This window comes from Afipia sp. 1NLS2 (assembly GCF_000178995.1).
Taxonomy (GTDB): Bacteria; Pseudomonadota; Alphaproteobacteria; order Rhizobiales; family Xanthobacteraceae; genus Afipia.
In genome coordinates this window covers 282155-612490 of sequence record NZ_ADVZ01000002.1, presented here as the reverse complement: position 1 = coordinate 612490, position 330336 = coordinate 282155, and the positions used below count along the sequence as shown (strand labels likewise).

At 60.9% G+C, this 330336-nt stretch carries 276 protein-coding genes, 7 tRNA genes and 2 pseudogenes; 149 read left to right on the top strand and 136 right to left on the bottom strand.

Annotated features, from left to right (window positions below; all coding sequences use genetic code 11):
• The first annotated feature begins 481 nt into the window (after positions 1 to 481).
• Entirely contained in the window at positions 482 to 964 is a 483-nt protein-coding gene (locus tag AFIDRAFT_RS11465) for a single-stranded DNA-binding protein (RefSeq protein WP_009339568.1), read from the top strand.
• 5 nt (positions 965 to 969) lie between these two features.
• Here AFIDRAFT_RS11465 and AFIDRAFT_RS11460 read toward each other — a convergent pair whose 3' ends face one another.
• Positions 970 to 1593, bottom strand: a complete 624-nt coding sequence (locus tag AFIDRAFT_RS11460) for a MarC family protein (protein ID WP_009339567.1) — start codon at positions 1591 to 1593, stop codon at positions 970 to 972.
• Positions 1594 to 1887: 294 nt separating this feature from the next.
• Between AFIDRAFT_RS11460 and gyrA the strand changes: the two genes are divergently transcribed.
• On the top strand, positions 1888 to 4602 hold the full coding sequence (gene gyrA, locus AFIDRAFT_RS11455; protein ID WP_009339566.1) for a DNA gyrase subunit A: 2715 nt from the start codon (positions 1888 to 1890) through the stop codon (positions 4600 to 4602).
• A 3-nt stretch (positions 4603 to 4605) separates the two neighbouring features.
• On the opposite strand, the gene AFIDRAFT_RS11450 is transcribed toward gyrA, so the two are convergent.
• Positions 4606 to 4884, bottom strand: coding sequence for a hypothetical protein (locus tag AFIDRAFT_RS11450; protein WP_009339565.1), 279 nt, complete (start codon positions 4882 to 4884; stop codon positions 4606 to 4608).
• A gap of 152 nt (positions 4885 to 5036) precedes the next feature.
• Here AFIDRAFT_RS11450 and coaD point away from each other — a divergent pair, with 152 nt between their 5' ends.
• The 5 genes from coaD (at position 5037) to tgt (ending at position 9009) form a co-directional block, all read left to right on the top strand.
• On the top strand, positions 5037 to 5534 hold the full coding sequence (gene coaD, locus AFIDRAFT_RS11445; RefSeq protein WP_009339564.1) for a pantetheine-phosphate adenylyltransferase: 498 nt from the start codon (positions 5037 to 5039) through the stop codon (positions 5532 to 5534).
• 78 nt (positions 5535 to 5612) lie between these two features.
• Positions 5613 to 6155: a peptidylprolyl isomerase gene (locus tag AFIDRAFT_RS11440; RefSeq protein ID WP_009339563.1), complete on the top strand. Its 543-nt coding sequence runs from the start codon at positions 5613 to 5615 to the stop codon at positions 6153 to 6155.
• Positions 6156 to 6209: 54 nt separating this feature from the next.
• Positions 6210 to 6674, top strand: a complete 465-nt coding sequence (locus tag AFIDRAFT_RS11435) for a peptidylprolyl isomerase (RefSeq protein WP_009339562.1) — start codon at positions 6210 to 6212, stop codon at positions 6672 to 6674.
• 119 nt (positions 6675 to 6793) lie between these two features.
• Positions 6794 to 7879: a tRNA preQ1(34) S-adenosylmethionine ribosyltransferase-isomerase QueA gene (queA, locus tag AFIDRAFT_RS11430; protein WP_009339561.1), complete on the top strand. Its 1086-nt coding sequence runs from the start codon at positions 6794 to 6796 to the stop codon at positions 7877 to 7879.
• Positions 7876 to 9009, top strand: coding sequence for a tRNA guanosine(34) transglycosylase Tgt (gene tgt, locus AFIDRAFT_RS11425; protein WP_009339560.1), 1134 nt, complete (start codon positions 7876 to 7878; stop codon positions 9007 to 9009). The genes queA and tgt overlap by 4 nt, the downstream gene beginning before the upstream one ends.
• A 13-nt stretch (positions 9010 to 9022) precedes the next feature.
• Here tgt and AFIDRAFT_RS11420 read toward each other — a convergent pair whose 3' ends face one another.
• Complete coding sequence (locus AFIDRAFT_RS11420; protein WP_009339559.1) at positions 9023 to 9250, bottom strand: hypothetical protein; 228 nt, start codon at positions 9248 to 9250, stop codon at positions 9023 to 9025.
• Positions 9251 to 9456: 206 nt separating this feature from the next.
• Here AFIDRAFT_RS11420 and cysK point away from each other — a divergent pair, with 206 nt between their 5' ends.
• The 3 genes from cysK to AFIDRAFT_RS11405 all read left to right on the top strand — a co-directional run bounded on the left by cysK (position 9457) and on the right by AFIDRAFT_RS11405 (position 12351).
• On the top strand, positions 9457 to 10437 hold the full coding sequence (cysK, locus tag AFIDRAFT_RS11415) for a cysteine synthase A (RefSeq protein WP_009339558.1): 981 nt from the start codon (positions 9457 to 9459) through the stop codon (positions 10435 to 10437).
• A 266-nt stretch (positions 10438 to 10703) separates the two neighbouring features.
• Positions 10704 to 12146, top strand: a complete 1443-nt coding sequence (locus AFIDRAFT_RS11410) for a methyl-accepting chemotaxis protein (RefSeq protein ID WP_009339557.1) — start codon at positions 10704 to 10706, stop codon at positions 12144 to 12146.
• Positions 12147 to 12275: 129 nt separating this feature from the next.
• Positions 12276 to 12351: transfer RNA gene (locus AFIDRAFT_RS11405), tRNA-Lys, on the top strand.
• Between the two features lie 22 nt (positions 12352 to 12373).
• Here the strand turns inward: AFIDRAFT_RS11405 and AFIDRAFT_RS11400 are convergent.
• Positions 12374 to 13468, bottom strand: a complete 1095-nt coding sequence (locus AFIDRAFT_RS11400; RefSeq protein ID WP_349509553.1) for a tyrosine-type recombinase/integrase — start codon at positions 13466 to 13468, stop codon at positions 12374 to 12376.
• A gap of 254 nt (positions 13469 to 13722) precedes the next feature.
• On the bottom strand, positions 13723 to 14274 hold the full coding sequence (locus tag AFIDRAFT_RS11395; protein WP_009339555.1) for a hypothetical protein: 552 nt from the start codon (positions 14272 to 14274) through the stop codon (positions 13723 to 13725).
• A 164-nt stretch (positions 14275 to 14438) separates the two neighbouring features.
• Between AFIDRAFT_RS11395 and AFIDRAFT_RS11390 the strand changes: the two genes are divergently transcribed.
• The 4 genes from AFIDRAFT_RS11390 (at position 14439) to AFIDRAFT_RS11380 (ending at position 19315) form a co-directional block, all read left to right on the top strand.
• Positions 14439 to 15671: an RNA-dependent RNA polymerase family protein gene (locus tag AFIDRAFT_RS11390; RefSeq protein ID WP_009339554.1), complete on the top strand. Its 1233-nt coding sequence runs from the start codon at positions 14439 to 14441 to the stop codon at positions 15669 to 15671.
• 263 nt (positions 15672 to 15934) lie between these two features.
• A complete protein-coding gene (locus tag AFIDRAFT_RS11385; RefSeq protein WP_009339553.1) occupies positions 15935 to 16945 on the top strand; it encodes a hypothetical protein in 1011 nt (336 codons plus the stop codon).
• Between the two features lie 2 nt (positions 16946 to 16947).
• Positions 16948 to 17898, top strand: a complete 951-nt coding sequence (locus tag AFIDRAFT_RS20520; RefSeq protein WP_009339552.1) for a tyrosine-type recombinase/integrase — start codon at positions 16948 to 16950, stop codon at positions 17896 to 17898.
• 1009 nt (positions 17899 to 18907) lie between these two features.
• Positions 18908 to 19315, top strand: coding sequence for a hypothetical protein (locus tag AFIDRAFT_RS11380; RefSeq protein ID WP_198007811.1), 408 nt, complete (start codon positions 18908 to 18910; stop codon positions 19313 to 19315).
• Between the two features lie 381 nt (positions 19316 to 19696).
• Here the strand turns inward: AFIDRAFT_RS11380 and AFIDRAFT_RS20030 are convergent, their stop codons facing one another.
• The 4 genes from AFIDRAFT_RS20030 to AFIDRAFT_RS19800 form a co-directional block, all read right to left on the bottom strand.
• Positions 19697 to 19939 (bottom strand): hypothetical protein, encoded by a 243-nt coding sequence (locus tag AFIDRAFT_RS20030; protein WP_009339550.1) that lies wholly within the window; start codon positions 19937 to 19939, stop codon positions 19697 to 19699.
• A gap of 533 nt (positions 19940 to 20472) precedes the next feature.
• Positions 20473 to 20742, bottom strand: a complete 270-nt coding sequence (locus AFIDRAFT_RS11370; RefSeq protein ID WP_009339548.1) for a hypothetical protein — start codon at positions 20740 to 20742, stop codon at positions 20473 to 20475.
• Between the two features lie 225 nt (positions 20743 to 20967).
• Positions 20968 to 21093 carry a hypothetical protein gene (locus AFIDRAFT_RS20350; protein WP_009339547.1) on the bottom strand — a complete coding sequence of 42 codons (126 nt, stop codon included), beginning with the start codon at positions 21091 to 21093 and terminating at the stop codon, positions 20968 to 20970.
• A 107-nt stretch (positions 21094 to 21200) separates the two neighbouring features.
• A complete protein-coding gene (locus AFIDRAFT_RS19800; protein WP_156786886.1) occupies positions 21201 to 21338 on the bottom strand; it encodes a hypothetical protein in 138 nt (45 codons plus the stop codon).
• A gap of 164 nt (positions 21339 to 21502) precedes the next feature.
• Between AFIDRAFT_RS19800 and AFIDRAFT_RS20415 the strand changes: the two genes are divergently transcribed.
• From AFIDRAFT_RS20415 to AFIDRAFT_RS11350, 4 genes are all read left to right on the top strand, one after another.
• The gene (locus AFIDRAFT_RS20415) at positions 21503 to 21661 is read left to right on the top strand and encodes a hypothetical protein (protein WP_156186836.1); all 159 of its coding nucleotides are present in this window, start codon (positions 21503 to 21505) and stop codon (positions 21659 to 21661) included.
• Between the two features lie 409 nt (positions 21662 to 22070).
• Entirely contained in the window at positions 22071 to 22526 is a 456-nt protein-coding gene (locus tag AFIDRAFT_RS11355) for an Hsp20 family protein (protein WP_009339544.1), read from the top strand.
• Between the two features lie 76 nt (positions 22527 to 22602).
• On the top strand, positions 22603 to 22929 hold the full coding sequence (locus AFIDRAFT_RS19485) for a hypothetical protein (RefSeq protein ID WP_082156978.1): 327 nt from the start codon (positions 22603 to 22605) through the stop codon (positions 22927 to 22929).
• A 286-nt stretch (positions 22930 to 23215) separates the two neighbouring features.
• Positions 23216 to 23485 (top strand): hypothetical protein, encoded by a 270-nt coding sequence (locus AFIDRAFT_RS11350; protein ID WP_040298304.1) that lies wholly within the window; start codon positions 23216 to 23218, stop codon positions 23483 to 23485.
• A gap of 397 nt (positions 23486 to 23882) precedes the next feature.
• Here the strand turns inward: AFIDRAFT_RS11350 and AFIDRAFT_RS11345 are convergent, their stop codons facing one another.
• Together AFIDRAFT_RS11345 and AFIDRAFT_RS11340 are read right to left on the bottom strand one after the other, a co-directional pair.
• Positions 23883 to 24176, bottom strand: a complete 294-nt coding sequence (locus AFIDRAFT_RS11345) for a PepSY domain-containing protein (protein ID WP_009339543.1) — start codon at positions 24174 to 24176, stop codon at positions 23883 to 23885.
• Between the two features lie 206 nt (positions 24177 to 24382).
• Complete coding sequence (locus AFIDRAFT_RS11340) at positions 24383 to 24565, bottom strand: DUF3606 domain-containing protein (RefSeq protein WP_009339542.1); 183 nt, start codon at positions 24563 to 24565, stop codon at positions 24383 to 24385.
• A gap of 759 nt (positions 24566 to 25324) precedes the next feature.
• Between AFIDRAFT_RS11340 and AFIDRAFT_RS11330 the strand changes: the two genes are divergently transcribed.
• Entirely contained in the window at positions 25325 to 25678 is a 354-nt protein-coding gene (locus tag AFIDRAFT_RS11330) for a DUF3147 family protein (protein WP_009339541.1), read from the top strand.
• A 930-nt stretch (positions 25679 to 26608) separates the two neighbouring features.
• On the opposite strand, the gene AFIDRAFT_RS19475 is transcribed toward AFIDRAFT_RS11330, so the two are convergent.
• Positions 26609 to 26845: a cysteine rich repeat-containing protein gene (locus AFIDRAFT_RS19475; protein ID WP_244469071.1), complete on the bottom strand. Its 237-nt coding sequence runs from the start codon at positions 26843 to 26845 to the stop codon at positions 26609 to 26611.
• 637 nt (positions 26846 to 27482) lie between these two features.
• Between AFIDRAFT_RS19475 and AFIDRAFT_RS19470 the strand changes: the two genes are divergently transcribed.
• The 4 genes from AFIDRAFT_RS19470 to AFIDRAFT_RS11310 are packed head-to-tail and all read left to right on the top strand — an operon-like array spanning position 27483 to position 33367.
• The gene (locus tag AFIDRAFT_RS19470) at positions 27483 to 27881 is read left to right on the top strand and encodes a hypothetical protein (protein ID WP_245258166.1); all 399 of its coding nucleotides are present in this window, start codon (positions 27483 to 27485) and stop codon (positions 27879 to 27881) included.
• 56 nt (positions 27882 to 27937) lie between these two features.
• The gene (ihpA, locus tag AFIDRAFT_RS11320) at positions 27938 to 29209 is read left to right on the top strand and encodes a divalent metal ion exporter subunit IhpA (protein ID WP_009339539.1); all 1272 of its coding nucleotides are present in this window, start codon (positions 27938 to 27940) and stop codon (positions 29207 to 29209) included.
• Positions 29206 to 30183 carry a divalent metal ion exporter adaptor subunit IhpB gene (gene ihpB / locus AFIDRAFT_RS11315; RefSeq protein WP_009339538.1) on the top strand — a complete coding sequence of 326 codons (978 nt, stop codon included), beginning with the start codon at positions 29206 to 29208 and terminating at the stop codon, positions 30181 to 30183. Before ihpA ends, ihpB begins: the two co-directional genes overlap by 4 nt.
• Positions 30176 to 33367, top strand: a complete 3192-nt coding sequence (locus tag AFIDRAFT_RS11310) for an efflux RND transporter permease subunit (protein ID WP_009339537.1) — start codon at positions 30176 to 30178, stop codon at positions 33365 to 33367. The genes ihpB and AFIDRAFT_RS11310 overlap by 8 nt, the downstream gene beginning before the upstream one ends.
• Before the next feature lie 128 nt (positions 33368 to 33495).
• Here AFIDRAFT_RS11310 and AFIDRAFT_RS11305 read toward each other — a convergent pair whose 3' ends face one another.
• The 4 genes from AFIDRAFT_RS11305 to AFIDRAFT_RS11290 form a co-directional block, all read right to left on the bottom strand.
• Positions 33496 to 33789 (bottom strand): hypothetical protein, encoded by a 294-nt coding sequence (locus AFIDRAFT_RS11305; RefSeq protein WP_009339536.1) that lies wholly within the window; start codon positions 33787 to 33789, stop codon positions 33496 to 33498.
• Between the two features lie 167 nt (positions 33790 to 33956).
• Entirely contained in the window at positions 33957 to 35291 is a 1335-nt protein-coding gene (oxlT, locus tag AFIDRAFT_RS11300) for an oxalate/formate MFS antiporter (RefSeq protein WP_009339535.1), read from the bottom strand.
• A 298-nt stretch (positions 35292 to 35589) separates the two neighbouring features.
• Positions 35590 to 38244, bottom strand: a complete 2655-nt coding sequence (locus AFIDRAFT_RS11295) for a glycosyltransferase (protein WP_009339534.1) — start codon at positions 38242 to 38244, stop codon at positions 35590 to 35592.
• 173 nt (positions 38245 to 38417) lie between these two features.
• On the bottom strand, positions 38418 to 38954 hold the full coding sequence (locus AFIDRAFT_RS11290; RefSeq protein WP_009339533.1) for a hypothetical protein: 537 nt from the start codon (positions 38952 to 38954) through the stop codon (positions 38418 to 38420).
• 279 nt (positions 38955 to 39233) lie between these two features.
• On the opposite strand from AFIDRAFT_RS11290, the gene AFIDRAFT_RS11285 reads away from it, so the two are divergent.
• The gene (locus AFIDRAFT_RS11285) at positions 39234 to 40862 is read left to right on the top strand and encodes a glycoside hydrolase family 17 protein (RefSeq protein WP_009339532.1); all 1629 of its coding nucleotides are present in this window, start codon (positions 39234 to 39236) and stop codon (positions 40860 to 40862) included.
• Here AFIDRAFT_RS11285 and AFIDRAFT_RS11280 read toward each other — a convergent pair.
• Together AFIDRAFT_RS11280 and AFIDRAFT_RS11275 are read right to left on the bottom strand one after the other, a co-directional pair.
• Complete coding sequence (locus AFIDRAFT_RS11280) at positions 40810 to 41238, bottom strand: hypothetical protein (protein WP_009339531.1); 429 nt, start codon at positions 41236 to 41238, stop codon at positions 40810 to 40812. The genes AFIDRAFT_RS11285 and AFIDRAFT_RS11280 overlap by 53 nt on opposite strands.
• 46 nt (positions 41239 to 41284) lie before the next feature.
• The gene (locus AFIDRAFT_RS11275) at positions 41285 to 42436 is read right to left on the bottom strand and encodes a hypothetical protein (protein WP_009339530.1); all 1152 of its coding nucleotides are present in this window, start codon (positions 42434 to 42436) and stop codon (positions 41285 to 41287) included.
• Between the two features lie 203 nt (positions 42437 to 42639).
• On the opposite strand from AFIDRAFT_RS11275, the gene glmU reads away from it, so the two are divergent.
• The 4 genes from glmU to AFIDRAFT_RS11255 all read left to right on the top strand — a co-directional run bounded on the left by glmU (position 42640) and on the right by AFIDRAFT_RS11255 (position 47201).
• Entirely contained in the window at positions 42640 to 43995 is a 1356-nt protein-coding gene (gene glmU / locus AFIDRAFT_RS11270; RefSeq protein WP_009339529.1) for a bifunctional UDP-N-acetylglucosamine diphosphorylase/glucosamine-1-phosphate N-acetyltransferase GlmU, read from the top strand.
• Between the two features lie 141 nt (positions 43996 to 44136).
• Complete coding sequence (gene glmS / locus AFIDRAFT_RS11265; RefSeq protein ID WP_009339528.1) at positions 44137 to 45963, top strand: glutamine--fructose-6-phosphate transaminase (isomerizing); 1827 nt, start codon at positions 44137 to 44139, stop codon at positions 45961 to 45963.
• A 110-nt stretch (positions 45964 to 46073) separates the two neighbouring features.
• A complete protein-coding gene (locus AFIDRAFT_RS11260; RefSeq protein WP_009339527.1) occupies positions 46074 to 46844 on the top strand; it encodes a DUF502 domain-containing protein in 771 nt (256 codons plus the stop codon).
• On the top strand, positions 46845 to 47201 hold the full coding sequence (locus AFIDRAFT_RS11255) for a hypothetical protein (protein ID WP_009339526.1): 357 nt from the start codon (positions 46845 to 46847) through the stop codon (positions 47199 to 47201).
• An 8-nt stretch (positions 47202 to 47209) separates the two neighbouring features.
• Here AFIDRAFT_RS11255 and recG read toward each other — a convergent pair whose 3' ends face one another.
• Entirely contained in the window at positions 47210 to 49318 is a 2109-nt protein-coding gene (gene recG / locus AFIDRAFT_RS11250; RefSeq protein WP_009339525.1) for an ATP-dependent DNA helicase RecG, read from the bottom strand.
• 192 nt (positions 49319 to 49510) lie between these two features.
• Between recG and AFIDRAFT_RS11245 the strand changes: the two genes are divergently transcribed.
• On the top strand, positions 49511 to 49801 hold the full coding sequence (locus tag AFIDRAFT_RS11245; RefSeq protein WP_040298296.1) for an FAD assembly factor SdhE: 291 nt from the start codon (positions 49511 to 49513) through the stop codon (positions 49799 to 49801).
• Positions 49798 to 53316, top strand: a complete 3519-nt coding sequence (mfd, locus tag AFIDRAFT_RS11240; RefSeq protein ID WP_009339523.1) for a transcription-repair coupling factor — start codon at positions 49798 to 49800, stop codon at positions 53314 to 53316. The genes AFIDRAFT_RS11245 and mfd overlap by 4 nt, the downstream gene beginning before the upstream one ends.
• Positions 53317 to 53370: 54 nt before the next feature.
• On the opposite strand, the gene AFIDRAFT_RS11235 is transcribed toward mfd, so the two are convergent.
• The 4 genes from AFIDRAFT_RS11235 to AFIDRAFT_RS11220 form a co-directional block, all read right to left on the bottom strand.
• Complete coding sequence (locus AFIDRAFT_RS11235) at positions 53371 to 53811, bottom strand: PRC-barrel domain-containing protein (RefSeq protein ID WP_009339522.1); 441 nt, start codon at positions 53809 to 53811, stop codon at positions 53371 to 53373.
• A 76-nt stretch (positions 53812 to 53887) separates the two neighbouring features.
• Positions 53888 to 55129 (bottom strand): hypothetical protein, encoded by a 1242-nt coding sequence (locus tag AFIDRAFT_RS11230; protein WP_009339521.1) that lies wholly within the window; start codon positions 55127 to 55129, stop codon positions 53888 to 53890.
• 99 nt (positions 55130 to 55228) lie between these two features.
• Positions 55229 to 56701 carry a class I adenylate-forming enzyme family protein gene (locus AFIDRAFT_RS11225; protein WP_245258169.1) on the bottom strand — a complete coding sequence of 491 codons (1473 nt, stop codon included), beginning with the start codon at positions 56699 to 56701 and terminating at the stop codon, positions 55229 to 55231.
• A gap of 35 nt (positions 56702 to 56736) precedes the next feature.
• On the bottom strand, positions 56737 to 58557 hold the full coding sequence (locus tag AFIDRAFT_RS11220; RefSeq protein ID WP_009339519.1) for an extracellular solute-binding protein: 1821 nt from the start codon (positions 58555 to 58557) through the stop codon (positions 56737 to 56739).
• A 257-nt stretch (positions 58558 to 58814) separates the two neighbouring features.
• Between AFIDRAFT_RS11220 and AFIDRAFT_RS11215 the strand changes: the two genes are divergently transcribed.
• Positions 58815 to 59570: an invasion associated locus B family protein gene (locus AFIDRAFT_RS11215; protein ID WP_009339518.1), complete on the top strand. Its 756-nt coding sequence runs from the start codon at positions 58815 to 58817 to the stop codon at positions 59568 to 59570.
• Between the two features lie 76 nt (positions 59571 to 59646).
• On the opposite strand, the gene hspQ is transcribed toward AFIDRAFT_RS11215, so the two are convergent.
• Together hspQ and AFIDRAFT_RS11205 are read right to left on the bottom strand one after the other, a co-directional pair.
• The gene (gene hspQ / locus AFIDRAFT_RS11210; RefSeq protein WP_009339517.1) at positions 59647 to 59976 is read right to left on the bottom strand and encodes a heat shock protein HspQ; all 330 of its coding nucleotides are present in this window, start codon (positions 59974 to 59976) and stop codon (positions 59647 to 59649) included.
• Between the two features lie 73 nt (positions 59977 to 60049).
• Entirely contained in the window at positions 60050 to 61243 is a 1194-nt protein-coding gene (locus AFIDRAFT_RS11205) for a UbiH/UbiF family hydroxylase (RefSeq protein WP_009339516.1), read from the bottom strand.
• Positions 61244 to 61352: 109 nt separating this feature from the next.
• On the opposite strand from AFIDRAFT_RS11205, the gene pcsA reads away from it, so the two are divergent.
• The 3 genes from pcsA to AFIDRAFT_RS11190 are packed head-to-tail and all read left to right on the top strand — an operon-like array spanning position 61353 to position 63863.
• Complete coding sequence (gene pcsA / locus AFIDRAFT_RS11200; RefSeq protein ID WP_009339515.1) at positions 61353 to 62084, top strand: phosphatidylcholine synthase; 732 nt, start codon at positions 61353 to 61355, stop codon at positions 62082 to 62084.
• Positions 62081 to 62836: a TerC family protein gene (locus tag AFIDRAFT_RS11195; protein ID WP_009339514.1), complete on the top strand. Its 756-nt coding sequence runs from the start codon at positions 62081 to 62083 to the stop codon at positions 62834 to 62836. The genes pcsA and AFIDRAFT_RS11195 overlap by 4 nt, the downstream gene beginning before the upstream one ends.
• Positions 62837 to 62888: 52 nt before the next feature.
• Positions 62889 to 63863, top strand: coding sequence for a quinone oxidoreductase family protein (locus AFIDRAFT_RS11190; protein ID WP_009339513.1), 975 nt, complete (start codon positions 62889 to 62891; stop codon positions 63861 to 63863).
• A 7-nt stretch (positions 63864 to 63870) separates the two neighbouring features.
• Here the strand turns inward: AFIDRAFT_RS11190 and rimO are convergent, their stop codons facing one another.
• On the bottom strand, positions 63871 to 65193 hold the full coding sequence (gene rimO / locus AFIDRAFT_RS11185; RefSeq protein WP_009339512.1) for a 30S ribosomal protein S12 methylthiotransferase RimO: 1323 nt from the start codon (positions 65191 to 65193) through the stop codon (positions 63871 to 63873).
• Between the two features lie 359 nt (positions 65194 to 65552).
• Here rimO and AFIDRAFT_RS11180 point away from each other — a divergent pair, with 359 nt between their 5' ends.
• The 9 genes from AFIDRAFT_RS11180 to AFIDRAFT_RS11140 all read left to right on the top strand — a co-directional run bounded on the left by AFIDRAFT_RS11180 (position 65553) and on the right by AFIDRAFT_RS11140 (position 78803).
• Positions 65553 to 66374: a formate/nitrite transporter family protein gene (locus AFIDRAFT_RS11180; protein WP_009339511.1), complete on the top strand. Its 822-nt coding sequence runs from the start codon at positions 65553 to 65555 to the stop codon at positions 66372 to 66374.
• Positions 66375 to 66434: 60 nt separating this feature from the next.
• Complete coding sequence (locus AFIDRAFT_RS11175; protein WP_009339510.1) at positions 66435 to 68162, top strand: bifunctional protein-serine/threonine kinase/phosphatase; 1728 nt, start codon at positions 66435 to 66437, stop codon at positions 68160 to 68162.
• Between the two features lie 233 nt (positions 68163 to 68395).
• A complete protein-coding gene (locus AFIDRAFT_RS11170) occupies positions 68396 to 69712 on the top strand; it encodes a CmpA/NrtA family ABC transporter substrate-binding protein (RefSeq protein ID WP_009339509.1) in 1317 nt (438 codons plus the stop codon).
• A gap of 58 nt (positions 69713 to 69770) precedes the next feature.
• Positions 69771 to 70670, top strand: a complete 900-nt coding sequence (ntrB, locus tag AFIDRAFT_RS11165) for a nitrate ABC transporter permease (protein ID WP_009339508.1) — start codon at positions 69771 to 69773, stop codon at positions 70668 to 70670.
• A gap of 10 nt (positions 70671 to 70680) precedes the next feature.
• Positions 70681 to 71475, top strand: a complete 795-nt coding sequence (locus AFIDRAFT_RS11160) for an ABC transporter ATP-binding protein (RefSeq protein WP_009339507.1) — start codon at positions 70681 to 70683, stop codon at positions 71473 to 71475.
• Between the two features lie 11 nt (positions 71476 to 71486).
• Complete coding sequence (locus AFIDRAFT_RS11155) at positions 71487 to 72701, top strand: NAD(P)/FAD-dependent oxidoreductase (RefSeq protein ID WP_009339506.1); 1215 nt, start codon at positions 71487 to 71489, stop codon at positions 72699 to 72701.
• 3 nt (positions 72702 to 72704) lie between these two features.
• Positions 72705 to 74459 carry a NirA family protein gene (locus AFIDRAFT_RS11150; RefSeq protein WP_009339505.1) on the top strand — a complete coding sequence of 585 codons (1755 nt, stop codon included), beginning with the start codon at positions 72705 to 72707 and terminating at the stop codon, positions 74457 to 74459.
• Entirely contained in the window at positions 74459 to 76072 is a 1614-nt protein-coding gene (locus tag AFIDRAFT_RS11145) for a sulfite reductase subunit alpha (protein ID WP_009339504.1), read from the top strand. The genes AFIDRAFT_RS11150 and AFIDRAFT_RS11145 overlap by 1 nt, the downstream gene beginning before the upstream one ends.
• Before the next feature lie 13 nt (positions 76073 to 76085).
• The gene (locus AFIDRAFT_RS11140) at positions 76086 to 78803 is read left to right on the top strand and encodes a nitrate reductase (RefSeq protein WP_009339503.1); all 2718 of its coding nucleotides are present in this window, start codon (positions 76086 to 76088) and stop codon (positions 78801 to 78803) included.
• Here AFIDRAFT_RS11140 and AFIDRAFT_RS11135 read toward each other — a convergent pair.
• From AFIDRAFT_RS11135 to pxpB, 3 genes are read right to left on the bottom strand one after another with little or no spacing between them, the layout of a single operon-like run.
• A complete protein-coding gene (locus tag AFIDRAFT_RS11135; RefSeq protein ID WP_009339502.1) occupies positions 78787 to 79539 on the bottom strand; it encodes a LamB/YcsF family protein in 753 nt (250 codons plus the stop codon). The genes AFIDRAFT_RS11140 and AFIDRAFT_RS11135 overlap by 17 nt on opposite strands.
• Positions 79540 to 79541: 2 nt before the next feature.
• Positions 79542 to 80471 (bottom strand): 5-oxoprolinase subunit C family protein, encoded by a 930-nt coding sequence (locus AFIDRAFT_RS11130; protein WP_009339501.1) that lies wholly within the window; start codon positions 80469 to 80471, stop codon positions 79542 to 79544.
• Entirely contained in the window at positions 80468 to 81205 is a 738-nt protein-coding gene (gene pxpB, locus AFIDRAFT_RS11125; RefSeq protein ID WP_040298357.1) for a 5-oxoprolinase subunit PxpB, read from the bottom strand. Before pxpB ends, AFIDRAFT_RS11130 begins: the two co-directional genes overlap by 4 nt.
• 145 nt (positions 81206 to 81350) lie before the next feature.
• Between pxpB and AFIDRAFT_RS11120 the strand changes: the two genes are divergently transcribed.
• Positions 81351 to 82058: a ribonuclease activity regulator RraA gene (locus AFIDRAFT_RS11120; RefSeq protein WP_009339499.1), complete on the top strand. Its 708-nt coding sequence runs from the start codon at positions 81351 to 81353 to the stop codon at positions 82056 to 82058.
• Positions 82059 to 82074: 16 nt separating this feature from the next.
• Here AFIDRAFT_RS11120 and AFIDRAFT_RS11115 read toward each other — a convergent pair whose 3' ends face one another.
• Complete coding sequence (locus AFIDRAFT_RS11115) at positions 82075 to 82299, bottom strand: hypothetical protein (protein WP_009339498.1); 225 nt, start codon at positions 82297 to 82299, stop codon at positions 82075 to 82077.
• Positions 82300 to 82451: 152 nt separating this feature from the next.
• Here AFIDRAFT_RS11115 and AFIDRAFT_RS11110 point away from each other — a divergent pair, with 152 nt between their 5' ends.
• The 6 genes from AFIDRAFT_RS11110 to AFIDRAFT_RS11085 all read left to right on the top strand — a co-directional run bounded on the left by AFIDRAFT_RS11110 (position 82452) and on the right by AFIDRAFT_RS11085 (position 88094).
• Positions 82452 to 82649 carry a hypothetical protein gene (locus AFIDRAFT_RS11110; RefSeq protein ID WP_009339497.1) on the top strand — a complete coding sequence of 66 codons (198 nt, stop codon included), beginning with the start codon at positions 82452 to 82454 and terminating at the stop codon, positions 82647 to 82649.
• A 167-nt stretch (positions 82650 to 82816) separates the two neighbouring features.
• Positions 82817 to 85054: a CHASE2 domain-containing protein gene (locus AFIDRAFT_RS11105; RefSeq protein WP_009339496.1), complete on the top strand. Its 2238-nt coding sequence runs from the start codon at positions 82817 to 82819 to the stop codon at positions 85052 to 85054.
• Between the two features lie 66 nt (positions 85055 to 85120).
• Positions 85121 to 85945: an MBL fold metallo-hydrolase gene (locus AFIDRAFT_RS11100; protein WP_009339495.1), complete on the top strand. Its 825-nt coding sequence runs from the start codon at positions 85121 to 85123 to the stop codon at positions 85943 to 85945.
• A 94-nt stretch (positions 85946 to 86039) separates the two neighbouring features.
• On the top strand, positions 86040 to 86705 hold the full coding sequence (locus AFIDRAFT_RS11095; protein ID WP_009339494.1) for a Crp/Fnr family transcriptional regulator: 666 nt from the start codon (positions 86040 to 86042) through the stop codon (positions 86703 to 86705).
• Positions 86702 to 87577: a DUF6537 domain-containing protein gene (locus AFIDRAFT_RS11090; RefSeq protein WP_009339493.1), complete on the top strand. Its 876-nt coding sequence runs from the start codon at positions 86702 to 86704 to the stop codon at positions 87575 to 87577. The genes AFIDRAFT_RS11095 and AFIDRAFT_RS11090 overlap by 4 nt, the downstream gene beginning before the upstream one ends.
• A 28-nt stretch (positions 87578 to 87605) precedes the next feature.
• Positions 87606 to 88094, top strand: coding sequence for a hypothetical protein (locus AFIDRAFT_RS11085; protein WP_040298294.1), 489 nt, complete (start codon positions 87606 to 87608; stop codon positions 88092 to 88094).
• Positions 88095 to 88105: 11 nt separating this feature from the next.
• On the opposite strand, the gene AFIDRAFT_RS11080 is transcribed toward AFIDRAFT_RS11085, so the two are convergent.
• Complete coding sequence (locus AFIDRAFT_RS11080) at positions 88106 to 88999, bottom strand: cation diffusion facilitator family transporter (RefSeq protein ID WP_009339491.1); 894 nt, start codon at positions 88997 to 88999, stop codon at positions 88106 to 88108.
• A 398-nt stretch (positions 89000 to 89397) separates the two neighbouring features.
• Between AFIDRAFT_RS11080 and AFIDRAFT_RS11075 the strand changes: the two genes are divergently transcribed.
• The 5 genes from AFIDRAFT_RS11075 to AFIDRAFT_RS11055 all read left to right on the top strand — a co-directional run bounded on the left by AFIDRAFT_RS11075 (position 89398) and on the right by AFIDRAFT_RS11055 (position 98108).
• The gene (locus tag AFIDRAFT_RS11075; RefSeq protein WP_009339490.1) at positions 89398 to 90570 is read left to right on the top strand and encodes an efflux RND transporter periplasmic adaptor subunit; all 1173 of its coding nucleotides are present in this window, start codon (positions 89398 to 89400) and stop codon (positions 90568 to 90570) included.
• Positions 90571 to 90576: 6 nt separating this feature from the next.
• Positions 90577 to 93738 (top strand): multidrug efflux RND transporter permease subunit, encoded by a 3162-nt coding sequence (locus AFIDRAFT_RS11070; protein ID WP_009339489.1) that lies wholly within the window; start codon positions 90577 to 90579, stop codon positions 93736 to 93738.
• A gap of 166 nt (positions 93739 to 93904) precedes the next feature.
• Positions 93905 to 95248, top strand: a complete 1344-nt coding sequence (locus tag AFIDRAFT_RS11065; protein ID WP_009339488.1) for an ABC transporter substrate-binding protein — start codon at positions 93905 to 93907, stop codon at positions 95246 to 95248.
• 13 nt (positions 95249 to 95261) lie between these two features.
• Positions 95262 to 97004, top strand: a complete 1743-nt coding sequence (locus tag AFIDRAFT_RS11060) for an ABC transporter permease (protein WP_009339487.1) — start codon at positions 95262 to 95264, stop codon at positions 97002 to 97004.
• 9 nt (positions 97005 to 97013) lie between these two features.
• Positions 97014 to 98108, top strand: a complete 1095-nt coding sequence (locus AFIDRAFT_RS11055) for an ABC transporter ATP-binding protein (RefSeq protein ID WP_009339486.1) — start codon at positions 97014 to 97016, stop codon at positions 98106 to 98108.
• Positions 98109 to 98171: 63 nt separating this feature from the next.
• On the opposite strand, the gene AFIDRAFT_RS19465 is transcribed toward AFIDRAFT_RS11055, so the two are convergent.
• A complete protein-coding gene (locus tag AFIDRAFT_RS19465) occupies positions 98172 to 98429 on the bottom strand; it encodes a hypothetical protein (RefSeq protein ID WP_009339485.1) in 258 nt (85 codons plus the stop codon).
• Positions 98430 to 98577: 148 nt separating this feature from the next.
• On the opposite strand from AFIDRAFT_RS19465, the gene AFIDRAFT_RS11045 reads away from it, so the two are divergent.
• Positions 98578 to 98667: transfer RNA gene (locus AFIDRAFT_RS11045), tRNA-Ser, on the top strand.
• Between the two features lie 12 nt (positions 98668 to 98679).
• On the opposite strand, the gene AFIDRAFT_RS11040 is transcribed toward AFIDRAFT_RS11045, so the two are convergent.
• Positions 98680 to 99210: a DUF2478 domain-containing protein gene (locus AFIDRAFT_RS11040; RefSeq protein WP_009339484.1), complete on the bottom strand. Its 531-nt coding sequence runs from the start codon at positions 99208 to 99210 to the stop codon at positions 98680 to 98682.
• Between the two features lie 223 nt (positions 99211 to 99433).
• On the opposite strand from AFIDRAFT_RS11040, the gene AFIDRAFT_RS11035 reads away from it, so the two are divergent.
• The 7 genes from AFIDRAFT_RS11035 (at position 99434) to AFIDRAFT_RS11005 (ending at position 106552) form a co-directional block, all read left to right on the top strand.
• Positions 99434 to 100255 (top strand): septal ring lytic transglycosylase RlpA family protein, encoded by an 822-nt coding sequence (locus AFIDRAFT_RS11035; RefSeq protein ID WP_050789598.1) that lies wholly within the window; start codon positions 99434 to 99436, stop codon positions 100253 to 100255.
• Positions 100256 to 100374: 119 nt separating this feature from the next.
• Positions 100375 to 101601, top strand: a complete 1227-nt coding sequence (locus tag AFIDRAFT_RS11030) for a D-alanyl-D-alanine carboxypeptidase family protein (RefSeq protein ID WP_009339480.1) — start codon at positions 100375 to 100377, stop codon at positions 101599 to 101601.
• Positions 101602 to 101604: 3 nt separating this feature from the next.
• On the top strand, positions 101605 to 102303 hold the full coding sequence (gene tmk / locus AFIDRAFT_RS11025; RefSeq protein ID WP_009339478.1) for a dTMP kinase: 699 nt from the start codon (positions 101605 to 101607) through the stop codon (positions 102301 to 102303).
• On the top strand, positions 102300 to 103343 hold the full coding sequence (locus tag AFIDRAFT_RS11020; protein ID WP_009339477.1) for a DNA polymerase III subunit delta': 1044 nt from the start codon (positions 102300 to 102302) through the stop codon (positions 103341 to 103343). The genes tmk and AFIDRAFT_RS11020 overlap by 4 nt, the downstream gene beginning before the upstream one ends.
• Before the next feature lie 46 nt (positions 103344 to 103389).
• Complete coding sequence (gene metG, locus AFIDRAFT_RS11015; RefSeq protein WP_009339476.1) at positions 103390 to 104961, top strand: methionine--tRNA ligase; 1572 nt, start codon at positions 103390 to 103392, stop codon at positions 104959 to 104961.
• The gene (locus AFIDRAFT_RS11010; protein ID WP_009339475.1) at positions 104961 to 105755 is read left to right on the top strand and encodes a TatD family hydrolase; all 795 of its coding nucleotides are present in this window, start codon (positions 104961 to 104963) and stop codon (positions 105753 to 105755) included. Before metG ends, AFIDRAFT_RS11010 begins: the two co-directional genes overlap by 1 nt.
• The gene (locus AFIDRAFT_RS11005; protein ID WP_009339474.1) at positions 105752 to 106552 is read left to right on the top strand and encodes an MBL fold metallo-hydrolase; all 801 of its coding nucleotides are present in this window, start codon (positions 105752 to 105754) and stop codon (positions 106550 to 106552) included. The genes AFIDRAFT_RS11010 and AFIDRAFT_RS11005 overlap by 4 nt, the downstream gene beginning before the upstream one ends.
• A gap of 179 nt (positions 106553 to 106731) precedes the next feature.
• Here the strand turns inward: AFIDRAFT_RS11005 and AFIDRAFT_RS11000 are convergent.
• From AFIDRAFT_RS11000 to AFIDRAFT_RS10985, 4 genes and pseudogenes are all read right to left on the bottom strand, one after another.
• Positions 106732 to 108051 (bottom strand): annotated as a pseudogene (locus AFIDRAFT_RS11000) (UDP-glucose dehydrogenase family protein).
• A 54-nt stretch (positions 108052 to 108105) separates the two neighbouring features.
• Positions 108106 to 108912 (bottom strand): FkbM family methyltransferase, encoded by an 807-nt coding sequence (locus AFIDRAFT_RS10995; protein ID WP_009339470.1) that lies wholly within the window; start codon positions 108910 to 108912, stop codon positions 108106 to 108108.
• 20 nt (positions 108913 to 108932) lie between these two features.
• Entirely contained in the window at positions 108933 to 110366 is a 1434-nt protein-coding gene (locus AFIDRAFT_RS10990; RefSeq protein WP_009339469.1) for a mannose-1-phosphate guanylyltransferase/mannose-6-phosphate isomerase, read from the bottom strand.
• Between the two features lie 44 nt (positions 110367 to 110410).
• Positions 110411 to 111169, bottom strand: a complete 759-nt coding sequence (locus AFIDRAFT_RS10985; RefSeq protein ID WP_009339468.1) for a sugar transferase — start codon at positions 111167 to 111169, stop codon at positions 110411 to 110413.
• 398 nt (positions 111170 to 111567) lie between these two features.
• On the opposite strand from AFIDRAFT_RS10985, the gene AFIDRAFT_RS10980 reads away from it, so the two are divergent.
• From AFIDRAFT_RS10980 to AFIDRAFT_RS10940, 9 genes are all read left to right on the top strand, one after another.
• A complete protein-coding gene (locus AFIDRAFT_RS10980; RefSeq protein ID WP_040298291.1) occupies positions 111568 to 111792 on the top strand; it encodes a hypothetical protein in 225 nt (74 codons plus the stop codon).
• Between the two features lie 58 nt (positions 111793 to 111850).
• Complete coding sequence (locus AFIDRAFT_RS19460; protein WP_040298290.1) at positions 111851 to 112588, top strand: metallophosphoesterase family protein; 738 nt, start codon at positions 111851 to 111853, stop codon at positions 112586 to 112588.
• Between the two features lie 82 nt (positions 112589 to 112670).
• Complete coding sequence (locus AFIDRAFT_RS10970; protein ID WP_009339466.1) at positions 112671 to 113240, top strand: polysaccharide biosynthesis/export family protein; 570 nt, start codon at positions 112671 to 112673, stop codon at positions 113238 to 113240.
• A 257-nt stretch (positions 113241 to 113497) separates the two neighbouring features.
• A complete protein-coding gene (locus AFIDRAFT_RS10965; RefSeq protein ID WP_009339465.1) occupies positions 113498 to 114910 on the top strand; it encodes an outer membrane beta-barrel protein in 1413 nt (470 codons plus the stop codon).
• A 34-nt stretch (positions 114911 to 114944) separates the two neighbouring features.
• The gene (locus tag AFIDRAFT_RS10960) at positions 114945 to 117212 is read left to right on the top strand and encodes a GumC family protein (RefSeq protein WP_245258165.1); all 2268 of its coding nucleotides are present in this window, start codon (positions 114945 to 114947) and stop codon (positions 117210 to 117212) included.
• Between the two features lie 35 nt (positions 117213 to 117247).
• Positions 117248 to 118615 (top strand): VpsF family polysaccharide biosynthesis protein, encoded by a 1368-nt coding sequence (locus AFIDRAFT_RS10955; protein WP_050789596.1) that lies wholly within the window; start codon positions 117248 to 117250, stop codon positions 118613 to 118615.
• A gap of 10 nt (positions 118616 to 118625) precedes the next feature.
• Positions 118626 to 119711 carry a glycosyltransferase gene (locus AFIDRAFT_RS10950; RefSeq protein WP_009339462.1) on the top strand — a complete coding sequence of 362 codons (1086 nt, stop codon included), beginning with the start codon at positions 118626 to 118628 and terminating at the stop codon, positions 119709 to 119711.
• 28 nt (positions 119712 to 119739) lie between these two features.
• Positions 119740 to 120789: an acyltransferase family protein gene (locus AFIDRAFT_RS10945; protein WP_009339461.1), complete on the top strand. Its 1050-nt coding sequence runs from the start codon at positions 119740 to 119742 to the stop codon at positions 120787 to 120789.
• Between the two features lie 2 nt (positions 120790 to 120791).
• A complete protein-coding gene (locus AFIDRAFT_RS10940) occupies positions 120792 to 122234 on the top strand; it encodes a lipopolysaccharide biosynthesis protein (RefSeq protein WP_009339460.1) in 1443 nt (480 codons plus the stop codon).
• 1 nt (position 122235) lies between these two features.
• On the opposite strand, the gene AFIDRAFT_RS10935 is transcribed toward AFIDRAFT_RS10940, so the two are convergent.
• The gene (locus tag AFIDRAFT_RS10935) at positions 122236 to 123336 is read right to left on the bottom strand and encodes an endo-1,4-beta-xylanase (protein ID WP_009339459.1); all 1101 of its coding nucleotides are present in this window, start codon (positions 123334 to 123336) and stop codon (positions 122236 to 122238) included.
• A 165-nt stretch (positions 123337 to 123501) separates the two neighbouring features.
• On the opposite strand from AFIDRAFT_RS10935, the gene AFIDRAFT_RS10930 reads away from it, so the two are divergent.
• The 5 genes from AFIDRAFT_RS10930 (at position 123502) to AFIDRAFT_RS10910 (ending at position 128249) form a co-directional block, all read left to right on the top strand.
• Entirely contained in the window at positions 123502 to 124299 is a 798-nt protein-coding gene (locus tag AFIDRAFT_RS10930; RefSeq protein WP_009339458.1) for a WecB/TagA/CpsF family glycosyltransferase, read from the top strand.
• Entirely contained in the window at positions 124296 to 125576 is a 1281-nt protein-coding gene (locus tag AFIDRAFT_RS10925) for a glycosyltransferase family 4 protein (RefSeq protein WP_009339457.1), read from the top strand. The genes AFIDRAFT_RS10930 and AFIDRAFT_RS10925 overlap by 4 nt, the downstream gene beginning before the upstream one ends.
• Positions 125573 to 126796 (top strand): glycosyltransferase family 4 protein, encoded by a 1224-nt coding sequence (locus tag AFIDRAFT_RS10920; RefSeq protein ID WP_009339456.1) that lies wholly within the window; start codon positions 125573 to 125575, stop codon positions 126794 to 126796. The genes AFIDRAFT_RS10925 and AFIDRAFT_RS10920 overlap by 4 nt, the downstream gene beginning before the upstream one ends.
• A gap of 75 nt (positions 126797 to 126871) precedes the next feature.
• Positions 126872 to 127210: a hypothetical protein gene (locus tag AFIDRAFT_RS10915; RefSeq protein WP_009339455.1), complete on the top strand. Its 339-nt coding sequence runs from the start codon at positions 126872 to 126874 to the stop codon at positions 127208 to 127210.
• 187 nt (positions 127211 to 127397) lie between these two features.
• Positions 127398 to 128249: a class I SAM-dependent methyltransferase gene (locus AFIDRAFT_RS10910; RefSeq protein ID WP_245258163.1), complete on the top strand. Its 852-nt coding sequence runs from the start codon at positions 127398 to 127400 to the stop codon at positions 128247 to 128249.
• 9 nt (positions 128250 to 128258) lie between these two features.
• Here AFIDRAFT_RS10910 and queC read toward each other — a convergent pair whose 3' ends face one another.
• A complete protein-coding gene (gene queC / locus AFIDRAFT_RS10905; protein ID WP_040298289.1) occupies positions 128259 to 128981 on the bottom strand; it encodes a 7-cyano-7-deazaguanine synthase QueC in 723 nt (240 codons plus the stop codon).
• A gap of 111 nt (positions 128982 to 129092) precedes the next feature.
• Here queC and mazG point away from each other — a divergent pair, with 111 nt between their 5' ends.
• The gene (gene mazG, locus AFIDRAFT_RS10900; RefSeq protein ID WP_009339452.1) at positions 129093 to 129932 is read left to right on the top strand and encodes a nucleoside triphosphate pyrophosphohydrolase; all 840 of its coding nucleotides are present in this window, start codon (positions 129093 to 129095) and stop codon (positions 129930 to 129932) included.
• 2 nt (positions 129933 to 129934) lie between these two features.
• On the opposite strand, the gene hflX is transcribed toward mazG, so the two are convergent.
• The 8 genes from hflX to dusB all read right to left on the bottom strand — a co-directional run bounded on the left by hflX (position 129935) and on the right by dusB (position 139972).
• Entirely contained in the window at positions 129935 to 131329 is a 1395-nt protein-coding gene (gene hflX / locus AFIDRAFT_RS10895; protein WP_009339451.1) for a GTPase HflX, read from the bottom strand.
• Between the two features lie 9 nt (positions 131330 to 131338).
• Positions 131339 to 131587 carry an RNA chaperone Hfq gene (gene hfq, locus AFIDRAFT_RS10890; protein WP_009339450.1) on the bottom strand — a complete coding sequence of 83 codons (249 nt, stop codon included), beginning with the start codon at positions 131585 to 131587 and terminating at the stop codon, positions 131339 to 131341.
• A gap of 171 nt (positions 131588 to 131758) precedes the next feature.
• Positions 131759 to 132616 (bottom strand): D-amino-acid transaminase, encoded by an 858-nt coding sequence (locus AFIDRAFT_RS10885; protein WP_009339449.1) that lies wholly within the window; start codon positions 132614 to 132616, stop codon positions 131759 to 131761.
• A 3-nt stretch (positions 132617 to 132619) separates the two neighbouring features.
• Positions 132620 to 133990, bottom strand: coding sequence for a nitrogen assimilation response regulator NtrX (ntrX, locus tag AFIDRAFT_RS10880; RefSeq protein WP_009339448.1), 1371 nt, complete (start codon positions 133988 to 133990; stop codon positions 132620 to 132622).
• Positions 133980 to 136259: a sensor histidine kinase NtrY-like gene (locus AFIDRAFT_RS10875; protein WP_009339447.1), complete on the bottom strand. Its 2280-nt coding sequence runs from the start codon at positions 136257 to 136259 to the stop codon at positions 133980 to 133982. The genes ntrX and AFIDRAFT_RS10875 overlap by 11 nt, the downstream gene beginning before the upstream one ends.
• 150 nt (positions 136260 to 136409) lie before the next feature.
• Positions 136410 to 137855, bottom strand: a complete 1446-nt coding sequence (gene ntrC, locus AFIDRAFT_RS10870; protein ID WP_009339446.1) for a nitrogen regulation protein NR(I) — start codon at positions 137853 to 137855, stop codon at positions 136410 to 136412.
• Between the two features lie 9 nt (positions 137856 to 137864).
• On the bottom strand, positions 137865 to 139022 hold the full coding sequence (locus AFIDRAFT_RS10865; protein WP_009339445.1) for a two-component system sensor histidine kinase NtrB: 1158 nt from the start codon (positions 139020 to 139022) through the stop codon (positions 137865 to 137867).
• A complete protein-coding gene (gene dusB / locus AFIDRAFT_RS10860) occupies positions 139019 to 139972 on the bottom strand; it encodes a tRNA dihydrouridine synthase DusB (RefSeq protein WP_156786893.1) in 954 nt (317 codons plus the stop codon). The genes AFIDRAFT_RS10865 and dusB overlap by 4 nt, the downstream gene beginning before the upstream one ends.
• A 306-nt stretch (positions 139973 to 140278) precedes the next feature.
• Between dusB and AFIDRAFT_RS10855 the strand changes: the two genes are divergently transcribed.
• Together AFIDRAFT_RS10855 and AFIDRAFT_RS20220 are read left to right on the top strand one after the other, a co-directional pair.
• On the top strand, positions 140279 to 141478 hold the full coding sequence (locus AFIDRAFT_RS10855; RefSeq protein ID WP_009339443.1) for a bifunctional 2-C-methyl-D-erythritol 4-phosphate cytidylyltransferase/2-C-methyl-D-erythritol 2,4-cyclodiphosphate synthase: 1200 nt from the start codon (positions 140279 to 140281) through the stop codon (positions 141476 to 141478).
• Between the two features lies 1 nt (position 141479).
• Positions 141480 to 141950: pseudogene (locus AFIDRAFT_RS20220) on the top strand (CinA family protein); the annotation flags it as partial.
• A 34-nt stretch (positions 141951 to 141984) separates the two neighbouring features.
• Here the strand turns inward: AFIDRAFT_RS20220 and AFIDRAFT_RS10845 are convergent.
• The gene (locus AFIDRAFT_RS10845; RefSeq protein WP_009339441.1) at positions 141985 to 142452 is read right to left on the bottom strand and encodes a type II toxin-antitoxin system RatA family toxin; all 468 of its coding nucleotides are present in this window, start codon (positions 142450 to 142452) and stop codon (positions 141985 to 141987) included.
• Positions 142452 to 143420: a lipoyl synthase gene (gene lipA, locus AFIDRAFT_RS10840; RefSeq protein ID WP_009339440.1), complete on the bottom strand. Its 969-nt coding sequence runs from the start codon at positions 143418 to 143420 to the stop codon at positions 142452 to 142454. Before lipA ends, AFIDRAFT_RS10845 begins: the two co-directional genes overlap by 1 nt.
• Before the next feature lie 155 nt (positions 143421 to 143575).
• Here lipA and AFIDRAFT_RS10835 point away from each other — a divergent pair, with 155 nt between their 5' ends.
• Positions 143576 to 144175 carry a DNA-3-methyladenine glycosylase gene (locus AFIDRAFT_RS10835; protein WP_040298284.1) on the top strand — a complete coding sequence of 200 codons (600 nt, stop codon included), beginning with the start codon at positions 143576 to 143578 and terminating at the stop codon, positions 144173 to 144175.
• A 13-nt stretch (positions 144176 to 144188) separates the two neighbouring features.
• Here the strand turns inward: AFIDRAFT_RS10835 and AFIDRAFT_RS10830 are convergent, their stop codons facing one another.
• The 4 genes from AFIDRAFT_RS10830 to AFIDRAFT_RS10815 all read right to left on the bottom strand — a co-directional run bounded on the left by AFIDRAFT_RS10830 (position 144189) and on the right by AFIDRAFT_RS10815 (position 150298).
• Positions 144189 to 147059: a valine--tRNA ligase gene (locus AFIDRAFT_RS10830; RefSeq protein WP_009339438.1), complete on the bottom strand. Its 2871-nt coding sequence runs from the start codon at positions 147057 to 147059 to the stop codon at positions 144189 to 144191.
• Between the two features lie 140 nt (positions 147060 to 147199).
• Entirely contained in the window at positions 147200 to 147859 is a 660-nt protein-coding gene (locus AFIDRAFT_RS10825) for a PopZ family protein (RefSeq protein WP_009339437.1), read from the bottom strand.
• A 157-nt stretch (positions 147860 to 148016) separates the two neighbouring features.
• The gene (locus AFIDRAFT_RS10820) at positions 148017 to 149429 is read right to left on the bottom strand and encodes a TolC family outer membrane protein (RefSeq protein WP_009339436.1); all 1413 of its coding nucleotides are present in this window, start codon (positions 149427 to 149429) and stop codon (positions 148017 to 148019) included.
• Between the two features lie 206 nt (positions 149430 to 149635).
• Positions 149636 to 150298 carry a protein-L-isoaspartate O-methyltransferase family protein gene (locus AFIDRAFT_RS10815; RefSeq protein WP_009339435.1) on the bottom strand — a complete coding sequence of 221 codons (663 nt, stop codon included), beginning with the start codon at positions 150296 to 150298 and terminating at the stop codon, positions 149636 to 149638.
• Positions 150299 to 150482: 184 nt separating this feature from the next.
• Between AFIDRAFT_RS10815 and AFIDRAFT_RS10810 the strand changes: the two genes are divergently transcribed.
• The 3 genes from AFIDRAFT_RS10810 (at position 150483) to AFIDRAFT_RS10800 (ending at position 151100) form a co-directional block, all read left to right on the top strand.
• Positions 150483 to 150731 carry a hypothetical protein gene (locus AFIDRAFT_RS10810; RefSeq protein ID WP_009339434.1) on the top strand — a complete coding sequence of 83 codons (249 nt, stop codon included), beginning with the start codon at positions 150483 to 150485 and terminating at the stop codon, positions 150729 to 150731.
• Positions 150732 to 150793: 62 nt separating this feature from the next.
• Positions 150794 to 150867 (top strand) — tRNA-Cys (locus AFIDRAFT_RS10805).
• Between the two features lie 158 nt (positions 150868 to 151025).
• Positions 151026 to 151100: transfer RNA gene (locus AFIDRAFT_RS10800), tRNA-Asn, on the top strand.
• Positions 151101 to 151155: 55 nt separating this feature from the next.
• On the opposite strand, the gene AFIDRAFT_RS10795 is transcribed toward AFIDRAFT_RS10800, so the two are convergent.
• The 5 genes from AFIDRAFT_RS10795 to AFIDRAFT_RS10775 are packed head-to-tail and all read right to left on the bottom strand — an operon-like array spanning position 151156 to position 160961.
• Positions 151156 to 151890 (bottom strand): tRNA-uridine aminocarboxypropyltransferase, encoded by a 735-nt coding sequence (locus AFIDRAFT_RS10795; protein ID WP_009339433.1) that lies wholly within the window; start codon positions 151888 to 151890, stop codon positions 151156 to 151158.
• 53 nt (positions 151891 to 151943) lie between these two features.
• Entirely contained in the window at positions 151944 to 155051 is a 3108-nt protein-coding gene (locus AFIDRAFT_RS10790) for an efflux RND transporter permease subunit (protein ID WP_009339432.1), read from the bottom strand.
• Positions 155052 to 158201, bottom strand: a complete 3150-nt coding sequence (locus AFIDRAFT_RS10785; RefSeq protein ID WP_009339431.1) for an efflux RND transporter permease subunit — start codon at positions 158199 to 158201, stop codon at positions 155052 to 155054.
• Between the two features lie 11 nt (positions 158202 to 158212).
• Positions 158213 to 159475, bottom strand: a complete 1263-nt coding sequence (locus tag AFIDRAFT_RS10780; protein WP_009339430.1) for an efflux RND transporter periplasmic adaptor subunit — start codon at positions 159473 to 159475, stop codon at positions 158213 to 158215.
• Positions 159465 to 160961, bottom strand: a complete 1497-nt coding sequence (locus AFIDRAFT_RS10775) for an efflux transporter outer membrane subunit (RefSeq protein WP_009339429.1) — start codon at positions 160959 to 160961, stop codon at positions 159465 to 159467. Before AFIDRAFT_RS10775 ends, AFIDRAFT_RS10780 begins: the two co-directional genes overlap by 11 nt.
• A gap of 430 nt (positions 160962 to 161391) precedes the next feature.
• On the opposite strand from AFIDRAFT_RS10775, the gene AFIDRAFT_RS10770 reads away from it, so the two are divergent.
• Both AFIDRAFT_RS10770 and AFIDRAFT_RS10765 read left to right on the top strand, forming a co-directional pair.
• Positions 161392 to 162633, top strand: a complete 1242-nt coding sequence (locus AFIDRAFT_RS10770) for a class I SAM-dependent methyltransferase (RefSeq protein WP_433994090.1) — start codon at positions 161392 to 161394, stop codon at positions 162631 to 162633.
• Between the two features lie 116 nt (positions 162634 to 162749).
• A complete protein-coding gene (locus AFIDRAFT_RS10765) occupies positions 162750 to 163787 on the top strand; it encodes a cysteine synthase A (RefSeq protein ID WP_009339427.1) in 1038 nt (345 codons plus the stop codon).
• Positions 163788 to 163802: 15 nt separating this feature from the next.
• Here the strand turns inward: AFIDRAFT_RS10765 and AFIDRAFT_RS10760 are convergent, their stop codons facing one another.
• The 4 genes from AFIDRAFT_RS10760 to AFIDRAFT_RS10745 are packed head-to-tail and all read right to left on the bottom strand — an operon-like array spanning position 163803 to position 168158.
• Positions 163803 to 164543 carry an amino acid ABC transporter ATP-binding protein gene (locus AFIDRAFT_RS10760; RefSeq protein ID WP_009339426.1) on the bottom strand — a complete coding sequence of 247 codons (741 nt, stop codon included), beginning with the start codon at positions 164541 to 164543 and terminating at the stop codon, positions 163803 to 163805.
• A gap of 13 nt (positions 164544 to 164556) precedes the next feature.
• On the bottom strand, positions 164557 to 165921 hold the full coding sequence (locus AFIDRAFT_RS10755) for an amino acid ABC transporter permease (protein WP_009339425.1): 1365 nt from the start codon (positions 165919 to 165921) through the stop codon (positions 164557 to 164559).
• Positions 165918 to 167123: an amino acid ABC transporter permease gene (locus AFIDRAFT_RS10750; RefSeq protein ID WP_009339424.1), complete on the bottom strand. Its 1206-nt coding sequence runs from the start codon at positions 167121 to 167123 to the stop codon at positions 165918 to 165920. Before AFIDRAFT_RS10750 ends, AFIDRAFT_RS10755 begins: the two co-directional genes overlap by 4 nt.
• Before the next feature lie 15 nt (positions 167124 to 167138).
• On the bottom strand, positions 167139 to 168158 hold the full coding sequence (locus AFIDRAFT_RS10745) for an amino acid ABC transporter substrate-binding protein (RefSeq protein ID WP_009339423.1): 1020 nt from the start codon (positions 168156 to 168158) through the stop codon (positions 167139 to 167141).
• A 177-nt stretch (positions 168159 to 168335) separates the two neighbouring features.
• On the opposite strand from AFIDRAFT_RS10745, the gene metC reads away from it, so the two are divergent.
• A complete protein-coding gene (metC, locus tag AFIDRAFT_RS10740; RefSeq protein ID WP_009339422.1) occupies positions 168336 to 169544 on the top strand; it encodes a cystathionine beta-lyase in 1209 nt (402 codons plus the stop codon).
• A 3-nt stretch (positions 169545 to 169547) separates the two neighbouring features.
• On the opposite strand, the gene AFIDRAFT_RS10735 is transcribed toward metC, so the two are convergent.
• From AFIDRAFT_RS10735 to AFIDRAFT_RS10720, 4 genes are all read right to left on the bottom strand, one after another.
• Positions 169548 to 169886: a lipid-A-disaccharide synthase N-terminal domain-containing protein gene (locus tag AFIDRAFT_RS10735; RefSeq protein WP_009339421.1), complete on the bottom strand. Its 339-nt coding sequence runs from the start codon at positions 169884 to 169886 to the stop codon at positions 169548 to 169550.
• Positions 169886 to 170620, bottom strand: coding sequence for a glycosyltransferase family 2 protein (locus AFIDRAFT_RS10730; RefSeq protein ID WP_009339420.1), 735 nt, complete (start codon positions 170618 to 170620; stop codon positions 169886 to 169888). The genes AFIDRAFT_RS10735 and AFIDRAFT_RS10730 overlap by 1 nt, the downstream gene beginning before the upstream one ends.
• A 130-nt stretch (positions 170621 to 170750) precedes the next feature.
• Positions 170751 to 171533 carry a phosphatase PAP2 family protein gene (locus AFIDRAFT_RS10725; RefSeq protein ID WP_009339419.1) on the bottom strand — a complete coding sequence of 261 codons (783 nt, stop codon included), beginning with the start codon at positions 171531 to 171533 and terminating at the stop codon, positions 170751 to 170753.
• Between the two features lie 24 nt (positions 171534 to 171557).
• On the bottom strand, positions 171558 to 173300 hold the full coding sequence (locus tag AFIDRAFT_RS10720) for an ArnT family glycosyltransferase (RefSeq protein ID WP_009339418.1): 1743 nt from the start codon (positions 173298 to 173300) through the stop codon (positions 171558 to 171560).
• A 249-nt stretch (positions 173301 to 173549) separates the two neighbouring features.
• Here AFIDRAFT_RS10720 and AFIDRAFT_RS10715 point away from each other — a divergent pair, with 249 nt between their 5' ends.
• Entirely contained in the window at positions 173550 to 174359 is an 810-nt protein-coding gene (locus AFIDRAFT_RS10715; protein ID WP_009339417.1) for an aspartyl/asparaginyl beta-hydroxylase domain-containing protein, read from the top strand.
• 125 nt (positions 174360 to 174484) lie between these two features.
• On the opposite strand, the gene AFIDRAFT_RS10710 is transcribed toward AFIDRAFT_RS10715, so the two are convergent.
• Positions 174485 to 174561, bottom strand: a tRNA-Arg gene (locus tag AFIDRAFT_RS10710).
• Positions 174562 to 174659: 98 nt separating this feature from the next.
• Positions 174660 to 174935, bottom strand: a complete 276-nt coding sequence (locus AFIDRAFT_RS10705) for a DUF7662 domain-containing protein (protein ID WP_009339416.1) — start codon at positions 174933 to 174935, stop codon at positions 174660 to 174662.
• Positions 174936 to 175304: 369 nt separating this feature from the next.
• Between AFIDRAFT_RS10705 and dctP the strand changes: the two genes are divergently transcribed.
• The 3 genes from dctP to AFIDRAFT_RS10690 all read left to right on the top strand — a co-directional run bounded on the left by dctP (position 175305) and on the right by AFIDRAFT_RS10690 (position 178264).
• Positions 175305 to 176294 carry a TRAP transporter substrate-binding protein DctP gene (gene dctP, locus AFIDRAFT_RS10700; protein WP_009339415.1) on the top strand — a complete coding sequence of 330 codons (990 nt, stop codon included), beginning with the start codon at positions 175305 to 175307 and terminating at the stop codon, positions 176292 to 176294.
• An 87-nt stretch (positions 176295 to 176381) separates the two neighbouring features.
• The gene (locus AFIDRAFT_RS10695; RefSeq protein WP_009339414.1) at positions 176382 to 176951 is read left to right on the top strand and encodes a TRAP transporter small permease subunit; all 570 of its coding nucleotides are present in this window, start codon (positions 176382 to 176384) and stop codon (positions 176949 to 176951) included.
• A complete protein-coding gene (locus AFIDRAFT_RS10690; protein WP_009339413.1) occupies positions 176948 to 178264 on the top strand; it encodes a TRAP transporter large permease in 1317 nt (438 codons plus the stop codon). Before AFIDRAFT_RS10695 ends, AFIDRAFT_RS10690 begins: the two co-directional genes overlap by 4 nt.
• Positions 178265 to 178357: 93 nt before the next feature.
• On the opposite strand, the gene AFIDRAFT_RS10685 is transcribed toward AFIDRAFT_RS10690, so the two are convergent.
• A complete protein-coding gene (locus AFIDRAFT_RS10685) occupies positions 178358 to 178663 on the bottom strand; it encodes an ETC complex I subunit (protein WP_009339412.1) in 306 nt (101 codons plus the stop codon).
• 178 nt (positions 178664 to 178841) lie between these two features.
• Here AFIDRAFT_RS10685 and AFIDRAFT_RS10680 point away from each other — a divergent pair, with 178 nt between their 5' ends.
• The 6 genes from AFIDRAFT_RS10680 (at position 178842) to AFIDRAFT_RS10655 (ending at position 187445) form a co-directional block, all read left to right on the top strand.
• A complete protein-coding gene (locus AFIDRAFT_RS10680; RefSeq protein WP_009339411.1) occupies positions 178842 to 179987 on the top strand; it encodes an OpgC domain-containing protein in 1146 nt (381 codons plus the stop codon).
• 47 nt (positions 179988 to 180034) lie between these two features.
• On the top strand, positions 180035 to 180496 hold the full coding sequence (locus tag AFIDRAFT_RS10675; RefSeq protein ID WP_009339410.1) for a hypothetical protein: 462 nt from the start codon (positions 180035 to 180037) through the stop codon (positions 180494 to 180496).
• Between the two features lie 330 nt (positions 180497 to 180826).
• Positions 180827 to 182509: a TolC family outer membrane protein gene (locus AFIDRAFT_RS10670; protein ID WP_009339409.1), complete on the top strand. Its 1683-nt coding sequence runs from the start codon at positions 180827 to 180829 to the stop codon at positions 182507 to 182509.
• A gap of 188 nt (positions 182510 to 182697) precedes the next feature.
• Positions 182698 to 184938, top strand: a complete 2241-nt coding sequence (locus AFIDRAFT_RS10665) for a type I secretion system permease/ATPase (RefSeq protein ID WP_009339408.1) — start codon at positions 182698 to 182700, stop codon at positions 184936 to 184938.
• The gene (locus AFIDRAFT_RS10660; protein ID WP_009339407.1) at positions 184925 to 186178 is read left to right on the top strand and encodes an HlyD family type I secretion periplasmic adaptor subunit; all 1254 of its coding nucleotides are present in this window, start codon (positions 184925 to 184927) and stop codon (positions 186176 to 186178) included. Before AFIDRAFT_RS10665 ends, AFIDRAFT_RS10660 begins: the two co-directional genes overlap by 14 nt.
• A 235-nt stretch (positions 186179 to 186413) precedes the next feature.
• On the top strand, positions 186414 to 187445 hold the full coding sequence (locus AFIDRAFT_RS10655; RefSeq protein ID WP_009339406.1) for a transglutaminase-like cysteine peptidase: 1032 nt from the start codon (positions 186414 to 186416) through the stop codon (positions 187443 to 187445).
• Between the two features lie 64 nt (positions 187446 to 187509).
• Here the strand turns inward: AFIDRAFT_RS10655 and AFIDRAFT_RS10650 are convergent, their stop codons facing one another.
• The gene (locus tag AFIDRAFT_RS10650) at positions 187510 to 196233 is read right to left on the bottom strand and encodes a DUF5801 repeats-in-toxin domain-containing protein (protein WP_009339405.1); all 8724 of its coding nucleotides are present in this window, start codon (positions 196231 to 196233) and stop codon (positions 187510 to 187512) included.
• 237 nt (positions 196234 to 196470) lie between these two features.
• On the opposite strand from AFIDRAFT_RS10650, the gene AFIDRAFT_RS10645 reads away from it, so the two are divergent.
• A complete protein-coding gene (locus AFIDRAFT_RS10645) occupies positions 196471 to 196860 on the top strand; it encodes a hypothetical protein (protein WP_009339404.1) in 390 nt (129 codons plus the stop codon).
• Positions 196861 to 197070: 210 nt separating this feature from the next.
• Here AFIDRAFT_RS10645 and AFIDRAFT_RS10640 read toward each other — a convergent pair.
• From AFIDRAFT_RS10640 to AFIDRAFT_RS10630, 3 genes are all read right to left on the bottom strand, one after another.
• A tRNA-Pro gene (locus AFIDRAFT_RS10640) sits at positions 197071 to 197147 on the bottom strand.
• 55 nt (positions 197148 to 197202) lie between these two features.
• Positions 197203 to 197685: a DUF192 domain-containing protein gene (locus tag AFIDRAFT_RS10635; RefSeq protein ID WP_040298277.1), complete on the bottom strand. Its 483-nt coding sequence runs from the start codon at positions 197683 to 197685 to the stop codon at positions 197203 to 197205.
• Between the two features lie 129 nt (positions 197686 to 197814).
• Positions 197815 to 198480, bottom strand: a complete 666-nt coding sequence (locus AFIDRAFT_RS10630) for a cold-shock protein (protein ID WP_040298275.1) — start codon at positions 198478 to 198480, stop codon at positions 197815 to 197817.
• 311 nt (positions 198481 to 198791) lie between these two features.
• Between AFIDRAFT_RS10630 and AFIDRAFT_RS10625 the strand changes: the two genes are divergently transcribed.
• Positions 198792 to 199055 (top strand): hypothetical protein, encoded by a 264-nt coding sequence (locus AFIDRAFT_RS10625; RefSeq protein WP_009339401.1) that lies wholly within the window; start codon positions 198792 to 198794, stop codon positions 199053 to 199055.
• 238 nt (positions 199056 to 199293) lie between these two features.
• Positions 199294 to 199743 carry a VOC family protein gene (locus tag AFIDRAFT_RS10620; protein WP_009339400.1) on the top strand — a complete coding sequence of 150 codons (450 nt, stop codon included), beginning with the start codon at positions 199294 to 199296 and terminating at the stop codon, positions 199741 to 199743.
• Positions 199744 to 199934: 191 nt separating this feature from the next.
• On the opposite strand, the gene AFIDRAFT_RS10615 is transcribed toward AFIDRAFT_RS10620, so the two are convergent.
• From AFIDRAFT_RS10615 to epmA, 5 genes are all read right to left on the bottom strand, one after another.
• Positions 199935 to 200276, bottom strand: coding sequence for a hypothetical protein (locus AFIDRAFT_RS10615; protein WP_009339399.1), 342 nt, complete (start codon positions 200274 to 200276; stop codon positions 199935 to 199937).
• 68 nt (positions 200277 to 200344) lie between these two features.
• Positions 200345 to 200419 (bottom strand) — tRNA-Glu (locus AFIDRAFT_RS10610).
• A gap of 205 nt (positions 200420 to 200624) precedes the next feature.
• Positions 200625 to 200906 (bottom strand): hypothetical protein, encoded by a 282-nt coding sequence (locus AFIDRAFT_RS10605; RefSeq protein WP_009339398.1) that lies wholly within the window; start codon positions 200904 to 200906, stop codon positions 200625 to 200627.
• 34 nt (positions 200907 to 200940) lie between these two features.
• Positions 200941 to 202014 (bottom strand): lysine-2,3-aminomutase-like protein, encoded by a 1074-nt coding sequence (locus tag AFIDRAFT_RS10600; protein ID WP_009339397.1) that lies wholly within the window; start codon positions 202012 to 202014, stop codon positions 200941 to 200943.
• Positions 201999 to 203036: an EF-P lysine aminoacylase EpmA gene (gene epmA, locus AFIDRAFT_RS10595; protein WP_009339396.1), complete on the bottom strand. Its 1038-nt coding sequence runs from the start codon at positions 203034 to 203036 to the stop codon at positions 201999 to 202001. The genes AFIDRAFT_RS10600 and epmA overlap by 16 nt, the downstream gene beginning before the upstream one ends.
• Positions 203037 to 203177: 141 nt before the next feature.
• Here epmA and efp point away from each other — a divergent pair, with 141 nt between their 5' ends.
• Together efp and AFIDRAFT_RS10585 are read left to right on the top strand one after the other, a co-directional pair.
• Positions 203178 to 203744 (top strand): elongation factor P, encoded by a 567-nt coding sequence (gene efp / locus AFIDRAFT_RS10590; RefSeq protein WP_009339395.1) that lies wholly within the window; start codon positions 203178 to 203180, stop codon positions 203742 to 203744.
• 79 nt (positions 203745 to 203823) lie between these two features.
• Positions 203824 to 205047: a lytic murein transglycosylase gene (locus AFIDRAFT_RS10585; RefSeq protein ID WP_009339394.1), complete on the top strand. Its 1224-nt coding sequence runs from the start codon at positions 203824 to 203826 to the stop codon at positions 205045 to 205047.
• Positions 205048 to 205052: 5 nt separating this feature from the next.
• On the opposite strand, the gene recJ is transcribed toward AFIDRAFT_RS10585, so the two are convergent.
• From recJ to AFIDRAFT_RS10555, 6 genes are all read right to left on the bottom strand, one after another.
• Positions 205053 to 206894 carry a single-stranded-DNA-specific exonuclease RecJ gene (gene recJ, locus AFIDRAFT_RS10580; RefSeq protein ID WP_009339393.1) on the bottom strand — a complete coding sequence of 614 codons (1842 nt, stop codon included), beginning with the start codon at positions 206892 to 206894 and terminating at the stop codon, positions 205053 to 205055.
• Positions 206895 to 206955: 61 nt separating this feature from the next.
• Positions 206956 to 207666 carry a haloacid dehalogenase type II gene (locus AFIDRAFT_RS10575; RefSeq protein WP_009339392.1) on the bottom strand — a complete coding sequence of 237 codons (711 nt, stop codon included), beginning with the start codon at positions 207664 to 207666 and terminating at the stop codon, positions 206956 to 206958.
• A gap of 19 nt (positions 207667 to 207685) precedes the next feature.
• Positions 207686 to 208681 (bottom strand): class II fructose-bisphosphatase, encoded by a 996-nt coding sequence (glpX, locus tag AFIDRAFT_RS10570; RefSeq protein WP_009339391.1) that lies wholly within the window; start codon positions 208679 to 208681, stop codon positions 207686 to 207688.
• Positions 208682 to 208731: 50 nt separating this feature from the next.
• Entirely contained in the window at positions 208732 to 210054 is a 1323-nt protein-coding gene (locus AFIDRAFT_RS10565; protein WP_009339390.1) for a homoserine dehydrogenase, read from the bottom strand.
• Positions 210055 to 210078: 24 nt separating this feature from the next.
• Positions 210079 to 211296 carry an LL-diaminopimelate aminotransferase gene (locus tag AFIDRAFT_RS10560; RefSeq protein ID WP_009339389.1) on the bottom strand — a complete coding sequence of 406 codons (1218 nt, stop codon included), beginning with the start codon at positions 211294 to 211296 and terminating at the stop codon, positions 210079 to 210081.
• 113 nt (positions 211297 to 211409) lie between these two features.
• Entirely contained in the window at positions 211410 to 211721 is a 312-nt protein-coding gene (locus tag AFIDRAFT_RS10555; protein ID WP_009339388.1) for a hypothetical protein, read from the bottom strand.
• Between the two features lie 232 nt (positions 211722 to 211953).
• On the opposite strand from AFIDRAFT_RS10555, the gene AFIDRAFT_RS10550 reads away from it, so the two are divergent.
• Positions 211954 to 213753: a PHA/PHB synthase family protein gene (locus tag AFIDRAFT_RS10550; protein ID WP_009339386.1), complete on the top strand. Its 1800-nt coding sequence runs from the start codon at positions 211954 to 211956 to the stop codon at positions 213751 to 213753.
• A gap of 142 nt (positions 213754 to 213895) precedes the next feature.
• Positions 213896 to 214294, top strand: coding sequence for an MAPEG family protein (locus tag AFIDRAFT_RS10545; RefSeq protein WP_009339385.1), 399 nt, complete (start codon positions 213896 to 213898; stop codon positions 214292 to 214294).
• Positions 214295 to 214331: 37 nt separating this feature from the next.
• Here the strand turns inward: AFIDRAFT_RS10545 and argC are convergent, their stop codons facing one another.
• Positions 214332 to 215390: an N-acetyl-gamma-glutamyl-phosphate reductase gene (gene argC, locus AFIDRAFT_RS10540; RefSeq protein ID WP_009339383.1), complete on the bottom strand. Its 1059-nt coding sequence runs from the start codon at positions 215388 to 215390 to the stop codon at positions 214332 to 214334.
• A 235-nt stretch (positions 215391 to 215625) separates the two neighbouring features.
• Positions 215626 to 216162, bottom strand: coding sequence for a DedA family protein (locus AFIDRAFT_RS10535; protein WP_009339380.1), 537 nt, complete (start codon positions 216160 to 216162; stop codon positions 215626 to 215628).
• A gap of 180 nt (positions 216163 to 216342) precedes the next feature.
• Here AFIDRAFT_RS10535 and parE point away from each other — a divergent pair, with 180 nt between their 5' ends.
• Positions 216343 to 218412 carry a DNA topoisomerase IV subunit B gene (parE, locus tag AFIDRAFT_RS10530; protein WP_009339378.1) on the top strand — a complete coding sequence of 690 codons (2070 nt, stop codon included), beginning with the start codon at positions 216343 to 216345 and terminating at the stop codon, positions 218410 to 218412.
• Here the strand turns inward: parE and AFIDRAFT_RS10525 are convergent.
• Positions 218409 to 219653, bottom strand: coding sequence for an FAD-dependent oxidoreductase (locus AFIDRAFT_RS10525; RefSeq protein ID WP_050789603.1), 1245 nt, complete (start codon positions 219651 to 219653; stop codon positions 218409 to 218411). The two genes, parE and AFIDRAFT_RS10525, sit on opposite strands and share 4 nt — an antisense overlap.
• A gap of 288 nt (positions 219654 to 219941) precedes the next feature.
• Between AFIDRAFT_RS10525 and AFIDRAFT_RS10520 the strand changes: the two genes are divergently transcribed.
• A complete protein-coding gene (locus AFIDRAFT_RS10520) occupies positions 219942 to 221360 on the top strand; it encodes a DEAD/DEAH box helicase (RefSeq protein WP_009339375.1) in 1419 nt (472 codons plus the stop codon).
• Positions 221361 to 221467: 107 nt separating this feature from the next.
• Positions 221468 to 222535 (top strand): GGDEF domain-containing protein, encoded by a 1068-nt coding sequence (locus tag AFIDRAFT_RS10515; RefSeq protein ID WP_009339373.1) that lies wholly within the window; start codon positions 221468 to 221470, stop codon positions 222533 to 222535.
• Positions 222536 to 222547: 12 nt separating this feature from the next.
• On the opposite strand, the gene AFIDRAFT_RS10510 is transcribed toward AFIDRAFT_RS10515, so the two are convergent.
• From AFIDRAFT_RS10510 to AFIDRAFT_RS10475, 8 genes are all read right to left on the bottom strand, one after another.
• Entirely contained in the window at positions 222548 to 222955 is a 408-nt protein-coding gene (locus AFIDRAFT_RS10510) for a HesB/IscA family protein (protein WP_009339371.1), read from the bottom strand.
• 76 nt (positions 222956 to 223031) lie between these two features.
• Complete coding sequence (locus AFIDRAFT_RS10505; RefSeq protein ID WP_009339370.1) at positions 223032 to 223418, bottom strand: SUF system Fe-S cluster assembly protein; 387 nt, start codon at positions 223416 to 223418, stop codon at positions 223032 to 223034.
• Positions 223415 to 224662, bottom strand: a complete 1248-nt coding sequence (locus tag AFIDRAFT_RS10500; RefSeq protein ID WP_198007814.1) for a cysteine desulfurase — start codon at positions 224660 to 224662, stop codon at positions 223415 to 223417. Before AFIDRAFT_RS10500 ends, AFIDRAFT_RS10505 begins: the two co-directional genes overlap by 4 nt.
• Entirely contained in the window at positions 224659 to 225969 is a 1311-nt protein-coding gene (gene sufD, locus AFIDRAFT_RS10495; RefSeq protein WP_009339366.1) for a Fe-S cluster assembly protein SufD, read from the bottom strand. Before sufD ends, AFIDRAFT_RS10500 begins: the two co-directional genes overlap by 4 nt.
• 12 nt (positions 225970 to 225981) lie before the next feature.
• A complete protein-coding gene (sufC, locus tag AFIDRAFT_RS10490; protein ID WP_009339364.1) occupies positions 225982 to 226740 on the bottom strand; it encodes a Fe-S cluster assembly ATPase SufC in 759 nt (252 codons plus the stop codon).
• On the bottom strand, positions 226740 to 226961 hold the full coding sequence (locus AFIDRAFT_RS10485; protein ID WP_009339362.1) for a hypothetical protein: 222 nt from the start codon (positions 226959 to 226961) through the stop codon (positions 226740 to 226742). Before AFIDRAFT_RS10485 ends, sufC begins: the two co-directional genes overlap by 1 nt.
• Positions 226962 to 227014: 53 nt before the next feature.
• Positions 227015 to 228514: a Fe-S cluster assembly protein SufB gene (gene sufB / locus AFIDRAFT_RS10480; RefSeq protein ID WP_009339359.1), complete on the bottom strand. Its 1500-nt coding sequence runs from the start codon at positions 228512 to 228514 to the stop codon at positions 227015 to 227017.
• Between the two features lie 96 nt (positions 228515 to 228610).
• Positions 228611 to 229792: a cysteine desulfurase family protein gene (locus AFIDRAFT_RS10475; RefSeq protein WP_009339357.1), complete on the bottom strand. Its 1182-nt coding sequence runs from the start codon at positions 229790 to 229792 to the stop codon at positions 228611 to 228613.
• A 204-nt stretch (positions 229793 to 229996) separates the two neighbouring features.
• Between AFIDRAFT_RS10475 and AFIDRAFT_RS10470 the strand changes: the two genes are divergently transcribed.
• The gene (locus AFIDRAFT_RS10470) at positions 229997 to 230644 is read left to right on the top strand and encodes an alpha/beta hydrolase (protein ID WP_002716045.1); all 648 of its coding nucleotides are present in this window, start codon (positions 229997 to 229999) and stop codon (positions 230642 to 230644) included.
• A gap of 5 nt (positions 230645 to 230649) precedes the next feature.
• Here the strand turns inward: AFIDRAFT_RS10470 and AFIDRAFT_RS10465 are convergent, their stop codons facing one another.
• Entirely contained in the window at positions 230650 to 231747 is a 1098-nt protein-coding gene (locus AFIDRAFT_RS10465) for an anhydro-N-acetylmuramic acid kinase (protein ID WP_009339356.1), read from the bottom strand.
• Positions 231748 to 231829: 82 nt separating this feature from the next.
• Here AFIDRAFT_RS10465 and tyrS point away from each other — a divergent pair, with 82 nt between their 5' ends.
• The gene (gene tyrS / locus AFIDRAFT_RS10460; RefSeq protein WP_009339355.1) at positions 231830 to 233083 is read left to right on the top strand and encodes a tyrosine--tRNA ligase; all 1254 of its coding nucleotides are present in this window, start codon (positions 231830 to 231832) and stop codon (positions 233081 to 233083) included.
• A gap of 14 nt (positions 233084 to 233097) precedes the next feature.
• Here the strand turns inward: tyrS and AFIDRAFT_RS10455 are convergent, their stop codons facing one another.
• Positions 233098 to 236676 carry a YhdP family protein gene (locus AFIDRAFT_RS10455; protein ID WP_009339354.1) on the bottom strand — a complete coding sequence of 1193 codons (3579 nt, stop codon included), beginning with the start codon at positions 236674 to 236676 and terminating at the stop codon, positions 233098 to 233100.
• A gap of 263 nt (positions 236677 to 236939) precedes the next feature.
• Here AFIDRAFT_RS10455 and AFIDRAFT_RS10450 point away from each other — a divergent pair, with 263 nt between their 5' ends.
• Both AFIDRAFT_RS10450 and AFIDRAFT_RS10445 read left to right on the top strand, forming a co-directional pair.
• The gene (locus AFIDRAFT_RS10450; RefSeq protein WP_009339353.1) at positions 236940 to 237533 is read left to right on the top strand and encodes a peroxiredoxin; all 594 of its coding nucleotides are present in this window, start codon (positions 236940 to 236942) and stop codon (positions 237531 to 237533) included.
• Positions 237534 to 237603: 70 nt separating this feature from the next.
• Positions 237604 to 238950, top strand: a complete 1347-nt coding sequence (locus tag AFIDRAFT_RS10445; protein WP_009339352.1) for a M23 family metallopeptidase — start codon at positions 237604 to 237606, stop codon at positions 238948 to 238950.
• Positions 238951 to 238966: 16 nt separating this feature from the next.
• Here the strand turns inward: AFIDRAFT_RS10445 and AFIDRAFT_RS10440 are convergent, their stop codons facing one another.
• The 4 genes from AFIDRAFT_RS10440 to AFIDRAFT_RS10425 form a co-directional block, all read right to left on the bottom strand.
• On the bottom strand, positions 238967 to 239626 hold the full coding sequence (locus AFIDRAFT_RS10440) for a dihydrofolate reductase family protein (protein WP_009339351.1): 660 nt from the start codon (positions 239624 to 239626) through the stop codon (positions 238967 to 238969).
• Between the two features lie 22 nt (positions 239627 to 239648).
• Positions 239649 to 240780 (bottom strand): peptide chain release factor 2 gene (prfB, locus tag AFIDRAFT_RS10435; RefSeq protein ID WP_156786885.1). Its coding sequence is split into 2 segments (ribosomal slippage): positions 239649 to 240710 and positions 240712 to 240780, totalling 1131 coding nucleotides; the frame shifts between segments, so codons are not numbered across the junction.
• A gap of 92 nt (positions 240781 to 240872) precedes the next feature.
• Positions 240873 to 243362 carry a penicillin-binding protein 1A gene (locus AFIDRAFT_RS10430; RefSeq protein ID WP_009339349.1) on the bottom strand — a complete coding sequence of 830 codons (2490 nt, stop codon included), beginning with the start codon at positions 243360 to 243362 and terminating at the stop codon, positions 240873 to 240875.
• A 163-nt stretch (positions 243363 to 243525) separates the two neighbouring features.
• The gene (locus tag AFIDRAFT_RS10425) at positions 243526 to 244842 is read right to left on the bottom strand and encodes an N-acetylmuramoyl-L-alanine amidase (protein WP_009339348.1); all 1317 of its coding nucleotides are present in this window, start codon (positions 244840 to 244842) and stop codon (positions 243526 to 243528) included.
• 695 nt (positions 244843 to 245537) lie between these two features.
• Here AFIDRAFT_RS10425 and AFIDRAFT_RS10420 point away from each other — a divergent pair.
• Positions 245538 to 248462, top strand: a complete 2925-nt coding sequence (locus tag AFIDRAFT_RS10420; RefSeq protein ID WP_009339347.1) for an Rne/Rng family ribonuclease — start codon at positions 245538 to 245540, stop codon at positions 248460 to 248462.
• 115 nt (positions 248463 to 248577) lie between these two features.
• On the opposite strand, the gene AFIDRAFT_RS10415 is transcribed toward AFIDRAFT_RS10420, so the two are convergent.
• Positions 248578 to 249765, bottom strand: a complete 1188-nt coding sequence (locus AFIDRAFT_RS10415; protein WP_009339346.1) for a pyridoxal phosphate-dependent aminotransferase — start codon at positions 249763 to 249765, stop codon at positions 248578 to 248580.
• A 162-nt stretch (positions 249766 to 249927) separates the two neighbouring features.
• Here AFIDRAFT_RS10415 and AFIDRAFT_RS10410 point away from each other — a divergent pair, with 162 nt between their 5' ends.
• The 9 genes from AFIDRAFT_RS10410 (at position 249928) to aat (ending at position 258602) form a co-directional block, all read left to right on the top strand.
• A complete protein-coding gene (locus AFIDRAFT_RS10410) occupies positions 249928 to 251334 on the top strand; it encodes a M48 family metalloprotease (RefSeq protein ID WP_040298344.1) in 1407 nt (468 codons plus the stop codon).
• 29 nt (positions 251335 to 251363) lie between these two features.
• Positions 251364 to 252128 (top strand): DsbA family protein, encoded by a 765-nt coding sequence (locus AFIDRAFT_RS10405; RefSeq protein WP_009339344.1) that lies wholly within the window; start codon positions 251364 to 251366, stop codon positions 252126 to 252128.
• Between the two features lie 257 nt (positions 252129 to 252385).
• Positions 252386 to 252841 carry a type II 3-dehydroquinate dehydratase gene (aroQ, locus tag AFIDRAFT_RS10400; protein ID WP_009339343.1) on the top strand — a complete coding sequence of 152 codons (456 nt, stop codon included), beginning with the start codon at positions 252386 to 252388 and terminating at the stop codon, positions 252839 to 252841.
• A gap of 35 nt (positions 252842 to 252876) precedes the next feature.
• Positions 252877 to 253368, top strand: a complete 492-nt coding sequence (accB, locus tag AFIDRAFT_RS10395; RefSeq protein WP_009339342.1) for an acetyl-CoA carboxylase biotin carboxyl carrier protein — start codon at positions 252877 to 252879, stop codon at positions 253366 to 253368.
• A gap of 37 nt (positions 253369 to 253405) precedes the next feature.
• Positions 253406 to 254761, top strand: coding sequence for an acetyl-CoA carboxylase biotin carboxylase subunit (accC, locus tag AFIDRAFT_RS10390; protein ID WP_009339341.1), 1356 nt, complete (start codon positions 253406 to 253408; stop codon positions 254759 to 254761).
• A 75-nt stretch (positions 254762 to 254836) separates the two neighbouring features.
• On the top strand, positions 254837 to 256372 hold the full coding sequence (locus AFIDRAFT_RS10385) for a sensor histidine kinase (protein ID WP_009339340.1): 1536 nt from the start codon (positions 254837 to 254839) through the stop codon (positions 256370 to 256372).
• The gene (locus tag AFIDRAFT_RS10380) at positions 256365 to 256805 is read left to right on the top strand and encodes a response regulator (RefSeq protein WP_009339339.1); all 441 of its coding nucleotides are present in this window, start codon (positions 256365 to 256367) and stop codon (positions 256803 to 256805) included. The genes AFIDRAFT_RS10385 and AFIDRAFT_RS10380 overlap by 8 nt, the downstream gene beginning before the upstream one ends.
• Positions 256802 to 257884, top strand: coding sequence for a sensor histidine kinase (locus tag AFIDRAFT_RS10375; protein ID WP_009339338.1), 1083 nt, complete (start codon positions 256802 to 256804; stop codon positions 257882 to 257884). The genes AFIDRAFT_RS10380 and AFIDRAFT_RS10375 overlap by 4 nt, the downstream gene beginning before the upstream one ends.
• A 31-nt stretch (positions 257885 to 257915) precedes the next feature.
• Entirely contained in the window at positions 257916 to 258602 is a 687-nt protein-coding gene (gene aat / locus AFIDRAFT_RS10370; protein ID WP_009339337.1) for a leucyl/phenylalanyl-tRNA--protein transferase, read from the top strand.
• A 15-nt stretch (positions 258603 to 258617) separates the two neighbouring features.
• Here aat and AFIDRAFT_RS10365 read toward each other — a convergent pair whose 3' ends face one another.
• Together AFIDRAFT_RS10365 and AFIDRAFT_RS10360 are read right to left on the bottom strand one after the other, a co-directional pair.
• Positions 258618 to 259538, bottom strand: coding sequence for a DUF2155 domain-containing protein (locus AFIDRAFT_RS10365; RefSeq protein ID WP_009339336.1), 921 nt, complete (start codon positions 259536 to 259538; stop codon positions 258618 to 258620).
• 128 nt (positions 259539 to 259666) lie between these two features.
• Complete coding sequence (locus tag AFIDRAFT_RS10360; RefSeq protein ID WP_009339335.1) at positions 259667 to 260077, bottom strand: NADH:ubiquinone oxidoreductase subunit NDUFA12; 411 nt, start codon at positions 260075 to 260077, stop codon at positions 259667 to 259669.
• A 241-nt stretch (positions 260078 to 260318) separates the two neighbouring features.
• On the opposite strand from AFIDRAFT_RS10360, the gene AFIDRAFT_RS10355 reads away from it, so the two are divergent.
• Positions 260319 to 260744 (top strand): BA14K family protein, encoded by a 426-nt coding sequence (locus tag AFIDRAFT_RS10355; RefSeq protein WP_009339334.1) that lies wholly within the window; start codon positions 260319 to 260321, stop codon positions 260742 to 260744.
• A 63-nt stretch (positions 260745 to 260807) separates the two neighbouring features.
• Here the strand turns inward: AFIDRAFT_RS10355 and AFIDRAFT_RS10350 are convergent, their stop codons facing one another.
• Complete coding sequence (locus tag AFIDRAFT_RS10350) at positions 260808 to 261743, bottom strand: DMT family transporter (protein WP_009339333.1); 936 nt, start codon at positions 261741 to 261743, stop codon at positions 260808 to 260810.
• 654 nt (positions 261744 to 262397) lie between these two features.
• On the opposite strand from AFIDRAFT_RS10350, the gene AFIDRAFT_RS10345 reads away from it, so the two are divergent.
• Entirely contained in the window at positions 262398 to 266150 is a 3753-nt protein-coding gene (locus AFIDRAFT_RS10345; protein WP_009339332.1) for a vitamin B12-dependent ribonucleotide reductase, read from the top strand.
• A gap of 71 nt (positions 266151 to 266221) precedes the next feature.
• A complete protein-coding gene (locus AFIDRAFT_RS19790; RefSeq protein WP_156786884.1) occupies positions 266222 to 267784 on the top strand; it encodes a DUF5677 domain-containing protein in 1563 nt (520 codons plus the stop codon).
• 274 nt (positions 267785 to 268058) lie between these two features.
• Here AFIDRAFT_RS19790 and AFIDRAFT_RS10340 read toward each other — a convergent pair whose 3' ends face one another.
• A complete protein-coding gene (locus AFIDRAFT_RS10340; protein WP_009339330.1) occupies positions 268059 to 269390 on the bottom strand; it encodes a dicarboxylate/amino acid:cation symporter in 1332 nt (443 codons plus the stop codon).
• A gap of 217 nt (positions 269391 to 269607) precedes the next feature.
• On the opposite strand from AFIDRAFT_RS10340, the gene AFIDRAFT_RS10335 reads away from it, so the two are divergent.
• Both AFIDRAFT_RS10335 and AFIDRAFT_RS10330 read left to right on the top strand, forming a co-directional pair.
• Positions 269608 to 271476 (top strand): sensor histidine kinase, encoded by a 1869-nt coding sequence (locus tag AFIDRAFT_RS10335; RefSeq protein WP_009339329.1) that lies wholly within the window; start codon positions 269608 to 269610, stop codon positions 271474 to 271476.
• Complete coding sequence (locus AFIDRAFT_RS10330; RefSeq protein WP_009339328.1) at positions 271473 to 272843, top strand: sigma-54-dependent transcriptional regulator; 1371 nt, start codon at positions 271473 to 271475, stop codon at positions 272841 to 272843. Before AFIDRAFT_RS10335 ends, AFIDRAFT_RS10330 begins: the two co-directional genes overlap by 4 nt.
• A 63-nt stretch (positions 272844 to 272906) precedes the next feature.
• On the opposite strand, the gene AFIDRAFT_RS10325 is transcribed toward AFIDRAFT_RS10330, so the two are convergent.
• Both AFIDRAFT_RS10325 and AFIDRAFT_RS10320 read right to left on the bottom strand, forming a co-directional pair.
• A complete protein-coding gene (locus AFIDRAFT_RS10325) occupies positions 272907 to 273128 on the bottom strand; it encodes a hypothetical protein (protein ID WP_009339327.1) in 222 nt (73 codons plus the stop codon).
• Between the two features lie 104 nt (positions 273129 to 273232).
• On the bottom strand, positions 273233 to 273538 hold the full coding sequence (locus tag AFIDRAFT_RS10320; protein WP_009339326.1) for a hypothetical protein: 306 nt from the start codon (positions 273536 to 273538) through the stop codon (positions 273233 to 273235).
• 379 nt (positions 273539 to 273917) lie between these two features.
• On the opposite strand from AFIDRAFT_RS10320, the gene AFIDRAFT_RS10315 reads away from it, so the two are divergent.
• Positions 273918 to 274778, top strand: coding sequence for a hypothetical protein (locus AFIDRAFT_RS10315; protein WP_009339325.1), 861 nt, complete (start codon positions 273918 to 273920; stop codon positions 274776 to 274778).
• Between the two features lie 54 nt (positions 274779 to 274832).
• On the opposite strand, the gene AFIDRAFT_RS10310 is transcribed toward AFIDRAFT_RS10315, so the two are convergent.
• Positions 274833 to 275075, bottom strand: coding sequence for a pentapeptide MXKDX repeat protein (locus tag AFIDRAFT_RS10310; RefSeq protein ID WP_009339324.1), 243 nt, complete (start codon positions 275073 to 275075; stop codon positions 274833 to 274835).
• 290 nt (positions 275076 to 275365) lie between these two features.
• On the opposite strand from AFIDRAFT_RS10310, the gene AFIDRAFT_RS10305 reads away from it, so the two are divergent.
• Both AFIDRAFT_RS10305 and fabG read left to right on the top strand, forming a co-directional pair.
• On the top strand, positions 275366 to 275986 hold the full coding sequence (locus tag AFIDRAFT_RS10305) for a hypothetical protein (RefSeq protein ID WP_009339323.1): 621 nt from the start codon (positions 275366 to 275368) through the stop codon (positions 275984 to 275986).
• A 38-nt stretch (positions 275987 to 276024) separates the two neighbouring features.
• Positions 276025 to 276705 (top strand): 3-oxoacyl-ACP reductase FabG, encoded by a 681-nt coding sequence (gene fabG, locus AFIDRAFT_RS10300; RefSeq protein WP_009339322.1) that lies wholly within the window; start codon positions 276025 to 276027, stop codon positions 276703 to 276705.
• Between the two features lie 3 nt (positions 276706 to 276708).
• Here fabG and AFIDRAFT_RS19785 read toward each other — a convergent pair whose 3' ends face one another.
• The 6 genes from AFIDRAFT_RS19785 to AFIDRAFT_RS10275 all read right to left on the bottom strand — a co-directional run bounded on the left by AFIDRAFT_RS19785 (position 276709) and on the right by AFIDRAFT_RS10275 (position 287285).
• On the bottom strand, positions 276709 to 276858 hold the full coding sequence (locus AFIDRAFT_RS19785) for a hypothetical protein (protein WP_009339321.1): 150 nt from the start codon (positions 276856 to 276858) through the stop codon (positions 276709 to 276711).
• Between the two features lie 59 nt (positions 276859 to 276917).
• Complete coding sequence (locus AFIDRAFT_RS10295; protein WP_009339320.1) at positions 276918 to 280085, bottom strand: efflux RND transporter permease subunit; 3168 nt, start codon at positions 280083 to 280085, stop codon at positions 276918 to 276920.
• Positions 280082 to 281287, bottom strand: a complete 1206-nt coding sequence (locus AFIDRAFT_RS10290) for an efflux RND transporter periplasmic adaptor subunit (protein ID WP_009339319.1) — start codon at positions 281285 to 281287, stop codon at positions 280082 to 280084. Before AFIDRAFT_RS10290 ends, AFIDRAFT_RS10295 begins: the two co-directional genes overlap by 4 nt.
• A gap of 235 nt (positions 281288 to 281522) precedes the next feature.
• On the bottom strand, positions 281523 to 282638 hold the full coding sequence (locus AFIDRAFT_RS10285) for a methyl-accepting chemotaxis protein (protein ID WP_245258161.1): 1116 nt from the start codon (positions 282636 to 282638) through the stop codon (positions 281523 to 281525).
• Positions 282639 to 282925: 287 nt separating this feature from the next.
• A complete protein-coding gene (locus AFIDRAFT_RS10280; protein WP_009339317.1) occupies positions 282926 to 284104 on the bottom strand; it encodes an efflux RND transporter periplasmic adaptor subunit in 1179 nt (392 codons plus the stop codon).
• The gene (locus AFIDRAFT_RS10275; protein WP_009339316.1) at positions 284094 to 287285 is read right to left on the bottom strand and encodes an efflux RND transporter permease subunit; all 3192 of its coding nucleotides are present in this window, start codon (positions 287283 to 287285) and stop codon (positions 284094 to 284096) included. Before AFIDRAFT_RS10275 ends, AFIDRAFT_RS10280 begins: the two co-directional genes overlap by 11 nt.
• A gap of 230 nt (positions 287286 to 287515) precedes the next feature.
• Here AFIDRAFT_RS10275 and AFIDRAFT_RS10270 point away from each other — a divergent pair, with 230 nt between their 5' ends.
• Genes AFIDRAFT_RS10270 through AFIDRAFT_RS10265 form a run of 3 tightly spaced genes read left to right on the top strand, consistent with a single transcriptional unit; the run spans position 287516 to position 288262 of the window.
• The gene (locus tag AFIDRAFT_RS10270; protein ID WP_197083248.1) at positions 287516 to 287848 is read left to right on the top strand and encodes a DMT family transporter; all 333 of its coding nucleotides are present in this window, start codon (positions 287516 to 287518) and stop codon (positions 287846 to 287848) included.
• A gap of 10 nt (positions 287849 to 287858) precedes the next feature.
• Positions 287859 to 288008 (top strand): hypothetical protein, encoded by a 150-nt coding sequence (locus AFIDRAFT_RS20025; RefSeq protein ID WP_009339314.1) that lies wholly within the window; start codon positions 287859 to 287861, stop codon positions 288006 to 288008.
• 14 nt (positions 288009 to 288022) lie between these two features.
• Entirely contained in the window at positions 288023 to 288262 is a 240-nt protein-coding gene (locus AFIDRAFT_RS10265; protein WP_009339313.1) for a DUF6719 family protein, read from the top strand.
• Positions 288263 to 288337: 75 nt separating this feature from the next.
• Here the strand turns inward: AFIDRAFT_RS10265 and AFIDRAFT_RS10260 are convergent, their stop codons facing one another.
• Positions 288338 to 288868 carry a CreA family protein gene (locus AFIDRAFT_RS10260; protein ID WP_009339312.1) on the bottom strand — a complete coding sequence of 177 codons (531 nt, stop codon included), beginning with the start codon at positions 288866 to 288868 and terminating at the stop codon, positions 288338 to 288340.
• Positions 288869 to 289088: 220 nt separating this feature from the next.
• Between AFIDRAFT_RS10260 and AFIDRAFT_RS10255 the strand changes: the two genes are divergently transcribed.
• From AFIDRAFT_RS10255 to AFIDRAFT_RS10245, 3 genes are all read left to right on the top strand, one after another.
• Positions 289089 to 290432 carry a L,D-transpeptidase gene (locus tag AFIDRAFT_RS10255; RefSeq protein ID WP_009339311.1) on the top strand — a complete coding sequence of 448 codons (1344 nt, stop codon included), beginning with the start codon at positions 289089 to 289091 and terminating at the stop codon, positions 290430 to 290432.
• A 109-nt stretch (positions 290433 to 290541) separates the two neighbouring features.
• Positions 290542 to 291486, top strand: coding sequence for a polysaccharide deacetylase family protein (locus AFIDRAFT_RS10250; protein ID WP_009339310.1), 945 nt, complete (start codon positions 290542 to 290544; stop codon positions 291484 to 291486).
• Between the two features lie 10 nt (positions 291487 to 291496).
• Positions 291497 to 292042: a dihydrofolate reductase family protein gene (locus tag AFIDRAFT_RS10245; RefSeq protein WP_009339309.1), complete on the top strand. Its 546-nt coding sequence runs from the start codon at positions 291497 to 291499 to the stop codon at positions 292040 to 292042.
• 4 nt (positions 292043 to 292046) lie between these two features.
• On the opposite strand, the gene AFIDRAFT_RS10240 is transcribed toward AFIDRAFT_RS10245, so the two are convergent.
• The 3 genes from AFIDRAFT_RS10240 to aspS form a co-directional block, all read right to left on the bottom strand.
• The gene (locus AFIDRAFT_RS10240) at positions 292047 to 292499 is read right to left on the bottom strand and encodes a DoxX family protein (RefSeq protein WP_009339308.1); all 453 of its coding nucleotides are present in this window, start codon (positions 292497 to 292499) and stop codon (positions 292047 to 292049) included.
• A gap of 159 nt (positions 292500 to 292658) precedes the next feature.
• A complete protein-coding gene (locus AFIDRAFT_RS10235; RefSeq protein ID WP_009339307.1) occupies positions 292659 to 294959 on the bottom strand; it encodes an NADP-dependent malic enzyme in 2301 nt (766 codons plus the stop codon).
• 47 nt (positions 294960 to 295006) lie between these two features.
• A complete protein-coding gene (gene aspS, locus AFIDRAFT_RS10230; protein ID WP_009339306.1) occupies positions 295007 to 296779 on the bottom strand; it encodes an aspartate--tRNA ligase in 1773 nt (590 codons plus the stop codon).
• A 389-nt stretch (positions 296780 to 297168) separates the two neighbouring features.
• Here aspS and rnd point away from each other — a divergent pair, with 389 nt between their 5' ends.
• Positions 297169 to 298317 (top strand): ribonuclease D, encoded by a 1149-nt coding sequence (rnd, locus tag AFIDRAFT_RS10225; protein WP_009339305.1) that lies wholly within the window; start codon positions 297169 to 297171, stop codon positions 298315 to 298317.
• Positions 298318 to 298325: 8 nt separating this feature from the next.
• Here the strand turns inward: rnd and AFIDRAFT_RS10220 are convergent, their stop codons facing one another.
• The 5 genes from AFIDRAFT_RS10220 to AFIDRAFT_RS10200 all read right to left on the bottom strand — a co-directional run bounded on the left by AFIDRAFT_RS10220 (position 298326) and on the right by AFIDRAFT_RS10200 (position 304754).
• Positions 298326 to 299459: a hypothetical protein gene (locus AFIDRAFT_RS10220; RefSeq protein ID WP_009339304.1), complete on the bottom strand. Its 1134-nt coding sequence runs from the start codon at positions 299457 to 299459 to the stop codon at positions 298326 to 298328.
• Between the two features lie 148 nt (positions 299460 to 299607).
• Entirely contained in the window at positions 299608 to 301140 is a 1533-nt protein-coding gene (gene ppx / locus AFIDRAFT_RS10215) for an exopolyphosphatase (protein ID WP_009339303.1), read from the bottom strand.
• A 13-nt stretch (positions 301141 to 301153) separates the two neighbouring features.
• Positions 301154 to 303340 (bottom strand): RNA degradosome polyphosphate kinase, encoded by a 2187-nt coding sequence (locus AFIDRAFT_RS10210; RefSeq protein WP_009339302.1) that lies wholly within the window; start codon positions 303338 to 303340, stop codon positions 301154 to 301156.
• A 173-nt stretch (positions 303341 to 303513) separates the two neighbouring features.
• Positions 303514 to 304203 (bottom strand): P-loop NTPase family protein, encoded by a 690-nt coding sequence (locus AFIDRAFT_RS10205; RefSeq protein ID WP_009339301.1) that lies wholly within the window; start codon positions 304201 to 304203, stop codon positions 303514 to 303516.
• An 8-nt stretch (positions 304204 to 304211) separates the two neighbouring features.
• A complete protein-coding gene (locus AFIDRAFT_RS10200) occupies positions 304212 to 304754 on the bottom strand; it encodes a CDP-alcohol phosphatidyltransferase family protein (RefSeq protein WP_040298270.1) in 543 nt (180 codons plus the stop codon).
• A gap of 159 nt (positions 304755 to 304913) precedes the next feature.
• On the opposite strand from AFIDRAFT_RS10200, the gene purM reads away from it, so the two are divergent.
• The 3 genes from purM (at position 304914) to AFIDRAFT_RS10185 (ending at position 307854) form a co-directional block, all read left to right on the top strand.
• Positions 304914 to 305987, top strand: coding sequence for a phosphoribosylformylglycinamidine cyclo-ligase (gene purM / locus AFIDRAFT_RS10195; protein WP_009339299.1), 1074 nt, complete (start codon positions 304914 to 304916; stop codon positions 305985 to 305987).
• Positions 305984 to 306637, top strand: coding sequence for a phosphoribosylglycinamide formyltransferase (gene purN, locus AFIDRAFT_RS10190; RefSeq protein WP_009339298.1), 654 nt, complete (start codon positions 305984 to 305986; stop codon positions 306635 to 306637). Before purM ends, purN begins: the two co-directional genes overlap by 4 nt.
• A gap of 320 nt (positions 306638 to 306957) precedes the next feature.
• Complete coding sequence (locus AFIDRAFT_RS10185; RefSeq protein WP_245258159.1) at positions 306958 to 307854, top strand: autotransporter outer membrane beta-barrel domain-containing protein; 897 nt, start codon at positions 306958 to 306960, stop codon at positions 307852 to 307854.
• Here AFIDRAFT_RS10185 and AFIDRAFT_RS10180 read toward each other — a convergent pair.
• The 3 genes from AFIDRAFT_RS10180 to ndk all read right to left on the bottom strand — a co-directional run bounded on the left by AFIDRAFT_RS10180 (position 307844) and on the right by ndk (position 310278).
• A complete protein-coding gene (locus AFIDRAFT_RS10180; RefSeq protein ID WP_009339296.1) occupies positions 307844 to 308680 on the bottom strand; it encodes a YjbE family putative metal transport protein in 837 nt (278 codons plus the stop codon). The two genes, AFIDRAFT_RS10185 and AFIDRAFT_RS10180, sit on opposite strands and share 11 nt — an antisense overlap.
• A gap of 196 nt (positions 308681 to 308876) precedes the next feature.
• On the bottom strand, positions 308877 to 309677 hold the full coding sequence (locus AFIDRAFT_RS10175; RefSeq protein WP_050789595.1) for a TerC family protein: 801 nt from the start codon (positions 309675 to 309677) through the stop codon (positions 308877 to 308879).
• A gap of 178 nt (positions 309678 to 309855) precedes the next feature.
• Positions 309856 to 310278 carry a nucleoside-diphosphate kinase gene (gene ndk / locus AFIDRAFT_RS10170; RefSeq protein ID WP_009339292.1) on the bottom strand — a complete coding sequence of 141 codons (423 nt, stop codon included), beginning with the start codon at positions 310276 to 310278 and terminating at the stop codon, positions 309856 to 309858.
• Positions 310279 to 310573: 295 nt separating this feature from the next.
• Between ndk and AFIDRAFT_RS10165 the strand changes: the two genes are divergently transcribed.
• The 3 genes from AFIDRAFT_RS10165 to abc-f all read left to right on the top strand — a co-directional run bounded on the left by AFIDRAFT_RS10165 (position 310574) and on the right by abc-f (position 313216).
• Positions 310574 to 310867, top strand: coding sequence for a hypothetical protein (locus AFIDRAFT_RS10165; protein ID WP_009339289.1), 294 nt, complete (start codon positions 310574 to 310576; stop codon positions 310865 to 310867).
• A gap of 217 nt (positions 310868 to 311084) precedes the next feature.
• Positions 311085 to 311300 carry a hypothetical protein gene (locus tag AFIDRAFT_RS10160; protein ID WP_245258158.1) on the top strand — a complete coding sequence of 72 codons (216 nt, stop codon included), beginning with the start codon at positions 311085 to 311087 and terminating at the stop codon, positions 311298 to 311300.
• 56 nt (positions 311301 to 311356) lie between these two features.
• Positions 311357 to 313216 carry a ribosomal protection-like ABC-F family protein gene (abc-f, locus tag AFIDRAFT_RS10155; RefSeq protein WP_009339285.1) on the top strand — a complete coding sequence of 620 codons (1860 nt, stop codon included), beginning with the start codon at positions 311357 to 311359 and terminating at the stop codon, positions 313214 to 313216.
• Positions 313217 to 313222: 6 nt separating this feature from the next.
• On the opposite strand, the gene AFIDRAFT_RS10150 is transcribed toward abc-f, so the two are convergent.
• From AFIDRAFT_RS10150 to AFIDRAFT_RS10140, 3 genes are all read right to left on the bottom strand, one after another.
• A complete protein-coding gene (locus tag AFIDRAFT_RS10150; protein ID WP_040298336.1) occupies positions 313223 to 313792 on the bottom strand; it encodes a hypothetical protein in 570 nt (189 codons plus the stop codon).
• Positions 313793 to 313966: 174 nt separating this feature from the next.
• Positions 313967 to 314434, bottom strand: a complete 468-nt coding sequence (locus AFIDRAFT_RS10145) for a DNA polymerase III subunit chi (protein ID WP_009339282.1) — start codon at positions 314432 to 314434, stop codon at positions 313967 to 313969.
• A gap of 33 nt (positions 314435 to 314467) precedes the next feature.
• On the bottom strand, positions 314468 to 315970 hold the full coding sequence (locus AFIDRAFT_RS10140; protein WP_009339280.1) for a leucyl aminopeptidase: 1503 nt from the start codon (positions 315968 to 315970) through the stop codon (positions 314468 to 314470).
• Between the two features lie 453 nt (positions 315971 to 316423).
• On the opposite strand from AFIDRAFT_RS10140, the gene lptG reads away from it, so the two are divergent.
• The 6 genes from lptG (at position 316424) to AFIDRAFT_RS10110 (ending at position 323956) form a co-directional block, all read left to right on the top strand.
• Positions 316424 to 317506 carry an LPS export ABC transporter permease LptG gene (gene lptG, locus AFIDRAFT_RS10135; protein ID WP_009339278.1) on the top strand — a complete coding sequence of 361 codons (1083 nt, stop codon included), beginning with the start codon at positions 316424 to 316426 and terminating at the stop codon, positions 317504 to 317506.
• A gap of 50 nt (positions 317507 to 317556) precedes the next feature.
• Positions 317557 to 320013, top strand: coding sequence for an LPS-assembly protein LptD (locus tag AFIDRAFT_RS10130; protein WP_009339277.1), 2457 nt, complete (start codon positions 317557 to 317559; stop codon positions 320011 to 320013).
• Positions 320014 to 320077: 64 nt separating this feature from the next.
• Positions 320078 to 321022, top strand: coding sequence for a SurA N-terminal domain-containing protein (locus AFIDRAFT_RS10125; protein ID WP_009339275.1), 945 nt, complete (start codon positions 320078 to 320080; stop codon positions 321020 to 321022).
• Positions 321023 to 321027: 5 nt separating this feature from the next.
• Complete coding sequence (gene pdxA, locus AFIDRAFT_RS10120; RefSeq protein ID WP_009339272.1) at positions 321028 to 322038, top strand: 4-hydroxythreonine-4-phosphate dehydrogenase PdxA; 1011 nt, start codon at positions 321028 to 321030, stop codon at positions 322036 to 322038.
• Positions 322035 to 322886, top strand: a complete 852-nt coding sequence (gene rsmA / locus AFIDRAFT_RS10115) for a 16S rRNA (adenine(1518)-N(6)/adenine(1519)-N(6))-dimethyltransferase RsmA (protein WP_009339269.1) — start codon at positions 322035 to 322037, stop codon at positions 322884 to 322886. The genes pdxA and rsmA overlap by 4 nt, the downstream gene beginning before the upstream one ends.
• 5 nt (positions 322887 to 322891) lie before the next feature.
• The gene (locus AFIDRAFT_RS10110) at positions 322892 to 323956 is read left to right on the top strand and encodes a 6-hydroxyhexanoate dehydrogenase (RefSeq protein ID WP_009339268.1); all 1065 of its coding nucleotides are present in this window, start codon (positions 322892 to 322894) and stop codon (positions 323954 to 323956) included.
• A 6-nt stretch (positions 323957 to 323962) separates the two neighbouring features.
• Here the strand turns inward: AFIDRAFT_RS10110 and AFIDRAFT_RS10105 are convergent, their stop codons facing one another.
• Positions 323963 to 324283, bottom strand: coding sequence for a hypothetical protein (locus AFIDRAFT_RS10105; RefSeq protein ID WP_009339266.1), 321 nt, complete (start codon positions 324281 to 324283; stop codon positions 323963 to 323965).
• A 335-nt stretch (positions 324284 to 324618) separates the two neighbouring features.
• Between AFIDRAFT_RS10105 and AFIDRAFT_RS19450 the strand changes: the two genes are divergently transcribed.
• Complete coding sequence (locus AFIDRAFT_RS19450) at positions 324619 to 325674, top strand: hypothetical protein (RefSeq protein ID WP_156786883.1); 1056 nt, start codon at positions 324619 to 324621, stop codon at positions 325672 to 325674.
• Here AFIDRAFT_RS19450 and gmk read toward each other — a convergent pair.
• The 5 genes from gmk to AFIDRAFT_RS10080 all read right to left on the bottom strand — a co-directional run bounded on the left by gmk (position 325571) and on the right by AFIDRAFT_RS10080 (position 330294).
• A complete protein-coding gene (gmk, locus tag AFIDRAFT_RS10100; protein ID WP_009339262.1) occupies positions 325571 to 326221 on the bottom strand; it encodes a guanylate kinase in 651 nt (216 codons plus the stop codon). The genes AFIDRAFT_RS19450 and gmk overlap by 104 nt on opposite strands.
• Before the next feature lie 5 nt (positions 326222 to 326226).
• Positions 326227 to 327114: a YicC/YloC family endoribonuclease gene (locus tag AFIDRAFT_RS10095; RefSeq protein WP_009339261.1), complete on the bottom strand. Its 888-nt coding sequence runs from the start codon at positions 327112 to 327114 to the stop codon at positions 326227 to 326229.
• Positions 327115 to 327245: 131 nt separating this feature from the next.
• Complete coding sequence (gene mltG / locus AFIDRAFT_RS10090; RefSeq protein WP_009339260.1) at positions 327246 to 328607, bottom strand: endolytic transglycosylase MltG; 1362 nt, start codon at positions 328605 to 328607, stop codon at positions 327246 to 327248.
• 97 nt (positions 328608 to 328704) lie between these two features.
• Entirely contained in the window at positions 328705 to 329970 is a 1266-nt protein-coding gene (fabF, locus tag AFIDRAFT_RS10085) for a beta-ketoacyl-ACP synthase II (protein ID WP_009339259.1), read from the bottom strand.
• Positions 329971 to 330054: 84 nt separating this feature from the next.
• Positions 330055 to 330294, bottom strand: coding sequence for an acyl carrier protein (locus AFIDRAFT_RS10080; protein WP_009339258.1), 240 nt, complete (start codon positions 330292 to 330294; stop codon positions 330055 to 330057).
• Between the last annotated feature and the right edge of the window lie 42 nt (positions 330295 to 330336).

The following is a 330336-nucleotide window of genomic DNA, read 5'->3' as shown; positions in this document are numbered from 1 at the left end:
ATCTTTTTCATTTTTCTTCTCCAAAAACCGTGTCCCGGGATCCGTCCCAAGAGCGCGATGTGTCCAGATTGCGTTCGCTGGGGTTAGCGCTACGCAGGTGGAATGATGAATTCCGTTGCCCCAGCTTATAACTCGGATTCTTCGAAAAAGCCGTGTCGCAAATATCACAGTCGGACGCGATGTTCGGAGTTCCAAAGTTCCATTTAAACATCTGTAAACGCTAATTATTCACGCGCTTTTGTTCCATCGATTTTGATCACAAAATGGTGAGTTATTGCGCCGCGTCGAAAGCCATTTTGGCCCAAGGACTTGTAAGGAACAAAACGAGTACGTATAAATGCTGACGAGAGCACCCACCGCATTGGTGTGGATAAGCGCCTCTTCGGAGCAGGGAAGCTCCATCGCGGCGTTTCGATGCGACCGCGAGTAGGCTTAGGTGCCGGGCGGGCGCATGGTAAGCGCTCTGGTGGAGATTGAAGTCATGGCAGGCAGCGTCAACAAGGTCATTCTGGTGGGCAATCTCGGGGCCGATCCCGATATCCGGCGCACCCAGGACGGGCGGCCGATCGCCAATCTCAGCATCGCGACGTCCGAGACCTGGCGTGACAAGAACACCGGCGAACGCAAGGAAAAGACCGAGTGGCATCGCGTCGTCATTTTCAATGAGGGGCTTTGCAAGGTCGCGGAGCAGTATCTGAAGAAGGGCGCCAAGGTTTACATCGAGGGCGCGCTCCAGACCCGGAAGTGGCAGGACAAGGACGGCAAGGACAAGTACTCGACCGAGGTCGTTCTGCAGGGCTTCAACTCGACGCTGACCATGCTCGATGGCCGTGGCGGCGGCGGTGGCGGTTCGTTCGCCAGTGATGAGGGCGGTGGCTCCTTCAGTTCGGGCGGGCCGTCCCAGCGCCGTTCTGTTCCGGCCTCTGGTGGCCGCGACGACATGAACGACGATATTCCGTTCTAATCACATCATCCAAAGGCGGCGCGTCCGCCGTCGATGACGAACTGCACGGCGAGGGCGGCAAGCACCACGCCGAGCAGTCGTGACATCACGACATTGCCGGTAACGCCGAGCAGCTGCGCAACGCGGCCCGCGAACACGAATGCGATCGCGCAGACGGTGGCGATCACGACGACTATGCCGACGAGCGTCAACAAAGAGGCCGGGTCCTCTTTGGTCTGTCCGGCCAGCAGCAGCGTGGCGGTGATCGCACCGGGGCCTGCGATCAGCGGAATGGCCAGCGGAAACGCGGCGATGTTGCGTGCATGCTCCTCGATGGCCCGTTCGGCCTGCCGCGCCTCGCGGGCGGGGCGAATGCCGAGCACCATTTCACCGGCGATAACAAACAAGAGGATACCGCCGGATATCCGGAAAGCAGGCAGACCGATACCGAGCCGCGTGAGGAGCCAGTTTCCGATCAGCGCGGTACCGATCAGGATCGCTGCAGCGATTACCGCCGCGCGATAGCCGACGCTTCGGCGGACGGCGGCGGGCAGTCCATGCGTGACCGACAGGAATGCCGGCGTGATCCCGATCGGATCGACCACGACGAACAACGTGACAAACGCATTGAGCGCGTATTCGGCAAGCATGAGCACTCCGCAGGCTGGCAGCGGTGCCATCGTTTTACGAGTTTAGCCTAACGCGCACGCGGATTGGCTGGTCCGTTTTTTTGCCAGTTCGCGGGCGGATTCTGGACGTTGAAAACAACTTTGGAAAACCCTTGCGGCAGGTCGGGACGCCGGTGCCGGAAAGGGCATAAAATCACCCTGCAAATATCTGAAAATATTTGATTATTTCGAGCGTCTTCCGACCCGAATAGGTTGGCTAAAATCTGCGATTCAGCCTATATAGGCAGGACATTTCGTACCTCAGGATTCGCTCCCTTGACCGACCCAAAAGATCCGGCGGACGACAGCTCCAGTCCCGCCGACATCAAGCCTGTTTCGATCTCTGATGAGATGAAGCGTTCGTATCTCGATTACGCCATGAGCGTGATCGTGTCGCGCGCGCTGCCTGATGCGCGCGACGGCCTGAAGCCGGTGCATCGGCGCATTCTCTACGGCATGTACGAGAACGGTTTCGAGTGGAACAAGCCGTACCGCAAGTCTGCGCGCACGGTCGGCGACGTCATCGGTAAATATCATCCGCACGGTGACCAGTCGGTTTACGACGCGTTGGTGCGCATGGCGCAGGATTTCTCCATGCGCGTGCCGCTGATCGACGGCCAGGGCAATTTCGGTTCGGTTGACGGCGATATGCCTGCGGCGATGCGCTACACCGAATCCCGTCTGCAGAAGATCGCCCACTCGCTGCTCGACGACATCGACAAGGACACCGTCGACTTCCAGCCGAACTATGATTCCTCCGAGCGCGAGCCGAAGGTTCTGCCGGCGAAATTTCCGAACCTTCTGGTCAACGGTGCGGGCGGCATCGCGGTCGGTATGGCGACCAACATCCCGCCGCACAATCTCGGCGAAGTGATCGACGCCTGCATCGCGCTTATCGACAATCCCGGTTTAGGCATCGACGATCTCATCAACATCGTGCCGGGACCGGATTTCCCGACCGGCGGCATCATCCTCGGCAAACAGGGTATTCGCTCGGCCTATCATCTCGGCCGCGGCTCCATCGTGATGCGCGGCAAGGTGTCCATCGAGACTATCCGCAAGGATCGCGAAGCGATCATCGTTTCCGAAATTCCCTATCAGGTGAACAAGGCGACGATGGTGGAGCGCATCGCCGAACTCGTTCGCGACAAGAAGATCGAGGGTATTTCCGACCTGCGCGACGAATCCGATCGCGATGGCTACCGCGTCGTCGTCGAATTGAAGCGCGATGCGGTGCCGGACGTGGTGCTGAACCAGCTCTACAAATTCACGCCGCTGCAGACGAGCTTTGGCGCCAACATGGTGGCGCTCGACGGCGGCCGTCCGCAGGTGATGAATCTCAAGGACCTGCTGACGGTGTTCGTCGCGTTCCGTGAGAACGTCGTCTCGCGGCGTACGAAATTCTTGCTCAACAAGGCGCGCGACCGCGCGCACATCTTGGTCGGTCTTGCCATTGCGGTCGCCAATATTGACGAGATCATTCGCGTCATCCGCACCTCGCCAGATCCGGCGACAGCGCGTGATACCTTGATGTCGCGCGACTGGCCGGCGAAGGACGTCGAGACGATGATGATGCTGATCGACGATCCGCGTCATCGCATTTCCGCGGATGGCACCGCACGGCTGTCGATGGAGCAGGCCAAGGCCATTCTCGATCTGCGTCTGCAACGCCTCACCGCGCTGGGCCGCGACGAAATCTCCGACGAACTCGACAAGCTCGCGGTCGAGATCGCGGACTATCTCGACATCCTGCGTTCGCGCGCGCGCGTGCAGGGCATCGTCCGTGATGAATTGACGGCGGTAAAGAATGAATTCGCCACGCCACGCCGCACCGTGATCGTCGATCAGGAAGGCGAGGTCGAGGACGAAGACCTGATCCAGCGCGAGGACATGGTCGTCACCGTCTCGCACGCGGGTTACGTCAAGCGCGTGCCACTTTCGACCTATCGCGCGCAGAAGCGCGGCGGCAAGGGCCGTTCCGGCATGCAGACGCGCGACGAGGATTTCGTCTCGCGGCTGTTCGTCGCCTCGACGCATACGCCGGTGCTGTTCTTCTCCTCGCGCGGCCAAGTCTACAAGGAAAAGGTCTGGCGGCTGCCGATGGCGGCGCCAAACGCGCGTGGCAAGGCGCTCATCAACATCCTGCCGATGGAGCAGGGCGAGCGCATCACCACGATCATGCCGTTGCCGGAGGATGAATCCTCGTGGAGCGAACTCGATGTGATGTTCGCTACCACCGGCGGCAATGTCCGGCGCAATAAGCTGTCGGATTTCGTCGATGTCCGCCGCTCAGGCATCATCGCGATGAAGCTCGATGAGGGCGAGTCGATCGTCGATGTGCAGATCGCCAAGGAAAACGATGACGTGCTGCTCACCGCTGCCGGCGGCCAGTGCATTCGTTTCCCAGTCACCGACGTGCGCGTGTTTCAGGGGCGCACCTCGATGGGCGTGCGCGGCATCAACCTCGGCGACGGCGACAAGCTGATCTCGCTCACCATCCTGCGTCACATGGACGTCAACGCCGACGAACGCGCCGCCTATCTGCGCCGCGCCAATGCGGTGCGCCGTGGTGGCGTCGAAGACGAGGCAGGCACCGACAGCGAGGAGGCGACGGGCGCGATCGAACTCGGCGAGCAACGCTATGTCGAAATGTCCGCAAATGAGCAGTTCGTGCTGACCATCAGCGAGAACGGCTATGGCAAGCGCACCTCGTCCTATGAGTACCGGACTACGGGGCGCGGCGGAAAGGGCATCGTCGCGATGTCGGTCAACGGCCGCAACGGTAAGCTCGTGGCCTCATTCCCGGTCGAGGACAGCGACCAGATCATGCTGGTGACCGACAAAGGCCAGCTCATCCGCTGCCCGGTCGAGGACATCCGTATTGCTGGCCGTTCGACGCAGGGGGTCACTGTCTTCAACACCTCTGATGACGAGCGCGTGGTGTCGGTCGAGCACCTCACTGACGAAGGTGAGCAATCTGGCGAAGGCTAGGCCCTAGCGCGGCGTCACCATCCGGATATGGGTCAGCACGGGGCGAGGGGTTGCATCCCCTCGTCGCAGGCAGATGGCGGAAATGTTCGGCCAGTCCTGCTGGGCACAATCGACGCCCGCCACGGCCAGTTTATCGCCCCGGGCGAGAGCCCCAGGCTCACTGGCCTCCACCTGAGGCGCTAAACTCGGCAGAAGGATCAGCGCAACACCGGCAAACGCGGCTATGGCCGCCACCGCGCCTAGAATCTTCGGCGGATCCGCCAATTTCGCTTCCAGCATCATGTTTCGCCTCCGGCGCCCTCGAGCGCTTTCGGAAATGACGCAGCTGGGCCGGAATGGTTCGCCGGAATTCCGGGCGGAAGGCGGAAAAATATCGGTAACCGTAAGGGAACCGGCTCGCTTGCGGCCTCTCGCGGGGCAGGTTAGGAGGAGGAATGGCTCGTGTCGCGCTTTATCCGGGGTCGTTCGATCCCGTCACCAACGGCCACGTCGACGTGGTGCGCCAGGCGTGCACCCTGGTCGATCGGCTGATCGTGGCCATTGGCGTGCATCCCGGCAAGGCGCCGCTGTTCTCGATTGATGAGCGCCGCGCCATGATCGTGGAAGTGTTTGCGCCGTTCGCTGCCGCCTCGGGCTGCGGCATCGAATGCGTGACTTTCGACAATCTGACTGTTGCGGCGGCCCAGAAGGCCGGTGCCTCAATCCTGATCCGCGGGCTGCGTGACGGCACCGATCTGGATTATGAAATGCAGATCGCCGGCATGAACCAGACCCTGGTGCCGGACGTGCAGACCATCTTTATTCCGGCATCCCCCACGGTTCGCCCGATCACCGCCACGCTTGTGCGCCAGATTGCCAGTATGGGCGGCGATGTTTCGGCTTTCGTACCGAAAGCGGTTGCAACCCGTCTCAAGGCGAAATTCTCACAGTAGCCCGTCGCGGCTGCCGCTTCCTTCATCGGCGCACCCTCGCGCGACGTATTCAACCTTTCCAATGCCAACGGAGTTTTCATGATCAGACTGCTTGCCGTCCTCGGAGCCCTGATGCTGGCGGCGCCGGCCTTCGCCCAAAAGCTGCCCGCAAACCTCGACAAGGCCAACGCTATCGTCATCGACACCACCAAGGGCCGCGTCGTGGTGCAGTTGCGCACCGATCTTGCGCCGAACCATGCCGAGCGCATCAAGCAGCTTGCGCGCGATGGCTACTATAACAACGTGCCCTTCCACCGCGTCATCGACGGCTTCATGGCGCAGACCGGCGATGGCAAGAACTTCAATGGCACTGGCGGTTCTAAATATCCGAACCTGAAGGCCGAATTCTCCAACGTGCCATTTACCCGCGGTGTCGTCGGCATGGCGCGCGCGTCCGATCCGAATTCGGCGAACTCGCAGTTCTTCATCATGTTCAACGACTATCCTTCGCTGAACGGCAAATACACCGTGATCGGCAATGTCGTGTCGGGCATGGATGTCGTGGACAAACTCAAGCGCGGCGAGCCGGTGCAGAACCCCGATAAGATGCTCAAGGTGCAGGTCGCCTCCGACATCAAGTAATCGCCCCCTGAATTGCGCGCTGCGCCTTCATCCATTCAAAAGGAAAGAAAAATCATGGCAGACAACGACAACACTCTCATCCTCGACACCACGCAGGGCGAGGTGATCATCGAAATGCGCCCCGACCTCGCGCCGGGCCATGTCGCGCGCATCAAGGAATTGGTGCGTGAAGGTTTCTACGACGGCATCGTTTTCCATCGCGTGATCGACGGCTTCATGGCGCAGACCGGCTGCCCGCACGGCACTGGCACTGGCGGCTCCGGCCAGAAGCTGAAGGCCGAATTCAACGCCGAGCCGCATGTGCGCGGCACAGTGTCGATGGCGCGTGCAGCTAACCCGGATTCCGGCGACAGCCAGTTCTTCATCTGCTTCGACGATGCTCGCTTCCTCGACAATCAGTACACCGTCTGGGGCAAGGTGACCTCCGGCATGGAGAACGTCGACAAAATCAAGCGCGGCGAGCCGGTGCAGAACCCGGACAAGATCATCAAGGCGCACATGGCGGCCGACGCCGCATAACGGCGCTGCTCAGCGATTTTGCGTGGCTCATGCCCGGCCTTGTGCCGGGCATGATTGTTTCTGGAACGCCCCAACATAGCCGTTGCCCGGCCGGGGCTGGGAGGCCATAACGGGCTACCATGCGTACCGACCTGTTTGATTTCGATCTTCCCCCTGAAAGCATTGCGTTACGGCCCGTCGAGCCGCGCGAAAGCGCCCGGCTTCTGGTGGTGCGGCCCGGCGACGGCCTTGATGACTATACGGTGCGCGATCTGCCGGATTTGCTGCGCGCAGGTGACCAGCTTGTCGTCAACGACACCAAGGTGATCGCGGCGCAACTGGCGGGACGCAGGGTCGGCGGGGCCACGGAGCCTCGTATCGACGTGACGCTCATCAAGCGTGTCGATGGCTCGCGCTGGCAGGCGCTGGTGCGGCCCGCGCGCAAGCTCGCAGAAGGCGATGTCGTGCGCTTCGGCAACGAGGGACGGGTATGCCTGCTTGGCAATCTCGATGCCACCGTCGAGGCCAAGGGCGAGGCGGGGGAAATCACACTGTCGTTTGCGTTTCATGGGCCGGTGCTCGATCAGGCCATTGCCGATCTCGGCGCGCCGCCGCTGCCACCCTATATCGCCTCGCGCCGCGCGCCCGACGAAAAGGATGTCGGCGACTACCAGACCATGTTCGCCAAACACGAAGGCGCAGTCGCGGCCCCCACGGCGGGTTTGCACTTCACGCCCGCGCTCGAGGCTGCGTTGCAAGCACGCGGCATCGGCGTGCAGCGTCTGACGCTCCATGTCGGTGCGGGCACGTTTCTGCCGGTGAAGACCGATGACACCGCCGACCACAAGATGCATGCGGAGTGGGGCACCATTTCGGCGGAGACGGCACGCACGCTGAATGAGGCGCGTGCCAAGGGTGGACGCATCGTCGCGGTCGGCTCGACGGCGATGCGGCTTCTGGAAAGCGCCGCGGATGAGAACGGCACCATCCAGCCGTTCACGGGCGAGACGGCAATCTTCATCACGCCGGGCTATCGTTTTCGTGCTGTCGACGTGATGATGACGAACTTTCATCTGCCGCGCTCGACGCTTTTCATGCTGGTCTCGGCTTTCTCCGGTTTGGAGACAATGCAGGCGGCCTACGCACATGCCATCGAGAAAGGCTATCGCTTCTATTCCTATGGCGATGCCTGCCTGCTGTTCGCTGATACGGGCCACGCTGCATGAGCGTGGCCAATCATTTCCGGTTGTTGGGCAGCGACAGCGAAGCGCGCACCGGGGTGCTGACGACACCGCATGGCGCGGTGCGCACGCCGGCCTTCATGCCGGTCGGCACCGCGGGCGCGATGAAGGGCATCCACTGGCGCGAGATCCGCGAGGCCGGCGCCGACATCGTGCTTGGCAACACCTACCATCTGATGCTGCGCCCGACGGCGGAACGCATCGCGGCGCTTGGCGGCCTGCAAAAGTTTACCGGCTGGAACGGACCGATGCTGACGGATTCCGGCGGTTTTCAGGTGATGTCGCTGTCGAAACTGCGCAAGGTCACGGAGCAGGGCGTCCGCTTCAAGTCACACATCGACGGTGCGGTGCTGGACCTGACGCCGGAGCGCGCCATCGAAGTGCAGCGGCTGTTTGGCTCGGACATCGCCATGCAACTCGATGAGTGCGTGCGGTTGCCGGCGACGCGCGCAGAGGTCGAGCGCGCGATGCAATTGTCGCTGCGCTGGGCTGAGCGTTCCAAGCGGGCTTTCGAAGGCGCGCCGTCCGGTCACATGCTGTTCGGAATCGTGCAAGGCGGCGATATCGCGGAGCTTCGCCGGCAAAGCGCCGTTGCGCTCGGTCAGATCGATTTTCACGGCTTCGCGGTGGGCGGGCTTGCGGTCGGCGAACCGCAGGAGGTGATGCTGGCGATGATCGAGGAGACTGCGCCGCTGCTGCCGCAGGACCGGCCGCGTTACCTTATGGGCGTCGGCACGCCGGACGACATGATCGAAGCGGTGGCGCGCGGCATCGATATGTTCGACTGTGTGCTGCCAACCCGCAACGGCCGACATGGTCATGCGTTCACGCGACGCGGCGTCATCAACCTGCGTAATGCGCGCCATGCCGACGACCCGCGCCCGCTGGATGAGGAAAGCCCGTGGCCGCCCGCGAGCAGCTATTCGCGCGCCTATCTGCATCATCTCGTGAAGGCGGGCGAGGCTCTCGGTGCGATGCTGCTGTCCGAGATCAACATTGCCTATTTTCAGACCTTGATGAGTGGCATTCGCGAAGCGATTGCGGCGGGCACGTTTGCGGATTTTCGCGCTGCAACGAAAGCAGGCTGGGCGGCAGGCGACCTGCCGCCGTGGTAGACATCACCCTGGCTCAGAAGTCGCCTTGCCGTGGGGCGTCCGGACAATTCCTCAGCGTGTGCTTGGTCACGAAACCGTGGCCGCAGGTATCGCAGGTCCACAGATAGCTCACGACGTTGTCGGAAAAGGCCGAGGCTTCAGCCGCCACCATGGTGTCGGAGCAGATTGCGCAAATCATGCGCTCGGCTCCGCGCGGAAAGAACGGCGCGAGCGTCGGGCGGATTTCAGCGGTTGCCGTCATCGTGACCTCCCTCAGGTTGGCGTCGTCAATTGGCGGTACCCGGAAAACCTACATCCGCACTTTGAAGAAGGCACAACACAAATGCGTTGGTTTTGCGATTTCTTCTATCGCAACGCACACATCCGCGTGTTCAGGCTCTTTGCGTAACACGAAAAGACAGATTTAATGATCGCCTGTTCTGAAACTCATTTCGCCAGGAGTGCGCCATGAATTCGCCGCCGGACAAGACCGCTTCCCAGTGCCATATCGGGCGGGGCGGCATCTATGACAGCATCGTCGATGCAGCGGGTTGCACGCCGATCGTGCGGTTGCGGCGGCTGCCGGAGCAGCACGGCGTCAAAGCCACGATTTTAGCCAAACTTGAGTATTTCAATCCGGCGGCCAGCGTGAAGGACCGTATTGGCGCAGCGATGGTGAAGGCCATGGAAGAGGCCGGGGCCATCAACAAGGACACGGTGCTGATCGAACCGACATCCGGCAACACCGGCATCGCGCTTGCCTTCGTCGCGGCCTCGCGCGGTTATCGCCTCAAGCTCGTGATGCCGGATTCGATGTCGATTGAGCGACGCAAGATGCTGGCCTTTCTCGGCGCGGAGATTGTGCTCACCCCGGCGGCGCAGGGCATGAACGGTGCGATTGCGACCGCCGAGGAACTGGTGCGCACCACGCCCAACGCCGTGATGCCGCAGCAGTTCAAGAATCCTGCCAACCCCGCCGTGCATCGTCAGACGACCGCAGAGGAAATCTGGAATGACACCGCGGGTAACCTCGATATTTTCGTGGCAGGTGTCGGCACCGGCGGCACGATCACCGGCGTCGGTCAGGTGCTGAAGCCGCGCAAACCATCGCTGCGGATTGTCGCGGTCGAGCCTGCGGAAAGCCCGGTGCTGTCGGGCGGCAAGCATTCGCCCCACAAGATTCAAGGGCTCGGCGCGGGTTTCGTGCCGGACATCCTCGACCGCTCGGTGATCGATGAAGTCGTGACCGTGAACAGCACGGCGGCGATCGAAATGTCGCGCTCTCTCGCGCGCATGGAAGGGATCGCGGGGGGAATCTCCTCGGGCGCGGCGGTTGCGGCTGCGCTTGAACTCGGCAAGCGGCCGGAAAACGCAGGCAAGATGATTCTCACCGTGATTCCCTCTTTCGCGGAGCGCTATCTTTCGACGGTGCTGTTCGAAGGGATTTAGCGAAGGCCCCCTGGTGCTCCATTGACCGTCTTTTGGCGTCTCGCGGTGCTTAAACACCGCGAGACCGCTCGTGAGGCGAGGTCCTGAGCAGACGGTTGGCCGCGGGCATCGGCCATTGGGCTAAAATGCATGCCAAGTAGATGTTTACCGTTTCAGTCTAGCATACAGTTCCACAGGCCTCTGATGTCGCCGGAGATTCGGGGTCTGCGTTTCTGTGTCTTCGTATTTTCACGACCGTCGAATGTCTTGATGGGATCTGATCCGAGATGACAAATCCGCAGCTGCTTCATGCGCAAGTCCTGACCACCCCGGAGAGCGCACAGATACCGACCGTCTCGGAGAGACTGGTCGATGAATTGGGCAATGGCCTCGGCAATCTTGGTGTCGAGCTCGCAGATGTGCTGGGCAATCTGCACGACGTTGCAAGTCGCGTCTCGCGGCAATCCGAGCAGTTCGGCCATTTGCAGGAAACCGCGGACACGATGGTTGCGGCCAATCGCAACATCGACGGTGCGGCGCGGACGGTCCAATCATTCACGGCCAATGCGGCTGCCGAGATTACGCAGTCGCGCGAGGTCGTGACCAGCGCAGTCGGAAACATTACCGAGCTCGTGACCGCCGTGAGCCGGATCGAGGACAGACTTGCGGCGATCAGCCAGGTCCTGTCGCAGGTCGGCAAGGTGTCAGGCACCATTGAAACCATCGCCAAGCAGACCAATCTTCTCGCGCTCAATGCCACCATCGAAGCTGCGCGCGCCGGTGATGCCGGGCGGGGCTTTGCGGTCGTCGCCAACGAAGTGAAGAGTCTTGCGGAGGCGACACGACAGGCGACGTTGCAGATCGGCCAGACAGTACAGAATCTCGATGGCGAGATCGGGCATTTGATCGAGGATAGCGGTGTTGCGACCCGTTTCGCCCGAGAGGCGGGCGAGGGCGCCAATCATATCCAGGGTACGATCAATCGCGTCCATGAAGGTTTTGCCACCGTGGAGCGCGACATCAGCGCGATTGCGGCCGCTGCCGCGACCAACATGGAACACTGCGACGTGGTGCTCGCCGAACTGGGCGATCTCGCCAAGGGTGTCGATCTGTCGTCCAGCGATCTGAAACATGCCGATGATCGCGTCGAGGGGCTGCTCGGCGCCTCCGAGACGCTCATCAAGGCCATTGCCGAAAGCGGTGTCGAAACATCGGATACGCCTTTCATTCAGGCGGCGGTCGAGACGGCTGCCAAGGTAGGCAAGGCGTTCGAGGCCGCGATCGAGCGTGGCGAAATCACGGAGCAGCAGTTCTTCGAGCCAAACTATCGGGAAATCGAGGGCACCAACCCCAAGCAATATCTGTCGAGCTATGTCGAACTGACCGACCGGATACTGCCGCCGATCCAGGATCCCGTGCAGAAGATGGACCCGCGCGTAATGTTCAGCGTGGCGTGGGCGCGCGACGGCTACCTTCCGACCCATAACCCGAATTACCGGCACCCGCAGGGCGACGATCCGGTCTGGAACGCGGCCAATTGCCGGAACCGGCGCATTTTCAAGGATCGCGCCGCCGAGAAGGTGGCGAACAGCACGGCGCCATTCCTGCTGCAGACCTATCGCCGCGACATGGGCAACGGCAATTTCGTGCTGCTCAAGGATGCGTCGGCGCCGATCCGCATTCGCGGCCGCCACTGGGGATGCTTCCGGATCGGCTTCCGTCAGTCCTGATCGGGGCCGTAGAGCCTAGAATATTGAACTCACTGGCAAAAAAGCCGTTGAGGGAGGCCGCCAATGCGTCGGTTTTCGGCGCTCATGGCTTGACCCGTGGGAATGAGACCCCTACACACCGCGACGAGTGAGCGCGTAGCTCAGGTGGTAGAGCACGTGACTTTTAATCATGGGGTCGAGGGTTCGAGTCCCTCCGCGCTCACCAATAGAAAATTATGTAATTGATCTCATTCAGAATTTCGATCTGACGCCCGCACCTTACCACTAGGTGCGGGAATAGATGTTCCGGTTTCGGTCCGCGACAGCTTGCTCATCGCGCTCGCCGCCAGGAATTTGCGATTGGCCGATCGTGTGTAGAGCGATGCCATGCGGCCACCCTCCCAGCCAAAGATGGCCTCAAGCTGAGCAACAGTAGCGCCATGGTTTGCTGCGTTTGTCGCCGCGGCCTTGCGCAAACCGTGGGCGGATTTACGAACTCCTGCCGCAAGGCACGCCTCGCGAAAAAGTGTCCCAACACTCTCTTTGGCCATCGGATTGCCCGAGGCCGTCGCGATGAATGCGAGATCACCGGTAGGGCCGGCGTCCAACGTGGCTTGCAGTTCGGGCAGAACAGGCAGCGTAACGCGCACCCCGGTTTTCTCGGTATCGAGCGTAATGATGCCATCGCGAACGTGCTGGCGACCAAGCCTTGCCGCGTCGCCCCTCCTCAAGCCTGTGTAAAGAAAAATATCAAACATGACTCGCTCACGTGTGCCGCGCGGCCAGCGTCGTTCGAAACGCGTGATCTCATCGTCTGTCCAAACCGGAAATCCGTTTGATTTAGGTTTCTTTGTTCCGACGCCCAACGTCGGGTCTGACCCAACTAGGCCAGCATCCAGCGCCCATCGGAAGAGGCCGCGTAGCGCAGTGACAAAATGACGAGCTTGATGAGGTGTGGTTGCCCGCTTGTCGCGCCCTCGAACAACTGCTGCGCGGTCGATCCGCACAATTGGCTCGGATCCGGCGGACTCCAAAATTTTTAAAAAGGTGAATTCCCGGTGTTTACGGGTGGAGGCCGCCAAGTCACGCCACGTGCTGGATTGTCGGTAAAGGCCAACGAGCCATTTCAGAGAGCGGGTTGCAGTCCCGCTTTTTGGCATGGGCTTCTCACCGGCTAAAGCGGCGCGATAGGCAAACTCGAATTCGGGCGTGCCATAGTCAGCCTTGATACGCGTTCGAGGCCCTTTTCCTACGCGAACGTACCACACCATTCTGCCGTGACGATTGGCTTCGCGATGAAGGTGAGGTGGGCGGGGACGCGGCATAGCCACATCAAAGCTCAACCTTTGATTCCGGATCAAGATAGTTGATCTCGCTTTGCAAGAATTTTTTTGTACCGAGAGAGACTGTAATTGATCCGTCAGGGTGGATCGCGACGCACTCTGCGCCGGCGCTCTTCGCGGCGCGAATACATCGCGCAACGTCGGCTTGAGTGAGTTTTGCAGGCGTTCGTGGCATCTCAAGGGCTCTCTAATGAGCCGCCAACTTCTCCTAAAATCGCGCAACCAGGATAGGGAAAATTACAGGGCTTCTTTTCCTAATCGCTGCTCATTGCCGCCTGATATTGCTTACCGAGTAAACTCGCGTGCTCCAAAATACTTTCTTTAGAGATCGATCTCTTCAAGGTCTCGGTCGCCGAGGTGTATCGGAGCATCATGCTGTCACGAATATCATTGAGATGTTGGTCGTTGGTTTTCTTCAGCGATAGCTTCCATTTTTGAAGGCTTTCGACGGTGTTTCCCATGCTATCTGCGATTTCTTTTTCAGAGACGCCGACCTTTTCGCCCATTCCTTTAAGAACATCCAATAGTCCGACAGTTGCGGCACGAATTTCAGCAGCCGTACCGGGTTGCGCACCGTATTTGCCCGCTGGCTTTGGTGCAAAGATGCGGTCGACTTGACCGTAGTCGAGCATTTTCAAGCCCCAAATAGCGCGATGCAGTACCTTCCGATCCTTTGACTTTTCGGCGATTGCGGCATTCGCCGTCAGCTCGCTTTCATCAACGCCAGACGCTGAATCTTGCATCGCCACCTCGGTTTCATCGAGCAACTGTTTCAACAAACCGGCGAGTCTCTCCCTATCGGTCATCGCTATCTCCTGGACGCACTAATAATCAGAAAAAGTAAGCCGGCTAATTCCGTGGTTTCGGACGCAGTCATCCCTTTAAGCTCCATTCCAACGCTTTCACAAGCCACGTCGCGCCGAGCGCTACGTCACGTACTGCAGCTAATTGCACTGAAGGAGGAGGGAGAATGGCAGAGCAGGCTGCAGTTGAAGCAATGAAAAAGGTGAATTCACGCCGTCATATTCGTCGCGACTTACAAAAAGCCCGACGAGTGAAAGCAGGTTTATACCGGCGGTACGAACGGAGCCTGATGGACGGAAGGCGAGACAGCGCACGCAATTTGCAGCGCCTGATTATGCAATCTAAAAGCGTGAAGTTCGTCGCAGTTTGCGAAGCTTATCGAAAAATGAAGCGCGGTGCGAGAAGGCGAGTGAAAGCGTCATTTTGGGAGATCGCTACTTCGGTCGACTGCATGCGGCCGTGCGGGGAAACGGTCATTGTTCATGGCGAACGAAAAGCCAGCGGCGACATTCGGCCAATTTTCCATTTCGGAATTCAGAGCCGCTCGCGACAGATCATCGTCGCCGATTTGCTCAGACCCACATTCCTCACTCATCAGAGCCAGTCTATGAGTCATGGAGGCGTTCCCGCAGCAATAGAACACGTCAAAAAGCATGCGAAAGAGGGATACGTTTACGCCTCTCGAACGGATATCAGCGCGTATTTCCAAAGCTTCAGGCCAGACCGGCTACACACATTTCTGAAACTACCAAAGGAGGTAATCGACGCAGTAGCCATGACAGAGGGATACGAGTTGTCCCTTAGTGATGATCTTGATCGCCTATTCAACGAAGGGGAAAAGGGTTCGGCTTTGGCTGATGCTTTTCTTGAAGAGGCCCGGCGCGGAATTCCGCATGGATCGTGCACGTCGACAGTAATTGCAGAGAAGGTAATGGCTGATGTGCTCCCGCTTTTGAGCGCGGATGTTCAGTTGGTCAACCACGGAGACGATACTCTCATTCTCGGTAAATCGGCGAAAGACGTGGCATCGACAATATCTGACCTACGGATCGCTCTTAAACAGCATCCCGCCGGGCTCTTCCAGTTGACGCACTCAATCGTTCACTCACCGGGAACTAGCTTCAAATTTCTAGGAGCCGATATCACGATCCGACCGGCGGGATCCTTGCTAGTAAAGGTCTCATCCGGGAACAGGCAAAAACTGGCTATACGCGTGAAGAGAAAAGCCAAGCAGATCGCGGCGCTGAACGATCCACTAAAGCGCGAAATATACTGGAAACGAGCTCTCAGACGCTTAAACGGTTGGCAGGCTGCCTTCAAATATTGCTGTGACGCCGATCAACTTGCGGAGTGGGGGAAAATGGCTGTGCACTCCCAAGTAAAGGCGCAGACGATGTAAAGTTCAAGACGCTTCTTTGGGTGCTCAAGACGCCAGAGTGTTAAATCCATCTAGCGCGACTAAGGCTGCTAATCGGCGATTTTTTATACACTCGCGTTTGCTCCAGACACGATTTCAGACACGGGAAAAGGGTAGGAGTTAAACGCGGGTTACTTGCGATAATCTTCTATTATCGCAACCTATAAAGCCGTCATTTCAATCGTTTTTTCATTGCCATTCTTGTTGGCAAAGTTAGTCGATAAAGGTCTCGTGGAGGGCCTATATTGACGCTCGATCATCCCGATCTAAAGACATTTGATGCATATGGCGACGACGTTATTATCGATCAGTGGTTGGCAAATAGCCTTTTGCAGAAAGCCATCAGGCGCGGAGACGTGCTGTCAGCCGAACGAGCGGCGTTAATCTTTTATCGCAGTTGCGGTTCTGCAATTTGGCGTCGCTTTATTATTATCGCGTTCGAAGATATTGGGATCGCCGATCTGGGCGTGGTCACCGAAGTCACAGAACTTGCTGCTAACAGCAAAATGCGGAGGGCAGTTGGTGGAAACCAAACCGTCATCCGGTATCTCGCGCGTTCGCTTGCGCTTGCCATTAAAAGCAGATCTGCGGAACATCTGATCACATCAGTTCTTCATCATCCACGTCTCCCTCACAGGGAGGCGCTTCAGTGTTCAGTCTGGGTTGCTCTAGATCACGCCAAACAGGTTTTGACCGCCGCCGGCAACGGAATGGATGGGCTGCCTAGTGACCTTGAGCAAATTTCTGACCTTGGACTTAGACGTTCAGGAGAAGCAATTGTTCAGATGACGCCGGTGCTCTGGAAATCTGTGCTTGAAGCAAAATTGCCAATGTCGATTGAGCGACGGGAAATTCCGGAAGCACGCAGAGGCGGGTTACCGTTATATGCGCTGGACAAGCACACTCGGAAAGGACGGCTGGCGATCCGTCAGTTTGTGCGGGATATTCCCGAAATTAGGAACGCACTAGCGCACACTGTTAAACACTCAATGCGGAATAACGCCGCGTACATGATCGCTTTTTATACCGATGCTGTTCCGTTAGCTGAAAAGTTGGTCTGGCCGGGAGCTCAAGAGTTGGAGCAGCTTGGTTTGGAAGCCGATATGTACAAAGTCGGCGTCAACCCGACCGATATCGCGCCTCTTTTAGCGATTTTTTCAAAATTTCAGAGCGAACTCGACGATGCTAGGGCGAGAACATTATCAACCTCGGTTACCGACCTTCCGCTTTTTAAGATGACAGCCTCAGTGAGGTAGCGATGAAGGATTCTTCGGTCGAAACTAGCGCTTTGGTCGGGTACACCTCTGTTTCATCGACTGATGCCAGGGTTCTCGATCTGCTGAACGATTCATTTGCTGAAAATTCCTGGCGAGCCCTCAGGAGCGATATTGCCCGTTTCATCCATTGGGGGGGAAGCGTGCCGGCCCAATCGAACGAGATTGCAAAATACCTAGCTGAGCATAGTTCTACTCACGCTGTTACGACTCTTCGCCGCTGGATAAGTTCAATTTCACATGTTCACGCGGTACAGGACTTACCGAATCCCTGTAGAGCCAAGATTGTTGACTTAGTATTGCGGGGCATTCGACGACGTTACAAGCGGCCACTGCGGCAGGCGTCGGCGATCAGTGAGCATGTCATAGAAGCTATTGGTAGGGCCCCGGCAAAAACCAATCGCGATCGGCGCGATAAAGCGATTGTTCTGCTAGGGTATGCGGGCGGATTTCGGAGGTCGGAGCTCTGTGCAATTGATTGCACTTCAGTGATTTGGACTGAGCATGGTGCTTCGATTTGGCTGGAGAGCGGCAAGACAGATCAGAGGGGCTTGGGTCGAGTTATACAAATTTCGTCAGACCCAGGCCATTCCTGTCCGGTTCAGGCATTGCGATCGTGGTTCGATGAATTACCAAATGCGAGTGGGCCGGTTTTCCGACCAATCCGAAAGAACGATCGTATCCTCACCGACCGCCTGTCAGGCCAGTCAATGAACGTAATCATCAAAGCCGCGCTTCGGCGGGCAGGGCAGGTCAATTCGACATCAAGCCATGGACTTCGAGCAGGGTTTATCACGAACAGTGCACGTGCTGGGCTATCGCTTTGGCAGATAAGGCAAATTACAGGTCATTCGAGCGACGCCATGGTGCAGCGGTACATTCGCCCTGAGAATCTGCAATCAACTGCAAATAGCGTCCGCGAGTCGGCATCTTAATCGGAAACGAGCGCCTTGAGCGGGATGGATAGCGCGTCGGCGATACGCGCTAGAACGAGTAAGCTGGGATTGCGACGGCCGCGCTCACCGCGTGGACATTCGGAAATTGCCCTGCATTCCCAGCGCGGATAAAACCTGTTAACGCTTGGTTAGGGTAGTGTCCACCCATGTTTAGGAACACGTTACCTCGGTTTGAAGTGTGCACCTCGTCAACTGTACCGCGAACCGTAACGGATTGGTCAACATGAGATGCCGCATCTTTTGGTGAGATTGTTTGGCCAAGGGCTGGGGTAGATAACAAACAAAACCCAACAAGAAACCTGCCCTTCTTGATCGCGTAATTGCGCCCAGCGCCAAAACTTGCAGGCTTGCTCGGGCGGGGGACGAAACGGAATCGGATCGGTCATCATGGCTTCCTCCGCTTCTTCAATGGGCGCTTCTTCGATCCGAACTCTTTAACAAACCTGCTCGGTCTTGATCGGTGATCTTGGAGAGTGGACTTAGTGTGACCGGAGACCTTTTGCCCCATCCAATTTGGAGAATGAGTGGCCATATTTACCACTGAAACAAAAGAGGTGGCATGTCCAAACGAGCAACCGCACACCGTATTATGTTGGATGGGGAATCGTCTTGGCTCTTCTTTGCGGTCTACTCGTTTGGAAGATAGTCGCCGTAGCTTTTCGCTGAGATCTTGGAGAAAGGGCCTGGGTCATGCGGCCTATAATCCCCAGCATGGTTCAGCGAGGCTAGGGAATGGCGGGGCATCTCTCTCGGCGTTGGCGTTTCCTCTTTTTGCGTTAGGTCAATGAAATCTATCTGAGGCGTCGCACTCTATGTCCGCGACCATAGCTAGTCGTAACTTTCTCCCTCGACTTCAAGCCCGCCTAAGATGCGGGCTTCTCTTTACGATGTTGTGTCTGTTTATCTCTGGGGCAGGTTCGGAAGGAGAGCCTAAGCGATGCCTTTGATCTCGCTGCGAACACTTACCATCGCCGTGCTTGGATTCATTATGAGCTCGCCTGGTTTCGCCGCTGAGTCGCACAGCCATAGTGGGACGTCTGCGCCTGTCCAACTTCAGCTTGACCATGGCAAGAAGTGGCAGACAGATCATGCGCTGCGCCGGGGCATGAGCGAAATCCATACCGTGATGGAAAAATCGCTCCCGGTCATTCACGAGAAAGCGTTCACGTCCGCGCAATATGAAGCGGTGGCGGAGCACATCCAGAAGCAGATCGATTATGTAGTCGGGAATTGCAAGCTGCCTGAGGAAGCCGACCAGCAGCTTCACCTTGTGCTTGAGCAGATCATCGATGGCGTCGCCGATATGAAGGCTGATACCGGCCGCGATCGAGGTGCTGAGAAGATTGTAACGGCGCTCGGCCAGTATCGCGAATATTTTGAGCCTGCGGGCTGGTAGGTGTTCGCCGCGGCCGCGGTCGCGATGGCTACGTTCGGCCTTCACGCTGCCACGCGAGGAGGCGAGGGCGCGGGCCCGACTCTGGCTCGATCGCTGGCCGGCGGCGGCGTACATGTCGCACGTTGAGGGGGGCGGGAGCTGCCTGACGGAGAGATCGAGTTCATGATGCGGCGGCTAAAGAGTGCTGATTAACCTCGGAAATAAGGCGCCCCAGACCATTGGAGATCCGGGGCCAACCTCAACGGCCATCCCTGAAGGGCCGCTCGGCTGTCGATCCAGCTAACCAGGAATCGGTCATTCACTATTGACCATAATCAAATGGAACCTGGATATGACGCGGCCGACCCATCGAGTTCAGGATGAGGGGTTGAGAAGTGCAGGCTAGCCGCTCCGCGTGATTTCCTCATCGCCGTAAAGGAGACCAAGTAGATGCTCGTCACGCTGCGCGTCGGTCTCGGCGTGATCCTCCAAGATTCGCTGGAGGTCCGCCGCCAGCTTTCGATAAGTCGCGGCCAATTTTTTAAAGGCCGCGCGCTTGGTCTCGCTCGTGGCTGTTTCGCTAATTGTGACGCAATGCTCGGCGTCGACATTGAGTTTATCGATGTAAAGCTTGATGTCCTTCATGGCCGTTACACTGATTTTCCCCAAAATCGATGTTCATGATGGCGTGGAATGCATCTCTTGTTCAAGTCGCTCTTCCTATAATGGCAACAAACCCCGCTCCAGCGGGGTTTTCTATTTCAATTAATCAGTAGAGTCAGGCCAACGACCAACGCGACAATTCCAATACAGAGTGCGATGAGGAATGCATTCTGCACGGAGACCTCGCGTGTGATGCATTATAAGAATTGCAGCCAATAAATGATTGCGGCGAGGAGTGCCATCGTGCCGCAGGCTGCCATCAATAAGAATACGCGCTCGACACTGTCAGATTCGCGAAACGAGAACATGTGCTACTCCCTCTGTTTGAGTAGGGCGGGAGCGCAACCGGCGTTCTCATCACCGATGTATACCTAGATCTGTTCGGTGGTGAATTGATCCTGCGCCTTTGGCGGGCTAATGCGAGTCTAAACGACTGATGCGCGGGAAAATGTCTCGATAGATTAACCTGCGTTATAAAACCTCATAGTAAATTACTCAAAGTACTCATTATGTAACTACGAGCGCGCTTCGCCCCAGAGGCAGACTGCTGCAAGTGCAGCAGCATAAAGCGCATTCAGTCGCTCATCATCCTCGCCTTCGTCTATCGCTTGCCGAAGGTTTCGAATAGCTATGAAGGTGTTTTCTCTAAAGAGATCGCCTGACATGCTGTGCTCGGGAAGCGCCAGCGCACTTGCTTTTGCCAGATCGGCATCGCCGGGAACAAGATGGGCTTGGTCTAGGGCTTTGAACACGCTAACCGCGATCGCTAGTTCATAGGTTTTCATGGGCATAGTGGAATGTGTGTATCGGTCTACTTCTCCCCATGCAATTGGTTCCCATCCAGCCAGTCTTGTTCGTCGGCCAGAGCGCGCCAAGCTTCTGCCATTCGCTCGTATCCCTTCCGCTTAGGTTGTTCTGTCTGCTGCGCGGCAAGCTCAACACAGTTTGCGGCATTCTCTCGATATTCTGCGGCTTTGGATTGCATGGCAGTTTCAGACAGGTGGTGTTTTCTATATCAGCAGAGCGTGGGTAAACACGATTGCCAATGCTGCGAGAAAAACAACAACAAGGACTTGGCCAAGGCGTGTGCTGATGATCTCGGGAATGCCATGGTGTCCGTTTAAAATTTTAGCCATTTTCAATACTCCGGCGACGTTTTCTATTGGGGGGAGGGCCGCAGGGGCATTTCTCCGCGTTTTTTTTAGTTGAGTTCGCTCCGGGTTTTTGTCGTAGATTCATAAAATTAAATTCCATCACGGTCGCAAATCGAGCGAAACCAAACCTCGTACCGCTGGTTTAGAACCTCCATCGAAGGAGGAAAAACCATGACAAGGAAAGTGTTGGTGATTGCCGCGGCGGCGATGGTCGCCTCAGCACTCATGACTTCTCCTGCGGACGCGCGTGGCTGGCATCACGGGGGCTTTGGCCATGGTGGCTTTGGCTGGGGGCCAGGGATCGGATTCGGCCTCGTGGCAGGAGCATTGGCCGCAGGTGCTTATGGTGCCTACGGTCCATACGGCTACGGCTACGGTTATGAGCCCGTGTATGATGGATATTATGCGCCTGCCTACTATGGGTACGCACCGGCATATTACGGCGGGCCATACGCCTACTATCCAAGGCACCGCTATTATCGTCGGCACTATTATTATCGGGGTTGGTGAGATTTCATCTAATACCTACTTTGAGGCCATCACCAGTTGAGAGCTGTGATCGCCTACCGCACCCCGAAAGACTCGGCTGGCAGCATGTCCCGACGTCGAAAGGCGAGGGCGGCCGACGACGGCTATGTACGGGAGACCTTCACGCTGCCACGGGAAGAGGCGAGGGCTCAGGGCCGGCTCTGGCTCGATCGCTGGCCGGCGGCGGCCCACATGTCCGAGGTCGAATGGTGGCGGGAGCTGTCGGGGGACCGGATTGAGTTCAGGATGAGGCGGCTCAAGTCGGCAGACTAAATTTTTTTGTTCGCGCCTCTTGACGATAAACGGACCTTTTCTAATTTTTTTGTCGCCACGATGAGTGGTGCGGAGCGCCTGGTGGGGCTCCGCGAGGCGGGCGCCCGGTGGTGTCCGGCGTCTGCTCGTATCCATCTTGCTCTATGGAGAATTTGGCTATGAGGACCTTTGACTTTACGCCTCTGTGGCGATCTTCGATCGGCTTCGACCGGTTGATAGATCTCGTTGATGCGGCGCAACGCAACAGCGAGGAAAGCTACCCCCCGTACAACATCGAGCGCGTGGGCGACAATCAGTACCAGATTTCTCTGGCGCTGGCTGGCTTCGCGCCGAGCGATGTCAACATTACTGCTGAGCAGAATGTTGTTACGATCGAGGGCCGCAAGAACGAGGAAAAGCGGGAGTTCCTGTATCACGGAATTTCGGCTCGCGCGTTTCGGCGGCAGTTCAGCCTTGCCGATCATGTCGAGGTGGAGAATGCCTCTTTCGAAAATGGCATTCTACGCATCGATCTGGTCCGCGAAGTTCCGGAGGCAATGAAACCGCGCAAAATCGAAATCAACGCGGGGTCTTCTCCATCGAACGTTCACCAGATTGAATCGAAGGCCGCTTGACCTTCCTCGGAAGCGGCTCAGTAACCTGAGCCGCTTCATTTGCCGTCCGCAACGAAAGGAGAAAGAGGAGGACGACATGACTGTCCATACCAGATTCAACGATGACGATGTTTTCGACCTCAACGGCATCTTTCATCCTGGATTGGTTTACGACCATCCACGAGATGTTCTGGCCCAAGAAGGGCTGACCGTCGCAGAGAAGCGAGCCATCTTGGCGTCTTGGGCTTCGGATGCAGCCGCCGTAAAATCGTGCCCCTCGCTCAGGGCAATCCCCGGCCAGCAACAACCGGTGACGATTGACGAAATCCTCGAAGCTCTCTCAAGCTTAGATCACTGGCCTCGACCTCCCGGAGGAAAATCTGTCCGGCGTCGATCCGTATCCCGCGTGCCAGCGGCGGCCTGATGGAGGCGGGGATGTTTAAGAGCATGCCCCAAGCCTTCGAGCTTCAGCGGCTACGGCGACTGAAATAGGCTGTTCGCGGCTTAGAAATCAAAGTTGGGAATCCGAGAATGATCCCGGCCGAGGACTGGATGACGGATTTGGAATCCAGAATTGCCAGCCTTGAGCGTGGCCTCGGGATTGATAGCCGCCCAATGAGATAGGCTTTAGCGTAGGTCGACCGTTGTCCGCCGGCCTACGCAACATCGAAGACTTCCTGAATGCCTTTTTAGGAAAACGGGGCAGCCCCATGGATGAAGAACTGCGCCGCTTCATCATTCGCGGCCATGAAAAGGTTGTTGGCCATTGTCACTTCTTACTCGCCTCACCAAACCTCCGGGGCGAAGATCGCGTGACCTTAGAGTCGAGGCTTGTGGCCGAGGAGAGGGCGCTACGGGGTTTAATCGGCAGCGTCGTAGATGAAAGCGAAATTGACAGTTCCAGTATAGGCGAAAGAGCGACTGGCTTGCTCCATTTCGGTTTTGCAAATTCGGATCAATTCTCTTGCGGCGGCTTCTGAACCGGCGAAGGAGTCCTCGGACTCCTAGGCGCAAACGCAGATCAGAATTCGCGCAGATCACCAAGTGTCGGTAGATCTTTCCGTTCGGAGCCCACTGCACAACATAGAACTGCATTTCGTCCAGTTCGGCGAGTTTGGGGTCGTAGATCCAGCCCCATTCAATTCTCGGTCGGGCATGACCACATGTCTTGGTAATTGGAAAGGGTGACATGTCGAAAACTGCGAAGCGGCTTCCTTTACATCATCGGTTGGGGAATTATTCTGGCGGCTCTTTGCGGTGTCCTTGTTTGGAAGGTGGCCACCTGACGGCTACCGTTTCCTCCAATTACGCTTCTCCAACGGCTTATCCTAGATCCATGCACCGCCACATATCCAAGACGTGGTCGGCTGATTGACGTCACCTATCGACGTCTACGATCGCACCCGTTCGCGCATCGACATCGACTTCCATATAGCGACCAGTGACGTCATAGCCCTCGATCTGCCATTCGTTGAACCATTTGTTTGTGCTGGATACCGAAACCAGTCCAACCCCGTTGGCAATATCGATCGCTGCTTGAACCGGCAGCGGTCCCGCCTGGGTGTAAATCTTGGTCACCGGTTCCTGAACGTAGCCGATGGCGGCGGCCGACGCGGGAACAGTGAATCCGATCACGACTAAAGCGACGGCGAGAATCAGATTATTTCGCATGATCGTCCTCCAAAATACGTTCAGTCATTGTTGACACACCTCAGCAAAACGCGTGGTGGTGGAAGGCTGTTCCGCGTCGCCTCATGACCATTTCCAGGCCATCAGATGGCGGAAGCGGAAGCGATTGGAACGAGGCCGGGTTAGTGAGGACGCAAGCCAACGTTGCCTGATGAGAAGAGCTCGGATGCGGCGGTTGCGGAGGGCCACTAGTCCTCTTTCCGAAGTTCTTTTCGCACCGTCGCGACGGAGGTTCCCACTTTGTCGATGGCCCTCTGGAGTTCTTCCCGGCTCACCCCAAGGTGGTGCGTCCAGTATTTCACCTCATAGTCCTCGTTCATATTGATGTGGCTGCGGTCCTGCGGACCCTTCTTGGTCAGATCGTCGGCCATGGCACTCCACTCGATCTAGCTTGGGAAGGGACAAGCTAGTTGGCGGCTGCCAGTTCCGGCGGGGGAGAGCAGCTATCTAGGCGCTGGCTCACTGCTGATCACTCCATCGTAGAAAAATACGCCAAGCTGCCGATTGCGAAGAACAACAGCGCTCCGGCTAGCAATCCTAAGGCAATGCCTATTGCGAGCTCACACGGATCGGCTCGCACTTTCCGTCTGCGCCGATGCATTTGAATAGCCCCAAGGGCTGCAAGCTTACCCCGCCCAGCGAATATGGGCATCTGACAATTAAGGGCTACAATGAGCTGCGGTCGTGGCTCCGTTCAGCATCGCTCATAGGGCGGCGTCGATGGGGAATACTCCCATCGTCCGTGCGGATGGACGGTTTTGAACCAGATTATGAATGCCACAGCAAAAAGGCCGAGGCTCAATAACAGGACAAAAAGCAAAGCCACCTCCAAAGAAGCGGACCATCAGACGTAACGGCGCGTCTGATTTTGGACAGATCGTCGGCGCCATGGCACTACACCTGGGGTAAGCTCGAAGAGGGACAATCTGGCTGGCCGCTGACAGTTCCAGTGCGGAGACCTTAAAGAGGCGGCTGAGATGCGGAGTAAGTGGGTTCTGGGCTGTAACAAAATGTAACAAGTTTGGCGGTTTGAAGTACCTCTCCCTGAGAACCTCGAACCGCGGGGAGATAGACCCACTCCGGCGGGATTTTCTACATAGGGCTATACAACCTGGCTTTAGGGTGCCGAGATGTTGTACTTTGTCATCAAATGCGCCTTGTCGGGCGTCATCGTTGGCGTTGTTTCGGAGGTGGCAAGGCGCAGTCCGGCTATTGGCGCCCTGGTTGTTTCTCTGCCTTTGGTGTCTCTGCTCGGCATAATTTGGTTGTGGCACGATACTGCTGACATCGAGCGGACTGCAGGGCTTGCGGAATCCACGTTTTGGTATGTGCTCCCGTCGCTGCCGATGTTCCTGGCGCTTCCGTGGATGCTGCGAGCAGGGATAGGCTTTTGGCAAAGCATGGCGGTGAGTTGCGCGATCACGATCATCCTATATTTTGTAACGGCATGGATCCTGATGCGCTTCACGGGGATTCGACTCTAACCCCCGCTCCGGCGGGGGTACACTTCAATTCCCCATCATCATCATCATCACGCGGACAAGCAGAAATATAGCAGCGCAAATCCCGATCAAGATTACGTTTTGCATGTCGCTGCGCGTTCCGCTTGAGTAGGGTGGGAGCGCAACTGGCGATCTCTTCACCGGGTGATCAACGGGCGCCGGGGTTTTCTATCCGTAGGTTAGCCCGGCTGGGAGGAAGGTCTCTGGGGCATTCCCAGCCGGGCCAAGTCGCAATGAACCTCACCAGCGACGAAGTTCAAGTCTACCCGACAGAGTTAGTTCCAGAAATGTCGTGAGACGATGAAAGTCAGCCCGGCCAGCCCTCGTTGCGAACGCCAAACCAGCCGGGCGCTAGCCGCCGGTACGAAACTTGACGGCTCCCTCTGGCGCGTCAGGAAGCCAGTGCTGCACATTTATCCCGGTGTTTGGGCATCGATATACAATAGGTCGCGCCATAGCCTCTAAGTGCCCATAGCCGTGGTTCTAAAAAAACTCGGTACCATTACGGGGGCGGGGGCTTTGGATTCCGCCGCTCGCGGTCCGTGGCTGCGGAGACCTCTTTCGCCTCTTCTTCTGCCAGTAACTTACGGAGAACAGCCCTTTTTTCCTCGTCTTGCTCTTCCGCAAGGAGCTTCCGGTAATGGCGATATTCTCAAAATGAATAAACCGTTCCATTGAAGCCTCCCCACTCGCTGGGGAACGGAAAGCTATTAAAATAGGAAGGGAGTTCAAATCACAAATTGGGCATCTACTGAACCTCGCCCTGATAAGCGGGGTTATGCCTACAGCTCCGTAGACTTAAGCCCGCCCTCCATGCTCGGAGTGGCGGGCTTTTTTGTTGTGTCAGTCTAGAAGGGTCGGAGCTCGAGCGATGAATGAAAGAGGCTGCAGGCTAAAGCAGCCTTATTTCTGTTACTGGTTTCGGCCCCTGCCAGGACCGGTAGTGTCGAGTGCCTTACGGCATTCGGCCGACACCTTGCTTCTGTTAGATTCAAGGCACGATCGGACTTGTTGGCGACCGTGGGACTTATTAGGGCAGTACGTCTGAATATCCTTGGCGCACTTTGCCGCGACGGGGCCGGTTTGTGCGAGCCCAGACGCTGTAGCTGAAAGCAAAAGGACACTTGCGGTAACGATAATAAATTTCATTTGGCCCTCCATTTCTGAGAGGTCGAACTATGCGATATAGCCGCTTGGTGGAACTGACGTAGATCAAGTTAAGACTTAAGCCAGCCCCGGATGCTCCCGGAGGCGGGTTTTTTTGTCATTATAGGCGTTTTTAGGCGTGTTCGCCTTTCGGCGTCATCGTGATCCGCGTCCCGCTTTCGTCGATCTACATCCCTTCGCGATGGCGTAATCACGTCCGGCGCCGTAGCTCGCTGGATTGCTCCCGCCGTCGTAGATGAAGGAGAAGTTCACAGTTTCGGCATAGGCGAAGGAGCGTCCGGCCTTTCTCCATCTCAGCTTTGCAAGGTCGGATCAGTTCTTTCGCGGCGGTGGTCTCGTGCGAACGTCGCTCAGATGGTTTCAGTGAACCAAAACTGCCGTTTCCTTTTGGGAGGGTGAGGGACCTGCTCAAAAGGTTCATTGTGCCTCAAAGCGGCATTTTGGCCCGCACCTTCGCGTAAGACGTTGATAACGCGGACGAACTTTACAACCTCCGCGCTCACCAATATTTCAAGGGCTTAGCGGAAGTGGGATTTTCCATTCCGACAAGCGATTAGCCGTTACTGCGACAAACCAGCCATTTTTTCTTTTCCCGGCGCGTCGACATTGAGCCGGTCGCGTGTTAGCGGGGGCTTGGGCCGATCCGAAAGGCATCGCAGTGATTTCATGCTTTCATCTTCAACGCCTGCCGCTGCTGTGCCTTCCGCGCAGGTTCTTCGCGGCATTTGTGTTGACGATGTACCTTTTGGCGGGAGCGCTGCACGGGTTCTGCGATCTGGATGTTGCCAATAACTCCGGCACATCGATCGTCGCGTCGATCAAGAACGACCTTGGTCAATCCGAGAAAGGCGTTATCTCCGACCACCACTGTCATGGCTGCTTCTCGGTAACGATTCCAGCGCCGATAACTACCTCGCTCGTTGTTAGCCCAACGCATAAAGTCTCCGTAGCAAGCAGCATCCTTCTCCGGGGATTGCCGCTCGGCCTCGACCCGCCTCCACCAAAATTCTTTGCCTGAACGCTGCCGCCGGAACGCTTCGCGTTCCCACCATGTCGCTCGTCAGGTCATTCCATATGTTTTTCAAGATTGCCGCGCGCTTTGCGTGCGCGGCGGCATTGCTGGTCAGCCCATGGCTGATGGCGATGTCGCATTCGCAGACTCTCACCCTGAGAGCGGCGCTGCAACGCGCGCTCGTTTCCAGTCCGCGCCTTACGGCGGCCGAACGGGACGTCGGGATAGCAACCGGTCAGCATATCCAGGCTGGTGTTCTCCCCAATCCCGAACTGTCCTATGAGCAGGACAATTCGTTTGGCTCAGGTGTTTATCGCGGAACGCGATCTGCCGAGACGACGCTGCAAATAAGCCAGCTATTCGAACTCTTCGGAAAGCGGGAGGCGCGTATTTCGGCAGGCCTCGCAGGTGTCGATGTCGCGACTATCCAGCGCAAGGCGACGCGGCTGGAGATTCTTTCAGAGACCGCGATCGCTTTCGTCAACGTTGTCGGTCTTCAACGCCGCATTCACATTCTCGATCAACAAGTCGTGGCGATCGACAAGATCACGCCCCTTCTCCAACGGCGTGTGGAGGCGGGTGCATCCTCGGTTGCAGAGACGGGGCGGGCCGATGTCGCGTCGTCGCTTGTGAAGGCCGACCGCGAGCGCGCTAAGGCGGCGCTCGCGAGCGCGCGCCGCGAGCTTGCGGTCTTGATGGGAGATACCACGCCGAAATTCTCTGCCGTGTCTGGGCAGCTCGATGTCACGGGCCGACCGCCAACCTTTCAGTCGGTCGTTGCCGCCATCGACGCCAACCCACAGCTCGTGCGCTGGACAGCTCTCTATGCGCAACGCAACGCCGAATTATTGCTTGCGAGACTGAAGCCGTATCCCGACGTGCGGCTGTCTGCTGGGTGGCGTCATTTTAACGACACCAGGGACGATGCGGTGAGGCTCACGCTCTCGGTGCCGATCCCGCTGTTCGATCAGAATCAGGGAAATATCCTTTCCGCGCAGGAGAATCTTGCCAAGGTTCGGGCTGAGCGGGAAGCCAACCGCAATACGCTCATCGTCGTCGCGGGGCGGGCCTATGACTCGCTGCAAGGCTCGCTCCGCGAACTCGCTGTGTTGCGGGAGACGGCAATTCCAAAAGCGCGACAGGCCTCGGACGCCATATCCGACGGCTACGGGCAAGGGCGGTTCTCGCTGCTTGAGGTGCTCGATGCACAATCCAGTCTGACCCAAGCCCGCCTGCGCGAGCAGGAGGCGTTGCAAAATTTCCATATTGCCGTAGCCACGATTGAAGGCCTTGTGGGGAATCCGTTTGCTCTTGCGCGGGGGAATGCGCGATGAAAAGCTCTACGACCATTGTCATCGCCATCCTTGCCGCCATTGCGGGCGCGACAAGCTATCGGGCGTTGACGCCAAAAGCGCCGCACCAACATAGTCAGCGTGGCGTCAAGCAAGAGAAATCAGGCAACGAGCATGTCGCGCATGATGAGCATGGTGGCGACCGCATCCGCATTGGCGATGTAAAGCTGGCAGCGGCCGGTGCGACCTTCGCCGAGGCTGGTCCTGCGACTCTGAACGAGACGTTGAGTTTCAACGGTATCCTGCGGGCGAACCAGGAGACAGTCGTTCAGGTGACGCCGAGGTTTCCCGGGATTGCGCGAGCCATCCGTAAGCGCATAGGCGACATCGTTGTAAGGGACGATCTACTGGCTTCGATCGAGAGCAATCAAAGTCTGACTGTCTACGACCTGAAAGCTCCAATCGGCGGGACGGTCATCGACAGGCAAATATCTCTGGGCGAATACGCATCTGAGCAAAAGCCATCCTTCGTCATCGCTGATCTGTCGACGATCTGGGTGGACCTGTCGATCTATCGGCAAGATCTGCGGCGGGTTCAGATCGGCAATGAAATATTGATCGATCCGGAAGACGGAGTTGGCGAGATCAAGGGTGCGATATCCTACCTTGCGCCGGTTGGAGCAAGCGATACGCAAACAGCGCTTGCGCGCGTCGTTCTCCAAAATCCTGTTGGTCGCCTTCGGCCCGGCCTCTTTGTGACCGCGCGTCTGGTTCTTGCGGAACGGCATGTGCCCGTCGCTGTGAACGCCAGCGCGATACAGACCCTTGATAACAAGACCGTCGTTTTCGTGCGAGAGGAGGAGGACAAGCTTGAGGCGCGCCCTGTCCAGCTCGGAGACACGGATGGAAAATTCGTGGAGGTTCGCGCGGGCATAATGCCGGGGGAGAAATACGTCGCCACGAACTCCTTCGTCGTGAAGGCGGAAATGGGCAAGGGAGATGCCGAACATGATTGAGGCCATTCTCCGTTTCTCAATCCGTCAACGATGGTTCGTCATGCTGTTCGCCTGGGGGCTGGCAGCCTTCGGCGCCTGGAATTTTATGCGGCTTCCGATCGATGCCGTTCCCGACATCACCAATGTCCAGGTGCAAATCAACGTTAAGGCGCCCGGTTATTCGCCGCTTGAGACCGAGCAGCGCATCACCTTTCCGGTTGAAACGGCGATGGCCGGTTTGCCCAAGCTTGACTATACGCGGTCGTTGTCCCGCTACGGGTTGAGCCAGGTGACCGTGGTTTTCCTTGATGGCACCGACATCTATTTCGCGAGGCAATTGGTCAACGAGCGCATCCAGCAGGTGAAGGATCAGCTTCCTGCGGGCATCGAAGTCGCGATGGGCCCGGTAGCAACCGGCCTTGGCGAAATCTTCATGTACACGGTCGAAGCCAAGGGCGCCAAGGCACCGGGTGGCAGCGACTATACGCCAAGCGAGCTTCGCGCGATTCAGGACTGGATCATCAAACCGCAGTTGCGGAATGTTCCCGGCGTCGTCGAAGTGAACACTATCGGCGGTTTCGAGCGCCAGTTTCATGTCCTGCCCGACCCCGGCAAGCTGATGGCATATAAAATCAGCTTCCGCGATGTGATGACGGCGCTGGCTGCCAACAATGCCAACGTCGGCGCGGGTTATATTGAGCGTAACGGCGAGCAGTATCTGGTTCGAACTCCCGGGCAGGTCGCCAACATTGCTGAGCTCCAGGATATCGTAATAGGCGCCCGAAGCGGCGTACCCGTTCGGGTGAAGGATGTGGCACAGGTGATCGAAGGCAAAGACCTTCGGACCGGAGCCGCGACGCTGGGCGGGCATGAAACTGTGCTCGGCACGGCCTTGCTGCTGATAGGGGAAAATAGCCGCGCGGTTGCGCAGCGTGTCGCGGCAAAGCTAAGCGAGATCGCCAAATCACTTCCGGATGGAGTCGTCGCCAGAACCGTTTACGATCGAACGGACCTTGTCGATGCCACAATTAGGACCGTTCAGAAAAATCTGGTCGAGGGTGCAATCCTCGTCATCGTGGTGTTGTTTTTGATCCTCGGCAACATCCGGGCCGCTCTGGTGACGGCCTGTGTGATCCCGCTCTCCATGACGATGACGATCACCGGCATGGTCGAGAACAAGGTGAGCGCCAATCTGATGAGCTTGGGAGCCATCGATTTCGGCATTATCGTCGATGGCGCGGTTATCATCGTGGAAAACTGTCTGCGACTTCTCGCCGAAGCCCAGCATCGGCGTGGGCGTTTGCTGAACCTTCGGGAGAGAATGGATACGATCCTTCGTGGCTCAGCCGAAGTGATCAAACCGAGTCTGTTCGGAACACTGATCATCGGCGTTGTGTATCTGCCGGTACTCACGCTCACGGGCGTGGAAGGCAAGATGTTCACGCCGATGGCGCTCACGGTGCTGATGGCGCTCGCAGCGGCTGCTTTGTTCTCTATCACTTTTGTTCCGGCTGCGGTTGCCATTGTCGTAACGGGCAAAGTGTCTGAGGAAGAGAACGCTTTTATGCGCGGCGCCAAGCGCATTTACATGCCGTTGCTCGATCGCGCCATCATGTTTCGCCGGGGTGTTGCCGTTGCCGCGGCCGTGATCGTCGTGATCAGCGGATTTGCAGCAACGCGCATGGGCGGCGAATTTATCCCGAATCTCGATGAAGGCGATGTTGCCTTGGCGGCGGTCCGGATTCCGGGAACGAGTCTCACTCAATCGCTCGATTTGCAGAAAGCGCTTGAAAAACGGATCGGGCAATTGCCGGAAGTGAAAGAATTCTTCACGCGAACCGGTACGGCGGAAGTTGCAACCGATCCTATGGCCCCATCCATGTCGGATGGCTACATCATGTTGAAGCCGCGCGGCGATTGGCCGGATCCGGCCAAGCCGAAAACGCAACTGGTCGAGGAAATCGAGAAAGCGGCCAACGACGTGCCGGGCAGCAATTATGAAGTGAGCCAGCCGATCCAGTTGCGCGTCAATGAACTGATCTCAGGCGTCCGAAGCGACGTCGGCATTAAAATCTTTGGCGACGATCTCGATATCCTGCAAGGAGAGGCGTCCCGGGTAGAGGCTGTGGTCAAAAGCATCCGTGGTGCGACTGACGTGAAGATCGAGCAAGTCGCAGGTCTTCCGATTCTCACGGTCAGGCTCGATCGGCAGGCGTTGTCACGCTACGGTTTAAGCGTGAGCGAAGTTCAGGATGTCGTTGAAATCGCCATAGGCGGCAAGAGCGTCGGCAAGTTGTTCGAGGGCGACCGGCGTTTCGACATCGTGGTTCGGCTGCCGGAACGGCTGAGGGAGAATATCGAGGCAATCCGAGCAATTCCGATACCGTTGCCTGCGGGAGAGTCGGGGACACCTCCAGTTCTGCGCACGGCCTTGTCGGGTACGGCAACCGGGCAACCTCGCTACGTGCCCCTGTCGTCCGTCGCGACTGTCGAAGCAGCGCCGGGTCCGAACCAGATTAGTCGTGAGAATGGCAAGCGGCGTATCGTAGTGACCGTCAATGTCCGCGAACGTGACCTCGGATCGTTCGTCGCGGAGGCGCAGGAAGCCGTGGCCCAGAAGGTAAAGCTTCCGGCCGGTTACTGGATCGGGTGGGGCGGACAATTTGAGCAACTCGTCTCCGCGGCAAAGCGGCTCACAATCGTGGTGCCGGTGGCGCTCGCGTTGGTGCTGCTGCTTTTGTTCATGAGCCTCGGTTCGGCTGCGGATGCGCTGTTGGTCTTCAGTGGCGTGCCATTGGCTCTGACCGGCGGCATCGTGGCTCTGCTGTTGCGCGGGATTCCGCTTTCGATCAGCGCTGGTGTCGGGTTTATCGCGCTCTCCGGCGTCGCTGTCCTCAATGGCCTCGTCATTATTGCCTTTATTGAGCGGCTTCGACGGGAAGGGCGATCGGTGCAGGATGCCGTCCGCGAAGGTGCAATGACCAGATTGCGTCCGGTGTTAATGACGGCACTCGTGGCTTCGCTGGGCTTTGTGCCGATGGCGATCGCGACTGGAGCCGGTGCCGAGGTGCAGCGGCCACTGGCGACAGTCGTCATTGGCGGCATTATATCGTCAACGGTTCTGACGCTGCTCGTGCTTCCTGCCCTGTATGTTCTTTTCCGGAAGGAAACCGAAGCAGCGGCCGACTCGGATGAAATGGTGTGATGCGCGGCGGAGTCCATCCGCGCTCATCGATGTTGGCGGCAAGCTATCGCGATCAGGCCGGACACAGCACGGCGTTCATGCCTCGGTCGAGTCGCGCGGCCGCGAGCCTTGCAGTCGAGCCGTGAAGCTTAAGTCTGATCGATGTCTTTGAAGAAGACGGCGTAGATGGCACCGATGCAAATCAGCACGGCACAGGCCTCAATGGCCAGAACCCACATGAACAAGGCCGGGTGGGCCTGATACGAGATCCAGCCGGTCGGGGTGAGCCGGCCGCCGTAAAGGACCTGCCTGCTCCGAAATGCGCTGATGAAATTGACCAGTGCGCTGATGCTAACGATACACCCCAGAAACAGGGCGGTGAGTTGGCCCTTCCTTGAGTGCCGGAAAGTATTGTTATGGTGCCTGTCGATCGGTTGATGCATGGAACCCCGCCCGCTCTGAAAGTAACAGGCTACCACGCGATATAAAACCTACAAGCAATTTGAGGCTATTTGTCGCCTTGACGGCGCGCCACAGATCAGTCGCCCACCTAAAAAAAAGACCAGGCGGAAATCGCCTGGTCTCAAGGTTGGTCCCTTGGGGGGAATAATTATGCGTTGGCGTTCTGCACCGAGAGGGGCGCCGATGCATTAAGGCCGCTCGCGGCCAGTTCGTTGCTGCGCTCGATGTGCGCGCGGCGCATCGGCTTGATCACGAAAACCGCGAGCAGGGCGGCGATCGAGTTGCAAGCCACCGCCACCATGAACACCGACTGCCAGCCGTAGTTCTTGGCGAGGATGCTGCCGAAGGGCACCAGCAACGCAGCGGTACCCTTAGCGGTGTACAGCATGCCGTTGTTGGTGGTGGCGTACTTCGCGCCGAAAGTGTCGCCTGCGGTTGCCGGGAACAGGCTGTAGATTTCGCCAAACACGCCGAAATACACCGCGGTCGCTAGAACGAACACGATCGCCGAGTGTCCGTAGAGCGACAGCATCAGTAGCATCAGTGCACCGGTGCCGAAGGCGATGAACATCGTGTATTCGCGGCCAATGGTGTCGGAAATGAAACCGAAGATCGGGCGTCCGAAGCCGTCGAAGATGCGGTCCAGCGAGATCGCCATCGTCAAGGCTGCCATCTGGAAGCCGAACAGGCTGACCGGTTCGCCGGCGATCTTGTAGTCGTGTGCGATCGGTGCGATCTGCGCTGCCGCCATCAGGCCACCCGAAGCGACCAGCACGAAGGTCACATAGAGCACCCAAAAGATCGGGCTGCGCAGGGTTTCGCTCGGCTTGAAGCCATAGACCGTCTGCGGCAGGTTGAGCTTCTTCTTGATGATCGGAATATCGAAGGTCGGCTTACGGATGAAGAAGCCGAGGATCAGGACGACGAGGCCCTGACCGAGGCCGAAATCGAAGAAGGCGGTCTGATAGCCGCTGGAGCCGATCATGTGGGCGATCGGCACAACGGTCAGCGCTGCGCCTGCGCCGAAGCCGGCAGCGGTTGCGCCCGCGGCAACGCCGCGATGATCGGGGAACCACTTCAGGGCGTTGCCGACGCAGGTGCCGTAAACCGATCCTGCTCCGATGCCGCCCATGACGGCTGCGAGGTACAGCATCTCCACCGAACTCGCGTAGGAATTGACGACCCATGCCAGCGCCGCCATGCAGCCGCCGAACATGATGACGATGCGCGGGCCGAAGCGGTCGACGAACCAGGCCTCAATCGGCACAAGCCAGGTTTCGGTCACGACGAAGAAGGTGAAGGCGAGCTGGATTGCCGCGCGGCCCCAATGATATTTCTGGTCGATGGGGTCGACGAAGAGTGTCCACCCATATTGAAGGTTGGCGACCATCGCCATGCAGCCGAGGCCCATCGCGAGCTGCACCCAGCGATAGATGCCTTGCGCCTCAGCCTCTGACTGAGCTTTCACCGAATTCGTTGTCATGTTTCCTCCTGCCGTGAACTGTTGTCGGGCTCGCAGCCCCGTTCGCAGGCGAAAACTCTGGTATATAATATTCCAATTCTCAATAGTGCGCCGCAACATTGTGTCGGCGACCGCCGCGTCGCGACGGAATAATAATTGCTATATAAAGCAATAACTTATGAGATTATTTTGAGCTAAATCAGGTTTGATGGAAATTATGAAAAAAAATTAAATTCAGGAAATCTACAAGAAGTCGTGATGACTGATTGTCGCATCATATGTGTCGGATCGTCGCATATGAGTAAGGGGGCCCAACTCATCACCCCTTCGGCGTCAGGTCCGAACGCACCGAGGACGGGGCGCCGACCATCGGCATAGCCTCGCGGCGCAGGCCGATTAATTCAGCCGCGCGAATGGCCGATTGCTTCCAGAAGCCGAACTGGTTGGCGCGGGACGTCTCCAGAATCGCGATTCCCACCGCCGAGAGGAACGGCAGGCTTTCGAGGACCAGCACTGCGGCGAAGATGTAGATCTCACGAACATCTTTCTGGTTGAAGGCGACGAGCACCACCGCACCCACCAGCAGCAGCGCGCCAATCACCGCTTCCCAGAAGGCCTGGAATTCCACCGACATCCGCGACAGGCCACCCTTGGAGGTACGTGCGAACGGCAAATGCTCGGTGATCAGACCGTTGGCGACGGCGCGCGAAACGGTCCATTGCACCGACATCGCCGCGATCATCGCGCCGAGCAACTGGCCGAGTGTGACTTTGACGCGGAGCCGGTAGAGCGCGACGAAATGCACGAGCGAGACCACGAACGCGGCAATAATCGGCAGCGTCAGGATTTTGTCGGGGATGGCGATGTCGGCGAACGAGACCACCGGCACCCAGATCAGATTGAGAATCGCGACCACGACGCCGAGGCTTTCCGCGCCGAGCCAGTTCAGCCAGCCAAGGGTGAATTCGCGTTTCTGGCCGGGCGACAGGCGGCTCGCGCCGGGCAGGAAGCGCCGCCAATGCTTCTTGACGATCTGGAAGCCGCCATAGGCCCAGCGGTGGCGCTGCTTGCGGAACGCCTCATAAGTGTCGGGGAGCAGGCCGAAGCCGTAGCGCGTATTGGTGTAATGCGTGCTCCAGCCATGCTCGATGATGGCGAGGCCAAGGTCTGTATCCTCGCAGATGGTGTCGCCTGCCCAGCCGCCCGCCATTTCCATCGCGGCGCGGCGGATCAGGCACATCGTGCCGTGGACGATGATGGCGTCTTGTTCGTTACGCTGAACCATGCCGATGTCGAAGAACCCGGCATATTCGCCGTTCATGGCGTAATGCATCAGCGACTGGTTGCCGTCGCGATGATCCTGCGGGGCCTGCACGAGGCCCACATGCGGGTCGGCGAAGGCGGGCACGAGATCCTTCAGCCAGTTCGGCGTTACCACATAGTCGGCGTCAATGATGCCGATGATCTCCGCGTCGGCAGCCGTGCGTTCCATCGCGATGCGCAGCGCGCCGGCCTTGAAGCCGATCACCTTCTCTGCATTGATGAAGATGAAACGCTCGCCGAGCGTGCGGCAATGGTCCTGGATCGGTTGCCAGAAGGCCGGATCTGGCGTGTTGTTGATGATGACCACGCACTCGAAATTCGGGTAGTCGAGCCGGGCCACGGCATCGAGCGTCTGCTTGAGCATCTCCGGCGGCTCGAAATAGGCCGGGATATGAATCGAGACTTTCGGGAATTTGCCGTCGGCGGGTGCGGGCAGGGGCCTGTCGATCAGCCGTTGCGGGCGGCGGCCGAAGGCGACGGTGGCAATCTCCTCGATGCGCGCCATCGCAATCAGAATGAGCGGCACCAGCAGGATCATGCCGAGCGTCAGCGCGAAAGCAGAGCCGAACACGAAGTAATGCGTGTTCCAGTAGGAGAACACGGTGGCCATCCAGGCGCCGACGCCATTGGCGGCGACGGTCAGGACAAAGACCTGCAGGATCGTCGGATGCACCAGGCGGAAGATCGGCAACGACATCAGGATGCCGACCAGCACCGCGATCGCCGCGACCTTCCAGTAATCCGGGTCGACGATCGGGCCGGTCCATGGGAATTTAGGTTCACGCGATGCGTTCAGAATGCCCCAGTAAGGGCCGACGCCGCCTTCGAAAAACTTCCATGGCTGGTCGATAGCTTCGACGATGTTGTAGTCGAGCCCGATCGACTCGGCTCTGGTGACGAAATTGCGCAGGATCGAGGCCTGTTCGAACGGGCCGGGTTCGGCGCTCTTCAGGTTGTAGCCCTGGCTCGGCCAGCCGAACTCCGCGACTACCACCCGCTTGCCGGGAAAGCTGTCCCGCAGCAGCTTGGAGATCGTCATGGCGTAATCGACGGCAGATCCTGCGGGAATATTGTTCCAGTAAGGCAGGATGTGCGCGGCGATGAAATCTACGGACGAGGAGAGTCTCGGCTCGTCGCGCCACATGCTCCAGATTTCGCCCGTCGTGACGGGAACATTGACCTGACGCTTCACGCGCTGGATGTAGTCGATCAGTTCGTCGACCTTCAAATCGGCGCGGTAGAGCGTTTCGTTGCCGACGACGACAGCGATGACGTTGCTGTTGTGTTTGGCAAGGTCAATGGCAGCGGCGATCTCGCGCTCGTTGCGGTCGAGATGCTTATCGAGCCAGGCGCCGACCGTGACCTTCAGTCCGAATTCGGCTGCAATCGGTGGAACCAATTCGACGCCACCGGTGGACGAGTAAAGGCGGATCGCTTTGGTGATCTTTGATAGCTTGCGTAGGTCGTCGCGGATTTTCTCGACGCTCGGGATGTTATCGACGTCGGGATGGGCGCTTCCCTCAAACGGGGCATAGGACACGCTCGGCAGCATGCCGCGGAAGTCCGGTGCGGTTTCCTTCTTTTCGAGCAGACCCCAGAGGGCGGCATGAGCCGCGGCCACACAAATCAGAACGGCGATTACCGCGCGCATCGCAAACCCTTGAACCGACATGACAAGACACCGGATCGGTCCCAGGTCCGGCCGTGGCGAAGACAGACGCCTATACAATCACGCTTTTACATGACGCGCTTTAACATCTGGTATGGCGTCGTGGCGTTTTTATGGGCGCGGACCACTATGAGGCGATTCCGTGCCGCAGCGGACTACTTGGCCGGTGCCGCGGGTTTCGCGGGGGGCGCGGCGGGCGGCGTTGGCGGCGGGAAGTTGCTGTTTTGCGGTTGGGCGGACGGGTTGATCCAGCACGCCTGGATGCGGGTGTTCAGCGTATCGGGAATCTTGTTGTCGATGGTCGCACCGAAGCGGACGAGGCAGCGGAAGGTCGCCTGCACATGCCCGCCGGGGCAGCCGAAGCGATCATAGAGGTCGAGGTGGCGGAAGGCGGTGTCGAGATCGTCGCGCCACATCAGGTTGACCACGCGGCGGCCGAGCCAGACGCATTCCGGGTTGCCTGCGGGGCCGTTGATGGCCTTGGCTGCCTCGGCGAACTCGTCGGTGCGCTTCTGTGCTTCGCGGTTGTCCTGGGCTGTGGCGGCGGGGGCTGCTTTGCTCTGATCCTGACCCTTTTCGTTGGTCTGGGCGCTGGCGGCGCTTGCGAGACCAAGGGTTGCGGCAAGCAATAGTGCCGACATGGTCGCGCCACGAAACGGCATAGTCTTGAGGACAGCGAAGTGATGACCCATGATTTCCCCGATCGAACCCGTTCGTGCGAGCCCTTGTGTTGGAAGGAGGCCCCCCGCCGAAGGCGAGACCACCTGTTGACGCGCAAATGAGCCCCCAATGCGGCGGTCATTTCCGGCCCGGATTCCCATGAAACACAATCGCGATTTTGTCCAGCGCGTCGCGGAAAACCTGCCCGGCAAGGCTGGAATACCATCAAAGTTGGTGGGCAAGGGGCGGTGGCTCTTGGCAGCGCAGGTCCAAGCGGCTAATCGACAGCTTCGGAGGGTGAACACATTTCGTTGCGAACGCCGCTAGCGCTTCTGGTCCTCTCGCTTTGCGTGATTGCCGGGACATGGATCTGGCTCGGCGAGCCGGTGCCGCGCGCGCGCGCGCCGCTCGATCCCGCGCAGAAGCTGGAATGCGTGTCCTACACGCCGTTCCGTGGCGCGCAGAGCCCGCTCGATCCGTCGCTGCACGTGCCGGTTCAGCAGATCGCGCAGGATCTTGCCCAGCTCGCCAAGATCACCAATTGCATCCGCACCTATTCGGTGGACAGCGGCCTCGACCAGGTGCCGGGCGAGGCCGCGAAAGTCGGGCTGAAGGTCATTCAGGGCATCTGGCTCGGCAGCAACCGTTTCAGGAACAGCCTGCAGATCGACACCGCCGTGGCGCTGGCGAAGCGTTATCCCGGAACGATCGAGGCGCTGGTGGTCGGCAACGAGGTGTTGCTGCGCGGCGAGATGACCGCAGCCGATCTGGTTGCGACGATTCGCTACGTTAAATCCCGCGTTGAAAACATGCCGGTCACCTACGCGGACGTGTGGGAATTCTGGCTGCGCAACCGCGAGATTTATAATGCGGTCGATTTCGTCACCATTCACATCCTGCCGTACTGGGAAGATTTTCCGGTGCGCGCGAAATACGCGGCGGGCCATGTCGATCAGATTCGCAAACGCGTGGCGGTGGCGTTTCCCAACAAGGAAATCCTGATCGGCGAAACCGGCTGGCCGAGCGCCGGCCGCATGCGCGACGGCGCGCTCCCCTCGCTTGCCAATCAGGCATTCGTGGTGTCGCAGATTCTCGCTCTGGCGAAAGCGGAGAAATTCCGCGTCAACCTGATCGAGGCCTATGACCAGCCCTGGAAGCGCCAGCTCGAGGGCACTGTCGGCGGCTATTGGGGCTTGTTCAGCAACGAAACCCGGCAGCCGAAATATGTGCCGGGCCAGCCGATCACCAACCATCCGATGTGGAAATATCAGATGGGCGGCGGGCTTGCCTTCTGCATCCTGATGTATGTCGTGGCGTTCGCGGCATTGCGGCGCAGGCCATGGTCGCCCCGTTTGTCCTCGTGGCTGTTCGTGGGGGTGAGCGCCACTATCGGCGGCGTCTTTGCGGGCTGGGGCGTGGAAAAGGTCCAGGTCGAGAGTTTCGGCATCGGTGGCTGGGTCGCCAACAGCGCGTTGCTCGCCGGGGCTCTTGCGGTGGCCATCCTTTCCGCGATGGCGATGGTGACGGGCCGCTGCCTGCCGACCTTCATCGAGCTGATCGGCCCGCGTGAGGAACGCACGGATTCCAAGACGCTGCGTGCGCTGGGCTTTGCACTGGCGGTGGTGGTGGTGCTCGCGACGGAGACGGCGCTGGGGTTCGTATTCGATCCGCGCTACCGCGATTTCCCGTTCGTGGCGCTGACGATCGCGGCGGTGCCAGCATTGCTGCTGATGCTTCTCAATGGTCCGCCGCTCAATGGCCGGCGGCCGATCGCGGAAACGACCTTTGCCGTGCTGCTGGCGTTGAGCGTGGTTTACATCGGCTTCAACGAAGGGTCGGCGAACTGGCAGTCACTGTGGACCTGCGGGGCCTATGCGCTGCTGGCGTTCACGCTGTCGCTGGCGCGGGTCGCGCGAACCCCAAAATCATCAACGCGATAGCGACGCCCGATAATCCGATATTGTAAAGCACGATGCCGAACCCGGCGGCGACGAGGCCGGCCGTCAGTGTGACCACCGAGGGCCGGATGACGTGCAGAACCGCGATGATGAGCGCGGCAAGGCCGAACACGTCGTTCTTGAACAGATAGGTGATCATCAGGCGCGTCTTGCAGAGCATGGTCGGCAGGCCGCCATCGCAGGCAAGCGCCACCGGTGAGTACTCGATGGCCAAATAGCGCAGATACAGCGCATAGCCGATACTGAGAAAGCCGACGACCAGCAGCCACTGCACCTGCACCGGGCTCGGGCGGAATGGGCGCTTCTTTTCGATCTCGCGAAGCTGGGTCGGGTCGCCGGGCGGAAGGGGATCGGCCATGAGGTCTCTCAAGAAAGGTCTCAGGATCGCGGGCTGGGCCTGCGGATCAACGATTGAAGAACGAGAAACCGCGGCTCGCAGCCGGTTCCGGGGCTGGCTGGGGCTGCGGTTGCTGCTGCGGTGGTGGGGGTTCTTCTACCCGCTTTTCGACGTGACTGCGAGCTTGGCGGCGCGGTTTCTCACGCGGAACCCGGGCTCCCAGAGGGGACTCCAGCGCAAGCCGCTGCCCGTCGAACAGGGCCGTTTCGCAACGGTGCCGGTTGGCAATCAGGCCGGCGCAGAGTTTCGCTGCGGCGGCTGCGTCGTTCAATGGGCCGGCGACAAGGTGAAGGCGAAGGCCGAGTCCGTTCTGGCCCTCACGGACGACGATCAACGGCTGAAGCGATCCCACGAGGTCGGGGACCTTTTTGAGGGCGTTACGCCAGACCGCTCGCAATCCTTCGACCGAGTTGGCCGACCCCAGATCGACGCCGAACTCGACCGGACGGACGATCTTCTCTGGGGCCGCTTCGGCATGCTCAGGCTTTGGCGGTGTGAGCGAGGCGACTGTGAGCGGGCCGAACTCGCCTTCTTCGTGCGGCAGCGGAGCAGGGGCGTCGGGAGCTTTCGGCTTTGCTTCCGGCTCCGGCGCAGGTTCGATTTTTGTGGTGGGCAGAGGCGGCAATTTGGCGGCTGCCGTCACCGGCAGTTTGACTTCGGGCAGCGCAGGCGGGGCGGTTGAGGCAGGTGCGGCGAGGATTGGTGCGGCGCTCGCCACGATTGCGGGTGTGCCGATGATCGGAGCCGCGCCCGACTTAGGCCACGAGGAGGCGGATGACGGCCTTGCAAGCGCGCCGGTGACGGAATCGAGACTCTGTTCGACCACGGTGACGCGCGCGAACAGGCGGTCGCGATCGTTGTTGAGCGTGTCGATAGCGGCTGCAAGACGGCGGTTTTCGGTTTTTGTCTCCCGTTCGACCGCCTGCAATTGCTGGCTTTGGCGGGAGACCTCGGCCATGCGTTCGTGCTCGCGGCCGCTGGAATAATGCACCACCATCATCGCGGCGGCGACGGCGCAAACGGAAGCCGCGCCCCATGACCCGAGGCGCCACGCCGCGCGGCGGTCGAACTCTTCCTCATCCGCGAAAAGACGAGACAGCCAGCCGCCGGAATCGGCGTCATCGTCGATCTGATCGAGCTTGGCGCGATCATTCCGCATGGTCAGGTAACGGCCCCCGAGATTCCCCCACGAATCAGCCTTACAATTTTAACAGGAACATCTGCTGGATGCGCGCTACTCCTTGATTCAGCCTGATTTGTACCCCGCCGGTGAATTCCATCCCGCCCGGAAAGGCTCTATGACAACCGCACTGTGCCGTTCCGAATCCGGGAGCGGCTCCTTATCGTGATCCCAGGACGCCCATGACCGACCGCTCCAGCCTCACTCTTGTCCTTGCAGCCGGCGAAGGAACGCGGATGCGCTCCACGCTGCCCAAGGTGCTGCACGAGGTTGCGGGACGCTCATTGCTGGCCAATGTGCTGCTGGCGGCCCCCGCAGGCAAGCAGGATCGTCTTGCGGTCGTCGTCGGTCCTGATCATCAGGCGGCGTCGGATGAGGCGCGCAAGTTGCGGCCGCAGGCGCAGGTGTTCGTCCAGAGCGAGCGCAAGGGCACGGCGCATGCGGTGCTGGCGGCGCGCACGGCCATAGCGGAAGGCGCGGACGATTTGCTGGTCGTGTTCGGCGATACGCCGCTTGTGACCGCCGAGACGTTTGCCCGTCTGCGTGCGGCGCTCGCGGGGAATGTCGCGATGGCGGTGCTCGGTTTCCGCGCCAAGGACCCGACCGGCTACGGCCGCCTGCTGGTCGAAGGCGATCAGTTGGTTGCCATTCGCGAACAGGCCGACGCCAATGAGGCCGAGCGGAGGGTCGATCTTTGCAATGCCGGGATGATGGCGTTCGCGGGCAAGACCGCGCTGCAGATTTTCGACCGGATCGGCAATGCAAACAGCAAGGGCGAATACTATCTGACAGACGCGGTCGGTATCGCGCGTGAGATGGGATTGCGCGCGACCGTGATCGAAACCCATGAGGACGAAGTGCGCGGCATCAACACCAAGACTCAATTGGCGGAAGCCGAAAACGTGATGCAGCAGCGACTGCGGCGCGAGGCGATGGAGGCGGGGGTCACGCTGGTCGCGCCGGAGACGGTGTTTTTGTCAAGCGACACCACCTTCGGCCGCGACGTCGTGATCGAGCCGTTCGTCGTGATCGGCCCCGGCGTCAGCATCGCTGACGGCGCGGTGATCCATTCGTTCTCGCATGTAACGCAATCCTCGATCGGCAAGAAGGTCTCGGTCGGGCCTTACGCGCGCATCCGTCCCGGCACGTCGCTTGGCGAAGGTGTTCGGATCGGCAATTTCGTCGAGACGAAAGCGGCGGTGCTGGAAAGCGGCGTCAAGGTCAACCATCTGTCCTATGTCGGCGATGCGCATGTCGGCACCAATGCCAACATCGGCGCGGGCACGATCATGTGCAACTACGACGGCTTCGACAAACACCGCACCGAGGTGGGTGCTGGCGCATTCGTCGGCTCGAATTCCTCGCTGGTGGCACCTGTGAAGATCGGCGCAGGCTCCTATATCGGCTCTGGCTCCGTCATCACCCGCGAAGTGCCGGAGGATGCGCTGGTGGTCGAGCGCAACGAGCAGGTGACTCGGCCGGGCTGGGCCAAGCGCTACCGCGAGCGCAAGGCGGAGGCCAGGAAGACCAAGACATGACGGCTTTTTCATCAAACGCCCGGCTGATGGGCGTTAATCATGAATCGGATGTGGGAATTCGCAACAATTCTTGAGCCGCGGTTCGTGCGATACTTGGTTATGAGATTTCCTCTTTTCGATCGTCAAAGGGCTTAAAACCGCATGTGCGGCATTGTCGGAATTCTGGGCCGCCAGCCCGTGGCAGATCTTCTGGTGGACGCGCTGAAGCGGCTCGAATATCGCGGTTATGATTCCGCGGGTGTTGCCACGCTGGAAGGCGCTCATATCGAGCGCCGCCGTGCCGAGGGCAAGCTGAAGAATCTGGAAGCGCGGCTGAAATCCTCGCCACTGCTCGGGCGTGTCGGTATCGGGCACACCCGCTGGGCGACGCACGGCAAACCGACCGAGAACAACGCGCACCCGCACGCCAGCGGCAAGGTTGCGGTGGTTCACAACGGCATCATCGAGAATTTCCGCGAGTTGCGCGCCAAACTGGAGCGCGACGGCGCCAAGTTCGACAGCGAAACCGACACCGAGGTCGTCGCGCACTTGGTGAATTCGTATCTCGCCAAGGGATTCTCACCGCAGGACGCGGTGAAAGAGGCGCTGCCGAAACTGCGCGGCGCATTTGCGCTCGGCTTCGTGTTTGAAGGCCACGACAATCTGATGATCGGTGCGCGCAAGGGCTCGCCGCTCGCGATCGGCTACGGCGATGGCGAAATGTATCTCGGCTCCGACGCGATCGCGCTGGCGCCGTTCACCGATGACATCAGCTATCTCGAAGATGGCGACTGGGCCGTGCTGACGCGCGAAGGCGCAAGTGTGTTCAACGAGAAAAATGAGCCGGTGAAGCGCGACGTGCTCAAGTCCGGCGCATCGACCTTCATGGTGGACAAGGCCAACTATCGCCACTTCATGGCCAAGGAAATCCATGAACAGCCGGAAGTCGTCGGCCATACGCTGGCGCGTTATGTCGACATGGCGACGGATCAGGTTTCGCTTCCGGTGAAACTCCCGTTCGATTTCTCTAAAATCGGCCGCATCTCCATCAGCGCCTGCGGCACCGCGAGCTATGCAGGATTTGTCGCCAAATATTGGTTCGAACGGTTTGCGCGTCTGCCGGTCGAACTCGATGTGGCGTCGGAATTTCGCTACCGCGAAGCGCCGCTGCGCAAGGGCGATCTGGCAATCTTCATTTCGCAGTCGGGCGAGACGGCCGACACACTTGCGGCGCTGCGCTATGCCAAGGCGCAAGGTCTGCATACGATCTCCGTCGTCAACGTCACCACTTCGACGATTGCGCGCGAAAGCGAAACGGTGCTGCCAACATTGGCGGGCCCCGAGATCGGCGTGGCCTCCACCAAGGCGTTCACCTGCCAATTGATGGTGCTCGCGGCGCTCGCGGTTGCGGCTGGCAAGGCGCGGGGCGAGCTCACCGCTGAGGATGAAGGCAGGCTCGTTCACGCGCTGGTCGAAGTGCCGCGCCTGATGAGCGCCGCGCTTTCGCTGGAACCGCAAATCGAGAAGCTCGCACGCGACATCGCCAAGGCGCAGGACGTGCTCTATCTCGGGCGCGGCACGAGCTATCCGCTGGCGCTGGAAGGCGCGCTGAAGCTGAAGGAGATTTCCTACATTCACGCCGAAGGCTATGCCGCGGGCGAACTCAAGCATGGCCCGATCGCGCTGATCGACGAGAAAATGCCGGTGGTGGTGATCGCTCCTCACGACCGTGTTTTTGAGAAGACCGTCTCCAACATGCAGGAGGTTGCTGCGCGTGGGGGACGCATCGTGCTGATGACCGATGCGCAGGGTCAACGGGAGGCGACGGTGGAGTCCCTCGAAACCATCGTATTACCCGATATGCCCGCGACCGTGACGCCGCTTGTCTATGCGGTGCCGGTCCAACTCCTAGCCTATCATACGGCCGTCATCATGGGCACCGACGTCGATCAGCCACGGAACCTGGCAAAATCCGTCACAGTCGAATGACAAACTGACGCAGACGGAGCGGGGATTTTAAGTCTTCTGCAACCATGGTCTCGGCGCCTTTTTCAGGCTGGCCCTTGCATGCCGCGCGGTCGGAGCGATACGGATAGGTTATGACAGAGAACACGCCGAAACTTCCGGGTGACCTCACGGCCGGGCCAGATGCTCCGCGCGGTCTGATGGCGCGCCTGCGCAATTATTTCCTCACCGGTCTGATTGTCGCCGGCCCGATCGCGATCACCTTTTACCTGACGTGGTGGTTCGTTACCTGGGTGGACAATATGGTCCGCCCCTTCGTGCCGGTCGATTATCGCCCCGAAACCTATCTGCCGTGGGGAATTCCCGGCTCCGGCCTGATTGTCGCCGTGGTCGCGCTGACGTTGCTCGGCTTTTTCGCCGCAAACCTGATTGGGCGTCAGCTTGTCACGCTCGGCGAAACCATCCTTGGTCATATGCCGGTGGTGCGCGCGATCTATCGTGGCCTGAAGCAGGTGTTCGAGACGATCTTTTCCAGCAACGGCTCGGGCTTGCGCAAGGTCGGGCTTGTGGAGTTTCCCTCGCCCGGCATGTGGTCGGTGGTGCTGATCTCACACGCGCCGAATGAGCAGATGTCGAATGCGCTCCCCGGGGAGGAGGAGCACGTGGCGGTGTTCCTGCCATGTGCGCCGAACCCAACTACCGGCTTTTTCTTCTATGTGCCCAAGAGCAAGATCTTCGAAATCGACATCAGCGCCGAAGATGCGGCTACCCTTATCATGTCAGCGGGCGTGGTGCAGCCGGGCGGTAGTGAGGCGCAGAAGAAAATCGCGGCGCTCGGCGAGGTCATGAAGGCGGCGAATGTTGCGAATGCGACGCCCGTCTCCAGCCCGGCGAAGGTCGAGTAATTGCCTCGCAAGGATAAAAAGGCGGCGACTTCTCGCAGCGAACAACCGAAGCAAAGCACAGTTGCAACCACGCCGCAGCTTGTCTGGACGGTTGTCCTTGTCAGCATTGCCGTAACGATTGTGACTGAACTTCGGATTGCCGGCCATGGCAGCCTGTGGTTGTCGACCGTCATGGCCTACGCGGCATTCTTTCTGAACATTGCATGTTCGGGGCTGGGGTTCCGGACACCGCAGCAGATGTGGTGGATCGCGAATGTCGGGGTGAGCGTCCTCACCATGTCATTCATCGGCGCGCCGACCGTTCCGAGCGCGCTCTGGACGGTGGGGCGGGTTTTTCTCGCGCGCCTGTCGACTTAAAAGACTCACTATCCCGCGCCGATCAGCGGGATCGCCTCATCGCGTTCGAACAGATAAAGGAGGCAGCGCAGCGCTTCACCGCGCTCGCCGTCGAGCTTTGCATCATCCTGCATGATGCGCAGCGCCTCGTCGCGGGCCTGTGCGACGAGGCCGCCGTGAATTTCCGGCCGAGCGATGCGGAAGCCGGGCAAGCCGCTTTGGCGTGTGCCGAGCACATCGCCTTCGCCGCGCAGGCGTAAATCCTCCTCGGCGATGCGGAAGCCGTCGGTGGTTTCGCGAATGACGCGCAACCGCGCGGTGGCGATTTCTCCCGCAGGCTCGTGATAGAGCAGGATACAGGTCGAGGCTTCATGGCCGCGCCCGATGCGCCCGCGCAACTGGTGCAGTTGCGACAGGCCGAAGCGCTCGGCGTTCTCGATCACCATGATGGTGGCCTCGGGCACGTCGACACCGACTTCCACCACTGTGGTGGCGACAAGCAGTTGCGTTTCGCCGGATGCGAAGCGCGCCATCGCGGCATCCTTGTCCTTCGGCTTCATCTGGCCGTGGACCAGCCCAACCACGCCGCCGAATTTCTTCTGCAGGCTCTCGAACCGTTGGGTGGCATCGACAAGGGGAAGGGCGGTCTCGGCGTCGGATTCCTCAACCAGCGGACAGATCCAGTAGATGCGCTTGCCTGCATCGAGCGCGCGCCCGAGCGCGTCGATGATCTCGCCGAGGCGGCTGTTGGGCACCACACGGGTGTCGATCGGCTGGCGCCCGGCCGGTTTTTCGCGCAATTCGGAGATGTCCATGTCGCCGAAATAGGTCATCACCAGCGTGCGCGGGATTGGTGTCGCGCTCAGCACCAGCATGTCGACCGCTTCACCCTTGCCGGTGAGCAGCAGCCGTTCGCGCACCCCGAAGCGGTGTTGTTCGTCGACGATGGCGAGCGCCAGCGACTTGAAGATCACCTCGTCCTGAATCAGCGCATGGGTGCCGACCAGAAGATCGATTTCGCCGTTCGCCAGCCGCTCGAGAATGTCGCGGCGTTCCTTGCCCTTGTCGCGGCCGGTGAGAATGGCGACGCGCAGGCCCGCGCGCTCGGCGAGCGGCGCGATGGTCGCGATATGCTGGCGCGCGAGGATTTCGGTGGGTGCCATCAGCGCCGACTGGCGGCCTTCTTCCACGACGGCGGCAGCGGCAAGTAGCGCCACCACCGTCTTGCCCGAACCGACATCGCCTTGGAGTAGCCGCAACATGCGGAGCGGCTTGCCGAGATCCTCAGCGATGGCGCGCGCGGCGTCCTGCTGAGATGGCGTGAGCGCGAAGGGCAGCGCATCGATGATTTTCGCGCGCAAGTGCCCGTCACCGGCATGGCGTGTGCCTGCGGCACGGCGCAACTGCGCGCGCACCAGAGCCAGCGCGAGCTGGTTGGCGAGCAGTTCATCGAATGCCAGCCGCGACCAGAACGGACCGTCCGGCAGGATGTCGGTAATTTCCTCCGGCTGGTGGATGCGATGAAGTGCTGCGGAAAAATCGGGGAAGGAACAGCGCCGCACCACCTCGGGGCTGATCCATTCCGGCAGTTGCGGCAGCTTGGTCAGCGCCTGCGCCACCGCGCGCCGCACCGAGCCGATCGCGAGCCCTTCGGTCAGCGGATAGACCGGATCGATGCCGGAAAGTTTGGCAAAGCCTTCCTCATCAACCACGCGGTCGGGGTGCACCATCTGCAGGGTGCCGTCGAACATCTGGACGGTGCCAGAGACATAACGCACCTCGCCAATCGGCAAGAGCTTGTCGAGATAGCCGCCCTGCGGACGGAAGTAGGTCAGCATCACGGTGCCGGTGTCGTCGCTGGCGAACACCGTGTAGGGGGCACGGGAACGGCCGGGCGGCGGCGCACGATGCCGGTCTATCGTCACTTTCAGTGTCACCACCGTGCCCGGCACGGCGTCGCGGATGTCCGGCTGGGCGCGGCGGTCGATCACATTGGACGGCAGATGCAGCAGCAGATCGACGATGCGGGGCGTCTCGCTGCGGTCGAGCAGATAACGGAACAGTTTATCCTGCTTCGGCCCGACGCCGGCAAGGCTCGTCACCGGTGCGAACAGAGGATTGAGAACGTTGGGGCGCATGACGGCACGAATCTATGGCTGTTTGATCCGTCATGCCCGGCTTTATGCCGGGCATCCACGTCTTTTTGGCGTGATGCCATGACGTTCAGGTATGACAGCAACCCCTGCGAAGTTACTGACAGCGCCCAATCCAATCGCTATATCAACCTCGCCCGGCACGTCCGGGCTTTTGGCGTTCACGAAAGGCAGAAAATGTCCGCTTCCACCCGTTCCAGCGATGGCCTCGACGATCGGCGCAAGCGGCTCCTGTTCCGCTGCTGGCACCGGGGTACCAAGGAGATGGATTACATCTTTGGGCGTTTTGCGGACGCGCATATTGCCGATCTTAGCGAAGAGGAGGTCGCCGATTTCGAGCGGCTGATCGATCTGCCAGATCCCGACCTCTACAACGCCTTCAACGACAAGACGCCGCTCGAGCCTGCCTATGCCGAGGGGATTTTCCGGCGCATCAAGGCCTTCACTGACGCTGGATCGTCCGCATGAAGTCGCCCGCCCGCTCGCCGGCCGCGCTGCTTGCGCCCGGCCGTGCTTTGACTCTTGCCAATACCGCCGAGGGCGCGGAAGGACTGATCGTCTCCGACCTCGCGCGGGCTGTGGCCGCGCGCAAGGACGCGCCGGCCGTCAGCCTCGCGGTGCTGTGCCGCGATGGTGCGCGGATGGCACAACTGGCCCGCGCGCTCGAATTCTTCGCACCCGATGTCGATGTGATGCAGTTTCCCGGCTGGGATTGCCAGCCATATGATCGCGTCTCGCCGCACGGCGGCATTCTGGCGCAGCGCCTGACCACGCTGGCGCGGCTGTCGCGTCTCGCGGGTGGCGGCGACAAACCGCTCGTCGTACTCACCAGCGTCAACGCCGTCGTGCAGCGCGTGCCCGCGCGCGACGCCATGGCGGCGCAGGCGCTCTCGGTCGCGCCGGGCCATCGCGTACCGATGGATTCGATTACGGCCTGGCTCGAACATAACGGATACAGCCGCACCTCGACGGTGCGCGAGCCCGGCGAATATGCCGTGCGCGGGGGCATCCTTGATCTCTTTCCGGCAGGCCTCGACCAGCCGGTGCGATTCGACTTCTTCGGCGACACGCTGGAATCGATCCGCACGTTCGATGCGGAGACACAGCGCACGTTGCTCGACATGCGCGCGCTCGATCTTGTGCCGGTATCGGAATTCCAGTTGACAACGGAAACCATCCGCCGCTTCCGCATGGGCTATGTCGCGCAGTTCGGCGCGCCCGACCGTGACGACCAACTCTATGAAGCGGTGAGCGAAGGCCGCCGCCATCCCGGCATGGAGCACTGGCAGCCGCTGTTCGTCGAGAAAATGGACACGCTGTTTGACTATCTCGACGGCACGCCGTTCGCGGTCGAGCCGCAGGCCGAGGATGCGGTGCGCGAGCGCTACAAGCAGATCGGCGATTATTACGAGGCGCGGCGCGAGGCGATGGAGCACCCCGGCGGCGGCGCGATCTACAAGCCGCTGCCGCCCGACAAACTTTATCTGGCCGAAAGCGAGTGGAACGAGAAGCTGTCCGCACAGGCGCTGGCGCGCATGACGCCGTTCGCGATGCCGGAAGGTGAGGCCGTCATCGACATCGGCGCGCGGCAGGGGCGGGATTTCGCGCCGGAGCGCGCGGATGCGACCGTCAACGTGTTCGAGTCCGTGGTCGCCCACGTCAACAGCCTGCATGCCGAACGCAAGAAGGTCGTCGTCGCGCTGTGGAGTGAAGGCTCGCGTGAGCGCATGGCGAGCATGCTCAAGGACCACAAGCTGGTCGCACTCACCAACGTCAACACCTGGCGCATGGTGCAGGCGACGCCGCGCAACGAGACCATGCTCGCGGTGGTCGGCCTCGATTCCGGTTTCGAGACCGAAAGCATCGCGGTTATTACCGAGCAGGACATTCTCGGCGACCGCCTCGTGCGCGCACGCAAGTCGAGCCGCAAGGTCGAGAACTTCATTTCCGAGGTGACGTCGCTCGCGACTGGCGATCTCGTCGTTCATGTCGAGCACGGCATCGGTCGCTATATCGGGTTGCAGACGCTGGAAGTCTCCGGCGCGCCGCACGACTGTTTAGAGTTGCACTACGCCAACAACGCCAAGCTCTATCTGCCGGTCGAGAACATTGAACTATTGTCTCGCTACGGCTCCGAGCAGGGCGGCGTTGAGTTGGACCGGCTTGGCGGCGGCGGATGGCAGGCCCGCAAGGCCAAGCTGAAGAACCGCATCCGCGAGATCGCTGGCGACCTCATCAAGGTTGCGGCCGAGCGGCAGTTGCACGAGGCGCCGAAATTCCCGGTGCATCAGGGGCTGTACGACGAATTCTGCGCGCGCTTTCCGCATGATGAGACGGAAGACCAGCTCGGCGCGATCAATGCATCGCTCGACGATCTTAACGCGGGCAAGCCGATGGATCGCCTTGTCTGCGGCGATGTCGGTTTCGGCAAGACCGAGGTGGCGTTGCGCGCGGCATTCGCCGTGGCCCTGGAAGGGCGGCAGGTCGCGGTGGTGGTGCCGACCACGCTGCTTGCGCGCCAGCATGCGAAGAATTTCACCGAACGGTTTCGTGGTTTCCCGGTCAAGGTGGCGCAGGCCTCGCGTCTCGTCAGCGCCAAGGAGTTGCGCGAGACCAAGAAAGGCATGGCGGACGGTAGCGTCGATATCGTCGTCGGCACTCACGCGCTGCTCGGCAAGACCATCAAGTTCAAGAACCTCGGCCTCATTATCGTGGACGAGGAGCAGCATTTCGGCGTCTCGCACAAGGAGCGGCTGAAGCAGTTGCGCGCCGAGGTGCACGTGCTGACGCTGTCGGCAACGCCGATTCCGCGTACGTTGCAACTGGCACTGACTGGCGTTCGTGATCTGTCGATTATCGCCTCGCCGCCGGTGGATCGTCTCGCAGTACGCACCTTCGTGGCGCCCTTCGATCCCCTGATGATCCGCGAGGCGCTACTGCGCGAGCGTTATCGCGGCGGACAGGCGTTCTATGTCTGCCCGCGCATCGACGATCTCGCGGAGGCCAAGGACTTCCTCGACAAGAACGTGCCGGAGATGAAGGTCGCGGTCGCACACGGCCAGATGCCGCCGAGCGTGATCGAGGACATCATGTCGGCCTTTTATGATGGTAAGTTCGATATCCTGCTTTCGACGACAATTGTCGAATCCGGCCTCGACATTCCGAACGCCAATACGCTCATTGTCCATCGCGCCGACATGTTTGGTCTTGCGCAGCTCTATCAGTTGCGTGGCCGGGTCGGGCGTTCGAAGCTGCGCGCCTACGCGCTGTTCACGCTGCCCGCGCAACGTCAGATCACCGCGCAAGCGGAACGACGGCTGAAGGTTTTGCAGTCGCTGGAAAATCTCGGCGCAGGATTCCAGTTGGCTTCGCACGATCTCGACATTCGCGGCTCGGGCAATCTGCTTGGTGAGGAGCAGTCCGGTCACATCAAGGAAGTTGGTTTCGAGCTTTATCAGCAGATGCTGGAGGAGGAAATTCTCAACCTCAAGGCCGGCATCTCCGCGCCCGTCGAAGACCGCTGGTCGCCGCAGATCACGCTCGGCATGCCGGTGCTCATTCCGGAAGACTATGTTGCGGACCTCGCCGTGCGGCTGTCGCTCTACCGGCGTCTGGCCGATCTCGAGACCGACGACGAGATCGCCGATTTCGGCGCGGAAATGCGCGACCGGTTCGGTCCGCTGCCGGACGAGGTGCGTTTCCTGTTCAAGCTCGCTTCGATCAAGAACTACTGCCGCCGTGCCAATATCGAGAAGCTCGATGCGGGTCCGAAGGGCGCATCGATCAGCTTCCGCGACAACAGCTTCGCGGAACCAGAAAAGCTGGTTTATTTCATCCGGCAGTATGGACAGGCCGCGAAGGTACGGCCCGACATGAAGGTGGTGTTTCTGCAGGAATGGGCGACACCGGATGACCGCATGGAAGGCGTCACCGACATCCTTCGCCAGCTGGCCAATCTCGCGGAAGGCCGAAAAGCGGCGTAAAATTCAAGAAGAGGCGACTGCCTCGCGACAGCCGCCCCGATGTGATGAACTGGTTTAGCCCGTGGTCGGGTATTTGAACTCGGGCGCGGCCTTGAGCGCTTCCTTCGTGGTGTTCATCGTGGCCTTCCACTTCTTGCTCGCCTGGTCATACGCCACATGCACCGACGACGGCGCGACGGCGACATAGTGCTCGCCCATGCCGAGAAAGCCGCCGACCGACAGGATCAGCGCCTGCACCTGATTGTCCTTGGTGATGGCGATATCGGAAATCTCGCCGATCGATTCATTGTTCTGGTTGTAGACGTTCAGGCCCTTCAGCTTGGAAGTAAACATCTCGTCGCTGGAAACGCGCGCGAAGGTTGGCGCCGAGGATGGCGCGCTGCCGGTCGTCGCGGCGGGTGCGGACGAAGACGTCGATGGACTCATCGTCGACTGGGCGAAAGCCGGTGCGGCGATCAATGCGGCGGTGAGACCGAGCAATACAGTTTTCTTCATAGACAACCTCCTCAATTGGATTGACGAGAGCCCAATGCAGAGGAGTTGTGTTCGTTCCGCGCCCAAATCAGTGCCGTTATGATGCGGCCTGTGCGTCGGCCAGACGCAGGCGCGCAAGCAACAATGCCTCGGAATCATTCGGCAGAAGCGAAGTGACTGCGACATCGGATGTGAGCTTGCCGTTCGGTTTCGGTCCGACGACAGTCTGCTTGAGAACGCTGGCTAGGCGCCGTGCGATGGAACGTGCATCGACAATGCTCGTTCCGGCGAACGCGACAACGATGGTTCCGTCGCTCTGCAATGTTCCGAAGTCCATCCGCCGCATCAGTTGGCCGATGATGCGGGCGGCGTCGAAGCGCGAACGATCGTTATGAGTGGAGAGGCTAAAGCTTGCGACCGACAGGCCTGCGCCCTGTGCGTGAGCGTCCTCGATCGAGCGTGAAAGATCGCGGCTGAAGGCGGCTTCGGTCAGAAGTCCGGTACGCGGATCGAGCAGGCCGCCGGCTTCGATCGAGCGCGAAGCCCGCTCCAGTCGTGCCTCGAAAGCTTTTTGCCGGATCAGCGGAACTGCGATGGCGACTGTGCCTGCAGCATCCGCGCCGCCGGATTCAAGGTTGGGGAGGTCATAAGGATGAAGCGACACCGGCACGCCCGAGACGATCACCGGCAGATTGCGGTGGCGTGAGTCCTCCGACAGCACTTGCAGGAATGCCTCGACGACGCGCTGCGTGAATCCGCCGCCGATGACGATGCCATCGAGCGTGCGTGCATTGAGATGCTTGGCCGCCTGTTCGATGCTGAGCGCGCCGACGATACCCATCCGTTCACCCAGCGCAACGGACAACGCGGGAAACGAGCCCCCGCGTCCGGCGAGCAGCACGGTTGCGTCCTGCAGTGGATCATCGGCGGGCATCTGCAATTCGGTGAGCCTGGTATCGCGCGCCCGCCGTAATACGGTCGCGTGCATGGCGCGCAGCCGCAGCGCGGCGTTCAGGCGCGCGGCCAGCCTGTGCGCGCCACGGCCGCCGATCTCCGTCAGCGGGAGCGCATTGTGGGGTAGAGGCATGCTTCCAGGATCGAGTGCGATCAGCGGCACGTAGGGACTTAAGGTTTCGACGCGGCGGGCGATGTCTTCGATGGCGGCAGGCTCATGCGCTCCCGCGACGATCACTGCGCATGGTTTCACGCGCGCGATTGCGGCTTCCGCCTCCTGCCATGTGCTGTCCACGGCGGGAAAGATCTTCGCGGCCGACAGCGCCTTGTAGAGCGGGGCGTATGTTCCGTTGGAGACGACGACGATGGGGCCGGACTGGGACATCTTTTACTCAGGTCACAAAAACAGCCATCATCCTACCGGATGCGGCCTTAATGCGCCGTCAACGCCAGTTGCCATGAATCCCGAAAATGTAATGAATACTTACGCTTGACGCTCACGCTGGCGGAAAGCTTCCGTCATCAGCGGATTGAGCCCCAGTTCCGCGAGCGCGCCGCGTGCCCGGGCATTCTCATTCGAACGCCCGGCGAGACGGAAACCGTTGATGGGATCGGGCAGGGCCATCATCACCGTGCCGGGCGAGAGCCGGCGCGCCCATTGCTCGAGATCGTCCTCGCGGAACCGGTAGCCGCCGACATTGGCGATGCCGGCTGGCGTGCCGGTCAGCGTGATGTGAGCGTCCTGGCCCGCGCGCTTGGCAGGATAGCCGGTGTCGACATAGTCGACGCTGGGCTCAGTTCTCATCAGGGAGGTGTCGGCCTTTGGCGGCGGGCGATAGGCCGCGAGCGTCACCATCGGCCCTCGCAAGCCGAGCGTGCCTTTCGGCGTCAGCAACAATTCGCCAGCGCGGGCTGCGTCGTGATGGGTCAGCGTCACCGGCGCGGCCGCGCCGTCGTCGAGGCGGTTGAGCGCGAACAGGCCCATTTCTCCGAACAGATAGACATCGGTGAGTGCTGCCGACTTCGCCTTCCAGTCCGGGCTGGCCGACACACGCTCCGGCGTTCGCCACAGCCCGATGACATGACGCAGTGATGGCTGTGCGTCGATGGCGGCGGATTCCGACATCCGCAATGCGAGTTCGGCGGGTGCGATCAGCGTGTCGCAATTGCCTGCGCGGATCTGGTCAGTCAGCACCTGCGGGTCGAACGGATGATGCAGCCGCAACGAGCCGCCGCTCAACAGCCACAGCACGATGGATGACGTGAGTCCTGCAAACGAGGAGAGCAGCGCCGTTGAGACGATCTGCGCGGCGGAGGGAAGGGCGCTTTCCATGTAGATGGCAAGCCCTCCCGCGATCAGGTTCACATGGCTGCGCGGCACCGCGACCATCCCGTTCCGGGTGATGTCGAACGAGGCGACGGCGGCCTTGCGTGCGTTGATGGATAGATTGGGCGCAAAGGATTCCCGCTGCCGCCAGTCGAGCGGCGTCATGCCGTCGGGTAGCGCCTCGCCGAAGCCCATCACGTGCCGGATCGAGAACGCCTCGGCAGCGGCATTCATGGCAAGGTCGGCATGGTCGATCAGTTCGATCCGCCCCGAGGTGATGATGGCGCGTGCGCCGACGCGGTTGAGCGCCTCGGCCAGTTCGGCCTGCCGCCAGAGCTGCGGCAGCAGCGCCACCACGAGGCCCGCGCGCCATGCCGCGAGCAGCGTCAGCGGAAATTCGACGGTGTTGGGCAGTTGCACCGCGACGATGGAGCCCGCCGGAAGGCCCGCGCGGATGAATTGCGAGGACAGCGAGGCGACCGCGGTTTCGGCCTGCGCGTAGGTGAGTTCGACGGGCTCATCGCCGGTGGTGCGGCGCTTGTTGGGCGGATCAGACAAAGCGAGCGCATCAGGCGTGCGTTCAGCCGTGCGCGAGAACAGGTCGTACAGCGTCGGGGACCTGTCCGGCATCGATACGCTGGTGTCGGGAGTGTCCGTCGCGTCGGTCACGGAGTCTGTTTCTGCGAGTTGAACCACCACGTTTCCGGAAGATAGCCGGAAAGCGCAGCATGTGTAGGAGATTTTATACGATTCCAGCGCGCGATCCATTGCGCCGGTGGGTTGTACAAGGGAATTGCGTAGGCCCCGGACATCAGGACGCGGTCGAGGGCGCGGACCGCATCGACGAAGTCCGGCCGTTCCCTTGCCTCCAGCATGGCGTTGATCGCCGCATCGATCGCGGGGTCGTGGGCGCCCATGTAGTTGCGGGTGCCGGGGGTTTCGGCGGCCTGCGAGCCCCAGTAGAACGCCTGCTCGTTGCCGGGGGACAGCGACTGGTCCCAGCGGTTCTGGATCATGTCGAAATCGTAGGCGAGGCGGCGCTGGTCGAACTGCACCGCATCAACCACCCGTACGGAAACCTCGATGCCCGCGCGCTTGAGGTCGCGTGAATAGGCGAGTGCGATCCGCTCCTGATCGCGGGTACTGACCAGGATTTCAAACGTCAGCGGTTCGCCGGTTTTGCGATTGCGTAGGTGAGTGCCCTTGAACGCGTACCCGGCCTGTTCGAGCAGTGTGAGCGCGGTCCCCAATGCCTTCCGGTCCCGGCCGGAGCCGTCACTTACCGGCAAACGGTAGCTGCCGTCCATGACGTCGGGCCGCACGCTCGCGGCATAGGGCGCGAGCAACTGCCTTTCGTGGGCGGAGGCGGGACGGCCTTCGGCAGATAGCTCCGACCCCGCGAAATAACTTGGCGAGCGGCTGTACAGGCCGAAGAAGTAATTGCGGTTGATCCATTCGAAATCGAACAGCAGTGTCAGAGCCTGCCGGACCCGGATATCGGCAAAGACCGGATGGCGGGTATTGAACACCAGAAATTCCGATGGGCGCGGGGTGCCGGTCTTGATGGTGTCGCGGATCACTTGACCTGAGCGGGCGGCCGGGAAGTCGTAGCCCTCGTGCCAGCGCAGTGGCTCGTTCTCATTGCGGAAATCGTACAGTCCCCGCTTGAATGCTTCGAAGGCGCCATTGGCCTCGCGGTAGAAGTCGAGCCGCACCTCATCGAAATTCCACAGGCCCCGGTTCACCGGCAGGTCGCGGCCCCAATAGTCCGGATTGCGCGTCAGGGTGACGCTCGCGCCGGGCCGGACGTCCGTGACGCGGTAGGGACCCGACCCGAGTGGAGCGGTCATCGAGGTATCCTCGAAGGTGTCCACATTGACGGCTCTTTGTGAGAACACCGGCATGAGGCCTAGGATCAGGGGCAGCTCGCGGTCGGCCTCGCCGCCGAAATCAAAACGGACGGTCTGCGTGTCGAGCGCGCGAGCGTTTTTCACCTTGGAATAGTAGAGCCGGTGGTTGGGACGGCCGTGGTCGCGCATCAACTGCCAGGAGAACAGCACATCCTGCGCGGTAACGGGGGTGCCGTCCGAGAACCGTGCCGCCGGGTTGATGTGGAAGGCGACATAGCTGCGGGCGTCGTCGGTATCGATGCGGTCGGCGAGCAGGCCGTAGAGCGAGAACGGCTCGTCGTTATTGCGCGCCATCAGGCTCTCGACCACGTAGCCGCGGATTTGCTGCACCGCGATGCCCTTCACGATGAAGGGATTCAGGCTGTCGAACGTGCCGAGCAGGCCCCAAGTGAGGTGGCCACCTTTTGGAGCGTTTGGATTAGCATAGGGGAAATTCTTAAAGTCGTTTGGCAGCGCTGGTTTGCCGTGCATGGCAATCGAGGGCGTCGGCTCAGCCTGCGCCCATGCACCGACAAGCGCTGCGCCGAGGAGGGCGACAAGCGGCAGCAGGAGGCATCGGAGCGCGAGGGCTTTCATTCGGTCCCGTGTTCCTTGCGATTCGCAGGGCAATGGAGAACGCTATCACGAGGCATCCGGACGGTTTCCGGCAAGAGGACAAAAACCCAAAAAATCATTGTTGGCATTGATCTTTCCGCCTGCCGTTGTATGAAGGCGGGCGATTCCGATCAGTCGCGTGTGTTGTCACGCATCCGCCTTATTTGGCTCCGAGACAGCGCCTCATCGGCGACGCTCTCCATAAGGGTGGCAGCGCTTAGTCAGAAAGGGTTTTCACTATGAATTTCCGGAACTTGGCCGCGCAGGCCGCGCCGCGTGGACGGAGGTTCGCCGCAGCATTTCTGGCCGCCGCGGCCATGATCGCCCTGCCGGTGGCCGATGCGAGCGCTCAGGCCCAGCCAGCCGCCAAGGGCAAGGCTGCGCCGAAAGCGGCTCCGAAGGCGGCACCCGCCCAGCCTCAGCAGCCCGCGCAGGGCCAGCAGCAGCCTGAGCAGCAGGTTCAGCTTATTTACGGCCAGTGGACCAAGTTCTGTCTCAAGGGTCAGGATGCCAACGCCAAGCAGGTCTGCTTCACCGGCAAGGACGGCCGCATTGAGTCCGGCCAGCCCGTCATTGCAGCCGTCATCATCGAGCCGGAAGGCGAGCCGAAGAAGATCCTGCGCGTGACGCTGCCGCTCGGTATGCAACTCGCCTACGGCACCCGTATCGTCGTCGACAGCAACCCGCCGCTGCAGAGCCCCTATGTGATCTGCTTCGCCAATGGCTGCATGTCCGATTACGAAGTCACCCCCGATCTTCTGAACCACATGAAGAAGGGCCAGAACCTCGTCGTGCAGGCGATCAACTCCAACGGCGCGCCGCTGACGTTGCCGCTGCCGCTGGCCGAGTTCGCCAAGGCCTATGACGGTCCTCCGACCGACCCGAAGGTGTTCGAGGAGAACCAGAAGAAGCTTCAGGACGAGTTGCAGAAGCGCGCGGCGGAAGCCCGCCAGCGGCTCGAGAGCCAGACCAACGCCCCGCCGGCCAACAAGTAACGGCCGCGAAGGCAATCAATAAAAAAGCGCGCAGGAATGCGCGCTTTTTTATTGGCTCAATGAGAACAGGGCGTCGTTAGTTCAGCGACAGGTTGCGCTGGCGATATCCGCCCGCCTTGTCCTTGATGAAGATTTCCGACACCTGCGAGTGGCGAACCGGATCACCGGTCTCATCCGGCAGCAGGTTCTGCTCTGAGACATAGGCGATGTATTCGGAGTCCGAGTTCTCGGCCAGCAGATGGTAGAACGGCTGGTCCTTGTGCGGACGCATCTCCTCGGGAATCGAGAGCCACCATTCTTCGGTGTTGTTGAATTCAGGATCGATGTCGAAGATCACGCCCCGGAATGAAAAGGAGCGGTGACGGACAACCTGGCCGATCTGGAATTTAGCGGTTCGTGCTTTCATCGTGAGTCTGCGGTAGATCGAAATTGTGGCTGTTGCTTGGAGAAATATCACAAATCTGGGCGCCTGACCCCGGTCAGGCTGAGCGTCGCCACCAAGGGGCGAGCCCCTCGCGCATGGCGAAACGGCGTATCGGATCGGCGATATTGAGAAGATGAAGGCCTGCCGCCCGCATCATCTGCACGGGCAGGAAATCGCTGAGCAGCGAGCGATTGGCGACGTCGATCACTGCCGTGCGGCTGGCGATATCGGCGCGGCGGCTCCGTGAGTATTGCGACATCACGTCATCCGAGCCGGGGTCTGTGCCGGCCTGATGGGCAGCCGTGACGACCTGCACGAAATCGGCAGCATCGCGCAATCCGAGATTGAGCCCTTGCGCGCCGATTGGCGGAAAGACATGGGCAGCTTCGCCAAGCAGGGCGATACGGCGCGTGGCAAGCATGGCAGGGTTTCGCATCGTCAGCGGGAAAACGTGACGCTCTCCCTCCGCGCGCATCTTGCCGAGGATCGAGTGCGCCTGACGCTCGGCGCGCAAGCCGAGCTCATCGTCGGACAGCGATCGCAAGGTCGCGGCCTCATCCGGCGTCGTGACCCAGACGATGCTCGATCGTAGGCCCGGCAGCGGCACAAAGACGCGCGGGCCATGCGGCGTATGAAATTCGGTCGAGATGTTGTCGTGAGGCCTGGTGTGCGCCGTGTTGAAGGTGACGGCGGCCTGCTCAAGGGTACGCGTGCGCAGCTCGATGCCCGCGCTCCGGCGCGCCAACGAATTACGCCCGTCGGCGCCGCCGACGATTGAGGCGCTGAGATGAGTGCCGATCTTCGTCTCGATGTCTGCGCTGGTGTCGCCGCCATGGATCGCCCTGGCGTCATCATCGTAGCGAACGAGCTCCGGCAATTCGGAGGCGCGTGCCTCAAGTGCCGCAACGAGGATTCGGTTCTCGATGTTGTAGCCGAACGCCTCCTCGCCGATCTCGTGAGCCGACAGCCGGACCTCGGGCGCGCGCACCAGCCGTCCGGTATCGTCGATCAGCCGCATCACCCGCAGCGCGGCCGCCTGCTGTTCGCAGCGGGGCCAGACCTCCAGCGACATCAGGAAATCGATCGAGCCGCCGAGCAGGGCAGTGGTGCGGTTGTCGCTATAGACGACCTTGCGGGCGACCAGGGTGGTGGGAACGCCGTTCTGCGCAAGTCCGATGGCGGCGGCGAGGCCGACAGGGCCGCCACCGACGATGGCAACGGCAAAATGAGGGGAACCGGGAGTGTCCATGAGGGTGCGATAACAGCTTTTTCGGCACGGGTCGATGTTGGGAACGGCGGCTTCCGAGCGCAAGAGTTGCAGTGCAAGCTCAACACAATCCTGTTAGTCATGGGGGTGGATGACCGACTCGCATGCCCCATCCCGGAGCTCTGACGCGTCCACGCGGGCGCGCGCGTTCGCGGTTCATCTGTTGACCGCTTCTGGAGCGGCGCTGGCCTTGCTGGCCCTGCTGGAGGCCGTTCGCGAACACTGGTCGATGATGTTTGTCTGGCTTGGGCTGGCACTTTTCGTCGATGGCATCGACGGACCGATCGCGCGCCGCTTCAACGTTGCCGATGTGTTGCCTGACTGGTCGGGCGATACGCTGGATCTCGTGATCGATTTTCTGACTTATGTGTTCGTCCCGGCCTATGCGATCATGGCGAGCAAATTGCTGTTGCCTGTGGCGGCGCCCTTGATTGGGGTCGCCATTGTCATCTCGGGGGCGCTCTATTTCGCCGACCGGCGCATGAAGACCGACGACAACCACTTCCGCGGCTTTCCCGCGCTGTGGAATGCGGCGGCGTTCTATCTCCAACTGCTCAAGCCATCTCCCGTTCTTGGGACCATCGTGTTGGCTGTCTTCGTAGGTTTAACATTCGTGCCGTTTCACACTCTGCATCCGCTGCGCACGTTGCGCTGGCGGCCACTGACATTGGCCCTGATCGGCATCTGGGCGGTGCTGACGATTTTCACGGTCGTGGTGGACTTCAACGTGCCTACGCTAGTGAAGATCGCGCTGTGTGGAATCGCTGGATACGTCCTGTTCTCCGATCTTGTCGTGCAAACCTACACCCGGATCAGACCATGATGGATTTGTTGACGAGCCCGGAAGCATGGGCCGCGCTGCTGACGCTGACTGCTCTCGAAATTGTTCTTGGCATCGACAACGTGATCTTCCTGTCAGTGATTGTGTCGCGAATTCCTGCGGCGCAGGCGAAAAGTGCCCGCCGAATCGGTCTCGCGCTGGCGCTGGTCTTCCGTATCCTGCTGCTGTCGATGCTGGTATGGCTGATCGGATTGACCGCGCCGGTGCTTACCGTGATGGGCATTGATCTGTCGTGGCGCGACCTGATCCTGATTGGCGGCGGCCTGTTCCTGATCGCCAAGGCCACGCATGAAATTCATGCGGAGGTCGAAGGGCCGACTGACGGCGAGGTGGTCGCGTCGCGCTCGACGAACGCGTTCGCCTGGGTGATCGTCCAGATCGTTGTGATCGATATCATTTTCTCGCTGGATTCCGTCATTACGGCGATCGGCATGGCGCAGGATCTACGGATTATGATTGCCGCCGTCATCATCGCCTGCGCGGTGATGTATCTGTCATCGGGGCCGGTCGCGGCCTTCGTCGCGGAGTATCCCACGACCAAGATGTTGGCGCTGGCGTTCCTGGTACTGATCGGCGTTGCGCTCGTCGCTGACGGCCTGAGCTTCCACATCCCGCGCGCCTACATATACACTGCGATCGTGTTCTCCGGAGCCGTGGAGACATTCAACGTGCTGGCGAAGCGCAACCGGCGTAAGCATAAGCCGTTCCGGCAGGCTGCCGATCCTCCACGTTGACATTTGCCGCCCGATGCATTTCCGTCTCCGCAAGTAGTGCAGGGAGAAAATGATGATCAAGGCTGTGCGGGTGCACAAACTCGGGGGACCGGATGTCCTGACCTATGAGGACGTCGAACTGCCTCCGCCCGGCCAGGGTGAGGTCCGAATTCGCCATCATGCGATCGGTATTAATTTTATCGACTGCTATTTCCGCACCGGGCTGTACAAAGCGCCGAGCCTGCCGTTCACGGTCGGCCACGAAGGCGCGGGTGAAATCACGGCGGTTGGGCCAGGGGTGACTAATTTCCATCCCGGCGACAGGGTGGCTTATTACCTCAACCTTGGCGCGTATGCGACGGAACGCAACGCGCCCGCCGACCGGCTGGTGAAACTGCCCGATCACATCACCTACGAGCAGGGCGCCGTGCTGATGCTGAAAGGTCTGACGGTCTGGTATCTTTTGCATAAGACGTTTCATGTTCAGCCCGGCAACCGTGTGCTGATCCACGCAGCGGCGGGCGGTATCGGGCTTCTCGCGTCCCAATGGGCCAAGGCGCTTGGTGCGACCGTGATCGGCACCGCCGGTTCAAAGGAAAAGGCCGATCTCGCGCTGGCGAATGGCTGCGACCACGTCATCCTCTACAAGGAGGAGGATTTCGCCGAGCGTGTGAAGCAGATCAGCCGCGGAGAATTGTGCGACGTGGTCTATGACGGCGTCGGCAAGGATACGTTCCAGGGTTCTTTGCGTTCACTGAAAAAGCGCGGCCTGATGGTCAGCTTCGGCAATGCGTCCGGCGCGGTGCCGCCGTTTTCGGTCAATGAATTGAACACGCATGGGTCGCTGTTCATCACGCGCCCCAAGCTTGCCGACCACATCGGCACGCGCAAGGAATTGATCGAGGGTGCGGACGCGCTGTTTGCCGCCGTAATCGACGGTACGCTTCATGTGCCGATCAATCGCGCCTATGCGCTGAAGGATGCCGCCAAGGCGCACATCGATCTTGAAAGCCGTGTCACGACCGGTGCGTCGGTGCTCAAGCCGTAAGACTGTTTCAGAATCCCGCCACGGTGCCGTGGAGATCGTACTCGTCTGCGCGTTCGATCTTCGCGGTGACGATGTCGCCGACCTTCAGTGGACGGCGGCTTGAGACGTAAACCGAGCCGTCGATCTGCGGCGCGTCGGCTTTCGAGCGGCCCTTCGCGACGCTGGGCCCGATTTCATCAATGATGACCTGCTGGCGCGTGCCGACCTTGCGCTTCAACCGCTGCGCGGAAATCTTCTGCTGCCGTGCCATCAACGCGTTCCAGCGCGCGGTCTTGATCTCGTCCGGTACGGGATTGTCCAGCGCGTTCGAGGTCACGCCCGCGACGGGCTCATACTTGAAGCAACCGAGGCGGTCGATCTGCGCCTCGTCCAGCCAGTCGAGTAGATCCTGGAATTCGGATTCAGTCTCGCCCGGGAAACCGACGATGAAGGTCGAGCGCAAAGTGAGGTCGGGACATTGCTCGCGCCACTTGTGGATGCGCGCGAGCGTCTTGTCCTGCGCGGCCGGGCGGCGCATGCGCTTGAGCACTTCCGGGTTGGCGTGCTGGAAGGGGATATCGAGATAGGGAAGGATGTTGCCGCCCATCAACGCGATGACGTCATCGACATGCGGATAGGGGTAGACATATTGCAGACGGACCCACGCGCCGAGTTCACCGAGTTCACGCGTCAGATCGAGAAAGCGCGCGCGGACATCGCGATCCTTCCACGGACTCGACTCGTATTTAATGTCGATGCCGTAAGCTGAAGTATCCTGCGAGACGACGAGCAATTCCTTGACACCGGCGGCGACGAGCTTCTCGGCTTCACGCAGCACGTCGTTCGCCGGGCGTGAGACGAGATCGCCGCGCAGCTTCGGGATGATGCAGAAGGTGCAGCGGTTGTTGCAGCCTTCTGAAATCTTCAAATAAGCGTAGTGCCGCGGCGTCAGCTTGATACCCTGCGGCGGCACAAGATCGAGATGCGGGTTGTGCATCGGCGGCAGGGCGCGATGCACGGCCTCCAAGACGCTCTCATATTGCTGCGGGCCGGTGATCGACAGGACGTTGGGGTATTCCTTCTCGATCTGCTCGGGTTCCGCGCCCATGCAGCCGGTGACGATGACCTTGCCATTCTCGGCCATGGCCTCACCGATCGCGCCGAGCGATTCTTGTTTGGCGCTGTCCAGAAAGCCGCAGGTGTTGACGATGACGATGTCCGCGCCGTCGTGCTTGCGGGCGAGTTCGTAGCCTTCCGCGCGGAGGCGGGTGATGATGCGCTCGGAATCCACCAAAGCCTTGGGGCATCCCAGAGAGACGAAGCTGATTTTGGGCGCGCTGGCCGTGGTCATGATCAGGGGGTCCGTTGAAAGCGGATGGCTATCCTTGATCGTGGGTCATTTCAAGGCACTATCTCCCTACGAAATAGGCATTTTTCGTATTTCAGCCCTCTGCTCCGGAAGTGTCGTGCCCAAAGCATGGGCGAATGCTTCGACATCGTGCATCTCCAAACGTCAGATGGCCATGAGCGTGCGCCATTGACCAATACGACGCCCACAATTTCGCGATCTGCGCCGTCTTGAAGCATTTGGCACGGTGATTGCTCTGCAAGGGATGGGTCAATCGAGACCTGTCAGCGAGCCGATGCCCCTCGGCTGAGGCTTGCTGCTGGGCCGCGCCGGTTCCAGCGATGAACCACAGAGGAGCTTCGATGTCTTATCTCGCACCTTCGGAATTCGTCACCAAGATGGTGGACGCAGGGGAATCCAAAATCTTCATGTCGACACGGGATACCTTGATCCGTGCCTACATGGCAGGAGCCATTCTCGCGCTTGCCGCGTGGTTCGCAGTAACCATCAACGTTAATACCGGACAGCCGCTCGCAGGCGCCATCCTGTTTCCGGTCGGCTTCTGCATGCTCTACCTGCTCGGATTCGATTTGCTGACGGGCGTGTTCGTGCTGGCACCGCTCGCGTGGCTGAACAAGCGGCCGGGCTGCACGCTCGGCGGTGTGTTGCGCAACTGGGGTTTGGTGTTCGTCGGTAACTTCGGCGGTGCGCTGACGGTTGCGTTCATGATGGCGTTCGTCACGACTTACGGCTTCACCCAGGCGCCCGACAAGGTTGGTGCGGTGATCGGCAATGTCGGCGAGGCGCGCACGCTCGGTTATGCTTCACACGGCGCGATGGGCATGATCACGCTGTTCATGCGCGGCATGCTCTGCAATTGGATGGTCTCGACCGGCGTGGTGGGCGCGATGGTCTCGACGACCGTCAGCGGCAAGGTGATCGCGATGTGGATGCCGATCATGCTGTTCTTCTACATGGTGTTCGAGCATTCGGTTGTGAACATGTTCCTGTTTCCCGCAGGCCTGATGCTGCATGCCCCGTTCTCGGTCATGGACTATCTGATCTGGAACGAGATTCCGACGGCGCTCGGCAACCTCGTGGGCGGCCTGTCCTTCACTGGCCTGACGCTGTATGCGACCCACGTGAAGACCGCGCCGAAGCGTGACCTGCGCGCTGTCGCCTGATCGCGATTGGACGAAGGAGCCTCACCTGCTTAAGGTGAGGCTCCTTCGATGTGACCGTCCATGTCCACACTCAGCCTGTCCATCGGCCAGTATTCCGACAAGGGGCGCAAGGAATCCAACCAGGACTTTCATGGCGTCCTGATCCCGGACGAGCCGCTGCTGTCGATGAAGGGCATTGCGGCGGTCCTGACTGATGGAATCAGCAGCAGCGATGTCAGCCGGATCGCCAGCGAGTCCGCGGTCAAGAGCTTTCTGACCGACTATTACTGCACGTCCGAATCCTGGTCGGTGAAGACATCCGCCCAGCGGGTGATCGCCGCAACAAATTCCTGGCTTCATGCGCAGACGCGGCGGGGACTGAATCCTTACGACAGTGACAAAGGGTACGTCTGCACATTCAGCGCAGTCGTGTTCAAATCGGCTACGGCGCACTTGTTTCATATCGGCGATTGCCGCATCTATCGTGTGGCCGGGAATACACTGGAGCAACTGACGGAGGATCACCGCGTCACACCGTCGTCGGTCGAAAGCTATCTCGGGCGAGCGCTTGGGGTGAATCCGCAGATCGAAATCGACTACCGCACCGTCCCGCTCGCGGTCGGTGATGTCTTTGTACTGGCGACGGATGGTATCTACGAATACGTGCCGCCGCGCTTTGTCGTCGATACCATTACAGCCAACGCCGATGATCTTGATGCCGCCGCGCGCATCATCGGTCGAGCAGCATTCGATCGCGGCAGCCCCGACAATCTCACGATACAGATCATTTGTGTCGATCGGCTGCCGAAAATGCAAGCCGATGAATTTCTTCGTGTCTCCGAACTGCCGCTGCCGCCGTTACTGGAGGCGAGGGCGGAGTTTGACGGTTATCGGATCATTCGCGAAATTCATGCCAGCGCCCGCAGCCACATCTATCTTGCGACGGATGTAGCGGCAGATCGCCTCGTCGCCTTAAAAACGCCCTCGATCGATCTTGGTGAAGACTTGGGCTACCGCAGGCGTTTTGCGATGGAAGAATGGATTGCCCGGCGTATCGACAGCCCGCACGTCTTGAAACCGCAGGCGCAGACAAGAGCCCGCAACTATCTCTATGTCGTCATGGAGTTTGTTGAGGGGAGGAGTCTTGTGCAATGGATGATCGACAACCCACGGCCTGATCTTGAAACCGTCCGCAAAATCGTCGAGCAGATTGCGAAAGGCCTTGGCGCTTTCCACCAAAAGGAAATGCTGCATCAGGATCTGCGGCCCGACAACATCATGATCGATGCCGCCGGCACGGTCAGGATCATCGATTTCGGTTCTACCCGCGTCGCTGGCGTTGCCGAAACGATGCCCGAACTGGATGGTGAAATTCTCGGAACGGTCCAATACACCGCGCCCGAATATTTTCTCGGCGCGGCAGGCTCGCCGCAGTCCGATCTCTATTCTCTGGGTGTGATCGCCTATCAGATGCTGACAGGGCGATTGCCATTCGGTCCGGCGGCGGGACGGGCGCGGACCCGCGCCTTGCAGCGCAAGCTCAGATACCGATCTGCGGTCAATGAGGAGCGTGGCATTCCGTTGTGGGTCGACGGCGCGCTGCGAAAAGCTGTCCAGCCCGATCCGGCGGCCCGATATGACGCGCTGTCAGCTTTCGTGTTCGACCTTCGCCATCCCAACCCTGCCTTCCGCGATGCATCTGCGGTCCCACTGCTGGAGCGAAATCCGGTGCTGGTCTGGCAGTGCGTGTCGGCGCTTCTGGCGATCGCCGTCGTGACGCTGCTGGCCATGCTGCGTGCGACTCGCTGAACGTTTGTGCAGTGCGCAAATTGTGAGCAGTTCCGTTGAAATGATGAGCAGCGCTGCATTTTCCGGGAAGTCGCACGGCGCATCCAAAGCTGAATTAAAATACTGAAATATAATGATAATTTATCGTGCCAGTGGTTGGCATGGAAGTTGATTATTAGAGGTGGTCAGGAACGGCCGGGCCTCCCATCCAGCGTACCGATGCCTGACGAAGAGCGATTTCAGAAGGCAGCGACATGAGCAAATCCAGCACTGACGTCATCGGAAAATCCACCAGCCGCCGCGCGGTCCTGAAAGCAGGCGCAGGGGCGGTTGCGCTCATGGCGGCGGCCCGCCTGAATTTTCCAGGCGGCGCGTTCGCCCAGACGGCAGGTCCGGAGACAACCAAGGCCAGACTCGGCTTCATCGCGCTGACGGATGCTGCACCGCTGTTCGTCGCCAAGGAAAAAGGTTTCTTCGCCAAGCATGGAATGCCGGACGTCACGGTTGAGAAGCAGGCCTCATGGGGCACCACCCGCGACAATCTCGTGCTCGGCTCCGAAGGCAACGGCATCGACGGTGCGCATATCCTGACGCCGATGCCCTACCAGATATCGGCCGGAACGGTGACACAGAATAACGTGCCGACGCCGATGCACATTCTCGCGCGGCTCGATCTGAACTGTCAGGGTATTTCAGTCGCCAATGAATATGCCGATTTGAAAGTCGGGCTCGATGCTAAGCCGCTGGCGGCGGCGTTCGAGAAGAAGAGGGCTGCCGGCAAGTCGATCAAGGCGGCGATGACGTTCCCCGGCGGCACGCATGATCTGTGGATTCGTTACTGGATGGCAGCGGGCGGCATCGATCCCGACAAGGATGTCGAGACCATCGTGGTGCCGCCGCCGCAAATGGTGGCGAACATGAAGGTCGGCACCATGGATTGCCTGTGTGTCGGCGAACCGTGGAACGAGCAGTTGATCCACCAGAAGGCCGGATACTCGGCACTGACGACGGGCGAGATCTGGAAGGATCATCCGGAAAAGGTTCTCGGCATGCGCGCGGCGTGGGTCGAGAAGAATCCGCGCGCCGCCAAGGCGCTGCTGATGGCGGTGATGGAAGCCCTGCAGTGGTGCGACAAGGATTCCAACAAGGACGAACTGGCTGCGATCAGCGCCAAGCGTCAGTGGATGAATGTACCTGTCGGCGACATTGATGAGCGGATCAAGGGCAATTTCGATTACGGCACCGGCCGCGTGGAGAGGAACAGTCCGTTGTTGATGAAGTTCTGGCGCGATCACGCCTCTTATCCTTTTCAGAGCCACGATCTCTGGTTTCTGACTGAGAATATCCGCTGGGGAAAAATGCCGGCGAGCACGGACACCAAGGCGCTGATCGCGAAGGTGAACCGAGAAGATCTCTGGCGGGACGCAGCGAAAACCCTTGGCGTGGCGGCTGCTGACATTCCGGCGTCGACCTCGCGTGGCAAGGAGACGTTCTTCGACGGCAAGGTTTTCGATCCCGAGAATCCCGCCGCCTATCTCAAGTCGCTGACCATCAAGCGTGTGGATGCGTGATGATCGCGAGCCGCCCGTGCGTAGGCGGTTCATCTACTATTCCGGGAGACGACACGTAATGAATATGCCCGCGGTTAAATCTGAAGTTGCGGTAAAGGTCTCCGGACCTTCTGAGTCAGCGCCCGTATTCAAGATGGAGATCAAGCGTCGGCCAAGAAGCGATAAAGCATGGAAGCTTGCGCAATCTGCGGCTGCGCGGATTGTGCCGCCTCTCATCGTCCTCGCGCTGTTTCTCGTGGTCTGGGAATTGCTGTGCAGCAAGGCGGGCGCGACGCTGCCGCCGCCGCTGAAGGTGTTCAGGGATACCAAGGATCTCATCTTCGATCCGTTCTTCGACAATGGCGGCATCGACAAGGGTCTGTTCTGGCATCTGTCGGCAAGCTTGCAGCGCGTTGCGCTGGGTTATTCGCTCGCGGCGATTGCAGGCATCGCGCTCGGGACACTGGTGGGACAGTCGATCTGGGCGATGCGTGGCCTCGATCCGATCTTCCAGGTGCTGCGGACTATTCCACCGCTGGCGTGGCTGCCGTTGTCGCTTGCCGCGTTTCGCGACGGCCAACCCTCGGCGATCTTCGTGATCTTCATCACCTCGATCTGGCCAATCATCATCAACACCGCTGTCGGCATCCGCAACATTCCGCAGGACTATCGCAACGTGGCGGCGGTGGTCCGGCTCAACCCATTCGAGTTTTTCTGGAAGATTATGATCCCGTCGGCCGCGCCCTATATCTTTACGGGCCTGCGGATCGGCATCGGCTTGTCGTGGCTTGCAATTATCGCCGCCGAAATGCTGATCGGCGGTGTCGGCATCGGCTTCTTTATTTGGGATGCGTGGAATTCCTCGCACATCAGCGAAATCATTCTCGCGCTGGTCTACGTCGGCATCGTCGGCTTCATTCTCGATCGCATGATCGCGACGATCGGTGCGTTTTTCACGCGCGGCACGTCGGTTGCCTAAGGAGATCGCCATGCAGGATTATCTGAAGCTCGATCATATGGACAAGGTCTTCACGCGCGGCAGCGCTGCGACGGAGGTGCTGAAGGACATCAACCTGACGGTCGCGCGCGGCGAGTACGTCTCCATCATAGGCCATTCCGGTTGCGGCAAGTCCACGCTACTCAACATCGTGGCGGGACTGACCGGCGCGACGCAGGGCGGCGTGCTGCTGGAGGGGCGCGAGGTGAATGCGCCAGGACCAGATCGCGCCGTTGTGTTCCAGAACCACAGCCTGCTGCCTTGGCTCACGGTCTACAACAACGTGCGGCTTGGGGTGGACAAGGTATTCGGCAAGACCAAGACCCGTGTCGAACGCGACGAATGGGTGATGCACAATCTCAACCTTGTGCAGATGGCCCATGCCAAGGACAAACGCCCGTCTGAAATATCGGGTGGCATGAAGCAGCGCGTCGGCATTGCCCGTGCGCTGGCGATGGAGCCGAAGGTTCTGCTTCTGGATGAGCCGTTCGGCGCGCTGGACGCACTGACGCGTGCTCATCTGCAGGATACCGTGATGGCCCTGCACCAGAAGCTCGACAACACGGTGATGATGATCACCCACGATGTTGATGAGGCCGTACTGCTTTCCGATCGCATCGTGATGATGACGAACGGTCCGAGCGCGCGCATCGGTGAGGTTCTGGACGTGCCGTTGTCACATCCGCGCAAGCGGCTCGAGCTGGCGGCCAACCCGGTCTACCTCAAGTGCCGGCAGCGCGTGCTTGAATTCCTGTACGAGCGTCATCGCTTCGTCGAGGCGGCATAAGGGAGCGGAGCATGAGCGAACCTCTCGTCATTGTCGGAAACGGTATGGCCGCCGCTCGGCTCGTCGAGGAATTGGCGAAGCGGGCATTGGGGCGCTACGCGATTGCCGTGATCGGCGACGAGCCGCGCTTGGCCTATAACCGCGTGCTGCTGTCCTCGGTGCTTGCAGGTGAGGCTACATCGCAGGAGATCGAGCTGAGGTCAGCCGTGTGGTGGCGGGATCGCGGCGTTACCGTTACCTACGGCTGCGCTGCGAGTTCGGTCGATCTGGCCGTGCGCAAGGTGCATCTCGCCAACGGCACCGACGTTCCGTTCTCGAAGCTGGTATTTGCGACAGGCTCGACGCCACTGCGTCTCGCGGTGCCGGGGGCCGACCTCCCTGGCGTGCATACGTTTCGCGACACCCGCGACGTAGATCAGTTACTCGCGCTTGCTGGTGCCAAGCGGCGTGTCGTCGTGGTCGGCGGCGGCTTGCTCGGCCTTGAAGCGGCCTACGGATTGGCGAAGGCCGGATCGAAGGTAACGCTCTTGCACCTGATGGATCAGCTGATGGAGCGGCAGCTTGATGCCCCGGCGGCAGCGCTCCTGAAGCGGCTGGTCGAGAGCAAGGGCATCGAGATTGTGCTGGATGCCGACACAAGCCGGATCATCGGGACCGATCACGTCGAAGGCGTCGATCTGGCGAATGGCCGCAGCATTGTGGCGGACGCTGTCGTGTTCGCGGCGGGCATCCGGCCCAACGTGGCGCTTGCGAAAGAGGCGGGCGTGCTGGTCAATCGCGGCATCGTCGTGGACGATCGGATTTGCACCGGCGTCGAGAATGTCTACGCGCTCGGTGAATGCGCGGAGCATCGCGGCACCTGCTACGGGCTCGTGGAGCCAGCCTATGAGCAGGCAAAGGTGCTGGCCGCTCATTTGGCCGGTAATCCGACGGATTACGTCGGCAGTGTTGTTGCCACTAATCTGAAAGTTTCGGGCGTGAGCGTCTTTTCCGCCGGTGATTTTCTCGCAGCCGAAGGCGGCGAAACGCTGGTGTTCAACGATGAGCGGCGCGGCAACTACAAGAAGCTGGTTGTCGCGGAGGGGCGTCTTACCGGCGCGGTGCTCGTGGGCGATACCCAGGACGCGCTTTGGTATCTCGATCTTATCCGGACAATGGCTCCCATCGAAACAATTCGCGGCGACATGATGTTCGGTCGCGCGCTTGCTCAACTAAAGGCAGCTTAAGTCATGTCCAGCGATTTCTCTCCAGACCAGAAGCGCTATCTCGAAGGCTTCGTTTCGGGGCTCAGCGCATCGCGGGTTGCGCGCAGCAACGCGCCCGCAAAGAGCGAGCCGGTCGGCCCCGATGCCATTCACATCAAGGCGCAGGATCGTGTCGTCGCGGCAGGCGGCAAGCTCAACGATCAGGAGAAGTTTAAGCGGGAAGAGCATCCGTTCGATGCCTATCCGCGTCTTGTGAAGCAGGCCGAGTTGAACGAAGCGCCGAAGCCGCCAGATAATTTCCGCTGGCGTTATTACGGCATCTTCTATGTCGCACCCACGCAGTCGTCCTACATGTGTCGCCTGCGGATTCCGAACGGTATCCTCAAGCATTGGCAATTTGCTGGCGTGGCCGATCTCGCGGAGAATTTCGGTGGTCCGTATGCCCACGTGACCACGCGTGCCAATCTCCAGCTTCGCGAGATCGAGCCGAAGAACGCAATCAACGTCATTGAAGGATTGCAGGATCTGGGGCTGTGCTCGCGCGGCTCCGGTGCGGACAATATTCGCAACGTCACCGGGACCTCGACCGCCGGCATCGATTCGCAGGAATTGCTCGATACCCGCCCTTACGCGAAGGCCTGGCACTTCCACATTCTTAACGACCGCTCGCTGTATGGTCTGCCGCGCAAGTTCAACGTCGCGTTCGACGGCGCAGGGCGCATTGCCACGCTGGAAGAAACCAACGATATTGCATTTCAGGCTGTCGAAGTGCGCGAAGGTTTTAGCGTCGATCCCGGCATCTACTTTCGGCTGGGCCTTGGCGGCATTACCGGCCACAAGGATTTTGCCCGCGATACTGGCGTGATCCTGCAGCCGCAGGAGGCCATTGGTGTTGCCGACGCGATCCTGCGGGTTTTCATCGAGAATGGCGACCGAACCAACCGCAACAAGGCGCGATTGAAGTACGTGCTCGATGCCTGGGGGTTCGACAAGTTTCTCGCAGCGGTCGAGGAGAAGCTTAACCGCAAGCTGGTGCGCGTGCCTGCGGATGCCATCGCGCCGCGCCCGGCCTATGATCGGCTCGCGCATATCGGGGTTCATGCGCAGAAGCAGTCTGGACTGAACTGGATCGGTGTCGCATTGAAGCTTGGCCGGCTGTCGCCTGACCAGATGCGCGGGCTTGCGAGGATCGCTGCGGATTATGGCGATGGCGACATTCGCCTTACCGTCTGGCAGAATCTGCTGATCTCCGGCATTGCCGATACCGATGTAGCCACCGTGACTGCCGCGATCCAGGCGCTCGGCCTTGCGGTGACGGCTTCCGCGTTGCGCGCCGGGTTGATCGCCTGCACAGGCGCGACGGGGTGTCGTTTCGCCGCCGCGCATACCAAGGAGAATGCCGAGGAGATCGCAGCTTGGTGCGACGAGCGCGTGCCGCTCAATGCGCCGGTGAACATCCACCTCACTGGATGCCATCATTCCTGTGCCCAGCACTATATCGGCGACATCGGTTTGATCGGCGCGCGCGTTCCGGTCAACGACGATGGCGATACGGTCGATGGCTATCACCTTCTGGTCGGCGGCGGATTTGGAACTGATGCCACAATCGCGCGCGAACTGTTTCAGAACGTCAAAGCCGAGGATGCACCGCGCACCGTGGAGCGCGTGCTGAAAGCCTACGTCACCAACCGGGCATCGGAAGACGAGACCTTCCTCGATTTTGCCAAGCGGACCGAGATCGACGCTCTCAAGCGCATGACTGAAATGGAGCCGGCCTGATGAACCAGAGAACACCGCCGAGCCAGCTCGAGATCATTCCGGAAACGGCACCGTTCTCGCATGAACAGCGGTCGTGGCTGAACGGCTTCTTCGCTGGGCTGGTATCGCTCGATAATGCGGTCACGCCATTGTCGCCCGAGCAGGGCGCGGCGGTCATGAAGGGTGCGGGGGACAACGATGACGGTGAGGCTCCGTGGCACGACCAGACGCTTCCGATTGCCGAGCGCATGAAGCTTGCTGAGGGCCGCCCACTGCGCCGCCGGATGATGGCGGCGATGGCGCAGCAGGATTGCGGCCAGTGCGGTTACAATTGCCACGATTATTCCGAGGCAATTGCCGGCAAGAAGGAGGCGCGCCTGAACCTGTGCGTACCGGGTGGCAAGGAAACCGCCCGGATGCTGAAGACGCTGTATGAGGAATTGGAGAGCGCGCCGTCATCCTCGCCATCGCCGGCGCCCGAGGCGAATCTGGCGGAGCCTGCTGCCAAAACCGTCGGCGAGCCGGGCCGCTCGCGTGACAATCCGATTAAGGCGGTCTTCCTGTCGCGGCGCCTTTTGAACAAGCCGGGATCAGAAAAGGAAACCTGGCATATCGAGTTTGATCTATCGGGGCCTGGCCTCGATTATGTCGTCGGCGATTCCTTCGGCGTGTTCGCCAGCAACGATCTTGGCATGGTCGATCAGATCATCGCGCTGCTTGGCGTTTCGCACGAGACGATGATCAATGGCAAGAAGCTGCGCGACGTGCTGCACGAAGATGTGTCGCTGTCGCCTGCGCCGGATTCGTTGTTCGAGTTGATTTCCTTCATCACCGGCGGCGCGGCCCGCGAAAAGGCGCGGGCGCTTGCTTCAGGCGATGACCCGGATGGTGACGCCGCACATCTCGACGTGATGGCGGCGCTGCAGAAGTTCGCGGGCGTCCGGCCGCACCCGGAAGCCTTCATCGAGGCGCTGGAGCGGTTGCAGCCGCGATTATACTCCATCTCGTCGTCGCACAACGCGACGCCGGGCCGCTTGTCGCTGACGGTCGATACCGTCCGTTACACAATCGGCAAGCGCAAGCGTATAGGTGTTGCATCCACATTCCTCGCCGAGCGGATCAATCCGGGCGATACGCTAAAAGTCTATGTTCAGAAGGCGCATGGTTTCGGGCTGCCGCAGGACCCGAACACGCCGGTTATCATGATCGGTCCCGGCACCGGCGTGGCGCCATTCCGTGCCTTCCTGCACGACCGGCAGGCGACCGGCGCGCCGGGTCGCAACTGGCTTTTCTTCGGCCATCAGCGCAGCGAGTGCGACTTCTTCTATGCCGACGAATTCAACGCAATGAAGTCATCCGGCCATCTCACACGGCTGTCGCTGGCGTGGTCGCGGGATCGCGAGGAGAAATTCTACGTGCAGGATCGCATGCGCGAGGTCGGCCGCGAGCTGTGGTCGTGGCTGGCGGAAGGCGCACACGTCTATGTCTGCGGCGATGCCAAGCGGATGGCCAAGGATGTCGAACGCGCGCTGGTGGATATCGCGGCTCAGTTCGGCGCGCGCTCGACCGATGAAGCTGTCGCATTCGTAGCCGACCTGAAGAAGAAGGGTCGCTACCAGCAGGACGTCTATTGAGCGAAGGCCGTTGATGAGTGCGATGGAAATTTCTCCGGCGACCGTAAGGACCACATGTCCTTATTGCGGTGTCGGTTGCGGTGTGCTGGCGACGCCCGACGGCAAGGGCGGAGCAATCATCAAGGGAGACCCGGATCATCCCGCCAATTATGGCCGCCTCTGCTCCAAGGGTTCGGCCCTTGGGGAGACGCTAGGCATTCACGAGCGGCTGCTGCATCCGATGGTGCGCTGCTCGAACGACCAGATGGAGGCTGTCGCATGGGACGATGCGCTCGATCATGTGGCGCAGCGGCTCCATCACATCATCGCCAAGCATGGGCGCCACTCGGTTGCATTCTATCTCTCGGGGCAATTGCTGACGGAGGATTATTACGTCGCCAACAAGCTGATGAAGGGATTCATCGGCAGCGCCAATGTCGATACCAATTCGCGGCTGTGTATGTCGTCGGCCGTCGCAGGTCACAAGCGCGCCTTCGGTTCGGACACCGTGCCGGGGAATTATCGCGATCTCGACGAGGCGGATTTCCTCGTTCTCGTCGGCTCGAACGCTGCGTGGTGCCATCCGGTTTTGTATCAGCGCATGCTGGCGAACAAACAGACACGGGGCGCGAAGATTGTCGTCGTCGACCCGCGCCGAACGGATACCACCAGCGACGCCGATCTTTTTCTGGGGTTGAAGCCTGGGACAGATACTGCGCTGTTCAGCGGTCTGCTGGTCTTTCTTGCGGCACAAGGCGCGCTCGATAACGGTTTTATCGAAGATCATACTTCGGGATTCGCGGAGGCGTTGGCGCAGGCCCGCAGGATTGCCGCCAATATCGCGGCGACCGCGCTTGCGACTGGACTGAGCGAAGCCGATGTCGAGGAGTTCTTTCGTCTGTTCGCTTCGACGGAAAAGGTGGTGACGTTGTATTCCCAGGGCGTCAACCAGTCGGCGCAAGGCACCGATAAGGTCAACGCTATCATCAACTGCCATCTTGCGATGGGACGGATCGGCAAGCCCGGCATGGGTCCGTTCTCGCTGACGGGACAGCCAAATGCGATGGGTGGCCGTGAGGTTGGCGGGCTTGCAAACCAGTTGGCCGCGCATATGAACTTCACACCGCCGGACATTGACCGGGTGCGGCGGTTCTGGCAGGCGCCGCACATTGCGACCCATGAAGGGCTCAAGGCAGTTCAGATGTTCGAGGCTATCGGGCGCGGCGAGATCAAGGCGCTATGGGTGATGGGCACGAACCCGGCTGTGTCGTTGCCGAACGCCGATGCTATGCGGCTTGCGATGCAGAAGCTCGATCTGCTCGTGATTTCCGATAACGTGCGCTCGAACGATAGCGTGAATTCGGGCGCGCATGTGCTGCTGCCGGCGCAGGCATGGGGCGAGCGATCCGGCACGGTGACCAATTCGGAGCGCCGGGTATCGCGCCAGCGTTCATTCATGGCTCCCGCAGGCGATGCCAAGCCGGACTGGTGGATCGTCAGCGAAATCGCCAGGCGGCTCGGCTATGAGCGGGCATTCTCGTATCAATCCTCGGCGGAGATTTTCCGCGAGCACTGCCGCCTCTCTGCATTCGAGAATAAAGGTACTCGCGATTTCGACCTTGGAGCGTTTTCCGAGATCACCGAAAGCGACTTCGATCAAATTACGCCAGCGCTGTGGCCGGCGCGCGCGGATGCGAGCATGTCGGAGCGCTTCTTTGCTGATGGCGGATTTTACACCAACGACAAGCGCGCGCGTTTCGTCGTGACCGAAATTCCGGTGCTGCGCGGCGAGAAATCCGCAGCACGCCCGATGTTGCTGAACACCGGCCGTATTCGTGACCAGTGGCATACCATGACGCGGACAGGCCTCAGCCCGCGCCTTGGACAGCATCTGCGGTTTCCGTTTGTTGAAATTCATCCACGCGATGCACAGATGGCGGGTGTCACGGACGGCGGATTTGCCAGAGTGGAAACAGACCACGGCCAATGCGTGCTCAAGGTGACCGTGACGGATCGCCAGCAGCCGGGCATGTTGTTCGCGCCGATTCATTGGAGCGATGAGACGTCGTCTTCTGCGCGGGTGGGCGCGCTGGTCGCGCCTCATACCGATCCCTATTCGGGCCAGCCGGAAAACAAGGCCACGCCTGCCAATCTGTTTCCCTGCGATTACCCGCAACAGGGCTTTGTCTTGTCACGCGAAAGGCTGTCGTTCCCTGCGGGTGCATGGTGGACGCGGGTCGCGGTGACTGGAGGCTATGGATATCTGTTCGCCGCAAAGCAGGGCGTGCCGTGGCGGGCCTGGTTTGATGACCGCTCCATGGGACAGGACCTTGCGGATTATGTCGATGCAGTCGGAGGTGTTTATCGGGCGGCGTCATTCGATGGCGACAGGCTAATGAGCTGTCTGTTTGTCGAACCAGCAGGTCGCCCGACCGAGTGGGATGCAACAAAGGATCTGTTTGCGGAAGAAACGCTTTCGGCCGACCAGCGCAGGCTGCTGCTGTCCGGAAAGGCAGCGGATGCAACTGCGAACACCGGGCCCATTATCTGTGCCTGTTTCGGTGTTGGCCGCAACACGATCTGCGATGCGTTGAAGTCCGGCGCGGCGCGCTCGCATCTCGACCTTGGGGCGCAGCTCAAGGCAGGCACCAATTGCGGCTCCTGCATTCCGGAATTACGCCGCTTGGTTGCGGAAACGATGCCTGATACGGAACAGGCCGCTCACCGTGAGATGGCTACGGCCGAGAACTGAAGGGTGAGATTGTCACGCCGCCTTGCTCCAGCACGGAACGAACGGTTTTTGCGATTTCGACAGCACCCGGAGTATCGCCATGAACGCAGACGCTATCGATGGGCGTCGCGATCGTTTTTCCCGAGGCAGCAATGATGGATTGCCCCCGCACCATCCGCAGAACGCGCTGCGCGATCTCACCGGCATCGTGCAGCACCGCACCGTTCTGGCTGCGGGGAAGAAGCTGCGCGTCGTCCTGATAGGCGCGGTCGGCGTAGATTTCATGGATCGGCCTTAAGCCTGTGTGATCCGCCGCGTGAGCCAGTTCGGTATGCGGCAGCACCATGAAGGCGAGGCCGGGATCGACAGCTTTGACGGCCGTCGCGATGGCCTTGGCGATCATGGCGTCGGCGCAGGCTGCGTTCGAGAGTGCGCCATGCGCCTTCACATGCGTGACCTTGTGGCCCGCGAGGGAAGCAACCGCGCATAGTGCCCCGGTCTGGTAGGCGACAAGGTTCTCGATCTCGCTGGCGCTGAGCCCGGGCATGGGCTGACGCCCGAATCCTGCAAGATCGCGATAGCTGGGGTGCGCGCCGATGCCGACGCCACGCGCATGAGCCTGGGTCGCGATCTTTCGCATGAGGCCTGGATCGCCCGCATGAAACCCACAGGCGATGTTGACGCTGGTGGCGACGGCCAGCATCGCCTCGTCGTTTCCCACGCCTTCGCCGATGTCGGAGTTGATGTCGATCTGCATCGTTATGCGTTCCGGATTCTCTCGGGCAAAGATTGCAGTAGCGTATGGAAGGCGCGCGCCTCCTGCTGCGCGGCAGCCACGTCGATTTCCGCAAAGCGGAGTGTATGCCGTGGGCGGGTTTGCGCAAAGCGGCCGAGATCGGCGGATATGATGGTCGCGATCTTGGGATATCCGCCGGTTGTACCGCGATCTTTCATCAGCACGATCGGCTGGCCGCCCGCAACCTGAATGCTTCCGTCCACGGTGCCATCCGAGACAATATTGAAATTTCCGGCATGGGTGAGAGATGGCCCTTCGAGGCGATAGCCCATGCGGTCGCTGGCGGGCGAAATCTGCCATGGTGAATTGAAGAACAGCTCGGTGGATTTTCCGAATTCATCATATTGAGGTCCCGGCACAACGCGGATCGCGCCTTCGCCGAAGACGGGAGGAGGCATGGTGCGGTCTGGCAACGATGCCACGTTTCCGTATGTCAGCCGGTCGCCGCTTTGAAGTGGCCGGGGATAGGGGCTCCCAAGTCCGGCGCGGGCATTGACCGAAAAGCTGCCGAACATTGCTTCGCCTTTCAACTCACCTGCGATGGCAAGATAGCTGAACATGCCCTTGCGCGCCGCATCGAGGGTTAGCGTCTCACCGTCGCGAAGCATGAATGTGCGATAGAGCGGGCAGGGCTTGTCACCGATCCGTGCAAACCGCAACGCGCCGGTGAGCGCCGCGCACAGCGGGCCACCCCGGGCGACAAAGACAGCCTTTATTGGCCCGATCTCGATGGCAGGCGCGGAGAGTGGATGTCCCACCAGCGCATTGGCTGCAGCGAGCGAAAGGCGGTCCATCGCGCCGCTCGGCGTCAGGCCATAACGCTGCGCGCCGAAGCGGCCGATATCCTGCACGGACGTCAGTGGCCCCGCAGCGATGACTTCGAGCACGCTCACGTCGTCAACTCCACGACCGCCTCGCCATGTTCCGCGAGGCGCTCAAGACGTTCGAACTCGACCGGACCGATTTGTGCGAAGGTTACGGTGTCGCCGGGCTCGATCAGGAAGACCGGATCGCGGCGCGGATCGAAGGTGCGCACCGGCGTGCGGCCGAGAAGATGCCAGCCGCTTGGCCCGGCAAGGCATTGCAACGCGGCCTGAACGCCGCCGATCGAGATCGTGCCCGCAGGGGTGGACATACGCGGCTGTGGCCGGCGCGGCGTGGCAATCGCGGAATCAAGACCGCGGAGATAGGAGAAACCCGGTGTGAAGCCGATCATCGCCACCTCGTAACGCGGGGCGCTGTGGCGCCGGATCAGTTCGTCAGACGACATGCCATGCGCTTTCGCCACCGCATCAAGATCCAGGCCGAATGCACCGCCATAGGCCACCGGCACACGCCAGTGCCGGGATGGGCGTTCCGTCGTGTCCGGCCGGTCGAGAAGAGCCAAAAGGCGGTCGCTCAATTCGGAAAAGCCGAGCCTGAGCGGATCGTAATGGATGAGGAGCGAGCGATAGGTCGGCACCGTCTCGGTGATACCCTCGACCGGCATATTTTTCAGCGCGCGATCCAGTGCAAAAACCCGGCGGTTGCTGTCGGCCTCCATGGTGGTGCCGAACTCCACGGCGAGTGCGGCGTCGCCACAGGGGAGAACACGCGGTTTTGATGGCTTGGACGGCTGGCTGTTCATGGACAAACGATGCCGGGACGGGCTGATGGCGTCCAGAGCTTTATTCGCGAGAGAAGATTCGCCCAAGCATTCGTCGAGAGGCGTGCTTGACGCAAGCGGATCGCTCCGCAACATGTCGCCTCTTCTTGCAAAGGATTTCCAGCCGATGTCGCTGCCCGCCGAGACCGTTCAACTGTTGCAACGTATTTCCACCGCCACCATCACCACCGTGCTCCTGAAGAAGGGTCTGCGGAATGTCTGGATGCGGGGCACGCGCCCGTTGCGGCCAGGGCAGAAGCGGTTGGTCGGCCCTGCCTTCACTCTGCGCTTTGTTCCTGCGCGGGAGGATCTTGCGACGCCGGAATCGTGGTCGAAACCGATTTCCACCCGCACCGCCATCGAGGCGATGCCGGAAGGCTGCATTGCGGTGGTCGATGCAATGGGCGTCACCGATGCCGGTATCTTCGGCGACATCCTGTGTATGCGCATGGCGAAGCGGGGCGTCACCGCGCTCGTCACCGACGGCGTGATGCGAGATGTCGAGGGCGTTCTGGGCACTGGGCTTCCGGTCTGGTGTGACGGCGCGGCCGCGCCGCCTTCGGTTGCGGGTCTCACCTTTGTGAATTGGGGCGAACCAATCGGCTGCGGCGGCGTCGCGGTGTTCCCCGACGACATCATCGTGGCCGATGAAGATGGTGCGGTGGTGATTCCGCAAGCGTTCCTTCCATTGATCCTGGAGCAGGGCGAGGAGCAGGAGCGGGTCGAGGCGTGGATCGTGAACGAGGTCCAGCAGGGTGCGTCGCTGCCGGGGCTGTACCCGATGAACGCGGATACCAAGGCGCGTTATGAGGCATGGAAGAAGACGCAGAAGTAAGCCCTAAAATCTGCCTTCAATTGTGGCGTTTGCCGGTGTCCGCCGGCCAGCGCCATCCCACGACGCGGGCCTCGACCGGGTCGCCGGATTCGCAGTTTTCCCAGCCGCTTCCGATCCAGCGGCAGGTGAAAGGAAGCTGGTAAGTACCGCTTTTGTCTTCGCACAGGACCTGTACCGGCGCGCCCGCAGGCGGCGTGCCTTGCTCGCCGAATTCCGCCAAGCGTTGTGCACGGGTTGCCATGGTCATCTCCCCGGAAGGGAACGGGGCCGGGCGGGTTCTGTTCCGGAACCGGGATCGTTAAAATCCAGGATGCCCCTTTGTTTCGGAGATCACCGCAAGCCTTGATTTACGTCTCGGCACCGAGACTACCGGCAACAACACGGAGATTCCCGATGTTTGTGCTGATTCTCGGTTTGTTAGGTGCAAGCGGCCTGTTTTATTTCGCGGGCGCTACGCAGAATTCGGGCTGGACCTGGTCATATGAGGTCTGCCGGCAGGGCACGATACTTTGCGATAACCCCCATTGGGTTCTGATCGCCGCCGGTATCGCCATCGCGATCGAAATGGTCCGCAACATGTCGAAGGCGTGAGGTAGCGCCTGGGCCTTGAGTAATCGACCGGCTTCCGGGTCTCGGAAGCGAGGTTTTGGCGTGCCGTGTGGCACCGGGCCGGTGGATTTCGTCGCGGGAACCGGACAATATCGGGCCGCGCGCCAGCCGGCGGGCTTTCAGCAACCGGGAACCTGACGTTCGCCGCCATGTCCCTTTCAAGAAGCCTCCTCCGGCGTCCCTTTTGGCTCGCCCGCCGGTTTGGTTACGCCCGGATTTTGTGCCTCGGTCTGCTGGCGGCTATCGTCGGCCTTCGCGCGATCGATCCCGTGCCGCTTGAAGAACTACGGCTAAGAGTTTTTGACCTCTACCAAATCCTTAAGCCACGGAAGGCCGTCGAGCGGCCTGTCGTGATCGTCGATCTCGATGAGGCGAGCCTTGCGCGGTTTGGCCAGTGGCCATGGCCGCGCACCCGCGTGGCCGATCTGGTGTCGCGGCTGACGGAGGCGGGCGCGGCCGTGATCGCCTTCGATATCGTATTCGCGGAGCCCGACCGGCTGTCGCCATCTCGTGCGGTGGAAAGCTTCCGCGGTCTCGACGAAGCGATACGCACACAACTCAAGAGCTTGCCGGATAATGATCAGATTTTTGCTGAAGCGCTGCGCCGCTCGCCCGCGGTGCTTGGCGAATCCGGGTTGCCGTACCTGACACTGGTACCCGCCGCCGCTCCGCCGCCGCTCGGTCTTGCCACGCTCGGTGGCGATCCTTCGCCCTATCTGCTGAACTTCCCGGGACGGTTGCGCAATATCCCGGTTCTGGAGCAGGCGGCCCCGGGGCGCGGGCTTTTCACAATTCGCACCGAACGCGACGGCATCGTCCGGCGCATCCCTCTCATTATGATGGCGCAGGGTGACCTGATGCCTTCGCTGACCTTCGACATGTTGCGGGTGGCGGTGAAGGCGGACACGCTCCTCGTGAAGTCGGACGAGGCTGGTGTGAAAAGCGTGGGCGTACCGGGATTTGAGATTCCGACCGACCGCAACGGCCAGCTCTGGGTCTATTTTGGCAGGCACGATCCGGCCCGTTATGTCTCTGCGACAGATGTTCTCGACGGCAAGGCGGGCAGCGACGTGTTCTCGCGCAAGCTGGTGATTATCGGCACGTCAGCCATAGGGCTGCTCGATACCAAGACGACGCCGCTGGATCGCGTCATGCCCGGTGTCGAAATTCATGCGCAGGTGCTGGAAAACGTATTGACGGATTCCGTCCTGTCACAGCCCAACTATGCGTTCGGCGCGGAAATCGTTGCCGCCATTCTGTTCGGGCTTCTGATCGTCTGGCTCGCGCCGGTGCTCACCCCTGTCTCGCTGCTGCTGTTGGGCGGCGCGGTTGCGGCCTTGCTCGCGGGCACGTCTTGGTACCTGTTCGTGCGCGAGAGGCTGCTGGTCGATTTCACCTTCCCATTGCTTGCGAGCACGGCCGTCTATCTGACGCTGGTATTCAACGGTTACGTGCGCGAACAGGCGCAGCGTCGCCGCATCCGCTCGGCCTTCGGGCAATATCTGTCGCCGGCTCTGGTGGAGCAACTGGCGCAGGCGCCGGAGCGGCTGGTGCTCGGCGGCGAGGAGCGCGAGATGACGGTGATGTTCAGCGATGTGCGCGGCTTCACGACGATCTCGGAATCTTTTCGGCACGATCCGCAAGGGCTGACATCGCTGATGAACCGCCTGCTGACGCCGCTGACCGATGCCATCATTGAGCGCAAGGGCACCATCGACAAGTATATGGGCGATGCCATTATGGCGTTCTGGAACGCGCCGCTCGACGATGCGGAGCATGCCATCAACGCCTGCGAGGCGGCGCTCGACATGCTGAACGAGGTGGACGATCTGAATGCAAGGCGTGCGAAGGAGGCTGCTGAGCAGGGCAAGCCGTTCATGCCGCTGAATGTCGGTATCGGTCTCAATACCGGCCTCTGCGTGGTCGGTAATATGGGGTCCAGCCTGCGGTTCGACTATTCGGTGCTCGGCGACAGCGTGAACCTTGCCTCGCGGCTGGAAAGCCAGTCGGCGACCTATGGCCTGCCGATCATTGTTGGCTCGAAGACCGCGCTGGCCGCGCAAGAGAGACTGGCGATTCTCGAGATGGATCTTGTCACCGTGAAGGGCAAACAGGAGCCGGAGGTGATCTACGCCATTCTCGGCCGGGCCGATCTCGCCAATTCGGAGCGCTTTCAGAGGTTGCGCAACCACACCATCGATATGATCTGGCGCTATCGCAGCCGAGACTGGGACGGCGCGTTGAATGCGATGGAAAAGGCGCGGGCGCTTGACGATGACAACCGTTTAAAGACGTTGTTCGCCCTCTATGCCGGGCGGATCGGTGCTTTCAGAACGGCACCGCCGCCGCCCGATTGGAATGGCGTTTATGCAATGACAATGAAATAGACCCAGAAACCGCGAGCCCATGCGGCACCGTTTCGATATGATCCATTCTTTCGTTCGAGCCTGTTGATGATGTCAGATTCAATCACGATCAAATTCTGGGGTGTTCGCGGCAGCGTCGCCTGCCCGGGGCCAGACACGGTGCGTTATGGCGGCAATACGTCGTGTGTCGAAGTCCTTTGCGGCGAGAACCGGTTGATCTTCGATGCCGGCTCCGGCCTTCGCGGACTTGGTGAGGCGCTCCTGGGGCAATCCGGTGAGAGCGACCTATTTTTCAGTCATCTGCATATCGATCATCTGATCGGGTTGCCGTTTTTTCTGCCGGCGTTCGAGAAAGGCAATCGTCTTCGGTTATGGGCAGCAGGTTTGAAAGAGGTGGGTGGACTTCGCGCCGCGCTCGACAGGTATATGAGCTTTCCGCTGTTTCCGATCGGCCTCGATCAATTTCAGGCTGAGATAGGGTTTCATGATTTCGCGCGTGGCGATGTGCTGACGCCCCGTCCGGGCATCGTTCTTCGCACGGCCGCGCTCGATCACCCGGGCGGCGCGACCGGCTATCGGCTGGAATTTGTGGGTCGTTCGTTCTGCTACATGACGGATACGGCCATGGATGCCGAGGTCGCGCCTGCGATGCTTGCGCTGGCGAAGGGCGCCGATTGTCTTGTCATGGACGCCACCTATACCGACAGCGAGCTGGCGAAATATGCGGGCTGGGGTCATGCAAGTTGGCAGCAGAACGCCGCATTCGCCGATGCCGCCGGGGTGAAGACGTTGTGCCTGTTTCACCACGCCCCCGAGCATGATGACGATACTCTCGACCGGATCGCCGCCGAGGCGTCGCGCGTGCGCCCTGGAACGGTGGTCGTGCGGGAAGGTCAGTCGATCGGACTGTGAGGTCTGATCCGGCCGGGATTGGAATTGGCTTTAATTTGGTGAGATCGGCTTCGAACCGATCGCGCGTTGTCGAAGACAAAGGGCTGGGTGGCTCATGGATATATCAGGTGTCGCTTCAGACATGTCAGGGCTGGCCTCCGGTGCAGGCGGCCTGATCGCATCGGCATTCGTTGTCGCCGGTTACACCATGCGCACGATGATCCCGCTGCGCGTCGTCGGGATCATCACGAACGTGGTGTTCATTATCTATGCCATGTCGCATCGAAACTATCCGATCGTTGCGCTGCACATGATCTTGCTGCCGTTGAATGTCTATCGTTTGCGCGAAATGCTGGTGCTGGTTCGCAACGTGAAGCGCTCGGTGAGTGGAAATCTGTCGATGAACTGGCTGAAACCGTTCATGACGGAGCGTCACTGCCAGCCGGGCGAGGTGCTGTTCTACAAGCACGAGCGGGCGACGGAGATGTTCTACATCGTCAGCGGCCGGTTCCGGCTCGTGGAATCCGGCATCGAATTGCCGGTGGGCTCCATCGTCGGCGAATTCGGGATGCTGTCCCCGGACAACGAGCGCACGCAGACGCTGGAGTGCGTGGAGAAGGGCCTCGTTCTCAGTGTCACCTATCAAAAGGTGGAAGAACTTTACGTCCAGAATCCCGAATTCGGATTTTATTTCCTGCGGCTGGTGAGCGCGCGACTGTTTCAGAATGTCGGCAAGCTTGAGGCGCAGGTCGCAGCATTGAGCGGAAAATCGGCGTCATGAAACTGCCTGTCGATTTCAGGCTGCTGAAAGAACGCTATCTCGGCGAAGCGTCCCGCAAGCCATGGGTTGCGGAAAAGCGTTTGGCCGAGCTTGCTCCATTTTTGCCGCCGGACACCAGAGACATAGTCCGGCACGCAGTCACTTCACTGATGGCTTATCAGGATCCCGACTACGCGCTTGTGTATCTCAACCGGGTTGGCCGGTATGCCGGATCGGACAAGGCGCCGTGTGCATTTCTCGCATCTGTCGCTTCCCGCATGGAGGAGCGGATGCGCTATGCCGATCCACCCAGCATCGCGCAGGCAGCTTTGGCGGATGGCGGGGAAGGTAGTGTATCCCCAACCCGCCGCGTGTCATTCTGCCTTTGCGATTTTGCCGGAATGCTGCCGCCAAATGCTGCCGATACGGCGCTTCAAGTGATGGCCTATCTGCGTCTTTCGCAGCGGGCGGTTGTATTGAAGTTCTCATCTCAGGCCGGATGGAAACGGCACTGGACCGAAGCCTGGGCGTTGCTTCGATATGCGCGAACCTATTCGCGCCGCGCGAAGACTGAAAACGCATGGGTCGAACGATGGTTGCACATGATTGACCGCGTTCGGGCTTCCCAGCCGGAAGCCGTGATGGGGATGGTGCAGACCGCGGATATCATCAGCGGATCGGGAGCGGACTACCATCGAGGTATCGCAAACTGGAATGTGATTGTGGATTGTCTCGTCAAACCAGTCTGCGACGGAGCCATTGCGCCGATCGATCTTGCGGCGGCATTGCGAGTCGTTTTACACGCTGCGGCTGATCGTCCCGAGCCTTTGGTGCTGCAAGGTCAGATTGATCGCCTGATAGCGTCTCAACCTTTGCAACTCCAAACGGCGTAGTGCCATGTCACACCATTCCGGAGCGTCGATGATGTCGTATGGAGCGAGGATACTTGCAGCCGCTGCCGTCGCGGGCGCGCTGACACTACCGGCGGCGGCACATGCGGATGCCACGTTCAGACTCAGTCACAATCATCGCATTTCCTGCAGCAAGATTTTGATGCCGGGAAAACGGCAGGTGATCGCATGCAAGTCCTACGCATACCTGTTCAACACGGTGACCTCGGAATTCTATCGCTGTGAGGCACAAGTGTCGGTGACGCGCGATATCTCGAAGATTATTGGAACGGATGAAAGCGGCACTTGCCGGCTCAGGACGAAGGTGTTTTCCGAAAATTCCAACTATGATTTCGATGCGGTCGAAACCGAGCCGCCAAACACAAACGCGTTCTTCGGTAGCGGCGGCACGGCGATCTGGGCGGCTGATGTTTCGACGCGCAAGGTCAGGGCCTGTATCGAACTTGCGACCGGGATTTCCTCGCCGGTTCTCAAGTGCGTAGACATGAATTTCGAATAACAGGCGCCGGGTTACCCGACGACCGGCACGCCGCCCGGGTGTTTGGCTTTCTCCTCGGGCTCGACGTGAATCGAAATCATGATGTCGTAAATCTCCTTCCGCAGCGCGGTTTCGATCCGGTCGCACAATTCGTGCGATTCAGACACCGTCATGCTGCCGGACACGACAAGATGAAAATCGATGAAGATCGCCCGGCCGGCCTGACGCGTGCGGAGATCATGCGCCTCCAGCGCGCCTTCGGCATGGGAGGAAATGATTTCGCGAATCTTGGTGAGCGTTTCCTCTGGCACGACTTCGTCCATCAATCCTCCGATCGAGGAGCGCATCAGCTTCCAACCGGTCCAGAGGATGTTGACCGCGACCAGTGCGGCGATGACCGGGTCGAGTATCGGTTGATCGGTCAGCCACACCAGCGCGACGCCGATCAGGACACCGATTGAGGTGACGACGTCGGTCCACAGATGTTCGGCGTCGGCGATCAGGGCCGGCGAGCGATGCCGCCGTCCGGATTTGAGCAGAACGAAATACCATGCAGCGTTGATGCCGCTCGCGGCCGCATTGATCAGCAAACCCTTGGCAGGCGCTTCGAGCGGGCGTGGCTTCAGGATTCCATGATAGGCTGCATAGAAAATTGCTACTGCTGCGATGAGAATCAGCACGCCTTCGACAATGGCGGAAAAATATTCGGCCTTCTGGTGACCGTAGGGATGATTGGCGTCGGGCGGCGCCGCGCTGACACGCACGGCGATGAACGCCGCCACCGCAGTTGCCACGTTGATGACGCTCTCTAAGGCGTCAGAATAAAGCGCCACGCTGCCGGTGAGGAGATAGGCGACGTATTTCAACGCCAGCACGAGACAGCCGACTGCGATGCTGCTGGCTGCTAATTTGAGGGGTGTGCCCATGGAACCACGCGGATTTGTTCTTGCGTGCTTACGGGAACAACTGCGACCGATCAACGCGGATATTTGCTGACGCCAATCATTCGCAGGCTTGAACACAATATTCGGCAAGCAGACCCCGTTTCCTGCGCAATGATCTGGCTTTGCTGTATTCGGAATCGCTCTCGCATGTTTGGTTTGTCTTCAATGATCGGCAAATCGCTGCATCACATGCAAGGAATCTGTCGCGTATTTAATCTGCGATCGCACGGGCACTTTATCTTCGCTTAACCCGCGGCTGATTCCATATGTCGCAGCGGATAAGGCGGCGTTTTATCGCATTGCCACAAAGATGCTGCATTGCAATTTCACCCCTAACCGCACCACTTGTGAATTTGAAATCTTGGGGATCTGCCGGAGCCATGACGAATCGAATCGTCGCAATCGCGTGTCTGATCGTTGGAAGTGCTTTCTTAGGTGGTTGCGATGATCCAGCGCCTGCCGTAGCGAAAGCCGCTCCCCCCGAAGTTTCTGTTGTGCGCGTGAAATCGGAGCCGTTCACGGTCGTCCGCGAACTTCCTGGCCGCATCGCTTCAGTGCGTGTCGCGGAGGTGCGCTCGCGCGTTTCGGGAATCATTATGGAGCGATGGTTCCAGCAGGGCAGTGATGTCGAAGCGGGCGACGTACTTTATAAAATAGATCCTCGGCCGTTCGAGGTTGAGGTCATGGCGCAGGAAGCTGCCCAGGCCAAGGCTGAGGCTGTGCTGGACCAGGCAACCAAGCAGGCGCATCGCATTGCGACGCTAACCTCGCAGCATGTCGCGTCCGAAGCCGAGAACGAAAAGGCGACTGCAGCCAAGCGCCAGGCGGAAGCAGATCTTGCCGCACGAAAGGCCGAGGTCGCGCGCGCCAGACTTAATCTCGATTACGCAACGATCCGCGCGCCGATCAAGGGCAGGATCGGTGCTGCGCTGGTGAGCGAAGGTTCGCTCGTCACCGCGAACGACACCACCAATCTCGCGACCATCCGTCAGCTTGATCCGATCTACGCGGACTTCACCCAGTCGGCGGCCGATCTGATCAAGCTGCGTGACGCGCTCGAACGCGGCGATCTCGAAGAGGTGAGCAAGGGGGCCGCCAAAGTCAGGCTGATCGTCGATGGCCGGAAGTATCCGCTCGATGGCCGGCTTCTTTTCTCCGAAGCCAAGGTGGATGCCAGCACCGGGCAAGTCACGCTGCGCGGTGAATTCCCCAACCCAAACGGTGAATTGCTGCCGGGCATGTATGTGCGCGTCATGATCGAACAGGGCGTCGACACGGACGCGATTGCGATCCCCGAACAGGCCGTTCAGCGCGGCCCGAACGGAAGCAGCGAAGTCTATATTGTGAAGCCTGATGGCCACGTTGCGAAGCAGTCCATTCGCACCAGCGATCTTCAGGACGGCAAGTGGCTGGTGAGCGAAGGTCTGAAGCCGGGCGACCATGTCGTGGTCGAAGGCTTCCAGAAGTTCGTCGCTGGTGATCTCGTTTCGCCGATTTCGGTCGACGGCACGAAGCTGAGCGCGGACGCGACTGCGCAGCCCTCCTTGAATTAACGCCCGATGCCAGCTTTTTTCATCGAACGCCCGATCTTCGCATGGGTGGTCGCGCTTTTCATCTGCTTGATCGGCGCGATCTCCATTCCTTTGCTTGCGGTCGCGCAGTACCCGATCATCGCGCCGCCATCCATTTCGATTAGCACGAGCTATCCGGGCGCCTCGCCGGAGGAGCTTTACAACAGTGTCACGCGACCGATTGAGGAAGAACTCAACGGCGCATCCGGCATCCTGAATTTCGAATCCACCAGCGACTCACTGGGGCAGGTGGAGATCATCGCCAATTTCCAGCCGGGTACGGACACCACGACAGCCTCCGTGGACGTTCAGAACCGCATCAAGCGCGTCGAGGCGCGGTTGCCGCCGGCCGTGATCCAGCAAGGCATCCTCGTTGAGGAAGCCTCAAGCGCGGTGCTTCAGATCATCACATTGCGTTCGACAGACGGCAGCCTCGACGAGGTTGGCCTCGGCGACTTCATGGTGCGCAACATTGTCGGTGAAATCCGCCGCATTCCCGGCGTCGGCCGCGCGACCTTGTATTCGACCGAGCAGTCGCTGCGCATCTGGGTCGATCCGGAAAAACTGATTGGTTTCAATCTCACGACCGAGGATGTCACCAAGGCTATCACCGCGCAAAATGCGCAGGTGGCTTCCGGCAGCCTTGGCGCCGAGCCGAGCGTACCCGGCCAGAAAGTATCGGCGCTTGTTCTGGTCAAGGGACAGCTCAGTACACCGGATGAGTTCGGCTCCATTGTTCTTCACGCGAATGCCGATGGCTCGGTCGTGCGGCTGCGCGACGTTGCCCGCATCGAAATCGGCGGCATGGGCTATCAGTTTACGACCCGCCTGAACGGCAAGCCGACGGCGGGCCTGTCCGTGATGCTGGCGCCGAGCGGCAACGCGCTGGCCACGGCGGCGGCGGTGAAATCGAAGATGGAAGAACTCTCGAAGTTTTTCCCGGCCAACGTCGCCTACGACATTCCCTATGACATCACGCCCGTGGTCAAGGCAGCCATAGAGAAGGTGTTGCACACGCTGGTCGAGGCCGTGGTACTGGTGTTCTTCGTAATGTTTCTGTTCCTGCAGAACATCCGCTACACGCTCATTCCGACCATCGTCGTGCCCGTCGCGCTGCTGGGGGCCTGTGCCACGCTTCTATTGGCTGGCTATTCGATCAACATGCTGACGCTGTTTGCTATGGTGATGGCGATCGGCATTCTGGTGGATGATGCCATCGTTGTCGTCGAGAACGTCGAGCGCATCATGACTGAAGAGGGGCTTCCGCCGAAGGAGGCAACCCGCAAGGCGATGACGCAGATTACCGGCGCCATCGTCGGCATCACGCTGGTGCTGATGGCGGTATTCGTGCCGATGGCGTTCTTCCCCGGATCGGTCGGCATCATCTACCGGCAGTTCTCGATCACGATGGTCGCGGCAATCGGGTTTTCCGCCCTAATGGCGCTGACGCTGACGCCCGCACTGTGCGCGACGCTGCTGAAGCCCGCGAAGGGCGGTCATGGTGCTGCGAAGAAAGGCATCTTCCGCTGGTTCAATAACACACTCGATGCGTCGCGCGGCCACTATGTCAAGACCGTGAGTTGGTCGCTTGCGCGCAAGGGTCGCGTGATGCTGGTTTATCTGGTTCTGGTGGGCGGCGTGGCGTTTGCGTTCACGCGAATGCCGGGCGGCTTTCTTCCCGTCGACGATCAGGGCTTCATCACCGTGGATGTGCAGACGCCGTCCGACTCATCATTCGCCCGCACCAAGGCTGCCGTTGAGCGCGTCGAGAAATATCTGGAGACCCGCTCGGGTATCCAGGACGTCACATTCCTGACCGGGTTCAGCTTTCTGGGGCAGGGCATCAACACCGCGCAGGCCTTCATTACGCTGAAGGACTGGTCGGAGCGTGGTGCGGGGGATTCCGCGGCGGCGATCGTCAACGACATCAATGCGGCGATGGCGGGTGTACGCGACGCCAAGATCACGGCGCAGCAACCGCCACCGATCGACAATCTCGGCAATTCCAGCGGCTTCAGTTTCCGTCTGCAGGATCGCGGGCAGAAGGGATATGCCGGACTGTTGGCAGCGGCGCGGAAACTTGTCGCTGACGCCAATGCAAGCCATATCCTGCAGAAGGTCTACATTGAGGGTTTGCCCGAGGGGCCGATCGTCAATCTCGTGGTTGATCGCGAGAAAGCCAGCGCTTTCGGAGTTTCCTTCGCCGAGGTCAACAACACGATTTCGACCAATCTTGGTTCAGCTTACATCAACAACTTCCCCAACAAGGGGCGGATGCAGCGTGTCATCGTGCAGGCGGATGCGATGGATCGCATGAACCCTGCCGACATTCTCAAATACAACGTGAAGAACAGCCGCGGCGATCTGGTGCCGCTGTCGTCATTCGCCACCATCGAATGGGGCAAGGGGCCTTCGCAGATCGTCGGCTTCAATTACTATCCGTCAGTCCGTATCAGCGGTGAGGCGCGCGCAGGTTACACCAGCGGCGACGCTATCGCCGAGATGGAACGGCTTGCGGGCCTGCTGCCGCGCGGCTTTGGTTACGAGTGGAGTGGCCAGTCGCTTCAGGAGAAGCTCTCCGGCTCGCAGGCGCCGCTGCTGCTGGCGTTGTCGATCCTGGTGGTCTTCCTGTGTCTTGCTGCGCTCTATGAGAGCTGGACCATTCCGGTTGCGGTGCTCCTCACCATTCCGCTCGGCGTATTCGGATCGGTGCTCGCTTCGTCGATGCGAGGGCTGCCGAACGGCGTGTACTTCACTGTCGGCCTCATCACGATCATCGGTCTTGCGGCGAAGGACGCGATCCTGATCATCGAGTTTGCCAAGGATCTTCGCGAGCAGGGCAAATCCTTGCTTGCCGCGACGATGGAAGCCTGCAGTCTGCGTTTCCGCCCGATCCTGATGACAGGCTTCGCCTTTGTATGTGGCGTGCTACCGATGGTGGTGGCGCAAGGAGCGGGCAGTCTCAGCCAGCAGGCGCTCGGGACCGGCGTGATGGGTGGCATGATTGCCGTGGCCATTCTTGCGCTGTTGATGGTGCCGGTCTTCTTCGTCTTCATTCAGGGATTGTTTTCAAAGTCCGCAGACGATGCGCAGAATGAAGCGAAGGCATCTGAACCTGTCGCGATGTCGTCACCTCAACCTCATCAGTAGGTGCTGCAATCCTCTTCAGTGAGACGATACAAAATTGTCGGTTCTCGGCAGAGGCCATAGGCTGTTCATTGCGGTGCAATAATAGAAAGGCCTACTGTTCATTCGATCCTGCTAATATTACAGTTTTGTGACAAGGTCCTAGAAGGCCAATGTTTTCAGGGGAGGAATGAGAGTGAAACGCATCCAGCTAGCTAAGGTTCTCGCGGCTGCTTTGGCGCTTGGATGGCCAGCGGCGGCCAGCGCACAAGCGGTTTCGGGAAAAGTGAGTGTCGTCACGTCCTATGCAAAGGATCTGACCGACCCGATCAAAAAAGCCTTCGAGGCGGCCAATCCGGGCGTTACGCTCGATGTGCAGAACCGCAACACGCATGCTGGCGTCAAATTCCTGGAAGAAACCAAGTCCAACAATCAGGTCGATCTGTTCTGGGCGTCCGCGCCGGATGCCTTCGAGGCGCTGAAGGCCAAGTCGCTGCTGCAAGCATACAAGCCGAAAGCCACCGGCATTCCGGAAAAGATTGGGCAGTTTCCGATCAACGATCCGGATGGCTATTACTTCGGTTTCGCGGCTTCCGGCTACGGCATCATGTGGAACGAACGCTACGTGAAGGCAAACAAGCTGCCTGAGCCGAAGGAGTGGCAGGATCTCGCCGCGCCAGCCTATTACGATCACGTCTCCATGGCGGCCCCCTCACGCTCCGGCACCACGCACCTGACCATCGAAACCATTTTGCAGGGCGAAGGCTGGGCCAAGGGTTGGGCGACCCTCCGTGACGTTTCCGGCAATTTCCGCGAGGTCACCGAGCGTTCGTTCGGCGTGCCGGATGCAGTCAACTCCGGTCAGGTTGGCTACGGCATCGTCATCGATTTCTTCGCTTTCTCCTCGCAGGCGACGGGCTTTCCTGTGAAGTTCGTCTATCCGAGCGTAACGGCGATCGTGCCGGCGAACATCGCCATCGTGGCAAATGCGCCGAACAAGGCAGGTGCCCAGGCTTTCATTGAATTCCTGTTGTCACCGGCCGGACAGAACCTTTTGTTCGATCCGGGCATTCGTCGTCTGCCGGTCAACCCTTCGGTGTACGACAAGGCACCGGCTGGCTACCCGAATCCGTTCAAGGACCCGCGCCTGAACTCGATGGTGAAGTTCGACGTCAAAAAGTCGGAAGGACGTAACGATGTGGTCGATGCGCTGTACGACCAGACCGTGACCTTCCAGTTGGCGGATTTGAAGCAGACCAAGAAGGCGATCGATACGGCGGCAGCGGCTGTGGCGAAAAAGCCGAATCCCAAGGCCGAGGCGGCTTTGAAGGAGGCACGGGGCCTGATGGAGGCTGTGCCGCTGACCGAGGAGCAGGCGTCGTCTCCCGAGATCGTCGGTGCCTTCTCTGGCGGCAAGAAAAAGGAGAAGGGTGCGCGCCAGGCCGAACTCGAGCAGCAGTGGGCGTCCTTTGCGAAGGACCATAATGCGCAGGCCCGCGCCAAGGCCGACGAAGCGCTGAAGCTCGCCAAGTAGTCGTCGCGCACGCATGACGGCGATTGGCCTCCATAACAACCGGCGCGGGACATTCCTGTCCCGCGTCCTCAATGGTGCGACATGGGGCCAGGTCAGCGTTTCCTTGCTGATCCTGGCCTTTCTGCTTGCTTTCCTGGTCTGGCCGGTTGCGACCGTCGTCTGGGTGGCTTTCACGGAAAAAGGCAGCGGTCTTTTCACGTTCGCGAACTTCATCGATTTCTTCAGAACAGACCTGTTCATCCGGTCGTTCTGGAATTCGTTCTACGTCTCGGCGATGGCCGTGGTCGGTGCCTCGATCCTGGCGATGCCGCTGGCTTACTTCACATCACGATTTGCCTTTCGCGGCACGGGGCTGATCCAAATACTGGGGTTTCTTCCGCTCATCATGCCGCCGTTTGTCGGTGCAGTAGCGCTGCAACTGTTTTTCGGCCGTAACGGCACGGTCAATCTGCTGCTCGACGACTGGTTCGGCTTCAAGCTGGGTTTCATGGAGGGCCTGAACGGGGTCATCTTCGTCCAGTCGATCCACTATTTTCCCTTCATCCTCATCAATCTGTCTGCGGCATTGCGCAACGTCGACCGCTCGATGGAGGAGGCGGCGCAAAATCTGGGATCGTACGGATTCCGCCTGTTCCGGCGTATCGTGTTTCCGCTCGCGCTGCCCGGCTATGTCGCGGGCGCTTCTCTCGTCTTCGTCAAGGTGTTTGACGATCTGGCGACGCCACTCCTGCTGAACGTCAAGGACATGCTCGCGCCGCAGGCTTACCTGCGCGTCACCTCGATCGGCATCGCCGATCCCATGGGGTATGTGATTTCCGTGGTTCTGATCGTGGCCTCGGTCGCCTCGATGTGGGTCTCCTCTCTCGCCACGCGCAACATCGATTATGCCACGACCCAGCGCGGTGGCGGCGGCATCGCCAAGCGCAAGCTGCGGCCGTGGGAGATGGCGCTGGTTTATGTCGTGCTTACGCTCATTATCCTGCTGGTGCTGGCGCCGCATTTCGGTTTGTTGCTGCTGTCGTTTGCGACCATCTGGTCGTTCTCGCCGCTGCCGGATGGCTACACCGTGGCGCACTATGCGCGCGTGTTCGGCGAAAGCTCGATCTACATCAAGAATACGCTGCTCTATGCTTCGCTGGCTGGCCTGATCGATATCGTGATCGGAACGGCGATCTCCTATCTCGTGTTGCGGACGAAACTGATTGGGGTACGCGGCCTCGATCTTCTGGCGACTGCCGCCCTGGCGATCCCCGGCGTCGTGCTCGGCATAGGTTATCTGCGCGCGTTCTATGGCATCCCCCTGTGGGATGGAACGCCGCTGGCGTCGCTCTGGATCGTTATCGTGATCGCGCTGGCGATCCGGCGTCTACCTTATGCGCTTCGTGCTTGCTACGCGGCGCTCCAGCAGATTTCGGCTTCGCTTGAGGAGGCCGCGGAAAATCTGGGGGCCACCAAGGCAAGTACCGTGCGGCGCATCGTGGTGCCGCTGATGACGGGTGGTCTCGTCGCGGGTTTTATCACGAGCTTTGCGACCGCAGCGGTCGAATTGTCCGCCACGCTGATGCTGGTTCAAGCCAACCAGGATGCGCCTCTTGCCTACGGGCTTTACGTTTTCATGCAGTCGGCTGCAGGCCGCGGACCCGGTGCGGCACTCGGCGTTATCGCCGTGGTGATTGTCGCACTTAGCACCGTCGCATCCCAGTATGTAATTGAGCGCGAGCGCCGCACCAAGGCCGGCAGCACGCTAAATGAATAGGGGGCACCTTTGACAGATACGAACACCCAGCACCCCGGATTGGCGGTCAAGGCACTCGATCTGAAGATCGACGACATCAGCGCGGCCTATGGCGATAACGTTGTTCTCGACGGCATCAATCTCGATATTCAGCCGGGGGAATTGTTCGCACTTCTCGGTCCCTCCGGTTGCGGCAAGACCACGCTGTTGCGGCTGATCGCGGGATTTGCCGATGCACGGCATGGCCGGATTGTGGTCGGTGGCAAGGAGATTTCGAATCTTCCGCCGTGGAAGCGCGATGTCGGCATGGTGTTCCAGTCCTATGCGCTGTGGCCGCATATGACTGTCGGCGATAACGTCGCGTTCGGCCTTCGCGAGCGGCGTCTGCCGCGGGCCGAGATCAAGCGGCGCGTGGAAGCGGCGCTGAGTTTTGTGGGCCTGACAAGCCAGATAGACCGTCGCCCGTCGCAACTCTCTGGCGGCCAGCAACAGCGCGTGGCTCTGGCGCGCACGATCGCGATCGAGCCAAAAATCCTTTTGCTCGACGAACCGCTGTCGAATCTCGATGCCAAGCTGCGTGTACAGGTGCGCCGTGAATTGCGCGCGCTGCAGAAATCACTGGGGCTGACTACCGTGATCGTGACGCACGATCAGGAGGAGGCCAACACGATCTGTGATCGCGTCGCGGTCATGAATGAAGGCAAGGTTCAGCAGGTCGGCACGCCGACGGAATTGTACGAGCATCCGGCCAATCTGTTTGTCGCTCAGTTTCTCGGCACGGCGAATGTCGTCGAGGGCAGGATGACGAGCGCGGGTTTTGAATCGGACCTCGGCATTCTGCTGCCGTTGCCGAACGGTGTGGATGTGAAGCCGAATGCGAAACCGGTTTTTCGTCCGCAGGACACAACGCTGACGTCAAAGGGGCAATCCGGCGCGGGCAATCCGTCGATGCCGGGCGAGATCGTCGAGCGGGAATTCCTCGGCAGCACGATCCGCTACGGCGTAAAGGCAGGGTCGAGCCATATCTGGATCGATGCGCCGTTCCGCTCCGGCTTGTCGCTGATGGAGATCGGCGATGCGGTCGATGTGACGGTCCCGGTCGAGCGGCTGTTGTGGCTTGCATGAGCTAATGCGCGGCTGGATCGATTGTAAAATCGATCCAGCCGCGGAAAGCTTGAAACGCAGCGCTCACATGCCTTTCGCGGGCGTCTTGCTTTTCTTTTTATGCTTCTTCGCGTGCTTGCCGGTCGCCGCGCCGGTCGTCATGCTTCTGTTGTCCGTATTCGCATTCGGCATGCCCGCACCCGGCGACCGTGACATGTCATTCGACGATGCGGCGGGCGGCGGGTTTGGAACGATCGTGTCGCCTTGGGGTGTTCCGGCCTGGGCGAATGCGCTGGCCGGCGTCAATGATAACAGGGCGGCCGCAATCAAAAGCTTCTTCATATGTATGTCTCCAGTTGAAGGCGGCTAGCCAATAACCGGCCAGAGATGGCGTTCCGGACGCGGAAACAAATATGCTTGAGTGGATTGGGGCGGCCCGTGCGCGTTGACGCCGCCTTGGCAGGTGCCCTAAACAGACGCGGTCCAGACAGGAAGGGTGTCCGAGTGGTTTAAGGAACCGGTCTTGAAAACCGGCGTGCCTGCAAGGGTACCGTGGGTTCGAATCCCACCCCTTCCGCCAATGACCGGCCTTTCACACCGCGACGGACTTGCCCGCCTTCAGGCCTGCCCACCAGTTGCGGATGGCAGCAAGGTTGTCGGGGATCATGGTCGTGCCCCCGGTGAATTCCGCCCACGCATCGCGGTGTTTCTCCGACACCGTGGTCAGGATCGGCTTGCCTGCGGCCGCTGCGGCTTCAAAGGCGGGGCGCAGCCCACCGCCCATTCCTTCGAGCTTGCCAAACTTGCTCAGCACCACGACATCGCTCGTCTCGATCTGGCCGAGCAGCGCCATACAGGCGGCATCGACGCCGCTGCCGTCGAGGTGGCATGAGGTGTTGCTGGGCGGCGTCTCCAGATACATCGCAAACCGCGCCTCGCTTGTGAGATCGCGCAGAAAACCCGCCGCGCAGCTCCGATCGGGCAGGGCATGCGCTTCGGCGACAAGGCCGACGACTTTCACGCCCTTGCTGCGCCACTCCTCAGCTTGCGCTTCAAACAGCGACTGGATCGCCTGGCTGTCAGGGCCGATTACGGTGGCGATGGACGCGGAGAGAGGGGACATGGTCATGGCTCGTAACGCTAATATCCCAGCATGCGCCCGGGTTTGAGGTAGCTCAAGTGTCGCCGGGAAAGGCGCAGATTCAGGGATCGCAGAGTCAAGGGCGGCAACGATCAATTTACCACACGCAATAGCCCCCGTTTCGCTTGAGCATGCTATGGTTTATGCTGCGTTGCAGCCGATGGTGCCGGGCGGGGGCGCCACAAAGTTACGGACGTCTATGGGGATGATCAATCAACACGCGGCACGCCGTGCATGCCAGCTTTTGCTGGGTGCGGGTGCGTGCCTGCTGCTCGCCAATTGCGCGCCCGGCAAATTCGCCAACCGATTCGATCCTAAATACGGAGTCCCCTCCAGCCCGCGCGTGGTCGATTTCGACCAGCCAGTGCCGAAGGGCGGGGGAACCTACCGCGTCGGCAAGCCCTATCAGGTCGCGGGCCGTACCTACGTTCCCGAAGAAAACACCCATTATCGCGCCGAGGGGCTGGCCTCCTGGTATGGCGATGACTTCCACGGACGCCTCACGGCCAACGGCGAAGTGTTCGACATGACATCGATCACTGCCGCTCATCCGACCCTGCCGATGCCGTGTTACGTCCGCGTCACCAATACCGCCAACGGCAAGTCCCTGATCGTCCGCGTCAACGACCGCGGCCCTTATCATGGCAACCGGATCATCGACGTCTCGCATCGGGCCGCGACGCTGCTCGGTTTTCAGGGCAATGGCGTTGCGCGGGTGAGGGTGGAGTATGTCGGCCGGGCCCCGCTGGAGGGATCCGACGACGCGATGCTGGTCGCGACGCTGCGGACCAACGAACCGGCTCCTGCGCCATCCAGCATCCGGCTGGCTTCGGCGGCGGCGTTCGTCCCGCAGATGCCTGCCTCCCCACAAGGCGTCGTCCGGGCAGACGTGCCGCTGCCGGCCGAACGGCCTTATACCCTTGGGACAACCGATGTCGCCGACAGCGCCGAGCTGCGGTCGAGCTATCAGGCGGCAGGTTATGCAACTTCGAACAGCGATCCCGGGGCAGGCCGCGGCCTTTATTGATCGCCTTTTGAGGTTGCTGGCTGGGGGCGGTTCCCGGACCTCCGTTGTTTGACCGGGCCTCTCCTGATACAAGCCGGGCCATGGCGTCTCGATCCGAAATTGCGGGAATAACAGGACAAATGAGCCGTTTTGCGGCCTGGGGGACGCGCGTTTTGGGCGCGCTCCTGCTGGCTGCCGGACTCTTGGTGGCCCCGGTTCATGCCGCCAATCACAGCGTTCAGGGCGCGGTGAAAAAAGAAGAGGGCGGCATCGACACCGATGCACCGACCGCGATCCTGATCGACGCAAAGACCGGCAGCGTGCTGTTCGAGAAGAATGCCGACGAGCTGCGTGCGCCGTCGAGCATGATGAAGCTGATGACCGCCGAAGTCATTTTCCATGCGCTGGCTAAGGGCGAGATCAAGCTGACCGATGAATATCGTATTAGTGAGAACGCATGGCGCAAGGGCGGCGCGCCGTCGGGCTCGTCGACCATGTTCGCCGCGATCCACAGCCAGGTCAGCATCGACGATCTTCTGCATGGTCTTGTGATTCAGAGCGGCAACGATTCATGCATTGCGCTAGCGGAAGGTTATGCCGGCAGCGAGGATGCTTTCGTCAACAGGATGCAGGCGCGCGCGAAGGAGCTCGGCCTCACGCGCTCCACTTTCGGCAACACCAACGGCTTGCCGAACCCGGACAACAAGATGTCCGTGCGCGAACTGGCTCATCTCACGCGCCATATCATTTTGACCTATCCGGATTTCTACAAGCTATTCGGCGAGCGTGAATTCACCTGGAACAAGATTCGTCAGATGAACCGCAATCCGTTGCTGGGCTCGCTCGATGGCGCGGATGGATTGAAGACCGGCTACACCAAAGAGGGTGGCTACGGCATGGTCGGCTCGGCCGTGCAGAACGGTACGCGGCTCATTGTCGTCGTCAATGGCCTTGAGGATTCCGGCGATCGCGCCGCAGCCGCCAAGAAGCTTCTGGAGTGGGGCTTCAAGAATTTCGAATCCCGTACGCTGTTTGATGCCGGCCAGACGATTGCCTATGGCAAGGTGTTCGGCGGCGATAGCGGTTCAGTCGAGCTTCATGCCGACGAACCCGTGAGCGTGATGGTTCAGAAGAACGGCAACGACAAGCTGCTTGCACGGATTGTCTATACCGGCCCTATTCATGCGCCGGTGCAAAGCGGCCAGCAGGTCGGCATGCTGAGGCTCTGGCGCAATGGAAATCTCGCATTGGAGGTGCCGGTGCATGCCGGCCAATCTATTGGTACCGGCTCGATGACAAGCCGCGCGCTTGATGGCGTCAGCGAGCTTGCGATCGGTCTGTTCCGCTCCGGCATCCAGAAGCTGTGACGCATGGCGAAACGCGCCGAGAAATCCACGCCTTGCCAAGATCACGCCATAGGCCGCTTCATCACCTTTGAAGGTGGTGAAGGGTCAGGCAAGTCCACGCAGATTCAGATGCTGGCGGATCACTTGAAGTCCCAGGGCATCGAGACTCTGGTGACGCGCGAGCCGGGCGGTTCGCCAGGCGCGGAGATCGTTCGCCACCTTTTGCTGTCGGGCGTCGGCAAGCTGCTGGGAGCGGATGCCGAAACCCTGCTGTTCGCTGCCGCGCGCGACGATCATGTTCATCAGGTCATCAGACCTGCGCTGGACAAAGGAACATGGGTGCTGTGCGACCGCTTCACCGATTCCACGGCAGCCTATCAGGGGGCGGCGGGGAAGGTTGATCCGGCATTTATCCAGGCGTTGACGCATGCGACCATCGGCAGGCTCGAGCCGGATCTGACGTTCATTCTCGACGTGCCTGTTGCCGTCGGCCTGCAGCGGGCAATCAAGCGGCGCGGTAGGACGGCGGCTGACAGGTTCGAAGGAGAGAGTCTCGCGTTCCATGAGAGCCTTCGCGAAGCCTACCGCCGGATCGCAGCGGATAATCCCGCGCGTTGTGTCGTGATCGATGCAAATGCCGAACCGGCGAAGGTGGCGGAACGTATCCGCGAAGCGCTGCAAAGCCGTCTTCCGGCTCCCTCATCGGTGGGAGCTGGCGCATGAGTGCGCGAAGCACGCAGGCAGATATGCCTTCTGTCCCGCATCCGCGCGAGACGACTTCCCTGCATGGTCACGCAGCGGCGGAAGCCTCCCTGCTGACCGCCTACAAGAGCGGGCAGATTCCGCATGCCTGGCTGATTGGCGGCGGGCAGGGCATCGGCAAGGCGACGTTGGCCTATCGCATGGCCCGCTTCGTGCTCGCGCATCCCGATCCTTCGTCACAGGATGTGCAGCAGGCCGGGACCTTGCAAGTCGATGCTCCGCATCCGGTGGCGCGGCAGATAGCGGCAGGAAGCCATGGCGGGCTGTTGACGCTGGAGCGCAGCGCGAATGACAAGGGCGTGATGCGCAGCGTCATCACCGTCGATGAATCACGCGAAACCATTTCGTTCTTTGGCTCTACGGCCGCGGTTGCGGGATGGCGGGTGTGTATTGTCGATACGGTCGATGAGCTGAACGCCAACGCCTCCAATGCGCTTCTCAAGATTCTGGAGGAGCCGCCGTCACGCTCGCTGTTCCTGCTCGTCAGCAACATGCCGTCGCGGGTGCTCGCAACGATCCAGTCGCGCTGCCGCAAACTGTCGCTGCGGCCGTTGTCCGTTGATGAGGTTATAGCTGCGGGGGCAGAGGCCATGCAGTCCGATGCGGCCGATCCGCAATTGCGCGAGGCGGCGGAAGCAGCCGACGGCAGCGTGGCACATGCGTTGATGCTGATAGGCGGCGAGGCGCTTGGCCTGCAACAGCGCACGGCGGCCCTGCTCGACATGCTGCCGCGGCTCGACCATCGCGCGCTGCACGCGCTCGGGGACGCATTGCCGCTTAATGATCGGGTCGCACTGCGGACTTTCGTGGAAACGGTCGAGCGCTGGCTGTCAGCGCGGCTCCGCGCCGACGAATTGCAGTCGAATTTGCCGCGTCTTGCACGGTTTGCCGAGGTATGGGAAAAGGTCGGCAAGGCCGCCCGCGAAACGGAATCATTCAATCTGGAACGAAAACCGCTGGTGTTTTCGGTATTTGGATGGCTCGCCGAAGCGTCCGCCTGAGCCCGCCGGATCACCCGACCGATATCAATGAAAGGCCTTCGCACGCATGGCGAATGCAGAGACTTCATCCCGCTCTCGCTTCTACATCACGACCGCGATTGCCTATCCGAATGGCGCTCCGCACATCGGCCATGCCTATGAGGCGATTGCGACCGACGCGCTTGCACGATTCCAGCGGCTCGATGGCAAGGATGTGTTCTTCCTGACCGGCACCGACGAGCACGGGCTGAAGATGATTCAAACCGCGCAGAAGGAGAACATGACACCGCACGAACTCGCCACGCGTAATGCGGGGCGGTTCAAGGAGATGGACCAGCGGCTGAACATTTCCTTTGACCGGTTCATTCGCACGTCCGAGCCCGCGCATCACGCCTCAACACAGGAAATCTGGCGGCGGATGGCGGCGAGCGGCGATATCTATCTCGACAGTTATGCGGGCTGGTACTCGGTGCGCGACGAGGCCTATTACGCCGAAGATGAAACCGTCGTCGGTGAAGACAAGGTGCGTCGCGGTCCGCAGGGCACGCCGGTGGAGTGGGTGGAGGAGAAAAGCTATTTCTTCAAGCTCTCCGCCTATCAGGACAAGCTGCTGAAACTTTACGAGAGCCAACCGGATTTTATCGGGCCAGATTCGCGGCGCAACGAGATTGTCAGCTTCGTCAAAGGTGGCCTCAAGGATCTGTCGATCTCGCGCACGACCTTCGATTGGGGCGTGAAGGTGCCTAACGATCCCGAGCACGTCATGTATGTGTGGGTCGATGCGCTGACCAATTACATCACCGGCATCGGCTTTCCCGACGAGAAGGCCGCCAACTGGAAGTATTGGCCCGCCGACGTGCACATCATCGGCAAGGACATCATCCGCTTCCACGCTGTGTACTGGCCGGCGTTCCTGATGGCGGCGGGCATTCCGGTGCCAAAGCGTGTTTATGCGCACGGCTTCCTGTTCAATCGCGGCGAGAAGATGTCCAAGTCCGTCGGCAACGTGGTCGATCCGTTTGTATTGGCGGATCAATATGGCGTCGACCAGATGCGCTATTTTTTCCTGCGCGAGGTACCGTTCGGGCAGGATGGCAACTACAATCACGAGGCTATCGTCGCGCGCACCAATGCCGATCTCGCCAACGATCTCGGCAATCTTGCGCAGCGCTCATTGTCGATGATCGGCAAGCAGCATGGCGGCATCGTGCCGGAGCCGGGGACTTTCAGCGATAACGACAAAGCGATCCTGGCGCAGGCCGATGCCATGCTGGCGCAGGCCCGTGACGCGATGGCGACGCAGCAGATTCATGTCGCGCTGAATGCGATCTGGGCCGTGGTGGCCGAAGCCAACCGTTATTTTGCAGGCGAAGCGCCATGGGCGCTGGCGAAGACCGATCCCGCGCGACAGAAGACGGTACTTTACGTTACCGCCGAAGTGGTTCGTCAGATCGCTATTCTGGCGCAACCGGCGATGCCGGAAGCGATGACGAAGATGCTCGATATTCTGGCCGTTCCGGCGGAGACACGCGATTTTGCAGCGCTCGCTAACCGGATTGCGCCCGGAACGCAACTTCCTCCGCCCACGCCGGTTTTCCCACGTTACGTTGATCCCACCGATCCTGCGGCCAAAAGCTGATGCTTGTCGACAGCCACTGCCATCTCGACTTTCCGGACTTTGCCGACGATCTCGACGGCATCGTTGCGCGCGCCGAGGCGGCGGGGGTTGGACGCATCATCACGATCTCGACCCGCGTAAGGCGCGTCGCTGGATTACGCGATATCGCCGAGCGTTTCCCGAATGTCTATTTCTCGGTCGGCACGCATCCGCATCAAGCTGATGAGGAAGACGGGATTCCGGCCGAAGAGTTGATCTCGTTGTCGCACCATCCAAAGGCTGTGGCATTCGGCGAAGCAGGCCTCGATTATTTTTACAAAAACTCCTCGCCTGAGGCGCAGGCGCGTGGCTTCCGCGCCCATATCGCGGCAGCGCGTGAAACCGGACTACCGCTCGTGATCCACACTCGCGAGGCGGATGACGATTGTGGGCGTATTCTCGACGAAGAAATGGAGAAGGGGCCCTTTCGCGCCGTTCTGCATTGCTACACCGGTGGCCGTGAGCTTGCGATGAAAGCCGTCGCGCACGGCCTCTATGTGTCGTTCACCGGCATTCTGACCTTCAAAAATTCTCAGAACGTGCGCGATGTCGCGGCCGAGATTCCGCTCGACCGCATCATGGTGGAGACCGACGCGCCCTTCCTTGCCCCCGGCAAATATCGCGGCAAGCGCAACGAGCCGTCCTTCGTCACCGAGACGGCAAAGGCGCTGGCAGAGTTGCGCGGCGTGTCGTTCGAGGAAATCTCCCGCCAGACCACGGAAAATTTCTTCCGGTTTTTCGACAAGGTTCCGCGTCCGGACAGCGCCATCGCATGAGCCTTGTTCTAACCATTCTCGGCTGCGGATCGTCGGCCGGTGTGCCGCGTCCTGCGCTTGGGTGGGGTGCGTGCAATCCCTTGAACCCGAAGAACCGCCGTCGCCGCTGTTCGGCGATGGTCGAGCGCATTGGCGCCAATGGAATCACGCGCGTGGTGATCGATACCTCGCCAGACCTGCGCGAGCAGCTCATTGACGCCAATGTCGATCACATCGATGCGGTGTTCCTGACTCATGAGCATGCCGACCAGACCCATGGCATGGACGATCTGCGCTCCGTGGTGATGCACCAGAAACGGCGGATTCCGACCTACCTTAACCAATCCACCGCCAACGATATCAACCAGCGTTTCTCTTATTGCTTCGAGTCGCCGCCCGGCAGCAGCTATCCGCCGATCCTGGAGCGTCGCTCCATCGAGGCCGGCGAAAGCGAGATGATCGACGGGAAGGGCGGTCCGGTCACCCTGACCGCTTTCTGGGTCGAGCATGGCAGCATCCCGGCTCTCGGCTATCGCATCGGCAATGCCGCCTACACGCCCGACCTGAACGGCATTCCGCCAGAGAGCTTTTCGACGCTCGAAAACCTCGATCTGTGGGTCATCGACGGGCTACGCTACACGCCACATCCGAGCCATTTCTGCGTTGATGAAGCGCTAGCTTGGATCGATCGTTTCAAGCCGCGCCGCGCTATCATCACCAACATGCACGCGGATCTCGATTACGAAGAACTGCGCAGCAAGCTGCCCGCCGGTGTGGTGCCGGGCTATGACGGAATGCGGCTCCAACTGGCGCCGTAGCTTTCGGTTGGTGTGAGCTGTTTGGTCCAATCCTTTGAATTGTCTGCAAATCCGATCATATAAATATATTCCATAATATACCTTATGCGAATTATGGATATGGGGCAGCAGATCGAGCCAAGGCCACCCGTTCCGCTGCCTTGTCGAGGTTCTCCGCCGGCCTTGCTGCCTCTGTGTTCCTAATAGGCCACCGGCTGCGGCCGCCCGACGCCACAGTACAAAAGCCCATTCTTGGTCACTTCGTCCGGCGAATAGATGTTGCGCAGATCGACCACGATTGGCGTCGCCATCGTGGCGGACAGCGCTTTCAGATCGAGCGCCCGGAACTGCTCCCATTCCGTCACGATGACGAGCGCATGTGATGCCTTCGCGCACTAATATGGGCTGTCACAGAACGTGACGTTCTCGAACACCTTCCGGGCCTGATCCATGCCGACCGGATCGTAGACGCGAATCTCGGCGCCCATGTCCTGCAAGGCCGTGATCAAGGGAATCGACGGCGCGTCGCGCATGTCGTCGGTGTTCGGCTTGAACGTAACGCCAAGCACGGCGACGGCCTTGCCGCGCAGATTACCGCCGAACGCATTGGCGACCTTGCGGGCCATTGCGCGCTTGCGCTGATCGTTAACGGCCACGACCGTCTCGATGATGCGGACCGGCGCTTCGTTGTCCTGCGCGGTCTTGATCAGCGCCATGGTGTCCTTCGGAAAGCACGACCCACCGAAACCCGGACCGGCGTGCAGGAATTTCATGCCGATGCGGTTGTCGAGCCCTATTCCGCGCGCGACGTCTTGAACATTGGCTCCAACTTTCTCTGCCAGGTCAGCGATTTCATTAATGAAAGTGACCTTGGTGGCGAGGAAGAAATTGGCCGCATATTTGGTCAGTTCGGCGGTGCGCCGGTCGGTATAAAGGATCGGCGAGGCATTGAGGTGAAGCGGGCGATAGACCTCGCCCATGGTCTTCCGGGCGCGCTCATCGCTGGTACCGATGACGATGCGGTCCGGGTGCTTGAAATCGCGGATGGCAGCCCCTTCCCGCAGGAATTCCGGGTTGGAGACCACGGCGAATTCCGCGTCGGGTCGTGCCTCGCGGATGATCGTCTCGACCTCGTCGCCGGTCCCAACCGGCACCGTCGATTTCGTCACGATCACGGTGAACTTGGTGAGCGCCGCCGCGATGTCCTTGGCTGCCGCATAGACGTAGCTCAGGTCCGCATGGCCGTCACCGCGGCGCGACGGCGTGCCGACGGCGATGAAGATGACATCCGCATCCTTCGCGGCCAGCGCAATATCGCTGACGAACCTCAGACGGCCCTGCTTCCTGTTTTGCTCGACAAGCTCATCGAGGCCCGGCTCAAAAATAGGAATTTCACCGTTATTGAGTGCATCGACCTTGGCCGTATCGGTATCAACGCATACAACCTGATGGCCGAAGTCGGAAAAACACGCGCCGGATACCAAGCCGACATAGCCGGCTCCGATCATTGCTATACGCATTGGGAATTGCCCCGATGTGGTTGCCGCCGCATGAGCGGCGGCTCTAGTGCTGGGTTAACGGATGGCGTTTTGCAGGACGGCCTGGCCGTTCATGCAGGAGGGAAAGAAGAAGAAGTTATTGATGTAGGAGCGCCCTGCCTTGCGGCCTCCATCGGACTGCAGCGCCGAAGGGTTCTGAAGCAGGACGGGATCGAATTCTTCGACGGGATGCACGCGATCATCTTCGAGATAGAAGCCGTGATACGCGCGCTCCTTGAAGAACGCGAAGACGGAACTGGTGGCTCGATCGCGATGCCGGTCTTCCGCTTCGACAAGGAAGATTGGCTGGCAGCGGTCGATCAGCCCCGATGCGCCATAAAGTACATGCAACTCATGGCCTTCGACATCGACCTTCACGAACGCTATATCGTCCTCGACCACGGAATCGAGGCGCGCGGTTCTGACAGGCATCGAATGAAACGAGGCCTTCTGCGAGTCCGTATCGTCATGCCGCTCGAGCGAGGCAAGGCCGTAGACCGGCCCATCATTTCCATTGGGAATGAAGAGCGCCGTATGCCCTGCCCGGTCCGAGCATGCCATTTCGTGCACGACCGTATTTGGCGCCGAAGTCCGCCGCAGCAGCGAAGCCATTTCATGAGAAGGCTCGAAGGCATGGACTCGGTTGGAGAGCTTGGTGAGTTCGCGCGTATAAAGCCCGCAATTTGCGCCGACATCGACTGTGATCGAGCCGGGAGCAATCATCTTTTGCAAATAAAGAAGCTCGCGTTCGGCCGATTTCGGCCGCCGCGAGAAATGCCAGCGCAGCCACAGTTCAGGGAATGTTTCCTTGACGGCCCGCTTGGTTGCTTGAGTGAGCTGCATATTCAATTCTCTTCGCTGCCTCAGACACGGGCGTAGATGTCCTGAACACGCACGATGTCGTCTTCGCCGAGATAGGCACCGGACTGCACCTCGATGAGGTTAAGGGGGACCTTTCCCGGATTTTCGAGCCGGTGCATGCAACCGAGCGGAACGAAGATCGATTCGTTTTCCCGCAACAGAATTTCCTCGTCGTCGCGGGTTACGATTGCCGTGCCATTGACGACGACCCAGTGCTCGGCGCGATGATAGTGTTTCTGCAACGAGAGTTTGGCGCCCGGATTGACGGTGATGCGTTTTACCTGAAAACGCTCGCCAGCGTGGATCGATTGATAATAACCCCATGGGCGATGGACGTTCGGCGTCTGTGTTGCGGATTGATGCCCGTTCGCCTTGAGGCGCTGGACGAGCTTGCCGACATCCTGATCGCGGCCGCGCGTGGTGACCAGCACGACATCCGGCGTTGCGGTGACAACGAGGTTCTCAACGCCGAGCGCGGCCACGAGCGGCCCCTCCCCGCGCAGATAACATCCCGTGGAATCCTCCGCGACGACATCGCCGATCTCGACATTCTCGGCAGGATTTTTGGCGGTGACGCTCCAGAGCGCCGACCAGCTTCCGATGTCGTTCCACTCGAAATCCGCGGCGACGACGGCACCGTGTTTCGTGTGTTCCATCACCGCATAATCGATCGAGATCGATGGCGCGCGGGCAAATGACGTCTCGTCGAGGCGAAGAAAATCGAGATCCGTTGTTGCATCGGCGATGGCGCTGCGGGCGGCATCCAGAACCTCCGGCGCATACGCCTGTAATTCTTCAATCAATTGCCGTGCTGGCAGGAGGAAGATGCCGCTGTTCCACAGATATCTGCCATCCGACAGATAGGCCTCGGCCGTCGCCGTGTCAGGCTTTTCGACAAATCCCGAGACTGCATGGATGTGGGAGTCCTTTGAGAACTCCTCGCCTGCGCGGATGTATCCGAACCCGGTCGCCGGATGGGTCGGGCGCATGCCGAACAGCACCAATTTGCCGGATTGAGCGGCTTGCAATCCCTGCTCGATCGCTTGGAGGAATGCTGCGCGATTGCCAATCCAGTGATCGACCGGCGTCGCCAGGATGATGGCGTCAGGGCTGCGTTCCATCGCGATCAACGCCGCGACAGCCACGGCTGGAGCGGTATTCCGTCCCAGCGGCTCAAGAATGATTTTGGCATCATCGATGCCCGCTTCGCGCAACTGCTCGCCAATGACAAAGCGATGTTCGGCATTGGCTACCACCATCGGGCTTGCGAACATGGTTTTATCGGCAGTTCGCATCGCCGTCTGTTGAAGCAGCGTCTTCTCGCCGAGAAGGGACAGAAGCTGCTTGGGATAGGCCTCCCGGGAAAGTGGCCACAACCGTGAGCCGGTGCCCCCGGACAGAAGTACAGGCACGATAAGTTTGTCTGTTGGCGTCATCATCCGCCCCCTCTTTGCTGCAACCGAGAATGTGAAAGGTTCGATCAGTAGCCGCTGCCGGAGATGAACTCGCGGCGCACCGTGCGCAGGATGATGGCGACATCCATGCGTAAGGACCATTTTTCGATGTATTCGAGGTCGTAATCGATCCGCGAAATCGCGTTGCTGGCTTCCGCCGTGCTGCCGCGGCAGCCGCTCACTTGCGCCAAGCCGGTGATGCCGGGACGCGCGATATGTCGCTGGAAGTAATAAGGCACCAGATCCTCATAGAGGACGTCGGCAGCCAGCATGCCCGGTACATGCGGGCGCGGACCGACAAGCGACATATCGCCTCGGATGACATTAAGGAGTTGCGGGATTTCATCGAGGCTGGTCTTTCGCAGGATTCGCCCTACCCGCGTGATACGCGGATCGCCCTGCACGGTTTGCCTCACGCCTGTACGGTCACCCAAATCCGTACGCATCGAGCGAAATTTGTAAATCCTGAAGCGCCGGTTCCGGTATCCGTAGCGATATTGATGAAACAGGATTGGCCCCGGCGAGCTCACCTTGATGGCGATCGAAATGACGATCAGCATCGGCGCGAAGAACAACAGCGTCAGGCTTGCCACTGTGATGTCGAAGGCGCGCTTGGACAGCGCTGCGGCAGGTTCTCGCCGGGACAGCCTTCTTGAGTGTTTTGCTCTGTAAGTGCCGTGGCCGACATATTCGACGGGGCGCGCGGAGATGTAACGCCTGTTCTTCCATAAGGAGGCGACGTTGCTGTCCTGATCGTCGAAACGGGCCGTAGCGGTCGAAACCATCGCTCAGGATCTCCGTGATTCTCTGTGAGATGCTCGCAACTGCGAAGTGAAGGCGGCGCGAGCAATTCGAAACATCAACTTGGATTAAAAGTTTTCGTAACTTCTTGAGTAAATTACGGCGAGCGATGTAATTGATCGTGACATCGTTGCGTCGCGACATGGGCGATATCGTGCACTGCGAAAATTTTGGTTTGAGGAGAGCGCGTTACGCGAAACACAGAATCGTTCCGTTGCGAAATTGCAGCACCGGTCATGCGCTCAGCGTGATGCTGGAAGCATTTTAAGGGAGTGGCGCCTCATGCAGCATCTTATGTTCGAACCGAAAGGCTCGACGTCGATAATTCTCGTTCACTGAAAGCTAATGAGCGCTGTTTATTATAGAATGTGAGTGTCAAGCCTTGAAAGCGGCGGCGAAAGCGATGACAGGACTTCCAAGAGAGAAAGAAGCGGACGAGTCGCTTTCGTTTCCATCGACAGTACGAGAGCCTGTGATGCTTTCTCATGAGATGGATGGGCCGCCTTTGAGTGAAGGGCGCGACCGAAAATTACGAAATCAACTGATCCTGGCGAACATCGTGGCCTGGATTGTGATTGCTTTTGCGGTTCGCTATTTCTTTTTCTAGCTGCCGTTTATCGTCGGCAGACGATCTGCCCATTCCTTGTGCGCATTGGAACTCGTCAGTGATTCGTCAGCACGAACTGGTCGAGCCAAGGTTTTCGAATCCCGCTCTTCCGCCTGACACACGGATTTATGCCGTTGGCGATATTCACGGCCGCGCAGACCTCCTGAATGACGTTATTGGGCGGATCGAGGAAGATATTGCCCGCCGTCCTATCGCTCATGTGTTTGAGGTTTATGTTGGCGATTATATCGATCGCGGACCTCAATCGAAGGACGTGATCGAAGCGCTTGCATGGCGAGTTGTTCAAAGGCGTGCAATGTGCCTGCGCGGTAATCATGAGGCGCTACTGGAAACATTTCTCGCGGATCCCGCCGGGCTTCATGCATGGCTGCATGTTGGGGGCTGGCAGACACTGGAATCCTACGGGTTGTCGCAAACAGACATGAGTGCCTCAGAGTTCCAAATCCGCCGCCGTCTCCTTGGCCTTTTCCCAAAAGCTCATCGCCTCTTCCTCGATTGTCTCCACAGCAGTTTTTCTTGCGGAGATTTCCTGTTTGTTCATGCGGGACTTCGTCCCGGCGTTCCGCTAGCGCAGCAATCCCTGCATGACCTTCTCTGGATTCGTGATGAATTCCTGAGCTTCAAACAAAGCCATGGGCCGCTTGTCGTGCATGGGCATACACCGGTTCGTCATCCCGAGTTGTTGCCGAACAGAATAAATATCGATACCGGCGCGTGGATGTCCGGTATTCTTACCTGCATTGCCATCGAGGGATCGAAGATCGTGGTGTTGTAGCGGGGAACCGTGCTTCACATGGTTTTGCCAAAATTTGCCCGGTAACTGTCGCCGTTCATTTCCCAATGCTCGGAGACAAATGATGAAGTTCCGCATCTCTTTGCCGCGAATGACGTTGTTCGTTTTCGCGGCATTTGTTCTTTCTCTTTTTGCGTTGAATGCCGTGCAAGCGGAAAAATCCTTCTCGCCTTCCGGCCCTTACCTTCTGGGTCCCAACGATAAAGTCCGCGTCAAGGTGTATGGCGAGCCGGACATCACCGGCGAATACGAAGTTGATAGCAACGGCAGCGTGTCAATTCCGTTGGCAGGGCGTGTTCAAGCTGTCGGAAAAACCACCAAACAACTTGAAGGCGCTATACGTGCCGCTCTTGCGAAAGGCATCGTGCGCGACCCTCGTGTCAATGTCGATGTCGCGACCTATCGTCCCTACTACATATTGGGCGAAGTGAAGAACAGCGGCGAGTATCCCTACAAGGTAGGCCTCACCATCATGGACGCTGTTGCCGCTGCAGGTGGTTTCACCTATCGCGCCAACGAACACAAAGTATATTTGCGCCGCGCAGGCGTCGGCAGAGAGGAAGAATATACGCTTAACGCGCCTGTTCTTGTTTATCCCGGCGATAATATTCGTATCCCGGAGCGATATTTCTAATGCGCGTGCGCGCATCTTACATTGTCACGCGAGTTTCCTCGTGTGGCCATACTCTCGTCCTTTTGCCGTAATCTTCTTCCGCACCGCGAAAACTTTCTCTGGCGTGGTGCGTTAAGAACGAGATTTGTCAGCGAGGAATCATCTCATGGCAAATGAGACGTCTGACACAAGCGCTTCACCAGTTACTGCATGATGGCGTAACGCCGTCCATAAACGTGGACGGCGATCTGTAGCGTGTTCCCCGCAAGGGCTGAGTAATGAAATGTATTCGAGCAGGTTCGGTTTCCAATGCTCCTGTTATCCGCGCATTGTTGGCGATCTCGGAAGATTGCACTGTCTGCTTCGTTGCGACGACAGCAACATTCTTCCTGCTGTTCGTCTCGCATGCTCATGCTCAGGCCGTCCCGCTCAACTTTGACACGGTGGCGCCACCTTGGAACGCCCTTCAGGTGTTCGAGGCGTCGCCGCTTCCGGATTTTCGCGATCCGAACAGCACCGATCCGATTCCGCCGGAGGATATGCCGGTGAAAAAGAGACAGCAGCCCGGCTACGAGCCTGTCGGCATTCGTTATGGTTCATGGATGATCAATCCCGCGCTCACCAGCGGCGGGTTCTTCGACAGCAATGTCTTTTCCTCGAACACGACAAAGAATTCGGATTTTGCGGCCGTCGTTGAGCCGACGCTACGAGCACACACGCTGTGGGAACGGCATGGCATCGATCTGAAGCTCGATGCGCAATCGATGATCTACGGCCAGTTCTCGAGCCTGAATCAGAACAACATCAGCCTGAAAGGGAGTGGCTGGTATGACGTTGCCCGCGACCTCAAGGTGCTGGGAAGCTTTCAGGTTGCCCATCTGAATGAGGGTGTCGGAACGCTCAGTTCGCCGGTCAATGCAGTCGCGCCGACGCCGTATAATTTGTATTCGAGCGATGTCGCCGTTCGCAAGGAATTCAATCGGCTGGCAGCTTCCGTCGGTATGGGTGTCAAATCCTACGACTATCAGTCGACGCGCGCACAGGACGGCAGCACCATCAATCAGGATGGGCGCGACGGCCAGATCTATACCGTTCACGGCCGGCTCGATTATGCCTTCTCTCCATTTCTTGGCTGGTTTGCGGCGCTTGAGGGCAACGAGCGACAGATTCGCGGCACGCCGGGTCATAGGCTAGATTCCGACGGTTACCGTGCTCTCTCCGGCATAACGCTCGGACGCGCGAATTTGCTGAGCGGCGAAATCGGCGGCGGCTATGTCAGCCAGCGCTTTGACGATCCCACCATCGGCACGATCTCGGGTCCATCATATCATGCAAGCCTATTGTGGCGTCCGACCCGCTTGCTCGACATTCACGCCAAGGCTGAGCAGCTTGTGACGGAAACATCCGACACCAGTTCCAGCGGTGTGCTCGCCAACGCGTTCCAGGTAGGGGCAGATTACGAGTTGCTGCGCAACGTCGTGATTTCGCTGACCGGCGGATACGAGAACGATAAGTTCTTCGGGCAGACAAGAAAAGACACGGTCACGTCGACCGACGCGCGCATCAAATACATGCTTAATCGCTTCGCCTCGGTCTCGGTCTATCACCGCTACACCGACCGTAAGAGCGACATTCCAGCATTCAGCTACGAAAAACATCTGGTGGGGATCAATGTTACAGCGCAATTCTGATGAACTCGCCGCTCCCCGGGTGGAACAAATCGGCATGGGTGTCGAAGACGCGGCGGGTCCGGCCGTTGATCTTCGTGAGATCGGGCGCATTCTTCGCCGGCGCGGGGGAGTCATCGCCTATGTGGCGGCCTCGTTTGTCGGTATCGCCCTGCTCTACGTATTGCTGGCCACCACGCGTTATACCGCAACATCGACGGTCGTTGTCGATCCGCGGCATGCGAATGTTACTGATACAACGCAGCCTGTTCTTTCGAATTACGGAACCGATGATGCGACCATCGAGAGTCAGGCCCTGCTTATCCAGTCGGTTGCCACGCTTCAGCGCGTGGTCGACAAACTTAAACTGACTGAAGATGAAGAATTCTCTCCCGAGCCCGGGTTTCTTGATCCGATCAAGCGCGTTATTGGCAGCCTGTTCAGCAGCGAAAGCCATGAGGCGGCGCCGGACAATGCCGCGCAGACCCGTTCCGTTGATTTGCTGCAAAAGCGGCTCAAGGTCGTCCGTCAGGGAACGACCTTTCTGGTAGATATCAATGTCAGCTCGAAGTCGCCCCGCAAGGCCGCACTGATCGCGAATGCGATTGCGGATGCCTATCTGGAAGAGCAGGTTCGCGCGAAGTTCGACGTGACGCGCACCGCTGCAAAATGGCTGAACGGGCAACTGGATTCATTGAAAGCCCGCGTTGTGGCTTCCGAAAAAGCGGTCGAGGATTTCCGCGCGGCCAATAACCTTGCCGTCTCCCAGGGCGTTACCCTTAATGACCAGCAGATCACCGATCTGAACAACAAGCTGATCTCGGCACGCTCCGAAACGGCCGAGGCGCGCGCCAAGTTCGAGCAGGTGCAGCAACTCTCCAAATCCGGCAACGATCCCGGCGGCATCAATGCGGCTATTTCTTCCGACATCATCACCAAGCTGCGGACACAATATGCGGACATAGCCAAGAATGAGGCGGACCTGACCAGCAAATATGGCCCCCGTCATCCGCTGGTGGCCAGCGTGCACGCGCAGCTCAAGGATACGCAGCGGTTGATCGATCAGGAGATCAAGCGGATCCTGCAAAGCACGGCACACGATTACGACGTGGCGAAATCGCGCGAGAAATCGCTGCAGGACAGTCTGGACCAGTTGCAGAACGTTTCGAGCGAATCCGGGCAAGCTCAGGTCCGCCTCCATGAATTGCAGCGTGAGGCTGAAGCCAATCGCACGCTTTATGAATCCTACCTGGCGCGTGCCAAGGAGACGTCTTCGCAGGAAAGCCTGGAGATGCCGGATTCGCGCATCGTCACGAAGGCCTCCATTCCTCTCAAGCCCTCCTCCCCCAAGACGCTGCTGATCCTGGGGCTTGCCATCGTTCTCGGTGGCGGAGGCGGGGTGGTTCTGGCATTGCTGCTCGATTATCTCGACAGCCGCATCAAGACGCTGGAACAGGCCGAAGCGATTTCCGGCGTGCCGGCGCTTGCCGCCATTCCCCGGATCGGCGCGCGTGAACTTGCCAGCCGTGCGAAGCGCGGGCGTTTCGATCTCAAGGGCTATGATCCCGCCATCATGCGGCTGCTGCCGCCATCCCTGCAGCCGCCCTTGATGCGCTATGCCATCGAGGAGCCCGGCACCTTTTTTGCCGAAGCAGTCCGTGCGGCGCGGCTGTCCATTCAGCGCGTGCTGCGGACACAATCCGCGAAAGTCGTGCTCGTGACATCCGCGCTCGATAGCGAGGGAAAAACGACGTTCGCCTCCAACCTGGCGCTGTCGTTCGCCTCGCTTGGTGTCAAAACGCTTCTGATCGATGGTGACTTGCGCAATCCGGGGCTGACGCGCGCGGTTAGCCCACGCGCAAGTGCCGGCCTGATGCAAGTCGCGACCGGAGAGATTCCGCTTGAGCGGGCGATTCTGTTCGACCGCAGTTCAGGCCTGTCGATTTTGCCGGCCACTGTTTGCGACAATGACAACACCATTACCGAGTTGATGTTTTCCGAAGAGATCGCAACCGTTCTCGATCGGTTGCGTGTTCACTACGAACTCATCATCATCGATTCGCCACCGCTGATCCCGCTCGTGGATGGACGCGCGCTTGCGGAGTTGGCTGATCGTATCGTGCTCGCACTGGCGTGGGACCAGACGCCGAAGGAAGTCCTGCTTCATATGATGGAACTGCTCGAGCCGGTATCGGACCGGATCCTCGGCACGGTTCTCACGCAGGTCGATCTCAGCCGCCTGCGCTTTTACGACTACTATCGCAGTTCGGCTTATTTGAAGCCCTATGTAGCTTCTGTGGCCGCGGCAGGTGGGGCCGCGCATTGAAGCCGCGTCCCACAGTATTTGCGCAATGTGGCCAAGTGAGTGCAATCGCCCTTCCTCGCTCTGCGCATCCCGGATTAAGCAGGCCGGGCGTCGATCAGTCGTCCACGGTCCACGCGTTGATCGAGGTCGCGATCGTTGGACTGATGCTGCTGGCTGTGGTGGCGCTGCTTTGTCTTTCGTCATCCATGCTGACCAACCTGAAGGTGCACTATGTCACCAGCGGCGGCATTTTTCTGGAGAAGGTCCATGTCGCGAGCTATTGTGTTTTTGCGGCTTTCTTTCTCTGTCTGATCCGCCACGGCAATCCGATCAGTGACCTGTTGTCGAGCCTTGCGAAGGCCCGTCTGACGATCGTTCTGTTTCTATGCTGGATTGCGCTGTTCTTTCAGATCGTCATTCTGAAGCGGCCCTTTACGACAATTATCGATTCCTTCCTGTTGCCGCCGATGATCTGTCTCGTCGTCTGGCAACTGACGAGTTCACAGCGGCGCGTGCTAGCCTGGGTGTTTCATGCCGGCATTCTGCTCAATGTCGCGCTCGGATATTATGAATATTTTTCCGGTCATCGGCTGTTTCCGCTGACGGTCGGCAATATCCCGGTGCTCGGTGAATGGCGTTCATCCGCCCTGCTCGGTCATCCTCTGACTGCGTCCGGCTTGATCGCTGCTTACGTCATGGTGCTGGTGGTGCGGCCTGCGATCCTTCCTGCGATTCTTAGATTGCCGATCATGGCGTTCTGTTTCGTGTCGTTGATGGTATTCGGCGGCAGGACGGCCTTGATGACGACGCTCGTCGTAATGGCATGCCTTGTCGGCTGGAAAGGCCTTCGCTTCGGCTTTGGGGAGCAGATGTCACTGCTCGGTATCATCGCGGCCATGTGCCTTGTCTCATTGCTCGCGGGCGCCGCGTTTGTGGCCTTTGATTCCGGAATCTTCGACAAGATGTTGCTGCGGTTTTCGTCGGACAAGGGTAGTGCTCTCGCAAGATTCGCGACGCTGCATCTGCTTTCTTACCTCGACTGGATGGAACTCCTTCTCGGCGCCAGTCCGGATCGGATCACCGCTCTTCAATCCCAGCTCGGGTTGAACTATGGCATCGAAAATTTCTGGATATCGTGCATTACCCAGTTCGGGCTCGTTCACACCGTTCTGATGACGGTCGGTCTTTTGTGCTTCTTTATCGATCTGACACGCAGATCGGATCGCGGCGTATGGCCGATCTATTTGTTGATGCTGATGATCGCAGCAAGCTCCGTCAGCTTTTCATCCAAGAACATTCAATTGGCTCAATTCGTCGCTCTGATCGCACTGCTTCTGCCGAAGGAGTGGCGACTAATCGATAACCGTCAGTTCCAAAGAAAGAGAGCGTCGCCACGCTTTGCGCTGGCGCATAGAATGCAATGAGGTCTGCCCAATGACCATCTACGTCGATCATACTCATCTTGGGAGGCATGTGACCGGTCTTGAGCGAATCACGCTTGAGCTGTTTTCGAAAGAAGCTCTTGCGCCGCTACCCATCGTTCCTGTGACGGCGCAGGGAACGAGACAGATGATTATACGGCAGACGCTGGAGATTCCGATGAAGCTCGCAGCGTCGGATTCGATTGTGCTGTGCCCCGGGTTCCCACCAAGCCCCTTTCTGAGGCCATTTGCATCGCGCGTTCTGCCCTATTTTCACGACGATTTTCTTATTTCTCGCCGCGCCGACCTCAATCGCCGCGCGCGGCTCTATATGGCCGCGCCATTCAAATTGGCACTGCAGAGCTATCCACGATTCTTGACCAACTCAGCGACGACGCGTGAACGACTAAGGCAATACAGCCGCAGGGACGCCGAGATCACGCTCTACCGCCCGTCCGTACGAAACGTGTTTAATGTTTCCGATGATCTGCGTGCAGAGCGCGCCGTGGATGCTTCGTCCATCCGGCTCATTGCGCTCGGCACTGTCGAGCCGCGGAAAAATCTTATTGCCGCTGGGCGGATTCTAATCGCGCTTCGTGCTCAGGGACTTACCGGAGCCACGCTGGATATCATCGGCCGGCGCGGTTGGGGGGCAGATTGGAGTCAACTCGAGCAAATACCGGGCGTCACATTGCACGGGTATCAGTCTGTCTCCGGTGTAGCGGATTTTCTCGAGAAGGCGGATATCTTTATCTGCACGTCTCACGATGAAGGGCTGGGGCTTCCCTTGCTCGAGGCTCAATATAGCGGGCTGCCGATTGTGGCGCCGGATGCTGATGTGTTTCGGGAAGTTCTGGGGCAATCAGGAATCTTCATCGATCCGACTGATCCGAACGCCGCCGCAGCGAGTATTGCACGCCTTGTTGCGACGAGGGACTGGAGGCGAATTCATGCGCGGCAGGCGCGAGACAATCTGGCGCGGTGGAAAAATCTGGCAGCATCGGATCGCGACGCTGTCCTTGACCTGATTGCACGGATGGCACGCAAGCGCTCGCGTGATGCAACGACGCTCAGAAATAGCTCCGTTGCCACGCGCTGATCGTTTGGAACTCCCCCGAAAGGTGAAAATGGTGCCGGCAGCAAGCAATCCCGCAGCATGGGCTGACGCCGTGACAGTGCCCGCTTCCAAAGCACGCGACGTCACGATCGACAGCATGCGCGGCATTGCGATCCTGATGGTGATAGGCATTCATTCCCTGCCCCAACCGGTCGTCTCTGGCTGGACGATCATGCTGGATGCCGCGTTGCGGCCATGCGTTCCGATCTTTCTCTTTGCATCAGGCATGATGTCTACAGGCAAGACACATATTCCGCTGGGCCGCCGTGTGATGACGGCGATGATTCCCTACACGATCGCGTTCGTGGCCGCCTGTGTCTACATGGCGCTGCATAATCCAAACATGGATCATCGATTACATGTGACGCTTGCCAGGTTCGGATTGGCTTATGTATTCGTGTATTACTACGTGTTCGTGTACGTCGGCTGCACCGTTGCTCTCTGGTTTGTTCTCAAGCTCGCCAAGCTATTGGGAGACGGCCGCGACAATCTTGCGATGTTGCTGATCGCAGCTATCGGATTTGGCCTTTTGACGGGCGCCTATCTCGATCCGTTACTTGCAAAAGTAGGTTTCTCGCCTTCCCTCATCGAAGAGGTGCGGATGCGGGACATCCCGTTCTGGTTTGCATTTCTTGCTTTGGGGCTGCTGGCCGGAACATTTCGGCTCGACGAAACTTTGCGGGAGCGGAAGGCGCTGTTGCTGGCCGCTGCCGCGATTGCCTATGTGATCTATGCTGGCGCCCGGCTGTGGAAGATCGGCGACGATGCCGACTATGACTCACTGGCATTTTTCGGATACGCATCCCTTGCCGCCTTGATGCTTCTCACTTGGCGTCCAGCATCGGTTGCGCTCGCAATGCTCGGTTCCGGCAGTTACTTCATCTATCTCTGGCACATTTTTATTGTCATGTTCCTGCGTGATCATGGCGCCTTCGATCGATTCACGCCGCTTGCTGGATTTGTCTTCACGTTTGCAGCGACAGCGATCCTGATCGCTTTTTTGCTCGTCTGCGTCAGGCGTCTTGCTCCTGGCACGATGCGACGCTGGGTCGGAGCCTGACCATGCTGTTGCGACACACCCTGCTTTATCTCCCAGCCCAGGTGATCGGCCCGCTGTTCCAGCTTCTGGCAATGATCGTCTGGACGCATGTCGTTAGCGATCACACGCTCGGAATTATCACACTGGTGACGGCGACGCATGAGTTGCTGCAGATCGGTTTCTTGTCCTGGTGGTCCCAATATGCGCTTCGATTCTTCGGGCGTTATGAAAGTGCGGGTGAAGAGCAGCGATTCTATGCGACGGAAAGTTTCGTCATCCTTGTCTCGATGGTTCTGCAGAGCCTTGCGATGGTCGGCGTGGTGCTGGTCGTCATCGCGCCCGATGCGAGTCCATTCCTCCTCGCCGCCAGCGTCGGTTACGTGATCTCGCGAACGCTGAACCTCTATATTGGGGAGCGCGCACGGGCTCGTCACCAGATCGGAATCTACTCCATCCAGCAAATTGTCGGCCCCTCAGCCGGATTGCTGCTCGGCCTTTTTCTGATCCATCTGTTCGGCCCGATGCCGGAATGGCCGCTGACCGGATATTTCGTGATGCAGCTTCTTGCCGCAATCGCCGTGCTACCGTTCATCGGATACAGCACTCGCTTGTGGCCGATCGATCGCGAGATTTTCCGCCACGCTCTTCATTATGGCGTGCCGATCATTATTGGCGGCGGATTGGGTTGGGTTGGTCTCAACGCATCGCGTTTCATCCTCAATGACATGCTGGGTGTTGCCGCGGCTGGTTTGTTCGCCGTCGGCTACGGGCTCGGCCAGCGCGCCGCCGCGGTTGCCGCCATGCTGGTCACGGCAGCGGCTTTTCCGCTTGCGGTGAAGCATATGGAACAAGGCGGCAGCAAAGCCGCCATGGACCAACTCGTGGACAACAGCGCGCTTCTGTTCGCGATCCTGGTTCCGAGCATTGCCGGGATATACTCGCTTCGCGTAGAGATCGTGCACCTGCTGATCGCGGCTCCGTTTCAGACGGCGACGCTGGCGATTTTACCGCTATCCGCGCTGGCAGGCTCTATCCGCAACCTCCGTGCCCATTTTGGCGATCAGGTGTTTCTGCTGCACAACCGGACGCGGTTGATGGTGGTGGTATCGTCGATCGATGCGGCCGTTACCGTGACTCTGAGCGTGATTTTTATCCACCGCTGGGGTCTGGTCGGCGCCGCAGCGGCAACGGTGGGGTCAGCCTGCGCCGCCGCCGCGGTCAGTTTTGTTATTGGCTTTACGAAATTCGGCCTGACGCTGCCGGTGTCACACCTTCTGCGATCCGGGATTGCGACCGTCCTGATGATGGTCGTGCTGCATCGCCTCCCGGAGGCGACAAATTTCGCAGGCCTTGCCTTCCACATCGCGATTGGTGCCGGCATCTATGCTGCGGCGCTTGCCGTTTTCTATGCGCGAAGTCTGTTTCAGTTGTGGATCGTCCGTGCGCATCAACCCTTGCGGAGTTAGTTCATGCCTTGCTCGCGTTAGCGAATGCCCGCTGTATCGCGAACCAGAGAGGCTTCTTCTGTAGATTCGCGTCATAGGGCAACGGTCGCGGCATGCGGGTGGCGGACGGATCCTTCTTTTTGGCGATATCGGTATAGAAGGAATAATTGTCGGCCAGTTCCCAGGCGATCACCGCCTTGACGCGAGGAATTTTGAGAACGTTATCGAGAAAAGCCTCCGCCGTCTTTGCAACCATGGCGTCGCGAGCGGAGACGTCATCCGGGAAAGTATCATCCCGGACGTCGAATTCTGTGATGTAGATATCGACGCCAAGTTCGCTGAGTTTGTAAACGAAGTCGATGAACCGCGCGGGGTCGTGCGGGTATTTGGGTTGCAAGTGACCCTGCAAGCCGACGACATCGAGGCGTACGCCGGAATCTTTCAGTTTCTTGACGAGGTCAAGCAACCCGGCGCGCACCGTGAGCCCGAGAGAATCGTCGCGCTCGGTTTGCGCTTCGTTGAGGACGAATTTGGTGGTTTTGTCGACGGTGCCAGCGCGCTCGTAAGCGCGGCGGATATAATCCGTTCCAAACGCATCATACCACGGGCCCAATCGATACCCGCCAGGTGCCTTGTGGCCGGGCCAGAATGGCTCGTTGACGATATCCCACGATTGCAGTTTGCCGACATAGCGGCCAACAACTTCCTCAATATAGCGGTCGAAAAATGAGCGCCGCTCGTCGGTCGACATGTTGCGCACCCATTGTGGAACCCATTCGTTCCAGATGACGCAGTGGCCGCGCATGGGAATGCGATTCGTCGTGCAGAATTGCAACAGTTTATCTGCTGCTTCGAAATGCTTTGCGCCCGGCTGTGGCGCGATGCTGCCCATCTTCAAGGCAGTATCGGTTGTGATGATACGTGTTTGCGATGTGTAGAGATCACGATACCCAATGTCGTGATCGATTGCGCCGCTTGCGGCCGCGCCGAACATCACATTCTTGCTTTTGGCAACATCACCAAGGCTCTCTGCGAGGGATGCGCGTGAATCTGTTCCGCACAATAAGGAAATCGACGCACCAGAGAGTGTTGCGATTGTATCGCGTCGCGTGACGTGTTGCATGAATGCTTCTCCTGATGTGATGGGAAAAATTATTCGAGCATCGCCACGCTTGCGTCGCATTGGTCCATTTTGATGACGTTGAACATCGAGATCGATCTTCGATGTTTGTTCACGCTCTCGCGTGTTCGTGCGCGCGTACCGACAAATCGTCATCAGGGGATCGACATGTTGGACACGTCTTTGGCGCGCTCGCGTCACAATCTCACCGTTGATGGAGTCTCCATCAATGTTCCATCGATGCCGGATGCCGTGACATCCGTGATCGATGCGGCGCGACGCGGAGAAAAATTCTCTGTTTGCACGCTCAACCTCGATCATGTGGTTCAACTCGAACGGCGCGCCGATTTTCGCAACGCTTATCGTCGTGCGAGGTTCGTGACGGCGGACGGATTCCCGATTGTAATATTGAGCAGACTTCTTGGAACTCATATCCAGCGCACCACCGGCGCTGATCTGATCGAGCCGCTCTGCGCGGAAGCGCAAAAACAGCACTTGTCTATTTTTTTGCTCGGCTCGAACAATGTCACGCTTGCGGAGACCGCGAAGGCTCTTTCGCGGCGTTACAAGGGTATTCGCTTCGCGGGTTTCTTTTCGCCTGGGCCGGATTTCGATCCCTACTCGCAGGAAGCAGATTTCGCCATTGAAAGCATTCGACGCTCGGGAGCGCGGCTATGCTTTCTGGCGCTCGGTGCGCCAAAACAGGAAGTGTTTGCCGCGCGTTGCCTCGACCGGCTGGACGGCACGGGCTTTCTGTGTATCGGCGCGGGCCTCGACTTCATTGCCGGAACACAGCAGCGCGCACCGGCAATCACGCAAAAAATCGGCCTCGAATGGGCATGGCGAATGCTGAAGAACCCCAGACGCCTCGGGCTGCGCTACGCCAAATGCGTGGCGGTCGTTCCGAAGCTATTCGTCAAGACGCTCCCTCAAATCATCAGTGCGCGCACAAGGACGGCTGCATGACATCAAACGTGACCCTTGCCCAACGTGCGCGAAACACTCGCCGCCGTTATCAGATCTGTCTGATCCATCCGTTCGACCCGCGCGGCCAGAAGGTTGGCGGCCTGGAAACCTACATTCGCGATTTCATCACGTTTCATCCATCGGATACGGACCTTTTGTTTATCGGCGTCGATTCCATCGGCGATCTTGAAATCGGAAAAATTCGCCGCCTGTCCTTCCGTGGCCGCCAGTTCGATTTCATGCCGATCTTGCGCTACTCCGACGAGCAGGCACGCGAAGCGGCAAAAACCATCCGTTCGTCGCTGACCGGTCAGTTCTTTATGGCCCTGTTGCGGAATTTCCGGACGATCGCACACCTGATCCGGGCACGGAAATGTAGCATCGATCTGCGGCGTGTGGAATTTTCATGGCTTCCGGTCATCCTGCGCCTGCCCTTCGTGCAAATGCTGCATGGAGAAGGCGCGCCGAAACTGAAAATGGATTCGCTGTTGCGCAAATATTCGTTCGTGCACAATGCGGGCGAGCGGTTCGCGATTGCCACCAGCGAGAAATTCCTTTGCGTCAATCCGTTTATCACCGAACGTTTGCAGAAGACTTATCCGAGCCAGAAGGGGAAGATCGATACGCTGTGGACTTGGGTGAATACCAACATCTTCCAACCACAGCCGTTCTCCCCGACCAACCTACCGTTTCGTGTGATCTTCGCGGGTCGTCTCGACGAGTTTAAACAGCCGTCCCTGATGTTCAGGACCATCGCGCGGCTACGCGACAGGCTCCACGGAAACCTGGAATTTCACTATGTCGGGACCAGCGATCCAACCCGGTTTGCCGAATTTGAGGACATCGCGGACATCACCACCCGCCACGGGTTCAAGGACGCCATCGGAATGGCGGCAACCATCGCATCAGCTCATGCGGGAATTTTAACTTCGGAATTCGAAGGCATGCCCCGTTGCGTGCTTGAGACGCTTGCCGTCGGCCGTCCGGTCGTCGCGGTGCATTTGCCGCAGCTCGAGTCGGTCATTCACGACGGCACGAGTGGTTATCTGGTGCCGCGTGAAGGATCGCCGGACGATATGACGGAGGTGCTTGTTGAGCGTTTTCTTGCAGTCCGGGATCTTATCGCTAGCGGCGAGATGCAGCCGGAAACGGTCGCTGCGTCGATCGAGAACTTCACCCCGGGCACTCAACTGGCACGCGTGTTCCATTATCACCAGGAAATCCAGAACGCGCGCCATCCGCTTGTGATGGCGCAACGTCACGAGGGGTTGCTGTGAAAATTCTACTGCTGACCAGCGAGTTCACGCCAGCGAATGGCGGAATCGGCACATATGCGCGCGAGATCGCCGCCGCAGCCTGGGAGCTTGGCGCGGATGTTACCGTCGTTGCGCCGGATTATGGCGAACCAACGGATGATAGCGATCTTCCGTTCAAGGTGTCGCGGTTTCATGGCGGCCTGCATTCCATGCGCGATCTGCCAGCCAAGGTCAGACTGGTCCACGCTGAAACCGCCAAGTCGTATTACGACATCGTTCATGCCGCGGATTGGCCGTTCTTCATTCCCGTGGCGATGTCGCGCCATCAGATCAACGGCCGGATGATGATGACCGTACACGGGACGGAGATCAACGAAACTCAGACGCCGCTCAAGCGGCTTGCCATTCGTGGCACTGGCGTGTTCGGCCCCCGCGCGGAGATTGTCGCGAACAGCGGATTTACCCGCGACCTGTTCTGCGACCGCTTTCCGGTCAGCCGGGCGCAGATCAATGCAGTATCGCTCGGTGTCTCCGATTTCTGGTTTGGCCCGCTCAAACGCCGGTCGCGGGCGCGCTGGCTATATGGAATCGAATCGAGCCGCATCGCAATGGTGACGGTTGCCCGCATCACCCGTCGCAAAGGGCATCACCTGACCCTCGCAGCGCTTGAGCGATTGCCCGATCACATTCGCAACTCCGTCACATGGCTGGTGGTCGGCCCGCCGGGCGAATCCGACTACGTCCAGGAATTTCGCGATATGGTCGATCAATCGCCATGCGACATTCGCCTGCTGGGCTCCCTGCATGATGAGGAAATTCGTGATCTCTATTCCGGTGCGGATTTCTTTTGCCTCACCGGCACGCCAGATTCATCGGGCCGTGTCGAGGGATTTGGCCTTGTCTATCTGGAAGCTGCGGCTTGCGGGCTGCCAAGCGTGGCATCGGCAATCGGCGGCGTTCCCGATGCAGTAATGAATGGAACGACCGGCCTGTTGACGGAAGCAGAGCCGAACGCCGTGGCCGGCGCGATTTCTCGGATGGTTCTCGACAGCGGCTTGCGGATTGATCTTGCAAATGCCGCGAAGATGCACGCCCATGAGATGTCGTGGCGCCGATGTGCGGGCGAAACCTATGGTCTGCCCTATACCCCCCTTTCTCACCCGTCGTCCGGAGACGGACCGATCAGATTGGCACCTATGTTTGAAGATGCGGCGGATGCGCGGCATCCTCTGGTGCATTGAGCCATGCGAAGATTGCTAGTTGCGTGCGTTGCAGTTTGCATCGGCTGCCAGTCGGTATTGGCGGCCGACGGTTGCATGCGAAGCCGGGAGTATCTGCTGGGCGGCATGGCAGGCGATCTGGCAATGCCGGTTGCGGCCTATGCCAATCTGTTCAAGATTTGCTCCACCACAGCAGTGATGCCCAATGTGAAGAATGCCTACATCCTCAAGGATGGCGGCATCGCAGTGACACCCAAGCAGGATACGATTGCGGCAACCGCCGCCACATTGTCGCAATTCTGCGAATCCAACCCGCGTGCCACACTTCGTTTCCTCACCAAGCGGGATTTGAAACTGAGCCGGTCGATCCTCGATATCGTCAAAATATCATCGACATCCGCAACGCCTTGCAAGAAGCTCAAGGGACTGAACTAGCGGCTATCGCCTCCAGAACCCGATTCGTCTCCTTGCGTTGGCTGGGATGTTGTCCTGCGAGGCGCATTCATGCTGGGATACTGTTTGAGGTCTGATGGTCGACATCGATCGTTTGCTGTGTTGTCCGCGCTGTCACTCGGAACTCCATCTCAATGAAACGCCTATCCGCTGTTCCGGAACAGATTGCGTGTTTTCAAAAACGGGTTTTCCCCGCGCCGCGGGCCAGCCCGTTCTCATCGATTTCGAGCACAGCATTTTTGAACGCGCCGCTTATGATGACGATTGCGGGTCGGCCTTTGATCGGGATGATACAGGGCGAGGATATGCGCTCCGCCTGCGGCGGATGCTCACCGGCTCGAACCCCGTCACGCCGCAGAAATCGAAAGAGATGGTCCGGATTCTCGAACGTAAAACACGAAGGCCTGTCGTGCTTGTGATCGGCGGCGGCGCGATCGGCTCCGGCGCCGACCCGCTTTATAACACGCAAGGCATCCAGATCGTCGGCACCGATGTTTATGCGTCAAGGAACACGAACGTTGTGGCCGATGGGCATTTTCTCCCGTTCCAGAATCAGACCTTCGATGCCGTCTGGATTCAGGCGGTTCTCGAGCATGTGCTGGATCCATCGGCCGTCGTTGACGAAATCCATCGCGTGCTGAAGCCTGGCGGTATCGTTTATGCCGATACGCCATTCATCCAGCAGGTTCACGAACAAGCTTATGACTTCACGCGGTTCACCTTGAGCGGCCATCGCTGGCTGTTTCGACGTTTCGAGGAAATCGATTCCGGTGCTGTGGGCGGTGCGGGCAAGGCGCTGCTCTGGTCGATCCGCTATGTCGTACTGTCGCTTGGGTTTAATACCCGGATTGCAACGCTCGTGGCGCTGCCGTTCTTCTGGCTGCGATTCATCGATTATTTTGCGAAGCCCGGCCCTAAATCCGATGCGGCAAGCGGTGTCTTCTTCTTCGGGCGTCGCTCCGAGACAGAACTGATCGCCAAGGACATGCTGCGCTATTACGCAGCCAAGCATCCGCGTTGAGAAGGTTGCTCAGGCGGCTTTGTATTTTTCCCATCCTGCGGCGCGCAGCCGGCACGCCGGGCACTCGCCGCAGCCGTAACCCCAGTCATGCAGCGCGCCACGCTCACCAAGATAGCACGTGTGCGAATGCTGAACGATCAGGTCGACCAGCGCCTCGCCACCGAGCTCATGCGCCAGCGCCCATGTCTGTGCCTTGTCACGCCACATCAGCGGCGTGTGCAACTCGAAGTCACGGCCCATGCCTTGGTTGAGCGCGACGTTCAGTGACTTTATCGTTTCATCCCGACAATCCGGGTAGCCGGAATAATCCGTCTCGCACATGCCGCCGACGATATGACGGATCCCGCGCCGATAGCCGAGTGCGGCCGCGAAGGTGAGGAACAGAAGGTTGCGACCGGGCACAAAAGTGTTGGGCAGGCCACCCTCTTCCATCTCGATCGCGATGTCACGCGTCAAGGCAGTGTCCGAAATTTCGGCCAGCGTCGGAATGGCGAGCATGTGCGCCTCGCCGAGCTTCGTCTTCCATTCAGGCTTGAGCCGTTTGAAGCCTTCAATCAGGGTTGCCCGGCATTCCAGCTCGATGGCATGGCGCTGGCCGTAGTCGAAGCCGAGCGTCTCGACGCGCGCGAAGCGGGATAGCGCCCACGCGAGACAGGTCGCGGAATCCTGCCCGCCGGAAAACAGCACCAGCGCGGCGTTTTCGGGTGTTTTGTCCATGGCTCGATCTATCATCCGGAATGGGCCCCGCCAACCGTGGAATATCGGGATTGAACGCAGGATTGAGGCTGGGCGAATGCTGACCGATCCGGCATAGAAAGGTATCTGCCATCATTCCGGTGACCCATGAAACCGCCGTCGAACCCAACCGACATTGCCGCTCTTCTTGAAGTTATGGCCGCGTTACGAACGCCCGTTAGCGGCTGTCCGTGGGATCTGGAGCAGACGTTCGAGACGATTGCTCCCTACACCATCGAGGAAGCCTTTGAGGTAGCGGATGCGATCGCGCGTGGCGATCTCGCCGATCTGCGCGAGGAACTGGGCGATCTCCTGTTGCAGGTCGTCTACCATGCCCGGATGGCGGAAGAGCAAGGTGCTTTCGCATTCCCCGAGGTGGTATCAGCCGTCGTCACCAAGATGGTCCGCCGTCATCCGCATGTGTTCGGCGACAAGGCGGGTCGCATGTCGCCAGCCGAAGTGAAGGAGAACTGGGGACGGATCAAGGCTGAAGAAAAAGCCGAGCGCGCCACACGTCGCGGCGAGGAGCCTGAGGGAACGCCCTCTCTGCTGGCTTCGGTAAAATCCGGGCAGCCTGCGCTGGCTCACGCCCTCGCACTTCAGGAGAAAGCAGGCACGGTCGGCTTCGACTGGAACGATCCGCGCGCGGTGCTCGCCAAAATCCGTGAGGAAGCCGATGAGATCGAAGCCGCGCTTGATGGCGGTGACGTAAAGGAAATCGTCGCGGAAACCGGCGACCTTCTGTTTGCTGTGGTCAACCTCGCGCGCCACGCCAAGGTCGATCCGGACATGGCCCTGCGTGGGGCCAATGTGAAGTTCGAGCGCCGCTTCAATTATATCGAGCAGGAGCTGTTAAAGAGGGGCATGCCGTTCGAGCAGGCAACGCTCGATGACATGGAGACGTTATGGTGCGAGGCAAAGTCCCGTGAAAACGGGAGTGGCGGCTAGTTTCAGTCGTCCTGTTCACGCGGCACCGCGCCGAAACGCGCAATAGCGAGATCGCGCTTGGTCTCATCCACGCGGATCACCATGTCGAAATGATTTTCATTGAGATGCTTGTCGAGCACCTCGGAATTGCGGTGAATCCAGCTGATGCCTGCGCCATCGGTCGCGTCGACGCGAAGGTCGAGTGTAATCCGTGTGGCGGCAAGCCGCTCCTCGATGGCCTCCAGCAGTGCTTCGACGCCCTCGCCCGTCTCCGCCGACACCAGAAAGCATGGCCTTTCCGGCGGCCGGCGCGCGGCGATGCGTGCGAGATTTTCGCGCTCCTCCGGTGAAAACCGGTCGATCTTGTTCCAGACCTCGATCAGGCGATGGCCGGAGTCGGTGTCGATGTTCAATTGCCGCAGCACCTGATCGACATCACGCTCCTGCGCCTCGGCGTCCTCGTGTGAAATATCGCGGACGTGCAGGATGACGTCCGCCTCGATCACCTCTTCCAGCGTGGCGCGGAAGGCCGCGACCAGCATGGTCGGCAGGTCCGAGATAAACCCCACGGTATCGGAGATCATCGCCTTGCCGCCATGCGGCAGCTTGAGCGCACGCAAGGTCGGATCGAGGGTGGCGAACAGCATGTCGGCAGCCTGCACGTCCGCGCGCGTCAGGCGGTTGAACAGCGTCGATTTACCGGCATTGGTATAGCCGACAAGAGCGACGACACGATACGGCACACGCTGGCGTCCGGCGCGATGCAGCCGCCGCGTTGCCTGCACCTTCTTCAGATCGTTTTCGATGCGAGTGATGCGCTCGCCGATCATGCGGCGGTCGGCCTCGATCTGGGTTTCGCCGGGGCCGCCCATGAAGCCGAAGCCGCCGCGCTGGCGCTCCAGATGCGTCCATGACCGCACGAGGCGGCTACGTTGATAGATCAGATGCGCGAGTTCGACCTGCAGCGTGCCTTCACGCGTCTTGGCGCGGCGGCCGAAGATTTCGAGGATCAGCCCGGTGCGGTCGAGCACCTTGACGTTCCACTCCTTCTCCAGATTGCGCTGCTGGATTGGCGACAGCGCACAATCCATCACCACGAGTTCAACCTCGTGCGCCTTGATCAGGCCGAGGATTTCTTCGACCTTACCCGTGCCGAGATAGGTCGCCGGGCGAATCTCGGATAGCGGCGCGATCAGGGCTTCGACGACAACGAGATCGATCGCCCGGGCAAGTCCGACGGCTTCATCGAGGCGAGCCTGCGGGTCGCGGATAGCGTCATTGCTGTTCGATACGAGGTCGGCGCCGCCACGGCGCAACCGCCGATACGGGCCGACAACGAGCACCCGGCTCGCCGTTCGTCCCTGTGCCGGTTGCCCCCCCGGCCGGTCGGCTGCCCCGCTGAAACTATGCGGGTCCAAGCAAGGTCCTCAAGCTGGAGCGTCCTCGCCGCCCTCGAACAGCGAGATCGGAGCGCCCGGCATGATGGTCGAGATCGCGTGCTTGTAGACAAGCTGCGAATGACCGTCGCGCCGCAGCAGCAGGCAAAAATTGTCGAACCAAGTGACAATACCCTGCAGTTTGACGCCGTTGACGAGGAAAATCGTCAGCGGGATCTTCGATTTACGAACGTGATTGAGGAAAGTGTCTTGCAGATTCTGTGCGCGGTCGGCTGCCATTGTTATTTTTTCCGCAGTCGTAGCTGTTTCTTGTTGTCTCCCGCCTGCATTCTTGCAGACGGACGCACCCCCTGAGATCCCCCTCCGGGTGTTGCGCTGCGATTAAAGGGCAGGCCCAAAGGTTAGGCAAGGCCACATCGTAGGCAGAACAGCCTAAATCAGCCAAAAATCTCAAGAAAACGTCGAAAAACCATGGAAATGGTCGCGCAGTTTCAGGGCAATCGACCCTGGAGAGCCAGTCCCGATCAGCTTTCCGTCGATCTTCACCACCGGCATGACAATCTGTGTGGAGGCGGTCACGAACGCTTCGGCAGCCTCATGGGCCTCCGCGGGTGTAAAGGGGCGTTCCTCCAGGCGGATTTGAAGGGCGGCCAATACCTCAATCAGCACGGCGCGGGTAATGCCGGGCAGGATGCCGCTTTCGGCCGAGCGCGTGACCACGGTTCCGGACTTGGTGACGATCCATGCGTTGCTGGATGAGCCCTCGGTGACACAACCATCGGGGCCAACGAACCACGCTTCGTAGGCGCCCTGCTCCTTGGCCTGCTGCTTGGCGAGCACGTTCGGCAGTAGCGACACCGACTTGATGTCGACGCGCGGCCAGCGGTTTTCCGGCACCGTGATGACAGCGATGCCCTTGGCCGCGATGGCCTGGTTCCTCTCGAAGTTGAGGCCTTTCGCCGTGACCGTCAGACTGGGCTTGACTGCGGGAGATGGAAAAGCGTGATCGCGGTGCGCGACGCCGCGCGTGATCTGCAGATAGATCAGGCCGTAATGGATGCGGTTGCGACGAACGACCTCATGCATCACTGTCGCAAGCGCGGCCTCAGCCATCGGCATCGCGATGCGGATTTCGCCGAGCGAACGCTTCAGCCGCGCCATGTGCCGGGGTAGATCGACCAGCGACCCGTTACGGATTTCGCAGACCTCATAGACGCCGTCGGAAAACTGGTAGCCACGGTCCTCGATATTGACGGCTGCATCGCGCAGATCGCAATAGCTGCCGTTGACGTAAGCAATGCGCGCCATTGGTCAGCCGACTCCCAGCGCCTTGAGCTTGCGATGAAGCGCGGACCGCTCCATGCCGACGAATTCCGCCGTCCGCGAGATGTTGCCGGAAAAGCGGCTGATCTGGGCGATCAGGTAGTCGCGCTCGAACACCTCGCGGGCTTCGCGCAACGGCAGCCCCATGATGTGTTCGCCGTTCACGCCGGTCGGCATCGCCGGAATCATCGAGCCGACGTCCTGCGGCAGCATATCGGCCGTGATCGTCGCCTCGGGTTCGCCGCCGGCCAAAATCATCACGCGCTCGATGTTGTTGCGCAACTGGCGCACGTTGCCCGGCCAGACGTGGGATTGCAGCACCGCCATCGCATCCTCGCCGATCTTGCGTTTCGGCAGGCCCGTGGTGCTTGAAATCTGGTCCATGAAATAATCGACGAGTTCTGGAATGTCCTCGCGGCGCTCGGCCAGCGGCGGCACCCGGATCGGCACCACTGAAAGGCGATGATAGAGATCTTCGCGGAAGCGTCCTTCCGCGATCTCTGCCTCCAGATTGCGCGAGGTGGACGAAATGATACGGACATCGACATTCACCTTGGTCGTGCCGCCCGCTCGCTGAAAGGTCTGATCGACCAGTACGCGCAGAATCTTGTTCTGCGTCTCGCGCGGCATATCGGCGATTTCGTCGATGAACAGCGTACCGCCATGCGCCTCTTCCAGGGCACCCGCCTTGCGGCCGGTCTCGCCGTCGGCCAGTTCGACGCCGAACAACTCGACTTCCATCCGCTCCGGCGTGATTGCGGCGGCGTTGATGACCACGAACGGCCCCGACGCGCGGCTCGACAGATTGTGCAGCGTGCGCGCGACCAACTCCTTGCCTGCTCCCGACGGTCCCACGATCATGATGCGACTATTGGCCTTGCCTGCTCGGTCGATGGTCTGGCGCAACTGGTTCATGCAGGGCGATTTACCGATCAGTGAACCGGAGGAAGGCGCGAGCTGCTTCAGTTCGCGAACTTCGCGCTTGAGCCGCGAATTCTCCAGCGCGCGCGTCGCAACCAGCACCAACCGGTCGGCCTTGAAGGGCTTCTCGATGAAATCGTAGGCGCCGCGCTTGATCGCGGCGACAGCGGTTTCGATGTTGCCGTGACCGGAGATCATCACGATCGGCACATCGGTATGATCCTTCTTGATCTGTTCGAGCAGTTGCAGCCCGTCGAGCTTGCTGCCCTGCATCCAGATATCGAGGAAGATCAAATTCGGCCGGCGAGCGGATATTTCCGCAAGTGCTGTGTCGCTGTCGCGCGCGGTTCGCGTCTTATACCCCTCATCGTCGAGGATGCCGGCTACGAGGTCGCGGATGTCGGCTTCGTCGTCAACGATTAGAATGTCATTCGCCATGGGTTGCTTCCGCTGTTTCTGTCTTTTGTGGCGTATCGCTGGTCTTTACGTCTGTGTCTTTCGGGCGGCCCAAGACGGCAAAGCGCAGTCTCACCCAAGCGCCCCTCTGCCCCGGTCTGATGTTTGAGGCGTCGTTCAATTCGATTTTGCCGCCGTGATCCTCGAGTACGCGCCCGACGATGGCGAGGCCGAGGCCGGTGCCCTTCTCGCGCGTAGTCACGTAAGGCTCAAGCAGCCGCGCGCGGCTTTCCTTGGGCAGGCCGACGCCATTGTCGATGACATCGATGATGATATCGTCATCCTCTTGCGCGGCCGTGACGTCGATCCGTCCCTTGCCGAGTTCTTCCGGTGGCACCGCGCCGATGGCCTCGGTGGCGTTCTTGATGATGTTGGTGAGGGCCTGCGAAATCAGCCGGCGGTCGAAATGGGCCCGCATCGGCTCTTGCCTGATATCGGCCTCGATATCGATGTCGGGATGTCCGACCCTCATGAGAAATACGGCCTGCCGTACGGTATCGGCGACGTCTTCGCCCTCGATCACAGGCTTCGGCATTCGCGCGAACTTGGAGAACTCGTCCACCATGCGTCGGATGTCGTCGACCTGCCGCACGATGGTGTCGGTGCACTGATCGAACACTGCGCGATCCTCGACAATGGTCTTGCCGAACTTGCGGCGGATGCGTTCCGCCGATAACTGGATGGGCGTCAGCGGGTTCTTGATTTCATGGGCGATGCGCCGCGCTACGTCGGCCCACGCGGAGGTGCGCTGTGCGGATACCAGCTCGGTGATGTCGTCAAGTGTGATGATGTAGCCTTCCTGTGCCTGCCCTGACTGCTCGGCCGTGACACGGACGGACAGGTTGCGTGCGATGCCTGCGCGGTTGATCTCGATTTCGCCCTGCAACAGGCGGTGCGAGCCGCTCTTGGCGTTCTCCATCAAGTCGTTCAGTTCGGGAACAACCTCCGATAATGGGTGATTCAGTGCCTCGGTTTCGACAAGTCCGATCAGTTTTTCCGCCGAGCGGTTGAGAATGCCGATGATGCCGTTGTTGTCGACGCCGATGATGCCTGCGCTTGCCGACAGCAGAACCGCCTCGATGAAACGGCGGCGGCTGTCGATCATGTTACTGGCGCTCACAAGCTCGTCGCGCTGGGTGCGCAACTCCTGCGTCATCTTGTTGAAGGTCTCGCCGAGGTTGGCGAGATCGCCCTCGGATTTGATAACTGGCACCTGAACGTGCAGGTCGCCGGTCGAGACCAGATTGGCGGCGCTCATCAAACGCCGGATCGGCGCTACCAGACGGTTCGAGAAATTCAGGCCGATCACCACCGCCGACATCAGCACCGTGAGGGCGATCACGGTAAACATCAGAGCGAAGGCGACCTGAATGCCGAGCTTGCGCGATTCAAGCTCGCTGTATTCGGCGACGCTCGCTTGGGTCTGCCGCAACTGTGCAACAACGCGCGGATCGAGCAGCCGCGCCACATACAGGAACGTATCCTGAAACGCGCGCAGCCGGATCACCGCCGCGACATAGTTCTGCTGGATGAAGACACCGATCTGCGGGTCGTCCTCAGTGACGTTCTTGAGAAAATCCGGCGCGGGGGTGGTGAAGGTCTGGGTGATGCCGTTGGCGGCTGTCTCGAGGACATTGCTGTCCTTGTCGATGATCATCGCGCCCGGTAGATCGCGTGCTCTGGCGTTTTGGGTCAGCACGTTGCGGAAGCTCTGGCGGTCCTGATCCCAGAGGGGTCGCGCGTTGTTCAGGTCGTTGGCCATGCCGAGCACGTCGCCGCGTATCAGCTGGGCGTGCTCGTAGAGATAAGCATTGGCGATGGTCAGCGAATTCTGGATCACCGCTTTGGTCGGGCCGGAAAACAATCGGTCGAGGCCGCGATCGAGCGTGACGTTGGCGACGATCGACACCAGCACGGCTGGCAGAACTGCGATGACCGAAAACAGCGCCACGATCTGAACGTGGAGGCGCGCCGCCGCCCGCCCCCGCCGCCGTGCCTGGATCACCAGCCAGATTTCCCGGCCGATGATCAGCAGAAGCAGCAGGATGGTGGCTGCGTTGATAAGAAGGAAACCGATCACCACCCCGTGGGTCGGAATGATCGGCGTGAGGCCGGTCAGCACCACGAAGGTCAGGAACGCGGAGATCAACGCTAGCGCGACCGCGACCGGCATCAGCAGCCAGCGCAGCCGCCTGCCCTGCGGCTCGGCAAAGCGGGGTTCGATCGAGGCCGAAGTCTCCGAAGCGGTCATGCCCGATGATGCAAGAGGAGATAAACAGATGCGGCATTACCGCATCAGTGATGCATTCATATCACAATGTTGCCGAATTGCGACAATTCCTAGGCGCACTCAGAGAGGATTTGCCCTATCCAACGGCTAAATGCCCCGGCCGGGGGATACCTAGCCGGTGCGGTAGACTTGAATATCGAGGTCGCGGATCTTCTTGCGCAGGGTATTCCGGTTCAACCCCAAGAGATCGGCGGCCCGAATCTGGTTGCCGCGCGTTGCCACCAAGGCGGCGGTGAGCAGCGGAACCTCCATCTCACGCAAAATCCGGTGGTATAGGCCGGGCGGCGGCAGCGCGTTCGGGAAACCTGCGAAGTGCGCAGCGAGATAGCTCTCGACCGCATTGCCGAGATTCTCGACCTTCTGCGGCCCGCCGTTTGAGGCGGCTCCGGCGGCAGCAGCCGGGGCAAGCTCGCCTTCGATGACGGACGCGGTGATGACATCCTGCGGGTACAGCGCAGCTAGGCGGCGCGCGAGGTTTTCAAGTTCACGCACGTTGCCGGGCCAGCGGTGTTGCTTCATCCGCTCCATCGCCTGGGCATCGAGATTCTTGAGCGGCAGACCGTCCTTCTCTGCCAGCGCGAAGAAGTGCCGGACAAGATCGGGAAGATCCTCGATGCGTTCACGTAGAGGTGGAAGCCTCAGCGGCACGACATTGAGCCGGAAGAACAAATCCTCGCGGAATAGACCCTGCTGGATCAGGATGCGCAGGTCCTTGTTGGAGGCTGCCACGATCCGTACGTCGGTCTTGATCGCGGTACGGCCGCCGACGGTGGTGTATTCGCCCTGCTGCAGCACGCGCAGCAGCCTTGTCTGCGCCTCCATCGGCATGTCGCCGATCTCGTCGAGGAACAGCGTGCCACCCTCCGCCTGCTCGAAGCGGCCGGTGGCGCGGGTGTTGGCGCCAGTGAAGGCGCCGCGTTCGTGCCCGAACAGTTCGGATTCGATCAGATCGCGCGGAATCGCAGCCATGTTGATGGCGACGAACGGCCCGTTCCGCCGCTTGCCGTAATCGTGCAGCGCGCGCGCCACCAATTCCTTGCCGGTGCCGGACTCGCCGGTGATCATCACGGTGAGGTCGGTCTGCATCAGCCGCGCCAGCACGCGGTAGATTTCCTGCATCGCGGCCGAACGGCCGACCAGCGGAATGGAATCGAACTCGCCCTCATCCGGAGCCCCCCCCGGACGCTCCTTCGGCTCGGCCAGCGCGCGGCCGACGATCGCGATCAGTTCCTTCAGGTCGAAGGGCTTCGGCAGATATTCATAGGCCCCGCGCTCGGAAGCGCGGATCGCGGTCATGAAAGTGTTCTGCGCGCTCATGACGATGACCGGCAGGTTCGGCCGCAGCTTCTTGATCCGCGGCAACAGGTCGAAGGCGTTTTCGTCCGGCATCACCACGTCGGTGATGACGAGATCGCCCTCACCCTGATTCACCCAGCGCCACAGCGTCGCGGCGTTGCTGGTAAGCCGCACTTCGTATCCGGCGCGGATCAGCGCCTGATTGAGCACGGTGCGGATCGCGGTGTCGTCGTCGGCGACTAGAATGCTACCTGCTGGCATGGATCTTCCTCATGTGGCGCTATCGCGTCTGGAGGCCGTTCCCGCGGCTTCCCCGTCGCTGTGGGGTTGGGTTGAGTTGAACATCGGCAGCAGCACACGGAAGATCGTTTTCCGCGGCTGAGATTCGCATTCGATGATGCCGCCATGGTCGCCGACGATCTTCGCGACCAGTGCGAGGCCAAGCCCGCTGCCGGTCGGCTTGGTCGTCACGAATGGATCGAACAGGTTTGGCAGCAAATCGTCCGGCACGCCGTGGCCGTTGTCCTTGACGCAGAACTCCAGCGGCAGTGACACGCGCGTGGCCTTGCCGGGGACCGACAGGCGCACGCCGGGACGGAAGGCCGTGGTGAGCGCGATTTCCGGCTCATCGACATCGGCCACCGCTTCCGCGGCGTTCTTCACCAGATTAAGAAAGACCTGAATCAACTGGTCCTGATTGGCCAGCACCGGCGGCAGTGAGGGATCGTAATCCTCGATGAAACGGATGTTGCGGGCGAATCCGGACTGTGCGAGCCGCTTCACATGATCGAGCACTGAGTGGATGTTGACCGGCCCGCGCGCGACGGGGCGCTCGTCGCCGAACACCTCCATGCGATCGACAAGCGTTACGATACGGTCGGCCTCGTCGCAGATCAGCCGCGTCAGCGAGCGATCCTCGGGTGTCGCGGCCTGCTCCAGAAGCTGCGCCGCGCCACGAATGCCCGAGAGCGGATTCTTGATCTCATGCGCGAGCATCGCGGCGAGCGCGGTGACCGATCGCGCGGCGCTGCGATGGGTGAGCTGACGGTCCATCTTGTCGGCGATGGTGCGGCCCTGAAGCATGACGACGATATGCCCCGGCCGCTCCGGCAGAGGCGCGACGTGAATATCGACCTGGCGATCAGCGCCGATGCGTGGCGTCGAGAGATCGACCTTGTATTCGTTGACGGCATTGCCCTCGCGGCGGACTTGTTCGATCAGCCCGAGTAGCGGACTGCCGAAAGGGATGAAGTCTTTCAGCGACAGGCGCTTGAGGTGCTGGATCGAAGTTTCAAAGAAGGCTTCCGCCGCCATATTGGCATCGGCCACCCGTCCGTCAGGCGCGACCAGCATCACCGGATTAGGCAGCGCGTTCAGCATCGCTTCGCTGATGCCGTTGGTCGTTCGTTCGTCCGCCGCGACGCTCATGCTGCCGCGCTCCGTGCAAAGGAATCGAAAGCCTGATCGAGCAAGGCATGAACGTCATCGGGCCGCTCGCTGGTTAGGATCTTTCCGCGCCATTCCTTCAATGCGGTGATGCCGGCACCTGCGCCCTCTTCAGCGACATCAAGGCCCCAGCCGAGATGCTTGCGGGCATGGCGCAACCCGATACGCGCGCCATAATGCGAAAGAATGTCGTCGTAGAGTGTGCGCAGATAGCCGAGCTGCACGTCGAGCGCAGGATCAGTCTCCGTCGCCCCACCCGCCAACTGCCGCGCGATCTGCCCGGGAAGCCATGGACGACCCTGTGCACCGCGACCGATCATCACCGCGTCCGCACCGGATGCGGCAAGCGCGGCCACCGCGTCTTCGTAACTGGCGATATCGCCGTTGACGACCAGCGGAATGGCGATCGCCTCGCGCACGGCGCGAACGGCATTCCAGTCCGCGTCACCCTTGTAGAACTGGCAGCGGGTGCGGCCATGCACGGTCACCATCTGGATGCCGGATGCTTCGGCGCGACGCGCAAGTTCCGGTGCGTTCAGCGACGCATGATCCCAGCCGAGCCGCATCTTCAGCGTCACCGGAATTTTCACCGCCGCGATGGTCGCCTCGATCAACGTCATGGCATGATCAAGATCGCGCATCAGCGCAGAACCTGACTGTCCGCCGGTGACGTGCCGCGCGGGGCAGCCCATGTTGATGTCGATGATGTCCGCGCCGCCGCTTTCCGCGATGCGTGCGCCTTCCGCCATCCATTTTGCTTCACAGCCGGCAAGCTGCACGACATGCGGTCCGATCCCCGCCGCCTCGCAGCGCAGGACGGACATCGCACGGCCGCGCGCCAGATCGTCGCTCGCCGTCATCTCCGAAACGACAAGGCCCGCGCCGAGCCTGGCTGCAACACGGCGTAAGGGCGCGTCTGTAATGCCGGACATCGGTGCCAGCAGCACCCGGTTGGCGATGTCGATACCGCCAATTCGAAGGCCTTTTACGATGGGAGTCGGGTCGACAGGCACCGTGGTCTTTCCGTTGGCAAAAAAAGCCGGTAATGATCCGCATATTAAATAAGCAAATCATCTTACTGCCTATAGATTAGACAAAATCATTCAAAACACAAGTGCGGCGCAGCATTTTTGGCGAAGGATTGAAAGGACATAGGGTCAGAAAGGGAACAGAAGCCTCCGAATCCGGGCCAGCCTGTGCTAAGGAGCGGCCCAATCCTCTTTTCTGTTGTGAGTTCAATGCCCTCTTCCAAACGAGCAGCCGCCATTATCGTTGCTGGCGGGCGCGGCCTTCGCGCCGGGGCTGGCAGCCCGAAGCAGTACCGCACGCTGGCCGGCCAGAGTGTATTGGCCCGCGCCATGACCCCCTTCTGCACCCATCCTGGTATTTCGGCGGTCCAGCCGGTCCGCCACGCGGACGACGCGGCTTTATTCGCGGAAGCCGTGCAAGGGCTGACTTATCGCCCTGCCGTCGCCGGTGGCGCCACGCGGCAGCAATCGGTCCGCGCCGGGCTCGAGGCACTGGTGTCCGAGGCACCCGACATCGTTCTGATTCATGACGCCGCGCGCGCTTTCGTGACACAGGATGTGATTTCCCGCGCGATCAACACAGCGCTTGCGACTGGAGCGGCGATTCCCGTGGTCCCGGTCAACGACACGGTGAAACGTGTCGGGGGCACCGGACTTGTGGAGGACACACCGAACCGCGCGGCATTGCGCATCGCGCAGACACCGCAGGCGTTCGCGTATCAGACCATCCTCGAGGCGCACCGTCGCGCCGCCGCCGAAGGCCGAGACGATTTCACCGACGATTCCGCGCTTGCTGAATGGGCAGGATTGACGGTCGCAACCTTTCAAGGCGATGCTGCCAATATGAAACTGACCACCCCCGAAGATTTTTCCCGCGAGGAAATCCGCCTTGCTGCCGCGCTCGGCGATGTCCGCACCGGCACCGGCTACGACGTGCATGCGTTCGGCGACGGAGACCATCTGTGGCTGTGCGGCGTAAAGGTGCCGTTCCATCGCGGCTTCCTCGCCCATTCCGATGGCGATGTCGGTTTGCACGCGATCGTCGATGCGATTTTGGGCGCGCTGTCGGATGGAGATATTGGCTCGCACTTCCCGCCGAGCGATCCGAAGTGGAAGGGTGCCGCCTCCGATCAGTTTCTGATCCATGCTGTCGATCTGGTGAAACAGCGCGGCGGCCGCATCGCCCATCTCGAAGTCACGCTGATCTGCGAAGCGCCGAAGGTCGGCCCCTTGCGCGAGACCATGCGCGCGAAGATCGCCGAGATCACCGGCCTGCCAGTGTCGCGCGTGGCGGTGAAGGCGACGACCAGCGAACGGCTCGGCTTCACCGGCCGTCAGGAAGGCATTGCTGCGACGGCGGCAGCAACCATCCGCCTGCCCTGGGCGGACGATATGACCGGGAGCCACTGAGATGAGCGACAGCGCCACACGGGCGTTGTCCCGCTCCCTCCTCGATCTCTGCCGGATGCGCAAATTGAAGATCGCGACGGCAGAGTCCTGCACCGGCGGTCTTGTCGTAGCGGCGCTGACCGAAGTGCCCGGCTCCTCGGATGTTGTCGATCGAGGCTTCATCACCTATTCCAACGAAGCCAAGCACGCGATGATCGGCGTCGAGACAGCCAAACTGGAGACCTTCGGCGCGGTCAGCAAGGAAGTCGCAATCGCGATGGCCTTCGGCGCCCTCGAACATGCCGACGTCGATCTCGCGGTGGCCATCACCGGCATCGCCGGACCGGGAGGCGCCACGCCGGGCAAGCCAGTCGGCCTTGTCCACTTCGCGGTGGCGGCGCGCGACGGGCGCATCATCCATCACGAACAGCGGTTCGGCGCGATCGGGCGCAGCAGCGTCCGGCAGCAGTCCGTCATCGAAGCGCTGAAAATGCTCATCGAGATGGCGCGCGGGCCAAAAGCGCCGGTCAAGCGTTCGCGCGCGGCAGTCCATAGACTGCGTCCGCGCGCTTCTCGAACGCCGACGCGAACTTCTGGAAAGCGGCGTCGAACATCGCGCCCATCAACACCGCGAGCATCCGACTCTTGAATTCGTAGGCGATGAAGAAATTCACGTCGCAGGTGTCGTCGCCCTTGGCGTCGAATGTCCAGCGGTTCTGGAGCCTCGAGAACGGCCCTTTCAGGTACTCGACCACAATCTTCAAATTCAGGCGGTCTAGTGTGACGCGGCTGGTGAAGGTTTCGCGCACGAGTTGAAACGATACGCTCATGTCCGCGACGATGGTCTCTGTCCCGTCAGGGTTGACCGTGCGGTGGCGGACTCTCAGCGATTGGCACAGCGGCACGAATTGCGGATAGCGTTCGACATCGGCAACGAGATCGAACATCTGCGAGGCGCTGTGGCGAACGCGCCGCCTGTTGGAAAATTGCGGCATCAGCCCGCGGATTGCAGCTTGGCTTCGCGCGCGGCCTTGAGCCTGGCAAAATCCTCGCCCGCATGGTGCGAGGAACGCGTCAGCGGGCTTGCCGAGGCCATCAGGAAGCCCTTGGTGAAGGCGATCTGCTCATAGCCCTTGAATTCTTCCGGCGTGACGTAACGCATCACCGCATGATGTTTCAGAGTGGGCTGCAGATATTGCCCGACGGTGAGGAAATCGACATCGGCCGAGCGCAGGTCGTCCATCACCTGCAGCACTTCGTGCCGTTCCTCACCCAAACCGACCATGATGCCGGACTTGGTGAAGATCGTGGGATCGATTTCCTTCACTCGCTGCAACAGTCGCACCGAATGGAAATATCGCGCGCCGGGGCGTACGCTTTGATAGCGCGAGGGTACGGTTTCGAGATTGTGGTTGAACACGTCGGGCTTGGCGGCAACGACAACCTCGAGCGCGCCGTCTTTGCGCAGGAAATCCGGCGTGAGAATCTCGATGGTCGTGGTCGGGCAGCTTTCGCGGATTGCGCGGATGGTTCGCGCGAAATGTTCGGCGCCGCCGTCAGCGAGATCGTCGCGGTCGACGGAGGTGACGACGACATGCGCAAGGCCCAGCTTCTTGGTTGCCAGCGCCACATGTGCGGGTTCATCAGGGTCGAGCCCGTCCGGCATGCCGGTCCGCACATTGCAGAATGCACAGGCGCGCGTACAGGTGTCGCCCATGATCATGAAGGTGGCGTGCTTTTTGTCCCAGCACTCGCCGATGTTCGGGCAGCCCGCCTCCTCGCAAACCGTGACGAGGCCGTTTTCTTTCACGATATTGCGGGTGTTGGCGTAACTGCGCGAGGTCGGCGCACGGACGCGAATCCAGTCAGGTTTAGGTGGCGAAACCGAGTCGGGGCGATTGGCCTTTTCCGGGTGACGCGGCCTGACCTGCCGCTCCGAAATCGTGTCGATCAAGGTGACCATCAAAAGCCCGTCTGTATCCGTTGCGGCGGCTTCCGCGCTTCCCAAAGTAGGATCACATGCCGATTGCAGCAACCCATACCGGCGAGGTAACGTCCCTGCCTAGCATATTTCCATGCGCCGTGCATGCCCCGCCGATTCATCGCTTCCCTGCCCCGATGCCTGCCACCGACCACCGCCCCGCGCTGGGCAAGCAATTAAAGCGCAGTTTCTTCGCCCGCAGCGTTCATGAAATTGCGCCGGAGCTGATTGGCGCGACACTATTGGTGAATGGCGTAGGCGGTACCATCGTCGAGGTCGAGGCCTACCATCAGACCGAGCCGGCCGCGCATTCCTATCGTGGCATCACGCCCCGCACACAGGTGATGTTCGGCCCGCCGGGGTATCTCTACGTCTATCGTTCCTACGGCATCCACTGGTGCATGAATTTCGTCTGTGAGGCGGAGGGTTCGGCAGCGGCGGTTCTGATCCGGGCGGTGGAGCCCACGCGCGGGCTGGCTGCAATGCGCCGCCGGCGCGGGTTGCACGACGAACGGTCGCTGTGTTCAGGGCCGGGCAAAGTGTGTGCCGCTCTCGCCGTGACCATCAAGCATAATGGCTGCGCGCTCGATGTGTCGCCAATTGCCATTCATGCGCGCACCGAAGTGCCGGAGGTCGCCTCCGGTGTGCGTATCGGGATCACCAAGGCAGCCGAACTGCCGTGGCGCTATGGCGTGAAAGGCTCGCGGTTTTTGAGCAAGCCGTTTCCGAAGGACTAGGCAGAACTGCCGTCTATCCCGCCGCTTTCAGGCGTTCCAGCGCATCGACGATCTTGGTTCGGCGGCCGACAGCCTCCTCGCGCTTCTCGCGTTGCTCGTCGATGACTTCTTCCGGCGCGTTAGCAACGAACTTCTCGTTGCCGAGCTTGGCGTCCACGCGCGCGATATCGGCGTCGGCCTTGGCCAACTCCTTCTCGAGCCGCGTCTTCTCCGCCGCCAGATCGATCACCCCCTTGAGCGGTATAGCGGCGGTCTCGCCGCGCACCAGCAATTGCAACGAGCCTCGCGGGGCCGCGGCATCGAACGAGATTTCGGCGACGCGCGCCATCCTCTTGATGACGTCGCTCCAGCGCAAGGCACGTTCCTGAACTTCCTTTGCGGCACCGACCAGGATCAGCGGAAACAGCGTCGCCGGTGCGATGTTCATTTCCGCGCGCACCGAACGGATCGTGGTGACGAGGTCGATCAGCCAGCCGATCTCCGCCTCCGCCTTCGGATCGGAGAAGGTTTCGGCCTGTCCGGCAGATGCGGGCATGACCGGAATGGCGAGCGGGTCGCCCGCCATCGCCGTCTGCATCGATGCTTCCAGTGCGATTTCGTCGTCGGGCTGGATCGGCCAGGCCGCAAGCGCCAGTACGTTATCGCGCTTCGCGGTCACCGCCCACAACTCCTCGGTGATGTAGGGCATGAACGGATGCAGAAGCTTGAGTATCTCGTCGCGTGCCCAGGCGACCGCCGCCTGCGTTTCGCGCTTGGCCTCGCTGTCCGGGCCGGTCAGCGCGGGCTTTGCGAGCTCGAGATACCAGTCGCAATATACGTTCCAGACGAAACGATAGATCGCACCAGCCGCATCGTTGAAGCGATAGGCCCGGATCGCCTCGGTCACTTCATGGGTCGCGCGCGAGGTTTCATGCGCGATCCAGCGGTTCAGCGTTTCCTTGCATTGCGTAGCGTCGAATCCCTTCGCAAGCTCACAGCCATTCATTTCGGCAAAGCGCGATGCATTCCACAGCTTGGTCGCGAAGTTGCGATAGCCTTCGACGCGTTGGGTGGAAAGCTTGATGTCGCGGCCTTGGGCGGCCATTGCCGCCAGCGTGAAGCGCAGCGCGTCCGCGCCGTAGTCATCGATGAGGTGCAGCGGATCGATGACGTTGCCTTTCGACTTCGACATCTTCGCGCCCTTCTCGTCACGGACGAGCGCATGGATGTAGACAGTCGGGAACGGCACATCGTTCATGAAGTGCAGGCCCATCATCATCATACGGGCGACCCAGAAGAAGATGATGTCGAAGCCGGTGACGAGGACACTGGTCGGATAGTAGCGCCTCACGTCCTTCTCGTCATCGGGCCAACCGAGCGTCGAGAACGGCCACAGCGCCGAGGAGAACCATGTGTCAAGCACATCCTCATCGCGCGTGATAAACTCCTCGCGCTTGGCGGGATCGACCGCCATATCGTGAGCCTGCTCGTCGGTGATGACGCCCTGCTCGGTGTAATAACCGAGCGCCTTGCCGACGGCTTCTTCTTCCGTCTCGGCGACGAACACCTTGCCATCGGGGCCATACCACGCCGGAATTTGGTGTCCCCACCAGAGCTGGCGCGAAATGCACCACGGCTGGATGTTCTCCATCCATTCGAAATAGGTCTTTTCCCAGTTCTTCGGCACGAACGCCGTCGCGCCGCTGCGCACGGCGGCGATAGCAGGCGCGGCGAGCGTCTTGGCGTCCACGTACCACTGGTCGGTGAGGAACGGCTCGATCACCACGCCGGAGCGGTCGCCATGTGGCACCATATGCGTGTTGGGCTCAATCTTCTCGAGATAGCCCTGCTGCTCCAGGCGCGCGACGATGTCGCGCCGTGCGGCGAAGCGCTCCATGCCGTGCATTTCGCCGATCAGATCAAGGCCGTTCTGGGCGATGCCCTTGCGGTAGTCGTCGTTGTCCGCCAGCGCGAGGCGGCCCTCGATATCGAGAATGTTGATCTGCGGCAGCTTGTGCCGCTTGCCGACCTCGAAGTCATTGAAGTCGTGCGCGGGCGTGATCTTCACCGCACCGGAGCCCTTCTCCGGGTCTGAGTAATCGTCGGCGACGACCGGAATCTTGCGGCCGACCAGCGGCAGCACGACGTTCTTGCCGACCACGCTGCGGTAGCGGTCATCCGCCGGGTTCACCGCGACTGCGCTGTCACCGAGCATCGTTTCCGGGCGTGTCGTCGCCACCACGATAAAGGTCGACGGGTCTTCGGGGTTGAAGGTTTTGCCTTCATAGGGATAGCGCAGATGCCAGAGATTGCCCTTGACCTCGATCTGCTGCACTTCGAGATCCGAGATCGCGGTGAGCAGTTTCGGGTCCCAGTTGACGAGCCGCTTGTCCTTGTAGATCAGCCCGTCGCGATGCAACGCGACGAACACTTTTGCGACGGCGCGCGACAGGCCCTCGTCCATGGTGAAGCGCTCACGCGACCAGTCGCAGGAGGCGCCAAGCCGCTTCAACTGGTTGACGATGATGCCGCCGGATTCCGCCTTCCACTGCCAGACGCGCTCGAGGAATTTCTCGCGGCCCATGTCGCGACGCGACGGCTCCTTGCGTTCGGCAAGCTGGCGCTCAACCACCATCTGCGTGGCGATGCCGGCATGGTCGGTGCCCGGTTGCCACAATACATCGCGGCCACGCATACGCTCGAACCGGCACAGGATATCCTGCAGCGTGTTGTTGAGTGCGTGGCCCATATGCAGCGAGCCGGTGACGTTCGGCGGCGGAATGACGATCGTGAAAGGCTCGGCATCGCGCCGCTCCGGCCGTCCGGCCTTGAAGGCTCCCGCATCGTCCCATGCGGCGCGGATACGCGGTTCGATTTCGGCGGGCTGGTAGTTTTTCTCGATCATCACAATGCAATCATGGGGTCGCGAGCCGGATATGGCTCGTCTGTCGGAAGAAGGATGCGGTGCGATTATAGCGCAGATGAGGCTTTAGCGGCCTGCCTGTGCGCGTCAAGTCCCGGAATGACGGAGGTTTTGGCCTGAAATCAGCGTCCGCGCGCCACGCGTTCGATTTCCGCCTTGACGATACGCTCGACCAGCGTGGGCAGGTTGTCGTCGAGCCACGACTTCAGCATCGGCCGCAGCATCTCCTTGACGAGATCCTCCAGCGTGCGCGCATTGTTGGACAGGACTGTCGTGGCGAGCGAGTTGAAAGCCGATTCCACCGCTTTTGCGGTCGTGGCGCTGAGAACCGGCGCTTCCTCGGCCTTTGACGCAGGCGGCGGGGATTCGGTGAATTCGAGATCGTCGTGTGGCTCGACTTTCTGGAAACCCTCAGCGGCGGCTGCAGGCACGGCCATCTGCTCGGTCAATTCAAAGACGTCCTCGGCTTCCTCAACGGCCGGAGCAGCGGGCGCCGCCGCCGCAGGCGCCGGCGCGTCGAAACTTGCCAACATCGCGTCAATCTCGTCCTGGCTGTTCTTGGCAGCCGGCGCGGGAGTTGGAGCAACGGGAGGAATGGGAGTCGCCACAGGTGCCGAAGCTGCCTTCATCGCGGGAGCAGCTGCCTTCGGGGCTGGAGCCGGTGCAGGAGCAGCCTCTGCTGGAGCCGCAGCCGGTTTGGCGTCGTCATCGGAAATGATGCGCCTGATAGACGCAAGAATCTCCTCCATCGAGGGCTCTTGCGCCTTTGCCGGTTGGTTCATCTCCGACTCCACATCATCGGCTTTTCAGTCCCCCGAAAAAGCCGCACTCCACTGCCGCGAATCGTTACGCAGCCTCCGGAAAAGGTACGTCATGGCCGCAAATGATTGCAAGCAAAGGGCCCGGTACCTTCCGGTGCTTCCACAGCGGAGTGTGGTCTCAGCGACCGTCAGGCGTTCGGACGCCAAACCAGCTATCGCGGACCTGATGGTAATGAACCGATGGGTCATAGACCGAAGTCTTGAGCTTCAGCGTCACAGGCGACAGCCGCCCCACCGCGTTGAGCACGGTGTAGGAGGCCACGACCCGGTCATGCTGCGCCGTGACAAGCGCAATGCGGGCGTTCACAAGTGCCTGCTGCGCGTTCAAGACGTCGAGCGTGGTGCGCTGACCGACGCGGGCTTCCTCGCGCACGCCATTGAGTGCGATCTCTGAAGCCGTCACTTGCGCCTGCGCGGAAGCGACCTGCGATTTGGTTGCGACCAACTGGCCCCAGCTTTGCGCCACTGTGGCGCGGGTCTGGTCGCGGACCTGATCGAGATTCAGGCGCTGCTGCGCCAATGTTTCCTTCGACTGCCGGATCAGGGCATATTCTGCGCCGCCCTGATAGATCGGGATAGAGACGTTCGCTACCGCTGAGGCACTGAAGGCCTTGAATGCGGTCAATGTCTGTTCGTTGGCCTGCTGGACGTTGCCTTGCAACGTCACCGTCGGGAACAGCGCACCCTCGTTCACTTTGACCTGCAGGAAACTGACGTCGATGCCGTACATTGCGGCGGTGACGTTCGGATTTTCCACGAGGCCCATATCGACGGCCTGGGCCAGCGTTTTCGGCAGATAGCGATCAACCGGCGAGCCCGGTTGCGGATTCTGCGGATCGCTGCCGATGATGCGGCGGTAATTCGCGCGCGTGGTGGTGAGCGTGGATTCGGCGGCGAGCAATTGAGTCCGGCCGGCGGCAAGCTGTGCCTGCGATTGCGCCACGTCGGTGCGTGTCACTTCGCCGACGTTGAAACGGTCCTGGGTTTGCTTGAGCGTTTGCTCGAGCACGTTGACGTTGCTGCGCTGGACTTCGACGATCGCCGAATCCCGAAGATAGTCCATGTAGATCGTCGAGGCGGCGAGCAGCACACTTTGCTCCAGCACGCGCAATCCTTCACGCGCCGCAGAAACCTGGCTTTCGGCTGCGCGGGTCCGGTTTCCGGTTCTCCCGCCGTTGTAAAGCGTCTGCGTGATCGTCGCTCCGGCGCTCCACGGCCCGTTGACGCCATGAAGCTGCGAACGCGTGACACCGCCGGCGCCATCCTGCTGCTTGAGGACCGTGTCGGTGTATTGCGATCCGCCGCTCGCGGTTACGGAGATCTGAGGGCGATAGCCGGAGAGTGCCTGCGGCACGTTTTCATCTGTGGAACGGACGGAAGCGCGCTGGGCGTTGAGCTGCGGGTTGTCCTGATAGGCACGAACCAGTGCGGATTCGATGGTTTCCGCCAATACCGGTGTGGTGGCCAAAAACAGCATGGGAGCCGCGCTTGCGGCCAGCATCAGTCGCCAGGCTTTCCCAGAAAACGGCATTACGTTCCTTCCAACATCGTCTTACGCAATTGGATTTACGCAAGAAAACCGGAGTATCGACTCACGCCGACTCCAGCTCGACCCGCAACATATTCGCCTCGCGAGCCCGGCGTAAGGACTTGTGAGTGTTTACTAACAAAAGCTCACAGGATGGGGCTTCTCGGCCACACCCGAAAGGCTAATCCCCCGTCAGACGCGCCAGACCCTCAAAATGTGAAGGCTGGTAATCGCTTAAGGCCAGGCAGGATCGGAGCCGTCGCGTCGAACAGGGTCCGAGCGCCGAAATCCGCCGCCGAGCGTGTCACGATAGTCGCGCGCGGCGGGACCGAGTGAGCGAAGACGCCCACCAGACGGCCGCCGGGCTTGAGCTGTTCATAGAGGGTCTGCGGGATCACCTCGGTCGCGCCGTCCAGCACGATGACATCGTAAGGGCCCGCCGCCGCATTCCCCTTCCTCGCCTCGCCCGCCGTCACGGTGACATTGGACAGGCCGCAAGCCGAAGACAGTGCCGTCCGGCTCGCTGCGGCAATCTTGTCGGTGGCACAGACTGCAACGACCTCGGCGGCGAGATGGCCTGCGATCGCGGCGGCATAACCCGCGGCTCCGCCAGTCACCAGCACCCGGTCCGTCAGGCCAATTTCGGCGGCCTGCAGGAGCCGCGCCAGCACCACCGGCTTGATGAGATAGACGTTGTCCTCACCGTCGAGCGCGATGTCGCGGTCGAGATAGGCCAGCGCCTTCTGGCTTGCGGGCAGGAAGGCCTCGCGCGGCGTTGCCCGCATGGCCTCGATCAGGCGCAAATCCGTCACGTCGGCGGTGCGGACCTGGGAATCGACCATGTTGAAACGGGTGGTCAGGGCATCGGGCATCGTCGTCCTCAGGGATGGCGGCAGGCTTGGGTAAGGCCGCATTGAAGCTACTTTGGTGCATCTTTGAGGCAAGGAAAAAGGAAACGCAAGCGCCTCCCTCATGCCCGGGGCGCTTGCGAAACCGACAAAAATCTTCAACAACCGCGCCCGGCCCGACTGAGGACAGGAACAAGAGGAAAAGACCATGAACGAGGCTTGGACCAAGGACGAGAAAGGCAACATCGTGGTGTTCCCGCTGGCCGGGTACGAGACGATGGTGGTGGAGAATCAGGCACTGGCTCTGCGCCTGCCTTTCATGGTTCAGGGTGACAAACAGACGAGCCCGAGCGGTTCGCTGCAGCTCATCATCAGCAATGCTGCCGATGTGCGCGACCTGGGACAGGCTCTGATCGATGCTGCCGAGCGGATCGAACAGGCTACCAAAGGCGCCTGAACACACGACAAATCCGAAGGTTGCCCGGGCGCGCGAATGCCTGTAACAGTCGCAGCCCTTGGGGCCACGTGGCGGAGTGGTTACGCAACGGTCTGCAAAACCGTGTACACCAGTTCAATTCTGGTCGTGGCCTCCAAACCTTCTTTTCAGGTCTTTCCTGGCCAGCATGGGGCAAAATCGTTCCCAATGATGGGTTTGGAGGGATTTGATCGTGCAAGACATTAAGTCTGCACGAGTTTTAGCTTGCAGAAGCTGCGGCCTTTGTTATATCGGCCCCCGACTGCATGGCAGCATTCCTCGGTAGCTCAGCGGTAGAGCATTCGACTGTTAATCGAATGGTCGCTGGTTCGAATCCAGCCCGGGGAGCCAGCGCTTTCGCGATGGCTTACACGCCCAGTCAAACTCCCAATTTCCAGATTTAATCCTATCGCCGCCGGATCGGCTTGCGTCCCCTGCGCCAGTCGCGCTTTGGCTTGGGCTTAGGCAACAGCTCTGGGTGAGCCTTCACACCCTCACGATATTTCACCAGCATCCGCTCGAATGCGCCCAAAAGCGCATCCGCGATTTCTGGACGCTTCTCCAATCGTGCCAGCAATAACGCCACGGCCTCGATAGTGGAGAGTCCATCACTGCGCGGTTCACGCCGCAGCTTGCCGTAGAGTGACAGGCTTTTCGGACCCAGGATCACGCGCTGGCACTTCAGCATCCATGGGTTTCTCCACCACAGCGCCTTGGCTTGGCTCCATGTGCCGTCGAGTACCACCACGCCCTCGATGCCGTTGAGGATCGCATTCTGAGCGTGCTCCAGCCCGCGCTTGCGGTCGATCGCGACCACCTCACGATCGGTCTCCAGTTCCGCGACCTTGGCGGAACCAAGATACAGAATTGCCCAACTCGCCGGATCAACCTCGCGGCCGAGCGCTTTGGACAGGCTCGACCACGACAGGCCGATCTTTAGCGTCGCATTCGTCAACTGGAGCGCCGTCAGCCGCGCGGTCCCGAGCAGGCGATCCTGTTCCTGCGGGTGTTGCAGGATCAGAACTTCGATGCGGTTCTCGACGGGCGCGAGATTATCGCAGATGCACAACGGCTGCGGCTTGCCGCAATCGGGGCATTCGGGAATGTCTTCTGTAGGTGTGGTCGGAGATGTGCCGGACATGCCTCGCTATACGCGCCCCGCCCCTGCGCAGCAACTTGCCCCGGCAAGAAGCCTTATTCCGCCGGCATCGCGCTTGGGCCGGGGGCGGATTTGCCTCGCACCCACAGGCGTGCGCGGTCGATCAGGAGATAGATCACGGGCGTCGTGTAGAGCGTGAGGATCTGGGACACGATCAGGCCGCCGATGATGGTGACGCCGAGCGGTCGCCGCAGCTCGGTGCCAGGGCCGGTCGCGACCACGAGCGGCACGGCGGCGAGCAACGCCGCCATGGTGGTCATCAGGATCGGACGAAAGCGCGTGATGCTCGCCGCGAAGATCGCCTCTTCCGAATTCATGCCATGCTGGCGCTCGCCTTCGAGCGCGAAGTCGACGATCATGATGCCGTTCTTCTTGACGATGCCGATCAGGAGAATGATGCCGACAAAGGCGATCACGGTGAGCGGCAACCCGGTCACGAGCAGCGCCAGCAGCGCACCCAGTCCCGCAGGTGGCAGTGTCGAGATGATCGTAAGCGGATGCGCGAGACTCTCATACAGCACGCCGAGCACGATATAGACCGCAACCAGCGCGCCGAGAATCAAAAGCGGCTGGTGGCTGGCGGTTTTCTGGCTATCGGCGGCGTTACCCTCGAATGTGCCACGAATGCCCTCCGGCATGTGCAGTTCCGCGACAGCCTGACGAATGTTTCCTGTTGCGGTTTCCAGCGGCACGTTAGGCAGCGTGTTGAATGAGATCGTGGTCGATGGGAACGAACTCGTATGGCGCACGGCGAGCGGCGCGAGGCCACGGCTGTAATGCACGAGTGCCGATAGCGGAATCTGCGTGTTGTTGGCGCCCGCGACATAGATATGCGCGAGATCCGCCGGGTCATCCTGGAAATGCGGATCGACCTCCAGCACGATCTGGTACTGGTTGCGCTGGGTGTAGATGTAGGAAATTTGCCGCTGCGCGAAGGCGTTGTTCAGCGCATTGTCGATGTCCTGAATGTCGGCGCCGACACTCGCCGCCATTTTGCGATCGATCTTGAGGTTGAGTTGCAACCCGCCGGGGTCGGAATCGCTGGAGATGTCGGTGATGCCCTCCACCGTCTCCATTCGCTTGGCGACCAGCGGTCCCCATTTCTGCAACAGATCGAGGTCGGCGCTGGAGAGCGTGTACTGGTAGTTTGAATCGCTCTGCCGCCCGCCCGCGCGGATGTCCTGCGACGCCACCATGAACAGCCGGATCCCCGGAATCTTGCCAAGTTCGCGGCGCAGCCTGTCGATCACCAGCGTGGTGCTAAGGCCGTTCCTCTCCTCCGGCGGCTTCAGTGCGATGAACATGACGCCGCGGTTCGAGCCGCCCGCGAACGAACTGCCTCCGAGCGTTGAGCCGATGCTGGCGACGGCCGGATCGGCCATCACGGTGTCGGCGACGCGCTGTTGCAGGCCCAGCATCGCCTGGAACGAGATGTCGGCGGACGCCCGCGTCGATCCGAAAATGAAACCGCTGTCGTCGGTCGGGAAATAACCCTTCGGCAGTTTTGCGAACAGCACAACGGTCAGCGCAATGGTGGCGAAGAACACCACGATCGTCAGGACCGGCACCCGCAGGACGATCTTTAAGGTACGCTCGTAAAACACCAATATCCGCGACAGGAAGCCTTCGACGATCCTGTCGAAACGGGTCTCTTTCTTGGAATGCGCATGTTTGATGTACTGCGCACAGATCATCGGCGTTATCGTCAACGACACCACGGTCGAAACGGCGATGGCGAACACCAGCGTCAGCGAGAACTCGCGCAACAACCGCCCGACGATGCCGTCCATGAAGATCAGCGGCGTGAAGGCGGCGACCAGCGACAGGCTGATTGACAGCACCGTGAACCCGATCTGCTTGGCGCCTTCCAGCGCCGCGCGCGGGGGCGACATGCCCTGCTCCAGATTGCGGTACATGTTCTCGATCATGACGATGGCGTCATCGACAACAAAGCCGATCGAAATCGCGAGCGCCATCAGCGACAGGTTGTCGATCGAAAATCCTGCCGCCCACATCCCGGCGCAGGTGCCGGCCAGCGCCAGCGGCACCGAGATGCCAGCGGCAATCGTGGGCACGATGCGGCGCAGGAAGACAAAGACCACCGCCATCACCAGAAGCGCGGTCGCTCCCAACGTCCACTGCATGTCGTCAACACTGGCGCGGATGGTGCCGGTGCGGTCGGTCAGCGTCGAGATTTCGACGCCCGCGGGAATCCATTGCTTGAGTTGCGGCAGCAGCGCCTTGATCCGGTCGACCGTCTCGATCACGTTGGCGTCGCTCTGCTTGGTGATCTGCAACAGCACCGCAGGCTGCTTGTTGAACCATGCGATCGAGCGGCTGGAACGCGTCGCATCGATGACGTTGGCGACATCCGACAGGCGAATGAAATTCCCGTTCGAGGACTTGATGACGATATTCTTCAGTTCCGCCGCCGTGCGCATCTGCGGATTGAGGCCGAGCGTTTCGCCCTGCCGATGACCGTTGAACATCCCGATCGGGCCGAAGGCGTTGGCATTGACGATGGCGGTGCGGACGTCATCAGTGGCGATCCCGGCATTAGCGAGCAGCACAGGATTCATCTGCACCCGGACCGCGGGCTGGTCGGCGCCGCTCACGGTCACCTCGCCTACGCCTTGTACCTGTGCAATCCTTTGCGCCACGACGGTGTCGGCGATGTCATAGATCGCGCTTGACGACATCGTCTTGGATGTGAGCGCGATGATGAAGACGGGCATGCCCGCCGTGTTCGCCTTGCGAAAATTCGGCAGCGAAGGCAGGTCGGTCGGCAGGTCCGCCAGCGAGGCATTGATCGCCGCCTGCACGTCACGCGCGGCTTTATCGATGCTGCGTCCAATGGCGAACTGCATCTGGATGCTGGTGGTGCCGAGCGAACTCGATGAGGTGATCTGATCCACACCTGCGATTTCACCGAGCTTGCGCTCTAAAGGTGCGGCAACGGTTGCTGCCATCACCGAGGGATCAGCACCGGGCCGCGAAGCTGACACGCGAATCATCGGGAAGTCGACGTTTGGAATGCTCGCGACCGGCAGGTTCACGTAGGCGACCGCGCCGACCAGGAACAACCCGATGGCCAGCAACGTGGTCCCGACCGGCCTGCGGATGAAGGGTTCCGAGAGCGACATTTACTGCATGCCCTCCGTCGCGCCGGCAACCGGAGGCGACGGATAATCGCCCGCAGGCGGCACGGCGCTTTCCAGACGCCGGTTGATACGGTCGAGTGCGAGGTAGATCACCGGCGTCGTGTAGAGCGTGAGGATCTGGCTGACGATCAGGCCGCCGATGATCGATACGCCGAGCGGAAAACGCAGTTCCGAGCCCGTGCCGGTTTCCAGCGCCAGCGGCAGCGCGCCGAACAAGGCGGCCAGCGTAGTCATCATGATCGGGCGGAAACGCAGCAGGCAGGCCTGAACGATGGCGTCATAAGGCGAGCGCCCTTCATGCCGCTCCGCCTCCAGCGCGAAGTCGATCATCATGATCGCGTTCTTCTTGACGATGCCCATCAGGAGGATGATGCCGATCAGGCCGATCACGGACAGATCCTGCCCGGTGAGGATCAGTGCGAGGATGGCGCCAACGCCGGCGGAAGGCAGCGTCGAGAGAATGGTGATCGGATGGATGTAACTCTCGTACAAAACGCCGAGCACGATGTAGATCGTGACGATAGCGGCGAGGATCAGCCATGGCTGGCCCGATAGCGACCGCGAGAACTCCGCCGCGTCTCCCGAATAGAGGCCGGTGATGTTGCCCGGCATGCCGATCTGCTTCTCGATTTTGTGCAGGGCATCGACGGCATCACCGAGCGCTTCGCCAGGCGCGAGATTAAAACTCAGCGACACGGCGGGGAATTGTGCCTGATGCGAGATCGAAAGCGGAGCGGTCGTCCGCGTGAGGGTCGCGACCGCCGATATCGGCACCTGTGAGGTGCCCGCGCCAGTCGTGCTCGCCGCGCCCGGCACATAGAGCTTCGACAGAATGTTCGGATCGCGCTGATCCTCCGGCATCGCTTCCAGCACCACGCGATACTGGTTGGCCTGGCCGTAGATGGTGGAAATCTGACGCTGGCTGAAGGCATCGTTCAGCGTATCGTTGACCGCCTGCAGCGAGACGCCGAGCTGCCCCGCGCGTTGCCGGTCCACGTTAAGCGCCGCACGCAAGCCGCCTTCCTGCGCTTCCGACGACACATCGCGGAACAGCGGATTCCGGCGCATCTCCTGCACCAGTGCGTTCGACCATTTCACGACCTCATCGCGGTCGGTGCCGGTCAGCGTGTACTGATACTGCGACCGGCTCGACTTGGTGCTGATCTGGATGTCCTGCACCGGCTGGAAGTAGACCGAAATGCCGGGGATCGAAGCGACACGCTGTTTCAGTCGCTCGATGACGCCGCTGACATCGGCCTTGCGCTCATCGCGCGGCTTCAGGTTGATGGTGATGCGCCCGACATTGGGCGTCGGATTCACCGATCCCGCGCCGATGGTGGAGATGAGCCCGGTCACGTCAGCATCGGATTCGATGACGCTTGCGACCGCCGTCTGCCGGTTCTGCATCTCGGCGAAAGACACGTCCTGCCCCGCCTCTGTCACCGCGACGATGGACGCCGTGTCCTGCAACGGCAAAAAGCCCTTCGGCGCGATAATGTAGAGCACCGTCGTCGCCACCACGGTCAGCAGCGTCACGACCAGCGTCAGCCGCTGGTGCCGCAGCACGACCAGCAAGGTGCGGTGATAGAATTCCACCGTGCGGTCGATGAAGTCGCTGATCGCGCGCAGCCCCGGAATTTCCCATTCCTCGCCGTGACGCTTCAACAGCCGCGAGCACATCATCGGCGTCAGCGTCAGCGAGACGATGGCGGAGGTGACGACAGCGATCGTCAGCGTCAGCGCGAACTCGCGGAACATGCGCCCGACGAGGCCGGACATGAACAGGAGCGGAATGAACACCGCGATCAGCGACACGGTGAGCGATATCACGGTGAAGCCGATCTCGCGGGCACCGCGCAGTGCGGCTTCCATCGCGGTCTCGCCGCCCTCCATGTGGCGAACGATGTTCTCGATCATCACGATGGCGTCGTCGACCACGAATCCCGTGCCGATCGTCAGCGCCATCAGCGATAGGTTGTCGAGACTGAAGCCCGCGAACCACATGATGCCGAAACTGGTGATGAGCGACAGCGGCAAGGCCACGCCCGCGATGATGGTCGCGCGCAGCGAGCGCAGGAACAGCAGCACTACCAGCGTCACCAGAATGACGCTGAGGATGAGCGTGAACTGTACGTCACGGACCGAAGCGCGGATGGTCACGGTGCGGTCGCTGACGATGGTGAGGTTCACGCCCGCGGGAATCGCCTGCTGCAGTTTCGGAATCTCGGCGCGGATCTGCTGTACCACGTCGATGACGTTGGCGCCGGGCTGGCGCTGGATCTCGATGATGACGGCGGGCTTGTTCTTGTACCAGCCGCCGGTCTTGTCGTTCTCCAGCCCGTCGATGAGCTGCGACACGTCGCCGACCGTGACCGGCGCGTTGTTGCGATAGGCGATGACGACGTCGCGATACTGATCTGCGGTGCTCAACTGATCGTTGGCGGCGATGGTGTAGGATTGCTGCTTGCCGTCGAGCGAGCCTTTCGGGCCCGAGACGTTCGCGCCCACAATCGCGGCGCGCAGGTCCTCCATGCCGAGACCATAGGCGGCCAGGCGCGCGAGGTCGGCCTGCACCCGCACTGCGGGCTTAAGTCCGCCGAGTACGGAAACGCGACCGACGCCGCTGATCTGCGCGAGCCGTTGCGCCATCAACGAATCCGCAAGGTCGCTCATCGCGCGCACGGAAATGGTGTCGGATGTGAGTGCCAGCGTCATCACCGGCGCGTCCGCCGGGTTGACCTTGGCGTAGGTCGGCGGATACGGCAGGTTTTTCGGCAGCACGCCATTGGCGGCATTGATTGCGGCCTGGACGTCCTGCGTCGCGCCGTCGATGTCGCGGTTGAGATCGAATTGCAGCGAAATCTGGCTGACGCCGAATGAACTCGTCGACGTCATCGACGACAGCGAGGGAATTTGTCCGAGCTGCCGCTCAAGCGGCGCGGTAATCAGAGAGGCTGCGACATCGGGACTCGCGCCCGGCAGTTGCGTCGTCACCTGCACGGTCGGGAAATCGACCTGCGGCAGCGACGACACCGGCAGCGACCAGTAGCCGAGCGCACCGCCGATCAACAATGCAAGTCCGAGCAACGAGGTTGCGATCGGCCTGCGGATGAATGGTTCGGAAACGCTCATGCGTCCACCCTTTATCGAGAACGCCGCCCGCTGCCCTGCCCGCCCTTTTGCTCCCGTTTGCGCGGCGCGAGATCCTGCGTCGGCGTGTTGTCGTTGGTGCCGATCGCCACCTGCGAACCGTCGGAAAGGTTGGCGAAGCCGGTGGTGACCACCTTGTCGTTCGGCGTCAGGCCACTGGCGATGACGGCCGTGTTCTCGTCCTGCTGGATCACAGTGACGGCCTTGGCGGTGACGATGTTGTTCTCGCCGATGACGTAGCTGAACGTGCCCGACGGACCGCGCTGCACGGCCGATGTCGGCACCGTCAGCGCCTTCGGCAGGATTTCAACCTTCAGACGGACATTGACGAACTGCCCCGGCCAGAGCTGGTGGTTCGGGTTCGGGAATTCGGCCTTCACCTTCACCGTGCCGGTGGCCGGATCGACCTGATTGTCGATCGTGCGCATCACGCCAGTGTCGACGACAGTGCGCCCGTCATTGCCAAACACATCGACGGCCAGCGTGCCTTTCGCAGACGCCGCGTTGACGCGGTTGATCTCCTGCTGCGGCAGGCTGAACTGCACCGCGATCGGCTGCAATTGCGTCAGCACCACGACGCCCGTGGTGTCGGAAGCATGGACGATGTTGCCCGGGTCGACCTGACGCAAGCCGGTGCGGCCTGCCAGGGGGGCCACGATCTTGGTGTAGCCGAGCGTGGCCTGCGCGTTGTCGATGGCGGCCTGATCGGACTGCACCAGCGCCTCGAGCTGGGCGACTGTCGCCCTTTGGGTATCGGCCTGCTGCGCGGAACCGGCCTTGGAAGCAGCGAGCTGCTCGTAACGCTTCAAATCGATCCGCGCATTGGCGAGCTGCGCTGAATCCTGCGCCTTCTTGGCGACAGCCTGATCGTATTGCGCCTGATAGATCACAGGATCGATTTCGGCGAGCACATCGCCCGCCTTGACGTCCTGACCTTCGATGAAATTCACCTTCAGGAGTTTGCCATCGACCTGGGTACGGACGGTCACGGTGTTCAGCGCACGTACCTGCCCGACGCCGTCGAGATAGACCGGCACGTCCTCGACCTTGGGTGTTGCGGCCAGCACGGGCACAGCCAGATCCGGCCGCGTGCGCGCTACATTGTTCCCGCCGAAGAAATGCGACCAGGCAAGCCAGCCGAGTCCGGCCACGATCACGAGGCCGATGAACAACGACATCGTACGCCGCCGTGCACCGGCGGCGATCCTCGCGACGCCTTCATTCATCTTGCCGTTCTCGCCTGGCTTAAAGAGCATGCGCCGGCTCCGTTGTCGTCAACACTGTCTTTGGCTCCCATCCGCCCCCGAGGGCTGAAAACAGGCTGACATAGGCTTGCAGCCACGCCAGTTGCGCCTGCTGCAAGGTGTCCTCCGCGGTGAACAGCGTCTGCTGCGTATTTAGCACGGTCACGATATCGGCGGTGCCTGCCTGCAACTGTTTTTCCGACAGTTCGAATGCCCGCCGGGACGATTTCACGACGATGCGCTGCAGCCGCAGGCGGTTCGTGGTCTGCTTGATGGCATCGAGCGCGGTATCGACATCGGAGAACGCCGAGATCACCGTCTTGCGATAGGTCTGCAACAACTCGTCCTGCTGTGCCTTGGTCAAATCGAAATTGGCCTGGATGCGGCCGGCATCGAATATCGGCTGCGTCAAGCCGGCCGCCAGACTGAAGAAAGCCGATTGCGGCATGAACAGGGCCGACAGCGCGGAGCTCTGATAGCCGCCTTGTCCGGTCAACTGGATGCTTGGAAAGAACTGCGCCCGCGCGCTGCCGACATTGGCCGTCGCTGAAGCAAGCTGTGCTTCCTGACGGCGAATGTCGGGCCGCTGGATAAGAAGCTCCGATGGCAATCCGGGCGTGACGCGCGGCGCCGAAATGCGGGCAAGTGATCCGCCCTTGATGTGAACACGCTCGGGCGGCCGCGCCACCAGCGTTGCCAGAATGTTGATGTTCTGCGTCAGGGTCTGGCGTAGCGGCGGCACGGCCGCACGCTGGTTGGCGAGCAGGCTTTCCTGCTGCGCAAGATCGAGATCCGAACCCGTGCCTGCATCGACACGAGTCTTGATCGCATCGTAGATGCGCTGGGCGCTTGCGATATTGCGCTGCGCGGTCGCGATACGATCCTGCGCGGCAAGCACCTGGAAATAGGCGTTGGCCACGCTCACCATCGATGTGAGCGCCACGGTGTCGCGATCGAAACGGTTGGCGTCGGCTGTTTTCTCAGCCGCGAGCAGCGCGTCACGATTCTTGGCCCACAAATCGACCTCGTAGCTCGCGCTGAGCGAAGTCGAATAGGTGTTGATCGTGCCGCGCGCGGCGGCGGTGCCGTTATTGAGAAAGCCGGACGACGATTTGGAGCGCGTGGCGGATGCGTTTGCGTCGAGCGTCGGCAGCAGAGCTGCGCCCGCCGTCCGCGCCAGCGCGTCCGCCTGAAGGATGCGTGCGGTCGCGGCCGCGATGTCGAGGTTAACCCGCTGGGTCTCCTCCATCAGCACCGTCAGTTCCGGCGAACGGAAGCCGCGCCACCAGTCGAGCGACGGCGGCGCATCCTGTTTGAGCGGCGTCGTGTCCTTTTGATATGCGGCGGGAATATCGAACGCAGGGTCCGGCAGGTCCTGCTTCAGGATGCATCCGGGCAATAGCAACGCCGCCGTAAAAATCGCACAGGCTCGCAGCGCGTGCGCCGACAGCGCATCGCTCCAAGGCTGAACTCTAAAAACCGGCGCCAGTTGTCGCATCCCCTGCAAGGCCGCTGCCGAACCGATTGCCAATCCCCGGCCGGAAGGGCCGAATAATGTGCAAGCATCCGTTATGCCCGGAAATGGCACGAAGGTCTGCTCTTGTGGCCTGAAAATCGCCGATTCTCGCAACATTTCATTGGATTGTGACCAGCAGCCCACGTGGAAAGGTTCTAGGGTTACAGGCCGGAAATCTTCCAGCTGTTCATCCTCGTGAAGGGCTCGCGAAACGCATGGGTGCGACTACGGGCCTACCGCCGAAGCCGCCCGATTCGTCGGGAACCTCTTGCGTCCGGCGCCCAAAGGAGCGAGGCTGAATTCGCGATGAATTGATCGCCGGGATCGTCTGCGTGTTCAGATGCTTCGCTCCTGACCGCAGTTTTCCCCGTCACGACGAATCCATGTTTTTAACTGGAGGACGCGGGATAAAATGAACTGTGCAGTGTCTGAACCGACGGCTCTCACACCCGCCAATATCGACACGCTTCTTCAGGACATCCCTCGCATGGCGCGCCTCGCGCTCGGCTTCGCAGCCCGGCTCAGGCGCGGCCAGCTCGACATCACCCTGCCTGATGGTCGCGTTCTGCGCTGTGGCGGAGTCGAGGATGGACCGTCGGCCGCCATGACGATCCATGATTACAAATTCGGCTGGCGTTTTCTGCGCGCCGGCGATATCGGCATCGCTGAAAGCTATCTGCGGCGGGAATGGGACACACCGAACCTGACGCAGTTTCTCTACGTGTTCTGCGTCAATCATGATCTCAGCGGCACGATGCTGGCGGATCGTCCGCTCACGCGGTTTCTTCAGCATGTCCGCCACTGGTTCAACCGCAATACGAAGCGGCAGGCGAAGCGCAACATCTTCGCCCATTACGACATCGGCAATGAGTTCTATTCGGCATGGCTCGATCCGACCATGACCTACTCATCCGCACTGTTCGAACCCGACACCAGGGATCTCACCGCCGCGCAGCAGAACAAATACCGGCGGTTGGCCGAAGCCATCGACCTGCAACCCGGCCACGAATTGCTCGAAATCGGCTGCGGCTGGGGCGGCTTCGCCGAATATGCGGCCGCGCATTGCGGTGCAAAAGTCGTGGGGTTGACGATCAGCGCCGAACAGCGCGATTTCGCGCGGGCGCGGATCGCCAGAGCCGGACTCGACGATAAAGTGGATATCCGTTTTCAGGATTACCGCGATGAGCGTGGATTGTACGACCGTATCGTTTCAATTGAGATGATCGAGGCGGTCGGCGAACAGTTCTGGCCGGAGTATTTTTCGCAATTGCGCGATCGGCTGAAGCCGGGCGGCCTGATCGGCATTCAGGCGATCACGATTCAGGATCAGTTTTTCCAGACCTATCGCAAGGAAGTGGATTTCATTCAGAGATACGTGTTTCCGGGTGGCATGCTGCCTTCGCCCGGCGTGCTGAAACGGCTCGGCGAGAAGTTCGGAGTGCCTGTCATCCGCGAGCGGATTTTTGGCGAGGATTATGCCCGTACACTTGCGACCTGGCGCGACAATTTCCGCGACGCATGGCCGAAGCTGATGCCGCTCGGTTTCGACGAGCGCTTCCGGCGATTATGGGAATACTACCTCGCCTACTGCGAGGCGGGCTTTCTCTCGGGCAACATCGACGTGCGGCAGGTTGTCCTCGCGAAGGAGCACTAGCGAAGAACTTCTCAAGGATCATTAACCGCGCATGGCGGCATGGCCATTCGCAGGCTTGTCGAGCCGCGCGGCGGCGACTAGGTTGACTGCATCGTTATTCATCCTGTTGCGGTCCCATGCAAATTCGTCAAGACGTTATCGAGGCTATCGGCAACACGCCGCTCATCAAGCTCAAGCATGCCTCGGAGTTGACCGGCTGCAACATTCTCGGCAAGGCCGAGTTCATGAACCCCGGCCAGTCGGTGAAGGATCGCGCTGCGCTTTTCATTATTCGAGACGCTATCGCGCGCGGCACGCTGAAGCCCGGCGGCGTGATCGTCGAGGGCACCGCGGGCAACACCGGCATCGGAATAGCACTTGTCGCCAACGCGCTCGGCTTCCGCACGATCATCGTCATCCCGGAAACGCAAAGCCAGGAAAAGAAAGACATGCTGCGGCTGTGCGGCGCTCAGCTCGTCGAGGTGCCGGCGGCCCCCTATTCCAATCCCAACAACTACGTCCGCCTGTCCGGCCGTTTGGCCGAGCAGGTCGCGAAGAGCGAGCCGAACGGCGCGATCTGGGCCAATCAGTTCGACAACGTCGCCAACCGACAGGCCCATATCGACACCACGGCACCGGAAATCTGGGAACAGACCGACGGCAAGGTCGACGGCTTCGTTTGTTCGGTCGGCAGCGGCGGTACGCTCGCGGGCGTAGGCATCGGCCTGAAAGCGAAAAATTCAAAGATACAGATCGGAATTGCCGATCCGATGGGCGCTTCGCTCTACAGCTATTACACCACTGGCGTGCTCAAGGCCGAAGGCTCCTCCATCACCGAAGGCATCGGGCAGAGCCGCATCACCGCCAATCTTGAAGGCGCGCCAGTCGATCGCGCCTACCAGATCCCCGACGAGGAAGCCGTGCCGGTCGTGTTCGATTTGCTCGAACATGAAGGCCTCTGTCTCGGCGGATCGTCGGGTATCAACGTCGCCGGTGCGATCCGGATGGCGAAGGAAATGGGACCGGGCCACACCATCGTGACGGTGCTGTGCGACTATGGCACGCGCTATCAGTCAAAGCTGTTCAACCCGGACTTCATGCGTTCGAAGAACCTGCCGGTGCCGGAATGGCTGGAGAAGACGAGCAAGATCAGCGTGCCTTACGAGAAGGTCTGAGCGACGTCCAAACCTTCAGCGCAAAATCTGACTCAGGAACAGCTTCGTCCGCTCGTGTTTCGGGTGGTTGAAGAACTCCTCGGGCGTGTTGACCTCGATTATTTGCCCCGCATCCATGAACACCACGCGGTTGGCGACTTCGCGCGCAAAGCCCATTTCGTGCGTCACCACAATCATGGTCATCCCGTCATTGGCGAGGTCCATGATGGTGTCGAGCACCTCCTTGACCATCTCAGGATCGAGCGCCGACGTCGGCTCGTCGAACAGCATCACCTTCGGATTCATTGTGAGTGCGCGCGCAATCGCGACGCGCTGCTGCTGGCCGCCTGAAATCTGGCCGGGATATTTATTGGCCTGCTCGGGAATCCGCACGCGTTCGAGATATTTCATAGCCGCCGCTTCGGCGTCCTTTTTCGGCATGTTGCGGACCCAGATCGGCGCCAGCGTGCAGTTCTCCAGAACCGTCAGGTGCGGAAACAGGTTGAAGCTCTGGAACACCATGCCGACCTCGCGGCGGACATCATCCACACGCTTGAGATTGGGACCAAGCTCGATGTCATCGACGACGATCTTGCCTTCCTGAAATTCCTCCAGCGCGTTGACGCAGCGGATCAGCGTGGATTTGCCGGAGCCCGACGGGCCGCAGATCACGATCCGCTCCTTGCGCGCCACGGCAAGGTCGATGTCGCGCAGCACATGAAAATCGCCAAACCACTTGTTCAGATTTTCGATGCGGATGATCGGATCGGCGGCCATGCGGTTGTCCATATCAGGTCTGGCGATGCGCATTGAGGCGCCGTTCGACGAACAGCGAATAGCGCGACATCGCAAAGCAGCCCACCCAGTAGATGATGCCGGTGAAAGCGAAGCCGGTGAACAGCGTCGTCGGCGTCGCCCAGGTCGGATCGGCGAAGGCCGCGCGCAACTGGCCAAGCAGATCGAACAACGACACGATCAGCACCAGCGTGGTGTCCTTGAACAAGGCGATGAAACTGTTGACGAGAGCCGGGATCACGTGCCGCAGCGCCTGCGGCAGCACGATCAGGCCGGTGGTCTTCCAGTACGACAGGCCAAGCGCGTTCGCCGCCTCGCGCTGGCCGCGCGGAATCGCCAGCAGTCCGCCGCGGATCACCTCGGCATTATAGGCGCCCGCGAACAGCGCGATGCCGACCAGCACACGTACCAGCGCATCGATGGTGAAATCGCCCGGCAGGAACAGCGGCAGCATGTAGGTCGCGAAGAACAGCACGGTAATCAGCGGCACGCCGCGCCAGAATTCGATGAAGGCGACGCAAAAGATCCGCAGCAGCGGAATTCGCGAGGTGCGCCCGAGCGCGAGCGCAATGCCGACCGGCATCGAGGCGACGATCCCCGTGATCGACACTACCAGCGTCACCAACAGGCCGCCCCATAACCGTGTATCGACGACCGGCAACCCGCCCTGGTCGAGACGCAACGCCACAATCACGATGGCGATCCCTGCGAATGTGAGCGCGCTCGACAGTCCGGCGCGGCGTCCATTCGGCCAGCCGCCCCACAACAAAATGACCGCAGCCGTCACGATGGTCGTCGTCAGGCTGAAGTCGAGCCAGAACCGCAACAGCGAGGGCTTCCATGCCATGCCGAACAGCTCGGCGAGCCAGTAGAACACGAAGCCATCCAGACCGCCGCCCCGCAGCAGGAAAAACGCGAGGAACGGAAACGCTAGGAAGAACAGCGCGGCGTTGAGTGTCTTGCCGGGGATTTTCGGTACCAGCAGCGGCGCGAGCAGAAGTGCCGCGAGCGCGAATGTCAAATTGGCGCGCCAGCGCTGATCCTCGGGATAGAAGCCGTAGATCAACTGGGTAAACTTCGCCTGGATGAACGGCCAGCACGCGCCGACCGGATGGCCTGCTTTGTCCGCAAGGCATGCGGTGCGATCGGCGCCCGTCCACACCGCATCGATCAAAAGAAAGCGAATCGTCGGCTCCAGGATGAGCCATGCGAGCGCCACGCTTGCAAACGTCAGCGCGATGTTGAGCGGTGAATTGAACAGCCGCATGCGCAGGAAGCCGACTAGTCCCGTGGTGATGACAGGCGCCTTGCGTGCCGGGGCCAGCGTTTTGCGAACGAAAATGGTATCGCTCCCGTTCATGCGCGCTGGCTCCGGTCAATGTGCCAGCCATAAAGGTTCATGAGAGCGCTCGTGATCAGCGAGATCGCAAGATAGACCGCCATCGTCATCGCGATGATTTCCACCGCCTGCCCGGTCTGGCTCAGCGTCGTTCCGGCAAACACCGAGAACAGGTCGGGATAGCCGATCGCGACCGCGAGCGAAGAATTCTTCGTCAGATTGAGATATTGGTTGGTCAGCGGCGGCAGGATCAGCCGCATCGCCTGCGGGATGATGACCAGCCGCAGGATCGCGGGCCGCGACAGGCCGAGCGATGCGCCCGCCTCCATCTGTCCTTTCGGCACGGCGAGAAGCCCGCCGCGCACGATCTCGGCGATGAAGGCGGCGGTGTAGGTGGACAGCGCGATCGTCAGCGCGACGAATTCCGGGGTGACCCGCGTGCCGCCAGCGAAATTGAAGCCGCGCAGCACTGGCAGATCGAACGACGCCGGCGCGCCGAATAGAGCAATGCTGAGCAACGGCAACCCCACCAGCAGCGCCAGCGCGAACGGCCATACCCGCAGCCGATCGCCAAACCGGTAAAGCCGCCTGCGCGCATACACCGTCATCAGCAGCGAGGCCGCAATCGCCGCGAGGATGGCGACGGCGAACACGCCAGCGCCCTGCTCCGGCACCACATGCGGCACGACGAATCCGCGATTGTTCAGGAATGCGACGCCGAATATCGACAGGCTCTGGCGCGGGTTGGGCAGCGCCGCCAGCACCGCGAGATACCAGAACAGCAACTGAAACAAGAGCGGCAGGTTGCGGATGATCTCGACATAGCCGCCGGACAACCGCGCCAGCAGCCAGTTCGGCGACAATCGTCCTAGTGCTACGGCAAAACCGATCAATGTGGCGAACACGATGCCGATGATGGAAACCAGCAGCGTATTCAGAAGGCCGACTTCGAATACGCGCAGATAGGTGTCGGCTTCCGAATAGCGGATCAGCGCCTGATTGACGCTGAATCCCGCCGTACCCGACAGAAAGCCGAAGCCGGATGCAATGTGCTGCGCCCGCAGGTTGTCCTGCGCATTGGTGACGATGTCGAATGCAAGCCACGCAAGCAGGCCCGCGAATGCCAGTTGCCCCGCGATGCCCTTCCAGCCCGTGCCACCCGACAACGCGCGCGCAAGATGCGCGAGAGGCCGGAACGGAGGCCGACGCGGCGCGGTTGCCATCGTCACGCCCCGCGATCAGCGGATCGGCGGCGCGTACTGAATGCCGCCCTGATTCCAGAGCTTGTTGAGGCCGCGCGAAATCCGCAGCTTGGAGCCGGCGCCGACATTACGGTCGAACGATTCACCGTAATTGCCGACCGCCTTCACGATCCGCACCACCCAGTCCTTGGTCAGGCCAAGCTGTTCGCCGAGATTGCCGTCCGTGCCAAGCAGCCGCGCGATCTCGGGCTTGTTTGATTTGGTCATTTCGCCGACGTTCTTCTGCGTGACGTTCAGCTCCTCGGCATTGATCATCGCGAATAGCGTCCACTTCACGATGTCGAACCACTGGTCGTCGCCGTGGCGGACCACGGGACCGAGCGGTTCCTTGGAAATGATCTCGGGCAGCACCACATGATCGTCCGGCACCGTGAGCTTCAGGCGTTCGGCGTAAAGCTGCGACACGTCTGACGTGAACACGTCGCAGCGGCCGGACTCGTAGGCCTTGATGGTTTCATCCGCCGTGGAGAACGCGACCACTTCGTATTTCATATTATTTGCGCGGAAATAGTCAGCGAGGTTCTGTTCGTTGGTGGTGCCGGTCTGCACGCACACGGACGCACCGTTCAGCTCCAGCGCTGAATTCACCTTCAGCGCCTTGCGAACAAGAAAGCCCTGCCCGTCGTAATACATCACGGCCGTGAAATTCAGGCCGAGCGAGGTATCGCGCGACAGGCTCCATGTTGTGTTGCGCGACAGCACGTCGATCTCGCCGGATTGCAGCGCAGTGAAGCGATCCTTGGCGGAGAGCGGCACGAACTTCACCTTGAGCGGATCGTTCAGGACGACAGCCGCCAGCGCGCGGCAGAAATCGACATCGAGGCCGCTCCACTTGCCGGTGTCGTCGGGCGCGGAAAATCCGGGCAGTCCCTGACTTACGCCACAGCTCAGAACGCCCCGTTCCTGAACGGCCTTGAGCGTCGCCTGTGCGTTCACCGGCGAAAGGCTTCCGAGGAATACCGAGGTCATCACGATACCGAACCATCCGTATTTCATGAAAAGGCCTCTCCAACTGTGGACGCGCCCGTCCCTGATACACGTCTCCGGACGGCTGGCCAATATCCGGCCCCTTCAACGGATCGGCGGCGGCCGTTCCCGATCTCTCGGATGGGGTGATTCCAGCGGGTGCGGCAGGGGTTGACGTTTGGGGCCGCTGCCGCCTTATTGCATGCGATGAAAGCTCCATCCGGCTCCAAGACACCGTCCGCCACTCCCTCCCGTCACGGCATTGCCACGACCCTCGTCACAGCGGGGCGCGACACCGAGGCGCAGCGCGGATTCATCAATCCGCCCGTGGTGCGAGGCTCGACGGTGCTCTATCCGAGCGCCGAGGATTTGCATGCCCATCGCGGCGAATTCCAGTACGGCCGCCACGGCACCCCAACCACCAAGGCGTTGCAGCAGGCCTTGATCGCGCTCGAGGGCGATAATTGCGCCGGTGTGGGGCTGGCGCCTTCCGGCGTCGCCGCGATCACCACCGCCCTCCTCGCGGTCCTCAAATCCGGCGATCACCTGCTGGTGACCGACAATGCCTACCGCCCGACGCGGGGTTTCTGCGACGGGATGCTGGCGCGCTATGGCGTCGAGACAACTTATTTCGACCCGCTGATTGGTGGCGGCATCGTCAGCCTGTTCAGACCGAACACGCGCGCCGTGCTGGTCGAGGCGCCCGGTTCGCAATCCTTCGAGATGAGCGACATTCCCGCCATCGCGGCCGTCGCCCATGACAAGGGTGCGCTGGTGATCGACGACAACACCTGGGCGACGCCGCTCTATCATCGCTCGCTCGATCAGGGCGTCGACATCAGCATTCAGGCTGCGACCAAATATATCGGCGGTCACTCCGACATCATGTTCGGCACCATCGCCGCCAATGCCAAAACGTGGCCCAAAGTGAGGGAGGCGATTCGTCTGCTTGGTGTCTGCTGCGGACCGGACGATGTGTTTCTCGCCTTGCGCGGGTTGCGCACGCTCAATGTGCGGCTTGCGCATCATCAAGCGTCCGCGCTGGAGATGGCGCGCTGGTTCCAGGCCCGTCCGGAAGTTGCCCGCGTGCTCTATCCGGCGCTGGAAAGCGATCCAGGCCATGCGATCTGGAAGCGGGATTTCACCGGTGCGAGCGGACTGTTCAGCATTGTGCTGAAGCCAGCGTCACAAAAGGCCGTCGACGCGCTGCTCGATACGCTGACGCTGTTCGGCATGGGTTATTCATGGGGCGGTTTCGAGAGCCTCGTCATTCCATTCGACTGCAGCGACTATCGCACCGCGACGACATGGGCGCCCGATGGCCCGGCCTTGCGCCTGCATATCGGGTTGGAGAACCTCGACGATCTGAAGGCTGATTTCGACAACGGATTTGCCGCGTTCAGCGCGGCAATGTGACGTCTAGTTTTCGAGCGTCTTCGATCCGCGCGTGCGGTTCTTGATAATCAGCATGATGTTGCGCAGGTAGATCACGGTCGCGAGCGACTGGCCGAGGATGATGATCGGCTCGCGCTTGGCGATGCCGTAGATCAGCGTCATCAGACCGCCGCCCATCGAGAAGAACCAGAACGCCATCGGCACCACGCTCTGCCCGGCGCGCTCGCTGGAAATCCACTGCACCAGAAAGCGCGCGGTGAACAGCAGTTGCGCGACGAGGCCGAACGCCAGCCAGAAATCGAACTTGGCGACGAAGACATCGTAAATGTAGTCGTGAAACGCCTGACCGAACTGGATCAGCATCAACGCACCTCGGTCGCCACCGGCTTCGACTTCTTACGGTGGATCAACCACCAGACACCGGTGAGATCCATCAGTCCTACCCACAGCCTATCGAAGAATCCATAATTGGAGACTCCCGAACGGCGCGGACGATCGATCACATCCACGTAAACGATATCGAATCCTTCGCGCCGGACCAGCGCGGGCAGGAAACGATGCAGCCCGTCGAAATAAGGCAGCGCCAGGAAAACCTCGCGGCGAAAGCCTTTCAGGCCGCAGCCGGTATCGCGCGTGCCGTCTTTGAGAATGGCATTGCGCACGGCGTTGGCGATGCGCGACTGCCATTTCTTGAACGTGGTATCCTGCCGTCCGACCCTCTGTCCCGCAGCAAGGCCGACGCGTCCCTCGCCCTGCTCGATCGCTAGGATTAGCGCCGGAAGAAACGCGGGATTGTTCTGTCCGTCGCCATCCAGTGTCACCACGATGCTGCCGCGCGCGGCACGGACGCCGGTGCGCACGGCGGCCGACTGGCCGGCGGATTTCTCATGGCGGATCTGGCGCAGATTGCTGCGCGCCTTCATGCGCTCCAGCAACCGCTCGCCGGTCGCATCGGACGAGCCGTCGTTGACATAGATGATCTCGTAGGCCCACTGCTTGCCGAGTGCCGTGTCGATCTCGTCGATCAGCGGTCCGATATTGTTTTCTTCGTTGCGGACGGGAACGACGACCGATACCGCCGGTGCGACGTTGCTCATGGAAGACGGTGCTTCGGTCGGCGATGCTTCGGTCATTGGTCCATCGATCTGTGGTCCGACGCGGGGCTTTTGGAAAATCCCGGTGCGTCCGGCGCCTTTTATGGGGCGTTCCGCCAGTGGGCAACCCCTTTCAGCCGTCTGCGGAGCCGCCCCGCGCTTCCCTGATGGCTCCGTCCGGGGCGATCGTGAAAATGAGGTGGCGCGCGGCGAACCAATAGCGCACCGCCATCGCGCCAAGAATGCCGACCAGCGCCCCCGCCAGCACGTCACTCGGGTGATGCGCCAGCAGGACCAACCGGGTCATCGCGATGATCAGGGCATAAGCCCAGATCGCGATCCGCCATTTCGGAGCCAGCGAGGCAAGAGCGAAAGCCAGTGCGAAGGCTGTGATTGCATGGCCCGAGGGAAAGCTCGCATAGGCCTCGTTCCAGGTGAAATGGGAGTAATGGAACGCATCCGCCGCCCCGCCGACGAAGGGACGTCCACGCCCGATGATGCCTTTCAGGACTTCACCGGCTTCGACCGGAATCAAAACTGCAAGAAAGAGAAAAGCGAGTCGCCGGGACAGATCGATCATTCTGGTTCGCGCGGTATCCCTCAAGAAGGCGCTCGACACAAAAACAAGCAACGTGCCGAGACCGAGGGCTGCCAGCACGTAAGCGGATTTGCCGAAATCGGTCATGATCCGGAACGGCCACAGCGATGCCGTGCCACGCGGGGGCATCAGGCGAATTTCCGGCGCATCGACGAGAGCCATCAATGCAATGATGGAAATGCCGCCCAGCATCACCGTCCAGAGCCAATGGCGCGCAAGCCGGCGGCGCGCATCGAAACGGCGCGAATGCGCGGGCGGCCCGAACAGCCGGGCTACGCTCTGGCCTGCCAGCATCACGGTTTGCGAAAGCGTACTCATGGGGTGTCACGCGACACGGCCACGTCACTCATCGTCGATATCCGACCTGAACACCGCGACGGAGACCTCTCGTCCCTGCGAGATGTTGTAGCCCTCGATCCGCGTCACGATGGCGTAATGCAGCCCGATCGCCTCGGCGCGCTGCGCGAAAGCTTTCTCCTCGCGCCATTCCACCAATGCGAAGCGGCAGCTTCCCTGTTGCAGGAAGTCGGCGGCGCCTGTGCCGTTGGTCAGCAGGGTCCGCGTGCCGACCATGAAAACGAGACTCGGCTCCTGATAACCGGCGGCAGCGGCCAGCGGCCCTTTGCACTCGACGCTGCGCAGCGCCTTCGCGATCTGCACGCTTGGAAACAGCGGCGTCAGCGCGGGCAGCACGATGCCGAACACGCAGGCGCTCAGCGCGAGCGAGGAAGCCACCGAGTTGAGCACGGAGCGTTCCGCATGGGCCTCGTCATACATCCACCACGCGAACAGGCCGAACACCATGGCCGCGGCCGCGAACGGCCATGCGGCGAACACCGGTTGCTTCAGGACGGAGATTCCCAGAACGACGGCCGCGACCGAGGCCATGGCCGGAAACACGAACCACCATGCCGCGCCGCGCACGATCCAGGCCGAGCGCGACAACGCGTGACTTTGCAGCGCTCCGACGATCAGGATCGCGATCGCCGGGTACATCGGCAGCACATAATGCGGCAGCTTGGTGATGATGAGTTCAAACACGATCCAGGACGGCACCAGCCACGCCAGCAGGAACTGCGCACCCGGTTCCCGCCGGGCGCGCCATACCGCCGGCGCAGCCACGCCCGCAAGCGTCGAGCCCGGCCAGAACGTCACCCAGAACAGAACGAAGTAAAGGCCAGGCGGTGCGCCATGCGATTCCTGAGGCGACGCAACCTTGCTCAGCATGTCGCCGCCGACCGAGTTCACGAAAAAGCTGTCGCCGGATTTCAGATAGATCGCGACAAACCACGGCAGGATCAGGAGCAGCATCCAGAGTACGCCGGGTACCGGATGCAGGCGCCGCAGCCACTGCACCGAACGGTCGAGAAAGCCGAGAGCTGCGATAGTGAGACCCGCGATCAGGAAAATCAGTGGTCCCTTGACCAACACGCTTGCAGCCATCGCCGTCCAGAAGATCGTGGGCAATGCCCACGCGCCCCTCTCGAATGCTTCGCCCCGCTGCCAGGACAGATAGATCCGCGCAAGCGCGCCCATCACCGCCGTCGTGGTGAAGAGCAATACCGCGTCGGTCGTCGCAAGTCGCGCCTCGATGCCGAGCATCACCGAACTGCACATCAGGAGGCCCGCCAGCACGGCGCCCCGCCGCGTGACAAAAGCCAGAGCCGTCCAGTAGGTCAGGAGCACTGCACCGATCGCGCCGAACAAGGAGGGAACGCGGTACAGCCAAATCCGGATTTCCGGCCGTGGCAGGCCGAGTTTCTCGGCGGTCTTCACCACGCCGGCCTGCAGCCAGTAGATTCCGACCGGTTTCTTGTAGCGGACCTCGTCCTGAAAGCGGATATCGACCGGATCGCCAGTTTCCGCCATCTGCTTGGAAGCCTGCGCGAAGCGGGCTTCGTCACGGTCGATCGGTCCGATGTGAAACAGGCCGGGCAGGAAAAACAGAAACCCGCAGACAATGAGGAACGCGACCGCACGGATGTGGCTGCCCGAGACGGCATCGAGCAAGGGTGTCAGCCCCCGGCCCTCGTTTTCCGGGGCTGGAGGCCGGCCAAATCCGCGGCGCTGCACCAAATCGGTCATGAGTTTCGCATACGATGAAACCACTTAGCCGACAATCAGCCCGGCCCAGCGGCGTTGCACAAATGCCGCAAGTGTTGCCTTACGGTCCTCATCGCCGGTGCTGTCATCCCGTCATTTTAAGTGTCACTTCAAGATTTTGTTGTTCGCCAAGCCGCCTTTACTCCGATAACGGAAGCGGGCTTGCCGGTATCGTGAGCCGCCAGAACGGCGAACGCCGGGCTCGAACCGTGCAGCGTGAGAGTACAGAACATGGATAAGGGTACCCGGAAGCGGTTACGCCGCCTTGGCATTTTTGCCGTCGTCATCCTCGCCGGGCTTTATTTTGTGCCCTATTTGTTGGTGTTCTATCTGATCTGCGGAGCGCTCGATGTCGCCCGCCATCACAAGGTCACTTATGAGCTTGTCGAAAAATACTTCATGGGCAACGGCATCCTGACCTGGCTGCTGTCGCCGCTCAATCTGCTGATCGACCTCTTTTCCCGGAAGAATATCGGCGTCTTCAAGCTGCAGGATCTACCGCCGGAGCATCGCGCCGAAATCGAGGCCTGCGTGGCAGCATTCCGCGTCAACGGCGATCTCGTGAAACAGCGGGTGGCGGAAACGCTCGGCACCAGCAAGCGCGGCATGCTCACCTTCCGCTGGTTCAACAAGCCCCAGCCCAGCCTGATCCGGATCCCGGAGCTCGAACGCGAGCATCGCTTCATCAAAACCGTCGCGATTTCGGTCTTCAATACCCGCGAGCGCACGTCCTGGCATTTCGGCCCTCTGCGCCTGACCTTCCGCGTGTTGTGCAACCTCGACCCGATCAACAGCCGCGACGTGTACATTCAGGCCGACGACAAGATTCATTACTGGGTCGATGATCCGCTGTTTATCTTCGACGACACCTTCTTCCATTGCTCCATCAATGATGTCGATCAGGTGCGGTATTGCCTCTTCATGGATATCGTGCGCCCGAACCGCGCGCAGGGCATGTTCGACCGCGCCGTCGACATTGCAGCCTTCATTTCCGGATCGCTGAAAACCATGTTCTACAAGAACTGGTCGTTCATCCGCTGATCGTGCAAACCACCGCATCATTGCCAGCGGGCTGGCAGTGAGGGCAGCCTTATTCAAGGTTTTACAAGAAGCGCGACCGATCTCTCTTTCGCATTGAAACCAATAGCTTTTTTATTTTAGACAACTGGCGATCCCGGCAGGATTCGAACCTGCAACCCGCGGAGTAGAAATCCGCTACTCTATCCAGTTGAGCTACGGGACCGTGCTGGTTTCATACCACCCGAGGACTGAACCGCCAGTAACCGCCACCCTGCTTTTGAACGATTTTTTGCCGGGAGCGGACGTGTCCTCCCACCTCCTCTAACGCCAGGTTCGCTTCAAACCGATCCGGCGGAAACGGACACCCGTGCCGTCCGGCAGCCGGGTCGCTTCATAACCGCCGTCGCGAATGGCATTGCGTTGCGGCATCGCATCCTGCGGGTTGCGCTCCTTCTCCCACCAGCGGGCGCGCTGCGAGCTGCGCGACAGGGCAAAGCCGAGAATCGACTCGATCTGCTCGAAGGACAGCACCAGCTCCGCCTCCGTGCGCTCTTTCAGGTAGTCGCGCAGCGCGTCGTATTTGTCGGCCTCTATCACGTCGCTTCCGTCTGCTCGAAGGGCTTTCACATTGGTGCGCTGCCGCAAACATATGCTGCCACAGCACGTTACGAACCACTAGAACCATACCAATGGCTGAATCAAAAGAGCTTCGCGCCGTGAACCTTCCTGCTAGACTGCATGCAAAATAAGAAAGCGAAATAAAAGGTCAGGGAGAGAAACATGCTTACACGTCGCCACGCTCTTGCGTCAGGGATGTCCGCGGCCGGATGCGCCGCAGATCTGATCCGGGCCGGTTAGGCATCACCCCAGCTTCGATATTTGCGATTGCCCGATCTTGTCTTTGACAAGCGGCCAAGAGCTCACGTTATGCTGCCATAAAAACACAACACACCAAGGGAGGAATGTATGAAGTTCTACGCGATCCTGGCGGGCGTAGCCGCCATTGCAATTTCCGGCGCCTGTAATGCCGAGACCACCCTGAAAGCATCGCATCAGTTCCCGGGCGGCAAGCATGACGTTCGTGACGACATGGTGCAGATGATCGCCCAGGAAGCGAAAGACGCGAATGTGGGCCTGAACATTCAGGTCTATCCGGGCGCCTCGCTGTTCAAGCCAAAAGAACAGTGGAACGCGATGGTCAACGGCCAGCTCGACATCACCCTCCTTCCGCTCGACTACGCCAGCGGCAAGGTGCCGGTGTTCAGCGCAACTCTGATGCCTGGCCTGATCCGGAGTCAGGAGCGCGCAAAGCGCATCAACGACTCGCAGTTCATGAAGGATATCCGCGCCGAGATCGAGAAGCACAATGTCATCGTGCTATCGGACGCATGGTTCGCGGGCGGCCTCGCGGCGAAGGATGGCTGCATTACTAAGCCTGCCGACCTGAAGGGCTTGAAAGTCCGCGCAGCCGGCCCGACTTTCGCCGCCATGTGGCAGTCGGCGGGCGCGAGCATCGTGAGCCCGCCCTCGAACGAAATCTACAACGCGTTCCAGACGGGCGTCATCAACGCCACCGATACGAGCCTCGGCAGCTTCGGCTCCATGCGTCTCTATGAAGTGGCGAAGTGCCTGACTGCTCCGGGCAATAACGCGCTCTGGTTTATGTACGAGCCGGTTCTGATGTCGAAGAAGAGCTTCGACAGGCTCGACAAGAAACAGCAGGCCGTGATCATCGCCGCCGGCAAGAAGGCGCAAGCCTACTATGAAGGCAAGGCCGATGCCATGAACGAGGAAACCCTCAAGGCCTTCCGCGATCATAACGCCAAGGTCGTCACGTTGTCCGACGATGAGTACAAGCTCTGGCTCGAAGAAGCGAAGAAAACGTCCTACGAAAAATTCGCAAAGAGTGTTCCGAACGGTCAGAAGCTGATCGACGAAGCACTCGCGGTCAAGTAAGCCTCGCAAACGAACCGGCCGGCGAATATCGCCGGCCGGCATTTCATTGCCCTCTTCACACAACTGCCTTCCGACTGGAATCTGGGGATGTTGGACTCATACATTCGAGCGGTGACATTCTTGTCGCGCGTGACGGGCCTGATCGCGGCCCTCATGATCGGTGCGGCCGTTCTCGTCATCTGCGATCTTGTTGTCGAACGTTACGTTCTGAATCTCAACACGATCTGGCAGATCGACATGGTCACCTACCTGATCGTGGCCGCGACCTTTATTGGCAGCGGCTATGTGCTGTTGACCCGGGGGCATGTAAACGTCGATCTCGTGCCTTTGCATGTGTCGCCGCGGACGCGTTACTGGCTTGCCGTATCCACCGGAAGCCTGGCTCTTGGTTTCGTCCTGATCCTGTTCGTCCTGACCACGATGTACTGGCATGAATCCTGGGTGCAGGATTGGCATTCCGACACGGTCTGGCGTGCGCCTTTGTGGGCGCCCTACTTTGCGATGCCGATCGGCCTCGGCATCTTGCTGCTGCAATACATCGCCGATTTACTATCCGTCATCACTCACCGTACGCCGCCGTTCGGCATGGCGGCGAAGGAGGATGCTGAAGACGTCGCGCGCGCTCATGCCCGTGAAGCCTTGGGAGAGACGCCGTGAGTCCTGCAATCCAAGGTTCGCTGGTTCTCGTCACAACGATTTTGGTCCTGCTGTCGGGAATCCCGGTGGCATTCGGACTCGGGGCGATTGCCGTGGTGTTTCTTGTCGCCTTTCAAGGCTTCGACGCCCTGCATGTTGTCGCCGAAACCTACTGGTCCGGCCTCGACGAATTCACACTCGTGGCTATTCCAATGTTCGTGATGATGGGCGCGGCAATCGGATCCTCTCCTGCGGGCAAGGATCTTTATGAAGCGCTCGATCGCTGGCTCTATCGTCTTCCGGGCGGCCTCGTCGTCTCCAACCTCGGCGCTTGCGCAATCTTCGCGGCGCTCACCGGCTCGTCGCCCGCCTGTTGCGCCGCGATCGGCAAGATGGGCATCCCGGAGATGCGCAAGCGTGGTTATCCGGATGAGGTCGCGACCGGCTCGATCTGCGCCGGTGGCACGCTTGGCATTCTGATCCCGCCCTCGGTCACCTTCATCCTGTATGGCATCGCTACCGAGACCTCGATCGGGCGACTGTTCATTGCCGGCATTGTTCCGGGCCTGATGCTGACCGGATTCTTCATGATCTGGACGATATTCGCGATCTGGCGCAAAGGCTTCAGATCGCATGCCGCAGGCTTCCGTTATTCATGGAAGCAAAAATTCGAAGCCGTCCCGAAGATCTCGCCGTTTCTCTTCATCATCGCCGGCGTGATGTACGCGCTCTATGGCGGCATAGCGACCCCATCGGAAGCGGCGGGTGTCGGAGCGGCGATGTGTCTCGTTCTTGCGATCATGATCTACAGGCTTTGGACGCCAGCGCAAATCTGGCACATCCTGCGAGACACGATGCGCGAGTCGGTGATGATCCTCACGATCATCGCAGCGGCGGTTTTGTTCGGCTACATGCTGACATCGCTCTACCTCACACAGACGCTCGCGCAGGGCATCGCCGACATGCACGCCAACAAGTGGGTGTTGATGCTCCTCATCAACATCTTCCTGCTGGTCTGCGGATTCTTCATTCCGCCTGCCGCGATTATCTTGATGACGAGCCCGATCCTGTTGCCGATCATTACGGCAGCCGGGTTTGATCCGATCTGGTTCGGCGTCATTATGACGATCAACATGGAGATCGGCCTCATCCACCCGCCGGTCGGCCTCAATATCTACATCGTCAACGCGATCGCGCCGGACGTGCCTCTCGCGAAGGTGATGTGGGGAACACTTCCCTATGTGCTCTGCATGTTCCTCGCAATCATCGTGCTGTGCATCTTCCCCGACATCGCCACTTGGTTGCCTACTTATCTGATGGGACCGGGGAAATAGCCCGTTAGCGGCGCGGTTCGCGCACGCGATACAACAAAAAACCGCGCGAGACAGGCTCGCGCGGTTTTTTTGTTTCCCGAAATTTATCCGAACTCAGTGCGTCCAGGGCTCGCTGCGGCGGAATGCGAAGTTGTCCGCGTAAGCGACCTGCCGGCGAACTGATTCCTTTGGCTCCTGCACCTGATAGGCGATCCCGTTGGCCTCGCAATACGCCACGGCTTCCTCGCGGGTATGGAAGTGCAGGGTCACCTGCTGCTTCATGTCGGCCGAGCTGGTCCAGCCCATCAGTGGTTCGACGACGCGCGGCTTTTCCGGCTCGTAATCGAGCTGCCATTCCTTGGTCTTGGCCTTGCCGGACTGCATGGCGTTCTTGGCGGGCTTGAAGATACGGGCTGTCATGTCACGAGGCCTTGAAGATCGAAAAATCACATGAGCTTGTTCATGGACGTGTTCCGCGAACGGCTCGGGCTCCTATATAACCGCACTCCGTTCGCGTAACAATCCGCGCCCTGCCTGTCCGGCCGGGGCGTTACCCGCCTCCACCTCGCCTCTGTCCGGCTCCGAGACGGAATATTTGATGAACCTCAAGGCAACCCTTTTAAAAGGCCGCGACCTGCGTCTCGACCTGTTCCGTGGTGTCGCCAACTGGGCGATTTTCCTCGACCACATCCCCAACAACGCCGTGAACTGGATCACGACGCGGAATTACGGATTCAGCGACGCGGCCGACCTGTTCGTTTTCATTTCGGGCTATACCGCCGCCTTCGTCTATGCACGGATGATGATCCAGCGCGGCTTCATCGTCGGCGTGACGCGGCTGTTCAAGCGGGTCTGGCAACTCTACGTCGCCCATGTCCTGTTGTTCGTGATCTATGTCGCCGCCATCGGCTGGGTGGCGCTGCGCTACAGCGACCCCCAGATCATCAACGAGTTCAACATCGCGGGGCTGGTGGACAGCCCGATCCAGACGATTTCCCAAGGCTTGCTGCTGCGCTTCAAGCCGCTCAACCTCGACGTGCTGCCGCTTTACATCGTGCTGATGGCTTGCTTCGGCCCGGTGCTGTGGCTGTTGCTGCGCAAGCCTAACCTTACCATGGCGGGCTCCCTCCTGCTCTATTTCGCGGCCCGGCATTTCGGCTGGAATCTGCCGGCCTACCCAGGCGGTGTCTGGTATTTCAATCCGTTCTGCTGGCAGGTGCTGTTCGTGCTCGGCGCATGGGTGGCGGTGGCCGGAATCCGCGAGGTGCGGGTCGCGATCCGCCTGCCGTTCCTGCTGTGGATGGCCGCGCTCTACCTGGTTTTTGCCTTCCTGATGACGCTGGCGGGCCGCTTCCCGGAATTCGGAGCGCTGTTTCCAACATGGCTCGTGGATACCTTCAATCCGAACGACAAGACCAATCTCGCGCCTTACCGCTTCCTGCATTTCATAGCGCTGGCTTTTCTCGTCACGCGCTTCGTGCGCAAGGACTGGCCGGGCCTGCAATGGAAGATCTTCGATCCGCTAATCAAATGCGGCCAGCAATCGTTGCAGGTGTTCTGCGTCGGCGTCTTTCTGTCCTTCGCCGGGCATTTCGTCCTGATGATGAGCTACGGCACGCTCTGGAGCCAGATCTGGGTCAGTCTCACCGGCCTCGCGATCATGACCGCCATCGCCTATTACGGAAACTGGTCGAAGCGGCAAGACAAGGCGCCCGCACCGCCGCCGGCCCCTCCGAAAAATTGATGGATGGATCACGCAGGGCTATAGGAATCCGGGCTGGGAGATATCCGATGCGAAGGCAATCGTCGCTGATGCGGGGTGGACTGAGCGGGCGGCCGTGGCTTGCGTGCCTGTTTTCGGCGGCTATCGCAGTCTGCCTGCCGCAATGGTCATACGCACAGAGCACCACGGTTCAGCGTACCGCCAAAGGTGCAAGCGGCAAGGACATCCGGATCGGCGTCTATATCAACGTGCTGGCGAATTGCAGCTCCGGCCCCCTGCCTGCGATTCAGATGGTCGTGCCTCCCGAAAATGGCTCGGCCACGGTCAAGCGCGCGAAAGTCTCCCTGACCAATTACAAGAATTGCATGGCGCTTGAGGTGCCCGCCTTCATTGGCATCTACCGTTCCAAGCCAAACTTCGCCGGCAGCGACCACTTGACCCTAAGCGTGTCCTATCCCAACGGCCGCACCGAAACGCAGCAGATCACCATCACGGTCGGCACGGGGCAAAATCGCGGCCGGGAAATTTAAGGAAAGAGTTGTCAGGATCGCGCTCTGCAACCGAATAGTTGTCGGCTGTTACCTCGAAACAACAATTTCGAGGCTTGTTCTGAGATTTATTTTCTTCTTCATATGATAATTACGCTCTTTATTTCGTATAATTTCGAAGTTCGTAGAATAATATTTCAAGAATGGCATGGGAGAAGAGAAAAATTTAATCTATGACGTGCGTTACCTTGGATAAAACATTGATATAGATAGATATATTCAAACATGGCGATTTTGCGCTGAACTTTCACAATCACGCCATTGTCTGGAATTTTGCCCCAAGTTAATGTCGCGTTACTGGGGACAAATTTTATGAAGTTTATTTTATCCGCATCATTGCTTGCGTTGTCGTTTGGCGTGTCTTCGGTTCAGGCCGAACCGTTTTCGATCAACGATGCGCTGAAACAAGCGATCCAGACCAATCCGGGAGTTGGTGAGGCGTCGGCCAATCGCCGTGCGACCGAAAGCGAGCTGCGGCAAACGCAAGGTACACTGCTGCCTCAGGTGCGTCTGGAAGCCAATGCGGGCCCCGAACGCTTCACCCAGAACATCGCCACTCCTCCTGCCGGCAGCGGCATGACGATGCATGGCCGGTACGCGTCCGTCGTTGTCCGCCAGTTGCTGTTCGATGGATTCACGTCGATCAATGAGGTTTGGCGTCAGACCGCGCGCGTGAATGCGTCCGCCTTCCGCGTCCGCGAGCGCACCGAGCTGATCGCACTCGATGCGGCAGAAGCCTATATCGACGTCGTCCGCTACACCCGCCTTGTCGACCTCGCACGCCAGAACGTCGCCAACCACGAGGCAATCTTCAATAACGTCGAGTCCCGCTACAAAGGCGGCCGCTCCGGCGAGGGCGATCTGCAGCAGGCGCTAGAACGCGTGGAAGCGGCGAAGGCCGCGCTGTCCGAATTCGAACGCAGCCTCGAGGATGCCCGTGCGAAATATCGCAAGGTCGTCGGTGTTGAGCCCTACAATCTGCGCTTCCCCAGCACGCTGAGGGGCATGCCGACCAGCAAGGATGCTTCGCTTGCGGTCGCAATCCATCACAATGCGACGCTTCAGGCCTCGCAGGCTGACACCGATGCAGCGCGCCATGCCTTCCATGCGACCGCCGGTTCGTTCGTGCCGACCGTCTCGCTTGAAGGCCGTGCCTCGCGCGGCATCGACTCCGACACCTATATCGGCCGCCGTGACGACGTATCCGGCAAGGTCGTGATGTCGTGGGATATCTTCCGCGGCGGCCAGGACACCTGGCGGCGCACTGAAATGGCGGAGCGCTACAACCAACAGAACATGGCCCACGCCAGGCTCCAGCGCGACGCGCTTGAATCGATCGACAAGGCGTGGTCCGCGCGCACGATCACCGTGAGCCGCATCGGCGCCCTCACGCGCCAGCTCGCCGCCGATCGCAAGGCGATCGACGCCTACCGTAAGGAATACGAACTCGGCCAGCGCTCGCTGATCGACCTTCTCAATGCCGAGAACCAGTATTTCAACGCGGCCGTCTCGCTGACCTCGGCGCGCGGTGTCATCGTGTTCGCCGATTATCAGTTGCTGGCCGCGATGGGCACCCTCCTCGATTATCTGAAGGCACCGCCGCCGGTCGAAGCCGCCCCGCTCGATCAGGTCGCGTTCGGACCGTTCCCGACCAAGATCGCGCCGTTCATATGGAACCTGCCGTCCACCGGCTCGAATCCGCTCAATGTCACGGGCACCCCTTCCGCGATTCCATATACCCCGGCTGCCGGCGCTATCGTGAATTCCGGGGACCGCTGGCAGGTCTGGTCTCCGACACCGACCATCCAGAACAGCCACAATCCGGCATGGCTTGAGCAGAGCCGTTCCCCGAAGCCGGTCGATCTGCGTTCCTCGAACCAGACCGCCGGTAATGGCAGCGCCCTGTCCTTTGCCGCAGCCGAGTTCACGGAAACCAGTTCCTCGGTGCCGGCCTGGTTCAATGCCGCCGTTCGGGGCGTTAAGACTAACCCCTAAAAGGCAGGTCCGGTTAACCCGCGCGGTCCGCTGAAAGGCTAAAAATAGCCTAAATATTGGTGCGGATCGGGTCGGATCACGGTCCGCAGGGCTCCGGGTTTTCCGGGCTCGAATCTTGAGGCCGGAATAACGGCGATCGATTATGATCGTCAGCCGCTGGCCGGAGGGTCGGCCAAAGGACCAGTACCGTGAATCTTCAGGCGCGTGCAGCGTTTCCTTCCGGGCAGCCGATCGGCTCGCCGTTGCCGGATGCCGCGCCTGTGGCGGATGCAAAGCCTGAACACGATTCCTTTTCCGACGCTCTCCTGTTCGTTGCTGCCCATCATGGTCGCGCCATCACGCGTGACGCGCTGTTGTCCGGTCTGCCGATCGAACACGATCAACTGACACCCAACCTGTTCTCACGCGCCGCCGCCCGTGCCGGGCTCGAGGTCGAAGCCACCAAGCGCGACCTTGCCGACATCCCATCGCTCGTCCTGCCTGCGGTTCTGATTTTTCACGATCGCAGCACGCGCATCCTGATGGCGACCGATGGCGAGACGATCGAGATCATCAATCCGTCGACCCGCAAACGCGAGAGACTCCTGATCCATGAAATGGAGCGGGATTATCTCGGTTACGCCTTCCTGCTGCGGCCCGTTGCCATGACCACGGATCGCGTCGCGGCCGCTGGTGGCATACCGGGCAAGCACTGGTTCTGGTCGGTGGTCCAACGCTTCGGCGCCAACTATCGCCACGTCGCCGTCGCCGCCCTGATTGTCAACATGCTGGCGCTCGCGGCGCCGCTGTTCGTGATGAACGTCTACGACCGCGTGGTGCCAAACGGGGCTATTCCCTCGCTGGTCGCGCTGGCGATTGGCCTTGGCCTGGCGATTGTGTTCGATTTCGTCCTGCGCACCGTGCGCGCCCGCATCATCGACGTCACCGGCAAGAAGATCGACGTGGTGCTGGCGGCCGAGATCTTCGAGCACATCCTCTCGATCAAGATGGCGCAGCGGCCGCAATCGGTCGGCATTCTCGCCAACCAGATGCGCGATTTCGATTCCGTGCGCGACTTCTTCACCTCCGGTACCGTGGTGTCGGCAACCGACCTTCTGTTCGCGCTGATCTTCATCGTCGTCCTGTTCATCATCGCAGGCCCGCTCGCCTGGATTCCTTTAGCCATGCTGCCGATCATGATCCTGGTCGGCGTGATCCTGCAGCGCCCGCTCAACGACGCGGTCAACCGCCTGCAGGCCGAATCCAGCGCACGTCATGGCGTACTGGTCGAAAGCCTTTCCTATATCGAGACGGTCCGCGCGACCGGCGCAGAGGCCAAGATGCAGAACGCCTGGGAGCGTTCGGTCGCCGCGACCGCGCGTTCGGGCGAAGACGTGCACTTCTGGTCGACCTTGTCGCTGACCGCCGCGAGCACAGCGCAGCAGCTCACCAGCATGATGATGATCGTCGTCGGCGTGTTCCTCATTCTCGACGGCAAGCTGTCGATGGGCGCGCTGATCGCATCCAACATGCTGGCCGGGCGCGTCCTGTCGCCGATCGCCGGCATCGCCGCCGTCATCACCCGCGCGACACAGACAATCGTTGCGATGCGTTCGATCGACAAGCTGATGACGCTGGAACGGGAACGCCCGGTGGGACGCACCTACATCGCTCGCGAGGTGAAGGGCGAGTCCATCACCTTCGACAACGTCCACTTCAAATACCCCAATGCGTCCGTCAATGCGCTGGACGGCGTCACGTTCAAAATCAATCCGGGCGAACGCGTCGGCATTATCGGGCGGATCGGCTCGGGCAAGACCACGGTCGGCCGGCTGATCTCGGGTTTCTATCAGCCCGACGAAGGCCGCGTGCTGGTCGACGGCGTCGATCTGCGGCAGTTCGATCCTGCGGATCTGCGGCGCGGCGTCGGCTTCGTGCTGCAGGATACCGACCTGTTCTTCGGTAAGCTGCGCGACAACATTGCGCTCGGTTATCCAGCAGCGACCGATGCCGAAATTCTCGAGGCCGCCCGTCTTGCCGGTGTCGAGCAGTTCGCGGCTCATCATCCGCTCGGTTATGATCTGCCAATCGCGGAAGGCGGCCGCAGCCTGTCCGGCGGCCAGAAGCAGGCGATCGGTCTGGCGCGCGCGCTGATCCGCAAGCCGCAGGTGCTGTTCCTAGATGAGCCGACCGCCCATTTCGATACGCGCAGCGAGGCGGAATTCCTCGAGCGCTTGAAGGCCCTGAAGCAGAAGGAGATGACAATCATCGTCTCCACCCATCGCCTGTCGCTGCTCGCACTGGTCGATCGCCTTCTGGTGTTCGAACAGGGCAAACTCATCGCCGACGGCCCGCGCGATCTCGTGATCGCACGGCTACAGAACACGGCGACCGCGCAAGGCGCCAAACCCAATACCAGGCCCCAGACGGCTCCCCATGCGAAGCTCTGATTTCTCCTTCGCCAATGACGTACGGGCCGCTGCCGAGCTGAAAACGCCTCGCGCCTCGCTGATCCTGCTGGGCACGACCGTCGCCCTGATGGTCGTCGGCATCATCTGGGCGCACTTCGCCGTTCTCGATGAGGTCAAGCGCGGCAACGCCCGTGTCATCCCCTCGCGGCAATTGCAGGTGGTGCAAAGCCTGGAAGGCGGCATCGTTCAGGATATCCTGGTTCAGGAAGGCGATATCGTCAAACAGGGCCAGGTGTTGATGCGGATCGACGACACCAAGTTTTTGGCCGATCTTGGAGAGGTGCGCGAACGCCGCTTTGCCAACGCTGCGCGTGTTGCGCGCCTCGAAGCTGAAGTAAAAGGGCTGCCAAAACCGACATTTCCGGACAAGCTCGCAGAACGTGCGCCGCAAGCCGTGCAGACCGAACAGAATGTGTTCGACGCCCGGGCCAAGAAACTCGCGCAGGATGTCGATGTGCTGACCCAGCAGGCGACACGGTTGTCGGATTCGCTCAAACTCCTCAGCCGCGAAGTCCAACTGACGCAGAACCTTTACACGCAGAAGGTCGTGCCCGAAATCGAGATGCTGCGCCTGCAGCGGCAGGAATCGGACATGCGCGGTCAACTCGCGGAAACGCAGGCCCGCATTTCTACTGCCAAGGCCACGTTCCGTTCGCAGGCCGAAGAAGATCTAGCAAAATCGCGTGCCGACCTCGCCGTGCTCGAGGAAACCACGAAGTCGGCGCAGGACCGCGTACGTCGCGCCGATCTGAAATCTCCGGTTAACGGCATCATCAACAAGCTCAACGTCACGACCGTCGGCGCCGTGGTGCAGCCCGGCGCCAATCTGATGGACATCGTCCCGCTGGATGACTCGCTGCTTGTCGAGGGCCGCATCCGTCCGCAGGACATCGCCTTCATTCGCCCGCAGCAGAATGCAGTGGTCAAGATCACCGCCTATGACTCATCGGTTTACGGTTCGCTGAAAGGCAAGGTCGAGCGCATCAGCGCCGACTCCATCGTCGACGACAAATCAGAGCAGCGTGGTGAGAAAGGCGAGAGCTTCTATCGTGTGATCGTCCGCACCGACAAGAACCACCTCGGTACGGCGGAGCACCCTCTTCCCATCATTCCCGGCATGGTGGCGACTGTGGAAGTGCAGACCGGCGAAAAGTCGGTGCTCGACTACATGATGAAGCCCGCCCGCATGCTGCGCGACGAGGCGTTGCGCGAGCATTGACGCGCCGGTCTATTTGGAGCGGCCCCGTATCGTTAATGTTTTATGGATTAGGTTTCATCAAATCCGAACATTTCCGAAAAGCCCAAATTGACCGCGCTTTCGACAATAGTTCCTCGCCTTAAGCGCATTTAACGCTCGCGAAGCCGCACGCCCCTAACACTGGTCCCGATAACAGACGGGACGAAGTACGGCGCGAAGACGCTGGCTGACGATCCCGCAATATGGGACGTCAACAATGTCGCCTGTCTCAAGGGTGTCCAAACCATTCGCCGCTGGCATTGCCATGCTGAGCAGCATGCTGGTGCTGGCTGGAACGGCCACGGAAGTCGCGGCGCGTGCACGCGGCAGCGTGCAGGCCAGCGACCATGTGCTGCGTTTCGATGACGCGCCGGTAGCACCGCCGCAGGCGAAGTTCTTCACCATTAATGGCGTGCTGGCCAAGCTCGATGCCACCAAGCGCGGGACTGCCGCGCCCGGCAACGATGTCGAACTGGCCTCCCTGACGCCGACTGGCATTGTAACCGATACGCCTTCCGTCCAGATCGCCCCGGTGAACGGGCCTGAGCCGTTCGGGCTGTTCGCATTCCGCGCGCCGGAAGGTGCGCTGTGGCGCAAGTGGCGTGGGCTTGAAGCCGACATGGCGAAGGATACGGAAAGCCTGCACCGGTGCCAGAACGATGCGAGCAGCTGCTCGCCTGCGGCTGCGCAGTTCGCGCGCTTCGTCGCCTCGGCAAAGGCGAAAAGCGGCCGCGCTCAGCTCGAGGATATCAATCAGAACGTCAATCTCGCCATCCGCTACGTCAGCGACAGCATGCAGTATGGCGTCGCCGATCGCTGGAGTTCGGCGCTCTCCTCCTTCGCAACCGGCCAGGGCGACTGCGAGGATTATGCCATCGCCAAATATGCCGCGCTCAGCGAAGCCGGCTTTGCTGCGGAAGACCTGCGGCTTGTGCTGGTGCGCGACCGCGCCGTGCGCGAGGATCATGCGGTGCTCGCCGTGCACCACGAGGGCAAATGGCTGATCATGGACAACCGCAGCGCGCTGTTGCGCGAAGACAGCCAGATCTCGTCCTTCACTCCGCTGTTTGCGATCAACTATCGTGGCGTGCAATTATTCGCAACGCCTTACGCCAAGCGCGATCCGCTTGATGGCGAGACCGACGCCCTGCCCGCAGCCGACGCGGTTGGCGCTGCCGAATGGACCGGCGCCGAGGCCAGCGCCTCGCCCGCAGGCGGCGCGATCGGTGAGCTTCCGCTGCTGATGTGAACCGTTTCAAGCGGGCAATAAAAAAGGGCGCCGCAAGGCGCCCTTTTGATTCAATGTTGAAGCATCATACCTTGTGAATATCGGTCGCCTGGATCGCCGCGTGGTTGTCCAGAACCGCAAGCACCACACGGCTCGCGTCCGACCCACCATTGCTGTCGTAATAGAGCGTGCCGGTGGACTGATCATAGGCAAAATGCTGCGACGAACTGAGATTATGCGAAGCCGCATCGTTGCCAGTATAGATTGACTCGTTCAGGGAGCCATCGCCCTTCCACGAGACACTACCGAAGGCAGACGCCAGCAGATCGATCACGTCACCATCCGAATGGCTAAAATCAACGATGTGATCACCCAGATCGGAAAGCGCGTTGAACTGGAAATGATCGCTTCCACTGTTGCCCTGAAGGGTGTCGATCCCACCGCCACCGATCAGCGTGTCGTCGCCACGGCCTCCTGAGATCGTATCGTCGCCTGCACCACCCTTGAAGATATCGTCTCCCCTGAAGTTGCTACCATCGAGCGTGATGTGGTTCGTGCCCGTCAGGCTTGATGCATCAATGGTGACGTCCGAGGTGATCGTCGTGTCCGCGGAGATACCAAGATCACCGCCCGTTCCGTTATGGTCGAAATCGGCGGTTGAAACCATCGCATTGCCGATTGTGATGTTGAACGAATGGTTATCACTCAGAACGAGCTGGTCGATATTCTTAATATTGAAGGTTGTGAGATCGTAGGTGCCGCCATCATCCAGCCGAAGCGTATCGGTTGTCGACTTCTCGAGGCCGCCATCGATGATGTCATCGGTGCCAAGATCCGTGCGATCGTGGACGATGAACGTATCGGCCCCCAGCCCGCCGTTGAAATTATCGATGCCAGATCCGAGCGTCAGCGAATCATTTCCGCTGCCCGTGTTGATGAAAGCGTACTGGTACGTGTTGTTGTGCAGATCGACAGTGTCATTGCCATTGTTGTTGACGTCGAGAACATTGACATTGACCGTGCCGGACGATGACCCGCCCTGCCCATCAACAAGGGTATACTGGAACGAATTGCCGGACGTATCATCGCTGTTCAGACCCGGCGTCGTAAAGTTGGCGGCGTTGTCGTGAACCGAGACGTCGGGCGTTCCCGTAAGACCCGAAACAGCCGTTGCATCCGTGATCTGCAACGTGCCGCCATCGGGGTCGTGATCGTTGGCAAGCAGCACCGACAGCGGGATCGCTACGGCCGTGGAATCGGACACATAGATGGTGTCTGCTCCGGCAACAGGCGCCTGATTAACATGCGTATTGATCGTGTAATTGTCGCTTGAACCGCCCAAGCCATTGTTACCGGCAAGGTCGGTGTAGCTGTTCGCCGCGATACTCAACACGTTGGTGGTATCGGCAACGTTGTTATTGGGCGTAAACGTACCTGTCCACGTCACCCCGCCGTCAGCCGAAGACAACGATCCCAGGTTGCCGTTGGGCGACGTCACATCCGAGCTGCTGAATCCAGTGACGGCTTCGGAAAATTTGATCGTGACGGTGGAAGTCTCTCCTGTCGTCAGGGCTGTGTCGCTCATGGCAATAGAAACGACGCTGGGTTTCACGGTGTCGATCACGACCTCGACGACATTGCTGATTGAACTGTTACCGGCACTGTCCGTGACAATCGCCCGATATTGATAATCGCCGTCACCCAGATTGTTCTGGTTGGTGCCAGTCGTGGTCCAGTGCCCGCCGCCATCGGTCGAAACCTGATAGGTGACCGTGCCAGACCCTTCTCCCGACAGGTCGAGCTTGAAAGAGGTATCGTTGGTAATCGGCGGATTTTGGGTGCCGCCGTTGTCGGAGAAGTTGTCGAACGAGAGCGTGCCCGCAGTCGGGGCCTTGGTATCGACGGCTACGGAATCCGAGTCTCCATCGCCGCCGTTGCCGGCAGCATCGGTAAACGTATTGTCGGAAACTGAAACGGTGACGTTGCCCTCATAGCCGGCGTTGGCGGTCAGCGTTGCCTGATAATGTGTACCCGATCCGGTGAAGCCGGAAATCGAAGCGCCGCCGGAGACGTGGATGTCGCTGGCATCGAACCCGACAGGGGCTTCGGTGAAGTCGAACGTGACGACCGATGTGTTATTAGCGATATTCATCGGCTCGGTGACCACATCGACCGTGACTTCAGGTGCGGTCCGATCGATCGTCACGGCATAGGCTGCCGAAGTTGCGCTGTTTCCAGCTACGTCTTCCGCAATGGCCGTATATTGATAGGTGTTGCCATTGCCCAGCGTGGTGCCGTCGTTAATCGACCAGTGTCCGGTACTATCCGCCGTCGTGGTGTCCACATAGGTCGAACCACGGTAAACATCGACGGAAGCGCCCGCCTCTGCCGTGCCCTGAATGACAAGACGGTTATCGCTGGTGATATGGTCGCCGACTGTGCCCGTGTCATTCTGAATGCCGGTGACGGCCACCGCCGGTGGCGTCGTGTCGATGACGATGTCGAGCGGCGTCGACGTGGGGCTGGTGTTGCCCGATCCATCCGTCTCGAACGCGACGACATGATGGGTGCCATCGCCAGCCAATGTGACATCCGTCGAGAATGTGCCGTTGGTCACGGTCACATTGCTCGCCAGCGTCACCTCGCCATTGTTCAAGATACCGTCGTGGTTGGTATCGTCGAATAGTGTCACGGTCGTGCCGTTTTCGGCCGTGCCCGAGACGGTCAGCGCGCTGAGCTGATGCGTGATGTTATCGGTGTTGCTGCTTCCTGTATCGTCACTCGATGAAAGATCCAGCCCGGTGGGTGCGTGCAGCACGTTCTTGATGGTGATGTTGAGGTCCGCTCCGGCCGCATCGCCATCCTTGTCGACGATGGTGAAGTGGAACGTCTCCGTCTGGTTGCTGCTGACGCTCGCGCTTGTGCTGTAGCTGTAATCGCCGTTCGCGAAATTGAAGTTAAGTTCACCGAGCGTGGTGTGCACGTCCAGCGTGGTGCCGTTGAGGGTATGGGCCGTGCCATCATTATAGGTGATGTGGCCGGCGGCACTGTCGTAGGTATAGACGATGCCGCCAATCGTGATCGATTGCAGACCGACGCCGTTCCCCGCACCGTCCGCGCCGAAATGTTCGCCAGTCAGGACGTTCCCGGTAACCTCGTGAGGCGTCCCTGCCGGATAGGCAGGCAGAGTCGTGCCGTTGGTGCCGATGCCGACGTTGTGCGAGCTGTCGTTCGGATACGCAATCGGGGCAATGTCCGAGTCGCCGCTCGTTCCGCTGAAATTCACGCCATAGACGGCGATGTTCTGCGTCGTGAGGAAGTTCTCCCACACCGCCTGGTCGTTGCCCGGACCCGTGGTGCTGATATGCCCTTCCGTCGGCTGACCGTCAGACAGGAAGTAGGCCACCGTCTGCGAGGCGTCAGGGGTTGGATTCGCCTGGACGAAATCCATGACCTTATCCAGCGCCTTCTCATAGTTGGTATCGCCGCCGGACTGCAGACCATTGATGTAGGTGATGGCATCGGAAACGCTGAGCCACCCGGATGCATGAGCAGAGCTGTCGAAATCGACGATCAAAACCTGTCCGCCGCCAAGCCCGGCATTCAACAGATTGATTGCAGCCGTTTTCTCGTGCGCCAGCGTGGTGCCGTTGACGCTGCCCGACGTATCGATCATCAGGATGAGGTTGGTGCCGCCTCCCTCGTTGACCGTGTTGGACTGATTTGCAGCCAAAGGAACGTCATCGACCACACCGATCGTGAAGTTCTGGATCGCCTGGGTGTCGCCGGCGTCCGACGTGTCGGTGACCTGGATGCGGCCACCGAGGTCGAGGCTGAGCGTGTCCTCGGTCGGATTGATCGGCTGATCAATCGGCCCGTTGAGCGTGAACTGATAGTCGCCCGTGGTCTGATTTAACGTCAGCGTGAAGATGGTGGTATCGCCGTTATTGTGCGTCCCACTGGAGTCGTTATCGGTGTAACCGATGAGTGTCGTCGCATCCTGCTGATAGAAGAACACGGGATGACCGCCCGATGTCAGCAGCGGATGGTTCGAATCCGTCGTATGGACCTGCTGCTGGCTGCCGCCAAGCGACGTGAAGCTGAACGACAGCCCACCCTCGTCACCGCTATAGGACAGGCCGGTGGCGAGATTGCCGTGGATTTCACCCGTCGGTGTCGTGTTGGGATCGACGTTCGCGTGCGCCAGTGCGTCTTCGTAAACCGTGCCGGTGACCTCGCCCGAGATCGCCAGCGGCGCGTTGTTATGGGTCGAGACCGTGAAGTCGCCGCCAACGGCATCGCCGTCGCCATCGGTCAGCGCGACGTGGAATCCAAGATCGCTCGTCGGCGAAGTCGTGGTGGTGTCGACATCAGCGCCATCAAGCACAATCTTGAAGCCGCCATTGGGTGTGCCCGCGTTGCCGGTGAAGTCGACGGAATCGATGGTGGCACCGGTTGGCGCGGTGAGCGTCAGAGTGCCGTCCTTCGTGGCCGCATAGCCAGAAACAGTGTCAGAGGTGCCGTCGGAGTAATGCACGACATAATCGACGCTGCCGTCTTTATGGAAGCTGTAGGTGACGCTGCTCGTCGCCGTGCCGGTATCGGATTGCTTGAAATCGAAGTGCAGGTGGTCGGCACCCGTGAAAGTATCGCTGCCGATGCCCCAGCCTGTGCTCGAGCCATTGACGTTCCCGGAGCCGGTCACCTTCGCGATCGTGCCACCGCTATATGTCACGTCCACTTCGCCATTCGGCGCATTCGGATAACTAAAATTAGAATTGCCGATAAAGTCGGTGGTCGTGTGTGCGTTGTCGAATTCCTGAATCTGCTGATACGAATACCCTTGATCGTTGGCATTAAGCGTCAGCACAAACACTTGATGGCTCGGATCAGGCTGATCGCTGCCTGACGGTGCGCTGCCGGTATAGCCGATCAGGGTGTGCCCGTCGGCGCTGACCCAGTAATGCACGGCCTGCCCGCCCGATGTCAGGTTGGCCGGCGGTGTACCGGAAAGAACTCCCGTGCCCACGCCGTCCGCGCCAGCGCTGAACGCGATCGTGCCGGTATGGATGGCGTTATCGCTGACCGTGATCGACTCGATGGCACCGAGCGTCGGCGTGTCGTCATTCACGGAAATCAGGAAGCTGCCCGGAGCAGCATCGCTATCGCCGTCCGTCACCTGGTAGTTGACGGTGAACTGGACGTTGTCCTCGGTCGTGCTGTGCGTCGGCTGGAAGATCGGGTTCAGTTCGGTGACGGTGTAATTGCCAGAGGTGGAATCGGTCAGCGAGACCTGGACAACCGCAACCGTATGGCCGTTCTGCTCCTGATAGATCGTCAGGGTCTTGCCGCCGTTAGTGACAACCTGTGTAAAGCCCTCGTTTGCCGGCAGGGTCGCACTTTGCAGCAGGACCGAACCCGCACCATCGGCACCAAATGTGTGCGCAAGCGTGCCCGTGGTGTTTGAGGCTGGGACGTCACCCGTGCCACCCGCATTCTGAGCGGCATAGGTATGGACAGCGGTTTCGTCGTCGAGCTTGACGGTATTATTGGAGCCGGCAGACGGCATCGTGTCCTGGAAGTGGAGGTTGGCTCCAATGTTGATGGTTTTGCTTCCGCTCGCTCCATCGCCATCGCCATCCGTCACATTTGCCGACGCCGTCAACTGAATGAGGCTGTCAGCGAGCGAGGCCAGGTCGCCGGACCCATGGTTGATCGCCGCGTACTGCGTCAGCGTCACGGTGCCGTTGCCGTCAACCGATATCGAGAACACAACAGAGCTGTCGATGCTGTGTGGCGCCTGCGAGCCGGTGTAGCCGACGATCGTTCCGTCGGACAGTTCGGCCAGATAGATCTTGCCGCCAACTATGGCCGTCAGACCGGAGTTCACATGGTTTCCGAAACCATTGATATTCAGGCTGTAGCTCCAGGCCGGGCCCGAGCCCTCACCGTCCGCGCCGTAAGTCGGCGTTGCCGTGAACAGTGAGCCAAAGAGAGCCGTCGAGGAATCGCTGCCGCCCGAAATGTCATAGGTCGTGATCACCACATTCGCATCCGAGACCGCGGCAACCGATACGCTCGGACCATCGTCGTAGAACAGAATATGGCTGCCGATATTGGTCGTATCGGAAGCGGTGTCACCATCGCCATCGGTGACGATGACCTTCGCCTGGATCGCGCCGTCGGCAAGTGAAACTGTTTCGTTGTTCTTGCTGGTGTCGAATTCCTTCAGCGACAGATACTGCGCGATGTCGATATCACCATCCTGCTCGATCGCGATGGCGAAGGCGATGGTGCCATTGGCATTGGCGTCGTTGTGGGCTGGATCAGTGCCACCAACACGGCCCACGATCAGGCCCGTCGCAGCGTCTTCATACAGATAGATGTTATGCCCATCGGTGGTCTGGACGCCGGAGTACACGCCAGTCGAGGAAACCTGCAACGAATAGGCAATGGACGACACGCCGTCGGCACCGCCGGCGATGTTGGGGATGACAAGCGGCCCCGCCCCGTGCGCGTAGGCAATCGCTGGCGAACCCGCCACCGCATGCGCAATATCGGTATCGTTGCCGAGGTCGGTCCCGGCATGGGTAGCTTCAAACGTCGCAAAAATATTACGCACAGAGCCGGAGGTCGTGTCGTTCGGCGGCAGTTGCAGGCCAAAAATATTCGCCCCATCCTGCGAACCGGCAGACTCGTCGATTCCGACATAGACAATCGGACTGGTCGACAATGAGACATGCGGGACGTCGTCGATGACCTTCACGTTGAACGCACCGTCAAGCGTGACGTGGTCGCCGTCGCCATCGGTGGCCTGAATGATCTGCCCGAAGTCGATGGAATCGACCTGAGTATTCTGCCCGTGTTCCTGCAGCGTTGTATTTTCGTCAGCAGTATTGGCCGGGGGCGTGTCGTGATCGATTGCATCGAACAACTGGACAATATAGCTGCCGTTCGACGACAAATGCAGATCCAGAACGACGTGGGTGTTGAAACCCGAACCAGTGGTCGCGATGAGATCGCCGGTCAGATTGCTGATGCTGAAAGTGAGTGCTTCGCCGTGCGACGTCAGGCCGAGGGCGTTGAGCGACGCCAGCGCGCTGGTCCGTTCAGCGCCGGTGACGAACGAGAAGCTGCCCTTGCCGTCCGCGCCGAAGTCCACCAGACCTGACAGCGAGCCTGTCGTGTACGCAGCGCCCAACAGGTCTGTGCCGCCAAAGAAATCCGGGCTGCTGCCATGTGTCAGCAGGTCGTGAATATTGTCTTCATCGACAGTCGCGGTCGTGGAAGCATTTGCCAACAGCACAGGGCCGTCGTCCTGGAAAGTCACGCTGCTGCCAAGGTCCAGCGTCTTCGAGGTGACATCGCCGTCCCCGTCGGTCGCCGTGACCGTCAGGGTCACCAGATTGCTGTCCAGGCTGATGCCTTCGTTGTTGTTGCTCGTATCAAGCTCGTGAACCGCACGATCCTGCGTGAGCGTCGCGCTGCCGCTTGCTGCATCGACAGACAGCGTGAAGACGAGGTAGCTCGAGTCACCCACGTGACCCGTCACATAACCGGAGATGGTGTTGCCGCTCTCCGTCAGCACCACGGCTTGGCCGGTCGCGGTATCGATGAGATTGGATGAACCGGACACAAGGGTCAGCGCGTAACTGACCGTTCCGCCGTCGGCGCCCTCCACCACTGTGAACGCGGAAGAAAAATCCGCCGTATCGACGGTGTGGCCGAGACCCGGGTCCGGAGTGGTGCCATTCGGCAGGAAGCTTTCATCCACCGTCAGCGTCGGCACGCTCTGGCTCACCGTGATCGACGGCACGTCGTCCTTGATATCGACAAGGAGCGTCGCCGGATTCGACGCGATATTGCTATTGTCCGTCACCACGATCGTGAACGAGTCACCGTTCGCGACCGTATCGGTTCCGTTGTTCTGAGCGGGGCTCTCCGTGATGGAGGTGTTGAGCGTGTAGGTGTAGTGGCCGATGCCGGTGGTGGGGTCATAGTCCGTGATCACCAGCGTGCCGTGGCCATTGGAGCCGACGATCGGCGTCGCCGTCGTCGCTGTGACCAGATCGGCGATCGCGATCACCGTGCCATTGATGGTCAGGCTCTTGATGTCGGCAAGGCCGTCCACATCGCTCAGCGCGAACGTGCCGTGAGCGACGGCGCTGCCATTGCCTGCCGCGGTGCCGCCCGGTTGCCCGATATGCGCAACGATGCCCGCTTCGTCCACGATGTTGTGGCCGTTCAAATCAACGTCCGCAGGCGTCAGCGTGATATCCGGCGCGGTATCGATGAAGTTGGATTGCGGGCCGAGTGGAAGGTTGACCTGGAAATTACCCAGCTCCTCCGGCCCAAGCAGCGGCAACGGATTGCCGATCGCGAGCGGATCGACCGTCGGATTGTGGAAGTCGGCGCCGCTCGCGGGGCTGCCGCCTCCGCCCGCCGCCGGAAGCACGGACTGGTCTTCGGTGATCGGAAACAGCGAAGCGAACTGATCGCCCGTGACATCGTGCCCCGCGCCGAGATTGACATCGAGATTGGCGAGCGGCTTGCCGGTTGAATCGAAGAACGGCTCGATCGTCACCGTCGAATGGTTGTCGAACAGAACGATGAGTTTGGTGCCGACATGCACCATCGTCATCTTTTCGTTCGCGACCGCCGAGAGATCGACTTTCGTTTTTTGATCGAAGCCAAGATCGATCGTGATCGCCTGTTCGCTGCCAGGCTTCACGACCGTTACAACTTTGAGAGGAGCAGGGTTCTGAACAGGAGTGGTGTCAGCCTGAGCAATCCAGACGCGCTCGTTCATAAAATCCTCCCGGAAGCCGATCCTTGCGGCCCCTCAAAAAATTAAGAAATCATTAAGCTGAATAATCCCTTTCTAACGATCCGACGTCAAGAAAACGCAAGCGCTTTTGCCTCAAATTGTCTGGTTTGGGTTAAGCCCGCCACACACAACCCAAGGGCGATTGCCCGTTAAGGTTCGTTAACTCCGGCTTGTTGTCCGCGAGGACTTCCGCTAGAAATCCCAGCGGGGGATTTCATTATGATGATTCAACGCACTCTCATTGCCTCGTCCGCCTTATTTGCTCTTGCCTTTTCAATCGCTTGCACCACGGCGACGCCGGCCAAAGCAAACTGCGCGGATTTCGTCCTGAGCTGTGACAACGGCCGCGACTACCCGTTCTGCCCGCGCGCCGTCAGCCCCGAGGGCGATGTCGTCACCGGCACGCTGAGCCTTGCGCCGCATAGCGCCGTGCGGATGCGGCTGATCCCGATGGGTGTCGGCTACCGCTATGCCGGCCGTGGCATCTGGTTCGATGGCATGCAGGACCAAGCCCTGCTCTTCCTGCACAAGAACGCCTCGGTCTCCTGCACCGTGTCGCGCCAGACTCTGGACCCCGCCGCGCCGGCGGTGCTCTACACCAAGGGCTGATCTTGGGGCCGATCCCGGCTTCGGATCGCGAACCGGATTTTCGGCGCGACAAGGCCAAGCCGCGCTCATCGCCAGCGGTTTTCTCCGTGCTTTCCATTTTCAGGGCGGCAGCCTATAGGCGTCGTTATGGCGCTGCCGAGCTCGCAGCTAAACGTCAAAAAATCTGATTTTTCAATTAGATGTCTGGAAATTCTTAGATTTAAGATGAGTTGGTCGGGGCAGCAGGATTCGAACCTGCGACCTGCGGTACCCAAAACCGCCGCGCTACCAGGCTACGCTATACCCCGGGACGCCAGTGGTTACACTGTTCGCATCACCCCAGCAAGGTATCGGATAGGGCCTTTAATTCCGGTCGAACAACGGTCCCGCAACCCGGTCGCCGGCTGCGATCCCGTCCTTCCGTGCGGTTCCAGCCACCACCTCCAGCACCGCCTTGACCGGGCCGCCCGATGAGATGATCCGCTCCGACAGCGGCTTGGTGTTTTCCGCGATCCGCAGAATTCGGCCATCGGCTCGGATAAAAATCATGTCGAGCGAGACATAGGTATTTTTCATCCACATCGACACTTCTTGCTGCGGCGAGAAGTCGAACAGCATGCCCTGCCCGTCAGGCAACTCCTTGCGGTACATCAGGCCCCGCTCGCGCTCCTCGGTCGTCCTGGCGATCTCGACGTTGAAAACCTTGACGCCGGACTTGGTGACAATCTCCAGCGTCTGCATATCCGCAGCCTGCGTGGGGTTTGCAGCGAGGCCGCAGCCAAGGCTGAGCGCCAGTAATGCCGCGGCTGCCCGCCCTGCTCTCAATCCCGGAATTCCAAACATCATCGGCCGCCTTGGTTTTGATCTCGCGGCCCCATAGCAAATCGCCCGGCAGGCGTCAGCTTTCGCCTCATCACGTTGCCGTGGATGATGCGCGAGCGCCCGCTGGCCAAACCAGCAAACGGCAGATCGGAATTAGTGGGACGACAGTCCGCCCGCGCCGACCTCGGGCTGGATCTCGGCGGCCATCATGCCCTTGGAACCGGGCCCATAACGCACCAGCACGAACTGGCCAGGCCGCAATTCGGTCATGCCGTAGCGGCGCAGCGTTTCCATATGAACGAAGATGTCCGGCGTGCCCTCGCCGCACGATACGAAGCCGAACCCGCGCAGGCGGTTGAACCATTTCACCTGTGCACGCTCGAGCCCGCTTGTTGGCGTCACGCTGACATGGGTGCGCGGCGGCAGCATCTGCGCCGGGTGAATGGCGGTCGATTCATCCATCGAGAGGATGCGAAAAGCCTGATAGCCCTTCTGCCGCTGCACGCATTCACACACCAGCCGCGCGCCCTCATAGGCTGTCTGGAAGCCGTCGCGCCGCAGCACCGTCACATGCAGGAGAATATCCGGCCAGCCATTGTCGGGAACGATAAAGCCGTAGCCTTTCGAGGCGTCGAACCATTTGATGACGCCGCTGAGCTCGACCAGATTGGCAGCTGCGCCATCGTCCAGTCCTGCGAACGGGTCAGTGTTGTTTCGGCCTTGCGGTGCGGTAAATTCCTGCGAGCCGAGCCGAGATGCTGAACCACCTCCGAGCTGTTGCTCGGCAAGCCGTTTGGACTCGAAATTGTCCGTCCCCATGACTCCGGGCCCCACGCTGCCAGGCCTGCGCTGCGAGCCCGGCTGGATTGCGCTCATCGATGATCTTTCAACGATGCTGCGACGCGATTCGCGTAAGGAAACGATAACATTCCGCGTTAGGCGGAAAAGCCCAAAATCGAATCCGGCAAGAGCTATGAACAGCTTGCCGCTACGAATCCATCCCGGTTTATCGATGAACCGTCAATCAAGAACGCCATCGCCGGATTAGCCCCGCATTCCCGTCCGGCTGTTCTCCACCCATGGCGGGAACCGGAGAACCGTGCCGTGCGTTGATGCGAACGGAGGTATCCATGCCTTATGCGCTCTTTACGAACGGTGAGCAGATCAGCAAGGCCTATCGCTCACGCGAAGAAGTTTGGAAGAAAGCCGAGGAAGCGGGTCTCGTCGTCGATCTTCCCACTGACGAGGAGAAGAAGGCACCGAAGCAGGTGCTCGACGAGGGCTATCACATCCAGTCGTGCCAGCCTGATGAAACCGACGAGCAGCTCTCCACGATCGCTACAGATGTGAATTTCGAGCCAGTCCGGCAAAGACGTTCATCGTCCGCGCGATAGATGCCCCGGCGGCACAGATTACAATTTTATCATTTCGGATGAAACGGGCGGAACAGATCCGCGAGACGCGCGTTGACAACATGAAGCTCTCCCCCAGGCTTCATTCCCAAAAAGCCCCGCCCAGTCCCCGCTGGCGGGGCTTTTCCATGCGCGTTGTCCACCGCGTTCACCCCTTCAATTGAAGACGGCGAGACTATAAATCATCTGCTTCCCTTCCTCGCAAACCGGAAGTTTCAAGATGCGCTACCTCCACACCATGCTTCGCGTCCGCAACCTCGATGCCGCCCTCAAGTTTTACTGCGACGCGTTGGGGCTGAAGGAATCCGACCGGATGGCGAACGAAAAGGGCCGCTTCACGCTGGTCTTTCTTGCCGCGCCGGAAGACGAAGAACTCGTGAAGCAATCGCCGGGACGCGGCGCACCGCTTGTCGAACTGACCTGGAATTGGGATGAGGAGGCTTATGGCGAGGACCGCTTCTTCGGCCACCTCGCCTACGAGGTCGACGACATCTACGCGACCTGCGAACGTCTTTCCAAACTCGGCATTGTCATCAATCGCCCGCCGCGCGACGGACAGATGGCTTTTATCCGCTCACCCGATCTGCACTCGATCGAACTCCTGCAAAAGGGCAACGCTCTGCTGCCGCAGGAGCCGTGGCTGTCGATGAAAAACACCGGCCACTGGTAGGCATTCGTATCGTAATCGCGGAACATGCATAACGCCCTCTCGTTTTCCTCGTATCGAACGCTAATCGAGGAGGACCAGATGGGACGCGGGTTATTGCTATGGCTACTGGGAGTGCCGATTCCGGTGATTATTCTTCTATGGCTGTTTTTTGGACACTGACCAAAAGCCTCGCTCGCGCGAGGCTTTTTTCATCACAGCTTGCGGCAATCGGCTGAGCCTTCGAGAAATTTCACAAGTGGGCTGGTTTTCGCATGCATCACGCAAAGCTCAATCTCTTTGCCTGCAGCGACCGGGCCGGTGCAGGTGATGCGCGGCTTGTCGTCATAAGTCGCGGTCTCAAACGCGCATGTTGCTCGGCATGAGGCTTCACTGGTCAGAGGGTTCGTGACGGAGATGCTTGCCGATTTTGCATCGGGTTGGATCACGCAGCGCACCGTCGCGATGTCCGCCGGTGACAAGCGTACGCCTGCCAAAAGGCAGGTCGCTGACAGGACCGTGACCAGAGCGACGAGTTTCGGACGAGGAAGCAACATAGGCTCGCTCTATCAAAGCGGGCGCGTGGCCTGCAATCGGCACATCGTCGTGAAAATCCGAGAAAAGGTGGCGCTCCCTAGCGGAATCGAACCGCTCTCTCCACCGTGAAAGGGTGGCGTCCTAACCGATAGACGAAGGGAGCGAATCCGGCTGCCTTCGCGCCAAGCGCGCAAGCTGCGGGTGTTCGCGAGGAAATTCGTACAGGATCAACGGGTTAGGTGGTCGATGCCTGCGGCTTTCCCAAGGCCGGAACAGCGCTCCGGCTCAAGGCTGGGAACGTATAATGGCGTTTCGCCGCAGCGGCAAGCACCCTTCTCCGCCATACCGCCCGGCCGGTGAACGCCGTCTCAACAGCCGCGGCAGATGCTCTTGATCTTGCGGTCGAGCGCCTTTTCTTCGGCCGTCGCCTGATAAGGCTGATCGCCCAAAGACGGGTCGCGGCGGGGCTGCAAATGCCCGACCGGCGCTTGCATGACCGGGCCTGACTCCAAGGTGGAATTGGCGGGAGCGTTTGAGCCGCTCCCTGCTGCGTTACGGCCGCTTTGCGCGAAGGCACCCGATGCAGCCACCAAGGCCACGGTCATCGCAAGCACCGAGAACGATCCTATCGTTTTCACCGATGTCCGCATGACGACTCCTTTTGTCTGATCCGTGCCGGCGATGCTACGCCGGTGGATAAGAGTGCACACCACCACAATAGTCCACAAGCCGCCTTGGTTGCATCCGTTCGCCGTCACGTTGCTGCGACAGATAGGCTGGCCCCACAGGAATCTTGCCGTAACCGCCAGGAATGTCGAGCACATAGTCAGGCTGGCAAAGGCCGGAGACATGTCCGCGCAACTGCCGCATCAGCGCCTCGCCCTCCTCCAGCGTTGTTCGCAGGTGCGACGTGCCGGGCGCGAGATCGCCGTGATGCAGGTAATAGGGCTTGATCCGGCACTCGACGAAGGCACGCATCAGGGCCGTCAGCGTCTCCGCCGTATCGTTGACGCCGCGCAACAAAACCGACTGGCTGACCATCGGAATCCCGCGATCGATCAGCCGCGCGCAAGCCGCGCGGGCCTCGGCCGTCAGTTCGCGCGGATGGTTCGCGTGCAGCGCAACCCACGTCGTCACGTCGGGATGATGCAATGCCTCCGCGACCTCGTCCGTCATGCGCGCGGGATCGGCGACCGGCACGCGGGTGTGGAAGCGGATGATTTTGACGTGCGGGATGGCGGCAAGGTCGTTCACGATCTCCTTCAGCCGCCTCGTCGACAGCATCAGGGGATCGCCGCCGGTCAGGATCACCTCCCAGATTTCCGGGTGCGTGCGAATGTAATCGATGGCCTTGGCATAAGCATGGTCCGACAGCGCGGAATCCTTGCCCGGCCCCACCATCTCGCGGCGGAAGCAGAACCGGCAATAGACCGCGCAGACATGCACGAGCTTGAGCAGCACGCGGTCCGGGTAACGATGCACGATCCCCTCGACCGGCGAGCGGGCGTTGTCACCGATCGGATCAACGCGCTCGACGGGCTCGATCTGCAATTCCTGGGTGCTTGGTACGTATTGCCGTGCAATCGGATCGTTTGGGTCGTTGGGATCAATCAACGCCGCAACGGCGGGTGTAATGGCGATGGCGTAACGCGCCGCCACCGCTTCCAGCGCGGGCAACGCTTCGCGTGAGACCAGTTTTTGGTCGGCAAGTTCGGCTGGCCGCCGCAGCGTGGTAGAAGGTTTCACGATGGAGCCCATATGACCTGATCGAGCCGCGTCGCGCCACTCGCCAGCATCACCAGCCGGTCGAAGCCGAGCGCCACGCCGGAAGCCGGCGGCATTTGCGCCAAGGCGGCAAGGAAGTCCTCATCGAGCGGATAACGCTCATGGTAGCGCCGTTCCTTCTCGTCCATGGCAGAGATGAAGCGGCGGCGCTGCTCGGCCGCGTCTGTCAGTTCGCCAAAGCCGTTGGCAAGCTCCACCCCGCAGCCATAGACCTCGAACCGCTCCGCGACGCGAGGGTCGCCCGCTTGGACGCGGGCCAATGCGGCCTCCGGCGAGGGATATTCATGCAGGATCGTCAGCACGCCGTCGCCGAGTTTCGGCTCGACATGCGCGGTCAATATTTTGCTGAAGATATCCGACCAGTCGTCATCGCCGCTGACATGGGTTTTGGCCGCTGCCTGTGCCGCCAGCGCATCGCGGTTGCCCTGTGCGCTTTCAATCGTCGCCAGAAGATCGATCCCTGCAAAACGCTCGAACGCCTCCGCCACGGTCAGCCGCTGCGGCGGTTTGAGAGGATCGAGCGTTCGACCGCGGAATGAGAACTGCGTTGTGCCTGCTGCCTCGGCCGCCCGCGCGATCACGGCGACGCAATCCGCCATGATGGTCTCGTAGGGCGCATTGGCCCGGTACCATTCCAGCATGGTGAATTCGGTCAGATGCAGGGGGCTGTCCTCGCGGCCGCGAAACACCTTCGCGAACTCAACAATCTTGTCCTCGCCCGCCGCCAGAAGCTTCTTGCAGGCGAATTCCGGCGAGGTGCGCAGATAGCCCGCAATCTGCCCTTCCTCACCCGGCAGATCGGCCTGCAGGGCATGCAGATGGGTCTCATTGCCCGGAGACACCTGCAAAATCCCGGTCTCGACCTCGAGAAAGTCCTGCGCGCCGAACCAGTCTCGGACGGCGCGGGTAATGGTCGCGCGCTGGCACAGGAACGGCCGGCGGTCCCGGTGGCGGTCCCTGTCCCACCAGGGCGAGGTTTTGGGGGGAACCGGCATCAGCAAAATCGGCTCGTAAAGCTACCCTTGGGGCTGGCGTCAGCGGGACAAATCAGTATGTTGCGGCCCGAAACCGCCCCAAACGCCGTTCGTGCCCCTTCGCGGGTCCGCTGCCGGCCCCTCAGATTAGGAAATTGATCCGTGAGAGTCATCGCAAGTTCGATCCGCAAAGGCAACATCATCGAGCAGGACGGCAAGCTATATGTGGTCCTGAGCGCGGAGAACATCCATCCCGGCAAGGGCACGCCGGTGAGCCAGATCGAAATGCGCCGGATCAGCGACGGCGTGAAGATCTCCGAGCGCTACAAGACCACCGATCAGGTCGAGCGCGCGCATGTCGAGGATCATGACTTCAACTTCCTCTATGCCGACGATGACGGCTTCCATTTCATGAACAACGAGAGCTACGAGCAGCTCATGGTGCCGAAGGATGTCGTCGGCACCTCCGCGCCATACCTTTCCGAGAACCTGACCGTGAAGCTCGCGATCCACGAAGGCGTCGCGGTGGCGATCACCCTGCCCCAGCGCATCACGCTCGAAGTGGTTGAGACCGAGCCGGTCACCAAGGGACAGACCGCGTCGTCGTCCTACAAGCCAGCCGTGCTGTCGAACGGCGTCCGTTCCGCCGTGCCGCCGCACATCGGTGTCGGCACCCGCATCGTGGTGATGACGGAAGACGGCTCCTACGTGGAACGCGCCAAGGACTAAGGTTCCTTACACATATCGGCCCCGCGTCTGCGCGGTTTTGGCTTTGGCAGCTCCCGCCTCACGCCGCTAGACTGGGCCGATGATCGAGAATGATTCCCGCATTCCGCGCGCATGGACGCGCCGCGATCTTCTCCTTGGCGCAGGCACGCTTGCGCTCGTGTCCACATCCGCTTTTGCAAACGCGCCGCCGGGCTTCGATGCCTGGCGGGAGTCATTCCGCGCCAAGGCCCTTGCCAAGGGCGTTTCAAACGCCACCTACACGCACGTGATGGGCCGGATCGAGCCCGACATGAGCGTGTTCGCGCAGATGGGCAACCAGCCGGAGTTCAAGGAAGAACTCTGGCAGTACATCAATCGTCGCGTCTCGGACTGGCGCATCCGCGCGGGCAAGGAAGCGTTGCGCCAGCATGGTGCGCTGTTCACGCGCATCGAACGCGATTTCGGCGTCGAGCGCGGCACGCTGCTGGCGCTGTGGGGTGTCGAGAGCGCATTCGGCGATCCATTGGTCCAGAAGAACCACATGCGGCCCGTGTTTCCCTCGCTCGCCGCATTGGCGTGGCGGGCGCCGCGCCGCAAGGCCTATTGGGAAACCGAGCTCATCAACGCGCTGCGCATCGTCGAGCGCGGCTGGAGCACGCCGGAGGAAATGCGCGGCTCATGGGCGGGTGCGATGGGCCACACCCAATGGATGCCGGAAGTCTGGCTCAATGTCGGCTTCGACTATGACGGCGATGGCCGCGTTTCGCCCTTCGGCAAGCCGGACGATGCGCTCGGCTCGACCGCGCGCTATCTCGTCAATCGGGGCAAGTATCACCGCAACGAGCACTGGGGTTACGAGGTCGTCGGCAGCAGCCGCGCAAAGGGAAACCTCAGCTATGCGCAATGGGTGGCGGCAGGCGTAAGGCGCGCGGACGGCAAGCAGTTTCCGCGACCACACGACATGGCGAAGCTGTGGACACCGGTCGATGGCGGTCCTTCATTTCTGATCGGACCAAACTTCTTCGCAGTCAGAAGCTACAACCCGTCGATGAACTATGCGCTCGCCATCGTCCACCTTGGCGACCGCATTCTCGGCGAACCGGCGTTCCGGCACCCCTTCCCCGGCTCCGAGCGCGCACTGACGCTCGCCGAAATTCAGGAAGTGCAGACTCGCCTGACCAGAGCCGGGTTCAACACCGGCGGCACTGACGGGCGTGTCGGCAACGACACCATGAAAGCGGTAAAGGACTTTCAGACCAAGGTGGGATTGCCTGCTGACGGCTATGCCGGGCTCACGGTGCTGGCACGATTGCGCAGCATGTAACGTACTTATCGGATGGAAACCGGTTCACGCTCCGGCACGGCGATGTCGGAAATCCGCAACTGCACCCGCTCCGCACCCTGCCAGCGGTCGATACTGAGCGATCCGGCGACATGCACGACCTGGCCGCGATTTTCCGCGAGCGCATTGCCGAGCTTCTGGCCGACCGAGCGAAACGCGATGCCGTTGACCATCGCGCCATCACCCGACTTCAACCGCACGCGCATGTGCGCGCCACCAACCTCATCGGCATAGACCAGCTGGTGCGAAGGCAGCGCGATCATCGGCTCGGGATTGCCAGTGCCGAACGGTCCCGCGCGATTGAGCGTTTCGACAAAATCGGTTGTGACGGCACGCGCGCTCACCGCGCCATCGATGAACAATTCGTCGACATGCCGCGCCTTGGCCACATCCTCGGCCAGCCTCTGCTCAAGATAGGCGCGGAATTCAGCGAGCCGATCCTTCTTCAGTGTCACGCCCGCCGCCATCGCGTGGCCCCCGCCCTTCATCAACAAGCCCTCTGATACAGCCTCCCGCACCGCCTTGCCGAGATCGACGCCCGCAATAGAACGGCCCGAGCCCGTGCCAATGCCGCCCGGCTCCAGCGCCACGGCGAATGCAGGCCGCGAGAATTTCTCTTTCAGGCGCGATGCCACAAGGCCGACCACGCCCGGGTGCCAGCCCTCGGATGCGGTGACGATCACCGATCCCTTGTCTTCCAGCCCGAGCGAGGCCAGAGCCTCCGCTTCGGCCTGCTGCTCAGCGGCCTGTTCGATCAGCCGCCGCTCGACATTCAGCCGATCGAGTTCGGCGGCGATGCGTGCGGCTTCCGACACATCGCCTTCGAGCAACAGCCGGACGCCAAGATCGGCGCGGCCGATGCGGCCGCCTGCATTGATACGCGGCCCGAGCATGAAGCCGAGGTGCCACGCTTCCGGCGGGCCGTTGAGGCGCGCGACATCCATCAGCGCGGTGTGGCCGACATGATCGCGGCGGCGCATCGCAATCAGCCCTTTGGCGACGAAAGCGCGATTGAGCCCCAGCAGCGGCGCCACGTCGGCGACCGTGCCGAGCGCCACATGATGCAGCATGTCGAGCAGGTTCGGCTCGGGCCGCTCGGCGGTCCAGAAATTGCGCACGCGCAACTCGCGGTTCACGGCAACCAGCGTCACAAACACGAGGCCGACCGCCGCGAGATGTCCCAGTCCCGACAGATCGTCCGGCCGGTTCGGGTTCACAAGTGCGTTGACGACGGGTAGTTCGTCGCCGCATTGATGATGGTCGATGACCACCACATCCATGCCGAGCTTGCGCGCCTCCGCGAGCGGTTCAAGGCTGGTGGTGCCGCAATCGACCGTCACCAGCAGCTTCGCTCCACGCAACGACAGCGAACGGATCGCCTCGACATTCGGGCCGTAGCCCTCGAAAATCCGATCGGGAATGTGAATCAGCGGATCGAGCCCGCAATGGCGCAGATGCCAGGCCAACAGCGCTGCCGAAGTCGCACCATCCACGTCGTAGTCGCCGAAGATCGCAACCATCTCGCCACGCGTCGCCGCATCTGCGATGCGCTTGGCCGCGGCCTCCATCTGCGTGACCGTCGAGGGATCGGGCAGCAGCTTGCGGATGGTCGGATCCAGAAAATCCTCGACCGCGTCGATGTCGATGCCGCGCCCGGCGATGATCCGCGCCAGCATTTCCGGCAACTGATAGCGCTGCACGATGGCCAGCGCCTGCGCCGCGCCGCGCGCGTCGAGTCGGTCGCGCCACAATTTACCCGTCGCCGAGCGCGCCACGCCGAGGAAGGCATGCGGGGTCTCGACAGGCAATGCTGTGACAGGAGGCGTCATGTTGAGGACCGCAGATAGGGATCGTGCGCGAGCGTTGCAATGATTCGCGAAAAACTCGCCGTCAGCAACCCAGCCGGCCGGCCAGATCCTCGATATCCGCAACCACGAAGTCCCAATCGCTCGTGGCTTCGAAATCCTCTTTCTGGTGCGGTCCGTACTCGGTGACGCGCGGCACGAAGGCGGTTTTCAGTCCGAGGCTGCGCGCAGCGATAAGATCGTAATTATGCGCCGCCACCATCATGACCTGCTCCGGCTTGAGGCCAAGGAGTTTTGCCGCGCCGAGATAGGTTTCCGGATCCGGCTTGTAACGCTGGAAGATTTCCGCGCATAGGATCAGGTCCCAAGGCAGACCCGCATGCTTGGACAAGTTCGTCATCAGCGCGACATTGCCGTTCGACAGCGGCGAGATAACGAACTTGGTCTTCAGCCGCGTCAGGCCCGGCACGCTGTCCCGCCACGGCTTCAGGCGATGCCAGCCGAGCGTCAGATAATCGAAATCGTCCTTGGTCAGTCCTGTGATGCCGAGCCGCGCTGCAAGCGGTTCGACCGACTGACGCTGCAATTCATCGAGAGTGACAAAGCCGCGCTCGGGATGGCGACGCACTTCGTCCATAGAGGGGCGGTAAGCACTGCGCCATGCATCGACCAGCGCGGCCCAATCGGCCGTGAGGCCCCTCGCCTCGCCCCATGCGGTAAACTCCGCGATCAGGCTGCCGCGCCAGTCCACGACGGTGCCGAACGTGTCGAACAGCAGTGCTTTCACGTCGAGCATCGCCACGGCCTTGCGTTTATCAGTCGAGGTGGAATTTCTCGAGCTGGCGGTGCTCCGCTTTGATGTAGCGAACGGTACCGGTGACGGAACGCATCACGACCGTCTCGGTTTCGATGGTGTGCTTGCGGAACTTGACGCCGGACAGCAGCGAGCCGTCTGTCACGCCGGTTGCAGCAAACAGGCAGTCGCCCTTCACCATGTCCTCAATGCCATAGATCATGCCGGGATCCTTGATCCCCATCTTGGCAGCGCGCTCGCGCTTCTCGTCGGTATCGAGGATCAGGCGACACTGCATCTGGCCGCCGATGCAGCGCAACGCCGACGCAGCCAGCACGCCTTCCGGCGCGCCACCGGTGCCGATGTAAATATCGACGCCGGTGTTCTCAGGATCGGCAGTGTGGATCACACCGGCGACGTCGCCGTCGGTGATGAGGCGCACCGCGGCACCGGTCGAACGCACGGCGTTGATGATGTCGGCATGGCGCGGACGGTCGAGGATCAGTGCGGTGATCGCAGAGGGATGCACGTCCTTGGCGCGGGCGAGACGGCGGATGTTCTCGGCCGGCGGCGCGTCGAGGTCGATCACGTTCTTGGCGTAACCGGGCCCCACAGCGATCTTCTGCATATAAACGTCGGGCGCATTGAGAAGCGTGCCGCCTTCGGCCATCGCCATGGTGGCGATCGAACCCGGCATGCTCTTGGCGCACAGCGTCGTACCTTCCAGCGGATCGACCGCGATGTCGACTTCCGGCCCGAACTCGGCGCCGACCTTCTCACCGATGAACAGCATCGGGGCTTCGTCGCGCTCGCCCTCGCCGATCACGACCGTGCCCTTGATTGGAATCTTGTTCAACTCGCGGCGCATCGCATCGACCGCTGCCTGATCGGCGGCCTTCTCGTTGCCATGTCCGCGCAGGCGCGCCGCCGACACCGCGGCACGCTCCGTCACGCGCACGATTTCCAGTGTCAGGATGCGCTCAAGCAAGAGCTGCGGCGGGACGGAAATGGTCGACATCAGTAAAGCTCCTATCGTCTGCCGCTCGTGGCGGCATGTGTCTTATCGTTTTAATTCTTCTCGATCCGAATGACCTGCGGCCGCCCGGTGATGACGCGATCCTGCTGCACGGCCTGCAACGCGCGGCGCACGGCATCCTCCGTAGTCGCGTAGGTAATCAGGATGACCGGTACCGGCGAAGATTTGCCGCTCGCCTTGGCCGCATCGAACGCACCGTCAGGGTGACGCTGCACGATCGACTCGATCGAAATCTTTTGCTCCGCCAGCCGCGTGGCGATGGTCGCCGCCGTGCCGGTGAGATCACGAGCCATCAGACGAATGTAATAGCCACCTTCGTGGCGTTTCATCGGCGCTTTCGTGGTGACCTTGAGTTTGCCAACAGGGCGACCGAACGGCAGCGTACGCACGCCGCGCGCGATGTCCGCGATGTCGGCTACGACGGCAGACGCAGTTGCCGCACCACCTGCGCCGGGGCCGACCAGCGTGATCGGCGGAATGCCATCGCCATCGATGGTCACGGCATTGGTCACGTCCATCACCTGTGCAATCGAGGACGTACGCGGCACCATGGTCGGATGCACACGCTGCTCGATGCCGGTTTCGGTTCTCACCGCAACACCAAGCAGCTTGACGCGATAGCCCAGCTCTTCGGCAGCACGCAGATCTTCCGGCGCGATCGAGGAGATGCCCTCGACGTACACCGCGCTCTGGTTGACCTTGGTGCCGAACGCGAGACTCGCGAGGATCGCCAGTTTCTGCGCGGTGTCGTGACCATCGACGTCGAACGACGGATTAGCTTCCGCATAACCGAGCCGCTGCGCATCCTTCAGGCATTCGGCAAACGACAGCCCTTCCCGCTCCATCCGCGTCAGGATGTAGTTGCAGGTGCCGTTGAGGATGCCATAGACGCGATCAATGCCGGTGCCGGCAAGCCCTTCGCGCAGCGTTTTGATGATGGGAATGGCCGCGCCGACAGCGGCTTCGTAGTTCAGCGCGCCGCCGTGCTTTTCCGCAAGCGCCGCCAGACGCGAGCCATGTTTGGCGATCAGCGCCTTGTTCGCGGTCACAACCGACTTGCCGCTGCGCAATGCCGCCTCGATGGCGGACAGCGCGGGATCGCCCGAACCACCCATCAGTTCGACGAACACATCGATCTTCGGGTCGGTCGCAATCGCAAGCGCATTCCTCGCCCAGGCGATGCCGGTGAGATCGACCTTGCGTTTCTTGGCCTTCGAGCGCGCCGAAACGGCTACCACGCGCACGCCACGTCCGCAGCGCAGCGACAACGCGCGCTTCTGTTGTTCGATCAGACCCACGACCTCGGCACCCACGGTGCCGAGCCCCGCAATCCCCACTCTGAGCGGAGCGACCATCTTCTGTTTGACCTGCCGGATAAGTTAGCGCCGGTTGGCGAGAGGAACCACGTTGTGCAATGTTTCAACGCCCGCTTCAAGGAAGCGGCGGATATTTCGGGCCGCCTGACGGATGCGCTGCTCGTTTTCCACCATCGCGATGCGGACAAAACCTTCACCGTGCTCGCCGAAGCCCGAGCCGGGAGATACCGCCACACCCGATTTCTCGACCATCAACGTAGCGAAATCCATGCTGCTGATGTTGCGGAATTTCTCGGGCAACGGCGCCCAGGCAAACATCGACGCCGCCGGCGGCGGAATATCCCAGCCCGCGCGACCGAATGCTTCCACCATCGCATCGCGGCGCTTGTGATAGGTGTCGCGCATCTCCTGAATGCAGTCCTGCGGACCGTTCAACGCCGCCACGGCCGCGACCTGAACCGGCGTGAAGGCACCATAGTCGAGATAGGACTTCACCCGCGTCAGCGCCGCGATCAGCCGCTCGTTGCCGACCGCAAAGCCCATACGCCAGCCGGCCATGGAATAGGTCTTCGACATAGAGGTAAATTCGACGGCGATGTCGATCGCACCCGGCACCTGCAACACCGACGGTGGCGGCTCGCCGTTGTAATAGAGTTCCGCATAAGCGAGGTCGGACAGGATGAAGACCTCGTGCTTCTTCGCGAACGCGACGAGGTCCTTGTAGAAATCGAGCGAGGCGACATAAGACGTCGGGTTCGACGGATAGCAGACCACCATCGCGATCGGCTTTGGGATCGAATGGATGATCGCGCGCTCCAGATGAGCAAAAAGCTGTGGTGTCGGCTCGGCCGGGACCGAGCGGATCACGCCGCCCGCCATCAGGAAGCCGAACGCATGGATCGGATAGCTCGGGTTCGGCACCAGCACGACGTCGCCCGGCGAGGTGATCGCCTGAGCCATGTTGGCGAAACCCTCCTTGGAGCCCAGCGTCGCGATGATCTGGGTCTCGGGGTTGAGCTTCACGCCGAAGCGGCGCTCGTAATAGCCCGCCTGGGCCCGGCGCAGGCCGGGAATGCCCTTGGACGCCGAATAGCGGTCCGTCCGGGGCTTGCCCAGCGTCTCCTTGAGCTTCTCCAGGACGTGCGGCGGGGCGGACAAATCCGGGTTCCCCATGCCCAAATCGATAATATCGGCGCCTGCGTTGCGCGCGGCAGCCTTGGCCCGATTCACCTGCTCGAAAACGTAGGGTGGCAAACGGCGAATACGGTAGAATTCTTCCATGGATTCAAGGCTCCGAGCCCGGTTAAGGGCCCTCAGACGGCAAATCACTGAGGACGCGATGGCTTCTTCTAACACGAACCTCGGTTCGCGCCACCCGCCAGAAGCGCGGGAATTCAGTCTGCGCGGGGATTTGAAGTCTTTGAGGCTTTTGCCTTCACGCCCTCCTGCCGGTCCCTCGCCGCCGTGAGTTCGCGCGTGAGCTGGGCGCGCTGCTCGGGAGTCAGGGGGGTGTCCGTGCGCGGCGGCAGCGTGTCATTGACCGGGAGGTAATCGGGCGCGACAGCGGGCCGCTCGGGCGTATTGGCCGGGAGACCAACCACGGGCATATCGGCGACGTGGGACGCGCAGCCGCCCAGCATCTGGCCAAGCGCCAGCATCGCCGCCCCCATCCAGACCCGCTTTCCATAGTGACGCAGCACGCACATCAACCTGGCCCCACTCCATTCCGCGCCAATTCCATTCCAACGCGGTCCGCGCACCGATATTCCGGAAAAGCGTTAAATTTCCGGCTGTGCGCTTTGACGCGGCGCATTGCAGGCCGAATATGTCCGAACCAAGACATCTGCTGCAACGCATATAGCTATTGGAAAGGAAGCTCGTTTAACTGAGAAACAGGCAAAATAATCCTTCGTCACGACACGCGGATATATCGTCTTCATGAGCGCGCTCCCGACCGACACTCCGACGACCAAGCCTTTCGATGCCGATGCGTTCGCGTTCAATCTGGCCCGCGCCATGGAAAGCGGGGGCAAGGCGCTTTCCGCGTTCCTGCAGCCGCGTGAGACCGGCGACATCAACAACCGTGCCCCCGGTGAAATGGGCGAAGTCATCAAGACTTTCGCCGAGGTCGCCGAATACTGGCTCGCGGATGCAGATCGCGCCAGCGACGTGCAGATGCGGCTTGGCAAAGCCTATCTCGAATTGTGGGGCCAGTTCGCGCGCAAGCTCGCCGGGGCCGAGGAAGAGCCCACCATCGCCCCCGCACCGAAGGACAAGCGCTTCGCCGATCCGGAGTGGAAATCCAACCACTTCTTCGATTTCATCATGCAGCTCTATCTGCTCACGACGAAATGGGCGCATGAGCTGGTGGAAAATGCGGAAGGCCTCGATCCACATACCCGCAAGAAAGCCGAATTCTACGTTCAGGTGCTCACCAACGCCTTTGCGCCGTCGAACTTCGTGCTGACCAATCCCGAAGTGCTGCGGGAAACCATCGCGAGCAGCGGCGACAACCTGTTCCGTGGCATGCAGATGCTGGCCGAGGACATTCAGGCTGGCGGCGGGACGCTGAAGATCCGGCAGTCTGGCGGGACATTCGAGATCGGCAAGGATCTCGCTCTGACGCCGGGCAAAGTGATCTACCAGAACGAGATCATGCAGCTCATACAGTACGAGCCGACGACGGAGCATGTGTTGCGCACGCCGCTCCTGATCGTGCCGCCCTGGATCAACAAGTACTACATTCTCGATCTCACGCCGAAGAAGTCTTTCATCAAATGGCTCGTCGATCAGGGCCTGACGGTATTCGTGATCTCGTGGGTCAACCCGGACAGGTCCCTCGGCGGCAAGACCTTCGACGACTACATGCGCGAAGGCCCGCTCGCGGCGATGGACGCGATCGAGAAAGCGACCGGCGAGATGAAAGTCCATACCATGGGCTATTGCATCGGCGGTACCCTGCTCGCCACCACGCTCGCATGGCTGGCCGACAAGCGCCGCGTGCGCACCACCTCCGCCACCTTCATGGCGGCGCAGGTCGACTTCACCCATGCCGGCGACCTGATGGTTTATATTGACGAAAGCCAGCTTTCCGCGCTCGAACGCGACATGCAGCAGACCGGCGTCCTGCACGGCACGCGCATGGCCATGGCTTTCAATATGCTGCGCTCGAACGATCTGATCTGGCCCTACGTCATCAGCAACTATCTCAAGGGCAAGGAGCCTTCGAGTTTTGATCTCTTGTTCTGGAATGCCGATGCGACGCGGATGCCGGGCGCCAACCATTCCTTTTACTTGCGCAACTGTTATCTCGAGAACCGGCTGTCGGCCGGCACTATGGTGCTCGACAACACGCGGCTCGATCTGTCGAAGATCAAGACGCCGATCTACAACCTAGCGACTAAGGACGATCATATCGCACCCGCGCAATCGGTGCTGTACGGTTCGCAATTCTTCGGCGGACCGGTTCGCTTCGTCCTCAGCGGTTCGGGCCATATCGCCGGCGTGATCAATCCGCCCTCCTCCGGCAAATATCAGTACTGGACCGGCGGCAATGCGGCCGCCGAAACGGTTCAAGAGTGGATGAACGGCGCAACCGAGCATCAGGGCTCGTGGTGGCCGGACTGGCGGGCCTGGGTCGAAGGCCTCGATTCCGAGACCATTCCCGCCCGTACCGCCGGCGCATCCATGACGATCCTGGAAGAAGCGCCGGGCAGCTACGTCCGGATGCGCGCCTGAACGACCGCCTGCCTTCCGATGCCGGATATCCCTTCAGAACCTGTCGTTCTGTTGGCCCCGTTCCGCAGTTCAGCTAGAACAAGGCATCGGCGCCGGGGTATGACCGGCGAGATTCGCAGGGCTGCGAAGAAAGGAACAGGCGATGACGCGAGAATTGTTCTGGCTGACATTGACCGTGATTTTGACCGGCGTGCTGTGGGTCCCCTACATCCTCAACCGCTGCGCAGTGCGCGGCATAGGCGGTGCCATGGCCAATCCGGCGCGCGGCGACAAGCCACATGCCGAATGGGCGAACCGGATGATGTTCGCGCACGACAACGCGGTCGAGAATCTCGCGATTTTCGCGCCGCTGGTGCTGATCCTCAATGCGATCGATTATTCTAGCAAATGGACGGTGCTTGCCTGCGCGGTCTACTTCTGGTCGCGGCTTGCTCACGTCATCATCTACGCGCTCGGCGTACCCGTGTTGCGGACGCTGGCTTTCGTCGTCGGCTTCCTTGCGCAGGCTGTTCTTGCGCTCGCGATTTTCCGCGTCTTTTGAGAACAAAAAAAGAGCCGCTCGCGCGGCTCTTTTCACATCACGACGACAACGCCGGCTGATCGATGCCGAGCGTCTCGGCAAAGCCGAGCATGACATTCATGTTCTGCACCGCCTGCCCCGACGCGCCCTTGGTCAGGTTGTCGAGCGTCGAGACGATGATCGCCCGCCCCGGCTTGCGATCCTCGGCAACGCCGATGAAGGTCATGTTCGAGCCGCGCACATGGCGCGAGTCCGGCGTCTTGCCGAATGGCAGCACGTAAACGAACGGATCCTTCTCGTACTGCTTGCTCAGGATGTCATGCAGTTCGTGGGCGGTCTTTCCGCGCCGGCCGCGCACATAGATCGTCGAGTAGATGCCGCGGTTCATCGGCGTGAGGTGCGGCGTGAAGGTCGCCACGACATCCTTGCCCGCCGCCTTGGAGAACTCCTGATCGAGTTCGGACATGTGCCGATGGTGCCCCACGCCATAGGCATGGAAGCCCTCGGAGACTTCCGAAAACAGCGTGTCTTCCTTCGCCGAACGGCCAGCGCCCGTCGTGCCAGACTTCGCGTCGATCACGATCTCGTCGCTCTCGATCGCCTTGGCTTTCAGCAGAGGAATGAGTGGCAGTTGCGCGCAGGTCGTGTAGCAGCCGGGATTGGCGACGAGCCGCGCCTTCTTCACGTCGCGGCGATAGATTTCGGTAAGGCCATACACGGCCTCCTTCTGCAACTCGAGTGCATGATGCTCGTGCCCGTACCACTTCGCGTAGACGGCGGGATCGCCCAGCCGGAAGTCGGCCGACAGGTCGACCACCTTCGTCTCCGGCGCTTTCGCCAAGAGGTCCTTCAGCACTTTTTGCGTCGTGGCATGCGGAAGTGCGCAGAACACCAGATCGAGCTTGGCGGCTGCCCAGTCGACGCTCTCGATGGAGACAAGCTGCGGCAGATCGTAAGGTGCGAACTGCGGAAACACATCGCCCAGTTTGTGCCCGGCGCGGCGGTCGGCCGTCAGAAGAACGATCTCGACGCGTGGATGCCGCAGCAACAGGCGCACAAGTTCTGCCCCGGTGTAACCGGAGGCGCCTAGAATGCCGATCTTCTTCTTTTCAGCCATGACAATGGTCCTTATCCGACAGAACGCGGGACAGGTGATGCGGCGATTTGGTGAAAGAGACAAGGCGCCGCGGACCTATCCTGCGGCATTGGATCGAGCAAACGCGACCAGCCGCTAAATTGCAAAGCGGCGGCGACGGAGGGTTCTGTTTGCGGGTTCGATCATGGGGCCGCATATAAAACCCCCTTGGCGCAGGGTCAAGCAGCACTCCGCCCCTCGACCCTGCAGACTGCCCTTAGACCATTGCCCAGAACCAGGCCGCCAGCTTCGAGAGGGCGTCGCCGAACAGCAGCAGCGTCGCCGACCAGACGAAGGCGGATGAGAAATTCGCGCCCTGGAAGTGCCAATACGGCATCTCGAAAACCCCGGCGGCCAGCGGCACCGCAGCGCGCAGCGGCCCGAAGAACCGCCCGATGAAAATGCCCGGCACACCCCACTTGCTGACGAACCGCTCCGCGCGCGGTAGCATTTCGGGGTAGCGCGATAGTGGCCACATATGCGTGACCTGGTTCTTGAAGGTAAAGCCGAGCCAATAGGATAACCAATCGCCGAGCGCGGCACCAAGCGACGCCGCCACCCAGACCGGCCAGAACTTGACGTCGCTCGCGCCGACCAACGCGCCGATGCCGATCAGCGCGCTCCATGCGGGGATCACGAGCGAGACGAAAGCCAGCGATTCACCGAACGCGAGAGCGCCGACAATGGGTGCGGCCCACACCTGATGTTCCCGGACGAACTCAACCACGCCGCGAACCATCTCTTCCAGTGCCATTCACGTCCCTCATTCTTGAGAACCGGCACTCGAAAAGCCGGCCCGGCACTGGAAGCATCCTGCTCCCCAGGCAATGCGACCCTGCCTAGATGAGGGTTGCCCGCCACATTGTCACGTCGTTCATGTCATAGTGATCATCAACGATTCGTGCCCTTTATCAGACTGTTAGAACTGAAGTCCATGGCGAAACCTCTGAAAGCAAACGCAAAATCCACCTCATCCGCGAAAGCGGCGAACGACCTGTTTGCTTCTGGGGACCGCAAGCCGCGCGGCTCGGCCGCACCCTCCGCCAAGCCCTCGAGCGCAGAGGCTGGCTACACCGCCGCCGACATCGAGGTTCTGGAGGGGCTGGAACCGGTGCGCCGCCGTCCGGGCATGTATATCGGCGGAACCGACGAAAAGGCGCTGCACCACCTGTTCGCCGAAGTCATCGACAATTCGATGGACGAGGCGCTGGCCGGTCATGCGAGCTTCATCGAGGTCGAGCTTGGCGCGGACGGATATCTGACCGTGATCGATAACGGCCGTGGCATTCCGGTCGACCCGCACCCGAAATTCAAGAACAAGTCGGCGCTGGAAATCATCATGTGCACGTTGCACGCCGGCGGCAAATTCGACTCCAAGGTCTACGAGACCTCAGGCGGCCTGCATGGCGTCGGCGTCTCGGTGGTGAACGCGCTCTCCTCGCAGCTCGTCGTCGAGGTCGCCCGCAACCAGAAGCTCTACCGGATGACGTTCGAGCGCGGCAAGCCGAAGGGCAAGCTGGAAGAACTGGGCAAGGTCCACAACCGCCGCGGCACCTCGATCCGCTTCAAGCCGGATACGGAAATTTTCGGAGGCAAGGCCGTCTTCAAACCGCAGCGCCTGTTCAAGATGGCGCGCTCCAAAGCCTATCTGTTCGGCGGCGTCGAAATCCGCTGGAAATGCGCGCCTGAACTGCTCAAGGGCATCGAGGACGTGCCCGCCGAGGATACGTTCCACTTCCCCGGCGGCCTGAAAGATTATCTCGCCGCGGCCATCCATTCCGACACGCTGGTGCACCCGGACATCTTCTCCGGCAAATCGGGGCGCAACGGCGCACACGGCGCCTGCGAATGGGCGGTGGCATGGACCGCCGATGCCGACGGCTTCATGTCATCCTACACCAACACAGTACCAACGCCTGACGGCGGCACGCATGAAACCGGTATGCGCAGCGCGCTTCTGCGCGGCATTCGGGATCACGCCGAGCGTACCGGCCAGGGCAAGAAGGCGTCCTCGATCACCTCCGAAGACGTGATGGTGGGCGCGGCCGTGATGCTCTCGGTGTTCGTGCGCGAGCCGGAATTCCAGGGACAGACCAAGGACCGCCTCGCAACCGCCGAGGCGCAGCGCATCGTCGAACAGGCCGTGAAGGACCCGTTCGACCACTGGCTGTCCGGCAACCCGACACAAGCCAACAAGCTTCTCGATTTCATCATCGAGCGCGCCGACGAACGGCTGCGCCGCCGTGCCGAGAAGGAAATCTCGCGCAAGACCGCGGTGAAAAAGTTGCGCCTGCCCGGCAAACTCGCCGACTGCACCAACACCGCGACCGAAGGCTCCGAACTGTTCATCGTCGAAGGCGATTCCGCAGGCGGCAGCGCCAAGCAGGCGCGCGACCGCAAGACCCAGGCCATTCTTCCGCTGCGCGGCAAGATCCTCAACGTCGCCTCCGCCACGCGTGACAAGATGGTGGCCAACGCACAATTGTCCGATCTCATTCAGGCAATCGGCTGCGGCATCGGCATCAACTACCGTGAAGACGATCTGCGCTATTCGCGCATCATCATCATGACCGACGCCGACGTGGACGGCGCGCACATCGCCTCCCTGCTCATCACCTTCTTCTACCGGCAGATGCCGAAGCTGATCGATGGAGGCCATCTCTACCTCGCGGTGCCGCCACTCTACCGGATGACCCATGGCAGCAAGACGCTCTACGCGCGCGACGAGGCTCATCGTGATGAGCTTTTGAAAAAGGAATTCCACGCCAACGCCAAGGTCGAAATCGGCCGCTTCAAAGGCCTTGGCGAGATGATGCCCAATCAGCTCAAGGAAACCACGATGGACCCACGCAAGCGCACGCTGCTGCGGGTCGTGCTGGCGACGGAAGACCGCGACAGCACCGCAACGTCGGTTGAACGGCTGATGGGCAGCAAGGCCGAGGCGCGCTTTGAGTTTATCACCGAGAAAGCCGAATTCGCGCCCGAAGAACTGCTCGACGTCTAACCTGCTCGTTTCGCCTCGGGTGTATGGACATGCTCGGGGCGAACGCCGATGCCGATCATGCGCGCGGTTAGGCCTTGCAGCCAGGGTGAACTGCTGACTATGCGCATCACCAGCGGCGGCGAGAACTGCTTGTCGGTGATCGCGCGGTTGATCAGCCGGTTCTGCACGAACACCTGAATCGCCTGCGTCGCCCGCACCGGAAATTCGCGCCGCGCCTGCACGCGGTTGAGATCATCCAGCAACGGAACGCCATTTCCGAATTTGTCGAACAACAAGTTCGCTGTCGCAACCGCATCCTGGATCGCGAGATTGACGCCGACGCCGCCGACCGGCGACATCGCATGCGCCGCGTCTCCGATGCACAGAAAGCCGGGTTTCGTCCATTGCGTGAGACGATCAATCTGAACCGACAACAGCTTCACATCGTCCCAGGTCCTTACATCCCCTATGTGGTCGCGCGTGATCGGCGCCAGCTTGACGATGTTGGCGCGGAATTTATCGAGCCCACCTTCTTTGACTTTTTCATATCCATTTTTGGCGATGACGTAAGCGCACTGCCAGTAGTCGGTGCGATCAAGCATCACCATCATTTGCCCGGACTGGATTCGCGCAAACACACCATCAGTCGTCCCTTCCGGCTTGCCGACCTTGAACCACAACACATCCATCGGCGCGCCGATATCTTCCACGACCATCCCAGCCTGTTCGCGCATCAATGAATGACGGCCATCGCAGGCCACCGTGAGATCGGCAGTGATCTGGACCGGCCCCTGTTCGGTCTTCGCGATGACGCCGATGACGCGCTCGCCGTCCTTCATCAACTCGACAGCTTCTGTCTTCTTGTGAACCTGCAATTCGGGAAAACGCCTGCCCTGTGAATCGATGAAGTTCAGAAAATCCCATTGCGGCATGAACGCAATGAACGGACATGGCGTCTTCAAATGCGACAGATCGGCCAGCCGGATCGAGGTCGTGCCGAACTGTCCCTCCAGCTTGCTGATCTCATCATGCGGCACTTTGAGAAAGTCGGCGAGCAGGCCCAGCTCCTGCATCACCTGCATGGTCGAGGGATGCACCGTGTCGCCGCGGAAATCGCGAAAGAAATCGGCATGCTTTTCCAGCACTACGGTTTTGATGCCCGCGCGACCCAGCAGATAGCCGAGCATCATTCCGGCAGGACCTCCGCCTACGACGCAACATTGCGCGCGAATGGTTTCGACGGATCGGGATACCTCATCCATGCCTTCTCCTCCTATTCCGGAACCCGGCTCAACAAGGCCATCGGCGGCGGCCGAGAATGTCATGAAATGGATAAATATTAAGGGTTTCAGGTGGTTTCTCGCCAAAAACATTGACTTTGGGCGATTCCGTCCTATGTTCCGGGCACGCGGCCAGAGTCGAAACGCGACTGCCTGATAAGCCGCTTGTCCGCGATTTGGTCATCCCCGTGCATGAACTGCATGCCGTTCCGGGGTTGAGCGCGGCAGTATTTCCGAGAAGTCCGAACGGCGATCTCGTGTAGAGGCTCAATGTCCTTTTCCAATCTCGGCTTGTCCGACAAGGTTCTCGCTGCAGTCGCAGCCACCGGTTACACCACCCCCACGCCCATTCAAGAACAAGCAATTCCCCATGTGCTCGACCGGCGAGACGTGCTTGGCATTGCCCAGACCGGCACCGGCAAGACGGCGGCGTTCGTGCTGCCCATGCTCACGCTGCTGGAAAAGGGCCGCGCACGGGCGCGGATGCCCCGTACCCTCATTCTCGAACCGACGCGCGAACTTGCCGCGCAGGTGAAGGAGAATTTCGACCGTTACGGCGTCGGCCAGAAGCTCAATGTCGCCCTCCTGATCGGCGGCGTCTCGTTCGGCGACCAGGACGCCAAGCTCGGGCGTGGCGTCGATGTGCTGATCGCCACTCCGGGCCGTCTGCTTGACCATACCGAGCGCGGCAAGCTCCTGATGACTGGCGTCGAACTCCTGGTGATCGACGAAGCCGACCGCATGCTGGACATGGGCTTCATCCCCGACATCGAACGCATCTGCAAGCTGGTGCCGTTCACGCGCCAGACGCTATTTTTCACAGCGACCATGCCGGCGGAAATCCGCCGCATCACCGAAACCTTCCTGCACAATCCGGTGAAGGTCGAAGTTTCCAAGCCAGCATCGACCGCAGTCACCGTCACGCAGTTCCAGATCAGCACCGGCAAGGAGTCTCACGAAAAGCGCGAACTGCTGCGCCAACTCCTGCGCGACGCGAAGGATCTGAAGAACGCCATCATTTTCTGCAACCGCAAGCGCGAAGTCGCGATCCTGCACAAGTCGCTGCAAAAGCACGGTTTCGGCGCAGCCGCCTTGCACGGTGACATGGACCAGAGCGCGCGCATGGCCGCGCTCGAACAATTCCGCAAGGGCGAGTTGCCGTTGCTGGTCGCCTCCGACGTCGCGGCCCGCGGGCTCGATATTCCTGAGGTCAGCCACGTCTTCAATTTCGACGTCCCGCATCACCCGGACGATTACGTTCACCGCATCGGCCGTACCGGCCGCGCCGGCCGTCTCGGCACCGCAATCTCGATTGTCTCGCCTCTGGACCAGAAATCAATCCTCGCGATCGAAAAGCTGATCGGGCAGTCTATCCCGCACGCGGAAGGCCACGCGCGGACCGCAGCCGCCTCCGTTGAAGCCGATGCAGTTATCGCAGAGAATGGCCCGGCACCCCGCAAATCGCGGCGCGGCGGCCAACGCTCGAAGCATCGCGATCGGGAAAAGACCTCGGCCAAGCCTGCCGCCAAGCCGGCTCCGTCACCGAAATCATCGGCCAGAACGCCTGCGGCTCCGCCGCCGTCGCTCGGCCGCCTTCCGATGGCTGCTGCAACGCAAGATCACGTAGAGCCCGGCGATCATTCACATTTACCGGCGTTTCTGCTGCGCCCTGTCCGCGCCCGTGGGTAAGGTACGTATATGACCGGAGGCGTTTACCCCTCCTTCACGAACGTAACCTATCGTGCGGCCATATTTTAGAATTTTGCTGGCTGCAGAAGGCTGCCTGGGGACGCACCGTGATTGGTCTTCTTGAAGAACACGAGCGCACCCTCGCGTTCGCCGAAGTCGCATTGGGTCAAATCAGATCCCTGCGCCAGAGTGCGATTCCCCGCAATTACGAGATCTGGTACGTCTACGCGACCGGCTACAATATCGAACTCAACAAGGTCATCAATGAAACGCTGCTGCGCAGCGGCAAGCTGACCGAAGCCGACCTCGAACAGATCCACGATACATATCTGTCGCAAACCCGGATGACCGACCGGATCGACAAGGTCGGCTCCCGTGTCATCAACGAGATCGACGATGTGATGGGCCTCATCACCGACGCGATCGGCATGACGAGCTCGTTCAGCACCGATCTTGAGGGTGCCACCACCCGACTCCAGAAGGCCAAGGACAAGGCGCAGATCAACCTTGTGATCCATGCGCTGGTCCAGTCCACCCGCGAGATGAACCTCACCAACAAGGCCCTGGAAGCGCGTCTGGCGACTTCGAAGCTCGAGATCGCAAGCCTTCAGGACAGCCTCGAGGCGATCCGCACCGAAAGCCTTACCGATCCTCTCACCTCGCTCGGCAACCGCAAATATTTCGACCGCGCGCTCGACGCAGCCGTCGAACATGCCCAGCAGAATAGTGAACCGTTGTCGCTCCTGATGATCGACATCGACCACTTCAAATCGTTCAATGACAATTACGGCCACCTTACCGGCGATCAGGTACTCCGCCTGGTGGCGCTGGCGCTGAAGGCCAATATCAAAGGCCAGGACCTCACGGCGCGTTACGGCGGCGAGGAGTTCGCCGTGATCTTACCCAACACCTCGATGCGCCAAGCCCTCGCCGTGGCCGACAATATCCGCCGCGCCGTCATGTCCAAGCAATTGAAGAAGAAGTCGACCGGAGAGATTCTCGGTCGTGTTACCATCTCCGCCGGTGTTTCGGTCTTCCAATCCGGTGACGATGCCCCCGCCCTGATCGACCGCGCTGATGCCTGCCTCTACGCCGCCAAGCGGCACGGCCGCAACCGCGTGATTTGCGAAGCAGACCCCGAGTTCACGCCCAACGTTCGTATTCAGGTTGCTTGAAAAGCGACGACTCTAGCCGTCGATCTTTGCAGGCGTCAGCTGGACGGACTCGCCGCAGCCGCATGCGCTTGTTTGGTTCGGGTTGTTGAAGACGAACTGCGCCGCCATCTTGTCGACCTTGAAATCCATCTCGGTGCCGAGCAGGAACATCACGGCTTTCGGATCGACCAGAATCTTCACACCCTTGTCTTCCACCACCTCATCGGTCGGTCGGACGTCGTGGGCGTATTCGACGGTGTATTCCATCCCCGCACAGCCGCCGTTCTTGATGCCGACGCGCAGGCCAATGATCTCGGAGTCAGCGCGCGAAGACAGCTCGCGAACGCGGTTGGCTGCAGCTTCGGTCAGACGCATCACTTGAGGACGCGGGCGGGCCGGCTTGGCTGCGGATGTGGGAGCGTTAGGAGTCATACCCGTCATTTGGCTACTTCCTTCGGCATTTCAATGCCGGACGCGACCTTTGCAAATCACGCCAGAATTCCGCGATTCGTCCAAATCACCACATATTGAGAACGAGACGCGCCTCGTCGGACATCCGGTCCGGCGTCCACGGCGGTTCCCACACCACGTTTACGGTCACCGGGCCGACGCCCGGCACGCTCGCAATGGCGTTTTCGACAAAATTCGGCAGGTCGCCTGCGGCAGGACAGTTCGGCGTGGTCAGCGTCATCTGCACATCCACTGCCCGGCCATCCTTGATGTCGACCTTGTAGATCAGGCCAAGTTCGTAAATATCGGCCGGAATTTCGGGATCGTAGACGGTCTTCAACGCGGCCACAATGTCCGCGCCAAGCCGCTCGGTTTCCTCAGGCGACAGCGCCGAGGTGGTGTCCACCCGGTTTGCTGCTTCGGCTACCTTCTCTGCGGAATCTGCTTCGCTCATGAGAAAAGCTCTCCTGCCTTGACGAGCGCCTGCGCCAGGTGATCGACCTCGGCGCGGGTATTATACATCCCGAATGAGGCACGGCAGGTCGCCGTCACATTGAATCGCTCCAGAAGCGGCATGACGCAATGCGTCCCTGCCCGCACCGCGATGCCGGCCCGGTCGATGACGGTGGCGACGTCGTGCGGGTGTGCCCCCTTCATCTCGAACGAGATCACCGGGCCCTTGTTCTTCGCGGTGCCGATCAGCCGCAGCGAGTTGATCTCGCGCAGCCGCTCGGTCGCGTAAACCAGCAGATCGTGCTCGTGGGCAGCGATGCGGTCCTTGCCGATGGAATTCACATAATCGATGGCGGCGCCGAACCCGATCGCTTCCACGATCGCCGGCGTGCCTGCCTCGAATTTGTGCGGCGGATCGCCGTAGGTCACCCAGTCCTGCGCGACCTCGCGGATCATCTCGCCGCCGCCGTTGAAGGGGCGCATCGCAACCAGATGGTCATATTTGGCGTACAGCGCGCCGATCCCGGTCGGGCCATAAATCTTGTGACCGGTGCAGACATAAAAATCGCAACCGATGTCCCGCACGTCGATGGTCAGATGCACCGCCGCCTGACTGCCGTCGACCAGCACAGGAATGCCGCGCGCATGCGCGAGCCGCACCACATCCTTCACCGGCACCACGGTGCCGAGTGCGTTCGACATCTGGGTGATGGCGACGAGTTTAGTCTTCTCGGTGAGGAGCTTTTCGAACTCCTCGATCAGGAAATTCCCCTCATCGTCGACCGGCGCCCATTTCAGCACCGCGCCTTTGCGCGCACGCAGAAAATGCCATGGCACGATGTTGGAGTGATGCTCCATGATCGAGAGGACAATCTCGTCGCCCACATCGATATTCGGCTCACCCCAGGACGAGGCCACAAGATTGATGGCCTCGGTCGCATTGCGGGTGAAGATGATTTCTTCCTTGCGCGCGGCATTGAGAAAAGCGGCGACCTTGGCGCGGCCGCCCTCATAGGCATCCGTCGCCGCGTTGGCGAGGTAATGCAGGCCGCGGTGCACATTGGCGTATTCGGAGTGATACGCCTGCGTCATCCGATCCAGCACGGCGTTCGGCTTCTGGGCCGATGCCGCGTTGTCGAGATACACCAGCGGCTTCCCATACACTTTCGTCGCCAGTGCGGGGAAATCCGCGCGAATTTTCTCGACGTCGTAGGAGCCGTTGGTGACTGCGGGATGCATGGTCAGCCCCGCGCCGCCAGCCATCGATCGGCTGTAGCAATCGCGATGTCACGCAATCCCTCATCAACGATCGATTCAATCGCTTCGCCGACGAAGGCCGCAATCAGCAAACCCTGCGCTTCCTTTTCCGGCAAGCCGCGTGCACGCAGATAAAACAACAGTTCCTCGTCGATCGCACCCGCCGTCGCGCCATGGCCGCAAGCCACGTCGTCCGCAAAAATCTCAAGCTCCGGCTTGTTGTCGGCTTCCGTATCGTCGGACAGCAAAAGCGCGCGCGTCATCATCTTGCCGTCGGTCTTCTGGGCATCCTGCCGCACGATGATGCGGCCCTGGAACACCGAATGAGACTGGTCGTCGAGAACCGCGCGGAACACCTCACGGCTGATGCAGTTCGGCACCGCATGATCGACCACCAGCGTGGTGTCGCCATGGCGGCGGCTGCCGAGCAGATTCACGCCGTTGGTGGACAGTTCGCTCCCCTCGCCCGCGAAGGTGATGAAGCCCTGATAACGGCTGACCGCTGCACCTTGAGTAAGGCCAAAGCTATTGAGCTTGGTACGCGCGCCGAGCCGGAATGCAGCCGTGGTGATGTTGGCGGCATCGCGCGCGTCTTCCATCAGACGCACATGCTGCAATTCGGCGTCATCGCCGATCGACACTTCCACCTGATCATGAACCTGATAGGTGGCGGCGCCCTCGGCGCCGACAAAGCTCTCGACCAGCGTCACGCGCGTCTTGTTGCCGATCCGAACATGCGAGCGCGTCACAACCGAAGCTGAGGAGGCCGTTGCAACATGCGCGATGTGAATCGGCCGGCTCAAGGTGACATTATTGTCCACGGTGACGATCACGCCATCGGTTGCCAGCGCCCCGTTCAGCGAGATCATCGCATCGGAGGCAACCTTCGTCTTCAACCGATCGGTCTTGCCCTCGCCCAGCGCTTCGCGCAGCGTCTGCACACGAACGCCCTTTTCGAGCGTCGCCAGATCGGACAATTCGGGCGCGAATACGCCGTCGACCAGCGTCAGACGGCACGTATTCTCAATGCCGAGTGCCTCAACCGCTTTTGCAGCCAGCGCCAGCGCTGCCTTTTCAGGCGACGGCGCAAGAGGTGCAACCGTGCGCAAAAGTGCGCGCAGGTCGGTGTACTTCCATTCCTCGATCCGCCGATGCGGCAAGCCGCGCTCAGCAAAATCATCGAAGGCCGCCTTGCGCGCGCTTGCAACAAGGCCATCGCCCGGCAGACGCTCGCGCGCCTCGGCGAACAACTCGCCGTAAGGCTGCTCTGTCGATTTGATCAATGCAACGTTCATCGCGACACCCGCTTACGCCGCTTTATCTTCAAACTGCGCGTAGCCGGACTTCTCCAGCTCCAGCGCAAGATCCTTGCCGCCGCTTTTCACGACGCGCCCCTTCGACATCACATGGACGACATCCGGAATGATGTAGTTGAGGAGCCGCTGATAGTGTGTGATGACGATCATCGAGCGGCTCTTTCCGCGCAGGGCATTGACGCCGTCGGCCGCGATGCGTAGCGCGTCGATATCAAGACCGGAATCCATCTCATCGAGGATGCACAGGCTCGGCTCGAACAGCGCCATCTGCAGCACTTCGTTGCGCTTCTTTTCGCCGCCGGAGAACCCGACATTGACGCCGCGCTTGAGCATGTCCTGCGGAATACTCAGCCTGGCCGCGACTTCCTTCACTTTCTTCAGGAAGTCCGGGGTCGAGAATTCACTCTCGCCGCGCGCCTTGCGCTGCGCGTTCAGTGCGGTGCGCAGGAACGTCATGGTGGCGACGCCCGGAATTTCCATCGGGTACTGGAACGCCAGGAACACGCCCTTGGCGGCTCGCTCATTCGGCTCCATCTCGAGCAGGTTTTCGCCCTTGAACAGAATCTCGCCGCCAGTCACGTTGTAACCGGGCTTGCCCGCGATGACATGCGACAGAGTCGATTTGCCCGAGCCGTTCGGCCCCATGATCGCGTGAACCTCGCCTTCGTTCACGGTGAGGTCGAGCCCGTGCAGGATCTCGTTGTCCTCGACTTGAACCTTGAGGCCTTTGACTTCCAGTAACGCGGTCATCACTTTACCTTTCCAGATTTATCCACATTGCCCCATCGCCAGCGCCAGTCTCCATCGGTCTTTTGCCGACCGACAAAAACCATCGCACCCGTGGCGACGGCAATCATGGCTATCGCAAACAGCCATGTCGTACCCGTTTGATCCTGATGGGTGAGGCGCAGTACTCCGGCCAGAACCACAGCGACATATGCCACGACGACAGCCCAGCCTTCCCAGGTCACAGGCGTCACTCCGTAGCCGTACGTTTTAGGTCTGAACCAGAACCTATTCACGGCTACCCCACACTTCCTTCCAGCGAAATCGAGATCAGCTTCTGCGCCTCGACTGCAAACTCCATCGGCAGTTGCTGCAGCACGTCACGGACGAACCCGTTGACGACGAGGGCAACCGCCTCCTCCTGCGAAAGACCGCGCTGCACGCAGTAGAACAGCATGTCTTCGGAAATCTTCGAGGTTGTCGCCTCGTGTTCGAACTGGGTCGATGAGTTCTTGGCTTCAATATAGGGGACGGTGTGCGCGCCGCATTTGTCACCGATCAAAAGCGAGTCACAGGCGGTGAAGTTGCGCGCGCCAGTCGCCTTGCGGTGAGCCGTGACGAGACCACGATAGGTGTTCTGCGAGACACCCGCCGCAATGCCCTTGGAGATGATGCGGCTCGTGGTGTTCTTGCCAAGATGAATCATCTTGGTGCCAGAATCGACCTGCTGGAAACCGTTCGAGATCGCGATCGAATAGAATTCGCCGCGCGAGTTATCGCCGCGCAGGATGCAGCTCGGATATTTCCAGGTGATGGCGGAGCCGGTTTCCACCTGCGTCCACGAAATCTTGGAATTCTTGCCGCGACAGTCGCCACGCTTGGTGACGAAATTGTAGATGCCGCCCTTGCCTTCCGAATTGCCCGGATACCAGTTCTGCACCGTCGAGTATTTGATCTCGGCGTCGTCATGGGCGACGAGCTCGACCACGGCGGCGTGCAACTGGTTCTCGTCGCGCTGCGGAGCGGTGCAACCTTCGAGGTAGCTGACGTAAGCACCCTTGTCGGCGATGATCAGCGTGCGCTCGAACTGGCCGGTGTTACGCTCGTTGATGCGGAAATAGGTCGACAACTCCATCGGGCAGCGCACGCCCGGCGGGAGATAGACGAAGGAGCCGTCGGAGAACACTGCCGAGTTCAGCGTCGCGAAGAAATTGTCCGAGGTCGGCACGACCGAGCCGAGATACTTCTTCACGAGGTCCGGATGTTCGCGGATCGCGTCCGAGATCGGCATGAAGATCACGCCGGCTTTCTTCAACTCGGCCTGGAACGTGGTGGCGACCGACACCGAGTCGAACACGGCGTCGACCGCGACGCGGCGCTCGCTCACCTCGTTGCCGTCTTCATCCTTGCGCACGACGCCTTCGAGCACTTCGACTTCGCGTAGCGGAATGCCGAGTTTCTCGTAGGTCTTGAGAATTTCGGGGTCTATCTCGTCGAGAGAAGCGACCTCCTTCTTCTTTTTCGGCGCGGAATAGTAATAGAGATCCTGATAGTCGATCTTCGGATAATCGACGCGCGCCCAGGTCGGCTCTTCCATGGTGAGCCAACGGCGAAACGCCTCCAGACGCCATTCGAGCATCCAGGCGGGTTCGTTTTTCTTGGCGGATATGAACCGGATGGTGTCTTCAGTCAGGCCACGCGGAGCCTTTTCCGATTCGATCTGGGTTTCAAACCCATAGCGATACTGATCGACGTCGATCTGGCGAACCCGATCGACCGTCTCCTGGACGGCTGGCATTGTACTTCTCCGCTCGCGGTTTCAAGGACCGCAGTGGGCCAACATGAATGTCGTTGACGTGTTTCGTTCTTGTTATCGTCTATTTTTTAGAACGGTTCAAGCGACGGCATCCGTCCCTTTAACTAGTACGTTTGAGAGAGATATCCAAGCCTCAAGAAGGTATTGAATCTCCGCTTCTGTGGTGTCCCAGCCCAGACTTAAACGCACGGCTCCTTGCGCCACCTCGGGCTTCACGCCCATCGCCGTCAGGACGGGCGAGACATGAACTTTCCCGGAGGAACAGGCCGAACCGGACGATACCGCCATACCTTCCAAATCGAAGGCAATCACAGCGGTTTCCGCCTTCATCCCTGGCGCGGCAAACAAGGTGGTGTTCGGCACCCGGGGAACATCGCTGGAGAAGATGACCAGTCCGGGCGTTACCGCACGTAGTCCTGCCTCGAATTTCGTCCGAAGCTTCTGCATCCGCGCCATGGCGGCCGCGCCGGTTTCAAGATGCGCGGCCACGGCGGCCCCGAATGCGGCAATGCCCGGTAGATTCTCGGTTCCGCCCCTGCGGCCCTTCTCCTGCCCGCCGGCCGTGATGAAAGGTTCAAAACCTGTCACGCGCTCGGTCAGGACCAGAGCCCCGACTCCCTTGGAGCCACCAATCTTGTGTGCAGAAATCGATAGAAGGTCAGCACCTAATTTATTGATATCAATATCAATCTTTCCAAATCCCTGAACCGCATCGACATGCAGAATGCCGTGAGCGGCATGGACGAGTTCCGCTATCTCCGCGATCGGTTGGATCGCCCCGGTTTCGTTATTGGCGAGCATCACCGAAACCAGCGCCGGCGCGCCGTCCGCGAGCAAGGCCCGAAGCCTCTCAAGATCGACCACACCGGCAGGTGTGACCGGCGCGGTTTGAATATCCTCGACCGGGAACCGGCCGCCAGACCGCACGGACGCGTGTTCAATAGCGGAGACGATAAGCCGCGTCGCTACATCGCGATCGCGGCGCAACCCGGGCATCAGGGCAAGCGCATTGGCCTCGGTTCCGCCGGAGGTGAAAACCACATCGGCGCTGCGTGCGCCGAGTGCCTTGGCAATGTTGGCGCGCGCATCTTCGATGATCTTCCGCGCCGCGCGGCCTTCCGCGTGAATCGAGGACGGATTTCCCTGCAGGTCCATGGCTTGCAGCATCGCCGCCTTGGCCTGCGGGCGCATTGGCGCGGTGGCGTTCCAGTCGAGATAGACGCGAGTTTTTGCCAATTGCCGTCCAGTCATACCAACCATCACATCAACTCATTGCTTTGTCGTCATTTTCCAGCCCGGAACAGGCGGATACGGCGCAATCTGCTTGCTTTTTCACCTGCCACCCATGTTAGAAGTCGGCCTCGTATTCGGGCGCCTTCCCTTGGCGTGGCGGCATCCTGACATTGGGCCGCGACGGAGGTTGGGCGGGCACGGCGTTGAACGAGCATATTCTTAAGGACCACAATGCCTGAAGTTATTTTCACCGGCCCCGCCGGCCGTCTTGAAGGACGCTACCACCCCGCGAAGCAGAAGAACGCCCCGATTGCGATGGTGTTGCATCCGCATCCGCAGTTTCAGGGTAACATGAATCACCCGATCGTTTATCAGGTGTATTATTCATTCGTCGCCCGTGGCTTTTCTGTGCTGCGCTTCAACTTTCGCGGCGTCGGCCGTAGCCAGGGCTCGTTCGACCATGGCACCGGCGAACTCTCCGACGCGGCAGCGGCGCTCGACTGGGCGCAAACGATCAACCCCGAAGCACGCGCCTGCTGGGTCGCCGGATTCTCATTCGGCGCATGGATCGGCATGCAGCTTCTGATGCGCCGGCCCGAAGTCGAGGGCTTCATCTCGATCGCGCCTGAGCCGAACCGCTATGACTTCTCCTTCCTTGCGCCCTGCCCGTCGTCCGGCCTGATCGTTCACGGCGACAAGGACATCGTAGCGCCTGCCAAGGACGTCAACACGCTGGTCGAGAAGCTCAAGACCCAGAAGGGCATCGTGATCGACCAGCAGGTCATTCCCGGCGCCAATCACTTCTTCCAGGACCGGCTCGAGCCGCTGATGGAATCGATCACGTCCTATCTCGACATGCGCCTCGCCAACGTGCGCTAAGGCTCTTACGGACGCACGAGTAAACCCCCGGTCAGGGGCGCGCTAACGCCCGTGGTGCCGGGATATGTCAGCGGCAGGCCGTTCAGACTGCGCACCGCGAGATAGGCAAACGCCTGCGCCTCGATGGCATCGCCCTGCCAGCCGAGATCATGGCCGGTGATCACGGGTATCGGCGCCAGTCGTTCGGCCAGCATGCGCATCAGGGTCGGATTGTTGGCGCCCCCGCCGACCACGATCCAACTCGCGGGCTGGTTCGGCAACCGATCCACGATTCCAGCGATCGAGGCCGCGGTGAAGGCCGTCAGCGTTGCCGCGCCATCCTCAAGCGTCATGCCCTCGACGGTGAAGGATGCGAAATCGTTGCGGTCAAGCGACTTCGGCGCAGGCCTATCAAAGAACGGATGTTCGAGCGCCTGCGCGATCCAGTCGGAGTCAGGCACGCCCGGCGCGGCGACCTGCCCGTCCCGGTCCATCGCCTCGCCAGTGTGTCGCAGCAGATAATCATCCAGCAGCGCGTTGCCGGGGCCGGTGTCGCAGGCGATCAGCGCATCGTCGTCGATGTAGGTGATATTGGCGACGCCGCCGATATTGACGATGCATGCGGGCATGGCGCAATCGGCCAGCCGCGCCAGCGCGCGATGATAGACCGGCACCAGCGGCGCACCCTGCCCGCCGGCCGCAACATCGGCGGCACGGAAGTCGTACACCACAGGCAGTCCCAGCGCTTTCGCGAGCTGTCCACCATTGCCGATCTGCACCGTGAGGCGATCATGCGGCCGATGCAGAACAGTCTGGCCGTGAAAACCCACGACATCGACCGTGGAGCGGTCAATCCCATGCGTGGCGAGAAACGATTCCACAGCCTCCGCATGCGCGCGTGTGACGAGATCCTCGGCAGCCGACACCTCGGCCGGACGCTCCTCGCGCCGCACGATCCGGGGGGCGGCGTCGAGCGCCGCGCGCAGCACGGCCCGCTCCTCGGCATTGTAGGGCCGGTATCCCGTTGGTCCGAAGGATTCGATCTGCTCGCCATCGGTCCGCAGCCACGCGACATCGACCCCGTCGAGCGAGGTGCCGCTCATCAGGCCTATCGCGTTACGCATGCCGCTCCTCCGGTTGAATTGGATGCCGGACCTGATACACCACGGAGCCTCTAAAAATCGCTAAATTGCCAAAGAGTCCCGCATGACCGCCTACAAGTCCGATTTCCTCAATGTGCTGGAACAGCGCGGACTGATCCACCAGATTTCCGATCCCGCGGCGCTGGATGACGCCTGCACCAAGGGGCCAATCACGGCCTATGTCGGGTATGACGCCACCGCGACCAGCCTGCATATCGGCAACCTGATTTCGGTGACGATGCTCTATTGGCTGCAGCAGACCGGGCATCGCCCGATCACGCTGATGGGCGGCGGCACCTCCATGGTCGGCGATCCCTCGTTCCGCGACGAACAGCGTAAGCTGCTCGACGAGGCCACCATCGCGTCCAACATCGAGGGTATCAAGAAAATCTTCGGGCGCATCTTGCGCTATGGCGAAGGCGCGACCGATGCGCTGATGATCAACAACGCCGAGTGGCTGCTGAAGCTCAACTACGTTTCGTTCCTGCGCGACGTCGGCCGCTACTTCTCCGTCAACCGCATGCTCTCCTTCGACAGCGTGAAGCTGCGGCTCGACCGCGAGCAGTCGCTGTCGTTCCTCGAATTCAACTACATGATCATGCAGGGCTACGACTTCGTCGAAATCAACAGGCGATACGGCTGCATCCTGCAGATGGGCGGCTCCGACCAGTGGGGCAACATCATCAACGGCGTCGATCTCAGCCATCGCATGGGCGGACCGCAGCTCTACGCGCTGACCACACCGCTGCTCACCACCTCGTCCGGCGCGAAGATGGGCAAGACCGCAAAGGGCGCTGTCTGGCTCAACGGCGATGTGTTCAGCCCGTATGATTTCTGGCAGTACTTCCGCAACACCGAGGACGCCGACGTCGGCCGTTTTCTGAAAGTGTTCACGCGGCTGCCGCTCAATGAGATCGCACGGCTCGAAAAGCTCGGCGGCGCCGAAATCAACGAGGCGAAGAAAATTCTCGCGACCGAGGCCACCGCCGTGGTGCACGGACGCGTGGCGGCGGATGAAGCCGCCGAAACTGCGCGGCGCACGTTCGAAGAAGGCGCGATTGCGCAGAACCTGCCCACGCTCGAGATCTCGCGCGGCGAACTGGAGTCCGGCGCAAGCGTGCTTGCACTGTTCGTGAAAGCAGGCCTCGTCGCCTCGAACGGCGAAGCGCGCCGCCAGATCAAGGGCGGTGGCATTCGCGTCAACGACACGCCTGTGACCGACGACAAAATGCTGCTCACGCCGGATGTGCTGACGCCGGAGGGAGTTATCAAACTCTCTCTTGGGAAAAAGCGGCACGTGCTGCTAAAGCCGGTCTGACAGGCTTCCGGCCGCTACTGAATCGACTGGAAATCCGGCGGCAGGCTTTGCTGCTTGCCGGTGTTGAAGTCGAATATCTTGCGCAGCACGCCGGGCGCCATCGCCGAAATCGGATTGACGCGCAGCACCGGCGCACCCGGCGTGCCGACGACTTCATAGGTCACGCCAATCAGGCCCTCGTTGCTGCCGCCGCCGAGCACGAGACCCACGATCGGGATTTGCCCGAACATGTTGTTCAACCCGTACATCGGCACGAAAGTGCCGCTCATCCGCACCTGGTTGGCGGCATAGTCGATGTCGCCTTCGATGGTCGCGCCGACTGCGGGCCCCCGCACCACGCCATCCTTGATCCGAAGCTGGCCGGTCTGGCGGGTGAATTCGGTGCGCATGCGCGTGAAGGCAATCCCCTTCGGATTGTTGACGTTGCCGCCATTGTTGACCACGCGATCCAGTGCCGCCTCGCCCTTGACGGTGAAGTCGGTGACGTTGAGCAGGCCTTCCTGCGGCGTGTCGTCGGCGGTCGGCGTATCCATTGCCACCCACATCTCGCCACCGACCATCTTCGAGTAGGTGTCGGTGAAGCGGAACAGCGCGCCCGCATCGTGCGTCTCGACGAACAGCAGGTCACGGCCACGCCCGCGCGACCGCAGACTGCCAGTTACCGGTGTATCCCGGCCAAGTTTACCGGACAGCGAAAAAGCGCGGATCGTGCCGCCACGGCGCGAGAACTTGAGATCGACGCTGCGAAGCGCCTCGCCATAATAGCCGGCTATCGCGCCAAGCTTGGCATCAACATCGAAATTGTCGAGCTTGACTGCCGATTTGGTGTTGCCTCCACTCTTTGAGCTTCCCGACAGGGCACTCTTGATAAGTCCGCGCCCGTCGAACACGTCGCCGCGTAATGTCACCTTCAGCGAACCATCGCTCGCCCGCTCCGCCTTGAGCGAGGCCTTGTCGCCTTCCGAAGGCGAGAAGGTCGGAAATACCGCGCTGACCAGATCATTGTTCTGGTCGACCTCCACGGTGCCCTTGATCGATGTTCCGCTGCCGTCGATGACGACATCCTCGAAACGCGTGCTTTGCGGCTTGTGAACGAGGTTAAAGGTGATGCGCCCCGCCTTGCCCGCGATCTTGGTCCAGCCCGGGAGGATGTTGTCGATCTTGGCGGCCGTGAGATCCGCCTCGACTCCAAGCTTGCTGTCGTCCCCGCCGATCTTGCCACTGATCTTCACGGGGATCGCACCGGAGACGCTTGGGCCGAGATCGACCCCGAGCTTGGCACGTGCGGCATCGTCGAGCGTCGCCGCGAGGCGGATGTCCGCATCGCCATCGGCATCCTTATGATAGTCGATCGAGGCTGGCTGGCCTGCGATCTTCACGTCGCCCTTGACGCGATAGCCCTGATTGTCAGCGACGAGCTTGAGCGTGTTAGCTTCCAGCTTCTGGTTCATCGCGAGCTTGTCGATCGAAACCGCGCCGAGATCGACATTGACGGTGTATTTGGTGTCTTCCTTGGTCAGCGCTGTTTTCAGCGGCATGTTCAGCGTGATGACCGCCGCGACATTGCCCTTGCTGGTAGCGGGATCAATCATGTTCCCGCTGACGTCTTTCAACCGGTCCGACTGAAGAATTTCAGCAGCCGCTGGCACCGGCCCGTCGAGGCGGAAGCGTACGCTGGCCGGCGCAGGCTTCGGCACCAGATCGGGGACCTGGAACAGAACGTCGGAGATCGTGAGCTTGCGTCCTCCCGGCGTATCGACGCCGCCCTGACCGATCGTAACCTTCACCGTCCGGCCGCTGACATGGCCTTTCATGTCGGCGTTATGGACCATGGGCAACTCATCCAGCGGATGCAGCTCTACACCTGCCGCCGAGAAATCGACCGACAAGCCCTCGTCCGGGATCGGGGGGCCGCCGCGCGCAAGGGTGTGGATCGGCGCGTTCACCGCGATGTCGAGATGCTGCAAGGTGCCGCCACTGACGCGCTCGATCAGCCATTCACGCACCTCCGGCACGATCAGGATCGGCCAGATGTTCTTCAGCGTCGACGCAGGCATCGCCGTCGTCGCAAGGCCGAGCTGAACCTGCGCCGCGGGCATCGAGTAATCGACCGCGCCCGAGCCTGCGACGCCGACCTCTCCATTGCTGATATCGCACTGGGTCATGACGATCCGGCGATGTTCGGTATCGAACCGCAGGCGCACCGCGATGCGGTTGAAGATGACCGGATTCTCTCCCTTGGGACCGGCGAGCACGATCGTGCCTCCGGACAGTCCGAGCTGCCAGTTCGGCGTGCGTCCGTTCGGAGCCTCCAGATGGGCGAGCGAGGTGACTCGATTGCTTCCCGAGGTGATCTGGAACGGCGCAACCATGACACGCCGCCCGGCATCCCAATCAAGGCGCGCCTCGATCTGATCGATCGCCATCGGATAGTCCGGCGTGGCGCGGTCGATGATGCTGCCCTTGCCGATGGAGAAGACACCGCCGAGATAAGTCGGCAAGCCGTCGCGGCCGACCTCGCCCTTGATCTCCCCGCTCAGCAGCATGCCGTCGGTGGTGTAGGTGAAATCCTTGAGCCGCGCAGCCAATATCAGGTTTTTGGTCGGTACCTTGTTGGCCGTCAGTTCGACCTGCCGCACGCCGTTCTGCGGTGCGCCAACGCCAAGCCTGAGCGACCAGGCATCCACACCTTCTTCGCCCACGGTCATCACAACGCCGCCGGCCGTGGGCCGTCTCAAGCTGAGACTGATATTGTCGAAAGAAAATTTCGTCTTGCTCTGCTGGTCGTCCACCAGAAGCGAGCCATTGCGCAGGCCGATCTCGTTCAGGCTCTGGCCGTCCAGTCCCTTGGAGCCAAGCGTGTCGAGCCAGCTCATCACCGCAAGCAATCCGGGCGCAGACGCGGCGACCGCTGAGGGCTGTCCCGCCGCGGGCGGAGCCTGCGGGTAGTCGGGGGGCGCTATCACCAGAGGCTTCACCGGCACCTTGCCGGTGGCGAGCGGTTGCGTGGTGCCCGCGGTGGACACTATCACTTCACCGTCCGGCGTGATCCGCACCGACAATTCCGCATCGACGAGCCGCAGCGTCTCGGCGCGCAGCGTGCCGAACAAAAGCGCCATACCTGACAGGCGCACTTCCGCTTTCGGGGCGCTCGCGACGATAGCGCCGTTGTGGTCGCGCACCACGATGTCGCGCAGGCGCACCGCGACCCTGATCCGCCCTGCACGCTCGATCTGGGTACCGCCGACCTCGACGGTGTGGTCGCGCCCGAGGTTCTGCTCAATGGCGGACGCAAGCCATGGCGTGACAACATCGAGATTGATGGGGCCAGCGCCGAGGCGCAGCCACAGTCCGAAAAAACCGACGCCGAAGACAACGGCCAGAACGCCGAACGTGGCGATGGTCCGGCGCAGCCAGACCGTGTCGAGAATCCGGTGACCAAGTCTTGCGAAAGGTGCGGTCAGACGGTGCAGGCCGACACGGCGGCGCTTGAGCAGACGCCGTGCCTGATGGCAGCGCTCATCCTCCCACTCGGGAGCATCCCAATGGCTCGTTTGAGGTCGCGACGCTTTCTGAGGCTTCGAGTCCTGCATTGCCTCACGTTGGCGTTGAGCGTTGATTGGCGGCAGGACGGGTTCTGATCGCCGGGGAAAATGGCTCAGAACGCGGCATGCAGCGAATCCCGTCTGTTATATGTCCCGTCCAACAGCGGGCGTGGCGAATCCCGCGTCAGTGTATCCCAAGGCCGGTAAATCCCAAGGCTGGCAAATGCCCAGCAGGCGATCCCGGCAGGCCCCTTCTGCCGCAGCGTTAGGCAGTGTCAATTGACGGGCTGAAAGCGACGAAAGGAAGGCGTATGGCTAAGAAAACGAACAAGAAAACATCCAAGAAGGTCGTCAGGAAAACCGTCACGAAAGCCGGTGGGGCGAAGAAGCCCCGGGCAACCACCAAGACCGCTCCCACCGCAGCCGGGCCGGCTCATATCCTCAACGAGGGCATGGCAGCTCCCGCCTTCCGGCTTTCCCGCGACGGGGGCGGTAGCGTGTCGCTCAAGGACTTCGCCGGGCGCAATCTCGTCCTGTATTTTTATCCGCGCGCAGATACCCCTGGCTGCACGCTGGAAGCCGCCGATTTCACCCGCCTCTCGCCCCAGTTCGAGGCACTCGACACGGCCATCCTCGGCGTTTCCGCCGATTCGCAGGCAGCCCTGCAAAGCTTCCGCAAGAAGCATGACCTCGACATCATCCTCGCTTCAGACGAGACGCTTGCGATGCTCAAAGCCTATGGCGTGTGGGGCAAAAAATCCTTTATGGGGAGAACCTTCGACGGAATTCTTCGCACAACGGTTTGGATCGGTCCCAAAGGCCGCGTCATCCGAATCTGGCGGAACGTCAAAGTCGCCGGCCACGCCGAGGCCGTACTCGCCGCCATTCGCGAGGCATTTTCCTGAATATTAACCATGACGGTGTCAGATCGCTTCTGGCAGCCGCGCCGCTTGTTTGGCCGGCTCAGGAGTTCCGATGTCGCCGCCCTACCGTCAGTACAATCACACGTCCCACCACTATCCGCATGATGACGGGCGCCAGATGCCTCGTCGTCCGCCTCCACCGGCCCGGAACACCCCGCAACCGCGATCCAAGCCCAACGGCTACGCCCTAATTCATCACGGCAAGCAGGTCCGCGTCGGGCCGGTCGTATTCTGGATCATCACCGGATCGATCATCCTGATGGGGGCATGGTCGGCCGCGACCGCGACCTATTTTGCCTTCCGCGACGACGTGCTGACACGTCTGATTGCGCGTCAGGCCGATATGCAATACGCCTATGAGGACCGCATCGCGGAGCTTCGCTCGCGGATCGACCGTACGACCAGCCGTCAGTTGCTCGATCAGGAAGAATACGACCAGAAGCTCACGCAGATCCTGCGCCGCCAGTCCACGCTGGAATCACGCACCAATGCGCTGATGGGTTTACCGGACAATGCAGCCACTGGCTCGATCCGGCCAACCCATACACCACGCGGAACGCCGAAGCCTTCCCCGATCAACGACATCGCGCCGGTCGATACCACGCCATCGGAACGCCATGCGCGCCTCGACGTGCGCCCGTCGGTCTTCGGAACGTCACACAGCCGCATGGCGGCCAAACATGAATCTGGCAACATGCTGGCGCGTCTGGAATCCTCTCTCGACAAGATCGAAAACCGTCAGGTCGCAAGCCTCAATGCGGCTGAGAAACGTTACGACACGAGGCTGCAGCGCGTGCATGGCCTGATCTCCGACCTCGGGCTGAACATGGCAAAGCTCGAAGCCGCAACACCGAGGGGCCATGTCGGCGGCCCCTATATTCCGGTGCGCGCTCCGACCGCCAACGCGAGTGCGTTCGACAAGCAGCTCTATCGTGTCGCGTTGAGCCGCGCGCAAGTCGACAAGCTCAACCGCACGCTGGCGATGGTGCCCTATCGCAAGCCGGTGGTCGGAGAAATCGAATTGTCCTCAGGCTTCGGCGTACGCAACGATCCATTCGTGGGGCGGCCCGCGATGCACACCGGCCTCGATTTCCGCGCTTCGACCGGCGATCCGGTGCGCGCCACCGCCGACGGTAAAGTCACATCCGCAGGATGGTCAGGCGGCTATGGCCGGATGGTCGAGATCGATCACGGCAACGGTCTTGCCACCCGTTACGGACACCTGTCGCAAATCGACGTGAAAGTCGGCGATGTCGTGAAGACCGGCGAAGTGGTCGGCGAAGTCGGCTCCACCGGCCGCTCGACTGGACCGCACCTGCATTATGAAACGCGTATCAACGGCGAAGCCGTCGACCCGCAGCGTTTTCTGCGCGCGGGCGCGCGGTTCGCTCAGGGCTGATCGTTTACTCGCCTGCTCAATCCTTGCGGTGAAACCGCAGATGCATGGCGTTCAGTGTCGCGATATGCTCACCGACCGTGTAGCCGAGCCCAGGAAGATCGATCCCGTCAAAAAGGGCTTCGCCGCGCCCCAGCAGGACCGGCGAAATCGCGATGTGCAAATCGTCGATCAGCCTCGCGCGAAGATACTCGCGGATCGTCGTCACGCCGCCGCCGACACGAATGTCCTTGCCCCCGGCCGCCTGTCTCGCACGGTCAAGCGCCACCTCGATTCCGTCCGTTACAAAATGAAAGACGGTGCCGCCTTTCATCGTGATCGGCGCACGTGCGTGGTGGGTCAGGACAAAAACCGGACAGTGGTATGGCGGCTCATCGCCCCACCATCCCTTCCAGGTTTCATCTGGCCAAGCGCCACGAACTGGGCCGAACATGTTGCGACCCATGATCCACGCGCCGAGATTCTCAAAACCCATCGCGGCCAGATCGTCGTCAGGACCGGTTGCGCCGCCGTCCCTTCCGAAGACCTTGTTCTGGAACGTGCGCGTGGCCATAGCCCATTGATGCAGGCCAAACCCGCCAACACCGAGCGGGCTGTCGAGACTCTGATCCGGGCCAGCACCATAGCCATCAAGGGAGACCGAGAAGCTGCGAACGATTAGTTTGCCTTGTGCATTCATCGCAGCTCCTCAACAAAGAAAATCAGTCCACGTCCTCGATCTGGCCGGGCGCGGTGCCGAAGGCCCTCTGCGCCAGCGTCGCGGCCATGAACTCGTCGAGATCGCCATCGAGTACGCCCGACGTGTCCGACGTCTGCACGCCAGTGCGCAGATCCTTCACCATCTGATACGGCTGCAGCACGTAGGAGCGAATCTGATGGCCCCAGCCGATATCGGTCTTGGCGGCCTGATCGGCGGCGGCCTGCTCTTCACGCTTCTTCAGTTCAATCTCGTAAAGCCGCGCACGCAACATGTCCCACGCTTGCGCGCGATTCTTGTGCTGTGAGCGCCCGGCCTGACAGACCACGGCCACGCCGGTCGGGATATGCGTAAGGCGCACCGCGGATTCGGTTTTGTTGACGTGCTGGCCACCCGCGCCGCCCGAACGCATGGTGTCGACGCGCACATCGGACTCGTTGATGTCGATCTTGATCGAATTGTCGACCACCGGGAAAATCGCGATGCTCGAAAACGACGTGTGCCGCCGTGCGTTGGAATCGTAAGGAGAAATGCGCACGAGGCGGTGCACGCCTGCTTCGGTCTTGAGCCAGCCATAGGCATTGTGGCCGCTGATCTGGATCGTCGCGGACTTGATGCCCGCTTCTTCGCCTTGCGTCTCTTCGAGATACTCGACCTTGAAGCCCTTGCGCTCGGCCCAACGCGTGTACATGCGCAACAGCATCGAGGCCCAGTCCTGGCTCTCGGTCCCGCCCGCGCCGGCATGGACTTCGAGGTAGGTGTCGAACTTGTCGGCCTCGCCGGAGAGCAGCGCTTCCAGCTCCTGGCGCGCGACATCCTTCTTGAGCGCCTTCAGCGCGTTTTCGGCCTCGGTCACCACGGCCTCGTCGTTCTCGGCCTCGCCGAGTTCGATCATGCCGATCTGGTCCTCGAGTTCGCGTTCGGTCCGCCCGATGCCGCCAAGCTGGTTTTCGAGCGAGGTCCGCTCCTGCATCAGCTTCTGGGCTTTCTGCGGATCATTCCAGAGATTGGGGTCTTCGGCGAGGTTGTTCAGTTCGGCGAGACGCGCGGTTGCGGTATCGACGTCAAAGATGCCTCCTCAGCAGCCCGACTGACTGCTTGATCTCTTCGACAAGGCGTTCGACTTCAGGACGCATCTTGGTTCTTCGTCTCTCATTCAAACAAGGAAGCGCACGCGCGCAAATCGTGCCGCAGGACTTAGCCGCTGCGGCGCGCCGATGCAATCAGGTCAATAAAGGCCGCCGGTACCCGGGCGCATGATCGCGCGATCCGCGTCGGGCGACACGGTGAGCACCTGCCCGTTGCCGTCGGCCATGCCGATGGCTGCGTAATTGTCAGGGGGTGCGGTCCCCGGTTTGAAGGCCTCGAGGATGGTGCGGCCGGTATCGCCCGGCCCCGCCCGCATGCCACTCTTGAGATCGACGCGCACGAGTTTGATGCCCGCAGGCACGCGGAACGGCACCGCAGGCTTGTCCGCCAGCGCGACCTTGAGGAAATCCTTGGCGATCGGCGCGGCGAGATGGCCGCCGGTGCCGCCACGGCCGAGCGGCTTCGGCTTGTCGTAGCCGATATACAGGCCGACAACGATATTCGGCGAGAAGCCGACGAACCAGGCGTCCTTTTCCTCGTTGGTGGTGCCGGTCTTGCCCGCGATCGGCTTGCCGACCTCGCGCACGACGGTCGCGGTGCCACGCTGGACCACGCCTTCCATCATCGAGGTGATCTGGTAGGCCGTCATCGGATCGAGCACCTGCTCGCGCCGGTCAATCAGCGTCGGCTCGGGCTGGTTGTGCCAACCCTCCGGCGCATCGCAGCCACGGCATTCGCGCTGGTCGTGCTTGTAGATGGTGTGGCCGAAGCGGTCCTGGATGCGATCGATCAAGGTCGCCTTCACGCGCTTGCCGCCATTGGCGATCATCGAATACGCCGTCACCATGCGCATCACGGTCGTCTCGCCCGCACCAAGCGCGTAGGACAGATAGTTCGGCAATTCGTCATAGACACCGAAGCGCTTGGCATATTCACCGATGATCGGCATGCCGATATCCTGCGCAAGCCGCACCGTCATGTTATTGACGGAGTGCTCGAGGCCGAAGCGGAGCGTCTGCGGACCGTAATACTTGCCGGTCGAATAGTTTTCGGGCCGCCACACATTGCCAGAGCCCTGATCGATTTCGATCGGCGCATCGACCACGATGCTCGACGGCGTGTAGCCGTTGTCCAGCGCGGTCGAATAGACGATCGGCTTGAAGGATGAACCGGGCTGCCGGTAGGCCTGCGTGGCGCGGTTGAACTGACTCTGGTCGAACGAGAAACCGCCACTCATGGCCAGCACGCGGCCGGTGTTCGGGTCCATCACGATCATGCCGCCCGACACTTCGGGAATCTGGCGCAGCCGGTATTGCCCCTCGACCACCTTGCCGTCCTTGCCAAGCAGCGGATCGACATAGACCACATCACCCGGCGTCAACACCTGTGTCACCTTGGTCGGAGCCTTGTAGCGGGTCGGCCCCGAAGCGGCTTTAGCCCAGCGCACGCCGTCCATGGTCACGAGGCCAGTATCACGCGCCTTGGAGACCGCGCCACCGAGCACGCGGCCCGGCTGGAAGCCGATGCGCGCGGACTGGTCGTTCGCCTCCAGCACCACCGCCATGCGCCACGGTGAAACGTCGGACAGCGATTTGACCTCGGCGAGTTTTATGCCCCAGTCGCCGCTGATATCGATTTTGGTGACAGGCCCGCGCCAGCCGACCGACTCGTCGTAGTTGACGAGACCCTTGACCATCGCCTGGCGTGCGATCACCTGCAATTTCGGATCGAGGGTGGCGCGCACCGACAGGCCGCCCTCATAGAGTTTCTTTTCGCCGTAGCGCTCGAAGATGTCGCGGCGGACCTCCTCGGCGAAATACTCGCCCGCGAAGACATGCGTCGCGTTGCTGCGGCTGGTGACGACAAGCGGCTCCTTGCGCGCGGCGGCGGCTTCCGCAGGCTTAATCCAGCCATTCTCGGCAAGACGGTCGATCACGTAATTGCGGCGCTCGACCGCGCGATCATGGTTGCGCACCGGATGAAGCTGGGCGGGCGCCTTCGGCAGAGCGGCGAGATAGGCCGCTTCCGCGATCGTCAATTCGTTGACCGACTTGTCGAAGTAAACGAGCGAGGCAGCGGCGATGCCATAGGCGCCAAGACCGAGATAGATCTCGTTGAGATAAAGCTCGAGGATCTTTTCCTTGCTGTAGGTGCGCTCGATGCGCATCGCCAGCAAGGCTTCCTTGATCTTGCGGGTAAAGGAGACTTCGTTTGTCAGCAGGAAGTTCTTCGCGACCTGCTGGGTGATGGTGGAGGCACCCTGCGGGCGGCGGTTCGAGCCGTAGTTCTGCGCATACAATAATGCCGCGCGCGCCATGCCAGTGAAATCGATACCGCCATGCTCGTAGAAATTCTTGTCCTCGGCGGCGAGGAAGGAATTGATGACGCGCTTGGGGATCGCCTGGATCGGCAGATAGAGACGGCGTTCCTTGGCGTATTCGGCGAGCAGCGAACCATCGGCGGCATGAACGCGCGTCATCACCGGAGGCTCGTAGTTCTTGAGCTGGGTGTAGTCCGGCAGGTCCTTTGAGTAATGCCAGAGCAGGCCCGCGACGGCGCTGACGCCAACCAGGAACAGGATCGTTCCGGCGGCAAAAAGGAACCCCAGGAAGCGCACCAGCAACCGCATTCTCAATCCATATTCAGTTTAAAGACGCCTCTGGCCGGGGCGATCTCGCTCAGCGCGACCGGATCGCGGCGGAACCATAGCACTGAGGCAGGCGCTTGCGGGCGACCGATTCAGTTTTCCCGATCCTCTATAAAGCGGAGCCTGTGTCCAAACTAGGGCTCTATCAGGGCTTCGCGCTCACGGATGCCCCGGCGCTCATCCGTGTGGCCGGAGCGCCACCACGCGGACCGAAAAACGCATCGATCGCGGCGGTGACGGAACCAGCCGTTTTCTCGCGCCAACTATCCGAGACCAGATTGTGCAGGTCGCCCTTGTTCGACACGTAACCCAACTCGACCAGCACCGACGGCACGTCATGCGCCTTCAGAACCCGGAACCCGGCGGACTTGAGAGGATGCTTATGCATCCGCGCCACCGTCTTCATTTCATGCATCAGGGTTTTGGCGAAACGGCTTGAGAATGCTCGCGTTTCCCGCTGCGTGAGGTCGATCAGGATATCCGCCACCTCGGTCGGCTCCTCGGTCAGGTCGATACCGGCGATGGCGTCGGCCTTGTTCTCGGACTCCGCCAGCTTCTCCGCCTCGATGTCGGAGGCGCGGTCGGACAAGGTGTAGATCGTGGCGCCCTGCGCATCGCCTTCCGCCTTCGGCAATGCGTCTGCATGAATGGATACGAACAGCGAGGCCGCGTGGTCGCGGGCGAACTTCACGCGCTCGGCGAGCGGAATGAAGGTGTCGTCGTCGCGCGTCATCACCACGCGATATTTGCCGGATTTTTCAATGCGCTCGCGCAGCGCCTTGGCGAAGGCAAGCACGAGATCCTTCTCGTTTTCGCCGCTGGAAGCGACCGTGCCGTTGTCGATGCCGCCATGGCCGGGATCGAGCACGATGACGGGACGGGAATCCTCAGGCTTGGCGTTCTGCGGTGGAATTTTCGCATTCGGATCAGCATCGGCGACAACGGTGGGACGCAACCCTTGTGTCGCGGCCTGCCGCGCTTCGCGCTTCACCGTTTCCGCGTCGGACGCCGCCAGTTCAACCACCAGCCTTGCCGGCTGACCGTTGGCCGCATCCAGCGAATATGCCTTTTCGATCTTCGCCGGACCGCTCAAATCCATCACGATCCGCGAGGCGCCGGGCATCACCATGCCATAGCGGAACGCCCGCACGAGCCCCCGGCCGATCTTGCCGCTACCCTCGGGCAAGCGGAATGCCACTTGGGGCATGTCGACCACGACCCGGTAAGGATCGGCCAGCACGAAGCCATGCACGTCGACCTTGCGGTCGAGATCAAGGATGAAGCGCGATTGCCGCTCGTCGCCCGCAACGCGCGCATCGGATGCGACCGGCAGGCTGGCTGCAACTTCCGGGCGTGGCGGAACCGACTCAACCGCGTACGCCGCCGGGGCACTGGACAGCGCCGCCCAGGCAAAACTGGCGGTGATCGCCCGCAGAACGCGGATTTTCGTCCAGCTTTTCAAGAAATCCCCCGCCTCGGCGCCCCCTTTTATCCCAATAGGACTCCACGGTTAACCGCTGCTTACCCCTGAAACACTGTTTACGGGCTTGTGTTGCAGCCGCGTGACGCTTCCCTTGCCAGAAGACCCCAATGACCGTATGTTTTGCCTGCTGACGGTTTGAACTTCCGGTTGTATCGCGTTCAACTCCCGCACCAGCGTTCGGCCCCGAAATGTATTGAGGCCCAACGGATTGACCGACCCTCCTCCCAGCCAGCGCAGCGCGCGGCCGGGTCCGGAAAGCCGGTTCGAGGTTCGGGAGAAACAGGAAGCCAGACGGCAACCGGCTCGCGCCCGCAAGGACGCGGACTGCCAATCCGGCGCTCACAACGTCGGCTGGCTTTTAATGCACCCAGCTCCTGCTGGTCCCGTTGGCAAGACAAGGCAGCACACCGCTGCCGAACGATTTAGACGGGCCGCTGCTTAGATGCGCCACACTGTTACGCCGATCCGGGCCTCCCAAGAGGTCTTCCCAGGTCCCACGACAATCCGACGCGACGCGTTTGCGCAACGGAAGACGTTCGGGCTGGATTCGGCACGGGGCATCGCCTTGCGGTTTGGCCTTCCCCTCACCCCCGAATCAGGTGGACCGTTCCGCCGTCCGGCCGCGCATGCTGCGCTAGCCGCCGGGCCTGCCGTCCGCCGCCATGAGTCCAAAAATGCCCAACAAAATGTTGATCGACGCCACCCACCCGGAGGAGACCCGGGTCGTCGTGGTTCGCGGCAATCGCGTCGAAGAGTTTGATTTCGAATCCGCACAACGCAAGCAGCTTCGCGGCAACATCTATCTCGCCAAGGTCACGCGCGTGGAGCCCTCGCTCCAGGCTGCGTTCATTGAGTATGGCGGCAATCGCCACGGCTTCCTTGCCTTCAGCGAAATCCATCCCGACTATTACCAGATCCCGGTCGCCGACCGTCAGGCCCTGATCGAGGCCGACGAGCGCGCGCACCGCGAGGCCGAAGAGGAAAACGAGAACCGCGCAAGCCGCCGCCGTTCCCGCCATCGTAATTCGCGCCGTCGCGACCGTGGCGAGCGCGTGCAAAGCGCGATCGTCGAGGGCAGCCCACCAGCCGCTGACGCGCCGCCGGCCTTCCCGCACGATTCAACCGAGCCGCAGCCTTTCGGCGGCTATGGCTATGACGACGAACCGATGGAAGATGGCGTGACGCCCGCCTCCGTCGCGCCTTCGGTAGTGCCGAGTGCGAACGCACAACCGCTGCCGAGCATCGAAGGCAACGACTACGGCGACCAGGCCGACGAAAGCATCGACGATCCGTTTTTCGATCCGCCTGCCGCGGCGCAGCCTGAGGGCGATTTCGCCCATCATGACGATGAACACCTCCACGACCACGATCATGACCATGCGTCTGACGACGAGGCTCATGACGACACGTATGCCGACCACGAACACTCCGAAAGCGAGCATGTTGAATCGTCCGTCGCCCACAGCGACGAAGACGAGGATGACGATGAGGCCGAGGAAGAAGAACAGGTCGAATCCGTCGGCGGCGACGACGCGCTGGAAGAAGTGCCGGAGCGCGCCTTCCGCCCGCGCCGCCAGTACAAGATTCAGGAAGTCATCAAGCGCCGCCAGGTGATGCTGGTGCAGGTGGTCAAGGAAGAGCGCGGCAACAAGGGCGCGGCGCTTACGACCTACCTGTCGCTCGCCGGACGCTATGCCGTGTTGATGCCGAACACCGCACGCGGCGGCGGCATCAGCCGCAAGATCACCTCGGCGCAGGACCGCAACCGCCTCAAGGACGTGGTGCAGGACCTCGACGTGCCGGAAGGCATGGGTATCATCCTGCGCACCGCCGGTGCCTCGCGCACCAAGCCGGAAATCAAGCGCGACTTCGAATACCTGATCCGCATGTGGGAGACGGTGCGCGACCTCACGCTGAAGTCGCAGGCCCCTACCCTCGTCTACGAGGAAGGCTCGCTGATCAAGCGCTCGCTGCGCGATCTCTACAACAAGGAGATCGACGAGGTGCTGGTGTCGGGTGATGCCGGTTATCAGGAAGCGCGCGACTTCATGAAGATGCTGATGCCATCCAGCGTCCGCGCCGTGAAGCCCTATCGCGACACGCAACCGCTGTTCTCGCGGATGGGCGTCGAGAGCCAGCTCGATGCGATGTTCTCGCCGACCGTGACGCTGCGTTCCGGCGGCTACATCGTCATCAACCAGACTGAAGCACTGGTCTCGATCGACGTGAACTCGGGCCGCTCCACGCGCGAGCATCACATCGAGGACACCGCGCTCAAAACCAATCTCGAAGCCGCCGAAGAAGTCGCCCGCCAGTTGCGGCTACGCGACCTCGCGGGCCTGATCGTCATCGATTTCATCGACATGGACGAGAAGCGCAACAACCGCGCAGTCGAACGCAAAATGAGCGATTGCCTGCGGCAGGACCGCGCGCGCATCCAGGTCGGGCGCATCTCGCATTTCGGCCTTCTGGAAATGTCGCGCCAGCGCATCCGCGCCAGCGTGCTCGAAAGCTCCACCGAGCCCTGCCCGACCTGCGGCGGCACCGGTCATGTCCGCTCCGTCTCGTCGGTCGCTCTGCAACTGCTGCGCAGCCTTGAAGAGCAACTGATGAAGAGCGGCACCCACAATTACTCGGTGCGCACCCGCACCGATGTGGCGCTCTACGTTCTCAACCACAAACGCGGCCATCTGCGCGACCTCGAAGAAGCCTTCCAGGTGACGCTGTCGGTGATCGCCGACACAACGGTGAACGGCCAGCAAGCCTTCATCATCGAGCGCGGCGAACAGGTGCACACCACCGAGGCTGCCAAGGCTCTCCTCGCCGCGCGTGTTGCCGCGCAGCCGGTCGAAGTCGAAGAGTTCGACGACGAGGACGAGTTCTTCGAGGAAGACGTCGAAGCTGAGGCCGAGAACGGCGAAACCGCAGATGCCGAGACGACTGAGGCCCGCGGCGAAGGCGACGAGGGACCACGCCGCCGCCGTCGCCGCCGTCGCGGACGCGGCCGTGGCGGCGAAGGCCGCGATGCCACACAGGCCTCTCCTGCCAATGACGATGCCGTTTCCGGCGAAGAATCTCAGGTCGAAACCGGCGAGGATGGCGAGGACGAGTCCGACGCCGCTCCCGCGCGTGCCGATCAGGACAATGGCGAACGTCGCCCGCGCCGTCGTGGCCGTCGTGGTGGCCGCCGCCGCCGTGGCAATCATGACAATGCCAATGGCGAGGAAGCAGCCGCTTCCGGCAATGACACCGAAGCGGATTCCTCGTTTGAACCGCACGAAGAACCGCGCGATCTCGGCATGCCATCTTTTGAGGCACCGCAGCCCGAGACATTCGAGCCCGCGGTCGAGGAAGCCGCAGAGGCTGCACAGCCATCCGCACCGGCTGCGGACGAGACTCCGGCTCCCGTGCATGACGAGGAAAAGACTCCGCGCCGCTCCACCGTGCGCGAGAAGGTCAGCTTCTTCTTCAGCGACACGCCTGCGCCCGAGGCACCGGCGCCGGTCGCCTCGCCTGAGCCGTCCGAGCCGCAGTCACCTGCCGAGCCTGCGCCCTCCGCGCCGCGCCGCATGGGCTGGTGGTCGCGCCGGTCTGAATAAGCGCGCACCGCTTCAGACAATAAAAAGAAGAACCCGGCCAAGGATCGCTTCCTTGAGCCGGGTTCTTTTTGAGCCATCCATTTCTCTCCTCAACGGAGAGGTGAGACGAGCTACCCTAACGCCTCAACCATTGCGTAATCCGCGCAATGGCTTCTTCCGTCTCCGCCTTTGAGCCTGCGTAACAGAAGCGCAGGAATGACTTGCCGTGGACCGGGTCGAAGTCGATGCCGGGCGTTGCAGCGACATGCGCTTCCTCCAGCATGCGGCGGGCGAAATCGAAGCTGTCGTTCGTGAAACGTGAGACATCTGCATAGAGATAGAATGCGCCATCGGCGGGCAGAAAACTGTCGAGGCCCGCGCGCGGCAATCCCTCAATCAGCAGGCGGCGGTTATCCTGATAACCGTGCTTGATCGCATCCATCTCGGTCTTGCCGTCGAACGCGGCTTCCGCCGCGATCTGCGAAAGCGTCGGCACCGAGATCGCCAGATTCTGCTGCAACCGCTCGATCGGCCGCACCAGCGGCGCTGGCACCACCATCCAGCCGACGCGCCAGCCCGTCATGCAGAAATATTTCGAGAAGGAGTTGATGACGAGGGCGTCGTCCGACAACGCCGCCGCCGTGGTCGCGGCAAACGCGTAATCGAGGCCATGATAAATTTCGTCAGAAATGAAGTGGATGTTCTCGCTGGCGGCGGCCGCCATCAATTCCGCCATCGCCTCGCGGCTCATCATCGTGCCCGTAGGATTGGCCGGGCTTGCCACCAGCACGCCCTTGAGAGGCGTCTTGCGATGCGCGGCAAGCAGCATCTCACCGCTCAGCGCATGGCGGGTTGCGGCGGTGGTTTCGATCGGCACCGGCTCACAGCCGAGAGCCGTCAGAATATGGCGATACGGCGGATAACCCGGCAGCGTCACCGCCACCCGGTCGCCCGGCTCGAACAGCGTCAGAAACGCCAGGATGAAGGCGTTCGACGAACCGGTGGTGACGACGATCCGCTCGGCATCGACGTCATGGCCATGGGTTTCACGATAGTAGCGCGCGATCCGTTGCCGCAGTGACGGGATGCCCAGTGCCGAGGTGTAATCCAGCCGCCCGGTATCGATCGCAGCCTTGGCTGCCGCCCGTGCCGTCGCTGGCGCTGGTGACGCAGGCTGGCCGACCTCCATGTGGATCACATGGCCGCCTGCGGCCTCGATTCGGGCCGCCGCCGCCATCACGTCCATCACCATGAACGGTGGAACATCGCCCCGGCGCGAGGCCGTCAAAAGCTCCGTCGTGGAGCGAATTCTCCCATCCCGCATGAAATCTGCTATGCCCATGATTGAAAACGGAACTGGCCAGGTGCGGTTCGATAACGCCGCCGCGCTCCCGCCGCATTCCGTCCCTTGAACAGTCTTTACCATGCGCTACCGCTGCACTCCATTGCCGGTGGCTCGCACCAGATGGATTTGCCTGCCGCGCCCATGACGTTACTTACCGCCCAGACCGCACCGGCCCGACCCGGCTTCGCCCGTCGCGCGATTGCGACGCTCACGTCAGTGGCGCTGTTGCTGACGAGTTGGCCTGTCCTAGGCCCGGTTTCGGCGGATACCAAGAAAGGGCCGCCCCTGCTGCGGGATACGGAAACCGAGCAACTGCTGCGCGACTATTCCCGGCCGATCCTGCGCGCCGCCGGGCTAGAGAAGCAGAACATCCAGGTCGTCATCATCAACGACCCGAGCTTCAACGCTTTCGTCGCCGACGGCCGACGCATCTTCGTCAATTATGGCGCGCTGCTGAAATCGGAAACGCCGAACCAGCTCATCGGCGTGCTCGCCCACGAAACAGGCCACCTTGCAGGTGGCCATCTTTCAAAGATGCGCCAGCAGATCGCAAACGCGCAAACGCAGATGATCGTCGCCATGCTGCTCGGCGTCGGCGCGGCGGTCGCGGGTGCAAGAGCGGGTGCAGGCGCCGGTGGTGCTGCGGCGGTTGCCGCTCCGCAATCCATGATCATGCGCTCGCTGTTGTCCTATCAGCGCCAGCAGGAAGAAAGCGCCGACAAGGCTGGCGTCAAATTCCTCAATGCGACCGGACAATCCACGAAAGGCATGTACGAGACGTTCAAGCGATTCCAGAACGAGAGCCTGTTCTCCGCTTACGGCGCCGACCCTTACATGCAGTCGCACCCGATGCCTGCCGAGCGCGTCGAGGCTCTCGACGGACTCGCAAAATCGAGTCCTTACTGGAACAAGAAGGACGATCCGGCGCTTCAACACCGCCACGATATGATGCGCGCGAAGGTCTCTGGCTTCATGGAGCGCGCCGAGACCGTGTATCGCCGCTACCCGATGTCCGACAACAGCCTGCCAGCCCGCTACGCCCGAGCCATCGCCACCTATCTTCATGGCGATCCGCGCAGCGCCATCACCCAGATCGATGGGCTTATCAAGGTCGAGCCTGCCAACCCGTATTTTTACGAGCTAAAAGGACAGGCGCTGCTTGAAGGAGGCCGTCCCACGGAGGCCATCGCACCCTTCCGCAAAGCGGTCCAACTGTCGCATCAGGCGCCGCTCATTGAGATGTTACTTGGTCAGGCGCTGGTGGCGTCGGATAATAAGGCCTACGCAAACGAGGCTATTTCGATTCTCAAGGCGGCGCTGGCGCGCGAACCCGAGGCCCCTATCGGCTACACTCAAATCGCCATGGCCTATGGCCGCAAGGGCGACCTTGCAGACGCCGATCTTGCCGCAGCGAATGCCGCCTATCTGCGTGGCGACCACAAGACCGCGCGCGACCTCGCCTCTCGCGCCAAGACCCGTTTTCCGATCGGCTCGCCCGGATGGGTTCGTGCCGACGACATCGTCAATACGAAATCGATCAAGAACTGACGCCGCCCTACCGGCCCAAAGGAGTCTCCATGCTGTCCCTTCGCTCGCTCACACCATTCGCTCTCGCGCTTGCCGTGAGCCTTCCCATCGCCGCGTCAGCGCAGTCGTTCACCGATGCGCAACGCAAGGACATCGAGACGGTCGTCAGAAACTATCTGATCGCTCATCCCGAAGTGCTGGAAGAGGCCTCCGCAGAACTCGGCCGCCGCCAGGCTGCAGCCGAAGTCACCAAGCAGAAGGCCGCTGTCGAGAAGCACGCCGATGCGCTGTTCAATTCCCCGCATGGCGTGGTGCTCGGCAACCCGAAGGGCGACGTTAATTTCGTCGAGTTCTTCGATTACAATTGCGGTTACTGCAAGCGCGCCATGGGCGACATGCTCGACCTGATCAACTTCGATCCGAACCTGCGCGTCACGCTGAAGGAATTTCCGGTGCTCAGCCCCGGTTCAGTTGAAGCCGCGCGCGTTGCGATCGCCGTGCACATGCAGGACCCGTCGGGCAAGAAATATCTCGCATTCCATCAGAAGCTACTGGGCGGCCACGGTCAGGCCGACAAGGCACGCGCGCTCGCCGTCGCCAAGGAAGTGGGTGTCGACATGGCGCGGCTCGAGAAGGATCTGACCAGCCCCCAGATCAACGAGACCTTGAAGGAAAACTTCAAGATCGCCGAGGACATGGGCCTCACCGGCACGCCGAGCTACGTGATCGGCAAGGATGTCGTGGTTGGCGCGGTCGGGCTCTCCGACCTCACCAAGAAGGTCGCGCTGGCCCGCTGCGGCAAGGAAAGCTGCTGATCCTCAATTCTGCATTCAAAAGCCCGCGCCCGGCAGAAGACCGGCGCGGGCCTTTGTCGGGTTCGCACAGGTCCGACCTTGGACATTGGTTAATCAAAGATTTGCGTGGTTTTTACGGGGTTTTCTCCGCCGCGGCGGGAACCTGCCTATCCCCAAGGCGCGGCAGAAAGGCTTCCCTCGCGGGTTAAGATTACCTATAACCCCCGGCAGCGCTTCGCTTTTTGGCGCATCTCGCGATTTCAGGGATCAGCATTCGGATGACCAAGACGATTTACGTGCTCAACGGCCCGAACCTGAACCTTCTGGGCACGCGAGAACCTGAAATCTACGGTCATCATACCCTCGCCGACGTCGAGAAGCTGTGCCGCGACACCGCCAGCCGCTTTGGCGCGGAGGCCGTCTGCCGCCAGACCAACCGCGAAGGTGAAATCGTCGATCTCATCCAAGAGGCCGCGGCCAAGAAAGCCGTTGGCATTATCATCAATGCTGGCGGCTATTCGCATACCTCGATTGCGATCCATGACGCCCTTGTTGGCGTACAAATCCCAACGGTTGAAGTTCACGTCTCGAACGTCTATGCACGCGAACGTTTCCGTCACCAATCTTTCATCGCAAAGGCAGCTTTCGCGAGTTTGTGCGGGTTCGGTATCGAGGGCTACAGGCTCGCGATCCAGGGCCTCGCCGCCCGGATCGGTCTTGCGGCGAAAACCTGATCGATCACTGTCCCCGCGCAATTCTGGAATCCGACATGGCCCGTGAGCCGCAAGACAAAACCACCCCCGGCAAAATCGACGAACGCGATCTCATTCGCGATCTCGCGGCGCTGCTGGATGAATCCAATCTGACCGAAATCGAAGTCGAGCGCTCAGGCCTTCGCGTCCGCATCGCGCGCAACGTCACGGTCGCAGCCAGTGTCCCGGTTGCGCCTGTTGTCACTGCCGCGCCAGCCGCTACGGCCGCTTCACCGGCCGGAACCGCCGCTCCGCTCCTCGATGTCGCCAAGCATCCCGGCATGGTGCCTTCACCGATGGTCGGCACCGCCTATCTCGCGTCCGAGCCCGGCGCGAAGCCCTTCGTCGAAGTGGGCACCAAGGTGAAAGCCGGCGACACGCTGTTGATCGTCGAGGCGATGAAAACGATGAACCAGATTCCGTCGCCGCGCACCGGCACGGTCACGCAGGTTCTTGTCGAAGACGGCCAGCCGATCGAGTTCGGCGAGCCCCTCGTCATCATTGAATAAATCCACGGCCTCCAAGGGGCCCGCCAAGGCAGGCACGATGTTCGACAAGATTCTGATTGCCAATCGCGGCGAAATCGCCCTGCGCGTGCTGCGTGCGTGCAAGGAGCTCGGCATCGCGACCGTCGCCGTGCACTCTACTGCCGACGCCAACGCCATGCATGTGCGCCTCGCCGATGAGAGCGTCTGCATCGGCCCGCCCGCCGCCAAGGACAGCTATCTCAACATCCCCGCGCTACTTGCCGCCTGCGAGATCACCGGCGCCGATGCCGTGCATCCCGGTTACGGTTTCCTGTCGGAGAATGCGCGCTTTGCGGAAATTCTCGCCGAACACGATCTCGACTTCATCGGCCCTAAGGCTGAGCACATCCGCACCATGGGCGACAAGATCGAGGCGAAGAAGACCGCCAAGCGCCTCGGCATTCCGGTGGTTCCGGGTTCCGATGGTGGCGTCAGCCCGGGCGATGACGCCATGGCGATCGCCAAGAAAATCGGCTTCCCGGTTCTGGTGAAGGCCGCTGCGGGCGGCGGCGGGCGCGGCATGAAGGTCGCGCAGACCGAGGCCGATCTGATGCTGGCGCTTTCCACCGCGAGCAACGAGGCCAAGGCCGCCTTCGGAGATGGCTCGGTCTATCTGGAAAAATATCTCGGCAAGCCACGTCACATCGAAATCCAGATTCTGGGCGACGGCCGCGGCGGCGCGATCCATCTCGGCGAGCGCGACTGTTCGCTGCAGCGCCGCCACCAGAAAGTCTGGGAGGAAAGCCCCTCGCCGATCATTTCGCCGGCAGCGCGTCACCGCATCGGTGAAATCTGCGCGAACGCGATGCGCGAGATGAAGTACCTCGGCGTCGGCACCATCGAATTCCTCTACGAGGACGGCGAATTCTATTTCATCGAAATGAACACCCGCATCCAGGTCGAGCATCCGGTCACTGAAATGATCACCGGCATCGATCTCGTGCTGGAGCAAATCCGCGTCGCAGCAGGCGGCGACCTGCCCTGCACGCAGAATGATGTCACCATCAACGGCCACGCCATCGAGTGCCGCATCAACGCCGAGAACCCGGTGACCTTCCGTCCTTCGCCCGGCAAGATCACCCAGTTCCATCCGCCCGGCGGTCTCGGCGTGCGGATCGATTCAGCGGTCTATCAGGGCTACGTCATTCCGCCCTATTACGACTCTCTGGTCGGCAAGCTGATCGTCCATGGCAAAACCCGCGGCGAATGCCTGATGCGGCTGCGCCGTGCGCTGGATGAAATTGTCATCGATGGCGTCGAAACCACGCTGCCGCTGTTCCGGGCACTGGCCCGCGAGCCCAGCATCATCGACGGCGACTATCACATTCACTGGCTCGAACAATATCTTGCCAGCGGAGATACAAAGCCTCATTAAAAGAACGGCACATCCCGCCTCGTCCTGCCAACCAGCGGAGTCCGCCTGATTGACGAACGCGATCGAGAGGCTGTCGTGACTTCAGAAGCCGCGCGCCTTCGTACGGTGTGGCAGGTCGGTCTTTTGACGGCCGGCTTTCTCGTTCTCGTCGCGATCAGCGCCGCTTCGCTTTATCTCGGCCACCGTGCGCGGACCGATGCCCTGTGGGTCACCCACACGGTCGAGGTCGAAAGCCAGATCGGCACCGTCCAGCTTCAAATCCAGCGCGCCGAAAATGCGGTACGCGGCTTTCTCGTGACCAAGGACAAGAATTATCGCAGCGATTTCGAAAAAGCCGAGGCCTTGATTGGCCCATCGATTTCGCGGTTACAAAAATTAACACAGGATAATCCAATCGAGCAGCGCAATGTTGCCGAGTTGGACAATCTGGTAAAGCAGCGGCTTCAGTTTCTCCTTCGTGCGGTTTCCGACATTGAGAACGATCATACCGATCAGGCTCGTTCATCCCTAATGGAAATCTCCCGAAACGACGAGATGGACCGCATCCTCGACGTCGGCCGCAACATGCGCGTCGAGGAAAACCGGCTGTTTGAACTTCGCACCGAAGCGGCCGATCGCAGCCAATCTCTCAACATGTTCGTGACAATTGCCGGCAGCGCCTTCATCGTTCTGCTGGCGATACTGTCCATTCTGCTCATTCGCTCATCCACGCGCGCACGCGATCAAGCGGAAGCAACCCTGCGCAACATCAATCTCAATCTCGAATCTGCCGTCGACGAACGCACCGGCGATCTGCGCGAGGCCAATCAGGAAATTCAGCGCTTCGCCTATATCGTCAGTCACGATCTTCGCTCGCCTCTCGTCAACATCATGGGTTTCACCAGCGAGTTGGAAGAATTGCGCGGCGATATTTTCAGCCGCATCTCACGCTACAGCCGCGCCGCAGACGCTGCGCCGCCCGAAGCGATTTCTGAAGGCGGCACGGACGAACTCATCCTCGCGCCCGAAGATAAGAAATTGTCCGAGGATTTTTCCGAGGCGCTCGGGTTCATCAAGTCCTCGATCGGAAAGATGGACCGCCTCATCAGTGCAATCCTCAAGCTCACGCGCGAGGGGCGACGCGAGTTCAATCCCGTCAATGTGGATATGCGCGCGTTGTTGCAGGAAATCGCCAACAGCATGACGCACCAGACCACCGAGGCGCACGCGCAGATCAACATCGATCCGCTGCCCAATCTGGTCAGCGACCGCCTCGCATTGGAACAAATCTTCTCTAATTTGCTTGAAAACGCACTGAAGTATCTGCGGAACGACGTCCCAGGTGAAATCAGCGTCCGCGGCCGCACCAAGCTTGGCTTTGTGGTATACGACGTTATCGATAACGGGCGGGGCATCGATCCTAACGACCATGACCGTATTTTCGATCTGTTCCGCCGCGCGGGCACACAGGACAAGCCCGGCCAGGGAATTGGTCTTGCGCACGTGCGGGCGCTGGTCCGTCGGCTCGGCGGTTCCATTACAGTCTCATCTGAACTCGACAAGGGTAGCACGTTTACGATAGCGCTACCCGCACAGTGGAATTTATCAAGGCAAGGGAAATCGTATGGGTAGCCCTGTAAAAATCGTGATGATCGAGGACGACGAGGGACACGCGCGCCTGATCGAGCGCAACATCCGTCGCTCCGGCGTCAACAACGACATTATTCCCTTCGCCACCGGTACCGAGGCAATCAACTATCTGTTCGGCGCCGACGGGACTGCCGACCAGCACAAGGGGCAGGCGCTTCTGATCCTGCTCGACCTCAATTTGCCGGACATGACAGGCATCGACATTCTCAAGCGCGTCAAGGACAATGCAACGCTGAAATCCGCTCCCGTCGTAGTGCTCACCACCACCGACGATGCGCAGGAAATCAAGCGCTGCTACGAACTCGGCTGCAACGTCTACATTACCAAGCCGGTCAATTACGAAAGCTTCGCCAACGCCATCCGGCAGCTTGGCCTGTTCTTTTCCGTGATACAGGTGCCGCCAGTCAAAGCATGACGCCTCCTAACCCGCGATTACTCTATGTCGATGATGATCCGGGACTTGCCCGGCTGGTCGAGCGCGGCCTGAACCGCCACGGAATCGACGTCGAACACGCATCCGATGGAGCAACCGGTATTGAACGCCTGAAACAAGGCGGCATTGACGTCGTCGCGCTCGATCAGCACATGCCCGGTCTCGATGGCCTCGCGACGCTCGAACAAATCTATCGGCTGCCGATGGCGACCCCGCCCATTGTCTTCGTCACCGCCTCGGAAGACAGCCAGATCGCCATTGCGGCGCTGAAGGCCGGCGCCATCGATTATATCGTCAAAGACACCAAGGGCGATTTCGTTCCCCTGCTCCACGCCGCCGTGACGGGCGCGTTGGAAACTGCGCGCATGCGCAAGGCCCGGGACGAAGCAGAAGCTGAAGTCCATGCCTCGCGCGACCGCTATGCGGCGCTTGCAGCAGAGCGTGAAATGCTGTTGCGCGAAGTCAATCATCGCGTCGGCAATTCGCTGCAGATCATCGCCTCGCTGCTGCACCTTCAGGCATCATCGAGCAACGACGACGACGTCAAGGCTGCGCTCATGAATGCAATGGGCCGTGTCGCAGCAGTCGCGCAGGTGCATCGCCGCCTCTATACCTCGCACGACCTCAAGAGCGTGATGCTGAACCAGTATCTGGAAGCGCTGCTGGAAGATTTGCGCCGCTCCGCCGAGGGCAATCGAATGTCGCGCCTGACGCTGAACGCCGACCCCATCGAGATCGACCCGGATCGCGCGGTCGGCATCGGCATCATCGTCAACGAGCTTGTGATGAATGCCGTCAAATACGCCTATCCCAACGGCGCAGGGCCGATCCATGTCGATCTGCGCAATCGCGCGCAGGACATCGAGCTCGTGATCTCCGACGAAGGCGTCGGCTTTCAGGCCAAACATGATCCACGCTCCACCGGCATGGGCCAGCGCATCGTCAGCGCCATGGCGATCAAGCTCGATGCGAGCGTGGAACGCGATCCCTCGCACACCGGCACGCGGATCGTGATCAATTTCAGCCCTTCCGGCAAACCGTCGCCCCCCACCCCCGCCTGACGGGAGCGGCATCTTCAGCTACAATGGGCTTATGAGCTCGCGCGACACCGCCACGTCCGAAATCACGCCCGAGGTGCTGTTGCGGGCCTATGCCTGCGGCATCTTTCCGATGGCGGAAAGCGCCGACGACCCCAGCCTGTTCTGGGTGGAGCCGGAACAGCGCGGCATCTTCCCGCTCGATGGCCTGCATATTTCTTCACGCCTCGCGCGCACCGTGCGCTCGGACCGCTATCGCGTCACGGTCAACACCGCCTTTGAGCGCGTCATCAGCGAATGCGCGGCTCCCCAGCCCGGGCGTGAGGATACATGGATCAACCACCGCATCCGCAAGCTCTACGGCGCGCTGCACGGGATCGGTCATTGCCACAGCATCGAGGCATGGAACGGCGATGAGCTTGCAGGCGGGCTGTATGGCGTGTCGCTCGGAGGCGCGTTCTTCGGCGAAAGCATGTTCCACCGCAGCCGCGACGCCTCCAAAGTGGCACTGGTTCACCTCGCCGCGCGTTTGATCGCGGGCGGCTTCGGGCTCCTCGATACGCAATTCGTGACGGAACATCTGCGCAGTCTGGGCGCTATCGAAGTCTCACGCCGCAAGTATCGTTCGCTGCTCGACCGCTCCATTCAATTTGCGGGAGATTTCTTCGCGTTGCCAGTCGAACGGCCCGTCAGTGGCGCGGACGCACTCGCGATCCTGCGCGGGACAAGCGATCAGGCCTGACCCGTCAGGATACTGCTAGCGGAAACCACCGGGCGGCGGCGGTACGGGCTGGCGCTGCTGCACAGGTTGCTGAACTGGCGGCTGAGGCCGCGGCTGGCGCTTTGGCTGCTGTTGTTGCGCTGGCGGCGGCGCGGGCTTCCCCGGCTCGTTCTGCGCCGTCACTGGTTGCTCCGGTCCCTTACAATCCGTCAGCCAGACATCATAGATCGGATGTTCGACCGCGTGCAGACCAGGGCTCGCCGCGAACATCCAGCCGGAGAAAATCCGCTTCACTTCATTCTGGAGCGTGATCTCATCGACCTCGACGAACGCGTCGGTGTTGGCCGCCTCTGTCGCGGGGCGGGTGTAGCAGGCATCGGTCTTCACCCGCAGCGCGCCGAACTGAACGGTTTCGCCAATATCCTCATCGAATGTGATGATGCGGCCGGTGATTTTGTCTAGGCCGGAGAACACCGCCTTCTTGTTCGGAATCTTCACGGCGGGCGGCTCGGTCACGATCTCGTCGCCGGGCTGCAAAGTCGCGGGAGATTGCTGCGGGTTGCCGCGCGGCTGCTTCTGCCCCGGTGGCAAGCCAGGCAACGGATTGACTGCCGGCGGATTGGCCGCAACACCCGGATGCTGTTGCTGTGGAGGAGCCGCTGCGCTGCCAGGCGGCGGCGCAAGAGGCTCGGATTGCACGGCGCCCGGCAAAGGCGCGGCCTGCCCTCGCGGCAATGGCCGCGGCTGCTGCGGCGCGGGCAACAGGCGGCCCTGCGGGATTTCAGGCACTTCTTCCTCGTCGGGATCCTGTGAAGGATCACCGCGCTGGATTCCAGCAGGAGGACGCAACGGCTGATCGGAGAAGATATTGCCGATCTGCGCGCGCGCGGACGGCAAAGCGAGCGGCGGCACCGCGATCAATGTCGCAAACAAAATCGTGGCGGCGGTTCGGGACATTGCGCGCTCTGCTTGGACAATTCCTGGACGATTCGGATCCGCGATATTCTACGGAAACCGCGTCGCGCGAGGCCACCGGTTAACACGGGCATTGCGGCAACGAAAGGGCGTGCCGCTCATCGGCCCGTTCAGCTTCCCGGCGTCCAGGCTTGATAGTCGCCGGTCGCCGAGGGGCGCTGGCCGCTCGCGAGCGTCGAACCGGAAGGACGATAGGCTGCCGGTGTGCCGGTCAGATTCGGGCGGTGCGGCTTCTGCCATTCACGGGGCGTATAATGTTCCTCGGTCGGCGGCACGTCGACGCTGTGATGTAGCCAGCCGTGCCAATCCGGCGAGACCTTGGTGGCCTCGGCATAGCCGTTATAGATCACCCACCGCCGTTCGATCCCGAGCGTCGGGTCGATCTTGCCGCCTTTGGTCCGATAATAGCGATTGCCCATCTCGTCGGTGCCGACCAGCTCGCCAAACCGCCAGGTCCAGAACTGGGTCCCGAACGTGAATCCGTTCCACCAGGTAAAAATCCTCAAGAGAAACAGCTTCATGCGAGAATCCGTGCGATCGGGGAGCATTGCGCGCCCTTGATGCCACCCGCCCTTGCCCTTGTCCAGATGCAGCTTCGGATACCACTCCCAGCTTCTACAAAGGTACGGCATTTTGTCATGGAACTTTGCCACAGAAGCGCCGAAAACCCTTCCGACATTTCGGGAACTTCATGGAACGCGTTCAAATCCCGCGCGTTGAAGTGGTTGAAACCACCGTCTGACAGGGATTTTGGAGTTCAAAATGACGAATTTGACCAAGGGTATCGCAGTGGCCGCCATCGCGCTCGCCCTGCCGCTTTCCATGGCTTCCAGTGCAAATGCTGCCCCTCTGATGGCAGCTTCGGCCCTTTCGACGGCGAATGCAGCAACCGCATCGCCGGATGTGACCCAGGTGCGTTACTACGGCTATCGTGGTGGATATCATCGCCATGGCGGTTGGGGCTGGGGCGGCGTCGGTGCAGGCCTCGCGGCCGGCGCACTGATCGGCGGCGCCATCGCGGCCAGCCAGGGTCCGTACTACTACGGTCCGGGTTATGGCTATTACGCCCCCGCTCCTGCCTATGTTGAAGGCGATGGCGTGAGCTACTGCATGCAGCGCTACAAATCCTACGATCCGCGCAGCGGCACGTTCCTCGGTTACGATGGCCTGCGCCATCCTTGCCCATAAGTCTTCATGTAACGGATGAAGAAAAGCGGCGTAGCGATACGCCGCTTTTTCATTGGCGGCGGCTTACGAACGCGCCGCGATGGCAACGCCCGTGACCGTCAGCAGCAATGCGCCGATCTGGGGAATTCCGAGCGGCTCTCCCAGCGAGATCGCCGACGCCACCACGCCAATCACCGGGACGATCAATGTCCCGACCGCGGCAGTCGAGGCTGGCAGCCGCTCCAGCGCGGCGAACCAGCACGCATAGCCGATCGCTCCCTGAAAAATGGTGCTGAATCCGAACAGCGCCCAGCCAAGCGTGGACATCCCGCCGAAGTGCGGGTGCTCGAACAGAATACCGATCAGCGCCACGGGAAAACAGCCAAGCCCGATCTGCCAGACTGCACCCGGTAGCGGGCGGAGCGCGATGGGCCGCCGTTTGGCGAGAACTGCGCCGAGGGCAAACAAAAGCGCTGCTATCAGCGCGTAAGCGATTCCCGGCATCTTCTCCCAGGATACGCTGATGCTGTCGCCGCCTATCAACAGCACGACGCCCCCGACCGCCATTGCAATAGCAATGACCCGCAGCACGGAAAGCTGTTCGCCAAGCATCGGCCAGGCAAGGCCCGCAGCCCACACCGGAATCGTGGCGCCGAGAATCGCGGTTTCCGATGCCGGCAGATGCACCAGCGACAGCCCCATCAGCCCCATCCAGAAGCCGACCATCAGCGCCGCATAAAGAATGAGCTTGCCCCATTCACCACGCGGCGCGCGCAACGACTGCCCCTTGGCCAGAACGAAACCTGCAAGAATCAGCGAGCTGAACACCCCCGGCAGGCCGCGCAGCGTCAGCGGCGGCAGTTCATGCAGCAGCCATTTCGAGACGGGCCAGTTAATGCCCCAGATGATGGTAGCGACGAACAGCAACGCGTAGCCGACGGCACGGTTCTCGTGCGGTGGTTGGGTCGAGGGATACGGGGGCGACACCATGATCGGCTCGCCCGGCGCGCGCTGGTCCATCGGCTGCTCTCGGAGAATCTGTACCCACAACGATTGTGGAAGACGGGGAGAAAGCCACGCGCGAGCCGCACGGTCCACCCGAAAAGCGCCAGATTGGACGCATGGACGGCGACAGTTTCTGCATGCCTTTGCCGTGAGCGGGAACCTCTCAAAAGGGTCATTTTCGCCTTTGGAATCGGGACGGACTCACCCATACTTTGCTGGCGGGAGACACGGCCCAACGAGGCTGGATGCCACTGGCAATCCCCGTTTTCCACCATATTTAGTGTTTGATTCAGGATTGAGTACTAATCCTTGACGGGCGCGCGGGAGTCGTCCTAGCGTTCAGACTGTCAGGTGCGGAGTATTTGCGTTGGCGCCAGACCCCTATCGCAACAAGCCAACAGACAACTCCGCTGTGCCGAAGGAGGCTGCGGACAGAGGATTTGTCTGCGGTTTTTGAAGCCTGGCCCGCGAACACAACGCGGGAATGAATTTGGTGGGTGGGCGTTGGAGCCAATCGGGCCGCAGAACCCGATGATGCTCCGCAGAGTTAAATAGGCCGGGGCCGCATTCGGGCCAGATCATGGCTGAACGGCGAACCACGGTTCGCGAACTGAAATCTTCCGGCGCCGCGGGAATGCGGAACCGCCGGACATTGAGACGGGGCATACGATGCGAATTCAACGCCGCTACACCAAGGCCGATCAGTCACCCTACGCCGACATTTCGTTCCGGCTGACGACGAGCGAGATTCGCAATCCCGACGGCTCGGTGGTGTTCAAGCTCGACAACGTCGAGGTGCCCGAGTTCTGGTCGCAGGTCGCTTCCGACGTGCTGGCGCAGAAGTATTTCCGCAAGGCCGGCGTCGCCGCGCGCCTGAAGAAGGTCGAGGAAGAAACCGTGCCGTCATGGCTGTGGCGCTCGGTGCCGGACGCCGAAGCGCTCGCTGCCCTACCCGAGTCCGAGCGCTTCGTCGGCGAACTCACCGCCAAGCAGGTGTTCGACCGCCTCGCCGGCTGCTGGACCTACTGGGGCTGGAAGGGGGGCTACTTCACCTCCGAGGACGATGCCCACGCCTTCCATGACGAACTGCGCTTCATGCTCGCCCGGCAGATGGTCGCGCCGAACTCGCCGCAATGGTTCAACACCGGCCTGCACTGGGCCTACGGCATCGATGGTCCCGGCCAGGGCCACTATTACGTCGACTGGAAGACCGGCAAGCTGACCAAGTCGAAGTCTTCGTACGAGCATCCGCAGCCGCACGCCTGCTTCATCCAGGGCATCGAGGACGACCTCGTCAACGAAGGCGGCATCATGGACCTGTGGGTGCGCGAGGCGCGCCTGTTCAAGTATGGCTCGGGCACCGGCTCGAACTTCTCGCGGCTGCGCGGCGAAGGGGAGAAGCTGTCGGGCGGCGGCCGCTCGTCGGGCCTGATGAGCTTCCTCAAGATCGGCGACCGCGCCGCGGGCGCGATCAAGTCGGGCGGCACCACGCGCCGCGCGGCGAAGATGGTGGTGGTCGATGCCGATCATCCGGACATCGAGACCTATATCGACTGGAAGGTGCGTGAGGAGCAGAAGGTCGCGGCGCTGGTCACGGGCTCCAAGATCAACCAGAAGCACCTCAAGGCCATCATGAAGGCCTGCGTGAACTGCGAAGGCCCCGGCGACGACTGCTACCTGCCCGAGAAGAACCCGGCGTTGAAGCGCGAGATCAAGCTCGCCCGCCGCGCGCTCGTCACCGACAACATGATCAAGCGCGTGATCCAGTTCGCGCGTCAGGGCTACACCGACATTGCGTTCGACACCTACGACACCGACTGGGATTCGGAAGCCTACCTCACCGTCTCCGGCCAGAACTCCAACAACTCCGTCTCGCTGAAGGACGACTTCCTGCGCGCGGTGGAAACCGACGGGCCGTGGAATCTGATCGGCCGCACCAACGGCAAGGTCACCAAGACGCTCAAGGCCCGCGATCTGTGGGAGAAGATCGGCTACGCTGCATGGGCCTCCGCCGACCCCGGCCTGCACTTCAACACCACGATGAACGACTGGCACACCTGCAAGGCGTCCGGCGACATCCGCGCATCGAACCCATGCTCGGAGTACATGTTCCTTGATGATACGGCGTGCAACCTCGCCTCCGCCAACCTGCTGACGTTCTACGATACCCACACCCGCCGTTTCGATGCGGATGCCTACGAGCATCTGTGCCGGCTGTGGACCATCGTGCTCGAGATCTCGGTGATGATGGCGCAGTTCCCGTCGAAGGCCATTGCTGAACTCTCCTACGAATTCCGCACGCTCGGCCTCGGCTACGCCAACATCGGCGGCCTCTTGATGACCATGGGCCTGCCCTACGATTCCAAGGAAGGCCGCGCGCTGTGCGGCGCCCTCTCCGCGATCATGACCGGCACGGCCTATGCGACCTCCGCCGAAATGGCCGCCGAGCTTGGCACCTTCCCCGGCTACAAGAAGAACGCGAGCCACATGCTGCGCGTGATCCGCAACCATCGCCGCGCAGCACACGGCGAAGCGGCCGGTTACGAGGCGCTCGCCGTCAATCCGGTGCCGCTCGATCATGCCTCCTGCCCGCAGGCCGACATCGTCGACCACGCCAAGGCGGTGTGGGACCGTGCGCTTGAACTCGGCAAGGCCAACGGCTTCCGCAACGCGCAGACCACGGTGGTGGCGCCGACCGGCACCATCGGCCTCGTGATGGATTGCGACACCACGGGCATCGAGCCCGACTTCGCGCTGGTGAAGTTCAAGAAGCTCGCAGGCGGCGGCTACTGGAAGATCATCAACCGCGCCGTGCCGGAGGCGCTGCGCGCGCTCGGCTATCGCGAGAGCGAGATCGCCGAGATCGAGGCTTACGCCGTCGGCCACGGCTCGCTGTCCAACGCGCCGGGCATCAACGCCTCCTCGCTGAAGACCAAGGGCTTCACCGATGAAGCGCTGGCGAAGGTCGAGAAGGCCCTGCCGACCGCCTTCGACATCAAGTTCGTGTTCAACAAGTGGACGCTGGGCGAGGACTTCATCCGCGACAGCCTGCACATCGCCCCCGAAGTGATGAACGTGCCGGGCTTCGACCTGCTCGCCGCATTGGGCTTCTCCAAGCGTGACATCGAGGCCGCCAACGTGCACATCTGCGGCGCGATGACAGTGGAAGGCGCGCCGCATCTCAAGGACGAGCACTATGCGGTGTTCGACTGCGCCAACCCGTGCGGCAAGGTCGGCAAGCGTTATCTCTCGGTCGAAAGCCACATCCGCATGATGGCGGCGTCGCAGCCCTTCATCTCGGGCGCGATCTCCAAGACCATCAACATGCCGAACGACGCCACGGTGGACGACTGCAAGTCGGCCTACCTGTTGTCGTGGAAGCTCGCGCTCAAGGCCAACGCGCTCTATCGCGACGGCTCGAAACTGTCGCAGCCGCTGAACTCGCAGCTCATCGCCGACGATGACGACGAGGACGATGCGATCGAGGCGTTCCACGACAAGCCGATGGCCGCGCGCGCCACGCAGGTCGTCGAGAAGATCGTCGAGCGCGTGGTCGAGCATGTCTCGCGCGAGCGCGAGAGAATGCCGGACCGCCGCAAGGGTTACACCCAGAAGGCGATCGTCGGCGGCCACAAGGTCTATCTGCGCACCGGCGAATATGACGACGGCCGCCTCGGCGAGATCTTCGTCGACATGCACAAGGAAGGCGCGGCGCTGCGCTCCTTCATCAACAACTTCGCCATCGCCGTCTCGCTCGGCCTGCAATACGGCGTGCCGCTGGACGAGTATGTCGATGCGTTCACCTTCACCCGCTTCGAGCCCGCGGGCCCGGTGCAGGGCAACGACTCCATCAAGTACGCGACCTCGATCCTGGACTACGTGTTCCGCGAACTCGCGGTGAGCTACCTGTCGCGCTACGACCTCGCCCATGTCGATCCGAGCGAGACGCAGTTCGATGCGCTCGGCAAGGGCGTGAACGAAGGCAAGGCGCAGAGCGGCCCGAGCAAGTATCTCTCCAAGGGCCTCACCCGCTCCCGCTCCGACAATCTCGTCGTCATGCAGGGCGGCGCGAGCGCGGCTGTGACCGCGCACAACGACTCCGCCCCTGTCGGCGGATCGCGTGTCACCGCGATGGCGTCAGGTGGTGGTGAAGGTGCAGCGGCGCTGAAGACCGCGGAGCCCGAGCGTGCACTCTCGCCGACCGAGAAACTCGAGGCGCAGCAGTGGAGCAAGGCAGGCTCGGCACAGGCGGCAACCACTGCCGCCGCACCAGCCGCGCCCACAAAGGCCGAGCGCCGCGCGGAAGCCAAAGCCCGCGGCTATGAAGGCGACATGTGCTCGGAGTGCTCCAACTTCACCCTGGTGCGCAACGGCACGTGCATGAAGTGCGACACGTGCGGAAGCACGACGGGATGTTCGTAAGACTGTCGGTCTTGCACGAAATAAAGAGGGGCAAATTTGCTCCTCTTTATTGGGACCTCACGGCATAAACATTGAAGAAGACAATAAAAAAGAAATCTTCTAAGAGCGATAAATCGCAAAGGCGACGATTTACGCCATTAGACAGCCATCCACGCGAAGGCAAAATACTAAAAAATCCATTTTCGATTATCAAAGCACCTATAACGCCTCGCTCATGGGTGAATGAATGTATACCCAACATCTTGTGGGCCTGCATTTTAACGGCCTCGCTTGAACGGGATCACTATTTGCGTTTATTCCGATCAGTAGCGATCGGCATGAGGCAAAGACTTGAGAACCATTCCGAGTTGTTCATTACTCACAATTTTATAAGCAGATTTTCTCAGCACGAATTCGACGTCGCTTTTCAAAACGTTTTAAGCGACGACCAAGCAAAGTCTGCACTGAGCGCTCTTCTCCTCATCGAGGGCCTTCCAGATCGCGCTCAATGGGAAACTCGCCTAGATCCTCCCCAAAGCTCTCATTGGGAAATACTCGCGAAGGCGGTTGCCGTATGCTTTGACCATCAGTCCCAAAAGGCTACGGACATTCGTTGGATAAAGCTCGTATATTTTATAATTTCGGGCCGGGTTAATTTTTCGAGTGGGCAAGCGGACCTTTTAGAATCTATTCGCTTATATCCAGATCATGGGGATATGCGCATGGTTCGTCCATTCATCAGAGCCACCGAAATCTCTCTTCGGATGATGGAGTTTAAGGAAAATGACGCGAATTCGGATTTACCCGATCCGCATCAGGAAAGCTTTTGGAACGAAGTTTATAAAAAGACGCGATGCATTCCCCGAGGCCACGAGGGAAACCCACACATAAAAGAGAAAAAGAAAATCGTTGAATTGATTCGTATAGCGGATTTGATCAATTCGCACTTTCATTCCACCATTACTCACACCGGCTTAGACGCTCGTCACGACTCCAGCTTCGGCTTGATACTTTATGCCATTGATCTGCTTATCGAGTCCGCGTCTTCTTATAGCCACACAAGCGCAATCGGTCGTTCGACACTACGAACTATAGTGGAATGTTTTATTACACTTTCATATTTGATCTCAAAAAATGATGCGTCACTTTGGCTAAAGCATCGCGACCACGGCAATGGACAAACAAAACTTTCTCTCCTGAAAAATCTCAGCGCAGATAACGTTCCACGGTTTGTTGATCTTGAGTTACTTGAAGCTCTCGCGAACGAAGATCAGTGGATGGAATTTAGTGACATTAACCTAGGCTCTTGGTCTAGCAAGAACTTGCGCGAAATGGCGATAGATTCAAATATGAAGGACGTTTACGACTCTTATTATGATCTATGTTCAGGATATACCCATGGTCATTGGTCTGCGATCCGAAACTCTACCTTTACGACTTGTGTTAATCCCTTGCACAGATTTCACAGAATTCCAGCGCCCATAAATTTCGGAATGCGGTCAATCGTAGACGATGGAATCATCCTAGTTAATCGGATGCTTGACGAGCTAGAAAAGATTTACCCGAAGTTCGAATATCGAATTGGTACAAAACTAAAAACAACAACAAAAAGAAACCGCCCAAAAAGACCAAGGAAAGCTCGCGCTTCTTTATAAAGATATGCCGTGTTTTACTTGCTCTTCTACCCGCCTTCTTATGTCCTCGTGACAGCAGCCGCTAACTACGGAAAGAACTCCATACCGTCCCGACAAAAATCGCGCCGATGATGACGTTGGCTGCCGTGAAGGTGACAATGGCGAGCCATTCATAGACGCCGCTCTCGCCGCGCTTGACGAAATTCAGAAACCCTCCAGCAAAAAGCCCCGCTCTCGCGGGGCTTTCGTGTTTTGTCGTGCAGCGGTTTTGTAAACCGAAGGTCGCCGTCCGCCCTCACGCTGCCTGCAATTCAGGTTCGTACGCTGCTTCGTCCTCCGGCAATTCGCCTGCCAGCGCGGCGGCGAATTTCTCCTGGTCGAGTTCCTTCTCCCAGCGCGCGACCACGACGGTCGCCACCGCGTTGCCAACGAAGTTGGTCAGCGCGCGGCATTCCGACATGAAGCGGTCGATGCCTAGGATCAGCGCCATGCCCGCGATCGGCACGGACGGCACCACCGACAGCGTCGCGGCCAGCGTGATGAAGCCCGCACCGGTGATGCCCGCAGCCCCCTTCGAGCTCAGCATCGCCACCAGGAGCAGCAATATCTGGTCCGCGAGGCTCAGATGCGTGTCCGTCGCCTGCGCGATGAACAACGCCGCCAGCGTCATGTAGATGTTGGTGCCGTCGAGGTTGAAGGAATAGCCGGTCGGAATCACGAGGCCGACGACCGAGCGGTCGCAGCCCGCGCGCTCCATCTTCGTCATCAGCGCGGGCAATGCCGCCTCCGACGACGAGGTCCCGAGCACCAGCAGCAGTTCTTCCTTGATGTAGCGGATCAGCGCCAGGATCGAGAAGCCGTTGTAGCGGCCGACCGCACCGAGCACGACCAGCACGAACAACAGCGACGTGACGTAGAACGTGCCGATCAGGAAGGCGAGATTGGCGATCGAGCCGATGCCGTATTTGCCGATGGTGAAGGCCATCGCGCCGAACGCACCGATGGGTGCTGCCTTCATCAGGATCGCGACCAGGCGGAACACCGGGTTGGTGAGCGCCTGCAGGAAATCAACGATCGGCTTGCCGCGCTCCCCGGCCATCGCCAGCGCGATGCCGAACAGCACGGAGAAGAACAGCACCTGCAGGATATCGCCCTTGGCGAACGCGCCGACGATGGTGTTCGGAATGATGTCCATCAGGAAGCCGACGATGGAGGCGTCATGCGCCTTGGCCGCATAAGCGGCGGCGGCCTTGGCATCCAGCGTCGCGGGATCAATGTGCATGCCCGCGCCCGGCTGCACGACGTTCGAGATGATCAAACCGAGGATCAGCGCCAGCGTCGAGAACGTCAGGAAATAGAGCATCGCCTTGCCGGCGACGCGGCCGACGCGCTTGAGGTCCGACACGCCCGCGATGCCGGTCGCAACCGTCAGGAAGATCACCGGCGTGATCACCATCTTCACCAGCTTGATGAAGGCATCACCGAGCGGCTTCATGGCCGCGCCGACGCCGGGGTCGAAGTGCCCGAGCAGGACGCCTGCGACGATCGCCGCCAGAACCTGAAAATAGAGATGCCGGTAGAACGGAACCTTGCCGTGCTTCTCCACGACCTCGAAAGTGGTCTGCATGTTAGCCTCCCAGCCCCGATGGCGGTGTTCCGTCTCGGGGTCGATTGTTGAGTTGTCGCGGCCAACAGCCGCCGCGAGAGACATCAGCAACCTGCGTGCCAGCAGGATTATTCCATTCAACATATTGATATTTATAGATTTTCTATATCTGGACGGGTGCGGCCAGTCAGTTTTGCGCGATAATTCGCACTTACGGTATTGAGCGATGTGCAGAAAAATGCACAGATATGTCATGACAGCACAGTCCGCACCTGCCCTCACGCCCGGCCAACTCCGGAAGCGAGCACGCCGCGTCTGGATCGGCTTTGCCGTGCTGGCGCTTGCACTCGCCTGCGCCACTGTCGTGATCGCAGGGCTCTATGGCCGCGCGCGCGAACTCAAGATGCTCGCCGAGCAAGGCCACACCGATGCCAATCTCAAGGTGGCGCTGCTGCGCGCCGTGCTGGAGAGCCCGCGCGCGCTCCCGCTGCTTCTCTCCGAGGACCAGCGGGTCCATGACGCGCTCGCCATCGGCGATGCCGCCTCCGTCGGTCGCCTCAACGAAAAGCTGGCAAGGCTCGTCGCCGGCACCAAGGCAGCCGTGCTCTACGTCATCGGCACCGACGGCCTCACGATCGCTTCCAGCAACTTTCGGGAGTCGGACAGCTTCGTCGGAAACGACTATTCCTTCCGCGAATATTTCGTGGACGCCATCAAGGAAGGTACGGCCGAGTTTTTCGCACTCGGCAACGTTAGCAAGAAGCCGGGACTCTATATCTCACGGATCGTCGGTCCCCTGCACAAGCCGCTTGGCGTGGTCGTCGTCAAGATGGAGTTCGACCAGCTAGAGGCGGACTGGCACGAAAGCAACCGCCCCTCTTACGTCGTCGACGAGCACGGTGTCGTGCTCATCACCAGCATCCCATCGTGGCGGTTCCTGACTGACGGCAAGCTGACCGAAACGATGTTCGCCACCATCCGCGGTAGCCTTCAGTTCGATGATGCGCCACTGATGCCGCTTCCGATCACACCGATCCAGACCATCGATCCCAGCACTTCGCTTGTGCGCGCAACGCTGCCGGATCGCCCAAAAGCCGAATATCTCAGGCTGACAGCGCGCGTGCCGTCGACACCCTGGCGGCTGGACTATCTGGTGCCGGTCGAGCCAGCGGCGGCGGCCGCCATGCGCGAGGCGCGCCTGTTGGCGCTCGGTGTCTTCATCCCCCTGCTTGCGCTGGCCGCCTTCCTGCTCTGGCGCCGCCACTCCGCGCAGATGCGCATCGCGACAAGCGAAATGGCGCGCGTGGAGCTGGAACGGCGCGTGGCGGAACGCACAGAGGATCTGAGCCGCGCCCGCGACCGGCTCGAGATCGAGATTTCCGATCACCGCACCACCGAAGCGAAATTGCAGATCGTTCAGCAGGAACTGGTGCAAGCCAACCGCCTCGCCATCCTCGGGCAGGTAGCGGCAGGCGTTGCGCATGAGATCAACCAGCCAGTCGCCACCATCCGCGCCTATGCCGACAACGCGCGGACTTTCCTCGAGCGCGGCCAACCTTCATCGGCTGCGGACAATCTCGGAAAGATCGCGTCGCTGACGGAACGCATCGGCTCCATCACCGACGAGTTGAAGGCGTTCGCCCGCAAGGGACGAACCGCCGCCGAATCTGTTGAGTTACGCGACGCCATCGACGGCGCCGTGGTGCTCCTGCGAAGCCGCTTCGCCGGCCATCTGGAGGCGCTGACATACGACCTTCCCGCCTCCGGCCTCAAGGTGTCGGGCACGCGCATCCGCCTTGAGCAGGTGCTCATCAACCTGTTCCAGAACGCGCTGGAAGCGCTGGAGGGGCGCCCTCATCCGCGTGTCGAGATTTCGGTTGCGTCCCGAGGCAACGAGGTCGCCGTGAAAATCTCCGACAATGGCCCCGGCATTCCCGAGGCCATTCGGCGCTCGCTGTTCTCGCCGTTCAATACATCGAAGGAAAACGGACTTGGCCTCGGCCTCGTGATCTCCAAGGAGATCGTTTCCGACTATGGCGGACGCATCGAGGTCGACAGCAGCGAACACGGCACATGCTTCACGATCTATCTGGTGAGGGCTCCATGACACAGAGCGTAGCATCGAACGATCCCCTCTCCGTCGTCCTGCTGGATGACGACCGCGATCTTCTGAAGGCAACGCAGCAGACGCTGGAGCTTGCCGGATTTCAGGTCCAGGCCTTCACCGCGGCGGCAGATGCGCTTGCCGTACTCGACCGGCATTTCAATGGCGTCGTCGTATCCGACATCCGCATGCCAGGTATCGACGGGTTGCAGTTCTTCCAGCGCCTGCAACAGGAGGATGCCGATATTCCGGTCATCCTCATCACCGGCCACGGCGATATTCCGATGGCCGTGAAGGCGATCCAGGATGGAGTCTACGACTTCATCACAAAGCCTTTCGCCGCCGAGCGGCTGGCGCACAGCGTCCGGCATGCCGCCGAAAAGCGGAAACTGGTGATGGAGAACCGCTCGCTGCGCGAGGCTGCGATCGAGGCCGAAAACGGCCTGCCCCTGATCGGCCAGACGCCCGCGATGGAGTGGTTGCGACAAACGCTGCGCCAGATCGCCGATACCGATGTCGACGTGCTGGTGACAGGAGAAACCGGTTCCGGCAAAGAAGTGGTCGCAACGCTGCTGCACCGCTGGAGCCGCCGCCGCGCAGCCAATAATTTCGTGGCGCTCAATTGCAGTACCTTGCCAGAGAGCATCATCGAGAGCGAGTTGTTCGGTCACGAGCAAGGTGCTTTCACCGGCGCCCAGAAGCGGCGGCTCGGGCGCATCCAGCATGCTGATGGCGGCACGCTGTTTCTCGACGAAATCGAAAGCATGCCGCCGTCGGTCCAGGTGCAAATGTTGCGTGTGCTGGAAATGCGCGAGGTCGCACCGCTCGGCACCAATGAAGTCCGTCCTGTCGACCTGCGTATCGTTGCCGCTTCAAAGGTCGATCTCGGCGATCCCGCACAGCGCGGCAACTTCCGTGAGGACCTTTACTACCGCCTCAACGTCGTCACGTTGTCGATCCCGCCGCTGCGGGAACGGCGCGACGACATCCCGATGCTGTTCGGCTATTTTACCAACCGCGCCGCCGCACGCTTCCAGCGGCCTGTGCCTGACATTCCGGCTTCCGTGCATCGCTATCTGCGCGATCACGACTGGCCGGGAAACGTGCGGGAACTGTCGCATTTCGCCGAACGCTTCGTGCTCGGCCTCGATCAGGAAGCGCAGGACAACGCCAGAGGGCGGCCCGAAAACACGCTGCCCCTGCCTGAACGGCTGGAGCGGTTCGAGGCGTCGGTCATCCGCGAGGCGCTGGAGAGCCATGACGGCGACGTTCGCCGCACCATCGAAGCGCTCGGCATCCCGCGCAAGACTTTCTACGACAAGCTGCAACGCCACGGCATCGTGCGCAGCACCTTCTCGAAAGCCAATTGACCCGATACCAAAACAAAAAGCCCCGCTCGCGCGGGGCTTCGTGTTTCAGCATGAGGCCGTCCCTCAGCCCATGCACTTCTTGACGTAGGAGTTCTTGGCGGCACCCGACAGTGGCTTGCCGTCGGCGCTCTTGGCGTTGGTCTCGCAACACTTCTTCATGTAGCTCGCCTTCGCCGCACCGGAGAGCGGCTTGCCGTCGGCACTGACGGCTTTGCAGGCGGCGTCCGCGAAAGCGGGCGAGGCGACAAAAAGGCTCAACAGGATCGCAAGAGAGAAGCGCTTCATGGGGATACTCCCGGTGAAATAGGGCCTCCAGCCTATCCGATCCATTTATTCTGACAACAGCCGGAACGATGGAATTTACATGCTGCCCCAGCCCCACGGTAAGATCACACGGACTTGTCCATGACCAGCCCGGGCGCCTTGGCGCCGCCGGTCTGCGCCTGTTGCTGGATCATCTCCTGGATCTTCTGCGTCACCTTTTGCTGCTCGGCGGGACTCATGGCCTTGAAGTCATCCTCGCTGATGCCAAGCTGGCTCAACATCGCATTGAACATCCGCTGTTGCGGCGTCTCGCCGGCGATCTTGAGAAACTGATCCTCCGCCGACGGTTTGTTCTTGGCCGACGTACTTCCCAATAACGACGAGGTGGCAGGCACGGACGACGAGGTCATACCTGACGGTGAGATGGACATGGCGGTTGCTGGCTCCCTCACGGACGAATCTGAATTTCAATTATCTTCAGCAAGCCGCGTGCCATCGGCGCGGGTACAAAAGACACGCCTTTCCAATGGCCTGTAACAGCCCTCCCTGACGCGGCGCGGATCAATCCGTGCCTTGAGACAAATTTGCCGGGAAAATTTTGCTTCTTGATGAGAGGCGAATCGATGCCTCGGTTCTGTCAGCCTTGGCGGCACGCCCAGCTTGCCTATACTGCGAGGCAAGCGAACGCGCAGACCTGCCGTTCGGCCGGGGCTCGCTTGGGTGACTGCTGACATCACACGACATATATCCTTTTCCCGCCCGTGCCCTGTAGGCCGGCGGAAGCACTTCGCCGTTGCAGCCCTGCTGGCCTTGGCGGCGGCTTGTCCGACGGCGGCTCTCGCGGGCAACGGCGAGGACGATGCCAAGGCCCCGAAGGCGAGTGCCTCGCAACTGCCGAATATCTATGTCGACATGCGGACCAACTATTTCACCGTGCCCGCCGGGACGCTGAATATCGGCTTCGGCAATTCGTTGTCGCTGCCCTCTTTGTCATCCCTGTCGTCGGTCTCGGGCCAGGGAGCCTCGATCGACCTGCCGCTGACCGTCGATTTCAACGAGCGCTTCTCGGTATTTGGGGGGATCACGGCGAGTACCTCGAAAACCGATCTCACGCCCTGGTCGTCGGTGGCTGTCGCGAGTTGGAACGTCGGCATTCAGGCCGACATCATCGAGCAGAACGGCGGGCCGCTCCCCACCGTGACGGTGCTCTCGACGCTCACCAAGTCCGCAACCGAAGGCCCGCTATCGACGACCAATCTCACCACGGTCACCGAGGCGGCCTACGCTTTCGATACCGACGAGACGCGGGCCCTGCTCGCAGGCGTGCAAGTGACCAATATCCGGGTCGATTCCGGGCTCGCCTCGGTCCGCCCGGCAATCATCGGCTATGTCGGCGCCTATTACCAATGGCCCAACAACTGGAAGCTGACCGGCCGTGCGGGCGTCCAGTCGTTCGGGGGCGCGAACACCTCGGCGCTCGCCCCGTTCCTGCCACCCGGCCAGTCGCTGCTGTCGCTGCGCTCCTTCACCCAGCCAATCCTCCGGGCCGACCTCGACCGGATGGACGACAACGACAACCGCCTGTTCGGCCTGACCGCAACGATGTTCTGGACGCCGAAGCCTGCGTTCCAGTTCACCCTGCGCACACCGCTTTACTTCGTCAGGCATTAAGGGCCGCCAATGTCCCGCGGCCCGGAGGGCGCCGCAGGACACCGGCGCGGGCGCTTACTTCTTCATGCCGTCCGCAGGCTTCATCGCGTCGTTCTTCATGCCGTCATGTTTCTTCATCGCGTCCTTGGACATGCCGTCCTTCGTCATCGCATCGCCCTTCTTCATGTGATCCTTCGACATCTGATCCTGCTTCATCGCATCGTGGCCCATCTTGTCCTGCGCGATCGCCGGGGCGGCAAAAGCAGCCACCGCGACAAGGGCCGAGGCAATGAGCGAAATCCGGACACTGGTGTTCATAGGATGATCCTCTTCAATGGAAAGACGGTCACGCCGCCTCTGGTCCCTACGGCCCGCTTCCGCCGCCGTTACGCCGCTTCCCGGGCCGTAACGCCGGGAAATTTTTTTCCGGGCATGTAACAAATCCCGCGGAGGGGTCCGGATCGGCCTTTCCACAGCGTCAAATAAGCTGTGCATGACGCGGCTTCGGCCCACGAATCCGAGCGGCGGCGGCGTAAATTCCGGCCGTGTGTTGTGGCGAGTCGGCGTCCGTTCCGGGTTCTCCGCTCGCGCGTGCGGAGGGTATCCCCATGCTCAGTCACGTTCAGCTTCGCGATTTCAAACCCGACGTCGTGATCTGCCCCCATTGTACCCAGCACCTGATGGGCGTGAAGGACGTGCAGTGGACCGCCGATCGCGTCTCCTTCACCTATGGCTGCGCTGGTTGCGGCCATGAGATCGACCGTCCCGTGGGGGAAGATGTGATCCCGGCGCCGCGTGCAGCCGCACCGGAGCCGCACAAGCCCGCCAGCGACGACGTGACCGTGATGGAAGACGTCCCCTTCCCGTTCCGCAAGTCGCGCGAAGCACCCCTGTTTGCCCTGAAGGCCGACGATTCCGATTCAACGGACAGCCAAATTGCGGCGGATGATTCGGCAAATGAGTTGGCAGACGATCCGGCCGGCAATGATGACGACACCACGGAGGATCATATCGAGACGGCAGCGTTCGGCTCGATGCGCCTGCTTCCGCCGAAGCCGTCATGGCTGGAGACGCCGGTGTTCGGCCGGGAGCGCGCCGCATTGACGCCCAAGCAGGTCTTCGATACCGACCGGCGCGACAACGAGCGGCTCGATGGTTCGCTGCCCGACTCCGCCGCCACAACCCGCGCCAGCGCGTTGCTGCGTGACGTCAGTATTTTCAGCTTGTAACGGCACAGCCTCAAGGCCCGCCACAGCGGAGAGCATCGATGCAGGACAGAGTCGTCGCGATCACCGGCGCCTCGGGTGCGCTCGGCCGTGCGGTGGTCGCGGAAGCGGCTGAACGCGGCGCGCGCCTCGCCCTGATCGATCATGCCGCGGCCCGAGGCACGCCACGGCCGACCCGCATCGAGATCGGCGGCATCGACCTTGCCGAACCGAGCGAAGCTAATCGTGCCGTCGAAGCGGCTGTCGCCCATTACGGGCGGCTCGATGCGCTCATCAACATCGCCGGTGCCTTTTCATTCCAGACCGTGGCTGAGGGCGACACGGCGACCTGGGAGCGGCTCTACCGCGTCAACACACTGACTGCGTTGAATGCCTCGCGTGCGGCAATCCCGCATCTGACCGCTTCGGGGTCGGGGCGCATCATTAACATCGGCGCGCTAGGAGCCCTGAAGGCGGGTGCGGGCATGGGCCCCTATGCTGCCTCCAAGTCCGGCGTGCATCGCCTGACCGAAACGCTCGCGGCCGAACTCAAGGGCAAGGTCACGGTCAACGCCGTGCTGCCATCCACCATCGACACGCCAGCCAACCGCCGCGACATGCCGAAGGCGGATTTCTCCAGCTGGGTCACTCCGCAGGAACTGGCGAGCGTCATCCTGTTTCTCGCAAGTCCCGAGGCCAGCGCCGTTACCGGCGCGTTGATCCCCGTCAGCGGACGCGTCTGACATTCAGTGCCGCTTGAAGTACTGCACGTCGCGCTCGTGCTTCTCCGCCGCCGTGCGCGACTTGAACGTGCCGAGATTACGGCGCTTGCCGGTCTTCGGATTGACCTTGCGTGAGTACAGCCGGTATTCGCCCGACGCCAGTTTCCGGATCATGATCCTCTCCTGAGAACGGAATAATCCGGTCAACGCCTCCTTTACGTCGACGTTCCCACTCAGATGTTCGCGCCGAGATCCTTGCTCGGTATCGTCACCGAACCCGGGAACAGCTTGCGGATCAGCATGTAGAAGATCGGCGTGAACAGCAGTCCGAACAGCGTCACGCCCAGCATTCCAAAGAACACCGCGACGCCGACCGCCTGACGCATCTCCGAGCCCGAACCGGTCGAGATCACCAGCGGCAGCACGCCAAGGATGAAGGCGAACGAAGTCATCAGGATCGGCCGCAGCCGCAGGCGGCACGCCTCGATCACCGCATGCAGCGTGTCCTTGCCCTCATGCTCGATGTCGCGCGCGAATTCGACGATCAGAATTGCGTTCTTCGCAGCTAACCCCACCAGCACGACAAACCCGATCTGTGTCAGGATATTGATGTCCTGCCCGATGATGCGCACGCCAATGGTGGCAGCGAGCAGGCACATCGGTACGATCAGGATAACCGACAGCGGCAGCGTCCAGCTTCCATATTGTGCGGCGAGCACAAGGAACACGAACAGAACGCAGACCGGGAATACATAAAGTCCCGCATTCGCCGCCGTCACCTGCTGATACGAGAGGTCGGTCCATTCATAGGAGAACCCGCTCGGCAGAATATCCGCCGCTAGCTTCTTCATCTCCTCGATGGCCGTGGCCGAACTGGTGCCGGGCAGCGTATCGCCCTGCAATTCCGCCGTCGGATAAAGATTGTAGCGCGCCACGCGATCCGGGCCGGAGATGTTGCGGAAATTGAGCACGCTGCCCAACAGCACCATGTCGCCAGCCAAATTGCGGGTTTTCACGCGGGCAAGATCGGTTGTCTCCCTGCGGAACGGCAAGTCGGCCTGAGCCGTGACATGATAGGTGCGGCCCAGAATGTTGAAGTCGTTGACGTAGGTCGACCCGAAATAGGTCTCGATCGCTTCCGTCACATTCTGGATCGGCACTCTCAACATCTGTGCCTTCTGCCGATCGATATCGACAAAAACCTGCGGAGTGTCCGCGGTAAACGGCGAGAACACGGCCGTCAGGCCCGGCGCCTTTCTGGCCGCGGCGACCAATTCCGTTGTCGCGGCGGCGAGCAGTTCAGGTCCCCGCCCCTCGCGGTCCTGCACACGCATCGCAAAACCGCCGCCGGTGCCGATGCCCGGCACGGCCGGTGGCGGTACCACGATGATAAAGGCGCTTTCGATCTTGGAGAGCCGCTTGCGAAGTTCGTTCGTAATCACCTGCGCGGTCAGCCCCTTACGGGCCCGCTCCTCCGGCTCATCGAATACTGGAAAGAGTGCCGCCGCATTACTCGCCTGCGTGCGTGTCGCGCCCGACAGGCCCGCGAATGCCGCCACGCGAATGATGCCCGGGGTACCAAGCGCGATGTTCTCGATCTGGCGCACAACCGCCGTGGTACGCGCCAGCGAGGCCGCGCCCGGCAATTGCACCGAGATGATGACGTAGCCACGATCCTGCGCCGGAATGAATCCTTTCGGCGTGCTGACAAGCAGCCACCCGGCCGAGCCGATCAGCAACCCATAAACTCCAAGCATCACCACGGAATGACGGATCACGAAATCAGCCGCCGTGGCATAACTGTCCGACAGCCAATCAAACCCGCGATTGAAATAACCTGTAAATCGTCCCCACCACTGTGCGGGAAGATTCCATTTGGCGGGCGGCCTCTTCTCGTGATGCGATTCCAGAATGAGAGACGCCAGCGCCGGCGACAGGGTCAGCGAGCAGAAGCACGAGATTGCGGTCGCGACCGCAATCGTCACCGCGAATTGCTGGAAGAACTGCCCGGAGATGCCGCCAAGAAAGGCGGTCGGCACAAACACCGCGCACAGCACCAGCGCGATCGAAACGAGCGCGCCGCCCACCTCCTGCATCGTGAGAAGGGCTGCGTCCCGCCGGGTCATCCCGGCGCCAAGGTGGCGCTCGACATTTTCGACGACCACGATCGCATCGTCGACAACGATGCCGACCGCCAGCACCAGGCCGAACAGCGTCAGATTGTTGACCGAGAACCCGAGCGCGGCCATCACCGCGAAGGTGCCGACCAGCGACACCGGGATCGCCACGATCGGAATGATCGCGGGCCGCCAACCCTGCAGAAACACCAGCACGACGATGACGACGAGGACCATCGCTTCATAGATCGTCTTGATGAGTTCGCTGACCGACTGCGCGATGAATTCGGTCGGGTTGTAGCCGATGTTGTATTCAAGCCCGGGCGGAAAACCGGCCTTCAGCCTCTCCATCTCGTTCGAGATGTTTTTCGACGTCGCCAGCGCGTTGGACCCCGGCCGCTGCGAGACCAGCAGCGCGACCGCGGATTTGCGAAGCAGGAAGCTGTTGGTGGTGTAGGACAGCGCCCCAAGTTCGATCCGAGCTACGTCGCGCAGCCGCACGGTGCGCCCGTCCGCGCCCGCCTTGATGACGATATCCTCGAACTGCGACGGATCTTTCAGACGGCCGGTAAAGGTCAGGCTCTCCTGAAGGGCACGATCCGCAATCGGAGGCTCGCCGAGAATGCCGCCCGCGATCTGCAGGTTCTGCGCGCGAATGGCCGCAAGAACATCTCCCGCCGTCATGCCGAGATTGGCGATCTTGTCCGGATCGAGCCACAGCCGCATCGAATAGTCGCGCGCGCCGAAAATCTGGATGTCGCCGATGCCGTCGAGCCGCAGCAACTGATCGCGTACCTGCCGCAACGCATAGTTCGAGATATAAAGCTGGTCGTAAGCGTCGTTCGGCGACAGCATGAACACGACCATCAGAAGGTCGGGGCTGTTCTTGCGGGTGACGACGCCGTTGCGCTGCACCTCCTCCGGCAATTGCGGCTGCGCGATCGCCACGCGGTTCTGGACCAGCACCTGCGCCTTGTCGAGATCGGTACCGAGCTTGAAAGTGATGGTGATCTTCAACTGTCCGTCGGAGGTCGCCTGGCTGTACATGTACAGCATGTCCTCGACGCCGTTGATCTGCTGCTCGATCGGCGTCGCAACGGTGTCGGACACCGTCTGCGCCGACGCGCCAGGATATTGCGTGGTGACGACAACGGTCGGCGGCGCAACCTGCGGATACTCAGCGACAGGCAGCGTGGTGTAGGCAATCGCGCCGACGATCAGCAGCACAATCGACAGCACCATCGCGAGGATGGGCTGATTGATGGAAAGACGGCCGAGGTTCATGGCTTGGCGTTGCCCTTGTCGGATTCCGGCGCGTGCGGCGAAACTTTCGCGCCTATGCGCGCGCGCTGCAGCCCTTCGATGATGACGTTGTCATCCGCATTCAGCCCTTCCCTGATGACTCGCAGCCCATCGTCGATGGGACCAAGCACCACGGGTTTCGCGATCACCGTATTGTCGCTCTTGACGACGAACACGATCTTTCGCGACTGATCGGTGGCAATCGCGGTGTCCGGCAGCAGCAACGCCTCGTACGGCGAACTGCCCAGCACGCGAACCCGCGCGAATTGTCCGGGCAAAATCGAAAGGTCGTGATTGTCGACCAGCGCGCGGCCACGCAACGTTCCGGTGCCGACGTCGAGCCGGTTATCCAGGAAGTCCATCTTGCCCATGTGCGAGGGCTTGGTTTCGCCCGCAAGCAGCACCTGCACGGGGTTCGGCGTATCGCGCGAACTCGGGCGCTTGCCCTCGAACCAGAGTCTCGAATTCTTCAGATAGATCGATTCATCCATGTCGAAGTAAAGATGAATCGGGTCCATCGACACGATCGAGGTCAGAAGCGTCGCGCCGCTTTCGCTGCCCTGCACGAGATTGCCAACGGTCACAAGATGGCGGCTGATACGCCCGGTGATCGGCGCACGGACCTGGCTGAATTCCACATCGAGCTGCGCACGCTTCAATGCACCCTCGGCCTGCAGAGCGGAAGCCTCTGCAGTCTGCAATTGCTGGGTGCGCTGATCGACGACCGATTGCGAGACCGCATCGGTTTTGATCAGCGAGCTGGCGCGCTCCAATTCGCGTTTGGCGAGTTCGACATGGGCCTTGGCGTCCTGCAACTGCCCCTGCGCCTGTTCGGCGACAGCCTGATATTGCCGGGGATCGATCGTGTAGAGAAGATCGCCAGCCTTGACGATGGCACCGTCCTTGAATTCGACACCGGTGACAAAGCCGGTGACGCGCGCACGGATCTGCACCTGCTCAACGGCATCGAAGCGCCCGCTGAATTCATCCCAGTCCGTGACCGTCCGTTTGACGGGATGAGCGACGGTAACGGAAGGCGGTGGCGCGGCGGCCTGCTGGTTCTGGCTCGGGCCACAGCCCGAAAGGCCCAATGCCATCAACGGCGCTACCACGGCGGCAAGACGCGCGATGGCAGGCAGGCGAACGGAATGAAAAGGAAAAAGCGTCGCGGATCGTTCAATCATTCAAGTCAGCCCCGAAAGAAACAACACGCACCGTCATCTGAAACGATCCAGATGAGATTTGCAATCGCACTTGGGTCAAGCGGAGAGCAAGTGTGTCATGCGGCGAATGCCGGTCGGGGCAAGATGGTCACGCGGGGCAACCCGCGCAACCACCTCTAGCCAAAAGACCAAGATGATTCTTTTGTGAAGAGAATCAAAGGTGTCGGGTTCTCAAATCCGGCACGATAGATGCTGATTACGCCGCGCGTACCTGCGTGAGGAACTCCTCGACAGAGCGGCGCAGCAAGCCCGCCTGCTGATCGAGATCGCGCGCCCGCGCGAGCACTTCCGTCGCCGTCGCGCCGGTCGCAGCCGCGGCCTCGCCGACGCCGCCAATATGCTCGCTGATTTCGTTGGAGCCCGTAGCGGCCGCCTGAATGCTGCGGGCAATCTCGCCGGTCGCGGCCCCCTGCTTCTCGACCGCCGACGAGATTTCGCCTGCGATATCGCTCATCTGCTTGATAGTACCGGCGATGCCGCTGATCGCCAGAACGGCATCCGCCGTGGTGGACTGCATGTTGGTGACTTGCGACGCGATTTCCTCGGTCGCCTTCGCCGTCTGTGTCGCGAGCGCCTTCACTTCGGAAGCGACCACGGCGAAGCCGCGCCCCGCTTCGCCCGCGCGCGCCGCTTCGATGGTAGCATTGAGCGCCAGAAGATTGGTCTGTTCGGCGATGCTCTGAATAAGCTGGACAACAAGTCCGATCTTCTCGGCTCCGCCTGAGAGCAACTGCACCGTGGAATTGGTCTGTTCGGCTTCGCCGACCGCCTTGCGCGCGATTTCGCTCGACTGCATCACCTGACGCGAGACTTCCGAGACCGAAGCGTTCAATTCCTCCGCGGCCGCAGCCACGGTCTGCACATTCTGTCGCGCATTGTCCGAAGCCCTGCCGACGACGGAGGCGCGATCGCTGTTGTTGCTGGCGCTCGCCGCCATTGATTCAGCGGTCGACTGCATTTGCGACGCGGATGTTGCAACCGCCTCGACAACCGCGTTGATGCTGGTTTCGAACCGGTCAGCGAGCGAGGCCATCGCCTCCCGCCGCTCCTCGGCCGAACGCTGCCGGGCAGCATCGTTCTGCCCCTGCATCATCTGCAAATGAGCGATCCTGCTCTGGACTGTCTCAACGGCCGCCGCCAGTGCGCCAAGCTCGCCGCCCTGCGTGGCATAAGGAACGCTGCCGCCAAACCGCCCCGCCGAGATCGCCTGCAAGCTCTCGCCAAGCGCTTGAATGGCCCGCATCAGGCCGCTTTTGACGGTCCAGAGGACGAGGCCTGTGCCGATACATACCCCGCCGATTATAACGGCCATACTCGAGACCGATCCTGCCTCCACCGCGCTTCCCGCATAAAAACCCAAGCCTCCGGCCAGCGCGGTCGCAATTGCAGCGACCGATCCCATTCTGGCAACAAGCGAAAATCTATCGAGAAGCGACATCATGTCCCCCGGGGAAAGAATCAAAGTATCAGAGCGGCAAAATAGTACCCCCGATTGATTGTCATTCCCTTAACCAAACAAAACCGGCCACGCGCGCACGGCCTCTCCCAGCGCCGCGCGCCAACACCGGGGAAATCGTCTCTTTCAGGCCGTTTGAGTGTTTATTGGGCGCTGGAAGTCTTCTCGCCCGTCTGCTTTCCGGCGATCCGGACGCGATCGCCATCCACCACGCCGTCAGCGGGTGTCACCACGATACGATCCTGCGCCGCGAGCCCGGTCGCGATCTCGATCTCGCGGCCCAGATCGCGCGCGATCGTCACCTTCTTGAAGCGAAGGCGATCATCGTCATCGACCGTGGCCACGCTCAAGCCGTCCCGGTTGAAAATAAGAGCGCTGGACGGGATCGTCAGCAGATTGTTCTCGCTTGTCAGATTCAGCGTGACATCGGCATAGGAGCCGGGCCGCAATTCCCCGCTGGCATTATCGAGCGTCAATTGCATTCGTGATGTGCCGGAGCCTACATCAACCGCCTGTGAGGACGATTCGACGACCGCCGGGAACGAACGCCCGACATATTCCGGCACCGCAATCGACGCTGTGCTGCCAACCTTGATAGCCGACAGGTAGCTTTGCGGCACGTTGACGTAGACGCGCAGCTTCTTGATGTCGGAGACGACAAACATCGCCGCGCCTGTGCCGGTACCGCCATTGATCAGCGCGCCGACGTCGGTGTTACGCTCGGTCACGACGCCATCAAATGGTGCCTCGACACGCTTGTATCCTGCCAGCGCCTGTAGCCGATCGACGTTGGCCTGCATTGCCTTGACCTGAGCATCCTTGCTGGACAGATCTGCGGTGCGCTCGTCGATCTCCTGCAGCGATACGAAGTTGGAAGCGAGCAGCGCCCGGCGGCGCTTCAGCGTCGCGGCAGAGAGCTTCGAAGCCGCCTCTGCGTTGGCAAGGTCGGCGCGCGCCTGCAACAATTGCTGGTCGAGATCCGGCGCATCGATTTCAGCGAGCAACTGGCCCGCCTTCACCTGGGCCCCGATATCGACATACCAGTTCTTTAGGTAGCCGCTGACGCGCGCATAGATCGGCGCGCGATAATAAGCCTCGAGGCGACCGGGCAAAGTCAGGTGCGCGCTCGGCGCCTTGACGCTGGGTTTGGAGACGGCAACGGTCGGGATCGCCTGCGCATCGGTCCACTCGCGCAACCGCGCATTGCCGTTCTCGCGCAGCACGATTCCCGTGACGACGGTCACCACGATCACGACGCCGGCGGCGATTCCGGCGAGGCGCAGCTTGCGCTGTGAAATCTGGACGCGCGGATCAGACGGCATGAGATATCTCCGGGGAAGCCTGCGGCTTCGCATAACGCTTGTGGTGGACCATGCTGAACACCACCGGGACGAGCATGAGGGTTGCAACGGTTGCGAATATCAGGCCGCCGATCACGGCGCGGCCGAGCGGCGCGTTCTGTTCGCCGCCCTCGCCCAGGCTCAGCGCCATCGGCGTCATGCCGATGATCATGGCCAGCGCCGTCATCAGCACGGGACGGCAACGCACGAAACCTGCCTCTAGCGCGGCCTCGATCGGATCGCCGAGACGATCCAGCTCCTCGCGGGCAAACGCGATAACGAGCACGCTGTTGGCGGTAGCGACGCCCATGCACATGATCGCGCCGGTCAAGGCAGGCACGGATAGTGTCGTGCCGGTCGCGAACAATATCCAGACGATGCCCGCCAGTGCCGCCGGCAACGCCGTGACGATCACGAATGGATCGGACCATGACTGGAAGTTCACCACGATCAGAAGATAGATCAGAATGATCGCGCCGATCAGACCGAACAGCAGTCCCGAGAACGCGCTGTTCATGGTCTGCACTTGCCCGAGCAGCACCGCGGAGCTGCCTCTCGGCAAATCCTTCGCTGTCTCGTTCAGGACCTTGTGAATATCGGCGGCGACCGCCCCGAGATCGCGACCCTGCGGAATCGCGTAAATTTCGACCATCGGCTGGATGTCGTATTGCGTCACCACCGCGCTCGTGGCCGCCCGCTTGATATCGGCGATGCCGCCAAGGATCGGCAGGCTCGTTGCACCGGCGGCATTGATCGGCAGAGTCTCGAGCTTGTTCAGGGAGTCGATCTGGTATTGCGGCGTCTGCATGACGACGGAATACGACACGCCGTTTTGCGGATTGAGGTAATAGGTCGGCGCCACCTGCGACGAGCCGGCCAGATTGACGACGAGACTGTTGGTAACGTCGCGCTCAGTCACACCGACATATTGCGCGCGCGTGCGATCGACATTGACCTGAAACGCGGGAGCATTCGGCGACTGCTGAATGCGTGCATCCGCCACGCCGGGAATACGGCGGATACGCCGCAAGAGATCGTTGGCATATTTGAAATTCGCGTCGATATTGGCGCCGCGAATTTGCAGGTCGATCGGTGCGGGCGAGCCAAAATTCAAGATCTGGCTGACGATGTCCGCAGGCAGGAACGCAAACGTCACGCCCGGAAACGCGCGCGGCAACTGCTCACGCAGCGCCTTGACGTAGATATCCGTCGGCTGGTGACCTTCCTTCAGCTTGATCTGGATGTCACCATCCTGCGTTCCGATCACGCCGGTGTTGTTATAGGTCATGTTGATGCCGCTGTACGGGATACCGATGTTGTCGGTCATGGTATCCAGTTCGTCCGGCGGGATGGCCTGACGGATAGCCTTCTGGATGTCCGCCAATTGATTGGCCGTCTCCTCCACCCGCGTGCCGATCTGGGTGCGGACGTGAATCAAAATCTGGCCTGCGTCGACGGATGGAAAGAAGTTCCGGCCGAGAAACGGCACCAGCAGGAACGACACCGCGACGAATCCGAAAAATCCCGCGACGAAAACACCGCGATGGTGCAGCGCCATTTCCAGGAGTGCGCGATAACTGGCCCTGAAGCGCTCGAAACGCCGTTCAAAGCCGCGCTGGAAACGTACCAGCGGATTGTTGCTCGGAGCTGGCGGGATGGGGTTTCCGTTCTCGTCGTGCGGGTGCGGATGCAACAGATATTTCGCCATCGTCGGCACCAGCGTGCGCGACAGGAGGAACGACCAGATCATCGCGAACATCACCGCTTCCGCCATCGGCACGAAAAGGAAGCGCGAGACGCCGTTGAGGAAAAACATCGGCACGAACACAATGCAAATGCACAACAGCGAAACGAAGGCCGGCGTCACGATCTGCGCGGCGCCGTCGAGGATAGATGCTTCGACCTCTTTCCCCTGCTCCAGATGGTAATTGATGTTCTCGATCGTCACCGTGGCATCATCAACGAGAATGCCCACCGCCAGCGCCAGACCACCAAGCGTCATGATGTTGAGCGTCTCTCCGATCAGCGACAGGCATATGATCGCGCCCATCACCGACAGCGGGATCGAAATCGCGATGATGACCGTCGAACGCCAGCTCCCCAGAAACAGCAGGATCATGATGCTGGTCAGGATCGCGGCGAGGATGCCCTCTTTGGCGACACCCGAGATCGCACCGCGCACGAAGATCGACTGATCGCCGACCAGCCCGATCTTCAGCGTCTCCGGCAAGGTGTCCTTGACCTCGACGATTTTCTTCTTGATGCCGTCGATGATGTCGAGCGTAGAGATCGAGCCCGCTTTCAGTACCATCATCAGCACCGAGCGGTTGCCGTCGACATGCACGATGTTGGTCTGCGGCGGGTTGCCGTCACGCACATGCGCGACGTCGCGGATATACACCATCGCGCCATTGACGGCCTTGATCGGCAGGTTACCCAGTTCGTTGATCTTCAGCGGCGAGTTGTTGAGCTGAATGCTGTATTCGAACGATCCGATCTTCTGGGTACCGACCGGCGTGATCAGATTCTGCGCCGCCAGCGCATTGGCGACATCCTGCGCCGAAAGGCCCCGCGCCTGAAGCGCGGTGGCGTCGAGGTCGATCTGGATCTGCCGCATCTTGCCGCCATAGGGCCACGGGATCGCCGCGCCCGGCACCGTGACGAGCGGCGTGCGCAACTGGTTGGTCGCAAAGTCGGCGAGGTTCTGCTCGGTCAGCCCGTCGCCGGACAGCGCAAGCTGCAGGATCGGCACGGTCGATGCGCTGTAGTTCAGGATCAGCGGCGGCGTCGCGCCCGCGGGCAACTGCTTGAGCATGGTTTGCGCGATCGCCGTCACCTGCGCGTTGGCTGTGCGGATATCAACGTTGGGCTGGAAGAAAATCTTGATGATGCCGATGCCGGTATAGGAATTGGCCGAGATATGCTCGATGTCGTTGACGGTGGTGGTGAGCGCGCGCTGGAATGGCGTCACGATGCGGCCAGCCATCTGGTCCGGCGGCAAGCCGGTATAGTTCCAGACGACACCGATCACCGGAATTCCGATATCCGGAAAAATGTCGGTGGGCGTGCGCAGCGCCGCCAGTGGACCCGCGATCATCAGCAACAGAGCAAGAACCACGAACGTATATGGCCGTTGCAGAGCAATACTGACGAGCTTGTTCATGGACAGCGCATTCCGACCGGCGATCTTTGTGAAAATCCCCGAAGGGAAAGAGGCTCAGAGCCACGCACAATCTATACGGAATTCAGGGGGCATGAGGCAATGTCACAACGGTCACAGTCTGGTGTTCCACAACCTCTAGGTGGCTGTAAGAACGTCCAATTTATCGGTCCTCGCACATCGCGCCGCACCGCTGTCCGGCTTCTAGAATCAGCCATGCACCGGTACGATAGATCATGACCTATCTGTACCTGATCATGGCCATCATCTTTGAGGTCATTGGAACTGCTGCACTGCAAGCGTCCGAGCAGTTCACGCGGCCAAAGCCGCTGATCCTGACCGCGCTCGGCTACATGGCGGCATTCTATTTTCTGTCACTGGTGCTGCGCACAATGCCGGTCGGCATCGCTTATGCGATCTGGTCAGGCCTCGGCGTGGTGCTGATCACCCTGGTCGGGCTGGTCTGGTTCGGCCAGCGTCTGGACATGCCCGCCATCCTCGGGCTGGGACTCATCATTGCTGGCGTCGCGGTCATCAATCTATTCTCAAAAACCGTGGCCCATTAGGAACAACCACATGCCCAACCGCAACATCCTGGTTCTCATCATCGCGGTGCTGATCGCCGGCATCGGCATCCTCAGCTACAACCTTTATGAAGCCAAGAAGGAGCCGAAGGGCCTGCAGATCAATGTCGGGCCGGATGGCCTGAAGGTACAGAGCAAGTAACGCGGGAGATATCGATGCGGGCCAGATTGATCCTCACAACCCTGGCATTCGTAGCGTGGATGGTGCCCGCCTCCGCGGAGATCGTCTCGCGCGAGAGCGACATCACCAGCATCCGGCTCGGACAGCGCATCTGGGTCGACGACGGCAGTTGCAAGGCTGGCGAAATCAAGCAGATCACCGGCACCAAGCTGACGCCACAGGGCGTCGGCACGGTCAAGCAGTGCGTCTCCCGCAAGGGCCCGCGGCCGAACTAGTGTGGTGGTTCAGAAGTTCGCTACGGAAGATGCCGCATAGTGAGGCGAACTTCGGATTCGGGACACTAGCCCGCACTACTTCGAGAGGAAGTCTCCGCACTTCTGAATCGAGTCCGCACTCCCCCATGGCATGATCGGCACCGACGAGGTCGAATTCTTCGGCGAACCTTCGATCAGCCTGTCCGAGTACACTATGTAGACGAGCACGTTGCGCTTCACGTCGCAGCCTCGCACGATCTGCATCTTCTTGAAGAACAGCGAGCGGCGCTGGCGAAACATATCCTCACCCTGCTCGAACTTCGCCTTGATGCGGATCGGCCCGATCTGACGGCAAGATAGCGAAATGTCTGAAACCTGTTCGGCAAGTCCGAGCCAGCCCTTGTAGCCGCCCTTCTCCGGCACCGTGAAATGGCAAGCGACACCCTCAACATCAGGATCGTCGATCCCGTATGTCGCGAGCTTGTCATCGGGGCTGAGCAACTTGAACACGGTCGAGCGGCGGAAGATCAGGTCGGGCTCATCGGCCGCCAGCGCGGGTGCAACGAGGGAAACAGAGAGAACGGCGGCGGAGACAAGACCGCGCCAGAAACAACTTGGCTGGAACATTTGGGCCTTTCAGGCTGGCACAACCCACACGGGCGCAGGCGGCAGACTGAACAGCAAATAGGCAGCTTTTGGGGAAAAGAAACGTGTTTGTGACCGGAAGCCGGGGTTTATTAATCGGATATCAGCCCTCAACGGATAGCGTTCCCCTGTCGATTCGGCGGTGAACCCGCCGGGCGGTTCGCGACACTAAGATTCAGGCACCAGGCAGCCAATAGCGGGAATGGGCGTGAATAACCAATTATCTGTCATGAGCACCAGGCAGCAGGCCTTGCAGACATTGAATTCCATGGCCGCGATCCGGCGGATCGCCCTAGTATCGGCGATGGCATTGGTCGTCCTGCCCTCAGCCGCGCACGCGCAGTTCTTCTGGGACAGTGATGGTTTCGATTCCGATCGGGTTATTCCGGCGCCGCAGCCTGAACAGCCGCGCGTCAAGCACGTCCGCAAGGCGCAGAAGCCGATCGTCATCAAGGAAACCGCCAAGCCGAAGGGCCCGCTCCTGATCTCGATCTCGATCGAGGAACAAAGGCTCAAGATCTACGATTCAAACGGCCTGTACGCGGAAACGCCGATTTCCACAGGCATGCGCGGCCACTCGACCCCGATGGGCGTGTTCAGCGTGATCGGCAAGGAGAAGTTTCACCGCTCCAACATCTACAGCGGCGCGCCGATGCCTTACATGCAGCGCATCACGTGGTCAGGCGTGGCAATGCATGCCGGCGTGCTGCCGGGCTACCCCGCCTCGCACGGCTGCATCCGCATGCCGATGAACTTCGCGGTCCGGATGTATGGCTGGACGCGGATGGGCGCGCGCGTCGTGATCGCGCCCGGTGAATTGTCGCCGGTCGATTTCGCACACCCGCTCCTGTTTACCCACAGGCCCGAGCCCAAGGTGACGGCTGCCGCCGACAGGAGCGACACCACCGCCGCCCTGCCGGAGCTGAAACCGATCCTCAATCTGGAAACCAGCCTGCAAACCACCAACAGCATCGCCGCGCCGATCCGCACCGCGGACGCCAGCGGTACCGTTCCGCTCGCCACGTCCGGGACGGCGATCGAGCCCGCCAAGGGCGATGCAGCCAAGCCTGAAACCACTGCGCCGCAAACGCCTGCCGCAGAAGCCAAGCCGGTGAAGCGCACCGGTCATATCGCCGCGTTCATCAGCCGCAAGGAAGGCAAGATCTTCGTGCGGCAAAACTTCGCGCCGCTGTTCGAAGCTCCTGTCACCATCGCCGATGGCGGGCCTCTCGGCACCCACGTCTTCACCGTCCGCGCATCGAACGACGATCCCAAAACCTTCCAGTGGTCGGTAGTGTCGCTGCCGCCGCGCGAGCAGCCCACGCCTCTCCAGACGCGCAAGCATCGGCATGGCGAAAGCGAGCGCGCCACGGTCGAAGTGGCGTTGCCCTCGCCTTCGGCCGCGCTCGACCGCATCACCATTCCCGACGATGCAATGCAAAAAATCGCGGAAGCCGCCATGCCGGGCGACTCCTTGATTGTGTCCGATCTCGGACTTGGCGGTGAAACCGGGCTCGGCACCGATTTCATCGTGCCGCTGCGTTAACAGTGGTTTGGCGTTTTATTCCGTTACAATTTCCTTGGCGGTCGTAAGGCTGCGCGAGTAGGCTTCTCATCGGGGGCGCGGCGAATGCCGCCTTGTGGGGAGTTGGGTCATGCGTATCAAGACCGCCGTTATTCCTTTGGCTGCCGCCATATCGATGCTGGCGCTTGGTGGCGCATCGGCGCAAAAGGCTATTCCACGCCAGAATGCCGCGGCACCAGCCGCAACACCTGCCACGCCGCCGCCTCCGCCCGCAGTTCCTGCGAAGCCCGCCTGCGCCAATCCCAATGCGCTCGGGGTTTCCCGTGTCGTCGCCATCGACACCACGGGCGGGCCCGGCTTCGGCTTCGAGCATTTCAAGCAACTCGACTTCCTGCGCGACAAAGAGGTGGTGCTGACGTTTGACGATGGCCCATGGCCGGTCAACACGCCCGCCGTCATCAAGGCGCTGGATGACCAGTGCACCAAGGCGATCTTCTTCCCGATCGGCAAACATGCGACCTGGCATCCGGAAATCCTCAAGGCGGTCGCCGCCCACGGTCACACCATCGGCTCGCACACATGGTCGCACGCCAATCTCAACAGCAAGAAACTCACGGACGACCAGCGCAAGGCCGAAATCGAGAAAGGCATCAGCGCCGTGAAATGGGCGCTCGGCGAGGCACCCGCGCCCTTCATCCGTTTTCCGGCGCTCCAGCATCCGCCGTCGATGGTGGCCTATATGGGCGAGCGCAACATCGCGATCTGGTCGTGCGATGCCGACTCCTTTGACTTCAAGGCCCACAATCCGAAGAAAATCATCGATACCGTGATGGGCAAGCTCGACAAGCTCGGCAAGGGCATCATCCTGATGCACGATTTCCAGAAGCACACCGCCGAAGCCCTGCCGGAACTGCTTAAGCGCCTGAAGGATGGCGGTTACAAGGTCGTGCAGGTCAAGGCCAAAACCAAATTGCAATCGATTGCGCAATATGACGAGGAAGTCGTAAAAGGCCTGAAACAGCCGGTGATCAATTCACGCCCGGTGTCGAGCGTCGTCGAAACCATTTCCGAATAGCGAGTCTGTCTTGCCAATCGAAGCCTACGTCATCGTCTCCGCCGACGGCATGCTGGCGGATTCCACCGGTGTCATGCCGGATTCGCTAAAATTCCCGGCCGATCAGGCCTTTTTTGAGAGCGCTCTCGACAATGCCGATCTGATCGTTCACGGCCGCCACTCACACGAGGAACAGAAGCGATCGAACGAGCGGACGCGGCTCATTCTGACCAGCTCCATTCCCGCGCTCGCGCCGGATACCGGACATCCTCATTCGACGCTGTGGAATCCCAAGGGGGCCTCATTCGAGGAAGCCTGCAAGGCAACTGGCGTCTCGCCTTCCGCGAAGATCGCGATCATCGGCGGACCGCATGTCTATGCCTTCTTTCTCGACCGCTACGATGCGTTCTGGCTCTCGCAGGCACATGGCGTCCACCTTGCTGACGGCCTCGGCGTCATGCCTGGCGTGCCGCAACGAACGCCGCAGGCCATTCTCGCTGCCGCTGGACTGCATGCGGCCGAGACGCAGGTGCTCGACGCAGCAAAGCGTGTCGATCTCACCGCCTGGCGGCGCTGACGCCTCAGATATCTGTGTAGGATGATCCCGACGCGGCGAGTTCGCGCGGACGGCCCGCGATCATCAACAACGCGCCGATCAAGGCCAGATTCTTCAACGCCTCGAACAGGCTCGCCGTCCGCTCAGTGGCGGCCGCGTTCCAGAAATCGTTGAAATAGAAAACCGTGAGCACGAGGAGCAGCGCAAGCAGCACCGCGAAGGTGCGTGCGCCCAGATTGGTCGCTATCGCCAGCGCACCCAGAATCTCGATCGCCCCGCCGAGAATGGCGATCACCTGCGTGATCGGCATCCCCGTGAAGGTCTCGATCTGCGACGTGTACTCCGTCAATTGCGCGGGCACGGCGAAGTGAGCGCCGATGGCCTGCGCGGCGCTTTGAAGATCGAGAAATTTGTTAATGCCCGAAACCAGAAACAGGGCCGCGAACAGAATCCGCCCGATGACGTAAAGCGCCGGCATGACTTATCCCCATTGTCCGAGCGAAACGGTTCAACAAACGAAGTCACAACGCCGTCATACAGGACGGCCCGTTTGAGGCCATCCCCATCATGTCAGCCAGACCAGCATAGCGGATGCCGGAAGGAGCGCCATCCCTTGGCGCTCCCTGCCCGGCAAGGCTCACAGCAGGTTCGGCTGCTTCATCCGCTCCTGCGCTTCCACAACGGCCACCGCCGTCATGTTGAGAATTCCGCGCGCGGTCACGGACGGCGTCAGGATATGCGCGGGCCTCGCCGGCCCGATCAGGATCGGTCCGACCGGAAGCGCCCCGGACAGCACCTTGATCATCTGGAAGGCGATGTTCGCCGCATCCAGGTTCGGCATGATCATGATGTTTGCCGAGCCTTCGACACGCGAGTGCGGAAGCACCAGCTTGCGTGTCACTTCCGACAAGGCGGTGTCGCCCTGCATTTCACCGTCCGCCTCGATCTCGGGGTGCGACTGCGCCAGCAGTTCGGTGGCGCGGCGCATCTTCCTCGCCGACTCCGAGTCATGGCTGCCGAAATCGGAATGCGACAGGAAGGCGATCCGGGGCTTGATACCGAAACGCTGCACATGCACGGCCGCCAGCGCGGCGATTTCCGCCAGTTCCTCCGCGGTCGGGTTCGGGCGGATCTGCGTATCGGCGATGAAGTACGAGCCCTTATTGGTAATCAGCAGCGCCAGCGCCGAATAATCGGTCAGTTCGGGCCGGATGCCGATGATCTCGCGAACGCGGCGCAGATGGCTGAGGTAACGCCCATCGACGCCGCACAGCATCGCATCGGCCTCGCCGCGCTGGACCGCAAGGGCCGCAATCACGGTCGAATTGGTACGCACCAGCGTGCGCGCCGCATCCGGCGTGATGCCATGACGGCCGGCGATATCGACATAGCTCTGCACGTAAGAGCGATAACGCGGATCGTCTTCCGGATTGATGAGGTCGAAATCCTCGCCCGGCTTGATCGAGAATCCCGCACGCTTGAGCCGCGTGGTCACCACGTTGGGGCGGCCGACCAGAATCGGACGCGCGATCTTCTCCTCCACCACGGCCTGCGTCGCGCGCAGGACGCGCTCGTCCTCGCCCTCGGCGTAGATCACGCGCATCGGCTCCTTGCGGGCCTTCGCGAACAGCGGCTTCATGATGAAACCGGAGCGGAAAACGAAACGGTCGAGCTGCTCGACATAGGCATCGAAATCCGCGATCGGCCGTGTCGCCACGCCGGACTCCATTGCCGCCTTGGCGACGGCCGGCGCAACGCGCAGGATGATGCGGGGATCGAACGCGCCGGGAATCAGCGAACCCGGACCGAAGCCGGTCGACTCCGCGCCATCGAAGCCGCGCGTTACCACGTCAGACGGCGGATCACGTGCCAACTGCGCCAGCGCATCGACCGCCGCGCGCTTCATCTCCTCGTTGATCGCCGTCGCGCCGACATCGAGCGCGCCGCGGAAGATGAAGGGGAAGCACAGGACGTTGTTGACCTGGTTCGGGAAGTCGGAGCGGCCGGTGCAGATCATCGCATCGGGGCGCGCCTCGCGCGCCACGTCCGGCATGATCTCCGGCGTCGGGTTGGCGAGCGCCATGATGAGCGGGCCGTCCGCCATCGTCTTGAGCATCTCGGGCGTCAACACGTTCGGGCCGGAAAGGCCGAGGAACACGTCGGCGCCGACGATGGATTCCGCCAGCGTACGCTTGTCGGTCTTCTGCGCGTAGATGGACTTCCATTTGTCCATCAGCGTATTGCGGCCCTCATAAACGAGACCGTCGATGTCGTTGACCCAGATGTTCTCGCGCTTGGCGCCCATCGACACGAGAAGGTTGAGACAGGCGAGCGCCGCAGCTCCCGCTCCCGCCGTCACGATCTTGATGTCTTCGAGCTTCTTGCCGTTCAGCACCAGCGCGTTGCGGATCGCGGCGCAGACGATGATCGCGGTGCCATGCTGGTCATCATGGAACACCGGGATTTTCATTTTTGCCTTGAGCTGCTCCTCGATCTCGAAGCACTCGGGCGCCTTGATGTCCTCGAGGTTGATGCCGCCGAAGGTCGGCTCCAGCGCGGCCACGGTATCCACGACATGAGAAACGGTGTGCGCATCGATTTCGATGTCGAACACATCGATGCCGGCGAACTTCTTGAACAGGACCGCCTTGCCTTCCATCACCGGCTTGGACGCCAGCGGGCCGATATTGCCAAGGCCGAGAACGGCGGTGCCGTTGGTGACGACAGCGACGAGGTTGGAGCGGATCGTCAGCGAGGCTGCCTGCGCGGGATCGGCGGCGATCACTTCGCAAGCCGCCGCAACGCCCGGCGTGTAGGCCAATGCCAGGTCGCGCTGGTTGCCGAGCGGCTTGGTCGCCTGGATCTCGAACTTACCGGGACGCGGCAGGCGATGGTAGGACAACGCCGCGTTACGTAACTCGTCCGACGAATTTCCCATTTCTGAAGCCAATGCTTTCCGCCGATGTGGTCTCGGCGCTCCCTCGATCAGTTTTGTGGAAGGTTGAGCCTGATGTGCAGTTCACGCAACTGCTTGGTTGATACGTCCGACGGCGCGCCCATCAGCAGATCTTCCGCACGCTGGTTCATCGGGAAAAGCGAGATTTCGCGCAAGTTGTTCGTTCCGCATAACAGCATAACGATTCGGTCTACCCCCGCCGCCATGCCGCCATGCGGCGGAGCACCATACTGGAAGGCGCGGTACATACCGCCGAAGCGCTCCACCACGGTTTCCTCACCGTAACCGGCGATCTCGAACGCCTTCACCATCGCGGCAGGCTTGTGGTTGCGGATACCGCCCGAGGCGATCTCGTAGCCGTTGCAGGCGATGTCGTACTGGAACGCCTTGATGGTGAGCGGGTCCTGCGTCTGCAACGCTTCAAGACCGCCCTGCGGCATCGAGAACGGATTGTGGGAGAAGTCGACCTTCTTCTCCTCCTCGTTATATTCGTACATCGGGAAGTCGACGATCCAGGCCAACTCAAACCGGTCCTTGTCGATCAGGTTCAATTCCTCGCCGAGTTTGGTGCGGGCGAGACCTGCGAACTTCCAGAACTTCTGCGGATCGCCCGCGACGAAGAACGCGGCATCGCCGTCCTTGAGGCCGAGTTGCGTGCGGATCGCGGCGGTACGCTCGGGGCCGATGTTATTGGCGAGCGGCCCTGCGCCCTCGCCACCTTCACGCCACATAATGTAGCCGAGGCCCGGCTGGCCCTCGCCCTGCGCCCACGAATTCATGCGGTCGCAGAACGCGCGCGACCCGCCGCCCGGCCCCGGAATAGCCCAGACCTCGTTACCCGCCTGCTCCAGCATGCGTGCGAACACCTTGAAACCCGAACCACGAAAGTGCTCGGAGACGTTCTGCATGATCAGCGGATTGCGCAGGTCCGGCTTGTCGGTGCCGTATTTGCGCAAGCTCTCGGCGAACGGAATGCGCGGCCAGTTCTTCGTCACCGGCTTGCCGTTGGCAAAATCCTCGAACACGCCGGTGATGACCGGCTCCATCGCAGCAAAAACATCGTCTTGCGTGACAAAGCTCATCTCGAGGTCGAGCTGATAGAACTCGCCCGGCAGGCGGTCGGCGCGCGGGTCCTCGTCGCGGAAGCACGGCGCGATCTGGAAGTAACGGTCGAAGCCCGACATCATCAGGAGTTGCTTGTACTGCTGCGGCGCCTGCGGCAGCGCGTAGAACTTGCCGGCATGGATGCGCGACGGCACCAGGAAGTCACGTGCGCCTTCCGGCGAGGACGCGGTCAGGATCGGGGTCTGGAATTCGAAGAAGCCTTCCTTCTTCATCCGCGCCCGCATGGAATCAATGATTTGCCCGCGAGTCATGATGTTCTGGTGAAGCTTCTCGCGGCGCAGATCGAGAAAGCGGTATTTCAGCCTGACCTCTTCGGGGTATTCCAGATCGCCAAACACCGGCAGCGGCAGTTCGGCCGCCTCGCCCAGCACTTCGATGTCGGCGATGAACACCTCGACGGCACCGGTCGGCAGATCGGGATTGTCGGTGCCCTCGGGGCGGCGGCGAACCTTGCCGTCGATCTTCACCACCCACTCCGAGCGCAGCTTTTCCGCCAGCTTGAACGCCTTGGAATCCGGGTCGATGACGCATTGCGTCATGCCGTAATGATCGCGCAGGTCGATGAACAGGAGACCGCCGTGATCGCGGATGCGGTGGCACCAGCCCGACAGGCGAACGTTGGAGTCGATGTCGCTCTCGCGGAGCGCGCCGCAGGTATGGGACCGGTAGCGATGCATGGGAATCCTGAAAAAGGGTCGAACAAAGAATCGGAAAAGCGCGGACGGGCGCGCGTGGCAGGGGTTTACCCGAGCCGGGTTCACCGGGCAACCGAGGGATCGCCGAAAGCGGGGGCAAATCGGCCTAAAAGGCCAATAAAAACAATACAAAATATCACCACCTGAAAAGCTGGCCGAGCTCCGGCCTCAACTTCCTCCGGCCTGATCGCCGGGCTCCGGGCGAGCCACTTCTCCAGATTCCGGAAATAGGAAACCGTCCCGCCAAATCCGCCGCGAGGGGATGGGCGGTTGACGTTACCCCTTCAGATTGCTTGAAAAAGCAGATCAAAAAATCGGTCATCCGCCCAAACGGACGCGACATCCGGCCGAGGAACGTTTATGCAGCAGCCATGGAATTGATTACCAGCACCGAGCAACTGGCCGCCGTCTGCGCGCGGCTCGCCCGGCACCCGTTCGTCACCGTCGACACCGAGTTTCTGCGCGAGACGACCTACTATCCCCTGCTCTGCGTGGTGCAGCTCGCCAGCTCCGACGAAGCAGTGGTCGTGGATGCCCTTGCCGAAGGCATCGACCTCAAGCCGTTCTTCGATCTCATGGCCGACGAGAAGGTTCTGAAGGTCTTCCATGCCGCGCGGCAGGACATCGAGATCGTCTGGCATCTGGCCGGGATCGTCCCGCATCCGGTGTTCGATACACAGGTCGCCGCCATGGTGCTCGGCTATGGCGATTCCATCGCCTACGATCAGCTTGTCGGCCGCATCACCGGGCACAAGCTCGACAAGACCCACCGCTTCACCGATTGGTCACGCCGCCCGTTGACCAAGGAACAGAGCGCCTACGCGCTTGCCGACGTCACCCATCTGCGCGACGTGTTCACGGCACTTGATGCCGACCTCAAGAAACGCAAGCGCGCCGACTGGGTGAGCGAGGAAATGGACGTCCTCACCTCGCCCTCCACCTATAACGCACCACCGGAGCGCGCCTGGGAGCGCCTCAAGACCCGCGTGCGCAAGCCGCGCGACCTCGCCGTCCTGATCGAGGTCGCGGCATGGCGCGAGCGCGAGGCGCAGACCCGCGACGTGCCGCGCTCGCGCGTGTTGAAGGATGACGCCATCGGCGACATCGCCACCCACGCGCCGACGACGCTGGAGAAGCTCGCGCACCTGCGCTCGCTGCCGAAAGGCTTCGATCGCTCGCGCTGGGGGCAGGACATCGTCGAGGCGGTGAGACGCGGGGTCGATCGCGATCCCGCGACGCTGCCCAAGCTCGACAAGCCGCGCGGCAACGGCAACACCGGGGCTACCGTCGAGCTTCTGAAAGTGCTGCTGCGGATGACCTCCGAGAAGCATGCGGTCGCGAGCAAGATCATCGCCACGGTGGACGATCTCGAACAGATCGCCGCCGACGACGAGGCCGACGTTGCCGCCATGCACGGCTGGCGACGGGAGCTGTTCGGAGAATCCGCGCTCGCGCTCAAGCACGGCAAGCTTGCGCTGGCGATCGAAAAAGGCCGCGTGATCGGCACCGAGCGCAAATAGCTCCAGTCTTAGAGATACGACGCCAGCGTGTTCTGCACCGACTGCTGGGTCTTGTAGCTTGCCAACACACGACTCGTGGTGGTGTCAGTCACGCCCAGCACGGTTTTCTCCTCCGCACTCATGTTGTTGTAGGTTTGCATCAGGCCGAGCGCACCGGTCGAGCTTGAATCAGGGCTGCCGTTACTGCTCGGGAACAGCGTATTGTACATCGCGGTGCGTGTTCGCTGATTGAGTTCCTGCTTCGCAGCATAGATTTCGTCGCTGGAGAAAGACGAATCCGGATTGAGCATGATCGTTGCGAGCGTCCGGTTGTCGAAATTCGTAAAATCGACCTTCTGCCCGCTGGTCTGCGACGAGTAGAACGACAGCGTGGTTCCGTTATCCTTGGCCTTGTTTTCCTGATCGTCGAGCATCGCGCGGGCATTGGCAGCAACCTGCGAGGTCGTCGCATCGGAGCCGAGCGTGGTGATACCGCTGTCGGGTCCGTCGAGCAGCGCCGCGACGGGATCGTTGGCGTCACCCGTGTCCGGTGCCTTCCCAAAATTGCTGTTGGCGGCAGACAGGCCAGTTGTGACAGCAAGCTTCTGCGCTTTCCAGGCAGCCGTTGCCTTCTCGCCGTCGCTCGCCTGATCGAGATAGTCGGACGCCGCCTGATAGAGGCTCGCATAGTCCCCCGTGTGGCGGGCGATGACGACATGCGACGCCATCGCGTTGTTGAAACGCGCCTGCAATTCGCTGGTTGCGGCCGCACTCTCGTCCGAGGTGAAAAGGCCATCGGTATTGGAGGCCACGGCCGACAGCGTGGCACGGCTCTGCGAACTGAAGTCGACGGCCACCTTGCCATCGAGCATCGCCGACGAAATACCGAGTGAATCGTATTGCGTATCGAACCATGCGCGCGCATTCGCCGCGAGCGTGTCGAGCGATACGTCTGCGCTGTCGCCGGTCGCAGCCGCATCCTGCATGCTTGCGAGATAGCTTTTCGCCGCATCCGAGAGCGTCACATTGGTCGATGAGGAAGATGACGAATCGGAATTTTGCTCGTCCAGCACCTGTGCGAGGCTCGGCTGCGCTGTCGTCGTCGCGTATCCTTGCGAAGCGGAATTGAGCAGCGATGTCGAATAGGCTCCGATGGTCGTCATGGGCTGGCTCCGGAGGCTGTTGTTACCTCTCGGAAGGGCATTGCAGGAGTCGTGCCACGCCAGCGATGTAAAATTCAGGGATGTTTGAGAGGGCTCCCTCTCCCGCCACTGCAAAAGCAGCCGGGTCCGGCAAAATCTGCCGGTCGGTTTAGTGTACTTCGGCCACGCCGCTACGCCCCACCAGCCGCGCGAGCTGCTTGAAGCGATTACTGATGCGGTCGCCCACCAGACCGCCGATTCGCCGATCAAACGCCAGAACGAGCTTCCGCCCCCGCGCCCTAAAATGCGTCGCGGGCAACACACCCGGATGCGCGGCAGAGACCAGATGCCCGACACGCAACATCTGTCCGACCAGCCGTGCGCGTTCTGACATCGCGGGTGACAGCAGCACGCTCAGCCCGGTGCGCGGCTGGTTCTTCTCGCCGATGCCCGCATAGCGGAAATAAACCGCGAGCGCGAGGAACACACGCTCCTCATGGGTTGCCGCGCCGAAATTGCCGTTGGCGATGACATGCAGCGTCTCGTCGCCGCGATAATCGGGATGCGCGCGCCAGCCGAGATCGGACAACAAACATGCGGCATGGCGCAACCGCCGATCCTCCTCGGTCTCCTTGATTTTCGCGACCCTGACGAAACGGTCAGTCCAGTCGATCAAATCATCGGCGTGATCCGGCGCCCGCGAGCGCAGATCGTTCAGATGGCGCGCGGTCGAAAGCAGGCCGTCCTCCCTGCGTACCGGCTCGGGCAGCATCTCGTACAGCAAGCCCTCGCGGACGCCGAAGCTCGAGAACATCACCGTCTCGGGTTTTGCCGTGAGGATGATGTATTCGAGAACCAGCGCGGCATAGGCCAGCAGCGGGCGGCGGGCTTCCGTCACTGTTTCCACGTCGGCCAGCATGTTGTTCAGCACCAGCTTGCGCAGGCGGCGGACGAAATCGAGCGCGCTCGCGGCCGGAAGGCTGTAGCCGTGCATCACCCGCAGCGGATAACCGCTCTGGAGAATGTGAATGCGCGCCAGCGCACGCCATGTGCCACCCACCGCATAGAAAGTACGCCCCCTGCCTTCCAGCAGTTGCGGCACCGCGGCAAGTTTGGTGCGCACGATACGCACGGCCTTCTTGATCGATTTCTGCGAGGAATCCTGCAGCGCAAGCCCGCCAAGCGGCAGCGTGACGCCGGAGCGCACGCGATGGCCACGCACGTCGATCAATTCCAGCGAACCGCCGCCGAGGTCACCGACGATGCCGTCCGGCCTGTGTACGCCGGACACCACGCCGAGCGCGGACAGTTTGGCTTCGCGCGCACCGGACAGGACTTCGATATCGACGCCGCAGATGCGCTCCGCCTTGGCGATGAATGCCGGGCCGTTGGTCGCATCGCGGCAAGCGGCGGTGGCAATGGCATAAAGCTGCCCGACCTTCATCAATTTGCAAAGTGCATGAAACCGCCGCAACGCGGTCAGCGCCTTCGCGACCTCGCTCTCGCCGAGCAGCCCCGTGGTCTGCACCGCGCGCCCCAGTCCGCACAGGACCTTCTCGTTGAAGATCGGCGCGAGGCTGCGCGTCAATTCCTCGTAGACGACAAGGCGCACCGAGTTCGAGCCGATGTCGATGACGCCGACCGTTTTCTCTTTTGGCTTGCGACGAACTGAGGGGTGCGGCCGCAACGCGCGCGACCGCACGACAGAAGCCGGGTCAGCGTTTCGAGCGGCGCGTGAGCCTGCGCGGCGACGATTCTTTGAGCGATTTTCCACGGCCGGACAGACTCGGATTCGTCATGAAGTATTTGTGCACGTTGAAGGGTTCCTCGCCCTTCCCGGCCTTCATACGCGTTGACGATCCATCCGGCAATAACTGCCAGCTCTGTTCGTTGTCTTCCAGATTCGCCACCATGATCTGGTCGAGAACCTGCGAATGGACGGTGGGATTCTGCAGCGGACACAACACCTCCACGCGGCGGTCGAGGTTGCGCGGCATCATGTCGGCGGATGCGATATACACAGCAGCCTTCACGCTCGGCAGTCCGTGTCCCATCCCGAAACAATAGATGCGGCCATGCTCGAGGAAACGGCCGATGATCGACTTGACGCGGATGTTTTCCGATAGCCCCGGCACGCCCGGCCGCAAGCAGCAAATGCCTCGCACCACGAGGTCAATCGAGACACCTGCCTGCGAGGCCGCGTAAAGCGCGTCGATGATATCGGGATCGACCAGCGCATTCATCTTCATCCAGATCGCGGCAGGCTTGCCGTGGCGAGCGAAGTTCGCCTCCGCCCCGATATGTTCGAGAATGCGCTTGCGCAGCGTCAGCGGCGACACCGCCATCTTCTCGATATCGACGGGCTCCGCGTAGCCGGTGATGAAATTGAAGACCCGCGCGGCGTCGCGCGCGATCACCGGATCGGAGGTGAAATACGACAGGTCGGTGTAGATGCGCGCCGTCACGGGATGATAGTTGCCGGTGCCGGTGTGGACATAGGTGGTGAGCCCGCCCCCCTCGCGCCGCACGACGAAGGACAGTTTCGCGTGGGTCTTGAGTTCGAGGAAACCATAGACGACCTGCACGCCCGCGCGCTCGAGATTGCGCGCCCAGCGGATGTTGGCCTCCTCGTCGAAACGCGCCTTCAACTCAACCAGCGCCGTGACCGACTTGCCCGCCTCCGCCGCTTCCGCCAGCGTGCGCACGATTGGGGAATCCCGCGAGGTGCGATACAGCGTCTGCTTGATCGCCACGACATCAGGATCGCGCGCCGCCTGTTGCAGGAACTGCACGACGATGTCGAACGACTCGTAAGGGTGATGGACGATAAGGTCCTTCTGCCGGATCGCCGCGAAAATATCGCCGCCATGGTCGCGGACGCGTTCGGGATGGCGCGGCACATAAGGCGTGAATTCGAGATCGGGACGATCGACGCGAGTCAGTTGCGACAGTTCGTTCATCGCGAGCAGCCCATCCACCACCAGTACGTCGTCATCCGGCGTGGACAGCGCCCGCTGCACGAAGGCGCGCAAATCCTCGGGCATCGCTGCCTCGACCTCGAGGCGGATCACCGAGCCGCGGCGGCGGCGTTTCAAGGCCGTCTCGAACAGACGGACGAGATCTTCGGCCTCTTCCTCGATTTCCAGCTCGGAGTCGCGGATGATGCGGAAGGCGCCGCGGCCGCTGACCGTGTAGCCGGGAAACAGCCGGCCGATGAACAGGCTCGTCACCTGCTCGATCGTGATCATCCGCACGCTGCCATCGGTCCCCGCCGGCAGGCGAATGAAGCGGTCGATCTTCACCGGCAGGCGGATCAGCGCATTCATCGCCTTGCCGTCCGACTTGCGGACGAGATGCAGCGCGATGGTGAAGCCGAGGCTCGACAGGAACGGGAACGGATGGGCCGGATCGATCGCGAGCGGGGTCAGCAACGGGAAGATATTGTGGAGGAAATGATCCTCAAGCCATTTGGTCTCGGACTTGGTGACGTCGCGCCCTTCGACCAGCACGATCCCGGCATCCGCCAGCACCTTATGCAGCTCGCGCCAGATCGCCTGCTGATCGTTGGCCAGCTCCGAGACGGTCTGATTGATGAGGTGCAGCTGTTCCGTGGGCGTGAGGCCGTCGGGGCTGCGCTCGGCCACGCCCTCGCGGATCTGAGCCTTCAGGCCCGCAACGCGGACCATGAAAAACTCATCCAGATTGTTGGCCGAAATCGACAGAAACCGGACCCGCTCCAGCACGGGATGGTCGGTATTGACCGCTTCTTCCAGCACCCGGCGATTGAAGTGAAGCCAGGACAGTTCCCGGTTGATGAAGCGTTCGGGGCTTTCGCCGATTCCGGTCAGGGAAACCTCCGTTTCATTTTCACTTTTATTTACAGAAGCTTCCACCGCATCCATGACGTAATCCATGAAGATTTAGAGCGACTCTCGCCCATCATCGGCAAAGCACATGACGAATAGATGACAGGAACGTTCCTCCGCCAATAAGACGCAGCGGGAAGCGCCCCGGCGGCGAAGCCTAAGCCGATCCTCTTGAAATGTCAGGGTATCAGAGAGTCCTCAGCGGAGACTTAAAGCGGCAGCGTGCCTTGCCCCCGAAACAGCGTCGCCGCCAGCGCGCGGGTGATCGGGCGGCGTTGCCGCAGTGCCTCCGCGTCGAGCAATTCCACCGCCTGACGCGCGGCCGCGAACGACCGCTCGATATGGGTCGCGAGATAGCCCACCACGCCCTCGTCCACCGCCATCTGCCGGTCGGCACAGAATTTCACCAGCAGCGCGCGCAGCAATTGATCGTCCGGCGGCTCCACCGTCACGACCGGAATGGCGCGCAGGCGCGATCCGGCATCGCGCAGTTCGATCTCGAACGACGCCGGAGCCATCCGCGCCGTCATCAGCACGAACGCATTGGTTTCCCGCGCGAGATTGAGCAGGTGGAAAATCGCGCGCTCGTCGAAGTGGCCCGGCTCCAGATGCTCGACCACGAGCGCGCCGGTCGCGAGCGAGGCCGGGACATCAGCGGACGTGAGCGCATGCGCCCCCACGATGCGCGCGCCGGAGATCGCCGCCCAGATCGCCGCGAGATGGCTCTTGCCGCACCCTTCCGGCCCGACCAGCATCATCACGCGGTTCGACCAGTCCGGCCAGCGTTCCACCAGCCCCAGCGCCTGCACGTTGCTCGGCCCTTCCAGATAATCGTCGCGCGACAGGCTTTCCGCATGCGGCAATTCGAGCGCAAGCTGACGGGGCGGCGTGCGGGACATCGGCGCGCTCACATCGCCTCCGGGGTGCCGACATGGCGGACCCAGGCAATGAAATAGAGGACGACCGACCACAGCGTCAGGATGGTCACCGCCGCCATGAGGATCGCATCATAGGGCGAGGCGTTGAACTTGAACCCGAGTGCGGCCAGCACCAGCGCCGCGAAGCCCACCTGCGCCACCGTGTTCAGCTTCGAGGCCATCAGCGGTTTCACCGGCATCGGATTGTCCAGTATCCACGAAACGATCATCGCACCCACGATCATGAAATCGCGCGACACCACCAGAATGACGAGCCAGCGCGGGATCGCTCCTGTAATCCCCAGCGCGACATAAATCGAGACCAGAAGCGCCTTATCGGCGATCGGGTCGAGCAGCGCGCCAAGCTCGGTGGTCATGTTGAAGCGTTTGGCCAGGAACCCGTCCACGGCATCGCTCAGGCCCGCCACAGCGAACAGGACGAAGGCGACCGTCATCTGCGAGGCAGCGATCGCCCACACCACCAGCGGGACGAGGACGATGCGGCCGAGCGTAATGAAATTGGGGATATTCAACCCGTAAATCCCGTTTGGCGGCTTCATTTGCGCGGCGCCGGGGCAGCGGTGATGCGCTCCGGCTCCGTTCCTTCTAATAATCTACCCTTGCTGCGGAGGCGAGCCATTGCACGGCTTGGGAATCCGACGTAACCACCGCCCAAGTTTCGGGAAAATGGCATGAGCGACAAACAATCCGGCCTCACTTATTCGTCCTCCGGCGTTGATATCGATGCCGGTAACCGGCTGGTCGACCTCATCAAGCCGATGGTTCGCGCGACCGCCCGCTCCGGCGCGGATGCCGAGATCGGCGGCTTCGGCGGCCTGTTCGACCTCAAAGGGGCCGGTTTTCGCGATCCGGTGCTGGTCGCCGCCACGGACGGCGTCGGAACCAAGCTGAAAATCGCGATCGAGACCGGCATCCACGACGGAATCGGCATCGATCTGGTGGCCATGTCCGTCAACGATCTGGTCGTTCAGGGTGCCGAGCCCTTGTTCTTCCTGGATTATTTCGCCTGCGGCAAGCTCGACCCGAACTCCGCAGCGACCATCGTGGCCGGGATCGCCGAAGGCTGCCGGGAATCCGGCTGCGCGCTGATCGGCGGCGAGACCGCCGAAATGCCCGGCCTCTACCAGAAGGACGATTACGACCTCGCGGGCTTCGCGGTTGGCGCAGCCGAACGCGGCACGCTGCTGCCCCGCAAGGACATCGGGCCAGGCGACGCCCTGATCGGGCTGGCCTCCTCGGGCGTGCATTCCAACGGCTTCTCGCTGGTACGCAAGGTGGTCGAGCGCACCGGCCTGGCCTTCGACGCGCCCGCGCCGTTCGCGCCGGTGATGAAGCTCGGCGGTGCCCTGCTCACTCCGACAAAGCTCTATGTGAAGTCCTGCCTGAAGGCGATCCGCGAGACCGGCGGCATCAAGGCGCTAGCCCATATCACCGGCGGCGGTTTCACCGACAATATCCCGCGCGTGCTGCCGAAGACTCTCGGCGTTCGCATCGACCTTGCCGCCGTACCGGTTCTGCCGGTGTTCAAATGGCTCGCCCAAGAAGGCAACATCGCCGAACTCGAGATGCTGCGGACCTTCAACTGCGGTATCGGCATGGTCGCGGTGGTCCAACGCGACAAGGCCGTCGATATCATGAAGGTGTTTTCGGATAACGGCGAGCGTGCCGTCCTGCTCGGCGAGGTGACGGAAGCCACCGGCTCCGAGCGCGTCGTCTATGACGGCCATCTCGACCTCGCACCATGACCAAGCGCCGCGTCGCCATTCTGATTTCCGGCCGGGGCTCCAACATGGCGGCCTTGATCCAAGCGGCCCGGGCTCCAAACTTTCCAGCCGAGATTGTGCTCGTGATGTCGAACATCGCAGGCGCAGGCGGGCTGGAGAGCGCACGCGCGGCCGGCATCGAGGCGGTGACTGTGGAGAGCAAACCGTTCGGAAAAGATCGCGAAGCCTTCGAGCGCGCGATGCAGGACGAACTGCTCAAGCGCGACATCGATCTCGTCTGCCTTGCCGGATTCCTGCGCTTGCTGACGCCATGGTTCGTCCAGCAATGGGACGGGCGGATGATCAACATCCACCCCGCTCTGCTGCCGTCCTATCGCGGCCTGCACACCCATGAGCGCGCGCTCGCGGACGGCGTGAAGATCCACGGCGCGACCGTGCATTTCGTCATCCCCAATGTCGATGCCGGGCCGATCATCGTGCAAGGCGCTGTCACGGTGCATGACAACGACACGCCGGATTCTCTTGGCGCGCGCGTGCTCCAGATCGAGCATCGCATCTATCCGCAGGCGTTGCGGATGGTGGCAAGCGGACAGATCTCCATCGACGGCGGGATCTGCAAGAACACCGTTACGACGGCCACCGAGAAGACGCTGATTTCACCCGCTTCCTAGTGTGGCATACACTGTGGCGCATTGACCACAAATCCATTCAATAGCTCAGGACCACGGCTGCGGCGCGTTGAGGCTGTGCGCGGTTCCATGCGATCATTCCGGCCATATATCGTGTCTCCGGTACCTGCAGCCGCATGAGCCCATTGAAATCCGCAGCGAAACACACCTGTTCCGTGGCCGCGTTGTCTCGCATCGCCACGATCGCATGTGCAGCCGTAACGCTGCCATCCGCTGCCTACGCGCAGTTCCTTCCCACGCCGACACCCCTCTACAGCACCAATTCAGCAAGCGCGGCCCAGCTTGATCTGGGAAGCAATTTCTTGCAACGGTTGGGGCGCGCGGCGGCGAGCGGATACGCCGCGCGCGACAACAGTGCCGGCGGCGGTGCCTCGTCAGATTTCGCCGAGCCTGTCTATCGAAGCTGGTTTGAGGGTTACGGCACATCCGCCCGCACCGGCGCGCAATTGGGATTTCCCGGCGACAAACGCTCGACCGGAGGCGGCGTCGCGGGCATCGGCATGACTGTGGCGCCCGGATTTAATCTCGGCATCGCGGTCGACCAAAGCCACACCAACATCGACGTGCCGCTCGCATTGCAGTCGGCGAAACTCGACCTGACCCAACTCGGCGTCAACGGCTCCTATGTCAGTGGCCCATGGACGGTGGCCTTCGCGGCAGTGCATGGATTTGCATCCGTCGATGCGAAACGTCAGACGGTCAGCGGATTTGCGCTTTCAAACTATCGTGGCGCCATCGATGGCGCCCTTGGTGAACTGAGTTATTACCAAGCGCTTGGTCATAGCCGTATCGTACCGAAGGTCGCGATCGAATATGTCGTCGCCCACACCAACGCTTTCAACGAAACCGGCGGGTTCGAGCCCGTCAATGTCGCCGAATCGAACGCGCAGCGCGCGCGAGTCCTGCTCGGCGCTGAAGCCGGCCATTACTGGATCGTCGGCAGCCAGATCATCGACGTGTCGGGCTATGGAAAATTCGTCGACAATTTCTCGCAGACGATGTCGCCGTATCTCGTCAGCCTTGGCTCCAGCAGCATCCTCATGCAAGGCATCCGTGAAAGCCAGTATGGCGCAGACGCCGGCGCCGGCCTGTCATGGAGCATGAACAGGACGGCGCGGCTTTATGCCAATTATGACGGAAAATTCCGCGATGGCTTCCACTCTCACCAAGGCACGCTGGGCCTCGAGTTTAAGTGGTAGCCTCCACCGGCACGGCGGCGTGCTCTGACATCGCACGCCTGCGCCACATCGAGCCGACGACCAGAACCAGTGCGACACCGAGAAGACCAAGGATGAGCTCGCCCAGGTTGGTGCCGACCTGCATATGGCTCGGCAGACTGAACACCGCCGATGTCGGATCGATGTTGAGAGCGATCTGACCATCGAGAACGCGCTGCAGATACGGGTGCACGCCCGGATCCGTTGCGATGACCTCGCCAGCAACCCAGCCCAGCAACGCAGCGCCGAGCCAAACCAGCGCAGGGAGGCGATCAAGCAATGCCATGATCAACGCGGCGCCCGCGACAATCATCGGAATGCTGATCAAAAGACCCAGCACCAGAAGAACCACGCTGCCGTTCGCAGCGGCGGCCACGGCGATCACGTTGTCGAGGCTCATGATGATGTCGGCGACGGCAACGATCTTGACGGCCGCCCACAGATGCTGTGCCGCCTGCACATTATCTTCTTCATGCTTTTCGGGCACCAGCAGCTTCGCCGCGATGACGAGCAGCGCGATACCGCCGACCAGCTTGAGATAAGGCAGCGCCAACAAAGAGGCGACGATGAAGGTGAAGATGATACGGAGGCCTACCGCGACACCAGCACCGAGGATCATGCCCCACATCCGCTGACGCGGTTCGAGGCCGCGGCAAGCCAGCGCAATAACGAGCGCGTTGTCGCCGGAAAGCAGGATGTTGATCCAGATAATTTTTGTCAGCGCTACCCAGAACTGCGGTTGCTCAAGTTCTGTTAAAAAACTGCTGAAGAATGTGCTGATCGTCGCCGTATCAAAAATATCCAACATCGTCTCTGAGCTTCGCCTCCACCTGGGTACCACCTCTCGGTACCGCAAATGATGAGTCTTGTCTGGGAGGCGATATGTCGCAAACTTTTGAGACGATATGTCGCAAAGCCGGGGCTAGGCAGCCCCGGCTTTGACTAATTTGAACAGAATGTCGCAGTTGATGCGCTTTGCTCTGCGATTTAGAGCGACGCGATGGTCAAGTTGTCGCAGTCGCGACTTCTGCTTCCGTCGACGCAGCCGCCATCTCTTCGAGCTTGCGACGGCGCCAGATCGTTCCCAACGTGAGAACGATAATCACGCCGAGCGCCGCGAAAATGAGCTCGTCGATCTCGCCATCCAGGCGCAGATGTTCGACGAAGCCAAACAGCGGCGACGTCGTATCGACGTTGATGCTGATGTCACCGTTGAGCATCGCATGCAGGCGCGGCGCGACTGCAGGATCCGTTGCAATCACCGCACCACCGATCCAGCCGAGCAGAACCGCGCCGAGCCAGACGAGAATCGGCAAGCGATCGAGAATCGCCATGATGAGCGCGGCGCCGGCGATGATCATCGGGATGCTGACGGCAAGGCCGACGATCAGCAACGTGAGTTGACCGTTCGCGGCGGCGGCCACCGCGATCACGTTGTCCAGACTCATGATGATGTCGGCGATCACAACGATGCGGACGGCGTGCCAGAGATTGGCGCCCTCCGCGACATGGCCCTCACCGTCGTCCGGAACGAGAAGCTTGGCCGCAATCACGACCAGCGCCAGTCCGCCGACGAGCTTGAGGAACGGAAGCGTCATCAACTGGGCGACGATGCCGGTGAACAGGATCAGCAGGACAACCGCGATACCCGCGCCGATCACCATGCCGAGACGGCGTTCCTTCGGCGGCAGGCCACGGCAGGCCAACGCGATGACGAGCGCGTTGTCGCCTGATAGAAGGATGTTGATCCAGATGATTTTGCTCAGGCCAACCCAGAACTGAGGTTGGACAACCTCAGTCCGCATTTGAGCAAACGCATCGACAAAGGAAAATGAGCCGATTGTCTGGAGTATGTCGTGCACCGTGTCTCCCCCACTGGTTATTATGCCGCAGGCCATTTTGCCGCAGGTGGCATATTCAATACCAGTATTTTCGTAGGGGCCCAGTGGGCCGCGTCAAAGTGACGCGCGACAGTTCCCGTTTTTACCCGACGATCTCGTTGCCGGAGAAAAACTGTGCAATCTCAATGGCCGCGGTTTCGGCCGCATCGGAACCGTGGACCGAATTCTCGCCGATCGACTTGGCGTGCACCTTGCGGATCGTGCCTTCGGCGGCCTTCGAGGGGTCGGTCGCGCCCATGACGTCACGATACTTTGCGATGGCACCCTCACCTTCGAGGACCTGCACCACGACCGGACCGGAGGTCATGAAATCGACCAGCTCGCCGAAAAACGGACGGGCCTTGTGGACCGCGTAGAACGTCTCGGCCTGGGCGCGGGTCATGAGGATGCGCTTCTGGGCAACGATGCGCAGACCGGCTTTTTCGATGATGGCGTTGACGGCGCCCGTCAGATTGCGCTCGGTCGCGTCGGGCTTGATGATCGAAAAGGTGCGCTCGGTCGCCATGAGACTTAATCCTTGATGGAATTGAAAATGGGAATTGTGCGGGGCTTATAGCGGTGCCCCCGCAGCGCGGCAAGCGCCGGTATCTTGAGACCAGAGCCTTTTCGTCACCCGGAATTCCGGGCGTAACATTACGTCGATTTCATCAAAATGAACCCCATCTGAAGGGGCCATCCGCACGCCATTCACGTTGGATAGCATAGGGTTTCGTCACTGACCTGAAGGTGCGTTACGGCGCGCGTGAGAGCGTCAACTTCACCGACGTGCGCGGTTCGCGCCATGGCAAGGAGAAATGATCATGTTACGCAAATTCGGCCTCGGACTGGTTGCCGCTTCCGCACTCATTATAGGCACCGCCGGCATGACATCCACGGCATCGGCGCGCGGCGGGCATGGTGGTCATCACGGCGGCGGTGGCCACTGGCATGGCGGTGGCGGCCATTGGCACGGCGGTGGCTGGGGCCATCGTGGATGGGGTCCCCGCTTCTATGGCGGCCCCTATTATTACGGCGGCTATGGCGGCTGCTACGTTCGCCGCCTCGTCCCGACCCCGTGGGGTCCGCGCTGGCGGCTCATCAACCGCTGCTACTAAGACACGACCCTTCTTTCAGAAAAGCCCGGCTTCACGCCGGGCTTTTTTGTGCGCGCACGACCCGTGCGATGGGATGGTTCCCGATTCGCTTCGCGACAAATCGATTCAATATTTACCGATTACTCACCATCACTTTCGAAGGCCTGAAACATTCCTTGGCTCTCACCATTGGTGAGATACGATCAATTTGAATGAAATGGTGGCGATGGTGAGCGTCATGGCAAACCTTTCGGCAAAATCGTCTCCGCATGGCGGCATCGAGATCGATCACCGCACCAGCCGCGCGGTTTGCGAAGGCATCGGTGAGCGGTTGCGCGAGCAGATGAAGCCGACCGCGGCGTTGCCCCACCATCTTCAGGAGCTCATGAACCGCTTCCGGGAGATCGAGGATGCCCCCTCGATCATCCCTGATGCGGGCATGGCCCGGCGCTAGGCTTTTTCGCCTTCTGGCCGCTTGCACTCGCACCTCATTCCGGGGAGAACCCCGGCATGCTTTCCATCCAGGACATCTCGATCCGCATCGCGGGGCGCGTGCTCATTGAAAACAGCACGGCGCAGATCGTACCGGGCGCGCGCGTGGGTTTCGTCGGCCGTAACGGCGTGGGCAAATCCACGCTGTTCCGCGCGATCCGTGGCGACCTCGCGCTGGAGAGCGGATCGATTTCCATACCGCCCCGCTGGCGAATCGGCAGTCTCGCGCAGGAAGCGCCCGACGGACCCGAAAGCCTGATCGACGTCGTGCTGAAAGCCGATGTGGAACGCCACGCGCTATTGCAGGAGGCTGAAACCGCGCACGACCCGGTGCGGATCGCCGACATCCAAACCCGGCTTGTGGATATCGAAGCCCATTCCGCGCCTGCCCGCGCGGCGGCGATCCTGAGCGGCCTCGGTTTTTCCGCAGCCGACCAGTTGCGCGCCTGCCAGGAATTCTCCGGTGGGTGGCGGATGCGCGTGGCGCTCGCGGCCACGCTGTTCGCCGCGCCGGATCTGCTGCTGCTCGACGAGCCGACCAACTATCTTGACCTCGAAGGCACGCTCTGGCTTGAGGACCACCTCGCCAATTACCCCCGCACGGTCATCGTCATCAGCCACGACCGCGATCTGCTCGAAACTTCCGTCGACCAGATCCTGCACCTCGATCACGGCAAGCTCACGCTTTACAAAGGCAGCTACTCCTCGTTCGAAGAACAGCGCGCCACGCGCGAGATGCTGGACGCCAAGCACGCAAAGCGGCAGGCCGACGAGCGCAAGCGCCTGCAGGCTTTCGTCGATCGCTTCAAGGCGAAGGCATCGAAGGCGAAACAGGCGCAGTCGCGCGTCAAGATGCTGGAGCGGATGAAGCCTGTCACGGCCCTCGTGACGCAGGACGTGCGCGAGATCACGTTTCCCGAGCCGGAGAAACTGCTGTCGCCGCCGATCATCGCGGTCGATGATGTCAGTGTCGGCTACGAACCGGGCAAGCCGGTCCTGCGGCGCGTCACGCTGCGGATCGACAACGACGATCGCATTGCCCTGTTAGGAGCCAACGGCAACGGCAAATCCACGCTGGTGAAACTGCTCGCGGACAAGCTGCCGCCGTTCTCAGGCAAGATTGTCCGCGCCGCCAACCTGTCGGTCGGCTATTTCGCCCAGCACCAGACCGACGAACTCGATCTGGAAGGTTCGTCCTATGACCATCTGCGGCGGCTGATGCCGGATGCGACGGAGACGAAAGTCCGCGCCCGTGTCGGCGCGATCGGTTTCTCCGGCAAGGCGGGCGACACCACCGTGAAAAATCTGTCCGGTGGCGAGAAGGCGCGCCTGCTGCTCGGGCTTGCAACCTTCGCCGCACCGAACATGATCATCCTCGACGAGCCGACCAACCATCTCGACATCGACAGCCGTGCAGCACTCGCCGAGGCGATCAATGAATTTTCCGGCGCGATCATCATGGTCTCGCACGACCGCTATCTGATCGAGGCCTGCGCCGATCAATTGTGGGTGGTCTCGGACCGTACCGTGAAGCCATATGACGGTGACCTTGATGAATATCGCCGCTCCGTCCTGAGCGCACGAAGCGCGCGCACGGCCGATCAGACCCGCACCGTTCGCGAAACCGAGAAACCAGCGCGAAGCAAAATTGAAAAGAACGCGCTGAAGCAGAAAATCTCAAGCGCGGAAGCCGAGATCGAGCGCATCGGCGGCATCATTGCGAAGATCGATACGGCGCTCGCCCTGCCCGATATCTTCCAGCGCGACCCGAAACAGGCGACACAGTTGACCAAGGCGCGCGCCGCCGCCGAGGCCGCGCTCAAAAAAGCCGAGGAAGAATGGCTGGAGGCCAGCGCCTCGTATGAAGGCGCTGACTAAAGCGCATTACGTGTGCTTTTTCTTGGAATGCTTGGCCGGTTTTTTCGGCGGAGGCGGCGCCTGGACCGCATCGATCGCCGTGAGGCGGCCCGCAGTAAACGTGTAAATGCCCGGACGCGGACCCTGCGTATAGGTCAACACAGTCTGACGTTCACCACGCTCATTCGCTCCGATATTGACGTTGTTGGGTGTACCGGCAGCCCGCGCCACATCGCATTCGGTATGACCGAGCGCGACCACACCTCCCGCAGGCAATGCCGGGGCTGCTTGCGTCGCACCAGCCTGCGGATTGGCTGCTTCGCCCTGCTGCTGGGCATTGACGTCCGCCGGCAATCCGGCAGGTGCCATACCGGGGCAAGCTCCTTCCGCGGTGATGAGATCGTCCGGCGAAACCGGCTTGTCCGTATGCAGCGGAGGCGTCTCAAGCGACAGCGACTTGGTGTTGAAGAGCTTCCCGGGGCGAGTGAACCATTCCTGATCCTTGAGTGAGTAATCACTCAAGGTGCCACCGCAACCGCTCATCATCGGAGCAATGACGAGCACGGATAGCGCCGCTTTCACAACGGATCGAGACACGAAACTCTTCAAGTCAATCAACCGCAAAACTGGAACCCCCACGTTCCGCTTCATTTCCTTGGCGCAAATCACTCCGCCAACGGCGAGCACCCGTCCCCACGGGCGCTTGCATCATCACTTTGCGGCACGATGGTGGCTAACCGCAAGCATCAAAAAGGAAAGATCGCCCTATCCTTAACCACCGCCGCGCAAATCCTTGCGCTGCCAGCGGCCCCGCTCATCCGCTTGCCAGTAAGTCTGCTCGAATCCCCTTGCCTTGCAATCGGTCCACGCCGCACGCGCAGCACCAAGGGCCTCGTCGTCATCACCGTTGAAGATGAGAACGACGCGCTGATACGCCGAACAATCTATGGGCACCGGTGCGCCATCGACCAGAAAGCACACCGACGCGCCGTTGGGATTGGCGTCGCTCACCGTGAGCACCACCGGCTCGCTCGCGGCATCGGCTTCGCGCCATGTGCCGTGCGGCAGGAATGAATCGTCGCGATACGTCCACAGATGGGAGTCGAGCATGTCGGCGCGCTCCTCCGAGCCCACCTGCACGACGACACGCCAGCCGCGCTCGAGCGATTTCTCGAGCAGCGGCGGAAGCACGTTTTCCAGCTTCATATCCTGCAAATGGTAGAACAGGACTTCCGTCATCGTCATCGGACTCCGGCGCTGGATCGCAGGCGGCTATCGCTTGGCCTCGTAATGCTCGGCAACAAGATGGTCGAGCAGACGCACGCCATAACCCGAGCCCCAGCTCGTGTTGATGTCGTTCGATGGCGCGCCCATGCCGGTGCCCGCGATATCGAGATGCGCCCATGGCACGTCATCGACAAAGCGCTGCAGCAATTGTGCTGCGGTGATCGAGCCACCCCAGCGCCCGGCCGCGTTCTTCATATCAGCGAATTTGGAATCGATCTGCTTGTCGTATTCAGGACCGAGCGGCATGCGCCAGACGCGCTCGCCGGTGGCGGCGCCGGATTTCGACAGCCGCTCCGACAACTGATCGTTGTTGGAGAACAAGCCCGCATATTCGGTGCCGAGCGCCACCATGATCGCGCCGGTCAATGTCGCGAGATCGATCATGAATTTCGGCTTGTACTTCTGCGCGACGTACCACAGCACATCCGCCAGCACGAGGCGGCCTTCCGCGTCGGTGTTGATGATCTCGATGGTCTGGCCCGACATCGTGGTGACGATGTCGCCCGGGCGCTGCGCGTTGCCGTCCGGCATGTTTTCGACGATACCGATCGCGCCGATCGCATTGACCTTTGCTTTGCGTCCAGCAAGCGCATGCATCAGGCCGACCACGCAGGCCGCGCCCGCCATGTCGCCCTTCATGTCTTCCATGCTGCCCGCGGGCTTGATCGAGATGCCGCCGGTGTCGAAACACACGCCCTTGCCGACGAAGGCGACCGGTTTGTCGGCCTTGTTGGCCGCGCCATTCCAGCGCATCACCACCATGCGGCCTTCATGATACGAGCCCTGCGACACGCCGAGCAGCGCGCCCATGCCGAGCTTGGTCATCGCCTTGACGTCAAGAATATCGACCTGGACGCCGAGCTTGCGCAACTGCGCGGCGCGGCGCGCGAACTCGGCGGGAAACAGCACATTCGGCGGCTCGTTGACGAGTTCGCGCGCGAGCAGCACGCCATCGACGATATTGGCATCGCGCGTAAACGCCTTGCGCGTGGCCGCGACGTCGGCGACGGCGACCGAAACCTGCGCGACGAGGGCCTTGTCCTTGTCTTTCGTCTTGGTCTTGTAGCGGTCGAACTTGTAGCCGCGCAGCCGTGCACCGGCGGCGACGTTCGCTGCCTGATGCGGCTTCATCGCGCCGCTTGGTAGTTCGGCGACAAGTGTCACCGCGCTCGCGCTCGATCCGAGCTTGCCAGTCACGGCACCGCCCAGCTTGATGAAATCCTCTTCCTTCACCGAGCCGGCCTTGCCGGTGCCCCCGACGATCAGACGTCCGACCTTCAGGCCCTGAGGCGCGAGAAGATCAAGCGCCGAGCCGCTTTTCCCCTTGAACTCGGCTGCCGATGCGGCGCGCTTGATGGAGTTCTCTGCGCCCGCCAGCAATTTGCGGCTCGCTGGGCCGAACTTCATCGATTCATCGGTGAAAACGACGAGGACGCCCTTCGGCGCGGTCGAAAACGGGACAAAGCCGACCTTAACGGCGTCGGTCATGGGGAATCCTCCAAACTTGAACTTGCGGCTGAGTGCTGCGGTGGGTGCGGGACTATATGCGCCTCCGCCTCCGACCTGCAAAGTGCCGGACAAAGGCGGCTTCATCACGATACGGACGGAGATACCCCGAATCGTGACGCGAAAGCCACGCAAACAGCTTTTGTTAACCACTCCGCCCGCGCTGCCTTAGGCCAGCCATTTTATCGGCGGATCAACGGGATAGTTGAGTTATAATAGCTTTGCGCGATACGGTTCGAGGGGGATTTGGCCTCACAGCCAGATCCGGGCCGGCATCGCTCGGAGACACTGGGGATACTGCAGTTCGATGGCGTCGATTGATATCGCCTGCGCGGGGCCGGCCGTTATGCCGGGCCCTGCTTTTGATCGTTGCGCGGAATGCGCGCGGCGGGCCTGCGCGCTGACGCAGCATTCCGCAAACGAGCCATCGGCCGCATGCTGACCACCACGCTCGCCCGCTATTTCGCCAGACGTTTCATCATCGCCTCGCTCGCGGTGTTCCTCGGTATTTTCCTGCTGCTGGTCCTGGTCGACTACATCGAAATGGTGCGCCGGACCTCGAGCATCCCGACTGCCTCCGCGATCATGGTGGCGGAAACCTCACTGTTTCGGGTGCCGCAATTGCTGGAAAAGCTGATGCCGTTCTGCATCCTGATCGGTGCGATGAGCTGCTATCTCGCGCTGTCGCGCAGCCTCGAACTGGTTGTGGCGCGCGCCGCCGGGATTTCGGCGTGGCAATTCATCACGCCCGCGCTGGTCGCCGCCCTCTTGATGGGCGTGCTCGCGACCGTCGTTTACAATCCCATTTCGGCCGCGATGCAGGAACGCAGCAAGGAGATGGAGGCGAAGCTCTTCTCCAACGGTGGCGTTCAGAACGTCGAACAATCCTGGATCAATCAGGTAACGTCGGAAGGCCAGTCCATCATCAGCGCGGCGCTTTCCCAGAATCAGGGTACGCGGCTCTCCGGCGTAACCGTCTTCCGCTTCAACCCGGACGGCAGCTTCCGGGACCGAATCGACGCCAATGAAGCGAATCTGGAGCCCGGTGAGTGGCGGCTCGGAGGCGCGCGAATCCATTCCATGACCGCCGCGCCGGTCATTCAGGACAACCTCCTGCTCAAGACCAATCTGACCCCAGCGCAGGTCCGGAACAGCTTTGCCACGCCCGAAACTGTGTCATTTTGGCAACTTCCGGGGTACATCCAGTCTTCGGCAAGCTCTGGTCTGGCCACAGCAGGATACCGTTTGCAGTATCAGAAGCTGCTCGCGAGGCCGTTTTTGCTGGCCTCGATGGTGCTCGTCGCGGCCGCCGTCAGCCTCCGGTTCTTCCGCTTCGGCGGCGTGCAAAAGATGGTTTTAAGTGGCGTGGCAGCGGGCTTTCTGCTCTATGTCCTGTCGAAAGTAACTGAGGATTTAAGCAAGGCCGAGTTGATGTATCCGCTCGCTGCCGCATGGTTGCCTGTCTGTGTGGGCGGCCTGACCGGCTTTTTGGCCTTGCTGCATCAGGAGGACGGGTAGTGGCTGGTTTTGCCGCCCTCCATGGACGGACGCCTGGGTTCAGGCGGCGCATGAGGCTGCGCCGCTATCGCCTTGCCATGTCCGCCGTCCTGATGCTCGGCGCGGGCGCATTGGCCCTGCCCGGCTCCGCCACGGCGGCGACCAACACCTTCATCTACAACAAGCGTCCGCCGGTGCCGAAACCGCCGAAGGACAAGAACGCCAATAACGGGCAGATGCTCGTGAAGGCGCTCGAGATCAATTACGACTACAACAACAACCGCGTCGCCGCCGTCGGCAACGTCCAGATCTACTACAACGGCTCAACGCTCGAAGCCGACAAGGTCATCTACGACCAGAAGACCAAGCGCCTTCACGCCGAGGGCAACGTCCGCCTCACCGAGGCCGACGGCAAGGTTGTGAACGCCAACCTGCTCGACCTGTCCGACGACTATCGCGATGGCTTTGTCGATTCCTTGCGCCTCAACACGCCGGATGAGACGCGCATGTCGGCGGCACGCGCCGATCGCAGCAATGGCGACATCACGATTTTCCAGAGCGGCACCTACACCGCCTGCGCCCCTTGCCGCGACCATCCCGAACGTCCGCCGCTGTGGCAGGTGAAGGCCGCGCGCATCATCCACAACAAGACCGAACAGATGCTCTACTTCGAAGACGCGAAGGTGGAGTTCTTCGGTCATCCCCTCGCCTACCTGCCGTACTTCTCGACGCCCGACCCGACCGTGAAGCGCAAGACCGGCTTCCTGATGCCGTGGGCGGGCTACAACTCGTACACCGGCTACAGCGCCGAGATTCCGTTCTACTGGGCGATCGCGCCGAACTACGACATGACCATTTCGCCGCGCATCACATCGCGGCAGGGCGTGCTCGGCCAGATCGATTTCCGCCAGCGCCTCGTCAACGGCGCGTATGAAATCCGCGGCTACGGTATTCATCAGGAAGACCCGGATGCCTATGCCGGACAGGTCGGCGACCGCAACTGGCGCGGCGGCCTCGATTCGAACGGCCAGTTCGCGCTGAACGACAAATGGGTCGCGGGCTGGACCGCCGTGCTTGCAACCGACAATCGCTTCTTCAGCGACTACAAGCTTGGCCCTTACAAGAACCCGCTGGGCTCGTTCCTGCTAACGCCGACCGAAGGCATCTCGCAGGTGTACCTCACCGGCGTCGGCAACCGCAGCTATTTCGACATTCGTTCGATCTACTACTACGGCTTCAATGCCGCCGACGTGCAAAAGCAGATTCCCATCGTCGCGCCGGTGGTCGACTATAACAACGTACTCGGCCACAACCTGCTGGGCGGCGAGTTCAGCTACAAAGGCAACTTCGTCAATCTGACGCGCGGCCAGGCGAATTTCGACGCGATCTCTGGGAAAGCTCAGGCTGAAGCCGTGGCTTTGGCAAACCCAGCAATCGTGCCCTCGTCTTGTCTGAGCGCTGATCCTATGGCCCGGTCAAATTGCGTTCTTCGCGGCGTTCCTGGGGACTACACCCGCTTGTCCGGTGAGGCTCAATGGCGGCGCTCATTCACTGATCCGATAGGCCAGATTTTCACACCGTTCGTCTCGGTGCGCGGCGACCTGATCAATGCCAATGTCGCCAACGATCCCAATCTCGCTGGTTACATTGCCCCCGGCAACCATCAGGAAGCCCGCCTGATGCCGGCGGTCGGCCTCGAATATCGCTATCCGTTCATCAACGTGCAGCCGTGGGGCACCACGACGATCGAACCAATCGCGCAGGTCATCATCCGCCCGAACGAACAGAAGGCCGGACAGTTGCCGAACGAAGACGCACAAAGCCTGACCTTCGACGACACCAATCTGTTCAGCGTCAACAAATTCTCCGGCTGGGACCGCGTCGAAGGCGGCGGCCGCGCCAACGTCGGCGTGCAGGCGACAACGCAGTTCGACCGCGGCGGCACCGTCAACGTGCTGTTCGGCCAGTCCTACCAGCTCTACGGCCTGAACTCCTATGCGGTGCAGAGCCTGACCAACACCGGTCTCGATTCCGGTCTCGACAAGCCGGCGTCCGATTACGTCGGCCGCGTCGCTTACTCGCCCAATAAGATCTTCAGCCTGACGACACGCTTCCGGCTCGACGAAGCGACAATGGACATCAAGCGTTTCGAGACCGAAGGCCGCGCCAATTTCGACCGCTGGTCGGTCAGCCTCCTGTACGGCAAGTATGCGCCACAACCTGAACTCGGCTATCTGACCGAACGGCAGGGCCTGCTCGGCACCGGTTCGTTCAAGCTCGCTGCCAACTGGCAGGTCTCCGGCGGGTTGCGCTACGACATCGCCAACAGCAAGGTGAACCAGTACATCGTCGGTGCCGGATACGTGGACGATTGCTTCCTGCTCGCCGTCAACTACGTGACCGACTACAACTACACGACAATCGGCAGCATCGCGCCCGTCACCGATCACCGCGTGATGTTCCAGCTTGGCTTGCGTACCATCGGCGGAACTTCGATTTCGCAAAACGTCTCCTCATCCACCCAGTGACATAATTGTGGTCGATTGCACGTCTACGGTGCGGCTCGACCGTGGTGAAACCGACAGCAATGTGATGATGAACGCGACATTCCTCTCTGTTTTTGCCAGCCGCCTTGCCCTTTCCCTCGCAACCTTGCTGACGCTTCTCGCAACAGCGCCGTCCGCGCGGGCGCAGGCCGTGGTGGTGATGGTCAATGGCGAGCCGATCACGACCTACGACATCGAACAGCGCGCCAAGCTCATCGCCCTGACCACGCACAAGAGCGCGCCGCGCCAGGAAGTCATCAATCAGTTGATCGACGACCGCCTCAAGATCAAAGAAGCCAAGAAATTCGGGATCAACATGACCCCGTCGGAAATCGATTCGTCTTACGCGGCCATGGGCCAGCGGATGGGAATGTCCGCGGACCAGTTGTCCAAGGTTCTCATGGCGCAGGGCGTGCGCCCCGAAACCATGAAGCTGCGGATGTCGGCCGACACCGCATGGGGCGCGCTGGTGCGCGGCCGCTACAAGCAGAGCCTGATGGTGAGCGAACACGATGTCCGTGCGGCTTCCGGCGGCGATAGCTCGCCGCAAGATACCGAGAGCTATGAATATCACCTGCGCCCGGTCGTGATCTTCGTGCCGCGCGGTTCGTCTTCGGCTGTCGTCGAGCAACGCAAGAAGGAAGCGGAGATCATTCGCGACCGTGTCCAGAGTTGCGCGGAGGCCGCGACCACATTCAAGTCGCTGCGTCAGGGCACCATCCGGGACACCATCATCAAGACTTCGGCCGACCTGCCCGCGAATTTGCGCGAGCTTCTGGACAAGACGCCTGTCGGCCACATGACCCCGCCGGAAGTGACCCGGCAAGGCATCGAGATGGTTGTATTGTGCGACCGCAAGGTGACCTCCGCCGATACGCCCGCCAAGCGGGCGGCGCGCGACAAGCTGTTCGCCCAGAAATACGAGGCGAAGTCGAAATCCTACCTCGATGACCTCCGCAAGGCCGCGATGATCGAGTACAAGCAGAAATAAGGCCGATGCACCAAGCCCCGCTCGCTCTCACGATCGGTGAGCCCTCCGGGATCGGGCCTGATATCACGGTTGCCGCGTGGCTGAAGCGTAACGCTGACAATCTTCCTCCGTTTTACCTGATCGGCGATGCCGATCTGATCCGCCGCCGGGCCGCTTTGCTTGGAGAAGGGATCGATGTCGTCGAAACATCGCCACAGGACGCTGTGGGAATCTTCGCGCGCGCCCTGCCCGTCGCACCAACCGGCCACACCGCGACGGGCACGCCCGGAAAACCCGACGCGACCAGCGCGTGGGCCGCGATCGCCTCCATCGAGCAGGCCGTGGCGGATGTGAAGACGGGCGTTGCATCCGCTGTCGTTACCAATCCGATTGCCAAGAGCGTCCTCTACAGTGCAGGCTTCAAGCATCCCGGCCACACTGAATTTCTCGCCGAACTGGCGGCCAATGGCGGCAGGATACCAAAGCCCGTGATGATGATTTGGTCCGAGACGCTCGCCGTCGTGCCGGTCACCATCCATCTGCCGCTGCGGCAGGCGATTGCCGACCTCACCACCGATCTGATTCTTGAAACTGCGCGCATTGTCGTCGCTGATATGAAACATCGGTTTGGCTTGCGCGCGCCACGCCTCGCCATTGCGGGGCTCAATCCGCACGCCGGTGAAGACGGCACGCTCGGCAAGGAAGATGGCGCTATCGTCGCGCCGGCCGTCGAGCAATTGCGGCGCGAGGGTATCGACGCACGCGGCCCGCTGCCCGCCGACACCATGTTCCATGAAGCCGCGCGCAAGACCTACGATTGCGCAATCTGCATGTATCACGATCAGGCGCTGATACCGGTCAAGACGCTTGCATTCGACAGTGGCGTCAACGTCACGCTCGGGCTGCCGTTCATCCGCACCTCGCCCGACCATGGCACCGCCTTCGACATTGCAGGCACCGGCCGCGCCAACCCGTCGAGCCTGATCGCGGCGTTGCGCCTCGCCGCCCGCATGGCGCGCGCGAACGCCGCATCATGAGCCAGATCGACGATCTGCCGCCGCTACGCGAGGTCATCCGCAAATACGACCTCGCCCCGCGCAAATCGCTCGGCCAGAATTTCCTGTTCGATCTTAACCTCACAGCACGGATCGCGCGCGCCGCCGGACCTCTCGACGACGCCACCGTGATCGAGATCGGCCCCGGCCCGGGCGGGCTGACGCGGGCTTTGCTCGCCACCGGCGCGAAGCGCGTGATCGCGGTCGAACGTGACGATCGCGCGATCCCGGCGCTGGAGGACATCGCGCGGCATTATCCCGGCCGGCTCGAGATCGTGCACGGCGACGCCATCGATTTTGACCCGACCACAATGCTCGACGGTGCGCGGGCGCGGATCGTCGCCAATCTGCCCTACAACATCGCGACCCTGCTGCTCACCGGCTGGCTGACCGCCGATCCATGGCCGCCATGGTTCGACATGATGGTGCTGATGTTCCAGCGCGAAGTGGCCGAGCGCATCGTCGCGCAGGAGAACGATGACGCCTATGGCCGCCTCGGCGTGCTCGCCAACTGGCGAACAGAGACTAAAATCCTGTTCGATATCGCGCCCGGCGCGTTCGTGCCGCCGCCGAAGGTCACGTCATCTGTCGTGCGCCTCGTCCCGCGAGCGAAGCCGCTATCTTGCTCGCGCCGCGCGCTGGAACAGGTCGCTGCTGCCGCCTTCAACCAGCGCCGCAAGATGCTGCGCCAGAGCCTGAAGCCGCTCGGCGTCGATCCCGCACTGCTCACCGAAGCCGCCCGCATCGATCCGACACGGCGCGCCGAGACAGTGTCCATTGCCGGTTTCGTGGCGATGGCCAATCGCCTGTCCGAACTCAAGCAATCCTGATCTCCATGGCCTTGATGCATCGCCAATCCCTCATGCAATTCGCCGCTCCCGTCTGCGAGACGGTTGTGGACGCCCCTGTGCCGCAAGGCAGCGAGGTGCTGCTGCGCGTGGCGAAATGTGGCCTCTGCCATTCCGACCTGCATTTGCAGGACGGATTTTTCGACGCAGGAAATGGCCAGCGCATCGACATTACACGCGGCATCAAGCTGCCCTTCACGCTCGGCCACGAAATCGTCGGCACTGTCGAGGCGGCAGGTCCCGATGCACCGCGGGATATCATCGGGCAACCGCGCGTCGTTTTTCCATGGATCGGATGCGGCGCCTGCCGCGACTGCATCAACGGCGACGAGAACCTCTGCGCACGCAATCGCTATCTCGGCGTCGCGCTGGATGGCGGCTTCGCCAGCCATGTTCTCGTGCCCGACAGCCGCTATCTCCTGCCTTACGAGCCGCTGCCTGCGGGCTTCGCCGCCGCGCTGATGTGCTCCGGCCTCACCGCCTATGGTGCGGTGAAGCGCGCGGCCACTCATCCGCGCCGCCGCAATCTGTTGCTGATCGGCATGGGCGGCGTCGGGCTGATGGGGCTGTCGATCGCGCGCGCGATGGGCATGGAGACCATCGCGGTCGCCGACCTCAGCGAGGCCGCGCGTGCCACCGCGCTCGATGCGGGCGCCGCGACGGCTTACGATCCGGCGGCACGAGAGACGGCGCGCCGCATGCTGAAGGACAGCGGCGGCGGCTTCGATGTCATCGTCGATTTCGTGGGCAACGAGGCATCATTGGCATTCGCGATGAGCGCGCTCGCGCGCGGCGGCAAGATCGTCGTGTCCGGCCTGATGGGCGGCTCCTTCACCACGCCAGCAGTAAGCTGGGTCCACAAGCGCATGAGCATCGAAGGGTTCATGACCGGAACGCTCCTTGAGGCGCGCGAGTTGCTCGATCTCGCCCGCACCGGCCGCATTGCGCCAGTACCGATGCATGAAGCTCCGATGCGGGAAGCAGCCGGCTGGATGGAGAAGCTGCGCCACGGTGGCATAATCGGGCGAATTATCCTCACCAACGGCGCGTGAGCCGCCTTACGCTGCGTAGCCGTGCAGCGGCGCTAATTTATCGTTTCGGAAAATCTGCTTCGCCGACAACACCGGCTGCAATGAAGCCTGCCGGGCCGGCGGCTGCGCAACCGACACCGGCGGCGCCATCGCCAGCACCGCCGCGCGGGCCAACGGACACATCGCCTCCTGTGCGGGCAGCTCAGAATGAGCCGGACGGCTGCCCGCAAGGCGCAGCGCCGTCTCGATCTCATCGGATGGCGTGCCTCCCTTCAACAACAGCAAAATCAGAAGCGCCTTGATCTCCTCGCTCAACACGCCCGCGTCGTTTGCAGTGTCTCCAGTCATGACAATCCTCGCTTTCTGATTTCAGCAGATCAATGACGTGAAGCATCGAAGTCGCGTGGTTAATGCGATTTTAATTTCACGATTTAGAAGCGCGAATGCCGTGTTGATACGTAAACAAGACTTCACGCGCCTACCGTGAAGCCCTGCCCTTACCGTCTTACGCACCTGTTCACGCATCACCCGTACGAGAATCAGAATTGTGGCGTTCCCATAAGGCTTACATCGCCCCAATTTTGTCTCATGCGTTTCGCATTTGCGGCCCATTGCGGCCCATCTCGTTGACAACGATTAACCCGCGCATCGCGCACAACGTCACGATCCGACGTGGGGGAACCATGACAAACCGGAATTTCAAACTTGCGGCGGTGGCCTTGAGCGCCGTTCTCGGCGGCCTGACGCCGTCGGTCGCACAACAAGCAGCGCCTGCTGCGGAACAGACAACTCCGGCGCAGCAAACGAATGCCGCCGAGGCCTGCCAGCGCGCACCGAAAGGCGCAGCGCCACAGGGCAAGCATTGGTACTACCACACGGACCGCAGCGCTGGCCGCAAGTGCTGGTATCTCGGCGAGGCCGGGATGAAGACGACTACGTCCTCTGCCGCTGCGAAACCGAAGTCTGACACGGCGCCCACAGCCCGACAGGATATCGACAACGCCCGTGCAGAGGCTCCGGCATCGCAGGCCGCGAAGCCGTCAGTTGCAAAGCCTGCACCCCCTGCCGAATCCGAGGCCACATCCAATACAGCACCGCAAACAACTGAAGCGGTGACGACGCAACCGACGCCAAATCCTGCTGCCTCAACGCCGTTGCTCACCGAGCGCTGGCCTGACGCCGACGCCTTCCGCCCGACAAGCCAGCAGACCACCGGGCAGTCCACACCGCTTGCCAGTTCGCAGCCCGCAACGTCGGAAGCCGCGCCGCCCGCTCCCGCGATGAAACCCGCAGCCGCCCCAACGGCACCGCGCGCCAAATCATCCGAACAAGCCGCCGACCTCACGCCATGGCGCGTCATTCTCGGTGTAGCATTTCTTGTATTGGCGCTGATCGCGATCCTCGCCCTTGTCACGTTCAGATATTTCTGGCGAACGGGCGACAAAGTCCGCAATGCGCCGGCGCAGCGTCGCAACATCTGGGGCGAAGCCGAAGACACGGAGACATCTTCGCCGGCCTACACGGAGATGATCGCGCCATCCCGATGGGCCTCTGCCGCGCGCACATCAAGAGCACCGCAGGACCTCGACGAAATCGAGCAACTCTTGCGCCGTGCCGCACGCGAGTCCGAAAATGTTATTTCTCTAGCTGATCCTGCAATCCGCGCACGAACGCCGACAGCCCCGTCTGCCGCTCGCGCTTCAACCGCTCAGCGCGCAGGATCGTTTCGACCTCGCTGAATGCCTGGTCGAGATCGTTGTTGAGCACGACATAGTCGTACTCGGCCCAGTGGCTCAGCTCATGAGCCGCGCGATCCATACGGCCGCGGATCACGGCGTCGGAATCCTGCGCGCGGGTATGAAGCCGTTTTTCAAGGTCCTGCGCCGACGGCGGCAGGATGAAAACGCTGACGACATCGGCCCGCGCCTTCTCCCGCAATTGCTGCGTGCCTTGCCAATCGATATCGAACAGCACGTCCTCGCCAGCTGACAGTGCCTTCTCCACCGCATGACGCGGCGTGCCGTAGTGATTGTCGAACACCGGCGCATGTTCGAGCAATTCGCCCGCGCGGACCATCTGGTCGAAGCGCGCCTTGTCGATGAAGTAGTAATGATCGCCCTCGGCCTCGCCCGGCCGCTTCGCACGCGTCGTTACCGATACCGACATCCGCAGGCCCGGCGTCTTCTCGATCAGCATGCGCGACAGCGTAGACTTGCCCGCGCCGGACGGCGACGACAACACGAACATCAGGCCACGCCGCTCACCGGCGAGCGCATTGCGAACCATTGCGTTCACTCCAGATTCTGAACCTGCTCGCGGAACTGCTCGACGATGTTCTTCATCTCGAGACCAATATTGGTCAATTCGACATCGTTCGATTTGGAACAGGTGGTGTTCACTTCCCGGTTGAATTCCTGCGACAGGAAATCCAGCCGCCGGCCGACCGGCCCGCCTTTCGACAGCAGTTCGCGCGCCTGCGCGACATGCGAACCGATCCGGTCGAGTTCTTCGCGGATGTCGGCCTTGGTCGCGATCAGCAGCGCTTCCTGCGACAGCCGATCAGGATCGAACCGATCCGATGCATCGAGCAGCGTTGCGATCTGCTCGGCGAGGCGTGTCTTGATCGCCTCCGGCTTGCGGCCCGGTGCGGCTTCGGCCCTGGCGGCAAGACGTTCGATGTCGTTAACACGCTGTGTCAGGATCTCGCCGAGCGAAACGCCTTCGCGGTCGCGCATCTCGACGAGGCCGGACAGTGCCGTCTCGAACGCCGCGATAGCAGCGGCCTTGGCCGTGGCAATTTCAGCCTCCCCGCTTTCCGGCTCGACAATGTCGATCACGCCCTTGACCGCGAGCAGACCGTCAACGGTTGGCGGCAACGCGCCTGCTCTCAATGCCAGTCCTCGCGCCGCGTCGAGAACCGAAGCGAGAACGTCCTCGTTGATGCGCGCGACCGCCGCAGAGCCCGCCCGCTTGACGTTGAGGTTGGCGTAGACTGTGCCGCGCGACACCGCCTCACCGACCCGTTTGCGCACAGTACCTTCGAGATCGTCCCATCCCTGCGGCAGGCGCACACGCAGATCCAGACCCTTGGCGTTGACCGACTTCAATTCCCACTCGAACGTATAAAGTCCGCTGGTGCCGTGGCTTCGCGAAAAGCCGGTCATGCTCGACAACGCCATTGTCGAAAAACTCCGTCCAGATCAGGTGGATTCGCTGTGCGTGAACCGCCGCGGACCATACCCCGAATTGGGCCATGGTGCAGACGTTTTGGCGCCCGTCCCTTGAGAATTTCTTGCGAATTGCCTGGAATTCAGCGCGTTGCGGAAGCCGCATCCGCCGCAGCGTTGGCCGACGGCGGGACCGGCTTGGCGTGGGACGCAGGCTTGCGGGCCTTCGGTGCCGCCGAGGTTACGCCCGCCCACGCATCGCTGGCCTTGGGAGCGAGCGATTGCTTGCCGTGGGATGATTTCGGAGCGGCCTTCGGCGCCGCGCGCCTGGCAGGCGCGGCCGGAGGCTGCGCTGCAGCGGGCTCGGTGGGCGCGCCGGACGGGACCGCGACCGGAGGCGGCACGTCGTCCGGCTCGGCAGCGTCGTTCTGCTGACGCTCAATCGAGCGAAGCTTCGCCACCGCCTTCTGGTGCTCGTTGTAGTTCTCGGTGAACGTATGCCCACCGGTGCCGTCGGCCACGAAATAGAGATCACGCGTGCGCGCGGGGTTGGCGGTCGCTTCCAGCGAGGCACGCCCCGGATTGGCGATCGGGCCTGGCGGCAGTCCCTCAATGACGTAGGTGTTGTACGGCGTCGGCTGCTGGATCTCACTGCGCTTGATCGGCCGTCCGAGCGTACCCTTGCCGCCGACAAGGCCATAGATGATGGTCGGATCGGACTGCAGCTTGATGCGCTGGCGCAGCCGGTTGACGAAGACCGAAGCGACGCGGCTGCGCTCATCGGCGCGGCCGGTTTCTTTCTCAACGATAGAGGCCAGCGTCACAAGCTGATCGGGCGACCGCAGCGGCAGATCGGGATTGCGATGCTCCCAGACTTCCGCGAGCAGCCGCTTCTGCGCCTGCTGCATGCGCTGGATCACCTGCTCGCGCGGGGTACCGCGCGGAAACTTGTAAGTGTCCGGCAGCAGCGTGCCCTCGCGCGGCACTTCGCGCAGCGAACCCGAGAAGATGTCGTTATCCTGCAACCGCTGAACGATCTGTTCCGATGTCAGCCCTTCCGGAATGGTGAAGGCATGCTGCACCACCTTGCCATCGACGATGGTGCCGATGACATCCGACAGGCTCGCATTCTTCTGGAACAGGAATTCGCCCGATTTGAGCGAGGTGCGCGCGTTGAGCGCCAGCACGCTGCCGATAAAGGTCCAGCGATCCGCCTTGATGACACCCTCTCGCAGCAGGATGTCGCCAATGTCGGTCATGCCCGCGCGTGGCGGAATATTGACGACCTTGTCGGCGGTCAGCGGACCTTTCGCGGTCAGCATCTGCTTGCCGTAGATGTAAAGACCGCCCGCGCCGAGGATCACCACCAGCAGAATCGTGATGATGGCGTTGCCCGCAATCACGAAGGGATTGCGCGCGCTGTCGGAACGCTTCGGAGGCGGAACCTGCTGCGGCTCTAACGCCGCCCGCGGACTGCGCGGTTCAATGGGAGGCCTTTGACTCATGTCCGAAATCCGAATCCGTTCTGGCCCGATCTCTCGCACAAACTTGGGATCGCAATATGACCGAAAGTTCTCCTGCGGTGAAGCCGAGGTATTTCCCTCAGTTCACCACCCGCTTCATGATCAACGATGCATTGGTGCCGCCAAAGCCGAACGAGTTCGACAAAGTGACATTGATTTCGCGCGATTTGGCCTTGTGCGGCACGAGATCGATAGCGGTCTCGATCGACGGATTGTCGAGATTCAGCGTCGGAGGCGCCATATTGTCGCGCAGCGCCAGCACGCAGAAGATCGCCTCCACGGCTCCCGCTGCGCCGAGCAGATGGCCGATCGAGGACTTGGTCGACGACATCGATACCCTGGAGGCCGTATTGCCGAGCAGCTTCTGCACCGCACCCAGTTCGATCTCGTCGCCAAGCGGCGTCGAGGTGCCGTGGGAGTTGATGTAATCGATGTCGGATGCAAGCAATCCCGCGCGCTTCATCGCAGCACTCATGCAGCGATAGGCGCCATCGCCATCGGAAGCCGGTGCGGTGATGTGATAGGCATCGCCGGAGAGGCCGTAACCGACGATTTCGGCGTAGATCTTCGCACCGCGCTTTTTGGCGTGCTCGTATTCCTCAAGCACGACAATGCCTGCGCCCTCGCCCATCACGAAGCCGTCGCGATCGACATCATAGGGCCGCGACGCAGCGGTCGGCCTGTCGTTGAATTTCGTGGACATCGCCCGCAGCGCGCAGAAGCCCGCCATCGCCAGACGATTGACCGGCGATTCCGCGCCACCTGCCACCATCACGTCGGCGTCGCCAAGCATGATCAGCCGCGATGCATCGCCGATGGCGTGCGCGCCTGTGGAGCACGCGGTGACCACCGAGTGGTTCGGACCCTTGAGGCCGTGCTGGATCGAGACGTAACCGGAGGCAAGATTGATGAGACGTCCCGGAATGAAGAACGGCGAGACTTTACGCGGGCCGCGCTCATGCAACAGCACCGCCGTCTCGCCAATGCCCTCGATACCGCCGATGCCGGAGCCGATCAGCGTGCCGGTGGCGCAGCGTTCTTCCTCGGTGGACGGATGCCAGCCGGCGTCGTTGAGCGCTTCGGATGCAGCCGCCATCGCGAAGATGATGAAGTCATCAACCTTGCGCTGCTCTTTCGGCTCCATCCACTGATCGGGATTGAAAGTGCCGTCGGTGCCGTCGCCGCGCGGCACGACGCAGGCAATCTGACTGGTCAGGTCGGAAACATCGAAATGTTCGATCTTCCGTGCGCCGCTTTCACCGTTGAGGATGCGTTTCCAGGTCGGCTCGACGCCGCCACCCAGCGGCGAAACCATGCCGAGGCCGGTGACGACCACTCGCCTCATGTCCGATGCTCCGATGTGCCAAACAGAAAGACGGCGGGCCGTTGCGCGCAACAACCCGCCGACATCAGCTACCGCAGAAGGAGCTTAGCTCTTCGCGTTCTTTTCAAGGAACTTGGTGGCGTCGCCAACCGTCAGGATGGTTTCCGCCGCGTCGTCCGGAATCTCGCAACCGAATTCTTCTTCGAAAGCCATCACCAGTTCGACAGTGTCGAGGCTGTCGGCGCCGAGGTCGTCGATGAAGCTCGCGGTATCCACCACTTTCTCCGGTTCGACACCGAGGTGCTCCACAACGATCTTCTTCACGCGCTCGCCAATCTCACTCATCGTTTCAACCTCGTGTTTGCTTCGTTTAACCCGATCGTAAAA

Bases quoted from the DNA above. Each gene is read 5' to 3' on its own strand.
- AFIDRAFT_RS11215 (WP_009339518.1), top strand. From the start codon at position 58,815: ATGAATTTCCGGAACTTGGCCGCGCAGGCCGCGCCGCGTGGACGGAGG.
- fabF (WP_009339259.1), bottom strand. From the start codon at position 329,970: ATGAGGCGAGTGGTCGTCACCGGCCTCGGCATGGTTTCGCCGCTGGGT.
- lipA (WP_009339440.1), bottom strand. From the start codon at position 143,420: ATGGTCACCTTGATCGACACGATTTCGGAGCGGCAGGTCAGGCCGCGT.
- AFIDRAFT_RS10560 (WP_009339389.1), bottom strand. From the start codon at position 211,296: ATGGAAGAATTCTACCGTATTCGCCGTTTGCCACCCTACGTTTTCGAG.
- AFIDRAFT_RS10830 (WP_009339438.1), bottom strand. From the start codon at position 147,059: ATGATCGAGAAAAACTACCAGCCCGCCGAAATCGAACCGCGTATCCGC.
- dusB (WP_156786893.1), bottom strand. From the start codon at position 139,972: ATGTCCGGCATTACAGACGCGCCCTTACGCCGTGTTGCAGCCAGGCTC.
- AFIDRAFT_RS11345 (WP_009339543.1), bottom strand. From the start codon at position 24,176: ATGCGAAATAATCTGATTCTCGCCGTCGCTTTAGTCGTGATCGGATTC.
- AFIDRAFT_RS10730 (WP_009339420.1), bottom strand. From the start codon at position 170,620: ATGAGCAACGTCGCACCGGCGGTATCGGTCGTCGTTCCCGTCCGCAAC.
- rnd (WP_009339305.1), top strand. From the start codon at position 297,169: ATGGAATTGATTACCAGCACCGAGCAACTGGCCGCCGTCTGCGCGCGG.
- AFIDRAFT_RS10625 (WP_009339401.1), top strand. From the start codon at position 198,792: ATGCCTTATGCGCTCTTTACGAACGGTGAGCAGATCAGCAAGGCCTAT.
- AFIDRAFT_RS10160 (WP_245258158.1), top strand. From the start codon at position 311,085: ATGGCAAACCTTTCGGCAAAATCGTCTCCGCATGGCGGCATCGAGATC.
- AFIDRAFT_RS10945 (WP_009339461.1), top strand. From the start codon at position 119,740: ATGGTGCCGGCAGCAAGCAATCCCGCAGCATGGGCTGACGCCGTGACA.
- AFIDRAFT_RS11225 (WP_245258169.1), bottom strand. From the start codon at position 56,701: ATGCCGGACAGGTCCCCGACGCTGTACGACCTGTTCTCGCGCACGGCT.
- AFIDRAFT_RS10745 (WP_009339423.1), bottom strand. From the start codon at position 168,158: ATGAAATACGGATGGTTCGGTATCGTGATGACCTCGGTATTCCTCGGA.
- AFIDRAFT_RS10965 (WP_009339465.1), top strand. From the start codon at position 113,498: ATGAAATGTATTCGAGCAGGTTCGGTTTCCAATGCTCCTGTTATCCGC.
- AFIDRAFT_RS10675 (WP_009339410.1), top strand. From the start codon at position 180,035: ATGCGAAGGCAATCGTCGCTGATGCGGGGTGGACTGAGCGGGCGGCCG.
- AFIDRAFT_RS10680 (WP_009339411.1), top strand. From the start codon at position 178,842: ATGAACCTCAAGGCAACCCTTTTAAAAGGCCGCGACCTGCGTCTCGAC.
- AFIDRAFT_RS11190 (WP_009339513.1), top strand. From the start codon at position 62,889: ATGATCAAGGCTGTGCGGGTGCACAAACTCGGGGGACCGGATGTCCTG.
- AFIDRAFT_RS10345 (WP_009339332.1), top strand. From the start codon at position 262,398: ATGCGAATTCAACGCCGCTACACCAAGGCCGATCAGTCACCCTACGCC.
- AFIDRAFT_RS10915 (WP_009339455.1), top strand. From the start codon at position 126,872: ATGCGAAGCCGGGAGTATCTGCTGGGCGGCATGGCAGGCGATCTGGCA.
- AFIDRAFT_RS11120 (WP_009339499.1), top strand. From the start codon at position 81,351: ATGTCGCTGCCCGCCGAGACCGTTCAACTGTTGCAACGTATTTCCACC.
- ndk (WP_009339292.1), bottom strand. From the start codon at position 310,278: ATGGCGACCGAGCGCACCTTTTCGATCATCAAGCCCGACGCGACCGAG.
- AFIDRAFT_RS10240 (WP_009339308.1), bottom strand. From the start codon at position 292,499: ATGCCGGCGCTTTACGTCATCGGGCGGATTCTGTTCGCGGCCCTGTTT.
- AFIDRAFT_RS10820 (WP_009339436.1), bottom strand. From the start codon at position 149,429: ATGCCGTTTTCTGGGAAAGCCTGGCGACTGATGCTGGCCGCAAGCGCG.
- AFIDRAFT_RS10305 (WP_009339323.1), top strand. From the start codon at position 275,366: ATGCTCAGTCACGTTCAGCTTCGCGATTTCAAACCCGACGTCGTGATC.
- AFIDRAFT_RS11350 (WP_040298304.1), top strand. From the start codon at position 23,216: ATGGATGAAGAACTGCGCCGCTTCATCATTCGCGGCCATGAAAAGGTT.
- tgt (WP_009339560.1), top strand. From the start codon at position 7,876: ATGAGCGTGGCCAATCATTTCCGGTTGTTGGGCAGCGACAGCGAAGCG.
- AFIDRAFT_RS11230 (WP_009339521.1), bottom strand. From the start codon at position 55,129: ATGTCCCAGTCCGGCCCCATCGTCGTCGTCTCCAACGGAACATACGCC.
- recJ (WP_009339393.1), bottom strand. From the start codon at position 206,894: ATGACGCCTCCTGTCACAGCATTGCCTGTCGAGACCCCGCATGCCTTC.
- AFIDRAFT_RS11330 (WP_009339541.1), top strand. From the start codon at position 25,325: ATGTTGTACTTTGTCATCAAATGCGCCTTGTCGGGCGTCATCGTTGGC.
- AFIDRAFT_RS10340 (WP_009339330.1), bottom strand. From the start codon at position 269,390: ATGCAGACCACTTTCGAGGTCGTGGAGAAGCACGGCAAGGTTCCGTTC.
- AFIDRAFT_RS10825 (WP_009339437.1), bottom strand. From the start codon at position 147,859: ATGAACCAACCGGCAAAGGCGCAAGAGCCCTCGATGGAGGAGATTCTT.
- fabG (WP_009339322.1), top strand. From the start codon at position 276,025: ATGCAGGACAGAGTCGTCGCGATCACCGGCGCCTCGGGTGCGCTCGGC.
- AFIDRAFT_RS11075 (WP_009339490.1), top strand. From the start codon at position 89,398: ATGACGAATCGAATCGTCGCAATCGCGTGTCTGATCGTTGGAAGTGCT.
- aspS (WP_009339306.1), bottom strand. From the start codon at position 296,779: ATGCATCGCTACCGGTCCCATACCTGCGGCGCGCTCCGCGAGAGCGAC.
- oxlT (WP_009339535.1), bottom strand. From the start codon at position 35,291: ATGACAACGAATTCGGTGAAAGCTCAGTCAGAGGCTGAGGCGCAAGGC.
- cysK (WP_009339558.1), top strand. From the start codon at position 9,457: ATGAATTCGCCGCCGGACAAGACCGCTTCCCAGTGCCATATCGGGCGG.
- AFIDRAFT_RS20415 (WP_156186836.1), top strand. From the start codon at position 21,503: ATGATGGATATTATGCGCCTGCCTACTATGGGTACGCACCGGCATATT.
- AFIDRAFT_RS19485 (WP_082156978.1), top strand. From the start codon at position 22,603: ATGACTGTCCATACCAGATTCAACGATGACGATGTTTTCGACCTCAAC.
- AFIDRAFT_RS10780 (WP_009339430.1), bottom strand. From the start codon at position 159,475: ATGCTCTTTAAGCCAGGCGAGAACGGCAAGATGAATGAAGGCGTCGCG.
- AFIDRAFT_RS11035 (WP_050789598.1), top strand. From the start codon at position 99,434: ATGATCAATCAACACGCGGCACGCCGTGCATGCCAGCTTTTGCTGGGT.
- AFIDRAFT_RS10960 (WP_245258165.1), top strand. From the start codon at position 114,945: ATGGGTGTCGAAGACGCGGCGGGTCCGGCCGTTGATCTTCGTGAGATC.
- sufD (WP_009339366.1), bottom strand. From the start codon at position 225,969: ATGAACGTTGCATTGATCAAATCGACAGAGCAGCCTTACGGCGAGTTG.
- recG (WP_009339525.1), bottom strand. From the start codon at position 49,318: ATGCGCCCCAACGTTCTCAATCCTCTGTTCGCACCGGTGACGAGCCTT.
- AFIDRAFT_RS11180 (WP_009339511.1), top strand. From the start codon at position 65,553: ATGTCTTATCTCGCACCTTCGGAATTCGTCACCAAGATGGTGGACGCA.
- AFIDRAFT_RS11420 (WP_009339559.1), bottom strand. From the start codon at position 9,250: ATGACGGCAACCGCTGAAATCCGCCCGACGCTCGCGCCGTTCTTTCCG.
- AFIDRAFT_RS10935 (WP_009339459.1), bottom strand. From the start codon at position 123,336: ATGCAACACGTCACGCGACGCGATACAATCGCAACACTCTCTGGTGCG.
- AFIDRAFT_RS10660 (WP_009339407.1), top strand. From the start codon at position 184,925: ATGCGAAGCTCTGATTTCTCCTTCGCCAATGACGTACGGGCCGCTGCC.
- pdxA (WP_009339272.1), top strand. From the start codon at position 321,028: ATGCACCAAGCCCCGCTCGCTCTCACGATCGGTGAGCCCTCCGGGATC.
- AFIDRAFT_RS11450 (WP_009339565.1), bottom strand. From the start codon at position 4,884: ATGATGCTGGAAGCGAAATTGGCGGATCCGCCGAAGATTCTAGGCGCG.
- AFIDRAFT_RS11145 (WP_009339504.1), top strand. From the start codon at position 74,459: ATGAACCAGAGAACACCGCCGAGCCAGCTCGAGATCATTCCGGAAACG.
- AFIDRAFT_RS11205 (WP_009339516.1), bottom strand. From the start codon at position 61,243: ATGGACACTCCCGGTTCCCCTCATTTTGCCGTTGCCATCGTCGGTGGC.
- rimO (WP_009339512.1), bottom strand. From the start codon at position 65,193: ATGACCACGGCCAGCGCGCCCAAAATCAGCTTCGTCTCTCTGGGATGC.
- AFIDRAFT_RS10785 (WP_009339431.1), bottom strand. From the start codon at position 158,201: ATGAGCGTTTCCGAACCATTCATCCGCAGGCCGATCGCAACCTCGTTG.
- ihpB (WP_009339538.1), top strand. From the start codon at position 29,206: ATGAAAAGCTCTACGACCATTGTCATCGCCATCCTTGCCGCCATTGCG.
- abc-f (WP_009339285.1), top strand. From the start codon at position 311,357: ATGCTTTCCATCCAGGACATCTCGATCCGCATCGCGGGGCGCGTGCTC.
- AFIDRAFT_RS10330 (WP_009339328.1), top strand. From the start codon at position 271,473: ATGACACAGAGCGTAGCATCGAACGATCCCCTCTCCGTCGTCCTGCTG.
- pcsA (WP_009339515.1), top strand. From the start codon at position 61,353: ATGACCGACTCGCATGCCCCATCCCGGAGCTCTGACGCGTCCACGCGG.
- AFIDRAFT_RS10650 (WP_009339405.1), bottom strand. From the start codon at position 196,233: ATGAACGAGCGCGTCTGGATTGCTCAGGCTGACACCACTCCTGTTCAG.
- AFIDRAFT_RS10765 (WP_009339427.1), top strand. From the start codon at position 162,750: ATGCAAATTCGTCAAGACGTTATCGAGGCTATCGGCAACACGCCGCTC.
- AFIDRAFT_RS11440 (WP_009339563.1), top strand. From the start codon at position 5,613: ATGATCAGACTGCTTGCCGTCCTCGGAGCCCTGATGCTGGCGGCGCCG.
- AFIDRAFT_RS11030 (WP_009339480.1), top strand. From the start codon at position 100,375: ATGAGCCGTTTTGCGGCCTGGGGGACGCGCGTTTTGGGCGCGCTCCTG.
- AFIDRAFT_RS10615 (WP_009339399.1), bottom strand. From the start codon at position 200,276: ATGTTGCTTCCTCGTCCGAAACTCGTCGCTCTGGTCACGGTCCTGTCA.
- AFIDRAFT_RS10950 (WP_009339462.1), top strand. From the start codon at position 118,626: ATGACCATCTACGTCGATCATACTCATCTTGGGAGGCATGTGACCGGT.
- ihpA (WP_009339539.1), top strand. From the start codon at position 27,938: ATGTTTTTCAAGATTGCCGCGCGCTTTGCGTGCGCGGCGGCATTGCTG.
- AFIDRAFT_RS11080 (WP_009339491.1), bottom strand. From the start codon at position 88,999: ATGGGCACACCCCTCAAATTAGCAGCCAGCAGCATCGCAGTCGGCTGT.
- AFIDRAFT_RS10725 (WP_009339419.1), bottom strand. From the start codon at position 171,533: ATGAGTACGCTTTCGCAAACCGTGATGCTGGCAGGCCAGAGCGTAGCC.
- AFIDRAFT_RS10815 (WP_009339435.1), bottom strand. From the start codon at position 150,298: ATGCCCGATGCCCTGACCACCCGTTTCAACATGGTCGATTCCCAGGTC.
- AFIDRAFT_RS11340 (WP_009339542.1), bottom strand. From the start codon at position 24,565: ATGGCCGACGATCTGACCAAGAAGGGTCCGCAGGACCGCAGCCACATC.
- AFIDRAFT_RS10180 (WP_009339296.1), bottom strand. From the start codon at position 308,680: ATGTTGGATATTTTTGATACGGCGACGATCAGCACATTCTTCAGCAGT.
- AFIDRAFT_RS10280 (WP_009339317.1), bottom strand. From the start codon at position 284,104: ATGCCGTCTGATCCGCGCGTCCAGATTTCACAGCGCAAGCTGCGCCTC.
- AFIDRAFT_RS11355 (WP_009339544.1), top strand. From the start codon at position 22,071: ATGAGGACCTTTGACTTTACGCCTCTGTGGCGATCTTCGATCGGCTTC.
- AFIDRAFT_RS10475 (WP_009339357.1), bottom strand. From the start codon at position 229,792: ATGGTTGGTATGACTGGACGGCAATTGGCAAAAACTCGCGTCTATCTC.
- AFIDRAFT_RS11140 (WP_009339503.1), top strand. From the start codon at position 76,086: ATGAGTGCGATGGAAATTTCTCCGGCGACCGTAAGGACCACATGTCCT.
- AFIDRAFT_RS11115 (WP_009339498.1), bottom strand. From the start codon at position 82,299: ATGGCAACCCGTGCACAACGCTTGGCGGAATTCGGCGAGCAAGGCACG.
- AFIDRAFT_RS10445 (WP_009339352.1), top strand. From the start codon at position 237,604: ATGTCGCCGCCCTACCGTCAGTACAATCACACGTCCCACCACTATCCG.
- sufB (WP_009339359.1), bottom strand. From the start codon at position 228,514: ATGCCAGCCGTCCAGGAGACGGTCGATCGGGTTCGCCAGATCGACGTC.
- AFIDRAFT_RS10450 (WP_009339353.1), top strand. From the start codon at position 236,940: ATGGCTAAGAAAACGAACAAGAAAACATCCAAGAAGGTCGTCAGGAAA.
- AFIDRAFT_RS10210 (WP_009339302.1), bottom strand. From the start codon at position 303,340: ATGGATGCGGTGGAAGCTTCTGTAAATAAAAGTGAAAATGAAACGGAG.
- accC (WP_009339341.1), top strand. From the start codon at position 253,406: ATGTTCGACAAGATTCTGATTGCCAATCGCGGCGAAATCGCCCTGCGC.
- AFIDRAFT_RS11235 (WP_009339522.1), bottom strand. From the start codon at position 53,811: ATGAAGAAAACTGTATTGCTCGGTCTCACCGCCGCATTGATCGCCGCA.
- AFIDRAFT_RS10940 (WP_009339460.1), top strand. From the start codon at position 120,792: ATGCTGTTGCGACACACCCTGCTTTATCTCCCAGCCCAGGTGATCGGC.
- AFIDRAFT_RS10275 (WP_009339316.1), bottom strand. From the start codon at position 287,285: ATGAACAAGCTCGTCAGTATTGCTCTGCAACGGCCATATACGTTCGTG.
- AFIDRAFT_RS11150 (WP_009339505.1), top strand. From the start codon at position 72,705: ATGTCCAGCGATTTCTCTCCAGACCAGAAGCGCTATCTCGAAGGCTTC.
- AFIDRAFT_RS10645 (WP_009339404.1), top strand. From the start codon at position 196,471: ATGATGATTCAACGCACTCTCATTGCCTCGTCCGCCTTATTTGCTCTT.
- AFIDRAFT_RS10420 (WP_009339347.1), top strand. From the start codon at position 245,538: ATGCCCAACAAAATGTTGATCGACGCCACCCACCCGGAGGAGACCCGG.
- AFIDRAFT_RS11245 (WP_040298296.1), top strand. From the start codon at position 49,511: ATGTCCGCTTCCACCCGTTCCAGCGATGGCCTCGACGATCGGCGCAAG.
- AFIDRAFT_RS10360 (WP_009339335.1), bottom strand. From the start codon at position 260,077: ATGAAGCTGTTTCTCTTGAGGATTTTTACCTGGTGGAACGGATTCACG.
- AFIDRAFT_RS10995 (WP_009339470.1), bottom strand. From the start codon at position 108,912: ATGCAGCTCACTCAAGCAACCAAGCGGGCCGTCAAGGAAACATTCCCT.
- AFIDRAFT_RS20025 (WP_009339314.1), top strand. From the start codon at position 287,859: ATGCCCAACCGCAACATCCTGGTTCTCATCATCGCGGTGCTGATCGCC.
- AFIDRAFT_RS11290 (WP_009339533.1), bottom strand. From the start codon at position 38,954: ATGGGTCATCACTTCGCTGTCCTCAAGACTATGCCGTTTCGTGGCGCG.
- AFIDRAFT_RS10845 (WP_009339441.1), bottom strand. From the start codon at position 142,452: ATGCCGCAATTTTCCAACAGGCGGCGCGTTCGCCACAGCGCCTCGCAG.
- AFIDRAFT_RS10695 (WP_009339414.1), top strand. From the start codon at position 176,382: ATGTTGGACTCATACATTCGAGCGGTGACATTCTTGTCGCGCGTGACG.
- AFIDRAFT_RS10105 (WP_009339266.1), bottom strand. From the start codon at position 324,283: ATGACTGGAGACACTGCAAACGACGCGGGCGTGTTGAGCGAGGAGATC.
- AFIDRAFT_RS10685 (WP_009339412.1), bottom strand. From the start codon at position 178,663: ATGACAGCCCGTATCTTCAAGCCCGCCAAGAACGCCATGCAGTCCGGC.
- AFIDRAFT_RS10770 (WP_433994090.1), top strand. From the start codon at position 161,392: ATGAACTGTGCAGTGTCTGAACCGACGGCTCTCACACCCGCCAATATC.
- AFIDRAFT_RS11460 (WP_009339567.1), bottom strand. From the start codon at position 1,593: ATGCTTGCCGAATACGCGCTCAATGCGTTTGTCACGTTGTTCGTCGTG.
- AFIDRAFT_RS11005 (WP_009339474.1), top strand. From the start codon at position 105,752: ATGAGCCTTGTTCTAACCATTCTCGGCTGCGGATCGTCGGCCGGTGTG.
- AFIDRAFT_RS10320 (WP_009339326.1), bottom strand. From the start codon at position 273,538: ATGTCCATCTCACCGTCAGGTATGACCTCGTCGTCCGTGCCTGCCACC.
- AFIDRAFT_RS11155 (WP_009339506.1), top strand. From the start codon at position 71,487: ATGAGCGAACCTCTCGTCATTGTCGGAAACGGTATGGCCGCCGCTCGG.
- tyrS (WP_009339355.1), top strand. From the start codon at position 231,830: ATGACCGCCTACAAGTCCGATTTCCTCAATGTGCTGGAACAGCGCGGA.
- AFIDRAFT_RS10235 (WP_009339307.1), bottom strand. From the start codon at position 294,959: ATGGGAAATTCGTCGGACGAGTTACGTAACGCGGCGTTGTCCTACCAT.
- AFIDRAFT_RS10545 (WP_009339385.1), top strand. From the start codon at position 213,896: ATGACGCGAGAATTGTTCTGGCTGACATTGACCGTGATTTTGACCGGC.
- AFIDRAFT_RS11370 (WP_009339548.1), bottom strand. From the start codon at position 20,742: ATGAAAACCTATGAACTAGCGATCGCGGTTAGCGTGTTCAAAGCCCTA.
- glpX (WP_009339391.1), bottom strand. From the start codon at position 208,681: ATGTCGACCATTTCCGTCCCGCCGCAGCTCTTGCTTGAGCGCATCCTG.
- AFIDRAFT_RS10165 (WP_009339289.1), top strand. From the start codon at position 310,574: ATGTTACGCAAATTCGGCCTCGGACTGGTTGCCGCTTCCGCACTCATT.
- mazG (WP_009339452.1), top strand. From the start codon at position 129,093: ATGAAACCGCCGTCGAACCCAACCGACATTGCCGCTCTTCTTGAAGTT.
- AFIDRAFT_RS10130 (WP_009339277.1), top strand. From the start codon at position 317,557: ATGAGGCTGCGCCGCTATCGCCTTGCCATGTCCGCCGTCCTGATGCTC.
- AFIDRAFT_RS11260 (WP_009339527.1), top strand. From the start codon at position 46,074: ATGACAGAGAACACGCCGAAACTTCCGGGTGACCTCACGGCCGGGCCA.
- AFIDRAFT_RS10970 (WP_009339466.1), top strand. From the start codon at position 112,671: ATGAAGTTCCGCATCTCTTTGCCGCGAATGACGTTGTTCGTTTTCGCG.
- AFIDRAFT_RS10095 (WP_009339261.1), bottom strand. From the start codon at position 327,114: ATGGCGTTGTCGAGCATGACCGGCTTTTCGCGAAGCCACGGCACCAGC.
- AFIDRAFT_RS10715 (WP_009339417.1), top strand. From the start codon at position 173,550: ATGGATAAGGGTACCCGGAAGCGGTTACGCCGCCTTGGCATTTTTGCC.
- AFIDRAFT_RS10735 (WP_009339421.1), bottom strand. From the start codon at position 169,886: ATGCTGATCCAGTTCGGTCAGGCGTTTCACGACTACATTTACGATGTC.
- AFIDRAFT_RS10310 (WP_009339324.1), bottom strand. From the start codon at position 275,075: ATGAACACCAGTGTCCGGATTTCGCTCATTGCCTCGGCCCTTGTCGCG.
- metC (WP_009339422.1), top strand. From the start codon at position 168,336: ATGAAAGCTCCATCCGGCTCCAAGACACCGTCCGCCACTCCCTCCCGT.
- AFIDRAFT_RS10520 (WP_009339375.1), top strand. From the start codon at position 219,942: ATGTCCTTTTCCAATCTCGGCTTGTCCGACAAGGTTCTCGCTGCAGTC.
- AFIDRAFT_RS11295 (WP_009339534.1), bottom strand. From the start codon at position 38,244: ATGCGCGCGGTAATCGCCGTTCTGATTTGTGTGGCCGCGGCTCATGCC.
- AFIDRAFT_RS11065 (WP_009339488.1), top strand. From the start codon at position 93,905: ATGAGAGTGAAACGCATCCAGCTAGCTAAGGTTCTCGCGGCTGCTTTG.
- queC (WP_040298289.1), bottom strand. From the start codon at position 128,981: ATGATAGATCGAGCCATGGACAAAACACCCGAAAACGCCGCGCTGGTG.
- AFIDRAFT_RS10585 (WP_009339394.1), top strand. From the start codon at position 203,824: ATGATCGAGAATGATTCCCGCATTCCGCGCGCATGGACGCGCCGCGAT.
- AFIDRAFT_RS19785 (WP_009339321.1), bottom strand. From the start codon at position 276,858: ATGATCCGGAAACTGGCGTCGGGCGAATACCGGCTGTACTCACGCAAG.
- AFIDRAFT_RS10855 (WP_009339443.1), top strand. From the start codon at position 140,279: ATGCCCTCTTCCAAACGAGCAGCCGCCATTATCGTTGCTGGCGGGCGC.
- AFIDRAFT_RS10505 (WP_009339370.1), bottom strand. From the start codon at position 223,418: ATGAGCGAAGCAGATTCCGCAGAGAAGGTAGCCGAAGCAGCAAACCGG.
- AFIDRAFT_RS10885 (WP_009339449.1), bottom strand. From the start codon at position 132,616: ATGGCGCGCATTGCTTACGTCAACGGCAGCTATTGCGATCTGCGCGAT.
- ntrB (WP_009339508.1), top strand. From the start codon at position 69,771: ATGAATATGCCCGCGGTTAAATCTGAAGTTGCGGTAAAGGTCTCCGGA.
- AFIDRAFT_RS10930 (WP_009339458.1), top strand. From the start codon at position 123,502: ATGTTGGACACGTCTTTGGCGCGCTCGCGTCACAATCTCACCGTTGAT.
- AFIDRAFT_RS10760 (WP_009339426.1), bottom strand. From the start codon at position 164,543: ATGGCCGCCGATCCGATCATCCGCATCGAAAATCTGAACAAGTGGTTT.
- AFIDRAFT_RS10550 (WP_009339386.1), top strand. From the start codon at position 211,954: ATGAGCGCGCTCCCGACCGACACTCCGACGACCAAGCCTTTCGATGCC.
- AFIDRAFT_RS19475 (WP_244469071.1), bottom strand. From the start codon at position 26,845: ATGAAATTTATTATCGTTACCGCAAGTGTCCTTTTGCTTTCAGCTACA.
- ntrC (WP_009339446.1), bottom strand. From the start codon at position 137,855: ATGCCAGCAGGTAGCATTCTAGTCGCCGACGACGACACCGCGATCCGC.
- AFIDRAFT_RS10795 (WP_009339433.1), bottom strand. From the start codon at position 151,890: ATGTCCGGCACATCTCCGACCACACCTACAGAAGACATTCCCGAATGC.
- AFIDRAFT_RS10750 (WP_009339424.1), bottom strand. From the start codon at position 167,123: ATGGCAACCGCGCCGCGTCGGCCTCCGTTCCGGCCTCTCGCGCATCTT.
- AFIDRAFT_RS11095 (WP_009339494.1), top strand. From the start codon at position 86,040: ATGGATATATCAGGTGTCGCTTCAGACATGTCAGGGCTGGCCTCCGGT.
- AFIDRAFT_RS10260 (WP_009339312.1), bottom strand. From the start codon at position 288,868: ATGTTCCAGCCAAGTTGTTTCTGGCGCGGTCTTGTCTCCGCCGCCGTT.
- AFIDRAFT_RS10510 (WP_009339371.1), bottom strand. From the start codon at position 222,955: ATGACGGGTATGACTCCTAACGCTCCCACATCCGCAGCCAAGCCGGCC.
- AFIDRAFT_RS11110 (WP_009339497.1), top strand. From the start codon at position 82,452: ATGTTTGTGCTGATTCTCGGTTTGTTAGGTGCAAGCGGCCTGTTTTAT.
- AFIDRAFT_RS10380 (WP_009339339.1), top strand. From the start codon at position 256,365: ATGGGTAGCCCTGTAAAAATCGTGATGATCGAGGACGACGAGGGACAC.
- AFIDRAFT_RS10555 (WP_009339388.1), bottom strand. From the start codon at position 211,721: ATGTGCGTGCTGCGTCACTATGGAAAGCGGGTCTGGATGGGGGCGGCG.
- AFIDRAFT_RS10145 (WP_009339282.1), bottom strand. From the start codon at position 314,434: ATGACGGAAGTCCTGTTCTACCATTTGCAGGATATGAAGCTGGAAAAC.
- AFIDRAFT_RS11070 (WP_009339489.1), top strand. From the start codon at position 90,577: ATGCCAGCTTTTTTCATCGAACGCCCGATCTTCGCATGGGTGGTCGCG.
- AFIDRAFT_RS10575 (WP_009339392.1), bottom strand. From the start codon at position 207,666: ATGCTCGACGTGAAAGCACTGCTGTTCGACACGTTCGGCACCGTCGTG.
- AFIDRAFT_RS11135 (WP_009339502.1), bottom strand. From the start codon at position 79,539: ATGCAGATCGACATCAACTCCGACATCGGCGAAGGCGTGGGAAACGAC.
- lptG (WP_009339278.1), top strand. From the start codon at position 316,424: ATGCTGACCACCACGCTCGCCCGCTATTTCGCCAGACGTTTCATCATC.
- AFIDRAFT_RS19800 (WP_156786886.1), bottom strand. From the start codon at position 21,338: ATGAGTGCTGAGGCGACCATCGCCGCCGCGGCAATCACCAACACTTTC.
- AFIDRAFT_RS11175 (WP_009339510.1), top strand. From the start codon at position 66,435: ATGTCCACACTCAGCCTGTCCATCGGCCAGTATTCCGACAAGGGGCGC.
- aroQ (WP_009339343.1), top strand. From the start codon at position 252,386: ATGACCAAGACGATTTACGTGCTCAACGGCCCGAACCTGAACCTTCTG.
- AFIDRAFT_RS11310 (WP_009339537.1), top strand. From the start codon at position 30,176: ATGATTGAGGCCATTCTCCGTTTCTCAATCCGTCAACGATGGTTCGTC.
- AFIDRAFT_RS10465 (WP_009339356.1), bottom strand. From the start codon at position 231,747: ATGCGTAACGCGATAGGCCTGATGAGCGGCACCTCGCTCGACGGGGTC.
- AFIDRAFT_RS20350 (WP_009339547.1), bottom strand. From the start codon at position 21,093: ATGGCTAAAATTTTAAACGGACACCATGGCATTCCCGAGATCATCAGC.
- hfq (WP_009339450.1), bottom strand. From the start codon at position 131,587: ATGGCAGCCGACCGCGCACAGAATCTGCAAGACACTTTCCTCAATCAC.
- coaD (WP_009339564.1), top strand. From the start codon at position 5,037: ATGGCTCGTGTCGCGCTTTATCCGGGGTCGTTCGATCCCGTCACCAAC.
- AFIDRAFT_RS10925 (WP_009339457.1), top strand. From the start codon at position 124,296: ATGACATCAAACGTGACCCTTGCCCAACGTGCGCGAAACACTCGCCGC.
- AFIDRAFT_RS10605 (WP_009339398.1), bottom strand. From the start codon at position 200,906: ATGCGGACATCGGTGAAAACGATAGGATCGTTCTCGGTGCTTGCGATG.
- AFIDRAFT_RS11390 (WP_009339554.1), top strand. From the start codon at position 14,439: ATGGCAGAGCAGGCTGCAGTTGAAGCAATGAAAAAGGTGAATTCACGC.
- AFIDRAFT_RS10470 (WP_002716045.1), top strand. From the start codon at position 229,997: ATGCCTGAAGTTATTTTCACCGGCCCCGCCGGCCGTCTTGAAGGACGC.
- AFIDRAFT_RS20520 (WP_009339552.1), top strand. From the start codon at position 16,948: ATGAAGGATTCTTCGGTCGAAACTAGCGCTTTGGTCGGGTACACCTCT.
- pxpB (WP_040298357.1), bottom strand. From the start codon at position 81,205: ATGAACAGCCAGCCGTCCAAGCCATCAAAACCGCGTGTTCTCCCCTGT.
- AFIDRAFT_RS19450 (WP_156786883.1), top strand. From the start codon at position 324,619: ATGACAAACCGGAATTTCAAACTTGCGGCGGTGGCCTTGAGCGCCGTT.
- epmA (WP_009339396.1), bottom strand. From the start codon at position 203,036: ATGCCGGTTCCCCCCAAAACCTCGCCCTGGTGGGACAGGGACCGCCAC.
- AFIDRAFT_RS11105 (WP_009339496.1), top strand. From the start codon at position 82,817: ATGTCCCTTTCAAGAAGCCTCCTCCGGCGTCCCTTTTGGCTCGCCCGC.
- AFIDRAFT_RS10655 (WP_009339406.1), top strand. From the start codon at position 186,414: ATGTCGCCTGTCTCAAGGGTGTCCAAACCATTCGCCGCTGGCATTGCC.
- AFIDRAFT_RS10335 (WP_009339329.1), top strand. From the start codon at position 269,608: ATGCACAGATATGTCATGACAGCACAGTCCGCACCTGCCCTCACGCCC.
- AFIDRAFT_RS10080 (WP_009339258.1), bottom strand. From the start codon at position 330,294: ATGAGTGAGATTGGCGAGCGCGTGAAGAAGATCGTTGTGGAGCACCTC.
- AFIDRAFT_RS19465 (WP_009339485.1), bottom strand. From the start codon at position 98,429: ATGAAGAAGCTTTTGATTGCGGCCGCCCTGTTATCATTGACGCCGGCC.
- AFIDRAFT_RS10350 (WP_009339333.1), bottom strand. From the start codon at position 261,743: ATGGACCAGCGCGCGCCGGGCGAGCCGATCATGGTGTCGCCCCCGTAT.
- AFIDRAFT_RS10810 (WP_009339434.1), top strand. From the start codon at position 150,483: ATGAACGAGGCTTGGACCAAGGACGAGAAAGGCAACATCGTGGTGTTC.
- AFIDRAFT_RS10525 (WP_050789603.1), bottom strand. From the start codon at position 219,653: ATGGATGAGGTATCCCGATCCGTCGAAACCATTCGCGCGCAATGTTGC.
- AFIDRAFT_RS10295 (WP_009339320.1), bottom strand. From the start codon at position 280,085: ATGAACCTCGGCCGTCTTTCCATCAATCAGCCCATCCTCGCGATGGTG.
- AFIDRAFT_RS10535 (WP_009339380.1), bottom strand. From the start codon at position 216,162: ATGGCACTGGAAGAGATGGTTCGCGGCGTGGTTGAGTTCGTCCGGGAA.
- AFIDRAFT_RS11020 (WP_009339477.1), top strand. From the start codon at position 102,300: ATGAGTGCGCGAAGCACGCAGGCAGATATGCCTTCTGTCCCGCATCCG.
- tmk (WP_009339478.1), top strand. From the start codon at position 101,605: ATGGCGAAACGCGCCGAGAAATCCACGCCTTGCCAAGATCACGCCATA.
- AFIDRAFT_RS10255 (WP_009339311.1), top strand. From the start codon at position 289,089: ATGGGCGTGAATAACCAATTATCTGTCATGAGCACCAGGCAGCAGGCC.
- mltG (WP_009339260.1), bottom strand. From the start codon at position 328,607: ATGAGTCAAAGGCCTCCCATTGAACCGCGCAGTCCGCGGGCGGCGTTA.
- AFIDRAFT_RS10405 (WP_009339344.1), top strand. From the start codon at position 251,364: ATGCTGTCCCTTCGCTCGCTCACACCATTCGCTCTCGCGCTTGCCGTG.
- glmU (WP_009339529.1), top strand. From the start codon at position 42,640: ATGACCGACCGCTCCAGCCTCACTCTTGTCCTTGCAGCCGGCGAAGGA.
- parE (WP_009339378.1), top strand. From the start codon at position 216,343: ATGGCGAAACCTCTGAAAGCAAACGCAAAATCCACCTCATCCGCGAAA.
- AFIDRAFT_RS11395 (WP_009339555.1), bottom strand. From the start codon at position 14,274: ATGACCGATAGGGAGAGACTCGCCGGTTTGTTGAAACAGTTGCTCGAT.
- AFIDRAFT_RS10720 (WP_009339418.1), bottom strand. From the start codon at position 173,300: ATGACCGATTTGGTGCAGCGCCGCGGATTTGGCCGGCCTCCAGCCCCG.
- gmk (WP_009339262.1), bottom strand. From the start codon at position 326,221: ATGGTTCGCAATGCGCTCGCCGGTGAGCGGCGTGGCCTGATGTTCGTG.
- AFIDRAFT_RS10205 (WP_009339301.1), bottom strand. From the start codon at position 304,203: ATGTCCCGCACGCCGCCCCGTCAGCTTGCGCTCGAATTGCCGCATGCG.
- AFIDRAFT_RS10865 (WP_009339445.1), bottom strand. From the start codon at position 139,022: ATGAGCGTCGCGGCGGACGAACGAACGACCAACGGCATCAGCGAAGCG.
- AFIDRAFT_RS11280 (WP_009339531.1), bottom strand. From the start codon at position 41,238: ATGGCCGATCCCCTTCCGCCCGGCGACCCGACCCAGCTTCGCGAGATC.
- AFIDRAFT_RS10140 (WP_009339280.1), bottom strand. From the start codon at position 315,970: ATGACCGACGCCGTTAAGGTCGGCTTTGTCCCGTTTTCGACCGCGCCG.
- AFIDRAFT_RS10600 (WP_009339397.1), bottom strand. From the start codon at position 202,014: ATGGGCTCCATCGTGAAACCTTCTACCACGCTGCGGCGGCCAGCCGAA.
- AFIDRAFT_RS10110 (WP_009339268.1), top strand. From the start codon at position 322,892: ATGGCCTTGATGCATCGCCAATCCCTCATGCAATTCGCCGCTCCCGTC.
- AFIDRAFT_RS10990 (WP_009339469.1), bottom strand. From the start codon at position 110,366: ATGACGCCAACAGACAAACTTATCGTGCCTGTACTTCTGTCCGGGGGC.
- AFIDRAFT_RS10775 (WP_009339429.1), bottom strand. From the start codon at position 160,961: ATGCGACAACTGGCGCCGGTTTTTAGAGTTCAGCCTTGGAGCGATGCG.
- AFIDRAFT_RS10220 (WP_009339304.1), bottom strand. From the start codon at position 299,459: ATGACGACCATCGGAGCCTATTCGACATCGCTGCTCAATTCCGCTTCG.
- AFIDRAFT_RS11100 (WP_009339495.1), top strand. From the start codon at position 85,121: ATGATGTCAGATTCAATCACGATCAAATTCTGGGGTGTTCGCGGCAGC.
- AFIDRAFT_RS10455 (WP_009339354.1), bottom strand. From the start codon at position 236,676: ATGCAGGACTCGAAGCCTCAGAAAGCGTCGCGACCTCAAACGAGCCAT.
- AFIDRAFT_RS10290 (WP_009339319.1), bottom strand. From the start codon at position 281,287: ATGATTGAACGATCCGCGACGCTTTTTCCTTTTCATTCCGTTCGCCTG.
- glmS (WP_009339528.1), top strand. From the start codon at position 44,137: ATGTGCGGCATTGTCGGAATTCTGGGCCGCCAGCCCGTGGCAGATCTT.
- AFIDRAFT_RS10790 (WP_009339432.1), bottom strand. From the start codon at position 155,051: ATGTCGCTCTCGGAACCCTTCATCCGCAGGCCGGTCGGGACCACGTTG.
- AFIDRAFT_RS11305 (WP_009339536.1), bottom strand. From the start codon at position 33,789: ATGCATCAACCGATCGACAGGCACCATAACAATACTTTCCGGCACTCA.
- AFIDRAFT_RS11085 (WP_040298294.1), top strand. From the start codon at position 87,606: ATGATGTCGTATGGAGCGAGGATACTTGCAGCCGCTGCCGTCGCGGGC.
- AFIDRAFT_RS10415 (WP_009339346.1), bottom strand. From the start codon at position 249,765: ATGCGGGATGGGAGAATTCGCTCCACGACGGAGCTTTTGACGGCCTCG.
- AFIDRAFT_RS10125 (WP_009339275.1), top strand. From the start codon at position 320,078: ATGATGAACGCGACATTCCTCTCTGTTTTTGCCAGCCGCCTTGCCCTT.
- accB (WP_009339342.1), top strand. From the start codon at position 252,877: ATGGCCCGTGAGCCGCAAGACAAAACCACCCCCGGCAAAATCGACGAA.
- AFIDRAFT_RS10375 (WP_009339338.1), top strand. From the start codon at position 256,802: ATGACGCCTCCTAACCCGCGATTACTCTATGTCGATGATGATCCGGGA.
- AFIDRAFT_RS10175 (WP_050789595.1), bottom strand. From the start codon at position 309,677: ATGCGGACTGAGGTTGTCCAACCTCAGTTCTGGGTTGGCCTGAGCAAA.
- AFIDRAFT_RS10410 (WP_040298344.1), top strand. From the start codon at position 249,928: ATGACGTTACTTACCGCCCAGACCGCACCGGCCCGACCCGGCTTCGCC.
- AFIDRAFT_RS11435 (WP_009339562.1), top strand. From the start codon at position 6,210: ATGGCAGACAACGACAACACTCTCATCCTCGACACCACGCAGGGCGAG.
- AFIDRAFT_RS10285 (WP_245258161.1), bottom strand. From the start codon at position 282,638: ATGGCCGTTATAATCGGCGGGGTATGTATCGGCACAGGCCTCGTCCTC.
- argC (WP_009339383.1), bottom strand. From the start codon at position 215,390: ATGGCTGAAAAGAAGAAGATCGGCATTCTAGGCGCCTCCGGTTACACC.
- rsmA (WP_009339269.1), top strand. From the start codon at position 322,035: ATGAGCCAGATCGACGATCTGCCGCCGCTACGCGAGGTCATCCGCAAA.
- AFIDRAFT_RS10250 (WP_009339310.1), top strand. From the start codon at position 290,542: ATGCGTATCAAGACCGCCGTTATTCCTTTGGCTGCCGCCATATCGATG.
- purM (WP_009339299.1), top strand. From the start codon at position 304,914: ATGAGCGACAAACAATCCGGCCTCACTTATTCGTCCTCCGGCGTTGAT.
- AFIDRAFT_RS10565 (WP_009339390.1), bottom strand. From the start codon at position 210,054: ATGGTCGCTCCGCTCAGAGTGGGGATTGCGGGGCTCGGCACCGTGGGT.
- AFIDRAFT_RS20030 (WP_009339550.1), bottom strand. From the start codon at position 19,939: ATGAAGGACATCAAGCTTTACATCGATAAACTCAATGTCGACGCCGAG.
- AFIDRAFT_RS10875 (WP_009339447.1), bottom strand. From the start codon at position 136,259: ATGACCGCTTCGGAGACTTCGGCCTCGATCGAACCCCGCTTTGCCGAG.
- AFIDRAFT_RS11220 (WP_009339519.1), bottom strand. From the start codon at position 58,557: ATGAAAGCCCTCGCGCTCCGATGCCTCCTGCTGCCGCTTGTCGCCCTC.
- hspQ (WP_009339517.1), bottom strand. From the start codon at position 59,976: ATGAAAGCACGAACCGCTAAATTCCAGATCGGCCAGGTTGTCCGTCAC.
- AFIDRAFT_RS10835 (WP_040298284.1), top strand. From the start codon at position 143,576: ATGCCTGCCACCGACCACCGCCCCGCGCTGGGCAAGCAATTAAAGCGC.
- AFIDRAFT_RS10440 (WP_009339351.1), bottom strand. From the start codon at position 239,626: ATGAATGCACAAGGCAAACTAATCGTTCGCAGCTTCTCGGTCTCCCTT.
- AFIDRAFT_RS11380 (WP_198007811.1), top strand. From the start codon at position 18,908: ATGAGCTCGCCTGGTTTCGCCGCTGAGTCGCACAGCCATAGTGGGACG.
- AFIDRAFT_RS10325 (WP_009339327.1), bottom strand. From the start codon at position 273,128: ATGAAGCGCTTCTCTCTTGCGATCCTGTTGAGCCTTTTTGTCGCCTCG.
- AFIDRAFT_RS10630 (WP_040298275.1), bottom strand. From the start codon at position 198,480: ATGGGGACGGACAATTTCGAGTCCAAACGGCTTGCCGAGCAACAGCTC.
- AFIDRAFT_RS10670 (WP_009339409.1), top strand. From the start codon at position 180,827: ATGAAGTTTATTTTATCCGCATCATTGCTTGCGTTGTCGTTTGGCGTG.
- AFIDRAFT_RS10985 (WP_009339468.1), bottom strand. From the start codon at position 111,169: ATGGTTTCGACCGCTACGGCCCGTTTCGACGATCAGGACAGCAACGTC.
- queA (WP_009339561.1), top strand. From the start codon at position 6,794: ATGCGTACCGACCTGTTTGATTTCGATCTTCCCCCTGAAAGCATTGCG.
- AFIDRAFT_RS11195 (WP_009339514.1), top strand. From the start codon at position 62,081: ATGATGGATTTGTTGACGAGCCCGGAAGCATGGGCCGCGCTGCTGACG.
- AFIDRAFT_RS11040 (WP_009339484.1), bottom strand. From the start codon at position 99,210: ATGTCCCCTCTCTCCGCGTCCATCGCCACCGTAATCGGCCCTGACAGC.
- aat (WP_009339337.1), top strand. From the start codon at position 257,916: ATGAGCTCGCGCGACACCGCCACGTCCGAAATCACGCCCGAGGTGCTG.
- AFIDRAFT_RS11090 (WP_009339493.1), top strand. From the start codon at position 86,702: ATGAAACTGCCTGTCGATTTCAGGCTGCTGAAAGAACGCTATCTCGGC.
- AFIDRAFT_RS11410 (WP_009339557.1), top strand. From the start codon at position 10,704: ATGACAAATCCGCAGCTGCTTCATGCGCAAGTCCTGACCACCCCGGAG.
- AFIDRAFT_RS10365 (WP_009339336.1), bottom strand. From the start codon at position 259,538: ATGTCCCGAACCGCCGCCACGATTTTGTTTGCGACATTGATCGCGGTG.
- purN (WP_009339298.1), top strand. From the start codon at position 305,984: ATGACCAAGCGCCGCGTCGCCATTCTGATTTCCGGCCGGGGCTCCAAC.
- AFIDRAFT_RS11170 (WP_009339509.1), top strand. From the start codon at position 68,396: ATGAGCAAATCCAGCACTGACGTCATCGGAAAATCCACCAGCCGCCGC.
- AFIDRAFT_RS11160 (WP_009339507.1), top strand. From the start codon at position 70,681: ATGCAGGATTATCTGAAGCTCGATCATATGGACAAGGTCTTCACGCGC.
- mfd (WP_009339523.1), top strand. From the start codon at position 49,798: ATGAAGTCGCCCGCCCGCTCGCCGGCCGCGCTGCTTGCGCCCGGCCGT.
- AFIDRAFT_RS10635 (WP_040298277.1), bottom strand. From the start codon at position 197,685: ATGATGTTTGGAATTCCGGGATTGAGAGCAGGGCGGGCAGCCGCGGCA.
- metG (WP_009339476.1), top strand. From the start codon at position 103,390: ATGGCGAATGCAGAGACTTCATCCCGCTCTCGCTTCTACATCACGACC.
- sufC (WP_009339364.1), bottom strand. From the start codon at position 226,740: ATGACCGCGTTACTGGAAGTCAAAGGCCTCAAGGTTCAAGTCGAGGAC.
- dctP (WP_009339415.1), top strand. From the start codon at position 175,305: ATGAAGTTCTACGCGATCCTGGCGGGCGTAGCCGCCATTGCAATTTCC.
- AFIDRAFT_RS10430 (WP_009339349.1), bottom strand. From the start codon at position 243,362: ATGCGGTTGCTGGTGCGCTTCCTGGGGTTCCTTTTTGCCGCCGGAACG.
- AFIDRAFT_RS11275 (WP_009339530.1), bottom strand. From the start codon at position 42,436: ATGCGGAATGATCGCGCCAAGCTCGATCAGATCGACGATGACGCCGAT.
- AFIDRAFT_RS10265 (WP_009339313.1), top strand. From the start codon at position 288,023: ATGCGGGCCAGATTGATCCTCACAACCCTGGCATTCGTAGCGTGGATG.
- ntrX (WP_009339448.1), bottom strand. From the start codon at position 133,990: ATGGCGAATGACATTCTAATCGTTGACGACGAAGCCGACATCCGCGAC.
- AFIDRAFT_RS11465 (WP_009339568.1), top strand. From the start codon at position 482: ATGGCAGGCAGCGTCAACAAGGTCATTCTGGTGGGCAATCTCGGGGCC.
- AFIDRAFT_RS10620 (WP_009339400.1), top strand. From the start codon at position 199,294: ATGCGCTACCTCCACACCATGCTTCGCGTCCGCAACCTCGATGCCGCC.
- AFIDRAFT_RS10355 (WP_009339334.1), top strand. From the start codon at position 260,319: ATGACGAATTTGACCAAGGGTATCGCAGTGGCCGCCATCGCGCTCGCC.
- AFIDRAFT_RS11060 (WP_009339487.1), top strand. From the start codon at position 95,262: ATGACGGCGATTGGCCTCCATAACAACCGGCGCGGGACATTCCTGTCC.
- AFIDRAFT_RS11010 (WP_009339475.1), top strand. From the start codon at position 104,961: ATGCTTGTCGACAGCCACTGCCATCTCGACTTTCCGGACTTTGCCGAC.
- AFIDRAFT_RS10755 (WP_009339425.1), bottom strand. From the start codon at position 165,921: ATGAACGGGAGCGATACCATTTTCGTTCGCAAAACGCTGGCCCCGGCA.